General features: G+C 47.0%; 404 protein-coding genes, 10 tRNA genes, 3 rRNA genes, 1 other RNA gene, 7 pseudogenes and 2 CRISPR repeat arrays. Of the genes and pseudogenes, 225 read left to right on the forward strand and 200 right to left on the reverse strand.

Annotated features, from left to right (window positions below; translation table 11 throughout):
* The 5 genes from U2F10_RS21995 to rrf form a co-directional block, all read left to right on the forward strand.
* Positions 1-837: ribosomal RNA gene (locus U2F10_RS21995) — 16S ribosomal RNA — on the forward strand; the annotation flags it as partial.
* A gap of 115 nt (positions 838-952) precedes the next feature.
* Positions 953-1,026 (forward strand) — tRNA-Ile (locus U2F10_RS22000).
* Between the two features lie 5 nt (positions 1,027-1,031).
* A tRNA-Ala gene (locus tag U2F10_RS22005) sits at positions 1,032-1,107 on the forward strand.
* A 173-nt stretch (positions 1,108-1,280) separates the two neighbouring features.
* Positions 1,281-4,097, forward strand: a 23S ribosomal RNA gene (locus tag U2F10_RS22010).
* A gap of 102 nt (positions 4,098-4,199) precedes the next feature.
* Positions 4,200-4,316 (forward strand): 5S ribosomal RNA (gene rrf, locus U2F10_RS22015).
* Positions 4,317-4,474: 158 nt separating this feature from the next.
* Here rrf and U2F10_RS22020 read toward each other — a convergent pair.
* The 3 genes from U2F10_RS22020 to U2F10_RS22030 form a co-directional block, all read right to left on the reverse strand.
* Positions 4,475-4,807 (reverse strand): SLATT domain-containing protein, encoded by a 333-nt coding sequence (locus U2F10_RS22020; protein ID WP_499873313.1) that lies wholly within the window; start codon positions 4,805-4,807, stop codon positions 4,475-4,477.
* 98 nt (positions 4,808-4,905) lie between these two features.
* Positions 4,906-5,565, reverse strand: a complete 660-nt coding sequence (locus U2F10_RS22025; RefSeq protein ID WP_499873314.1) for a DUF4231 domain-containing protein — start codon at positions 5,563-5,565, stop codon at positions 4,906-4,908.
* Between the two features lie 102 nt (positions 5,566-5,667).
* A complete protein-coding gene (locus U2F10_RS22030) occupies positions 5,668-6,462 on the reverse strand; it encodes a TRP family putative cation channel (protein WP_163667107.1) in 795 nt (264 codons plus the stop codon).
* A 545-nt stretch (positions 6,463-7,007) separates the two neighbouring features.
* On the opposite strand from U2F10_RS22030, the gene U2F10_RS22035 reads away from it, so the two are divergent.
* Positions 7,008-7,823, forward strand: a complete 816-nt coding sequence (locus U2F10_RS22035) for a toll/interleukin-1 receptor domain-containing protein (protein WP_499873315.1) — start codon at positions 7,008-7,010, stop codon at positions 7,821-7,823.
* 12 nt (positions 7,824-7,835) lie between these two features.
* Positions 7,836-10,907 (forward strand): WD40 domain-containing protein, encoded by a 3,072-nt coding sequence (locus U2F10_RS22040; RefSeq protein WP_499873316.1) that lies wholly within the window; start codon positions 7,836-7,838, stop codon positions 10,905-10,907.
* A 16-nt stretch (positions 10,908-10,923) separates the two neighbouring features.
* Here U2F10_RS22040 and U2F10_RS22045 read toward each other — a convergent pair whose 3' ends face one another.
* Positions 10,924-11,097 carry a hypothetical protein gene (locus U2F10_RS22045; protein WP_499873317.1) on the reverse strand — a complete coding sequence of 58 codons (174 nt, stop codon included), beginning with the start codon at positions 11,095-11,097 and terminating at the stop codon, positions 10,924-10,926.
* 536 nt (positions 11,098-11,633) lie between these two features.
* On the opposite strand from U2F10_RS22045, the gene grrM reads away from it, so the two are divergent.
* The 3 genes from grrM to U2F10_RS22060 all read left to right on the forward strand — a co-directional run bounded on the left by grrM (position 11,634) and on the right by U2F10_RS22060 (position 14,293).
* A complete protein-coding gene (gene grrM / locus U2F10_RS22050; protein WP_499873318.1) occupies positions 11,634-12,839 on the forward strand; it encodes a cyclophane-forming radical SAM/SPASM peptide maturase GrrM/OscB in 1,206 nt (401 codons plus the stop codon).
* Positions 12,840-12,969: 130 nt separating this feature from the next.
* Complete coding sequence (locus U2F10_RS22055) at positions 12,970-13,350, forward strand: hypothetical protein (RefSeq protein WP_499873319.1); 381 nt, start codon at positions 12,970-12,972, stop codon at positions 13,348-13,350.
* A gap of 559 nt (positions 13,351-13,909) precedes the next feature.
* Positions 13,910-14,293 (forward strand): hypothetical protein, encoded by a 384-nt coding sequence (locus U2F10_RS22060; RefSeq protein WP_499873320.1) that lies wholly within the window; start codon positions 13,910-13,912, stop codon positions 14,291-14,293.
* Positions 14,294-14,552: 259 nt separating this feature from the next.
* Here U2F10_RS22060 and U2F10_RS22065 read toward each other — a convergent pair whose 3' ends face one another.
* The 3 genes from U2F10_RS22065 to U2F10_RS22075 form a co-directional block, all read right to left on the reverse strand.
* Positions 14,553-19,589, reverse strand: a complete 5,037-nt coding sequence (locus tag U2F10_RS22065; protein WP_499873321.1) for an nSTAND1 domain-containing NTPase — start codon at positions 19,587-19,589, stop codon at positions 14,553-14,555.
* Positions 19,590-19,687: 98 nt separating this feature from the next.
* The gene (locus U2F10_RS22070) at positions 19,688-20,989 is read right to left on the reverse strand and encodes a P-loop NTPase family protein (protein ID WP_163660020.1); all 1,302 of its coding nucleotides are present in this window, start codon (positions 20,987-20,989) and stop codon (positions 19,688-19,690) included.
* Positions 20,990-21,342: 353 nt separating this feature from the next.
* Entirely contained in the window at positions 21,343-21,861 is a 519-nt protein-coding gene (locus U2F10_RS22075) for a DUF1643 domain-containing protein (RefSeq protein WP_499873322.1), read from the reverse strand.
* A gap of 154 nt (positions 21,862-22,015) precedes the next feature.
* Here U2F10_RS22075 and U2F10_RS22080 point away from each other — a divergent pair, with 154 nt between their 5' ends.
* Positions 22,016-23,308 carry an MFS transporter gene (locus tag U2F10_RS22080; RefSeq protein WP_163660016.1) on the forward strand — a complete coding sequence of 431 codons (1,293 nt, stop codon included), beginning with the start codon at positions 22,016-22,018 and terminating at the stop codon, positions 23,306-23,308.
* On the opposite strand, the gene U2F10_RS22085 is transcribed toward U2F10_RS22080, so the two are convergent.
* Positions 23,309-23,381 (reverse strand) — tRNA-Arg (locus U2F10_RS22085).
* Positions 23,382-23,430: 49 nt separating this feature from the next.
* Here U2F10_RS22085 and moaC point away from each other — a divergent pair.
* The 12 genes from moaC to U2F10_RS22145 all read left to right on the forward strand — a co-directional run bounded on the left by moaC (position 23,431) and on the right by U2F10_RS22145 (position 36,542).
* Positions 23,431-23,955: a cyclic pyranopterin monophosphate synthase MoaC gene (gene moaC / locus U2F10_RS22090; RefSeq protein WP_163696953.1), complete on the forward strand. Its 525-nt coding sequence runs from the start codon at positions 23,431-23,433 to the stop codon at positions 23,953-23,955.
* Between the two features lie 18 nt (positions 23,956-23,973).
* On the forward strand, positions 23,974-24,243 hold the full coding sequence (locus tag U2F10_RS22095; protein WP_163660012.1) for a 2TM domain-containing protein: 270 nt from the start codon (positions 23,974-23,976) through the stop codon (positions 24,241-24,243).
* 97 nt (positions 24,244-24,340) lie between these two features.
* A complete protein-coding gene (locus U2F10_RS22100; RefSeq protein ID WP_163660011.1) occupies positions 24,341-24,649 on the forward strand; it encodes a DUF3181 family protein in 309 nt (102 codons plus the stop codon).
* A 671-nt stretch (positions 24,650-25,320) separates the two neighbouring features.
* Positions 25,321-26,757: a hypothetical protein gene (locus tag U2F10_RS22105; RefSeq protein ID WP_499873323.1), complete on the forward strand. Its 1,437-nt coding sequence runs from the start codon at positions 25,321-25,323 to the stop codon at positions 26,755-26,757.
* Positions 26,758-26,984: 227 nt separating this feature from the next.
* Positions 26,985-27,425: a hypothetical protein gene (locus U2F10_RS22110; RefSeq protein WP_163660009.1), complete on the forward strand. Its 441-nt coding sequence runs from the start codon at positions 26,985-26,987 to the stop codon at positions 27,423-27,425.
* A 157-nt stretch (positions 27,426-27,582) separates the two neighbouring features.
* Positions 27,583-29,034: an aminotransferase class I/II-fold pyridoxal phosphate-dependent enzyme gene (locus tag U2F10_RS22115; RefSeq protein WP_499873324.1), complete on the forward strand. Its 1,452-nt coding sequence runs from the start codon at positions 27,583-27,585 to the stop codon at positions 29,032-29,034.
* Positions 29,035-29,092: 58 nt separating this feature from the next.
* On the forward strand, positions 29,093-29,689 hold the full coding sequence (gene cbiT, locus U2F10_RS22120; protein WP_006516988.1) for a precorrin-6Y C5,15-methyltransferase subunit CbiT: 597 nt from the start codon (positions 29,093-29,095) through the stop codon (positions 29,687-29,689).
* 419 nt (positions 29,690-30,108) lie between these two features.
* Positions 30,109-31,896, forward strand: coding sequence for a hormogonium polysaccharide biosynthesis glycosyltransferase HpsE (gene hpsE / locus U2F10_RS22125; RefSeq protein ID WP_499873325.1), 1,788 nt, complete (start codon positions 30,109-30,111; stop codon positions 31,894-31,896).
* Positions 31,897-31,914: 18 nt separating this feature from the next.
* Positions 31,915-32,853 (forward strand): hormogonium polysaccharide biosynthesis glycosyltransferase HpsE, encoded by a 939-nt coding sequence (hpsE, locus tag U2F10_RS22130; RefSeq protein WP_499873326.1) that lies wholly within the window; start codon positions 31,915-31,917, stop codon positions 32,851-32,853.
* A gap of 18 nt (positions 32,854-32,871) precedes the next feature.
* Positions 32,872-33,852 carry a glycosyltransferase family 2 protein gene (locus U2F10_RS22135; RefSeq protein ID WP_499873327.1) on the forward strand — a complete coding sequence of 327 codons (981 nt, stop codon included), beginning with the start codon at positions 32,872-32,874 and terminating at the stop codon, positions 33,850-33,852.
* A gap of 232 nt (positions 33,853-34,084) precedes the next feature.
* Complete coding sequence (locus tag U2F10_RS22140; protein WP_499873328.1) at positions 34,085-35,059, forward strand: glycosyltransferase; 975 nt, start codon at positions 34,085-34,087, stop codon at positions 35,057-35,059.
* A 595-nt stretch (positions 35,060-35,654) separates the two neighbouring features.
* Positions 35,655-36,542 carry a glycosyltransferase family 2 protein gene (locus U2F10_RS22145; RefSeq protein ID WP_163660001.1) on the forward strand — a complete coding sequence of 296 codons (888 nt, stop codon included), beginning with the start codon at positions 35,655-35,657 and terminating at the stop codon, positions 36,540-36,542.
* Between the two features lie 32 nt (positions 36,543-36,574).
* Here U2F10_RS22145 and U2F10_RS22150 read toward each other — a convergent pair whose 3' ends face one another.
* On the reverse strand, positions 36,575-39,814 hold the full coding sequence (locus U2F10_RS22150) for an HAD-IIIC family phosphatase (RefSeq protein WP_499873329.1): 3,240 nt from the start codon (positions 39,812-39,814) through the stop codon (positions 36,575-36,577).
* A 704-nt stretch (positions 39,815-40,518) separates the two neighbouring features.
* Here U2F10_RS22150 and U2F10_RS22155 point away from each other — a divergent pair.
* Positions 40,519-41,409, forward strand: coding sequence for a putative capsular polysaccharide synthesis family protein (locus U2F10_RS22155; RefSeq protein ID WP_163659999.1), 891 nt, complete (start codon positions 40,519-40,521; stop codon positions 41,407-41,409).
* Between the two features lie 34 nt (positions 41,410-41,443).
* On the opposite strand, the gene U2F10_RS22160 is transcribed toward U2F10_RS22155, so the two are convergent.
* Together U2F10_RS22160 and U2F10_RS22165 are read right to left on the reverse strand one after the other, a co-directional pair.
* Positions 41,444-42,169, reverse strand: a complete 726-nt coding sequence (locus U2F10_RS22160) for a DUF8692 domain-containing protein (protein WP_499873330.1) — start codon at positions 42,167-42,169, stop codon at positions 41,444-41,446.
* Between the two features lie 23 nt (positions 42,170-42,192).
* The gene (locus U2F10_RS22165) at positions 42,193-43,353 is read right to left on the reverse strand and encodes a hypothetical protein (protein WP_163659997.1); all 1,161 of its coding nucleotides are present in this window, start codon (positions 43,351-43,353) and stop codon (positions 42,193-42,195) included.
* Between the two features lie 59 nt (positions 43,354-43,412).
* Here U2F10_RS22165 and U2F10_RS22170 point away from each other — a divergent pair, with 59 nt between their 5' ends.
* Positions 43,413-46,574: an alpha-mannosidase gene (locus tag U2F10_RS22170; protein WP_499873331.1), complete on the forward strand. Its 3,162-nt coding sequence runs from the start codon at positions 43,413-43,415 to the stop codon at positions 46,572-46,574.
* A gap of 361 nt (positions 46,575-46,935) precedes the next feature.
* Here U2F10_RS22170 and U2F10_RS22175 read toward each other — a convergent pair whose 3' ends face one another.
* From U2F10_RS22175 to U2F10_RS22190, 4 genes are all read right to left on the reverse strand, one after another.
* A complete protein-coding gene (locus tag U2F10_RS22175) occupies positions 46,936-47,337 on the reverse strand; it encodes a single-stranded DNA-binding protein (RefSeq protein WP_163659992.1) in 402 nt (133 codons plus the stop codon).
* A gap of 102 nt (positions 47,338-47,439) precedes the next feature.
* Complete coding sequence (gene glgA, locus U2F10_RS22180) at positions 47,440-48,915, reverse strand: glycogen synthase GlgA (RefSeq protein WP_499873332.1); 1,476 nt, start codon at positions 48,913-48,915, stop codon at positions 47,440-47,442.
* A 199-nt stretch (positions 48,916-49,114) separates the two neighbouring features.
* Complete coding sequence (gene ppk1 / locus U2F10_RS22185) at positions 49,115-51,271, reverse strand: polyphosphate kinase 1 (RefSeq protein WP_499873333.1); 2,157 nt, start codon at positions 51,269-51,271, stop codon at positions 49,115-49,117.
* Positions 51,272-51,932: 661 nt separating this feature from the next.
* The gene (locus tag U2F10_RS22190) at positions 51,933-52,625 is read right to left on the reverse strand and encodes a hypothetical protein (protein ID WP_499867855.1); all 693 of its coding nucleotides are present in this window, start codon (positions 52,623-52,625) and stop codon (positions 51,933-51,935) included.
* A gap of 121 nt (positions 52,626-52,746) precedes the next feature.
* On the opposite strand from U2F10_RS22190, the gene U2F10_RS22195 reads away from it, so the two are divergent.
* The 3 genes from U2F10_RS22195 (at position 52,747) to U2F10_RS22205 (ending at position 54,168) form a co-directional block, all read left to right on the forward strand.
* Positions 52,747-52,944, forward strand: coding sequence for a ribbon-helix-helix domain-containing protein (locus tag U2F10_RS22195; protein ID WP_163659983.1), 198 nt, complete (start codon positions 52,747-52,749; stop codon positions 52,942-52,944).
* 313 nt (positions 52,945-53,257) lie between these two features.
* Positions 53,258-53,416, forward strand: a complete 159-nt coding sequence (locus U2F10_RS22200) for a DUF4278 domain-containing protein (protein ID WP_163659981.1) — start codon at positions 53,258-53,260, stop codon at positions 53,414-53,416.
* Between the two features lie 257 nt (positions 53,417-53,673).
* Entirely contained in the window at positions 53,674-54,168 is a 495-nt protein-coding gene (locus U2F10_RS22205) for a cupredoxin domain-containing protein (protein ID WP_499873334.1), read from the forward strand.
* A 39-nt stretch (positions 54,169-54,207) separates the two neighbouring features.
* On the opposite strand, the gene murG is transcribed toward U2F10_RS22205, so the two are convergent.
* A complete protein-coding gene (gene murG / locus U2F10_RS22210) occupies positions 54,208-55,293 on the reverse strand; it encodes an undecaprenyldiphospho-muramoylpentapeptide beta-N-acetylglucosaminyltransferase (protein ID WP_163659977.1) in 1,086 nt (361 codons plus the stop codon).
* 302 nt (positions 55,294-55,595) lie between these two features.
* Between murG and U2F10_RS22215 the strand changes: the two genes are divergently transcribed.
* Positions 55,596-56,312: a DUF8623 domain-containing protein gene (locus U2F10_RS22215; protein ID WP_250564682.1), complete on the forward strand. Its 717-nt coding sequence runs from the start codon at positions 55,596-55,598 to the stop codon at positions 56,310-56,312.
* 13 nt (positions 56,313-56,325) lie between these two features.
* On the opposite strand, the gene U2F10_RS22220 is transcribed toward U2F10_RS22215, so the two are convergent.
* Positions 56,326-56,712 (reverse strand): pentapeptide repeat-containing protein, encoded by a 387-nt coding sequence (locus U2F10_RS22220; RefSeq protein ID WP_006516967.1) that lies wholly within the window; start codon positions 56,710-56,712, stop codon positions 56,326-56,328.
* Between the two features lie 164 nt (positions 56,713-56,876).
* Entirely contained in the window at positions 56,877-57,368 is a 492-nt protein-coding gene (locus U2F10_RS22225; RefSeq protein WP_163659973.1) for a peptidoglycan-binding domain-containing protein, read from the reverse strand.
* Between the two features lie 250 nt (positions 57,369-57,618).
* Between U2F10_RS22225 and U2F10_RS22230 the strand changes: the two genes are divergently transcribed.
* The gene (locus U2F10_RS22230) at positions 57,619-58,233 is read left to right on the forward strand and encodes an RNA polymerase sigma factor (protein ID WP_163659971.1); all 615 of its coding nucleotides are present in this window, start codon (positions 57,619-57,621) and stop codon (positions 58,231-58,233) included.
* Positions 58,234-58,333: 100 nt separating this feature from the next.
* Here the strand turns inward: U2F10_RS22230 and U2F10_RS22235 are convergent, their stop codons facing one another.
* Positions 58,334-61,723: a response regulator gene (locus U2F10_RS22235; protein ID WP_499867854.1), complete on the reverse strand. Its 3,390-nt coding sequence runs from the start codon at positions 61,721-61,723 to the stop codon at positions 58,334-58,336.
* A gap of 81 nt (positions 61,724-61,804) precedes the next feature.
* On the opposite strand from U2F10_RS22235, the gene U2F10_RS22240 reads away from it, so the two are divergent.
* The 3 genes from U2F10_RS22240 to U2F10_RS22250 all read left to right on the forward strand — a co-directional run bounded on the left by U2F10_RS22240 (position 61,805) and on the right by U2F10_RS22250 (position 63,397).
* Positions 61,805-61,933, forward strand: a complete 129-nt coding sequence (locus tag U2F10_RS22240) for a hypothetical protein (protein ID WP_284681962.1) — start codon at positions 61,805-61,807, stop codon at positions 61,931-61,933.
* The gene (locus U2F10_RS22245) at positions 61,920-62,465 is read left to right on the forward strand and encodes a GNAT family N-acetyltransferase (protein ID WP_163659967.1); all 546 of its coding nucleotides are present in this window, start codon (positions 61,920-61,922) and stop codon (positions 62,463-62,465) included. Before U2F10_RS22240 ends, U2F10_RS22245 begins: the two co-directional genes overlap by 14 nt.
* A gap of 296 nt (positions 62,466-62,761) precedes the next feature.
* On the forward strand, positions 62,762-63,397 hold the full coding sequence (locus U2F10_RS22250; RefSeq protein ID WP_250564681.1) for a hypothetical protein: 636 nt from the start codon (positions 62,762-62,764) through the stop codon (positions 63,395-63,397).
* On the opposite strand, the gene U2F10_RS22255 is transcribed toward U2F10_RS22250, so the two are convergent.
* Together U2F10_RS22255 and U2F10_RS22260 are read right to left on the reverse strand one after the other, a co-directional pair.
* Complete coding sequence (locus tag U2F10_RS22255; RefSeq protein WP_163659965.1) at positions 63,380-64,510, reverse strand: histidinol-phosphate transaminase; 1,131 nt, start codon at positions 64,508-64,510, stop codon at positions 63,380-63,382. The genes U2F10_RS22250 and U2F10_RS22255 overlap by 18 nt on opposite strands.
* Before the next feature lie 98 nt (positions 64,511-64,608).
* Positions 64,609-65,235, reverse strand: a complete 627-nt coding sequence (locus U2F10_RS22260) for a YqiA/YcfP family alpha/beta fold hydrolase (RefSeq protein WP_163659963.1) — start codon at positions 65,233-65,235, stop codon at positions 64,609-64,611.
* A gap of 75 nt (positions 65,236-65,310) precedes the next feature.
* On the opposite strand from U2F10_RS22260, the gene leuB reads away from it, so the two are divergent.
* From leuB to U2F10_RS22290, 6 genes are all read left to right on the forward strand, one after another.
* Positions 65,311-66,390 (forward strand): 3-isopropylmalate dehydrogenase, encoded by a 1,080-nt coding sequence (gene leuB, locus U2F10_RS22265; protein WP_163659960.1) that lies wholly within the window; start codon positions 65,311-65,313, stop codon positions 66,388-66,390.
* A 242-nt stretch (positions 66,391-66,632) separates the two neighbouring features.
* Positions 66,633-66,890, forward strand: coding sequence for a hypothetical protein (locus U2F10_RS22270; protein WP_006516958.1), 258 nt, complete (start codon positions 66,633-66,635; stop codon positions 66,888-66,890).
* On the forward strand, positions 66,891-67,706 hold the full coding sequence (locus tag U2F10_RS22275; protein ID WP_163659958.1) for a prepilin peptidase: 816 nt from the start codon (positions 66,891-66,893) through the stop codon (positions 67,704-67,706).
* A gap of 91 nt (positions 67,707-67,797) precedes the next feature.
* A complete protein-coding gene (gene accD, locus U2F10_RS22280) occupies positions 67,798-68,736 on the forward strand; it encodes an acetyl-CoA carboxylase, carboxyltransferase subunit beta (RefSeq protein ID WP_499873546.1) in 939 nt (312 codons plus the stop codon).
* Between the two features lie 240 nt (positions 68,737-68,976).
* Complete coding sequence (gene psbV / locus U2F10_RS22285; protein ID WP_006516955.1) at positions 68,977-69,492, forward strand: photosystem II cytochrome c-550; 516 nt, start codon at positions 68,977-68,979, stop codon at positions 69,490-69,492.
* A gap of 172 nt (positions 69,493-69,664) precedes the next feature.
* Positions 69,665-70,807, forward strand: a complete 1,143-nt coding sequence (locus U2F10_RS22290; RefSeq protein WP_499873335.1) for an extracellular solute-binding protein — start codon at positions 69,665-69,667, stop codon at positions 70,805-70,807.
* On the opposite strand, the gene U2F10_RS22295 is transcribed toward U2F10_RS22290, so the two are convergent.
* From U2F10_RS22295 to U2F10_RS22305, 3 genes are all read right to left on the reverse strand, one after another.
* Complete coding sequence (locus U2F10_RS22295; protein WP_163698686.1) at positions 70,804-71,472, reverse strand: hypothetical protein; 669 nt, start codon at positions 71,470-71,472, stop codon at positions 70,804-70,806. The genes U2F10_RS22290 and U2F10_RS22295 overlap by 4 nt on opposite strands.
* Before the next feature lie 79 nt (positions 71,473-71,551).
* Entirely contained in the window at positions 71,552-74,254 is a 2,703-nt protein-coding gene (locus U2F10_RS22300; protein ID WP_499873336.1) for a TIGR03960 family B12-binding radical SAM protein, read from the reverse strand.
* Positions 74,255-74,489: 235 nt separating this feature from the next.
* Positions 74,490-74,810: an STAS domain-containing protein gene (locus U2F10_RS22305; protein ID WP_163659950.1), complete on the reverse strand. Its 321-nt coding sequence runs from the start codon at positions 74,808-74,810 to the stop codon at positions 74,490-74,492.
* 357 nt (positions 74,811-75,167) lie between these two features.
* On the opposite strand from U2F10_RS22305, the gene U2F10_RS22310 reads away from it, so the two are divergent.
* Positions 75,168-75,362, forward strand: a complete 195-nt coding sequence (locus tag U2F10_RS22310) for a hypothetical protein (protein WP_006516950.1) — start codon at positions 75,168-75,170, stop codon at positions 75,360-75,362.
* An 80-nt stretch (positions 75,363-75,442) separates the two neighbouring features.
* Here the strand turns inward: U2F10_RS22310 and U2F10_RS22315 are convergent, their stop codons facing one another.
* Positions 75,443-75,874 carry a hypothetical protein gene (locus tag U2F10_RS22315; RefSeq protein ID WP_163659948.1) on the reverse strand — a complete coding sequence of 144 codons (432 nt, stop codon included), beginning with the start codon at positions 75,872-75,874 and terminating at the stop codon, positions 75,443-75,445.
* Positions 75,875-76,273: 399 nt separating this feature from the next.
* Here U2F10_RS22315 and clpS point away from each other — a divergent pair, with 399 nt between their 5' ends.
* Complete coding sequence (clpS, locus tag U2F10_RS22320; RefSeq protein ID WP_006516948.1) at positions 76,274-76,564, forward strand: ATP-dependent Clp protease adapter ClpS; 291 nt, start codon at positions 76,274-76,276, stop codon at positions 76,562-76,564.
* A 58-nt stretch (positions 76,565-76,622) separates the two neighbouring features.
* A complete protein-coding gene (locus U2F10_RS22325; RefSeq protein WP_163659946.1) occupies positions 76,623-77,474 on the forward strand; it encodes a CPBP family intramembrane glutamic endopeptidase in 852 nt (283 codons plus the stop codon).
* Here the strand turns inward: U2F10_RS22325 and argF are convergent.
* Positions 77,455-78,378 carry an ornithine carbamoyltransferase gene (gene argF / locus U2F10_RS22330; RefSeq protein ID WP_163659944.1) on the reverse strand — a complete coding sequence of 308 codons (924 nt, stop codon included), beginning with the start codon at positions 78,376-78,378 and terminating at the stop codon, positions 77,455-77,457. The two genes, U2F10_RS22325 and argF, sit on opposite strands and share 20 nt — an antisense overlap.
* A gap of 106 nt (positions 78,379-78,484) precedes the next feature.
* Between argF and U2F10_RS22335 the strand changes: the two genes are divergently transcribed.
* The gene (locus U2F10_RS22335) at positions 78,485-79,099 is read left to right on the forward strand and encodes a class I SAM-dependent methyltransferase (RefSeq protein WP_163659942.1); all 615 of its coding nucleotides are present in this window, start codon (positions 78,485-78,487) and stop codon (positions 79,097-79,099) included.
* A 41-nt stretch (positions 79,100-79,140) separates the two neighbouring features.
* On the opposite strand, the gene U2F10_RS22340 is transcribed toward U2F10_RS22335, so the two are convergent.
* On the reverse strand, positions 79,141-79,470 hold the full coding sequence (locus U2F10_RS22340) for a hypothetical protein (RefSeq protein WP_006516944.1): 330 nt from the start codon (positions 79,468-79,470) through the stop codon (positions 79,141-79,143).
* 439 nt (positions 79,471-79,909) lie between these two features.
* Here U2F10_RS22340 and U2F10_RS22345 point away from each other — a divergent pair, with 439 nt between their 5' ends.
* From U2F10_RS22345 to U2F10_RS22375, 7 genes are all read left to right on the forward strand, one after another.
* Positions 79,910-81,067 (forward strand): DegT/DnrJ/EryC1/StrS family aminotransferase, encoded by a 1,158-nt coding sequence (locus tag U2F10_RS22345; RefSeq protein ID WP_163659940.1) that lies wholly within the window; start codon positions 79,910-79,912, stop codon positions 81,065-81,067.
* 29 nt (positions 81,068-81,096) lie between these two features.
* The gene (gene crtB, locus U2F10_RS22350; RefSeq protein ID WP_163659937.1) at positions 81,097-82,041 is read left to right on the forward strand and encodes a cyanoexosortase B; all 945 of its coding nucleotides are present in this window, start codon (positions 81,097-81,099) and stop codon (positions 82,039-82,041) included.
* Between the two features lie 49 nt (positions 82,042-82,090).
* Complete coding sequence (locus tag U2F10_RS22355) at positions 82,091-82,780, forward strand: cyanoexosortase B system-associated protein (protein WP_499060736.1); 690 nt, start codon at positions 82,091-82,093, stop codon at positions 82,778-82,780.
* Between the two features lie 141 nt (positions 82,781-82,921).
* Positions 82,922-84,334, forward strand: coding sequence for a polysaccharide biosynthesis/export family protein (locus U2F10_RS22360; protein WP_499060735.1), 1,413 nt, complete (start codon positions 82,922-82,924; stop codon positions 84,332-84,334).
* Positions 84,335-84,514: 180 nt separating this feature from the next.
* On the forward strand, positions 84,515-86,728 hold the full coding sequence (locus U2F10_RS22365; protein WP_163659933.1) for a GumC family protein: 2,214 nt from the start codon (positions 84,515-84,517) through the stop codon (positions 86,726-86,728).
* 240 nt (positions 86,729-86,968) lie between these two features.
* Positions 86,969-87,298, forward strand: coding sequence for an MgPME-cyclase complex family protein (locus U2F10_RS22370; protein ID WP_006516938.1), 330 nt, complete (start codon positions 86,969-86,971; stop codon positions 87,296-87,298).
* Positions 87,299-87,399: 101 nt separating this feature from the next.
* The gene (locus U2F10_RS22375; protein WP_499867849.1) at positions 87,400-88,125 is read left to right on the forward strand and encodes a hypothetical protein; all 726 of its coding nucleotides are present in this window, start codon (positions 87,400-87,402) and stop codon (positions 88,123-88,125) included.
* Positions 88,126-88,179: 54 nt separating this feature from the next.
* Here the strand turns inward: U2F10_RS22375 and U2F10_RS22380 are convergent, their stop codons facing one another.
* The 3 genes from U2F10_RS22380 to folD all read right to left on the reverse strand — a co-directional run bounded on the left by U2F10_RS22380 (position 88,180) and on the right by folD (position 90,536).
* Positions 88,180-88,632 (reverse strand): divergent PAP2 family protein, encoded by a 453-nt coding sequence (locus tag U2F10_RS22380; protein ID WP_163659929.1) that lies wholly within the window; start codon positions 88,630-88,632, stop codon positions 88,180-88,182.
* 34 nt (positions 88,633-88,666) lie between these two features.
* A complete protein-coding gene (crtE, locus tag U2F10_RS22385; RefSeq protein ID WP_499873337.1) occupies positions 88,667-89,575 on the reverse strand; it encodes a geranylgeranyl diphosphate synthase CrtE in 909 nt (302 codons plus the stop codon).
* Positions 89,576-89,666: 91 nt separating this feature from the next.
* The gene (gene folD, locus U2F10_RS22390; RefSeq protein ID WP_163702827.1) at positions 89,667-90,536 is read right to left on the reverse strand and encodes a bifunctional methylenetetrahydrofolate dehydrogenase/methenyltetrahydrofolate cyclohydrolase FolD; all 870 of its coding nucleotides are present in this window, start codon (positions 90,534-90,536) and stop codon (positions 89,667-89,669) included.
* Between the two features lie 308 nt (positions 90,537-90,844).
* Here folD and U2F10_RS22395 point away from each other — a divergent pair, with 308 nt between their 5' ends.
* Complete coding sequence (locus U2F10_RS22395) at positions 90,845-91,207, forward strand: hypothetical protein (protein WP_163659923.1); 363 nt, start codon at positions 90,845-90,847, stop codon at positions 91,205-91,207.
* Between the two features lie 5 nt (positions 91,208-91,212).
* Here U2F10_RS22395 and U2F10_RS22400 read toward each other — a convergent pair whose 3' ends face one another.
* The 5 genes from U2F10_RS22400 to U2F10_RS22420 all read right to left on the reverse strand — a co-directional run bounded on the left by U2F10_RS22400 (position 91,213) and on the right by U2F10_RS22420 (position 95,738).
* Positions 91,213-91,488, reverse strand: a complete 276-nt coding sequence (locus U2F10_RS22400) for a hypothetical protein (protein WP_499873338.1) — start codon at positions 91,486-91,488, stop codon at positions 91,213-91,215.
* 149 nt (positions 91,489-91,637) lie between these two features.
* Positions 91,638-93,119, reverse strand: coding sequence for a carotenoid oxygenase family protein (locus U2F10_RS22405; protein WP_499873339.1), 1,482 nt, complete (start codon positions 93,117-93,119; stop codon positions 91,638-91,640).
* An 89-nt stretch (positions 93,120-93,208) separates the two neighbouring features.
* A complete protein-coding gene (locus U2F10_RS22410; protein WP_163659918.1) occupies positions 93,209-94,597 on the reverse strand; it encodes a folate/biopterin family MFS transporter in 1,389 nt (462 codons plus the stop codon).
* Positions 94,598-94,756: 159 nt separating this feature from the next.
* The gene (locus U2F10_RS22415; RefSeq protein ID WP_163659916.1) at positions 94,757-95,050 is read right to left on the reverse strand and encodes a hypothetical protein; all 294 of its coding nucleotides are present in this window, start codon (positions 95,048-95,050) and stop codon (positions 94,757-94,759) included.
* A gap of 157 nt (positions 95,051-95,207) precedes the next feature.
* Entirely contained in the window at positions 95,208-95,738 is a 531-nt protein-coding gene (locus tag U2F10_RS22420) for a DUF4330 domain-containing protein (RefSeq protein WP_163659914.1), read from the reverse strand.
* 433 nt (positions 95,739-96,171) lie between these two features.
* On the opposite strand from U2F10_RS22420, the gene U2F10_RS22425 reads away from it, so the two are divergent.
* Complete coding sequence (locus tag U2F10_RS22425) at positions 96,172-97,020, forward strand: M48 family metallopeptidase (protein ID WP_163659912.1); 849 nt, start codon at positions 96,172-96,174, stop codon at positions 97,018-97,020.
* Here the strand turns inward: U2F10_RS22425 and U2F10_RS22430 are convergent.
* Together U2F10_RS22430 and stpA are read right to left on the reverse strand one after the other, a co-directional pair.
* A complete protein-coding gene (locus U2F10_RS22430) occupies positions 96,990-97,775 on the reverse strand; it encodes a pantothenate kinase (RefSeq protein ID WP_163659910.1) in 786 nt (261 codons plus the stop codon). The two genes, U2F10_RS22425 and U2F10_RS22430, sit on opposite strands and share 31 nt — an antisense overlap.
* Positions 97,776-98,545: 770 nt before the next feature.
* Complete coding sequence (gene stpA / locus U2F10_RS22435) at positions 98,546-99,823, reverse strand: glucosylglycerol 3-phosphatase (protein WP_499873340.1); 1,278 nt, start codon at positions 99,821-99,823, stop codon at positions 98,546-98,548.
* 98 nt (positions 99,824-99,921) lie between these two features.
* On the opposite strand from stpA, the gene U2F10_RS22440 reads away from it, so the two are divergent.
* Both U2F10_RS22440 and U2F10_RS22445 read left to right on the forward strand, forming a co-directional pair.
* A complete protein-coding gene (locus U2F10_RS22440; RefSeq protein WP_163659906.1) occupies positions 99,922-100,566 on the forward strand; it encodes an L-threonylcarbamoyladenylate synthase in 645 nt (214 codons plus the stop codon).
* Between the two features lie 17 nt (positions 100,567-100,583).
* Complete coding sequence (locus U2F10_RS22445; RefSeq protein ID WP_163659904.1) at positions 100,584-100,838, forward strand: hypothetical protein; 255 nt, start codon at positions 100,584-100,586, stop codon at positions 100,836-100,838.
* A 502-nt stretch (positions 100,839-101,340) separates the two neighbouring features.
* Here U2F10_RS22445 and U2F10_RS22450 read toward each other — a convergent pair.
* The gene (locus U2F10_RS22450) at positions 101,341-103,758 is read right to left on the reverse strand and encodes a tetratricopeptide repeat protein (protein ID WP_163659902.1); all 2,418 of its coding nucleotides are present in this window, start codon (positions 103,756-103,758) and stop codon (positions 101,341-101,343) included.
* A gap of 435 nt (positions 103,759-104,193) precedes the next feature.
* On the opposite strand from U2F10_RS22450, the gene uppS reads away from it, so the two are divergent.
* Entirely contained in the window at positions 104,194-104,970 is a 777-nt protein-coding gene (gene uppS, locus U2F10_RS22455; protein WP_163659900.1) for a polyprenyl diphosphate synthase, read from the forward strand.
* Positions 104,971-105,047: 77 nt separating this feature from the next.
* Here the strand turns inward: uppS and U2F10_RS22460 are convergent, their stop codons facing one another.
* Positions 105,048-105,899: an NAD(P)-dependent oxidoreductase gene (locus tag U2F10_RS22460; protein WP_499873341.1), complete on the reverse strand. Its 852-nt coding sequence runs from the start codon at positions 105,897-105,899 to the stop codon at positions 105,048-105,050.
* Positions 105,900-106,094: 195 nt separating this feature from the next.
* On the opposite strand from U2F10_RS22460, the gene U2F10_RS22465 reads away from it, so the two are divergent.
* Positions 106,095-106,559 carry a hypothetical protein gene (locus U2F10_RS22465; protein WP_163659896.1) on the forward strand — a complete coding sequence of 155 codons (465 nt, stop codon included), beginning with the start codon at positions 106,095-106,097 and terminating at the stop codon, positions 106,557-106,559.
* Positions 106,560-106,622: 63 nt separating this feature from the next.
* Here the strand turns inward: U2F10_RS22465 and U2F10_RS22470 are convergent, their stop codons facing one another.
* The 3 genes from U2F10_RS22470 to U2F10_RS22480 all read right to left on the reverse strand — a co-directional run bounded on the left by U2F10_RS22470 (position 106,623) and on the right by U2F10_RS22480 (position 110,907).
* Complete coding sequence (locus tag U2F10_RS22470) at positions 106,623-107,270, reverse strand: DUF3386 domain-containing protein (protein WP_163701813.1); 648 nt, start codon at positions 107,268-107,270, stop codon at positions 106,623-106,625.
* 135 nt (positions 107,271-107,405) lie between these two features.
* Positions 107,406-108,038, reverse strand: coding sequence for a peptide-methionine (S)-S-oxide reductase MsrA (msrA, locus tag U2F10_RS22475; RefSeq protein ID WP_499873548.1), 633 nt, complete (start codon positions 108,036-108,038; stop codon positions 107,406-107,408).
* A gap of 202 nt (positions 108,039-108,240) precedes the next feature.
* Positions 108,241-110,907 (reverse strand): nSTAND1 domain-containing NTPase, encoded by a 2,667-nt coding sequence (locus tag U2F10_RS22480; protein ID WP_499873342.1) that lies wholly within the window; start codon positions 110,905-110,907, stop codon positions 108,241-108,243.
* Between the two features lie 1,633 nt (positions 110,908-112,540).
* On the opposite strand from U2F10_RS22480, the gene U2F10_RS22485 reads away from it, so the two are divergent.
* The 12 genes from U2F10_RS22485 (at position 112,541) to U2F10_RS22540 (ending at position 124,015) form a co-directional block, all read left to right on the forward strand.
* Complete coding sequence (locus U2F10_RS22485) at positions 112,541-112,837, forward strand: hypothetical protein (RefSeq protein WP_163659889.1); 297 nt, start codon at positions 112,541-112,543, stop codon at positions 112,835-112,837.
* A gap of 162 nt (positions 112,838-112,999) precedes the next feature.
* Positions 113,000-115,762, forward strand: coding sequence for an AAA family ATPase (locus U2F10_RS22490; protein WP_499873343.1), 2,763 nt, complete (start codon positions 113,000-113,002; stop codon positions 115,760-115,762).
* A gap of 643 nt (positions 115,763-116,405) precedes the next feature.
* Positions 116,406-118,097, forward strand: a complete 1,692-nt coding sequence (bicA, locus tag U2F10_RS22495) for a bicarbonate transporter BicA (RefSeq protein WP_163659885.1) — start codon at positions 116,406-116,408, stop codon at positions 118,095-118,097.
* Positions 118,098-118,117: 20 nt separating this feature from the next.
* On the forward strand, positions 118,118-118,327 hold the full coding sequence (locus U2F10_RS22500) for a hypothetical protein (protein WP_163659883.1): 210 nt from the start codon (positions 118,118-118,120) through the stop codon (positions 118,325-118,327).
* Between the two features lie 184 nt (positions 118,328-118,511).
* Positions 118,512-119,924 (forward strand): cation:proton antiporter, encoded by a 1,413-nt coding sequence (locus U2F10_RS22505; RefSeq protein ID WP_163659881.1) that lies wholly within the window; start codon positions 118,512-118,514, stop codon positions 119,922-119,924.
* A 129-nt stretch (positions 119,925-120,053) separates the two neighbouring features.
* A complete protein-coding gene (locus U2F10_RS22510) occupies positions 120,054-120,419 on the forward strand; it encodes a cation:proton antiporter subunit C (protein WP_163701819.1) in 366 nt (121 codons plus the stop codon).
* The gene (locus U2F10_RS22515; protein WP_163659877.1) at positions 120,416-121,855 is read left to right on the forward strand and encodes a cation:proton antiporter; all 1,440 of its coding nucleotides are present in this window, start codon (positions 120,416-120,418) and stop codon (positions 121,853-121,855) included. Before U2F10_RS22510 ends, U2F10_RS22515 begins: the two co-directional genes overlap by 4 nt.
* A complete protein-coding gene (locus U2F10_RS22520; protein ID WP_163659875.1) occupies positions 121,855-122,253 on the forward strand; it encodes a Na+/H+ antiporter subunit E in 399 nt (132 codons plus the stop codon). The genes U2F10_RS22515 and U2F10_RS22520 overlap by 1 nt, the downstream gene beginning before the upstream one ends.
* Complete coding sequence (locus U2F10_RS22525; protein ID WP_163659873.1) at positions 122,250-122,501, forward strand: hypothetical protein; 252 nt, start codon at positions 122,250-122,252, stop codon at positions 122,499-122,501. The genes U2F10_RS22520 and U2F10_RS22525 overlap by 4 nt, the downstream gene beginning before the upstream one ends.
* Positions 122,498-122,785, forward strand: a complete 288-nt coding sequence (locus U2F10_RS22530) for a monovalent cation/H(+) antiporter subunit G (RefSeq protein WP_163659871.1) — start codon at positions 122,498-122,500, stop codon at positions 122,783-122,785. Before U2F10_RS22525 ends, U2F10_RS22530 begins: the two co-directional genes overlap by 4 nt.
* Positions 122,778-123,356: a DUF4040 domain-containing protein gene (locus U2F10_RS22535; protein WP_163659869.1), complete on the forward strand. Its 579-nt coding sequence runs from the start codon at positions 122,778-122,780 to the stop codon at positions 123,354-123,356. Before U2F10_RS22530 ends, U2F10_RS22535 begins: the two co-directional genes overlap by 8 nt.
* Positions 123,353-124,015: a Na(+)/H(+) antiporter subunit B gene (locus tag U2F10_RS22540; protein WP_163659867.1), complete on the forward strand. Its 663-nt coding sequence runs from the start codon at positions 123,353-123,355 to the stop codon at positions 124,013-124,015. The genes U2F10_RS22535 and U2F10_RS22540 overlap by 4 nt, the downstream gene beginning before the upstream one ends.
* 179 nt (positions 124,016-124,194) lie before the next feature.
* Here U2F10_RS22540 and U2F10_RS22545 read toward each other — a convergent pair whose 3' ends face one another.
* From U2F10_RS22545 to U2F10_RS22560, 4 genes are all read right to left on the reverse strand, one after another.
* Complete coding sequence (locus U2F10_RS22545) at positions 124,195-124,422, reverse strand: photosystem II protein, Psb35-related (protein ID WP_490793390.1); 228 nt, start codon at positions 124,420-124,422, stop codon at positions 124,195-124,197.
* Between the two features lie 236 nt (positions 124,423-124,658).
* Positions 124,659-125,999, reverse strand: coding sequence for a leucyl aminopeptidase family protein (locus U2F10_RS22550; RefSeq protein ID WP_499873344.1), 1,341 nt, complete (start codon positions 125,997-125,999; stop codon positions 124,659-124,661).
* A 121-nt stretch (positions 126,000-126,120) separates the two neighbouring features.
* A complete protein-coding gene (locus U2F10_RS22555; protein WP_250564679.1) occupies positions 126,121-126,213 on the reverse strand; it encodes a DNA-3-methyladenine glycosylase I in 93 nt (30 codons plus the stop codon).
* A 212-nt stretch (positions 126,214-126,425) separates the two neighbouring features.
* Entirely contained in the window at positions 126,426-127,559 is a 1,134-nt protein-coding gene (locus U2F10_RS22560) for an S-layer homology domain-containing protein (protein WP_499873345.1), read from the reverse strand.
* A gap of 182 nt (positions 127,560-127,741) precedes the next feature.
* On the opposite strand from U2F10_RS22560, the gene U2F10_RS22565 reads away from it, so the two are divergent.
* Both U2F10_RS22565 and U2F10_RS22570 read left to right on the forward strand, forming a co-directional pair.
* Entirely contained in the window at positions 127,742-128,458 is a 717-nt protein-coding gene (locus U2F10_RS22565) for a hypothetical protein (protein ID WP_499061595.1), read from the forward strand.
* Between the two features lie 62 nt (positions 128,459-128,520).
* Positions 128,521-130,581 (forward strand): thioredoxin domain-containing protein, encoded by a 2,061-nt coding sequence (locus U2F10_RS22570; RefSeq protein ID WP_499873346.1) that lies wholly within the window; start codon positions 128,521-128,523, stop codon positions 130,579-130,581.
* A gap of 34 nt (positions 130,582-130,615) precedes the next feature.
* On the opposite strand, the gene nadB is transcribed toward U2F10_RS22570, so the two are convergent.
* From nadB to U2F10_RS22590, 4 genes are all read right to left on the reverse strand, one after another.
* On the reverse strand, positions 130,616-132,292 hold the full coding sequence (gene nadB / locus U2F10_RS22575; RefSeq protein ID WP_499873549.1) for an L-aspartate oxidase: 1,677 nt from the start codon (positions 132,290-132,292) through the stop codon (positions 130,616-130,618).
* A 123-nt stretch (positions 132,293-132,415) separates the two neighbouring features.
* Complete coding sequence (psbU, locus tag U2F10_RS22580) at positions 132,416-132,832, reverse strand: photosystem II complex extrinsic protein PsbU (RefSeq protein ID WP_163659848.1); 417 nt, start codon at positions 132,830-132,832, stop codon at positions 132,416-132,418.
* Positions 132,833-132,962: 130 nt separating this feature from the next.
* Positions 132,963-133,925 (reverse strand): adenylate/guanylate cyclase domain-containing protein, encoded by a 963-nt coding sequence (locus tag U2F10_RS22585; protein WP_250564677.1) that lies wholly within the window; start codon positions 133,923-133,925, stop codon positions 132,963-132,965.
* A gap of 367 nt (positions 133,926-134,292) precedes the next feature.
* Positions 134,293-134,994, reverse strand: coding sequence for a DUF3120 domain-containing protein (locus tag U2F10_RS22590; protein ID WP_499873347.1), 702 nt, complete (start codon positions 134,992-134,994; stop codon positions 134,293-134,295).
* Between the two features lie 506 nt (positions 134,995-135,500).
* Between U2F10_RS22590 and U2F10_RS22595 the strand changes: the two genes are divergently transcribed.
* The 3 genes from U2F10_RS22595 (at position 135,501) to U2F10_RS22605 (ending at position 139,906) form a co-directional block, all read left to right on the forward strand.
* A complete protein-coding gene (locus U2F10_RS22595; protein ID WP_499873348.1) occupies positions 135,501-136,406 on the forward strand; it encodes an undecaprenyl-diphosphate phosphatase in 906 nt (301 codons plus the stop codon).
* A gap of 78 nt (positions 136,407-136,484) precedes the next feature.
* On the forward strand, positions 136,485-137,846 hold the full coding sequence (locus U2F10_RS22600; protein WP_163659842.1) for a TIGR03279 family radical SAM protein: 1,362 nt from the start codon (positions 136,485-136,487) through the stop codon (positions 137,844-137,846).
* A gap of 191 nt (positions 137,847-138,037) precedes the next feature.
* Positions 138,038-139,906 carry a TolC family protein gene (locus U2F10_RS22605; protein WP_499873349.1) on the forward strand — a complete coding sequence of 623 codons (1,869 nt, stop codon included), beginning with the start codon at positions 138,038-138,040 and terminating at the stop codon, positions 139,904-139,906.
* A 144-nt stretch (positions 139,907-140,050) separates the two neighbouring features.
* On the opposite strand, the gene U2F10_RS22610 is transcribed toward U2F10_RS22605, so the two are convergent.
* Complete coding sequence (locus U2F10_RS22610; protein WP_163701834.1) at positions 140,051-140,389, reverse strand: hypothetical protein; 339 nt, start codon at positions 140,387-140,389, stop codon at positions 140,051-140,053.
* A gap of 1,137 nt (positions 140,390-141,526) precedes the next feature.
* Here U2F10_RS22610 and U2F10_RS22615 point away from each other — a divergent pair.
* Positions 141,527-142,588, forward strand: coding sequence for a D-alanine--D-alanine ligase family protein (locus U2F10_RS22615; RefSeq protein ID WP_163701836.1), 1,062 nt, complete (start codon positions 141,527-141,529; stop codon positions 142,586-142,588).
* A 12-nt stretch (positions 142,589-142,600) separates the two neighbouring features.
* Here U2F10_RS22615 and U2F10_RS22620 read toward each other — a convergent pair whose 3' ends face one another.
* Positions 142,601-143,011, reverse strand: coding sequence for a c-type cytochrome (locus U2F10_RS22620; RefSeq protein WP_225920325.1), 411 nt, complete (start codon positions 143,009-143,011; stop codon positions 142,601-142,603).
* 291 nt (positions 143,012-143,302) lie between these two features.
* Between U2F10_RS22620 and petG the strand changes: the two genes are divergently transcribed.
* Positions 143,303-143,416, forward strand: coding sequence for a cytochrome b6-f complex subunit V (gene petG / locus U2F10_RS22625; RefSeq protein ID WP_006516887.1), 114 nt, complete (start codon positions 143,303-143,305; stop codon positions 143,414-143,416).
* A 60-nt stretch (positions 143,417-143,476) separates the two neighbouring features.
* On the opposite strand, the gene U2F10_RS22630 is transcribed toward petG, so the two are convergent.
* Both U2F10_RS22630 and apcB read right to left on the reverse strand, forming a co-directional pair.
* Complete coding sequence (locus U2F10_RS22630; RefSeq protein ID WP_499873350.1) at positions 143,477-144,721, reverse strand: FGGY-family carbohydrate kinase; 1,245 nt, start codon at positions 144,719-144,721, stop codon at positions 143,477-143,479.
* A gap of 65 nt (positions 144,722-144,786) precedes the next feature.
* Complete coding sequence (gene apcB / locus U2F10_RS22635; RefSeq protein WP_499873351.1) at positions 144,787-145,296, reverse strand: allophycocyanin subunit beta; 510 nt, start codon at positions 145,294-145,296, stop codon at positions 144,787-144,789.
* 921 nt (positions 145,297-146,217) lie between these two features.
* Between apcB and glnA the strand changes: the two genes are divergently transcribed.
* From glnA to U2F10_RS22650, 3 genes are all read left to right on the forward strand, one after another.
* The gene (gene glnA, locus U2F10_RS22640) at positions 146,218-147,639 is read left to right on the forward strand and encodes a type I glutamate--ammonia ligase (RefSeq protein WP_163659835.1); all 1,422 of its coding nucleotides are present in this window, start codon (positions 146,218-146,220) and stop codon (positions 147,637-147,639) included.
* A gap of 254 nt (positions 147,640-147,893) precedes the next feature.
* On the forward strand, positions 147,894-148,094 hold the full coding sequence (gifA, locus tag U2F10_RS22645) for a glutamine synthetase inactivation factor IF7A (RefSeq protein WP_163659834.1): 201 nt from the start codon (positions 147,894-147,896) through the stop codon (positions 148,092-148,094).
* Positions 148,095-148,324: 230 nt separating this feature from the next.
* Complete coding sequence (locus tag U2F10_RS22650) at positions 148,325-149,023, forward strand: GDSL-type esterase/lipase family protein (RefSeq protein ID WP_163659833.1); 699 nt, start codon at positions 148,325-148,327, stop codon at positions 149,021-149,023.
* 164 nt (positions 149,024-149,187) lie between these two features.
* On the opposite strand, the gene U2F10_RS22655 is transcribed toward U2F10_RS22650, so the two are convergent.
* Positions 149,188-150,534, reverse strand: coding sequence for an LCP family protein (locus U2F10_RS22655; RefSeq protein WP_250564675.1), 1,347 nt, complete (start codon positions 150,532-150,534; stop codon positions 149,188-149,190).
* Positions 150,535-150,894: 360 nt separating this feature from the next.
* Between U2F10_RS22655 and U2F10_RS22660 the strand changes: the two genes are divergently transcribed.
* On the forward strand, positions 150,895-151,974 hold the full coding sequence (locus tag U2F10_RS22660) for a mannose-1-phosphate guanylyltransferase (protein ID WP_250565923.1): 1,080 nt from the start codon (positions 150,895-150,897) through the stop codon (positions 151,972-151,974).
* A 186-nt stretch (positions 151,975-152,160) separates the two neighbouring features.
* Complete coding sequence (locus tag U2F10_RS22665) at positions 152,161-152,844, forward strand: DUF7847 domain-containing protein (protein WP_163659831.1); 684 nt, start codon at positions 152,161-152,163, stop codon at positions 152,842-152,844.
* Positions 152,845-152,931: 87 nt separating this feature from the next.
* Here U2F10_RS22665 and U2F10_RS22670 read toward each other — a convergent pair whose 3' ends face one another.
* Together U2F10_RS22670 and U2F10_RS22675 are read right to left on the reverse strand one after the other, a co-directional pair.
* Positions 152,932-154,464, reverse strand: coding sequence for an anthranilate synthase component I family protein (locus tag U2F10_RS22670; RefSeq protein WP_163701846.1), 1,533 nt, complete (start codon positions 154,462-154,464; stop codon positions 152,932-152,934).
* Positions 154,465-154,714: 250 nt separating this feature from the next.
* Positions 154,715-155,143, reverse strand: a complete 429-nt coding sequence (locus tag U2F10_RS22675) for a photosystem I reaction center subunit II PsaD (protein WP_163665834.1) — start codon at positions 155,141-155,143, stop codon at positions 154,715-154,717.
* 365 nt (positions 155,144-155,508) lie between these two features.
* Between U2F10_RS22675 and U2F10_RS22680 the strand changes: the two genes are divergently transcribed.
* Positions 155,509-156,309 carry an ABC transporter permease gene (locus U2F10_RS22680; RefSeq protein ID WP_006516876.1) on the forward strand — a complete coding sequence of 267 codons (801 nt, stop codon included), beginning with the start codon at positions 155,509-155,511 and terminating at the stop codon, positions 156,307-156,309.
* On the opposite strand, the gene U2F10_RS22685 is transcribed toward U2F10_RS22680, so the two are convergent.
* The 5 genes from U2F10_RS22685 to ychF all read right to left on the reverse strand — a co-directional run bounded on the left by U2F10_RS22685 (position 156,306) and on the right by ychF (position 162,142).
* Positions 156,306-157,682: a Sll1247 family protein gene (locus U2F10_RS22685; RefSeq protein ID WP_163701848.1), complete on the reverse strand. Its 1,377-nt coding sequence runs from the start codon at positions 157,680-157,682 to the stop codon at positions 156,306-156,308. The genes U2F10_RS22680 and U2F10_RS22685 overlap by 4 nt on opposite strands.
* Positions 157,683-158,156: 474 nt before the next feature.
* On the reverse strand, positions 158,157-159,413 hold the full coding sequence (locus U2F10_RS22690) for a 4-hydroxy-3-methylbut-2-enyl diphosphate reductase (RefSeq protein WP_163701850.1): 1,257 nt from the start codon (positions 159,411-159,413) through the stop codon (positions 158,157-158,159).
* Positions 159,414-159,604: 191 nt separating this feature from the next.
* Positions 159,605-160,450, reverse strand: coding sequence for a GDSL-type esterase/lipase family protein (locus tag U2F10_RS22695; protein ID WP_499873352.1), 846 nt, complete (start codon positions 160,448-160,450; stop codon positions 159,605-159,607).
* 123 nt (positions 160,451-160,573) lie between these two features.
* Positions 160,574-161,047: a VOC family protein gene (locus U2F10_RS22700; RefSeq protein WP_163665827.1), complete on the reverse strand. Its 474-nt coding sequence runs from the start codon at positions 161,045-161,047 to the stop codon at positions 160,574-160,576.
* Positions 161,048-161,050: 3 nt separating this feature from the next.
* The gene (gene ychF, locus U2F10_RS22705) at positions 161,051-162,142 is read right to left on the reverse strand and encodes a redox-regulated ATPase YchF (protein WP_163701853.1); all 1,092 of its coding nucleotides are present in this window, start codon (positions 162,140-162,142) and stop codon (positions 161,051-161,053) included.
* Between the two features lie 328 nt (positions 162,143-162,470).
* Between ychF and U2F10_RS22710 the strand changes: the two genes are divergently transcribed.
* The 3 genes from U2F10_RS22710 (at position 162,471) to U2F10_RS22720 (ending at position 164,319) form a co-directional block, all read left to right on the forward strand.
* Positions 162,471-163,082, forward strand: coding sequence for a hypothetical protein (locus tag U2F10_RS22710; RefSeq protein WP_163665823.1), 612 nt, complete (start codon positions 162,471-162,473; stop codon positions 163,080-163,082).
* A gap of 85 nt (positions 163,083-163,167) precedes the next feature.
* Positions 163,168-163,773, forward strand: coding sequence for a thylakoid membrane photosystem I accumulation factor (locus U2F10_RS22715; protein WP_163665821.1), 606 nt, complete (start codon positions 163,168-163,170; stop codon positions 163,771-163,773).
* 51 nt (positions 163,774-163,824) lie between these two features.
* Positions 163,825-164,319: a TrmH family RNA methyltransferase gene (locus U2F10_RS22720; RefSeq protein WP_163701857.1), complete on the forward strand. Its 495-nt coding sequence runs from the start codon at positions 163,825-163,827 to the stop codon at positions 164,317-164,319.
* A gap of 113 nt (positions 164,320-164,432) precedes the next feature.
* On the opposite strand, the pseudogene minE reads toward U2F10_RS22720, so the two are convergent.
* The 3 genes and pseudogenes from minE to minC form a co-directional block, all read right to left on the reverse strand.
* Positions 164,433-164,705 (reverse strand): annotated as a pseudogene (gene minE / locus U2F10_RS22725) (cell division topological specificity factor MinE); the annotation flags it as partial.
* 66 nt (positions 164,706-164,771) lie between these two features.
* Positions 164,772-165,566 (reverse strand): septum site-determining protein MinD, encoded by a 795-nt coding sequence (gene minD / locus U2F10_RS22730; protein WP_036018754.1) that lies wholly within the window; start codon positions 165,564-165,566, stop codon positions 164,772-164,774.
* Between the two features lie 159 nt (positions 165,567-165,725).
* Positions 165,726-166,817 (reverse strand): septum site-determining protein MinC, encoded by a 1,092-nt coding sequence (gene minC, locus U2F10_RS22735; RefSeq protein WP_499873353.1) that lies wholly within the window; start codon positions 166,815-166,817, stop codon positions 165,726-165,728.
* Between the two features lie 403 nt (positions 166,818-167,220).
* Here minC and U2F10_RS22740 point away from each other — a divergent pair, with 403 nt between their 5' ends.
* The 4 genes from U2F10_RS22740 (at position 167,221) to U2F10_RS22755 (ending at position 171,230) form a co-directional block, all read left to right on the forward strand.
* A complete protein-coding gene (locus U2F10_RS22740) occupies positions 167,221-167,409 on the forward strand; it encodes a hypothetical protein (protein WP_163665815.1) in 189 nt (62 codons plus the stop codon).
* Positions 167,366-168,349 carry a tRNA lysidine(34) synthetase TilS gene (gene tilS / locus U2F10_RS22745; protein ID WP_163701860.1) on the forward strand — a complete coding sequence of 328 codons (984 nt, stop codon included), beginning with the start codon at positions 167,366-167,368 and terminating at the stop codon, positions 168,347-168,349. The genes U2F10_RS22740 and tilS overlap by 44 nt, the downstream gene beginning before the upstream one ends.
* A gap of 91 nt (positions 168,350-168,440) precedes the next feature.
* Entirely contained in the window at positions 168,441-169,235 is a 795-nt protein-coding gene (locus tag U2F10_RS22750) for a tetratricopeptide repeat protein (protein WP_499061586.1), read from the forward strand.
* A gap of 795 nt (positions 169,236-170,030) precedes the next feature.
* A complete protein-coding gene (locus tag U2F10_RS22755; protein WP_499061585.1) occupies positions 170,031-171,230 on the forward strand; it encodes a sensor domain-containing diguanylate cyclase in 1,200 nt (399 codons plus the stop codon).
* Positions 171,231-171,244: 14 nt separating this feature from the next.
* On the opposite strand, the gene tpiA is transcribed toward U2F10_RS22755, so the two are convergent.
* A complete protein-coding gene (gene tpiA, locus U2F10_RS22760) occupies positions 171,245-171,970 on the reverse strand; it encodes a triose-phosphate isomerase (protein WP_163665801.1) in 726 nt (241 codons plus the stop codon).
* Positions 171,971-172,165: 195 nt separating this feature from the next.
* The gene (locus U2F10_RS22765; protein ID WP_490794581.1) at positions 172,166-174,325 is read right to left on the reverse strand and encodes a polyribonucleotide nucleotidyltransferase; all 2,160 of its coding nucleotides are present in this window, start codon (positions 174,323-174,325) and stop codon (positions 172,166-172,168) included.
* Positions 174,326-174,905: 580 nt separating this feature from the next.
* On the opposite strand from U2F10_RS22765, the pseudogene U2F10_RS22770 reads away from it, so the two are divergent.
* A pseudogene (locus tag U2F10_RS22770) lies at positions 174,906-175,484 on the forward strand (NAD-dependent epimerase/dehydratase family protein); the annotation flags it as partial.
* Between the two features lie 2 nt (positions 175,485-175,486).
* Here U2F10_RS22770 and U2F10_RS22775 read toward each other — a convergent pair.
* Positions 175,487-176,395, reverse strand: a complete 909-nt coding sequence (locus tag U2F10_RS22775) for a DUF4349 domain-containing protein (protein ID WP_163701868.1) — start codon at positions 176,393-176,395, stop codon at positions 175,487-175,489.
* A gap of 298 nt (positions 176,396-176,693) precedes the next feature.
* On the opposite strand from U2F10_RS22775, the gene U2F10_RS22780 reads away from it, so the two are divergent.
* Positions 176,694-177,245, forward strand: a complete 552-nt coding sequence (locus U2F10_RS22780; protein ID WP_163701870.1) for a Uma2 family endonuclease — start codon at positions 176,694-176,696, stop codon at positions 177,243-177,245.
* A gap of 148 nt (positions 177,246-177,393) precedes the next feature.
* On the opposite strand, the gene U2F10_RS22785 is transcribed toward U2F10_RS22780, so the two are convergent.
* Positions 177,394-177,476 (reverse strand) — tRNA-Leu (locus U2F10_RS22785).
* A gap of 321 nt (positions 177,477-177,797) precedes the next feature.
* On the opposite strand from U2F10_RS22785, the gene dnaK reads away from it, so the two are divergent.
* Both dnaK and U2F10_RS22795 read left to right on the forward strand, forming a co-directional pair.
* The gene (dnaK, locus tag U2F10_RS22790) at positions 177,798-180,752 is read left to right on the forward strand and encodes a molecular chaperone DnaK (RefSeq protein ID WP_499061583.1); all 2,955 of its coding nucleotides are present in this window, start codon (positions 177,798-177,800) and stop codon (positions 180,750-180,752) included.
* Between the two features lie 18 nt (positions 180,753-180,770).
* Positions 180,771-181,652: a DnaJ C-terminal domain-containing protein gene (locus U2F10_RS22795; RefSeq protein ID WP_163665791.1), complete on the forward strand. Its 882-nt coding sequence runs from the start codon at positions 180,771-180,773 to the stop codon at positions 181,650-181,652.
* A 1-nt stretch (position 181,653) separates the two neighbouring features.
* Here U2F10_RS22795 and U2F10_RS22800 read toward each other — a convergent pair whose 3' ends face one another.
* Positions 181,654-182,238 carry a thioredoxin family protein gene (locus U2F10_RS22800; RefSeq protein ID WP_163701876.1) on the reverse strand — a complete coding sequence of 195 codons (585 nt, stop codon included), beginning with the start codon at positions 182,236-182,238 and terminating at the stop codon, positions 181,654-181,656.
* Between the two features lie 463 nt (positions 182,239-182,701).
* On the opposite strand from U2F10_RS22800, the gene U2F10_RS22805 reads away from it, so the two are divergent.
* Positions 182,702-183,889, forward strand: coding sequence for an AMIN domain-containing protein (locus U2F10_RS22805; RefSeq protein WP_499873354.1), 1,188 nt, complete (start codon positions 182,702-182,704; stop codon positions 183,887-183,889).
* A 108-nt stretch (positions 183,890-183,997) separates the two neighbouring features.
* On the opposite strand, the gene U2F10_RS22810 is transcribed toward U2F10_RS22805, so the two are convergent.
* The 3 genes from U2F10_RS22810 to purE all read right to left on the reverse strand — a co-directional run bounded on the left by U2F10_RS22810 (position 183,998) and on the right by purE (position 188,794).
* Positions 183,998-186,016, reverse strand: coding sequence for a DICT sensory domain-containing protein (locus tag U2F10_RS22810; RefSeq protein ID WP_499867825.1), 2,019 nt, complete (start codon positions 186,014-186,016; stop codon positions 183,998-184,000).
* Positions 186,017-186,370: 354 nt separating this feature from the next.
* Positions 186,371-187,822, reverse strand: coding sequence for an ammonium transporter (locus U2F10_RS22815; RefSeq protein WP_499873355.1), 1,452 nt, complete (start codon positions 187,820-187,822; stop codon positions 186,371-186,373).
* Between the two features lie 423 nt (positions 187,823-188,245).
* Positions 188,246-188,794: a 5-(carboxyamino)imidazole ribonucleotide mutase gene (purE, locus tag U2F10_RS22820; protein WP_163665784.1), complete on the reverse strand. Its 549-nt coding sequence runs from the start codon at positions 188,792-188,794 to the stop codon at positions 188,246-188,248.
* A gap of 105 nt (positions 188,795-188,899) precedes the next feature.
* On the opposite strand from purE, the gene nagA reads away from it, so the two are divergent.
* Together nagA and bchM are read left to right on the forward strand one after the other, a co-directional pair.
* The gene (nagA, locus tag U2F10_RS22825; protein ID WP_499873356.1) at positions 188,900-190,054 is read left to right on the forward strand and encodes an N-acetylglucosamine-6-phosphate deacetylase; all 1,155 of its coding nucleotides are present in this window, start codon (positions 188,900-188,902) and stop codon (positions 190,052-190,054) included.
* Positions 190,055-190,147: 93 nt separating this feature from the next.
* Positions 190,148-190,843, forward strand: a complete 696-nt coding sequence (gene bchM / locus U2F10_RS22830; RefSeq protein WP_163665779.1) for a magnesium protoporphyrin IX methyltransferase — start codon at positions 190,148-190,150, stop codon at positions 190,841-190,843.
* A 60-nt stretch (positions 190,844-190,903) separates the two neighbouring features.
* Here the strand turns inward: bchM and U2F10_RS22835 are convergent, their stop codons facing one another.
* The 3 genes from U2F10_RS22835 to U2F10_RS22845 form a co-directional block, all read right to left on the reverse strand.
* Positions 190,904-192,616, reverse strand: a complete 1,713-nt coding sequence (locus U2F10_RS22835) for a CHASE2 domain-containing protein (protein ID WP_499873357.1) — start codon at positions 192,614-192,616, stop codon at positions 190,904-190,906.
* Positions 192,617-192,759: 143 nt separating this feature from the next.
* Positions 192,760-193,404: a DUF928 domain-containing protein gene (locus U2F10_RS22840; RefSeq protein WP_172642609.1), complete on the reverse strand. Its 645-nt coding sequence runs from the start codon at positions 193,402-193,404 to the stop codon at positions 192,760-192,762.
* Between the two features lie 295 nt (positions 193,405-193,699).
* Positions 193,700-198,328 carry a CHAT domain-containing protein gene (locus U2F10_RS22845; protein WP_499873358.1) on the reverse strand — a complete coding sequence of 1,543 codons (4,629 nt, stop codon included), beginning with the start codon at positions 198,326-198,328 and terminating at the stop codon, positions 193,700-193,702.
* 307 nt (positions 198,329-198,635) lie between these two features.
* Here U2F10_RS22845 and U2F10_RS22850 point away from each other — a divergent pair, with 307 nt between their 5' ends.
* From U2F10_RS22850 to U2F10_RS22880, 7 genes are all read left to right on the forward strand, one after another.
* Positions 198,636-199,016 (forward strand): DUF423 domain-containing protein, encoded by a 381-nt coding sequence (locus U2F10_RS22850; RefSeq protein ID WP_499873359.1) that lies wholly within the window; start codon positions 198,636-198,638, stop codon positions 199,014-199,016.
* Between the two features lie 112 nt (positions 199,017-199,128).
* Complete coding sequence (egtC, locus tag U2F10_RS22855; RefSeq protein ID WP_163665762.1) at positions 199,129-199,923, forward strand: ergothioneine biosynthesis protein EgtC; 795 nt, start codon at positions 199,129-199,131, stop codon at positions 199,921-199,923.
* A complete protein-coding gene (locus U2F10_RS22860; protein ID WP_499873360.1) occupies positions 199,901-201,169 on the forward strand; it encodes an SUMF1/EgtB/PvdO family nonheme iron enzyme in 1,269 nt (422 codons plus the stop codon). The genes egtC and U2F10_RS22860 overlap by 23 nt, the downstream gene beginning before the upstream one ends.
* 102 nt (positions 201,170-201,271) lie before the next feature.
* Positions 201,272-202,309, forward strand: a complete 1,038-nt coding sequence (gene egtD / locus U2F10_RS22865) for an L-histidine N(alpha)-methyltransferase (protein WP_499873550.1) — start codon at positions 201,272-201,274, stop codon at positions 202,307-202,309.
* A gap of 132 nt (positions 202,310-202,441) precedes the next feature.
* Positions 202,442-203,014, forward strand: coding sequence for a TRAP transporter small permease subunit (locus U2F10_RS22870; protein WP_163665758.1), 573 nt, complete (start codon positions 202,442-202,444; stop codon positions 203,012-203,014).
* A complete protein-coding gene (locus U2F10_RS22875) occupies positions 203,004-204,335 on the forward strand; it encodes a TRAP transporter large permease (RefSeq protein ID WP_163671705.1) in 1,332 nt (443 codons plus the stop codon). The genes U2F10_RS22870 and U2F10_RS22875 overlap by 11 nt, the downstream gene beginning before the upstream one ends.
* A 142-nt stretch (positions 204,336-204,477) precedes the next feature.
* Complete coding sequence (locus U2F10_RS22880; protein ID WP_163665756.1) at positions 204,478-205,644, forward strand: MFS transporter; 1,167 nt, start codon at positions 204,478-204,480, stop codon at positions 205,642-205,644.
* Between the two features lie 26 nt (positions 205,645-205,670).
* Here the strand turns inward: U2F10_RS22880 and U2F10_RS22885 are convergent, their stop codons facing one another.
* Complete coding sequence (locus tag U2F10_RS22885) at positions 205,671-206,780, reverse strand: TRAP transporter substrate-binding protein (RefSeq protein WP_499873361.1); 1,110 nt, start codon at positions 206,778-206,780, stop codon at positions 205,671-205,673.
* Positions 206,781-206,975: 195 nt separating this feature from the next.
* Between U2F10_RS22885 and U2F10_RS22890 the strand changes: the two genes are divergently transcribed.
* On the forward strand, positions 206,976-208,469 hold the full coding sequence (locus U2F10_RS22890) for a CPBP family intramembrane glutamic endopeptidase (protein ID WP_499873362.1): 1,494 nt from the start codon (positions 206,976-206,978) through the stop codon (positions 208,467-208,469).
* Here the strand turns inward: U2F10_RS22890 and fghA are convergent, their stop codons facing one another.
* Positions 208,470-209,330, reverse strand: a complete 861-nt coding sequence (gene fghA, locus U2F10_RS22895; RefSeq protein ID WP_499873363.1) for an S-formylglutathione hydrolase — start codon at positions 209,328-209,330, stop codon at positions 208,470-208,472.
* A gap of 367 nt (positions 209,331-209,697) precedes the next feature.
* Here fghA and U2F10_RS22900 point away from each other — a divergent pair, with 367 nt between their 5' ends.
* The 5 genes from U2F10_RS22900 to U2F10_RS22920 all read left to right on the forward strand — a co-directional run bounded on the left by U2F10_RS22900 (position 209,698) and on the right by U2F10_RS22920 (position 214,154).
* Positions 209,698-210,564 (forward strand): spondin domain-containing protein, encoded by an 867-nt coding sequence (locus U2F10_RS22900; protein ID WP_163696367.1) that lies wholly within the window; start codon positions 209,698-209,700, stop codon positions 210,562-210,564.
* A gap of 252 nt (positions 210,565-210,816) precedes the next feature.
* Complete coding sequence (locus U2F10_RS22905; RefSeq protein WP_006516832.1) at positions 210,817-211,419, forward strand: sigma-70 family RNA polymerase sigma factor; 603 nt, start codon at positions 210,817-210,819, stop codon at positions 211,417-211,419.
* Positions 211,419-212,288 (forward strand): hypothetical protein, encoded by an 870-nt coding sequence (locus tag U2F10_RS22910; protein ID WP_499873364.1) that lies wholly within the window; start codon positions 211,419-211,421, stop codon positions 212,286-212,288. The genes U2F10_RS22905 and U2F10_RS22910 overlap by 1 nt, the downstream gene beginning before the upstream one ends.
* Before the next feature lie 95 nt (positions 212,289-212,383).
* Positions 212,384-213,256, forward strand: coding sequence for a vitamin K epoxide reductase family protein (locus U2F10_RS22915; protein WP_490794455.1), 873 nt, complete (start codon positions 212,384-212,386; stop codon positions 213,254-213,256).
* A gap of 133 nt (positions 213,257-213,389) precedes the next feature.
* Positions 213,390-214,154, forward strand: a complete 765-nt coding sequence (locus U2F10_RS22920) for a YdcF family protein (RefSeq protein ID WP_499873365.1) — start codon at positions 213,390-213,392, stop codon at positions 214,152-214,154.
* Between the two features lie 71 nt (positions 214,155-214,225).
* Here the strand turns inward: U2F10_RS22920 and U2F10_RS22925 are convergent, their stop codons facing one another.
* The 4 genes from U2F10_RS22925 to pntA form a co-directional block, all read right to left on the reverse strand.
* Positions 214,226-214,918, reverse strand: a complete 693-nt coding sequence (locus tag U2F10_RS22925; protein WP_499873551.1) for a Uma2 family endonuclease — start codon at positions 214,916-214,918, stop codon at positions 214,226-214,228.
* A gap of 398 nt (positions 214,919-215,316) precedes the next feature.
* Complete coding sequence (locus tag U2F10_RS22930; protein WP_499873366.1) at positions 215,317-215,664, reverse strand: hypothetical protein; 348 nt, start codon at positions 215,662-215,664, stop codon at positions 215,317-215,319.
* 246 nt (positions 215,665-215,910) lie between these two features.
* A complete protein-coding gene (gene pntB / locus U2F10_RS22935; protein ID WP_499873367.1) occupies positions 215,911-217,335 on the reverse strand; it encodes a Re/Si-specific NAD(P)(+) transhydrogenase subunit beta in 1,425 nt (474 codons plus the stop codon).
* An 83-nt stretch (positions 217,336-217,418) separates the two neighbouring features.
* On the reverse strand, positions 217,419-219,038 hold the full coding sequence (pntA, locus tag U2F10_RS22940) for a Re/Si-specific NAD(P)(+) transhydrogenase subunit alpha (RefSeq protein WP_163665731.1): 1,620 nt from the start codon (positions 219,036-219,038) through the stop codon (positions 217,419-217,421).
* Positions 219,039-219,882: 844 nt separating this feature from the next.
* Here pntA and U2F10_RS22945 point away from each other — a divergent pair.
* The 9 genes from U2F10_RS22945 to U2F10_RS22985 all read left to right on the forward strand — a co-directional run bounded on the left by U2F10_RS22945 (position 219,883) and on the right by U2F10_RS22985 (position 226,341).
* Positions 219,883-220,488: a DUF2808 domain-containing protein gene (locus tag U2F10_RS22945; RefSeq protein ID WP_163696374.1), complete on the forward strand. Its 606-nt coding sequence runs from the start codon at positions 219,883-219,885 to the stop codon at positions 220,486-220,488.
* 96 nt (positions 220,489-220,584) lie between these two features.
* Complete coding sequence (gene rpmH / locus U2F10_RS22950; protein WP_006516823.1) at positions 220,585-220,722, forward strand: 50S ribosomal protein L34; 138 nt, start codon at positions 220,585-220,587, stop codon at positions 220,720-220,722.
* A 27-nt stretch (positions 220,723-220,749) separates the two neighbouring features.
* Complete coding sequence (gene rnpA / locus U2F10_RS22955; protein WP_163665727.1) at positions 220,750-221,130, forward strand: ribonuclease P protein component; 381 nt, start codon at positions 220,750-220,752, stop codon at positions 221,128-221,130.
* Positions 221,120-221,509 (forward strand): PH domain-containing protein, encoded by a 390-nt coding sequence (locus tag U2F10_RS22960; RefSeq protein WP_006516821.1) that lies wholly within the window; start codon positions 221,120-221,122, stop codon positions 221,507-221,509. The genes rnpA and U2F10_RS22960 overlap by 11 nt, the downstream gene beginning before the upstream one ends.
* 248 nt (positions 221,510-221,757) lie before the next feature.
* On the forward strand, positions 221,758-223,044 hold the full coding sequence (yidC, locus tag U2F10_RS22965; RefSeq protein ID WP_163665723.1) for a membrane protein insertase YidC: 1,287 nt from the start codon (positions 221,758-221,760) through the stop codon (positions 223,042-223,044).
* A gap of 55 nt (positions 223,045-223,099) precedes the next feature.
* Entirely contained in the window at positions 223,100-223,621 is a 522-nt protein-coding gene (locus tag U2F10_RS22970; RefSeq protein WP_163665721.1) for a Jag family protein, read from the forward strand.
* Positions 223,622-223,702: 81 nt separating this feature from the next.
* Positions 223,703-224,209, forward strand: coding sequence for a YceD family protein (locus U2F10_RS22975; RefSeq protein ID WP_499873368.1), 507 nt, complete (start codon positions 223,703-223,705; stop codon positions 224,207-224,209).
* A gap of 13 nt (positions 224,210-224,222) precedes the next feature.
* Positions 224,223-225,737, forward strand: a complete 1,515-nt coding sequence (locus U2F10_RS22980; protein WP_163665717.1) for a Ycf46 family AAA ATPase — start codon at positions 224,223-224,225, stop codon at positions 225,735-225,737.
* 115 nt (positions 225,738-225,852) lie between these two features.
* A complete protein-coding gene (locus U2F10_RS22985; RefSeq protein WP_163665715.1) occupies positions 225,853-226,341 on the forward strand; it encodes an SH3 domain-containing protein in 489 nt (162 codons plus the stop codon).
* Positions 226,342-226,450: 109 nt separating this feature from the next.
* Here the strand turns inward: U2F10_RS22985 and U2F10_RS22990 are convergent, their stop codons facing one another.
* A complete protein-coding gene (locus U2F10_RS22990; protein WP_163665713.1) occupies positions 226,451-227,377 on the reverse strand; it encodes an NAD(+) kinase in 927 nt (308 codons plus the stop codon).
* A 21-nt stretch (positions 227,378-227,398) separates the two neighbouring features.
* Positions 227,399-227,737: a c-type cytochrome gene (locus U2F10_RS22995; protein ID WP_499867806.1), complete on the reverse strand. Its 339-nt coding sequence runs from the start codon at positions 227,735-227,737 to the stop codon at positions 227,399-227,401.
* Positions 227,738-227,980: 243 nt separating this feature from the next.
* Between U2F10_RS22995 and U2F10_RS23000 the strand changes: the two genes are divergently transcribed.
* Positions 227,981-228,727 carry a hypothetical protein gene (locus U2F10_RS23000; protein WP_499873369.1) on the forward strand — a complete coding sequence of 249 codons (747 nt, stop codon included), beginning with the start codon at positions 227,981-227,983 and terminating at the stop codon, positions 228,725-228,727.
* 54 nt (positions 228,728-228,781) lie between these two features.
* Here U2F10_RS23000 and kaiC read toward each other — a convergent pair whose 3' ends face one another.
* The 4 genes from kaiC to U2F10_RS23020 all read right to left on the reverse strand — a co-directional run bounded on the left by kaiC (position 228,782) and on the right by U2F10_RS23020 (position 232,331).
* Positions 228,782-230,338, reverse strand: coding sequence for a circadian clock protein KaiC (gene kaiC, locus U2F10_RS23005; protein ID WP_163665709.1), 1,557 nt, complete (start codon positions 230,336-230,338; stop codon positions 228,782-228,784).
* 339 nt (positions 230,339-230,677) lie between these two features.
* Positions 230,678-230,980, reverse strand: coding sequence for a circadian clock protein KaiB (gene kaiB / locus U2F10_RS23010; protein ID WP_006516811.1), 303 nt, complete (start codon positions 230,978-230,980; stop codon positions 230,678-230,680).
* A 77-nt stretch (positions 230,981-231,057) separates the two neighbouring features.
* Positions 231,058-231,909, reverse strand: a complete 852-nt coding sequence (locus tag U2F10_RS23015) for a circadian clock protein KaiA (RefSeq protein ID WP_250565578.1) — start codon at positions 231,907-231,909, stop codon at positions 231,058-231,060.
* Between the two features lie 348 nt (positions 231,910-232,257).
* Positions 232,258-232,331: transfer RNA gene (locus U2F10_RS23020), tRNA-Arg, on the reverse strand.
* An 87-nt stretch (positions 232,332-232,418) separates the two neighbouring features.
* Here U2F10_RS23020 and U2F10_RS23025 point away from each other — a divergent pair.
* Complete coding sequence (locus U2F10_RS23025; RefSeq protein ID WP_250565005.1) at positions 232,419-233,351, forward strand: ABC transporter ATP-binding protein; 933 nt, start codon at positions 232,419-232,421, stop codon at positions 233,349-233,351.
* A 398-nt stretch (positions 233,352-233,749) separates the two neighbouring features.
* On the forward strand, positions 233,750-233,959 hold the full coding sequence (locus tag U2F10_RS23030) for a DUF1049 domain-containing protein (RefSeq protein ID WP_163665700.1): 210 nt from the start codon (positions 233,750-233,752) through the stop codon (positions 233,957-233,959).
* Positions 233,960-234,048: 89 nt separating this feature from the next.
* Here the strand turns inward: U2F10_RS23030 and recG are convergent, their stop codons facing one another.
* From recG to rpsB, 4 genes are all read right to left on the reverse strand, one after another.
* Positions 234,049-236,535, reverse strand: a complete 2,487-nt coding sequence (gene recG, locus U2F10_RS23035) for an ATP-dependent DNA helicase RecG (RefSeq protein WP_499873370.1) — start codon at positions 236,533-236,535, stop codon at positions 234,049-234,051.
* The gene (locus tag U2F10_RS23040; RefSeq protein WP_163665696.1) at positions 236,535-237,710 is read right to left on the reverse strand and encodes a hypothetical protein; all 1,176 of its coding nucleotides are present in this window, start codon (positions 237,708-237,710) and stop codon (positions 236,535-236,537) included. The genes recG and U2F10_RS23040 overlap by 1 nt, the downstream gene beginning before the upstream one ends.
* A 237-nt stretch (positions 237,711-237,947) precedes the next feature.
* Positions 237,948-238,718, reverse strand: a complete 771-nt coding sequence (gene tsf, locus U2F10_RS23045; RefSeq protein WP_163665694.1) for a translation elongation factor Ts — start codon at positions 238,716-238,718, stop codon at positions 237,948-237,950.
* A gap of 148 nt (positions 238,719-238,866) precedes the next feature.
* Positions 238,867-239,739, reverse strand: coding sequence for a 30S ribosomal protein S2 (rpsB, locus tag U2F10_RS23050; protein WP_490794402.1), 873 nt, complete (start codon positions 239,737-239,739; stop codon positions 238,867-238,869).
* A 305-nt stretch (positions 239,740-240,044) separates the two neighbouring features.
* Here rpsB and U2F10_RS23055 point away from each other — a divergent pair, with 305 nt between their 5' ends.
* A complete protein-coding gene (locus U2F10_RS23055; RefSeq protein ID WP_163665690.1) occupies positions 240,045-241,265 on the forward strand; it encodes a type IV pilus twitching motility protein PilT in 1,221 nt (406 codons plus the stop codon).
* Between the two features lie 53 nt (positions 241,266-241,318).
* Here the strand turns inward: U2F10_RS23055 and cofG are convergent, their stop codons facing one another.
* On the reverse strand, positions 241,319-242,302 hold the full coding sequence (gene cofG, locus U2F10_RS23060; RefSeq protein ID WP_499061560.1) for a 7,8-didemethyl-8-hydroxy-5-deazariboflavin synthase subunit CofG: 984 nt from the start codon (positions 242,300-242,302) through the stop codon (positions 241,319-241,321).
* A 337-nt stretch (positions 242,303-242,639) separates the two neighbouring features.
* On the opposite strand from cofG, the gene psbA reads away from it, so the two are divergent.
* The gene (psbA, locus tag U2F10_RS23065) at positions 242,640-243,722 is read left to right on the forward strand and encodes a photosystem II q(b) protein (protein ID WP_499061559.1); all 1,083 of its coding nucleotides are present in this window, start codon (positions 242,640-242,642) and stop codon (positions 243,720-243,722) included.
* A gap of 783 nt (positions 243,723-244,505) precedes the next feature.
* Here psbA and infB read toward each other — a convergent pair.
* The gene (gene infB / locus U2F10_RS23070) at positions 244,506-247,475 is read right to left on the reverse strand and encodes a translation initiation factor IF-2 (RefSeq protein WP_499873371.1); all 2,970 of its coding nucleotides are present in this window, start codon (positions 247,473-247,475) and stop codon (positions 244,506-244,508) included.
* 89 nt (positions 247,476-247,564) lie between these two features.
* Here infB and U2F10_RS23075 point away from each other — a divergent pair, with 89 nt between their 5' ends.
* Entirely contained in the window at positions 247,565-247,768 is a 204-nt protein-coding gene (locus U2F10_RS23075) for a hypothetical protein (protein ID WP_499873372.1), read from the forward strand.
* 75 nt (positions 247,769-247,843) lie between these two features.
* Here the strand turns inward: U2F10_RS23075 and U2F10_RS23080 are convergent, their stop codons facing one another.
* The 5 genes from U2F10_RS23080 to hemE form a co-directional block, all read right to left on the reverse strand.
* Positions 247,844-248,110, reverse strand: a complete 267-nt coding sequence (locus tag U2F10_RS23080; RefSeq protein WP_499873373.1) for a YlxR family protein — start codon at positions 248,108-248,110, stop codon at positions 247,844-247,846.
* A 9-nt stretch (positions 248,111-248,119) separates the two neighbouring features.
* The gene (gene nusA / locus U2F10_RS23085; RefSeq protein ID WP_163668147.1) at positions 248,120-249,487 is read right to left on the reverse strand and encodes a transcription termination factor NusA; all 1,368 of its coding nucleotides are present in this window, start codon (positions 249,485-249,487) and stop codon (positions 248,120-248,122) included.
* 144 nt (positions 249,488-249,631) lie between these two features.
* The gene (gene rimP / locus U2F10_RS23090; RefSeq protein WP_163702830.1) at positions 249,632-250,102 is read right to left on the reverse strand and encodes a ribosome maturation factor RimP; all 471 of its coding nucleotides are present in this window, start codon (positions 250,100-250,102) and stop codon (positions 249,632-249,634) included.
* 147 nt (positions 250,103-250,249) lie between these two features.
* Entirely contained in the window at positions 250,250-251,248 is a 999-nt protein-coding gene (locus tag U2F10_RS23095; RefSeq protein ID WP_163668151.1) for an NAD-dependent epimerase/dehydratase family protein, read from the reverse strand.
* A gap of 147 nt (positions 251,249-251,395) precedes the next feature.
* Positions 251,396-252,460: a uroporphyrinogen decarboxylase gene (hemE, locus tag U2F10_RS23100; protein ID WP_163702832.1), complete on the reverse strand. Its 1,065-nt coding sequence runs from the start codon at positions 252,458-252,460 to the stop codon at positions 251,396-251,398.
* 176 nt (positions 252,461-252,636) lie between these two features.
* Between hemE and U2F10_RS23105 the strand changes: the two genes are divergently transcribed.
* Positions 252,637-253,170 (forward strand): phycobiliprotein lyase, encoded by a 534-nt coding sequence (locus U2F10_RS23105; RefSeq protein ID WP_250565998.1) that lies wholly within the window; start codon positions 252,637-252,639, stop codon positions 253,168-253,170.
* Here the strand turns inward: U2F10_RS23105 and U2F10_RS23110 are convergent.
* The 5 genes from U2F10_RS23110 to U2F10_RS23130 form a co-directional block, all read right to left on the reverse strand.
* Entirely contained in the window at positions 253,160-253,843 is a 684-nt protein-coding gene (locus U2F10_RS23110; protein WP_163668155.1) for a hypothetical protein, read from the reverse strand. The two genes, U2F10_RS23105 and U2F10_RS23110, sit on opposite strands and share 11 nt — an antisense overlap.
* Before the next feature lie 203 nt (positions 253,844-254,046).
* Complete coding sequence (locus U2F10_RS23115; protein ID WP_499873374.1) at positions 254,047-256,485, reverse strand: DUF3769 domain-containing protein; 2,439 nt, start codon at positions 256,483-256,485, stop codon at positions 254,047-254,049.
* A 174-nt stretch (positions 256,486-256,659) separates the two neighbouring features.
* Positions 256,660-256,776, reverse strand: coding sequence for a photosystem II reaction center protein I (locus U2F10_RS23120; protein ID WP_006516789.1), 117 nt, complete (start codon positions 256,774-256,776; stop codon positions 256,660-256,662).
* Positions 256,777-256,883: 107 nt separating this feature from the next.
* Positions 256,884-257,765: an EamA family transporter gene (locus U2F10_RS23125; protein ID WP_163702835.1), complete on the reverse strand. Its 882-nt coding sequence runs from the start codon at positions 257,763-257,765 to the stop codon at positions 256,884-256,886.
* A 3-nt stretch (positions 257,766-257,768) separates the two neighbouring features.
* Positions 257,769-258,098 (reverse strand): DUF8822 family protein, encoded by a 330-nt coding sequence (locus U2F10_RS23130; protein WP_163668161.1) that lies wholly within the window; start codon positions 258,096-258,098, stop codon positions 257,769-257,771.
* A 124-nt stretch (positions 258,099-258,222) separates the two neighbouring features.
* On the opposite strand from U2F10_RS23130, the gene aat reads away from it, so the two are divergent.
* Complete coding sequence (aat, locus tag U2F10_RS23135; RefSeq protein WP_499061010.1) at positions 258,223-258,867, forward strand: leucyl/phenylalanyl-tRNA--protein transferase; 645 nt, start codon at positions 258,223-258,225, stop codon at positions 258,865-258,867.
* Positions 258,868-258,956: 89 nt separating this feature from the next.
* Here the strand turns inward: aat and U2F10_RS23140 are convergent, their stop codons facing one another.
* Positions 258,957-259,109: a hypothetical protein gene (locus U2F10_RS23140; RefSeq protein ID WP_163668165.1), complete on the reverse strand. Its 153-nt coding sequence runs from the start codon at positions 259,107-259,109 to the stop codon at positions 258,957-258,959.
* A 203-nt stretch (positions 259,110-259,312) separates the two neighbouring features.
* On the opposite strand from U2F10_RS23140, the gene U2F10_RS23145 reads away from it, so the two are divergent.
* From U2F10_RS23145 to U2F10_RS23165, 5 genes are all read left to right on the forward strand, one after another.
* Positions 259,313-261,991 carry an MGH1-like glycoside hydrolase domain-containing protein gene (locus U2F10_RS23145; RefSeq protein ID WP_499873552.1) on the forward strand — a complete coding sequence of 893 codons (2,679 nt, stop codon included), beginning with the start codon at positions 259,313-259,315 and terminating at the stop codon, positions 261,989-261,991.
* A gap of 257 nt (positions 261,992-262,248) precedes the next feature.
* Positions 262,249-265,797: a DNA polymerase III subunit alpha gene (locus U2F10_RS23150; RefSeq protein WP_163668167.1), complete on the forward strand. Its 3,549-nt coding sequence runs from the start codon at positions 262,249-262,251 to the stop codon at positions 265,795-265,797.
* Positions 265,798-265,998: 201 nt separating this feature from the next.
* Complete coding sequence (locus U2F10_RS23155) at positions 265,999-266,760, forward strand: lipase family protein (RefSeq protein ID WP_163668169.1); 762 nt, start codon at positions 265,999-266,001, stop codon at positions 266,758-266,760.
* A 137-nt stretch (positions 266,761-266,897) separates the two neighbouring features.
* Positions 266,898-267,743 carry a KPN_02809 family neutral zinc metallopeptidase gene (gene ypfJ, locus U2F10_RS23160; RefSeq protein WP_490794286.1) on the forward strand — a complete coding sequence of 282 codons (846 nt, stop codon included), beginning with the start codon at positions 266,898-266,900 and terminating at the stop codon, positions 267,741-267,743.
* A 230-nt stretch (positions 267,744-267,973) separates the two neighbouring features.
* The gene (locus tag U2F10_RS23165) at positions 267,974-268,852 is read left to right on the forward strand and encodes a hypothetical protein (protein ID WP_163668174.1); all 879 of its coding nucleotides are present in this window, start codon (positions 267,974-267,976) and stop codon (positions 268,850-268,852) included.
* A 2-nt stretch (positions 268,853-268,854) separates the two neighbouring features.
* On the opposite strand, the gene U2F10_RS23170 is transcribed toward U2F10_RS23165, so the two are convergent.
* From U2F10_RS23170 to psbH, 6 genes are all read right to left on the reverse strand, one after another.
* Positions 268,855-269,967 (reverse strand): S-(hydroxymethyl)glutathione dehydrogenase/class III alcohol dehydrogenase, encoded by a 1,113-nt coding sequence (locus U2F10_RS23170; RefSeq protein WP_163668177.1) that lies wholly within the window; start codon positions 269,965-269,967, stop codon positions 268,855-268,857.
* Between the two features lie 117 nt (positions 269,968-270,084).
* Positions 270,085-270,750 carry a hypothetical protein gene (locus U2F10_RS23175; protein WP_499867795.1) on the reverse strand — a complete coding sequence of 222 codons (666 nt, stop codon included), beginning with the start codon at positions 270,748-270,750 and terminating at the stop codon, positions 270,085-270,087.
* Positions 270,747-271,403 carry an AAA family ATPase gene (locus U2F10_RS23180; RefSeq protein ID WP_163668181.1) on the reverse strand — a complete coding sequence of 219 codons (657 nt, stop codon included), beginning with the start codon at positions 271,401-271,403 and terminating at the stop codon, positions 270,747-270,749. The genes U2F10_RS23175 and U2F10_RS23180 overlap by 4 nt, the downstream gene beginning before the upstream one ends.
* A gap of 67 nt (positions 271,404-271,470) precedes the next feature.
* A complete protein-coding gene (gene pth, locus U2F10_RS23185) occupies positions 271,471-272,100 on the reverse strand; it encodes an aminoacyl-tRNA hydrolase (RefSeq protein ID WP_499061007.1) in 630 nt (209 codons plus the stop codon).
* Between the two features lie 115 nt (positions 272,101-272,215).
* On the reverse strand, positions 272,216-272,533 hold the full coding sequence (locus tag U2F10_RS23190; protein WP_499873375.1) for a TatA/E family twin arginine-targeting protein translocase: 318 nt from the start codon (positions 272,531-272,533) through the stop codon (positions 272,216-272,218).
* 215 nt (positions 272,534-272,748) lie between these two features.
* The gene (psbH, locus tag U2F10_RS23195) at positions 272,749-272,952 is read right to left on the reverse strand and encodes a photosystem II reaction center phosphoprotein PsbH (protein ID WP_006516771.1); all 204 of its coding nucleotides are present in this window, start codon (positions 272,950-272,952) and stop codon (positions 272,749-272,751) included.
* 76 nt (positions 272,953-273,028) lie between these two features.
* On the opposite strand from psbH, the gene psbN reads away from it, so the two are divergent.
* From psbN to U2F10_RS23230, 7 genes are all read left to right on the forward strand, one after another.
* Positions 273,029-273,160, forward strand: a complete 132-nt coding sequence (psbN, locus tag U2F10_RS23200) for a photosystem II reaction center protein PsbN (protein ID WP_006516770.1) — start codon at positions 273,029-273,031, stop codon at positions 273,158-273,160.
* A gap of 315 nt (positions 273,161-273,475) precedes the next feature.
* On the forward strand, positions 273,476-273,724 hold the full coding sequence (gene rpsP, locus U2F10_RS23205; RefSeq protein WP_006516769.1) for a 30S ribosomal protein S16: 249 nt from the start codon (positions 273,476-273,478) through the stop codon (positions 273,722-273,724).
* A 125-nt stretch (positions 273,725-273,849) separates the two neighbouring features.
* Entirely contained in the window at positions 273,850-274,239 is a 390-nt protein-coding gene (locus U2F10_RS23210) for a KH domain-containing protein (protein ID WP_431732032.1), read from the forward strand.
* Between the two features lie 125 nt (positions 274,240-274,364).
* A complete protein-coding gene (locus U2F10_RS23215; protein WP_163668201.1) occupies positions 274,365-275,318 on the forward strand; it encodes a PhoH family protein in 954 nt (317 codons plus the stop codon).
* Positions 275,319-275,400: 82 nt separating this feature from the next.
* Positions 275,401-278,601, forward strand: a complete 3,201-nt coding sequence (locus U2F10_RS23220; protein WP_499873376.1) for a sll1366 family intein-prone helicase — start codon at positions 275,401-275,403, stop codon at positions 278,599-278,601.
* Positions 278,602-279,137: 536 nt separating this feature from the next.
* Positions 279,138-280,409, forward strand: coding sequence for an RNA polymerase sigma factor SigC (gene sigC / locus U2F10_RS23225; RefSeq protein WP_163671771.1), 1,272 nt, complete (start codon positions 279,138-279,140; stop codon positions 280,407-280,409).
* Positions 280,410-280,673: 264 nt separating this feature from the next.
* Positions 280,674-283,298 carry a choice-of-anchor Q domain-containing protein gene (locus U2F10_RS23230; protein ID WP_499873377.1) on the forward strand — a complete coding sequence of 875 codons (2,625 nt, stop codon included), beginning with the start codon at positions 280,674-280,676 and terminating at the stop codon, positions 283,296-283,298.
* Positions 283,299-283,401: 103 nt separating this feature from the next.
* On the opposite strand, the gene U2F10_RS23235 is transcribed toward U2F10_RS23230, so the two are convergent.
* The gene (locus U2F10_RS23235) at positions 283,402-283,566 is read right to left on the reverse strand and encodes a hypothetical protein (RefSeq protein ID WP_006516763.1); all 165 of its coding nucleotides are present in this window, start codon (positions 283,564-283,566) and stop codon (positions 283,402-283,404) included.
* A 134-nt stretch (positions 283,567-283,700) separates the two neighbouring features.
* A complete protein-coding gene (locus tag U2F10_RS23240) occupies positions 283,701-284,333 on the reverse strand; it encodes a phosphoribosylanthranilate isomerase (protein ID WP_163668207.1) in 633 nt (210 codons plus the stop codon).
* 162 nt (positions 284,334-284,495) lie between these two features.
* Between U2F10_RS23240 and U2F10_RS23245 the strand changes: the two genes are divergently transcribed.
* Both U2F10_RS23245 and U2F10_RS23250 read left to right on the forward strand, forming a co-directional pair.
* Positions 284,496-285,695, forward strand: coding sequence for a site-2 protease family protein (locus U2F10_RS23245; RefSeq protein ID WP_163668209.1), 1,200 nt, complete (start codon positions 284,496-284,498; stop codon positions 285,693-285,695).
* 300 nt (positions 285,696-285,995) lie between these two features.
* Positions 285,996-287,117: a CHASE2 domain-containing protein gene (locus tag U2F10_RS23250; RefSeq protein ID WP_499061005.1), complete on the forward strand. Its 1,122-nt coding sequence runs from the start codon at positions 285,996-285,998 to the stop codon at positions 287,115-287,117.
* Positions 287,118-287,168: 51 nt separating this feature from the next.
* Here the strand turns inward: U2F10_RS23250 and U2F10_RS23255 are convergent, their stop codons facing one another.
* From U2F10_RS23255 to U2F10_RS23295, 9 genes are all read right to left on the reverse strand, one after another.
* Positions 287,169-287,906 (reverse strand): lipoyl protein ligase domain-containing protein, encoded by a 738-nt coding sequence (locus U2F10_RS23255; protein WP_499061004.1) that lies wholly within the window; start codon positions 287,904-287,906, stop codon positions 287,169-287,171.
* A gap of 4 nt (positions 287,907-287,910) precedes the next feature.
* Entirely contained in the window at positions 287,911-288,384 is a 474-nt protein-coding gene (locus U2F10_RS23260) for a YbjN domain-containing protein (RefSeq protein ID WP_163668217.1), read from the reverse strand.
* A 183-nt stretch (positions 288,385-288,567) separates the two neighbouring features.
* A complete protein-coding gene (folE, locus tag U2F10_RS23265; RefSeq protein ID WP_163668219.1) occupies positions 288,568-289,281 on the reverse strand; it encodes a GTP cyclohydrolase I FolE in 714 nt (237 codons plus the stop codon).
* A gap of 104 nt (positions 289,282-289,385) precedes the next feature.
* Positions 289,386-290,114: an SDR family oxidoreductase gene (locus tag U2F10_RS23270; RefSeq protein WP_163668222.1), complete on the reverse strand. Its 729-nt coding sequence runs from the start codon at positions 290,112-290,114 to the stop codon at positions 289,386-289,388.
* Between the two features lie 319 nt (positions 290,115-290,433).
* Positions 290,434-291,414 carry an acetyl-CoA carboxylase carboxyltransferase subunit alpha gene (locus U2F10_RS23275; RefSeq protein WP_499873378.1) on the reverse strand — a complete coding sequence of 327 codons (981 nt, stop codon included), beginning with the start codon at positions 291,412-291,414 and terminating at the stop codon, positions 290,434-290,436.
* A 107-nt stretch (positions 291,415-291,521) separates the two neighbouring features.
* Entirely contained in the window at positions 291,522-292,544 is a 1,023-nt protein-coding gene (locus U2F10_RS23280) for a long-chain acyl-[acyl-carrier-protein] reductase (RefSeq protein ID WP_499873379.1), read from the reverse strand.
* Between the two features lie 165 nt (positions 292,545-292,709).
* Positions 292,710-293,405, reverse strand: coding sequence for an aldehyde oxygenase (deformylating) (locus tag U2F10_RS23285; protein WP_163668226.1), 696 nt, complete (start codon positions 293,403-293,405; stop codon positions 292,710-292,712).
* Positions 293,406-293,746: 341 nt separating this feature from the next.
* Entirely contained in the window at positions 293,747-294,796 is a 1,050-nt protein-coding gene (locus tag U2F10_RS23290; protein WP_250565097.1) for a hypothetical protein, read from the reverse strand.
* 43 nt (positions 294,797-294,839) lie between these two features.
* The gene (locus U2F10_RS23295; RefSeq protein ID WP_163702841.1) at positions 294,840-295,331 is read right to left on the reverse strand and encodes a DUF4112 domain-containing protein; all 492 of its coding nucleotides are present in this window, start codon (positions 295,329-295,331) and stop codon (positions 294,840-294,842) included.
* 220 nt (positions 295,332-295,551) lie between these two features.
* Here U2F10_RS23295 and U2F10_RS23300 point away from each other — a divergent pair, with 220 nt between their 5' ends.
* The 4 genes from U2F10_RS23300 to U2F10_RS23315 all read left to right on the forward strand — a co-directional run bounded on the left by U2F10_RS23300 (position 295,552) and on the right by U2F10_RS23315 (position 296,456).
* Entirely contained in the window at positions 295,552-296,004 is a 453-nt protein-coding gene (locus U2F10_RS23300; protein ID WP_006516749.1) for a PPC domain-containing protein, read from the forward strand.
* A gap of 178 nt (positions 296,005-296,182) precedes the next feature.
* Positions 296,183-296,255 (forward strand) — tRNA-Phe (locus tag U2F10_RS23305).
* A 32-nt stretch (positions 296,256-296,287) separates the two neighbouring features.
* Positions 296,288-296,372, forward strand: a tRNA-Tyr gene (locus U2F10_RS23310).
* Between the two features lie 12 nt (positions 296,373-296,384).
* Positions 296,385-296,456: transfer RNA gene (locus U2F10_RS23315), tRNA-Thr, on the forward strand.
* A 212-nt stretch (positions 296,457-296,668) separates the two neighbouring features.
* Here the strand turns inward: U2F10_RS23315 and U2F10_RS23320 are convergent.
* The 7 genes from U2F10_RS23320 to U2F10_RS23350 form a co-directional block, all read right to left on the reverse strand.
* A complete protein-coding gene (locus U2F10_RS23320; RefSeq protein WP_499873380.1) occupies positions 296,669-297,112 on the reverse strand; it encodes a hypothetical protein in 444 nt (147 codons plus the stop codon).
* 1 nt (position 297,113) lies between these two features.
* Positions 297,114-297,512, reverse strand: coding sequence for an HNH endonuclease (locus U2F10_RS23325; protein WP_499873381.1), 399 nt, complete (start codon positions 297,510-297,512; stop codon positions 297,114-297,116).
* A gap of 67 nt (positions 297,513-297,579) precedes the next feature.
* On the reverse strand, positions 297,580-298,113 hold the full coding sequence (locus tag U2F10_RS23330) for a hypothetical protein (RefSeq protein WP_499873382.1): 534 nt from the start codon (positions 298,111-298,113) through the stop codon (positions 297,580-297,582).
* A 2-nt stretch (positions 298,114-298,115) separates the two neighbouring features.
* Positions 298,116-299,045, reverse strand: coding sequence for a tyrosine-type recombinase/integrase (locus tag U2F10_RS23335; RefSeq protein ID WP_499873383.1), 930 nt, complete (start codon positions 299,043-299,045; stop codon positions 298,116-298,118).
* The gene (locus tag U2F10_RS23340; protein WP_499873384.1) at positions 299,045-302,953 is read right to left on the reverse strand and encodes a hypothetical protein; all 3,909 of its coding nucleotides are present in this window, start codon (positions 302,951-302,953) and stop codon (positions 299,045-299,047) included. The genes U2F10_RS23335 and U2F10_RS23340 overlap by 1 nt, the downstream gene beginning before the upstream one ends.
* 59 nt (positions 302,954-303,012) lie before the next feature.
* A complete protein-coding gene (locus tag U2F10_RS23345; RefSeq protein ID WP_499873385.1) occupies positions 303,013-303,258 on the reverse strand; it encodes a hypothetical protein in 246 nt (81 codons plus the stop codon).
* The gene (locus tag U2F10_RS23350; RefSeq protein ID WP_499873386.1) at positions 303,251-303,529 is read right to left on the reverse strand and encodes a hypothetical protein; all 279 of its coding nucleotides are present in this window, start codon (positions 303,527-303,529) and stop codon (positions 303,251-303,253) included. The genes U2F10_RS23345 and U2F10_RS23350 overlap by 8 nt, the downstream gene beginning before the upstream one ends.
* 177 nt (positions 303,530-303,706) lie before the next feature.
* On the opposite strand from U2F10_RS23350, the gene U2F10_RS23355 reads away from it, so the two are divergent.
* The 14 genes from U2F10_RS23355 to U2F10_RS23420 all read left to right on the forward strand — a co-directional run bounded on the left by U2F10_RS23355 (position 303,707) and on the right by U2F10_RS23420 (position 313,047).
* The gene (locus tag U2F10_RS23355) at positions 303,707-303,991 is read left to right on the forward strand and encodes a helix-turn-helix transcriptional regulator (protein ID WP_499873554.1); all 285 of its coding nucleotides are present in this window, start codon (positions 303,707-303,709) and stop codon (positions 303,989-303,991) included.
* Positions 303,992-304,126: 135 nt separating this feature from the next.
* A complete protein-coding gene (locus tag U2F10_RS23360; protein ID WP_006516741.1) occupies positions 304,127-304,414 on the forward strand; it encodes a hypothetical protein in 288 nt (95 codons plus the stop codon).
* 95 nt (positions 304,415-304,509) lie between these two features.
* Positions 304,510-304,794, forward strand: coding sequence for a hypothetical protein (locus U2F10_RS23365; RefSeq protein WP_499873387.1), 285 nt, complete (start codon positions 304,510-304,512; stop codon positions 304,792-304,794).
* Between the two features lie 168 nt (positions 304,795-304,962).
* Positions 304,963-305,997, forward strand: a complete 1,035-nt coding sequence (locus U2F10_RS23370) for a ParM/StbA family protein (protein ID WP_163698516.1) — start codon at positions 304,963-304,965, stop codon at positions 305,995-305,997.
* Entirely contained in the window at positions 305,994-306,203 is a 210-nt protein-coding gene (locus U2F10_RS23375) for a hypothetical protein (RefSeq protein WP_499873388.1), read from the forward strand. Before U2F10_RS23370 ends, U2F10_RS23375 begins: the two co-directional genes overlap by 4 nt.
* Positions 306,204-306,205: 2 nt before the next feature.
* A complete protein-coding gene (locus U2F10_RS23380) occupies positions 306,206-306,388 on the forward strand; it encodes a hypothetical protein (RefSeq protein ID WP_499873389.1) in 183 nt (60 codons plus the stop codon).
* Between the two features lie 31 nt (positions 306,389-306,419).
* Positions 306,420-306,626, forward strand: a complete 207-nt coding sequence (locus tag U2F10_RS23385; protein ID WP_499873390.1) for a hypothetical protein — start codon at positions 306,420-306,422, stop codon at positions 306,624-306,626.
* A 56-nt stretch (positions 306,627-306,682) separates the two neighbouring features.
* On the forward strand, positions 306,683-307,264 hold the full coding sequence (locus U2F10_RS23390) for a hypothetical protein (RefSeq protein WP_499873391.1): 582 nt from the start codon (positions 306,683-306,685) through the stop codon (positions 307,262-307,264).
* Positions 307,257-307,655, forward strand: a complete 399-nt coding sequence (locus U2F10_RS23395; RefSeq protein ID WP_499873392.1) for a hypothetical protein — start codon at positions 307,257-307,259, stop codon at positions 307,653-307,655. The genes U2F10_RS23390 and U2F10_RS23395 overlap by 8 nt, the downstream gene beginning before the upstream one ends.
* An 11-nt stretch (positions 307,656-307,666) precedes the next feature.
* Positions 307,667-308,200, forward strand: coding sequence for a hypothetical protein (locus U2F10_RS23400; protein ID WP_499873393.1), 534 nt, complete (start codon positions 307,667-307,669; stop codon positions 308,198-308,200).
* A 3-nt stretch (positions 308,201-308,203) separates the two neighbouring features.
* Positions 308,204-309,583, forward strand: a complete 1,380-nt coding sequence (locus U2F10_RS23405; protein WP_499873394.1) for a hypothetical protein — start codon at positions 308,204-308,206, stop codon at positions 309,581-309,583.
* Between the two features lie 176 nt (positions 309,584-309,759).
* Positions 309,760-310,248, forward strand: coding sequence for a hypothetical protein (locus tag U2F10_RS23410; RefSeq protein WP_499873395.1), 489 nt, complete (start codon positions 309,760-309,762; stop codon positions 310,246-310,248).
* A 389-nt stretch (positions 310,249-310,637) separates the two neighbouring features.
* Positions 310,638-311,097: a CRISPR direct-repeat array (repeat unit 35 nt; unit sequence GTTTCCGTCCCCTTTCGGGGTAATGGAATCTGAAC).
* A 466-nt stretch (positions 311,098-311,563) separates the two neighbouring features.
* Entirely contained in the window at positions 311,564-312,184 is a 621-nt protein-coding gene (locus tag U2F10_RS23415) for an NUDIX hydrolase (protein ID WP_499873396.1), read from the forward strand.
* A 458-nt stretch (positions 312,185-312,642) separates the two neighbouring features.
* On the forward strand, positions 312,643-313,047 hold the full coding sequence (locus U2F10_RS23420; protein WP_499873397.1) for a hypothetical protein: 405 nt from the start codon (positions 312,643-312,645) through the stop codon (positions 313,045-313,047).
* A gap of 86 nt (positions 313,048-313,133) precedes the next feature.
* On the opposite strand, the gene U2F10_RS23425 is transcribed toward U2F10_RS23420, so the two are convergent.
* Positions 313,134-313,715 (reverse strand): hypothetical protein, encoded by a 582-nt coding sequence (locus U2F10_RS23425; RefSeq protein ID WP_499873398.1) that lies wholly within the window; start codon positions 313,713-313,715, stop codon positions 313,134-313,136.
* Positions 313,716-314,291: 576 nt separating this feature from the next.
* Between U2F10_RS23425 and U2F10_RS23430 the strand changes: the two genes are divergently transcribed.
* Positions 314,292-314,876 (forward strand): peroxiredoxin, encoded by a 585-nt coding sequence (locus U2F10_RS23430; RefSeq protein WP_499873399.1) that lies wholly within the window; start codon positions 314,292-314,294, stop codon positions 314,874-314,876.
* A 511-nt stretch (positions 314,877-315,387) separates the two neighbouring features.
* A CRISPR array of direct repeats spans positions 315,388-315,776; the repeat unit is 35 nt; unit sequence GTTTCCGTCCCCTTTCGGGGTAATGGAATCTGAAC.
* A 319-nt stretch (positions 315,777-316,095) separates the two neighbouring features.
* On the opposite strand, the gene U2F10_RS23435 is transcribed toward U2F10_RS23430, so the two are convergent.
* From U2F10_RS23435 to U2F10_RS23480, 10 genes are all read right to left on the reverse strand, one after another.
* Positions 316,096-316,902, reverse strand: coding sequence for an FHA domain-containing protein (locus U2F10_RS23435; protein ID WP_499873400.1), 807 nt, complete (start codon positions 316,900-316,902; stop codon positions 316,096-316,098).
* Positions 316,871-317,092, reverse strand: coding sequence for a hypothetical protein (locus U2F10_RS23440; RefSeq protein WP_499873401.1), 222 nt, complete (start codon positions 317,090-317,092; stop codon positions 316,871-316,873). Before U2F10_RS23440 ends, U2F10_RS23435 begins: the two co-directional genes overlap by 32 nt.
* Complete coding sequence (locus tag U2F10_RS23445; protein ID WP_499873402.1) at positions 317,065-317,697, reverse strand: hypothetical protein; 633 nt, start codon at positions 317,695-317,697, stop codon at positions 317,065-317,067. The genes U2F10_RS23440 and U2F10_RS23445 overlap by 28 nt, the downstream gene beginning before the upstream one ends.
* Positions 317,678-318,115, reverse strand: a complete 438-nt coding sequence (locus U2F10_RS23450) for a hypothetical protein (protein WP_499873403.1) — start codon at positions 318,113-318,115, stop codon at positions 317,678-317,680. The genes U2F10_RS23445 and U2F10_RS23450 overlap by 20 nt, the downstream gene beginning before the upstream one ends.
* Positions 318,115-318,417 (reverse strand): hypothetical protein, encoded by a 303-nt coding sequence (locus tag U2F10_RS23455; protein WP_499873404.1) that lies wholly within the window; start codon positions 318,415-318,417, stop codon positions 318,115-318,117. The genes U2F10_RS23450 and U2F10_RS23455 overlap by 1 nt, the downstream gene beginning before the upstream one ends.
* Before the next feature lie 6 nt (positions 318,418-318,423).
* On the reverse strand, positions 318,424-318,969 hold the full coding sequence (locus U2F10_RS23460) for a hypothetical protein (RefSeq protein ID WP_499867767.1): 546 nt from the start codon (positions 318,967-318,969) through the stop codon (positions 318,424-318,426).
* Between the two features lie 112 nt (positions 318,970-319,081).
* On the reverse strand, positions 319,082-319,342 hold the full coding sequence (locus tag U2F10_RS23465) for a hypothetical protein (protein ID WP_499873405.1): 261 nt from the start codon (positions 319,340-319,342) through the stop codon (positions 319,082-319,084).
* A complete protein-coding gene (locus U2F10_RS23470; RefSeq protein ID WP_499873406.1) occupies positions 319,343-319,918 on the reverse strand; it encodes a hypothetical protein in 576 nt (191 codons plus the stop codon).
* Positions 319,905-322,268: a hypothetical protein gene (locus tag U2F10_RS23475; protein ID WP_499873407.1), complete on the reverse strand. Its 2,364-nt coding sequence runs from the start codon at positions 322,266-322,268 to the stop codon at positions 319,905-319,907. Before U2F10_RS23475 ends, U2F10_RS23470 begins: the two co-directional genes overlap by 14 nt.
* A 2-nt stretch (positions 322,269-322,270) precedes the next feature.
* On the reverse strand, positions 322,271-322,594 hold the full coding sequence (locus U2F10_RS23480) for a hypothetical protein (RefSeq protein WP_499873408.1): 324 nt from the start codon (positions 322,592-322,594) through the stop codon (positions 322,271-322,273).
* Positions 322,595-322,974: 380 nt separating this feature from the next.
* On the opposite strand from U2F10_RS23480, the gene U2F10_RS23485 reads away from it, so the two are divergent.
* From U2F10_RS23485 to U2F10_RS23510, 6 genes are all read left to right on the forward strand, one after another.
* Complete coding sequence (locus U2F10_RS23485) at positions 322,975-323,400, forward strand: hypothetical protein (protein ID WP_499873409.1); 426 nt, start codon at positions 322,975-322,977, stop codon at positions 323,398-323,400.
* A 142-nt stretch (positions 323,401-323,542) separates the two neighbouring features.
* Positions 323,543-325,858, forward strand: coding sequence for a hypothetical protein (locus U2F10_RS23490; protein ID WP_499873410.1), 2,316 nt, complete (start codon positions 323,543-323,545; stop codon positions 325,856-325,858).
* 379 nt (positions 325,859-326,237) lie between these two features.
* Positions 326,238-326,322, forward strand: a tRNA-Tyr gene (locus tag U2F10_RS23495).
* Between the two features lie 11 nt (positions 326,323-326,333).
* Positions 326,334-326,405 (forward strand) — tRNA-Thr (locus tag U2F10_RS23500).
* 378 nt (positions 326,406-326,783) lie between these two features.
* Positions 326,784-327,356, forward strand: coding sequence for an NYN domain-containing protein (locus U2F10_RS23505; RefSeq protein ID WP_163671216.1), 573 nt, complete (start codon positions 326,784-326,786; stop codon positions 327,354-327,356).
* 677 nt (positions 327,357-328,033) lie between these two features.
* Positions 328,034-328,201: an NblA/ycf18 family protein gene (locus tag U2F10_RS23510; RefSeq protein ID WP_006516719.1), complete on the forward strand. Its 168-nt coding sequence runs from the start codon at positions 328,034-328,036 to the stop codon at positions 328,199-328,201.
* Positions 328,202-328,308: 107 nt separating this feature from the next.
* Here the strand turns inward: U2F10_RS23510 and U2F10_RS23515 are convergent, their stop codons facing one another.
* Together U2F10_RS23515 and U2F10_RS23520 are read right to left on the reverse strand one after the other, a co-directional pair.
* Positions 328,309-328,584 (reverse strand): cupin domain-containing protein, encoded by a 276-nt coding sequence (locus tag U2F10_RS23515; protein ID WP_163671217.1) that lies wholly within the window; start codon positions 328,582-328,584, stop codon positions 328,309-328,311.
* Between the two features lie 25 nt (positions 328,585-328,609).
* Entirely contained in the window at positions 328,610-330,271 is a 1,662-nt protein-coding gene (locus tag U2F10_RS23520; RefSeq protein ID WP_250565224.1) for a S8 family serine peptidase, read from the reverse strand.
* Between the two features lie 125 nt (positions 330,272-330,396).
* Between U2F10_RS23520 and rpe the strand changes: the two genes are divergently transcribed.
* Complete coding sequence (gene rpe, locus U2F10_RS23525; RefSeq protein WP_163671218.1) at positions 330,397-331,098, forward strand: ribulose-phosphate 3-epimerase; 702 nt, start codon at positions 330,397-330,399, stop codon at positions 331,096-331,098.
* Between the two features lie 634 nt (positions 331,099-331,732).
* Positions 331,733-331,915, forward strand: a complete 183-nt coding sequence (locus U2F10_RS23530; RefSeq protein ID WP_006516715.1) for a hypothetical protein — start codon at positions 331,733-331,735, stop codon at positions 331,913-331,915.
* Between the two features lie 81 nt (positions 331,916-331,996).
* On the opposite strand, the gene U2F10_RS23535 is transcribed toward U2F10_RS23530, so the two are convergent.
* The 5 genes from U2F10_RS23535 to U2F10_RS23555 form a co-directional block, all read right to left on the reverse strand.
* A complete protein-coding gene (locus tag U2F10_RS23535) occupies positions 331,997-334,213 on the reverse strand; it encodes an APC family permease (protein WP_163696754.1) in 2,217 nt (738 codons plus the stop codon).
* A 517-nt stretch (positions 334,214-334,730) separates the two neighbouring features.
* Entirely contained in the window at positions 334,731-335,837 is a 1,107-nt protein-coding gene (locus tag U2F10_RS23540) for an LptF/LptG family permease (protein WP_250565480.1), read from the reverse strand.
* A gap of 169 nt (positions 335,838-336,006) precedes the next feature.
* Complete coding sequence (gene lptB, locus U2F10_RS23545; RefSeq protein WP_250565225.1) at positions 336,007-336,789, reverse strand: LPS export ABC transporter ATP-binding protein; 783 nt, start codon at positions 336,787-336,789, stop codon at positions 336,007-336,009.
* On the reverse strand, positions 336,790-337,314 hold the full coding sequence (locus tag U2F10_RS23550; RefSeq protein WP_163671220.1) for an LptA/OstA family protein: 525 nt from the start codon (positions 337,312-337,314) through the stop codon (positions 336,790-336,792).
* A gap of 281 nt (positions 337,315-337,595) precedes the next feature.
* The gene (locus U2F10_RS23555; protein ID WP_163671221.1) at positions 337,596-338,045 is read right to left on the reverse strand and encodes a DUF309 domain-containing protein; all 450 of its coding nucleotides are present in this window, start codon (positions 338,043-338,045) and stop codon (positions 337,596-337,598) included.
* 84 nt (positions 338,046-338,129) lie between these two features.
* Between U2F10_RS23555 and glmM the strand changes: the two genes are divergently transcribed.
* From glmM to U2F10_RS23585, 6 genes are all read left to right on the forward strand, one after another.
* Entirely contained in the window at positions 338,130-339,557 is a 1,428-nt protein-coding gene (gene glmM / locus U2F10_RS23560; protein ID WP_163671222.1) for a phosphoglucosamine mutase, read from the forward strand.
* 181 nt (positions 339,558-339,738) lie between these two features.
* Positions 339,739-341,343 (forward strand): DUF6399 domain-containing protein, encoded by a 1,605-nt coding sequence (locus tag U2F10_RS23565; protein ID WP_499870936.1) that lies wholly within the window; start codon positions 339,739-339,741, stop codon positions 341,341-341,343.
* A 201-nt stretch (positions 341,344-341,544) separates the two neighbouring features.
* Positions 341,545-341,733, forward strand: a complete 189-nt coding sequence (gene rpmG / locus U2F10_RS23570; RefSeq protein ID WP_006516708.1) for a 50S ribosomal protein L33 — start codon at positions 341,545-341,547, stop codon at positions 341,731-341,733.
* 8 nt (positions 341,734-341,741) lie between these two features.
* Positions 341,742-341,957, forward strand: a complete 216-nt coding sequence (gene rpsR, locus U2F10_RS23575) for a 30S ribosomal protein S18 (protein ID WP_006516707.1) — start codon at positions 341,742-341,744, stop codon at positions 341,955-341,957.
* A 152-nt stretch (positions 341,958-342,109) separates the two neighbouring features.
* Positions 342,110-344,170 carry a ribonuclease catalytic domain-containing protein gene (locus U2F10_RS23580; protein ID WP_499060716.1) on the forward strand — a complete coding sequence of 687 codons (2,061 nt, stop codon included), beginning with the start codon at positions 342,110-342,112 and terminating at the stop codon, positions 344,168-344,170.
* Positions 344,167-344,883 (forward strand): class I SAM-dependent methyltransferase, encoded by a 717-nt coding sequence (locus U2F10_RS23585; protein ID WP_499873411.1) that lies wholly within the window; start codon positions 344,167-344,169, stop codon positions 344,881-344,883. Before U2F10_RS23580 ends, U2F10_RS23585 begins: the two co-directional genes overlap by 4 nt.
* An 8-nt stretch (positions 344,884-344,891) precedes the next feature.
* On the opposite strand, the gene U2F10_RS23590 is transcribed toward U2F10_RS23585, so the two are convergent.
* The 5 genes from U2F10_RS23590 to U2F10_RS23610 all read right to left on the reverse strand — a co-directional run bounded on the left by U2F10_RS23590 (position 344,892) and on the right by U2F10_RS23610 (position 353,376).
* Entirely contained in the window at positions 344,892-345,830 is a 939-nt protein-coding gene (locus U2F10_RS23590; protein WP_250565859.1) for a pentapeptide repeat-containing protein, read from the reverse strand.
* Between the two features lie 548 nt (positions 345,831-346,378).
* Positions 346,379-347,119: a pentapeptide repeat-containing protein gene (locus U2F10_RS23595; RefSeq protein WP_163671226.1), complete on the reverse strand. Its 741-nt coding sequence runs from the start codon at positions 347,117-347,119 to the stop codon at positions 346,379-346,381.
* 26 nt (positions 347,120-347,145) lie between these two features.
* Positions 347,146-348,618: a P-loop ATPase, Sll1717 family gene (locus U2F10_RS23600; RefSeq protein WP_163671227.1), complete on the reverse strand. Its 1,473-nt coding sequence runs from the start codon at positions 348,616-348,618 to the stop codon at positions 347,146-347,148.
* Positions 348,619-348,778: 160 nt separating this feature from the next.
* Positions 348,779-351,058, reverse strand: a complete 2,280-nt coding sequence (locus tag U2F10_RS23605) for a hypothetical protein (RefSeq protein ID WP_499873412.1) — start codon at positions 351,056-351,058, stop codon at positions 348,779-348,781.
* 419 nt (positions 351,059-351,477) lie between these two features.
* Positions 351,478-353,376: an ABC transporter ATP-binding protein gene (locus U2F10_RS23610; protein ID WP_499867759.1), complete on the reverse strand. Its 1,899-nt coding sequence runs from the start codon at positions 353,374-353,376 to the stop codon at positions 351,478-351,480.
* A 346-nt stretch (positions 353,377-353,722) separates the two neighbouring features.
* Here U2F10_RS23610 and U2F10_RS23615 point away from each other — a divergent pair, with 346 nt between their 5' ends.
* Together U2F10_RS23615 and U2F10_RS23620 are read left to right on the forward strand one after the other, a co-directional pair.
* The gene (locus U2F10_RS23615) at positions 353,723-354,781 is read left to right on the forward strand and encodes a hemolysin family protein (RefSeq protein ID WP_163671230.1); all 1,059 of its coding nucleotides are present in this window, start codon (positions 353,723-353,725) and stop codon (positions 354,779-354,781) included.
* 455 nt (positions 354,782-355,236) lie between these two features.
* On the forward strand, positions 355,237-357,120 hold the full coding sequence (locus tag U2F10_RS23620) for an alpha/beta hydrolase (protein WP_163671231.1): 1,884 nt from the start codon (positions 355,237-355,239) through the stop codon (positions 357,118-357,120).
* A 21-nt stretch (positions 357,121-357,141) separates the two neighbouring features.
* Here the strand turns inward: U2F10_RS23620 and U2F10_RS23625 are convergent, their stop codons facing one another.
* Together U2F10_RS23625 and U2F10_RS23630 are read right to left on the reverse strand one after the other, a co-directional pair.
* Positions 357,142-358,665, reverse strand: coding sequence for a phytoene desaturase family protein (locus U2F10_RS23625; protein ID WP_499873413.1), 1,524 nt, complete (start codon positions 358,663-358,665; stop codon positions 357,142-357,144).
* 66 nt (positions 358,666-358,731) lie between these two features.
* Positions 358,732-359,172 (reverse strand): hypothetical protein, encoded by a 441-nt coding sequence (locus tag U2F10_RS23630; RefSeq protein ID WP_006516695.1) that lies wholly within the window; start codon positions 359,170-359,172, stop codon positions 358,732-358,734.
* A 199-nt stretch (positions 359,173-359,371) separates the two neighbouring features.
* Here U2F10_RS23630 and U2F10_RS23635 point away from each other — a divergent pair, with 199 nt between their 5' ends.
* The gene (locus U2F10_RS23635) at positions 359,372-360,112 is read left to right on the forward strand and encodes an HAD family hydrolase (RefSeq protein ID WP_499873414.1); all 741 of its coding nucleotides are present in this window, start codon (positions 359,372-359,374) and stop codon (positions 360,110-360,112) included.
* Positions 360,113-360,135: 23 nt separating this feature from the next.
* Positions 360,136-361,059: a thylakoid membrane protein ThyD gene (gene thyD, locus U2F10_RS23640; RefSeq protein WP_499867758.1), complete on the forward strand. Its 924-nt coding sequence runs from the start codon at positions 360,136-360,138 to the stop codon at positions 361,057-361,059.
* Between the two features lie 12 nt (positions 361,060-361,071).
* On the opposite strand, the gene U2F10_RS23645 is transcribed toward thyD, so the two are convergent.
* Complete coding sequence (locus U2F10_RS23645; protein ID WP_163671235.1) at positions 361,072-361,644, reverse strand: thioredoxin family protein; 573 nt, start codon at positions 361,642-361,644, stop codon at positions 361,072-361,074.
* A 53-nt stretch (positions 361,645-361,697) separates the two neighbouring features.
* On the opposite strand from U2F10_RS23645, the gene U2F10_RS23650 reads away from it, so the two are divergent.
* The gene (locus tag U2F10_RS23650; RefSeq protein ID WP_006516691.1) at positions 361,698-362,102 is read left to right on the forward strand and encodes an NIL domain-containing protein; all 405 of its coding nucleotides are present in this window, start codon (positions 361,698-361,700) and stop codon (positions 362,100-362,102) included.
* Positions 362,102-362,575 carry a hypothetical protein gene (locus tag U2F10_RS23655; RefSeq protein WP_163671236.1) on the forward strand — a complete coding sequence of 158 codons (474 nt, stop codon included), beginning with the start codon at positions 362,102-362,104 and terminating at the stop codon, positions 362,573-362,575. Before U2F10_RS23650 ends, U2F10_RS23655 begins: the two co-directional genes overlap by 1 nt.
* Before the next feature lie 1,043 nt (positions 362,576-363,618).
* On the opposite strand, the gene U2F10_RS23660 is transcribed toward U2F10_RS23655, so the two are convergent.
* Positions 363,619-364,515, reverse strand: coding sequence for an alpha/beta fold hydrolase (locus U2F10_RS23660; protein ID WP_163671237.1), 897 nt, complete (start codon positions 364,513-364,515; stop codon positions 363,619-363,621).
* 219 nt (positions 364,516-364,734) lie between these two features.
* On the opposite strand from U2F10_RS23660, the pseudogene U2F10_RS23665 reads away from it, so the two are divergent.
* Both U2F10_RS23665 and U2F10_RS23670 read left to right on the forward strand, forming a co-directional pair.
* Positions 364,735-364,939, forward strand: a pseudogene (locus U2F10_RS23665) (cytochrome ubiquinol oxidase subunit I); the annotation flags it as partial.
* A 387-nt stretch (positions 364,940-365,326) separates the two neighbouring features.
* A pseudogene (locus tag U2F10_RS23670) lies at positions 365,327-365,923 on the forward strand (cytochrome d ubiquinol oxidase subunit II).
* A 107-nt stretch (positions 365,924-366,030) separates the two neighbouring features.
* Here the strand turns inward: U2F10_RS23670 and U2F10_RS23675 are convergent.
* Both U2F10_RS23675 and U2F10_RS23680 read right to left on the reverse strand, forming a co-directional pair.
* On the reverse strand, positions 366,031-366,300 hold the full coding sequence (locus U2F10_RS23675; protein ID WP_006516662.1) for a hypothetical protein: 270 nt from the start codon (positions 366,298-366,300) through the stop codon (positions 366,031-366,033).
* Positions 366,301-366,304: 4 nt separating this feature from the next.
* Complete coding sequence (locus tag U2F10_RS23680; protein ID WP_163671239.1) at positions 366,305-366,472, reverse strand: hypothetical protein; 168 nt, start codon at positions 366,470-366,472, stop codon at positions 366,305-366,307.
* Positions 366,473-366,650: 178 nt separating this feature from the next.
* Here U2F10_RS23680 and U2F10_RS23685 point away from each other — a divergent pair, with 178 nt between their 5' ends.
* Positions 366,651-369,014: an ATP-dependent helicase gene (locus U2F10_RS23685; protein ID WP_499873415.1), complete on the forward strand. Its 2,364-nt coding sequence runs from the start codon at positions 366,651-366,653 to the stop codon at positions 369,012-369,014.
* Positions 369,015-369,095: 81 nt separating this feature from the next.
* Positions 369,096-369,401 carry a thioredoxin family protein gene (locus tag U2F10_RS23690; protein ID WP_163671241.1) on the forward strand — a complete coding sequence of 102 codons (306 nt, stop codon included), beginning with the start codon at positions 369,096-369,098 and terminating at the stop codon, positions 369,399-369,401.
* Between the two features lie 275 nt (positions 369,402-369,676).
* Here U2F10_RS23690 and psaK read toward each other — a convergent pair whose 3' ends face one another.
* Complete coding sequence (gene psaK / locus U2F10_RS23695; protein WP_006516666.1) at positions 369,677-369,940, reverse strand: photosystem I reaction center subunit PsaK; 264 nt, start codon at positions 369,938-369,940, stop codon at positions 369,677-369,679.
* A 163-nt stretch (positions 369,941-370,103) separates the two neighbouring features.
* Between psaK and U2F10_RS23700 the strand changes: the two genes are divergently transcribed.
* From U2F10_RS23700 to thiD, 4 genes are all read left to right on the forward strand, one after another.
* The gene (locus tag U2F10_RS23700) at positions 370,104-370,535 is read left to right on the forward strand and encodes a hypothetical protein (protein ID WP_163699274.1); all 432 of its coding nucleotides are present in this window, start codon (positions 370,104-370,106) and stop codon (positions 370,533-370,535) included.
* 306 nt (positions 370,536-370,841) lie between these two features.
* Entirely contained in the window at positions 370,842-371,681 is an 840-nt protein-coding gene (locus tag U2F10_RS23705; protein WP_163671243.1) for a cell division protein FtsQ/DivIB, read from the forward strand.
* 523 nt (positions 371,682-372,204) lie between these two features.
* Positions 372,205-373,383 (forward strand): cell division protein FtsZ, encoded by a 1,179-nt coding sequence (gene ftsZ / locus U2F10_RS23710; RefSeq protein WP_431732100.1) that lies wholly within the window; start codon positions 372,205-372,207, stop codon positions 373,381-373,383.
* A gap of 13 nt (positions 373,384-373,396) precedes the next feature.
* Positions 373,397-374,197, forward strand: a complete 801-nt coding sequence (thiD, locus tag U2F10_RS23715; RefSeq protein ID WP_163699278.1) for a bifunctional hydroxymethylpyrimidine kinase/phosphomethylpyrimidine kinase — start codon at positions 373,397-373,399, stop codon at positions 374,195-374,197.
* A 46-nt stretch (positions 374,198-374,243) separates the two neighbouring features.
* Here thiD and U2F10_RS23720 read toward each other — a convergent pair whose 3' ends face one another.
* The 6 genes and pseudogenes from U2F10_RS23720 to U2F10_RS23745 all read right to left on the reverse strand — a co-directional run.
* On the reverse strand, positions 374,244-374,699 hold the full coding sequence (locus U2F10_RS23720; RefSeq protein ID WP_163671246.1) for a hypothetical protein: 456 nt from the start codon (positions 374,697-374,699) through the stop codon (positions 374,244-374,246).
* Positions 374,700-374,897: 198 nt separating this feature from the next.
* On the reverse strand, positions 374,898-375,266 hold the full coding sequence (locus U2F10_RS23725) for a phasin family protein (protein ID WP_499873416.1): 369 nt from the start codon (positions 375,264-375,266) through the stop codon (positions 374,898-374,900).
* Between the two features lie 153 nt (positions 375,267-375,419).
* Positions 375,420-375,516, reverse strand: an RNA gene (ffs, locus tag U2F10_RS23730) — signal recognition particle sRNA small type.
* Between the two features lie 34 nt (positions 375,517-375,550).
* Positions 375,551-376,393 carry a DUF4388 domain-containing protein gene (locus U2F10_RS23735; protein ID WP_163671248.1) on the reverse strand — a complete coding sequence of 281 codons (843 nt, stop codon included), beginning with the start codon at positions 376,391-376,393 and terminating at the stop codon, positions 375,551-375,553.
* Between the two features lie 120 nt (positions 376,394-376,513).
* The gene (locus tag U2F10_RS23740; protein ID WP_006516674.1) at positions 376,514-376,885 is read right to left on the reverse strand and encodes a roadblock/LC7 domain-containing protein; all 372 of its coding nucleotides are present in this window, start codon (positions 376,883-376,885) and stop codon (positions 376,514-376,516) included.
* Positions 376,886-377,051: 166 nt separating this feature from the next.
* Positions 377,052-377,474 (reverse strand): annotated as a pseudogene (locus U2F10_RS23745) (magnesium chelatase subunit ChlI family protein); the annotation flags it as partial.
* Between the two features lie 141 nt (positions 377,475-377,615).
* Between U2F10_RS23745 and U2F10_RS23750 the strand changes: the two are divergent.
* A complete protein-coding gene (locus tag U2F10_RS23750) occupies positions 377,616-381,533 on the forward strand; it encodes a hypothetical protein (protein ID WP_499873417.1) in 3,918 nt (1,305 codons plus the stop codon).
* Positions 381,534-381,633: 100 nt separating this feature from the next.
* Here the strand turns inward: U2F10_RS23750 and U2F10_RS23755 are convergent, their stop codons facing one another.
* The 5 genes from U2F10_RS23755 to U2F10_RS23775 all read right to left on the reverse strand — a co-directional run bounded on the left by U2F10_RS23755 (position 381,634) and on the right by U2F10_RS23775 (position 385,249).
* Positions 381,634-383,037: a recombinase family protein gene (locus U2F10_RS23755; RefSeq protein ID WP_499873418.1), complete on the reverse strand. Its 1,404-nt coding sequence runs from the start codon at positions 383,035-383,037 to the stop codon at positions 381,634-381,636.
* Positions 383,000-383,278 carry a hypothetical protein gene (locus tag U2F10_RS23760; protein ID WP_499873419.1) on the reverse strand — a complete coding sequence of 93 codons (279 nt, stop codon included), beginning with the start codon at positions 383,276-383,278 and terminating at the stop codon, positions 383,000-383,002. The genes U2F10_RS23755 and U2F10_RS23760 overlap by 38 nt, the downstream gene beginning before the upstream one ends.
* A gap of 357 nt (positions 383,279-383,635) precedes the next feature.
* Positions 383,636-384,034, reverse strand: a complete 399-nt coding sequence (locus U2F10_RS23765) for a hypothetical protein (protein ID WP_499873420.1) — start codon at positions 384,032-384,034, stop codon at positions 383,636-383,638.
* A gap of 123 nt (positions 384,035-384,157) precedes the next feature.
* Positions 384,158-384,331: a hypothetical protein gene (locus tag U2F10_RS23770; RefSeq protein ID WP_499873421.1), complete on the reverse strand. Its 174-nt coding sequence runs from the start codon at positions 384,329-384,331 to the stop codon at positions 384,158-384,160.
* 678 nt (positions 384,332-385,009) lie between these two features.
* Positions 385,010-385,249, reverse strand: a complete 240-nt coding sequence (locus tag U2F10_RS23775; RefSeq protein WP_499873422.1) for a hypothetical protein — start codon at positions 385,247-385,249, stop codon at positions 385,010-385,012.
* A 177-nt stretch (positions 385,250-385,426) separates the two neighbouring features.
* Here U2F10_RS23775 and U2F10_RS23780 point away from each other — a divergent pair, with 177 nt between their 5' ends.
* The 8 genes from U2F10_RS23780 to U2F10_RS23815 all read left to right on the forward strand — a co-directional run bounded on the left by U2F10_RS23780 (position 385,427) and on the right by U2F10_RS23815 (position 393,138).
* Positions 385,427-386,497: a hypothetical protein gene (locus U2F10_RS23780; RefSeq protein ID WP_499873423.1), complete on the forward strand. Its 1,071-nt coding sequence runs from the start codon at positions 385,427-385,429 to the stop codon at positions 386,495-386,497.
* On the forward strand, positions 386,490-386,729 hold the full coding sequence (locus U2F10_RS23785; protein WP_163671285.1) for a hypothetical protein: 240 nt from the start codon (positions 386,490-386,492) through the stop codon (positions 386,727-386,729). Before U2F10_RS23780 ends, U2F10_RS23785 begins: the two co-directional genes overlap by 8 nt.
* A complete protein-coding gene (locus tag U2F10_RS23790; protein ID WP_499873424.1) occupies positions 386,726-386,971 on the forward strand; it encodes a hypothetical protein in 246 nt (81 codons plus the stop codon). The genes U2F10_RS23785 and U2F10_RS23790 overlap by 4 nt, the downstream gene beginning before the upstream one ends.
* Positions 386,972-387,053: 82 nt before the next feature.
* Complete coding sequence (locus U2F10_RS23795) at positions 387,054-387,854, forward strand: double-stranded RNA binding motif domain-containing protein (RefSeq protein ID WP_499873425.1); 801 nt, start codon at positions 387,054-387,056, stop codon at positions 387,852-387,854.
* Between the two features lie 2,696 nt (positions 387,855-390,550).
* Positions 390,551-390,982 (forward strand): GNAT family N-acetyltransferase, encoded by a 432-nt coding sequence (locus tag U2F10_RS23800; protein ID WP_499873426.1) that lies wholly within the window; start codon positions 390,551-390,553, stop codon positions 390,980-390,982.
* Between the two features lie 99 nt (positions 390,983-391,081).
* Positions 391,082-391,450: a nuclear transport factor 2 family protein gene (locus U2F10_RS23805; protein ID WP_499873555.1), complete on the forward strand. Its 369-nt coding sequence runs from the start codon at positions 391,082-391,084 to the stop codon at positions 391,448-391,450.
* 353 nt (positions 391,451-391,803) lie between these two features.
* Entirely contained in the window at positions 391,804-392,379 is a 576-nt protein-coding gene (locus tag U2F10_RS23810; protein ID WP_499873427.1) for a hypothetical protein, read from the forward strand.
* Positions 392,380-392,679: 300 nt separating this feature from the next.
* On the forward strand, positions 392,680-393,138 hold the full coding sequence (locus U2F10_RS23815; RefSeq protein WP_499873428.1) for a hypothetical protein: 459 nt from the start codon (positions 392,680-392,682) through the stop codon (positions 393,136-393,138).
* An 871-nt stretch (positions 393,139-394,009) separates the two neighbouring features.
* On the opposite strand, the gene U2F10_RS23820 is transcribed toward U2F10_RS23815, so the two are convergent.
* Positions 394,010-396,055: an NACHT domain-containing protein gene (locus U2F10_RS23820; protein WP_499873429.1), complete on the reverse strand. Its 2,046-nt coding sequence runs from the start codon at positions 396,053-396,055 to the stop codon at positions 394,010-394,012.
* 129 nt (positions 396,056-396,184) lie between these two features.
* The gene (locus tag U2F10_RS23825) at positions 396,185-396,838 is read right to left on the reverse strand and encodes a hypothetical protein (protein WP_499873430.1); all 654 of its coding nucleotides are present in this window, start codon (positions 396,836-396,838) and stop codon (positions 396,185-396,187) included.
* Between the two features lie 1,187 nt (positions 396,839-398,025).
* Between U2F10_RS23825 and U2F10_RS23830 the strand changes: the two genes are divergently transcribed.
* Both U2F10_RS23830 and U2F10_RS23835 read left to right on the forward strand, forming a co-directional pair.
* Positions 398,026-399,084, forward strand: a complete 1,059-nt coding sequence (locus U2F10_RS23830; RefSeq protein WP_499873431.1) for a hypothetical protein — start codon at positions 398,026-398,028, stop codon at positions 399,082-399,084.
* Positions 399,085-399,605: 521 nt separating this feature from the next.
* The gene (locus tag U2F10_RS23835; protein ID WP_499873432.1) at positions 399,606-400,874 is read left to right on the forward strand and encodes an SUMF1/EgtB/PvdO family nonheme iron enzyme; all 1,269 of its coding nucleotides are present in this window, start codon (positions 399,606-399,608) and stop codon (positions 400,872-400,874) included.
* A gap of 89 nt (positions 400,875-400,963) precedes the next feature.
* Here the strand turns inward: U2F10_RS23835 and U2F10_RS23840 are convergent, their stop codons facing one another.
* Positions 400,964-401,368 carry a GIY-YIG nuclease family protein gene (locus U2F10_RS23840; RefSeq protein WP_499873433.1) on the reverse strand — a complete coding sequence of 135 codons (405 nt, stop codon included), beginning with the start codon at positions 401,366-401,368 and terminating at the stop codon, positions 400,964-400,966.
* Positions 401,369-401,463: 95 nt separating this feature from the next.
* Between U2F10_RS23840 and U2F10_RS23845 the strand changes: the two genes are divergently transcribed.
* The 3 genes from U2F10_RS23845 (at position 401,464) to U2F10_RS23855 (ending at position 403,046) form a co-directional block, all read left to right on the forward strand.
* A complete protein-coding gene (locus U2F10_RS23845; protein ID WP_499873434.1) occupies positions 401,464-402,384 on the forward strand; it encodes a tyrosine-type recombinase/integrase in 921 nt (306 codons plus the stop codon).
* Positions 402,385-402,411: 27 nt separating this feature from the next.
* Positions 402,412-402,624, forward strand: coding sequence for a hypothetical protein (locus U2F10_RS23850; protein WP_499873435.1), 213 nt, complete (start codon positions 402,412-402,414; stop codon positions 402,622-402,624).
* Between the two features lie 140 nt (positions 402,625-402,764).
* The gene (locus U2F10_RS23855) at positions 402,765-403,046 is read left to right on the forward strand and encodes a hypothetical protein (protein ID WP_499873436.1); all 282 of its coding nucleotides are present in this window, start codon (positions 402,765-402,767) and stop codon (positions 403,044-403,046) included.
* 102 nt (positions 403,047-403,148) lie between these two features.
* Here the strand turns inward: U2F10_RS23855 and U2F10_RS23860 are convergent, their stop codons facing one another.
* Genes U2F10_RS23860 through U2F10_RS23875 form a run of 4 tightly spaced genes read right to left on the reverse strand, consistent with a single transcriptional unit; the run spans position 403,149 to position 405,934 of the window.
* Positions 403,149-403,979, reverse strand: a complete 831-nt coding sequence (locus tag U2F10_RS23860; protein ID WP_499873437.1) for a hypothetical protein — start codon at positions 403,977-403,979, stop codon at positions 403,149-403,151.
* Positions 403,980-404,030: 51 nt separating this feature from the next.
* Complete coding sequence (locus tag U2F10_RS23865; RefSeq protein ID WP_499873438.1) at positions 404,031-404,672, reverse strand: type II toxin-antitoxin system VapC family toxin; 642 nt, start codon at positions 404,670-404,672, stop codon at positions 404,031-404,033.
* Entirely contained in the window at positions 404,672-405,016 is a 345-nt protein-coding gene (locus U2F10_RS23870) for an STAS-like domain-containing protein (protein ID WP_499873439.1), read from the reverse strand. Before U2F10_RS23870 ends, U2F10_RS23865 begins: the two co-directional genes overlap by 1 nt.
* A 51-nt stretch (positions 405,017-405,067) precedes the next feature.
* Positions 405,068-405,934 carry an ATP-binding protein gene (locus U2F10_RS23875; RefSeq protein ID WP_499873440.1) on the reverse strand — a complete coding sequence of 289 codons (867 nt, stop codon included), beginning with the start codon at positions 405,932-405,934 and terminating at the stop codon, positions 405,068-405,070.
* 702 nt (positions 405,935-406,636) lie between these two features.
* Here U2F10_RS23875 and U2F10_RS23880 point away from each other — a divergent pair.
* Positions 406,637-407,611 carry a toll/interleukin-1 receptor domain-containing protein gene (locus U2F10_RS23880; RefSeq protein ID WP_499873441.1) on the forward strand — a complete coding sequence of 325 codons (975 nt, stop codon included), beginning with the start codon at positions 406,637-406,639 and terminating at the stop codon, positions 407,609-407,611.
* Positions 407,612-407,655: 44 nt separating this feature from the next.
* On the opposite strand, the gene U2F10_RS23885 is transcribed toward U2F10_RS23880, so the two are convergent.
* The 5 genes from U2F10_RS23885 to U2F10_RS23905 form a co-directional block, all read right to left on the reverse strand.
* Positions 407,656-408,093, reverse strand: a complete 438-nt coding sequence (locus U2F10_RS23885; RefSeq protein ID WP_499873442.1) for a hypothetical protein — start codon at positions 408,091-408,093, stop codon at positions 407,656-407,658.
* A gap of 3 nt (positions 408,094-408,096) precedes the next feature.
* A complete protein-coding gene (locus tag U2F10_RS23890) occupies positions 408,097-408,429 on the reverse strand; it encodes a PadR family transcriptional regulator (RefSeq protein WP_499873443.1) in 333 nt (110 codons plus the stop codon).
* Between the two features lie 122 nt (positions 408,430-408,551).
* Entirely contained in the window at positions 408,552-408,857 is a 306-nt protein-coding gene (locus U2F10_RS23895; protein ID WP_499873444.1) for a hypothetical protein, read from the reverse strand.
* Positions 408,858-408,905: 48 nt separating this feature from the next.
* Positions 408,906-409,229 (reverse strand): hypothetical protein, encoded by a 324-nt coding sequence (locus U2F10_RS23900; RefSeq protein ID WP_499873445.1) that lies wholly within the window; start codon positions 409,227-409,229, stop codon positions 408,906-408,908.
* A gap of 223 nt (positions 409,230-409,452) precedes the next feature.
* Positions 409,453-409,623, reverse strand: a complete 171-nt coding sequence (locus U2F10_RS23905) for a hypothetical protein (protein WP_499873446.1) — start codon at positions 409,621-409,623, stop codon at positions 409,453-409,455.
* Between U2F10_RS23905 and U2F10_RS23910 the strand changes: the two genes are divergently transcribed.
* Positions 409,622-409,750 carry a hypothetical protein gene (locus U2F10_RS23910; protein ID WP_499873447.1) on the forward strand — a complete coding sequence of 43 codons (129 nt, stop codon included), beginning with the start codon at positions 409,622-409,624 and terminating at the stop codon, positions 409,748-409,750. The two genes, U2F10_RS23905 and U2F10_RS23910, sit on opposite strands and share 2 nt — an antisense overlap.
* 92 nt (positions 409,751-409,842) lie before the next feature.
* Here the strand turns inward: U2F10_RS23910 and U2F10_RS23915 are convergent, their stop codons facing one another.
* Positions 409,843-410,457 (reverse strand): hypothetical protein, encoded by a 615-nt coding sequence (locus tag U2F10_RS23915; protein WP_499873448.1) that lies wholly within the window; start codon positions 410,455-410,457, stop codon positions 409,843-409,845.
* 145 nt (positions 410,458-410,602) lie between these two features.
* On the opposite strand from U2F10_RS23915, the gene U2F10_RS23920 reads away from it, so the two are divergent.
* From U2F10_RS23920 to U2F10_RS23945, 6 genes and pseudogenes are all read left to right on the forward strand, one after another.
* Positions 410,603-410,824 (forward strand): helix-turn-helix domain-containing protein, encoded by a 222-nt coding sequence (locus tag U2F10_RS23920; RefSeq protein ID WP_499873449.1) that lies wholly within the window; start codon positions 410,603-410,605, stop codon positions 410,822-410,824.
* Between the two features lie 12 nt (positions 410,825-410,836).
* Positions 410,837-410,986, forward strand: coding sequence for a hypothetical protein (locus tag U2F10_RS23925; RefSeq protein WP_499873450.1), 150 nt, complete (start codon positions 410,837-410,839; stop codon positions 410,984-410,986).
* A gap of 125 nt (positions 410,987-411,111) precedes the next feature.
* Positions 411,112-411,246, forward strand: a pseudogene (locus U2F10_RS23930) (pentapeptide repeat-containing protein); the annotation flags it as partial.
* Between the two features lie 53 nt (positions 411,247-411,299).
* Positions 411,300-411,467, forward strand: coding sequence for a hypothetical protein (locus U2F10_RS23935; RefSeq protein ID WP_499873559.1), 168 nt, complete (start codon positions 411,300-411,302; stop codon positions 411,465-411,467).
* Positions 411,467-411,667, forward strand: coding sequence for a hypothetical protein (locus tag U2F10_RS23940; protein WP_499873451.1), 201 nt, complete (start codon positions 411,467-411,469; stop codon positions 411,665-411,667). Before U2F10_RS23935 ends, U2F10_RS23940 begins: the two co-directional genes overlap by 1 nt.
* Positions 411,668-412,324: 657 nt before the next feature.
* Complete coding sequence (locus U2F10_RS23945) at positions 412,325-412,471, forward strand: pentapeptide repeat-containing protein (protein WP_499873452.1); 147 nt, start codon at positions 412,325-412,327, stop codon at positions 412,469-412,471.
* Positions 412,472-412,573: 102 nt separating this feature from the next.
* On the opposite strand, the gene U2F10_RS23950 is transcribed toward U2F10_RS23945, so the two are convergent.
* Positions 412,574-414,877: an NACHT domain-containing protein gene (locus tag U2F10_RS23950; RefSeq protein WP_499873453.1), complete on the reverse strand. Its 2,304-nt coding sequence runs from the start codon at positions 414,875-414,877 to the stop codon at positions 412,574-412,576.
* A 158-nt stretch (positions 414,878-415,035) separates the two neighbouring features.
* Here U2F10_RS23950 and U2F10_RS23955 point away from each other — a divergent pair, with 158 nt between their 5' ends.
* Positions 415,036-415,227, forward strand: coding sequence for a hypothetical protein (locus U2F10_RS23955; protein WP_499873454.1), 192 nt, complete (start codon positions 415,036-415,038; stop codon positions 415,225-415,227).
* Between the two features lie 564 nt (positions 415,228-415,791).
* Here the strand turns inward: U2F10_RS23955 and U2F10_RS23960 are convergent.
* Together U2F10_RS23960 and U2F10_RS23965 are read right to left on the reverse strand one after the other, a co-directional pair.
* On the reverse strand, positions 415,792-416,727 hold the full coding sequence (locus tag U2F10_RS23960; RefSeq protein WP_499873455.1) for an IS5 family transposase: 936 nt from the start codon (positions 416,725-416,727) through the stop codon (positions 415,792-415,794).
* A 39-nt stretch (positions 416,728-416,766) separates the two neighbouring features.
* The gene (locus U2F10_RS23965) at positions 416,767-418,131 is read right to left on the reverse strand and encodes a hypothetical protein (RefSeq protein WP_499873456.1); all 1,365 of its coding nucleotides are present in this window, start codon (positions 418,129-418,131) and stop codon (positions 416,767-416,769) included.
* A gap of 623 nt (positions 418,132-418,754) precedes the next feature.
* Here U2F10_RS23965 and U2F10_RS23970 point away from each other — a divergent pair.
* The 4 genes from U2F10_RS23970 to U2F10_RS23985 all read left to right on the forward strand — a co-directional run bounded on the left by U2F10_RS23970 (position 418,755) and on the right by U2F10_RS23985 (position 426,565).
* Positions 418,755-419,390 (forward strand): toll/interleukin-1 receptor domain-containing protein, encoded by a 636-nt coding sequence (locus U2F10_RS23970; protein ID WP_499873457.1) that lies wholly within the window; start codon positions 418,755-418,757, stop codon positions 419,388-419,390.
* 99 nt (positions 419,391-419,489) lie between these two features.
* On the forward strand, positions 419,490-423,305 hold the full coding sequence (locus tag U2F10_RS23975; RefSeq protein ID WP_499873458.1) for an NB-ARC domain-containing protein: 3,816 nt from the start codon (positions 419,490-419,492) through the stop codon (positions 423,303-423,305).
* 537 nt (positions 423,306-423,842) lie between these two features.
* The gene (locus tag U2F10_RS23980; RefSeq protein WP_499873459.1) at positions 423,843-425,120 is read left to right on the forward strand and encodes a lamin tail domain-containing protein; all 1,278 of its coding nucleotides are present in this window, start codon (positions 423,843-423,845) and stop codon (positions 425,118-425,120) included.
* A 791-nt stretch (positions 425,121-425,911) separates the two neighbouring features.
* A complete protein-coding gene (locus U2F10_RS23985) occupies positions 425,912-426,565 on the forward strand; it encodes a hypothetical protein (protein ID WP_499873460.1) in 654 nt (217 codons plus the stop codon).
* 194 nt (positions 426,566-426,759) lie between these two features.
* Here the strand turns inward: U2F10_RS23985 and U2F10_RS23990 are convergent, their stop codons facing one another.
* Positions 426,760-429,822, reverse strand: coding sequence for an nSTAND1 domain-containing NTPase (locus U2F10_RS23990; RefSeq protein ID WP_499873461.1), 3,063 nt, complete (start codon positions 429,820-429,822; stop codon positions 426,760-426,762).
* Between the two features lie 97 nt (positions 429,823-429,919).
* Here U2F10_RS23990 and U2F10_RS23995 point away from each other — a divergent pair, with 97 nt between their 5' ends.
* On the forward strand, positions 429,920-430,279 hold the full coding sequence (locus tag U2F10_RS23995) for a CU044_2847 family protein (protein ID WP_499873462.1): 360 nt from the start codon (positions 429,920-429,922) through the stop codon (positions 430,277-430,279).
* 99 nt (positions 430,280-430,378) lie between these two features.
* Here the strand turns inward: U2F10_RS23995 and U2F10_RS24000 are convergent, their stop codons facing one another.
* Together U2F10_RS24000 and U2F10_RS24005 are read right to left on the reverse strand one after the other, a co-directional pair.
* Positions 430,379-432,043 (reverse strand): competence protein CoiA family protein, encoded by a 1,665-nt coding sequence (locus tag U2F10_RS24000; RefSeq protein WP_499873463.1) that lies wholly within the window; start codon positions 432,041-432,043, stop codon positions 430,379-430,381.
* Positions 432,044-432,252: 209 nt separating this feature from the next.
* A complete protein-coding gene (locus U2F10_RS24005; protein ID WP_499873464.1) occupies positions 432,253-433,563 on the reverse strand; it encodes an SUMF1/EgtB/PvdO family nonheme iron enzyme in 1,311 nt (436 codons plus the stop codon).
* Between the two features lie 441 nt (positions 433,564-434,004).
* On the opposite strand from U2F10_RS24005, the gene U2F10_RS24010 reads away from it, so the two are divergent.
* The 3 genes from U2F10_RS24010 to U2F10_RS24020 all read left to right on the forward strand — a co-directional run bounded on the left by U2F10_RS24010 (position 434,005) and on the right by U2F10_RS24020 (position 435,952).
* Positions 434,005-434,907 carry a hypothetical protein gene (locus U2F10_RS24010; protein WP_499873465.1) on the forward strand — a complete coding sequence of 301 codons (903 nt, stop codon included), beginning with the start codon at positions 434,005-434,007 and terminating at the stop codon, positions 434,905-434,907.
* A 799-nt stretch (positions 434,908-435,706) separates the two neighbouring features.
* On the forward strand, positions 435,707-435,823 hold the full coding sequence (locus U2F10_RS24015) for a helix-turn-helix domain-containing protein (RefSeq protein ID WP_499873466.1): 117 nt from the start codon (positions 435,707-435,709) through the stop codon (positions 435,821-435,823).
* Positions 435,824-435,952, forward strand: coding sequence for a hypothetical protein (locus U2F10_RS24020; protein ID WP_499873467.1), 129 nt, complete (start codon positions 435,824-435,826; stop codon positions 435,950-435,952).
* Between the two features lie 1,253 nt (positions 435,953-437,205).
* Here the strand turns inward: U2F10_RS24020 and U2F10_RS24025 are convergent.
* Entirely contained in the window at positions 437,206-437,358 is a 153-nt protein-coding gene (locus tag U2F10_RS24025; protein WP_499873468.1) for a hypothetical protein, read from the reverse strand.
* A 277-nt stretch (positions 437,359-437,635) separates the two neighbouring features.
* A pseudogene (locus U2F10_RS24030) lies at positions 437,636-437,755 on the reverse strand (ATP-binding protein); the annotation flags it as partial.
* A gap of 549 nt (positions 437,756-438,304) precedes the next feature.
* Between U2F10_RS24030 and U2F10_RS24035 the strand changes: the two are divergent.
* Entirely contained in the window at positions 438,305-438,469 is a 165-nt protein-coding gene (locus U2F10_RS24035) for a hypothetical protein (protein ID WP_499873469.1), read from the forward strand.
* Between the two features lie 1,252 nt (positions 438,470-439,721).
* On the opposite strand, the gene U2F10_RS24040 is transcribed toward U2F10_RS24035, so the two are convergent.
* Complete coding sequence (locus U2F10_RS24040) at positions 439,722-439,850, reverse strand: hypothetical protein (RefSeq protein WP_499873467.1); 129 nt, start codon at positions 439,848-439,850, stop codon at positions 439,722-439,724.
* The gene (locus U2F10_RS24045) at positions 439,851-439,967 is read right to left on the reverse strand and encodes a helix-turn-helix domain-containing protein (RefSeq protein ID WP_499873470.1); all 117 of its coding nucleotides are present in this window, start codon (positions 439,965-439,967) and stop codon (positions 439,851-439,853) included.
* Positions 439,968-441,219: 1,252 nt separating this feature from the next.
* On the opposite strand from U2F10_RS24045, the gene U2F10_RS24050 reads away from it, so the two are divergent.
* The 3 genes from U2F10_RS24050 (at position 441,220) to U2F10_RS24060 (ending at position 446,221) form a co-directional block, all read left to right on the forward strand.
* Complete coding sequence (locus tag U2F10_RS24050) at positions 441,220-441,876, forward strand: hypothetical protein (protein WP_499873471.1); 657 nt, start codon at positions 441,220-441,222, stop codon at positions 441,874-441,876.
* A gap of 848 nt (positions 441,877-442,724) precedes the next feature.
* A complete protein-coding gene (locus tag U2F10_RS24055) occupies positions 442,725-443,900 on the forward strand; it encodes an SUMF1/EgtB/PvdO family nonheme iron enzyme (protein ID WP_499873472.1) in 1,176 nt (391 codons plus the stop codon).
* A gap of 311 nt (positions 443,901-444,211) precedes the next feature.
* Positions 444,212-446,221 carry a pentapeptide repeat-containing protein gene (locus U2F10_RS24060; protein WP_499873473.1) on the forward strand — a complete coding sequence of 670 codons (2,010 nt, stop codon included), beginning with the start codon at positions 444,212-444,214 and terminating at the stop codon, positions 446,219-446,221.
* A 347-nt stretch (positions 446,222-446,568) separates the two neighbouring features.
* On the opposite strand, the gene U2F10_RS24065 is transcribed toward U2F10_RS24060, so the two are convergent.
* The 6 genes from U2F10_RS24065 to U2F10_RS24090 all read right to left on the reverse strand — a co-directional run bounded on the left by U2F10_RS24065 (position 446,569) and on the right by U2F10_RS24090 (position 457,424).
* Positions 446,569-447,213: a hypothetical protein gene (locus U2F10_RS24065; protein WP_499873474.1), complete on the reverse strand. Its 645-nt coding sequence runs from the start codon at positions 447,211-447,213 to the stop codon at positions 446,569-446,571.
* 861 nt (positions 447,214-448,074) lie between these two features.
* Positions 448,075-452,097, reverse strand: coding sequence for an NB-ARC domain-containing protein (locus U2F10_RS24070; RefSeq protein WP_499873556.1), 4,023 nt, complete (start codon positions 452,095-452,097; stop codon positions 448,075-448,077).
* A gap of 36 nt (positions 452,098-452,133) precedes the next feature.
* Complete coding sequence (locus U2F10_RS24075; RefSeq protein ID WP_499873475.1) at positions 452,134-452,589, reverse strand: hypothetical protein; 456 nt, start codon at positions 452,587-452,589, stop codon at positions 452,134-452,136.
* 345 nt (positions 452,590-452,934) lie between these two features.
* On the reverse strand, positions 452,935-454,332 hold the full coding sequence (locus U2F10_RS24080) for a pentapeptide repeat-containing protein (RefSeq protein WP_499873476.1): 1,398 nt from the start codon (positions 454,330-454,332) through the stop codon (positions 452,935-452,937).
* A 68-nt stretch (positions 454,333-454,400) separates the two neighbouring features.
* Positions 454,401-456,536, reverse strand: a complete 2,136-nt coding sequence (locus U2F10_RS24085; protein ID WP_499873477.1) for a pentapeptide repeat-containing protein — start codon at positions 456,534-456,536, stop codon at positions 454,401-454,403.
* A gap of 624 nt (positions 456,537-457,160) precedes the next feature.
* Complete coding sequence (locus U2F10_RS24090) at positions 457,161-457,424, reverse strand: helix-turn-helix transcriptional regulator (protein WP_499873478.1); 264 nt, start codon at positions 457,422-457,424, stop codon at positions 457,161-457,163.
* A gap of 186 nt (positions 457,425-457,610) precedes the next feature.
* Here U2F10_RS24090 and U2F10_RS24095 point away from each other — a divergent pair, with 186 nt between their 5' ends.
* The 4 genes from U2F10_RS24095 (at position 457,611) to U2F10_RS24110 (ending at position 459,506) form a co-directional block, all read left to right on the forward strand.
* Positions 457,611-458,219, forward strand: coding sequence for a hypothetical protein (locus tag U2F10_RS24095; protein ID WP_499873479.1), 609 nt, complete (start codon positions 457,611-457,613; stop codon positions 458,217-458,219).
* A 95-nt stretch (positions 458,220-458,314) separates the two neighbouring features.
* Positions 458,315-458,590 carry a hypothetical protein gene (locus tag U2F10_RS24100; protein ID WP_499873480.1) on the forward strand — a complete coding sequence of 92 codons (276 nt, stop codon included), beginning with the start codon at positions 458,315-458,317 and terminating at the stop codon, positions 458,588-458,590.
* A gap of 238 nt (positions 458,591-458,828) precedes the next feature.
* On the forward strand, positions 458,829-459,164 hold the full coding sequence (locus tag U2F10_RS24105; protein WP_499873481.1) for a hypothetical protein: 336 nt from the start codon (positions 458,829-458,831) through the stop codon (positions 459,162-459,164).
* A gap of 48 nt (positions 459,165-459,212) precedes the next feature.
* On the forward strand, positions 459,213-459,506 hold the full coding sequence (locus U2F10_RS24110; RefSeq protein ID WP_499873482.1) for a hypothetical protein: 294 nt from the start codon (positions 459,213-459,215) through the stop codon (positions 459,504-459,506).
* Between the two features lie 138 nt (positions 459,507-459,644).
* On the opposite strand, the gene U2F10_RS24115 is transcribed toward U2F10_RS24110, so the two are convergent.
* On the reverse strand, positions 459,645-460,796 hold the full coding sequence (locus tag U2F10_RS24115; protein WP_499873483.1) for a pentapeptide repeat-containing protein: 1,152 nt from the start codon (positions 460,794-460,796) through the stop codon (positions 459,645-459,647).
* Between the last annotated feature and the right edge of the window lie 577 nt (positions 460,797-461,373).

Consider the following 461,373-nt stretch of genomic DNA (forward strand, 5'->3'; position numbering starts at 1 on the left):
TAGGAAGAACACCAGTGGCGAAGGCGCTCTACTGGGCCAAGACTGACGCTGATGGACGAAAGCTAGGGGAGCGAAAGGGATTAGATACCCCTGTAGTCCTAGCTGTAAACGATGGATACTAGGTGTTGTGCGTATCGACCCGTGCAGTACCGAAGCAAACGCGTTAAGTATCCCGCCTGGGGAGTACGCACGCAAGTGTGAAACTCAAAGGAATTGACGGGGGCCCGCACAAGCGGTGGAGTATGTGGTTTAATTCGATGCAACGCGAAGAACCTTACCAGGACTTGACATCCCTCGAATACCTAAGAAATTGGGTAGTGCCTTCGGGAGCGAGGAGACAGGTGGTGCATGGCTGTCGTCAGCTCGTGTCGTGAGATGTTGGGTTAAGTCCCGCAACGAGCGCAACCCACGTCTTTAGTTGCCATCATTCAGTTGGGCACTCTGGAGAGACTGCCGGGGACAACTCGGAGGAAGGTGTGGACGACGTCAAGTCATCATGCCCCTTACGTTCTGGGCTACACACGTACTACAATGCAACGGACAAAGGGCAGCCAACTAGCGATAGTGAGCTAATCCCATAAACCGTTGCTCAGTTCAGATTGCAGGCTGCAACTCGCCTGCATGAAGGAGGAATCGCTAGTAATCGCAGGTCAGCATACTGCGGTGAATACGTTCCCGGGCCTTGTACACACCGCCCGTCACACCATGGAAGTTGGCCATGCCCGAAGTCGTTACCCTAACCGTTTTCGGAGGGGGGTGCCGAAGGCAGGGCTGATGACTGGGGTGAAGTCGTAACAAGGTAGCCGTACCGGAAGGTGTGGCTGGATCACCTCCTTTAAGGGAGACCTACCGAATCGACTCCGAACGAATTTTTATTAGGAGCGATATTGGTCACTCTAGGTCGTGACAGGATTGAGGGAATTTCAAACTATTGTTTAGGTTGTATAGGCTGGGGCTATTAGCTCAGGTGGTTAGAGCGCACCCCTGATAAGGGTGAGGTCCCTGGTTCGAGTCCAGGATGGCCCACTGATGGGGGTATAGCTCAGTTGGTAGAGCGCCTGCTTTGCAAGCAGGATGTCAGCGGTTCGAGTCCGCTTACCTCCACCAAATATTGTCAGATTGGCAGAGATAGGAATAACTTCAGCACCCTGTTTAGGTCTGTTAAGAGATGGGCTAGGGGAATAGGCTGCTGGATTTAGGTCTAGCGAGAACCTTGACAACTGCATAGATTAGTCGAATAGGTAGTTCGACACAGAGAACCTTTAGTAAAAAGACTGAGAGGTCAAGCTACAAAGGGCTCATGGTGGATACCTAGGCACACAGAGGCGAAGAAGGACGCGGTTACCGGCGATATGCCACGGGGAGCAGGAAGCATGCATTGATCCGTGGGTTTCCGAATGGGGCAACCCTACGTACGGCCCACTGAATCTATAGGTGGGTACGAGCGAACGCAGCGAATTGAAACATCTTAGTAGCTGTAGGAAGAGAAAGAAAACTCGATTCCCTTAGTAGCGGCGAGCGAAGCGGGAAGAGCCTAAACCAATTCTTATCAGAGTTGGGGTCGTGGGACAGCGATATGGAATCTGGAGGATAGACGAATCACTTGAGAGGTGAACCAAAGAAGGTGAGAGTCCTGTAGTCGAAATTTGAAGGATACTAGCTGAATCCCGAGTAGGTTGGGGCACGTGGAATCCCGATTGAATCAGCGAGGACCACCTCGTAAGGCTAAATACTCCTGTGTGACCGATAGCGAATAGTACCGCGAGGGAACGGTGAAAAGAACCCCGGGAGGGGAGTGAAATAGAACATGAAACCATGAGCTTACAAGCAGTTAGAGCACGATTAAACGTGTGATAGCGTGCCTGTTGAAGAATGAGCCGGCGACTTATAAGCACTGGCAGGTTAAGTCGAGAATGACGGAGCCAAAGGGAAACCGAGTCTGATAAGGGCGATAGTCAGTGTTTATAGACCCGAACCCGGGTGATCTAACCATGTCCAGGTTGAAGCTTAGGTAACACTAAGTGGAGGACCGAACCGACTTCTGTTGAAAAAGGAGCGGATGAGGTGTGGTTAGGGGTGAAATGCCAATCGAACCCGGAGCTAGCTGGATCTCCTCGAAATGTGTTTAGGCGCAGCGGTAGTGATTATAGCTGGGGGGTAAAGCACTGTTTCGGTGCGGGCTGCGAGAGCGGTACCAAATCGAGACAAACTCAGAATACCCAGTGAATACATTGCCAGTGAGACGGTGGGGGATAAGCTTCATCGTCGAGAGGGAAACAGCCCAGACCATCAGCTAAGGTCCCCAAATCATCTCTAAGTGATAAAGGAGGTGAGAATGCTGAGACAACCAGGAGGTTTGCCTAGAAGCAGCCATCCTTGAAAGAGTGCGTAATAGCTCACTGGTCAAGCGTTCTTGCGCCGAAAATGAACGGGGCTAAGAGATGTACCGAAGCTGTGGACTTGATTTATCAAGTGGTAGAGGAGCGTTCTGTAGTAGTGAGAAGCATTAGCGAGAGCAGGTGTGGACGAAGCAGAAGTGAGAATGTCGGCTTGAGTAGCGAAAATAGATGTGAGAATCATCTACCCCGAAAACCTAAGGCTTCCTCCGGAAGGCTCGTCCGCGGAGGGTTAGTCGGGACCTAAGGCGAGGCCGAAAGGCGTAGTCGATGGATATCAGGTTAATATTCCTGAACTTTGTTTGTGGAGCATTGCAGGGACGCATGACAACTAGCTACACCCTAAATGGATTGGGAAGTTTCTACGGAAGCTGCGTAGTGAACGATAGTGCCTAGAAAAGCTGTGGATGTAATGAAGCGAACAGACCCGTACTGTAAACCGACACAGGTGGGTGGGTTGAGTATACTAAGGGGCGCGAGATAACTCTCTCTAAGGAACTCGGCAAAATGGCCCCGTAACTTCGGGAGAAGGGGTACCCCTTAACGGGGGTCGCAGTGAAGAGATCCAGGCGACTGTTTACCAAAAACACAGGTTTCTGCAAACTCGAAAGAGGAAGTATAGGAGCTGACGCCTGCCCAGTGCCGGAAGGTTAAGGAAGCTGGTCAGTCTTCGGATGAAGCTAGCGACCGAAGCCCCGGTGAACGGCGGCCGTAACTATAACGGTCCTAAGGTAGCGAAATTCCTTGTCGGGTAAGTTCCGACCCGCACGAAAGGCGTAACGATCTGGATGCTGTCTCGGAGAGAGGCTCGGCGAAATAGGATTGTCTGTGAAGATACGGACTACCTGCACCTGGACAGAAAGACCCTATGAAGCTTTACTGTAGCTTGGTATTGGGTTCGGGCTTTGATTGCGCAGGATAGGTGGGAGACATAGAACTAATGCTTGTGGGTGTTAGTGAGTCGCTGGTGAGATACCACTCTATCAAGGCTAGGATTCTAACATTGACCGTGACCCGGTTAGTGGACAGTATCAGGTGGGCAGTTTGACTGGGGCGGTCGCCTCCTAAAAGGTAACGGAGGCGCGCAAAGGTTCCCTCCGGCTGGTTGGAAATCAGCCTTTGAGTGTAAAGGCATAAGGGAGCTTGACTGCGAGAGTGACAACTCGAGCAGGGTGGAAACACGGCCTTAGTGATCCGACGGTACCGAGTGGAAGGGCCGTCGCTCAACGGATAAAAGTTACTCTAGGGATAACAGGCTGATCTCCCCCAAGAGTTCACATCGACGGGGAGGTTTGGCACCTCGATGTCGGCTCGTCGCAACCTGGGGCGGTAGTACGTCCCAAGGGTTGGGCTGTTCGCCCATTAAAGCGGCACGCGAGCTGGGTTCAGAACGTCGTGAGACAGTTCGGTCCATATCCGGTGCAGGCGTAAGAGCATTGAGAGGAGTCTTCCTTAGTACGAGAGGACCGGGAAGAACGCACCTCTGGTGTACCTGTTATCGTGCCAACGGTAAACGCAGGGTAGCCAAGTGCGGAGCGGATAACCGCTGAAAGCATCTAAGTGGGAAGCCCACCTCAAGATGAGTGCTCTCATGGAGTTAATCCAGTAAGGTCACGGGAAGACGACCCGTTGATAGGTTCTAAGTGGAAGTGCAGCAATGTATGAAGCTGAGGAATACTAACAGACCGAGGGCTTGTCCTATCAGTCAAGGGGTCTCATGGATGAACTCTTATTCGAACTAATACTAATCTATGCAGTCTTTCAGGGCTCTACTGAGAGATTAACAGTAAGCTCAATAGCTTTCCTGGTGCCAATGGCGGTGTGGTCCCACTCCGACCCATCCCGAACTCGGTTGTGAAACGCACCTGCGGTGAAGATAGTGAGGGGGTTGCCCCTTGTGAAAATAGCTCGGTGCCAGGGTCCTAATCTACAAAGCGCATCATACTAATTGCAGTATGATGCGCTTTAGTTTTATTTCTGTGCTACATCAGGTTTCCAGAGCTTAACATTCAAAGCTAAGAACAGATATTATATTTGGTCATATCTCTTATGACTATCATGGGTTTGAAGAGTTATTCTCAACCTGATTTGTTCTGTTGGTCTTCATTGTTGTTCTCAGGATAGGTCTCATTTTCGGTATTGCCGTACATTTCGGCCAGTCTATCTTGCATATCTTGCAACCAGCTGACATGTTCACTCCGAATAATAGCCTCGGTACTGATCACCAGTCGTTCGCAGTTCTTAGAATTTTGTTTTTGATCTAGTGATAAGCTATTCCACCAGGCTTCGACATCATAAAGTCCATCTGCCGCCCGGTTATAACCAACCAGAGTTGCTTCTACACGCTTAAAGTCAAGATAATTGCTTAATGCACCTGTTAAGGCAACAGTGATAGCTACCCAGCTTTGCATTTAACCGATGCTAGCAAGGTTCCTAATCCCCCAAAAAAATAAATACTTCCTTCTAAAAACTGTAGTTGTCGGTCTAGCTGTTGGCTTTTATTGCGATATCAAAAGAATTGCTCCTCTAGACGGTATCTCAGATAATCTTCGGCACTGAGATCTGAAAACTCATCGTCTGGAATAGAATTTTTTTCACTTAGTTTTTCGAGACCAAAAAGTTGATTCCATAGTTGCAGGAACAATTTGCCAATTAGTCTAATCGAGAGGGTAATTATTTTGATTACCCAGCCGAGTTTATAGTGTGAAGGTGGTTCTTCTTCATCAGGATTAAGAGCAGCTTGGTGTACAGCGCTTCCTTTAAGTCGTTCGCTGACAAGTTTTGTCTTGTGGGCTAAAATCTCATTTCGATTTTCTTTATATTCTCGAATACGGGTTCGATAGCAGTAGATTTCACTTTTTAAGACTTCGGCGCTACCTCTTAGAAGTAGCCAATTATTCCCTCGGTCAAACTTTACGGCAAAAGCCAGCAAAGCGGAGATAGTTATTGGGAGAATGATCAGGCAATGCTGAAGTGTGGGCTGTAGTATGTGTATACCAGATAGAAATGGTTTTTGGAGGTGATTAATACTATCGATCTTTGTAAGTTGTAATTTAGTCAGAGAGGCATCAATAACTGATAATGCAACAACTACAACGCTTAGAACTAATAGTAGATTGCGCAGAAATGCAAAGCGAGCGCGATAACGGCTTGCATTTTTGCTATACACTTTGTGCCGATTCCATGCGAAATCGAGCAATTTTCGATCAGGTGCTTCTGTAGGCGATTTATCCTAACTCATAAGCTTGATAGCTGTTGCACATATCAGCTATCAGATTACCTTAAGATTGAAATGCATTTTCAATTGCTTGGTTAGGGCATCTAGAGGTTTGTTTAACTCGAAGATTGACAGCTGGCTTGGGTAATAAGATTTCACTAGATCCTGAATCATAGAATTAGTGGAAGGTGCGAGTCCACTAATAGTGTTTGCGATCTCATCTGCCAATCTACCACTGCCCGCAATGATTATGGTTTGCTGACCGACGGAAAGGTTGAGTACTAGATCACTCAATGAAATTTTTCCACCATTAATCAAAATAGTAATTGAAGGGTAGCGATCGGCTAGGGTGGATGCACAATGGGCAAGCCAAGGTGATTCGTTTCCCCAGTTAATACCTGGAATTAAGGCGAAATGCGTATGATGTTCTTCTAAATCAGTAAGTTCTCTGGTTTCAATATCAATAGCTAAGTTGAGGGAATGGCCTGGTAAGTTGACTTTTGCTTTTGGGGCAACGCCGACTAAGTTAAAGCTACCACCAATATGCTGGCGTGCTTGTCCCATCATTTGGATAACACCAGCGTCTGTTCCTCCATCAAAAACTGTAACTCCATAGGTTTCAGCGATTGGAGCTAAGACTTTTGTGAATAGGTGCTCTACTCTAACTTTACTTTCTGGACTCATCTTACTTGCCCCACCGATGATTACCATGCTGGGGGATGGCAAGTTTAATCCCAACGCATCTAAAGATTTGGCGTAACTGAAGGTATCTGGTACATCTAGCACGTAGGCTGTTTGGCCACTAGAAAACGTATATTTGAAGGCGTCGTCGGTAGAGTTTTTGCGCATTGATGCCTCCTACCTTGCTATTTGCTTCAGGTCTAATTGCCTTAAGCAAGAACATATATAACGTTTGTTAGCCATAAACTTGAGAGTGCTTAGAGCACTTGCTGTATTTGGGAACAAAGAGCAAAGTAGATATTCAGTCTAAATGTACCTTTCGGAAAATAGAATTAAACTTCTTGATATCTTGGACTGGAGCAGTAAACTTGACACAATTTTAACTGGCTCAGCCATTGATCAGTATTTAACTGGCATTATTTAACTGGCTAAATACTTTTAAATAGAGAGTTTGCCTCAGTTCACGCATGGTGTTTAGCTCAGTATATTAAGCTGGGCAAAAGTTATGGTTAGAGATTAGGTGAGTTTAGTGGGAGCTTACTACAAATCAAATTCATATGGTAGATGTGGCTCTCTTCAAGGAAAATCATGTCAATTTCACTTGCTATCTTTTACGGACATCAGTGAATATGCATATTTTGGAAAAGCTTGATGTATGTTTAAGGAGATGTCTATAGGCTACCGATTGAGTGTGTATGAGTCTAATCAGTAGGATGACTCAATATAAGCTACGCCTCGCTTATCAACGGCCTAAAGAAGATCGTCTGAGGCGTATTGCTGTGGTGAAGCCACGGAATAACGATATTTTTATTAGTTATACTCCCCAAGATGGAGATTTCGTCAGACGTTTGGATCAGGCCATTCGTGACCAAGGTTTGGATCCTTGGATCGATTTTGATGATATTCCTGATTTCAATCATTTTTTAGATGGTGATAGTACGTATGAAAAACAAATAAAAGATGGCATTCTTGGAGCTGATGTTTTTGTCTTAGTGCTTTCTAATGCAGCACTAGGTAATGGAAAAATAATGCAAGGGCTCAGGTTAGCCCAACGCTTAAATAAACTTATTGTGCTTCTATATCAGAATTCATTTGCTGATATACATGAGCTGACTCTCAGCCTGGATGATTTACAGTACTTAGATTTGAATTCTCCGCTAGTGGGCAAGGTGTTTGAACAAGTCGCCTGCAACATTATTCATCTACAAACTTATACGAGACTTTTAGCACGGGCTAATGAATGGGATAAGCAGGGCCGTCCTCAATCGTATTTGTTGACTTTAGAAGACCTCAAAGAGGTTAAAAAACAGAAGCGTTGGATTGAGACTCATAAGCTGGGAGCACAGTTTAAATTTACTAAGATTCAAAAAGTTTTCTTGGAGACTGTGGATCGAGCCCATGAAACATCTGAGTATTTTAGTAAGAGCCCACCTGATATTTTCATTTCTTATTCTCGCAGTAACAAGCATTTTGTCGAGAAACTGAATCAATCATTAAAGGATGAGCGTTGGAAGGTCTGGATTGATTGAGATAGGATTCCTGTGGCTGCTAATTGGCGAGATGAGGCAGAAGAGGGGATACGTTATGCTCATACTGTTATTTTTGTTGTTTGTCCTGACTCTCTTACTTCTAAAAATTGTCAATGGGAGTTTGAAAAGGCTAAAAAATATAAAAAGCGAATTATCCCAGTTATTAGTTGTAATGACTATAACCGAGAGGTTTTTCAAGCTATGGGGTTATCATCTGTTCAGTATGTGTCTTTTGTGAGGCATGGGCAGTCTTTTGATCAGTCGTTGCAACAATTATTAGATGCACTGAAAACCAACTTGGACGATCTGAAAGTCTACAGACAGGTTTTAGTCAAGGCCTATGAGTGGTCTGATCGTGAACGTTCAGATAGGTTTTTGATGGGGCGTCACGAGTTTAAAGAGGTACAAGGTTGGCGTAGAAAGCGTCAATATCTTCAACAAACAGATAATCGAGAGGTTGATCTTCTACTTCCTCGTCAGCATGAATATATACAAGCAAGTCAACGTTATTTGGCTCTACAGCGAAAGCGTCAGTGGGTGATGATATCTGCAATATTGGGGATCTTTGCAGGGCTTTCTACACTTTTGTTAGCCACAACATTCAGTGAGATTAAGGCGTTAGTAAAATCCTTGGATAATCTTAAGGGGTTAGATGCCTTAGTGACTGGCTTACAGGCAGGAGAACGGGTTAACCATCACTACTTGTTTGTGAGACTTTTGCGTCCTGATTTGCAGGCAAAAGCGACAACTGTACTACATCGAACAGCCCTTAATCTTAGTGAAATTAATCGTTTAGAGGGCCATGATGGGAAAGTTTATTCTGTTGTTTTTAGCCCAGATAGTCAGCAATTAGTTTCAGTGAGTGTTGATAAAACTGTTCGTTTTTGGGGGTTGGGAAAAGAGACAGATGATCAAGGAGAATCATGTTCGCAAAATGCTACAAGATTTAATATAGATAAAGGTGGTATTCCATCAAAGGCATTTAGAACAGTTTCTTACAGCTCATATGGAAGCGATATAGCAACAGGTGATGAAGATGGAACTATCAAGTTGTGGGGATGTACTGGGCAACTAACTAAAGTCTTGTCTCAATCACATCGCGATCGTGTTAATCGCATTGCCTTTAGCCCAGGTGGTCAGTATCTAGCTTCGGCAGGGAAAGATGGCCAAGTGTTTCTGTGGACTCGATATGATGGATTTTCTACTCTGATTAATTTTGAGTATCAAGGTAAAGCACCGGTCTCAACCCTTGTCTTTAGTCCTAATGGCAAATACTTAGCAGCAGCTGATGCTCAAGGATTAGTTCATTTATGGGAAATTAGCCATAATCCTGAAGGGTTACCTTTTGTCAGGTTGATCAATACTTTTCAGTATGAAGTACCAGAAAATCTCCGATATCTCATTACGTTAGTTTTTAGTCCAGATAGTTCTTTGCTAGCTTTTTCAGGCTACGGCGGTGTTGTTCAAGTTCAAAACCTTAAGCAAGCAACTGTTCGTCGTTTGGCGGATCACGACGGTGATGTCTATCAAATTGTGTTTAGTTCTGATGGAAGAACGTTAGCATCTGCTAGTTTTGACGGCACTGTGAAGCTCTGGAATCCTCGTGGAAAGGAAGGTAAAGAATTAGTCCATACTCTTAGAGGCCATCAAGGTCCGGTGTATAGGGTAGTATTTGGCCCTCAAGATGACGTACTAGCTACAGGAGGTGCGGATGGGATTGTGCGTTTGTGGTTGCGAGATAAGGGTGTTCAAATAGAGGCTTTTGAAGGTCATGAAGATGAAATATCTAGCCTTGCTTTTTCTCCAAAAGCTACGCTTGGTTATGCATCGGTATTAGCCTCCGCGAGTGATAGTGGCGATATTCGGCTTTGGAATATCGATAGTCCAATTCAACCATTACCTCACAACAGTGATGTGTATGACGTAACCTTACGACCTGATGGCAGAATGATTGCTTCAGGTGGGAGGAAGACTGTTAGAGTATGGCGACCTGATGGTACTCCACGATTTCATATTGCATTTGGACAAGATAGCAAAGTACTAGCAGTGGACTATAGTCCCGATGGCAGGATACTGGCAGCAGGTGGTTCTAATGGCCAAATCAGGCTCTGGAAACCAGATTTTCACACAGAGAAGCCGATACAGGTCTTGGATGCCCATTCTGATCCGATGGATGAAGAGTCTAGTTCGGAGGAAGTTTTAGATTTAGCCTTTAGCCCTGATGGTCAGTGGTTAGCTTCGGTAGGAACTGACAGAACCCTAAAACTTTGGAGATTTGAGGGTGAGCAACTTTACCGATACGTAACACTGGAACATTCTAACGATGTGACTGGTGTTGCATTTAGTCAGAACAATCAGCAATTGGTTACTAGCACTCGTGCAGAAAGTGATGCTGTTGGCAGAGGAATTTATCTATGGCAAATGCCTAAAAAAGGAATATTGGGGGAGAAGCCAAAACTGCGATCGCTAACTGAAGAAAAGCATGAAGGCAGTGTATTAACGGTTGCGATTCAACCTGCTAAGGATGGCATCATCGCCTCAGGTGGCAAAGATGGCAAGATTAATCTTTGGAATGCTTCAGGTGAATTGATTAGAACTCTGAATGAACATACTGATCCAGTAACTAAAGTGAGCTTTAGTGGTGATGGGCTGTTTTTGGCTTCATCTAGTCAAGACGGTAGCGTTAGGCTCTGGACAGCCCAAGGGGATTTGATTTCAGTATTGGAGCGCCATAAACGAGCTGTATCGAGTGTTGAGTTTGCTCCTAAAAATAGTGATCTTTCTCCTAATGGCAATGAGTTTATAGTTTCATCGAGCTCAGATGAGGATGTTCTGCTTTGGGAGCTATGGGATTTATCTAAGCTAGAGATCAATGGGCGCAATCAGAATCGTGCACTACTCAAAATGCTAATTTCAAATGGTTGTCGGCCCGCAATGCCTTTTTTAGAAAGTCGCTATAGCAAAGATACTCAACAAAATATTGCGGAGATGAACACTTCTGAAAGAGAAAGCTTAGGGGAAATCAAAAAAATCAAAGAATTTTGCGATCGCATCTTGCCCAATAAAAAATCAGACTCACGTTAACTCTTAGGTTCAAATCCTAGGATGCTCTACAGCCTGAAGGATCATTAACAGGATCATCACAGAATCCATAAGAATTCACCGCTAGGTCCTGTGCTTCATTGGTGCTGATGCCCTTTATCCCTTTGGACAACATGGGAATCATCAACGTGCTAGACAATACAGCTGTATAAATCCAAATAGATAGTTTCATGATGATGGTCCTGCATAACTGCCTACTGCTTGAGAACTCTGCATATCATTTCTATTGAAGCACTAATTTTCCGGAGGGAGCCTGGCCACTACGGACGCTTTCTGTGGTGTCATATTAGTTCTAATGCGCTATGGCTAAGTTTTGTATCGAGTCTACTTGAGCTAAGACGGTAAGCAAGGGCGTATTCTGGGATGGGTTTAACCTTAAACGTTCATTGGAGTAACACGTCGAAGCCTTTACAACGGCAGTCTGCAAATTCTGAATTTTTATTAAGTATACAGGCCATTATACTTTTGTCTAAGTGATGTACTACACTTCATCGATAATCATTGAAAGTTTTGGTTTTCCGTGATTTTATTCTTCAGGTATATCGCCATTATTGGTAGGAGAACTATCTTTTTTACGTGTGACTGGTGGCGAAGTATGAATAGTATTGCATTATGTAGCTAAATGTCTAATCTTTCAGTAAGCCATAGTAATCAACTATCAGTAAAATTAAGGTGGTATGCCTTACTAATGGTTATCTGTTGGCGATTATGATCTCTTTTGTCCAAAAATCGATTCGTCAATTAGTTGAAAGACCCTCTGAGCATTTGGAAGTTGGTCCAGTGAAGTTGGTTGTTATTCAGCCAACAACGTTCTGCAATCTTGACTGTGACTATTGCTACTTGCCAGATAGGCATCTCAAACTAAAGTTTTCGCTAGATTTACTAAACCCACTATTTGAGAAGCTTTTCAAGAGCGACTTAGTTGATAAAGGTTTTACTGTGGTGTGGCATGCTGGTGAGCCTTTAACGATGCCAGTAGAATTTTATGAAGAAGCGTTTAGCCGAATTGAAAAGATAAATACCCAACTGAATGCTGAGCCAGTCAAGATCAGGCATGGAATTCAAACCAATGGCACTCTCATTAATGATGGTTGGTGTGATTTATTCAATCGTTATCATGTCAACGTAGGTATTAGTTTAGATGGCCCTGCTTTTTTGCATGATGCTCATCGGATAACTCGAAAAGGGCTGGGCACCCATAGTGGTGTAATGCGGGGTGTTAAATTGCTGCAGGAGAACGGAATTGGGTTGCATGTGATAGCGGTCTTGACTAGTGCATCGTTAGATTACCCTGATGAAATCTTTGATTTCTTTGTTGAGAGTGGGATTCGACATGTTGGATTTAATGTTGACGAAGAGGAGGGTGCAAATGAGACGTCTTCTCTGGAGGGGGATGAAGCACTAGCTCGATATCGAGCTTTCATGACAAGGTTGCTGGAACTCACTAAGCAAAATCCAGAAGCTTTAAAGATCCGAGAGTTTGAGCAGACTCGCAGTATTATTGTTGGAAAAGCTGACATCACAAAAGGGCAACATGTTCCTTTTACAATGCTTAATGTTTCCTATAGTGGAGATATATCGACTTTTTCTCCTGAGCTGTTATCTATGAAGAGTTCAGTTTACGGAGACTTTGTGTTTGGTAATGTATTACAGGATAGCTTTGAATTAATTTATAAAACACAGAAGTTCCAGCAGATAAATTCTGATATTCAAAAAGGAGTCGAGCTTTGTAAATCACAATGCCAATATTTTTCTGTATGCGGGGGAGGTGCACCCTCTAACAAATACTTTGAAAATGGCTCATTTAATTCGGCTGAAACTATGTACTGTAAATTTTCGAAGCAAATTTTGACGGATATTATTCTCCATGATCTTGAGCAGGGACTTGGGCTGGTAAATAACTTCTTAGATTAGCACTTATAAATGTGAAGTCCATTGACTTGCTAAGTGAGGATATTTGTTGGAGAGCTTGGACAAATAAGGGGTGAGGGAGTTGTCCCTAAAGTACCTAACTGCAATTTTAGTATCTAGGAATCATCTACTAATGCATAAACAATATGGCAGGAAACCTCCAAATGCTCTCTTCATCGCACTTTTGGGCTTAGTGATGTACTTTTTGCAAAGTAAACCAGTCCAGGCTTTCGGTGTTTTAGAAGCTGATGAGAGGCTTTTAACCATTGAACAAAGAGTTATGAGAATTCGCCAAGAGGTTTTGAAATCAGTTGATGCCAAATCTTCCTATGCGAAGATGAATAATGAACAAGACATCCTGCATACCCTGAATAGAGGGACTCAAACTTCTCAAACAGATTGGAAAGATTGGAAAGATTGGAATGATTGGAATGATTGGAATGATTGGAAAAACGATTGGAATGATTGGAATGATTGGAAAAATGATGGGAATGATATGCAACAGACATCATAAATTGCTCGATTCCTGTAATTCTTCTGTTTTAGCAATCTTCTAGAGTTAGGATATAAATCAGTGTTGCTAACTTTCGTGATGTGTATGTCTAATAAATTTTGATAATTACATCACTATTAGGTTGTGTAGCTCTTAAATCAGCTGTAAAGTCAATGTTTGATAGCAGTCAAAATGTGTAGGTGTCTAAATTTTCATAAGTCTTACTTATGAAAAAACTCAGTTTATTATCCTTTCAAGAAATGTTTAGAGGCCTCTTGCAATGCAAGAAAAGGATAATTGGTATGACATTAGATAAAATGTCATAGGTTAATTGTTTTTCTTAAAGCTTTTTAGTCTAATTAACGTGTAAGCTCTTGATCGGACTATTCTACTAGACAAGTAAGAATATATCCTTGAGAGGAGAGCATCAAGGTTAGTCTGGTCCTACTCTGTAAGCAACTTTATTCCTTATTATAGAGTTGCTGCCTATGAGTTTAATGTAGCAGTTCTTTGTAAGAACTTGTTAAGTTCTGAGTCATTGATGAGAATAAGAATATAGGTCGAGGTCTCAAAGCGTTTTATGATACCTATTCGCGATAAGCTTTTTAGAATATTCGACAAGATGGTTGCTGCTTGTGCAGCAGCGGTTGGACTCACGTTCTCTACCCCTGTACTTGCAGAGAATATAGCGTTTGATTATCATCAAAAAAAGTTAGGTGTCCTATCAATAGAGGAAAGAGTGGAGTCAGTTCGGTCTCAGTTGAGCCAACGGCAGCTTGATGGAGTGTCTGAATCAAGCTTTGAAAAGTCTGAGAATCTAAGTAACCAGGTGCTAGAGCCAAAAAGTTCGCGAACTGCAATATCTCAATGGAGAAATTATTGGAACGACTGGAACGACTGGATTAATTGGCGTGATTGGAACGATTGGAACGATTGGAGTGATTGGAGTAATTGGCGTTTCTGAATAGTGGATTATATTTTTATATCTAACCTTAGGATTTTTGTATTTGCTGTTTTGTATTTAAGAAATTCAATTTTTGTAAAACCTAAATAAGCAAGATTTTACTTTGGACTTACCCATGGAGTTTTACTGAATAGGCTTAATTAGAAATAGTAGAGCCTTTGATATATAAAGTTTTAAGAGCAACAAAAAGATCATCTAAATGCTTGTCTGAGAAGGTTTTGAATCGATTTTACCCCTTCTTGATTCCGATGTGAGTTTATTAAGGAACTTTTTTGGAAGCGATAGGTGTTGCTGAACATACTGTCAGTGCTTTTTCAACTTCAGGGCGATTGTAGCTAAAGTCTTTTAACCATTGACAGCCGCGGTCTAGTAGACTGTCCAGCGTAGAGTCAATTTCCCACATATCCGTCTGTCCATTATCCGAAGTGATGAGTAAATGTGACTCATCGGGTGAAAATCTAATACTTCGGACAGCCTCATTGTAGCTATACTCAGCAAATAACTGTTTCCTTATATCTGCTAAGCCCTCATTAATACTCCACAATTTAACGTTGCCATCTTCTGAGGCTGTCGCAATCATTTGATTTTTGGAGCTAATTTCTATGTCTAAAATGGAATCAGTATGAGCTCTGAAGTTTTTGACTATGATTTTCCTTGGCTCTTTTTGGGCAGTTAGATCTATAACAACAATACTTTCATCTGCTGAGGCGGTTACTAGATACTTATTATCTGGTGTGAAAATCAGATCTAAAATTGGAGATGAATGCACTTCAAAGTCTTGCAGTACTTTGTTCTTGTTATAATCCCAAACTGTAACTTGACCGCTTGCTCCACCAGCAGCTATATATGTGCCATCGTCATTATACTTAACAGTGTGTAGGGCTTTATCGTTTGTAGATAGCCTGCTTTCAACTAAATTTCCATCTAAATCCCAGATCCTAACAGTTCCATCAGAAGCGTTAACACTAGCTATATGTTTTTTGTTTGGGTTAAAGTCAATGTCCCAAATATTAGTTGGCTTATCAAACTTAATTCTTCTATTTATCTTCTTTTGGAATATATCAAAGATAACAATTGAGCCATCTGCTGAACCTGAAGCAACTAGCTTTCCATCCCGGCTGAAATGGACGCTGTTAATTTGACGTTCATGTAAATTGAAAGATGCTGGCGTCGCTTTGTCTAACATTTGATCAATTAACAACGGAGAGTTCTGTTCTGTAAAATCCCATATGTAAAGACTGCCATCTACAGCCCCAGCAACAAGGTGTTTGCCTGTAGGACTGAATTGTATAGTCCGGAAAGTGTTATTGTCTTTTTTAGTAAAACCTGCTACTTTTTTGTCACTTATGTCCCATGTGAGCACACTACCATCCTCTGAGGATGTTGCCAGAATATGACTTTTTTGTGGATCGGTGTTAAAGCTAACACTTAAAACTTGATTAGAATGCCCTTTAAGTTTACGTACTTGTTGACCAGTTTCAAGATCCCATACGCGAGCCGTTTGGTCTGCTGCTGCTGTTGCTAAATATTTTCTATCAGCACTAAAACTTACGCCCAATAATGTTTGTCCTTCATGGTCAAAGCTAGTACTAGAACCATCTTTTACACTCCAAATATGAGCATTGCCGTCTGCTGAAGCAGTTGCGAAGAATTGGCCTGTAGTATCAAAGGTAATGTCAAGTACATCAGCTGTACTGCCATTAGATAAAGTTTGAATTTTATTACCTGTTAAGTCCCATAATTCAACTTTGCCATTGCTTGAAGTAGTTGCAATCTTTGTACCCTCAGGGTTAAAGCTAACATCAAAAATAGGCTTATTTTGATTGCTTAAAGTTATTGGATTATTATGTCGATTCCCTAACTTCCATAGCTGGGTAATTCCTATATCAGCCTCTCTATCAGCTGATATTATAGATACTATTGCTATATATTGATTATCAGGACTCAGACTGATACTACGGATTCTGCTTTCTTGCTGCTCGACTGGTAACTCTTGTATTAAATGACCGTCTGGATTCCAAATTTTTACGATGTTGTCTGCAGATGCGGTCGCTATAGTTTGTCCATCCTGACTAAAACTTACGTCTATAATCGGTGTCTGAGAAGCTGGGAATTCAACTAATTTTTCTCCTTGCATATTCCAAAGATGTGCTGTCCCACTTCGGGAGGTGGTCAACAATTCATCTTTGTTGGGCCTAAATATAGCTTTATGAACAGGGCCTTCATGTCCGTGAATTTGGTTGATTGCCCTAATTTCATGAAGCACTTGCTGTAACACATAGTATGGGCTATAGGTAGAAGTACTATTCGATGATTTATCTCTAACTAGTTTCTTCGCACGCTGCACATACTCCATGGCATTAACAAGTGATGACAGAGGATCAGATTCAACTTGTTGCAGCATTTGCAAAGATTCTCTCTCTAACTCAGCTTTCTCTGATTGTAGAGATACATCTTGATATTTAAAATGTGCATCGATAGATACTAGAGTAATAGCAGTGCCGATAGCGATTGTCGAGGCAATAATGACTCTACGAAAAAGCCTCTTGGCTTGTTGTAGGTCTATTTCAGTTTTACGTCGTTGTGCTTTTTCCGCTTCTAATTTCTTGTTTATTTCTTTGAACGCATCTCTTTGTTGTTCAATCTTCTGTTTCTGTATCTCGGTTGCTTGACGTCGTTCTCTTTCTTCTTCAAGTTTAGCTGTCAATTCACTGATACGAGGTGTCTGCTGACGGCGAATATAAGATACTAAGTAATCATGCACTAGTTGATAGCGACTAGCTGGTAATGAAGGCAATAGGAATACTAGCCCTGATTTTACGAAAATCTGCAATACTAGGTCTAGCTTATTAGCCTCGGTTGCTAAATTCCTTGCTAAAGACCTTAAGGCACTTTCTAGCTCGTCCCTGGTTTTAGGGGGACGAGTCTCATTCTCATCTGTCAAGAGATATAGCACTAAATTGGCAGCCTGCTGATTTTCAGGCCCGCAATCTTTAATGACTTCTTCTAGATAACGTTGAACTAGAGAAGATTTTGGCCCTTTTTCATGATATTCATCTAGTTTTGTAATGCCCTCTGTTTGAAGTTGAGCGCCGACTATTTGTAGCTCAATGGGTCTCACTTGCTGTATATCACCAGCTAAATCGTTGACTAGGGTATCCACTAGTTTTGGTTCAAGATGAAACTGAGTTCTTTCGGTGAGACTTTGGATGATCGCCTTGGCATCTTCCGGTGAGAAATTGCCAATTTCATAGCGGTGATTTGTGCTCAGAATATCATTAGTGATGTAATAATCATCAGTTGCCAAATGTTCAAACTCTAGCAAGTAATGGAGATAATCTTCTCTCATTACAATAATGACTTTTGTATAGGGAATCTTGAAGCAATGACTTAAAAATTGAAGAAAAGACTTTCTCTCTTCCTGATTGGAATGGCCAATAAAAAACTCTTCAAATTGATCTAATATTAGGACGCTAATATATCGATACTGATTTTGCCTTAGCTGTGCTAAAACTGATGCTCCCGAGTCTAGAGGATTGGTTACGTCTTCCTCATGACGGTTTAAATTGTCACATAATTGACGACCCAAGTCGTCTATCCAATCATTGTAGTACTGTAAGGTTATGGTCAAAACATCGCGAGTTTTAATAATCCGATCACGAAGCGTAGGAATTAACCCTGCCCGTACAGTCGAACTTTTACCTACACCAGACTGTCCATGAATAATTGTCAATTTGAAGTTATCTCTTGAAATTCTGTTGACTAACTTATCAATATCTCGCTGTCGATCGGAAACAGAGATTTCTTGAGCAACGTTTTCGAGGTTAGAATCTCCAAGGATACTAGAACCCAGCTGTCGACTTGGCTGGAGTCGACTTGCACCGATAAATGCCCGTAATCCATACTGGCTTTCTAGAGACCGTTGTTCTTGCTTTGTTTCGAAAGCGCTTAGGTAGTTATGTTGTGCAATAAATAACTTACGCAACTGCTTTAATATAGAAATACAAAGTATTGGATCGGATAGCGACCTAAGAGTTTGTCTTGCCTCTTTTGAGCAAGTGGCCGCTTCTGTTAATTGACCTTGTTCCTGCAAAGCCTGCGCGCGAGCGAGCTGATAGAAAGCTCGATGCTTGCGTTGTGATACGGGAGCTAATTGAATAGACTGTAATGCTTGTTCTGCATATGACTGGGCTGCTTCCCAGTCATTGTTATGTAAAGATATTTGAGATAAAAAACCATAGTCTCTTGCAAGTCGCGCATTATTGGCTGTTGATTGACCAGACCGGTGAAGCTTCAGTGATTGATCGGTTAATACCTTTAAATTGTTCCATTGCTTTAGGCGTAATAAGACTTCACCTAACTGACCAATAAAACAAGCCACTAAATCTGAGCGATTAGCAGAATTGAAGCTGGCTAAGCATTGTTTAAAATAAGTTTCTGCTTTTTGAAGGTTGTTTTGAACATGATTTAGCTCCAGCTCAGATTTCCGCTTGTGACAAAGTCCTAGATGAAATTGGACAATGCCCTGTTTCCTTTTATCATTAAGAGCTTGCCAATGATGTAAGCAATACTGATATTTTGTGACTGCGTTATTAAATTGATTGCTTCTGTAATCTTCACGACCGATGCAGAGCTTTAAAGTTGCAAGGTTTTCTTGAGATAGTTGATAATTTAGGAATTCTAGTTCTTCTTTTGCTTTTAGATATTCCTTGATCTCTTGAGCATTCCAGGCTGACGTTAATACTGTTTCTTCTGCTGGATATTCTGTAGCGGACTCAAGAATATGTTGAAATAGTTTCTTAGAACGCTCTTGTAGAAGATCGACTAGTTCGTTAGCTGCATATTCGAAGGTAATTGGAGTTGCCCAATTATGAAAATCAGGAACTAACCTAATTATCTCGCCTAAAATATCATCAGTTACCCAAATAACTATTGGAAAACCAAAATTCTTTCTGAATTCCTCTCGTACTTGATTAGTTGATAATAGCAACTCTTCTAATTTCTCTACGGATTCTAAGCCCACAATGCATAACGCTTCAGGTGTCTGATCTGCGAAACTTTGTTGTATCCGTGTGTATAATTGCCGGGCCGTTTTAGGTAGTTCTAGAGTATGGATAGATACCTCAGATTGTTGATATAAAAGTTGTAAAATCTTGTCGCGTAGGGGAGTATAGTTGGAGCGAGCAAGCACGAGTTCAAATCTACGACCACCCGTTAGCCTAAGTGTCCTGGCTAGTTTTTCTAAAGAACGCTTATTGTTTTCTGTTAGATTAACTGAATCTTTTGCCTGGTCCATAGCTAGTAAGCTCTGAAAGGTGGATAGTCACAATTGTAATCTGAACTAGTGTTAAGCTATTTCCTGAGAGTTGAATCAGGTTTCTGAAGTCCGCTTCTTTAGGTCTTTGACTTAATGAGTGGATTTAGATCAAACCATCTACCTCCATCTTTGTCATGGTATTCAAAGACAAAAAGACTTCTCAACAGAATTTGATATCCTTTCTCTCCACTAACTTTTTTACTCTCTTCTACACCATGTAATAACTTCCATTCATCTTCGGTGATTGCCATTCTTAAACGGTCAGCGTACTCGCGAATCACCCTCTCAAGGGTAGTCCGCTTTAAGGGAGGATCTTCTTCTTGAAGGCAAGTGTAAAGCATGCCTAAAAGGTTGCGAACATGTCCACCGCTAATGTTGCAAAGTCTATCTAATGTAGTTGTGTCATCAAACACTTCTGAGATTAAACTCTGGTACTCTTGAGGGCTTACATCAGGAAAAGCTCTGGCCATAATTAACTGGCGCAGTAGATTCATTCCTTCCATACATGTATTGCCATTACGTAGACGAACTGGGACCATGGGTAGAGTTTTGGTCAGTACTCCTCCACCGAAACGATTGATCATCGTTTGGTGATCGTTAGAAAAGGTTAAAGATAGCGGAATTGTGTATACAACATGACAATTGAGCTTTCGTAATTGCTCGCCTCTATCAATAAAGAGATATTCAGGTTGAGGACGTCCTGCATCATTCACTCGATTGTCAACCCGATCTAAGCTATCAACCAAGACAACTAAGCCTTTTTTACCTTGTAGTTTTAGTTCTTGATTGGCTTTGCCAAGGACATCTTGATTCAGTGCCTCTAGAATGCTGCTTGTCAGTGGTTCAAGATATTGCCTGAGGCGTCCACGGGTTTTGGGGCTTTCTTTCGTTAAGGCAGTCAGCTTTCCCAACCCAATTGGTAGAGAGAATTCGAATTCTGAAAATTCAATAGGTGTTTGCAGAAGTTCGGACACCTCCTTAAAAAGTTTTTCAAAATAAGATGGTCTAAGTTTAATGCCAATATTCTCAAGTCTGATGCTGATGCGATGGGCAATTGCTAACAGTATGTCCGTAACATCTACATCTGCTAAATCAAGATCCTGCGAGGATTCAAAATAAACTACATAAAAACCCTGCTCTTCTAAGTCAGCTTGTAGCCTACGAAGCTCGGTAGATTTCCCACAGCCAATGTGCCCTGTAAAAAGCTGGCAGCTTGATTCTCCCCCAAATGATTTAAGTGCAATGGTGCGTTCAATTGCTTCGATAATTTTGCCCCCACGAACTTCAGCAAAATCAACATAATATTGCCGATCCTCTGGCTTACTGATGATTAGAGTGCGGCTGGGATCACAAGCATCAAAAAATCTAAGGAAGTCCATGTGTAGGATTTAGTTAGTTAAGGTGCCAGAAGTATTAGACGCATTGACTTTATGGTTGAGGATTACTGGTTGAAAACAGTATTTCCATTCCATATAGAATTTGTTGAACGTTGGAATCGTAATTCAGTAAAATTTTCTAGCTATATTAGCTATGGCCAAGAGGCAGGTAGCTTCGGTCAGGAAAGGTTAGACACTGTATCTCTTTATATGCTCCTCAATTTTAAGTGTTTAAGCTTTTCGCAAAAAAGAAGTTAAATTACTTTGCAAGTAAGGTTAAGAATTTTAAATGCTTGCGTAATGGAAGCCTCTGCACTTTGAGTGAATGAAGGGTTGCTTTATCTCTTAGTCTGTCTTTAGGAATTTTGCTGCCAAGGTGTCGGTCTAGTAGTCCGTTTGATATATAAAGGATGGCGAGGTTGGCCCGATTGGTTGCGGGCTAGACAGTAGAACTTATGGTGATGGATGGCAAGTAAATCTAGGACATCTTGGTGTCGATTGAGCAGGCTGCCCCAATTGCCCCAGGCCAAAATCACGGCGTCCGCTGTTGCAGATGCTTCATGTAAGTAACGATTATTCTCTGGGCCAATCGGATCGTTGATGTGCTTCAAAATTGACGGTTGAGAGGTGCGATAGGCAAACAAGTTCACTATATTTAATTGGGTATATTCCCATCTTTGGGCAAATTGTGAGCAGGCTCGAATGGTGGGGTCATCCTTTTCTGCATCGGCCTCACTGGGGTTGAGCATAATAAATGTGACCTGACGTAGATTTTGGCCCTCGGTTAACCATGATCGGGTGAGGCGATAGCGATAGCGATAAGACGCGTCGAAGGTGGCCGTTCCTTTTAGAGAATTCGTTACAATCGTTAACATTGGTCTGTCAGGAAAATCAGTGTAACGTTGGTCCGTAATTGCAAACGCTTTCGTTGGCAATGAAAGCTGTGAACTCTTGCCACGAAGCGTGTTGTATATCGTTTGCTGTTTGGGTTACACCTGGTGGGCGCATCTTCCGTTAAGGAGCATTGTTTTGAACGTATTTGTTACTTTAGAGCCGACCCTGAGACGAAACTTGATAGTGATGTTTGTCGCTGGGCTGTGTTTTTGGGCTGGATTGGCAGGGCTATTGCCTGCGTTACCGTTATATATTGAGCAGTTTGGTGCAACGGGTCAGCAAATTGGGTTGGTGATGGCGAGTTTTGCCATTGGTTTATTGACGATGCGGCCAATGATGGCCCGTATAACTGATGAACGTGGTCGTAAGCCGGTGTTATTGCTAGGTTTGATGGCAATTGCTGTCGCTCCCTTACTGTATTGGCTAGTACCTGTTTTTCCTGAAAAGATATGGCAGTTTTCGTTGGGTAGCCATGTTTGGCGTATCAAGTCAGCAATTGCCTTGATGATGTTATTCAGGGCATTTCACGGGTTAAGTATTGCTGCTTTTGTGACCGCTTACAGTGCCCTAGTCGCGGATTTTGCTCCACCTCAGCAGCGAGGAGAGCTAATTGGCTATATGAGTCTTGTTAATCCGATTGGTATGGCTATAGGACCTGCCTTGGGGGGCTATTTACAAGCTGGATCAGGCTTTGCTCAGGTATTTTTTTTAATGGCGATTCTTGGGGCAATTGGATTGGTGTGCGCTGTTACGATTGCGGAGCCGCAACGAGAGAGGATACTATCGCGTCGTCAAACTGCTTTTTGGTCGTTGCTGCTGCTGCCAGCTGTGCGGGTGCCAGCCATAATTTTATTTTTGGTGGGGCTAGCTTTTGGAGGATTAGCTACGTTTGTGCCGCTATATGCCCGTGAGTCAAACTTTGCTCTCAATATTGGTCTGATTTACACAGCTTCTGCAGTTTCAAGTTTTGTGATTCGTCTTTTAGTCGGCAAGGCATCTGATCGTTATGGTCGTGGACCGTTTATTACCCTTGGACTAATTTTTTATTCAATTTCTATGATGGCGCTATGGCTTGCCCAGAGTGAAGTTGCAGTGTTGCTTGCTGCTGCTTTACAAGGTATGGGCGGTGGCATGCTAATTCCTATGGTGGCAGCTCTGATGGCCGATCGCTCAACGCCCGCTGACCGTGGCTTGATGTTTGGTCTCTGTTTAACAGGATTTGATTTGGGGATTGCGTTAGCGGGCCCAGTAATGGGGCAAATTGCTGATTTAGCTAGCTATAGGGATATTTTTGGTGTAGCTAGCTTAATGACTCTTGTAGGTTTAGTCATCTTTATCACTACGTCTAGCAAAGACATCAACCACTCAATTCAGTTCTCACTGAGAGGTGGTAGAGATGTGTATGCCACACCACATTCGACAATTTAACGAGCCTGGAGGGATTCGAACCCCCGACACCCTGGTCCGTAGCCAGGTGCTCTGTCCACTGAGCTACAGGCTCTAACAGGATTAAACTTTAACACACTGTTGCAACGCTATCCAAGATTTCTATGGCAATTTTGATTGGCACTGGCTCTGTACCCTATCAATCCAGGCAGTCGTCCTTAACTCATTTGGATGGAGGTGGGGCGGCTCAAATGGTTGATGTGTCTGGCAAAGCGATGACTCACCGTACGGCTGTGGCTGAGGGGTATTTGCGTATGGCGCTTGAAACGATGGCAGCAATTCAGGCAGGTGATGTACCTAAGGGGGATGTGTTAGGGACTGCTCGAATTGCTGGCATTATGGCTGCTAAGCAAACGTCTAATTTAATTCCTCTGTGTCATCCTCTTCCAATTAAAACGGTAGAGATTTCGTTGGAACCTGATGATGAGCGACCGGGCTATCGAATTCAAGCGACGGTGAAGACGACAGGCCAAACAGGTGTGGAAATGGAGGCGTTGACAGCGGTTTCTGTAGCGGCATTAACCCTGTATGACATGGCCAAGGCACTACAAAAGTCAATGCAGATTGAGGATATTCGTTTGCTGAAGAAAACTGGTGGTAAATCGGGGGACTATACTATTGATCCATGACATATTTTTTGGTGTTCTATGCCTCCTAAGTGGCCACGAAAACCTGATCGTAATGACCCGGCCTATCGAAAATTAGAAGATAGAATCAATTTTGCTGTGCATGTGGCGGCGTTTACGGCGTTTAACTCGGGGCTATGGTTTTTTCATGGTTTTATTCCAGGGACTCTGCCATGGCTGCCCAAGTTAACGCTACCTTGGCTGGGGCTTTTGGTTGTCCATGGTGTTTGGTTATTTGCGATCGCATCCTACTCTGCACATGAGGCACCCTCAGACAAGCCATCGTCATGAATTGAAAATTTTGTTAATGCATTTTACGAACGGTTCATTTCCGTAGCCAGACCTTTTACCCTAATGCAAGAGACTTTCCTCTAAAAAGAGAATTACCATGGCATACCCCGGTGCGGCAGCAGTTATTGAAGCCTTAGCGGCGGATATTGGCGACACAGTTTACATTGATGTTGCCAAGTGGCATTTGTATCTTCGAGATACCTCGTTGCATACTACCCTGGCTGAAAAATTTTATCCGATGGTGACCGACAGTGATTTATCTGAAACTGGTGTGGTCGCAGTTTTGCAGGACATTACTGTCAAGTTAGGTGGTGGTCGTCGATCTCTTCCTTTAAGTGATTTAGTGCCCATTCAGTGTCAAGTAGATTTGCTTGACCTGTTAGAACGTCATCGCAGTGAGATATAGCTATCAATGATTTGGGTTTTCAGCTAAAAATGCGAGTCGGCTGGAGTAAGTGAATAGACAAAACTATCCATCAATCTGGTCTATCTCCGTGGGAGACGCTTCGCGAACGACTCCGCAGTTCGGCTGAGCGGTTCGGCTGGGCTCATCGTTGAAGCCTCACCGTCGAAGCCTCAGCCCTCATTTCTCTAAATTAGCTGGTTGAGCGGAGTCGAAACCAGCGGTGTTGGGGACGTTTACTTTCGGCTATCTACTTGGCTTCTACTGCTTGTTTAAAATTAAGTTCCCTTCACTCGAAATAGGTAATTGATTATTGCTGATCTTTTGGAAGATTGAAGCTGAAAAATGTTGATGCAGATCAATCTTGCTAGCTCGGTGTTTCGCTTCAATCAGCAATGGCAATAGCTGCTTAAGTATGGTGTTTTGTGCGCACCTTCAATATCTGTACCCACACTGGTCATTGATGAAAACCAGTTGGGATCTCGTATCAGACAATGGTAGCCATAGGCTTCAATCTAGACCTGACATTCCATTAGATTAGGGTCGCTTGAATTGCTGTTGAATTTCGAGGTCTACCCTAGACTGTAAGGGGGCAACGTTGAATGAAAAATCGCTTTAACGCGCCTATTTGGCGTGTGTCTATTTGAGTTGTTTACCAGGATAGGGAAGCATCTGTGGACGCTAACGTTTTATCACTTTTTAATCAGCCTTTAGCTACCGTCAACGATTCAAGCGCCGATCCTTTAGGCGCTTTTGTAGCATTACTACCAAATATCGATTTTGATAGCTTGATCGCAGATATTACAGATTCTGTGAATGATGCGATCGCAGATATTGATCAAGTCGTTGATTCAACGACTTCACTGGTGGTGGAGACTCTAACGAATCTTGGAGTTGATATTGAAACTGTCGATGTCAGCGATGTCGTTGAGGATATTGTTAACTTCATCGCAGAACTGCCCGAAGATGCGACGATTGCCGATGTTCTGAGTGATGTTGTGGACTTTTTTGAAGTGATGCTGCCATCACTATCAGACGATGAACTGTTAGGGCTGTTGACTGATGTCAGCGACCTCATTAACGAGATCGCTCCTGATCTCAGTCAACTATCAATTACTCCGTTTCTAGAGCAAGGGGTGGATTTTGTAGAAGACCTGATTGATAGTACAGGCACCATCACAATTGATGGTCCTAACTTGTCAGGAGAATTAACCCAGGACGGGATACTGCGTTCGTTCACCATCGAGTTCTCTGATGACGCCTTTGATGATCTGCTTGAAGATGCCAGCGATTTTCTAGCAGGGATTACAGGTAGTGCCAGTTTGAGTGACGGTCAATTCACAGGGGATGTCACCATTGATGGCAATGACTATACCTTGAGTCTGGACATCACTGAGGCCTTGACGGACAGCCTAACTAGTCTGTTTACCAGCGCAGAGGTGACGTTACCCTTTGCCAACGGCGTTCTCAATGTTGATATCGATACAGCCCTTGGCGACTTTGTCGGCACGATCGATTTTGCAGGGGGAGATCTCGACCTTGATTTAACAACGCCGTTTGGAGCTCTAGATACCAGCATCGAATTTCCTGAGGATGCTCAGTTTGAGCTACCCGGTGACATGCTTGCAGGGGTTGATGCTGAGCTAGATTGGAGTGCGGGTGTTGTGCGTATACCCATTCCTAGTACGCTTCTGGCTTTACCGCTTGAAGCTTTCTCTGGAGAACTGTCTCTATCGGAGGGCTCAGGGGCATTTACAGCGGGTGTTGATGGTCTGCCGATTGGTGATTTCTCAACAACCTTTGAGGTGGGGCCTCTGGCTAGCCAACTAGCAAGTGCCTTGACTGAAGATCTAAGGGGTGAGTTGACGATTGATGCAGGTGAAATTGCTGGCAATATTGTCAGCGACTTTGGGGAATTTGAAGTGGCGGCTGCCTTTGATGACCTCATCCTACAGGCCAGTAGTATAATCGACTCCACCACTGGGGCATTGACCTTACAGGATGGAATCGCATCTATCAATCTTGATACATCCCTTGGCCAACTTTCAGGCGCAATTGCTTTGTCAGCAGTAGAAGATGTTTTGACCAATGCATCTAGTCTACTGGCTTAACAAAATAAATTTTGGCTCATAAACGAGCGGTTATTGGTTCTGGAAAATATTGTCCGGCTGTCTGCGTTGGCAGCCGGATTTCTTTTATTCATGAGGCTTTCAGCATAATCAAGAAAAAAGCTTCAGCGACGTCTTTACGAAACTTAAAGAAATAACGTTTCTGAGAACGGCTAGTAAAAGTTAATATAAAACAACCTAATGGCTACCATTCGTTACACAAAAGAATTATGGGATTATTTGATTTCTTGGGCGGCAAAAAAAATCAAGGTCCTCAACCAAAAGAGGCTTATTTTTTGACCGAAGATGAAGCTAAAACCTTTGGTGACATCGACTTCATGCGGAAAGAGGTCGTAGTCCGTCGCACATTCGCTAAGAAAAAAGGTCAAGAAGAGCTGGAGAGTGTTAAGAGCATTTCCTCTAGCACTAGCAAGGCGGTAGGAGAAGCGGTTAAGCCTGCAACTGCTAGCTTTGGTGCTTCTGCTTTTAGTACTCCTGTAGCTCCTGCTCCTGCCGCAGCGGCTTCTGCTGACGTGCCTACAACTAGTGATTCTGAGTCTGCTGCATCTACGCCAGCTGCCCCTGCTGCATCTCAAGAGCAAGATGTTCGTCCAGCACCTGACACCAGCATGGATATGTTCCGCAACATGGCTAAAAAGATACGACGATAGGCTGGTCATGTGTTGATCGCTCTAAGGGCTTAGTTAGCCCTGTTGTTGAGTGATTGATTGCGTTAGTCTTCTTGGTATTTGGTCAAAGTAGGCACTTGGGTTCTCACTAACCCTGGTGCTTTTTTGATGATTGATTTTATTCACAGATAAAATTGCCATGCTGTCCCAAGCCAGTGCACCACTTGTTACTGCTTTGCAGGATTGTGCACGACGACAAGGTGCTGCTTTTTATGCCCCTGGGCATAAAGGTGGGCACGGAATATCTTCGTTGCACCAGCAGGTTTTTGGTGGTGATGTCTTCTGCGTAGATATGCCTGAACTGCCTGAACTCGATGACTTGTTTTCCCCTGAGTCTGTCATTTTAGAGGCTCAGCGGTTGGCGGCTCTAGCTTTTGGTGCAGAGAGAACTTGGTTTTTGGTCAATGGTTCCACCTGCGGTATTGAAGCAGCCCTGCTAGCCACCTGTGGGCCGGGTGACAAAGTCATTGTGCCGCGTAATGCTCATCAGTCAGTACTCTCTGGGCTGATTTTATCGGGAGCCATGCCCGTTTGGGTGTCTCCAACCTACGAACCCGGTTGGCAAATGGCTTTGGGGGTTACGGCGGATGCGATCGCAGCCACCCTAAATCATCATCCCGATGTCAAGGCCGTGTTGGTGGTATCACCCACCTATGAAGGCGTGTGCAGCAATATCGCTGCCATCGCAGCCGTTGTCCATAGCTATGACATTCCTTTGATTGTGGATGCGGCCCATGGTCCTCATTTTGTGTTTCATGCTAATTTGCCGCCATCTGCCCTCAGTGGAGGGGCGGATATAGTTATTCACTCAGCCCACAAGGTTTTGGCTGCATTTACCCAGGCTGCATTGCTGCATGTGCAAGGAACACGATGCGATCGCAACCGTTTGAATCAAGCACTACGCATCACCCAATCCAGTAGCCCTAGCTATCTACTGCTCGGTTCTTTAGATGCCGCCCGTCATCAGATGGCAACCCATGGTCGGTCACTGATGGAACGAACCCTTGCCCTGGCTAGAACGGCACGTGAGCAGTTGAGTCATAGTCCGCTACCGGTTTTGAATGTGTCTGACGGCAGCTTTCAACAAGACCTAACGCGTCTGACAGTAGATGTTTCTGCTATGGATACGACTGGATTTGCCGCCGACATGTGGTTACATGAACGGGGTGTGACGGCTGAATTGCCGACATTGCACCAGCTAACCTTCATCATTAGCCTTGGCAATTCGATCCAAGATATTGAGCGATTGGTTCAAGGGTTATTGCAACTGCCTGCCACAGGTGCAGTCAAAAAAGCTCGACCCTATGTGGAAATGCCATTGACGGGGCTCTCTCCCCGTGAGGCTTTTTTTGCTGCCACAGAAGTTTGCAAAATAGATAATGTGATTGGTCGCTTAAGTGCCGATACGGTCTCTATCTACCCGCCTGGTATCCCTAGCCTCATGCCAGGAGAGTTAATTACAGAGACTGTGCTGATGACTCTACAGACAGCTCAAGCAGCAGGTGCCCATCTGAGTGGTCTGGCAGATTCCTCTCTACGAACCGTTAGGGTTTTGCAGGTCGATCATGGCTCCTCTGTAATCAGACCCTAGTCAGACTTTCAGAACAGCGCTATCCTCAGGCTATTCCAGCGTTTTAAGGCAGATTTCCATGGAGCCCCTCTGGCCCTACGCTACCCCCGGTATTCCCGATCGTTTTTTTGAGCAGCTACCTGGTATTCCCATGAGCCAACGTGAGGTGCGATTGGCCATTCTTAGTGCTCTCCGATTAGGACCTAAGGCTGTGCTTTGGGATATTGGGGCAGGCACTGGGACCATTACGGTAGAAGCAGCGTTGCTCTGTCCCCAGGGCTCAATTGTGGCGGTGGAGCGAGATGAGGACGTAGCAACCCTGATCAAAAATAACTGTCAGCGGTTTGAGATATCTAATGTCGATGTTGTCGTTGGTAATGCTCCCGACTGCTTCGACAGCCTGCCCCATACGCCTGACTCAATCTTGGTAGAAGGTGGACGAGACCTAAAACCTCTCTTAACTGACGCCTGGCATAAACTTGCGTCCCATGGTCGGCTCGTCGTGACCGCAGGAAATTTTCAATCGCTCTATGCAATTTCTGAGAGCTTTGCAGATTTACAGGTCAGAAATATAGAAGTCGTTCAAACCGGGGGTAGCCGCTTAGAAACCCGTGGCTCGAATCAGGTATTAAAGCCGATTGTGCCAATATTTATCCTAAGTGGTGAAAAGTTTTAAGGTGGATGGACTCAGTATGAATGGCTGGGTCCGTTTTAGAAATAGATCTAATGGAGTCTGTAAAAACCATGAAGATGACTTTGCACGTTACTCTTTGTGATTAAGTGGGGCTGGCTATCCCCCGACAGTCATTTGAAGTTGCTGTCAATGACTGTCCTTGTAGGTGACTTTCCTTGGGCTGACCCATGTGTTGTAATGAATCTAGGGACTATCAAACTTGATATTTCTCAATCTACATATTTCAAACCACCATCACCATAGAGCGTCTGCGCGTTTATCGACTTTGCTCGATAATTACTGTCCACTTTTTTGGGTTGCTCCATGGCAGCTAATTGGTAGTTATCTGATGTCTGAAATTTTGGGTAAAGGCAACGCAGCTTTTACTAAATGTTGTTACATAAGACCTTCGGCCTCTAGTCATGATGACCGTTGATTCTCAACCGAATAAGGCGACTGAGTCCTCGGTTGAATCTCGGCAACCTTGTTTGGATATTACCGTTGCTATTCCTACCTATAACGGTGCTGAGCGTATTCCTCAGGTGCTGGAGCGCCTTCAACAGCAGGCAGGGGTATCCGATCTGCATTGGGAAGTCATTGTCTGTGACAATAATAGTTGCGATCGCACCGTCGATGTAGTGGCAGATTACCAGAGTACCTGGCCTCAGGAGCATCCATTACGATACTGTTTTGTTGCGGAGCAGGGAGCAGCATTTGCTAGACAAAGAGCCGTAATCGAAGCCCATGGACATATTGTTGCCTTTCTAGATGATGACAATATTCCAGCCCATGATTGGTTGAGCAATGTTCAACAGTTTGCTGAGGCTCATCCCCAAGCAGGGGCCTTTGGCAGTCAAATTCATGGTGATTTTCAAGGTCCTTTGCCAGATGGTTTTGAGCATATTGCGTGTTTTTTAGCCATTGTTGAACGGGGTAATCAACCCCATCTATATGATCCAAAGTCTAAGATTTTGCCGCCAGCTGCTGGGTTAGCTGTTCGCAGGACAGCATGGCTCGATGCAGTCCCAGAGCGCCTATTTCTGAATCATAAAGGTAAAAATGCTGGCCTTGCCAGTGAAGACTTAGAAGCCATGCTTCATATTCAGAGGGCAGGCTGGGAGATCTGGTATAACTCCAACATGGTAGTGAATCATCAGATTCCTGGTAAGCGTCTTCAACAAGAGTATCTGGTTTCACTGTTTCGCTGTGTTGGTTTAAGTCGATTTTATATTCGTTGGTTAGGCACTAAAGATTGGCAACGCCTTTTCAAAATACCTGCGTACATAGCCAATGATTTGCGCAAACTGGCTCTCCATTACCTAAAGAATGGGCCGCGTCAGCATAATCTGACTACAGTGACTGCTTGTGAGCGAGCATTGCTGACCAGTACTGTGGTTAGTCCTAGCTTTTTACTAAGAAAAGCATCCCGAGATTTTTGGCAAAATCGAGTAGATAAGACCCAACTACCTGAACGTCAGCAGTGGCTGCAACGTTTAACAGATGCATTTGAGGAACGCCAACTTGTTCTACATCAACAGGCGGTTATTTCTCTCGACACAGCAACAACGTTGGACAACAATCTAGCGACTCCTTGCCAGCATGAAATCTTAATGCGCTTGCGTTATCATTCTTCTGAAGAGAAATTGGTATTTCCTGCTAGCTTTTTGCCCACTGCCGAGCGTTATGGTCTGATGCGAACCTTAGACCGTCGTGTCATTCAGCAGGTTTGTAAACGATTAGCCGTTAAAGCTATGGAGGCACCTTACTCAATCAATTTGTCAGCGGCTAGTGTTTGCGATCCCAGTTTTTCTCATTTTTTAGAAGAACAGCTTGAGCGTTATCAACTCAAATCTGGGAGTTTATACTTTGAGATTCCGGCTTCGGTGTGTATGAAGCACCTTGCAGCAGCGACAACATTGGTTCATCGTATAAAGGCATTGGGCTTACATGTGACCATAGATGAGATTCTTGATGACTTGGAGATCTCCTCTGATCTTATGCAGTTGCCGGTAAACTGTTTGAAGCTCAGCTCCAGTATAGTTGTCTCTATTAGCCCAAAATTAGGCGATTGGGTGCACTTTAGTCAGCAACGTAATATTCAATTAGTTGCTAAAGGTGTGGAGACCAAAGCGATGATGGAGCAGCTCCAATCTGTAGGCATTCAATATCTGCAAGGATATTATTTATCTAAGCCAACTCCATTGACTTAAGAGGTGCGATGCTGAACTATGGTTGATTTTACGGTTGTTATTCCTGCATATAACGGCGCGCAACGATTGCCAAGGGTGTTAGATGCGTTGCGTTCTCAGGTCATCTCTGACGCCTTTACCTGGGAAGTCGTTATTGTGGATAACAACAGTACTGATGAGACTGCTGCGGTCGTTGAAGGCTATCAACCAAATTGGCTAGCGACTGTGTCTTTGCGCTATGTAACTGAACCTAGACAAGGATTAGCCTATGCCCGTCAATGTGGAGTAGAGGCAGCTAATGGTAAGTGGGTTGGCTTTTTGGATGATGACACTGCTCCGGATCAAAATTGGGTTACAGCGGCTTATCATTTTGGAGAGCAACATCCTCAGGCAGGCGCTTATGGTGGCCAAATTCACGGTGATTTTGAGGTGCCTCCACCCGAGAATTTTGAACGAATCAAATCATTCTTAGCCATTAAAGAGCGAGGGCCTAATCCCCATCTCTATCAGCCTGATGTGTTGATTTTGCCACCAGGTGCAGGGTTAGTTATTCGCAAACAGGCGTGGCTTGAGGCTGTTCCGGCTCAGTTACAACGCACTACCCGGGGTGGAAATGATTTTGAGATTTCAATATGCATGCATCGTCAGGGGTGGGAAATTTGGTATAACCCCGATATGCATATTTATCATCATATTCCTCAAAAACGTCTAGAGAAAGAAGCATTACTCTCGCTCTCTCATACCGTAGGTAGTTGTATTTGCGAATTGCGATTAATCAATGTCAGCGTATGGCAGGTCCCTGTTATTGTCAGTCGTATATTTCTTGGTAATCTAAAACGCATAGTCAGGCATTTAGTGCAATATCGGTTTCAAATTCGAGATGATGTCGTCCTCATGTGTGAACTCGTGTTCTTTATTGGAGGTTTTTTGAGCCCATTTTATTTGTTAAGAAAAAAGCTCGCGAATCCGTCCGCATAAGACTATTGAGGTATTCTGATGCCTTTGATTTCTGTTATTGTTCCTGTTTTTAATAGTGAAAGGACGATTGCTGAGACGTTACAGTCAGTTTTAAAGCAAACGTTTGTCGACTTTGAAGTTATTGTTGTCAATGATGGTTCTCAAGATTCTACGTTAGATAAAATTGCTGCAATTAATGATCAACGCATTAAAGTCTTCTCCTATGAAAATTCTGGTGTTTCCTTTAGTCGAAACCGTGGAGTAAGTCATGCTTCTGGAGATTTTATTGCTTTTTTGGATGCAGACGATCTCTGGACTACAGATAAGCTCATGTCTCAGGTGACAGCATTACAGCAATCTCCGCAAGCAGTTGTCGCCTACAGCTGGGTTGATTGTATCGATGAAGCGGGGACATTCTTGCGTAACGGCAGACACCCAAAATATACCGGCAATGTCTATCAGAAACTGCTGCTTGGGAATTTTTTGGAGTCTGGCTCTACGCCTCTAGTACGGAAGCAGGTATTTCAAGATGCTGGCGGTTTTAACACAGCCCTATTGACTAATGAGGATTGGGAGATGTGGGTCCGTCTTGCGAAAGACTATGAGTTTGTTTTGGTTCCTGAAGTTCAGGTGCTTTATCGAATTTCTGCTAGTTCTAAGTCGTTTAATCTAACCCGGCATGAACAAACCCGGTTACGGATTATTGAGCAGGTGTTTGAGCAGGTTCCAGAAGATTTGCAATATTTGAGGCCTAAGTGTATTGCTAACTTCTATCGCTATTTATTGTTTAAAGTTTTGGATGCTCCAGAAAATAGTTTTGATGGGGATCGAAAAAAGGTTCTATTGGCCAGTAAGTTTCTCTGGAATTGCCTAATGCATGATAAATCACTATTTAGGCAACCTAAAACGTTGTTTTCTGCCAGTCTGAAAATACTGCTGTTGGGAGTTTTTCCGGCCCAGTCGCCACGCATTCTTTTAGAGCAGCTGAAAAGCAGTTATGTGACACCTAATGCCAACTAGTTATTGATCTAATAAAAGTTATATAGGGTTCTCTATGGCGATAGTTAAAAAACGGCTCAAAATTTTACTGTATGGCAATGTTTTTGGGGCCTATCGTTCTCAAAATCTGTTTAAATATCTGTTAGATTCGGGCTATCGAATTTCATTCATATCGCCTGAGTTTTTCTATGAGCTGGGTGAGAAAAAAGATCTGCTCACAAAAGCTCTACGTATACTTTTATCTAGTTACTACTTGGTTGACTTATTTGTTCAAGCAGCGTTAGCGGATGTTATTTATTTACTGCCCCTAAATAGTAATCTAATTACTCCAGTTATATGGGCTAGCCGTTTGTTTAAAACTAAGCTGGTTGTTGAGATGTACATCTCAGCCTATGACACGCGGGTACGTGAAAAGCAAGACGTTGCTGCTGATAGCAAGTCAGCTAAGTTACTATTTGCGAATGATCGGCTGGCTCTCTCAGCAGCTGACCGTATCATTCATCTGTCACGGTATGAGTTGAGCTATTGGGAAAAGATTTTTGATATTAAATTGGTAGAAGATAAAATTGCGATCGCGCCACTATTTTGTGAATCTAAGCTAACAGAATATCAACACAATACTATTCAGGATAATTGTTTACGGATTTGTTGGTGGGGGACGTTAATTCCCAGTCATGGAATTCCAACTATTTTAGAAGCACTCCATAAACTGCAAAATAACCAGGTCAAATTTTCGTGTCAACTATTTGGTATTCCGCCTAAAGGTCGAGAATATCTGCTCAATACTTACGAAACACAGATTGAGGAACTGGGATTAAAACAAGTAGTCACCTTACGCCAAGACTTGAAATTCACGGATGATTCATTGCCACGTTACCTTGTGGAAAACTGTGATTTAGCCCTTGGAATTTTTGGCGACACTGAGAAAGCACGGGCAGCTGTCCCTAATAAGTTGATTGAATCTTTGACACTTTGTATTCCAACCTTGACGATGTCTACTCCTGCTCTTAAAGAGTTTTTTGATCCTAATGTAGATTTTTGGGCCTGCGAAGCTTCACCGGAGGGAATGGCTGACACGATCACTCAAATTTACAAGCAAACAGCCTATCAAGTTGATTGGAATAAGACAAGAAAAAAGGTTCTGCAAACCTTCTCTGTAAAGAATTATCATCAATCCATTGCCCAGGTATTGAATAGCGTTAAAGCTGACCTTATTGGTGATAAATAGTTGTTCGCAGACATTTTATCGCTGTTAGCGATCGATAGAGGAATAAAGATTTATAAAAAGTGATTTTTAACTCTCGTAGAATTGACGAGCATATTATTCATAGTCAATATTTTAGACGACATTATTCACTTATCTGATCATGTCGCATGCTTGGTTTTAAAGTGAGGAAAGCTTGGTATATTTTCTGAAGCTATACTGCGTGACTTTCTAGGCGCTAAAGATATAAAAGTTGTGGATTACTAATAATACCAAATCCGAATTCACTAAACCCGATTAAAAATGGATAATCCTGTAGGGGCACTCCCTTGTGCGGTTCGGCTGAGCTCACCGTCGAAGCCATGCCCTTCGATACCGGGCGCTATCAGTCAAGATTTTGTATAAGAGAGAAACAAGGAATGCTCTATGAGAAATTCAAGCAAGCTGTGAAATTTCTCTCTGAACACCTGCACCAAATCTGACGATTTCCCCAAGTCAAAAAAATGTAGTAAAGCTGAAATCGATAACTTTTATCACCTCTGGCAACATGATGCATCCAAGTTAGTGTAAGACTGCTAGATTTGAGGTGGCTCAAGATAAATTTTTGAGAGTGTGTAGTATGAAATTGAGTGTAGTGATTCCGTGTTTTAATGTCTCGGATACGCTGGGCGCACAATTGGATGCTTTGGTTCAGCAGCAATGGGACAAATTGTGGGAGACGATCATTGTAGATAATGGATCGACTGATCGCACCCTAGAAATTGCAAGAGATTATATGGAGAGGCTCCCACATCTGAGGATTATTGAGGCTTATGAACGTAAAGGAGCAGCCTATGCTCGTAATCAAGGCGTGAGCGCTGCGGCAAGTGAGAGCATAGCCTTTTGTGATGCTGATGATGAAGTGGCTTCTGGTTGGGTTGCTGCGATGGGAACGGCACTGGCAAAGTACGATTTGGTGGGGGGTGGTTGCGAACTTAAAAAGCTCAACCCATCTTGGGTCATTAAGTCTCGTTTGGGGGGGCAGGAGCGTGAAATGTTAGCCGATGGTTTGTTGCACAGTAAATTATCTCCTGATTATCCTTATACGGCGAGCTGTAATTTGGGGGTTAAGCGAGAGGTTCACGAGAAAATTGGAGGGTTTGACGAAACGTTGTTTACCTGTGAAGATTTTGAATATTGTCGACAGGCTCAGCTGCAAGGATCGGGTATTAAGTATATCCCTGAGGCTATTGTTCACTATCGCCTACGCCATTCGCTAGTAGGAATCTATAAACAAGCGTACTCCTATGCGCACTGTCAAGTCTTTCTTTATGAGAGATATAAAGCAATTGGGATGTCACCTCGACCTTTATCGAAAAGTGTGATGGCGTGGCGTTTACTGATTAAGGGACTGCTACAAATTCGTAGTAAAGCTGATCTGGCTGTATGGTTTTTTAGTTTTGGTTGGCGAGTAGGCCATGAGGCAGGCAAAAAACAATACTTGATTCATGCTGGGATAGATCAATAAAATGTTTAGCAACAGCCTGCCCGGAACAGTTCTTAGGATATGACCGTGGATATCATATCCATATCTTTTGGCTTACTATCATTGTTGATTTCTGGACTGGTTTTTGAAGTATCAAGAGCTATTTGTATTGTCTTACCCAGTTGTTGAATGTAAGGATCTTCAAACATTGCTGGATGTGGGCAGTCAACATCCCAGATATAGAACTTTCCTTTTGATACTAAAGTATCCCATCCAAATAATAGCTTTTTGCGATCTTGAACGGGACCTAGATTAGCCTTTAAGGACGCTAATGATGAAGGAGGATGCTTAGGTACAAAGCTTTGCTGTAGAGCTAAGAAGAAGTTGATATTGCCAGTGTAGGTCTTTGGAACATAGTCCTTCTGAGCTCGCAGAAAAACCTCGAAGAACTGGTCCTTGATCCGTCTCTGCTTAGCTAATGAATGATGTGTATTGTTTTGAGTATTAGTTATAACTGGTGCTAGTTGGTCGGTAGCTATCTCACATTTATTTTGCTGCTCCATATTTTGGGTAGCTGTTGTCAAACCCTTGATATTTATTAGTTTAGAGCTTATTTGACTCAGCTTTCTGCCAACATACCGCAGTTGCTCTACCAAGGTGTGTTTACGTAATTCGTCTAGATGATAGTTAAATGATACTTTCAGATGACGTAGGTAGTAAATTCCTGTAAACAAGTAATAACTGCGATCCCATTGGTGGTGACGGTAGGTGGGACGATGAAAATAGTATCGTAGCCGGTTAGTAAAGTGATTTTCCAGTTGAGGATGTGGCGTGTCTAACAAACCTAAAAATTCAACAATATCACCTTGGTTGGTGAGCTGCTGTGCCATTTCAAAGGCAATAATACCACCAGAACACTGCCCTACTAATTGATAAGGTCCTTGAGGCTGCTTCTCTTTAATTGCCTGAATGTAAGCGCCGGCCATGGCTTCAATTGACGGTAATGGTTGTTGTTGGCCATCTAGTCCAATCCCTCGTAGAATATAGACTGGCTGTTCATTATCTAGGTGGGCAACAATTTTTACCGTGCTTAGAATGTCACCATAGCCACCATGTACGATGTAGAGAGGAAGCTTACTACCACCAACTTGTCCAGTGACTAAAGGATGCCATGTCTGATCTTGATGCTGATTAATCTTGCTCGCTAAGGTTGCTATGGTGGGTGCATCCAGAAGTGTTGATATCGGTAAACGCTTGCCCAAGATTGTCTCGATATCGGTAAACGCATTTACCGCGAGTAAAGATGTGCAACCTAAGTCAAATAGATTATCGTTGAGACTCACTCTATCAATCCGTAAAACCTTACTCCATATCTCACTGAGTTTTTTCTCTATGGTTGTTTTGGGCTCACTCCAGTTATCGTCATGGGCGCGTTTTCTCTGGTGCTGCTCGGTAAGGTTATTAAGTACTTGTATAGGCTGCCATAGATGATGAACAATGTGAGCCCATTGTTCTGATTTGCTTTGTTGTTGTGCAACCATAGGATTGTTTTGCTCTGCCCTAGGCACGTTTTCCTTTGCCTTTGATGGTTGAGTGGATGCACTGGAGTTGAAGCTTAGATTTTGACTAACTTCTAGGGGGAGTTCGTACTGGCAGCCTTCATGGGTATCTTGTTGGTAGGAATGGCCAACAGATGTGAAGAATTCTGCAATTGGTAAATTTTTAGATGTGGGCCGATAGTTTAGAGTAACTGTATTCAGGCCGTCATTGGCCGCAACCTCACCCAGATGCTTCAACATTTGGTGTTCTACTCCACGACCTAAGACACGGCAGCTGAGTAAAAAGCTATCGACATTTAATGTGTGTGCCTGTCTTTGGAAGATCATGACCCCGACGAGACCATAGTCCCCAAACCTATCTTTAACAGTCACAGCGCGGCAGCCATATCCGCTATCGGTCTGACACAGTCTCTGTATCTCTGATTCGCTATATCGACACGTTGTAGCGTTAAACTGATTCGTGCGTTGAGTTAGCTGAGAGACACGAGAAAACTGTTCTGGCGTAGGAGCGGCGATATTGATATCCAGCTGTAGCCCGTCAATAAAGGTCTTAAAGTCTATGGAATGTTGTTCGAATTGCTTACGAGCTGCGTTTTGTTGGTAGAGTTGAGTACGATTTTTGTCTGCTTCAGTAACCTTGAGGGTATCTAAGGGCCAAATATGGTTGAGAAATTGAGAAAATTGGTCGGGCTCTTCAGGTAGCTGTAGCGTAAGTACCTCGGGGCAGTGCGCCCGTACTTCCGAACATTCTACTGGGTTATCATCAATGAAGATAAAACTGTCTAGCCCCAGGTTGAGTTCTGTGGCTAGAGAACGCAAATTCTCTGATTTGGGCTGCCAGTTAATGCGCCAACCTACCAGGTGTTCACGACCCAAGAGCATATCGTCCCGCTGATCAAATACCTGCCAAACATCTTCTTCAACGTTTTTACTGCATAGACACAACAGGAAGCCAGCTTCATTACAGCGCACCATAAAGGACTGTAGTGCCCGGAACGGTTCATCGACTGCGATGCCCAGGGGACCATCTTCTCCACATATGCCGCGCCAGAGGGTGCGATCGCAATCCAAAGCAATGACTTTATAGGGGGGGCGCTTCAGGGCATGAACTGTCCGTGCAATTATTGTTCCGAGTGCGGCAAACGCTTCAGGAGTGAAGGGAATATGGCCGATGCGATCGCGACTAGCGTCATAAAAGTCGTTAACTGGATATCGTGAGAAAATTGTCCCAGACGGTATCAGGTATAGATTATTAATCGGGCTAAGTTCTTCGACAATCGTTTGCTCAATCTGGTTATAAAGGGCTATTGTCTCAGTTGATGTATCTGGATTAGGTGGACAAAAAACAACTATATGGGGTGTTGAAGAACGTTGAACTGACTCAAGGATAGCGTTAATTAAATCCTGGCTATTTCTCTTTAAAATATCCCTATAAAGAGCGTTCAGACTTTCTTCCGGTTGCTCCTCAGAGGTCTGAAATTTAATCCAATCTTCAATGCGTACCAGCAATAAGTTAAGACCCTGAGTGTTTTGGGCCATTAAACTTGCAGGGTTGAGCAGTTGCTGAAATACCTGATTGTAATCAGTTAGGTTAACTTCCATAGCCAAACCCAGCTGAGCAAACCAAAAATCAAGAATTTCCTTGAGAGGGTCGGCGGTAAAAGTTGCGGCTACAACCAATTGACCAATTTCATTACCGGAATTAGATGCGGTTGACTCGTGAACATTATCCTTTGTGACAGTGGGCTTCGGCATAATTATGAGTAGATAGATGTTTTAAATACTTATCTTTAATGGGCTACAGAATGGTGCGTACTTCTCTTGTGCATCCATTGCAGTAATGGGCAAACGTTAGTAAGCCAATCGCCAATCATGATAAATTGTGAGCGATTTATGAAGTGAGTTGGACATTCCACACGTCCAAACAGTATAAAAAGCCACACCGTTTTGAACTTCTTTTTGTGTATACGTTGTGTATAAACGCTTACTCCTGGTCAATAAGGTTACTACTGATTCCACAATCCCTGAAAGCATTAATACTGAGACTTCAAGTAAGCTTCATAAATTTTGTTCTGAGAGTGTGGGTGATATTGCGTACTATCACCTCACAAGCCTTGATAAAAGAGTGCCTGTTGGATTGTCACCATATCAACATAAATTCTTAGAATTTATTCCTGCTTTCAAGCATATTCTCGTCAAGCTAAGCTTATCTATGGCACCATAAATTATGACGTCTTGCTTTACGGACTTCACTCAAACTTCACAAACAGATATGCCTCGACTGTAATTACCTGATCCTGTAAAGGCTATACGTGTTATCCCATATTAGCTATTTGTTCAATCCATTGCTGCCAGGCTCTTTCAAGCCAAGTAAGCGCTTGAACAAGCCAGTGCAAAATCCTTGTTAGAGGACGTTCTAAGTAACTGATATTGTTGACTTTTTTATTTGAAAACTATAAATGGCTTTAAGCGTTAAAGGCAAACTAATCCAATGGTTAATTAAGAAAAACTTTCATCTTTCAAATTTCTATGAACAATTTAAGGTTGCAAAGGCTGATACGAAGGCCAATAAAATCTTGATTTACCAGATGGGTAAAGTAGCTTCAACTAGCTTACATAAGACACTAAAAAATCGAAATCTTGATGCTTCCATCTACCATTTGCATACTTTACAGCCTGCTTCTATCCATGAGGTGAAGCAGGCGTATAAAAAACGGTTTTTAATTACTCATAGAGTTGATGAACATATTATTCATAGTCAATACCTGAGACGATGTTTAGATCGAGGTTTTAATGATTCAAAATCAAAATGGAAAATCATAACGTTAGTCAGAGATCCTGTTGCTCGCAATATATCAAAGTTTTTTCAGGAAAATCGTTATAATTCTGAATTTAATGCTCTGCTAAATGATTTTAATGTTGAGGCTTTGATCCAAAAATATTTTCATCGTTATCTTGATGAAAAACACCCATTTACTTGGTTCGATGAAGAGCTTAGCCCAGTTTTTTCTATTGATAATCCCTTAAATGACTTTTCTAAAACTGACGGATTTAAGATCTATTCATATGATCATGTTGATTTGCTGATTCTGAAAGTAGAGCATCTTGATCACTGTGTTGAAGAAGCTTTTAGTCAATTTCTGAATGTTAAAAATGTAAGCCTTATGAAGGCCAATGTTGCAGGTAAAAGAAAGGAGCAAGGCAAAATCTATAAGCAGTTTAAGCAGCACATCAACTTTCCCCCAGAATATCTGGATAGGCTGTATCGATCTCCTCAAGTCGAAAAAATTTATAGTGAAGCTGAAATTCAGGGTTTCTACCGTCAATGGCAAGTTGCTCAAAAGATTTAGTAGTGCATGTTTGAGGGCATTCTGTTGATGCCTATCAAAAGTTCTGAAATAGTTGACCTGTGCGATCGCTAGTGTTTGATGGCGGATTGGCCATAGGAAATTTGGTAAGGGCTAATTTTGCTGATTGCCAAACGTAGATGCTTAGATTAACGAGGCCAAGCAACTTGGTTCCGTCTTCTAGCATGATAGGCGTGCCAATGCCACGAATGGGTAAAAAATCCGCCGCTGCCGAAAAGACTAGTAAAGCGCCAGAAATTAGCAGTAATCGATAGGGTGTTGTCAAAATAGTGCGCCAGAAGCAGATTGAGATCGCTACTCCAACGCTACTGTAAAGCCCATACATCAAAATTTTAGGAACATCTAATAAAGAATAGAGAATAAGAGTTATCCGAAATGCATCATCTGCTAATAACAGAGATAAAAATATACCGAAACAGCTTAAATATCGACGCAGTTGCCGATGACGTAACAAATGGGCGGTAAAGAAACAGAGTGCAATGGGGAAGCACCAAACAATTTCGGAAATCTCGGTGAGAATTCCTTCATAGGGTATGGAATAGGGCTCACTAAATAACGTAATCAGTAAGTCAATACCCGTTGATCGCCTGAGCGTTCGCCCTGCCGAGTATCCGTTAAGTATGGTTGAGACTTTGATGTAGGCTGTGAGCAGGGCAAATGGAACGATAACTGCCAGATTGAGCAGTAAGGCTGTGCGATGAGTTTGCATAGCGCGGCACAGGCGATACCAAATTTTGAGCATGATAGGTGGCAGGATGCGTTAGGTTATCCCATGTTAGCTCTACCCTCAAGCCATTGTTGCCAACGATGTTCACACCAAGTCAGAACCCGATCTAACCAGCGCAGCATCCTTTCTAAAGGATGCTCTAAGTAGCTAACGTCATTGATGTTAGCTTCAAACGCATGGGGATCTTTGCTGGATAGGCGACGGGCACTGTAGGTATGGGTTGCACCACTTGATAAGCGTTGAGCCCGTGTTTTAACAGTACCTTTCGTCGCTGAAGACGGGTAAAAAACACGAGAGCGAGGTTGAGGATTGTTTGTTTCTAGAGGGGGCAGACTCAGGGCTTTTGGACCCGGTGCCACCTGAGCCCAGGCTTTTCGAAACTCCATCGGTAAGGCGGCAATAAAGACAGCACCAATGGCCAGAATTGTTTTAGCTGATAATTGCTTGGTTTTACGGGGGACAATGGTTCTCGATTCCCGATAGGCGTTCATGACGCAGGCAATGTAGTGTTTTAGGTCTGCCTGTTGTTCAGGGGTAAAAATATCGAAGACCTCATTGCTTGGGTTCACTAGAACTATCTTTTGAGTTTCGATAGAAGATGCCAGAGTGGTGCCATTTTGAAGCAAATCCGCCCTAGCTTGTCGCCGCATTCTTGCAGATTGAGCCACAGCTAACCCTTTAGATCTGTATTGAGGTTTAGCAGACGTTACGAGGTGACTCTGTTTTCTTTGGATGTTGGTAAGAGCAGCGGAACCCCTAGTAGATAATTGGCTCCCTGGAAGTTGTTGCCTTATCCGTTGAATAACACCAGATAGAAGAGATTGTGCCTTGCTTAATAGGCTACCTGAAGGGGCGATTACTAGCTGGGATGAGTCTTCTGAGGAGAGCAGTTGTTGTGTGTGGGTCAAAATTGCAGTGAACGAATGCTCAAGGTCAGTAACATTGCCCTGAGCACGAGTGGTGGGGACAGTGGGTTGGCTGCTGCTAGTGTCAGGGGTATTATTGCTGCCCAGGGCAAAATTTGCTCGTTCTAATGCCCGCATGACGACATAGATGGGAAACACTGCGACCTGCGCACCCCAGGTGGCGGTTGACTGTAGCTGCCGCCAAGCTCGATCTTGTCGTTCTAACCCCTGCTGCCACTGCTGCAGGACGAATCTGAGTAATTTGCTTTTGTAGGGGCGAGACGACGATGGCATAGTTGTATGGCAAGTATCCTCAGATCCTTGATCAATCTTAGTTCGATCTTAGCGGAAGTATGAACGCCCCTATCTCATTTGTGACGAACCTGATTCAAGAGCTGCGGTCCTACAGTCAGCAGGATGTGCAAATGCATTGGCACGGTTTGTATGAGGATATGGGGGGCAGCCTGACAGCGGCGATGGAACAGGGGCCTCAATGGGATGTGATGCCGTTGAATGAACGTCATCACATTGCTTGGTCTCAGGGACGAGTGCTGTTCTTGTATCAACGGTTTACGGTGCCTGATACTCTGAATGGCTATCCCTTAGATGGTTTGACTCTGCGTTTAGTCACTGCTTGGTGGGCTGAAGATGCACAGCTTTATATTAATGGTGAGTTCGTCCAGGCGGGGGATTTGTTCGACTTCTTCACGCGTCTTTGTTTGAGTGAGGCGGTGATGCCGGGACAATCGTTTGAGGTGGTGCTGCGCCTGGCAAGTCCGAAGCATGATGCAGGGGCGTTGGTGCGATCGCATCTAATTTATGAGGCCTTAAATCACGCCATCAGCCCTGAACCTGGCTTTGTGGCCGATGAATTACAGGTGCTGCATTACTATTTGCAGACGTTGACGCCAGAAAACTTGCCTGCAGTGACGGATCTTATTACTCAAGAGTGGCAAGCCAGCAATGGCGATTTACATCAGCGTCTTGCCCACTTGCGCCAATGTCTGTTGCCCTATGGCGATTGGCTGAAACAGCGGCAAATTCACTGTGTTGGCCATGCCCATTTAGATTTAGCTTGGCTGTGGCCTGTGGCTGATACCTGGCAAGCGGCAGAGCGCACCTTTACCTCGGTTTTGACACTACAGCAGGAGTTTCCTGAACTGATCTATACCCACTCTAGTCCGGCCTTATTTGCTTGGTTAGAAACCAATCGCCCTCAACTGTTTCGTCAAATTCAGCAGCAGGTGGCTGCAGGGCAATGGTCTATTGATGCAGGGCTGTGGGTTGAACCTGAGCTGAATATTGTCAGTGGAGAAGCGATCGCACGACAGATCCTCTACGGTCAGCGGTATTGCCAAGAAAAGTTTGGTACCCGCAGTTTAATCGCATGGCTCCCTGATACTTTTGGTTTTTGTTCGCAGCTGCCCCAGCTACTCAAGCTAGGCGGTGTAAATATATTTGCCACCCAAAAACTCCGGTGGAATGACACCACCCAGTTTCCCCATGAGCTATTTCGTTGGCAAGCCCCCGATGGCAGTGAAATTTTAGGGTGGACGTTACCTCCTATTGGTACGGATTTTGATCCTGTCCAGATGGCAGAGTATGCCGCGCAGTGGGAACAGAAAACCAATAGCCCCCATGCATGTTGGTTACCTGGTGTCGGTGATCACGGCGGTGGCCCCACCCGTGACATGTTAGCTAAGGCGAGACGCTGGCAAGAGTCTCCATTTTTCCCCCAGGTGAGATTCTCAACCCCAGTCAACTTCTTAAAGACTGTATCCCATGCTTTACCCCACGCTGATTATCCCAGTACAGACATAGAACAAACGTTTTTTACTAGTCAAATTCTTCCTGCTTTACCCCTATGGAATGATGAGCTATATCTGGAGTTGCATCGCGGATGCTACACAGCCCACAGTGATCAAAAGCAACAGAATCGTCGCGCAGAAGATTTGTTATATCAGGCGGAGCTATGGTCAACGATAGCGCAGATAAAAGCTGCACACCCTTACCCTAAAGATAGCTTAGAGGCCGCCTGGAAAGGGTTGTTGTTTAATCAGTTCCATGATATTTTGCCAGGCTCATCGATTCCGGAAGTCTTTCAAGATGCAAACCAAGAGTGGTCTAAGGTGGAGAGCTTAGGGCAAGAGGCATTGGTCAATGCATTAGAGACCCTATCCGGTCAATCATTACCAGAGCAAGGTCAACCATTGTTTGTGTTTAATGCCCATGGCTGGTCACGCACGGAGGTTGTGACTGCAACATTACCGTTAGGCCAGTGGCAAATTATTAATTGCGAAACCAAGCAGCCAGTGGAGTATGAGGTGCATCGAGCAAGTAACCCATTAGCTAAAAAGGCTAACGAAGAGAGTCAGGTTCTCAGCTTTTTAGCCGCTGATGTGCCAGCAGTGGGCTATCGATTATATGCGCTCGTGTCTGATGCTTCAGAGAAGAGAGACGACCAAAACTCAGATGAACTTGTTTTAGATAATGGGTATTTACAAGTTGTTGTTTCTCCAGATACTGGAGACATTGCTTCCTGTATTCATGTGGCGACGGGACGAGAGATTTTTAAGGCAGCGGCAAATCAGTTGCAGTGTTTTGAAGATAGTGGTCAGTATTGGGACGCATGGAATATTGCGCCAGACTATGCCGATCATCCCGCTGCCCCTGCAAAGCTGTTGGAGATAAAATGGATTTCTCGTAATTCTGTTCGCCAGTGCTTGCGTGTTACCCGTCAGCTCAATATATCCACGATTGTTCAAGAGTATTGTTTGGAAGCGGCGTCTCCTTTGCTAAAAGTGGAGACCTGGGTGGATTGGCAGGAGACGCAGGTGGTGCTCAAGGTTAATTTTCCGACCACTGTGGAGGCTGATCAGGCGACCTATGAGGTGCCCTTCGGTGCCATTGAGCGGCCTACAAAACCGATAACTGACCATGAAAAAGCAAAGTGGGAAGTGCCTGCTTTACGCTGGGCTGATTTGAGTGATGATACATTTGGCCTGAGCATTTTGACAGACTGTAAGCATGGGTTTGATGCCCAGCCAAGTCAGTTAAGACTGACCTTATTAAAGGCTCCGCTATGGCCTGATCCAGGTTGCGATCGCGGTCATCATCATTTCACCTATGCCATTTATCCCCATGCAGGTTCCTGGCAATCGGCCTGCACCCCCCACCATGCTCGGGCACTCAATATTCCCCTAAGGACTTACCTTCCTAAAGCAATGACATCCTCAAATCGCTCTACTCCTGTTTCGACCAGCCAGAGCTTTTTCAGCTTGGAATCCGATCACCTCATCCTGGCCGCACTTAAACCGAGCGAGTCAGATCCAGAGAGGTTTATAGCTCGATACTACGATGCCTATGGAAGATCATCTGCGAAAAATGTGTCCATGACGAATAGTTTAGGGCTCACGGTAGGAAAATCCCTTAATCTACTGGAAGAGCCTACAGAGCCATCCACTGCTCGACCTTACAAAATTGAAACTCGTTGTCTTTATTCGCAAGACGTATGATACGAAACCCTGATTGATAGCGTTCGATATCTAAGGGTATCCACAAGGGGTGGCCCCTACAGGAGTCTCCATGTTTAATCGGGTTTAATAAATTCGGATTGGGTATGAGAAGCATAAAGGCCGAATTGTCAATGACGACAACTCGGCCCGTTTCTGTATATGGGTGTAGGAATAGGGGGTGGGTTACATATAATTTGTTTGTCTACACACTAATTCATCCCAGATGATGTCCATCAGCTAACACTTGAGCAAAGATCGCTTGAACTTTCTTTAAAGACGCTGGAATGTTTCTTTCAAAGGCATTAAAAGCTACTAAGTCACCTCAAAAAACGCTACATAGGTTCGCCGTAAGACTAGGTGTTTATACAGCTACAGGAGTTTTGTCGTTAGCCCTTTGATCACTATGATTGTTGTCCCTATTAGGGTCTTTTACTACATCTAAGTCAATATCGAGAACCTTCATAGTGAGTCCTGCTTTGGGCGTGCCATCTGTCTTTGATACATAGGGTGTGGGCTCTACACTCCCCGTACAAATAATGAGTGAACCTTTTTTCAAAAAAGCTAGGGTGCGCCAGGCGGGAGAGCCTTCCCAAATATTTAATCTCACGGTAAAAGACTCATTTCTATCTTTCACCCCGCGCACATAGATAGTGGCACTAGCTACCTGAGCTTGACGACCACTGCGGAGGTCGACAGTTTTAACAGCGGCGTCAGCAGCTAAGTTACCGCTAACAGTCCACTTGTTTAGGCCAGCACTGGACATGGCAAATAAACCCCTTTTGAGATGACTAGGTGTGCTATCTCAAAATGCCCACCCTGGCCAAAGGGGTTTGTATTGCTTGTGATATCGATTTCTGTTGTTAGCTTAGCGGTGACGGATTGAATCGTAGATTTTAACGTATTGTTGGCCAGGGATATGCCATGAATAGTCATGGGCCATGCCCTGGCGTTGTAGCGTTTGGAAACCTTTGCGGTCGGTGTACCAAAGATCTAACGCCCGATCTAATGCTGACTCTAGAGCATAGTTATCTGACTGGTAGAACACAAAACCATTGCGTTTTTCAGGCGGTTTACTTTCGTCATAGTCAATGTCAAAGACAGTATCCACGAGGCCACCGACACCGCGGACCACCGGAACAGTGCCATATTTAAAGCTAATCAACTGAGTCAAACCACAGGGCTCAAAATTACTCGGCACCACAATCATGTCCGCACCAGCATAGATCAGGTGTGATAGTTCCTCGTTGAATCCCAGCTCCAAATGGCAGTTAGGATTATCATTTTGGTGAGCTTTTTCGTAATGGAAATGGTCATTAATACTGGCATTAGTGGCTGAGCCCAGCAGTACAAACTGAGCACCCCGGTCGAGGGCTCGGTACATGGCGTGGTGCACCAGATGTACACCCTTTTGCTCGTCCAGGCGACCAATAAAAGCGACGAGTGGTTTGTCATCATGGCTTAGCATCAGCCGTTCGCGTAGCGCTTTCTTGTTGTAAAGCTTATGGTCTAGCGTATCGGGGGTGTAGGGCTCGGGAATGTAAGTATCAAACTTAGGATTCCATAGGTTATAGTCGATGCCGTTGAGGACGCCCTTAAACTTATGCTGGTTGATATGAAGCGTTTGGCCTAAACCATAGCCAAAGTCTCCATGGTGTGCTTCCCAGGCATGGTGGGGTGAAACGGTGGTAACAGCATTGGAGTAAGTAATCCCACCCTTCATGTAGTTGAGGGCGAAGGGGTTAAAATTATCCTGTAGCCGCTCATGATTGAAGTAGTAGGGTTCGCGATTTAGACCCGTCGCCCATAGCACCTCGGTACCAGCATTGCCCTGGTGCTTAAAGTTATGGATGGTATAACACACCCGCTGGTGCTCCATGCCATGATACTTATAGATTTCGAAAAGCATCACCGGCACTAGACCTGTTTGCCAGTCATGGCAGTGGATGATATCAGGTCGCTTATTGCTTTGCTGTAAAAACTCTAGGGCTGCCTTACTAAAGAAAGCAAAGCGCATAGGGTCATCGTCGCAGCCGTAATACCGGCCACGGCGGAACCAATTGTCTTTGTCGTGGGGCTCAATAAAGAAACAGAGACGTCCATGCACCCACCCGCAGTGAACATCACAGCGAACTTCGGCACCATACCAGGGCACTTTGAGATCTTTGTAGGCATCGTGTAGACCCCAAATGTGGTCGTACCGCATGCAATCGTATTTTGGCAGAATCAGCTCTACTGTATGGCCGGATAATTCCAACTCGCGACTCAAACCATAGACCACATCCCCTAGACCGCCGGCCTTAATCACCGGAGCGCATTCGGAGGCGATTTGTACGATATACATGTTTACCCCTCGCTGCTTATAAAAATGGATTTTTAATGTATGAGCATTTTTCTTAATAGGAACAAGTGCACTATAAGATGAGCATTTATTCCTATTAAGAGGATATTGTATAGAAACATGAAGCCTTCCGCACTGTCTATTTGATGTAGTTTGATGCGGAAACGTAATGATCTCGGTGTGAGTTAGGTTATGACTGGCTTTAGGACATTCTTGCAGTAGCACGTTGCATGAGCTGTTGATGGGAGCTACGCTCAGGTTCATCAGAGTGAGGGTGGCGTTGTGCATAGCTGCCATCAGACTGCATTTCCCAGGCTTGACGGTTATCTGCCATGAAAATGGCTAGCAGTTCCTTGAGTTCATCCACCAAGCTTGATTCTTCGATAGGAGTCACGGCTTCGACCCGTCGATCTAGATTGCGGGGCATCCAATCGGCACTGCCGATATAGACTTCTTCTTGGTGATTATTTTGAAAGTAGAAAATCCGAGAATGCTCTAAAAATCGGCCAATAATGCTGATGACGCGGATGTTTTTGCTAACCTCAGGAATGCCGGGTTTGAGACAGCAAATGCCACGAATGATGAGGTCGATCTGAACGCCTGCTTGGGAGGCTTTGTACAGCCAACGGGTCATCTCAGGATCAACTAACGAATTCATTTTGGCAATGATCTTGCCGGGACGTCCTTCTAGGCAATGGTCGATCTCACGTTGAATCAGGCCAATCATGCGATCTCGAAGTGTAACCGGTGCCACCAGCAGCTTGCGATAGGCTTTTTGGTGGCAAAAGCCAGTCAAATAGTTAAACAGATCGGACAAATCCGCACCCAGAGTTTCTTGACAGCTCATGAGTCCCAAATCAGTATAGAGCTTAGCAGTTTTGGGATTGTAATTGCCGGTGCCAATATGAACGTAACGACGTAGCTCATCGCCTTCTTCACGCACGACGAGAGCTGTTTTGGTGTGGGTTTTTAACCCTAGCACCCCATAGACAACGTGAATGCCTGATTGCTCTAAGCGTCTGGCCCATTCGATATTGTTCTCTTCATCAAATCGGGCCTTTAATTCAACCAGTACTGCTACCTGCTTACCATTTCTCGCTGCCTCAATCAGTGCGTTAACGATGGGAGAATCCCCAGATGTTCTGTACAGAGTCATTTTGATGGCCTGCACTTGAGGGTCGTGGGCAGCCTGGGTGATCAGGGTTTGCACCGAGGCATCAAAGGCTTCATAGGGATGGTGAAGCATCAGATCCCCATCTCGAATAATGGAAAAAATATCCGGGTGAGTATCGGGTAGATCTAGAGCTTCTTCAACGTCTACTTCATGGATAGGTTTGAGACGCGGTGGGATAACAGCTACCCAGGGAGAATCTTTGAGGTCTGGTCTGGAGATAGACAGAAAAAAAAAGAGATCCTGCAGGTTGAGTAAGCCGTCTACTTGGTAGATGTCAGTAGGGCTAATTTTGAATTCTTGAATCAGAGAGTCTTGTAGTTCCTGGGGAAATGTTGATGCTACCTCAAGACGAACGACAGATCCTTCCAGTCGACGTCTGCTAATCTCTTGCTGAATGGCTAGTAAGAGATCGTCAGCTTCTGCCTCACGTACGGGGAAGTCGGCATCTCGGGTAATCCGAAACAGATGACTACTGAGAATAGTCATGCCTGGAAACAAAGCCTCCAGGTGATGAATGATGATATCTTCCAGGGCTACACCTACCCAATGAACTGACTCACCATTAACAGTTGTGAGTTCGTCTGGCAAACTAATGAACCGCGGCAGGTTGTTCGGCACTTTGATTCTGGCAAAGCGACGTTCTTGGTTCTTGGGGTCTTCAATTTCGGCGGCAATATTGAGGCTGAGATTGGACATGCGGGGGAAGGGATGGGCAGGATCAACGCCCAGAGGAGTCAAAATTGGAAAGATGCGGGAGTCAAATAATTTGGCGAGGTGAGACTTTTGTTCTTTGCTGAGTCGATCGTAGGTGAGAAGGTGGATGCCTTCGTTAGCCATTTGCGATCGCATCTCACCCAAGAAATACTCATGTTGTCGTTGCACAACTGGTAATAGGTGACTATGAATACGCTCTAGCTGTTGTTGAGGTGTCAGACCATCTGCCGGAGTCTTTGTAATATTTGCTTGTGCCTGCTCCAATAGGCCAGACACCCGTACCATGAAGAATTCGTCCAGGTTGGTACTGAAAATTGCTAGAAATTTGAGGCGTTCTAGCAGAGGCGTTCTCTCATCAAAGGCCTCGTGGAGCACCCGGTCGTTAAACTGCAACCAGCTCAGCTCTCGATTGCAGTAATAATCAGGGTTACGCAGATTGGGGATCGTTTGCTTCTTTACAGAAACGGTCATTATGGGGGCTCCTCAAGGTAATCCTTGACTTAATGGGGGCTTTTCCCTTTGATACCGCAGATTTGAATAGCTGCAACGACAGGATTAAATTGCTTAACTATCTTGGCTGCTACGCAAACGATATCGGGAGATGTCAGACTATAATCTGTCGGTAAAGAAAAGGTTATGGAACGGGGCAAATAACTAAAAAATGGTTGTCTAAGACCGATTTCTGGGTGTTTTAAAAGTAGGATGGATGGGGTGTGATCACAAACAAGTCACTGCTTTAGTTCGCCTGTACTTGTTTTCGGATGCCATGCCAACCTATTCCTTAAGAAAGGTTTCTATGTAGTTGGACCCATTCTTTTCGATAGCTAACCGAAAGGTATCTGGATTCTCCAGAAAAACTCATTGGTGAGCCTAAGAATCTGCTCTATGCTAGTTTGGGTGTTCCGGAGTTTGGGTGATTTAATGGCCAAAAATGGCAGATTCTATAGCTTACAGATGGCCATTATGTGGAGAAAGAGAAGTCTCCGCCCTTGTTGTTAGTGGATAAGACAGATTTGTAGCAGTGTCTAGAAACAGCCTTAGTGGATGAGGTCACTGCGGAAATAGATTTTTGTCAATGGGTTTGTGCTCAGTCTAGCTCGCCAGGTGAGTTGAGATTTAAGTTCTGCTCAATCTATTCCTGAGCCGTAATGTTATGTTGTTGATAGAAAGTTGTTCGTTTTGCGTAGCGCTCTTGACGGTAATGCTCTCGTTCTTTTGCTGTGGCTTGAGCTACAGGAGTTTTGGAAAATCCTTCAATAACTGGGTAACTTGCGCCTAAATACATCAATACCAGTTCCTGTATGTGAGTATTGTTGACCAATTCTCGTGGCAAAGTACTAAAAGCTTGGGAGAGTTTTTGTTGCGTTTCCGGTGACCTGACTTGCTCAGGTTGAGTTAGATCGGCATCAAGAGGTATTTCAGCAGGCCATTGATAGAAGGCTTGTTCAGCAAAGGCAATCAGCCATGGAGCGAATTCAGGGTGATGCCAAAGGGTGATTTGATTTTCTAGAAGTGAGTTGACTAGGTCGGTGGGCTCTAGTGGTTGTGGTGCTGATGAAGGATCGGCAGTGTAGAAGTCATCTATATTATCATCGAACCAGGCATACCAAGTAGAGCTACTGCCGTGGTCTTGAAACCTGCCAGGCTGCGTAGAGTCCTCGGAGGTGGCACTGCTAGGTGTTTGATGAGTTAAGCCAAGCGTTTTTTCTTGGGCATAGCTACGGATGAGCCATGTTAACCATGGCATGAATCCTAACTTAATGGAGCTGGCTAGGATAATGTCCCGTAATGTCGCTAATGGTTGACTCAACAATTGTTTATGCATTTTGGCAGTTTAGTACAAACATTCTTTTTGATCAAGCTTATTTACATTTTTTAGTGGTGTTAAAACACAAATCGATGTCTATTTGATGTAATAAGTGTGTCTGTAGATGAGAGGCGGTATCATGGCCGCTATGACCAAACGTGTGCAAGTAACCCTTCCAGACCGCCTAGCGGAAGCTCTAGAGCAGTGGGCCGCCTATGATGGCCGACCACTGAGCAATCTTTGTGCTTTTTTGCTGGAAAAGGCAGTGCTTGATGCCAAGCAAGCTGGTGCTGAGTGGTCTGAGTCTGATAACGCCTCTGATAAGTCACGCAAGTGATTGCCAAGCCATATAAGGGGATTGTCAGGGGTATCTATCTATGTCCGAGAGGAAATTATCAATCGCTGGTTTAGTTCAGCTCTAGATATTCAAGAAGAAACAGTCCTGGGATGTTGGAATCTGTAAAGATAGTCATTTCCCACTCTTTCCGATAATGGAAAAAACAAGATTTAATCTTTCCGTTGGTGGAAGGTCTTAGCGCTTTTGCTTAGCCATACTATTGGCAAGTCAGGTGAGTGTTGCCCCATCGTCAGCATGCTGTCTAATGCGCTATAATCCGTCACCGCTAAACACATTTATTTGGAATTTATCCATGCAACTCACTCACCTCGGCGCACCCTACACGCCTTCTACCCAGTCCATTGAAACTGTCGAAACCAAGGCTAAACTTTCCTTCTTGGGCCGTAGGTTCAAAATGAGAGCTCCCGTTGCTATGCCGGTCACCCCCAGATCTAACCCCCTCACGTTATAGTGTTCGCTACAACGCTTAACTATAGACTCACACAGTTTCAAAACTGCTGTGTACTCTCTCATGTAATACAGATTGTCAGTGTTCATCACGACTCCCTGGTCTCTGGTTGTTTTGCCAGGGACCACTTTCTTTTGTGGCAGCCACCATAAAACGTCCTCCAACTAAGAACTGGTATTAAAGGTTCTTGCGTAGCGGGTATTGGCATTCACTCAGGCAAGTAAGATTGTTATGTAGATCCGAGTGATGGAGTCTGGGGAATGATGGTGACCCTACGCACTTGCCTCAGCGCTTTGAAGAATTGGGGACAAACTCTAGTTCTAATGGGGCTGTTTCTAGTCTTGTCTATCTTAGTACTGTCCACGAATAGCGCTTTTGCCGCAGGAGCCCCAAGCCAACAACCGATAGATACACTACAGGTGCACCTGGGTGATAAATCAGGTGCTCTGGTCTTTGAACCTGACACGTTAACCTTTGATGCTGGTAAACGCTATAAGCTGCTGCTAGATAATCCTAGCCCCGTCAAGCATTACTTTACGGCCAAAGACTTTGCGGATGTAATCTGGACTCAAAAAGTAGAAGTAGGCCAGGTCGAAGTCAAAGGTGCTATTCATGAACTGGAGCTGAAGCCTGGAGCTGAGGCTGAATGGGTATTTATTCCTCAAAAACCAGGGATTTATGAACTCCACTGCTCAATTGCTGGTCATGCTGAGGCTGGTATGGTTGGCGAGTTGACAGTAACGGCTGGCGTTTAACTGCCCCACTATTTGAGGGCATCAGATAGTGGAGCATCATCATTCCATTGTTTTTTGCAGCAGGCTTGCCACCTGCTCTGCGCTGTCACTGACGGCTAAAGCTGCTGCTGCAACCCTCATGCAGTCCAATTCTGCTGGATTTTCCAGGAGTGCTAAGACCCACTTTTGCAACGTGTCGCCATCAAGGTCTGACTGTCGATATACCTTACTCGCTCCGACAGTGCCAAAAGCGTTGGCGTTATAAGCTTGGTGGTCGTCTGCTGCAAAGGGGTAGGGAATTAAGACAGATGGGGTATGGGTCATGGCTAGTTCCGTTAATGTGCCAGCTCCGGCCCGACTAATCACTAGGGTGGAGCGCTTAAAAAGGGCGGCTACATTTTTAAAGAATGGACGATGAATGTATTGAGGGTGGTTCAGAGTCTCGGTATCTGGATCATTGTTGCCCGTTTGATGAATTACCCAGGCACCTTGTTCCAACCAGGCTGGGGCTGCAGCCCGTACAAGCTTATTTACAGCGACAGCGCCTTGACTGCCACCAATCACAACGATTAAGGGGACATTGTCAGGGATGGAGAAATCCTGGAGGCTAGCATGACTGTCAGTCAAAAACTGCGATCGCACTGGTGTCCCCACCCAGACTGTCTGCGCTTGTTTAGGCAAATACTGGCGGGTTTCCTTAAATCCAATAGCAACTATTGAGCACAAGCGGCTCAGCCAACGAGTCACTTTTCCCGGCATGGCGTTGGACTCATGCAACACAGTGGGCAACCCCAAACTGCGGGCGGCAATGATGGCAGGTGCCGCAATGTATCCACCAGTGGTAAAGACGCCCTTAAAGTTACCTCGCTGTAGCAGTCGCCGAGTCGCCAACGTGGCTTGTGCAAACTGGACAAATAGTTTTATAGTCCCTAACCCCAGTTTGCCCTGAACGCCTCCCATGCGAACCGTATGGAGGGGGTAGCACGCCGGGACAAGTTCAGTTTCTAAACGATCGGGCACACCAAGCCATTCAATTGGCCCAGTCAGATGCTCGGCAGTTGCGATCGCAGGAAAAAGGTGGCCGCCAGTGCCACTGGCAGCAATCAAAAGCTTATTGCCTTCACCATTTCCTTGTCTGTCGTCCATAATGTGAAAGACCCTGACCATCCATCAGTAACAATGGCCTGAATAATTAGGCTTTATAACTGTTTCTAGATTGGGACTTGGGTTTAGGGGTATGTTTAGCAATAACTTAGCCAGGAGCTATTATCCGCTGAATCGGCACCAATGGGTCAGCGATTGCAATTGCACAGACTGAGCCAGTCGGCTCTAAGATAATGCCTTTTGCTTAATTTGACCAACCTCAATTGTCACAGATACTACTATCGAGGACTTTACATATGATTCACCCTTGCCACTGGTCGTTATGTTCACTGGGTGTGCTAGGGATGAGTGTATTTGGCTTGACTGCCCAAGCAGCTCCTCCAGAAACCGCACCAGCAGCTTTGACTACTGCCCTAGAGCAGATTGAATCTGCTTCTAATGAGCGAGATATAGATGGGGTGATGGAATTTTATGCCGACAGTTTTACAAATAATGACGGCTTTACCTATGCCACCCTTGAAACAACGCTACCGCAGCTATGGGAACGCTACGAGACTCTTAATTATCGGGTAGAACTGCAGTCATGGGAAGAAGTTGATGGTGGCTATGTTGCTGAGACCGTCACCTATATTGATGGCACGCAGACCATGCCTCGGCGTCTAAGCCTGGAGTCGGTCATTCACTCTCGCCAGCAGTTTACGGGAAATAAAATTACATCCCAAGAAATTTTATCTGAGCGTAACCAGCTCAGTTCTAGTGCCACATCCCCTGAGATTGTGGTGATTTTGCCGGAGCGTGTACAGCCAGGTGAAAGTTATGGATTTGATGCCATTGTTCAAGAACCCTTAGGCGAGCGTTATTTGCTAGGTGCAGCGTTAGATGAGGGGACCACACAAGAAGATTTCTTTACGCCACGACCCCTGGATCTAGAACTGTTATCGGCCGGTGGTTTATTTAAGCTCGGTGATGCTCCCACCGATGACGATAACCTATGGGTTTCGGGGCTACTGATTCGTGAGGACGGTCTGATTGTAGTTACCCGGCGTCTGCGGGTAGAGTAGTCGCGTCTGCCGTCTAATGCAGATGTAGCGGACTACCATCTGGAGCCACCGCACCCCAAACATTACTGTCCACAAAAACAGTATCGATAATCGTTGCCCCGCTCAGGTCAGCTGCTCGGAGGTCAGCTTTATGTAGCCTGGCGGTTGTCAAGTTAGCGCGCCGCAGGTTAGCTCGATGTAAATGAGCCTGGGTCAAATTAGCCTTTGTCAAGTTAACATCGCGCAAAATTGCCCATTCCAAATCGGTGCCTACTAAAGAGGCCTCACTTAAAATGCTGTAACTGAGATCAATCTCAGGCAGCTGTAAGTGGCTTAAGTCACATCCACTCAAGTCCAAGCCGTGAAATATGCGCTCACCCTGTTCGTAACGTTTGATTAAACATTGAATGTTCGATTGCATCGTGATATTCATCAAAGAAGTCTAGTAGGCTTACTCATCTACTAGTGATGACATCCGTGTATATGTGACCGGTCAGTGTAGTGGTCAATACAGTGATTGGGTCAGTGAGCTAAGGCTGGCTAAAGTGGAAAACACCTTGCTGTGAGAGAAATATAGCGGTTTTCTTAATATGCTATATCCGGGGTATGGATAGGTAAGGGGTGTGGCAGTTGCCCGTGCTGTTCGCAACATTGCTTCATGGCAGCTTGGGTGGATTGTCCCATCACCCCATCAATGGCTCCGTTATAACAACCGTGTTTGTGAAGATATTGCTGTAGAGTTTTGCATTGGGATTTTTGCAGACGCTGGGCTAAATCCTGGAACGCTTCGTTTAGCCATGCTTCATTCAGGCATGTCTGCAATTTTTGCTGCTGGTCAGTAATATCGTTTTCATCAATCCAACTCTGTAAGTGAGCCAGCATATGATCAGCTTCATCAATGAGAAAGCTAATGAGTGGATTTGTTTCGGCAGTTGCCAAAATGGTATCCAAACGATCTGCATCGTTTTTGTTGAGAGCAGGCTGCACAGACAACTGACAATAGGTGTGGATCAAATCGCGATGCAGCTGAGATTGATCGTTAATACCGAGATTGCGAGGACTGGAGTAGCTAAACATGGGATGGTCTCCATTGCAGTTATTGGGTGAGTCGCTAAGGGGTTAGTGGCTGGGGGTGTGATCATGTGACATCCAATTTCAGAGGGTTGCTCGATTCGCCGAAATCAGTACAACAAATGACAGTTTCCGGTATGTGCCTTTACCTATTTCTGAACAATTGTAGGCACAATGCGGAATGTCACGGAGGTAAGCTGTTCTTCACTATTAAGAGGAATCATCAACTCATAACAGGATCACCTGGCTCATTGGTATGCCTGACCAACCTGACTTGCCTTCTGACTTGCCTTTATTGGATGTTTTGGATCTTGCCCTTTCAGAAATTTTAGGTAGCGGCAATTCCTATGCTTATTCCACCTTGGCTACAGTACGTCGTCATCTTTTTCAGTTTCGACTGATGCACCAGTTCGAGCCCTATGAGATTTTATTTGAGGCTTATTTGCGGGGCAAGGCCCGTCAGCGCAGTGGTGAAGTTATCTACAATCCCCATGCTTGGTTAAAGCGCACCGCTTTTAATATTGTGCGTGAGAAAAGTCGTCATGCCCAGCGACAGGCATCCCAAAGCTACGATGATATTGAGTATCGCATCAGTGCGGAGCCTGAATATGTCTTGGAGTCTATCGATCTGAGTCACGAGATTGATTTGCTTTACAAAGCCCTTAGGGCACTATCCCGCGAGGATGACCATACGGCTCAACTCTTAGTGTGGCGAACGATTGAGCAGCTGTCATGGGAGCAAATCACTAGCCGTCTAGTGGAACTTGGGGACACAGATATTCCTAACCAAGCCACCCTACGCAAACGGGTATCACGGGCAAAAAAGCGTATGCGACATATTATGCACAGTTACGGCTTGCCGACAGGGTAAACGGTTGACGTTGAACTTACGGTTTGGGAATTTGTTGTAGAAGCGTTACCTGGAATGCCTCTACAACAAATAATTTTTGGCCCTTGTAAAATTCTGATATCTAAGAACTCAACAGTCCTTCTGAAAGCTTTGTTTTCACATTAAAGGTCAGAACCGTTTCATCAATTCCCTTCAGCTGTAGCGGACTAAATTTAACGATTTCTTGTTCATCGAGGTAGTCGGCGACAGCGGCAGATACGAGAATGCTTTCACCATCGGCGGCTTCCTGTAGACGTGCGGCAATGTTGACGCTGGGGCCAATGGCTGTGTAGTCAGTTCTGTGGGCGCTGCCAAACATGCCAACTACGGCAGTACCCTGATGAATACCGCAGCGAAATTTCACTGATGGAACGCCCTGTTGGCTCCAGCGTTGATTGAGGTCTTCTAGGGCCTTATACATTTGGCGAGCAGCTGCGATCGCACGCATGACCTGTTCATTAGGGCTCAAGCGTTCTGGAGCACCAAATAGGGCCAGAACCGCATCACCCATAAACTTATCCACGGTGCCACCATTGGCAAAAATGGCATGGGTCATGACCTCAAAATATTCATTGAGTAATTCGGCAACCCGCCGCGATCTCAATGTGTTCGACAACTGAGTAAATCCTACAATATCGCTGAATAACACCGTTACGAGACGGGGTTCGGGTTTGAGATTCAGTTGTAGGTCACCATGGGCTGCCTTTTTGACCAAAGAAGCCGGTAAAAATCGCTTAAGTACCGATTCGGTCAGGTACTGATTGAGTTCTGCGATCCGATGTTCATTGGCTTTAAGCGCTAAGAGATTATGCACCTCTGCCAGCAATTCGCGGTCCTTAAACGGTTTTGATATGTAAGCATCTGCACCTTGCTCAACGCCCTCTAGTCGCGTGTCGTCATCGACTTTGGCGGTGAGTAAAATAATCGGCGTACCTTGTAGAGCTGCATCCAGACGTACTTGCTGAATCAGTTCTATGCCTGAGACTTGGGGCATCATCAGGTCAGTAATAATCAGATGCGGCTGCCGTTTGCGGGCTATCTCCAATCCAGTGGCTCCGTTGTCAGCGGTGCTGATGCCATATCCCCGACGTTTCAAGATGCTAGCCACATAGCTGCGCAAGTCAGGATTGTCATCAACCACAAGGATATGAATGTTTTTGTCCAGTGCTGGTGGGTTGGCTTGGGAGAGGTCTATGGACTGAGGCTGGGCTGCCTTTGGTCTCTGAACCTCTGCTGCTGCTGTATCGACAACTTGGTTGTGGAGATCCGCTAGCTCAACTGCGGCGCGGCGTGGCTCCAGTGTGCGGAAGGTTTTGCTGACACGATCAACGGGTAAATGGTCAGCTCCCATGGGGAGTTCGATCGTAAACATAGTGCCTGCTCCATAGGTGGAGGAAACTCGCACCTGTCCACCGTGGAGCTCCACTAACTCTTTCACGAGCGCCAAGCCAAGCCCTGTACCTTCATGGGTGCGGCTAGCAGAGCCGTCAGCCTGTTGGAATCGTTCAAATATGTGGGGTAGCTGCTCTTTACGAATACCAATGCCGGTGTCTTCGATTTCAAGATAGCAGCGGTTTTCAAAGGTATTGAGGGTGATTTGAATGGAGCCTTCTGCTGGTGTGAATTTCACAGCGTTAGACAGGATGTTATAAAGCACCTTGTCAAATTTTTCGAGGTCGAGATAGACCGATGAACATGGTTGGATTTGAGTGGTGAGAGTAATGTGTTTGCGATCGCAATAAGCCTGAAATGACTCAGCCACACTTTTTATCACCTGGTCAAAGTCACAGGGATAGAACGTAGCCTGCATCTGCCCAGCATCAAGACGCTGGAGATCAAGTAATTGGTTGACGAGGCGCAGTAACCGTCGTGAATTACGCAGGGCAATAACCGACTGATCAAAGGGCAAGCCTGTGCCGTTTTCTACGGCTGATTCTAAAGGCCCAATGGTGAGGGTGAGGGGGGTGCGAAACTCGTGGGAAATGTTCTGAAAAAATGTCGTCTTTTGTTTGTCTAATGCCAGCAATTGCTCCGCCTGTTGACGAGTCGTTTGATATAACCGTGCCTGCTGCACTGCAATGGCCGCTTGATTGGCAACTGCCTGAGCCAAATTGATTTCTTCCATATGCCATTGGCGAGGCTGGCTCTGACGCAGACTGATACTGCCAATAATCTGGCCATCCGTAATTAGAGGCACTACCAGTAATGCAGTTGCCTGGGATTGGATCGATAGGTGCTCGGGAGTATGGGCTGTGGCCTTGGATAAATCATCAAAGACTACGGGAGAGCGACTGACTAAGAGCTCTTGCAAGATTGGATTTTCGCTAATTTTGGCCTGGGACTTAGGCAGGGTCAAAATTTTGGTCTGTTGGGCGTCGTAAAGCCCTACACAGTCTACGTAGTCATCGTCTTGGGTCCATAAGGAAATAGTACAGCCATCAGTTTCCAGGGCCTGCCCTAGTTTTTGCGTAATGGCCGAAAAGATTTGTTTGGGTTCCAAACTACTGTGGATGGCCTGGGTGATGGTGTTGATTAACACTTCCCGTTGGGCCAGGGCTTGTACCCGCTCGTGGGTCCATGCTTGAGCCAGAGCCAATGCCGCTTGAGCCACCAGGGTACCTAGTAACTTAAGCTTCTCTGGTTGCCAATGATTAGGCTGCTGACAGTGATGTAATGCCAGGATTGCCAGAGGTTCGCGTTTGCTCGTTAGAGGGATAAGAACAGTGGAGTAAGGCGCTAAGAGTTGATACACCTTGTGATCCGGAATGTCTGGCGCTGTGAAGATTTGCAGGCTATCCGTATCAATAGCGGTATCTGTTAGTGTTTGGTCATCTAATGGCGCAGCTGAATCTGCCTGATAGGTCCAATAGTTTTGTATTTGGTTAGGGAGGTTATACAAAGGGCGAAGTGCACAGTAGTCAGCTGCAAAGGCTGAGCCCAACATGCGAGGGATTACCTGCAACATCTCTTCGGAGGTTTCAGCACTGCGAATAGTGCGGGTAATTTCGTTTAGCAGGGTTTCTTGCTCAACGATGCGATCCAGCTCTCGTGTTCTGGCGATGAGGATAGAATGAGTTTCGATCGCTTGCTGAACAACGACCCTTAAATCTTTTTCTTCCCAAGGCTTAGTAATGTATTTGAATACTTTGCCTGTATTGATGGCATCCACCAGATCTTCCACATCGGTGTAGCCGGTCAGCATGATGCGGATCGTGTTGGGATAATGCTGGGCAACTTGGAGCAGCAGGTCTGTGCCACTCATATAAGGCATGCGCTGGTCTGAGATGATCGCTGCAGTATCTGGGTTCTGGGCTAAACTCTCTAATGCGGCGTGACCACTCTCTGCCCGTAGTATCTGAAATTCTCGATGGAACGTTCGATGAAACAGGTCTAAATTGTCAGGTTCATCGTCGACGACTAAGATCTTGGGTTTTGTGGTGTGGGCTTGTCGATTGCTGGTTGGACTGGACATGCACCCTATGGTTTCTCTAATCGACTGTGGGTATTGAATAACTGCAGAAATGTAGTGCGCCCTGGGACCACGGTTCCAACCATGGATAAAATCAACGAAAAATCAACTAAGACACCCATCAATTACGATGTGGGCATTACCTGGTTGAATGGTCCTATCACCCATCCAGAGTTCCCTAGCGAGCAAGCTGCTCACCATGTCCAGACTTAACTGGGACAGAGTCCATACTCTGCCTCAAGACTATTGGCTAAGGCCTGCTTATCCCGAAGATTTATCTCAACTAGTGGAGTTACTCCTAACCAGCTTCTATCCTCAACATCGTTGTAATCGATGGTTGTACCCATTGATGCGTATGGGTATTCAAGAAGATATCAAGCGCCGTCTGAAGCACTCGTCTAATCAGTATGGCTGCCTGGTCGTCATTGATAAGTCTGCTGGGGCTGCAATTGTTGGGACGGTGGAAATCTCATTGCGATCGCAACTATGGCAACCACTACAGCCCCGTCGTCCATATATCGCCAATGTTGCTGTCGAACGGCAACATCGGCGTCGTGGCCTCGCTCAGCAAATGCTCCTAGCCTGTGAATACATTGGCAAAAACTGGGGATGTCAGCAACTTTACCTACATGTTGCTACTGATAATCCGCCAGCGATTGCCTTGTATCACAAAATTGGCTATCAGCTTCATAGTCAGCATCCATGGCAGCGAAAGCAAATGATGGTTAAAGAACTGTTTCACTAATGAGCATTTAACTACTACAAATAGCAATTTCTTAGAGAATATTAAAAACGTTGTTATGTAAGTATGTTCAAGAGTTTTAACGCACTTTGGATACAGTGTTTGTCGCCCCTCATACCGTGAAATTATCCATATCCTCCTGATAAATATTATTTTTTATGTAGTGAGTATGAGGAGGGACTGGTAACTATCAAAGACTGGATAAAACTCGTCTGATTTCCTGCACGAAAGTGATCGTGTTCGTATCAAATAAGAGTAATTAGTCTGGATTACCTTACCCCCCAGGTAGACGCTCTAAAATGATGGATGCTCAATCCAATCCACCTTCACTCTACTCATCTTCGGTCAAACGATTTGGCCGAAGAAAACATCCCCATATTTTTAATGTGCAAGCGAAACCGTCCTCGGGCAATGCTATGCATCTAGAAGATAGTACGGTAAAGTGGTGGGCTGAGCGAGCTAAGCAGCCTCTCGGTTCAAGTTCTAATGTGCCTGTGAATGAAACGCTAGCTGTTGACAGTCTGCTCAAAAAAATAAATCGTGGCGATTTACTGGTCGTCAATAGTCGTCGTCGCAACGGCCTGATTATTTTTCGAGAGTTTTATGCTGAATTTGCCGGCCCTGGTGCAGCAGTGGGTGGTGACTTTGACCAAGGCTGCCATAAGATTATTCCGCTGGGTAACCTGTCGCTGGTTGAGCCCGATGATCATGAAGAGCATCAAAAAGCTTTAAAAATCCGCCTACAGTGGATTCGTCTCACCCAGAATTTCACGGATCAGCCGCGCTCTACTGACCGGGCTCAAATGATTTTGGACCAATTCAAAACTTATTTTGATAAGAGCACTATCGACAACGTGCCTAATGAAGCCTTTGCTCTGATGGTAGGAGTTTTACCTCAAACGGTGAGGCGAGTGCGCCTAGGCATGGGCGGTTAACGGTTCACTAATAGCCTCCAAGTTTTTTCGTGTCCGCTGATTTTCCTCAGGTGTGCCCAGGCTAATCCGTAAACCCCCTCCGGTATAACGAATTAAGGTTCCTTGCTGACGCAAAGTGCCGAAGATATGCTGCAGACCTTCGGCTTGGGACATCCCCAACTGAGATCGACCCTGCTCACTTAAACGGCAATAGATAAAGTTTGCTGCACTAGGCCATAGGGTTAGTATCGGTTGCTGTTTGAGCCAGTCGACCATTGTCTGACGTTCTGCAATGGTGACCTGTACAGCGGCTAGAAGTGATGCTCGATGGACCAAAGCTGCCAATGCTGCTGCCTGGGAAAAACTGGGCAGATTGTAGGGCAATCGAACTTTTTCAAGCGCTTCTATCAGAGCTGGTTGAGCGACTGCATAGCCAACTCGATGGGCTGCCAAACGAAAAGCCTTAGAAAAGGTTCTCAACACAACCCAATTGCTACGACTGAGGCTATCGGCGACAAGGGTGTGCCCGCTGAATTCAAAATAGGCTTCGTCAATAACCACCAGAACATCGTTAGGTAACTGTCGGAGCCATGCAATTTCCTCTGTGGTTAAAGGATTGGCGGTAGGGGAGTTGGGATGCACCATGAACACGACTCGGATAGCGTGTTGCTCCATAGCAGTTTGGGCTTTCTCTAAATTGATGCAGAAGTTCTCTCGACGACCGACATCTATAACCGGAATGCCTAAGGTTTGAGCCAAGATCCCGTACATGGAAAATGTGGGGCTGGCGACCAAAATAGACCCGTTACCAAGGGCGGCTGCAATCAGTAATGACCGGATCAGTTCATCGGACCCGTTCCCTACTGAGATGTTGTTCTCCGCCACCATTACTGACTCTGCACTCGATTCTGCGACATAGTTGGCAATGGCTTGCTTTAGAGCTGTATGCCCACCATCTGGATAGCGATTGGCGGCAATAGCTTGCTGGTAAGACGCCGCTAGGGATGCTTTGACGTCATCAGGTAGATCAATTGGGCTCTCATTCGTGTCGAGCTGATCATAGGGCTTTGGCATTGGGGGGTGTGGCTTATAAGCCTTGAGATTAGCCAAATCAGCACGCAAGAAAGGCAGCATGGAAAAACCTATGGATTGCAGACTTTTTATTGTGCCATTTTTGCTGATCAAAGCGATTGGTCCTCTTAATCGGCAACGGCTTACAGTGCATAAATGGTTTACAGTGCACAGAAATCCTGAATGGCGATCCAAATATCTTCCATTGCATCGGCCATACCATGGTCAGTATCTAAAGACTGTAGGGTGACCCAAGGGCGATGTTGTGCATAGAGTCGGCTGGCATCCTCAGCAATGACCTCATCTCGTTGGCCGTGAAGAATGAGAGTAGGGATCGACTTTTTAAGTTGACTATCTGGGTAGCGTTGAGCATCGGTTAAAAAGTCGTAGTGCAATTGCTGCTGGGTATCTAGACCATAGTGATATATCGATAGCCAGCCGTTCGATTTCCAGTTGTTTAGTTGTTCTGTGCCCAGTTTGGGTAACCACTGGTGCAAAAATTGAAAGGCGGGGGCCAGCAAAATGAGCCGTTCAACGCAGGTAGATTGCTGGGTGACCCATGCTGCTACGATACCCCCTAAACTTGACCCGATCAGGATGGTAGGCCCGTGCAGCTGTTGGGTAACTTGATGGATTTGGCGAGTGAGGGTGAGATGGCTAAAATCCCCCTGGTTTAGGTCCAGTAACTGGAGGTCAATATTGTGGGTTTGCAAACGCGATCGCAACCATGTTCCTTTAAAGGACTGTGGCCCCGATGCAAACCCATGAAGATAGATGTAGTCAACCACGACCCGATCGTTTCCAGTGCTATGCCATGCTTACAATATGATGTTCGATCACCCAAGATCTCGACTTAAGTCTCCATGACCCAGCAGTTTCGTATTACCCTTCTTCCCGGTGATGGCATTGGGCCTGAAATTACAGCCGTTGCAGTTGATGTCCTCCAGGCCGTTGGTGCCAAATTAGATATTCAGTTTAACTTTACCGAAGTGCCTATTGGTGGCTGTGCCATTGATGCTACCGGTGGTCCGCTTCCAGACGAAACCCTTGATACCTGTCGGCAAAGTGATGCGGTCTTGCTAGCGGCGATCGGAGGATACAAGTGGGATTCTTTGCCCCGTGCACAACGGCCAGAAACGGGTTTGCTGGGATTGCGAGCAGGGTTGCAGTTGTTTGCTAATTTACGACCAGCGGCGATTTTGCCCCAACTCATTGATGCTTCTTCCCTCAAGCATGAGGTGATAGAAGGGGTAGACATTATGGTGGTGCGCGAATTGACTGGTGGCATCTACTTTGGTCAACCCAGAGGGGTGTTTGACGCTGATGGCGATCAGCGGGGGGTAAATACCATGGCCTACGCAGGTGCCGAGATTGATCGCATTGGTCGGGTTGCATTTGAAGCTGCTCAAAAACGCCAGGGCCGCCTGTGCTCAGTAGATAAGGCGAATGTGCTGGAGGTGTCGCAGCTATGGCGCGATCGCATCACTGCTTTATCCAGTGACTACAGCGACGTGGAACTCTCCCATATGTATGTAGATAACGCGGCGATGCAACTCCTGCGCTGGCCCAAACAATTTGACACCATCGTTACCGGCAATTTATTTGGTGATATTCTCTCGGATGCGGCGGCGATGCTCACTGGCAGTATTGGCATGTTGCCGTCTGCTAGTCTGGGGGCTTCAGGACCTGGTGTGTTTGAGCCGGTGCATGGCTCAGCTCCTGATATTGCTGGGCAAGATAAGGCCAATCCCTTGGCCCAGGTGCTCAGTGCTGCCATGATGCTGCGCTACGGTTTAAGCCAACCCCAAGCCGCTGACATGATTGAAACTGCCGTAGATACCGTGCTCACTCAGGGCTATCGCACAGGCGATATTATGGCCGAAGGAATGACCGCTGTTGGCTGTAAGGCGATGGGTGATGCTCTGCTGCACGCCTTAGTTTAGCCATGATTGAAAAATCCTGGCACAATCCATAGATGATAGCTAGTATTGTTGTACTGAATAGTGGCAGGGCTGTTTCTATTAGCAGACATAGGGTATCTTCAGCAAATGAATTGCTGAATTCGTTATAAATTCAGGTCAGTTCCATCACATACGTACTATCGAGCTAGAGGGAGTATTCAGTCGTGTCATCTTTACAGCGACCAGAGTACAGTAGCCATGGTGAGGCGGCAGTGCACCCCAGCGTGGCAGCAACCGGGCTGAGCCGTAGCCCGCTGAACTTAAGGTCTCCATCGTCAATGTTAGACCCCGCACTATTGCGGGCTGCCCGTCACATTTATCGCACCTACTATGAGGTGCATCCTGAGGTGGTAGAGCGTCCCATTGGTGTGGCCATTGGCCGCACTACCCGCCGTGGCAAGCTTATCTTTGGTCCTAAGCCTGTGCTGTTGCCCCACGAGAGCTTTATCCCTTTAACTCAATTGGAGCCCGGCTTGCACTAGATGCTAGACAGCCTGGTCATCTATTTATTTGTCTTTGTTCTAGGGGCTTCCATTGGGAGTTTTCTGAACGTTGTTATTTATCGGTTGCCAGCTGGAATCTCACTCCTGTCCCCGCCCTCTCGCTGTCCCCGCTGTTTCACCCGTCTAAAGCTCTATGACAATGTGCCAGTGGTGGGCTGGTTGTGGCTGCGTGGACGCTGTCGATATTGTCGAGCGTCGATCCCGATGCGATATCCCCTGGTGGAGTTGATGAGTGGTCTGCTGTATATCGCTCTATTTCTCAGATTTGGTTGGAACCTCGAAACGCCTATTTATTGGGGGTTAACCACCTGGCTAGTGGCACTCACTTTAATTGACATTGATACGCTCACGCTGCCTAATGCATTGACGATGTCAGGTGTGTGTCTAGGCTGGCTAGCTCAAGTACTGTTGGCAACTGGGCAAACTCCTGAGCAAACTGTGGCCTCAGCTTTGGTCGCCAGTGTTGGCGCTAGTATTTTGGGTCTGTGGTTATTTGATGGCATCAGTTTGCTCGGGGCCGTTGCGGTTGGTAAGACGGTGATGGGTGGGGGCGATGGCAAGCTGGCAGCTATGTTAGGAGCCTGGTTAGGTTGGCAGGGATTATTGCTGAGTATGCTACTGGCTTCGTTTATGGGTGCCATGAGTGGTGGGCTGGGGATAGCGTTGGGGGTACTAGATCGTCGCCAACCTATTCCCTTCGGACCATTTTTAGCCTTCGGTGCAGGAATTAGCGTATTTTTTGGGAATGCATTGATACAGGCCTATTTGGGGCTTTTTTTTGAAGGCCATTTGTAATCTATGGCAACAAGAAAATCTCTATGGACTATTCCAGGGGGGTGGGCGAGCCGGTAGGATTGGAGAACGCTATGTATCGAGAACAGGGTCTATGTCCCTCTTTGACTGGTTTGCAAACCGTAAGAAAGAAAGCCCCATTAGCCAAGATCGTCAGGAACGCGAAATTGCCGATGGTTTATGGACTAAGTGTGATCAGTGTGGGGTGCTGACTTACACCAAGGATTTGCGGGCTAACCAGATGGTTTGTCCGGAATGTGACTATCATTACCGTGTCTTTAGTGATGAGCGGATCGTACAGCTGATCGATACAGATACTTGGCAACCTCTGAATGAGCAAATTGAACCTAAGGATCCCTTGCGATTTCGCGATCGCAAAGCCTATAGTGATCGGCTGCGCGATATGCAGAGCAAGACCAATCTCAACGATGGTGTGCAAACCGGTGTTGGTCAGATCAACGGCGAAGGAATTGCCTTGGGCGTTATGGACTTTCGCTTTATGGGCGGTAGCATGGGCTCAGTTGTCGGTGAAAAGATTGCCCGTTTAATTGAGCATGCGACTGCGGTGCAGTTACCTGTAGTGATTGTCTGCGCCTCAGGCGGGGCGCGTATGCAAGAAGGCATGTTAAGCCTCATGCAGATGGCTAAAATTTCAGCTGCCTTGGAACGTCATCGTGACAGCCGTTTACTCTACATGCCAATTCTGACCCATCCCACTACAGGAGGTGTGACGGCCAGTTTTGCCATGTTGGGCGACATTATCTTGGCTGAGCCAAAAGCGACCATTGGTTTTGCAGGGCGTCGTGTGGTGGAACAGACATTGAGAGAAAAGCTACCGGACGACTTTCAAACGGCAGAATATCTCCTTAAGCATGGATTTATCGATAAAATTGTGCCGCGTACCCAGCTAAAAGACACCATTGCGCAGCTGATTCGCTTACATAAATTGCCTGTAGCGTCTGCCTCGCTGAGTCATGTATCACTCGATAGAGTTGCCAATGGTCACCTTGTGCCGATCAAACCGGTTATATAGTCAAGCTTTTAACTGTCTTGGGAATTGACCCTATCGGTGGCATGATAGGTATTAACTATTGGCTACCTGAAATAAATTTTGTCCACGCCCACACCTATAGTTTTCCATTGCAGGAGCTGTAGATTACAACTTGGACGTTATTTATCAGATAGCTGCAAATCGCGAGCTTAGCCTGATTATTGGGCTTATGGCTTTGTGCTGTGTTGCGTCTTTTACGGGCGATCCATTTCGAGGAGAATCATGTTGAAAAAGTGCATTTGGCTGGTGGTCGCGGCTGTTTTTCTTGTCGGTAACCTATTTGTAGGTGGCAACGCGATGGCGGCTGAGCTGGATGAAAATATCCGTACCATTCCCCTGAATGAGCAGGGTGACACAGTTGTGCTTTCCCTAGAGCAGGTTTCCCAGGGCCGGAGAAAGTTTAATTACGCCTGTGCAACTTGTCATGTGCAAGGTATCACCAAGACCAATCCAAACGTTGGTTTAGAACCTGAAGCTCTAGAAGGTGCTTATCCCAATCGTAACAATCTAGAAGCTCTAGTTGATTATTTGCATAACCCAACTACCTATGATGGGTTGACTGAAATTTCTGAGCTACACCCCAGTACCCAGAGTACTGATATCTTCCCGAAGATGCGAAGCCTGACTGAAGACGACTTGGTTTCCATTGCCGGTTACATTCTGCTACAACCCAAGGTCATGGGTGATATGTGGGGTGCTGGTAAGATCCGGTTTTCTGCACCTGCTACTTTTGACTAATTTTTGAGTGGGTTCTTTGTTAGGGCCTTTGTTATTAAACCGTGATAAGAGGGTGAGGTTGTCAAACCTTGTCCTCTTTTTTGCGATCGCAAGATTCGCAATTTTTTAGTGTTCTACATTGGATGGTGTTCACCTATTAAGCTAGGTTAGATAGGCAGTTTCGCAAAGCACGATGGTAAAACGACGCACGGTAATGTTGGGATTGCTGGGGTTAGGGACTGCTGTTGCCAGTTGTCGTTCCAGTGCGTCTGCCTCCTTAAAAGTAAAAGTGCTGGCTCGATCGGTGCCCGCTCAAGTCTTAAAAGCCTTTAGTCGGGACACACTAACTCACTTTGAGTCTGAGCTTAATCTCATTGATATTTATCAACAGTTGCAGTGGTGGCAGGCTCGTTCCCCAATGACTCCCCCCCTGTGGCGGCGGTTGATTCCCATCGGTCACTCATCCAGCCAAGATGCAACAAAGCCCCCACCCGTGGGGGCTCATCTTGTGACCTTGAGCGATCCTTGGCTAGAGCATGCAATTCGTCAGGACTTAATTCAACCATTACCAGACTTTCCCTTGGCCTATGCCTTGCCTGAGCCCTGGCAAAAATTGCTGCGCCGTGATCGTGAGGGGTACTCCAGTGAGCGCGGTAAGCTCTGGGCTGTTCCCTATCGCACCCAAGGATTGATGATTGCTTATCAAAAGCCCATCTTTCAAACCAACACCAATAATAAGCCCATTACCAAATGGGCAGATCTGTGGCGGCCTGAATTAACCGGGCGCATTGCGATGCCCAATCAACCTAGACTGGCAATTGCCATTGTCCTAAAAGCACTCCGATATTCCGTCAATGATGAAGCCGCATTGCTTCGAGATGATGTTCAAGAGCAGCTGCTGGCCCTTTATCGACAGGTTAAAGTGTTTGATTCTCAGGCGTATTTAAAGGCCCTGGTGAATGAAGATGTTTGGCTGGCGGTGGGGTGGAGCGGTGATATTTTAGCGACGCTAGTACGCTATCGACGGCTAGGTGCTGTTCATCCTCAAGAAGGAACGGTGTTAACGAGTGATTTGTGGGTTGCTCCGACTAACGCAAAACTTACGGAAGAGGCCCAAGCTTGGATGGAGTTTTGCTGGCAGATGCCGATTGCGACTGAAATTTCTGTGTCTAGCTATGGGGTGTCTCCATCATTTTTCTTGCCGGATGTGAAGGTGCCTGAACAGCTATCTCAGCAGACGCTATTGGTACCCGGTCATGGAGAGGTTCTGTTGCCGCTATCAAGACGTGGGCAAACAAATATAGAAACATTATTGAGCGTTGAGGCCGAGGGTTAAAGCTGCCGTCTACCGCGGATTGCGCCCTGGCCAAAATAGTTCAGCTCGACAACGCATTGTGGTGTGTAAGTTGCTTCATTAGTTGCGGCGTTTCTGTCCGAAAAATCACATACATGTAACCCGACCAAGCGATTTCCAGTGAATACCCTCAGCTGATAGCCGTAATCCTTAGTGCTTTCTCCAAACTGATTGATGAGTGAATATCGTTCTAGATAATTTAATAATGGCCAAAGCTGACCGTTGACGATGATATCCACATGGGGGGTAGATCCCTCGGTCTGGATGCTGGCTCCGCTGTCTAGGTTAGTGTTTCCATAGGCTCTCCAGCTATCAATTAGGCGGCTGTTGATAGCTTCTCCTACTACCTGCTGCTGCCACCACAAACTCGGAATTGAAAAATGTTCAGGGGATGGATTGTCGTCAGTTGCGATCGCGCCATCATCTGTCCGGGGCTCTTGGCCATTGAGCTGACACATGGCCTCTAAATCTTCTGCCAGTAATACCCGAGGAGACTGTGTGTTGTCCGTTGAGCTATCTTCTGTTCTAGGGCGCTCAGCACTAAGCTGACAGTCTATGCGCTGCACTGCTGCTGATTGTGCCACAGCATAGGGCCCAGGCAACAATAGATACAGGCTTGAAATCGCTGACCACACCATAAGTTTCATGTCTAGCACATTCCAATTCTTAGATATACAGACGTTGCATGTAACGTCTCTCCACGGATTTTACTAATGGCTTGAGCTTTTACGTCAGAATTAACTGTTGGCGATGCACATGGCCTAATACTAACGAAGAAGCGGTTGCATCTTCCCGTTGTCGTTCTAGCATACGCAGCATCTGCTCGGGACGCAGCATATTGCCATCATTCCGGCAGCTGCCTACATATCGAATAACCACATCCCCTGTAGTCGTTAGCTTATGAATAACCCTGCTGGGCAAATGAGAGGGTAGAGTCCCGACTACTTCTACGGTATGCAATCGTTCTCTGAGGTTGATTTGCTTGACCTTGCCTGACTTTGTTGTATGGGTATCAATAATTTCATCTGTGGCTAGGATGCGATCAATCAACGCCTGCCAATTCAGAGCCTGTCCTTCTTGTTGTGTGGTGATGGCTAGTAAATAGTCAGCTTGGTTGAGGGCTTTAGTGGCTGATGGAGCTTTGATATCGACTTCCTGAACGTCATAAATAGGCAGGCTATCTGATAGCTGTACCTGTAGCCGCTGTCTAAAATCAGTACGGTCCATTTGCTCAGTCAGTTCGAAGTCAACTACTTCTCCTGTGCTGGTTGCGCCAAGGGATAGAGCATTTGCTGGAGCAATACGGGGGCCAGGATGGTAGCCTCCTGTAAACGAAATTGGCAGAGCAGCTCGTCTGACAGCCCGGTCAAGCATTCTGGCCAAATCCAAGTGGCCAATGAGTGCCATGTCCCCTAGTTTGCCGAGAGTCACCCGCAGCCGTTGCACCCGCTCAGATTTGGGCTTGCTATGGCCCTCGAAGGAAGGAATCGGTAAGGGTGGAATAACAATGTTATGGCCGAAGTCAGTGCCACACACGCCGCAATGGGAGCAGCCTTCAAAGGAACAATCAGGCACGATGGCTGCTGCCATTGCGCGGCGAAGGTCATCTTGCAGCCAAGTTTTATCAATGCCTGTATCTAGATGGTCCCAAGGCAGTGGAGCATCCATTGCCACTTGCCAACGATGCAGATTCTCTACTTGAGTCGCATTCTCTGCTTGATCTACACTCTCGTTTTCTAAAGACTCTCCCAGATTCCATTCTCCCTGCTCAACCTGGCGATACTTCCAGGTGAGGCCAGCATCCTCAATGGCTTGAGTCCAAGCATTAAAAGCTCGTTCTAGGCTCTCCCACCAGGCATCCATACCTGCCCCCAGCTCCCAGGCTCGACGGACCACCTTCGACAGTCGTCGATCACCTCGGCCCACAAAGTCTTCCATGGCCGAAATACGCACATCGGTGAAGTTGACCTTGACTCCACGAATTGACCGAAATGTTTCCCGAAGCATGGCTTGTTTCCGTTCAAACTCGCTAGTAGAAACAGAATGCCACTGAAAGGGAGTATGGGGCTTGGGGGTGAAATTAGAAACCGTAATGTTGAAATTCAAAGACCTCCGGCCTTTGATACGACATTCCCGTCGCAGCCATTGGATAGTTTCAGCAATGCCTAGCACATCGACATCTGTTTCCCCTGGCAGACCAATCATGAAGTACAGTTTTACCTTGTCCCAGCCCTGCTCATGGGCAGTTTTAACGCCGCGCAGGAGTTCCTCATTAGTCAGGCCTTTGTTAATAATGTCCCGCATGCGCTGTGTGCCTGCTTCTGGGGCAAAGGTGAGGCCAGTTTTGCGGGTGCCACCGACTATGTGAGCGATATTTTCATCAAATCGGTCGACTCGCTGACTGGGTAAAGACAGGGACACATTGTCGTTTTTAAGTCGATTTTTCACTTCGACACCTACTGCAGGCAGCGCCAAATAGTCTGAGCAGCTGAGAGAAAGTAGGGAAAATTCGTTGTAGCCTGTTGCCCGCATCCCCCGTTCAATAGTGTCGATTACCTCTTCAGGCGCAACATCACGGGCCGGTCGTGTCAGCATTCCTGGTTGGCAAAAACGGCAGCCCCGGGTACAGCCCCGGCGAATTTCAATGGTGAGCCGATCGTGGACAGTTTGCACATGGGGTACTAACCCGATGGAATAGTCGGGAATCGGGGTGGCGACTCGACGGAGAATGCGCTTAGGGACATCCTCTCGATTGGGATGTACTGAGCCATCATCGGCCATGTCGTAAAACTGGGGCACATAGACTCCTGGCACCTGGGCCAGGTCTAGCAAGATCTCTTGTCGAGTCATTCCTGCTGTTTTGCCTTCTTCAAGTACTAAACCAATTTCTGGCAATAGCTCTTCGCCATCTCCCAAGGCGATAAAGTCAAAAAAGTCGGCGTAGGGTTCAGGGTTAGACGTGGCGGTTTGGCCACCTGCAAAAATCATGGGCCAGCTAGATTCGTTCCAGAGACCATCGCTATTGCGCTCTTGCCAAGTAAGAGGAATCCCTGCCAGGGTCAACATTTCCAAAATATTGGTGGCACCCAGTTCATAACTGAGGCTAAAGCCCAAAATATCAAAATCGGTCAGTGGTCGACGGGACTCAACAGCAAACAGAGATGTGTCGGTTTCTGTTAGCTTTTGTACCAAGTCTGAACCAGGAAGATAGGCGCGATCGCAGAGCTGTCGAGGCTGCTGATTGATAATGCTGTAGAGAATGATATGGCCCAGATTTGAGGCCCCTACCTCATAGACTTCTGGATACGTTAAAACCCATCGGATTGTAGCTGTTTCCCATGGTTTATTAACTGCTCCTAACTCATTACCTAAATAACGGGCAGGACGAGCAATATCTGGAGTAATCAGTTGGTCTACAGCAATAGCCACGGCAATGGAAAAAGCAACTCAGACCTAAACTATAACTGATTCTTAAGTGCTGCGAATGTTGTGCCTTGGTGGGTAGAGCGCTAACTAGAAGCACAGCCAATTCATAATAGCGAGGCGACGGTCAACATGTTGACCGTCGCCTCGCCAGCGATATTTATAAATTTGTGCGGTCCTGCATTATCAATCAGCTATGTATCAAGACCGAAGGGAACAAGAATAATTGCAGTTAATCAATCTAAGCAGCCAGTAAATCTTGACTGTCTATCATTAAAACAGCACGATCAACTTGAGCTAGCTCAAACACGATACGTACGCGAGGAGCAACATCACATAGGCTCAACCGCTTCCGGTGACGCTTAGCTGTGTCACATCCGGCCAACAGTGCGACTAATCCAGAATTATCTACACTGTCTACTGCTGCCATATCGATCGCTACCTCGCTAGCACTTTCAGATGTGATAGCAGTTAGCATTTCCTCTTTAAATGCGTCAGCGTTGGCAGATGTTAAAGCGCCCATAGGTCGCACAACCTGAACTGATGTTTCAACGCTATTCATATTCTGTCTCCTATCAGTTTGATTAGATTAAATTAATTGTCTGACTACGACCTTTCCATATGTTGTTGAAGCTAACTTGGCAAATCTAAGCTTGCCCAGATGCCTACCACCTATTTGTGGAATCTTAATGTCTAGCCCATCTCTTTGAAGTTTCCAGAAAGTTGCTCCATCAAACGGTAGCAACAGCTACGTCATGAGGGTAATGCCCTTGGGTTGGCATGTTGGGTGATGTGGATCACTGAGTTAACTAACTCCAGAAGTTTCACTTGAGATACCCCCAAGTAGTGACAACCATGTTCCAGATGGAAAATGGTCCTTGGAATGTAAATACTGATGCAAAGCCTGCTATAAGTCATCATGCACTCGTTTGCTATTCGCCACCTGGTTGAGAAAGCTCTTTATACAAAGCAGCTAACTCCAGATATTGAAGAACAAATCAACTCCGAGCTTTCACGCCTGGGTTACATATCAGAAGTTGACTATGAAGCCCTCGAACTTCTGATGAGTGAAATGGATGAAGGCCGTATCAAGTTAGTGCCAACTGTTCGATAGTTGGCACCAAAGATATCAATGATATGGATACTGCCCTAATGTTGCACCCATTCAAAACTGATTAAACTGAATCTTATTTTTTATCGTATTGAGAGCAGCTTCGTAGATGACTGAGAAGCATCATTATTTGAGCTCCCAGGGTTCCAACATGTGTGCAGAAAGTGTTGAAAATGCTGCTTCGCCAGATCTTCAGAGTCATTATTGTCTGCGATCCGTAGATAGAAAAGCAAAGCAAAAAAGTCTGTATCGAATGCTAGCTTGAACCTATCCATCGGCCAGACAAGGTCAGGAGCTGTTTTTAGATCGTAGAGGTCTAAGTTACAAGTTTCGGGCTTGGCAGCGGCTTCTGCGATCATCATTTGCTGTTGCCGAGACCCATAGGGAAGATTGCATACCAGCATTAAGGGGCGGCACCACAAGCGTACCGAACCAGCCAATTGAATTGCCTCAGCATAGAGACGCTGATCTAAACATTCCAGGTAAACGATTTGCCCAGGGTTTATGCTAACCATGTTGAAAAAGGAGTTTCAATAAAAACGTTATAGATGGGTCGATACAAGGTGAGCTAAATTCTCAAACCATCACCCTGTAGGGGAAGAAATGGATAAGAGACCATTTATATGGCTCTAGGAGATGAAAAAATTCAAATTTTGTTAAATTAGCTAATAAACTACCATTAAGCGTGTTGAGAAACATTTACTTAGATTATTTCTTTGTTGCTTTTAAAGCTTGTGGTAATTTTCAAGGACGTGCAATGCCTTATCCAAAGCTTTGTTTAGAGGTTTATGCCTGAGTTTTTAGATAAGTTCTGGTTAAAATTAAAAACAGTGTGTGTGGCTTGATTAGGAGTGGCACTCCGAGGTAGCCGTCTGTCATAAAGAAATTTGCTTGATTAACGATTGGATAAGGTCATGGTGTCTACTGGGACAATTGAGAAGACAGTTACGTCAAATAAGCGGCAGCATGCTCCTCGCTATAGGGTTTTACTGCACAACGATGATTTCAACTCTATGGAGTATGTAGTGGAATCTTTGGTTAAGACTGTGCCCAGTCTTTCAGTGCCGCAGGCAGTCGATATTATGATGCAGGCCCATAATGCGGGCGTTGGTTTGGTGATTGTTTGTGAGTTAGAACACGCTGAGTTTTATAGTGAAATGCTGCGTTCTAAGGGGCTTACAAGTACTATTGAGCCTGATGAGTAAGACTCAATAGCTTGATTATGATCAGATTTTTTACTCCAACCATGGCTGCTTAACCACAATGGTCAAGCAGATTCAGCTATATCGACGCTTAATGCATGCTCCGTTAGCTTGGCGGATCATCGCTTTCTTGGTGACATTGGTCATTCTATGGACCCCCTTCGCATTAACTTTTTACAGCATAGGAGGTTTGACCGGGCAGTCTGATGTAATGAATGCGCTAGCGTTGATTGCTCTATATGGTTGTTTCCTCGGCCATGCTTGGTTTTGGGGGCGTTGGGGTCATGCTTGGCCTAAGCCTTTTCAAACATATGGGTTAGTCTGCTGTCAGCGCTTCTTTTGCGATTTAGCGTTTGCTGTTGCATTTGGTTTTGCCTTGGTATGTCTCCTATTTGGGATAGAAGTATTGTGTGGTTGGGCCAACTTTCATCCTCAACCTCTAACGAGGATTGCTGTAGAAGGCTTAGCCGTAGGTCTGGCTTTTGGTTTTGCAGAGGAACTGTTATTCCGTGGCTGGTTGCAAACTGAGCTTCAACAAAATTTGCCCAGGTCTCAGGCAATTGTTTGGAGCAGTTTGATTTTTGCTATCGCCCATTTCATTAAGCCATTACCTGACATTTTGAGAACGTCCCCCCAGTTTTTAGGATTGCTTCTCTTGGGACTTATTTTGGGATGTGGGCGCTATCTATATTTTCGGAAGCGCTCTTTTGCCAGTTTAGGGTTGCCAATGGGGTTTCATGGAGGCCTCATATGGGGCTACTACATTGTAGATGTGGGGGATTTAGTTCTTCCCTCAGGGCAGGTACCTGAATGGGTGACGGGCATCCATGGTAATCCTCTCTCTGGAATCCTGGGGATGTCAATTCTAGTTTGTTTGACAGCTTATGTCTGCTTTAAGCTGCGCTCAAAATAGCTGCTAGTAGAGCCTTTTGAGCATGGAGTCGATTTTCAGCTTGGTCCCAAATACGAGATTGGGAGCTTTCCATGACATCGTGGGTAATTTCTTCACCGCGATGAGCTGGTAGACAGTGGAGGACTATGGCCTGCTCGTTAGCCAAATCAAGCATGGCCTGGTTGATTTGATAGGGCTGAAACTTAGGAATTCTAGACTCTGCTTCTGCTTCTTCGCCCATGCTGGCCCAAACATCTGTGTAAAGTGCATGGCTTGCTTCTACAGCAGCTTTAGGATCAGTGGTAATAATCACCTCACTACGTCCCTGACTAAGTTCTATTGCTTGCTTCACAACGGTTGGATTAGGGGCGTAGCCATCTGGTGTTGCGACGCGAATATGCACGCCTGCCAGGGCGCAACCTAGCATTAAAGAATGGGCGACATTATTTCCGTCTCCCAGGTAGGACATGGTTAAGTTCTCTAGGGTGCCGAACGCTTCTTTGAGGGTGAGCAGATCTGCCAAAATCTGGCATGGATGTTCCAGATCAGTCAGGGCATTGATCACTGGGATGGAGGCGTATTCAGCAAATTCTTCTATTTCAGATTGTGCAAAGGTACGAATGGCGACTATATCCAGATAGCGATCGAGAACGCGTGCAGTGTCTGCGGTGGGTTCTCCACGCCCTATCTGGGTGACGCCGGCATTGAGATCCAGAACTTGACCGCCCAGTTGATACATGGCCACTGAAAAACTCACACGGGTACGCGTGGATGCTTTGGAAAATACCAAGCCCAGTACCTTGTTCAGGCATTTGGGCCGTTTGGTGCCATCTTTGAGTTGGGCTGCCAAGGCGAGTAGTCCGTGTAGTTCTGTACTGGTTAAATCTGCCATGCTAAGCAGATTCCGTCCCTTCAGTGAGTCCATAGCATCTTTGGTGAAATTGGTAGAGTCAACAAGATACTACTATTTAGCCTGAACAGGCGATATTGATGTTTTAGGGGGATGTCCTAAAAATTTTTGGAGTTAAAGTATGGGCCTTTATTCACGTATAGTTTTTCCGCGCTTACTAGATCTGACAATGTCAGGACAAGAGTTAAATGACTATCGTCAATCCCTACTACAGTCTGTGAAGGGCCAGGTGCTGGAAATTGGCTTTGGCACAGGGTTGAATGTGTCTTATTACAGTGATGAGGTGACAGCGTTAACTGCCATTGATCCTAACGAAGGGATGGCTGCGATCGCAAACCCACGGATTCAAGACTCAACCGTAGATATCACCTTAAAAACAGCCAGTGCTGAGGCGTTACCCATGGCCACTGAAAGCTTTGATGCGGTGGTGTGTACTTGGACTCTGTGCAGCATTCCCAATGTTGAAAAGGCCTTGACGGAGGTGTACAGAGTACTCCGGCCAGGAGGAAAATTTTTCTTTATTGAACATGGTCTAAGTCCAGAACGTGGTGTGGGTACCTGGCAGCGTCGGATTACACCGCTCCAGCGACGTATTGCCGATGGCTGTCGTCTAGACCAACCTATGGCTACCCTCGTTAAGGCTGTTTTTGACCAAATGGAGTGTGAAGAGTTTTATTCCAGGGATTTGCCGAAGCTGATTGGCTATTTCTATAGGGGGATAGCAACTAAGGGGTAACGCTAACCGTCTTGATGTAGATAAGCTTGCTGTATACAAGCTCATGTCTTCCCTTTAAAGATTTGCGCGGTTGCGATCGCAATACGCTCAATATCAGCATTCAATAGCGGTGGCCACTCTACTTTGGCGCGTTTTCCTTGCTCATAGAACTGGCGACCTTCATAAGCGAGTTGATGTAAAGCATAGACTAATGGTCGATCTAACTGCTCAGCAGCTTTTAGGTTTTCTGTAATTGACTTTAAAGCTAGTAGTAACGACGTCACTTGTCCGGGGACTGGCGGTTTATACTGCTGTAGCCGTGCCAAAAATGCATCAGATACGGTCAAATCCGCTTGGGTCATCACCACATGTTGAGCTGTTTTAATATCCATAATATGAGAGGGAAGAGAAACTGGGGCAGCACTCTGCTACTACAGGTTCCGCCCACCATAAGGTTAGAAACGACCATCGTCAATTCTGAAGCAGGGACAAAGGGATTTAACAAGCTTCATAGAGACTTTACGATGTCAATATGCCCAATTCTCAAATTAACAAGAGAAACTGGTGAATAGGGGCACAAATATAGCAAACTGCTGGATGCATATCTCCAAAGGAGAGTCTGCGCCAAGCTTACATATACCAGACCCGTACGACTCCTATAGTTCTTCTATGAAAGCTGTGTATGCAGGTGCGGTGTGATTAACCTGCTGTTTCCACAGGTGTCACTGGGTTTTAATAGGGAACATTTTATAAATGGCAGCTACTCTACCCGACATCTGTTACTAACAACTGTGGGAGCAAGTGCCAATATTGCAGTAGAAAGTTCACATCATGGCTAGTTCACGCTTTGTTCCCTTTGTTGATTTATGCCAACAGCACGACCCATTGCACTCGGAGCTAATGGCGGCGATAGCGGCTGTGGTGGCTCGGGGTGACTATATTCTAGGTGAGTCAGTCGTTCAATTTGAGCAGGCATTTGCCACTGCCTGTAATGCTTGTCATGGTGTGGGGGTGGGGTCAGGTACCGATGCTTTGACCCTGGGGCTCCAGGCCTGCGGTGTAGGACCTGGGGACCAGGTGATTCTGCCGGTTAATACATTTGTCGCCACCTTAATTGGCGTACTTCAGGTTGGAGCCATTCCTGTCTTTGTAGACTGCGATTTAGAGACTGGGTTGATGGATTTGGCTGCCGCAGAACAGGCGATAACTCGAAGAACTCGAGCGATTATTCCGGTTCATCTTTATGGCCAGATGGTCTCTCCTCAAGCTTTGCGCTCCCTGGCTGAGACGTACGACGTGATTATTTTTGAAGATGCTGCCCAGGCGCACGGCGCAGAACGTGAAGGAAAGAAGGCCGGTAGTGTTGGCTTGGCAGCTGCCTTTAGCTTCTATCCCAGTAAAAACTTGGGAGCTATGGGAGATGGCGGCATGGTCACGACGCAAAATGACCTCGTTGCTCAAACGGTCAGATCGTTGCGTAATTATGGGTCTACCCGTAAGTACTATCACACGGATCCTGGTGGGACTAACAGCCGTCTCGATACGCTACAGGCAGCAATACTACAGATAAAGCTAGCGTATTTGGCGTCATGGAATTGCGATCGCAACCGTCTCGCAAAACTTTATGACGATGCCCTAAAACCCCTGGCTAACTATGGCTTAGTCCCTATGCTGAATCAGAGCGGCAGTGGTCATGTCTATCACCTCTATGTTATCCGCCTAACCCAAGACTGCTCAATTGACCGCACCCGTTTACAGCAGGAATTGGCTACCTGTGAAATTCAATCTGGCATTCACTACCCAGTGCCTTGTCACCTACAGCCTGCGTTTCATAACCTGGGTTATCGCGCTGGTGACTTTCCCGTTGCTGAACAGCTGAGTCAAGAGATTTTATCACTACCCATGTATCCCGGCATGAGTAACGACCAACTACAGTATGTTGTGGAGACCATTGCCGGGGGTGTCCAAGCTTGTCCAGTCTTGATTTAAACCCATAAGAGCAGCGGATATACCCAACTATGATTAGTATTTCTCAATCCAAAGCGTCGCGATGGGCACTTGAGCTTATAGTGATTAGCTGTTTAGTGATTCTTTATGGACCCTTGCTCTATCACTGGGTATGGGATGGTTGGATTAACAAGAATATTAGTATTCAGCATGAATACTTTAGCCACGGCATCTTAGGCATTCCCTTGGCTTGTAAACTCGTTTGGGATAAACGCCAAGACTGGAAAAAGTTGGGTGATGTTTGCCACTGGGCAGGTCTGCTGTGTCTGGCCATAGCCCTGGTGTTTTATACCAGCGGGGTGATAGATGCGGTGAATATATCGTTGCCCCTGATACTGACAGGCTTGCTTTTGTGTCTCAAAGGCCCGTCAGGTTTAAAACTGATGCTGTTCCCCCTGGTACTGATCATTTTTTCTACCCCGACACAGCTGCCCTATCTAATTGAGCCTCATATCTTGCCGCTACAACGATTTATTGCCACCGTGGCCGGAACTATTTTGCACGGTCTTGGTTATGAGGTGGAAGTCAATAACATTTATCTCAGCATGAATCAGCAACTGGTAGAGGTTGCCCCTCACTGTGCAGGCTTAAAGATGCTGTTCACCAGCCTGTACATGGGTCTGGTTCTTACCTATTGGACCGGTCTAAATTGCTCAAGGTTGCGCACAGGAGTTTTTTTTGTGGGCATCATTTCAGTAAGTGTCATCGGTAATATCCTCCGTAATACAATTCTGACTTTCTTTCATGGCAACAGTATGTCAGAGGCTTTTCACTGGCTCCATGACAGCTGGGGCGGCGATGTGTATTCTGCGATTATGTTAGGCTCTCTGGTTTTAATAGTGAATGCTATCCAAAGCCATGTGCCAGAAAGTGTATCCATGAAAACTGTGGCACTCGAAAATGTCCATACAGATGGCAGTCAACCTGCTCAGCAGATGCCTCCCGTCGATTTTTAGCTCGATGTTCCAAGTGTTCACAAAGCTTTTCTCGGGATGTTCGTAACCAATGGCTTTGTCCTTATTGTCTGCAAACTCTAAATCTAGACCTTGGCTAAGGTGGCTAGTCGTAGCGTTACTAGCCGCCATTATTGCCGCCGTTGCCATTCCTCGGTATTTAGGTCAGTGGCCTTGGCACTCACCTCCCGGTGTTGCCCAAATTCGCGATATTCGAGAGCTGAAAGAAACGGGACTTACCTTAAAGGGATGGTCTCAAGATTTCCAACAGAAAATCACCATGGGTGGTTCTCAGTGGTCAGTACAGCAATTGACCCATAGCGATAATGCCACCTCAGAACAAATGGTACTCTTCCTAAAACCCCAGGGGCAGGCAGAGGACCAGCCTCAAGTTGAATGGATTGATTTAAAGGGGGCCCAAAAATGGCAAACTTCTAACCCTCGTCGCTTACGTATAGGAAAGCTAAGCATAGATACGTTTCGAGCTTGGACATCCAACCAAACCTTTGCAGTAGCTCAATGGTATGCACTACCCAAAGGTGGTCATCCTGCTCCCCATCATTGGTTTTGGAGAGATCAAAAATATCAGTGGACTCGAGGCGAACGTCTGCCGTGGGTTGCAGTAAGTCTACTGGTACCGATGCCTCCCCTTGGGGACGTCTCACTCTTCTATGCTGACTTAGAAAGTTTGAGTCAATTAGTGCAAACAGCTTTAGAAGAGGCTGTGTTGACCGCAGTGTAGCCTCTCATTTCATGTCCGCAAACACGGGAATGCATCAACCTATGACGGTACAGCAGATGAGCTAAAGTAGCTACATTGAAAAACCTATGGTTTTCGTGAACTAGCTTTATTTCAAATACGTTTTGTTAATTTTGAGTTGGTATGGTTCTTATCAAAAATGCCAAGGTTTCCCATAGCCCCTGGGATAAGAAGTTCAGCCTGCTAGCTGGGCAACTGTTGCTCAGTACCGTTATTTGGAATCTTTGGCAGAATCCAAGCGTAGCGCAGTTAGCTCCTCTTCCATCAGACACCTCAACAGAGGATGCTGTCCCTATGGATACACCTGAGGAGGATATTGATGAATCTTCCCTGGCTGATGAAGCTGTAGGACCCGAACTCCCGTCGGTGGAAGTCTTAGAGAGCCGCCCAACCTTAGAAGACTTAGATCCTCGCATTCGAACAGGTTCGACTCCAGGATCGGTTGAGCGTAACTTTGATCAGTATCGCTTAGGGCCTGGAGACGGTATTTTTGTTAGTGTTCAACGGTTTCCTGATCTGTCATTTCAAGCAACCCTTGATCAGCAAGGCAACGTGATTTTACCCATTGAGGGCGCTGTGTCTTTGGAAGGCCTCACTCTCAATGAAGCTGAAAATAGAATTCGTGCCGTCTACAACCAATATGTAGTGCTTTCCGAAGTGCGTTCTGTCGGTTTGGCGAATGCTCTTCAGGGGGTACCATATCAGGTCTCAGAGGTCGAACTTAACCGCCGTATTGTTCCCAACTATCAAGCTCTGCGAGCCAATGATCCAAGAAACTATCGGGTCCCTGATGTTACCTTAACGTTGACTGCCCAGCGTGGGGTAGAAGTCATCATGTTAGGAGAAATTGAACGCCCAGGACTCTACCCCTTGGAAGCTCCACGGGTGACTGCCGCCCTCTTGGCTGCTGGTGGTGCTCGTAGTACAGCCGATTTGCGCGAGATACGTATTCAGCGACGTTTGCCTGATAACAGCGTCATTGAAAAGACAGTAGATCTTTACACGCCCGTTCGAGATGGTTTACCTTTTCCCGAGGAGCGCTTAGAGAATGGAGATATCGTTATTATTTCTCGTCTTGATCCGGCGCAAACCCAAGACTATGACGTCAACTTTGTTACCCGTTCTACCCTAGCTCAGCCTGAGATCCTGGTGCGAGTGATTAACTACCCTAGAGGCTCTGTCGGCGGACAACGTTTGCCGAACGGCAGTACATTTGTTGATGCCTTGGTGGGCAATGCTGCCAGGGGAGGGAATGGTATTGGTATCCCTCTGAATCAAGCTAACCTCAGTTCAGTGGCTCTAATTCGCTTTGATCCAGAGCAAGGTGAAGCTGTTGTCACCAAGTTAAACGCCAAAGAGGCCATCCATGGAGATCCCACACAGAATCCCCCACTCAGGGATAACGATGTGATTGTGGTTGGTAGGAACTTTATTAACCGAATTACCTTTGCCATAGATACGATTACGCAACCTTTTCAAGATATTCTCAGCTTTGTACTCTTTTTCGATGGCATTTTTGATCGCGACATCTTTTGATTAGTCGTTGTCCGTATTCACAGCATGCCCTAGCAAAGAGGTATCCATTTGGTGATTGAGCTATGATTGCCTTAACTGTCTGGATTAGTAGCCTAGATTTCTGAAAAATTACTGACTGTCACCTGAGCAAATGATTCAGGCCATTGCCTTCCCTTAGTTCTCTTTATCCGATGAGTGCCCATGGTATCTCCTATTTTTAAGCGGTATCTATTAGCTGTTCAGCGATATAAGTGGGCTGGACTGACCTGTTTACTGTCAATTGTTGGTGCTTCGGGGGTTGTAGCTCTACAGCCGCCCCCGCCAGTTGAGTACTATGCCGAGGGAACACTGGTTGATAATGCTCCCTTGGTTTCACTTACTAATACGGCAGACACTATTGATCAGCTTGGGAGGGGCATCATTAGTAAGGATCAGCTGCTATCTGAGGTCTTGCTGAAAGAGGTGTCTAGACAGCTGGGGACAAGAGGTATCGATCTGACACCAGGGGAGATTCGTAGAAATACGACGGTGACAGTCAGTGGTGGCAAAAAGGGTGAGACTGGCCTTCGGGCAGATGTTAGCTTTATTCATGCTGACGAAGAGACGGCAACGGTTGTGCTAAACACACTCTTCCAAGGCATGGTTGAGCTAAGTCGTGTCCGTAATAAAGCCCGTCTGCAAGCTATTATTGATGCTTTGAACGAGCGCCTACCACCCATTGAAACCGCCCTCAGGCAAGCGGAACAAACTTTAGAGCAATATGACCGTCAGGAAGGACCAGCCATTCAAGCTGCATTAGATGGCAGTTTGTTGGGGCAAATTTCAGGTAGCCAACAGCAAATTCGGCAGAATGAAATCACCCTGGCTGGTATTGATACTCAAATTCGTAGTCTAGAACAACGGTTGGGACTGACTGCTGATGAAGCCTATGTGTCTTCAGCTTTAAGTGCTGACCCGCTAATTGCTAATTTGCGAGCGCAAATCTATCAGGCTGAAAATGAGTTAAATATATTGCAAGCGTCAGATTATCGTGAAGATCATCCTATAGTTGTGGAATCTCTACGGAACTATAGTGCATTGCAATCACAGCTCAGTCGTCGGGTAAACGATGTTCTGTCTGGTGATGGTCAAACGGCTGCTTTGCCTTCTGGCATTGTTAACATCAATAGTAATTTAGACCCTGCCCGAGCTGGTTTGGCCAACCAGTTGGTCAATTTGCAAACGGAACGGGATACTCTGATCAGTCAGAGTCAAGTTTTGGCCCTATCGGCTCGAGACTTGCGCCAGCAGTATTCCAGTTTACCTAATAAGCAGTTGGAGCGTGAGCGTTTGGCCTATCAGGTGGGCCTGAAAAAGGCACTTTATGATCAGATCCAAGCTCGAATTGTCGATGCGGAAGCTGCGGAGGCTGAAACGGTTAGTAGTTTAACTGTGGCGAGTCCTCCTACCGCTGTTATTAACGAACCTGAAAAGCCAAACCCTGCTACCATTCTCCTGATAGGAGGCTTGCTGGGGCTTGTTTCAGGTGGTGGAATCATCTTCCTATTGGATATGCTAGACGGCACTATCCGTACGCCCGAAGATTTGGAAAAACTGCTGCGCGATCAGGATATGCCAATATTAGGGGCTGTCCCAGTTATTCGTACACGCCCAGCTAAAGCGGCACCCATTTTGGTGCAGTCCGATTCTCAGTATCACAGTAGCTATGAACGCTGTTTGAGCAAGTTGCGTTTGACAGGCTTTGAAGATAGTGTAATTGGTCCTCGTGTGGTGTTAGTGACCAGCACGATTAGTAATGAAGGTAAGAGTATTACGGCCTATAATCTGGCAATTGCAGCTGCTCAAGCGGGGCGTCGTACCCTTCTAGTGGAAGCTGATTTGCGTTCCGGCTCTAAGGCTCAATATTTAGGATTAGTGAATGATGATCAAGTTTTGATGGAACCGCTACGCTATTACGGTGGCAGTATTGGCGACAATGTGCGTATGGTGCCATTTGTCGAAAACTTGTATGTGTCGCCTAGTCCTGGTCCTCAGCGTCAAGCTGCTGCCATTCTTGAATCAAGCGAGATGCGTCGTTTCCTAGACGATGCGCGTGAGCGGTTTGATATGGTTATCTTAGATACGCCGTCTTTGAGTCGTGTTGATGATGCTTTATTGCTAGAAGAGCAGACCGACGGCATGATATTGGTGGCGCGGCCTGGTGTAACAGAAAGAGCTGTTTTAAATACAGCACTTGAGGAGCTAGATCTCAACGAAGATATCCGCTTGTTGGGCGTCTTAATTAATGGCGCTAATGTCACTCTTCAAGACGAAATTGACGATGACGATTATCAAGATGATGATGAGCGTTATTTCCTTGAAGAAGATGAACAGGATACTCCTCGAGAAGTCGCTACAGCACGGATCGATTTCTAGAGATCAGTCGGATCTTCAAAGGCTAACGATACGAGGTGGTTGGCTACGCTGATATTGGAACAGACATAAGTATGTTCTAGTTTCTAACGTTATAAACAAGTCAGGCTTGTATAGGTTGGCTGCGTACAAGGTTTAATTACAGAAAATAACAGTGGTTCTGCATTCCCTGTTAGAATCCTGTCTATTGGATTTGAAATCTGACCTTACGGGGTCATTACTTTTGGTGGTTTTATAAGACAGATGACAACATACTATTACGCCGTAGCCAGCCAGCGCTTTTTACTGGAAGAAGAGCCCCTGGAAGAAGTTCTTAAGGAACGGCGACGTTATTATCAAGAACAAGAAAAAGAGATTGATTTTTGGTTAATTAAGCAGCCTGCTTTTCTGGAGGCATCTGAACTAGAGGCTGTTAAGGTAAGTTGCCCACAACCTTCAGCAGCCATAGTTTCCACTGATAAGGTGTTTATTACCTGGCTGAAGTTGCGACTTGAGTATATTGCCACTGGGGAGTTTGAGACTCCGTTGACCTCCGTTAACGATCCGCTTGCTTCCTTAGCTGCTGCTGCATAATTGGCATACAAATCATATTCACGCTATAACTCTGGGGTATTTTCTATCCGAATAACAGCTTTGGGGTACGAGTGCGGTTGAGTTAGCTAGGAGGTTTAGCTATGGGGTATCGGTGGTTAAGTGGAGCCATGCTTATTCTCCTTAGCAGTGGTGTGCAAGGGATAGCTCAGAGTTATCCTGACTGTCCACCCCCTGCAAGTGGAGAATATTTATTGCTTGTGCGTGGTTCTGATGCGGAGACTCGCGATCGCACTATCTCCGTCCTCCCGGTCGATAAGCCCACTCTGGTGTGTAACTATTTGGACGATACCGTCATTCGTGCTGGTGGTTTCACGTCCCTGGAGGTAGCTAATTCTTGGGCACTGTACCTCAACGATATTGAAGAACTTGAGACTGTTGTTGTTGAGTCATCCACTGCAACGCAAGAGCCAGTGGTTGTAGATGCTGAGCCATCCACTGCAACGCAAGAGCCAGTGGTGGATGACTCAGCAACATCCTCTACTACTGCTGAGCAGGAGCCAGTGACAGGGCCTATTGTAGCTGCTACGCCTGTTGCAGACCTGCAATCTCAGTATCAGCCAACATTGTTGGGTGAGGGGGTGGCCGTCCTGGTGGACTATCAGCAAAATCCTGAGATTGGACGTAATTTGGCCCAACAAGGAAGCGTGGGCTTAGCAGTTTATCTCCAGCAGCCCTATCTGTTAGTGCTGCATACAACCGATTCATCGGCGGCGGCAGCAAGATTACAACAGCTAGTTGATAGCGGCCTAACGTCCTTCTTAGTGAATGGAGAAAAGGTCATCCGACTGACCGATACAATTCAGTAATTCCTAACAGTTGCTCATAGGCAAGCCGAGTCGCTTTTTGATAAGCTACCAACCCTAATAGGTCGGTGCTGCTAATAGCCAAATAAACACACCTAAGGCCGCACCGGCAATTACTTGTAAAGGTGTATGGCCTAGGAGTTCTTTGAGCCGATCTTCTTGAAATTCATGATCGTTAAAGAACTCATCTACAATTTGGTTGAGGACCCGTGCTTGTTTGCCAGCAGCCTGGCGAACTCCAGCAGCGTCATACATAACAATGACGGCAAATACGGCAGTCACAGCAAATGCTGGACTGGACCAGCCGATGGTCTGGCCGATGCCGCAGGTGAGCGCAGTGACTAAAGCTGAGTGAGAGCTGGGCATGCCGCCTGTTTCGACCAGAACACGAAAGTTCAAGCGATGGTGGGTAATAGCCTCAATGATAAGCTTGAGTAACTGGGCGCTTAAGCAAGCAACTAGGGATACGACAAGAACGTGGTTCTGGAGAATCTCGATAAAGGTTTCCATATAAGTATATTCAATTCAATAATTCAACGAGATATTAGTGAGTGCGCGCAGTGATAAAGTCTGCGATCGCAACCAGAGGTCGTTTCAGGGGGCCAAACGGTTCCAGCTCTTCTTTAGCTGCCTGGATCAGGTCGTCAGCCTTCTTTCTTGATTCATCTAGTCCCCAAATGCTTGGATAGGTTGCCTTTTGAGCCTGAATATCTTTGCCAATCGATTTGCCCAGTTCTTCTTGGGTCGAGGTAACATCTAGGACATCATCCACAATTTGAAACGCTAGACCAATATTCTGAGCATAGCGAGAAAGACGCTCAATGGTGTCATTGTCAGCTCCTGCAAGGACCGCCCCTGAGACCACAGAAACCTCAAGCAACGCCGCAGTTTTATGTATGTGGATAAAGTTGAGGGTTTCAATTGATGTGTCGGGTTTGCCTTCGGAAGCCAAATCAACAATTTGGCCGCCCACAAGACCAGCAGCCCCTACGGCGTGCCCTAGTCGGCGGATAACGTCTAACACTGCTGTTGCCGGAACATCCTCAGTGCGGTCAGCAATGAATTCAAAGGCATAGGCTAGGAGGGCATCACCTGCCAAAATTGCCACATCGTCACCATAAACCTTGTGGTTGGTCAGTTGACCCCGACGATAGTTGTCATTGTCCATGGCCGGTAGATCATCGTGGATTAGCGACATGGTGTGGACCATTTCTAGCGCACAGGCTGTGGGCATGGCTTGGGCGCTCGTCCCTCCCACCAATTCGCAGGTTGCCAAACAGAGAATTGGCCGTAACCGCTTACCCCCGGCCATCACTGAGTAGCGCATTGACTCATAAATGACTTCGGGATAGACCACCGCTAATGACTGATCGAGAGCAGCCTCAACATCAGCCCCCTTAGTGGCCAGGTAGGAGTTGAGGTCAAAATCAACATTGACATCGGTGGGCATCATGGTTATGGAAAACGAATTTATGGAGCAGTCAACACCATAGCAATGGAAAATGCAATCGCGTGGCGTTAAAAACGAAAAGGCTAACTATTAATTAACCATTAAATCGTTTACGGTAGCTTAATACTGTATTGTGCAACAACATGGTCACTGTCATGGGGCCAATTCCACCGGGTACGGGGGTAATTGCTCCAGCTAGGGGTTCCACACTGGCAAAATCAACATCTCCAACCAGTCGAGATTTGCCTGACTCGGCATCCTGAATACGATTAATTCCCACATCAATCACAGTGGCTCCTGGTTTGACCCAATCAGCACCGATCATATTGGGGCGGCCCACAGCCGCAACTAAAATATCTGCCTGACGGCATAGTTCAGCTAAATCTTGTGTTCGAGAGTGGGCAATCGTGACCGTGGCATTCGCCTCTAGCAACATGAGGGCCATCGGTTTACCGACTAAGATGCTACGCCCTAATACAACAGCCTTTTTCCCGGCTGGTTCAATGTTGTACTCCTTCAGGACAGCCATGACGCCAGCGGGAGTGCAGCTGCGCAGGCCAGATTCTCCACGTATCAGCCGCCCCATATTTTCAGGATGCAATCCATCAGCATCCTTAGCCGGATCGATGCGATTAAGCAGTGCTACAGCATCTATATGGTCAGGTAGAGGTAGCTGAACTAAAATGCCATCTACTCGGTCATCTTGATTCAGCTGGTCAATTATTTCAGCGACCGTCGCTTGAGACGTGTCAGCAGGTAAATGGGAGCCAAAAGATGCAATTCCTAGCCGTTCGCAGGCCCGTTCTTTATTTCTGACGTAAGCGGCACTGGCGGGATGGTCACCTACCATTAGTACGGCTAAGCCAGGTGGTCTGTCCCTATGCTCACTGTCATGATTAATGTCGGCTGCGAGCTGGGATTGAATTTTGTTGGCAAGTGCTTTGCCATCTAACCGCTGGGCCATGAAATTTTTACTAACTTTATCGGCGACTTTACCGATGCAGCTAGTCAATTAGGGGATACTAGCCACATTGGCTCTATCCAGAGTACCAAAGGCTACTCCTTGACCCAAATGCGAGCGTTTCAAGTCAACATGGCCTGCTTGATAACTGATAAACAAAACCAATATGCATTCGTTGCACAGCCTTTCCTAAATTGACTGATGCTCGAATGCTTTGATTGGACCCTGACAGACGTGAACCCTGACAGACTCCTTTTGCAATGCGTTTTTTAAATTACAGACTGATTATATTCAGCCTCGGAATCAGCTTCATGACGATCTGTTCCGCTTGTCAATCCCCATCGGGTGGCCAAGTGCCCGTTATCTCTCTGCCTCAATCAACGGTTACGATTGATTCCCTGCGTCAACCCCAGCGTGTTGAGCGGTCGGTTCCTCTCCAAGGCTCGGTAAAGCAACATCTAACGATTTTGAATGGCTGGCTATATCAGATTGATGATGGCACCGGGCAGGTGTGGATCTTGACTCAACAAGAGCCACCCGCTGTCGGTAAGCAAGTATATGTGGAGGGCTTGCTGCGTTACGAAGCGATTCCTATCAATGGAGCTGATGTCGGGGATTATTATTTAGAAGAAGAACAGCGAGAGCTACAGCAGCTATCTGAAGATGTGTCTTAATCGCATCAAGATTGCGACCCCGCAAGGGTTCTTAAATGAATGGGAGTTACTGCATCGTTAGAGGGTACGGCGTGGTACATGTCATTGGCGATCAAGTAGCGATCTAGGATGGCCTGGGCATCGTCGGCGGATTTGAGCTGATAGGTTACAAAAAAGCGATAAGATGCTTGGCCTGGAGGAAACGCATGGCTATCTTCCCAGACATCAAGACAGATGCCTTGTTGATTGGTGCGCAAGCGGTAGTTCAAGGTTTTGTTACCTGATGTTGGGTTAGAATTCATCGTCGGTACGGGTGTTATTTGTCACTTGGTTACACTACGCATAGTGCCCGTCTGTTGCCAGGCTTCAACTTTCTGGTGCCACAAATCGGCACGATCCCTGATTAAGGGAGACGGTGAGAAGCCTGGGTATTGGTAAAAACCGTTGTGTTCTACGCAGGTATCACAAAATCCTGCGTGAAATTACCATGCAATCCGTAGGGCACATGATGGGGGAGCTTCAGTGTGGCTACCGGACCTTGTGTCACATTTTGAGCATCTAAAATTGCTAGCTCTGAGCAACCGCGTTCGGCATTGTAAAACTGACTTAAAATCCAGCCATCATCTTCAACTGTGCTATTGGGACGCGGCACAAAGATCGGTTCACCGGCAAAGCCGCGGGGGGCAAAACTCCAAATCTCTTCTTTGCCAGTGGCTAAATCCCGTTTAAGTACAGCCTGGAGAGGGGCATTACCTTGGGGCTGATGGGCAACACCAATGTATAAATAGCGGTAGGGACGACCCACGTTGTTGGGGTTTAGGTCAGGAAACTCGCAACCGCGCTCAATTAAACAGTCCGCTTGGCTAGTCTCTGTGGTCAGGTCTAATTCAAAACGCCATAGCTGTCCTTCAGGAATTCGACTAAAATCAGCTTCTAAGTAGTTTTCTGCACCTTTAAGATCGGGAAATTCTTGATAGCAAACGGAATCTAAGTAGAGCTTGCCATCAGCCTCGAACGCATTGGCATGATGGAAAACAAAGCAGGGTTGCAGATCAACTGTTTGAATGGGGCTGATGCCATCGCGGGGAATAACAATGGCTCGTGTGGGTTGTTTCTCATTGAACTGAATACATTCAGCAGCTCCTTTGATGCCTGCCAGGTAAGGTATGGGATTAAAGCTCACCGGGTTTTGAAAGAAGATGCAGTAGTTCGGGGTGATGGCGAAGTCGTGCAGAAACGCGAACCCTGGAATATTGCGGCGGTGAGTATGCACCAGGCGGCCTTTTGGATCAAATTCGTAGAGGGTAATGGTGCTAGATAGTCCCGTTTTAACGCCGAAGTTGACCAGGCAGGGTTGGTTGTTGGTGCGATCGCAACTTGGATCAATCCGTGGATGGGCAGAAAAAGCTTCCCCCGGTTTGAGCACACCGTCTAAGTAATCCAGACCCAGGGTGTCTAATGTCTCAGGATTGAGTCGATGGGGTTCCGCTGCTTCCCATAGGGCCAGCAATTTTTCGCCCCAATAAATCACATTGGTATTGGCGATGTTCTTGAGGCGTAAATCAAAGGCATTGGCCATGGGACCACCGGGTTTTTGGGTACCAAATACACCGCGATAGAGAGGTTTTCCAGCAGCTCGTTCTTTGACATAACCCTCGGTACGTACAAAGCGATTGCGAAAATAGGCTTTGCCTTGGGCAATAGAGATGGCCGTAATCATGCCATCGCCATCGAAAGGATGGTGTACAGGATAACCGTTAACATCGAGTAATCCTGGGCCATTCCGAAAGAGTGTTCCTTCTAGTTCAGCGGGAATGGTGCCATCAATGTCTTCAATTGCATAGGCATACTCATTGGGCTGTGAACGATAGCCGCTACGCCAATCGTCCATGTCAAAGCTAGTGGAAGCACTGGGAGATGAGAGAGTCTGCATAGGAAGAGGTAATTGATGTGATTCGGGTATGAATTGTGAATGTGTAAGGCCTGCGTGTGATGTTAATCACCACCTAATTGGCTAGCGCGTTATGACGATGTAAGTACCGGTTCTGGAGCCGCTGAATCTTTGTCAGCAGCGTCTTCCCCATCGGCCTCAGATAATTCCATGTCTGACGATGCAGACGTGCTAGGGAGCAAAAATAGTAGTGGCAGTGGTAATAACGTCGTGAGACTGGTAATGGTTACGAGCAGCCACAAATTCTCAAAATCTGTCTCAGTCACATGCAACCAATGGGTTAAGAGGGCACCTAGCTCATGGGAAACAAGACCGGCCAGATTGACAATCGACATTAGCAGCGCAAAGAGGGTGGCTTCTACACCAGCGGGGCATAGTCTTGCTGACAAGACCAGCACAGGCATAAACGCAATTTGGCCCATGATGGTAAGAATTGCGCTATCGCCAAGACTAAACCAGTGATCGTCAATACCGATGCTGCGATTCGCATGGGTCACCAAAAGCAATGTGGTCATGCCCCCCAACGCTGCTAGAACGGTAGACCAAGCAAAAATTGTCCGAAATGGAACGGCTTTGAGAAAGCGCTGAAAAATAGCGATACCTACCAGGGCTGCCAGACTGGTGACTAGGCGGACTCGTCCTAGAAATTCAGGCTCGAACCCTAAATCGTTAGTGGTGAAAAAGAAAAAAGCTGAATCAGCACTGGGGGTGGACTGCCAGAGAAACAGAAATAAAGCAGGCATCCAAATGACCCGTTGGCTAAAGGCTGCCTTTAGCTGTTTGACCTGACTCCATACCGTTTGAAAGTTTGCTTTTTCTTGGGCCGGTTCCTCTGCAATCAGCCAGGCGACGACGGAGACAATTAGGGGAAATGTGGCGGTTACCGCAAAAACTACGCGGGTACTTGTTTGCTCCAAGAGTAATCCGCCCAGGTAGGCCGTTAGTACCCCCCCTAGGGCAGACGCCCCCCAGCACAGTGACTGGAGGGTGCCAACTTCGCTCTGGGATTCTTGACGGGCACGCTCGACCACTAAGGAATCCACAATCACGTCTGCGATCGCAACAGACAGCGAACTGAGCAAGATCATCGTGGTCGCTAGCCAAGCGGTATTAGCGAGGGTTGCCAAGGTCAGCCAAGCCGCTGTACCCATCACGCCCGATAAGACTAGATAGGGGCGTCTGCGATAGCCAATGATAGGTAAGCCATCAGATAAGAATCCGAATAGGGGCTTAATGGTCCAAGGTAAGCTAGCGATTCCGGTGAGTGCTGCAACTTCTGCAGGGCTCAGACCTAAATCATCCTTAAGAAAAAAACTAATTGCTAACCGAGCCAGACCTAAGATGCCTTGCACAAAGTACACCAGCAAGATAGCGGTTAACTCAGTAGTCAGGGGCCGACCTAGTAAAATGCGTTTTTCCAAAAATTGCTTAATACCCTGCGAGTCGGCAGCTGCAGTCATGGACGACAAAAACCTTTAAGAAATGTCAATTAATTTTAATCATAACGATTCTCCTGCCATTGCCCCAGAACATTGGCCAATAATCCAAAAAAATGGGGGCAATGATTTGCCCCCTAAGCCCTGAAATTAATTGAGAAAAAGCGGATCAAATGCTATTGACTATGACTTATCGCGTGTATCTAGAGCGTCGAGACGATATTGCTGGATAGTCGTGTCAGTTAGTGAGCCGCTGCTTTTTGTGCGTAGATTTAGCTCATCTAGGCGACGCTGCTGAAGCGTAGTATTGACCAAAGAATCACTGCTCTTCGTGCGCTGATCCAACGCATCTAACCGACGCTGCTGAAGAGTGGTGTCTACTAAAGAATCATGAGTAGGACTTTTAGCTTCAACAGCAGGTGTAATAGCAGCAGCAGCTAATAGAACTGATAAACCAGAAAGTACGAAGCGTTTCATAGTGTGTCCTCCAAAGAAAGGAAGTTTTTAATGCTTTCTTATCTGTGATTTTGGACAACACATCTGAATAGCCTCTGATAGAAGTCTGAGAGCTTTTAAAAAAAGAATGATAGTTGGCTGAGCAAAGAATGTGATTTAAATCACATTCTTTGCCGGATCACTCAAGGATACGAACAGCTACCGTACTAGCTTTAAACGTGTAGATTTTGCCTTCTAATTCAATGGGGGTGCCAATTTTAATTCTGCTATTGCCTAAGACAGGACCATCCTTGGTAATCTCGGCGGTTCCTGTCAGAGTGATCAACATGTCAGCCGTAAATCCTAGTTCAGGTCTTGGATCAGGAAACGATTTCACTGAGCCATCAGGTTGGGGGACGGCAGTGCTACGGGGCAGAGCTTGCACATCTTTGACGGTAACTTGGCCGTAGGGTTGATTGCGAATAATGATTTTGGTAGTGCCTTCAGCCTTCAGGTCGTCTAGAAACTGTTCAGGATTGAGAACAGTCAAACCTCGAGTCATCACATCGACTTCGACCTCCTGATTAACAGCTCCAACTGGGGCCACCGAACCTGAGGCACCAGGGTAGAAAAATATGGCAACTGCCACCATTAGAATAATCAGTCCTGCTCCAATATCTAGGAGACTGATTTTGCCAAATAAGCGGCCTTTAGAATCCAAAATAGCCATAGTTTCTGGCACTCCGAACAATCCCTACTATTTAGACTTAGTGCGTTTGAAAGCGCTGATTAGCCCAAGCGATAATGTAACAGACATGCAACGTCTCTATACAGAATATGCAAAGCAATCGTTAGTATTTAACCATGGGGCATGTCGATTAAATGGGCGTCAGACTATTAAGCAGTGCCTGGGTTGCAGTGTCAAATCGTAGATTGATGGAGTATCCGCCAGTTGACGAATGCTGCCTCCTCATGTGACTGCTTAAGCTGGGTTTAGTGCCCAAATTTACAGTCAATTAACTGTCACAGCCTCCAGATTAAGCCTCGGCAGCTATCGTTATGGTCAAACCATGGACATCAATTGACTGTTGTCGTTGTCCAACTTCAGAGTTGACCGTACCTGTCTTTTGTTTGATTCATCGTTTCACTACAGTAAGCTGACCATGTCTAATGCATTTCTCCGCTGGGGTAATCGCTGGCAACGCCGTTTAGCCTATGGCTTGATGGCTTTTTTCGTGACGTTAAGTTTTGGCGTCTTTACACCAAGACCTGCTACTGCCGGTTTGCTCGACATCATTTTGCCGACGATTCAAGTGTTTCAGATTACCAATATGTCTGATGAGCAGGAAGTTAGTCTGGGTAAGCAGGTTAATCAACAGCTGCTTTCTAGCTCATTTCGACTACATCGAGATTCCTCCCTCACAGCTTATGTAGATCAAATTGGTCAGAGCCTGATTCCCCATAGCGATCGTCCAGATATCCCCTACGTATTTCAGGTGGTTGAAGACGACAGCATTAATGCGTTTGCCACGATGGGGGGGTATGTATACATTACGACTGGTCTGCTCGCCGCGGCTGACAATGAGGCAGAGGTTGCAGGGGTGCTTGGACACGAAATTGGACACATTGCCGAAAAGCATGCCCTTGATCAGATGCGAGATGTTGCCATTGCCCAGGGTGTGGCCGGGGCCTTTGGGCTGAGCCGCAACCAAATGGTGGGGATTGCTGTGGATGTGGCATTGACTCTGCCCAACAGCCGTAGAGATGAGCTTGTAGCTGACGAACATGGCTTTGTCACCATGGGTGAAGCTGGCTATGATCAGACTGGTATGGCAACGCTGATGCAAAAGCTAGATAGTGGCAACAGCCCACCAGCTATCTTTAGCACGCACCCAAATCCTCGTGATCGAGTAGTGCGTCTACAGCAAATGGATAACGAATCAGCAATTCCTTCAGCGACAGCCGGTACTGATACTACAGCCTATAGTTCTCGAGTTTCCTCCTTGCGGTAAGCAGAGATTCCCCAAAACATAAGGTTTGGATCAAACCAGGTTCTATTTACTAGAGCCTGGTTTTGTTGTATCTGATATTGCGCCAGGTAAAGGCGATGGAGATACTCGCCGTCACCGCCTGTGAATAGAATAGATGTGTCAGGATATTGGCTGATCCAGCTGTGAATAAATTCATGGATGCTAGCCAGGATGGTATGAATTACACCGCCTTGAATGGCACTAGGAGTATCCTGAGCCCACCGTGTTGGTAAGTGTGGCGGCGGGCTGAGATGGGGGAGTGCTGCGGTGTAGTGATGTAAGGCAGCTAGATGCGATCGCACGCCCAATAAAATGGCTCCTCCCACAAACGTACCAGCGTCTCCCGCTGTAAATGTCAGTGCGGTACCTCCATCGATGACCAAAGTAGGCCAACTATAGTGCTGACCCGCGCCCCAAAGCGTAACAATGCGATCCAGCCCCATGGTGGGATACACCTTCTCTAAAGGAAAATGACGGAGCCATCGAATCGTAGATATATGTTCCACCCCCCGTGTTTGGCTGGGCACCACTGAAACAGCCCAAATATTGAGAGATTCAATTGGTAAGAGCCGTATCTGAGAGGGGGCATGGGCTGCCAAAATTGAGGATAAGTCTGGGGTGGGTGTTTGGCTATTGACTAGATGTTCATGGTGCCAAACGTGTTGTAAGTGATCATCCTGAAACCAGGCCCAGTGCCATCGCGTATTCCCAATGACGAGGGCTAGCCAATCAATCATTATTGCTTTAACTATTGGCTTAGTACAGATTTATGCGGTCTAAAATTATTCATTAAAATAGGGACCAGTTATTTCTAACTGGTCCCTTTTAACTTGGCAAAACTCAAAAACAATCGCTAGTCTACTGTTAATTTGGTTGGAGAAATAGATAAGATTAAGTTGCTAGGGTTTACGATTCAAATTTGCTACTTGCCTTATATCGATTGAGATTTGGTTGCTTTTTTCAATTACTTGAAATGATGCTAACCCTACTTAGACACATAGCTAAACCTGAAGAAGATTTGGATTTCAAATGTCAGGAACAATTGGATTTGCCTGACAGCTATTCAGTTGTTTCTATAGGATTAATGTAGCACTAGCGACATGGTCTGATCGATGGCCTTTACTCAAGTTTACAACGGTTTATATAAGTCTTCGATTGATTATCTTTATCAATTTAGAAAATTGGTTAGAGTCAGTTTTGTAACGTTTTAGTCCTACTTTAAGGGTTTCATTTTTTGTTGGCTGACTAATATGATCCTTTGTTCATTTAGCTTCGCCAATCATGCCTGCACCATTGCGCAGCGCGGCTGTTATGAGCATGAGATGCCACCGTATCGAGACTATCTGCTTTCCGATTGCACCTTAGGTAGATAGAGCATTGCGATGACAGTTGCCATCGCAATGCTCTAGTATCGGTCCCGGATATTGTGGTTGAGGCGTCGGTGTCGCGAGCCTGCCCAGCTTGATGGCTATACCGCCCAATGAATTCCGAAGCTGACCCTCTCAGGTTACAATTGTCGCCGCCCGTGGGCACCTGTTTCGAATATCTGGCAATATTGCTGATGACCACCAGGAAAAACCACATTTAGCTTTAGCGGGTCGCTATTATCCCGTGGATCACCAGGGCCTTGGGTTACTTTTGAGATACCATTTTGGGTCTCCACTTGGACGGGACGACGGTTTTTAAGTTCTCCACCACTGCTGTCGACATAGGCGACGAGATTGCCATTATTAAAGACGTGGCCGATATTTTGGATCAGCTGGAGGAAGTTGCGATCGCTCCCACCACGCTGAAACACCAATCCATCTTCTGTCTCCACAGCCTGGCTGGTAACCGTATCACCAACACCAATGATCAGCGGCATGTGCGCCGGGTCAAAGTCTTGCTTGACCAGAGCCAACATATCATCCATCGTTCTAGGGGCTTGCCGCGCATTAAATCCAATCCCTAAGGGGTGTACCCCTATTTTCTTGAAGTAATAGCGATTAAGTAAAGCCAGTACTCCAGCTTCCTTAATGGCTCCGCGCAGCATAAATTGAAAATCTGTGGTGCCTGAAGTGGTCTCATTGGCCCACCATACAGCTTCGTCACCATTGTTGTTGCGCCCTAAGTTAGGGGCATAGTGCACAAAAAATGAGTCCCCCAAGCCTTTTTCTACAGCCTCTGTCAAAAGCTGATCCATTAGCACTTTCATGTGTTCTTGAATTTGTTGATAAAGCGCTGGATTGGCAAGCTTTTCGTAAAACGTGTTGAGGTTGGCTGTAGGGGATGCCATATTGTCTAGTACTGATGCATTGATGCAGTGGTTTAGAACTTCTGAGGATAAACCGTGGTTAAGGTTGTTCAAAAACTCACGCAGGGCTGTTGTAATCCGATTGGGGACAGATTGAAGAAAAATGAGCTCATCATCACTGACGCCAGGGTGGTTTAACTGGCCGTAGCGGTCCTGCCACTGCACACCTCCGGCTGCTAGCCCTGGTAAGTGACAATCGCTCACGTCTTTCCCTAATGCCTTTTCAATAATGCCGTTAATTCCTCGTTTGCCAATGTGTTCACCATTGGTCAGAACAAAAAAATGACCATCATAGGCTGTGACAGCTTCTACATATGATGGATGGATTTCACGGTTGAGGGGATCTTTAACCAGTCCCATGCACACTCCATCCAAATCTTGAATGATCAGTAGGTTTTCGGTGTGGGTAAGTAACTTAGTGAACGCCGCGTGATCTAAGGAAAACGTTTGCTGATGTAGTGGTACACGTGTTTCAAAGCTGGAGGTGACCATAGGACTTTTGTTAAGAGAATTAGCCGTTTTCGTAAAAATACGGTAGCACTCGTTACGATACAGTTTGCAGTAGCGAGTCACGAGTGAGGGCTCGACCCATGGCTACAATTTATACTCTCCATCCAGAGTCGCCTCAATTGTTTAAAGTCGAGAAAATTCGTAAGCAGTTGCAAAGTGGTGCGGTGATGCTCTACGCCACTGATACTGTTTATGCTATTGGCTGTGATTTGCTGTCTAAGAATGCCATTAAGCGGGTACGGCAGCTCAAGAAACTGTCAAATGATAAACCCCTGACATTTCTGTGCTCGTCGCTGTCGAATATTGCTGAGTATGCCTATGTCAGTGATCCGGCCTATCGGACAATGCGTTATCTGGTGCCAGGACCCTATACATTTATTTTGCCTGCGACAAAATTAGTGCCGAAGCTAGTGATGAATCCTAAACGTAAGACGACAGGGATTCGGGTGCCGGATAGTGCAGTGTGTCAGGCACTCTTGAAGAGTCTGGGCAACCCGATTATTTCCACGTCGGCCCATACGGGGGATATGGATGAAGCTTACTTCTCTCGCTATGAGTTGTTTGATGCTTTAGAGAAGCAGGTTGATCTGATTATTGATAGTGAAGCTGAGCCGAGCTATCTGGCATCGACGATTTTGGATATGACTGAAGATGAGCCAGTCATTCTGCGTAAAGGCTTAGGCTTTGATGCCGTCGAACAATTCGCAGCAGCAGCAATTGAGTAGATCCAGCCAAGGTTTTAGTGGCAACAAGTTCCTATGACACCATTGGTAATGTGTTTTTCTCTCCCATGATTCACATTGAGCCTATGGCACTGAAGCACCTCTTAGTGATTATCTCTGCGTTTCACATACTCAGCACAAAGGCTATCTTCGAATGGATTTATTATCTGGAAGGGCTGTCTCAGGATGATCAAGTTGTGTTCGAGGCTGTGAGCGATGACGGTATTGATGCAACAACGTTGCGATCGCGACAACAAAAAGAGAACGCCAATTGATATGATGTGTCAAGAATAGGGCTACACAGGTCTTCATTCGCATACTAATCAATATTAATGATTTCTGTAGCTGTAACAGTTTTTTGTGATTGCTATTTTTTAGGGAAGATAGTGCCTGAAAATGAATAAAACTTCTTGATTAAAGGCAGTATTTTTACCTTTTACAATACGTGGTTTTTGATTGGAAAGTGAGATGCGCAAAAAAAAGACTGCCGGTTTGCACCGCACAGTCTAATCATTGGCTTTCAGAATCAAAGAGACTAGATCGTACTGACAGCTACCTTCTGTCTCGGGGAAGATTGCTGATGTGCTCGTTCGGCACATTTCTAGAATAGTCAGTAACTTCGATAGTTGGATAAATCGCTGATGAAGAAATCAGTATTTCGTATGATCTGCCTATAAAACCCGCCTGTAGATAGCGGCTTATACTGGGACTCACTGATTTTCAAAATGAACAGGCTGTTTTTTTAATATCAATTGATTTGACTCTACAGTCAGTCATTTAACCTAATAGTTTTTCTACTCGGTTAACCTGTTTTTGGGCATGAATATCAGAGTATAAAGCTAGGGCACGATGCCAGTGCTCATGGGCAGTATCTTTTTGATGAAGGCTCATATAGCTATGTCCTAGTTCCACATGGGCATTGGCTAGGTCGCACTTGGCACCAATGCTATGAAATAGGGCAATGGACTGTCTGTGATAGTCCATTGCCCTATCCATATGCTGACGCTGGCGGGCAATGGTGGCTAATCCAGTCAGAGCTTTTGCTTTTACTTGTAGATAATGGCCAACATCAGCAAATGTGAGGGCCTGCTGATGTAATGTTTCAGCTTGTTCCATATCCCCTAGCTGACCATAGGTTTGCCCCAAAAGCTGGATAAAATAGGCGAGTCTGCCTGACTTTGGACTGTGATGGGCAAAGGTGCTGAGGCATTGGCTAGCGAGGGTGTGGGCAGCTTTCGTTTGATTATGATAGGCCAGGGCCAGGGCCAGGGCAACCATTGCCTTATCTGCCCAAGCCTGATGTGGGGTATCTTGCCCAAGTTCTATAACGGTATTAAAGGCTGCTTTGGCTTGGTCTAGTTCCCATAGATCCATGGCATACAGTCCCAGGCTCAACCGTGAATCGATGTTTAACATCTGGAGGTAATAGTGGTTGAGGGAATCTGCTGGATCCGTAATCGCTAGTCGCTGCTGAGTAGTTGAGATCGCACCTTGCTGACATTCAATGGCCTGACTAATTTCCCCCGTAATCCAATAAATATCGCCCAGAATATTACGGAGTTCGCTCACCTGGGGCAATGGGTCAGGTGCCGTTTCCAGATGGGATAACACTTCTAAAATTAATGTGCTGACAGGTTGCAATAAGCCCATGCGATACAGGCTACTGGCCAGGGGTAAGAACTGTTGCCATTGGTTATGACGGCTCTGCAACAGCACCTGTGCTGCTGCCTGATATTCATCGATCGCAACATAGTGATAGTAGGCTTCCAATGCTTTCTGAGCATCTAGCAGTTCTGTTAGTTTCTCTATGCTATTAGTCCAATACTGGGCAGCTACCTGATTAGCCTGATACCAGAGGTCGCTTTGTCGTAGCCGTTCAATCGCGACAGCACGAATGACTGGATGCAGCCAATATTGGCCATTTTCCATCTCAATCAGTGAGCGGTTGCGAAGAGATGAAATCGCCCGCTGACCGTCGGTACTGTTACATTGAGCCAGAACAGCAGGCAGCGATAGTGTAGCAATGGTTTGATAGCGATAACAGCTCAGACGACACAAGAGTTGATACGCTATGAGGTCGAGGCACTGGAGTCGATTGATTTGGCTGATGACCAGGTTATTTAAATCAATCTCTGCTAACGGGTCTGCGCCGTAAGCTTGCCAATAGGCCTCTAGGTCACCATTGAAATCAGTTTGTACTGTACTACATAAAATCTCCATTGCCTTGGCGTTACCACCATAGGCACGGTGTAACCTCTGCAAAATCTTGTCAACCTCAGGTAGGCGCAATTGATGATAGGTAAAACACTGTTGCCAATCTGTAAAGGTGAGACGAGGTAGGCGATAATGATACGCTCGGATGCCTGGCTCACAGAGACGATCGCGGCTAGTTATTAAGGTTGTTGCATTAATGGAAAAATCCGCTAACAACTTTAGGAGTTCTGCATAACAACGAGCCTCAATAACAAATTGTCCATCACCATCTAGAGCGGGCTCAAGGTTGTCAATGAGAATACCAACGCGTTTTTGTTTTAGATGACGTTTTAATCGACTCAGGCTAATACTCAAGTCCTGACCGGGTTCATCATTGAGATCCTGACGCAGCCACTCGTCGAGAATATTTTTAACCGCAGTTAAGCTGGAGGTTTCCTGCGCAATACGCCACTCTAGCACTACATCGAATGTCATTTGCCGTAAATAATGCTGGGCGAGGGTGGTTTTGCCTAGCCCGCCCTCACCTTGAATAACGATGATTTTGTGCCCTTGATGACTAATGGTATTGATTGTTTCAAGCGCTGCGCTCCGACCAATAAAATGTGGATCTAAAATTGGCGATTCGCTGTTTGGGATCGTTTTTTGAGTGGATTGCGAGGTATGCGATGCACTAACGCGGGGCCAGGCTTCCTCAGCAACGTGCACCATTTTGCGTTTGGCACGTTTCAGCCAGTAGACCAGCCGTGAACGGTAATTACCCTTAGTAATGCGCTCCCCTAATACATCGGAAAGCAAGCGCCATAACTGAGACGCGACATCTTTTACATGACCTTCACTATAGCCAGCAATGGTTGCGATCGCACGGTAGGTTTTGCCTCCCCATACCTGCTTCAATATGCAGCATTGCAGGTCACTGAGGTGTTGTCCTGTTTTCTCATAGAGTAGATAATCCGTAAATTCGATAGCAGTATCGACACCCATCGGCCACAGTCAATGGAAAACCATTGATAGACTACCGTTATCTTCCAAGCCATTGCGCATAGGATATTCCGACTTTTTCAGACCTTTAAATTCAAACCCTTACCTACAATCTCAGACAAAGAACCCTATAGGGTGTAAACAAGCAAGGGGGTACACTGGTCTGACCTGTCTTTTAATCAAAGGATTTTGATGCACTTTCTGTAGTCTGCTGTTCATAGATTATAGAGACGTCTAAATTTCAATGATTTAGGGCATCCTTGAATCATGTCACCGTTCTTAGTTAAGGAGCGTTGTGTGGATGATTGTATGAAAGTCAATGGTTTCGTAAGAGCCAATATTTTAATTTTTCCTTGAACTTGACTATATCGGTTGCGTGACAGCACAGACAGGCCATTCACGTTTAAGGCATATTTGGAGCAATACGTATCTGCAATTATGACGATCCAAACTCTGAAAACTCTACCGTCTGACCTTGACCCTCGCGGTCTACCTAACCACGTTGCTGTGATTATGGATGGCAATGGCCGCTGGGCTCAGAGCCAAGGTTTACCCCGGATTGAAGGCCATCGTCGAGGGGCCATTGTGCTCAAAGATTTGCTGCGCTGCTGTAAGGATTGGGGGATTGGAGCTCTAACTGCCTATGCCTTCTCGACTGAGAATTGGCGACGTCCCCACGAAGAAGTCGATTTTCTGATGGTTCTGTTTGAGCGCTTGCTACGCAAAGAGTTAGCGGAAATGCATGCAGAGGGGGTACGTATTCGTTTTATTGGTGATCTAGACGGTTTACATACATCCCTGCGTCGTGAAATGGAACGCTCTATGGAGCAAACCAAACATAACGATGCTGTGGAGTTTAATGTTGCTATCAATTACGGTAGCCGCCATGAAATTACTCAGGCCTGTCGCTCGGTTGCTGAACGTGTTGAGCAGGGTGAGCTGTCTGCTGATGCGATTACTGAAGAGCTGTTGGAACGTCATCTCTATACTTCTGGCTGTAGCGATCCAGATCTGTTAATTCGCACCAGTGGCGAGCAGCGGCTCAGCAATTTTTTACTATGGCAAATGGCCTACGCCGAGATGTACTTTACTAATGTATTTTGGCCCCAGTTTGACCGCCAACAGTTTCACCAGGCACTGCTAGCCTTCCAAAATCGCGATCGCCGATTTGGAGCCCTGTCAGAACCCGTAAAAGCTAAGGCCCTGACCGCCTAGTTTTGGGAGTATTGCGTTCAGAGTGTTGAAGTTTGGTGGGTGGATGTCACTCAAAATTCAACACTCAGCACTCAAAATTATTCATTCACAGCGGCAAACACGGCTGAATAATCTTGGTCAGCTAGTCCTTTGTCTACGGCTTGTTGCACCATATGAGCCACACTTTTGGCGACGTCGGCGTTAAAGGTGTCGGCAGCTTGCACAAACAGGTTCATGTCTTTGAGTAGATGCTTGCTGGGGAAATTGGGATTGGCAAAATTGCGATCGCACATACGGCCTAATTTTTTGTCAAAGGTGGGAGCGTAGAGTGCACTTTGTCGCACGATGGCCATGAATTTCTCAACGTCGATGCTTTCTTGCTGGACCAGTCCTAAACTCATGGAGAAGGCAGTGGTCAGGGTGCCAATCAGCTGGTTCATAGCCAGTTTGACACCACTGCCTGCACCCACTGGACCCATTAACTGAGGTTCTGGCCCAAAACATGCCAAAATGGGTCGCCATTGAGCAAATTGCTCTGGGGTGGCCCCTACCATCACAATTAAAGTGCCTGCTTTGGCTTCGGGGATGCTGCCGAGAACAGGCGCTTCGAAATAATCGCCACCAGCCGCTTGGACGGCTTGGGCAATGGCTTTACTTTCTTGAGGGGCGATGGTTCCCATTTGTAACACTGTTTTGCCCGTTAGCTCTGCCTTAGCTTCTGGACTTAAGAGTGTGGTCTCGATGGCGGCAGCATTGGTCAACATCAGGATAATCAGTTGGGAAGCTACGATCGCACTAGCAGGAGTCTCTGCCTGTTTAACCCCTGTTGCTAACAGCCCCTCTAACTTATGAGCACTGCGGTTCCACGCATATACTTGATATCCAGCTGATTGGAGCAGCTGTGCCATGGGGGTACCCATCAGCCCTGTACCTAGAAACCCAATGTTCAATTTAATTTCCTCTATGTCAGTATGTTTGAATTCCAGCTGTCCTGGGGTAACCCTAGTAACCTGTAAAACTAAGAAGCGATAATATTGCTGCTTGTCCTGTGGAAGTTGGCTAATGTCTTTTCACTGGAAATCGGGAGACGCATAAAGCCAAAGGGGCCTTCGTCGCAACCCAATCACTGTATGTATAAATCTTATATGTCCACTTTTTATTGTTCTCGTATCGTAGGTCGCTTAGTTTTATCGTTAAGTGTTTCGGCGGCCCTAATTTTGACTAGCTGTACTCCTCGTGAAGACTGTTCCTTAATTAATGGAGCGCTAGCAGAGGGCAACTTACGTATTCAAGAAATCAATGAAGGCAATCTGGGTGGCTCGGACTACAACCAGGGCATTGAGCGTCAGATTGGCCGCATTTACTATGATGTGTCCCAGGTACTTGATAGTCTGCTGATCTCAAATCGCAAGTTGCAAACGATTCAGTTCCAGCTTGTTGAGGTATATCAGCAAGCTTCGGACTATCGCTATCAAGCGGCGGAGTTGATAGCTAGCAACCCTGACCCTAACGATCAGATTAAAACCGATGTGCGTACACTACAGCTAGATTCTGAAGCGCAGGTGGGGGCAGTGACGGAAAATCTACGTAAACAATGCCCGCTCCGTTAGTAAAACTGTAGAGCGGGCAGCGAGTCAAATAATTTGTGACTGATTGTTTTGGCTATTTATTCGTTATTTAGCTGCGGTGGCTAGGAACTGAATATTGGAGAAGTTGAACTCCATGTCGCCCTCATCATCAGATGAGATCGCACGACGAGTCAAGATAAAGTAATCACCTACTTTGTCGTACTCGTCGGTAAATTCGCTACGCCCTTTTTTCTGCTCTCCAGTTTTTGGGTCGTGGTATACCGAATCATAGGTATGGGATAAGTAGCCGGCACCAGTGTCGTGAGTGCTAAAGGTGTTAATAGTAACGACTACGCCGTGAATGTGGCGATGAACTAGCACCACCTCATTATCAAGAACCTTGTACTTATCACCAGTGGATTTTCCTTCGACCAGGATCTCCACAGCTCCACGCTCATCAGTGTCACCCATGGCAAATGTATTTTTTCCATGGGTATCTTCAAACTCACGGCGTACTCGATGAATGGCAACCTCCCAGAGTTGCCCTTTAACCAGCTTCAGCGCTGCCTCATCCTCAATATCAAAAACCTCAGCTGACAGGTCGGGATTAACTCGAGCTTTCCCAATATAGGTTTGCTCACCATGCTTAAATTCGACATCTGTAGTGTAGCCAGGGAAGTTTCCATCCCAGGTGTAGCGGTTTTCGTAGGCGGCACGCATGATATCGCGCGCAGAAAGCTGTACAGCAGTCATGGGCACTTATTGGATTACATCTACCCTTTACTTTAGTCAGTTTTTTATCCCTTGAGCAGATAGATATATATCGGCTGTCAATTGAAGTGATTCTGCCGATGGGAATCATCGTCACAACATGCACTCAAATTGAGATTACTCGTTTAAATTACCCCAAAGCTCTCCTAAACGCTGATCACGACCACAACCAAAGCGATATAACCGATAGCGAGCTGGATGAGTCTGATAATAATTCTGGTGGTAATCTTCTGCCGGATAAAACGTGTCTGCTGGTAGCAAGTCAGTGGCAATGGGTTGATCAAATAAATCACTCACTACTTCTTTTGACGTTTCAGCAAGCTGACGCTGAATTTCATTTTTATAAAAGATGATCGATCGATATTGGCTACCTTTGTCGCAAAACTGCCCTTGGCTATCCAGGGGATCTACATTTCGCCAAAAGGTATCTAAAAGTGTTTCATAGCTGATGATGTCGGGGTCATACTGAATCTGTACAACCTCTGCATGGCCTGTTGCCCCTGAGGAGACCTGACGATAGCTAGGGTTTTCAACTGTGCCTCCCATGTAGCCTGAGGTGGTATCTGTTACCCCTTGTAGCTCATCAAAGGGATGCTCTATACACCAAAAACAGCCCCCTGCAAATGTTGCCTGGGCCGTTTCTGCTACGGCTGTAGAGGCTCCTAGACACCATATGCACCCTATTAGCACACTCAGAAATCCTTGTTGTAGCAACCGTCTCAACGGCCATTTCTTGAAAATGCTGTGCATCATTAAAGTGTACCTCTGCCAGTGATTAGATGCTGGGAATAACAATGGCTCCCAGCATAAATGACAATGAAGCCAGTAGCCAATAGTCAACATACCGTTTGCTCATAAGTCTGATTTTTTAGCCCATCATGTCCAGTTTCTATTGCCTCTGTCTAGCCGACATTGATTGTCGCAGGTTGGTGAGACCTTTCAAATATAGACCCTAGGGTTCAATGCCTGCCTCATCATTCCCCAAGACGCTGTTTTCATCCGGTAATGTTGCTGAGTTGGCCATGATCACGCCGGGTGTCATGAGGGTCGTGAGCTGAATAATAGAGAGCTGATTCAATTCAGAGTTTGGATGCCTGCGTCTAAAGTCTAAGATTTGAGAGGTCATTGCCAGCTGATCTGTCCCTTTGATGCCCCAGCGTTGAGGTAGTTGCGGGCTGATTGTGTTGCCTGCTCTACTCCACTGCTGGGTGGATAGCGGTGTCATGATTCCGGGTGCGGTGCGACTCTGCCAGGTCATTGTTAACTGGTGGCGTACCAAGGAAGCCGTCATACCTGCCATTACTGCTAGTGGTAATAGAACAGCTACACTGCGATTTCGCCATTGCTGATAAATGGCAGTACGTTTACTCAGTTGTATAAATTTTTGAGCCAATGTAGAAAGCTCTTGCCCATGTACCAACAAGAACTGACTAATATCGTTTAAGTACTTTTGCCCTAATAGATAGTCAGAGCATTTTAATTCCCCACGGGAGTGCCATATCCATGCACGGGTTTCAAGGTCCCGCTGCTGACGTAACGCAGGACGATCAGCCTGTAGCCACTGTCGTAGTAGATGCCAGTCTGATACCAAAGATTTATGGGCTAGTTCAATCCTTTCGTCGGATGTTATTCCCTGTTCACACCAGTGAGCGATGATGCTCATGTCTGAGCGGTTGGAATGATGATTAGCTTGCCAAGCTGCTGTTGCAATGGTCTGACCGTTTGTTTGTGCTGCTAAGTGTGGTTTATCTGAGACTACGAGCCGGGCAGCTACTAACTTCTGCAACATTCGCTCAACCATCACTGCGGAAAATTGTGGATTGATCAGCTCAGATTTGCGAACGGAACGACCCTGATCCAGGCGACCGTCCCCTAAATCACATAGAGCAATAAAAATACGTTTTGCGATCGCTTGTTCATTTGCTGGTAAGGATTCATAAAAAGTTGTTGCTCTGTTCGTGAGCATTTGCGATAAACGCCCTAACTTCATATAGCTATCTACTGAGAGACAAGGACCGCCTTTGCTATAGGACATAGGGGTCCGATGTTGCCAAAGTTCATATAGAATACTTTGTAGCAAGGCTAGTTCACCGGGAGCTCCAGTGAGATCTAACGTTAAATGATGTACTAAATGAGGGTCTATTTTGAGCCCCAGCTTCTCAGCAGGTTTCTCAATCACACTTCGGATTGCTTGGTAATTCATCGGCTTGATGACAACCTGATTATTTTCGATTAGCGAAAACATCTCGCTATGGCATGTCAGATGGTCGAGAGCATCTGAACGGATGCCAATAACAACGCCTAAGGCTATGGATGAACAACGCAATGCGGTGACTAAAACTTCCATAACCTGAGCACGTTCTTGTTGAACTAGGGGATCCGTCGTTGGCATTAATAGCTCTTCAAACTGATCAATAACGAGCCATAACTTAGTGCCAGTAGGTTGTTTTAGTAATGCAGCAGTAGCTAAGTTAATCAGACCACTGGATTCATGACGCAGAAGTTCTTCTGCTTGCCATAATTGTTTAGCCACATCTATTTCCCGACTGCCGAGTGTGAACGCGGTTGCTAAAGTTTTCAATGGCGTTGTCCCAAGATTGACATAGCGTATAAGCCAATTATCGCTGCCCAAAATATCATTACCTGCTGACAATCTGGGAATTAATCCTGCTCGCAGGAGTGATGTTTTTCCACTACCTGATGCTCCTACTACGGCACAGACATTGGTTTGTTGGAGTGACTGAAGAAGTTCTTGTATCAACTCGTCGCGACCAAAATAATACTCAGCATGTTTCTCTTCAAAGGGATGTGGACCTCGGTAGGGACAAAAGTTAAAACTATACTGTTTGAGGCGAGAGATAATTGAGATGTTCTCTGATGTAGATGTTGAGAGCTCTGTGTGTTGGGTAATAACAATTTCACTGCCTCCCTGTTCAAAGAGGGGTTGTTGCAGCTCGCCACTTAGTTGATTAGTGATAGATGCAACTAAGTCAGTACTTGTGACCCGACCACTATTAGAATTTTGAGGCCGTAGGCTAGAGATAACTGCCTGGGTGAGCACACTATAATCGCTACTTAATGACTCATAAGCTTCCTCATACTCACGGGATGCTGCTATAAAGAGATAACTCTGACCATCACAGCCTTGCCATGCTTCATCTTTTAGTGAAAGAAACTCACCACTATGACAACAATCTAAAATAATGATGATTTGTCTGATAGGGCTATGTTTAATAAGTCGGCGCAGCCAGGACAATGATATGCCACTATTATTTGAATTGTTTGGCTGAGTTTCACTAGTGGCGAGATATCCCTCTCGTATACCTATTTCACGCTGAAGCCCATGGCCTGAAAAATAAAAAAAGACAGCTTCGGGAATATGATTGCCTTTGGGCAGTAGAAGTCTAACTAAGCTATTTTCTAATTGTTGTGTAGATACTAATGTTTGTTGGCCTACTTTGGGACGCTGATTTTGTATGATTTCCGGTAACCTACGTACACGGAAATTACCATGGTTCTCCAACAAGTTAGCGATGCCTTCTGCATCTTTAGCTGCTGCTGTGAGTCTAGGTAATGTCTGGTATTGATTAATGCCGACAATAAGTGCGTCCCGTGACATGACCGGTACATTCCAATAAATATTTAGGTGGCGTCATGATTTTCTACTGTGCAGAATACTATGGCTGCCAGATGGATTTTTCATATATCTTGAGAGAAAAACACAAGCAAATGAGTTTTCTGGAGCAAGACATGAAAGCATCAGATCGTTTTGATGCTCGTTTCAGATATAAACAATATTTTCAGAGCTAGCTCGAAGAACACTTGGGTGTTTGAGCAAAAACTGATGCCAGCACGCTTTGAATATGATTGTTTTCATACTCAACATACTAGAAGTTTTTGCGGACAGTCGAGAGGGGTGAGACCCTCCTGTCGGTAATATCAAAGAGAATTAATGGGTTGTGCTTTATGGGTTATCCATAAAAACTCGTAGGAACTTCATTGAAACACTGATTATGGTTGATATATTGATTATGGTTAGACGTATGTTTACTCAAAGTAACAACAAAATTTGCTAGTAAAAATCAGTGAATTAAGGGTTTACTTTGTCCACAGCAAACAAAAAAAAGGTGCCAATCGGTCATCATTAATTTATATCGGCCAGTCGGCGGATATTTTTGAATAAGACTCCGTAAGACTATGCAAGACTCCGTTTGGGTGTTTCGGTGATGACCGATGTAAACCTTTGTTTAATAGGGGTTCTACTGATCTGTCTGAATGAAGTCTAAAAATATATAGCGTTTTTAATATCATTAACGATGGTGTTACTGCTCATGTCTCATGCACTGACACTATCAAAATCTGTTGATATCAGGGTTAGACATGTCTATATATTGATTTGCTTGAGCTATAACCCGTGGTGTAATTATCTTTGATTACAAAGAAAAAATCTAAGGTTGTGAATCTGCTCAATATGAAGAGTCTAGACAGAATCGCGTAGAGTTTGGGGGGTTATCTATCAGTAGTAATGATACTTAGGAGTTTTTATACTCAGCAATTTAAGGAGATCTACTAAACTGGTTGTTTGTGCTTTAGCTATTTTGAAAAAATATAGCGTTTCTCTATCTGATAGAGCACGGACTTAAGGCTGAAAAGCTTGCTAATAAAGGATTCTAATGTTCTTTGTTTGCGTGGGAACGTTGTCAAAAGTACTCTCGATGGAGTCTTTATAGGTATAAGCCTTAGCCTAGTTGAGCGATATCAGAACTTAGAAAGATCTTCCTGCAAAGCGTTGCCTTGCCTTTTACTATGGATCAGCAAAATAGCTTAATTCACAATTATAAGGAACAAACTAATGCACCTCAAAATCTAAAGGAACAGCATCAATGAATATGATGAGATTTTGGGGGAAGAACAGTGCAGAATAAGAGAGGGTTCTTGTTTGCTGAATGCTAGCTTGTCAATGGGCGAGACCTTTAATAAGCGCTTGTGTGACTATGCTAAACCGTTGATTCCCCATGAATGTTAAGGTTTGCATTTCAATATTGTTCAACTCTAGGAACTTTGCGTGCCTGCATCCTTCAAGGATAAATAATGGGTGGTTTTGAGAATTATTTATCTTAACAGTTAAAGTCTCGAAAAGTATTAACTCAAACTATTGAAATTGGTCTTAGGGGCTTAACTTAAGCATCAGGGTGCTGCTGAACTACCTTAATCGAAAACTCAATTCATACGTTTATTTAGGATAGTTTCATATGTCACAAGAGATTCTGGAGGCTGCTATAGATGCGGTTAGGGTCGGACAGTTTCAAGCAGGTATTAGTGGCTTGAGGCATGTTGCGTCTCAAGTGCGTCCACCGGATAAGCTATATTATTCGGCAAATATTTGGTTGGTCAGAGCCTATAAAGAGAGTGGTCAACTGCCACAGGCCATTAAACTCTGCCGTCAGTTGGCGACGAGTTCTCATCCCAGAGTTCAAGTTTGGGCTCAGCAGGCTTTGCCGGTTTTGCGACAACCGTCAAACATTTCTAGTCGTCTAGATATTTTCTAGAAACTCTAAAGAAATTGGCAATCCTTAACTCGAATCTTTGATTTAATATCTCTATTGCGGCTATGCCATGCTGGAAGACGTCGTGGCAATCGCTGTCCAGGTAAACTAGGCTAGCGCATGCATACTTTAGAAGATCGTTTAGGGATGTAATCAGGGGTTGCCATGTATCTGCTGTCGGTTACCCTTACTAATTTTAAGACTCATCGCGATCGCAACTTTGAGTTCCAGCTAGGGACCAATGCCATCTGTGGGGTCAACGGTGCGGGTAAGACTAGTATTTTAGAAGCGATTGCTTGGACCCTATTTAACTATCGAGGGAACTATAAGCAAGAGGACTTGATTCGGAATGGCAGTGGTAGTGCGCAGGTTAGAGTCGCGTTTGTTTCTGGCCATGATGGCCGTACCTACGAAGTAGAGCGTTGTACTAGCCGAGGCTATACCCTATACGATCCCCAGCTTGGGGAACGCTTAAATTATAGTCGCATTAAAGATGAGGTAGAACCCTGGCTCAAGCAGCATTTAGGCGTACCGATCGGAACAGAGTTGGGGCAACTTTTTGCTAATACGGTTGGGGTCCCCCAAGGGACTTTTACCGCTGATTTTTTGCTGAGTACTGAGAAGCGTAAACCTATTTTTGATAATGTTCTCAAGGTAGAGGAATACCGCCGGGTTCATAAAGATTCTAACGCTCTGCGGCGGTATGCTGAGGCTCAAGTAGATTTGCTTAAACATCAGCTACAACAGTATGAAGAGCAACTCCAGTCTTTGGATACGCTACAGACTCGCTATGATGGTGTTGCCGAAGAGATTGCTCTTGATGAGCAACAGCTGGTTAATTTACAGCAGGATCTGACGAAACTCCAGGCAAAGAAAGAGGCCTTAACTAGGCAAGCTCAAAAAGTGCAGACTTTACAGCAACAGCAACAGCAACTAGTGTTGCAGCTAGAGGCAAAGCAGCAAGCCCAGCAAGTGATGGAGCAGGCTCAGCTAAGAGCACAACAGGCAACAGAACTATGTCAAGCCCATGCTGAAGCTTATCGATGTTATCTGGCGGTAGAAAATATTCTTAAGACGTTAACCCAGAGAAATAAGCAGTATCAGCAATTATTACAGCAACAGCAGTCCCAACAACGTAGCTTGGATCAGCAAGCAGCTACCATGGCAGGACTTAAAGTGAAACTGGAACAACGTAGTCAGCTTCAAACTCAGGCAGCTAATGTAGCCCAACCATGTCAGCAACAAGATGAGCTAGAGGCTGAACGCCAGGGGGTGATTCAGCAACAACAAGTTTTGGGTAAGTTGCAGCTGCGTTGTCACAGTTTGAAAGAGCGTTTGTCTAGAAACCAGCGGGATGTTCAACAGGTGCAATATGAACGTAAGGCTCTTGATGCACTACAAGACAGTGTAGAGACAATTTCTAGTTTGGAGCAACAGCAACAACGTTGGCAGCAACAGCTGAGCCGAGTTGAGGCCGCTCAACAGTTTGAAGCAGAGCTTCAACAACTGGTTGTTACCCATCGTTCTCAAGCTATAGACTATGGTCAACAAACGATGGCTGCCTTGGCGTCCTTAGAACAGTTGCAACAAAGTTTACCCCTGCTGTCTAATGATGTATTTGAGCAGTTAGAAGCTGCGATCTCAACTGGACAATCTCTTAGTCAGACTACTCTGTCAACCCTAGAGAATATTCTCAATGATCTCTCGGGACAAGTGGACACTGAACAGCTGACTCGTAAATTAATGTCTGTACAGACACAGTTAAACAAAGCTTATGGCCATAAAGCGCAGCTGAGTCATCGCCCACGTCTACAACAAAAATATGCAGAACTGCTCGAGCAACAAAGCCAACTTCAAAACGATATTCTCCAGCTTGAACAACAGCTGACACAAACGGAGCAGCTTGAGCAGCAGTTAAGTGAGATAGATAAAACTTTGGATGCTCTCGGTGATCCGAAAGGACGGCGGCGGCTTTTACAAGAACAGCTTCAGGCAATGGAAAATGTTGAGGCTGACTATGGGCGTCTCACTGCCCAGCATCAAATTTGGGAAAAGCAGCTTGCTGAACTGACTACTCAGCTTTCTGACTTTACTGACCTCGATCAAGAAATTGCCCAGCAGCAGCAGTTGCGCCAGGAGTATCAACCGGACTATCTGATCTATATTCAAAATGAAAAAGATGCCCAATTGTTAGAACAGCGGACCGCTGATGTAGCAGCCACTCATCAGTTGGTTGTGGAATTAAGCCAGCACCGTGAACGTCTTGTTGATCAGCTGAGTCGTCTCTTGGATGAGTTAGACCCAGCAACATTACAACTGGTAGACCAACGGTATGGGGAGGTGAAGTCTCAGTGCGATCGCATCACGGGCAGTCTGCCTCAGCAACGCAAGCTCCAGGCTGAACTGACCGATCAACTTGAGAGTTTGCAAAAAGTAAAAGAAAAGCGAGATCAGACTCAGCTCGACCTGAAACAAAAGGAGCGTACCAAACGCTTTATTAACTTCGCTCGAAAAGCATATAAAGAAGCCGGACCCCGCATCACTGAACGTTATGTAAAGGGCATCTCCCAGGAGGCAGATCGGCTATTTCGCGATCTGCTCAATCGACCCAACGTCTCATTAGAATGGACACGGGACTATGAAATTGTGGTTCAGGAAGGTAGCAATACGCGTCGGTTTATTAATCTGTCTGGTGGAGAGCAAATGTGTGCCGCTCTCGCTGTGCGTTTAGCCTTGCTAAAGGTCCTTGCTGATATTGATATTGCCTTTTTTGATGAACCGACTACTAATATGGATCGCTCCCGACGTGAGAGCCTGGCTGAGGCGATTGCGCGGTTGAAGGCATTCAAGCAGTTATTCGTGATCAGCCATGACGATACCTTTGAAAAGGTAACCGAGAATGTCATTGTTGTTGAACGAGAAGATTAGCCCGAACGGTTGGTCAAACGTTTTACCACGGTGTCTTTAAGGGTTGAGGGGAGGGGCAGCCACTCAACCAAGATAACCCAAAGGTTTCCCATGCCAACCCTCCATATCTAGGATCTAGATCTAAGGCCGGGTTCCAATCACTGCTCCCTAGATATAAGCTTTTATCAATCTAATTCATTGATTTATTAAGCATTCCGAAAGGTAGAGCTGCAAGGGCAATTTGCCTGAATATCAGCATTTAAGCAACGTGAGATTTTACTGGACTTGATGTGTAATCAGTGGGTGAAAACAGCAAATGAAAACCTCTGTATTGCCTTGCATGTAAATCTTCCACAGGAATTTTATCCAAAAGGTAAATCCGTCTTGGATTTGTAGGCTTATAAGTTAAGCTTTTCACTCCAATTCAAATTAATAAACGAAACAAATAGTGGAGTCATTTCAATTTATTGGTAGACTTTAATCAATGAAAATTAGGAGTTTCATTTATCAGAGTCAATTCTCCCTTGGTAGCCTAACCATTGAGTCTGATTTTCTGAGGCAGTGCAAACAATAGCTTTCTTTGGGAGGCATCAGGCAAGCTTGCTGATTTCAGAACCAATGGTAGGCAACTGGTAGTCTTGGTTGGACTAATAGGTGCTTCAAAATGCAAATTACAAATAAGATACATTTCCGAAATTTACGCGGTGACCTCTTTGGGGGTGTCACCGCTGCTGTGATTGCGTTACCCATGGCCCTAGCCTTTGGTGTTGCCTCAGGTGCTGGTGCGGCATCAGGTTTATGGGGGGCTGTATTAGTAGGTTTTTTTGCGGCTTTATTTGGTGGTACACCCACGCTGATTTCTGAGCCCACTGGCCCTATGACAGTTGTTATGACAGCTGTGATTGCCCATCTAGTGGCTGCTGATCCTGACAACGGTATGGCGATGGCCTTTACCGTCGTCATGATGGCCGGCGTATTCCAAATTATTTTTGGCGCTTTGCGGCTTGGTAAATATGTCACGATGATGCCTTACACAGTGATATCGGGCTTTATGTCTGGTATCGGCATCATTCTGGTGATTTTGCAGCTAGCGCCATTTTTGGGCCAAGCGAGTCCTAGTGGCGGTGTTGTCGGTACGCTACAGGCGATTCCGGAACTGTTAGTCAATATTCAACCGGAAGAGACAATGCTGGCGGCTGTCTCTGTTGCCATTATTTTGTTCATGCCTGCTCGCCTTAAACGGTTGGTCCCCCCTCAACTAGTTGCATTAATAGGTGGCACAATTCTCTCATTAGTCTTATTTCCTGACTTAGACATTCGTCGCATTGGCGAGATTCCTATGGGTTTCCCGCAAATGCAGGTGCCTACCTTCAGTGCTGATCAGCTGCAACTCATGTTTGTTGATGCAGCTGTGCTTGGTATGTTGGGCTGTATTGATGCACTTTTGACTTCTGTCGTTGCTGATAGTCTTACTCGGACTGACCACAACTCTAATAAGGAATTGATTGGTCAAGGTATCGGGAACCTGATGTCGGGACTGTTCGGTGGTATTGCTGGTGCAGGGGCTACCATGGGAACCGTTGTGAATATCCAAACGGGTGGTCGTACAGCCCTTTCTGGCTTGACTCGTGCGTTTGTTCTGCTGGTTGTTATTCTGGGGGCTGCTAATTTAGCTGCAACAATTCCCCTGGCGGTGCTTGCAGGTATTGCTCTCAAAGTCGGTATTGACATTATTGACTGGGGTTTTCTCAAACGAGCGCATCAAATTTCTGTCAAAGGTGCGCTGATTATGTATGGCGTTATTCTGCTGACGGTTTTGGTGGACTTGATTGCAGCTGTTGGTATTGGCGTGTTTGTTGCCAATATTCTCACTATTGATCGCATGAGTCAGCTCCGTTCTGAATCAGTTCGAGCAATTACTGATGCGGATGATGCGATTCGGTTAAATTCTGAGGAAAAACGTTGGTTAGATGAGGGCAATGGTCGCGTGCTGTTATTCCAGCTCAGTGGCCCTATGATCTTTGGGGTTGCAAAAGCGATTTCCCGAGAACATAACGCCATTGGTGAGTATGATGCAGTTGTCTTTGATGTAAACGATGTGCCTCATTTAGGCGTTACAGCATCTCTAGCCTTAGAAAGTGCTATCGAAGAAGCTGTTGAAAAGGGTCGCTCTGTTTATATTGTAGGGGCTGCTGGCCAAACTAAGCGTCGTTTAGCGTCACTGAAGGTTTTTAATCTAATGCCTGCTAACAATCTGTATACAGATCGTACTGAAGCTTTAAGACAAGCTGTTCTTCAAATCTATCCAACGTCCCCAGAAGTGACTGTGTCTGTGGACGCCTCTTCCAAAACCTGAAACCAAATCATATAAGGGCTATGCAACCTGTTTTGTGGCTGTTACTTGCTCTCGGCATGACTGCTTTAGGTTACCGCTTACGCCATCGTGATGAAGTTTATGCGCTCGCGCTCTATATCGTTGCCTTGCTGAGTGGGCTTTGGGGATTTTCCTTAGTGCCTAGTACGGTGCAACTGACAATGGGGGCTATTGCCATTGGTTGGTTACAAATGAGTAGTCGGCGTAATTAGAGGCTTGTTGTCGGCGAGTAATCCAGCTGTGTTGCTGGGTATTGAATTCAAGCTTTTGGTGAATACCCAGCAACCAGCACCTTCAACTTACTATTTTTGCTATTTATCTTGGGAGAGTGCATATTTTTCATACTGAATTTAAGACAAAAACACTTTAAAACTATGAAGCAAAGAGGATTTACTCATGTTGTTCAATAACGTGTCAGCGTTATCCCTGGATCAGTTGATAGACACGTGGCCATCAACCCCATGGACATTTGCAGAAGTCTTGCCAGCTGAGTTCAGCCCTTTTATTTTGATGGGTGTGCTGCTGAGTTTGATAACAGTCTATGCCACTAGTAAGATTGGTGGTGAGCTATCAAAGCGCCTTGATTTACCTCCCGTATTAGGTGAATTAGTAGGGGGTGTTGTTGTTGGTATCTCTGCTCTACATCTGTTGATGTTTCCTGAAAACACCGCAACGATTACAGATTCATTGATTGCTCAATTAGTGCAATGGATGGGGCATCTGGATGCGGATGCAGCAATGCGTGTCTTTGAGGGGCAGAGTGAAGTAATCTCAGTATTGGCAGAATTAGGTGTTATCGTTCTGCTATTTGAAATTGGCTTAGAGTCTGACTTACGTGAATTGAGTAAGGTCGGCTTTCAAGCTGCTGTGGTAGCTGTTGTCGGGGTAGTTGTTCCTTTTACCTTAGGCACCGTAGGCTTGGTATCGATTTTCCATGTTCCTGTTATTCCTGCCATTTTTGCGGGAGCAGCGCTAACTGCGACTAGCATTGGTATTACCTCTAAGGTTTTATCGGAGTTAGGCCACTTAAAGTCTAAAGAAGGTCAAATTATTGTTGGAGCTGCTGTCATTGATGATGTTTTAGGCATTATCGTCTTAGCAGTTGTGGCTAGTCTGGCGAAGACAGGTGAGGTAGATCTGCTAAATGTGGTTTATCTCATCATCAGTGCCAGTGGCTTTTTGCTAGGAGCTATTCTCCTCGGTAAGTTTTTCAATACAGGATTTGTTGCGATTGCTGATAAGTTGCAAACTCGTGGTGCATTGCTGATCCCTGCGTTTACGTTTGCTTTGGTAATGTCTTGTTTTGCTAGCGCTATACATCTAGAAGCCATCTTAGGTGCATTCGCAGCAGGTCTTGTGCTAGATGAAACTGACAAGCGCAAAGAACTCGATCAGCAAATTATGCCGATTGCCGATATCCTGGTACCAATCTTTTTTGTTACTGTAGGTGCGAAAGCAGACCTGGGAGTTTTGAATCCTATGGTTGCTGAAAATCGGGCTGGTTTAATTATTGCCGCTTTCTTAATTGCGGTAGCTGTGGTAGGTAAGTTAGTCACCGGTTGGGCTGTGTTTGGTCAGCCTGGAATTAACCGTATGGCCATTGGTGTTGGCATGATTCCTCGTGGTGAAGTGGGTCTTGTCTTTGCTGGAATTGGATCTGCTAGCGGGGTATTGGATCGACCTTTGGAAGCGGCGATTATCGTGATGGTAATCCTGACCACATTCTTAGCGCCTCCACTACTTCAGCTGACGCTGAAAGGATCTAATGTGGAGATGTCGTCTAGTGACGTGTTGCCAGCGACAGATTAAAGTCGCTAGTCCAATCCTCTGTTGCCGGGGACAGATTAAATATCCTGCCACTTCTGTTGTGCTCAATTGAAGTGACAGGATATTCCTCATAATCTGAATCAACCAGCTGTTTGTTTGATATTTAAATCAATGATTGCTGTACTCGAAGCCTGTATTTTTGCCACGGTCATGGGTGGTTTCTTTGGAATTATTTTGAAGAAAAACCTCATGATGAAAATTCTCTCTATGGATGTGATGAGCACTGGTGTCATTTCCTGTTATGTGCTTGTGGCATCGCATCGCGGTTTGTTTACGCCCATCTTAGGATCTGGGGCTGGGATCGAATTGGGAGCAGACTCTGGGGCCTATGCGGATCCGGTGCCTCAAGCTGTGATTTTGACGGCTATTGTGATTGGCTTTTCGATTCAAGCATTGATGCTGGTCGGGGTGATGAAGCTGTCACGGGATAACCCGACTCTGGAGATTTCCGAGATTGAAAAGAGTAATACGCCATGATGATTTTAACGATTGCTTGGATTGCATTACCGCTCTTAATTGGATTTAGCATCTATCTTTTGCCCAAGTTAGATCGTTATCTGGCCATGGGTGTTGCGCTGGTTTCAATAGGCTATGGTTTGGCCTTATTTCAAATGCCAGATGCCCTCGATATAAGTCTATTAGACAACTTTGGTGTAACTCTTTTAGCGGATTCACTGAGTGGTTACTTTATTTTAGGAAATGCCCTGGTAACAGTTGCGGTGCTGCTCTATTGTTGGGAGCAAGAGAAATCGGCTTTCTTTTTTACGCAGATGATAATTTTGCACGGCAGTGTCAATGCCGTTTTCATCTGTGCTGATTTCATTAGTTTGTATGTAGCCTTAGAAGTCGTTGGTATTGCTGCTTTTTTGCTGATTGCCTATCCACGAACGGATCGTTCTATTTGGGTGGGCTTGCGCTATTTATTTGTCAGCAATACGGCCATGCTGTTTTATCTAATTGGAGCAGTGCTAGTGTATCAGGCGAATGGATCGTTTGCCTACACAGGTTTACAGACGTCTCCTGCAGATGCGATCGCACTTATCATGTTGGGCCTTTTAACTAAGGGCGGCATGTTTGTATCGGGTTTATGGCTGCCGTTAACCCATTCCGAAGCCGCAACACCTGTCTCAGCAATACTATCTGGTGTAGTGGTCAATACAGGTGTTTATCCCTTGGCACGGTGTGCGCTGTTAGTTGATGATATTCAGCCGATTCTTCAATTATTTAGTATAGCCACAGCGCTTTTCGGTGTGGGCTACGCAATCTTTGAAAAAGACACAAAGCGAATGCTGGCATCCAGCACGATTTCTCAGCTAGGATTTGTTGTGGCTGCGCCAGCGGCATCAGGTTTTTATGCACTAAGTCATGGTTTAGCCAAGGCATTGCTTTTTTTAGTCGCAGGCAATTTACAAAGTCGCAGTTTTCAAGAATTGCGTCAGATGCCTATACAGTTTCCTGTGTGGGGTGTACTGACAGCCGCTAGTCTGTCTATTTCAGGTTTTCCGTTAATGGCTGGTTTCGGTGCTAAAGCGCTCACCTTAAAATTAATGGCACCTTGGCAATCCACAGTACTTACCCTTGCAGCCATTGGTACAGCAGTTGCATTTGCCCGATTTATCTTTTTACCATTTGAAAAACTCGCCATCTCAGATAAGAAACCGTCCCGTGGATTTTGGTCAGCGACGATAGTGTTGTTGGGCGGCCTTATTGCAGCCAATAGTTTCTTTTTAGGGGGGTATACACTTCCTAATATTGTCAAAGCATTGCTGGTCATTATTGCAGGCTGGTTGATTTACTTCATAGGTGTTCGAAGACTTAAGTTTGAACTGCCCCGTGCTGCTGAACAATTTGAACATTTGATTGGTGCAATGAGCCTGATTTTAGTGTTGCTGTTTAGTATGGTGTTGGTGTAATGAGTATTCCAGATTTATTACTGCGACTGACGATTTGGTTTTTACTCACAGCTGATTTAAGTCCAGCAAACATTGCGATTGGACTCTTTGTTGCCTGGTTCATTCCTCACCGGTATACTGTTCCCGCTTCTTGGAAGCGCTGGTTAAAAGAGTTGTTGCGAGTCTGCTGGGAAATTGTCTTAGCTATTCCCAAGGCTTATTTTGAAGCGTTTGAGATTATATTGCGTCCCCATGCAAAGGAGGTAATAACGCGAGAGCGTGTACGCCCTTTTCGAACACCTGGCTTGATTTTTCTCGATATCTTTTTAATCACGTTTACACCTAAAACAATTGTCCTTAAATGTCGTGAGGATGGCTGGTATGAGGTCCATCAAGTTGAGCGGAGGAAACGCCCATGAACGGTATTTTATTAGCCATGATCGGTGCTTTGTTGATACCAATCTATGAAGCTTGGCAAGATGACGATATCTGGCAAAAAATGTTGGCATTTGCCAGCATTGCCACCAAAACATCAGTCATGATTCTGATGCTTTCTATCCTACGTGATGACTGGATGATTGGTGTTGTTGGAGTCCTAATTTTAAGTGTTGGCAATGCTGCATTAATGTTGTTAGCTCATGTGCTGAGACGGGTGAATGAATCATGATAGATACTGTTATTAATGTCATCAGCTATAGCTGTATTGTAATTGGTCTAATCTTTTGGTTTTGGGGCACATTACCGTTGCTGGGGCATCGCTCCGTCCTCTTTAAACTACATAGTTTGTCTGTTTCTGACACCCTTGGTTCAATGAGCATTATTGTGGGTCTCTTGCTCAAAATTCCGAGAGAATGGCCCTTGCTTTTGCTAGCACTGATTTCTCTGTCTCTTTGGAATACGGTGTTGGGTTATGTTCTGGCTTACTGCTCAAATGAGGGACGTTATGACTGAAGATATTTATACGGTTGCAATACTTCTCCTGCTACCCATGACAGCCAGTATGTTGGTGTCACAAGTAAATCCATACAATGCGCTAGTGATTCGTGGCATCCTTGGTGCTGTTGCAGCCTTAGTCTATGCAATGTTTGGTGCGGCTGATGTGGCTCTGACCGAGGCTTTGGTTGGCACAATGTTATCAATTACCCTCTATGCAGTAGCGGTACGCTCCTCGATGAGTATGCGGCTAGGGGTGGTTGAAACCGCGAGTAGTGAATGTCCAGGCTATGAGGCCTTGCTATCTTCTTTACGCACTCATCTTCAAGAAAAGCATCTGAGATTGGAAGTGATTCCATTCACTCAGACTTCTACCCTGCAGACAGCATTAGCCAATAAAGAAATTCATGCGGTTTTCATGGTGCCAAATTCCGAGAACTCTGATCAGCTAACGGCTCCTACTGGTGACTTGCAAATTCGTGTGCGTCGTCTATATGAGATCTTGCAGGCTAAATTGTCTCATGAGTTAGTGAACCTCAGATTTGCTGATGTAGAAACCGCTAATTTATCCAGAGGGAAAGGACTATGAAGTGGATTTATGTGATTGCTGGAGTTGCTCTCTACATTAAGATGCTGGTTTTTCCTAATCCATCTACTGATATGGCTGAGGTTTCTATTGTTGACGTGATCGTGCAAGATACGGGTGTGTCGAATGCGGTGTCAGGCATTATTTTTAGAAACCGCCTCTATGACACCATTTTTGAAGTTGTTGTTTTTACCCTAGCAATTATGGGGGCACGCTTTTTGCTTGCTAATGAACAGCCTTCCTGCACGATTTACCAATTTACCGATCACCCATCTGTAGTATTGGCACGGTTAGGCGCAACGATTGCAGCCTTAGTGGGTATTGAGTTGGCAATTCGGGGGCATTTGAGCCCCGGTGGCGGTTTTGCTGCTGGTGTTGCGGGCGGTACAGCGATTGGCCTTGTGGCGATTACCTCGTCACCAAAATGGATGGAGGATATTTATCAACGTTGGGGGGCTGCTATTTGGGAAAAGATAGCAGTGCTGGTTTTTATTGTTTTAGCAGTGCTTTCGTTAGTCGGCATTGCTTTACCCAACGGCCAAGTCGGCACGTTAGTCAGTGGTGGCTGGATTCCACTGCTCAATATTTTAGTGGCGGTTAAAGTAGCTTTGGGATCTTGGGCGGCTATTCTGACATTTATTCGTTATCGAGGATTGTTGTAGCTGGTGATGCTACGTCTTAAGTTTGAGTGATAGAACTGCTTGCCATACAAGTTATCGCTTAGTCCTAGATACATCCATGCCTCTCAAACCGCAGTTCAAGAGGCATGGAGTTGGAATGAATTGGAGACAGTGAATGTAGATTCACTATGAGCACCAGCTCTACAGCTAATACGAGAGGGTTAACCCTCTAAGCTTCGACTTGAGAATGCGTCATAGCTATAGGCAGGAGTACGAGTGCTGAAGCTAGTCTCACGTCCAGTGATAGTTTGAGCTAGGGCGTCGAAGGAATCAGAACGCCAGTTACGCTCATGAATGGGTTTAGATTGCTCGCCTAGGAAGTATGCTTGAGAGCCAATCAGTACAGCGGCTAGCCAACCTACGATCAAAAGTGCCAATACGATAGCCATATTTAATCTCCTATTTAAAGTGCTGATGATATTGCGATGTAGGGCAACACCAGCCGGTCAATAAGTGCAAGCGTTGTCTTATGTAATTAACAGTAACGAAAATTATTAAGAAACGTCAACTGCGATTGACTAAATTGTTGGTGTGGCTATCAACACTTTGCTTTATGACTATCACCCTTGATGCCAACGTTGTGTGCTCTAAGTAGAGACACTGAGTGTGGGGAGTAGAGTGCATTTTAAGTTACACGCTGTTTGATCAATTCAAACAGTGCTCTCATGCCCATGGCGTCCCCTCCCTCAGGGCGTCCGGGCAAGCTCCGGAGGTTGTAACCCATAAAATCTACATGGATCCAGGAGATGTCTGGCTGAACGAATTCTTGTAAAAAGAGAGCTGCTGTAATGGAACCACCATAGGAGCCGCTGGCAATATTATTCATGTCAGCTACTGGACTATCTAGCATGGAGCGATAGGCCGTATGTAAAGGCAGATTCCAGAGTGGGTCGTCTATATTTAGACCTGCATCAAGTAATGTTTTAGTGACCCCATTGTCGTTGCAGAAAAAGGCTGGCAGTTCAGTGCCAAGGGCAACACGGGCAGCACCGGTAAGGGTGGCACAGTCAATCAGTAAGTCTGGGTCTTCGCTGCTAGCTTCCCATAAGGCATCGGCTAATATTAAGCGTCCTTCAGCATCTGTATTGCCTACTTCGATGGTTGTTCCTTTGCGGGATGTCAAAATATCCAAGGGGCGTAGGGCATTGCCCGCAATGCTATTTTCAACGGCTGCCACCAATACTCTGAGGTTGACCGGTAAGCCGATTTCCATAATCATCTGCGCTAGCCCTAGCACCTGGGCTGCTCCCCCCATGTCTTTTTTCATGAGGCGCATGCCAGTGGCTGATTTAACGTCTAAGCCGCCACTGTCAAAGCAAACTCCTTTGCCTACCAGGGTGACTTTGGGGGCGTCTGGATTGCCCCAGCGCAGATCAATCAGGCGAGGCGCACGGGTGCTGGCTTTTCCAACGGCATAGATCATCGGGTAATTTTCGATGACTAAATCGCCACCTGCAATGACTTCCACTTTGGCTTCGTAGCGCTCAGCTAAGCTGCGGGTTGTTTCCTCAAGCTGATCAGGCCCCATATTGTTGGAGGGTGTGGTGATCAGATCGCGTACTAGATAGGTGGCTTCTGTTGCGGCTTTAACGTAGGTTACATCTACATGATCAGGGGGGTGTAGTTTTGCAAGAATGCTGGTTTTGGTCAGTTTGTAGCGATCAAAGCTATAGCTGCCCAACTGCCAACCCAAATACAGTTTGGTCGCGTTAGCGATAGCTAACGCATTGCCCAAGGTGTATGTCCCTGCTGGCAATGTTTTGGGTAGACTTGCCAGGGTCCAGGTATCTATGGTGTCGGGACGCCCCACTAAGACTTTGCCAATTTTGCCAGTGGCATCGGGAATTAAGCATACTTTGCCAGTTTGACCAGAAAATCCGGCTGCCTGGCACCAGGCAGCACTATCAGGATGATCGGTCTGGAGCTCCTCTTCATTGACTAGGTAAATTGCGATCGCATCTGCCAAGGGGGAACCTCCACACGTTCAAACATACTTATTCAGACGAGTTTAGTTTGCCTTATGGCTACTAGCAACGGTGTAGCACCTGAGCTTTATTTCAAGAAATACACCTTAAAATTATTTGTCTTCATGGCCACTCAAATAAAGCTGGCTTTTCTTCGACGCTCTGACGAACACAGCAACTTTCCAGATGATCGTTCACGGGACCCATGGCCTGCATAAAGGCATAGACGGTAGTTGGTCCAATAAATAACTAGCCCCGGTTCTTTTAAACCTTGCTTAACGCTAAAGATTCTGGCGTTTTATTCAGCTGGAGATAGAGTTGCGTAGTCACACTCAAGCGGACGTTGAGTGGGCTCATATTGCCAAAAGTTACGCGGCTAGTGAACCCCATTCATCAACACCAATAATGAGGCCCTCAATCATATACGCCTAAGGTTGAACTACGTATTCTCCATCAATGGAGTCAACTCTCCCTTGGTTCGCTAACGTTTGATAAATCATCGCTGCAACTTCGGCACGGGTAGCAGGCTGATTGGGATTGAGCATATCCAAGTTGGGGTAGTTAACGACAATATTGGCTTGGGTAGCCGCCGCCATTTTGTCAATTGCCCAACTAGGGATCTCTGCGGCATCGCTGTAGAGATTAACTATGGTTTGAGTGTCTGTGGGGATAGTGCTATTCAGCCCTGTAACTAAGGCCGTGAGGACCTGGGCACGGGGTACCGGTAGTGTAGGTTGGAAGCTTTCATCAGGGAAACCACTCATAAAGCCACCTTTTACGGCTTTGTCGATGGCTTCGGTTGCCCAATAGCCTTCCTCAACATCCAAGAATGCGATCGCGGCCTCTTGATCTTCTAGGGGAAATGCTTGAGCAATTGCACTCGCTAACTGTGCCCGTGTCACTGGTTGCTCAGGAGCAAACGTACCCTCAGAAATACCATCCAAGACCAATCGCTCACTGAGAGCATCAATGTAGGGCTTAGCCCAATAATCGTCAGGCACATCCTGAAATTGAAGCGCCTCACGGCTTGACTCCAAAGGCTCCTGGTTCGTTGGGGCAGCAGCCGTATCCGTTTGTGCAGGCTGTGCCGATTGTTGAGGCAGCTCCGTTGAGGCAGATGTCTGAGTGTCAGAACGCGACGGTACCGTTGTTGTCTGACTAGTAACCCTATTGTTCAGAGAGGGACCCTTCAGAAAAGGATCCTCAGCTGCTCTTTCTAGCGCCTGATTGCTATTCCTAAGGACGCCAGCACTACCTGAACCAATATCCTCTACAGTGCCAAAGCCAATACCATCTCCATCAGTTGCAGCTTCCAGGCTACTATCAGTGTCTTCAGCTCGACCCAGTCGCTCTCCTGCGTCGAACGCACCCGCTACAGAAGGTGCACTCTCGGCATTAAAGAGTCCCGCTTGCCCCAACAAGTTCACCCCGGATCGGGTCAACCCCCAAAATAATACGCTGCCCAATGTTAGAAATGCTACAAATAAAGCAATCAGTTCATCATAGTCAACTGAGCGACGACGATTATTATCAGTACCTGGGTCAGACGGAATTTGTGACACAGCAGACTCCTAATCCCTTAATAGAGGATTAATCAAAATATATTCCCGATATAAAGATAAATCAGAAAAGGATCGACTTAAGCGTTATTACTTACATTTCTAAATTATTCTTTCTATTAAGCTTTTGCGTAAGTGGTTATTTCTTGACAGTGAGCTACCATAGCTTGCTACTTTCTTGACTGATGATTTTACGATTTAGAAAGTCCAAATTAAAATCTACAGTGGGTCGTGCCAAGCGTTTACTGGTCATCGCTTTACCTGCTCTTGGTATGAGTGGCTGTGTAATGATGACTGGGCAAATCTCCACATTGCGCCCTGTGTCCGCCTTGGTGACTCACATCATGGTTAGAGCTACGGCGGTTGGCGCTCTGATTAGTAAGGTTCATCAACGCTTGGATATCCTACAGCCGTTAGAAAAAGAAGCCGTATCCATTGGCGGTTTAGGCCCAGTAAGACTGGGAATGTCTATTCAAGAGGCAGCCAATGCTGCCCAGGTTAGTTTTGTCGTGGCTCCGATGACCCAGTCAGAATTGTGCCAGTACTACTTACCAGAAGTTTATGATCCTGAAAAGGCAACCCGTGTCGCGTCGATTGATGGCATTGGCCTCATGGTGGTGAATGATCAAGTAATTCGAATTGATATTTGGTCGGAGAGTCCAATTAAAACCCTGAGTGGTCTTGGCATTGGTTCCACCATTGAAGAGATTGATGCCGTTTATGACGGACAGATAGACGTGACGCCCCATCCATACACCGACGGCAGTTATGTCACACTAACCTCGGAGGCTGCTGGCAGTAACCTGTATAGCCTCGTCTTTGAAACCGATAAAGAAGGCCGAGTCACCCAGTTTCGCACTGGACAATTCCCTGCCGTCACATGGGCTGAAGGCTGTTCTTAAGCACATCATTATGGCTAATCTTGATAGACTCAGGGGGCAACAGTTCTTTGTTTCCCTGACCTATGGTGAATCGTCTTGCCCAAAGTCAAAGTCTCTACTTGCGTAAACACGCCGAAAATCCAATTGACTGGTGGCCTTGGTGTGATGACGCATTAGAGGCAGCAAGACGTGACAATAAGCCAATTTTTCTGTCGGTGGGCTATTCTAGCTGCCATTGGTGCACGGTAATGGAAGGGGAAGCTTTTTCGGATAGTGAAATAGCTACCTATCTCAATGCCAACTTTTTGCCTATCAAGGTTGATCGTGAGGAGCGTCCCGATCTTGATAGCATTTATATGCAAGCCCTTCAGATGCTTGTAGGACAAGGAGGCTGGCCGCTCAATATTTTTCTATCTCCTGATGATTTAGTGCCCTTTTATGGAGGCACTTACTTCCCCGTTGAGCCTCGCTATGGTCGTCCTGGTTTTTTGAAACTGTTAGAGATTTTGCGCAATCTCTACGATACAGATCAGCCTAAAGTGGGTGCAGTCAAATCTCAGATTTTAGAAACGCTACAGCAGTCAACGTTGTTGCCCGCAGACGACAACCTCAGTACAGAGTTGCTAGTCCGTGGATTGGCCGCCAGTGTGAAAATCCTGATGCCATCGGGTCAAGGCACCAGTTTTCCCATGATTCCCTATGGGCTCAGTGCTTTACGTTCTATTCGTTGGGTGGAGCCCACAGACGCGCTGAATCCTGAGGAAATTTGTCTGCGTCGAGGAGTGGATATGGCCCTTGGGGGGATATATGACCATGTAGCTGGCGGTTTCCATCGCTACACCGTCGACCCAAATTGGACGGTGCCTCATTTTGAAAAAATGCTCTATGACAATGGTTTGATCATGGAGTACTTGGCAGATTTATGGAGTCAGGGACATCAGGAACCTGCCTTTGAGAGAGCGGTTGCTGGAACTGTTCAATGGCTAAAGCGTGAGATGTGGGCGGGGTATTTCTATGCCGCCCAAGATGCCGACAGTTTTGTCACCCCTAATGACGTTGAACCTGAAGAGGGGGCGTTTTATGTGTGGCGTGAGACCGATCTGCGAGAACTTTTAACAGATGCGGAATTTGCTGACCTGAACGCCGACTTTTTTATTTCGGCTGAAGGCAATTTTGAGGGTAATATCGTGCTCCAACGGCAGCAGCCTGGAGCGCTTAAGCCAGGGACAGAGTCTGCCTTGCAAAAACTGTTTGCTGTGCGCTACGGTCAACCTGCCTTGGCAACCTTTGCACCAGCAATCGATGCTCATGCTGCCAAAAACTCGGCGTGGCCAGGTCGCATTCCCCCTGTCACTGATACCAAAATGATCGTCGCATGGAATAGCCTGATGATTTCTGGTTTAGCTCGTGCGGCGGCTGTCTTTAACCAGATGGAGTATCTAGATTTAGCGGTTGAAGCAGCTCAGTTTATTTTAGAAAACCAATGGATAAATGGACGCTTTCATCGGTTGAATTACGATGGGGTCCCTGCTGTATTAGCTCAGGCCGAAGACTATGCCTTATTTATCAAGGCTCTGTTGGATATTCAGCAAGCTAGTCTTGGGTTGTCGAAGGGTACAGCAGCAGGCTGGTTAGCCCATGCCAAGAACATTCAAGCTGAGTTTGACCAATGGCTTTGGAGTGATGTAGCCAATGGATATTACAACACGGCTAGCGATGTCAGTGAGAGTTTATTGATCAGAGAACGAAGCTATCAAGATAATGCAACGCCAGCAGCTAATGGTGTGGCTATTGCCAGCCTGATGCGATTATTCCTACTCACTGAAGATTTGACCTATTTAGATCATGCTGAAAAGGCTCTAAAGTCTTTTAGCATCGTTATGGAGCAGGCGACTAGGGCTTGTCCAACCCTGTTTCAGGCCCTCGACTGGTATCGTCATCACACCCTGGTCAGAACGCATGCAGAGAATGTCACTAAACTATCGCGTAGTTACTTACCTACCGTTGTTTTAGTGCATCAAAATTTATCGGATGGAGAGGCCGGGTTAGTATGTCGCGGTCTGTCATGTCGTAAGTCAGCAATGAGTGTTGAAGAAATGATGGAGCAGATTGTTATGAGTCAGCAAAGGGACAAAATTCGCTAGAGAGAACTATCTGCTGACTAAGGGAGGAAGTGCTTTATTGCTGGATGGGCTGCGATCGCAAACAAATTCCATCTTGAACTAGGGTATGCACCTGCCAGGTAGCATCTGTTTCAGGATAATCACTGCGGTAATGCCCACCGCGACTTTCAGTGCGAAACAGGGCACTTTCAAGCACTAATTTGGCCACGGTTAATAGATTGCGAGTTTCTGTCCAAAGACGGAGTATTGTGAAATCTAGCGTTGCAGGGAGCGTATGATTTTTCTGTTCGTTCGCCCTGTTTACTATCTGTGTCAGCGGTAATGCGTCGAACTCGGTTTTCCATTGTTCTAGCTGATCCAGTGCCGCATTCATTTGGTTGGCTTCACGGGCAATGCCTGCACTTTGCCACACCAATTGCCCAATGGCTGTTCGATGTTGCTGGAGCCAACTAGCAACCTCATCTAAATCCGGGGGCGTGGTTAATTCATCACTAGCAGCACTATCGCTTTGAGATAAATCTGCTAGTGGTTGTGGTGTAATGTCCTTCAGCTGTGCTCCAAATACCAAACATTCCAGTAATGAATTACTAGCTAATCGATTAGCACCATGTACACCCGTGCTGGCATTTTCACCAACGGCATAGAGGCGAGGTATGGTCGTTTGACTACCAAGGTTAGTGATTATTCCGCCCATCCAGTAGTGGGCTGCAGGTGAGACGGGAATCGGCGTTTCAAAGACGTTAATACCTGCCCATTTTTGACATTTGCGAATGATATTGGGAAACCGATGTTTCACTCGCTCTGGGGCAATCACCCTCAGATCCAGATACACCACAGACTCATCTGGATGTCTCTGAAGATGATTAAAAATAGCTCGACTGACCACATCTCTGGGGGCTAATTCGCCGTCAGGATGATAGTCAAAGGCAAACCGACGGCCATGAATATCAATCAAATGTGCGCCTTCTCCCCTGACAGCCTCACTAATGAGAAAGCGAGGAGCCCCTGCTTGGGTTAAGGCTGTGGGATGAAATTGCATAAATTCCAAATCCCGTAGGGTGGCTCCCGCTCGCCAGGCCATGGCCACACCATCCCCTGTGCTGGCAGTGGGATTGGTCGTTTGTGAATAGATTTGACCACCGCCACCTGTGGCTAGAACGACGGCGTTAGCCTTTACCAACTTTAGTTGTTGACTGTGGACCAGCTGTACACCAAGGCATTCTCCCTGATGCATCCATAGGTCTAATGCTAGGGCTTGGTTAAAGACGTGGATATTTGGGCGTTGGAGTACTTGATCTGCCAGTGTGGTGACTACGGCTCGTCCAGTGGTATCGGCGGCATGTAACACTCGACGCCGAGAATGGGCCGCCTCTAGGGTCATTGCTAGCTGCTCGCCTTTGCGATCAAATGCCACACCCATTTGGGTCAGGTGCTGAATACATTCCCCTGCCTGTCTAACTAGCACGTCTACGGCTTGGCGCTCGCATAGACCAACGCCAGCTTTGAGAGTATCGGCAATGTGGAGTTCTGGGGCATCGTCAGGTGCGATCGCAGCGGCAATTCCTCCCTGTGCCCAGTCGCTGGCGGAGATAGACAGCGTATCTTTTGTGATTAAGCCTACTTGGAGCGTTGCGGGTAAACAAAGGGCTGAATACAGGCCAGCAGCTCCACCACCGACGACTAAAACATCAAACTGTGATGGCAACGCAGCATAGGACGAAGAGGAGTGCACCAATAAAAATTGCTCCTGACAGAGGGATTAAACCACTCTATCAAGAGCAACGATAGATAAAGACAATACCAGGGAATTGAAATTTTTGAGATTTACCCAATATTCAAGTCTGGGAATGCTTACTTACCTGTAAAAACCATTGTTGTAACGGTCGTCACCTTCCACTAGCGCAGGGTTAGGGGGAGAGAGGGTAAATATGTCCATGTTCTCTTGAATCCGTGATTTCTCAACATCACTAAGTCCAGGGATTTCTAAGATATCCTCCAGGTTTTCGTAGGGCGCATTCCGAATGATTTTGCTTGCAATCGTCGGAAATAGGCCCCGATACTTCCTAAACGCTGCAACGTTAGTGTTATTCACATCAAGCTTATAGCCATACTCTGTAGCCAGCTTGTCATCCACTGCGTTGCGAGGTAAGTTAGCTTCTGCCAGAAACACCGTACCGCCATTCAACATATTGGCTACTGCGGGCTGAGCATCGCTCACCAAAGTACCAAATACCAGTCCAAGCGCCATTAATAGGCCAAAGAATTGTTTCATCTCTCCGCCGGATTTATTTAAATCTCATACACAGCATTAATGAGCAGCCTATCACTTTCGCTGTGCCAATGTTGAGTAATGGTGATAATCCTTTGCGGACCGTTACGCAAATGCTCACCTGAGCCCTAATTTAGGATGACTGCACAGACGAGGATTTTATTGGAACTGAGGATTTGCGATCGTAACTGATCAAAAATCTATCCAAGTCTGAAAACGTGCATGCATAGGTCGTTAACGGTTTGTCATAACCCTTTAACAAAGCTGAATAGCGCTTAAATGTTTGTTCGTTGGCTCCCAGCTTACTCAAGTACTTATAAGTTTCTGCCCCCAGCGCTACATCTAGGCCTAGCTGTTTGGTGGAGCTTTCAAAGCGGAAGGCCGCATTGACGGTGTCACCTAGGGCCGTGTAGTCAGGACGGTCTCCTGTACCTGTATTACCTACGACTGCATAGCCAGTGTTCACACCAGCTCCCACCCGTAACGGGAAAGGGAGGGGAAATTGCTTATGAAGCTGACGCGTCATCTCATTCAGTGCACTAATGGCGCGGCTGATTTTCAACATTTCCTCAGCTTCTACCGCCTGGGTGCCATGAATCCAAACGGCCATCACAGCATCACCAATGTATTTATCGACCCAACTACCGTACTCGCCAATGATGTTGCCAGCATGACGGAACCAGGTGCCGATGACTTCTGATAAAATCTTTTCATCGATCTGCCGGGTCATGACTGTGAAGTCTCGGATGTCGACCACCATGACCGAAATCAAACGACGCACGTGCAGTGTAGCGGTTGCGGTAGAGTCGTGTGAGCTCAGTGAGTTATTACTATTGGTGTTAACGGGTTCTGGTGCAGGACAATAGAATTGCAATTCAGTCTGCCCAAAGGTTAGAGCATCCCCATTCCGTAGGGTAACTGGCACACTGACTCGACGGCCATTCACAAATGAGCCATTGCGGCTACCTAAGTCGATCAAATAGAATTCTCCGCTTTCCATAAATTGCAGCATTGCATGGTTGCGGGAAATCCAGCGATCGGGCAGAACAAAATTATTATCGTCGCTGCGGCCAATAGTCCAACAACTATTACCCATCAACGATAAGTGACGTTGACCTGAGTCTGTTTTTAGGACCAGGTAAGGTCCAACTTGAGGGGTCTTTTCAGGGAATAACACTATACCTCGACGCTTCGAGTCAGCTATGTCCTATACCTTAACGCTACTGCTCCTAACAGCACTATAGCCTTTGTGCTTATTTATTATGCATTACATACACAATACTGCTGATCCTAAGGATTCATGGTCAAAGCTTCATACGTTATCTAGATCTTCAACGCTAAGGCTAATTTTTCTAAGTCCCCACCAGGTGCCTAGATTCGAATAATCTTGCTTATTTGTCAAGAAAGTCACGCCGTTTAGCGGTAAGGCTCTTGCAGACAAGCTTATGGGGCCTCTTACTTATTTATGCCAGGATTGCCGCAAGTAGGAATAGCGCATCTACCAGAATTGTGCTTAGCACTGCCCCAGCGAATGCCCACCAATGGGTTTGGTTAGATTTGAGTGCTAGGGTGCCAACACAGATAAGTGCTATGAGCAATGCCAACGCCCTGGCGACAGCAATAGGGTTTTCAATCTGTAGTAGAGCTGCCTGCAAAACATTACCTGCCTCTGTGGGTTCCACGGTCATGGCTTGTCGCCAATAGGGAATTAGATTGACCCAGTAGAAATAAAGATCCGTAATAGCAGTACCCAGTAAAGACCCTACATAAAAATAACTGCCAATCTTAAGGCGAGTCTGGCTGATTAAAATAATGACGATGGGTAACCCAATGGCTTCAACGGGTAAGTGGACATAGGGATTTTCCCTCAGCCATCCCCAGTAAAGGCTGCCAGCGAGCCATGTCCAGGAAAACCCAATGGCCAAGTCTCCCCAGAGTTTGTATGTGTGCTGACGCAGGGCATAGATCCCACCGAATAGCCAAATAAAGGTCATTAATAAGCTCACCCAAGGCTGAAACCGCACAAGGGGGGCTTGAAAAAAAACGGGCACACTGACCAAGAAAGCAGATGCTAGGAATGCAGGTAACCGATGAGCTGCATTCTCATCAGAACGTAGCGTTAGTTGTTCAGTGAGTTGGGTTTGAGGTGAAGTTTCGGATAGCAATACTTCCTGATGAATTCAATTGAATTCTGAGAGAGGTTAATTATTGTTAACATAACATGTCAATTGAGCCACTCAGGAACCGTAGCCTCGTAAATGGCGACCTAGATAATATTGCAGTATGTAAATTTTTAGGGAGAACCCAATTAAAAATTGCTGATAAGGAATTTTCAGTTCTGATTTGTCTTGCCAGCATGTACCTTAGCGAGCATTGGATATATCTTTGCTAAACTTCAGATTTTCTTTGGGTTGCTGCTTAGCTGAGGATCATGCTTCAGTCTATGAGCGGTTTGTCTGTTGATACATACTTGCGACTGCCTGCCGAGGGTTTTGTGGTGCACCCATACCGACATTCTTAATTTCAGTGCAGTTGGATTCCAAAGTGCTGATATGGCGCATCAGTAAAAGCTTGTCGAGGTAGTCCGGATGTAGTTGTGAATGGTTCGTGTCCTATAGGAGTGGTCTGCGCTAGACCTAATTGATAAAGTTCGAGCTTTGGAGCATTTTTCATGTTTGTTTGCCAATTATTTGAGCTTTTGGCCCAAGCACCTACGAGTCAAGCAGCGCAAATTAACCTGCTTCAAGCCATTGTGATTGGCATTGTGCAGGGACTGACGGAGTTTTTGCCTATTAGTAGTACCGCTCACGTCAAAATTGTGCCTGTAACGCTAGGTTGGGGCGATCCTGGTGTAGCATTTACGGCTGTGATTCAGCTTGGTAGTTTAGCTGCAATCTTGTGGTACTTCTGGGATGATTTGACCAAAGTGACTCGCAATACGATCAAGGCGGCCATTGCAAAGCGCTATCAGTCTTCAGATTTTCGTTTGGGGTTAGGTATAATTCTGGGCTCGATTCCGATCGTATTGTGTGGCCTAATCATCAAGCTGTTTTTTGAAACGCAGTATGAGACGTCAGTGATTCGGAGTACCCAAGCGATCGCAATTACATCTATTGTGATGGCCGTCCTTTTGGGCATTGCTGAAAAGGTAGGCTCTCGTAAGCGCAAGTTTGAGAAGTTAGACCTCTGGGATGGCGTTGGCGTTGGCATCGGTCAGGCCCTGGCCCTGGTTCCTGGTGTATCTCGTTCAGGTTCAACGCTAACAGCCGGTTTGTTTTTAGGTCTGGAGCGAGATACGGCAGCACGCTTTTCGTTTTTGCTAGGGACACCAGCTATTTTGCTGTCTGGTCTAGTAGAACTTAAGGGGTTGCTGGATGAGATGGCGACAGTGGGCGATGCAAGTTTGGTGCCCCTGGTCGGTGGCTTGATTGCGGCGGTGATTTCTTCGTATCTTGCGATCGCATGGCTAATTCAATTTCTAAGGCGCAATAGTACCTGGGTTTTTGTTTGGTATCGCCTGGCCTTTGGCGTCGCTATTTTAATTGGATTAGCTACTAAGACTATTCAAAACGTTTAGGGCGTTTTTGCTTTTATTTATTCCCACAATAGGTGGTTTCCCTAAGTATTATGGATTAATTGTCTAGCCCGATGGTTTATGCGTAGTGCGTCTATCCAACCGGCTGTCGTTACCAGTGTTCTCAGTGATTCTATTGCTGAAGCTATTGGCTTTGAGCCTGGCGATCGGTTGGTTTCGATCAATGGTGATCGTCCCCGTGATTTAATTGACTATCGATTTCTTTGCTCGGATGAATGGTTGACCCTGGAAGTATTAGACGCCGCCGGGGATAGCCACACCGTTGAGATTGAAAAGGAGTATGACGAAGATCTGGGCCTGGAATTTGAAAGTGCTCTCTTTGACAACCTGATCCAGTGCAATAATCGTTGCCCTTTTTGTTTTATTGACCAGCAACCTCCTGGTAAGCGAGACACTTTATACCTGAAAGATGATGATTATCGCCTTAGTTTTCTGTACGGTAGTTATCTGACACTGACCAATCTGCCTCCCTCAGAATGGGAACGGATTGCACGTTTGCGTTTGTCTCCGTTGTACGTTTCGGTCCATGCCACCGAACCAGAACTGCGTCAGCGCTTACTGAAGAATTCTCGTGCTGGCTTACTTTTAGAGCAGCTCAAATGGTTTCAAGAGAACCGTCTACAAATCCACGCACAGGTGGTTGTTTGTCCTGGCATTAATGATGGTCCACATTTAGAGCGCACGTTGCGTGATTTAGCTCAATTTCATGTTGGTGATACCCCTGCTGTTGCTTCAGCCGCTGTTGTTCCAGTTGGGCTTACTCAGTTTCGTCCAACAGAAGACGAGCTCATCCCTGTCAACACCGCTAAAGCTAATGAGGTGATTGAGCAGGTCACACAGCTACAGTCTGAATTCAAAGACACCTTGGGCTCCACATTTGCCTGGCTGGCAGACGAATGGTTTTTAATTGCACGACGTAGCTTGCCACCAGAGGCTCACTATGAGGCCTATCCCCAAATTGGCAACGGTGTAGGGTCTATTCGTTTATTTCTGAAGCAGTTTGAGGCAGCAGCTCAGAAATTGCCTGAATCTATCAATACCTCTAAACATCTAACCTGGGTGGTTGGTAACGCTGTTGAAAAGGCGTTTGAGCCCATTTTGGAACGAATCAACCAGGTAAGGGGGCTAACAGTTACTATGGCGGCTCTAAACAGTGAGTATTGGGGGCAGGAGATTACTGTTACTGGCTTACTGACGGGTTACGATATTTTAGAAAAGCTAAAGGAACGCAACTTAGGGGATGGAGTGTTACTGCCGTCTTTGATGTTGAAGCGGGGACAGCATGCTACACCTGAGAACACATATTTCCTAGATGATCTGTCCTTATCGGAGCTAAGTCATCATCTTCAGTGTCCTGTCTGGCCAGTGGACGATATTACCGAGTTATTAGCGGCCTGTGCCACTCCAGATTGCACCGATTAGCTCTAAGCTTTAATTCTCTCAATTATGACGATTGTCAGCTTGTAAGTCTGATTCAATTGCTATTGAATGAGAATTTCTTAATGAATGGGCGGCCTTGGGCTCGATTGCTTGTATATCTGTGTAAGCTGCTTGAAAAACGAGCTTGTGTACGAATTTACTAAATTTATTAGCTACCAACTGACGCAAACACTATGGGATACATCAACCACTCGCTTTTGATCCGCATAGCTGTGCTTGGAGGCGCATTGTCCCTACTGCCTCTTCCAGCGCACGCTAAGGTCTTAATTGATGATGATCCAAGTGGTACCTCGCTGCCTTTGATCACAGCTCAGTTAGATGTGCAGGAGACTGAAGTAAGTAGCGGTAATCATGCCGATTCTTTCCCAGATATGCTGGCTCCTGCTGTTATGGCAAGTGCGGCATCACCGACGTTTTCAGTAAAGTCGTCAAGGGCTCATGGAATTGCTTTACCGCCAGAGCTAACCCAAATGTCTCAACTGCCTGAATTGTCTGAGCAGGACGAATCTGAGGAAGAGGTTGCTCCGGATACGATTCCGTCTACTGATGAGGCAGATCCCGCAGATCCCGCAGCTTTAGATGAAGAACAAGACCCCGCAGCTGTAGATAGTGATGGAGCTGAGCAGCCATCTGCGGTCGATAGTGAAGAAATTGTGCCAGCAACTGGTCAGGCCGAATCTACATCTAGTGATGACTTGCTAGATGAAAGTAATTTGCCACCTACAGAATTGCTTGCAGACCCTAATCCGTTAACTGTACCTACGTTAGAGTCGGAAGTATTGCTGCAAGAAGGTGACGAGCAAACAATTTCGCTGGAAGAAGCGATTGAGCTTGCTTACTTTAATAATCAAGATTTGCAAGCGTCTTTGCTAGAGCTGGAGCAGGCTGAGGCAACCCTGGCGGAAGCGCGGGCTGCTTTTTCTCCCACCGTGAGCACGTCGGCAGATGTGACGGCCCAAGAGTCGGATTCGCAAACAATCTTTGGGACTACGGTGGGGGAGGATGAGCTTGATACCACCCTCAATGCATCGGTGCAGGTGAACTATGATCTATTCACATCAGGCCAGCGAGTTGCTTCAGTCCGAGCCGCAAAAGAGCAAGTCCGTTTGAATGAGCTGGAAGTTGATCGTCGTCGCGAAGAGCTTCGTCTTCAAACTACCAGTCTTTACTATGATTTGCAGGAAAGTGGTGAACAGATTCGCATTAACAGGTCCTTTGAGGAAGAAGCACAGCGGAACCAGCGGGATAATGAATTGCGTCGCCAAGCTGGTGTAGGTACCCGCTTTGATGTGCTGCGGGCAGATGTGCAGTTAGCCAATGCTCAACAGGCACTGATTCAATCCCAAGCAGATCAGCGCATTGCTCGGCGTAACCTGGCGCGTCTGCTGAATATCCCCTCTACGGTGAATATTAATGCTACGCCGGTACCTGCCCCAGATAACTGGGAAGAAACCTATGAGCGCTGGAGTTTAACGCTAGAGGATAGTATTCTGCTTGCATTCCAAGGCCGTGTGGAATTAGAGCAGCAGTTAGCGCAACGGGAAATTAGCACTCAGCAAGCTCGCGCAGCTCGCGCAGCGGTTCGCCCACAGGTGAGTTTGTTTGCTAACTATAGTTGGAGCGATCTGTTGGACGACTCGTCGGATAACTATAGCTTTGGGGCGCAGTTAAACTGGCTACTGGTGGATGGCGGTGCCGCTCGAGCCCGAGCTCGTCAACAAGAAGCCAATGCTGATATTGCTGAAGAACGGTTTTCAGAACAGCTGGATCAAATCCGTTTTGAAGTGGAGCAGGCCTATTTCACGCTACGTTCTAATGAAGAAAATGTGAGAACGGCTAGAACGGCGATCACTCAGGCTACGACCGCCCTGGAATTGGCTAATTTACGTCTTGATGCGGGTGTGGGGACACAGTTAGATGTGCTGACAGCCCAGTCTGAATTGACTGAAGCTGAAGGTAACTGGGTCAGTGCAGCCTTAGGATATAACCGAGCGCTCGCCTCATTACAGAGAGCTGTTAGCAACTTGCGTTCTACGCTATAGCGGTTAGAGGTGTTTTAACAGCTCCAAGATATAGCAAGCTGCTGAAATGCATATCTCCAAAGGATAAGTGCGCTGAGCTATATTTAACCAAGCACCAGTGCAGCAAACTCCTTCACTTTGAACGGACATTCCTAAGCTATTCAACTAAGTTGGATAGCTTAGCTGTTCGGACATTGAGAGTTTGGAGTTGTCTGTGGTTGATATCTCACCGCCACATAATTTCTCAATGACTTGATCAGCGGTCATGAGCCGTTTCAGAACAACTTGGCCAATTGGGTTGCCAGTCTCATCTTCAGGCAAGACTTCAACCATTAGTACATCCTCTTCGACTTGATATAACCATAGCTTTTCTGTGGCTTCTTCGATGTAAAGCCCTAGCTTGTTGATAATTGGTTTGCGCTGCCAGGCAATTTCATTCCAAAGGCCGCCAAACTCCCATACTCTGCCAGTTGTCCAGCCGTCGGACAGAAAAAAATATTTCACAGATCCTGAGTAAGGTCAAAGGTTTAATCGCATTATCTCCGGTCATGTTGTTTTTGACACGGGGTCGCTAAAATCTTGATGCTTTCTTATGGTAAGAACGGAAAAAGAAGCTGATTTTGAGTTCTGTCCGGACGTCAGGGGGGATGACATGGACAATTAGCTGGTAGATGCACCCTGATGTCTAACTCCTGAGCCCTTCTGGGACTTGGGAGCTTTTTTTTGCTAATTAATGCTGCTACTTCTTCTTACCAAATAATGAGGGCTAGGTTGCTAGTAAAACTTGATTCTATTGTGTCCGGTAGCGGGGAAGAATAGTATTGACAGTTCGCTGGTAGATGTATCCTGATGCCTAACCTATGAATCCTTGTGGGGCTTAGGAGTTTATTTTTGATCAACTCAATTACTTAATTAGATATGACGTTTAAAAAGAAGATTCAGTTGTAAATGCAATTTGATTTTGTTCTGTCCGGAAGTAGGGAGTAATGGCATGGACAGTTAGCTGGTAGATGCACCCTGATGTCTGACTCCTGAGCCCTTCTGGGGTTTGGGAGTTTTTTTTATTGCCTGAAATCTAGATTTTAGTGCTATCAATTGATCAAAGATGGATCCAAATTTCTACTACTTAAGTTGTAAATAAAAATTGATCTTTATTCTGTCCGGAAGTAGGGAGTAATGGCATGGACAGTTAGCTGGTAGATGCACCCTGATGTCTGACTCCTAAGCCCTTTTTGGGCCTGGGAGTTTTTTTTGCTAATTTTTTAGCAGCGAAATGTTAGCACCATTATTTGTGCTCAAATTGTGAGGTCTCACTGGTAAATAAAACTGATTTTTTATTCTGTCCGGAAGTCAGTAGGAATTGTGTGGACAGTTAGTTGGTAGATGCACCCTGATGTCTGACTCCTGAGCCCTTTTGGGGCTTGGGAGTTTTTTGTAATTGGCTGATAGCCACGGAGTATCGAGATTGCCTAATGGGTAGGTTGAGTCTGTGATAGGCTAACCCCTTAATAGGATTTTGGCGTTTCTGATCCTCGGGCACAGCAACTTTTTATTTAGCCTTACGTAAATAGCGTTCGTTGTAGCTCGGTTTATTGATAAATCAGAATAACGTCCTTTTGAGATAAAAAGGAGCCTCACTTAATGGCAAAGATGCGCGTAGGCTTATTGTTTGGTGGATGCTCAGGTGAGCACGAGGTGTCTATTTTCTCAGCCCAAGCAATTGCTCGAGGGCTAGAGTTGAAAAGTAATGCTGAGAAGTATGACGTGGTGCCGGTTTACATTCGTAAGGATGGCGCTTGGGTGATGGATGCCTACGATGTTCTGAAGTCGGGTAGTCCACTACTAGTAGCTGATGATCAAGAAGTTTTAGCAACGGAGCGTATACCGACACAGGTAGCCAATATTGATATTTGGTTTCCTGTACTCCATGGGCCCAGTGGTGAAGATGGCACGATTCAGGGCCTATTTGAATTGATGCAAATGCCCTATGTCGGTTGTGGCGTCTTAGCGTCAGCTGTGGGTATGGACAAACTCGCCATGAAGTCTGCGTTTGCTCAGGTAGGGTTGCCTCAGGTGAAGTATATGGAAGTTTTGCGATCGCAAGTCTATTCCAACCCCTGTGTTTTCCCAAAGCTGTGCGACGATATCGAGCTTACTCTGGGGTATCCATGTTTTGTTAAGCCTGCCAACTTGGGGTCGTCCGTTGGTATTGCTAAAGTAAAAGATCGCCAAGATCTAGAAGCGGCTCTGGATAATGCGGCCAGCTATGACCGTCGCATCATTGTTGAGGCGGGTGTTGTAGCCCGTGAAGTTGAATGTGCCATTTTGGGAAATGACAATCCGAAAGCCTCGGTCATTGGTGAAATTAGCTTTGATGCAGATTTCTACGACTATGAAACAAAATACACGAGTGGCCAGGCTGATTTAGCCATTCCTGCATCACTGCCAGCCGATATTGTGACAGCGATTCAAGAACAGGCCATGAAAGCGTTCCAGGCAATTGATGGTGCCGGTCTATCACGGGTAGATTTTTTCTATCTTGAAGACACAGGCGAAGTCTTGATCAATGAAATCAACACATTCCCAGGGTTTACAGCTACCAGCATGTACCCCATGTTATGGAAAGCTGCCGGTGTGGAGTTTGATCAGTTGGTTGATCGATTAATTCAGTTGGGTTTAGAGCGCACAGCGCGTAAATCCTAGAGCGACCCCGTCCTATAAGCTTTCTAAAAATACGAGTAGGTCGGCCATATCCTGAGTATTTGGTTGAAACTGTGGCATAGGTGGAGTTTTACCACTAATAACCTGCTGGATGAGTGCTACCTGTGATTTACGCTCAGAGACATGCTGTAAATCTGGTCCAACTTCTCCAGTTCCTTCTAATCCATGGCAGGTGGCACAATTTTGCCAAAATAACTGTTGCCCACGTTCGAGATCTCCTGTGGAGGCTAAGACGTCATGTACGTACGGATCGGATACTTGTACCCTATGAATTCCCCAAATAATCAAAATGACGCACAATAAAATTGTTGTTGCCGCCAATACAAACTGGACCAACAGCCGATTGTCCGAGTTGGCTACGGTTGTCTGGGGAAGAGATGGGCTATCGACTGTTTTTTGGGTCACAAGCAGAACGTAACACTTTGTCATTACGCATATGATACATAGTTTAAAGTTTTCTCAGGAGCCAGTGCAAGTTGTTTTGGCTGGAAAATGAAGATCAAATCTATAGCTTTGATTAAGCTATAGATTTATCAAGCTTAATCTTGCGCATTTACCAGCAGACATCGTCACGGGATCTGGCTAGGCCTGACCAAGGGACTAGGATCAATTAAGGGAATGTCTTAATATAAAGGTAGAAGAAGTAATGTGTAGTGCTGCTTCTATGAGCTCTGTAAGTCATTGAGGAAATACGGCGTGATTGAACCTTTGCTGTTAGGAATTGTTTTGGGCCTAATTCCGGTAACATTGGCCGGTTTGTTTGTAGCGGCTTACATGCAGTATCGCCGGGGTGATCAGCTCAACTTTTAGATTTTGATTGGTAAGAACTTTTGCGAAGCCAGCGTTTTTAGAAACGCTGGCTTTTTTCGTTCAGGCTTTTGCGACTAGGTTAGCGGCGAGGCGTGCAGTTCCATAGGCGGCTTCACTGTGTAGCGAAGAAACCAGGGGAATGCCTAAGGCTTTTGCCCTTAATGTTTGCCAGGTCAGGTTTTGTGCTCCTCCTCCCGCTGTATAAATGCGGTGTACTGGACCTCCACCCAGGGTAATCAGCTTTTGATAGCCTAAGGCTTCGATGTGAGCCATGCCTTCTAATAATCCGTGGAGAAACCGTACCGGATCGCTGGGACGGGGAGTCAAGCGAGGTGGCAGGTGAGGATCGCTGATGGGAAATCGTTCCCCAGCGGTGAGTAATGGATAGTAGTCAAGTCCGCTAGGGATTTCGGTGTGAATACGTTGGCTGATTGAGCCAAGTTCGTCATCACTAAAGTGGTGACGTAATACAGCTCCCCCTGTATTGGATGCACCTCCCACTAACCATTGTTGGCCGAGCCGATGGCTGTATATACCACTTTGGGCGTCATTAATGGCAACGGGGCTTAACAGTTTAATCACCAGCGTAGAGCCAAGGGAGGTTACAGCGTCTCCTGGGGTGCTGGCACCACTGGCTAAAAAGGCGGCAATACTGTCGGTAGTGCCCGCTTTGATCATGCAGTTTTTCGGCAGGTTAAACCGCTGAGTCAGTTGAGGCTGAATGGGTGCGATCGCATCCCCAGGCGCTAAAACGTTGGGTAACCATGGACTGATCTCTACGCCCAGTAGCCAGTCGGGATAACTGAGAGTCTGTGGGTCATAGCCTAGCTTGAGGGAATTGTTATAGTCGCTGATACCCGGTTGACCATGGAGCAGACTACTGAGCCAATCTGCTTGATGCACCAGGTAACGAGCATTGGCCAAAATATTAGCCGGTAAATTATTTTTCCACCATAGGGCTTTGGCCAGGCTAGAGGTGGTGCTGTGGGCTGGGCTATGGGTAGGTGCAATGGCAGGAGTACCACCACGAGTATCGTTGTAGAGCAATGGCGGCACTAGGGGGATATGGTTGCGATCGCACAGGAGAACGGTGGCCGAGGTGCCATCAATTGAGATCGCGCTCGTGTGTTGGCGAATAGCCTGGGGGATTTGGTCAATCAACGCCCATAGTGTTTGCTCCCATCCCTTCGCATTTGGCTCTGGAGTAGGATACTGACAGCGACCTTCGCCGACAATCTGCCCATCGGCATCGATTGCGATCGCCCGTGCGCCCGAAGTGCCAAAGTCAATTCCTAGGTAGTTCATAAGCACGCAAAAAAAGAGGTACCCGAGTGAGCACCTCTTTTCAAAACTATTGATCTTAGGTGGAATTAAACGCTCACTTCACCCAACTCACGGCTTAAATGATCAAAGGGAGCATCCACAAATGAAGTGTCACCAATGCCCTGGGCCGTTAGTTGCTCCTTCAGGACATCTTTCATGATTTGAATGCCAATGACCGTTGGGCCAACGGGCACTTCCAAGGAGTTGTAAGTTTCACGCAGACCGTTGAGAACGCGCTCAGTGAGGACATCACAGTTGCCTGCTACCAGTGCATAGCTGCTGTAGCGCAGGTAATAGTCCAAGTCGCGTAAGCAAGCGGCATAGCGCCTGGTGGTGTAAGCATTGCCGCCGGGGCGAATCAATTCAGGTATCCGCTCAAACAGTTCAGCTCCTGTCGCCTTTACCAGACCAGATGCATTTGCACTGATATAAGCAGCGGCTTTAACCCGATCAGAGCCACTGTCAAAATAACTCTTTAGAGAATCGAGGGCGTCGCGATCGAGGTACCGACCTGTGATGTCGTAGGTGCTGATTAAACCCGTCACCGTATCCCGCATGAAACCTTTCTCCCAGTGCGATTAATGTGCGACTCAAAAACTAGAGCAAGAATTTGTAACCAAGCTTGGAGTGAAAGTCCTCATACAGACCATGGTATGACCCAAATATGAGAACAAGCGCAAGGGCTATCCAACCGCTTGTTAAGGTAGTTACAAGTGCCTTGCCGCTGCCATGTAAATCCTGAAACCCGTTCAGCGACAACGATTACCGACACTTGAGTACCAAAATTTAGTCTACCACGGTGGATTAAACCCCAGGCAATCGACTCAATGGAGAAGTGGATTGACCTGCGTATTTTTTACAATCCGCAATCTTTCGCAACATTGTATGGCATGCTTAGACACCATTTTAGGGGCATCTGAATAACTCTGATGTCAGTTCACCTCTCAAAAATGAGACGGAAACATCCCAATCTTCCATGGGTTTGCTTGAGAAAACTTGAATTTGTAACAAAAGATACAATTGCTCGGTATTACAGTTCTTAGGATTATCCATGCCTGGTTAAAGTAGGCACTAATGCATGCTTTAACCCAGTAGATCTGTTTATGGGTGTTACTAAACCTTTGGATCATAGCCAGGTTCAGAGGTTGTATGGGGATGAGTGAGCGTCTCTGGGTGACATAGTCGTATGGCCCGAGTGCAAATAATATGCTTGCCACTGTTAAGGGATATAGAAAACTTCTAACAGGCATACATTTTTCGTTACACTCATTTTTTAATGTTTTGGTCGTTACACAGGTTGGCCTGTCCGTGCTGCAAAGCGCCTACATTACCCTCAGATTTTCCTGGTGTTGCTGGCTTGGTTTGAGTCGAGCTTGGGGATATTACTAATCTCTGGATATTCTCAGCAAGGCATACCTCCGCTTAGCGACGATATTTGTGAAAACGGCTCTAGTTGAATGCATAGAAAGGAGTGATCCATGGCTCAAACCGCCGCAGAAGTTTTGCAGATGATCAATGATCAGGACATTCAGATGATTGATCTGAAGTTCATTGATTTGCCTGGTATCTGGCAACACCTTACGGTGCATCGTAGCCAGATTGATGAGAGTAGCTTTACCGACGGAGTGGCTTTTGACGGATCCAGTATCCGGGGGTGGAAGGCAATTAATGAGTCGGACATGTCTATGGTTCCAGATCCTGCAACAGCCTGGATCGACCCTTTTATGAAAGAGCCTACCCTCAGTCTTGTGTGTTCTATTAAAGAGCCTCGTACTGGTGAATGGTATGATCGTTGCCCCCGCGTTATCGCTCAGAAAGCTTTGGACTATCTGAATGCAACTGGTATTGGCGATACCGCATACTTTGGCCCTGAAGCAGAATTTTTCATCTTTGATGATGTGCGTTTCGATACCACATCTAACTCTAGCTACTATCACGTAGACACCGTTGAGGGCCGTTGGAATACTGGTCGCGAAGAGGAAGGTGGCAACCTGGGGTATAAGCCCAACTACAAGGGTGGTTATTTCCCCGTGTCTCCCACTGATACATCTCAAGATATGCGTACTGAGATGCTGTTAACCATGGCTGATTGTGGTGTGCCCATTGAGAAGCATCACCATGAAGTGGCCACTGGTGGGCAGTGCGAACTAGGTTTCCGTTTTGGTGAGATGATCCAAGCGGCTGACTGGTTGATGACCTATAAATATTGCATTAAGAACGTTGCCAAGAAGTACGGTAAGACCGTTACCTTTATGCCCAAGCCTCTCTTTGAGGACAATGGTTCTGGTATGCACACGCACCAGTCCATCTGGAAAGATGGACAGCCTTTGATGGCAGGCGATAAGTACGCTGGCTTGAGCGAACTCGCTACCTATTACATTGGCGGTATTCTTAAGCATGCCCCTGCACTACTGGCATTTACTAACCCCAGTACTAACTCTTACAAGCGCCTGGTTCCTGGTTTTGAGGCCCCTGTAAACTTGGTTTACTCAAACGGTAATCGTTCCGCTGCTGTTCGGATTCCGTTGTCTGGTGATAATCCTAAGGCTAAGCGTTTGGAGTTCCGCTGTCCTGACCCCACTGCGAATCCTTATCTTGCCTTTGCTGCAATGCTGTGTGCTGGTATTGATGGTATCAAGAACAAGATTGAGCCTCCTGAGCCTATCGATCAGGATATTTATGAGCTCAGCCCTGAGGAGTTGGCTAAGATTGCATCCACTCCTGCTTCCCTAAAAGAAGCCCTATCTGCCTTAGAGAGTGATCATGCTTTCTTGACTCAAGGTGGCGTGTTCACCGAGGACTTTATCCAAAACTGGATCTCTTACAAGTTGGATACTGAAGTAATTCCAATGGATATTCGTCCTCACCCCTATGAGTTAGCCCTCTACTATGATTGCTAATCCGTTTTGAATGACTTTTGATTAGCGATCGCTTTTGGTCTGACGCCAGTCCAGAGACTGGCGTTTTTTTATGGCAGTAGCCAATAGATTATTGAGTAAAACCAATCTTTATTTGAAATAAGATTAGCATTTGTTTAAAAATAAATTTAAAACCGTATCAATTGATACGGTTTTTTTGGCTATAATTAAAACTGAAAAGAGTCCATGGCACTACAACGGTGCCTTTGCTGTACTTTTGTAGGAGTTCAATAGATATGTCTATTCAAGAATCTGCTAGGCTGCGCATCGTTAGCAACCGCCATGCTGTTACTAATCGTCAACGTTCTTTACTGAGTCGTGCTGCCGTGGATGTTGGTATGCCAATGGATTCAATTGGTGGGGGCAGTCGCATTCAAGGTAAGCCTAGGTATGATGTGCAGCATACCTATGGTCGTAGTAATGCTGCTATGAGTTAAACGCTGAGCTAATTGCCATAAGACATCAGTGGGCGGGGGATGCGATCGCATCCCCCGCCCACTGATGTCTTATGGCATCACAGAAAACTATTAAACTTAGATCTAGGCGTAAAGATTTGAAACTAAGCGGTACAAAATGTTAATTTGCAGGGAGCTAGATGTATTGACTTAGTCTTTAGGGTTAGTGTCACAAGTTTTGTTATTCCGTTGCTTCTTCGGTTAAAAGGTTTATGGCTGCTCTTACTTCTCGTGCTGCCGAGTCCCGCAATGGTCAGGCTAAGTCCGCTCATCCTAAAAAAGTAGTTGTTATCGGCGATAGCCTGATTTACGGTTACGGTGATATCGAAGGTGGCGGTTGGGTTGAGCGCTTGCGTCGTCAATGGATGGATCCATCACAGCCAGGACCCATTATCTATAACCTGGGCGTGCGAGGCGATGGTGTACAGCGTGTAGCTAGACGGTTAGACGGGGAGTTTAAGCTGCGCGGTGAGCTGCGCCGTCGAGTGCCTGATATTTTGGTGCTCTCCGTAGGCTTAAATGATAGTGCACGCATAGGACGGTCTATAGGACGCCCTATCATGGATCGGGTTGCCTTTACTCAAGAACTTTACGGATTACTTGATCAAGCTACGCAGTTATGCCCCACATTTTTTGTGGGCATGGTTCCTGTGAATGAGGCTGCGATGCCCTATGCAGATATCCTTCACTTTTCAAATAGTGACCAAATCCATTACAACCAAATCACTCGTCATGCTTGCGCAGCACGACAGATTCCCTATCTAGACCTTTTTCAACGGTGGCAATCCCAGGGACAAGCTTGGTGTAACGAACGCCTGTGTGAAGATGGCTTGCATCCTAACGTATTGGGATATCGTACGCTTGTGCAGGAAATTTCAGTATGGGAGCCATTGATGCAAGCCTTAGTCTAAGATTTGAGGCTTAACCTGGCATCACTGAGCTGGTGTTGCTGCTAAAAGTACCCAAAGCCAGGCAAGCACAGTTGCTAATACAAGTGTGGTGAGCATTGTGTGAAGAACGGTGCTTGAAAATACTGTTCTGGAAGACTTATGGGTAACCATGGGCAGTGCTCATATCACTGAATCAGCTGCTCTGTCCAGTCATCGCCAACGCGGATGGTGATATCGGAGTCTAGATCACCTGTGGAGTCAGCAACGACTTTACCAGCTCCCAGGACGGCCTCTAAAAAGCCAGCACCGTCAATGTCACCCCGTTGGGCAATCACCGTTGTTTGATGCTGGAAATCAGGCCAATCTGCAATCAGGTAAACATTTCGGAAGCCTTCATTGCGTAGATGATCGGCCACGGCTTGACCCATATATGGCTCCCTTGATGCATTTTGAACAGCGATGCGGAGGCGACTAATAGAACGGCGAGGTGTATCGGTAGCTAGAAGGGCATCGGGTTCTGCATCGAAGAACTTCTGCATGACCTCATTCGTATTATTGGTGTCAGCAATCCAATAGCTTGCCCTATATTCAGTTGGGCTGCTAAAGCGACCTGGCAGCATCACCATGTTGAGATTTTCTCGGTCAAGCTGTAGTCCAAAACCTGCTAACGCCAGAATTTCTTCGGTAGATAGATTTGTATCGATATGGCTTTGCAGAATGCGAACAATTTGTGGCAATTGGGTAATGACCTTGGGATTGATCATGCGATCGCGCAAAGCCTTTAGCAAAATTTGCTGCCGTTGTACCCGCCCAATATCCCCCAAGTTATCCTGACGAAATCGAGCAAATTGTTCAGCCTCATCGCCATTAAGGGTTTGCCAACCAGGTTCTAAATCAATTACTAGCCCTTGAGTTTTATCCTCATATTGCATTCGTTTGGGGACAAAGACTTCGACGCCACCGATTAAATCGACAATTTCACGAAAGGCAGCCGTGCTGACCCTGACATAGCGGTCAATCTCAACCTCGTTGAAGTTATAGCTGACGGTTTGAGCAGCGAGTTCTGCTCCACCTTCCACATTGGCTTGATTAATTTTGTCAATGCCATAGCCTGGAATTTCCACACGGGTGTCCCGTGGAATTGACATGACATTAATGGTTTCTGCCTCTGGGTTGATCCGGGCAAGTAGCATTGTGTCAGTACGACCCACCAAGTCAGTGGGTACTGCTCCATCAATATCAGTAGCCTCGTCGAGTCCCATTATTAGGAGCGTCACTGGACGGGATACCTGATAGCGGAAACCTGATTGCCATAGATCGCTCAATGGCGGTGTGGCCGTTTCTTCTCCCAAACCCTTAGGTAGAGGCACAGTCAATATAAAAGCTGCCCCAGCCGCTGCAGATACCACTGCTGTTGTTCCAAAAATGCCAGTCCAGGCAAAAACTCTGAGGGCGTTACCTAGAAATGAACGATGCTGAGGTATATCGGATGAAGTCGTGGAGTCGGACTGAGACGATGGAGAGGGAGACATAGGGTATTTATTAGAATGCCCGGACAGGCGGGGGATGCCTAGCAAAGAATGAATGGTGATCCCTAGAAACAAACTACGCACTCTTCAATCGAGAGTCAGAACGCGATTGGACGTGATTTGCGGATTATCATCCAAACAGCATGTTTGTTTATGGATTTCTCAGGTGTAGAAACAGTTGTGTTTGCTGGTGTGTCTATGGGGATGGGGCTATGGACGTTTGATGTGTTCCACATATTAGTGAGAAGTTAACCAATATTAAGCTGTTTCTATGCTTCGCGTTTTGGGGAATCGCTAATATTGTTCAGAATTCTATAAGGACACACCATTTTAACGCCGTAATTTAACTTTATTAAGTAAACAATGACACAACCTATGAACCCAACTCCAAAGTTAGTGCCAATTATTTTAGCTGGCGGTAAAGGTGAGCGTTTTTGGCCGGTTAGTCGTCTGAAGAACCCCAAACAGTTTTTATGTTTAGACGGTAGTGGTCGCAGTTTGATGCAGTCTACGGCGGATCGTTTATTGCCTTTGTCCGGTGGCTGGGATGCAATTTGGGTGATTACAGCGTCTCATTTGGCGGATGGTGTCAAACAGCAGCTGCCTGAACTGCCTGAGGACAATATTTTGGTGGAACCCCAAGGCCGTGATACAGCACCGGCTGTGGCCTGGGCAACTTTGGAAGTGGCTAAGCGCCATGGGGAGGATGCGATCGCATGTTTTTTCCCGGCCGATCACTACATCACTGACGAACCCAAGTTTCGTGCCACAATTCGTGCCGCAGCTGACTTGGCTCTGAGCCAGCAAGCCATTGCCACACTAGGGATTCAGCCCACGTTCCCATCCACGGGATACGGCTATATTGAGCAGGGCGATGATGCGGGTCAATATGGTGAGTTAGCCGCTTACCGTGTGAGTCGCTTTACAGAAAAGCCTGAGCGTAGCGTAGCCGAAGAGTTTCTGGCGAGTGGGCGCTACAGCTGGAACAGCGGCATGTTCATTTTTCCGGCAGGGGTAATGATTAACGAGCTCAAGACCTATTCGCCTGAGCTCATGGGACCGCTGATGTCTAAAGGTGTCGATGCCTATGCTGAACTGGAGAAGCTCAGCATTGACTACGCAGTAATGGAAAAAACCCAGAAAGCCTATGTAATGCCTGCCAACTTTGGTTGGGATGACCTGGGGGACTGGAATGCCATCGAGCGTCTGATGAAGGGGGATGCTGAAAATGTGGACATGTGTCAGCACCAGGCCCACGATACCAATGGCTGCATTGTTTACTCTTCTTCGGAAGACGAAGTAGTGGTCACCATTGGTTTAGAGGATGTAGTGATTGTGCGTGATGGTAAAGCCACCCTCATTGTTAAAAAAGACCGCACCCAAGACATCAAAAAAGCGGTGAAAGCCCTTGGACAAGAGCAGAAATTCCATCATTTCCTTTAAGGCATAGGTCATAGCCAGCCAGGCTAACTCATTAGCTTAACTTATATAGCTACAGATGCTTTATAAAGCTCCATCCGTTTTGGTTGGAGCTTTATTGCATTTTAAGAAGCGATAGTCAGTGAAAAAGGTTGAAAGCATTAACCTTAAACCATTCAGAGAGTTCATTGCTAGCTATTAAGAGGTTTTATGACAGCCACAAATCTCAAACCTGTAGAAATTCTTCGGGATACGTTTCAGCGGGTAGGCCCTGTGTTTGTGCCAGTTTTGCTGCTGGCGTTGCCTGGTGTACTCATTTCTGTTCTGGTTCGGAATGTGATGCTTCAAGGCATGCTCAATGTAATATATGCAATTTTGGTTGCGCCTATTTTAGGTGGAGCCATGATTATTCTGGTTAATCGCTGTTTAACAGGCCAGACAACGGATCTGAGTGAAGCGGTGGCCATGGCCTGGAGAAAGGCTAGCAATCTAATTCTGACGTCACTGCTATTAGTCGTAATTTTAATCCCAGCGTTTTTATTGCTGATTGTTCCAGGCATTTTCCTCTCTGTACGACTATTTTCGACCCAATACGCTGTTGTCTTGGAAAATAAGTCGCCAACTGAGGCGTTATCAGCCAGCTGGGAGCTAACTCAAGGAAAATGGTGGAAAATCTTCTGGGCTGTTTTTGTGATTACGCTTGCCTTGGTGATTCCACTGTTTATTGTTAGCGCTATTGTGGGTGCCGCCTTGCCCTGGGGTGCCACCATTGTGTCCAATTTGCTGGGGCTGGTGATCACGCCTCCCATCGTTATGGCATTGCTCATGGTCTATAAAGTGCTTAAAGGTGAAGCGGCTTTAGACGCTGATGGTGCGAATCCCGCGAGTGCTTGATCACTCTGATTAATTGATTAATATTGCTTCAGGTAAAGTTGGATCCTGAAACTATTTTTCTAGGCTGTGGAGTACGACACCCACAGCCTATTTTTTTAAGCATCTGACAGCTTCGAGCATGCCCCGTGCTTTGTTCAGGGTTTCCTGATATTCATTTTCAGGCACCGAATCGGCAACCAGTCCTGCTCCTGCCTGAACGCTAATCCGATGTGTGCCATCCTCCTTGCTTTCGACCACCATAGTTCGGATAGTGATCGCGCTGTTGAGCTGACCTTCAAAGTCGTAGTAGCCATAGACCCCAGAATAGGGGCCGCGACGACAGGGCTCCAGGTCATTCATAATCTGCATGGCGCGAATTTTGGGCGCACCACTGACTGTACCTGCTGGAAAACAGGCTTTGAGTAAGTCCCACGCGGTTTTGCCAGGTGCCAGTTCGCCGATGACGTTGCTGACGATGTGCATGACATGGGAGTAACGCTCAATGATCATCAGCTCATCAACGCTGACGGTGCCGCTGGTACATACGCGCCCCAAATCATTACGGCCTAGATCCACCAGCATCACGTGCTCGGCAAGTTCTTTGGGGTCAGCCAATAGATCCTCAGCATAGGCATTATCTTCAGCAATTGTTTTGCCGCGAGGACGGGTACCGGCAATAGGTCGGAGAATGGCGGTCAGGGTATCGTCATCGCCTTCGCGGGTGGCTTTGACCATAACCTCAGGGCTGGAGCCAATAATCTGCCAGCCTTGGAAGTTGAAATAGGCCATATAGGGCGATGGATTGACCAGTCGCAATGAGCGATATAGGTCAAACGGATTACCACTGTAGTCAGTTGTCAGACGCTGGGAGATGACCAACTGGAAAATATCGCCCGCTTTGATGTGGGCTTTGGCCGTTTCTACACTTTGGCAAAATTCGTCTTTGCTACGGTTACTGGTATAGGCCAGCTCAGCTGCTTGATTACTGCCAGGAGGGGTCCAGGCAAGGCGACTGTCTTGGCTCGCTAAGGGCAGGTTGAGTTTATTGACGAGGTTGCTTATGCGATCGCAACTCTCCCCATAAGCCTGCTCCAGCCCAATCTCAGGGTCACGTAAATCTGCATAGCTAACAGCCCAAATTTTTCGCTTAACCTGGTCAAAAATCAAGAGGCTATCCACCTGCATCCATAGACCATCAGGCAGGTCACCCTGACTAAACGGGTGAATCGTAACCGTCGGCTCAATCCACTTGATCAGCTCATAACCCCAAAAGCCAAATAACCCACCAATACCAGGGGGTAAGGCGGGCAATTTCACCGGTTGATAGGGAGCAAGACAGTCCGTCAAAATATCAAAGGGATTGCCGGTAAACACTTGCTCAGTACCGTCGCGAAATCGCTGAGTGGTCGTTTCGCCTTTGGCTTCAAGAGTCCATAGTGGATCACACCCCAATAGACTATAGCGGCCAATATTTTCACCCCCCTCGACAGACTCCAGTAAAAAACTGTAGGGCTGCCCTGCGCATACCTTGCACCAGGCTGACACTGGCGTATCCAGATCGGCAACCCACTCCTGGTATACCGGGACAAAGTTACCCTGTTTTGCAAGCGTCTTAAATGTGTCGAGGTCTGGATAAATCATGGAGTATTGGAAGGTAGGCGTAAACGCATATGCAAGTTCAACCTTAAGTTGTTTTGCAGAAAACTACAGCTCTAGATGTGGATAACGTTGTTCAGCCTGTCTTATGGGGTTGAACCTTGGGTAAGCGGCAAAATTAATCAGAGGATAGTCGGCCATTAGACCATTAAAAAGAGGCAGCCCATAGACTGCCTCTTAAAGCCGTAACGGTTATTCTTCTAAACCAATGCAATAGGTGCAGTAGCTAAAATCCTTAAACCTCGTAGGGTTCCTTACCGCTAAACTTAATAGTCGCTGGGTTAGGATTACTCCCAATGTTGCGATCAATCTTGCCGCTGTAACCACGACCTTCGTTAACCTTCTCAGGAGGAACACCATCTGCCGGGTGCAAATAGGTAGTCTCACCAGTAGGTAAAACGCGATAAATTTTATAATCAGTAATTCTGGGCTTAAATTTGGTCTTGAGTTGACGGCTGAGAGCTAAGCACTGCTCTTTGCGAGCTAGATAAAGCATATTCTCGCCTGTGTTCATGATAGCTACACCACCAGTGGGCATCTCAAAGGGCTGTTCCTTTTTGCTGCTCCAGGTGATAACGTACTTTTCTTCCCGCTCAGCAGCGGAAAGTAGGCCACCAGTACTGCCACCAAAGATCGGAGTTTTGCCAGTAATTTCTTCAGACATGGAAATATTATCTCTCAACCTTATCGCTCACAAATTTATCACTGTAAATGACGTTGTTTACATTCTTTGTGAGGAAGCGTAATAGTTCTTCAGAGTTTAAATGTGGCTGTCTAAATCTGCTACATCCCATGACGATTAAAGGATTTCTAGCTTCACTGTTTTCTTCCCAGGAAAACACCATATCTAGTGGTAGTAACAAAGAACAATCATCAAATATGGTGAATTATTTATTTGGTGGAAAAAATTTATAGAATTTCTTGAGTAAGGTCAATAAGGTCAATATAGATACGTAATGAATATATGGGGAAAATGGCACCGTAACCATTGATAATAAAGACACATTTAAGATTTCGGATTTATAAGCTGTGAAAATATTCCGAGCTCGCACACTACAGACCCTGTTTGCAGACAGTTGGACCATTTTTTGGGGGGACTGGTTGGATTTGCGGGTGCGGATTCCCCAAGTGGCGGCATCAGGGTTGGTGTCTCCCCTTATCTATATTTTGGCGTTTGGGTTGGGGTTGGGGAGTTCTCTCGACCAAGCTGCCCGCCCCCCCGTAGGGGATAGCTATTTAGAATTTATTCTGCCTGGTATGGTGGCGCTATCATCCATGGTGATTAGCTTTGGTGGAACCACGTTCTCGATTTGTGGTGAGCGACTGTTTACGAAAAATTTTGAGGAAATGCTGCTGTTTCCCATTCATCCTCTAGCGATGCATTTGGGAAAGATGTTGGCAGGGATAGTACGTGGTTTGTTAACGGCTGGCTCAGTGATTTTGGTGGCCATCCTGTTTACCCGTGATGTATGGAGTTTCTTGCACCCACTGTTTTTATTGCTGCTAGTGCTGAATTGTGCGGTGTTTGCTGGTTTAGGGGTAATTGTTGGCTTAAATGTTAAGTCCTTGGAGAGCGTTGGACTCTTTAACAATTTTTTGATTGTACCGATGTCATTTCTGGGGGCGACATTTTTTGACCCATCTACGCTGCCCGCTGTGCTAAAGGGCATTGTTTATCTGCTGCCCCTCACCTATACAACCATTGGCTTACGGGCTGTAGCGTATCAACCCCTGAATGAGTTTCCTTGGTACTCGATTCCTGTGTTGTTGATAGTTGCGATCGCACTTTCCATGAATGGGGCCTATCAGTTTGCCCGCCAGCAAGACTAACTTGCGATCGCGTCCTGCATGGTGGGAGGCATAGTTGCGATTTCTAGTGGAGTTTGGGCTACCAAGTGTTGTTGTAAGGTCTCGTCCTCCATGATGCGCTGTTCAAGCTCTGCTGCAACTTGGTTAAAGTTCAGATGCTGATCTCGCAGTTGTGAAAAAATCCGATAGGTACTGAGGGGCGGCACAGTCGCATCGTCTGTGGAGATCTGCACTAAGTTGTAAAGAGTGCCGCTTGCATAGACTGCAAACGTAATGCGAAATACCTCAAAAAAGTTGATGACCCAGCGACAGTCTTCTTCTGAATAGGTTTCGTAATATCGAATTAAGCTAGCAATACGAAGCTCTAGATGAGATTGTACATTGGGACAAAATAGGGCAATTTTGAGCAATAAAATGACTAGCACCAGTGGGTTTCCTTGGGCTAGGAACATACTAAAGAATTTGGACGGTTGTACCCCATCTTCACAGGTAAGAATGTCAATGACTCGTTTGCAGGTACGTAAAATCAGAGCTTCTGTTAATAACTCCGAGTTATTGTGCCTGTAAATTGTCAAAACAGAGTCGGGTAATTTGTCTTTGAGGGCGCGAGTAATGGGGGTATTGGGGAGTGCATAGGCTAGATAGTGCAATAACGCCCGTTTAAATTCCCAGTAAGTCAGCTGCTGGCATTGTTTACGCAACAAATTTGCCAGGTTCTCATAGCCAAAACGACCTGGCTGCAACAGCAGCATCTTGATCAAATTAATGGCAGCTTCGCCTAATACCGTTGGGTTATCGATTGTTGTGGGCGGAGACTCCATCTGGGATTTGGCTGTATACATTGCCAGATCAAAGCGAAACTTTGACTTCAGCTGTGACGATAAGTGACGAGCGGCTTCGCGTTGTTCTAATGGGTTCTCTAGATTTAGATACTGAGGAGCCAATAAATAGGATGTATATCGATTGCTCCAATGTTCATGCTGTTCGTAGCGGGCTGCAAACAGTTTCAGATCATGAAAGTCTTGACTGGTAATAAAGTTCCGCATCCAAATGCGCAGTCGCTTGAGGATTAGCGAAAACCCAGGACGCATTAAAACTTGGTCATCAAACATCTTGATCAGAGCGCGGATGGCGTCTGGTTGGCGTTGAATGCCCCAGTTGTTAATTAGGATGTAGCAAACCCGTTTGAGGGTAAATAGAAACTGCTGTTCGCTGTTCGCAATGACTATAGAATATAGGGCGACAGGAAGCTCTGATTCAGTGGATGATTCTGTGTAATCCACAAAAAGACGACGAAATGTGGCCAAAACAACGTCAACAGGTTCCGTTTGGACACTGTAGAGAAAGAAATCGTATAAGACGTGTTGGGCGTTCTGGATATCTGTACGAACCATAGTCACCAGGAACTCAATCAGGAACTTACATATTGTCAGCTAAGTCTACCTAAAAGAATTAATGATTTTCGGATGTAATGGCACCCGTGTGCCTACTGAAGCACTGCCAAGGGTATTGAAAAGTATAAATCGAGACATAAGAGTGGGCTGGGATGTCTGCGTATGAATCATGAAATTGCTCTTTAAAAAGCATGGACTGCCCCCCAGAGGCTGCCGATAGGTTTTAATGTCGAAGCATTAAATTGAACGGGTAAGCAACAATAAGACCCATATCTGCCCCTCAATGAGAAAATGGGAATAATCTGGTATACCCATCTTTCCATTTTAGGGAAAATCACTGGTGTGACGCCACTTAGAACGCCTAGCTTTGATTTGCTCCCTTTCGGTGTCCCTGTTGCTTGCACCAGGAGTACGATTGGAACTCATAGGTAACCTATTACTCAAAGGGTTAGCTTATTCACCGCAGCTAATCCCTTAGACGGATGGTTGTGCAACGACAGGAGCTGGTTGCTCTGCTTTGAGTTGAAATATGCGTTGAATGACCTGTGCCACTGACTTATCAGGGGTTGATGCACCTGAGGTAATGCCGATCACAATTTTGCCAGTGGGCAACCAATCTTTAGAAACGGTTGGGGTTTGATGGAGTGGCTGATGCTCGATCTGGTTGCCAGGCCCTAAGCGCTGGGGACCATCGATGTGATACGACGGAATGTCACGCTCAATGGCAATTTCTTGTAGATGGGTCGTATTCGATGAATTGAAACCACCAATCACCACCATCAGATCCATGTCCATATCGACTAACTCAAACATGGCGTCTTGCCGTTCTTGAGTGGCGTCACAGATGGTGTTAAAGCTGGAAAAATGCTCATTAATGGCTTGAGGGCCATACTTTTTCAGCATGGTGCGTTCTAGCAGTTTGCCAATTTGTTCGGTTTCTCCTTTGAGCATGGTGGTTTGATTGGCAACGCCCACAGCGCCTAAATCTTGGTCAGGATCGAAACCTTGTGAATAGGCATTGGCAAATTTATCCAGAAACTCGGTGCGTTTGCGCAGCCTTTCCTCTGGAGAATTGCCGCTGTTAAGAATGTAGTTAGCAACGTACTGTGCTTCGTCCAGGTTGAGAACCACCAGGTATGTATTTGCGAAGGATTTGGTGGCTACGGTCTCTTCATGCTGGTACTTGCCATGGATTATGGAGGTAAATGCTTGTTTTTTATGCTTCTCTACGGACGTCCAGACCTTAGATACCCAGGGACAAGTGGTATCGACAATGGTGCAGTTAAGCTCGTTGAGGAGCTTCATTTCGTCAACACTGGCTCCAAAGGCGGGCAAAATTACCACATCACCCTGCTCAACGCCTGAAAAATCTTTTGTGCCGTCGATGACCTGGATAAACTGAACGTTCATTTCCTGGAGACGTTCATTGACACCGGGATTATGGATGATCTCGTTAGTAATCCAAATACGCTGGTTTGGAAAATGCTGGCGAGCTTCATAGGCCATGGCAATGGAGCGTTCTACGCCCCAGCAAAAACCAAAATCTTTAGCAAGCTTAATCGTTACATCGCCTTGAGTGTAGGTATAACCCTGGTTGCGGATAGTTTGAATGAGGTCGCTTTGGTATTCGTCATCCATTTGAACCGCAATTTGCTCTTTTTCTCCAAAGCCTTGATTGCGGTAGTAGTTATCGGATTTGTTGAGACTACGGCGAAATGCTCTGGTATCCATTGGTTTTACAAAGATGCAGCGAATGTACCTAGTCTACCGAAAAGGGGAATAGGGAGTGGGGACTAGAGAATAGGGAGTGGGGACTAGAGAGTAGAGATAAATTTCAATGCTTGAGTGGCCAAAGCTTTTAATACCCTTCAAAGTTTATGTTGGGGTCTCAAACTGGGGTCTTTGCCCATTCCCTTTCTCACCTATGGCAATTCCAGTTGACTATAAAGTGAGATCGCAGCACGCCACACCAAATACCCTTCTCGGTTCAGGTGTAGGCCATCGGTCGTTAAATCCGGTCTCAGTTTGCCCTCACCGTTGGAGAAAATCGGATACAGTTCCAGATAGTAAGCATCGTAATCATCTGCGATGTTTTCTAAGGACTGATTCATGGCTCGAATCCGTTCGTTGGGCAGTTCGAGTAACAGATGACGGCTTTCCCAGGTGGCGGTTTCTGCGCCATGGGGCAATATGGACTGAACGACCACTTGGGTATCAGGATGATTGGTGGCCAGATAGTCCATGATGTCGCGATAGTTGTTCAGGACATCTTGATCGCTTTGGCCCCAGATCAGATCATTAATACCAATCATCAAAAAGATGGTGTCGACATTGGCAACATCAAGCAGGTGTAGACGTGACAGTAGGGTGTAGGTTTTTTCGCCGGAAATCCCCTGATTCATCCATATCCGACGCCCAGGCAACAATTCTGCTGGAAACCACAAACTCAGCGAGTCACCTAGCAAAATAGTCAGGTGATCTGGGTTTTTATCAGCCATGGTCTCAATTTCTTGCCCCAACAGGCTGACCCACTGTTGGTAACTCAGACGCCGTCGATTCGGTTGAGTCTCTAGTGCTGCTGGTTCAATGGCAGATGTCGGATCAGTGGCATAGGCGGCATTCGCCTGCGGCAGGACTGTTGGGTCACCGCCGCCAGATTTGTCCTGCCAAATGACTAGCAGCGCAATAAATAATACCCCGTTCATCATCAGTGAGAGGGCGGCCCAATAAGGGATTGTCAACGGAGATTTCAGAAACCGATTTGCCACAACAGTATTCGAGCCAACGTATAAGGCGTTGGACAGATTCTAATCGGATCTGCCATGGATGGACAGCCTTTGGGAATAGATTTTTTCTGATAAATTCGTGGGATCGTCGCCAGGGCAGTAGACCTAAGTTTCAGAGATCCGTTGCACTTCGTAAAGGACTAGTAAATGGCCATCAAAGTCACAAACGGCCTGTTCTGTAAATTTGAGGTCGGGAGGGGTGTTAAAGGAACTCGCTTTAATGGGTGTTAAACCCAAGGACTGGATCTGGGGCAAGGCGGCAGCCAAGGAGGGAATGCGAATGACGGTAGCGCCACGGTGAGGCACAGGAGCTGGTGGCAAACAGCTGCCTTTAACCTCCGTGAGTGCCAAGGCGCGGGGCTCTTCCTCTGTGCTCAGGGCTGCGAACCGCAGCTGTGCGGTTGCTGGCAGCTGAAATGCTGAGTATAGATAGGAATCAGCATCCGCCTTGCCTACATAGTCGAGTTGGAAGCCCAAACAGTCACGATATAGTCTGAGGGACTGTTCCAAATCTGCCACTAATAGGCATGGGCGCTTGAGATGCAATCTTGATGGCACAGTCTTCTCCGCATTCACCATGGCCTAAACATTAAATCTAAAGAGCATGACATCCCCTTCTTGCACCACGTAGTCCTTACCTTCACTGCGCAATAGGCCTTTCTCTTTGGCAGCGTTCATAGAGCCGTGTTCTACCAGGTCCTTGTAAGCAATCGTTTCAGCCCGAATAAAGCCCCGTTCGAAATCGCTGTGGATAACACCTGCTGCTTGAGGGGCAGACATGCCTGCGTTGATCGTCCAAGCACGGGACTCTTGGGGGCCAGTGGTGAAATATGTGCGTAACCCGAGCAAATCGTAGGTGGCTCGAATGAGGGATTTGAGTCCCCCTTCTTCCACTCCAAGTGCTTCTAGAAAGTCGATGCGTTCATCTTCTGGCAGCTCTAGGAGCTCTGCTTCGACTTGAGCGGAGATGGTGACTACCTGTGCATTTTCTTTTGCTGCCAGGGTTTTAATTTGCTCAACCCAGTCATTGCCCTCGGCAAGTTCATCTTCTGATACGTTCGCCCCATAGATAATGGGTTTGCGGGTTAAAAAACCTAAGGACTTAATGAGTAGTTCTTCGTCGTCTTCTAGCTCCACAAGGCGTGCTGATTTCCCTTCGGCTAGCACAGGCTGAATTTTTTCAAGCACAGCCAGTTCCGCTTGGGCTTCTGGATCTCTCCGTGCTTGTTTACGAACGCGCTCCATGCGGCGTTCAATTTGCTCTAGGTCAGCCAGGGCCAGTTCCAAGTTAATAATTTCGGCATCGCGCAGCGGGTCAATTGAGCCATCAACGTGAATAATGTCGTCATTTTCAAAACAACGCACTACATGGACAATGGCGTCTACTTCACGGATGTTAGCCAAAAACTGGTTGCCGAGGCCTTCACCTTTACTTGCGCCTTTGACAAGGCCAGCAATGTCTACAAATTCTATGCGTGCTGGAATCGTGTTTTCTGATTTGGAAATTTCGGTCAAGACAGCTAAACGAGCATCGGGCACTGCCACCACGCCAACATTGGGTTCAATGGTGCAGAACGGGAAGTTCGCTGCTTGGGCTTTTGCGTTTTCAACTAGTGCGTTGAAAAGGGTTGATTTACCTACATTGGGGAGCCCGACGATTCCAGCTCTAAGCATGGTCTCTAATTTTTATGAAGAAATTTCCATAGTCCAGCATAGGTCAAAGCGATAACCTTGGGGTTTGGGAAACTGTAATTCACGGATGCTCTGAATTAATCACTGTGGTTTTTGGTGTTAGAAACTCAAGATTTTAGCCAGATGTGGTCTATGCTTTGGCTAATGGGTATCTAGCACGTTAAGTCAAGATATTCCTAGTAAGTGTCTTGATGCTTGGCCTTCATTTTGTTTCTCCTGTTGTGAGCATGGAGATAGTTATAAGCCTCTGTTCTAATGATGGGACGAACGCTGTAAAATGCCAAAAATGCTGCGAAACTGGTGTAAATCAATGGTTTTTAGATTTGATCTTCAGGGACGTCAGGGTAGAGTGAAATCATTTTCAGCACTCGTGCTTTCAACATGTTTATTGCTCGGTCTCACCAGCTGTAACCGCGTGGGTGAGCGCACTAAAGATGTCATCAATGCGATTTCGATGCAAAACTTGTCCAATGGTCAGACGCTATTGAAAAACGAAGAGAGTGATGTGCAGCTAACGCTTCCTGCGGGATGGGTTGATGTCCAGACGTTGCGTCCTGATGCTGACTTATATGTTGCCCACGAAGATCGGACGATGTATGTCATGGTCTTGGCCGATCCTAAAAAGTCTGAATTGGATGGGTTTCCCTTGGGTAATCATGCCCTCCAGTATCTAAGTTTTTTTGATAGAGGGTTGAGCCAGAAACAGCCTGATAAAGCGACAAATGTTACCTCGCTGAATGGCCTTAATGCTGTGCAGTATGAAATCCAAGGGAATGTGGACAATCAAGCTGTGACGTACTTACACACAACAGTTGAGGGGGAAAACAGCTATTTTCAGGTGGTTGGTTGGACAACTGCGCAAGCGTACTCTGAAGCCAAGGGTGAATTGCTGACTGTAATTGAAAGTTTTCGAGGTAGTTAGTGGTGTTCTTCCTATAGCTGCTGTGGGAGATAGTGTCCGTTCTGTGGCGTAATGGTAATAGTGTAGGCATTAAAACCAGGATGTTATGGGCAGTTTTGTGATTAGACAGTTGAGAGCAGTTGTCAATCATTCTTTAATAAAGCGTTGGGTGGTGTTTGGTATTGCGATCGCAACTTTCCTCATCCCCACCTTGTGCAATCCTGGTCACGCTTGGGCGAGCCTCACTGACGATAGATATGACGGCAATATTTTTGCCCTCTATGCGGGAAATGGAGCCATTGTGCCCCCCCGTGTCAACTTGGCGCAGTCCCTCAAGCAAGAAAAGCCAACGCTGCTGTTTTTCTATGTCGATGACAGCAGCGACTGCAAAGAATATTCGTTTGTCATTTCACAGCTACAGGCTCCCTATGGCAGGGTCGCTAATTTTGTACCTGTGATGGCTGATGCTGTGCCGTTAAAAGATTCATTTTCGCCTAATGAGTCAGGGTATTACTTCAAAGGTTCAGTTCCTCAAACTCTGGTGCTAGATGGTAGTGGTAAAGTGCGCTTTGACCAGACTGGTGCCGTTACCTATGAAGAGGTCGATGATGTTTTTAGGGAGGTGTTTGATCTGATGCCTCGTGAAGAATCTAAAGAGCTACGCCGCCGTGTTGTCAATGAATTAAACGTGGAGCTTGTGCCAGGGGATTAGGCATTCGTCCCTAACTATGCCCCTAACTATGGGGTTTAGTGGAGAGTGCCCATGACCCACAAGCATAAGGGGCATGTACCTAAATCAGTTCTGGACTTGGTTGTATGTGCATCACTGATCGAGAACACTACGAATCAGGCTGCCTTGTGTCGTACCTGTGAAGTGTTAGGGGTGAACCGGCTGATTCTGCCTGCCCCTGATGTTTCCTGGGAGTTTCGTAAAATTTCGGCATCTGCACAGCGTTGGCAACCATTAGAGTATTGTCCACCAGAACAGCTGGACCAATGGTTAGCTCAGCAGAATGGCTATGTCCGTGTTGCTCTGACGGTAGGCGGTTCAGTCCAAACGTTGACAGACTACATGTTTCCGGCAAAAACCTTGTTAATATTGGGCCGTGAATTAACGGGCATTCCAGCTGATATTGCTGCTATGTGTGATGTGACTCTAACCATCCCCCAATATGGACGAGTGGAATCATTAAATGTGCAGACGGCGGGTGCGATCGCAATCTACGAATACAATCGTCAATGGCGATCATCCAATTAATCCAAGGGAATGTCAGCCGTTTCTGAGGCCTCCTCAACCACCTGATCTAGATCAATGGCAGTATCTTCGAGTTCAAGATTAGGCTCCTTGGTTGCCTCTACCGGACTATCGGGCTCTAGTGGATTAGGCCGTATGCGTCGGATTGGTAAATTGGCCATCAATGCCGTTACCCGCTGGTCTGACTCTAGAGAGAATTCCAGACCATCAAAATCGATCTCTACATAACGCGAAACGACCTCTAAGATTTCTTTGCGCAGCTTTTCTAAGTTTTGGGGTGAGATGTCAGATCTGTCATGGGCCAAAACAAGCCGAAGGCGCTGTTTAGCCGTGTCACGGCTAACCGGTTCAGGGGTTCCAAAGAGTCTTTCTAGGAATTCACTAATCATGATCGTTTCCGATGAGGCGGATGGCAAAATCAACGGTCGCTGTCCATCAACCGTTTGAATAAAAAACTAGTTAAATAACTGACGTAATTTTTTTAAAAAGCTATCCTTTGGCACACTCAGATCCATGAGTGGGACTTTTTCTCCTTGTAGACGACGAGCAATGTTGGAAACAGCAGTACCTGCTTGAGAAAGATCCTTACTTAGGATGAGGGGTTCCCCATTATTAGTTGAGACTACCACCTGCTCATCATCGGGAATGACCCCTAGCAGTGGCACTGCCAAAATATCTTGCACATCCTTCACCGACATCATTTGCTCAGCTTCCACCATGGACGGCTTTAGTCGATTGATAATCAGTCGCATTGCCTTAACGTCATTGGCTTCTAAAAGACCAATTACCCGGTCAGCATCACGGACGGCAGAGATTTCAGGCGTGGTGACAATAATGGCTTCGCGGGCTGCTGCGATCGCATTGCGAAAACCCATCTCAATTCCAGCAGGGCTATCGATTAATACAAAGTTGTAGGCCTTGGTCAGGGCTCTGACCAGTTTTTTCATCTGCTCTGGGGTAATGGATTCCTTAGAGCGATTCTGAGCAGCAGGTAGCAGGGCTAAATTCGGCTGACGTTTATCTTTGACCAGTGCCTGATCGAGGCGGCATTCACCAGCCAGTACGTCTAGGGCTGTATAAACGATGCGATTTTCTAGGCCCAGCAGTAGATCTAGGTTACGTAACCCAAAGTCAGCATCAATTACTACGACGCGTTTACCTGACTTGGCTAGGGCCATTCCCAGGTTGGCCGTGCAGGTGGTTTTCCCAACGCCTCCCTTACCGGAGGTAATGACAATAATGCGGTTCATAGCCATGAATTAAATGGGCGATTGAGGACGGTGTGCGCGAAGGGTAGGGCTCAAGTAGGGCAATAATCGCACGTTGTGGCAAATTTTATGGGAAATTCTCCAGGGAATTTTTGTGGATCGCCCTATGCAAGTGCTTGAGTCTGTGCTGGAACCCTCTTTTCAAGGGACATTGAGGTGAATCTGGGCAAATTCGGATGCGATCGCAATCCGAATTTCTTCATTGCTAATGTAAGCAACTTCTGGCTGATATAAGGCCGGTGGTTTTGCCGGTGCCCGAGCCACCTTATCGGCAATGCGTAGCTGTGTTGGTTGCATGTGCAATGCCATAATTCGGCAATCTGAATTACCATCTGAACCGGCATGGGCTATACCCCGCAGACGACCCCAAACAAAAATATCGCCTGCGGCGATCAAGGATCCCCCCGGATTCACATCACCTAAAACGACAATGGAACCTGGATGTCGAATTTCAGTTCCAGAGCGCACGGTCAACTGTATGTAGAGAGGCGTTTCCAGCGCTTTCCCTGGATCCCGGGAATCAGTCAGATGTTCTAAGGTTTGCTGATCTACGGAATAGCCTGCTGTGGCCGCCGCAACCGCCGTCTGTCGCCGCTGCGTATAAATACGCTTCATCCTTAGCTGAGCCGTTTGCAATAGCTCATCAAGTTCTTGCAGCTGACGATTATCGAGCAGTCGATCACGGGCAATTAGATGCACCGTTGTATTGGGTTGAAAGAAACGATTTTCAGAGTTAAGACGGCGAGAAAGCTGTTGACATAACTCGTCCCACTCCACCGGGGTGAACTTTTTCTCCGCTGCGGGAGACAGCATCAGTAATAGTCGCCCTTGCTCGCTCTTAAAGGTAACCTGCTGTTTAGAGACGCTTTCTGACTGGTCTACCTCTAGGTCTAAAGACGATACATCGACCAAGGCGTCACCCTCGTCATTATTTTCCTCTTCAAATACATAGAGTTCTACATTTTGCGTTCTCTTTAACCGTGCAGACAGCGCGGAGCGGCTAGTTTGATCAGCCTCATGATCAGCCGTGACTGACGTTGCAGGGTCTAGCTGCGATGTCTGCTCAGACATATTCGACTGCTCAGATGTATCAGTATTAGTAGGCTCGTCTGGCTGGAGAGGACTATCGAAAACCTCTTGATTGGTTATATTTTTGCCTGCGCCGTTATCCATATTCGAGTTGGCTAAGAGTGCTTCTAGGACGCCTTTAACTACAGATAAAAAATCGACCACTCAGTGGTCACCGAAGAGCATAAACCACTATAGAGCCCAAACCTCTTTCTAATCAGCGCATGTTTGGATTGCCCTCAGGGTTTTCGATATTGATTGTCACATTGCTATTGAATGGGTCATAAGGTTGAACTCGACACATATTATGTTTGATTCGTTCTCATCTATTCCTTTTCAGGTGTATTTAAGAGTGAAGCTTGCCTGGAATGGGGCAAATATAGGGCGTTACTTCTTGAAAAATTAGGATATCTAGATATTTGTTGTTTATTCAGTACATCTTAAGTCGTCTGAATTTTTGGGTGACGACAAGATTATTGGTGGTTTACTACTAATGTTTCTGTAACTGACGGTTACATCCTGTGGCTTTTCGGTGGGCACGGCTTTTATCAAAATGAGGTTTTTAGATATGTTTAAGCCCCGCTCTACCTTGACCCTGGCTGCTACGGTTGCGTTGCTAGCAGTGATTGCCCCTGGTCACCTTGCTTCTCGTGCCAATGTCTTGGCCGCCCCTATAGAGCTGTTTGTGATTTACAATTCACCGCTGACCTGCCATGCCTTGGACTGCCATTCACGCCAAGATTCATACTTTACTTAAGACAACGTCCCTGCTTCCTAAAGACACAGCCATTTTAATGGGAGTGTCTGGAGGGCAGGATTCTTTGTGTTTGGCGAAGCTATTGTTAGACCTACAGCCAAAATGGAATTGGCAGCTGGCAGTCGTGCACTGTGATCATGGCTGGCGATCTGACTCTGCTGATAACGCTGCCCATGTGGCAAAACTTGTTCGGCAGTGGCAACTCCCTTATTTTGTGGCGACAGCCCCAGAACTACCGAAAACAGAAGCTGCTGCCCGCAGTTGGCGCTACGGCATATTTGCAGAGTTGGCTAGCACCCATAGCTATTGCCATGTGGTTACAGGACATACGGCAACTGATCGAGCTGAAACTGTGCTTTATAACCTGTTGCGGGGCAGTGGTGCTGATGGGGTGCAGGCATTGAGCTGGCAGCGGCCTCTCAGTATTACCCACCAGGATGTTTATGTAACTCGACCGTTACTACAGCTGACTCGTCAAGAGACGGGGCTGTTCTGTCGAGAACTGGCGCTACCTGTCTGGCAAGATGCTTCTAACGAGAACCTGCACTATCGTCGCAATCGCATTCGTCAAGAGCTGATGCCTTATTTGCGATCGCACTTTAATCCCAATGTCGAAACCACCCTGGCCCAAACCGCCGAAATTTTTACTGCTGAGGTGACTTATCTAGAAGCGCAATCTCAGCAACTCTACAGCGAGGTGATTAATCGGATGGACCAGAATGGCTGGCGTATGCGTCGATTACTATTGCGAGCTGCCCCTTTAGCACTACAGCGTCGAGTCGTTCGTCGGTTGTTGCAAAGGGTGTTGCCTCAGCAGCCAACCTTTGACCATATTGAAAAACTCGTAGCCTTAGCCGATGCCCCTAACCGCACCCAGACCGATCCGTTTCCAGGTGGGTTAATTGCTCGGGTTGAGCACGACTGGATCACGTTGCAATAGTGCCACCACCGGGTACCCATGAACGGTTGGATCTACCTAGCAAGTGTCGAGCAATCCACCTAAGCTATAGAGAGAAACTTCTTGGCACACTATGCGTTGGTTAATTGCAGTTGTCCTGGGGCTATGTCTCAGCTTCACTCCTCTATCGTTATTACCAGCGTTGGCAGGGCCGGTAGGGGGCTCCCAGGCTGATATTAATGGTTTACGCCATCAGGCTTTTGATTTGACCCGTCAAGGTAAATTTGACCTAGCGGAAGTGGTATGGACGCAACTGGTTGAAGCATTACCTGATGAACCTGCTGTGTGGAGCAACCGTGGCAATGTGCGAGTCAGTCAAAACAAACTTCAGGATGCAATTCACGATTACGACCAGGCCATTGCCTTAGACCCATTGCAACCTGATCCGTATCTCAACCGAGGCGCGGCCTATGAAGCTGTGGGGAATTGGCAAGCAGCCATTGATGACTATAATCGGCTCCTCAAGCTCTCCCCTGACGATCCAGCGGCTTACAACAATCGTGGTAATGCTAAAGGCGCTCAGGGGGATTGGAAAGCTGCGCTTAAAGACTACGAAAAGTCGATTACGATTCAACCGAGTTTTTCGTTAGGGTATGCCAACTACGGAATTGCACTGTTTGAAGTAGGTGAACGGGCCAAGTCAGTGCAAGTACTCAAAAGCCTTGCGCGTAAATATCCCAACTATGCAGATGTGCGTGCTGCCTTGACAGCTGCATTGTGGGAAACGGGGAACTGGGGAGAAGCTGAGAGTCAGTGGGCCGCTGCAAGAGGCCTTGATCGTCGCTATGCCGATTTAAAGTGGGTCAAAAAAGTACGACGTTGGCCCCCCTCCTTAGTGGCTGGTCTCGACCATTTTTTAAAACTCTAACGATCTGTAATCGTTAGAGTGTGACACTTTTTTTGAAACAGGTTGCGTTGCCAAGCATGGGCATGCAGCAACATTCGGGCAAAAAATATTTTGGATGCAGTGTGTCCGGCTAAATTTACGATTCTTAATAACTGTAATTAACTTCTTTTTTTGTCTGTTGTATCAATGGTTTTTAGTGTGTAGGTTTAGCAATCTGTAGCGGCTATCACGATTGATTTCAGTCTTTCTACGATAGAAGTTCTTTGAATAGGGCTTGATACTTATAGATGAGTTGTGTTGTAAAGTGCAGCTAGCAAGGGTAGCTGTTGAGTCAGAAAGAGCAGTCCGAAAACTGGCGATTTCCTTCTGTAGCTAGCTTTTAGCAGTTGGTTTGTGTGTTGTATTTTGACAATTTCATCATTATCCTGATGTATCTACGCCTGTAGACTATGCGCTTTTGCATGTTCTCGAAAAACCTACGCATGTGCGGTTGAGAAATGCATTTGGGGGCTGGATGGCTATGTTACCTGGTGTTTTAACCCAATGACGACATTGCACGTCTTCTGGATGAAGTGCTCACCAAAGCGAGTGGCACATTAAGCCTAGTAAGCATTGACGGGTGTTGTCACTGATTGCACTTCCTTTATTCCTGGGCATCCTATGTACCACAGGTCTTTCAGTAAAAAATCATCTCAGCTACAGACACTGCTACCTGTGAAGTCTTCAGTGTGTGATGAGCCGGGATGGTGTTCATTTTGGCATACAGTTTCTGCCTCTATTGGGCAATTTCATCAATCCCTCGAACCTTCCTCAAGGATGGCTTGCTTCTCTGATCCTGAAGATGCTGTAGATCATGCTCAGCAGCTTCAACGGCAGATACAACAACAGATTGACTTACGGGAAACCATTCGGCGGATCCGACAAGTTTTATCAATCAATGATATCTATAAAACTGTTGTACAGTCGCTGATGGACTTTTTTCAGGCAGACAGCATATTTCTTCTTGAAAATGCTCCAGGCTGTTGGCAGTCTGTAGAGTCATCACTCTGTTCAACGAGTAATGCCCATCAAACGAATGCTTTGAATGATTATCTCGGGTTAGAGAGTGTGATTGCAAAGCTAGAGCAGCCGTTTCCCATCATGGTTAATGACCAATCTGTTCTCCAGTTGCCAGTACATCAGCAGTGGCTTAGTCAATTCCCTGGGTCTTGGCTATTAGGGCCAATACACTTGCCTCATAAGCGGCAGACACAAACACTGGATAAACCTTGGGGCATAGTTGCGATTGGTCGCAAAGATCAGGCGAATATTTGGACGAAGGATGAGTTAGAACACGCAAAAGTCCTAGTGGATGAGATTGCGATCGCACTGCATCACAGCCTTTCGTACGAACAGCTAAGGCGAGAAAACCAAGATTTACAATCCCTGGCATTAACCGATAGCCTTACAGGGCTGGCTAATCGGCGACGATTTGATCGCTATTTTGATGCCGAATGGCAGCGGCTAGCACGGGATCAAAAGCCGCTCACCCTGATTTTGTGTGATATTGACTATTTCAAGCGGTACAACGATTACTATGGCCACCCGACGGGAGATATTTGCTTAGCTAAAGTTAGTGATATTCTGACTCGTTGTATCCGTCGCCCTGCAGATTTGGTGGCTCGTTATGGGGGGGAAGAATTTGCCGTGATTTTGCCCAACACTGACACGGGTGGTGGCCATAGCGTTGCCCTTGCCATAAAGGGTCTGCTTGCTAAAGCAGCGATTCCCCACGCAACGTCTGGCATTGCTGAGGACGTGACGTTAACTATGGGAATTGCCACCGTTATCCCTGGACGTCACCTCGCGTCCCAAGACCTGCTCCAAGCTGCTGATTTAGCGCTCTATCATGCTAAGCAACAGGGTCGCGATCGCATCTACGTCCATGCCCATTACTGCATGCATGAAGATGATTATCCTATCAGCAATAATAAATTAGAGCCCATTACCCATGATTTAAGCTCACCAGATAGATAGCTGCGGTATGTGCGTTATTGATAATTGATAATGCGTGCAAAATTCTGAGGGTCTAGACTTGCTCCACCCACTAAGGCACCATCAATGTCAGGTTGGGCCATAATTTCATCCACATTTCCTGGTTTGACCGAGCCACCATACTGGATGGGCACGTCTTTATTTGCCAGTTGGGAGCGAATGAGCCAGCACACACGGTTAGCCTCCTCTGAGGCACAGGTATCTCCAGTTCCAATGGCCCAAATTGGCTCATAGGCAATAATCAATTTGCTTTGATCAACCCCCATCAACCCCTTTTCGATTTGGTTAACCACGTGGGTTTCTGTGTCACCTGCGTCGCGTTGCTGTTTGGTTTCACCAACACAGAGAATGGGGGTAAGTCCAGCAGCTTGAGCCGCTTTCAACCGTAAATTAACCGTTTCATCGGTGTCCCCAAAATACTCACGGCGCTCACTATGACCAACAACGACATAGCGCACACCGATTTCCGTCAGCATTTCCCCAGAAATTTCTCCGGTATAGGCACCAGAAGATTCCCAGTGGATATTCTGAGCCCCTATCATCACCCGTGAACCATGGAGTGTTTTCGAAAGTGTGGTCAGGGCCGTGAAAGGAGCACATAGAATAACTTCTCGCTCCTCAGGGGTGGCCTCTAGCTGAGGCAAAAAACCATTCAAAAACGCCAGACTATCTGCCTGGGTTTTATGCATCTTCCAATTACCAGCGATAACAATTCTTCGCACGGGTGTTTAATTTTGCTCTCAATATTGCATCCAGCATCCTACCGAGAAACCTGAACCCAGTGCAAATCAGGTCAATAGATTGCAAAAAAGATAGGGGACATCATCGATAAAAACATATGAGGCCTGGCAGATGCTTGCCAGGCCTCACGTGCATCAACTATTAGTCCATACGATGTTAGTCCATACGAAAGGGGGTTATTCCGGTGCTAAGCCAGCTGTTTCACGCGCTTTTGCCGCTTCATCTGGATGGATATTAAGACGTGTGAGATTGACACGGCCACGGCCATCAATTTCCCGAATTTTGATTAGCACTTCCTCACCGACGGTTACCTCATCTTCGACCTTATTGACGCGGTAGTCTGCCAATTGGGAGATGTGGATCATGCCCTCCTTGCCAGGTCGATATTCGACGAACGCGCCGATGGGAATGATGCGAGTGACCTTACCCACATATACATCGCCAGCCGAAGGCTTGAAGGTGATGCCTTCGATAATGGCCTGAGCCCGCTCTGCAGCTGCTCCATCCACTGAGGACACGGTAATGGTGCCATCATCTGCAATATCAACCTTGGCTCCGGTTTCATCGGTAATGCTCTTGATTTGCTTACCGCCAGGGCCAATGACCATGCCGATCATTTCGGGGTTAATCTTGAAGCTTAGAAGTCTAGGCGCATAGGGTGATAGCTCAGTGCGTGGGGCATTGATCGCCTCCAGCATCTTGGAGAGGATATGTAATCTAGCAGGCTTAGCCTGGTTGATTGCATCTGCAATGGTCTCTACGGATAGACCCGTAATCTTCATATCCATCTGCAATGCTGTAATGCCACTGTCAGTACCGGCAACCTTAAAGTCCATATCGCCGAGAAAATCTTCGATACCCTGAATATCGGTCAAAATGCGGACTTCATCGCCTTCTTTAATTAGACCCATTGCAGCACCGCTTACCGGCTTTGATAGCGGCACCCCAGCATCCATTAAGGATAGGGTGGAACCACATACCGAGCCCATGGAGGTTGAGCCGTTGGAGGACAAAACCTCAGACACAACCCGAATCACATAGGGGAAGTCGCCCATGGATGGTAGGACAGGCAGCAATGCGCGTTCGGCTAGTGCTCCGTGACCAACCTCTCGACGTCCTGGTGAACGCATGGGGCGAGTTTCACCAACGGAGTAAGGAGGGAAGTTGTAATGGTGCAGATAGCGTTTCTCTTCATCAGGATGCAGGTCATCCGTCATCTGGGCATCCCCTGGAGTGCCCAGAGTAACTACAGACATAACCTGGGTAAGGCCCCGTTTGAATAGTCCTGTACCGTGAACCCGACTGGGTAGCACCTTTGTGCGGCAGCTAATGGGTCTCACTTCATCGAGTTTACGACCATCGACCCTAACCCTCTCTTCAAGGATTTGAGCGCGCATCAACTTTTTGGTTAAGCCTTTATAGGCATTGCCAAACGCTTTGCCATCTTCTGTGACAGCTACTTTAATGGGATCCTCGTCATCCAGCTCATCCAGCTGTTCGCTGATGTGAGCTTTTAGTGCATCCAGTTTTTCATCCCTTTCTGGCTTGGCAAGCTCAAATTCTTTCAGGATATCTTTGATGCCATCGGTTGCTTTCTCTGACAAAAAGTTTGTCAGAGTTGAATCTGTTTCTGGGCTAGGCAGAGTCACTTGCTCAACACCTAACTCCGCCAAGATGTCTTTCTGAGCCTGGATGATGTCACGAACAACCTCATAACCGAAGTCAATCGCTTCAATAACATCTTGCTCAGGCAGCTGGTTGGCTCCAGCTTCAACCATGATCACACCGTCAGGTGAACCGGCAACGACCAAGTCCAAATCGCCGTTTTCAATTTCCTTATAGGTAGGATTGATAATGAAATCATCACCAATTAGACCTACCCGTACCGCTGCCATAGGGCCATGGAACGGAATTTGGGCTAGTAGAGTTGCGATAGATGCGCCTGTGGCTGCCAGAACATCAGGTGGAACATCATGATCCATCGAGACAGTGGTGGCAACGATTTGAATGTCATTCCGTAGCCATGATGGGAATAGGGGCCGCATGGGCCGGTCGATAAGACGACTGGTCAGAGTTGCTCTTTCTGGTGGACGTCCTTCTCGACGTAAAAAGCCACCTGGGATCCGCCCTGCTGCGTAGAGGCGTTCTTCGTAGTCAACTAGCAAGGGTAAAAAATCGATGCCATCCCTTGGGCTAGCGGACTGGGTTGCGGTTACTAATACAGCAGTTTCTCCAGACTCAATCAGTACTGAACCGCCTGCTTGGGGGGCAAAAAGACCCACCTTAAGTCGAATATCCCGTCCATCAAAAGATATTGACTTGTCAATTTCTTGCATTTACAACTACGTCCTTCTTACTTCTTTCACATTTGTTCTCTGGCAATCCTAGCACTGATGTAGAACAGTTGTTTCCTCTTCAAAATTAAAGATATGGCTGCTGCCAGCACATACTTTTAAATAAGATTGAATTCGTTTGAATACTTGTTCCCTAAGAGGCCTCACCTTTATGGGAGACCCTTCTCTAAAAAATATTTCAAGCTATATGCCCAGTTGAAAATATGTGGTGAGTAAGGACAAAGTTAAGGCCAAACTAATCAGAAATAGTTTGTTTTGCTCAAGTATTTTTCAAAAACGAACTCTAAACCTTTGGCACGGTTTTTGAAGTGATCATAAATTTTGTCTCGGAAGTTGAGAGGCTGCCTCATGCGTTTTTTCTAATCTTGTTTAGCATCACTGGGTGAAGCCTAGATTTGTTTCAGCTTTTGGTGTTGCCGAGGGCAGGATACTTTATAGTAAGCGCGATTAATGGAATTTATTGCATTATGACTGTATTGGTGACAGGGGTAGCTGGTTTTATTGGCTATTTTCTAGCGTAGCTGCTGTTAGCTGAGGGCGAAACTGTTTATGGCATTGATAACCTCTTACCACAGAGGATAATGTGGACCATCCGGTATCGCTTTATGCTGCAACTAAGAAGGCAAATGAGTTGATGGCTCATTCCTACAGTCATTTGTATAATCTGCCGACGACAGGGCTGCGCTTTTTTACGGTCTATGGTCCATGGGGACGGCCAGATATGGCTTATTTTAAGTTTGTAGATGCGATCGCAAACGACCGTCCCATTCAAGTTTACAACCACGGCAAAATGCAACGGGACTTCACCTACATTGATGATGTTGTCGAAGGTGTAGTACGGGTGCTACGGCACTTGCCTCAACCGATCACAGATGATGCCTTTAATACGGCTGCTCCCTACAAGCTCTACAACATCGGTAATCATAGCCCAGTAGAGCTAATGCGCTTTATCGAGATTATTGAGCAAGTGTTAGGAAAAACGGCTGTCAAGGAAATGATGTCCATGCAACCAGGCGATGTGCCAGTAACCTATGCGGATGTTGTTGATTTGACCGCGGATGTAGGGTTTGCTCCAAGCACTCCTTTAGAGGAGGGCATTGCGAAAATTGTTGCCTGGTACCAAGACTATTATGGACGTTAGCCCTAGCTAGGCCGACGGCGAATGGTGCGATAACCCAGCACGCTAGCAATCACCACTATTAATAGATAGGGACTATAGGCCACTAACCATAACCCTAGCTGCATAAGCCCTACCGTCAGGTTGCCGACTGACTGGGTAGCATCTCGCCATGTGGTACTAATCGTTTCGCCGAGGGGACGCCCAATGGGTTGTGGTGCAACAGCTGCTGCCAATGACAAATCAACTGTGGAGTAACGTACCTGGGTCTGTAAATTTTGCACACGGGCATCAATTTGCTCAATTTGCTCCCGTACACGACTTAGTTCGCGAGACACCTCTAACACATGGGAGATTTCACCGGAGCGTTCCATGATTTTGAGCAAAGATTCCTCTGATTTTCGGAGATTACGTAGCCGAGCCTGAGCATCAATAATTTGTGTGGACACATCTTCAGCACTTAAGCCCTGCTGTTGAATAGTGCCAAGGTTACTCAATGCTTCTAAGAGAGGATCTAAATTCGCTTGGGGCACTCGAATGCGTAAGTAGGCCGTGCGTTGACTTGCCTCTATTTGATTGTCTTGGAGGTCTAGAATATCGCCCTGGTGAGTGCGAATAATTTGTGAGGCGCTCTTTAAGCCATCATCGACCGAATCGACGATTAAGTTAAGCTGGGCGCGTTTAATCAGCTGAGGTTGGCCAGAGGTTACAGCGGCATCATTGGGGGGCTCGACAGGTCTGCTTGCATCGGCTTCCATTGCTTCTTGAGCTGTCAAGATGTTGGCTGATTCAGCAACTGCTGCTGTTTCGGCTGGAGCCTGGGCTTTGGAGCGAAACTCATCACCACTGATACTCATTTCAGTGGCCGCCCCACAGCTCACTAAGCTAGCGACTGCCACAAGGATTGCTAGGCCTGCTCTCATTGACTTTGCCATGGGTTTTCTTACGTCTCATACGAGTTGCTTGTCCTCAGTATGAAAGGGAATTCTGGCTAAATTCGCCAGGTTACCAATTTTGCAACAACGCCACACCGCATATCTCTTTGGCTGTGAGCCTCACCTCAAATTTTCAGTACTGAAAATTTATGACTGCAAAAACCGTACTCCAGAGTACTTCGAAGATGGAACGATTGTAGCTAGTGCTGTAACTAGAAAAATAAAAGTCTGAACGTAAATTTGCCATACTAAAACTACTGATACATCAGCTGTTGTCCCAGCATGAGGCCAGGTCCCTATGACCGTCACCACCTACAAATGGACCATAGACCGCTACCACCAGGCCATCCAAGCTGGCGTATTCGACGACCAGCCCGTCGAACTACTACGCGGAGAAATCATCGTCATGCCACCGGAGGGTGAACCCCACGCTTACTACAACCGTGAAGCAGGCGATTACCTGCGCAGCCTGCTCGGCAGCCGGGCTAAAGTCAGCGAAGCCCATCCCATCACCCTCAGCGACGACTCAGAACCCATCCCCGATCTGGCCATCATCAAACCCCTGGGCACTGTCTATCTAAAGCATCACCCCTACCCCAGCGATATCCACTGGCTGATCGAATTTTCCAACGCTACCCTCACCAAGGACCTGACCACCAAAAAAAACACCTATGCTGTATCCGGGATTCAAGAATATTGGGTCGTCAATTTAACGGATAAACAGCTCCATGTCTTCAAAAATCTACAGAATGGGCAATATACCTCGGAAGATGTCCTGAAAACTGGCATCGTATCGCCTATGGCCTTTCAGAATATAAAAATCCAGGTGTCTCGTCTGATGACTCCATAGCTAACGATCCAACCAAAAATTAGGCCATACTCTGAAGTCAGGAGCAAGTTGAAATACAAAACCTATATTTGGAAGGGATTACAGGCTAATTAGTTTATTGAGTATTCATACAATAAGCCTCGGTTTCTCACAGAAACCGAGGCTCTAATGCGGATGAAAGGACTTGAACCTTCACGTCACGAAGACACTAGAACCTAAACCTAGCGCGTCTACCAATTCCGCCACATCCGCTTGCGAACTCCATACTATCAGAGAATTTGAACAAGTTAGTAGCTAGTTTTCTAGAATAGATATTTTTCCCTCCATCAAATCATGACTCCTCAAAATAATCACACTAGTTTAGTGCGTGTCGGATTATCAAAAGAATTCGAACAAGTGATAGTCGGTTCTCTGGAATGGACAATGTTGTCCTAGCCGGACCATTATAGGGATGTGTACATGTGGTTAAGCCGCAGCACAATAGTGGCTTAGACTACTAAGTGACTACTATATATATGATTAATTGTGTAGACGACTGTTGTCGTTACACGCGCAGTGGGAGAAACCTAGCGGATGGGAAAGGTCGTCGGTATTGACCTCGGTACTACCAACTCAGTTGTCTCAGTCATCGAAGGTGGCAAACCGGTGGTCATCGCCAATACGGAGGGGATGCGTACGACCCCTTCGGTGGTTGCATTTAGCAAAGAGGGTGAGCGTTTGGTGGGGCAAATGGCCCGGCGTCAAACGGTACTCAATCCTCAGAACACCTTCTACAACGTTAAGCGCTATTTGGGGCGTAAGTATACAGAGTTAACCTCTGAGTCAAAACGTGTTCCCTACACCGTGCGTAAAGATGATGCTGGCAATGTTAAAATTCGCTGCCCGCGTCTAGATAAGGATTTTGCCCCTGAAGAAATATCATCCATGGTGCTGCGTAAGCTAGCTGAAGAGGCTAGCCGTTACATGGGGCAGCCGGTGACTGGCGCAGTTATTACGGTGCCTGCTTACTTTAATGATGCGCAACGTCAGGCTACCCGCGATGCAGGCCGCATTGCAGGTCTAGAGGTAAAACGGATCATCAATGAGCCCACAGCAGCAGCATTAGCCTACGGACTGGATCAGCAATTTAATCAGACTATTCTGGTCTTTGATCTGGGGGGTGGCACGTTTGATGTGTCCATCTTGGATGTTCGTAATAACGTCTTTGAGGTGAGAGCTACCAGCGGCGATACTCAGCTCGGTGGTGTCAACTTTGACAAGAAAATTGTTGACTGGTTAGCAGACGAGTTTTTAGAAACTGAAGGTGTTGACCTACGACGAGATCGCCAGGCATTGCAGCGTCTGACTGAAGCCGCTGAGAAGGCCAAAATTGAGCTATCGGGGCTGCCCACAGTTGAAATCAATTTGCCTTTCATTACGGCTACTGCTGATGGGCCAAAGCACATTGAGAAAAAGCTGTCGCGATCGCACTTCGAATCCCTGTGTGCTGATTTAGTGGGTCGCCTCCGTGCTCCTCTACAACAGGCGATGAATGATGCGCATCTGTCTCCCTCACAAATCGATGAAGTGGTTCTTGTGGGCGGTTCTAGCCGTATGCCCATGGTTCAGCAGCTAGTGCGCTCTATTTTGAGTAAAGAACCCAACCAAAATGTAAACCCTGACGAAGCCGTTGCCGTTGGTGCGGCTATTCAGGCCGGTATCCTCACCGAAGAAGTGAAGGACATCATGTTGCTGGATGTCACGCCGCTGTCTCTAGGGTTAGAGACTATTGGTGGTGTGATGAAAAAGGTGATTCCGCGTAACACTACGATCCCTGTCCGACGCTCCGATATTTTCTCCACGTCTGAAAATAATCAGACCGTTGTGGAAGTGCATGTGATCCAGGGTGAGCGGGAAATGGGGATAGATAATAAATCCCTGGGGCGGTTCAAGCTTATGGGAATCCCCCCAGCACCAAGGGGAATTCCACAGATTCAGGTGTCTTTTGATATTGATGCCAACGGTATTTTGCAGGTATCGGCCATGGATAAAACCACGGGCCGTGAGCAAAGTATTACCGTGCAAGAAGCGTCCAATCTTTCTGACGATGATGTGCAGCGCATGCTGCGGGAGGCGGAAGAATTTGCTGACGTTGACCGGGGCCAGCGAGAACGCATTGAGAAGCGTAATCGAGCTGAGACGCTAACGTTCCAAGCGGAGCGAGCGATGCGCAGTGTTTCCATTGATTTTGGATTACAGTTTGCTCGCGATCGCAAACGCCGCATTGATAACCTGATTCAAGACCTGCGTGATGCCCTCAAACGAGAGGATGAGCGCATGATAGACATGATTCAATCTGAGTTACAGGATGAACTGTACGAGTTGAATCGCGAGGCCTATCTGTACGATGCCGATAATGACGACGGCAATATCTTTAACCAGATTGGCGACACCATTAAAAAAGCCTTTGAGGATGACGACGATTACTATCGTCGTGACTATGACTGGAATGGTCAAGGCCAGTGGGATACCCCCAGCTGGACTGCTGGTCGTCGTGATAATCGCAGTGGTTGGGACGATTGGGATGATAGCTGGAATCAGCCAGCATCACGTCCAGGTAGCGCACGTCAATCCTATGATGCTGCCCCTCCTCGTAGTTACGATAATCGCAGTGGTTACGACAATCGGGATTACGATAACCAGGGGCGTCGGGCAGACAGTTACGATCAAGCATCCTACGGGCAAGGGGCTTATGATCAAGGAGCTTATGGTCAAGAATCCTATGGTCAAGATGCTTATGGGCCTGATGCGTATCGTCAAGAGCGCTTTAATCAAGACAGGTCTAACCAGGGGCGTTATGATCAGCGTCGTTATGACCAAAATACCCAGGGTGGCTATGGGGGCAATTCCTATGAGTCTCAGCCGCAAGATCGCTATGAGCAGCGTTCTTCTCAAGATCGATATGTTCAAGGCGGCTATGGCCAAGAGACCTATGGCCAAGAGGCTTATGGCCAAGGATATGACCAAGGAAGTCATGGTCAACGTAACCAAGACCGGTATGAGCGTAGTCCCGACCGTAATCGCGAGGAGAATTTTGATCGCAGCAATGCCTACAGAGATGTAAGGGATAACTACGACCAACAGGGCTATAACCAAGATCGCTACGGTCAGCGTGACGTGGGTGATGGTCAAGATGCTGGAGCCGCTCGCCGCTCGGCTTATGGCCAAGATAATAATGCAGAGCAAGATCGCTATAGACCAAGCTCCACGGATAGAAATTCGGTGAGACCGCAGACTGGTTCTGGTCGCTATGCGCCCTCTAATGCTGGATATCCATCTCAGCCAGCCGATGGCTATGCCAATGGAGGTAAATCTACAGCTAGCAGCTGGAATTCTAATGCGTCTTTGGATGAAGATCCTTGGGCTGATAAGGCTGGTGAACCAGCCAGTAAGCCCGCCAAAGGTTACTCTGATAATTCTGGTCGGCCCAGCAACAGCTCACAAAGCTATAACGAGGATGAATGGGGCGACCAGGACGAACTCTGGTAAGCCGGTCGGGACCTCACTATGCAAAATTTTCGAGACTACTATGAGATTCTCGGCATCGTTGAGAGTGCTGATTCATCAACGATCAAACAGGCCTATCGTCGTCTTGCACGCCAGTTTCATCCCGATCTAAACCCTGGAGATCAAGAGGCTGAAGAGCGTTTTAAATCCCTGGGTGAAGCCTATGAGATACTTTCCGATGCTGATCGGAAGGCTCAGTACGATGACTACCGACGGTATTGGCTACAGCAAAAGTCTGAGGCCGACTATCGGGATTTAGAAGACTTTAACCGGTTTGTTGATCAGCTGCTTAATCGCCAAGTGATTCCCAAATCGCCAGTTCAACCTAAGAAAAAACAAACGCAAGCAAAGACAACGGGTGATCCTCGACGGCGGGATGCAGAAGCATCTCTTCAGGTTCCCTTAGAACGAGCGTTTCAAGGAGGAGCTGAACGGGTACGCCTCGAAGATGGACGTGCCTTAGAAGTGGATATGCCACCTGGCATGCTCACGGGGCAACGTATTCGTCTACGGGGTCAGGGTATTAATGGTGGTGATCTTTATCTAAATATAGTTGTGGAGCCCCATCCCTTTTTAAGGGTGCAAGGACGAGATGTCGTCTGTCATTTACCGATTACACCCAGTGAAGCAGTTTTGGGTGGACAAATTACTGTGCCCACCCTTGATGGGCCTGTCCAAATGACCATTCCGGCAGGTATTCAATCGGGGCGAAAGCTACGGTTGGCTGGTAAGGGGTATGGTCGCATAACTGAAGAACGCGGCGATCAAATTGTGGAGATCGAAGTGGCAGTCCCCAAGCTTCTCAGTGACCAAGAAGCCGAGCTCTATGAAAAGCTACGAACAATTGAAGCGTTTAATCCTAGGGCTCACTTAACGTACTAAATTAAGCCCCAAAATAGGCAGGAGCCTGACCTGGAGTCCATTTGATATTGCACCCAACGCTGGGTATCTGGTCGTCAGATAAGCCCTGTCCGGCCAGGAGCGTATCAATTGCCTGGCGTAGGTCTTTGCCTGTGACTGGTTTGCCATTACTAGGGCGGCTATCATCTAGCTGTCCTCTATAGGCTAACTTCAGCGCGCCATCAAATAAGAAGAAATCGGGGGTGCAGGCAGCGGTATAGGACTTGGCTACGCCTTGAGTTTCGTCATAACAATAGGGAAAGTTGAACCCCTGGGTTGTCGCTTGAGTTTTCATATGCTCGGGAGCATCTTGGGGGTGCGTCTGAATGCTATTGGCACTAATGGCGATAATGCTTAAGCCTTGCTCGGCATAGTCATGCCCAATTTGGGCTAGTTCTTGTTCCACATGTTTGACAAATGGGCAATGGACGCAAATAAACATGACTAACAGCGCTTTGCTGCCTGAAAAATTCTCCAGGGTGACAGTGTCACCCGACACAACATCGATTAATGAAAATTCTGGAGCTTGGGTTCCCAATGCCAACATTGTGGACTCAACCATCACCATGGCAGATACCTCGAAGTACGTCCTTTATTGCTGATTCAATCAAGTTTGTGAGCGATTTAGTGGATCTAATCGCCAGCTAAAACCCGGCTCATTAGCCACCAAATGCCATGGCTGACATAACAACCGCAGATAGCAGAAGACCAGGGCTTAATAGCAAAATTAGCGTTAACAGCTCATGCATTTCCATAGACTTAGATGTTTCCTTTCAAAAGACTGCGGATATTTAATCGGGTGTTGCTGACCTCGTGATGATTCCATCTGTCAAATTGAGGCTGTTGGCAAGCTATACAGATGGATTTATCGTCTCAATCAGCAACGGTTTAATGGTTTCTGACTGCACTTATCATGGCCGATAAATCTATGAGGCGTGGGGAATTTTTATCAAAAATATGGGTCGTATTTGACAAAGTACCGTATCCTTTTACTTTTAATTGTGTCTGTTGGTGTTCTGTGGGGTAGTTTTATGGCATTCAAGCACTGTTTGCATCAGTCGTTAGGAGGTAGCCTGATTGCTCTTGCTTTATCAATGGCACCAGCATTCGCAGAAAATCTACAGAATTGGTCGTTTGATACGAGTAGCAATGAACTAACATTTTCCTTGTCTGACGAGGTTTTTCCAGAGTTTTTTCTACTTTCAGAACCCCCACGCTTAGTCCTCGATATCCCCAACACAGACATTGGCGATATTGACCCAGAGCAGATTTATGATGGAGCTGTCAAAAATATTCGGGTAGCCCAGTACACCCCAGAGAATGTCAGGGTTGTCATTGAATTATCTCCGGAAATAGTTCTATCCCCTGAGCAGGCTGACATTCAATTTGATGATAGTGATGATGGTCAACGACATTGGCGTTTTCGCCCGTTAATTGCTGAAAACAATACAGTTGCCCAGAGTACTTCCCTAACCCCAGCCCAGAACTCTGACGATCATAATGTCAGTCTTGCCGCAGCGAATCTACGCATTCCTCAAAGCTCGACAACCACAACAGCACTGCCCATTGATCCCTATGATTCTGAGGCTTCTAGCGGTGTAGTGAGTGTTCCACCCTTAGAAGAGAATGATGGGGTCAGTGTTCCACCTCTAGCAGACGTTAACGTTCGATCTATAGAAGATAATAATGCTTCTGACGATGCTGCTCCAGTGGCTGTCGTTGATGCAGAGGTGCCAGAATTGCCACCTATGAAGGTTCCAGAGCTTGAAGATACTAGTACAGAAGATGTCTTGACGCCAACAGTAGTTTTAGAAGCGGAATCACGGCAATCGACGCTACCAGATCTCGCTGCCAGTACGAGTGAGCAACCTGTCGCTGCCGCTGAGCCGATTAGTGCGGAGGTAACGCAGAACGCAGATGTGGCTGTCGCTGGTGATGAGACTGTAGCAGCGGAAGAGCCGACTCCTGCTGTCAAGATGCCAGGGGAGTCATCTGCCGCTGTGCCAGACGTCGAGATGCCTGCTCCTGCAAGGTCGGCGTCAACTGCACTGGCTCCGGTTGAATTATCGTCTTTATCTGAAGAAGACCAGACAGTTGTGGAAGATCGTGACCCACCTGATTTTCAGACTATTCAACAACCTGCCGCTGAGCGCACGATTGTGCAAACGGACTTACCTGTGCCGCTACAGTTTGGGCAACCCTTACCTGAAGGGATCTAGGCTAAAAGATCTGAAATGCACTGAGTTTTCGGGGAACAGCAGTGTGCTGCCCCCTATGGCTGTAATGCCCTAAATTCGAAATATTTACTCTCCATAGAGCCATGGGCTTTATGAGACTGAAATCTTTTTAGGATGGGATGATTTGATACCTGAGCGCTTTTTTGTTCTGTGGTTTGATTGCTGAGCTGCGATGGGCAATGTGAAGTGAATTTGCGTGCCCTGATCTTTGCCTTTAGATGTGGCCCAAATTTTGCCGCCCTGCGCTTCTACAATTTGACGGCAAATGGCAAGTCCCAAACCTGTTCCACCCACTGATCTGCGGAGTGCCCCTTCTTCTTGGTAAAAACGTTCGAAGACCGTTTCTAATCGCTCTGGCTCAATGCCTCGGCCACTGTCATTGACTGAGACTTCTACAAACGCATTGTCTTTGATGTGGGCTTGGATGGAGATATTTCCGTTGGCCGCCGTAAATTTACAAGCGTTGTCCAGTAGCTTGGTAAGTACCTCAACGATCCATTCACCGTCGCCCCGAATCAAAGGTAGGGACTCTGGTAAGTCAACCATAATTGTCGAGGAACTGGTCATTGTTCGTCGACTGCTTAAGGCAAGGGCAACACATTCGCTTAGAGCAAGGGACTCCAGGTTCCATTCAATACGACCACTTTCAAGGCGCGATAGGGTTAAGAAATCTTGGACGAGCCGTTGCATGCGTTCAGAGTCATCCATGGCAGTTTGCAACATCGCTTGCCGCATATCCATGGGCATGTCAGGCTCTGTAAAAATACTTTCTAGGCAGACTCGAATAGTCGATAGGGGGGTGCGTAGCTCGTGGCCAGTAATGGCGATGAGATTGCTGCGTGTTCGATCGAGGGCTTCTAGCTGTTGGTTGAGACTTTCTAGATTTGCATAGGCTTCAGCTTGAATTACAGCTACACTGAGTTGAGCGGCAACGGCTTCCACCAGACTGATATCGTTTTTGCTCCAGGGTTGTGGGGTATCGCTGCACTGGTGAAGCTCAATCATTCCTAGTAACCGCTCTTGGTAAATTAGAGGTACTAGTAAGCAGCTATGAATATCCCATTGGTTTAATAAACCATCAATAGTAGAGATATCGTCGATTTGATTCTTCTGTTGGCTACCAACTGGGGTTTGTGAGTAGGTCAGGGATTCCCGTTGTCGGTTGACAGTTTGGAACAGAGGATTTTCGATAAGAGGCCAGACTTCGCCTTTGAGAGAGGTGATATTTGGTTGCCGGAATTCATGTTGAATTTCAATACTGTCGTAACGGTCACTACGATAAATAATGCAGCGACAAGCAGAAATTTCTTGCCCGAGTTCGTGGGTTGCGATCGCAAACACCTCAGTTGGGTTCAATGACTGACGAATAGCCGCTGTAATTGAATTGATCAACCGCTCACGATTTTCTTGAGCGGCCATCGTTTTATAGGCTTTAAGTAGCTTGTACTGACTAGCCTGCACATACGTAACTAATCGCTGAGCAAAGGGATAGGACTCAGTAACCTCAGCGTTATAAGGTTTACCCCCAAGTAGGTCTGCTGGCAAAAAATCAGTCTGAGCTTGGGTGATTTTATCGGATAAATCTGGTCGATAGTGAGCAATACGCTTCAACAAAATATAAGCTGCCTGTTCACAGACACGCCGATCAAGCGTCCAAATACCTTCAAAACGACGGCTTTGATCAAACGCAGGTGCACCGTTTAAAACCCTAGGTTTTTGCGAACCATGATGCTCACGGCAAACCAAACAGGCCGTGTACTGTTGGCCCAAAACTACGAGGTGCCATTCATGCACCAGCGCATCTTCAGGATCAAAGGCAATGGTTTCATGCCTGACAGTGCCATCAGCATTGGCAAACTTGGTATTGGTGGCTGCTAACACATAAATTTGAGGCGTAATGTCAGCGAGTCGTAAGTAACGATGAGCTTCTTGACGATAAAAGCGTTCCTGCTGAAAGCTGGCAATCATCAAAGGACGATCGTCCCCCGCCAATACCTGATCTTCCATCGCATGGGAAAGGGCCGTCAGCGATGTTTTGAAATACATTTGTGGCCTTAGTGCCGGTAAGACCGCAAGCAGCTCGTCTAAAACTGAAGCCGGATTGCCCATTAACTGTAGGATTTAATTGATGTCGAGACTCTTCGCCCAACTGCCCCAACCTTATCAGTGCCTATCCAGGCTGCGGAGGAATTGTAACTAAGCTTAGAGGAGAGGTGTAAGGCGTCAGAAGAGCAGCTTGCCATCCTTCCAAGGATGGCAAGCTGCTAAGGGGCCACGGAAAAAGCTCTGTAAAGTTCGAAGGCTTTTGGGCAAGGGGCCACGGAAAAAGCTCGGTACACCCCTAAGGCTTTAATTCTCCGAAAAATAAAGGTGGGCGGTTTCCTGAATGAAACCACCCACCTCTAAAACGCTATTCCTTATAGGTTCTAAGTATTTATAAAGAACCGGAACGACTTAACAAGCTTAGGCAACACCGCCCATATCGCTAGTGTCCTTCAGGAAACCGCTGTAAGCTTCCATGCCGTGCTCGCCAATATCCAAGCCCTTCAGCTCTTCCTCAGCAGAGACACGTAGACCAAACGCAGACTTCAGGATGGTCCAAACAATGGCACTGAATACAACAGTAAACAGACCAATGGCAACGATACCGATCACCTGAGAGATGAGCTGCTCGATGCTACCGCTGTAGAACAGGCCAGATGTGGTATCAAACAAACCTACGGCAAGGGTCCCCCACATACCGCACACAAGGTGTACGGAAATAGCGCCCACGGGGTCATCAATTTTGATGCTGTCAAAGAAGCTAACGGAGAAGACAACAAGGATACCTGCAAGCAGACCAATGATGATCGCACCCCAGTAACCAACAACAGCACAGCCAGCCGTGATACCTACCAGCCCAGCCAAAATACCGTTGATAATCATGGATAGGTCAGGCTTACCGCTCATGATCCAAGCAGTTACAGTTGCGGCTACACCACCAGCTGCTGCCGCCAAGTTAGTGGTTACAGCAATATAAGGTACAGATGCGCTAGCTGCTAGCTCAGAACCAGGGTTAAAGCCAAACCAGCCGATCCAAAGGACAAGACAGCCAAGGGTAGCAATACTCATGTTGTGGCCAGGAATCGCATTAATCTGACCATCTTGGTACTTACCAAGACGAGGGCCAAGGATAGCGGCACCAACTAAAGCGGCCCACCCACCCACGGAGTGAACAACGGTGGAACCAGCAAAATCAAAAAAGCCCAGGTTACCTAGCCAGCCATTGCCAGACCAGACCCAGTGACCAGTGATGGGGTACGAAATGGCGGTCAGCAGAATGCTAAAGAGAATGAAGTCAATGAATTTGATCCGCTCTGCAACGGCACCAGACACGATAGTTGCTGCAGTACCTGCAAAAGCTGCCTGGAATAGGAAGAACACAGGAGCAGTTAAGTTACCTGCATAGGGCTCGGTTGTAGACAAACCGGACAGGAAGAAATTACCCATACCAAAAACAGGGTTGGCCTCGTTAAACATAAGACCAAAACCAATTGCCCAAAAAGACAATGTAGCAAGGGCAAACACGATCAAATTCTTGGAAAGAATATTGACAGCATTCTTCTGGCGACAGAAACCGGTTTCCAACATTCCGAAACCAGCGTTCATAAAGATCACCAGAATGGCTGCGATCAGCACCCAGATGTTATCCAAAACAAACTGAACATTGTCAGCAGTAATTGCATCTTCTTGAGCATGGGCTGCAGTATTCCACGTGGCAACGATTACTAATGCCAGGGGGATACAACCTAACCAAGCCCATGAAAAGCTTCTGCCAAAAAAGCGCTTAGCCATCTGATCAAATGGCGGCGCATAAGAATTCCAGACAGACGATTTACGCCGTCTCGCCTTGCGGCTCAAATTTAGACTAGACATCTCAACAGACGTTCCTACAACACAATCCAATCAACTAAAACTCACTCTCAAAGGATCCAGCCCTAGACAGTGATGTCTTTGTGTGAGGGGACCTTGACAGTTCAAGATACTCAATGACCGACAAGAGATTTAGGACCGTGATATGGCTCTGCCAAAAATTGGAGAAAATCTTAGTTAAGAATTTTCACCATCATGAATGGCAGATCTGCCACATTCTGCGCCCTAAACACCTAGCCTTAAGCGTCTGGTTTCTCTTTGGTGCATTGTGCATATCTATTAGATAGATTCCACCAATTTCAGCCAAGTCATTCTGTATCAAGTAATACACTTGGTTTGTGTGACTGGAATATTCGGGGTTTGAGACCTCATTATTTTGGCTTATTTTCAAAAATTAATATTATTGACAGCCTAAAACCCTTGCTGCTATGTGTTCTCTTTTGTGTCCTTTGAAGGGAACATTGTTTTTAGGTAGGGATGGTGACCCAGTTCGTTGAGTCGAGTTTGTTTTTCCAGGACGCTATCTTCAAGGGATTTCCGATAAGCTTGGACGCGTTCGAGGAGCTTGCGATCGCATGTTGCCAATATTTGCACCGCTAACAGACCCGCATTTTTTGCATTGCCAATCGCTACCGTTGCCACTGGGATGCCACCGGGCATTTGGACGATGGAATAAAGTGAGTCTATGCCTTGCATGGCGCGGCTTTTTACAGGGACGCCAATCACAGGAAGTGGCGTCAGGGCGGCCACCATGCCGGGCAGATGAGCAGCTCCACCAGCCCCAGCAATAATGACTTTTAGGCCTCGTTCGACAGCGGTTTGAGCGTAACTCACCATGCGTTTTGGGGTGCGATGAGCCGATACAATGGCCACTTCGTGAGGAATACCAAAGTCTTCGCAAACGGTAATGGCTGCTTCCATAGTGGGCAGATCAGAGTCGCTGCCCATAATGATGCCAACAAGAGGAGAAGTCATGGGATGAAAGGTGAAACGTTATATCTGGCTGTGCCAGAGTTGCTGTTGTTAGCCTACCGGGTTCCTATGGGATGATTCGTACAAAGATTTGAATTGCAACTGCCCATGTCAATTTTGCTAAGTGCACGATTACCTCATCTGTCGGGACTCTATTGTCTTGAGGTAGTCGGCCATCAGCTGCGCTCTATGTTACCCATGGCTAAAGTGTCGGCTAATGCAGTACAGGTAATTGACCTCAACGGCGATTGGGTTTCCCTAGGGGGTGTGGATTTACAGATCAATGGCGTTTTAGGGTTGGCATTTCCTGATTTGACTGATCCTGTAGAACTGCAGAAAGCAGCTAGTTTTTTGTGGAGTCAGGGGATTGATGCGTTTACCCCCACTCTGGTGACAGCCCATCCAGATAAAATTCAACGCAGTCTCTCTGTAATTCAGGATTACCAGACTCAAGGTTTTAACAGGCAGCCACGGCATGCTGTGGTTTTGGGGGCACATCTAGAGGGTCCATTTTTGAATCCGGCTAAGCGAGGAGCGCATCCTCAGGACTATTTGCAGTCGCTTTCACTGGATCGCGTTCAAGGGTTATTGGGGGGCTGTATTGACGTAGTTAAGATCGTTACCCTGGCTCCAGAAATAGAAACCGATGCTGCGGTGATTCCCTGGTTGCGATCGCAAAACATCATTGTCAGTCTTGGCCACTCCCTGGCGACATCAACCCAAGCTCAGCAAGCCTTTGCCCAAGGAGCCTCAATGGTGACCCATGCATTCAATGCCATGCCAGGATTACATCACCGTGAACCTGGGTTGCTAGGGGCTGCGTTAACCCAGCCCAATGTGTATGCAGGTCTGATTGCCGATGGCCAGCATGTGTGTCCTACGATGCTCGACCTGTTGCTACGAGCCGGACGGGGTACATCTGAAGGTGTCAAGGGCGGTCTGTTTCTGGTGAGTGATGCATTGGCTCCCCTGGGTTTACCGGATGGTACCTATCCCTGGGATAGTCGTGAGATTGAGGTGGTAGACGGTACGGCTCGATTGCCGGACGGGACCTTGTCAGGCACTACCCAGCCCTTACTGAAGGGGGTAACCAATTTGGTCCAATGGGGGTTATGTGATGTCAATGAGGCAATCGTCTTGGCTACCGAAAGACCACGCCAGGCTGTAGGGCTGCCAGGATTAGCTCCCAGACAAACTGCCAACTTACTCCGTTGGCACTACGATGGCACGACTCTCAGCTGGCAGAGAATTTTAGACGAATAAGGTATTGCCCATATTTTCACTACACTTCAGATTGCCAAAACGTAATAGGATCTGACGGTAGAGAAATCCTAATGATCACTTCTGGCCAATCCTATGACGAGTGCAACTGACGATAAAACCATCGTTCGTAATTATTTTAATGCCCAAGGTTTCGATCGTTGGAGCCGTATCTATGGAGACGGTCAGGTCAATAAAGTCCAGCGAGACATTCGAGAAGGGCATCAGCAAACTGTTGATCACGTTCTTTACTGGTTTAAGCAGGATGATAATGCTCAGGGTCTGTCTGTCTGTGATGCTGGCTGTGGTGTCGGTAGTCTCAGTATTCCTTTAGCGGAGATGGGTGCAGTAGTATCTGCGAGTGATATCTCCGAGAAAATGGTAGAAGAAGCTAGTTTTCGTGCCAAGGAACTGTTGCCGCCAGAGTCTGTACCTACCTTTGATGCGCAGGATTTAGAAACCCTAGACGGTAGCTATCACACAGTTATTTGTTTGGATGTACTGATTCACTATCCTCAAGAAAAGGCTGGTGACATGATTGCCCATTTAAGTTCTTTGGCTGAGGACAGACTGATCCTTAGCTTTGCTCCGAAAACCCCCTTCTATACCCTACTTAAGCGTATTGGCGAGTTTTTCCCGGGCCCAAGTAAAGCAACTCGTGCTTATCTCCACCGTGAGGCCGATATTCGTGCAGCTTTGAAGGCAAACGGCTGGCAGATTAAGCGTAAGGAATTTACAGCAACACAGTTTTACTTTTCTCGCTTGTTTGAAGCTGTGAAAGTTACAGACTAAATGCCCTTCAGGGCTGACGCGTTAGCCCTGAAGGGTTGGCTCCTGTCACAGTGGCAGACGCTATTTTTGCAGGTGTTGATTGGGAAGCTGGTCGAGGGTGTTGGGCTGATGTAGACAAACGCAATTGCGCCCTGACTTTTTGGCGGTATATAAGCCCAGGTCAGCCATCTCAACTAGGGCACTCGGTGGAATTTCTAATGTTGGCACAAAGCTGGTTACACCTAAGCTCATGGTGACATAGTCGGCTGTTTCAGAGGCGGTATGGGGCAAGTTGTAGGCGGCTAGCTTCGATAAAATGGCACGTGCGATCGCAGTCCCTTGTTCCGCTGAGGTATTGGGTAGCAGCACAACAAATTCTTCACCACCATAGCGAGCATTTAACGCACCACTCGCTTTAACAGTGGTGCGGATGGCCTGAGCCACCTGTTTGAGGCATTCATCCCCCTGGGGGTGACCGTAGGTATCATTATATTTTTTGAAATGGTCTACGTCACCAACAATCAGGGCCAAGGGGTGTTGCGCTCTCAAGGCCCTAAACCACGCTTGTTGCAGACTCTCATCAAATGTGCGGCGATTGGCTAGCCCAGTTAATTTATCGTTGGTGGAAAGGACCTGTAATTGTGTGGTGCGATGTGCCCCTGAGAGCCCGGCGGCGATCCATAATCCCAAAAGCATAGGGACAACGGGTAGCCAGAGTCCTGTAAAGCTCAATGTTCCATAGCTGATACCAAACACGAGCAAGCTGATGCCTGGAATCAGCGTCAGTCGCTGCCATAGTTTGGTTGCTTGTTGAGTAAGATAGCTGCCATAGATAGAAATACCTATGATCAGCAGGCTTTCTAGCCACTGGGGCCATGCCTGAATGAGGGGACGACCGTCGAGGGTCGTACTGATAAGCTGGCTAGCAATTTCTCCATGTAGCTGTACACCAAATTGAATTGTGGGTTGTCCATTTGGCTGTTGACCTCCGGTGTAGAAAATATCAGCTTTACTAAATGCCATGCTGCCGATTAAGACGATGCGATCGCGCATCAAATCTGGTGGAATTTCGTTACGTAATACTTGTTTGAACGAAACAACATTAAATGGGGTTTTATGTCGACGAAAATTAAGGAGAAGCTGATATCCTTGCGCATCTGTTTCAGCGTATCCTCCTGTATGGGTCTCTATCGGAGGAAATTGAACATTCTTAAGCGTTAGTATCGAAGACTCTAAATCTGGCTCGATTTGATCAGGTTCACCAGCTAAATATTCAAGGGCTAGACGCAAACCAAGAGACTCAATAACATTGTGTCCACTGGCCGCAGGAAATAATATGCCGCGTCTAACGCGGCCATCGGCATCGACCACAACATCACTGGCGGCGATTTGATCGGCACTCTTCAAAATGGCGTTGCCAGGTATGGCATTGCCTTTCTGATTACCAATTACTTTTTCGATCCCGATAAGATTAGGAGTATGGGTAAATACTGTCGCTAAGTTCTTGCTTCCAGGTTCGTTGGGTAAATGACGATAAAAATCTAGACCGATAATGCGAGGCTGTTGCATCTGAATTTGGTGGATTAGATCCACCATAGTCTGATCACTGACATGGTTAGTACCTAGGTAGTTATCCAAATCAGCATCAGTAAGACCAACGATGACGACCCGTGGATCAGTGGATTCAGGCACTCGCAGCGCCAACATTTTGTCAAAAGCACGTAGTTCTAGTATTTGTAAACTGCCCAGCGATCGCAAGCCTATGATGCTGCTGGCTGTGATCACACTGGCCATGGCTCCAAAACCATATGCTTTCCTGACGCTATGCCAGAGCGTTCTTGCAACGTCTCCAATCTTGTCTGTTTTTACCAAGGGTTACCATCCGTGCATGATGTAATCGCCAGTACTTTAGCCACACGGTGGTTACCTAAATGAGATTAGAGATGTACCACCGCTGATAACGGTATTTCTGCTGGACTTTGCCCTTGTTCCAAAAGAGTCTGCACCATGGTTTCAGCATCTGTTACCCCCTGACTCCTAGCCGCAAGCAGCACAGCGATAGCGTCGTACCAAATACCTTGGTTTGCGTAAGTACTTGCTCGTTCCAGGCTAGATAGATTACTTACATCTAAGGATTCCCGGTTTATATGTTCAACGAAGCTGCGGGCAGAAATTTCAGCGTGGTGATCTCCTGGGCATGAGACAAAGACTGTCCAACGATATTTCTTATGAAGAGCTAATCTGTTGTCTTCAGGTAAAGTCACACTGACTGTGGCAGTTTTCTCTAGCTCAATCGTTTGAGTATAAATGGGAGTCGCCAAAGCAGGATCCGACACATGCAATGTCATTGAGACTGGCATAGTGGTTGCTACATGCCATGCCAATGTAGGATTTGACTTAGTTGTCAGTAAGTTTGATCGATCTCCTGGAACCATCAGGGCTAAGCGAGTTGCGCCATCATCAATGCTGCAACTAACGGCTTCTTGCCCTCTGCGTCCACCTGATAAGGTTGATTCGACGTTACCTCGATCTGTATCAGGAGTCCAGCGAATCCGTTCTCCAGCATAGCTAGGTGCTATCAAGCTTAACCCAAGGCAGCTAGCTAGTATGGCCGATGATAGCCGATGACTTTTTTGCAGTACAGCTATTATTTGCTGCGAAGTGAATACGGTGAACTGGATCATGACAGGTGTACATGTCTTATCAGGATGAGCTAATGGGACATTTAGAAAATCCCTTAGTGATTTCAATGTATCCTTTTTGACTTAAAGAAGTGTAAAAAACACTTAAAAAGCCCTAGAAGATATGTTCAGAGTCAGTAAAGTTTTGAGGTGTAACGTACGTGTTTGTACTGAAGGATGTGTCTGTGTGTCAACACTAGTACCAGGGATTGCCTACCATCGTGAACCCTGCCCAGTAGAACGGATGCGAAAACTCTGTTGTGGGTAGCCTTAACTCAACGGGCAGGGTTATATCTCCCTGAGATGTGTACAGTATATTGTTATTGATATGGGCCGCCCCAGTAATCAAAGAGATTTGTGCTCTTTGTAGAGAATGGTGACGGAGCGTTGTATGGGGTAACTGGTGATAAAACTCTGTCATTAATGCCAGGGTTCCTATGTCCGAAACATTCCATAGACTCCCAATGGAAGTTTCAATACCTGCTGCTGCTGCTAGCCCGATAAAGCCTAGTTCTGCTTCAGGGCTGCTTAAAGCTGTCCCACAAGCACTCAGGATTAAGAGCTCTAAATCTGGCCAACTTAGCGTTTTCATTTGATGAAAGTTAAGTGGCGTATCCCAAAATTGAATGAATGACTGCTCTAAGTTGCCTGCATTGAATTCAGCATGGGTGGCTAAATGTAATAACTCTGGTTGTTGTGATGTTTTTAGCTTTAGAAAGTTGTCGAGCGTAAATGTTTCATTAAGAAGAATTTCTCTGGTTTGGAGGCTTTGGGCAACAACATCGAGTTCAAGGGGAACGGCTGGTAGGGTATCGAGAGCCTCGAATTGGTTCGCACCAGCAACGAGTGAGCGAGGAACAGAAATAGTGTTGTCAAACTGGTGCTGTATTAACCCCATGCTAGGAATGAGAGATACTCCATATTCTTCAATGATGAAGGTGTCCTCTTGCATCATTGCCGCTAGGGGAATGGTTCTCAGTCCTTGGTCCAGAGAATACATCACATGATCAATTTGCTTTGCCTCCAAGTCTTGTGTGAGTGGTGCTACTAACCAGCCATACATTTGGCGAGCCAAGGCTTTATAGCTAAGTGGGTCTTCGGGGTCTGAAACAGCCAGTCGAAATAGCTTTGCCTGTTGAGTTAGCTCAGCCCGTGACACATCGACCAATTGTTGGACGGGTTCTCCAGTAGCGGATACCAAAATTAACAGTAGTTGATCCTCTGGGCTGGCATTTTGCTGAGTCCGAGGTAAGGCAAATCTGTCGAGACCGGCCTCAGTGTTAGAGGCTGGAGGCACAAAGACAGCATAAATAACTGCTGATTTACTTTTATAGTCGTGATTAGCTTGATTTAGGATGTTTTGTACTGACTGTAAGGTGACGGGTTGAGTTTGAGGCAATTGCCAATAATTTACATAGTCGTTACTCAAGGCCTCTTCTAAGTCCTGAAAAGCTGCTTCGTCAAAGTACTGTAAGCGACCGTTTGTGGCTGTTATATGGGTTGGTCTTATACGTGGGTTTAGGGGACGGCGGAACGGCTTTTCTGCTTGAATTAATGCTTCCCTATTGCTAAATCGAATTGATTGTACGGCGGGTGTATGAGGAGGCTGGAGCTGTTCTAAAACAGGGGAAGGCTGAGGCTTGCCTGAGATAGGTCGTGATGAATTTTGAGGTTGAGATCCATTTGTTTCAAGACCTTCAGTTTCTGTTAGTAGGGGAGAAACTGCATTAACAATATTGCTCTCGACAGCACCGATGTCGATGATACCACCGATAATTCTAGGGTTTCCGTGTTGATCGCCCATGGTGGCTGCTGAATTATGGCCAGTATTAGCGGCTGGGCTATCATTGTGCAACTGATGTGATGGGAGATTGCCCAAAGTGTTGTTAAGGGGTGTCAATCTTGGCTGTAGTGGAGTATTGATTGTGCCTACCAGATTACTAAAGATAAAACCTGTGCTGCCTTGATCGATGCCAATCAGGTTGTTTCCCAGATCGCTAAACTCTCCCTCTATGTCAGGATTAGTTGGGGCAAGGTTGTTGGCCACAATGGTGTTAATTAGCTCTGGAGTAGATAAAGTTGTGAGGTTTTCGGATATGCCACCTCCAGAGGTTGTGGCGATATTGGCTGCTACCGTGACGTTTGTGAGTGTTGTGGGGCCAACGGTACGGAGTCCGCCGCCCACGATAGCTTGATTACCGGAGATAGTGCTGTTGGTAATGGTTACCTGTGACAGGTTCGAAAATCCGAAGTCGCTAGCAATTTCAATGCCGCCTCCAAGGGTAGCTGCTTGGTTGCCAACAATGGCGCTGTTTGCGATCGCAATTTCAGTTTCACTATCAGTAGCCAGATTGAGAATGCCGCCACCACTCTTAGCCGATAGATTATTACTGATCAGTGTCGCATCAATCGTGATCTCTCCTCCAGCAGTATTTAAGATTCCGCCGCCGCCATCATAGGTGCCTATTCCTGTTGCCTGATTGTTGGCAACAGTGCTGTTCACTAAGGTGAGTTCACCTTGGTTATAAAGCCCGCCACCTCTTTCAGCCATATTATTCATGAAGTGGCTGGCCCTAATCTCTCCATCATCGTCTAAGAAGATGGCTCCACCAGCATCGCTAGCACGGTTTTCAGTAAAGTAGGCCGTGTCGATGCTCAATGCACCTTCACTAAAAATTGCGCCGCCGTTGGTTCCTGCTCTGTTGTCAGAAAAATCTGTATTGGAGATGCTAACTATGCCATTGGGATCAACATCGATGGCCCCAGCATGTTCTCCAGCTTGGTTGTTATTAAAGGTGCTATCAACCACTGTAACTGAACCTTGAGCAATATCAATCGCTCCACCATCAGAGGCACTACGATTATTGTCGAAAATCGTGTTAGACAGGATAAGCGAGCCTCTATTTTGAATGGCTCCACCATCTTGTGAACTACTTGTGACCTCATTGTTGGTAAACGTTACATGACTGATTGCAACGTTGTTGCCAGATGTCCTGAGACCAGCACCATCTGACGTGCTAGAGCCATCCTGTATGGTGAGATTATTAATATTGATATTGTCTCCATTGCTGGTGATATCAAAGACTCGTTGATCTCCAATCCCGTTATTGTCAACATCACCACTGATAAAAGTGCTGGCTTGACCTTGCCCGACAAGATTAAGGGAGTGGTTAAGGGTGATGGTGTGAGGCTCACGATAGGTGGTGGCCGCTAGATTTACCGTGCCACCGTCAGCGACAGCATCCACAGCATTTTGAATACTGCCGTTAGCGCCTACATTCACTGTATTGGCCGAACCTGATAGTTCTCCAATGCCCTTAAGAGTAATCTTCTCATTGAGATTTAAGGTGTTTGTATCAATAAATAAATCTCTGCTAGAACTGTTGCCACTAGCATTAATAGCTGCATCAAGAGTAATGGAATTACTGGCTTGTAAAGTGACATTAGTGCTATTTAATGAACTGACGATTGTAGACGTATTAATGGAGCTGTTAATGACATCGTTAGTGCCTGCCACAATGCCTCCAGTACCACCTGTTTCGATGACTGTGAGATCGATGGGGTCGATGAGCCATATGCCTGCGTCTCCGTAAGGAGCAGTGGTTGTGACATTGGCATTGTCTCCGATGGTGAGTTGATGCAGTCCAGAGGTTTCTACCAGACCGCCATGACCCGTTGCAGATTGAGCTGAAATGCTACCATCAAAGACTGTTGTGCCATCTGACCAAACAATTACTTGGCCCCCATGCCCCTGGGTGGCATCGGCAACCAGGCTAGTGGTTGCCGTAATTTCTGTTTGAGAGGCATGGGGTAAATTTCCTTGCCCTTGATAGTCTCCTCCAATGCGAATTGAGCCTCCGCTGGTGTGACCAGAAGCATTCAAGGTACTCTCAAGTACCTGAATAGTGTTTCCTAAAAGATTGATTTCACCACCTGTGATGCCTTGGGTAGAGATGTTGCCAGCATTCTGGAGACTAAAGGGAGTTGGAATATTGTTGGCAATATCACGATGTATGAGAGTAGCTGTACCATCATTGCCAATGACCAACTCATTGCTGTGGTTGAAGTCACCACCAGTGATCAAGGCTGGTAGAGTCTCTGAGATGTCAGGCTCGGTGGAGATCTCTAAGCTTAATAGGCCGCCCATTTGTGCCAGTCGAATGGACTGACCCGGTTCTGTAGCCAAGAGGGTGATTTCGCCATCAGGGGCACTTAACGTGCCAGTATTTGTTACTTGAGAGGCTAACAGTCTGAGGCTATGTCCCTCACGCACAGTGAGCTGGCCTTGGTTGATGATGGTACTTGGGTAACTAAAGCCAAAATGGCTGGGGGGAGTCACCAAGGTGCTGTAGTCCGGATCGCCCATGATCTCGAACCATTGATCGTCAGTACCAAGGTGGGTGGCGGTTGTAGCTGTGAATGAACCTCCAAGGTCAAGACGAGCATTGGGGCCAAAGAGCAGCCCAGCAGGGTTCACTAGGTACAGATCCGCATTACTACCGGTTACTTGGAGCAATCCATCAATATTGGAGGCAGTGCCACCGATGACTTGTCCGATGACTGTATGGGTGTTTGAGGTGGTCAGGAAGTTTGCCGTTTGGTGCTGGTCCAGGTTGAATTGCTCAAAGCTATGGAAGAGATTGCTTCCTGCTTGATTGCCACCACTAATATCAATAATGCCTGGTTCGGAAACAGTGGCTTGGGTTGCGTTGCTTGTGGGCACAATTGTTTGTGCTTGTAGTGGAAAGGGCGTTGAGATAATAATTCCACTGCCAACGACGGGGATTAGCGCAAAAGCGGCGGTTACTTTAGTCAAGACTTCCATAGATCAAGGTCAGCCTAAATCTCGGCGATTCAGGAGTCAAACGAGAGTTGTGACGATGATTGAGGGGCGTCATCGTCACCGATAAACCAAGAAAATTAATGTTCGGGCTTCAAAGAAATAGAGCGGTCTCTTTGGTCTCTTTTCAACTATAAGACTCGTAAGTCAGGTCTTACTTCCTACGTAAAACTAACCAAATTTGCATTAAGTTTTTCTGAAGTCAATCAATTGATGTCAATTTAATCAGCAACCTCTAAGACAGAACGACGGGCATTGTTTACTCTGGAGAGGTTCGTTTGTTGACCACACTATGACTGCTCGGCTGTGTATTGCGATCGCATCTATTTTAGGAGGCTTATCTGTAGCAGGCGGTGCCTTTGGGGCCCATGCACTCAAAGCCCAGCTGACAGAAAAATCCCTGGCGACATTTGAGATAGGCACACGCTACCAGATGTATCATTCCCTGGCGTTGCTGTTGGTGGGACTTCTGTGGTTACAATTTCCGAAGAATAGCTGGCTCAGCTACGCCAGTTGGGCATTCATCATCGGCATTGTGATTTTCTCCGGCAGTCTCTATGGCTTGAGTCTATCAGGCATCAAAATTCTGGGTGCTGTGGCCCCCATTGGTGGTTTTGCCCTCATTATTGGTTGGGCATTTTTAGCCACAGCTGCATTCTCTCTGACAAACTAAAGAGCTAGAGGATGAGTTTTACATTTTTAGCAATAGGTTTGATTACTCTTACCGATAAGCTAAAGCTCAAGGCAAAAAATCTTGAACTCAGCTTTTTCTGTTCACTAGTACTATGTGTCGTTTACTTGCCTATTTAGGAAAGCCCATCCTCCTTGAAGAGCTCATTCTCAAACCTGAGCATTCCTTACTGGTTCAAAGCTATCAGCCAAAAGAGTTAGAAGTGGCCTTGCTCAACGCAGATGGGTTTGGTGTTGGCTGGCATCATCCCGATGACATTGCGGCTGAGCCCTTTATCTATCGCAATGTGCTACCCATTTGGAATGACGCTAACCTGCCTCACCTGTGTCGTTACATTCAGGCGCAGTCATTCGTTTCCAATATTCGCAGTGCCACACCAGGCTTGCCCCTCGACTTTAGTAACTGTCAGCCGTTTCGCCACGGCCAGCTCTTATTTGTTCACAACGGCTATATCGATAAATTTCGACAGACACTGTATCGCCCCATGCGTGATCTAATTGGCGATGTCGCTTATCAAAATATCTATGGTCTGACAGACTCTGAACATATTTTTGCCCTGATTACCCATCTGCTAGAGCTGGATCCCCAGTTGGCGTTATTGGGAGCTTTGGAACAGGCCATTGAAATGATTCAATCCTTGGCCAATGAATACGACGTCCGAGTATCGGGTGTGATCGTTCTGAGCGACGGTCAAAAACTTGTTGCAGCTCGTTTTGATAATCAAGCCAAGGCCCCATCATTTTATCTATTGCGTCAGCCAGAGAGCATTATTCTGGCTTCCGAACCTTTATTTTCAGGGGATTGGGAGCCCATTGCTCAGGCCCATAGTTTGACTGTTGCTGCTAACGATCTTCAACCCCAAATTCATGGTTTTTCTCTCGCTACCTGACACTGGATCTACTGATGCGTCAAAACTTCGCACCTACTTTCAAGCCACTCTCCAAACCTGTCGCAATGGCACGTTAGCCCTAGTGGATGGCATTAGTCAGACTGTATTGCAACAGCAGGCACATCCTGACTTTAGCCCTGTGGGTTGGCACTTGGGACATATTGCATTTACTGAGTCTCTATGGATTTTGGAGCATTTAGCTGGGCAACCATGTCCGTTCCCCAGTTATCGAACGCTGTTTGCTGCCGATGGACTGCCTAAGTCTCAACGCCAGATGTTACCTAGTTTGGACGAGCTACTAATTTTCTTGGCAGATGTGCGACGGCGGACATTGGCGTATTTGAGCACGGCCCCTGTGGTCGAGCAGGCACGTCTATGGCATTGGCTGATTCAACACGAATGTCAGCACAGTGAAACCATGTCCCTGGTGATGGCTCTACATCAAAATCAGGGTCAGGTCACGCCTCTAAGAAATCCTGTTGCTGGGCCCATGCATGAGACTCCTACAGGTATGGTCCATATCCCTGCTGGAGAGGTTTGTCTGGGCTTAGTAGCTGACCGTGATGGTCTGGATGGTGATGTGGCCATTGATAATGAGCGACCAGCCCATTGGGTGGATGTAGCAGCTTACTCCATTGACCGCACACCAGTCACCTGTGAACAGTATCAGCGTTTTATGGATGCTGGTGGATATCAGGAGCGGCAATGGTGGTGTGATACGGGCTGGTGTTGGTTACAGACGGCCCAGGTGAACCAGCCCCTGTATTGGCCTGCCCAAGATGTAACCGCATTTAGACACCATCCAGTCTCTGGTGTGAACTGGTATGAGGCAACTGCCTATGCCCGCTTTGTAGGTAAGCGCTTGCCGACTGAGGCAGAGTGGGCCTTGGCAGCGCAGGGATTAACGCCCAAGCTGCAAACATTGCTAACAACCGATCAAATTAATTGCAATCATCACTTGGGCTGCACCAGCCCTGTTGGGAGATCTGATCAAGCCGTTAGCGATTACGGTTGTTATGACCTTTTGGGGAATGTGTGGGAATGGACCCATAGTTGGTTTCGTCCCTATCCAGGATTTGAAGCCTATCCCTATCGAGGCTATTCAGCAGTTTACTTTGATGATGGCCATCGAGTGCTCCGAGGGGGCAGCTGGGCGACTCGTCCTTGGGGGCTACGGTCCAGCTTTCGCAATTGGTACGAGCCCCATGTGAGAGAGCTATTTATGGGCTTTCGCTGTGTGCGCTAGAGAAGTTTGCAATCTTCCCACGAAAAATACAGTCCCACGCTAAACTGGCCCTGGTTATTACGGTTTTCTATGACTTTTTCCACAGCTGATTGCGATTCTCCGATGGAGAAGCATGGCCAACGCACCAATGCTAACTTGGCAGATCGCAACGTTATCGATCCAGCTCGCCTTCAGATCCAAACTCTGCTCAGTAATGAGCCTGAGGTCAGGGTAATGGATGGGCAGGATGTGATTGAAGGATTAACCCAAATACCAAAATCTTTGCCACCAAAATATTTTTATGATCACTTAGGATCAGAGCTATTTGAGAAAATTTGTACGCTCCCAGAGTACTACCCCACCCGCACTGAATCGGCTATTTTTCATCGCTATGCCCATGCCATTACTCAGCTGACTGGCCCTTGCGAGCTGGTGGAGCTGGGCAGCGGTAGTGCGACAAAAACACGCATTCTTTTAGATGCCTATCGGGCTGCTAATTTGCCGTTAAGCTATATCCCTGTCGATGTCAGTGGCAGCATGTTGAAAGATAGTTCTGATCAACTACTATATGATTATCCTGAACTCAGGATTCACGGGATGATCGGTACCTACGAACCTGCCCTCAATGCTTTGCCAGCTGCCAACTTGGCTACCCGAATGGTGATGTTTATTGGTAGTACCCTGGGTAATTTGTCTCCTAATGACTGTGAACAATTCTTGCAGTTGGTAAGTGGGGCCCTGGAGCCAGGACAATTCTTTTTGCTGGGCTTAGATTTGCAAAAGGATATTGGCACTGTTGAGGCGGCTTATAACGATGCTCAAGGGATAACGGCCATGTTCAATCTCAATATGTTGCAGCATCTCAACCATCGCTATCGAGGAGATTTTTGCCTTGATAATTTCTATCATCAGGCGATGTATAACTCGCAAAAACATCAGATAGAGATGTATTTGGTGAGTAAGCAAGCGCAGACAGTGACGCTCCAAGATCTAGATTTGACGGTGAAATTTGCTGAGGGAGAGCGACTGTTAAGTGAGATTTCTCGCAAGTTTGATGTGGTTCAGATGGGTGCTCAGCTGGCTAATCATGGGTTAAAAGTATTGCAAACCTTTACCGATGAACGGCAGTGGTTTGGTTTGATTTTGGCTCAAAAGGGTTGAGGGGGAGATTTTATTGGGGGTAAGCATTGCTGCCCTCTAACAAAACATTTAAAACATTGCAAATTGTGCGATCGCAACCGATTTAATCTCTCAACGAGATAAAATACCTCGGTAGAAAATTGACACGATGTTTTGCAATCACTACTCTCCGTTGCTCGCAAGATTGACGCATTTACCTGTCAAATCGGCAAGTTCGCCTATTGGTTAGTGCTGGCCATGATTGGGGTTGGCACATGGAATGTCATTGGCCGCTATTTAGGTAATGTGGTCGGTCAAAATTTAAGCTCCAATGCTCTGATCGAAACTCAATGGTATCTATTTGATATTGTCTTTTTGCTTGGGGCTGCCTACACCCTACAAAAGGGGGGCCATGTGCGAGTGGACGTGTTTTATGATCGCTGGTCCCGTCGCCGCAAAGCGTTGGCTGATTTCATTGGGACGGTGTTCTTTCTTATTCCGTTTTCTGCACTGGTGATCTACTTCTCCTGGGGAGCTGTGCTGAAGTCTTGGGCGGTGTGGGAGAACTCTCCGGACCCTGGTGGGCTCTTACGGTTCCCAATCAAGACGATGATCTTGGTTAGCTTTGGGCTGTTGATACTACAGGGCATCTCAGAAGCCATTAAAAACTGGGCAATTTTTTCAGGGTATCTACCCGCAGATGAGGCCCCAAAGACATTAGATGGGGAGGCGGATGATGTTAGTTGATTGGTTGGGGCCACTGATGTTTGCTGGGGCCTTGGTGCTGCTGTCATTAGGTTACCCTGTGGCGTTTTCCCTGGGTGGGGTGGCCATCTTGTTTGGTCTAATTGGCATTGCCTTTGGTGTATTTGATCCCATCTTTTTAACGGCGATGCCGCAGCGAATCTTCGGCATCATGAATAACTTCACCCTGTTGGCCATTCCCTATTTCATTTTTATGGGGGCAATGCTAGAAAAGTCAGGCATTGCGGAAAACCTGTTGGAAACCATGGGCAGCCTGTTTGGTCGACTGCGGGGTGGATTAGCGATCGCAGTTGTTGTGGTCGGTGCACTGTTAGCGGCAACGACGGGGGTAGTGGCAGCAACTGTGGTGACCATGGGGCTGATTTCCCTGCCGACAATGCTGCGCTATGGCTACAACAAAGATGTTGCCACTGGGGTGATTGCTGCATCAGGTACTCTGGGCCAGATTATTCCACCGAGTATTGTCCTGGTGGTATTGGCCGATCAGCTAGGCGTATCCGTGGGTGACCTATTTCTAGGGTCATTTATTCCTGGTTTGCTAATGGCTGGCGTCTTTGTAGTACACGTGGTCATCATTGCCTTCGTTCGACCAGATTTGCTACCGGCGCTGCCATCGGAGCTATTAAAGATTCGCGGTCAGGCCTTGTTCCTCAAAGTCTTGAAGGTGATGGTGCCGCCACTCGTGTTGATTTTGCTAGTGTTAGGCAGCATTTTCTTTGGCATTGCCACACCGACAGAAGCGGGTGCCCTGGGAGCTGTAGGCGCGATGGTATTAGCTGCCTTTAACCGACAGCTGACCATTAGGAGTTTGCAGGAAGTGTGTGACAGCACCCTGCGAACCACCACCATGGTGATTTTTATTCTCCTAGGCTCCACAGCATTTAGTCTGGTATTTCGCGGGTTGCGTGGGGATAGCTTTATTTTTGATGTGCTGACCAATTTGCCAGGGGGCGATGTTGGCTTTTTGATTGTCAGCATGCTGACAGTCTTTATCCTCGGATTCTTTATCGATTTCTTTGAAATTGCCTTTATTGTGATTCCCCTATTTGCGCCAGTGGCTCAGCAGTTGGGGATGGATCTGGTGTGGTACGGCGTCATCATTGGGGCCAATATGCAAACCTCCTTTTTGACACCACCGTTTGGATTTGCCTTGTTTTATTTACGGGGTGTGGCTCCCAAAGATGTTTCTACAGGTAATCTCTATCGAGGGGTTATTCCTTTCATTGCGCTGCAATTACTAGTCCTGGTCTCGATTATTGCCTTTCCAGGTTTGGTGAACTGGTTGCCGTCGATTAGTAGCTAGATCCTGTTGTCGGGGCGTTACATGTAATGCCTTGATGATAGTCAATGTTGTTAATGTTGAGAACATCTAAAACTATGCGTGTTGGTGACTGCACCCGCAGTATGACTAATAGATAGCCAGTATTGTGATTTAGTGGGTTCCCATGGGTAATTCGGTGGTTGGTCGGCGAGTTCTTTGGCTACAGGTGTTAGGGCTGGCAGCCGTTCAGGGGGCGATTTCCCTGACTTGGGTTATTTACAATCTCTATTTGGATGATTTGTTGCTGACTTTAGGATTTTCGGCCAGTTTAGCCACACTGCTGCTGGTGATTGAAAATGCCATGGGGGCGGTGATGGAGCCGCTGATGGGAACGTTTTCAGATCAGCGACAGCACTGGGTAGGGAGTCGTTTTCCTCAGATTGCTTTCGGTATGATTGTGTCTGCCCTTTGCTTTCTAGGCATTCCGTTAGTGGTATTGGTCGGTGGTATATCCTTGAAGGCCCTGTTGCCGATTGCTTTGGTGGCTTGGGCGTTAGCCATGACGATTTTCCGGAGTCCGGCGCTATCCCTTCTCGGACGCTATGCCTTTGATGTGGATTTACCCCAGGCTGCTAGTGTCTTGACCATGGTGGGTGGTGTCACGGGAGCCATGGCTCCTGTTGCCAGTGACTTTATTTTGGGTCTAGGGCCTTTGGTCGCATTTTCCATTGGTACGGCGGTTTTGCTTTTAGCCGCGTTAGTGCTACGGCAGGTTGACCCTAATCAAGTGATTTCCACCTCTCCATCATCTGCTGGGGCCAATGCCCAAATGCAATGGGCTAATTTACCTTGGATCTTTGGGACTGGGGCGTCGGTGGCTCTTGGCTTCAGGCTTTTACTGGGTAGTTTTCCCCAGGCAGTATCGAGAACTGGTTTTAGTCAGCCAAAATTGATCATGGTGGCCTTATTTGTCACGGTGGCCTTGAGCGCATTGCCCTGTGGGCAACTGGCGACGAAGGTGGGTAATCGTGTGGCGATGATATCGGGTTTGGGGGGTCTGATTGTGATGGCAGGTGTGGCGACGATTATGGGCACGGCAGGTGTGGCGGTTTTAGTTGCGATCGCAATCGGTATTTTCTTCAGTCTCGTCGCCAATGGCACCCTGCCCTATGCCCTCTCAATGGTGCCACCCACCAAAGCAGGCCTTGGCACAGGCCTTTACTTCAGCGGCGGCGCTTTAGCCATCAGTGTATTGCTCAGCATAGGTCCCTTGAATTTGACGATCTCATTAATAGTTGCAGCGATTAGTTTTGCAGCAGCAGCAGGCTGTGTTTTAGCCAAGCAACCCTAACGTTACCGTTAAGGATGCAGGCTTATTTAGGCGTCTTTATTGGCAAATCCTGCAAACCCTAGTTCATTCAGGCGATTCCAACCATAAACTGATGCGCGGAATTCTTTCCACTGATCGTAGATTTCCTTGAAGTCAGCATCCTCGCTAGCACTCTCTTCGTAGATTTCAAAGGCGGCTTGTTCAGCAGCAGCTAGGATTTCATCGCTGAATGGTTTCAGTTCTATATCTGCACCAAGCAAACTTTGAAGGGCCGCTCCATTGACGGCGTCATACTTGGCTAGGGTACTGGTGTTGGACTCGACACAGGCAGTTTTGATCACTTCTTGATAGACCGGTGGCAGAGATGTCCATGCCTCCATATTGATCATCATGTCAAAGGCCGGGCCGGGTTCCCACCAGCCGGGATAGTAGTAAAACTGAGCTGCTTTTTGCAGCCCTAGTTTTTCGTCATCGTAGGGACCCACCCACTCGGCTGCGTCAATGGCACCCCGTTCTAGGGCTAGGAAAATTTCGCTACCAGGCAGGTTTTGAACATTAACACCCAGCTTGGCCATCACCTTGCCACCGAGACCGGGAATCCGCATTTTCAGACCCTTCAGATCATTGGCAGTGTTGATTTCTTTATTGAACCAGCCTCCCATTTGAACACCGGTATTCCCAGCGGGGAAGTTGATGGTATTAAATTTCGCGTAGAGTTTTTGCATGGCTTCTAACCCACCGCCGTGGTATAGCCAAGCATTTTGCTGCTGAGCATTAAGACCAAAGGGAACGGTGGTGCCAAACGCGAGCGCTGGACTTTTACCCACATAGTAATAGGAGGCGCTGTGGCCACATTCCACGGTGCCATCCTGGACAGCATCTAAGACTTGCAATCCTGGAACGATCTCGCCCCCTGCATAGGGTTCGATGGTGAAGCGACCATCGGTCATGGCAGCGATGCGATCGCACACAATCTCAGCAGCCCCAAACAATGTATCCAGCGACTTTGGCCAGCTGGTGGCCATTTTCCATCTCACCGTCGGCAGGGCTTCCCCATCACCCGCAGCGGTTGGCGTGGTGGATTGAGCGCAGGCGGTTAATGCAGCAGTGCTCGCCGCGCCAGTCAAGCCATAACCAATTAACTGTCTACGTTTCATAGCGAAGTAAAGCCCTACAAGTGTGATACAAGCCAGCGGGTATAGACTGATACACGCAGCACAGAAATTATTAAATCACTCTGTCCAAAGAATTAAGCGGATTGGCAACAGTTGGTAATAAAGGGAATGGGGAATGGGGAGTGGGCTTTGCCCACCCCCAAATGCGATAATGCCTAAGCTGTCTTGGTTTTGCGAATGACGCTAAAGCGGGTTGTTTTATCGATTCTGACGGGGCTGGTGGCGCTGGTGGTGGTCTCGTCCCTATATGAAAGTTTTTCCCAGCCTCAGGTAACGGGGCAGCTACAGCTTTATCAGAGTGATTTACTCTTGCAGGCGTCTGAGTGGGACGAGTTAGAAAGTGCTGAGTTTAAGCAGCTGAGTAATGCGTTGCTGGGGGCTAAACCGCTGGAGACAGTGACCAAGCAATATCAGTCGGTGCGCAAGGAAGCCGTGGCGGGTGTGGAGCGATCGCAAAAGCAGCTGGCTACTCAAAACAATACTCTAGATCCTCAGCTCGCTAAGTACGAGGTGGCTATTCGTCAGCAGCAACAACTTATTGATGAAATTGACCTCAAGGTTGGGATTATTGCTACCCAGCAACAAAACATCAGCGCCGCTCGCCAGCGTTGGCAATCATTGTCTGAGGGCGATAGCTCAGTGGCAGATATGGCGAGTGTTTTGTTGGGATTATGGCAGACGCCACCGAGCATTACCCCAATGGCTGAAACCACCATTACAAATCAGCTGAACGGCTGGTTTCAATATCGGGTGCTGGAACAGCTCTATACCCTGGATGATCGGTCTGTAGACCTGACACAACTGCGATCGCAAGAACAAACAGCGGCTGAATCCAAGCTTGTTAAGCTCGCTGCCGTAGGCACGATGCCTGTCCTGGGCTGCATTGTCGGCATAGGGTTACTCATTTTCTTGGCCGTGCAGTGGGGGATCCGTCGCCGTGATTCACTGCTAGCTAAACCCCTTTCTCCTTGGGATGTGCCTTGGGATGGAGAAATTATTTGGCAGGTGCTAATTGTTGGTTTTTTCTTTGTTGGGCAGTTGCTGATTCCATTTTTATTGCAGTTGTCAGGACTGAGTTTTGCAACGGCGGGCAGTCGTGGCAGAGCCCTATATTCCATGATCTTTTATCTGCTGATGTCTGCGAGTGGTATTGCCGTGTTAGCCGGTTCCATTTGGACCTATCGACCGTTACCTACGGGCTGGTTTCAAATCAAGGTATTGGGTCGCTGGCCTCTGTGGGGTGTTGGGGGCTATGTGGTGGCACTGCCCTTAATGATTGCAATCTCCGCCTTAAATCAGCAAATTTGGCGGGGGCAAGGGGGCAATAATCCTTTGCTGCAGACGGTATTGCAAGAAAGCGATGGCATTGCGCTCCTGCTGTTTTTCCTGACGGCAGCTGTCGCAGCTCCGCTATTTGAAGAGGTGCTCTTTCGAGGGTTTTTGTTGCCTTCTCTGACGCGCTATATGCCGGTCTGGGGAGCAATTTTGCTAAGTAGTTTTATCTTTGCTTCGGCCCATCTGAGTCTGTCAGAGGTGCTACCCCTGACGATGTTGGGGACCATTTTGGCTTGGGTATATTCGCGATCGCGAAACCTACTCGCCCCGATGCTCATCCACAGTCTTTGGAATAGTGCCACTCTAATCGGGCTATTTTTGCTAGGGGGGCAATAACTATCCGCACAACACCTCAGCGTGATGTTTGATGTGGTCTTCCATAAAGGTAGAAATAAAATAATAGCCGTGGTCGTAACCCGTTTGCATTCTTAGGGTCAATGGTTGTCCTACAGCCTCACAGGCAGCCTTAAATGCTTCAGGTTTTAGTTGTTGCTGTTCCAAAAATGGATCGGCTATGCCTTGGTCAATGAGAATATGCCGGTCTGACTGAGCATGTTGTTTGACCAACTCACTAGCATCGTAGGCAGCCCAGCTAGTTTGATCAGCGCCTAAGTATTTGCCCAATGCCTTTTGCCCCCAAGCACATTGCATAGGATTAGCAATCGGGGCCAATGCTGAGATTGACTGGTACTTTGCTGGATTACGCAGACCGCAAACCAAGGCCCCATGTCCGCCCATGGAATGGCCGAAGATGCCCTGTTTATCACTGACTGAGAAGTGAGTTTGGATGAGGGCTGGTAACTCCTCTGTGATGTAGCTGTACATGCGATAGTTGCTAGCCCACGGTGCTTCAGTAGCATCTACATAAAAGCCAGCACCGCTGCCAAAATCCCACCCCTCTTCATCGGGCACATCGTCGCCACGGGGGCTTGTGTCTGGTGCAACCAGCATTAAGCCATGTTGGGCGGCATAGCGCTGGGCTCCGGCTTTTGTGATGAAGTTTTGCTCAGTGCAGGTCAGCCCTGCCAAATAATAGAGCACCGGCACCGTCTGGGTGATTGCCTGAGGGGGGATGTAAACGGCAAACGTCATGGTGCATTGACATTGCTCAGACGGGTGGCTGTAAATGTTTACGTTGCCCCCAAAGCAACCATGCTGACTCATTAATGTCAGGGTTCCAGTTTGTTCGTTTGCCATGAAAAATTCTCAGTTGCTTTTGGTATCGCTGTTGGTATTACTATCGCATTCAGAATTTTCTTTTCAACCTGGGTTACGAAATTCTGCGTGCTACAGAACCCCTTGATAGGGGCAGGCATCCAAAAGGGAATGCCCCTATATGAGTGGCGTAATGTGTTTAATTGCTCAGGGGGTTCTCAGGAACTCCTTATTTTCGTTACACACTTCTCAGTAGTTTTTCAAAACGTCTTCAGCTGAAAATTATGCCCTACACCAAGAATTCTTGTCAGGGGGATTACTTCTCCGTGTCGGATGTCTCTGGTTGTGCAGGAAAAAGCATCTGTACGGAAAGTGATTGTATTTCCACTGAAGTTTTATCACTCTAGTTATGAATAAGTTTGCTCTGGGTTCCCACCGCGTAGCATTAGCTGCGGCAATGGCTTTGGGAACTGTGACAACGATGGCGACAGCCGCATCTGCCGCCACGCTCCGAGTAACTATCGAGAATCTTGCTCCGATCAACGGTGGATTTTTGACTCCGGCCTGGGTTGGTTTTCACGATGGTACATTTGATCTTTACGACCGTGGTGAATCTCTGGATGACTTCACTGGATTGGAGTCTTTAGTGGAAGACGGTGATACGTCTCAGCTAACGGATGCCTTTGCTGCTGATAATCCTGATGGTGTCCAAGCCACGTTGCTGAGCGATGGCCCACCGCCTTTAGAGCCTGGTGAGCTGACCAGTTTTACCTTGGATGTAGATCCAGCAACCAATCAGTATTTCAGCTACGCATCCATGGTGATTCCTAGTAATGATGCTTTCATTGCTAATGGCAATCCTCTGGCCCATGAAATCTTTGACGATGCTGGCAACTTCCTAGGGGCTGACTTTATTGTCTTAGGTAGTGAGGTGTTGGATGGCGGCACCGAGGTGAATGATGAATTGCCATTCAGTACTGCTTTCTTAGGACAACAGGCACCTGATACAGGTATTGATGAAAATGGTGTTGTGACTGAGCACCCTGGTCTGACAGTGGGCACGATTCTTGGCACAACAGACTCCAGTGCCCTCAATGGTCTACCGCTGAATTTCACGGGGGCTGATTTTACAGCTCCTGGTTATCAGGTGGCTCGTTTCCGTGTCGAACTAGTAGATAATCAGGTGGAGGATGTGCCTGAGCCTGGCATTATTTTGGGTCTAGTCGCTGCTGGTGGCTTGGTAGCCGCTAATCGTAAGCGTAAACAGACGGCCTAAAACAAGGCTATACAATACCTCGCACACAATACCTACGACAGATATTGAGCCAACTGGGGAGGGCGGATGCTCTCCCTTTCTTTTACTGATAATGCATCCGATGAGATTTGGTAGCCGTATACCTTACGGACTCCCTATCTTCAGGGCTGTGATGCAGGTAGGGGAGAACATGTCGTCTCCCTTATCTTTTCTAAATTTGCATCCAATCAGATTTGGTGGCCGTATATCTTTTGGAACCTGGCTAGTAAGACGGTGACTCAGGCGGTAGATGAGATAAATCAAGTTGTGCAATCTGTGATGGAGCATGAAACTGACGGCGCTCTAGTCGTCCGTCTGTGGGAAGGGGATGTGTCTGCTTTGGGCAGTCTTTATGATCGCTATGGCAGTTTGGTGTACAGCATTGCACTAAAGGGATTACGTCGAGTTTCAGAAGCAGAAGATTTGACCCAAGAAGTCTTTCTAAAGCTGATGCGTACTCGGTCTTATAACCCCCGTCGTGGTTCCCTGGCTAGCTATTTGACCACATTGACCCGCTCACGAGTGATTGATCGGCTGAGGGCTCAATCAACTCAGCAAAAATATTTAAGCCAATGGCATCAAAATCAGTTCAGTGTTGATTCGGCTACACCCATGAAGCACATTACTCAGCAGGAACGGCGTGCCCTAGTGCGAGAGGCGTTGACAACATTAAAGGCCCAGCAACGGGAAGTATTGGAACTGAGTTACTACGAGGGGCAGTCCCAACGGGATATTGCTGAACGGTTGGGGGTGCCTCTTGGTACGGTCAAAAGCTGGGCCCGACGAGGGTTGTTGCAGCTACGTAAACAACTAGATGTGTTAAGGGAGGATCTGTAATGGCTACACCCCTTTCACCCCAGGAAATTCAAGAACTGGCTGCTGGGTATGTACTGGGAGATTTGAGTTCGTCAGAGGCTGAATACTTTCAGGCTTTGTTAGCTGAAGTTCCAGAATTGCAGGCCGAAGTGAGGGCTTTGCAAGAGGCGTTAGCGATGATGCCCTATGGCTTGGATGAGGTGGAGCCAGAGGGGGGATTGCGATCGCAAATTCTCACTGCTGCCCAAAGTGAACTCTCTCAGCCGCTACCTGTTCCTCAAAAAGTAAGACGATTTCCATCACGATTACCCTGGGCCATGAGTACCGTAGCGGCTGGTCTGGCCATTGTGTGTGGTCTGGCCACGCTGCGTCTCAGCGGTCAGGTTCGTCTACTACAGGCTCAATATCCTCAACCTGATCTGGTGACGACTGATCAAGCTGGTATGTACCAAACTTGGTCAGGATTGAGTAAACTCCTGCAAGACCATCAAAAGTCTTTGGCAAACCCCAATGGCCCAGTGGATTTTGTGGTGCATCAACCGAACGAGATTCCGGCTTTGTTGAAAGAGTTTCCAACCACGGTGGCGGCCTTACCCCTATTGCCTGCCAAACAAGGAATGTTACTGGGGGGCAGTAGCTGTCAACTAGGCGAAACCCAGGGGGTTCGTCTCACCTATCAGCTAGAGGCAGAGAAAACGGTCTCTGCCTACCAGTTGGCTGTGACTGAGGAGGAAGAATTTCCTGAATTTCAGTCAGCCCACCTAACGTTGCAACAACCTGATGGTACCGGCATTGTGCTTTGGCGCGATGACGATTATCTCTATGCCCTGGTGGCAGAGTTACCAACAACGGAGTTGCAGAGTTTGGCCTATGCGATTGAGGGTACCTGACATTTGCAGGGATGGTTGTAGAGGCGTTCCATGGAACGCCTCTACAACGGTCAATCGGCCCATAGCACACAGTTTAGATCTATAGAGTTAGAAACATGCCACGTAAACGTAAACAACCAACTACCTGGATTCATCGTAATTCTCGCTATTTGATTGCTGGTGCATCTGCTGCTGGGCTGCTATTGGCTATTGGCTGTATGGCAAAGGGCAGTAGCTCGCTGGCGGGCAGTGCCTATGTGCAATTGGGGGGGCTGTCGCTGCCATTGCTGGGTGCGATCGCATACTTCTTAATGGGCGCATTGGCCATTGGCCCTGTCGCCACCAAAAACAAGTCGCTAGAAAACCCCACCTGGTTGGGGTTATTTATTGGTAGCACTGCCATGACTATTTTCAGTGGCTATTTGCTTTACGTCATGTTTGCTGTATTGCAAGAGCCCTGTGTTCCTTGTATGTTGTCGGCGTTTCTCTCAGTGGGTTTGTGGGTGCTCACTCTCATTGGTAATCGTTGGGAGAGTTTGGGACAGCTGTTGTTACCAGGGATCTCAGTGGCTTTGGTGGCTGCGATCGCAACCACAGGTCTGTATGCCTATGCCCAAAATCCTGACAGTTTTATTGCCGGCAATCCCCCCCCAGCAGTCGAAACCAATTCCGGTACATCAGAAATTGAGTTAGCCAAGCATTTGACCGCGATTGGTGCTACAAAATATGGTGCTTGGTGGTGTCCCCACTGTCATGCTCAACAAACACTTTTTGGTAAGGATGCCTTTAAGTATGTGACCTATGTCGAGTGCGATGAAGAAGGCATAGATCCTCAGCCCAATGCATGTCGAGCTGCTGGCGTGCAGAGCTATCCCACATGGGAAATCAATGGCCAAACTTATGCGGGTGTTCAGTCACTGCAATCTTTAGCATCAGTTTCTGGCTACACTGGGCCGCAAGAGTTTATTAATCAGAATGCTCAGCATTGATAAACGGATATCACCAGTAGCCGTGATCTAAGCTGCAACTACCCTGACTTTCTCAGGTCTAATATGTATTTATTCAAAGGTGCTCATTCCCTTGGGGTGGGCACCTTTGTTCACAAATTCCTTTGTCACATCTATGCGTTGCCCTAAGTGCAAACATCGCTCAGTGCAAAAGCATGGAGCACAGTTTAAATTTGTCCAAAGCTATCAATGCAAAGACTGCCAGCATATGTTTTATCCATCGGTGCGTCACGCGATTAGATGGCTCATTGGCATTTTGCTGATTACAGGGCTATCACCCTGGTGGATTAATAGGGGATTGCGCCTGCTTGTGGCTCGGCCAGATACTGGTGAACCCGTAGATGCCATTGTTGTTGTTGGACGCGGAACCGATTATAACGATCGTCGTGCAGAGGCCGCTGTAGCACTGTGGAAGGAAGGCCGAGCTCCCCATATATTTATGAGCGGTGCCAATGATGCCCCTATTCTGGTTAACCTTGCTAAGGAAATGGGTGTACCGGATGCCAATGTGAGCGGTGAAGCCTGTGCTGCCACCACTTGGGAAAATGCGTTTTATACCAAGCGACATATGCCCTTTGATCGGGCGTCTAAGCCTAAAATTTTGCTGGTCACCGATGGTTTGCACATTGGTCGCACCACATTGCTCTATCGCAACTTCGGGTTTGATGTTGTTTCCCATCCTGTCAGTCTAGATTTTCCAAAATGGCGAAAGCATATCATCCGTGAGTTTTTGGCAATCATATACTACGTGAAAACCAAAAAACTGTTGCCTCCTAAACCAGCTGATTATCAACGAGCTGAGTCTGTCGCTGAGAAGAGAACTGTAGATTGGCAATGTCTTGATATGGAGAAAGCATTTATACCTAAAAACAGATGGTAGCTTTGGCTGCTGTTAATGCTAGTCACCAGACGGGCAAGGTTTAGAGGGTAGGGGAAGCTAATGGTTGACTCTTAAATCTCATCTGGATCAACGCCCATTTCCCGTAACCGCTCCGCCAATCGTTTAGCCTTTGCCTCTGCGACCTCAGCCCGTTGGCTTTCTGCCTCAGCCCGTTGGCTTTCAGTTTCTGCCCGCTGAGCAATTTCCGCATAACTCAAAAATCGTTGTCCATCTGGACGCAAAATCTGAAGTTCTTCACCCGAGGTATCAAATCGAACATTTAACCGGGGACTCACCCAATTCTCAATAGGCTCAATTACATCCAAAAAGCCCTCTAGCCGTACCCAGCCCTTGAAATCATCTTTGTCTGGATCATAGAGATAATATTCATCCACCCCAAACTGATGGTAAAACAACAATTTGCGGTTCATCTCAGCGGTTGTATTGCCAGGGGAGAGAATTTCAAACACTACATGGGGCGGCACATTATCTTCTTCCCATTGTTTATATGAACCGCGGTCTCCTTTTGGACGCCCAAAGACCACCATCACATCAGGTGCCACCCGTTTTTTATTATCGCCTTCCACCGCGTACCACAGCAGGTCTCCTGCAACAAAAACTTGCGGATCATTGGCAAAGAGCCAATCCAAATTCTGTTGAATGATGACAATCCATCGAAATTGCTTAGTATTATCCGCCATTGGTTGACCGTCACTATCGGGGTAGAGAACCTCTGGTCTAGATGATGGCTGAAGTTGAACCATGGCCATTATGGAATTAGGGCTTTATCCCTTAGCCTAGCATGTTCGCAAATGGGGCAAACTTAAGCCAGTAACCCAGCTCGGTCAAAAATGCTTTGGGCAGAAATCTTGAAAGCAGGCAACTGTGGTTCATTAATCACTGTGTTGCCACGATAGGTGATGGGCACTGCCTGGGGGTGAAATAGAGTTACGGTTTTAGCTTTAGGGTCTGTGATCCATGGTTCTCAATCTCCTGTAAATACCGTCATCCATCAGCTTTATTGCCACCGATTTGCTGAACCGATTGAGTGGACAAAACTTCTCTTGGTTGAGTAACCTATGCAGATTCAGCTTGGTCAATCAATGAAAACTCTGATTAAACATTTGCCCTATCAATGATTTGGGGGTATCTCTATGTTCGCTTATGTAAGTTCTGTCTTGATCTGGTCGATAGCATTACGAAGTTCCTGAGCATGAGCCCAAACAAAACCACCATAGAGCATTCCTCCATTAGGATCTGCCAAAAAGACATGATCTCCACCAACTGCCCGATTAGTCCAAGTTCTAAGTTGACTTCCATCTTGTAACAAAAACCTTAAGGAGGAGTGTTTGAAGAGGCTTGTTCTGCAAGGCGTCATTCCTGAGACATCGTCCAATATGGCAATTGCTACTTCCACAGTTGAAGAGCTATATGTTGAAGTGGTTTCATAGGCTGTCACATCTACAAAACCTTCTGTAGCTTTACCGAGTGCGTTAATGAGACTCAACATATCAATTACACCTTAAATATCAGACGTGAACCTTGAACCTTTAGAAATCGTGGAATCTCATTGTCTACTCTCTGACAAAAGATAGATGTTCTGTCACTAGAGACAATTCTGTAGGGGTATCCCCGTGTGAGTGCCCTGCGGTATCGAATGCTATCAGTCAAGATGTCATATAAAACCCTATGCCAGGTTTCCCAGCATAGGGCCAAAACTTTGGTTATTGAAATCGTACAGTCAATTTATTTGACCTTAAGCAGTCACCAACTTAGGTTGTTCTGTTGCAGACTCCTGCAAGCGACCCAAAATCGCATTGGTATTTGCTTTCGCATCACCAAACAACATTTGGGTATTCTCCTTAAAGAACAGCGGATTTGCCACACCAGCATAGCCAGCCGACATGCCCCGCTTCATGACAACAACATTGCGTGCTTTCCATACTTCCAACACTGGCATCCCAGCAATAGGACTCTCAGGATCCTCCATGGCGCTAGGATTGACCGTATCGTTGGCACCAATAACCAACACCACATCAGTTTCAGAGAAATCTTCGTTGATTTCATCCATTTCCAACACAATGTCGTAGGGCACATTGGCTTCTGCCAATAACACATTCATATGGCCTGGCAAACGACCCGCTACAGGGTGAATACCAAAACGCACATTCACACCCCGCTGAGTCAAAAGCCGAGTAATATCAGACACCGCGTGCTGAGCCTGAGCCACTGCCATACCATAACCAGGCGTGATAATTACACTCTGTGCATCCGCTAGCAGGTCAATGGTTTCATTCACATCAGTCTCAGTGACTGTACCCTCAACGGCTTTACCGCTGCCTTTGCCAGATCCTTGGCCAAAACCACCCAAGATCACACTAAAGAAAGAGCGGTTCATCGCCTCACACATGATGTAGCTCAGGATGGCACCACTACTACCCACCAATGCACCCGTCACAATCAACAAATCATTGGAAAGCATAAAGCCCGCTGCCGCTGCTGCCCAGCCAGAGTAGCTGTTGAGCATGGAGATCACCACAGGCATGTCGGCACCACCGATGGCAGCCACTAAATGGATGCCTAGCAGGGAGGCAATCGCCACCATGCCCAACACATAGTTAAACCCATCAGTCCCCTCGGCAGCCATAAAGCCAACGCCGAGGATAACAGTGCCCACCAGCATGGCAACATTCAGCAAATGTCGAGCGGGCAACATCAATGGCTTGCTGCTAATAATGGTCCGTAGCTTGCCAAAGGCGACCACAGAACCCGTAAAGGTCAGCGCCCCAATAAAGATACCGATGTAGATTTCCAGTTTGTGGATAGTTTCCTCCGCCCCCACCAATGTGGGATCTGGTCCCAAATAACTGGCTAAACCAACCAGCACAGCAGCTAAACCCACAAAGCTATGGAGAATGGCAACCAGCTCCGGCATTTCAGTCATTTCCACACGGGAAGCCACTAAGCTACCAATGGCAACAGCGGGCAAAATCGCTGCCACTAAAAGACCGTAAGCTGTCAGTTGTGAACTCAGGGCAGTGGCTACCAGCGCAATCACCATGCCGATGATGCCATAGACGTTACCACGCTTTGCGGACTCTTGATTAGAGAGACCACCCAAGCTCAAAATGAAAAGAACAATAGCGACCAAATAGGCCACCGCAACAAGATTGTTAGACATGGCAGAGAAGTTGTAGAGAAATGTCTAAAGGGCAAAGACTTCAAGTCTCTCTCCCCGGCGAGAGAGATGTAGGGAGAGGGCTCTTACTTCCGAAACATTTTCAACATCCGCTGAGTCACTAAGAACCCACCCGCAATGTTGATCGTGCCGATAAAGATAGCAATGGCACCCAAAATCACTGTGGGTGACATTGGCTTACCCGAAATCTGCAACATGCCACCAATGATGATGATGCCGCTGATGGCATTGGTCACACTCATCAAGGGGGTATGCAGCGATGGGGAGACATTCCAAATCACCTGCCAGCCAACAAAACAGGCCAGGATAAATACGGTGAAGTGGGAAAGGAATGAAGAAGGCGCGCCAATACCAATACCGATAAGGGCGAGGGCTGCAAAGGCAACCCCAATCCATTGCCAAGGCAGAGAAAACTTGGGTGCAGCGGCTACTTCCTCTACTTCCGTCGATTCTTCCCCTTTTGCCTCAACCTTTGGAGGAGCTGGTTTCTCAGGTTTAGGCGCAGGCCAAGTAACCTGACCTTCATGGCTAACCAAGGCACCTCGAACTACCTCATCGTCAACGTTAACGGTGTAGCCGTCAGAACCACCCATGTCGTTGAGCAGGTGGTACAGATTCATGCCATACAGCTGGCTGGACTGTCCGGCCATACGGCTAGCTAAATCAGTCAAACCAACGATTGTCACACCCTGGTGACGATAAACTTCGCCAGCACGGCTGACTTCGCAGTTGCCTCCTTGTTCAGCAGCCATATCTACGATGACCGAGCCAGGCTTCATCAGTTCTACGGTGTCTTTAGTCACCAATAACGGTGCTTTTTTGCCAGGAATTAAGGCTGTGGTAATAATAATGTCTACTTCTTTTGCTTGCTCGGCAAACAGGGCCATCTCTGCTTCGATGAACTCTTTACTCATCACCTTGGCATAGCCGCCAGTGCCAGTACCATCTTCTGCAAAGTTCAGTTCTAAGAACTCGGCACCCATACTTTCCACTTGCTCTTTGACTACGGGACGGGTGTCAAAGGCACGAACAATAGCCCCCAGACTTTTTGCTGCACCAATGGCGGCAAGGCCTGCGACACCTGCGCCAATGACTAACACTTTGGCAGGGGGCACTTTCCCCGCCGCCGTAATCTGACCTGTAAAAAAGCGACCAAAATTATTGGCCGCTTCAATCACGGCACGGTATCCAGCCACATTTGCCATGGAGCTCAGGGCATCCATTTTCTGAGCTCGGCTAATGCGGGGTACTGAATCCATCGCTAGGGCCGTTACTTGCTTGGCTGCTAGTTGATTGATTAAATCAGCATTCTGAGCAGGCCATAGAAAACTAATCAGGGTTTGACCATCATGGGCGAGTTCAGTTTCGTGACAGTTTAGTTCGTGGTTATGACTAGGAGGCTGCACTTTGAGAACAATATCAGCCTGTTGCCAGAGCTCAATGGCGTTGGCAATAACCTCGCATCCTGCCTCGCGATAGGCATGGTCAGAAAACTCGGCTCGTTCACCAGCACCCTGCTCTATCAATACGTCGAATCCAAGGGACTGGAGTTTTTTGACAGTTTTAGGAGTGGCTGCAATGCGGCACTCTCCTGGGGTAACTTCTTTGGGGATGCCAACGCGCTTTGGGCGTTCGAGATGGGATGCCTGTTGGTCAACAGCACCTTGATCGAGTGCGATGGTCATAGTGATCCTTATTGATTAACTAGCTGGGCTAACGACTGTTGTAAAAACACTATGGAATTGGGATCGCATTTAATTTCAATCCAACAGGAATAACTTTAGATTTAGTGGTTTTACTTAACTTAAAAATGGACAATTACTCTGACGCATGAAACGCCATTTCAATGCACAAGCTGAATGATTTTAAGACTCTTCTAAAAGAGGTTTAGAGGTCTTCTATCTAGTCGAACTGAAGCAGATAATATTGCCTGTTTCAATGCACTAAACACTTTGACAATAGTTGATGCAACCTTATCCAAGGCTCCAGAAATAATTATTAAGCCCTTGAGAAGCTAACTGTTAAGCCTCAAGGTGTAAATTAGCCTTGCTTTGATTGTGTCAACTTAAGTATTGAAAAGTGTGGAATTCGTCATGAAGATTTATCTTTTTTGACAGAAATCCAACATAAATAATCTTTGATGAAGTGTTTGCTAGTTGGTTGGCGTTCTAGTGGAGTCGAGAATGATGACTTTTTGCGACTTGAAAAAGATTGTGGGCAGCCAGTGATTTGTTCTATTTCTCGTTTATTTGTAGTGAACTACCCACGAATTTGAATTTAATTAGTATGCTAATCTTAAGAAAAATTGCGTTCCGTAAATTTACAGATCTTGATTGAAGTGGCATCAGCTTTTCAAGCGTTCCCGCTGAATGGGGATGATGGCTAAGCATGCTTGCTGTAACATCTGCATCTGTTCTGGCTAACGGGACCAATCATGCAAACCGTCCCTTGTCTTGAAGCATTGGGCTCATCTGCATGATAGTTCTAGGTCAGTTCTGCTTTAATAATGTGAGCTTGAGGAGTTGAAAAATGGCACTGAAACAGTTGATCCGCTTGGGCTTAGTCGGCTTAGCGATGTCGGCAGCCGCTGTAGTAGGGGTGAATGTGCCTACCTTGGCCCAGCAAGATATTTATGACTCCGATGGACTTAACATCATTGGTGGTGTTGAGTCACGCTATCGCCTTAACTATAGTCTGAATAATAATACTCGCCGTAATACTCGTGCTAGTTACCGGTTAGAGGTGAAGGGCGATAAAATTGATTCTGCTGTTTCTGCATTGGTTGTGACCGTCCCGGAGGCATTTTCTCGCCATAGAGGTCGTATTGATTTAGATAGAATTAAAGTCCGATATGGTCGCATTGATGACGTTGGTGAGGAAATTGCGGTTGATGAGGTGCTCTGGGACGATCGTGTTTTCAGTGGAGCCAATGATTTGTCTGACGATCTAGACAAAATTGAGATTTACCTTGCTGAGGATATTCCTGCTAATACGTCTTTCGTGATCGATTTTGAAAAGGTTCGCAATCCTAACCGTGCGTTGATGCAACGTGTCAATCTGCAGGTAATTCCTCGGGGTAATGATCTGGCCACCTATATTGGTACCTGGGAAATGTTGATCGCTTATCAAGACTAGATCGCTTTTCAGGGTTGGCTCTAACGTGTTACTATCAGAAACCGCGCTGAATGGCGCAAGTAGTATTTTGTTTGAGCAGACTTAGGAGCAATCGCCATGACTAAGCGCACCCTCGGCGGTACATCTCGCAAGCGTAAGCGCGTTTCTGGTTTTCGTACTCGCATGCGGACAACTAATGGCCGTCGAGTTATTCAGGCACGTCGTAAGAAAGGGCGTGCTCGTCTGGCCGTTTAGACTGGCTAGCTGAGTGCGATCGCATCTGTGGCGTTACCTAAGCAACATCGACTGCGAGCTTCGCGTTCTTTTTCTAAGGTTTATCGTCAAGGGCGTCGAGCTAGCGGTCATTGTCTAGCCATTAAAGCCCTTAAAAATCCTTTGCCCGTTGAAAGCTCATCAAGTGAGCTTTCAACGGGCATCTGTTTTGGAGTGTCCATTAGTCGAAAAGTACATAAGCGAGCCGTTGTACGTAACCGCATCAAACGACAAATTCATTCGGCTCTAAGGCTCCTGCTGCCCAGGGTCGAAGGAACTTGGTGGGTTGTGATCAATGTCAGATCTGCTGCAACAATCTGCCAATATTACGATTTTTTGCGAGAATTAGAGAATCTATTGGTAGAGCTAGAGGTGTTGCATGGCAATTAAAGAGGAAGTGTATTACGAGGGCGGCCCCCACATTGGTGATTTAATTTTGCACTGCGTGCTGGCGCTGACATTGGTCTTCATTCCCCTTACAGTTGGCTCTATTATTCGTGCTCTGTGGGTTCGCTATCGCATCACCAATCGTCGCATTTCGGTTACAGGGGGCTGGATGGGACGTAACCGAACTGATTTGATTTATTCAGAAGTAACTCGTGTGGCCGTTGTGCCTCGCGGTTTGGGACTTTGGGGTGATATGGCGGTGCAACTCAAGGATGGTAGTCGCTTAGAGTTGCGGTCTCTGCCTAATTTTCGCGATCTCTACGACAAAATCACTGAACATATTTCTGCTAAAGCTAGAAAAGCTAGTGGTTTGCCCACTTAGAGAAACTTCCTGGGTAACGTTTTAAGCTCATAACAGTTTTTCTCTGGTAAATCCATAAATAAAAACTACAGGCTCATAACTTTCTGCCCTGACCCCAAGTAGGGATAACCGTCAATTTATAGGTCAAACACCGTCTCCAATAGTTTTGTGTGGGTGAAATAACTAACCCTTTTTGCAGCGGATCGACCTAACGCCTGCAATATTCAGATACATTAGAGTTCGGTATGCAATTTGCTCGGTAAGCGCGCATGGATTTCGGTATTGGATTTCTAACGAACAATATAATGCTGCCAATCCTAGATTTTTTCTATGGGATTGTGCCCAGCTACGGTTTAGCCATTGTGGCTTTGACTCTTCTTATTCGCTTTGCGCTCTATCCGCTTAATGCCGGATCGATTCGCAATATGAGGCGCATGAAGATTACCCAGCCTCTTATGCAGAAGAAGGTCAAGGAAATCCAAGAGCGCTACAAAGACGATCCTGCCAAGCTCCAAGAGGAGATGGGCGGGGTTTACAAGGAATTTGGCAATCCATTGGCAGGCTGCTTTCCAGTAGTCTTGCAGATGCCTATTTTGTTTGCATTATTTGCAACACTTCGAGGATCACCGTTTGCTGATATTACCTATCCTGTAAATCTCCAAATCCTTCCTCAAGATTCGATCGAGCAAGTTCAGCCCCAAGCATTTTCCGCCAAGCAATCTAACCTTTATATTGCCGACGGTAAGCATTTCTCCATCGCTCCAGTTCTGCCCGGTGGTAACCGTATTGGTGTTGGCGATAGTGCCGTGATTCGTTTACAGACCCCTGAAGGTGAGTCTGTGAGTCAGTTAGCTGACAAGTATGCCGAAAATCCAGCTGTCTTTACTCCCATTTGGGAGGTCACTAAGGGGCAAGACCTGGTCAAGGTTGATGAAAATGGCCAAATTACGGCGCTAGCTCTGGGTGACGTCACTATTCAGGCAAAAGTCAAAGGGTTGGCTGCCAATAAAGGTTTCTTGTTTATCAAAGAGCTAGGGCGTATTGGTGCCCTCGGTGACGAAGGGGAAATCCACTGGGACATTCTCGGCATGATTTTGTTCTTTGGTGTAAGCCTTTACGTCAACCAGCTTTTGTCCGGTCAGTCTTCCAGTGATAATCCTCAGCAAGAGACTATTACTAAGCTGACACCTGTATTATTCTCGGGTATGTTCTTGTTCTTCCCCCTGCCCGCAGGTGTATTGCTCTACATGGTACTGGCGAATGTTTTCCAGACAGCTCAATCATTTATCCTGTCTAGAGAGCCCCTACCTGATAATATTCAAGCTTTAGTTGATGCCGAGGAAGTTAAGACAGCAAGTGCTGATCGTGGGCCACTAGCATTTGAGCCTGGAGCAAAGAAAGCGGCAGATAAGGGCAAGTCTAGTTCTGCTCGGTCTAAGTCAACTAGTAAAACATCTGCCAAGAACAATAAGTCCACCAACAAGGCCACATCTTCCCGCTCTAAAGGGAATAAGAAATCTGGTGGTAGTTCTAAAAAAAAGGTCTCTAACCGATAGCTAAAGGTACACTTGTGGTTGGCATAAAATTCGCTGAAGCGGGTGTGAGTGATTTATGGGCGAACAGCAAGATAAAGGCGGTATCCAATGGCTATCGCAATTGCTAGATCATCAAGGCGTTAAGACGGATGTAACTGGTGAGCATATAGACGATGCTCTAGGGGATAGTAGCTTCTGGCTCACTATCGATGATTCCTCTTTGACCCAGGCTCAAATTGACGGCCTTGTAGGAGATCGAGGTCGTGTTCTAGATGCGATTCAGTATTTAGCAAATACAGTGCTGAATATTGGGCAAGACGCTGACAATCAGCAGTCTTATACGATTGAGCTGCATGGCTACCGTCAGCAGCGTCGCGATGAACTTAAGTCAATTGCAGAAAGGGCCGCAGAAGATGTGCTGTCCAGTGGTGGTGAGCATGAAGTTTCTGATTTATCGTCTGCTGAACGTAGGCAAGTTCATACGTTCTTAAAGGCCCATGGTGGCTTGGAAACCTTTAGCCGTGGCCGAGAACCTGACCGTCGGTTGGTGGTTCGTGCTTTGTCGAATGCTGACTTTGCCAATGCAGAGGATGAGTAGGTCTTGAGGGTATCTTGCTGCACCTGAGCCTTGGACTAATTGATTCTTTTTTGGCCCTTCAAAGTGATTAGATAGCGGCCCATGCAACGGATATATATTCCCCACTTGATTAAAGATCCGAGCAAGACTCGGACAATAGAGGTCGATGACTATCTCAGCGATCTAGAAACTCTAACGCCGGTTAAGGGGCGCATACAAATTCAGCATCGTGGCAATTTTTTAGAGGTCTCAGCCCAGGCTGAGACCATTGCTACGTTGACATGTCACCGTTGTTTGCAAAACTATAATGCACGCATCCAGGTTGATACTTCAGAGTTTATTTGGCTACAGGAGCTGCAGCCTGAATCCTATGCCGAAGAGGTAGAAGTTAGCTTGGACGATTTAGTGGAAACCTTGCCGCCCCAAGGCCATTTTGAGCCAGCTAAGTGGCTCTATGAGCAGTTATGTTTAGCCATGCCTCAGCGGCAGCTCTGTGACCAAAGTTGTGAGGGAATTCCCAATCCGGTGGCCAGTAGCGACGATGCTTCAGCTGAAACAGATCAACGCTGGGCAGCTTTATCTGCTTTGAAGCAACAACTTTCTGATTAGTCACCCAGTTTTTATGGCATTTAACGATGAGTTAGGACTACTTATTCGAGCCCGCTACCCGTTGGTGTACGTTCCCACCCGAGAAGAGGAGCGGGCTGAAGAGTCGATTGCTAAGGTTGCTGCTACTACGGGTAATCGAGCTGTTTATGTGTGGGATTTTGTTGATGGCTATCGAGGTAATCCCAATGATGAAGGGGTTGGTCGTCGAAATCCACTCCAAGCCTTAGAGTTTGCTGACAAGTTATCGTCTTCTGCTCCAGCTATATTAGTCCTTCGTGATTTTCATCGTTTTCTAGACGATATTGCTATCTCACGAAAGCTGCGGAACCTGGCGCGGATACTAAAGGCTCAGCCTAAAAATATAATTATTCTGTCAGCTCAGTTGACTATTCCGGATGAGTTAAGTGAGCTACTGACGGTTTTGGAGTTTCCACTCCCTACGGTTGATGAAATTCGTAGGGAAATAGAGTCCTTGCTAGGGGCTATGGGAAGTTTGCCGGGGCCTAAAGCATTAGATGCTCTCGTGCGTTCTTGTCAGGGGCTGTCAATGGAGCGCATTCGTCGGGTATTAGCACGGGGGATAGCGGCCAATGGGGCCTTTAGCCCTGATGATATTGATTTAATTCTGGAAGAAAAGCGTCAAACGATTCGCCAGACGCAGATTTTGGACTTCTATCCTGCTACCGAAAAAATTTCTGATATTGGTGGTTTGGATAATCTGAAAGACTGGCTAATTAAGCGCGGTGGTTCATTCTCTGAGCGAGCAAGGCAGTATGGGTTGCCTCATCCCAGGGGATTGATGCTAGTGGGCATTCAGGGGACAGGTAAATCTCTGACAGCAAAGGCAATTGCCCATCATTGGCATCTGCCTTTGTTGCGTTTGGATGTAGGGCGTTTATTTGCTGGTCTTGTGGGCGAATCAGAGTCTCGTACCCGGCAAATGATTCAGCTGGCAGAGGCGTTGGCTCCTTGTGTGCTTTGGATCGATGAGATTGATAAAGCATTTGCTGGATTTGAGGGTCGTGGTGATTCTGGCACTACAAGCCGTGTTTTTGGCACCTTTATTACCTGGCTATCCGAGAAAACATCTCCGGTGTTTGTGGTAGCGACAGCTAATAATATTGGTGCGTTACCGCCAGAACTATTACGACGTGGCCGATTTGATGAAATCTTTTTTGTGGGTTTGCCGAGTCAGGCTGAGCGAGATGCCATTTTCAATGTGCATCTAAGTCGGCTGCGTCCCCATAATGTGAAAAGTTACGATACCCGTCGCCTTGCTTACGAAACTCCTGACTTTTCTGGAGCGGAAATTGAGCAAGCCATTATTGAAGCGATGCATATTGGCTTTAGTCAAAATCGTGATTTTACCGTAGATGACATTCTGGAAGCGGCTAGTCAGTTAGTGCCGTTAGCCCGTACCGCTAAAGACCAGGTAGATGCTCTGCAAGCTTGGGCTGCATCAGGTAAAGCTAGACTGGCGTCGCGGCAGTCTATGTTGAGCGATCGCATGAAGGATTTGGACGGTTAGAGCCTCATCAGAAAAGGTCTTAGTGTTAGATATCTGAATAAGAGATAACTTTCTACAGAAAATAGGGTATAACCGTAGGACATTCTGTGAGTGTCCCTGATTGTCTACAGTAGCTATGGCGTCCAACCGATTTAATATCCAGGCGTTTTTGGTGAGTCTGCTCAAGTTTATTGGCGGAGTCGCGATCGCGCTATTTGTTATCTCTCTTGCTGGAGTTGCGACCGCCCGCTATTTCTTGACCCAACTTTCCAGCTTGCCAGAGCGTCCGGTTTACGAAAATGAGTTGCCAGCGCAGCCTCAACAGGCGAGCGATACCAATACGGAACCTGCGCCTCAGGCTGCTGTCGAACAACCTTCTGAGCCTCAGCCAACAACAGCTCCGACCCCCGCTAATGAAGCCAAAGCACTCTATAAGGTTGTCGTTACCTACGGGACCGGTTTGTTGGTGCGTGCGGGTGCAGGTGTGGATTATGAAACGATTGATGGCATCGACTATGACGAAACTGTCGAGGTTTTAGAAGAGTCTGGCCGCTGGTTTAAAGTTCGCACTGGTAGCGGTGTTGAGGGTTGGATTAAGGGCCAAGGGAATACTCAAAAACTTTAGTTTGACTAGTTTTATATCAAATCCAAATTCAGTAACCCCGATTAACAATAGACAATCCTGTAGGGGCACTCCCTTGTGGATGTCCCTCTCTATCGGGCGCTTATCGTGATTACCCTGAATGCCGATGGTTATTGGTGTAATTTATCCGTGCTCCGGCCCACTGGAGCTTGCTTCTCAACGTTTGATAATAAGACTGGTTCTGCCGCAACAGCACAAATTTTGCCATGTGTTCCGCCATCCAAATATCTACCCGTTGCCCTGGCCAAATAGAAGTAGCCATGACGCCATCCATCCACAGTTTGGTGGTCATGGCAGGATCGACAAGGGGCCAAACACTAACAACACTGCCAGATGGGATCACCACCGGACGACTGGATAAACTCAGGGGACAAATCGGGGTGACCACAATGGCATCCATCCCAGGATGCACAATGGGTCCATTCGCGGCAACTGTATAGCCTGTTGTACCAGTAGGTGTGCTGATTAAAAGGCCGTCTCCTTGGTATTGGTCAACCACCTCTCCATCAATTTCCATTTCTAAAATTGAGGTAATCATGCGGTCAGGTGAAGCGGGCTTGACACACATTTCATTGAGGGCCCAATATACCTCGCTGAGGGGTTCACGATTACTGCGATTCCCTTCGTGGATGCAGGCGCGGAGCATCATACGCTGTTGCACTGCATAACGATCGTTCTGTAGCCGATCAAGAATCTTTTCGAAATCATCAATTTCATCTGATGATTCTGTTAGAAAGCCTAAGTGGCCACCAATGTTGACGGCCAAAATTGGGATTTTTTCGGGTGCTAAGTGGCGTGCTGCCGCAAGGGCTGTACCATCACCACCCAGCACAATTGCTAAGTCAATGGGCTGCTGGGCAGAGGCTAAAAAAACAGGATAGGGATTATCTTTGGGGCCGCTGGGGCCAAGCAGTACACTGGCACCACGTTTTTCTAAGAGCTGGGCACATTTCTCGGCCCAGCTTTTACTTTGCTGATTACCTGCTTTGTGAACAATGATGACTTGGTTGAGCTGCACGGTAGTGGAGGGGATGAGGAGTTACTTGACTGATTTCCAGTTGACGGCAGCTTGTTCCAAGACGTAGTTCGCTAGGCTAGTGATTTCATCTTTGCTGAGCTGATCGCTATAGGCGCTCATCAGGCCTTTGCCATTGGTAATCAGGGTTGCGATCGCATCCATAGACTCATAACCATGACGTTTTAAAGCCCGTTGCTTTAAGTTTTTGCCTCGGCGAATGATATTAGCTCCATTGGGATGACATCCGGCACAGTGAGTCTCAAATAATTTTCTGGAGTCTATTGTGTCTGCCCACGCCATGGCTGAAGTGCTAAACCATAGGCTGGCGGCAAGTAAGCAGCAAGCCAAATAACCAGGCATGAGACGTTTAAGCCTGGTTAGATATAAGCGCCAAGGCGTGAGTAAACATGAGAATGTTGAACTGAATATGGAGCTAAAGACAGAAGCCGACATTAAAATCAAAGGGGCGAGCAATTCGCTTCCTATGGTAATGGTTTACGACCTTAGGAAAATGAGCCTGGTACAACTTAAGATCAGTTTTCTCCGCTGACAGAGGCGCTAAACTGTGGATGATTTGAGTGTAGGTTACAAGTTTGCCGTGTTATGAGAAAAGCAGCACTATTGATGAGCCTAATGGTGGTATCGGCAGTTGCTGGCGGCAGCTTTGCCTATGGATGGTACAGTGTGACGAATGTGTCACCCCACAATAATCCAACAGCAGCACCAGTAACACCATCCACACCAGAGACTGATATAGCTGCGACTCAGTATTCTGAGTCGGTAATACGCCGTAAATCATCAGGTGTAACTGCCCATCAGCCATCAATGCGTCAGCAACTGTCTCACATATCTAACAAAAATGGTGAAATTAGCCTGACTCTAGATGAGCCTCAACTGACGCAGCTAGTCAACGATGCTATTCTCAGTCAACCTGTGGCGGCTCAACTTTTAGCGCATGCCCAATTGTTGCAGACAACTCTTCAGGGCGAATTCATTGAAACGGGTGCGGTGCTGAATTTGTCAGAACTGCCACGAGAAGCATTGTCTACCGAGCTACAGACCAGTCTGGATCAGTTGACCAGTGCTGTGCCTATGCTAGCCAATCGCGATATTTACATTGGGATTGTTGCCCGTCCTCAAATACAAGACGGCAAAATTACTCTGAATCAGGACCTTAGCTTCAAAATAGGCCAGTTTACCCTGCCCCTGGCGGATGTTGCTGAGCAGATGGGGTTTTCTACCAGCGAAATCGAGCAACGCCTTAATGGATTGCTCGATCAACAAGGGGTCATTTTAGAAACCATTGAAATTCTAGATGAGCAGCTGGTGATCACAGGAATTAAATCCTAATGACTATGACCAGCAACGAGAGCACCAGGATTCAAAATCATTGATTTTTGGGTTCTAGTCTGAATCACTGGGCCGTACACCTTTCATAATGCGTGATAGCTCACTCTTCTCGTCCACAGAAACCCGAGTGGGTGAACCGCTGATAATGCGCTCTAGGTTACGGAAGGAGTCCTTGATTTCCGGGCCATTGGCACTGATGGTGTATTCACGGATAGCCTTGTCATGCCAAGATCCCCGCATCTTGAATACATTCAATGCCCGAGACATTTGACCACGTATTTCCACATATTGCAGCATTAAGATGGTGTCTGTGATAGTGGAAATATGCGAGTCAGTAATGGAATGGGAGCCCATAAACTGCTCCGTAGTGTTTGTAAAGAAACCAGTGATTTCTTCCTGTTTGGCATAACCCGTTACACCAATGACAAACTGACGGAATGAATTATTGCTGACTCCGCGATCCAAAGCTGACAGAGAATCGATGGCAATACGTGAGGGCTTAAACTGTGCAATCTCAGACTTAATAATCTGCAAGTGGTCTTCGAGTCCAGCAGATTCGGGATATGCGCAGATGATTTTGAGTAGTCCCGCGCGCTCTAACTCCTCAAAGTCAATGCCCCAGGAGTAAGCATTTCTAGATAGCTGTGCGCGAGATTCTTCGTAGGCAAAAAGAATGGAACGCTCTTTTGCCTGACAGCCATTTTCAATGAACTTACTAACCAGCAACGTTTTACCTGTCCCTGTTGCCCCGGTGGCCAAGATAATTGAGTCCTTAAAGAATCCACCGCCACACATTTCATCCAGGGCTTTGACTCCAGAGGAGACCCGTACATTCGATGAACGTTGAGTCAGGCGCATTGCCCCCAACGGAAAGATATTGATACCGTTTTGGGTAATGGTGAAAGGGTATTCCCCTTTCATATGGGTCGTGCCCCGCAGCTTGAGAATTTCGATGGTACGGCGACGACGCTCCCCTTCGAGGACATTGCGAACAATAACGACGTTATCTGACACAAATTCCTCGACTCCAAAGCGGGCAACGGGACCATACTCGTCCACGCGCTCTGTTGACATTAGAGTCGTCACGCCCATTTGTTTAAGACGCGCAACTAATCGAAAAATTTCACGCCGGACTACACCAGCTGCATCGTATTGCTGAAAAACGGCTGTAACCGAGTCGATGGATACCCGTCGTGCCTTGTACTTACGAATAGCGTATTGAATCCGCTCAATTAATGCTGAGAGGTCGAAATTACCTACGATTTCTTGACCTTCGGGATCGGGGGATGCATCCAGAATGAATAGCTTGCCATCATCAATGAGCTTCTGTAGATCCCAGCCAAAGCTGCAAGCATTTTGAATGATGTCGGCAGGTGACTCTTCGAAGGTGACAAATACACCGGGTTCATCAAAATCTGTGATGCCGTTATATAGAAACTGTACGGCAATCAAGGTTTTACCAGTACCTGAAGTTCCACTGACGAGGGTCGAACGCCCGGCAGGCAGACCACCATGACTGATGTCATCAAAGCCTTCCATCATGGTGCGAATTTTTCTTACGCCCGCCAAGGTATTATTCGAGGGGATTTCACCTTGAGAAGACTGAGTCATAACTTAGTAAATTGACCTGTTAAAAAAATAGTGAGTTGGCCTGTAAAAAAATACAGTGGGAGAAAAGAACATTACTAATATTTCAACAGGTTAAGTTATCAAGAGCAAGCACTATAGATGATTCTGCTCCAAGAACATCGTGCGTACTGGCATATATTGCCAAAAACTCTATATTTCATGCTTGTGAACTGTATGCAAAGGAGCTTGTGTCATGAGCGTTGCCCAATTGGTGCATTACACTTCTATCCTTTGCCACATTCCAGTCTGGAATGCATAAGCAACGCTTCTCAAAAATCGAAACATTACTTTAAGACTGATAAGTTACTTTGGTAAAATAGGCTAATCATCCTCCCTGAGCTCATCATAAAGCAAGTCTAGACCGATCAGGACGCGCTCACGGTCAGACAGGTCGCCAATGATTTTACGAACAGGAGGCGGTAGGATTTTTGCCAAGGTTGGAGTCGCTAATATTTTGTCTTCTTCAGCGAGCTGTGGATTTTGTAAGACATCAATGACCTTTAATGCATAAACGCCCTGAAACTCTTCTTCCAAGATCGTGTTGAGCATTTTGAGTGCCCGAGTAGAGTTTGGGGTATTGCCAGCAACGTAGAGTTTTAATATGTAGGTCTTTTTATAGGCCATTGAAGGGTTCCCGAATGTGTGGCAGATGTGGAGTACAAGAGTCCATAAATAAAATTGGGACGTGCGTAAATCAGATTCTATGATTCACGTGGAATAGAGCGACGGTACATTTCACATAGATGGGCCAGCACATCAATTAGGGTTAAGCGATAGTCCAATAAAATTTCCTCACTACGTCCTTCCATGTGGAGCTGCTTTGAAAAATTGTCCATCAGTTCCATATGGATTTCGACAACCTTAGAAATGGATACGTCAGCAAAGAACGCTAAGTTAACGTAGTCATCAATACGTTGATTTAGGCTTTTGTCATCCGATGAAAAATAACTCAGGATGATTTGACGATAGTCTTGACGCAATTGATCTAAAAACTCATGACGCTCCTCCACGGTCATGTTGCGTACAAAATTTTGAGAATTACGCTTGTAATACACACCCAAATAGCCTAAGCGTTCTTGGAGTTTTTCAGTCAGTCGCTGCTGCTGAAGGCTCAACAGAAATATGCGATTATCCCGGTTTTCTGTTGGAGAACCTTCATTATCAACGACAGTGCTAGAGTTGGCTGGCAGTTTTAAAAATTGGCTGATGGCTTTGTGAACCTGGTCTTCAATGGTATCTAATTGACCTGGACTGATCTGGATAACAGCATCGTGATACTGGGTGCGTTGCTCTAAAGCATCCTGTGCTGAGATCACTAAAGTAGGCAGCAAAATATCACGCTCCCACAGCTCATGTAGTAAATCCCAACCATCTTGATTAGGTTGGACAACCAAACAATCAATCCGATGACGATTACTGATGGTCCACTGCACAAACTCTGTGTGCGTCTGGCTCCAACTAATAGCAAAAGGACTGTGGGTGAGCGTTTTCTTGAGAGACTCCGCCATAGAGGCCTGAGCCGTATAAATTCCAACCAGGAAGCGTGCAGCCAAAATTGAGATGAATGTTACGCAATGTTAATTGATTTATTGCACTATTTAACAGCTTATTGTTTATCTATGGAGACGATATTTTATATTTTTATGCGAATTGGGAGATGAGTAGCCAATGAGTACAAAAGTTTGCAGTCAAAGGAAAATTTAACAGGTACTTTTTATCAAAACTAAGCATATAGGCTACGAGTGGTAGCTATGGCAAACTTAAGTATTTTTATCTGGGAGTTATTTTTGGCGTCCTCAGATGTCTGTACTTAAGGGCGCTTAGGGGAGACATATTGCCTCAGAAGAATAATTACGGACAAGTGTTCCATTGTTATTGTGATCTGAGCACTGCATAATCAACGAGCATGGAGGGATTCGAACCCCCGACCGCCAGAACCGGAATCTGGTGCTCTATCCAGCTGAGCTACATGCCCTCGTTTCTAGCTTAGTTTATCCAGGAACCGTGCTTAATATTAGCACTTGTGTTCGTATCTGTCTTTGCCTTTACGTTAAACGTGTTGATGGCATACGCTCATGGGGGTGTGCAAGATGCGTGCTGCGTGCTGGATATTCAGAATTTATCAAAAGCTTTTGGTCAGCGTCAGGCACTATCGGCTTTGACCCTGAGGTTGGAGTCAGGTGAAGTGTATGGTCTGTTAGGGCCTAATGGAGCTGGAAAAACCACAACCATTAATTTGCTCAGTGGTTTATTACGACCCGATCACGGGCAGGTGTTGATTGCTGGGCAGCCTGCTGCTGAATCAACCAAGCCATATTTGGGGATTATGCCGCAGCAAAACCTGCTGTACCAAAGTCTTACCTGTGGGGAGAACCTGGCATTCTTTGCCAAAATCTATGGCCTGGAATCTACAGCGCGATCGCAACGTATCCAAACCTGCTTGACCGCTGTCAATCTTCAAGATCGGGTTAACAGCGTTGTTGGTTCCTTAAGCGGTGGTATGCAGCGACGGTTGAGTTTAGCCATTGCCATTGTGCATCAGCCAAAGTTAGTGGTCCTGGATGAACCTACCACCGGATTAGATATTGAAGCGCGCTACGAGGTCTGGGATTTAATTCGGCAGCTTAAGCAACAGGGGGTAACGGTGCTGCTAACTACTCATCTACTTGATGAAGCAGAACGACTGTGCGATCGCATCGGTTTTCTTAAGCAGGGTTGCTTACTGGCTCAAGGGAGTCTCCCGGAACTGCGAAGCCATATTCCAGCTGAGGAGGTGGTGATTCTACAGACGGCAGATGAAGAGGCCGCCATTGCCCAAGCCGCCAACCATGGATTTACAATGCGCCGCTATGACACTCACCTGGCGTTTTGGATACCTGAGCGATTAGAACTCAGAGAGCTAATTGCCAAATTTGATGGCATTCCGATAGATTCCATTGCCCGCAGCCCAGTCACCTTAGAGCATATTTACTTAGAAGTGACCCGTTCAGTCTGAAGATACGTACTCTGTCTATCGTAAATACCCTAAACCCTTGTGAGTAGTCTGATTAAACCCTTTCTTCAAAGTAGGTTTATTGAAGTTCACCAGGTGTTCATGGGCATGCTTAGGGGACTGGGGTAGTCTATATTTAGTTCGAGAGAACGCTTATGACTACTGCGTTTGCAGCTTAAATTTAACTTCTATTCTGACTGACTTTTTAGCAGTTTCCTTTATACAGACCTATTTATTGCAGGACGGGCCTCAGCGTAATGTTGAGGCCCGTCTTCTATTTATTAAACGTAGTTCAGCCTCCATACCAGGGCAGAGGGTGAACTACTTTAAAGCGCTGGCTAACCCGGTTAATATAGCGTTGGGTTTGCTCTGTAGCGTTGGCATGATTGTCCAACAAACGTATGGTTAAATTTCTGCTTGTGGTGATTCCAGCGTTTTTAGTAATTGCGATCGCAATCCTGTCGGTACAGAACGCCACCCCGATTTCCCTACAATTTTTGGCGTTTCGTTCGGTGGCCCTACCGTTTGGCTTGTGGTTAGGGATTGGCCTGGCAGCTGGCCTGGTCGGCACAGCGGGTTTACTCACCGTGTTTTCAAGCAAACGCCGGTAGGGAAATTGTCAGGTGTAAATTGTGAGTTGTTGGTCCCAATCCATTGCTAATTGAGCAGTTATAACACTCATAAAGTTCAAGATTCAGAACTATGTAAAGATCGCTCCGCCCATCAACTTTGTATAACGACGGTTCAACTCTTTTTTAATTAATGGCCACTGCTCCAAAGTCGAGTCTTGCTGGATGAGCTGCTCTGCTGCTGTCCGGGCTAGCTCCAAAACCTCTTGATCATTCACCAGGCTGGCCAAAGCAAAGTCAGGCAGTCCTGATTGACGGGTGCCTAACACCTCACCAGGACCCCGGAATCGCAGATCCATCTCAGCAATGAAGAACCCATCTTGCGACTGTTCTAGAACCCGCAGTCGCTGCAAAGCCGTTTCGCTTTTACTACTGCTCATCAATAGGCAATAGGATTGGTCAGCCCCTCGTCCTACACGTCCCCGTAGCTGATGCAGTTGTGAGAGACCAAAGCGCTCAGCATGTTCAATGAGCATGACACTGGCGTTGGGCACATCCACCCCAACTTCTACCACTGTGGTGGACACCAAGATCTGGGTATGGCGATCGCGAAATTTTGTAATGGCCGCATCTTTATCAGCAGAGCTCATGCGCCCATGGAGCAGACCGACGTTGAACTCAGGAAAAACAACCTCGCTCAGACGCTGATGTTCTTCGATGGCAGAACGCAAGTCCAGCTTTTCAGATTCATCAACCAGGGGTAGCACGATGTAAATTTGTCGGCTTTGGGTGATCTCACGTCGCATGAGATCGTAGGCATGGTTGCGATCTCGACCAGCTAATAATGTGGTTTGAATGGGCTTACGCCCGGGCGGGAGTTCGTCAATTTGGCTAACGTCCAGATCTCCATGCAATGTCAGGGCTAGAGTTCGCGGTATAGGCGTAGCCGTGAGGGTGAGCACGTGGGGATTATCACCTTTTTGCTGGAGCTTAGCCCGCTGAGCTACCCCAAACCGATGTTGCTCATCGATGGTGACAAGACCTAAACGACTAAATTTCACAGGATCTTCGATCAAGGCATGGGTTCCTACCAGGATGGGGAGTTCTCCCGTTTCGAGTTGGGAATGAATTTCCCGGCGCTTGGCGGTTTTGGTGGAACCAGTTAGCAGTTCCACGGGTAAGTGCAATAGGTTAAACCATTCCACTAACTTGCGGTAGTGCTGCTCTGCTAACACTTCTGTGGGGGCCATCAGGGCTGCCTGATATCCGGCCTGAATGGTTGCGAGGATTGCCACCACTGCCACTACGGTTTTCCCGGAGCCCACATCTCCCTGCACTAGTCGATTCATCGGTGTGGACTGCTGCAAGTCCACCAGAATTTCCTGCACTACCCGAGCTTGAGCCTCTGTCAGGCTAAAGGGCAGTACCCCATAGAACTGATCGATCAGCTCACCAGTAGGGGCCATGTGAATTTGAGTGTGAGCCTGTTGCTGTTTGCGACGGGACAGCAGACCTAATTGCAAATAGAAGAATTCATCAAACACCAGACGGCGGCGGGCAATTGCCAGAGCCTCACTATCGGGTGGAAAGTGAATGTGCGCAATTGCCACCGTTAGTTGAATCAAACCATGTTGCTCCCGCAGCGCAGTGGGAAACGGCTCTCGAATTTCTATAGCGGCGGGCAAGGCAGCGACCACTGCCTTACGGACCAGTGGGGCAGGCACACCTTCTGTCAGGGGATATACAGGGACCACGCGACCTACCGTGTCGGAGTCAATGGCTTCCTGGGTATCTCCGAGTACCTCCAGGTCTGGATCGTCTAAGGTGATGCCATATTTTCCTTTTTTTACCAAGCCCGAGGCAGCTAATGTAGAGCCGACTGGGTAGAGACGCTTTTGCCGTTCTTGCCAAGCTCGGTTACGAAAGCGCGCTCCGGCCAAGAATCGATTGAGTTTGAGGGTGCCAGTGCCGTCGTAGAGACTGAGTTCAAAAATCGTCAGTTTTGCATTGCGAGGACTATTGAAGCAATTGCAACGCCGCACGGTGCCCACAATCGTCACGGTGTCACCCGCTTTAAGATCTCGAATTTTGACCTGGCGGGCATAGTCTAGATGGTCGCGAGGATAGTAATAGAGCACATCCCGGACGGTATACAGCCCTAACTTTGCGAGTCGTTCGCTATTCTTGGGGCCGATGCCTTTGAGATAAGTGATGGGCTGATCTAGGGGATGGCCTGAGCGAGGTAAGCTCGGTGTCTGAGTAATTAAGGATTTGGTTTTAGGGCGTTGGTTGGATCTTGATGATGGACGACCGACCGCTTCACTAGCCTTAGGGCTGGGCTTTTCTAATAGTTGACGACTCTGCTGTAAAAACCGTCGAGTGTTGGCCACCAGATGCTGCCGTTGGGCAAAGCTGAGGGCGCTATATTTATCGAAGTCTTCCGAGAGATTACGCCAGCGTTCTTGGTCAATGGCAGGCAGACTGCTGGGGACCTTGCGTAAGCTATCTCGCAAAAATTCGCTAAATCGTTTTTGATGGCCTTGCAGGTCATTGAACCCCGCTTCAGCTTCGACACTCAGTGCCTTTTGCAGACGGATCCAGTCGGGCTGATCAGCCATTAGTCGTTGGTCCAGCTAGCTCTCCAGGCGTCTTCGGCTTGTGCGATCGCAAGCTGTCGTTCAGCATCCTTATAGGCATGGCCAACACGTTTCAGATGCGCCATTTTCTTCCGAATATGGCTTCGCCAAAGTGCGACGTTCGTCTCCGCAAATTCAATTTCCGAGAGCCGTAAATGAATCATGACAAAATCGGGCAGAGACTCTAACTGGAGAAATTGAGGCATCGATATAGATGCTTCAGAACGATTTTCGTCCCCATCTGAATCTTGGTCTGATGTGTCTTCGCCAGTAATAATAGCGGCGGCAATCTCAGCGTCAGCCCACTGCTCATCGAGCTTATGATCTTCACCTTCGTCAGGCTCGCCATCACTCTTTGAAAATCTACTTTTCTCGGGTTCGTGCAGGATCTTGATCGATAGTCTGACCAAATTAGGTGTTTTCATGGGGATATGGCCTAGACGTTCTGACTCTGACGTCGCCGCTAACAATGCATGGGGGATCTCTGGCATTACATTTGCTGTTCGCAAAAGCTCATTTGCCTTCTCGGAGACTGCCTTGAGCACATCTCGAATAGCTTTCTCAATTAAAATTTGCCGCCGCATGATTTGTGCAGGTTGTAGTGGTCCTGACGGTTCGGTTTCTGGCTGTGACTCCTCTAAACGCTCACTATCCATGAGTGAACGAATATCGGCTAAGAGTTTTGCTTGAGATCGCTGTGTTTGGGGTGATTTGCCAGGGTGTGTGTGATGTTCTTGGTCCTCAACTGTATCAGCTGCTGAGGGGCTGGTTTTAGGCGTTGATTCTGATTGCTCTCTGGCAGAAGCTGCTTCTAAAAATAATTGCCGAATGACGGCGAGGCCATCTTCCTCTGCTGGTTGTAAGCTCAGGCGCTTTGCTGTAGCCCATTTGTCCTGTAGGTGAGTGTGAATGCGATTGCCCAACTCGCGCAGCTTGTGCTGTAAACGATCACGTTGGGACAAGCTCAGTTCTAAAAAACTCTCAGGATAAACCTGCGTACAAATATGATAAGCCGCTAATATTAGCTGGCGTTTGCTTGCCTGACTTAAAACTTGTAAATATTTATCGATTAAGCCTTCAAGCTCAGTGGCAATATCAGCAGTTTGCGTCTGAAGCTTGGAAAGCTGCTGTTCAATATGACCACTTGCGTTACCCATTAGCGCAGATATTAGACAAAAAACGTGATGTAGAACGGCATTACAATGCCGTAAATCCCAGTATAGGCGCTATGACAAATGTTCTAATATTTCAGAGCCATTTGCCTAATTCATAAATACTGACATCTGAGGTGCTATAAGTACTTGCCCCTAGCCAATGGAAAGATATAAAAAAGGCAGGCAAGCACTTGGGCTTGCCATACCGATTTAGAAAAAAATTATCCACACAGAAGAGGACTATTTCTTTTTCTTTTTGCCTTTCTTCTTTGCTGTTTTAGGAGCAGTTTCAGTAGGCTTCTCGTCTTTAGCTTCCGCTTTAGGAGCTGCTGCTTCAGCAGGCTTCTCCTCTTTCTTTTGACCTGTTTGAGCAGCGACTTCTGCTGCAAAGTTTTCCTCTTTCTTCTCAATACCTTCACCTAGAGTGAATCGTGAGAAACGGCGAACCTGGATATTTTCACCTAGAGTTGCCACTAACTGTTTGATCAACTCTTCAATAGTGATGTTTTGATCCTTAATGAAGGGCTGGTCTAATAAAGATTGTTCTTTGAGACGCTTTTCAATACGACCATCTACGATCTTGGCGCGGATGTTTTCAGGTTTCTTAGCAAGATCCTCGCGACCCATTTCAATTTCCCGCTCGCGGTCAATGGAATCTTGAGGAATATCGCTGGTTCTAACAACTTCAACGTTAGGGCATGCTGCTATCTGCATAGCAATGTCGCGTGCTAGAGTCTTGAACTCTTCCCGACGGGCAACGAAGTCTGTTTCGCAGTTGATTTCCACAAGGACACCCACACGACCACCGGTGTGGATGTAACTTTCCACTAGACCTTCTGCCGCAACTCGGCCTTCCTTCTTAGCCGCTGAAGTAATACCTTTCTGACGGAGCCACTCAATGGCCTTCTGTAGATCACCGTCCGATGCTTGGAGGGCTTTTTTACAGTCCATCATGCCTGCGCCAGTAGTATCACGCAGCTCTTTTACTTGCTTTGCAGAAATGCCTGCCATTATCTCCTCCTACACTAATGCTCTACTTTGAAAAAATATTTTGACAGAACAAGCTTTTTGCCAATGTTAAGACCTGCGCCTAAAGCATCAACAGCTGAACCTATGGTGGGGATCAGCTGCTATATGTAATGCAAAAGCCTACAGCGTGTTATTCGCTCTCTGCTTCATCTGCGGCAGGTGCTGCTAGCACTTCATCTGCCGCAGGTGCTGCTGGTACTTCATCTGCTGTAGGAGCGTCTCCAGCATTGGGAATATCGGCTGCATCATAATCATAGTCTTCTTCGGCACTTGGATAGTCGGCGTAAATGTCGCCTTCATCACTATTGTCCTGCGGTGCCTGACCATGGGAACCCTCATAGATGGCATTCGCTAAGCTACCTAGAATTAACTTGATTGAACGAATGGCATCATCGTTGCCGGGAATTGGAATATCAACCACATCGGGATCACAGTTGGTATCCAATAGTGACACAATTGGAATCCCTAATTTCTGACACTCTTGCACTGCGTTATATTCACGCTTGATGTCAACCATGATGACTACGTCTGGCAGACGCCGCATCAGCTTAATACCACCCAGATATTTTTGAAGCTTCTCGAGTTCACGACGCAAAACAGCAGCTTCTTTTTTCGGGCGTAGAGCTAGAGCTCCTGTCTCTTGCATGCGCTCTAGCTCTTTGAGACGCTCTACACGTGTTTTAATGGTGGTCCAGTTGGTTAGCATTCCACCTAACCAACGCTGGTTGATGTAGTAAGACCCACAACGTCTGGCTTCTTCAGCGACAATTCCGGCAGCTTGGCGCTTAGTGCCCACAAACAAAAACTTCTGACCTTTCTCTGCTGAAGTCCGTACGAAGGAATAAGCGTTATCGAGCAGCTGAGCCGTCTGGACTAGGTCAATAATATGTACACCGTTACGTGCGGTAAAAATATACCGATCCATTTTAGGGTTCCAACGGCGGGTCTGATGACCAAAATGAACCCCTGACTCAAGCAGTTGAGCCAATGTTACAACAGGCATTTAATTCTCTCCTTTCGGGTTAAACCTCCACCTGGTGCGCATTTCAGTCGTTAAGTGTAGGTTTTACTTCACCTGACTTTGACTGAAACACCCGAAATATCCAAGTGTGTGAATTTTTTGACAGCTAAACTAGGGTAACACAGCAAGTTGCTGACTTCTTGAATCATGTCAGTCTCTTTGCCTGCTATTGGAAGTTGCAATTTTGGGTAGTCTGTGGATGATGGGTAAGTGTGTCTGCAACGTAAAGTGGCACAGACATGTTGCTTTGATGTTGCCCGTCGTTAACTGAAGGCTTTTGGTGCTTTATGACTGATCAACAACGCTCTGCTTCAATGCCGTCTGTTCCGCCGCCTCCACCTAAGCGGGTTGCACCACCCCCACCGCCGGGAATGGGTAGAGCTGGTGGTGCACGTTCAGCGGCACCGCCCCCAATGCCAAAGTCTGCTGGTGGCGTCAGAGTCGGCGGTGGCGTAACCCTAGAGCGTATCGTTCGTGAGGCCTTTGATAAAGGTTTTTCTGATGTGCATCTGGGTGTGGGGGAAGTGCCTCGTTTTCGGAACCGGGGCGAAATTGAAACCACAGACTATCCTGCCACTGACGAAGCCACATTCTACGCATGGCTATCTGAGGTCCTAAAGCCCGATCAAATCCAAGACTTTAAACAAACGATGGATTTTGACGGGGCAGCTCATTTTGACTTCACGCGTGTACGCATCAACATATTTAATACACTGCGTGGGCCTTCCTTGGTGATGCGTCTGATTCCGGTGAAGATTCTCACGCTTGATCAGCTGAGCTTGCCAGTAGTCTTAAAGGATATTTGCCACTATCACAAAGGTCTGGTTTTGGTGACTGGTCCCACTGGGTCGGGTAAGTCAACATCGCTGGCTGCGATGATTGACTACATCAATACGGATATGCCGAAGAACATTATCACCATTGAGGACCCGGTGGAATTTGTCCATGCGAGTCGTATGTCCTTAATCAAGCAGCGAGAAGTGGGGATTCACACGCTGGAGTTTAAGAATGCTCTTAAGGCATCGCTTCGGGAAGATCCAGATGTCATTCTGATTGGTGAGATTCGCGATCGCGAAACTGTAGATATTGCGTTGAAAGCAGCTCAAACAGGTCACCTTGTATTTGGTACCCTGCATACCAACAGTGCGGTAAAGACGGTTGAGCGTATTTTAGGCATGTACGAACCGGAACAGCAGAGTGCGGTGCGCATCTCAATTGCTGAATCTTTGGTGGCGGTTGTGGCTCAAGGGCTATGTCGTACGACCGATGGTAAGCGAGCGGCTTTCCATGAAATTCTGATCAACACCGATGCCATTAAAGATTATATTCAGCGAGGTCAGCTGGATGAGGTAGAGGCTCTGCTACCAAAATGTAGTTTTGATGGTATGTGCACCATGAATCAATCCCTTTACTCTCTATATGAGTCGGGACGTATTACTGAGGAGACTGCTTTAGAGATGTCACCTCGTCAAAATGAGATGGCGCAGATGTTGCGTGGTCGGATTTAGAGTCGACAGGATACTCATTCATCTTTATTTGATGTGAGTAGCTTTGGTTCAGCTCACGCTTCACAATTTCGTTGGATATTTAGAGTCTTCCGTGAGTCCAGTCGTGTTCGCCATGACTGGACTTTTTGTTGAAGGTTCGCAGGAAGCCAGCTGTCATATTGTGAGTAGACGGGCAAACGTGGCGTCAAGCTGTAGTTTTGGGTCTGTAGCTGGGCTGTGAGTGTCGACAGAGTTTTGTGATGATAGGTGGGGTTGACTTCATCTAGTGGTCCAATGCCGCCTAAATCTCTTGCTCCAGCCTTTAGGCACGCTAAGAGCGTTTGAGTTGACTGCACTAGATTCGGTGGGATCTGAATCGTAATGTCCTCTGGCAAAATCTGACGAGTGATATGGACAGCACGGATTAACATGTTGTCGTCACAGGGAAGAGCGAGTTGGGTCTGGCGTTCGCCAGGCTGATGGGGTTGAAGAATAACTTCTTGGATATGACCGTACTGGTTGTGGAGGGTTGCGATCGCAACCAGTGTTTCTTCCCAATCTGTTTCCGTTTCACCGATGCCTAAAAGAAGTCCAGTCGTAAAGGGAATTTGCAACTGTCCTGCCCACATTAGTTGCTCTAGCCTGACTGCTGGTCGTTTACTTGGGGCATGATGGTGAACGTTATCCAACAAAGTAGGTGTGAGCTGCTCCAGCATCAGCCCCATTGAAACATTCACCTGCTTGAGCCTTTTCATTTCTTCAAAGCTAAGGGGGCCGACATTGGTATGGGGTAAGAATCCTTCTGCAATGGCTAAGTGGCAAAGATCATATATGCGGTCTAACCAGGTTCGACGACGTGAACTTTTGGGATGAACTTCTCCGCTCAGAATTAATATTTCAATGGCATCTAATTCTTGGAGCATAGCCCGTGCCCTAGGAAGACTCAACCATATATCAGAGCCTGGCTGGACTCGAAAATTACAGTAACTACATTGATTGAAGCACTCATATGTCGGGACTAGAGTGTATGCCGGACTATAGGTGATGGTCAGGCTCAACGTGACTATCCTCTTTGCTAATCGTTACAAAAAATGAGCAATTACTTCAAGCCTTAGAATCTAAAAGTAGACTGTCTTACCCGCCGTACAGGCTAACTTACATACTCTGTTAGAACCGGGGGCGTAAGGAGTGAAATGTTTGTAGATCCTTCTGTCTCAGCGACCTTGGTGAATTGACTTTCAATATGCAAGCCCATCAATAAGGCATTCAGACGCCGACTTTTAAAATTCTCTCACGATTAGAAAGTTTACAAAAATAGTTATTTCTTTTAGCATGTATATGTGGGCTAATTGCCTACTGTCGTACCTCGACAATATTTATAGGATTCATAAAATCATGACAACTACTCTACAGCAGCGCTCTAGCGCTAATCTGTGGGATCAGTTTTGTGAGTGGGTTACTAGCACTGAGAACCGCCTCTATGTAGGTTGGTTTGGTGTGCTGATGATCCCCACACTACTCGCTGCCACGACTTGTTTCGTCATCGCCTTCATCGCGGCTCCTCCCGTTGACATCGACGGTATCCGTGAGCCCGTTGCTGGGTCTTTGATTCTGGGTAACAACATCGTTTCCGGTGCGGTTATTCCTTCTTCCAACGCTATCGGTCTACACTTCTACCCCATCTGGGAAGCTGCTTCTCTAGATGAGTGGTTGTATAACGGTGGCCCTTACCAGCTGGTTATTTTCCACTTCCTCATTGGCGTCTTCTGCTACATGGGTCGTGAGTGGGAACTGTCCTACCGCTTGGGAATGCGTCCTTGGATCTGTGTTGCTTACTCTGCTCCTGTAGCAGCCGCATCTGCAGTGTTCTTGATCTACCCCATCGGTCAGGGTTCTTTCTCGGATGGTATGCCTCTGGGTATTTCCGGTACCTTCAACTTCATGCTTGTTTTCCAAGCTGAGCACAACATCCTGATGCACCCCTTCCACATGCTCGGTGTGGCGGGTGTCTTCGGGGGGTCCTTGTTCTCCGCAATGCATGGTTCTCTGGTAACGTCCTCCTTGGTTCGTGAGACCACTGAGACTGAGTCCCAGAACTATGGATACAAGTTTGGTCAGGAAGAAGAGACATACAACATCGTTGCAGCCCACGGCTATTTCGGTCGTTTGATCTTCCAGTACGCATCCTTCAACAACAGCCGTTCCTTGCACTTCTTCTTGGGTGCTTGGCCCGTCATCGGTATCTGGTTCACTGCCCTAGGTATCTCCACGATGGCGTTCAACCTGAACGGATTCAACTTCAACCAGTCCATCATCGACTCTCAGGGTCGTGTCGTCAGCACTTGGGCTGACGTGATCAACCGTGCCAACCTAGGTATGGAAGTAATGCACGAGCGTAATGCTCACAACTTCCCTCTAGACTTGGCGGCTGGTGAAGCGGCTCCTGTTGCTATGGTTGCTCCTTCCATCAACGCGTAGTCGTCGTGGTTTTGTAACCTAGTCTAGTCAAAAGGGCCTCTATCTTCGGATGGGGGCCTTTGATTTTTTAAGGGGATAGATACGCAATTCTTGTTTTGTTTGAGACTGACAACTTGGCAAGCCTATTTCATTAGGCTATAAGTGATTGCTGAAACGTTAGCTGGAAACAGACAGCTATGGTCAAAGCAAAGTGCTGTTGGCGTCGCTTCTCATTTGGAGATATGCATTCATCGATGTTCGATAAGTAGATATGCTTGTTACTAAAAAAGGGAGGTTACTAAACCTCCCTTTATGGCTAATGTTTAATCAGTGCTGGTCAAAGCGTTTAGATTGAAAATACATCAAGAGACGCTCTGTAAATTCACTAAGCTTTTGTCTTTAGCTTAATAAGCAAGAGTTTCTAAGGTCTCTCGCAGATATCGTCTTACCAATTGCTCTAGTGGAGTTTTATCCAAGGTGTCAGCTGGTAGTTCGGACTTCCATCTCTGGAACCCGGTACTACTACATATAGCTCGCTGCAAGCTTAACCATACATTCGTATCTTCAGAGCTAAATAGAGTGGAGGATATACTAGCCATAGGTTTCCTGTGTAAGCTGATTTGATAGGATATTTCAGCATCTTCTACTCATACGATAACGCAGGACCAATGGACGTGTTGTGCCTATAATCACGGTTTATATCGACTTGTTGCTAGTCGATACAAGAAATGGAGACAATCTGGTAATATCATCGGTTTTTCTTGTATCGACTAGCTTTATACAGCGGATTGCTGACGATAAGTCCTATTGAGAACGCCCGGCTAGGGTCCGTCGCTTCGTGACCATCTTGAAGGCCTCAATGCGATCTCCTTCTTGCCAGTTACTGAACTTATCAACACCGATACCACACTCAAAGCCAGAGGCAACTTCTTTCACGTCATCCCGCATACGCTTGAGTGAATCTAGATTACCTTCATATACCTGAGTGCCATTACGCATGACTCGAATCTTACAATTTCGAGTTACCTTACCGGATAGAACATAGCAGCCTGCAACAGCCCCTTTACGTACTGGGAAGACAGCACGGACTTCGACTTCACCCAGATCTTCTGCCACCAGTTCAGGCTCAAGCAGACCTTCCATAGCGCCTTCAATATCTTCTAGGAGCTTATAGATAATGTCGTAGTCTCGAATATCAACACCTAGCCGGTCAGAAGCTTGCTGTGCTCCCGGCGCTAGAGTTGTGTTGAAGCCAATGATGACTGCGCCACTGGCCGCAGCTAGGTCAACATCAGTTTCACTAATCTCCCCTGGAGCAGCCATCAGCACACGAATTTGAACTTCGTCCTGGGGCAGCTGTTGTAGAGATGCCAGAATTGCTTCAACAGAACCTTGAACGTCTGCTTTCAGCAAGATGTTGAGTTCCTTCAGTTCGCCTTCCTGAGCTTGGGCAGACAGGGTATTGAGGGTTACCCGTCGAGATGCCATCGCTTGCTGCAACCTAGACTGACGCTGATCGATTGCTCGGCTATCAGCTATAGCACGAGCTTCTTTTTCAGACTTGAAGACTTCAAACTCATCACCTGCTTGAGGTACGTCATTGAGACCTAGAACTTCAACGGCAAAGGATGGTGAAGCTGCCTCAACACGGTTTAAGCGATCGTCTAACATTGCCCTCACCTTACCGAAGACAGAGCCGACGACCATTGAATCGCCAATCTTCAGAGTGCCATTTTGTACAAGTAAGGTAGCCACAGGGCCTCGTGCTTTATCCAGGTTGGCCTCAATAACGGTTCCCTTTGCTAATCTGTCAGGATTAGCGTGTAGATCCTCAACTTCAGCCTGTAGCAATAGCATTTCTAGCAACAGATCAAGGTTCTCACCAGTTATGGCACTCACAGGCACCATGATGCTATCGCCACCCCATTCCTCAGGAACCAGACCTTGCTCCATAAGTTCTTGCTTGACGCGATCAGGGTTAGCTGTTTCTTTATCAACCTTGTTTATAGCAGTAACAATGGGTACCTGAGCTGCTTTGGCGTGGCTAATTGCCTCAATCGTCTGAGGACGCACACCATCATCTGCCGCAACCACTAACACTGCAATGTCAGTAACACGAGTACCTCGAGCACGCATTGCTGTAAATGCTTCGTGGCCAGGGGTATCTAGGAAGACAACCTGGCGGTTGTCGCCCTCATGTTCGACATCAACGTGGTAGGCACCAATGTGCTGGGTGATACCCCCGGCTTCCCCACTGGCAACTTTAGCTTCACGGATAGCATCCAGAAGCGAGGTTTTACCATGGTCAACGTGACCCATGATGGTGACCACTGGTGGACGCTGCTTCAGATTTTCGAGGTCGCCCTCATCAATCATTTCGGTGGTTTTCTTTGCTTCAGACTCGGCTTCAGCAGTTTCTACCTGGATATCAAAGGCTTCAGCTACCATCCTGGCCGTGGGAATGTCCAAGGTTTGATTGATATTAGTAGCGATGCCTTTAAAGAACAAGAACTTAATAACTTCAGTTTCAGGTTCTTTAATCTCTTGAGCTAATTCGTGTACGGTCAGACCGTTGGTTAGAATTATTAGTTCGGGCTTGTCTTCGACGACTTCGACTTTGCGATCGCGCCGATTATTGCGTGATGAACCACCCCGAGTTGGCATAGAACGGCTTTTCACAGCAGCTGGCTTGGCCTGACTCTGATGAGACTTAGGCTTAGGTGGCCGCATCAACGAAATACTGATCGGTGTTGCTGAAGAATCACCAGACAGACCTGCCTCTAGTTCTTCAATGTCATCATCATCATCTAAACGTTGAGCACGTCGCTTCTTCGTTGCGTTCTTGCTAGCGCGCTGCCGCATTTCCTCTTCTTCACTCTCACCACGAGGCTTCCCTCGTTTGGGTGGACGTGCTGGAGCTGAAGGTCGGCGTACGTCAGGACGTCGAGGTGCGCCAACTAAAACGGGGCCACCACTGCTGGTATCGTCTGTATCTGTATCTGTAGCACCTGTCTCATCAGCCGTTGGACTAGACGGTTTTGGTCGGCGGACCTCAATAACTGGTTTTGGTTTTAAGCTTGGTTTCGCCTTAAGTGCAGCTGGCTTATCCTGAGCCTCGACCGATCTACCGACCTCAGTCACCGGGATCTTGGCATCTGGATCATCACTTCGCCTCGCTACTTTAGGACGTGGTGCTTGGGTGCGAGATGGAGGAGAGACTAGCTTAGGTTGAACAATCTGTGGTTTGGATACCGGTACAGCCTGGTCGGATGGCTCACTGGACGTAGTCCCAGAAGAACTGGCACCATTTGTATTCCCAGTAGGACGAGGTACTGGCTTCTGAGGAGGACGCACAGATGGCTTGTTTGGTCGTCCAGGGCGATTTGGTGGCTGTCGTAAGTCATCCGAGGATGGCGACTTGGCTGGAGAAGCATCTTTGGGAGCCTGAGGAGGAGATACTTTTTTCTCAGGAGAGTTAGGTTCTGATGACTGATGACGCCTAACTTCTAAAATTTGCTGTTTTCGAACGGGACGATTTGGGGCTTTAGGCTTGGTCAGGTTCGGTTTTTGCTTTGGTTTCGGAGGCGGTTTTTGTAATGAGCGCTTTGGCGCTCCTGATGCAGCTGCACGAATCCGTTCCGCATCCGATTCAGTAATAGTGCTGCTATGGCTCTTTACTGCTATGCTCAAACGTTCACAGATGGCCAGAATATCTTTATTGTCTAAATCCAACTCCCGAGATAACTCATATATCCTGACTTTGCCATTGTTCATCCAAATATTCCTCGCAAATTTTCAAAGAAAGGTGTCACATAGACTTACTGCCCTTATCGAAACGACATGACATTTTACCCTTGGGCACTATGGGCAATATCTTATTCTATCGACTCTTAGCACTAATGTGGCCATTGTGGGTGCTGATGAAAATGGATGTATCCCCATCCCAGCTCAATAATATTCTGACAGTATCAGGAATTCCCGACCAAAAATTAGCACAGGCCTTAAATTCTACCTTAGCATCAGCCCTAAAAAGTATTCGCAGCCAGGCAAAAGCTCAAAAGCTTTAACTGAACTACTTAGGTCATTTGCATGTAAGCCTTTGTGGACATTTCAGAAGCTGTTAATGATCAAGCTTGAATCTGTTATCGGGGTGATGCCAGGTTTTGCTTAATGAGTTGGTGCAAGTGTTGATAAATTTCCTCTGGCACAGGTGCCTTAAGGGAACGACCAAGCCGATTTTTCTTGTGTGCTGAGTTTAAGCAATCTATCTGAGGACATAAATAGGCGGAACGTCCCATGCCATAGTTCAGCTGGATTGTGCCTGTTGGATAAGTGCGAACGACCCTCAGGAATTGATCTCGATGGGCTGCCTTACGGCAGCTCACACAGCGTCGATAATTCGGTCGCATCAAACTAACTTATTCCTCCTCATAAGCGGGTCCCTCATTTTCCCCCTCATAGGCAGGTCCCTCATTCTCAAGGACTTCAGGCTCTTCTACAGCCGCTGCTTCTGCGGCAGCTTGTTGAGCGGCCGCCGCTGCTAGATTTGCTGCTTTAATGGCTTCCATTTGTGCTGCTAAGGCCGCCGCTGCTTCTTCCTCTTGCTTACGTTTAGCTTCCAGTTGAGCCCGTACCTTCTCATCTTCGGCCTCATAGTCGTACTTAGCTGAGTCCTTGATGTCAATTTTCCATCCGGTTAAACGTGCTGCTAGCCTTACATTTTGACCTTCTTTCCCAATGGCTAAACTAAGCTGATCTTCAGGGACCAACACATGGGCTTGACGATCTTCTGGATTCATCAATCGCACCTCGTCAACCCGTGCAGGGCTGAGGGCGTTGGCAATATAGGTGGCTGGGTCTGGGGACCAGCGAATAACGTCTATCTTTTCACCTCGCAGTTCATTGACAACAACCTGAATGCGAGAACCACGAGCACCAATGCAGGCACCTACGGGATCAACATCCCGTTCTAGGGTATCAACAGCAATTTTGGTTCTAGGGCCTACTGAACGAGATGGGGGATTAGCCTCACGGGCCACGGCAACGATGCGGACTACTTCGTCCTCAATTTCAGGTACCTCATTGGAAAATAGCTCAACAACAAGGCTGGCATCTGCACGGGACACTAGTAATTGTGGCCCACGGTGAGATCCTTCTGAGACTTTTTTCAGTGCTACACGGAATGTGGCATTGGCTCGATAGTTATCATTGGGTAATTGATCCCGTTTGAGTAACTCTGCTTCTACGTCTGGTTGGCCAACGCCGCTGCTAACGGCCATAATCACGGACTGACGCTCAAATCGCAGTACGCGTGCTTGGAGGATGGTACCTTCCAAGTCCTGAAATTCTTCCTGGATTAACCGCCGCTGCTGATCACGTAGTTTTTGAGCCAGCACTTGTTTGGTCTGAATCGCGGCCATGCGGCCAAAGTCGCGTTGCTCTGGCGTAACATCAAGCACCACCTCGTCTCCTATCTGAGCCTCGGGGGCAACTTCGACTACTTCTGCTAAAGAAATTTGATGGTCAGGGTTTTCAACAGCCTCGACAATTGTTTTGCTCGATAAGACCCTAAAGCCTTCTTCCTCTGGATCTAACTCCACAGCAAAGTTGTCAAAATAGTCTTCATCAAATTGAGCGCTATCCATGCGGCGAGTACGACGATAGCGCTCATAACCTTTGAGTAAAGCTTCTCTGAGGGCCTGTTCTACAGCGGAACGAGGTAAGTTACGCTCTCGACTGATGCCTTCAATCATTTCTTGTAGGCTGGGCAGACTGACCATTGACATGGGCTTTCTCCTCCTTAAATAACTAGACTTCGATGCGAATAGATGTGAATAAAAGTAAGAATGATGCTGGTTTAGCCCTGATATCCTGGCGCGTTACGCTGAGGTGATAGGCGTTTTGTAGCGATGAAGTGGTGCAATGAGCGGCTATGCTTCAACTTGATTGCTCAGTTGTACTGCTTCTACTAACTCATTGGGTATGGCAACGCGACGACCTCGTTGACTAATAGCTAGTTTGCTTTCCGTTCGTTCTAGTAGTGTACCTATCCATACTTTTTTGCCTTTATGAGGTGTATGGAGAGTGATTTCAATGGCAAACCCCTTGAAAACGATAAAATCGCGGTCAGTTTGCAGCTGATCAGAAACGCCAGGACTGGAAACTTCTAGAACATACGCATCAGGTAGTGTATTAGAGGTTTCTAATGCTTCACCTAAGGCGATACTCATTTTTTCACAGTCGTTTAGGCTAGTGTCGTCCTGGGTGAGGTTACGGACGTCAACCCGTAAAACCGGTGGGTTATGGTTGGTTTGAAAAACCGCGCCCACTACCTCTAATCCCAAGTCAGTGGCAATGGGGGCAGCTATTTCAAGTACCTGTGGAATAACAGGGTGAGCCATGGACACGTAGTAAATTAAACAAAATAAAAAGTGGGCCTTGAGGTCCCACTTCTTAACACAATCATTTTTGAACTGGGGCCGTAAATAACCAGTTATTAACTGATCCAAGTAGCATTACTGCTACATGACTTTACTGCGTTACACAGTTTAGCGTGTTTTTCTTTGCTTTGATTCAATACCCGTTGCTTGAAAAAGATCGGCAACAGTTGTGCAGTAGTTGTCTAGGCCAAGACTAGAAGGGGTCAGAGGATTTTGATAAGTAAAATGACGATACTTTAAACAAAAGTGGTCCCAATCTTCCAGACGCACCTTAAATAGTTTGATAAAAAAGTCGATGAGTCTCTGGGATAGAGGGATACGGAAGTAAATGGATCGACCTAAATAATGGCTGACTGCGGTTACAGCCTCATCCACGGCAAGGGCAGAGTTGCCTAATACCAACTCCCTACAGTCGTCTTGCGTAGGCGGATGGGCAATTAGATAGGTAACCATCGTGGCAACGTCTTGAGCATGGATAAAATGTAACGTACCCTCAGCACTAAAAAAGCGAATTAAATCGATCCACTTAGTGACTTCGGTTAGTCCACTGGAAATATGCGAGTAAGGTTTGTTGGTATCACCCCCAAAAACGAGTGTGGGAAATAGGGTAGTGATTTTGGGATATATGGCTAGGTCTTTTAACTTTTGATGACACTGATATTTACTGCGAATATAGTCAAAGGAGACGTTGCCGGCTTCTTTGAGGGGCTGATTTTGACGGTCTAAAATACTCGCGGTTGAAAAGTAGAGCACCTGTTTAATCCGATCAGGATCTAACAGTTCCATCAACTTCAAATTAGCTGTGACATTGATGTCGTAGATTGCAGGTGCGCCTCCCCAGGATGTGGCGATGAGGATTGCAGTGTCTATGGTGCCAAGTAGGTTGGCAAACTGATCAATTTCACGAATATCGCCCTGTAATATGTGAACCCTCGGCTGCTGAGAAATATCTAGTTGGAGCTTATCTGGATGACGCAATAGTAGAAAAAGCTCATGATGACTATGCTCAAGCAAGTTCTCAAGGACATAATGGCCTATACACCCACTGGCACCAGTGATAAAAATTCTCTGCGGTGACGATTGAAGGGATTGTGCCAGTTGACTCACGGTTTAAGCAGGCGCGATATTTAAGTATCCATAGTATTACCTTGCGTAGCAGTTATAACAGCTGGTGTGACGCCTGGTTGAGTGCATGATTGCAGCTACAGCCCATCAATCAGCTATGGGCTGTAGCTGTGGCGGTGGCTTTGCGTTTTAAGCAGGAACTGCTAGCAAATCTTCAAGCTGCTTGGCGGTTTCGAAGAAGTGAGCTGCATTTTCTTCTGGAGTGCCAGGAAGAATGCCATGGCCCAAATTCAAGATGTGCCCACCACGACCGGCTTTGCGTACGGTATCGAGGATGCGATCGCGAATGAAATCCTTCGATCCAAACAAAACGCCAGGGTCAACATTACCCTGTACCTTCATGTTAGGACCGAGACGACGACGGGCATCGGCCATATCAACTGTCCAGTCGACGCTGATGATATCTACACCAGACTCGCCCATCAGTTCCAGTACGCCAGCACTGCCGCTGATGTAAAGGATGAGAGGGGTATCAGGATGAGCTTCTTTAACCTGGCGTACGACCTGCTGCTGATAAGGCAGAGCAAAAGTACGATAGTCTTCAGGACTTAGCTGCCCGGCCCAAGAGTCGAATAGCTGGACAACCTGAGCACCGCAGTCAATTTGATAGCGTACATACTTGGCAATGCCATCTGCCAGGTGGCTCAGCAGCTGATGCAGCATCTTAGGCTCCGAGAAGGCCATGCCTTTAATCACAGAGTAGTTCTTAGAGCTCTTGCCTTCCACTGCATACGCCGCCAACGTCCAAGGAGACCCCACAAACCCAAGCACTGTTGATGCATTGCCTACTTCTTGTCTGAGGGTAGTCAAAATCTGTCGAATAAAGGGTAAATCCTCTTCAGGATTCAACGGGCGCAGGGCATCGATTTGAGCTTGAGTGCGGATTGCAGGCTCAATGATGGGGCCTTTGCTCTCTACGATATCGAAGGGGATGCCCATGCCTGGCAATGGGGTCAAAATGTCTGAAAACATGATGACGCCATCGGGGCGAAATGCCCGCCAGGGCTGTAGTGAAATCTCAATAGCAAGTTCTGGGTTCTCAGAACGCTCACGAAAAGAGGGATACTTCTCTCGTAAATCGCGATATATCTTCATGTACCGACCTGCCTGACGCATCATCCAGACCGGTGGTCGATCCAAGATTTCGCCCTTGGCGGCTCTCAAAAGGTAGGGCGTTTGATCGGGTTGGGTCATTGAAATTTCACCACAGACTAAAAGAGTTTTTAATTCGCATTTGTAAGCTTATCATCGTGAATTGCCCTCAATGACTGGAGATGTTTGGCTTGCCTAGGGTTTAGCCAGTGAACTGATGAATTTGACACGACCGTCACAGCGTAAACTTAAAGGCAGATAACGAATTGTGGCTATGTATGTCACTCCAGTCAGACCTATTCATGCAGAATGTGAACTTTTTTAAAAAGCAAGAAGGACGGTGGTTTTCGCAGCGCACTACACACTACCTGAAGGCAGGAAACTCAAAGGCGGGTAAATCAGATTTAGAAGTTACCTACATGGACGCTGGTACGGATGCTGTGATTCAGCTCTGTAATGAAGCGAGCTGTTCTGCCACGGATGCCGTAGGCGGGTTACGGATTGCCCAGAAGAGTACCGTAGATGGCCAAACGCGAACCCTGGTAACGTTGTTGGCTGCGATCGCAACCGATGACGATAACGGTAAGTTAATCAGCAAACCTGAGGGTAAAGCCCGATCTCAAGTCAGTCAGTATCGGTTTGAGAATGAAGTTCTAACGATTGTTACGGCAGCTGATGGTTTGCGAGCTGAAGAGCGTTGGTGGTTTATCACTGACAAATTACGGATGCGCACCAATGTTCTCAGTGGCGACCAGGGGCAAACGATGGCTTCATTTTGTTCAGAAATTCGTCTGGGTGATATCAAACCCTAGAAATACGCTTAAGTTGAAGTGTTGGTCGAAACGGTTGGATCGGAGCTGACCTAACCATAGGAATATAGTCTGAATAGGCCGCCTCAGTCTTATGGGGAGATGCCTTGGGCCTAGCTTCTGCTTTGGATGCCATCGTTTGATGAGGCTGATGCGATGGATCAGCTTGATAAACTTCAACCAGCGTATCCTCGGGCTGCACTGGAAATGCTTCGATGGATAACCCAGGGTAATGGCCGTAGTCCACATCAGATGATCTACTGTGGATGCCTTTGGCGGTTGAGACGGTTTCTGTAAACCCTGATGAGGACATAGTCTTGCGCTGACCCAGCTCGTTCATCGTGTGACTGGGGCATGTGATCTCAGGCTGTGGTGCTGTGGTCAAATGTAGCGGAGTCCCAAGATGGTCGGCAATGACTTGCCCAAAGCCAGACGTAAAGTGACGAATAGGCTGTCCACGCCGTTGCCATAGACTAAGGATATGCTGAACCGAAATAACTTTGTAGCGCCCTTGATATACTGCCTCGATAATGGCATCTCGAATCCAGTTAGCACGATAGTGGTTAAGCCAATACAAGACTTGGCTTTCAGGACTATATTGAGCCAACTCCAGGCTAAAGGACTTGAGCAGAGTAATGGCCTGTTGTGCTTCTCGCTCTAGATCAGATGCCATCATAGTTAATACCTCTAGCCCAACGTATTATTTGATTCATTGTTGAAGTAACAATTTCCTAATACGCTTGGGAAATAATATTTATAGGTTTATTGAACCCATATAAGTCTTAACTTTACCCTTGGACATCAGTCCTTGATGCAGTCCTTAAACTTTGTTTGATTCCCGTATTCCTACGATGTGGTGAACGCTGATTAAGTAAAGGCCTAACGTTCTTCTACCACACCACTATCTACCTGGCGAATATTGGGCTCATCAAAGGGGCTGCCACTGCCAAGCCAGTTGAAATCACTAAGTCTGAATCCAATGGAACCTGTTTCTCTAGTTGGGCTGTAGCGAAAAACCAAACCGTAGGTGCGGCGAGTGTATTCGAAAATAAAGTCGGTGTTAACGGTTTCCCCAGTATTAATGTTTATTGATGTTTGAAAGCCTAGCAAAATAGGCCCAAAAATCTGCTGGAGCACACCAAAACTAACCACGCGTCGATCTACATTTCGATCAAACAAAAAAGGAGAGTTATCGCTTGAAAGGATGTCTTGGGAATAGCCCAGGTTGAAGCGAGTGTAGTCAAAAAAATTTTTAGACAGATGTCCAATCTGCCCGTCTAAACGTACATCTGCAGAGAGTTCCTCTTGAAAGTCGCCACTCGTATAGTAAGACGCCACTCCCAGCAAGTTAACGTTGAGGTTTAGAAAAGGGACCACTGGGGCTGGGGTGTAACGTAAGCCTTCTGTGGGGGTAGCAGGCAGGGGGGTGCCGCGCCAGAGGTTAAATCCTTTGCGCAAGCGTGCGCTGGCTTGCATCCGGCCTAATGTGATCAGATCTTCGCCACCCCGTGGCCTACCCAGAAGATCGATACGATCGGTTCTAGAGGTGACTAACTGTGCGCCAGCTTGGTAGGTCAGGATAAGGCCACGCTTATCTAAATTAATGGGTGGAGACAGCAGGACTGCACCGAGACTGGAGCGGACATTTTGAAAGCCTAGACTGCCATTAAAAAGGCGATCGCGATAGCTATATTCTGCGGACAGTAGATGATCGCCGATAAGGTAGCGATTACGAATACTGCCGCGGAGGTTATCTTCAGCTTCTCTTAAATCTAAGCTGGTCAATCTGACTCGTGCAGAAAGGTTGGAGCTTGGGCTTAGACGCGTGTCAAAGTCAGCTTCCACACCAAATACATCTGAATTAGCCAGGCCTTGATTTGTAGCGCGTTCTAAAAAGTACTGGGGAGTAATGCTAAAGGATGTGGATTCATTCTCGACAATAGGGACTTCGCTTTCTAAAAAAACGCCACCACGATCCTCAGAGTCGCTACCAATACTGATCAAAAAAGGGTTGATTTGATTCTGCTCGCGTTCTCCACGATTCAGAATATATCTGGACTTTAATAGGGGTAGGGAAAACCCTTGATCAAAAACCAAGCGAGGGTTTTCTGTCGTGAGCAAATCGGCGGTTGGTGAGAGTGTCACTAACGTCAGTCGGTCAGTGCGAAATTCGAGCTCCGGTGGAGAAAAAGGATCGTTTGTTAATCGCACCTCCTCTGCTACCCAAGCTTCAGCATCAAAGGTGACTCGTGCGGCTTCAAAGCGGATGCGTCTGATGCCGCCTTCTGCGTCTGGTAAGGATCCGGGGTTACTGCCTTGAAGCCGAGAACTCAACTCAACCCCCCCGACTCTTCGGACGGCAGTGACATCCTCGTCTGGGTTGAGGGGGTCGAATACTGTCCGGCTAGTGACAGGTCTCTCCGTTGGGGCTGCAAAGTCGTCTTCGAGTTCTGGTAAAAAAAGTTCACCCCGTGTTTCAAAAATGGTGCCTGCTTCCTGCAGAAGGCTATATTCAGCTCGTTCACCTCGAACTTCTTGCTCGCCACGAGTCAAAATTACGTTGCCTTCTGCCAGGACATAGCGATTAACTAAGTTGATCCACATCTCATCGGCTAATAAAAAGGCATCGTTGAGCTTGAACACGACGTTGCCTCGGGCAATCACCACTTGCCTATCAGAGTCAAAGATTTGGGTGTCGGCTGTAATTTCTAATTTTGAGGGATCTAATGCTTCAGTAGGTGCTGTGGTAGAAGGAGGTTCTGCTGATTCCGGTGTTTCAGTCTCGTTGCCCTCATCAGAGCCCTCATCAGAGCCCTCATCAGAGCCCTCCGCTGCTGCTGGCTGAGGGACTAAGCTATCGTCCGCTACTCCCTCAATCTCTCGCTCCTCGAAAGCGTTGGGATTGGGATTCTCTAAATCGACTGCTTCGGCGTCTTCTAAATCGATTGCTTCGGTGTCTTCTAAATCGACTGCCTCGGCGTCCTCTAAATCGACTACTTCATTGACGGTATCCCCAGCTGCTTCGTCACTTGCAGCTGGTGCCACTTCCGTTTGAGGCGGTAGGGAAGGTAATTGGGCCAGATTGGGTTTAGAGAAATCATCCGCATTGGGCTCTGACAGTTGTCCGACAGGAATCAGGCTTCTAGGGGAAAAAGAAGGCTCTAGAAGGCCATCGGTCGATTGCCAAGGCGTGGGGTAGTGATGGGTGAGTAGGTGTTGAGCCCCGCTGTTGTGCTTAGTTTTGGTTGAAACTGTGCTGATTGAGACTGCTGATAGCTGATTTTGGGAAGGTTCAGGAGGTAAATCGATTAGGGCCATGGAAATTGTTAAAAACGGCCAATGGTTAGCGTAATACTAACCCTCATGAACACAAGCGTTGAAACAGTCCCTCAGGGTGAAAACTGACTCGCATTAAAAACTCCTTAGCTGGACTAGCCAAGGAGCCTAATCAAAATTCATTGGAACTCTTTCGAAACTAGCGCTTAGCAGGAATTATTCCATATCTTGGCGGCCAGGATTCCGAGAGGGGTCGCCATTGAGGAAGCCAAAGACGAATAGACCTACAAAAAATGCAACAGTCAGATATACAACGATCTTTAGAGTCAGCATCGGGGATCTCCAGCACAGACACTTAAATTTATAAAAGCTATTCTATCGCAACATTGAATTCATCGAGTGTTGATACTCAGAGTTTGCGTAAAGATGGAACCCATGGTTTAGTCCATTGCCATGATGGCAACGCCACTGACCATAATGGCTGCTCCTAATAGGCGCTCTTTCAGGCCTGTTTCGCCAAATAGGGCGTAGCCAAAGCCAACTGAAATTAAGGCACTCATGCGCTTGACTGCGATTACCTGCGCTACTGGGGCCAGGGTGAGGGCGATGAACTGGAGGCTAACGCCGATAGCGTTGAAGACACCTGCGAGCACAACGAATAGGGCTTGCGATCGCAATTCCCCAATCACCAAACCTGCCCCCTTTTGCCAGGCCCGCTGCACAACAAAGGGCATCATACCCATCGCAATTGTCCCAAACAGCGACATGCCCCAAAAAAGGGAGGATGAATTTAGGGTGCCAACCTTATCAAAATTGGACGTGATGCTCCATAAAAACGCCACACCCATCATCATGCGGCTACCTGGATTGGTCATGAGTGCCCGTAAGGGGGCCAACGTCAAGCCCTCACTAGGCTTCAGGTTCAGTATGTAGGAACCCACAATGAGAAACAGCACACCCATCACGTCTAAGCCAGTGGGCCATTCGCCAACGATGATGGGGGATGTGACCAGCAAAAACAATGGCGTTAAGGTGACCAATGGCACCGTCAGCGATAGGTCCGCAATTTTAATGGCGCGTGTATAGAGAGTGAAGGCCAAAATATTTAAGCTGCCCCCCACCAGAATTGCTAACCCAAAATCAGGTCCCAGAGTCGGTGGACCTTCGGTTGCCAGCATCAACATGGCCATCAATAAGGCTCCAGCGCTGGTAAAGCCTAATAAAACCGAATATTCATCTAACGATTTCAGCGCCTGTTTCCCCGTGGCATCTTTGAGGGCTTCACAAAGGGCGGTGCCGCTGGCAAGGGCTAACCAGAGCATCCCCTAAGCTCCGCAGCAACGATCGATGCCCAGGCTTTCTAGCAATAAGTCGCCGACAGCATTGGCGACAGAAAACTCGCTGTAGAAGCTTTTGGAAAAATCGAAGGACTGCAATTCAGTTAAAATGGCCATCACCAAGGGAATCAGCTCATTTTCCCCTTCCATCCGCTGGCGTACGAAGACCTGAGATGCACGTTGGGCAATGTCCTGATTGACCGCTTCTGGCAAAAACTCTGTATCTAACCAGTTTTGCAGCGATGCTCTGAGCCATTCGCCTTCTTGCTGTGGATCTTGAGGAGATGGTAACGTGACGGATTGAATTGGTTCAGTCATAGCAGATGCTGCGGCGATACCTGTATTTTTTCGGTTCTAGATTCTTTTAGGGTAAGTTTTTTTAGGCTACGGTAGGAGAAGGGTTTGAAGAATGTAACGGGATAGTCCCCCTGTCACAGCTGCTATGGCTTACTCGATTCCCCATATTTTGCAGTGTTATGCCCAGGGTTATTTTTTAATGGCAGATAGCGATTACCAAACGCTCAATTGGTATTCCAGCCGTAAACGAGCACTGATTCCATTGGATGAGCGATTTCGTTACCCAAAATCGCTACGTCGGGTACTCAATCAAAATCGGTTTGAAATTGCGTTTAATCGGGATTTTGATGGCGTGGTTGAAGGCTGTGCTAATCGTGAGACTACCTGGATCTCAGATGAATTGAAGGCAATTTATCGCATGCTGCACCGGGCAGGCCATGCCCATAGCTTTGAAGCCTGGCAGGGGGATCAGCTGGCAGGCGCTATTTTGGGCATTGTTCTAGGGGGAGCTTTTATCGGCGAGTCGATGTTTTTTACGGTTCCCGACGGTTCGAAGGTGGCGATGGTGAAGCTTGTGGAGTGGCTGCGATCGCAAAACTTTCTACTTTTCGATGCTCAAATGATGAACCCCCATCTAGCCCGTTTTGGGGCATACGTCGTGGAAAGTGAGATCTACGAAGACATCCTTTATCAGGCAATACAGCGTTCCTGTCAATTTTTGCCGCCGTCAGCGAATGAGCGAACCATCTCCATGGGATCGCAATACTTAAATCGCAGGAAGTACGAATAGGGTAAATGCTGTTGTAAGTTCTTCCGAGTTCTCAGGGGGAATGAGGCATCCAATGGTCATCCACAAGGGATACCCTTACGGTTTGATAACTATTCTTCTTGAGATTGGATGGGTACCCACTGGCAGACTAACTTGCCATTGACTCTGGTCCAATGGGCAACCAGGCTTGATCGCTTCTGAGGCCGAGAATCTTTAGGAGGAACCGCGCGATAAGTAGTCGCTAGATCCGCATAAGTAATCATATAGTGACCCTCCAGTGATTTATCTATAGCGGCAGCAATGTTGCTTTACATTTATTGGGACGTTTGGTCAGGAACTCATTTATCTCCCTCAACAAGACGTCCCTATCCAGCAAATTCGCTACCTAATGACCTCTGGCATTGGGACATCATTATGGTAGTTGCTGATGCAACGGCTACCGCTGTCCATTGCCCCTAAACCCGCCATGATCGCCGAATACGATCGCCTGCACACCAATCCAGACACCTGGAAAATCTGGGGACCTTACCTCAGCGAACGTCAGTGGGGCACCGTTCGCGAGGACTATAGCGCAACGGGGGAAGCTTGGGATTATTTCTCCCATGACCAGTCCCATAAACGGACTTATCGGTGGGGTGAGGATGGTTTGCTGGGGATTTCTGATGCAAAACAAAGCCTTTGTTTTGCCCTGGCACTTTGGAATGGGGAGGATCCAGTTCTCAAAGAGCGATTATTTGGGCTGACGGGTAGTCAGGGCAACCATGGTGAAGATGTGAAGGAGTATTACTTCTATTTGGATAGTACGCCGACACATTCTTATATGAAGGCACTCTATAAGTATCCGCAGGCAGCCTATCCTTACGGTGAGCTGGTGAAGGAAAATCAGTGGCGCGATCGCAACTCCCTAGAATATGAACTCCTGGACACAGGCGTCTTTGATGAAAATCGCTACTTCGATGTCTTTATCGAATACGCTAAGGCAGCGCCCGAAGATATTCTCATTCAAATTACTGTTGCAAATCGAGGCCCAGAAGCCACAACATTAACAGTGTTGCCCACCCTCTGGTTTCGCAACACCTGGAGCTGGGAAGAAAACGCAGAAAAACCAAGTCTCAAACTGGCAGATACTCAATCAGGCTTCAGTACTCTGGAGGCTTCTCATAATGACTTGGGGGTTCGTTGGCTCTACTGTCAAAGCAAGGGGTTGGTGCAGAATTCTCCTATTCTTTTTACGGAAAATGAGACCAACTACCAAGCAGTTTTTGGATCTGCCAATCCAATTCCCTACGTTAAAGATGCCTTTCATCGCTATGTGGTTCAAGGTGAGACAGGGGCGGTTAATCCTGGGCTGACAGGAACGAAGGCGGCGGCTCATTACACATTAACGATTCCTCCTGGAGAGAGTCAGGTGATTTGTTTACGGTTGAGCGATCAGTCTCAACTTTCAAATCCCTTTGGAGAGTCTTTTGTAACTACCCTGACCACTCGACAACAAGATGCGGATGACTTCTATCGAAAAGTCTCTCCTTTCCCAATGAAAGATGAGGCAAAAGCCGTTCAGCGTCAGGCTTTTGCTGGCCTGTTATGGAGTAAACAATATTTTGGTTTTGATGTGAACCGTTGGCTCAAGGGCGATCCGACAACACCGACACCGCCAGAAAATCGGCAGCGCAATAATCAGTGGACTCACCTGAATGCTGAGGATATTATCTCGATGCCCGACAAGTGGGAATATCCCTGGTTTGCGGCCTGGGATTTGGCGTTCCACTGTATTCCCATTGCCATGGTGGATCCGGAGTTTGCCAAGTACCAGTTAGATATCATGACGCGGGAGTGGTACATGCACCCCAATGGTCAGATTCCAGCCTATGAGTGGGCCTTTGGGGATGTGAACCCGCCGGTTCATGCCTGGGCGACGTGGCGGGTTTATAAGATTGAGCAAAAGGTGACTGGAAAGTGCGATCGCACTTTCCTAGAACGCGTCTTCCAAAAACTCCTGCTCAATTTCACCTGGTGGGTAAACCGCAAAGATGCCGAAGGCAGCAATGTTTTTGAAGGTGGTTTTCTCGGTCTAGATAACATTGGCGTTTTTGACCGCAGCTCTGCTCTTCCTACCGGAGGCCATCTCGAACAGTCCGACGGCACCAGCTGGATGGCTATGTACTGTCTGAATATGCTCACCATTGCCCTGGAGCTTGCCAAAGAAAACCCAGTCTATGAAGACATGGCCACTAAGTTCTTCGAGCATTTTCTCTACATTGCCGATGCCATGAACCACATCGGCCAGGACCGCTCTCAGTTATGGGATGCTGAAGATGGCTTTTTCTACGATGTGCTGCAGTTTCCCAACGGCGATCGTCAGCGGCTCAAGGTCCGCTCTATGGTGGGTCTAATTCCGCTTTTTGCTGTGATGACACTAGAACCTGATTTGTTAGAGCAAGTACCTGGCTTTAAAGAACGGCTAGAGTGGTTTATCGAAAATCGTACCGATCTGAAGAAGAATGTGGCCTGTATGGAAACAGAAGGTGTGGGTGCTCGCCGCATGCTGGCCCTTTGCTACGCCACCCTGGGTGAGGTGGAACCCACCGATAAGCTACGCTGCATCCTAAACAAGCTGCTAGATGAAAACGAATTTCTCAGCCCCTATGGCATCCGTGCCCTATCTCGCTATCACGCTGAGAATCCCTATTGTTTCAATGCCAATGGTGAAGAGTTTTGCGTAAATTACGAACCAGCAGAATCCAGCAGTGGGTTGTTTGGTGGTAATTCCAACTGGCGTGGCCCAATCTGGTTCCCAGTAAACTATCTGTTAATTGAGTCTCTCCAAAAATTCCACCACTACTTGGGTGATGATTTCAAAATTGAATGTCCTACGGGGTCAGGTCATTGGATGAATCTATGGGAGGTGGCAGCAGAACTTTCCCAACGATTGACACGTATCTTCCTACCAAATGAGCAAGGCAATCGCCCTGTTTACGGCAGTGACTCATCTCCGTTTCAGCAAGACCCCCACTGGCAGAACTATATTCTTTTCCATGAATATTTTCATGGCGATAATGGAGCCGGTATCGGTGCCAGCCATCAGACGGGCTGGACTGGCCTAGTAGCTAAGTTGATTCAGCAGCAAAGCAAATATGGTCAATAGGCATCCTGTTGCTTATGGTTCAAGAACTTTTTCCTTAATCTATCCAAAATCTATCCAAATCCAAATTCAGTAACCTAATTCAAAATAGATAACCCTGTAGGGGCAATCATCACCTAGAAATCCTTTGTTAAATTAACTAGATGTAGCGCTATAAATCGGCTAATCTTAGAATCCAGACTCTATAGCTAGTGGCTAACCCAAACGCTTCAAGCCGCAAAGTCTATATAGTATGATTGTACTAAATACAGGCGAGCGCTATGTCCTTTGTCGGTCTGCACATCCACAGTGATTACAGCTTGCTCGACGGAGCCAGCCAGCTAGAACCACTGGCGGCCAAAGCTGTCGAAATGGGGATGCCCGCCATTGCCCTCACCGATCACGGTGTCATGTACGGGGCTATCGAACTGCTAAAAACCTGTAAAAAAGCAGGTATTAAGCCCATCATCGGCAACGAGATGTACCTGATTAATGGCGACATCACTAAGCAAGAAAAGCGCCCCCGCTACCACCAGGTCATCCTTGCCAAAAACACCCAGGGCTATAAAAACCTGGTGAAACTCACCACCAAGTCCCACCTGGACGGTGTCCAAGGTCGCGGTATCTTTTCTCGTCCCTGCATCAATAAAGACCTGCTGGAGCAATATCATGAAGGTCTGATCGTCACCAGTGCCTGCCTCGGTGGTGAAGTTCCCCAGGCCATTATGCAAAATCGCCTGGATGTCGCCTACCGCGTTGCCAAGTGGTACAAGGACCTTTTTGGCGAAGACTACTATCTAGAAATCCAAGACCACGGCTCGCCCGAAGACCGCATTGTAAATGTGGAAATCATCCGTATTGCCCGCGAGCTAGATATCAAAATTATTGCCACTAACGATTCCCACTTTATTTCCTGTGTCGATGTCGAAGCCCACGACGCACTGCTCTGCATCCAAACCGGCAAGCTTGTCACCGAAGACAAACGACTGCGCTACAGCGGCACCGAGTACCTAAAATCCGCTGATGAAATGCGTCGTCTTTTCCGTGATCATCTACCCCAGGATGTCATCGACGAAGCCGTAGCCAATACGGTTGAAGTCGCCGAAAAAATCGAAGAATATGACATTCTCGGTAATCCTCAGATTCCGAACTTTCCAGTGCCCGAGGGACATACTGGCGAAACCTATATGGCCAAGGTTTCCCGCGATGGTTTGCTTGAACGGTTAAACATTACTTCCTACGACGAAGCGCCGCCAGAGTATCAAGCACGCCTGGAATACGAAATCCAGATGATGCACCAAATGGGTTTTGCTACCTATTTCTTGGTGGTGTGGGACTACATTAAGTTCGCCCGTGATACCAAGATTCCTGTGGGACCAGGGCGAGGTTCGGCGGCAGGTTCCCTGGTGGCCTATTGCATGGGCATTACCAATATTGATCCGGTTCACCATGGTCTACTGTTCGAGCGATTCTTAAACCCTGAACGTAAATCCATGCCTGATGTGGACACCGACTTCTGCATTGAAAAACGGGAGAAGGTGATTGAATACGTGACGGAAAAGTATGGCAAGGACCATGTTGCTCAGATCATCACCTTTAACCGCATGACCTCCAAGGCGGTGCTTAAGGATGTGGCCCGTGTGTTGGATATTCCCTACGGCGAGTCCGACAAAATGGCCAAGATGATCCCAGTGGCTCGGGGTAAACCCACCAAGCTCAAGGTGATGATCGACCCTGATAAAACGCCCGAGAAAGCGTTTCAGGAAAAGTACGAAAGTGGTGACTTGGTGCCGGGAACAGCCGTTACCTATCGCCGCTGGCTTGATATGGCCATTACCATTGAAGGTACTAACAAAACCTTTGGTATGCATGCGGCGGGTGTGGTGATTTCTGCTAAGCCGCTGGATGAACTGGTGCCGCTACAGCGTAATAACGATGGTGCCGTCATCACCCAGTACTACATGGAAGATGTAGAAGCAGTTGGTCTACTAAAGATGGACTTTTTGGGTCTGCGCAACCTCACCATGATCCAAAAAGCGGTGGACTATGTGGAGCAGACCCGTGGTGAAACCCTCGATATGGATAAGGTCGCTTACAACGACCCAGAAACTTACAAGCTATTGAGTCGCGGTGAGTTAGGGGGTGTATTCCAGCTTGAGTCCTCGGGCATGCGCCAGATTGTGCGCGATCTTAAACCTGACGGGTTGGATGATATCTCTTCAGTCCTCGCTCTATATCGACCGGGTCCGCTCGATGCAGGCTTAATTCCGAAGTTTATCAACCGCAAACACGGTCGTGAGCAGATCGATTATCCCCATGAGCTGATCCAGCCGATTTTAGAAGAGACCTACGGCATCATGATCTTCCAGGAGCAGATCATGAAAATTGCCCAGGATATGGCGGGCTATTCCCTTGGGGAAGCAGATCTGCTGCGCCGAGCTATGGGTAAGAAAAAGCAATCGGCAATGGATATGCACCGGGGCAAGTTCATTGAAGGGTCGGTGGCCAATGGTGTGCCTAAAAAGACGGTGGAAAACCTTTGGGACCAAATGGTGAACTTTGCCCAGTATTGCTTTAATAAAAGTCATTCCATGGCCTATGGCTATGTCACCTATCAGACGGCATACCTGAAGGCCAATTATCCGGTCGAATATATGGCAGCACTGCTGACGGCCATTAGTGGTGATCAGGATAAGGTGCAGATGCACATTGCTAATTGCGTCAGCATGGGCATTGAGGTGCTGCCGCCGGATGTGAATCGTTCTGGCGTGGATTTTACGCCGGAAAATAACTGCATTTTGTTTGGGCTGTCGGCAGTGCGAAATGTTGGCTTGGGTGCGATTGAGACGCTGATTCAGAGTCGTGAAGAGGATGGACCGTTTAGGTCATTACCGGAATTGTGCGATCGCATCGATCTCCGCGCCGTCAACCGCCGTGCCTTAGAAGCCCTGGTACACTCTGGTGCATTAGATAGCCTCAACAGCAACCGTCGTCAGCTCAATGCTGACTTAGAATTTGTCGTTGATTGGGCTCAGTCCCGCGCCAAAGATCGCGAAATTGGCCAGGGCAATATCTTTGACATGATGTTAGGTGGAGGCGAGACAGCCGCAACACCCAATGACAAGACCAATCATGCCGGTGCCTACGAAGCCGCCCCCAAAGCTCCTCCCATGGAGGATTACGATCCCCAAGAACGCCTGCGCTTAGAAAAAGAGCTGCTCGGCTTTTATATTTCCGATCATCCGCTCAAGTCAGTGCAGCGCCCAGCTCGTATTTTGGCTCCCATCAGCTTAGCCGAGCTGGGTGAACAGCCCGAAAAGCTGACCCTTAGCGCCATCGTAATGATTAGTGCCATGAAGCCCATCACCACTAAAAAAGGTGACAGTATGGCAATTCTTCAGATCGAAGATTTAAGTGGTCAAGCTGAAGCTGTCGTTTTCCCGCGGACCTATGCCCGCATTGGCATGCATATTAAGGCCGATGCGCGATTAATGATTTGGGGTAAGGTCGATCGACGTGACGATCAGGTGCAGATGATCGTTGATGATGCTGAACCCATTGAAGATGTGCGCTTAGTGACGGTTGAGCTGCCTCCATCGATTGCCGGAGACATCGTGCAGCAAAATCGCCTCCGTAATGTCATTCAAAACCAGCAAGGGGAAGATAAAAGCGCAGCTAAAATTCCCGTTGTCGCTATGATCACCCACCAAGGACATCGCCAGGTGGTGCGTCTTGGAGCTCAGTTCCGTGTCAAAGATCCAGACGAAGCCGTATTAGCCCTGAATGCGGCTGACTTCAAGGCTAAAGCAGCTCCCTTGGTAAGTGCGTAGCAGATCAATACTGTTTTAGTAAGATGACCTGGAATCTAGCCCCCTTTTCTTGAAGTCAGTTCCGACTGGAGGGGAGACGTTAACCCCTTAGCCTTCACTATTTATCGTGAAGGCTTAATTTTTATCAATGACGCGTATAGATAATTGGACTATACGGCACACTGACCCAAGAGGGTTTTGCTATGGGGTAGGACTTTATTTATGGAACTAGATTACAAAGTCGCATTACGATGCGCCCATCTATCGAATGAAGTCTACAGAGATTTCAACGAACGGCTCCGATTTAGTATGCGCCCTAATCTGATGCCAACGTTGTTTGATATCGAGCGTACTGATACACAGGTTGCCTTACTAGAAGATCCCGAGACCCAATGCGGATACGTTATTTTCCGTGGTAGCGATGCTGATCGCGACTGGCTTACCAATTTGGATTTTGCCCGCTGGTCTGCCGTGACGGGGGCTGTCATAGATAACAAACAACTGGACTATCCTGCTGTCTATGGCACCTCCCAGTCTGGAGTGAAAATGCACTCAGGATTTACTAAGGCCTATCTTGCCGCCAGGTCTGAAATCCAGTCCGTTGTACATCAAAGTGAGATGACTCGCTGGTTGGTAACTGGCCATAGTTTGGGAGGCGCTTTAGCTAAGTTGTGTGCTGTAGATTTGCAATACAACTTTTCCCCTGATATATCGGTAGAAGTCTATACCTTTGGGGCTCCGCGTGTGGGTAATAAAGCATTTGCTGAATCCTATAATCGCCGGGTTCCCAATACCTGGCGTTTTGTCAATGGTAATGATGTTGTCAGTGGGTTACCCCGCCGCTGGCAGCGCTATCGCCATGTCGATGAACGGATCAGATTCAACGTTATGTTCAGCTGGCGCATTATCTCAGGCAGTTTGCAAGATCACCGTATCGACCGTTATATAGCTGCACTTGAAAAACGAGCAGATCAAGAAAAATAGCTACTTTAGCTGAATGCTAAGAGATCCCTTGGTTTGATTGGTCGGTGCAAATAGCGATGCTATATTCCGTGTAAGTACCAACTATGTGCTTTAAGTTCTGAATATCAAATCTTTGACAACTTATCTAAGGGGCAGCCATGAAAAAGACGGGGCGGCGCAGTAGCAATATCGATGATCGTCGTGGTGCTACAAGTTCTCTGGTTGTCGGTGGTGGTGGTTTAGGGGCTCTGGTGTTGGCTGCCGTCGTGACCCTTGTGACTGGCGATCCAGGCCCTGTTTTAGATCAAGTTGCTCAAACCCAAGCTCCCACGCAACAATCTTCAACCTCTCTCGCTGAAGATCAGTTAGCGGATTTCACATCCGTGGTCCTAGCTGATACTGAAGATACGTGGAATCAAATTTTCCAAGAACAGATTGGTCAAGATTATCCGGAGCCTACGTTGGTTCTCTATTCTGGATCTACTCAGTCTGCCTGTGGTTTAGGTCAAGCAGCTATGGGGCCATTTTACTGTCCGGCTGATCAGCAGGTCTACATCGATCTAAGCTTTTACAACGATTTGAAGAGCCGTCACCAGGCCCCTGGTGATTTTGCCCAGGCTTATGTGATAGCCCATGAAGTTGGGCATCATGTGCAGAATGTTCTGGGCATTTCTAGTCAGGTACGACAACTGCAAAGCCGTGCCAATAAAGCTGAAGCTAACCAACTATCAGTCCGTTTAGAGCTTCAGGCCGATTGCTTCGCGGGGGTATGGGCCAACCGTGCTGATCGAGCCCGAGATATTTTAGAGACCGGTGATATTGAAGAAGCACTGAACGCGGCTAGTCAAATTGGAGACGATCGTTTGCAGCAGCAGTCCCAAGGCTTTGTCGTGCCTGAGTCCTTTACCCACGGTAGTTCTGCCCAACGTGTACGCTGGTTTAAGCAAGGTTTGGCAACGGGGGATATCGAGCAGTGCAACACGTTTGTGACCAATCAAATTTGATAACGCTCTCCCGCTAAACTTACCAAAATCAACCTGGACTTAACATAGGTTCCGTATATATACGGAACCTATGTTTGCTATTTTTGGTTTTTTGCTTGAATGGGGCTACGTATAAACCCGTAGGTGTTATCTAAATTTAAAGCTCTAAAAAAGATCTCAGCATTACTGAGGTGACTCAAATCTCCGTGAAGTTATTAATGTGAACGTAGTATTTGATACCTTTATCTGTAATGGCTAATGTCAAATCTTTAGCTGCGATCGCAACCACTGTTGTGCTATCCATTGCTTCTACAATTTTGCCTGCTCAGGCAGAGGTACGAGTCCTCGACTTTGAGGCCGATGCGTCCGGTAATGCCCTAAGTGGCGGTACTCAAGTTCATAATCAATGGGCCGACTGGGGGCTAAGCATCACTGGCAAAAACTATAAAACCGGCCATAACAACGCCCCTCTGTTGCTCTATGACACAAGTCAATCAGGTGCCGATAACGATCTACGCACTGGCGCGACCTGGGGTACTTCAAATCAAGGCAATGCCCTGATCATTCAGGAATACAACAACGGTAGTTATAACTTACATACACCTGATGATGAAGCTAAAGGTGGCCACATCTGGTTTGATTTTGACCAAACAGTTGGATTTAAACAGTTTTCACTCCTTGATATCGACGATAACTTTGGGACGAAGTCCGGAACTCAGGTTCGTGTGATTGGTAAAGATGCTGACAATAATACGATTCTCAATATTAATGTTGACAATCTAATTAAGCGGTTTGCCAATACCTATAGCGATCCAGACCACTCCAAAAGTCAAGGCAAATCCCTCACCCATGCCTACAAAAATGGTTTAGATGAGTATGTTGACGTCACCATCACTCAGGTGGGCAATAAGCGTGACGACAACTCTATGTTCCAGTTTGATTTCGAAGAAACTGAATTGCAGCGAGTCCAGTTTCGCTACAGCGACGTGAGTGGTGCGATCTCAGGGCTACAGTGGGACGATCTCTCATCTGAGGAACCACCCCAGCTCCCTGAACCCTCAGTCACCATTGGTTTAACGATGATGGGCTTTATAGGGGCTCGAAAGCTCCTTCAAGGACGCTTGCAATAATGCTAGTCAAACGTCACAACACTACGAATTGATGTGCCTTCATGCATCACATCAAAGGCGTCATTGATCTTCTCTAATGGAAAAGTGTGGGTGATCAGATCATCAATATTGATCTTGCCATTCATATACCAGTCCACAATTTTAGGCACATCGGTGCGACCTTTTGCCCCCCCAAAAGCTGTACCTTTCCAAACTCGACCTGTAACCAGTTGAAATGGACGCGTCGAAATTTCTTGCCCTGATGCAGCGACACCGATGATGATGCTTTCACCCCAGCCTTTATGGCAGCACTCCAATGCCTGACGCATCACATTAACATTGCCAATACACTCAAAGGTGTAGTCGGCCCCACCTTTGGTCAAGTCCACTAAGTAGGGCACCAGATCCCCCTCAACTTCCTTGGGGTTCACAAAGTGGGTCATGCCAAACTTTTCTGCTAGAGCCTTTTTCCCAGGGTTAAGATCTACACCTATAATCATGTCTGCCCCAACCAAGCGACAGCCTTGGATTACATTTAACCCAATCCCTCCTAATCCAAAGACAATCACATTTGATCCAGGCTCCACCTTAGCTGTATTAATCACAGCACCGATGCCTGTAGTCACCCCACAACCGACATAACACACCTTATCGAAGGGTGCATCTTCTCGAATTTTAGCCAGGGCAATTTCAGGGACAACCGTGTAGTTAGCAAAGGTTGAGGTACCCATGTAGTGATAAATAGGCTCCTTGCTCAAATGAAAGCGACTAGTGCCATCGGGCATTAATCCACGACCTTGAGTGCTACGGATGGCCTGACAAAGGTTGGTTTTGCCGCTTAAACAGTACTCACAGGTACGACACTCGGGGACATATAAAGGGATGACATGATCGCCAGGTTTCAGGCTTTTTACACCCTCTCCCACTTCCACAACCACGCCAGCACCTTCATGCCCCAAAATAGCTGGGAATAAACCTTCAGGATCTTTGCCTGAAAGAGTATAGGCATCGGTATGACAAACACCAGTAGCCTTAATCTCAACCAGCACCTCACCTGACCTAGGGCCATCTAAGGTTAGTGTTTCTATCGTTAGGGGTTGTCCAGCCTGATGAGCAACAGCTGCTCTCACGTCCATAAACCATACCTCTGCACAATTCCTCCTCAGAGTAGGGGACGTGGTTGACTATTTATCAACCTGTTATTCAACTGTAAAGAAACGCTACGAGAATTTATTCAGTGGATTTTAATAGCCCTAATCAACCCAACCAATGTCATCGTCGGAGAGCATACTATTATGTTCGCCACGCTGGATGGCATATTCTGGAATTGCTTTGTAACTACTGGGGCGATTTCTCAAACTCAAAGTATGACGGTTGACCGCTAAATCGGCACCGTGAATGATTTTCGTCGGAGTATCCTCTTGTTGAGCCGCTTCCTCTTGTTGAGCCGTAATTTTTCGGATTGTTTCTTTGGCTGTTTCCAGCTCGTCAGTAACTTTTGTTAGTTCTTCCGATTTATCTGTTGCAACTTTTTGTGAGGTTTCTAACTCATCCTTAAGTTCGAATATACGAGTTTGGTGAGTCTTGATATCGTCTTGTAGCCCAGAGATTTGTTCCTGAGCTTGTTTGAGAGAAGTTTTTAAGTCGGCGATTTGCTTTTTCAGATCAGCTGTGTTGGTGGCTTCGGTCGTGGTCTGTTTGGTCGTGGCCTTTTTCGCAGTCGTCTGTTTTGAAGCCGTTGATGTTTTATTGGTCCGTTTTCTAGTCCGACTTGTACCAGAGGCCGTTTCGGCAGTTCCTCCGTTACCTGCTTTAGAGGACTGACTATCCTGAGTGGGAGTGGGTGCTGGAGTTTGTTCAGCATCGTTGGATTTCTCGACTTCTTCTTTTAGTAGGTCGGCAATGCGTTTTTTAGTCATAATCTTTTCCAGTCTCTTAGGACTTCAGCAGCAACTCGGTAATAGTCGGCCTGAGCTTCTTGCGCATTAGGCCCCTTCCATTGACTAATAGCGCAACCTTCCATGGCAGCCCGCTCGTGGGCTTTGTACGTCCGTATGTATGTTTGAAAAGCCGAAATATCCAACTTCTCCAGCATGGCTTGAGCCTCTTGCGCTTCTTTTAAACTACGGGAATCAACCTTTGTCAGCAATACCCGATGAAAGACCCCAGATGGTTGAACAATAGTTTTGACAGTTGTAATTAAGGCTGTCACATCCATCGGTGCTGGTGGTGTAGGCAGTAGTAAATAGTCTGCCACCGTTAACACAGCACCTAAGGATTTAGAGTGTAGCGCTGGAGGAGTATCAACTACAATCAGTTCATATTCATCAAGGGACTTCAGCTTTTCCAGCATCTTGACATCAGGTGCGTGGGAGAAGTCAAATACTTGGTGTACTCGCTCTAGCCACCAGGTAGCAGAACGCTGGAGGTCACTATCGATCAGCAAAACTCGCCGATCTTCTGCAAAAATCGCAGCTAGATTAACAGCAGTAGTTGTTTTACCTACTCCACCCTTACCATTTAAAACAGCTAATACCTTTGGGGTTACTTGCTTATTTTTTACCTTGGTCACGGCTACTACAGCTACAGGACCTTAATACCTAATGTTCATGATCAGAACAGATGTGTGTTTAATCGTGCTATACGGCAGCTTCTCGCCCATTGTAAAGACTCATGGCACGCTCAATCCCTTTGCGTAAACTAAACTCTACTGCGTCATTAGCAAGAGTAATAGCTGCATCGATAACCTTACGTTCATCCGGAGCAAATTTACCTAGTACATGACTAACGACGGCTCTATTAGCTTGTTTGTCTGAAGTGTTGGTCCGACTAATACCCAATCGAAGTCTAGGAAAATCCTGAGTGCCTAGGTGGGAAATAATTGATTTCATGCCATTATGACCGCCTGCCGAGCCCGAAAGGCGTAAGCGTAATCTGCCAATGGGCAAATCCATATCGTCGTAAATCACCAGCACTTCACTTGGCAGTAGTTTGTACCAATCAAAAACAGCCCGTACCGATTGTCCAGAACGGTTCATGTATGTGGTGGGTTTGAGTAAAATCAGTCGTTCGCCAGAACTGGAACGAGTTTCTCCAAAGTGTCCCTGGAAGCGTTTGTTTTCGGTAAGCTTTATGGACCAACTCTTAGCCAGGCTATCTATCACTTCAAAGCCAATATTATGGCGAGTGCGGTCATATTTTTGCCCTGGGTTACCTAGCCCCACTAATAGTTTCGGTGTTGGTGGAGCTGCGGCGTTTGTCGTTACCATCCTATTACTTAAAACTTTCGGTTACTTACGCTTCGCGTTAGTAGGCTGAAGGCAAGACGTGGACTAGGTGAAATAATTATTTTTGACTATTACCCTGCACCCAGAACAAATACAACTAAGCTGGCCCATCGGTGGTGATGTTGCTCGCAGTAGCATCATTGACCTGATTTTCGTTGGAAGATTCAGGCTCTGGCTTTAATGCCTTAGGTTCTGATTTTTCTAAAGTTGCTTTCATCGGTTCAGCTACTGTTTTTTCTATGCGGGCAGCTTCTTTTTTGAACTCGTCTTCAAATTCTTTGGAAGCATCTTGAAACCCTTTAAGGGCTTTTCCGAGGCTACGACCAATCTCAGGAAGCTTTTTGGGGCCGAAAACTAATAGGGCCACCATCATAATCAGAGCCATCTCTGGCAAACCAATGCCAAAAATATTCATTGCTGATAAACCTCTCGCTGATGTTGACTGCTCCAGACTATTACATCACCTAAAATCACCGCTAACCTGATAGTCATGGCGCTGATCGATGAACTACTGACACACTACTAGCAAAGGGGACAGGTTAAGAAACCCACCCCCCTCAAACAGTTTTTATGCGCTTTTATGCGCTTCCCCAAAATTTTTATGAGAGAAAGCGCACTGATGAAACTGATTTAGAAGCTCAAACCACGCCAATCAACATCAACTCCCTGAATTTGAATTGAACTGTTGTAAAGCTGCAGAATGATCAATAAGAAGACAAGGAAAAGCGCCATAAATACTCCCATTAAAGGAGTAGTACCCCAGCCGGGGGTAACTTTACCGTATTCAGAGTTCAAAGGTTTGAGTAGGTTTCCCAACCGAGTTTGCTGTGCCATGGGCGTAAGTACCTTAAGGTCACTTTATATTCTGTAATATCATAGATTTTACATCCTCTACGTCTTAAAAGATCCTATGGATTCTGCAACAGTTCTTATTATTTCAGTTGGCGCTATCGTCATCGCCTTTACGGGACTTGCCATATACACAGCATTTGGACCACCGTCTAAGCAGCTTGCTGATCCATTTGACGATCATGAAGATTAGTCAGCGTGTTTTTGGCTGGGAGTTGTCGTCTGTGAACTCGAAGTTTTCACACTGACACAACATAGCTCTACGAATTCAATTCTTCACAAGCAAGGTTAGCTAAGATTATTTTGAGTGTTAGCAGAGCTTGTTGACACTTTGTCAGTGCGATGCTGGCTTTGTGGTGATAGAATTAGTTGCTCTGGGTGAGTGCGCCTGTTTTTGGGCCCTTTGATAAAGCCATGAAAGACCTCGCACTCAAGCACTTTTGAATAGATGTGCTGCGCTCAGCTAGGCTTTGTGTAAATTTTCGGACAGAACAGTTTCAACAAAATTATGATCAAATTGCGACTGAAGCGTTACGGCAAAAAGCGTGAGGTGAGCTATCGGATTGTGGCTATGAATAGCCGAGATCGCCGTGATGGTCGCCCTCTAGAGGAGCTAGGTTTTTACAATCCTCGAACTGATGAGACCCGTTTAGAAGTTCCTGCTATTCTTAAACGTTTGAAGGAAGGCGCGCAGCCCACAAAAACTGTGCAACGTATTCTTGAAAAGGCTAACGTGTACGAGCAGCTTAAGGCTTAGTTTTAATGTCCGTGGTTCTAGAACTTGATGCTTAGTATGAGAGCTTATTGTTAAGCTTCCTGCTGAAATCAATTTCTTGATGTGTGTACTCCTATGCTTGCTACTGGATGTTAGAGGGTAACGATGTGCCTGATTTTGAAGCCTTAGTGCGATTTTTAGTAACTCCCTTTCTAGAGTCTCCTGATGCGTTGAGATTGGACTTTGAATCATTGTCAGGCGGTCAACGTCTTTGGATTCGAGTTGCTTTTGACAGTGAAGACAAAGGTCGAGTTTTTGGACGTGGTGGTCGTAACATTCAAGCAATTCGTAAGGTTTTGAAAGCGACCGGTGCATTGCACAATTGTTCAGTGCATTTAGATATCTACGGCGAATCATCTCAAGATTCGAGTGGTGGTCATGATCGGGCTCGTCCAAGAGGTGGTCGAGGTGGTGGTCGCCCGCGCCGTGGCGGTGGTGGTGGTCGACCAGGGGCTGGTAGACCACCCAGGCGCAGTCAAAGTCAAGACGATGCTTAGCTGAAATGTCTAGGCTTGGTCGGGGTTTGAGTTGTGTTTACGAGCGTCGATAGTTAATTAATGTACAAAGTCCAGGTGCTGGGTGCTTGAGCTAGGTATCTAGGGCGGCACAGTTTGTCTGTTTTATGGAAGGTGCCTTCGAGTTTGAGTTTGATTCAGCCGAGCAAGCGATGGCTATGGCTGGATATCGGGAAGACGCTGTAAAACGACTATCTCAGCAAACAGGAGCCAAGCTAGTTATGCGTGGCACCACTTTGTTGATATCAGGGACGCCAAGTCAAGTTGAACGTTCTAAGCGTTTAGTGACATCGTTGCAATCTATTTGGTCTCAGGGACAGGAGGTCTCGGTGGCTGATGTGATGACTGCGGTGCATGCGTTGGATACTCATCGAGAGGATGATCTTGGGCAGCTGCATGGGGATGTAATTGCCCGGACTCGTCGCGGAGAAACGATTCGAGCAAAAACCTTCCGTCAACGTAAGTATGTCAGTTCCCTGCGCACCAATGACCTAATTTTTTGTACTGGGCCAGCCGGTACAGGGAAGACATTTTTGGCCGCTATGGTTGCTGTGCAGGCAATTCTTGAGCAGCAGTTCGAGCGCCTGATTTTGACTAGGCCTGCGGTTGAAGCTGGGGAGAGTTTAGGTTTTTTGCCAGGTGACTTGCAGCAGAAGGTGGATCCCTATTTGCGTCCTCTTTATGATGCGTTGCATGAGTTGATTGACCCGGAGCGCATTCCGAGTTTGATGGAGCGGGGCATTATTGAAGTTGCTCCCCTGGCTTATATGCGCGGGCGCACATTGAGTAATGCGTTTGTGATCTTAGATGAGGCTCAGAATACGACACCAGCTCAGATGAAAATGGTGCTAACGCGTTTGGGTTTTAAGTCGCGGATGGTGGTTACTGGTGATATTACCCAAACAGATTTGGTGCGTGAGCGGCAATCAGGTTTGTCTGTTGCTATGAAAGTGCTCAAGGGTGTCAGTGGTATTGCGTTTTCCGAATTAACAAAGGCCGATGTTGTGCGCCATCCAATGGTGCAGAGGATTGTGGCGGCCTATGAAAAATATGAGATGTAGCTGGATATGATTCTATCCTCGAACTATATACTCTGAATCCTTTTTATCTGGATGTTGGACGGTACTGAAGGCAGCATTGATTATGGCGATTCTTCATGGAAGTTGGCTCCCGACACAGCAGCGTTTTTTTGTGTGGGCGGAGACATGGCGTAGGCTAGAACCTGCTGACAATGGTTGGAGTATTGCGACTCATCCTTACTGTTTAAGTGCTGATGAATTTCAAGCTTTTCTGGCGACGGTAAATCATTGGGATTTAAGCGTGTTGGCAGAGCGGTTTCAGTCGCGTTGGCGCGAGCAAGTGCTATCAGTGCCAACGGTTATGGAAGATGCTCAACTTTATCCTCAGCTCTGTGGGCAATCTCAGGAGTCTGAGGTGTTGCTTTATCCGTGGCGTGTGTCTGGAATCATGCTGCCTACTGTGGCGGCGTTGCAACTTTTGGTTGGGTTGCCTTTGGGAGCTGAAGCGAGTCTCATCGGTGGTGATTTGCGCTATTGGTCTCACATGATTCGCTGGAGTCTTGACCTGATGGCACGGGGCAAATTTGTACCAATGGTGAGTGCGGATGGTAGTGGCGCGATCGCAACTTGGCAGCTACTACTCAACAGTGCTACTGACCAGGCTCGACTGCGTCAGTTTGCCGATCGCATGCCCCTTGTCTGTCGACTATATCAAGCACTCAATCCACAGACACGTAAAACGACTGCGGCTAAAAAAACTAAAACCACTGCTAAGAAATCCAAAGCGGCCATTGCGGACCCACCAGATATGCCGATTGCCATGGGTTCCCCCGAGCCACCCTTGCCGCTACTGCAAGACTTTCTCGGTAATGTAGTATCAGCTAAGGTGCGCGAACTGGCGCAAATGCAACCTTTACCTGCTACGGCTCCCCTCAGCAAAGATTTGCCGCTACGGGAATGGGTAGGAGCTTTAACTCAAGAAAAGAAAAAGCGCTTTGACTCTACTCCGGTTGGACTGGTGCGTCTTAATGAAGCGCTGAATACCTGGACAGCGCCTCTGCAAAATGTGGCGGCTGATGATCTAGATTCATTACATGTGGGCTTTCGTCTGATGCCTCCGCCCAGCGGTGAACTCAATTGGGCATTGCACTATGGTCTAGAAGCCTCGGATGATGAGAGCTTTTGCCTGGATGCCCAGACAATCTGGCGGCACCCCGTTGATCAGTTAGATTATCGTGGACGTGCGGTGGAATCTCCTCAAGAGAAACTATTAGCTGGTCTGGGACGAGCCGCTCGTCTATGTGAACCTATTAAGCAAACCCTGGGTGAGCCGAGCCCGAGTGTCTGTACCCTTGATCCGATTCAAGCGTTCGAATTTATTAAAGCAACGGCCAATCGCCTGCAAGACAATGGATTTGGAGTGACCTTGCCCGATAATCTGGTGGACCCGACAAAGGCGAGTGCTAGTCGTTTGGGTTTAAGTGTTAAGGCGATGGCACCTTCCCGTAAACAGCAGCGCCTAGGGCTTCAAAGTCTGCTCAACTTTGAGTGGCAACTGTCCATTGGTGGCCAGAATGTTAGCCAAAGTGAATTTGAGCAGCTAATTGCCCAGCAGACGCCTCTGGTAGAAGTTAATGGTCAATGGGTAGAACTCCGTCCTCAGGATGTTAAAGCCGCTCAATCCTTCTTCACCAGTCGCCAAACAAAAAATAAGCTTTCCGTCGAAGAAGTATTGCGGATTAGTAGTGGTGATGGTCAGCTCATCGATAAGTTGCCGGTGGTAGCCTTCGAAGCATCGGGCAAGTTGGATGAGTTGATTACGACCCTGACCACCGGCAACCAAAGTCTTGAAGAAATGCAGGAACCTGATGGATTTGAGGGTAAGCTGCGTCCTTATCAAGCAAGAGGTGTATCTTGGTTGTCATTTTTAGAGCAGTGGGGTCTGGGCGCTTGTTTGGCTGATGATATGGGTTTGGGTAAAACCGTTCAGCTCATTGCCTTTCTCCTTAGTCTCAAGCAAGAAGACGTTCTCAATAAACCGATTCTGTTGGTATGCCCGACATCAGTACTGAGTAATTGGCAGCGAGAAGTGCATCGGTTTGGTCCAGAGCTGACCACATTGGTTTACCACGGTGATAAGCGACCTAAAGGGGCCACATTTGCTAAACGAGTTCAGAAAACAAACCTGATTATTACTAGTTACACCCTGGTATATCGGGATCTCAAAGAGCTAAAGCGGGTGGAATGGCAGGGGCTAGTCCTTGATGAGGCCCAAAATATTAAAAACTCTGATGCGAAGCAGTCTAAGGCTGTACGAGAGTTGGAAAGTGATTTTCGCATTGCCCTGACCGGTACTCCGGTAGAAAATCGTCTCACGGAGCTATGGTCCATCATGGATTTCTTGAATCCGAACTATCTGGGACCCAAAAACTTTTTTCAGCGGCGTTTTGCCACACCGATTGAACGTTATGGGGATACTGATTCGCTACGGACTCTTAGGGGATTGGTGCAGCCGTTTATTCTGAGACGACTCAAGACCGACCGCAGCATTATTCAAGACCTGCCCGAAAAACAGGAAATGACCGTTTTCTGTGGCCTGTCTGCTGAACAAGCAAGGCTTTATCAAAAAGCTGTAGATGAAGCCTTGGCTGATATTGATGAAGCTGATGGAGTGAAGCGGCGGGGCATGATTCTGGGATTGCTAGTCAAACTAAAGCAAATCTGCAACCATCCAGCCCAGTATCTTAAACAAGCATCTCTGGGTAAACAGCGTCGTTCTGCTAAGCTCCAGCGTCTGAATGAAATGTTGGAAGAGGTGATTTCAGAAGGCGATCGTGCCCTCATCTTCACCCAGTTTGCTGAGTGGGGTACTTTGTTGCAGGCTCATCTAAAAGATTACTTAGGGGAAGAGGCTTTATTCCTGTACGGTGGAACTTCTCAGCCGTCTCGTGAAGCAATGGTGGATCGATTTCAGCAAGATCCCAATGGCCCCAAGTTGTTTATTCTTTCTCTAAAAGCCGGTGGTGTTGGTCTGAACCTTACTCGTGCCAATCATGTATTTCACTTTGACCGCTGGTGGAACCCAGCAGTGGAAAACCAGGCGACTGACCGGGCGTTTCGTATTGGTCAAACCCGCAATGTGCAGGTCCATAAATTTGTGTGTAGCGGCACTTTAGAGGAGCGCATCAACGACATGATTGACAATAAAAAGGCTCTGGCAGAGCAAGTCGTTGGTGCTGGTGAGCAATGGTTGACTGAGCTGGATACGGATCAATTACGTGAGTTGCTGCTGCTGGACCGTAAAGCTGTAATTGACGAAAGCTGATCCATGAATGGTCAGCTAGTCTAACTGGCTGTGCATAAAGCAAGCGTAATCAAGCGGCTCATACAAATGAAATTTTTGTGATGTTTACGGCCCTTCGCTTTGTTGCTGGCGGGCAGAGAGCGTTCTTAAATGCCCCGAAGATTAAGGCCGTAAGTCGTCCTAATGTCTGAATCTATCAGGAAATTTTCCATAAAATTGTGCCACTGAAAAACCTGGACTAATCCTGATCGAGGTGATCAGCAGTGGTTGATATTTAGTTAGATATAGCCCTCGGCGTCATCTTAAATGCTGTTTATCGGGAATAGATTGACTGAGTGATGTAGATCCTAAGGTCACCTTGATGTGAGTCACTTGGGGTTTAACTGCGTCACTCTACGCTAAATGTGGGTGCGTCAGTCTAGCTCATCAGGTATACATTTGTGCTTGGAGAAAATTCCCAATTTTGCAGATTGTTCCCCGCTTAATTGGCTCGGGCACACTACATCTACGAGGGCTAGACGGCCTTGACTGTTCTTAAAGCTACACCGCCCATGGTTATGGATGCAACGTCTTATCAAACCACTACAGATGCTGATTTAGCAGCCCCCAGCTCTGTTGCTCTCACTACTGCTGATCCTGCTAAGGAAGAGCCTAGCGATACTGATATTAAAATGCTGTTGTCAAAGGATGAGGATAGCGCTGTAGAAAATTTAGACGTTGATAAGTTAGCGGTTGCCCCTGGACGCCGTACAACTGATTTGGTTCGTCTTTACTTGCAAGAAATTGGGCGTGTCCGTCTACTTGAAAGAGATGAAGAGGTTGCTGAAGCTCAGCTAGTCCAGAGTTATATGAGCCTTTTGGAACAGCGCAATCAGGCTGCTGCTGAGCAAGAGGGCATTCTAACAACATATGTCTTACTGTTAGAAACTCGCGATCGCATGGCAGCTCAGTTAGGCCATCGCCCCTCCCTGGAGCGTTTGTCTAAAGAATGTGGCATTGAGGCTGCCGAGCTAAAGCCAACACTGCAGGCAGGCAAGCGTCAGTGGGCTGAGCTTGTGGGTATGTCTGTCCAAGAGTTGGATGAAGCCTGTAGCGAAGGTACTCGTGCTAAAGAGCACATGATCAAGGCAAACTTGCGCCTGGTTGTGTCGGTAGCGAAAAAGTATCAAAACCGAGGTCTGGAGCTGCTAGACCTGATTCAGGAAGGTACTCTTGGCCTGGAGCGTGCGGTTGAAAAGTTTGATCCTACTAAGGGATATCGCTTTAGCACTTATGCTTACTGGTGGATCCGCCAGGGCATTACCCGTGCGATCGCAACCCAAAGCCGCACAATTCGTCTGCCCGTCCACATCACTGAAAAGCTCAATAAAATCAAAAAAGCTCAGCGTAAAATCTCCCAAACCAAAGGGCGCACAGCCACTGTGGAAGATATAGCTCGCGAGCTCAAGATGACCGCACCTCAAGTGCGTGAGGTGCTCCTCAAGGTGCCCCGGTCTATTTCCCTAGAGACCAAAGTGGGTAAAGAGCGGGATACAGAACTGGGCGACCTTCTAGAGACTGATGCCTTATCTCCTGAAGAGCTGGCGGTTCGTGATGCTCTGCGTCGTGATTTACATCAGCTTCTGGCTGACTTGACCACACGTGAGCAAGAAGTCATTCGTCTAAGATTTGGTTTGGGCGATGGTGTGCCTTACTCCTTAGCTGAGATTGGTCGCACCTTGGAACTATCTCGCGAGCGTGTTCGCCAAATTGAATCTAAGGCACTGCAAAAATTGCGTCAGCCTAAGCGACGCAATCGTATTCGCGATTATCTAGAAGCCTTGAGCTAGTCTCTGTCTGCGAGAGGCGTTTCTCCATACAGCACGTTTTTGAGCCGGTGATGTTTTTACATCACCGGCTTTTTTCCGAATAGATATTTTCTTGATAGATGTTGGTACCCTAAGACGGATGTTTTGGGGTTTGGGTGCTGATTGAAAGCGTTACAAACGCGTATAACCCTTTCCAGGTAAAGACCTAAGAGTTCCAGTAAGTGGAACCCTTGCCTGAAATTGCCAGTCCGATTAATTAAATCTAGTTAACTGCGATCGCAAACTATGGCTATTTTTTACGTTCAAGCGAATGCGCCTAATACCAACAATGGTGATACTTGGGGAACAGCCACTAGTTTGCAGACAGCCCTGGCAAGCGCTAATGCTGGAGACGAGATTTGGTTAGCTCAAGGGACCTACAGTCCCGGAAATAACCCCACGGATACCTTTACCGTCAATCAAGCCGTTCAACTCTACGGTGGTTTTGATGGTACTGAAGCCACCCGTAACCAACGGGATTGGCAGGCTAATCAAACGATTATTGATGGTAATGGTGACAATAATACGGTTGTCACCGCCCAGAGCACTGCGAATGAGGCGCTAATTGACGGTGTCATTATTCAAGGAGGAGATGCCGTTGACGATGGTGGGGGTGTCTACAATCAAGGGGGTGGCAAGCTCAGGCTTCAGAACACAATTATTCGCGATAACCAGGCTGCAGATGATGGTGGTGGGATTCGCAATAATGGTGAGTTAGTCATTATCAATAGTAGTGTCATCAACAATACGTCCATTGGCACTACGACCACGAGCGGTGGTGGTGGCCTTTTAAATGCCTCTGGTGCATCCGTCACGATTATTAACAGCACTTTCAGTGGCAACACGGCACGTAATGGTGGTGGCGTTCGTAACGACGGCATTCTAGATTTAACGAATAGTACCCTCAGCGGTAATATTGCTTCCGAAAGCGGTGGTGGTCTTTCAAATACCGTTAATGTGGTAGCGCCAGGGATCGTGATCGGTCGTGCAACGGCTACTATTGCCAATAGCACTATTACTAATAATGAGTCTCAAAATGTTAGTGCACAGCCGAATGATACGGGGGGTGGCGTCGCAAATTTTGGTGTTGTAACAGTCACTAACAGTATTATTGCGGCCAATGTTGATAATGATGACATCGTTGACATCAACTTCTTTATTGGTGCTGGTTCCACTACAACGGCTGGTAATAACCTGATTGGCAATGGCGATTCCACGCCTGGCTTGACTAACGGTAGTAATGGTGATCAGGTAGGTAGTGCTGTCACTCCCCTTGATCCACAGTTGGACACCTTACAAGCCAACGGTGGCTTTACTCAAACCCATGCTCCATTAGTGGGTAGTCCAGTCATTGATGCCGGTACTGCCGGTACTGTTCCTGCCGATGCGTTTGACCTAGATGATGATGGCAATGTTGCAGAGGTTATTTCCGTTGACCAGCGAGGTGTTCCGTTTGCTCGATCAGTCGGCACTACGGTCGATATTGGCGCTGTAGAAGGTTCAGTTGCGCCTGTCGGTATTACAATTACGCCAACCACAGGTCTTGTGACGACAGAGGCAGGCGCAACCGCCACCTTTACAGCAGTCCTGACCAGTCAACCGAGTGATGTGGTCAGCTTAACTTTCACGAGTAATGATCCTACTGAAGGGACGGTTATCCCTAACATTACGTTTTCTACAGCTAATTGGGACCAACCTCAAACAGTCACCATTACTGGCGTTGATGACACCGATGATGATGGCGATGTTGCTTATATCATCAATACCAATGTGACTAGTACAGATACTCGCTATAGTGCTTTGGTGCCAACGGCGGTAGCTGTCACAAATCAAGATAATGATACGTCTTCGGGTGGTCCTGGTAGTTCTAGTAGTTTGACTCCCCAAGATGCGCGACTGCTTGTCGGTGGCACTGGCGATGTATCTGTTGAAATTTCCATTAGTCAAAATGCATCTGAGCAGGTCAGGGAGATCATTGTGTTTGCCACAGATACCAGTGGTGCAGTCAATGGTTTGACCGCCAGTGATGCTGGCTACTTAGAGGCTGTGCTAGATGCGGCGCAAGTCGTTTTTTCTACTCTAGAAGCAGGAGATATTGCAGATTTTGAACCCCAAAAAACGCTTACCATAACGGCTGGTAGCATTCTGCAATTTGCCATTATCGATGACGGTAGCTTAGATAGTTTGCGCCGTGGCACGGGCGGCACGATTAACATCACAGGGCTCGATGGCCAGACAGATGTGGTCGAATTACAGGCCTTGAGTGATGGTTCTATTCAGGCAGGGTTTCGCCAGGGGCAAAGCGGAACCTTTGATCAAATAGTGATTAATGCCATAGCTGTGGAGGAGACTTTGCCCATTGGTGCAGGTCTGCAAGGTCTGAGTAGTGACTCTGAACTCATTGATTTGAGATCGCAAACAGGGACGTTAACAGCCACCATTGATATTTACCGGGAAGCCGCATTAGATAATGTGGTCGGTCTGTTTGTTGTGGAAAATGAACAAGGTCAAGTCCGTGATGCTCTGGGGATATTACTCAGCCCTGGCGATGAGGGCTATTGTGCAGCGGCCTTAGCTCAAAGGGTTAACTTAGAGTTAACCGGCACCAATGGCGAGGCCACACGCTATACCAGTGAAATTCTCGGTGGGCAGCTTTTATCTACCTTTTTAGTTGTGGATGGCACTGTTGCTGACTTACTAGATAGCGATGTGAATAATGATCCAGCTATCTACTTTACGCACATCGCCGGTAATAGCGATGGGGCAGATCATGTAAGGCTCTTAGGTAACAACGCCTTTGGCTTTGAAGATTTACCGGGTGGCGGTGATATGGACTTTGATGATTTGGTTATGCAAGTTCAGTTTGCCTGATATTCTGCCGTCATCCTATCTACAATAAAAAATAAAAAAGCCAGCCGCTATAGCGGCTGGCTGGACAGGAGCAATCGCTGAAACAGGAAATCACATTTTCTCGCTAGCAGAGATGATCAATAAGTACAGCGACAGTGGAAGCAAAGGCTGTAATGCCGAGCCCGACAAAGGGATTTTGACCTTGGCTCACGGCAAATGAGGTAATGATGCCTGCACCGAGAGCGGCAATCATAAATGCACCTAACCAATCTTTCTGGGCGTTGTACATAGGGCGCAGCTAGAGAAAAACTGAACGACTGAGATCAAGCTATCACCACGCTCTAGCCTGCATAAAGTGAAGCGTACATTCTGTAATCAAGATTTAGGGTCAGAGATGTTTTGTTACAAATTCTCGGGGCTGCTTTAGACAGAGACGGCTCTAACGGCTTTGACTAATTGTTCTACTTTGGCAAGATTTTTGTCTCCAGGTGAGTTCTCTACACCACTTGAGAGGTCAATGCCATCGGGTGTGAGCAGTGACAGAGCTGTGGTGACATTGTCGGGGGTTAGTCCACCAGCTAAAAACCAAGGTTTTTCAGGCTGAAAAGTGCGCAAGGTTGGCCAATCTAGGGTGTGCCCAGTGCCGCCTAGCTGTTGTGGGTGATAGGCATCTAACAAAAATGTGTCGACGTGGGGGGCATACTCTTTCACCTGTAGTAGATCCTCTGGATTACGAATTCGCAATGCTTTGATTAGCTCTACGCCAGGGAGCATCTGCCGCATTTGTTGACAATCCTGCGGGGATTCTTGACCGTGGAGCTGCACGCCGCTTAGTTGCCCTGTTTCTACAGTTTGCCGAATGACGTCTAGGGTCGCATTGGCAAAAACGCCAAAACGGTCAATGTTAGGCAGAGCTTGGACAATGGTGCGAATGGTGTCAGATGACACGTAGCGCGGGGATATTTTGACGCAAATAAAGCCCAGGACCGAGACTCCCATATTTGAGATCGCAACGGCCTGGTCCGTTTGAGTTAGGCCACAGATTTTAATGCGCATAGATAATAATGATTCAAAAAGATTCGGATATCCAGTAACGCTATTGGTAAGCCCCATTATTAAAATGAAGGCAGTTCTTGGAATTTCACCAGCGTGTAGTCTATAAAGACAATTTAATAACCCTGTTCCTAGGATCTCTAGGCATATCAAAGGTATATCACTATGCAATCCGGTTGGCGCGTTGGCGCAATTTTCGGCATCCCCCTATTCGTTGATAATTCTTGGTTTTTTATTCTCCTACTAATGACATTTGCCTACGGAGGCGATTTACTGAATGATGGTTTTTCGTTTCCGGTAGCAGCGGTAGTGGGGTTAGGGATGGCACTGCTTTTGTTCGGTTCTGTGCTCCTCCATGAGCTTGGTCATAGTTTGGTAGCACGGCGACAGGGTATTCAAGTCAATTCGATCACCCTATTTTTGTTCGGTGGTATTGCCTCGATTGATAAGGAGTCAAAAACACCGGGTCAGGCATTTCAAGTTGCGATCGCAGGTCCGTTGGTCAGTTTTTTCCTATTCTTGCTGTTGAGCCTCATGGTTTTCATCCTGCCAGAGCAGACTGTGATATCTCAATCAGTAGGGACGATTGCCCAAATTAATCTCGTCTTGACACTCTTCAACTTGATTCCAGGTTTGCCCCTTGACGGTGGTCAAGTGCTCAAGGCCCTTGTTTGGAAAATCACGGGTAGCCGCGCACAAGGAGTACGCTGGGCCGCTCGGGTCGGTCAGTTATTGGGCTGGATGGCCATCACAATTGGTATTTACGGTTCCCTGGCAACTCGACAGATAGGATTCCTCTGGTTTGCCCTTTTGGGGTGGTTTGCGGTGCGTAATGCAGGGGCCTATAACCGAGTTAGTGATTTGCAAGATGCCATTACTAGTCTTAAGGCCAGGGACGCAAGCGTGCGTGAATTTAAGGTAATTGATGCCAATCTGACTTTACGGGCGTTTGCCGATCATCAGTTGCTCAATGAAGAAAAAAAGCCGATTGTGTATTTTGCCGCGTCTAATGGGCGTTATCGAGGCATGGTATCTCTGGATGATTTGCGTCAGATTGAACGCAGTCGCTGGGAAACAATGACCTTGGCAGAGATGGCTCATCCTCTGTTAGATGTGCCCCATGTCCGGGAAGAAACGCCTCTTTCTAAGGTGATTACAGACTTGGAAGAAAACGAGCTACGACGCATTACCGTGTTGTCCCCAGCCGATGCTGTTGCCGGTACTATTGACCGAGGAGATGTCGTGCGGGCACTGGCCAAACGCCTGAATTTCCCAATTTCAGAAGCCATTATTGATCGCATTAAAGAGGAAGGTGCGTATCCATCTGGGTTACAGTTGGCTGCAATTGCTAGAAATGCTGAATAGGGAATTGTTAAAAACGTTAACGCCTAGAAATACTGAGTTAGCAGCCTCAGCATTCTTCCTTAAGCCTGAATAGAGTCGTTTTCAGCGATTTGTACCATCTCAAAACAACTATCTATTGCTGTCTCAATTGGGCCACTGTATGGAGATTAGGCATCTAGACTAATGGTGTCTGGACCTAAACAACTTCAGTGATTTGTCCATTGGTGGCTAGGTCCAGTGGCAGCTAACGTATTGTCATAGTTGAAATGGTAAGGCATTGGGGTGTGGAGTGATAACAGTCATGCCCTGATCACAGGTTTTATGAAGCATTGGCTATATCGATTTGGGTGGCGACTGTTGCCTGGAGTTTTAGCGTCAGGATTAACGCTATTCGCTGCCCATGTTGGGATTTTTCAACCTTTAGAGCACAGTGTCTATCGCTTCTTATTTCAAGTGAGAGGTGAGCAACCGTGGGATGAACGGGTAGCGGTTATTGAAATTGATGAGGCAAGTTTGGCCACCATTGGTCAATTTCCTTGGCCCCGGCATTATTATGCTGACCTGTTAGAAACTCTGGCTCCTGCCGATGCTAGTGTTGTGGCTTTCGATATTTTGTTTGCTGAGTCTGCGGAAGACGATGCAGAGCTGGCCCTGGCTATGGAGCACCATGGCAATGTGGTAGTGGCTACTGCATGGGATAAGCAACGGGGAGTCATTGGTCCCAATGCCGATGTGATGGAGGGTGCGATCGCAACAGGCCATATCCATCATATTGCTGATACCGATGGCATTACCCGTACCTATTATCCAAAAGCCAACGGCACACTAGCATTGAGCGTTGCAGCTGTGCAGCATTATAGGCCAAGTCAAGCCCATGGGCTTGCAGCCTCTCATCAGAGCCTTTGGTTAAACTGGCTCGGGGGTACCCAAAATGCCCCTCGATATTCGTTTGCTGATGTCCTCAATGGGACTATTCCTGTCGATAGCTTTTCAGACAAAATTGTTTTTGTCGGATTCACAGGAGTGGGTCTGGACACCATGACGACGCCCTACAATCAAAATCCACCAGCGGCAGGCGTTTATCAGCATGTTGTTGCAGCTAATAACTTGTTGGCTCAAAATCACTTAAAGCCCTTTGTCGTACCTGTCATGGTGCTACTGGTTTTGCTTGGCCCAGGACTGGGTTACCAATTATTTTATCGGCGTTATCGAGTCCACCTTTTAGCAAATCTAATAATTGTTGTGACCTGGGGTAGTGCAGTGACTGTGGCCTTTCATCACAATTACTGGCTCCCGACCGTTGCACCTTTGGGTACCGTAGTAGCGACTAGTTTCTTTGTAAGATTGACCGAACGCTTACAAGGCAAGCTGAAATTATCACAGTTTGCAAATATTGATCGAACGCTTGTAAGGCAAGCTGAAACTATTACAGTTTGCGAGTGATGTTCGTCTTACTTCAGCTTACTTCAGCCGGAATCTATTGGATGTAGCTAATCACGGTGCATGATATTTGGCTTGAGCCCAAACGAAGGCCTGTTCTTGCTCTTGTGGTGAGAGCGGCTTTTTTTTGAACTGGATATCGAAAATGTTCTCAGCGGCGACCGTGAGTGCTCCAGCAACATCAATGCGGTGAATGTTGACTAGGTTAGGTGGCGGAGTCACAGGACTACCGAACACAGCTTGAACTAAATCTGGGTTGGGCATAAGTCTTATGGAGCCATGTTGCAAGATACAGCTATTACGATAAAGCTGAGCACTGCCAATAAGTTTATAACCATTATCCATAACCAAATCAGCTACAGTATTGCTACCAAAGCAATTGTGAGTTTTCTGATAGCCACGTTTGTTAGAGCCTAAGGATAGCGAAATTCCTAATTGTTTCCAGCCCTCAATTAGAAACTGACAGAGTTGAGCATAGATATCCCGTCGCCGCCCGCCATAGCCAGAAAGCACCAGGCTATAGGTTAGATCTCCCTGGTGTAGGACGGCTCTCCCACCGCTTGGTCGTCTTACGATGTCAAGGGCTTGGCCGTTCCACTTAAGTGTGTGCCAGTGATCTGGATAATCACGCTGATGATAACCCAGAGAAATCGCAGCAGGCTTCCATGTGTAAAACCTTAAGCAAGGCAGCTCATACGCCAAACGATGCTGCTCCAATAACCACTCATCAATAGCCATTTGAGTGATGCCAGAGGTCTCTATGGGGTCAATGAGCCGCCATGTTGCTGTCATGGTTTTAACTGGCAGAAGGATATTTCTCCTTCAGAACATCATCCGTTTCGTCGGCGATTGTGGCGACAATCGTCATCAGTCGAGAGATTTCACCGGGATTAATATCGGCAAGAATCCGACTCGCTAAGACAAGGACTTCTTGGTTAGAAATTCCGAAGCAGGCCTCAAAGGTTTCACCACAGTTCTTTGCCAATAGCTCCTGCATCAGATCATTTTGGTTGGTTACAGGTAACTTCAAAAGGGGAGACCATACAGTTAGAGTATCTTCGTCTCCAGTGCCCGTAAGTTGGACATAAACAGTCACACTGCCATAGGTAAATTTCCAAAGATAGCCCTCATCATCACGACTAACCATGGCATTGCCCCCCTGGTCCAGGCTGGCAATGACAGTTTCAATCACATCCACATGGCTAGCTTGAAAGCTTTCAGTGCCAGCGCTGATGGTTTCACCAGCAGTTTCAACGTTCAGGGTACTCATGGGCTCCGCTTACTCCTAATAAATCACAATCGAGGGTGTGAGCATGACAAGCTGCTGTTAGTCAGCATATCGATAAAATAGAACATTCTCGGTAGATGTGAGTTCCTTCCGAAAAGATCCATCCCACTGTATCGTTGCTTTTCCTAGGGGAAGTCTTAGCAAGTTATTTTTTCAGATTTCTTTCTAGTAGTTAGAGAAAGCTGGCTGATGGCGAATGAGGCTTAAGAACTCTTCGCGTGTTTTCTGGTCATCTTGGAAGACACCAAGCATAGCGCTTGTCACTGTCCAAGAACCGGGCTTTTGCACCCCACGCATAGCCATACACATATGACTTGCTTCCATTACAATAGCCACACCCTGTGGTTCTAAGATTTCGCTGATGGCTTCAGCTACCTGACGTGTGAGGCGTTCCTGCACCTGTAGACGGCGAGAATACATCTCAACGATACGGGCTAATTTACTTAAACCAACTACCTTTTGATTAGGGATGTAAGCTACATGGGCCCGACCCATAAAGGGCAGCATATGGTGCTCGCACAGGCTAAAGAAGTTAATATCTCGCACCAAAACCATTTCATTGTGACCCTCGTCAAAAATGGCGTTATTGATGAGGGTTTCTAAGGATTGAGTATAGCCTTGGGTAAGAAAACGCATCGCTTCGGCTACCCGTTTGGGGGTTTTCAATAAGCCCTCACGCTCTGGATCTTCACCGAGCTCGGCCAGCATTGTATGCACGGCTTCCATTAGCTTTGTGTTGTCAGTGGAAGGCTCGTGCAGTAATGCATCGTGTCCTTTGGTTTTCGCACGATCAGGGCGGATGCTGGATTCCAATGATTGCCCGTTAATCAGACCATTCGTTGTAGAGCCTGTGGTGGAACCGTTAGTAGAAATAACCATGGTGTGGGTAACTTGAGTTCTAGATAGTGAGCAAAAGGATATTCGTGTAGGCAAGCGAAATGTGATCAAGTTAGCTTGCCTACTTTGAAATATTGGTTAGAGAATCACAGGGCTCCTCCACTTGGCATGATGGTCAGCTCTTCGACCACAGCCCCAGGAGGTAGGAGCGCAGTTTGTAGAATAGCGTTTGCAACTAACTCGGGAGTCAACATACCGGAGCGGTCGAAGTCGGCTTGCACAGTATCGGTATCCCAAAGAGGTGTATTGACCGCTCCAGGCAAAATGGTCACTACCCGAATGCCATGATTTCTTTCTTCTACAGAAATAGCTTTTGATAGTGCTACAACGGCTGCTTTGCTAATGCCATAGGCACCCCATTCTGGGAAAGCTTGGCGTGCGGCAATTGAGGCCACATTAATAATCATGCCGCTTTTGCGATCGCGCATTCCCGGAAGTACAGCCTGAATGCATTGAAAGACGCTAGTGACATTTAGATCAAGGACGCGACACCAGTCATCTAAAGGCATTTGGTTGAGTTCTCCCGTGTAACCCATCCCGGCATTGTTAACTAGCACATCAACCGGGCCAAAGGCCTCTAATATATGCGTTACTTGTTCCTTGATTTGAGCAACTATGCTCAAATCTAAGGGAAAGCTTTGGGCCTTAACGGTTGCGGTCTCACCAATCTCGTCTTCTAAGGCCTTTAGCTTATCTGTTGAACGACTGACTAATGCTACATCAAAGTTAGCCTTAGCAAAGGCCAGCGCAGTAGCACGACCGATACCAGTACTAGCACCTGTAATCAATGCGCGACGGTTTGGGACAGTATTCATCAAGGGGCGTCAAGGATGCGTAGGCGTCAATGAAAAATCACTTAAGATTAATGTTAACAAATGTTGCGAACAATGTGGTGTTTTCAGACTATGAGATTTTATTGAAAGGAGTAAAAAATAGTCTTTATGAGGGTTGTATCCACATAACAACAACTTATCAGGCTCTCATTAATCTTTGATTTCATCAGAGGTGAGTACCTGCATAAAAGACTTGGACTATAATCTAGGGCGTATTGCCGTTAGGCTTGCCGCACCTTAGATGCCTATGGGATAGCCTTTGCTTCAAGCAACGCTAGCGCAATTACGTTGTGGGCAACGATTATGCAGCTTCAGAAAATACGCCAATCTGCCGAAACTTACGATAGCGTTCCTGTCGACGTTGCTCTGGTGAGATTTCCAGTAACGCTTCAAGATTCTCTAGCAGAGATGTTTCTAATCCTTCAGCTGCCTTGATAGGATTAGCATGAGCACCACCAATCGGTTCAGGTAGTAGATGGTCCAAAATACCTAGGTTTTTCAAGTCCCAAGCTGTAATTTTGAGAGCTTCGGCTGCTTGTGATGCCCTAGATGCATCCTTCCACAAAATAGCGGCACAGGCTTCAGGACTAGCAACGGTGTAAACAGAATGCTCAAACATAATGAGACGGTCGCCAACACCGATGCCCAATGCCCCGCCAGAACCACCTTCTCCAATGACAGTGCAAATAATAGGACTATCTAGACGAAACATTTCGCGAAGATTGTAGGCAATGGCTTCGCCTTGACCTAGTTGCTCAGCTTCTAAACCAGCCCATGCTCCTGGCGTATCGATAAAGGTGAAAATCGGCATCTTAAAACGATTTGCATGTTCCATGAGTCGCATCGCTTTGCGGTAGCCTCCAGGAGATGCCATGCCAAAATTGCGGGCAACATTATCCTTTGTATCTCGGCCTTTTTGGTGGCCTAACATGACAACTGAGTGACCATGAAAACGAGCGATACCGCCTACTAAAGCAAGATCATCTTTTCCAGAGCGACGGTCACCATGCAGCTCAATCCATTCGTCCGAAATTGCTTGAATATAGTCTAAGGTGCTGGGTCTACGAGGATGACGTGCTACCTGAATACGCTGAGCTGGCGTCAGGCTAGTAAAAATCTCCTGGCGTAGTTGCTGGGCACGGGATTCTAGTTGTTGAATTTGTGCTGAAACGTCGACATCATTGTCTTCAGCCAAGGCCCTTATTTGTAATATGCGAGACTCTAGTTCAGCTAAAGGCTTTTCAAAGTCAAGCAAAATAGGCCTTCGTTCTGTTGTCGCCATAACAGTTTTAGGTACCTCCAGCAGTGATTCCACCCTATCGTAAACTGTCCCCTAAAATTTACTTATTGTCATAGCCAACTGGCATGAACTGTAAATAACAGGGGGATTTAAGTTGTTAGCAAGGGGCGAAACCCATGTTTGATAGAGGCTGAACCAATTTGCTCCATTTTCTCAAGCGTAATTTGATTTCTCCCCCAAGAGAAGTTAGTGTGCCACTTTTCAAATTCCAACAACATGGATTCAGCAAAGCAAGCAAACAACTGTCGAGCCGGTACATCCATGGCGACGATGTGCATAATTCGCCAATCAATATCTAGGCTATGTTCAACAATACCGCCCTTGAGAACATGGACTTCAGGATTGCTAAAATGGCTGTCAATATTCTTTGGATAACCGCCATCTACCATCAAACAGGGCTGCTTTAATGTGTTAGGGTCGATGTCGACGCCCTTAGGCATACTAGCCACCCAAACCACTACGTCTGCTTGGGGTAGGGCATCCTCTAGGCTCATAATTTTACCCATACCAATCTCGTCCTTAAGATTGTCTAGACGCTCTCGATTACGAGCGATGAGTAATAAATCTTTAACCCCTGTCTTTTCGCTAAGCCAGCGGCATACAGCACTGCCAATGTCTCCCGTGGCTCCACATACAGCAACGGTTGCATTTGACAAATCGATGTTGTATTTCGGAGCTGCCTGCTCCACCTGCTTACAAATGATGTAAGCGGTGTGCGTATTCCCAGTGGTAAAACGCCGAAAGTCAAGATCTAAGTTACGAATGCGCCGGATTTGCTCTAGCTTGAAATTTTCAAAAATGATTGAAGAAAACCCACCCAAGGCAGTGATATTAATGCCTTGCTTCTGGGCGTGGGCCATCGCATTCAAGATCTTTCGAGTCGCTGCCTTAATTCGTCGCGTTGCCAGCATTTCTGGTAGAAAGCAGGACTCTACGTAGCGTCCTTCAATAACTTGACCAGTGGCACTGGTGACCTTAATGTCCTCAACTACAAATGGAGGCGCACTACACCAAAAATCCAAGCCCTGGCTGCCATATTCTGGATATCCCAAATCTCGGGCAACCGATTGGGCGTGTTCTAAGTTGGTCAGGTGTCCAATTAAGCCAAACATGTGGGACGCTTCTATTAAAAAAATAATCTTAGAAAATCAGACTACAACAAAACGTTACAGTCTTGCTGTTCGCTGCAACCTAATCACTATCCACACCAAAAAGAGGCTGATCGCATGATCAGCCTCTTTCAATATCTAATACAACATTATGCTTCTAATACAACATTATGCTGTCGCTAGACCTTGAGCAGAAAGCCGCATGACGTCACGACTACTGAAACCAATATTACCTAAGGCTTCACCATAGGTAATCATGAAGTCTTCAACTAGGGCATCTTTTTCCATGCCTAGTATAGCAGCGTCATCAGCCACTTGATTTAGCATTTGCCAAACCAAAGGCAGGTTTTGACGATTGGCCTCCTCTAACTCCTCCTTCGCGGAGTCAAAATTAGCTTTAAGCCACTCTTCACCAAAGTTGAGGTGCATGTATTCATCTTTGACTACACCTTCGGTGATCTTTCGAGCAAAGTCGTCTGCAACTGGAATATAGATGTTGTACGCTGAGATGGCAAAGGTCTCAATAATTAAAGACTGAATTAACAAACAAGTTACGATTTTGCCTTCGTCCTGGGCCTGCTTAAAGTTATCATGAAGCTTAGCAAAGAACTCTTTTGCAAACTTCATGTCAGGGGTCACATTTAAATTCTTGCCACAAGCTTGAAAGCCTTTCATGTGACGTTTTTCCATGCGAGCGAGCTTAATCAACTCATCTTTATGATCACTGAGGTGTTCAGCTAACGTCTGGTAGTTATCGTTAGCTTCCCATTCCCCTTCGATTACGATTGCGTTAATGCGACTATACGCATCTTTATACGCTTCACTTTGGAAGTCGAGCGCTAGGCTGGCCTCAAGCTGCGGCATATCTGTCCAATTCCTGCTTACAATAACCACTCGCTGTCCATATCTAAGCTATGGCATAGCACAGTGGCTGTGGTTAACTTAAATATTGACACCTGTTTTCACACTTTACACCCTATCAGGAGAGTAGATATGTTTGCCGATAGGCCCAAAGTGTCTCAACTCTTTTTGTTTGCAAGTGTTCCAGGATAATCTATTTAGAATTTTTATCTATTAGATTGATATTGCTTCAAGTGATGGACCTGTCTGGTTAGAAAGCTGACATATGATTTGGGAAATGGCTCATCAGCTAGTGTTTCAATCGTTGGACCATCGGTCATAGTACATCTGTTGGTATGTTGTGCCTACTCGATGTCTTCCAGTACCTTTAGCCGTATGGCTTTCGTTGAAGGGCTATTAGCGCTACCCAATTGGATTTCAATAATTTCATTGGTTAGGGGAGTTAGTCCACTCAGGAGGGCGCGCAAATTAGGTGTACTTTCGCCACTATCGACATAAACACGCTCCGCTAGCTTATTGATGCGTCGCCACGCGGTGTAGAGTTTGGCGGCTGCCTGTTCTAGCTGAGTGGCTTGGTTGACCAAATCTGCCGTGGAGTTTAAACAGCCTACTCGTAATGCTTCTTCCAGTGCTTGTTCTAAATTCACAACATCTGGATCAATGGTCTGTACCTGACTAGCTGCAGCAATGTACTTAGATAAATAGCGGGCTTCAGATGTAATTTGCTTGAGAGTATCTACGTCTGGATTTTGGGCAGCTTCGGTGCGTAGCGTTTCTTGATGGCTCGGGGGCAGTTTTTCCATCTCCTTGACCAAGGGGGTGAGATATCGAGTCGGGATGGTGTTGTTTGCTGCTTTTTCACGGACTGTTTCAGGAATTAAATCGGAGGTCATTGCTGTCCATTCATCGGCTAGCTGTTTGACTTCTTTGCGAGTAATTTGCTCTCCACGACGAGCGGCTTCGGTGACCATTTGTTGCACTTCTGGCGCAGCTTGGGCCGTTTCCACAAAGGCTCGCTTGCTAAATTGGTTGACAGACTGTTCATTTAGTAAGCCTTCTTTAAGTAGTTCGTCGGCACTATTACCCAGCTCAATTAGGGCATAAGCTTGGCTCTTGCTAATTTCTCGATCTTTTAGCCAATTTAAAAATCCGGTGCCACGACCATCGCCCCCCTGTTTTTCACGATCGCGAACGGCTCTAAGAATTCGACCACGCCAAATATCAGTCTGCAAATCAAAGCGATCGCAAACTTGCCAAGCGATATCGATTTGGTAACTGAAATCCTGATCAGGAATACTAGTGTCGCTAGGGTCGGGAATTTTAAAGTCGAGCGTTACATCTTGGTCTGTACCACCTTTAGTGATGTCGGCCACAAAATCGGCTGCTCCAACCATTGAATTTCTCTATCCCGCAGGCCTATTTGACAGGCTTATTATGTTACAGCTGTAGGACCCAGCGCACAAACAATAGTGACAAGGTGGCTGCTCCTAATACAAGGGTCAATAGTCCTGCAATCAATATAATTGCGAATAGCTTATCTGTTTTGCGGCTAGGAATGGGATTTCGAATATGCCGTTCTAGCAGATCGACATTGCGCGCATTGGCTTTCCAGACCACGTCAAAGAAATCTCCAATCATGGGCACTGTGCCCATGAGAACCTCCGTCAGGATGTTTAAGCCCATGCGACCTAGGGTCGCTGCAGGGACCCCTAGGCGAGCGGCTTCTATGACGACATAAATAGAGATCAGCCCTGCCATTAAATCTCCACCACCGGGCAGAAGACCGATAAGAGGGTCCAGACCTACTCGATAGCCTATACCTGGGATTGCGATCGCATTATCTAAAACATGACTCAGGCCACGTAGCCGTTGCAGTGTCTGATGAGAATTACGGTCTACTAGCGGTGGGGAGCCGTCAGAAAGGGGCATAGGAGTAACCTTACTTGCAAGCCATAAAGATGACTATATTCATTAGCGCGAAGGGCAGCATAACTCAATAAAAAACTGAGATTTTGTGTGGAAAATTGACGGAGCGTTAGCTTCAGTAATCAAGCTGGCTAATGAACGTTACAAGCTGGCTTGGCAACACAATGAAATCATCACTTGGGGCATAATGTCACCAATTCAATAATCCGTCTCTTTTGCAATCATGAAGCAATCTAGGAAAATTTTACGCCGTGCTTTGCTTATTCCTACCACATTGGTCACGTTTGGGATGATGAATGCTGCTGGCGCTGTGGCTCAAATTTATAACCCCATCGAAATAGCGGGAGGACGTGAAATTAGCGATACGCTTTCTGAAAACGATATCCCTACTGGAGTAGGTGGGTTTGCTAGGGATTACAGCGTTGAGCTGTTTGAAGGTGACCAGATCACTATCGATGTTATTTCGGAAGAGTTCGATACACTGGTTAGCCTTATAGGAGATGACGGTACCACTGTCAGTGAAAACGACGACGGTCCAGATGGTTCGACTAACTCATTGCTGTTTGCACGCATTTCTAAATCTGGTCAGTACACTGTAAGGGTCAGGTCCTATGCTGGCCAGGGTGCAGGAGCATTTTCCTTAAAACTTGCCCGTCTACGTGAGATTGAAGAATAATCCATTAAACCAGAGGGTTTCAGAGCCCTTTAACCCTTTGGCTTTAGGCTCTTCAGAGCATCTGATGAGGTGACATAGCAGCTAGAACAAAAAATATCCTAAGTTTTAGCTTGCTAAGGGTTCCACTCTTTTGCTAACTTGTTTAGGCGCGCAAGCAAAGGCAGAAATGCCTCATGTTGCCGGGATAGCTCAGTTGGTAGAGCAGTGGACTGAAAATCCTCGTGTCGGCGGTTCAAGTCCGCCTCCTGGCATTGCCGGTCTAATTGCCGGTGTATGTGGTAGAGGGTCGTTGCCCGAGTGGTTAATGGGGGCGGACTGTAAATCCGCTGGCTACGCCTACGTTGGTTCGAATCCAACACGGCCCACCACATAGTCTTTTTGCCTTCATAGCTCAGCGGTAGAGCACTCCCTTGGTAAGGGAGAGGTCACGAGTTCAATTCTCGTTGAAGGCTTACGCTATATAGCTTTCAGCCTTTATGAACGAATCAGAGATCGTTGATAACTTTAGTGTTGTGAGAGTAGCGAACTCCAGTGACTTTCCTGGTGTGGGTGAAGTTGTGATGGGGTATCAGTCAGCACAGATTATCGAATCCATCAAAAATGACCCTAAGCAAGTTAGGCGCTGGGCCTCTGGCGTCCCTTGCCAGGTGCTAACCCCTGGTGGTCAGTGGACGAAAGGAACGGTGAAGTTCGTCCTGCAGTTCACGCCTACCGAACAACCGTCTGATCCAACTGATGTCCAGTAGGGCTGCCAATCCCCCCAGGCAATTAGAACCCCCTCAAACGGCATCCGATCTTTAAAGAAATCTGCCAGCTCATCAAATGAGTTAAACCCGTCTGAGATCGCAAACTGCTTCAGTTCATTACCCACCAGCGGCGTGCCGTCTACTGCCACGTCCATCCCATCAATGCTGATGGGCAATGCCGCTCTGCATATGGGGTCTGGGTCAATCAGTTTGACGCATGATGTAGTACGCATCCCGGTATACAGCTGAATGGGTTCCCCAGCGCTGGCATGTCTGTTTTTTCGACGTGCTCGGATGGTCTGCTGTTTGGCCCCCGATCTAATGAGTGGTGCAAACTGCTCTTTAAAGTTGTAGGCCACCATATCAACCAACCTCCAGGCTTAACTGACCCGACCTTTCAAGCTTCAATTGCTTTTTGATAAACATGGATGAGGGCTGTAGATCATAGCGACAATGGCATGGAGCACAGAGCGCTTTGAGGTTGGCGCGATCGCAATTTTCGGGCCGGTGGTCAAGGTGGGCCACGGTGAGTGTAAACCGTTGAGAATGGGCTTTGATTTCAGCTGCCGTCACAGAGAGGTGCTCTGGCCAGCCTGAAAACAGTCTATTGATGCCACCCACGCGGTCTATATAGTCATCCACTGATTCTTTAGGCTTCCGACATATGCGTCCGCACTCTTCGCACACCCATTTAGCCTCATTCTTAATGTTGAGTGTGATCTCATCCCAGTTATCGGGATACAAACTCCTATCCATCGGCATGTTCAAAACTCTCCATTTAATTGCAACTGTTCAGATTGAGTTTCAAATTCAGGGGGTTATTTGAAACTCAAAAGGGGATGTCGTCATATGGGATGGATTTGTGGTTGCCGTAAAAAACAATTTGGTGCAGGTATTTATCCCACGGAGCCTTGTAGATGTTGTGACTTCGCAGTAGGCAAGACCAAAACTCTTCAGCATCTGTGCTCACTTCATACGGGCGGCCAATCATGAGGTTTCGCCATGCATGGAGTACCCATGGAAGCTTGTCCAGCACCCATCGCTCTATCATTTGCAGCCGGGTAATTTCGAAGCCCTCAAGAGCCTCTCTAAATGGACACTCAAAATCACATTCCTCAGAGCCTGCTTTTAGACAGCCCACATACCCTTGACCCTGGCCACACTCATTTAGCCAATACTCGTAGTCGTCTTGCTCGCCCCACACATCATGGGGTTCATCGTCATAACAGCCCGCATATGGGTCAAAATATGGCCCGTTCTCGTCATATTCGGTGTAGTCGTCCAGATCGTATTCGTCGTCATGGATGAATGGCTCTGATGAATGCTTTAAGACTTCTTCAGGGGTCTCGTTCGAATATCTCATGGCTAAAACTCCGGTACACTAACGATTCTGGACTGACTGGCATAGCAGCGCTGAATCATGGCGACGCTGGTTCGACATAAATAAGAGATGTCTTGCTCATCCATGCCTTTTTTGACCAGCTCGGTAATAAAGGTGTGGCGTGCATGGTATTCCGAGAAATAAAATGCCACCTTGCGATCTCGTACCAATTGTTCAACGGTGGGTCTCCAGTAGCGCGTCTGAAAGTTTTTGTAGTCGAAGGGGCCACCCTTGACCGATGGAATCAACCAGTGAGTACTAACGGTCTCTGGGGTGATGTCCTCCCTGTAATTTCGAGCCCACAGCTCTTCAAGCAATCGTTTCATCTGGGCATTGCAGGGAAACCGCGTAGAGCGATAGGTCTTGGTTGGTTGTTCAATCCGGGTGTCCACCGGCAGCGCTTTATTAATCAGAATCTCGCTGAAGTCAGAGGCCACATCCCCCCATTTGAGAGCGCTGGCTTCCTCTGGCCGACAGCCGGACAAGAACAGAAACTTGACCCAAAACGCATAGAACGGATGGTCACGCTCAAATGCATCAATGATCGCCGCGCGTTCCTTGGGCGTGAATGCGGTGTAATTATCCTCGGTTATCCGGCGACGCTTGCCCCAGTACCGAGTGAGCCCATCGAATGGGTTGACGGGCAGATCCCCCATGGCGACGGCAAACTTACAGGCGGCGTTGAACTGCTGGATGGTTCGCCTGGCGGTTTCTAGTGAGAAGTTGTCCAACAGCCAGGCGCGGACATCGCGCGCATCATTGATCTCTGGTTTTTCTTTCATCATTTTGAGTATCCGTTTTTCAAACTTGGCGTAATCCCGAACCACGGTGCTAGGGGCGACGTAGGGGGTTTTGTATTCGACATAGGCAAGCCATAGGTACCAAAGCTCTCTAGGGGTTATCTGGCGATCCATCAGGTCACCTGCTCAGTTGGATCAGCAACTCGCTTCGAGGCATTCAACAGATCAGCCACGGGTACCGTCGCCAATACGTCATCACCCGTGAGTTCAGTGAGTTGAGCGTGATCCGCCTCAATCGCGGCCACCCGATACCGATGATGGGATAACGTTTTCTTGAGCTTCGCGCGGGAGCCGATATAAATCACCACGGCTCCCGCGCTCACGTCACAGCGCTTGCAATACAGCTGAACCCCATCCGTAGTGAAAAAATCCGTACGCCCTAAGTCTTGATTTCTCACCTTGATCACGGAGCGATCTTTGGAAATCGTCAAAATTAAAGACGGCCTTTGGAGTGTGTGACACCCTTCTGCGGTCATCCGAGACAGTTGGATTCTGGGGGAATTTCTATCTATGGTTTCTATAGACTTTTTCGGAAGCCTTGTACTGCCTCGTCTAATCCAACTTGTGTCACCCGTGGGAATGACCTGATCGCCTACCTGTAGAGGGGGTGTTTGGGGGGGCTCAGAGATAGGGGCCTGTTGTGGAAGCCGTTTTTTACCCTTCCCTTGTGACAGTTGGTCGTTACATTTCTCAACAGGATTTTGAGGATCCAAAATTGCCGAGTCTCGCCGTGAGATGCTTGAGACTGCTTGTTTCTCTTTCTCTGTTTTTATTTCAGCGTTTGTGAGACAAGAATTCGTACTTACGACAGGGTCCTCAAATGAAGGATCTTCGTGGGGAATATTTATAGGGACCCTTTCTGATGTCAACTGCGTCAACTGAGGTTCAAAATCACTCTCTATCCCTTTCTGGGTATGGGTTTGCCCAGTTGACATTTGGGTGTCAACCGAGGGGGTCTGTTGACAACTGGAATTCGTCAACTGAGATTTGGGGTATGTGACAGTTGCCGAATCACTCTGATCACCCTCTCCATGGTTCAGTTGACTATTTTTATCTCTGTTGACATTCAGTTGACATATAGGTGTCAACTGAGATTCTTTATGACTGGCAGGGATTTCAAGTTGATCAGCAGGGTCAGTTGACGCAGTTGACACTTTTTTAGGCCCTTCAAAATTTTCGACCTGTTCATCAATTTCGATGTAGTCGCGGATCAGCTCAATGGGAATAGACATGCACCGCTGAATTCTCCACTTCGGATCATCGGTGGCTTTGCGGTCAAATGCCTTTGAGACGTCTTCGTTGCCATGGAACCGTTGCCGGTCATGCATATGGGCACCACGGGCTTTGAGTAGGTTCTTAAGAATCTGCTTGTTGTAGGCCAGCTTTGAATTCTTATCCACCACATCCCACACTTCGTTTAGACGGATGGATAGTGCTTTGACCACCTCCGAGTTGTGCTCGGTGGTAAACCGCATATTCCAATCACCTAGCTTGGCTTGGGACCGGAACATGGATAGTCGTTCGATAAAGTCGCGTAAGCTGTCGGTGCTGGCATCGGCATCATTGGCCATGGTGCAAACCTTATCCATCAGGTAGCTCAGCAGGTCAAATTGAGATCGCACGCCAGCCATATCCAGCACGGCATTGCCATAGTGAAGAATGATGGCCAGGTTACGAGCCATCCTGGAATGGGCATGGGGTAAATAGGGTGTTAACTCGTCTTCGCAGTGACCGATTGCATCCAGGTCTAGGCCTAACTTAATGACCACTGGCAGGGCACCACTGGCTTTGTCCATAGCCCGTTTCATCGTTCGCCAGTCGTCTTTATTGCCGCACTTGTCGTTGCAATCAAACCAGAGCAGGATTAACCGGCTCATGGTTGCCGCATTGGTCTCACCGGCAGCGAAGTTAGACGCCACCATCAAGGCACTGTGAGGCTTTTGGGAATTGAACTTTCCCATATCCCCCCCACGTACCAATCTGGGTTTGCCGTTGTAGAGACCCTTTAGAAATTCGTCCAGTTCAGGGTTTCGGTGTGGGTCATCCCAACAATGCACCAGGCCGCCGATCAGTTTTAAGCGCTCATAGGCTGCACTGACTGAAACATCTTTGAGCATGCCACCGGCTTTGTCGGTATGCATTCCAGATATCGATAACGCGCAAGCACCAGCGGTTGTTTTGCTACCACCCCCGTCACCGATCAGGTTCAAGATGGGAAAGCTACCAGTTTGCTCAATGAAGGACTGATAGTGAACAGCTGCCGCACCATAACCGAGGGTTAGTAAGGCTGGGTAAATATTGACCGGTCCATAAAACCCGATCATTGACTCCACCAACTGACCCATTGCATCCGCTGAGGCGGGATTATATTGAGGCACCGGTAGGGTATCGGCCTGCCCAGTAATGCCATCATTCCAAATCCACCGGCTGTGATCTTCGCTGGTGGGTTCACCATTGGGCATGAGCTGATTGCTGGGGAATATCCAATAGCCATCAGATTGTTGGCCCACACGTTCAGCCAGGCGATAGAGTTTCCCACCACGGCTGTGATACTCATCCAGACGTACCCTCAACAGCGCTTTCATCTGGTGGTTATTCAACCGGCAGATGAGGGCACCGCCCAACGCTTTCTTTAAAGTGTCCTCAAACTTGCTGACGCTGGTGAAATCTAGACTTGGCAGAAATAAACGGTGCTGCTGATGGTCACCACTACGTTTCAATTGCAAAATGAAGCCACCACCGTCTGAGCTGGCCACTTCTTTTTCTATTTGCAAGTCAAAATTAGTGAGCGGTCGGAAGACACTATAGTCATCGTCGCTGTCGTCATCTTTGCGCCAGTAACCGAGTTCACCATCGACAGAATCTGGAGCCCCCCAACGCAGTCGCCGTTTAATGTTGTGCTCTGCCATCTGTGCCAGATCGATGGCTTCATCAATGGCATTTTCTAGCCGAATGAGGAGTTCGTCCGTTGAGATCGCACTCTGCTCAATTACATCTTTGATGTCACCCCCATGGGGCATTTCTGACCAAATAGCTAGCGGATTCAGGACCACCGCTGCGATCGCTTCTTTGCGGCATTCCTTGGTTAAACCGGCTGAGAAAGTGGCTTCACCGGTTAGGTCAAAGTCAGGGTGTATGGCAATTAGAGGTTTCAAACCTGCATCTTTGGCCATGGCCACACTCCCCGCTAGTCTGTCGGGGATATCGGCATAGCGGCTTTCACCACCCTGACACGTTGTTGCGGTGAGACCTAGCGACCGGTAAACCTCAACAGCCTGTTCACCGGCAACAATAAATAGAACCTCGCCACGGGTGATCGCTTCCTTGGCTTCGTTCTCTCTATACAATGGCCAGCTTCGTGGCCCGCGTCCCATGGCCCAGTTGCCAGCCTCTTCATTCCAAAACCACGGCCTAACTTCTTTGGTTTTGGTATATCCCTCAAACCAGGCCCTGCGATCGGTCCACTGACGACGGACCACCTTACCGATATTCTTCTCTGGGTTAAGCGGATCTGGATATAGATATTCAATCCGCTGTAGCTGGTCACCGGTAGCTGCATCCTCAACACAGGGCTTAGCATTCTTTTCTGGAAGTTCTAAAAATATCTGGGTACCCCCAGGTGGTGAGCACATCAGCGTCTTACGCTTTCGACGCTTAACCTCATGGATGCCTGGGGTGATGCCATCCGCAACGACGACTAGATCACCAGGGGCAATGGTGGGCTTGGGGGTGTCTAGTACCCATGAGGGTGATTTTTCAGAGAACTCCTTAGGCTGTAATCGGATCAGGTCAGGATATTTGCGGCTCCGTCTTCGTTTGGCTCCATCCCTAACAAACTTAGGCCGGTTGTCCTTGGCGAGTCCCTGATAGGTCCATCCGTTAGGAGGGCGATTTGCATCTGTCCATTGACAGAGCACCATGTCTGGCTTGCTCGGTTCACCACCAATCAGGAAGCAATACGACTCGCGACCACACAATGGACAGGCCGCACCCTTTTGTGCTTCCTGAGCTATCTTTGCCATAATATTTACAAGTTAAGATTTCCAGGGGCTGGCGGACAGCCCCGCTTCACATCTCGGTACTAACTGTGAGGCTGGCTCGGTGAGTCAGCCTTTTTTTGCTGGTCAATAAAGTCCGAAAACACTACACCCTCTGCCATGCCGGTGTAGATGCCACGCAGCTCATTAATCTGCTCGGGCGGTAGTCCCATTTTTTCGAACGACTCGATCGCAGTCCACATAAACCGCAGTAGATAGAAGCGCTGCTGCGCATTGGTTGCTGCCAGGCGTGCAACGAGCCAGGCTAACTCCATACGGTTGCTACCCATTGGCATTGGATTGCCCTCCACGCATGAGATAGTCAACTTCCATTTCGTAGGCGTTGAGCACTTGCAACTTAGGCCGATAAAAGCCGACTTGAAATATACAGCCATAGGGGGCATTGAGTTTCCTAATTTGGAGAGGCCAAACTATCCCGATCTTGGTATCTCTCCAACAAGGATGATCATTCATTACACCCCATGCATAAGTGCATAGGTCATGGGTTAATTGATTCATGGGCTGCCAGAACATGGGAGTTTGCTTTTGATTTGACTTCATTTGAAATGAGGCCTAATGCCACACACTTTCTGCCACTCTTGCAAGGGTTGAGATAATCAACATGCGGGGACAGGTCGTTAATCTTCCTCCGCATGTTGATGTTGTTTAGGAAGGACTTTCCTGCAGGTGTCCCGTTGCATCATACCTGAAAGATATTTCAGGTGCAACAACTTGCAGGTGCAAGATGTTTCAGGTATGATAAGCAAGAAATCTGATGAAGCCAGTCCGGTCATAGGATTTGTGGAACTACGAAAAGAAAGAGGGGTGACTCAAAGGCAAATAGCTGAAGCACTTGAATTGTCTGAGAGAACAATCATTGATTGGGAGTCAGGTAAAAGAACGCCAAAGCTATATGTCTGGCAGGTCAAAGCCCTCTGCGAATTGCTGAGTGTCTCCATATTTGATATGCCAAACAGTTTTGCTAAGGAGGGAGTAGTTACACAAAAAAACGCCGGAGCGTAGCGGCTCCGGCGAATTCAAAAAAATGGTTAATAGCCCTGGGCAGCAGTTTGGACGCCGTAGCTCAAGGCAATGTCCCTAAAGGAGAGACCTCTTTATGGTATCTGACGAATCAAGAAAAATAAGCCCATACAAGCTATGTCAAGAGGTGAGTTTCAGCAAGGAGAGAATGTGATCGCTCAATTTGTTCGAGTTCTTGGTATTTCTCAAAGCAAACTGGCCCGTGAGTGGGGGTGTACCAAGGACAAAGTCAATCGAGCTGCCAATGGATTCGAGCCGACTTTTACTACGGAGGAAATTCAAAATATTGAGGGTTGGTTGCGATCCAGGTTTGGGAAAGGCTGGCTTGATCTACCTCGGTCGTTTCAGTCTGAAGAGCCCATAGCGTTTCTTCAAGAACTTGAAACAAAAAGCGCTGAGGAGTAATGCCCTCAACGCAGTTTAGAAAATCAGTTAATAGCCCTGGGCCGCAGTTTGGACGCCGTAGCCCAGGGCCATGTCCCTAAAGGAGAGACCTCTTTATGGTATCCAATGAATCCAAAAAAATAAGCCCATACGAGCTATTTCAAGAGTTTTCAACACTAACAACTGAAAGTCAGCAGCTGAGAGAGCGTCTGGAAACAATCAAAAGACTAAAGTTGTCTATAGGTGTCCAGCTGTCTGAGTTATGCAGTGGCTCTGAGGCCTCCATAACTGATGAAGGTGTCGTCGAAGTAGACGGCCAGCTGTACTATTACACGATTTGTATTGAAAACGGTTCAGTCGATGAGTTTCGAACCGTCAGCTATGTAAAACAGAGCGCCTGAATCCCCCCTGTGCAATGGAGTTGCACAGGGGCTTTCTTGTGCCCTACTGCGTGGCAAATCTGTCTAAATCTGCCACATCTGCTTCAGTCAGTCAGTCCATGCAACGACTGAAAACTAAGACTCATTCCACTCAACCCCTTACGCATCAACCCATAGAGGTTCAAATATATGACTACTCAAGTATTGGCAAATCTGCCCGTCTCTGCCACATCTGACGCGACCAGCCCCATGGTTCAACCGGCTGGTGTAGACATTGGCAATGGGGCTTTAAAGCTGGTGACGGGACTGGGAGAATACCGTCTCGATAGCTATGTGACCTATCTAACTGAGCGTCTGAGCATGGGTCAAACCCAAGGCTATGTAGAGTATCTCCAGGGTGACCGCGCTGACCTGGTCGGCAAACAATGGATCGGTGGTATCAATGCTTACTACCATGCACCCCGAGCCCTAGCCCGCGTCACCGATGACAAAACCGGCAAGATTGACCTGGGTCTACAACTGTTACTTAGTGCGCTTTCTCTGATGCCGTTTCGCTCAGAATGGAGTCTCTCTATTACGGCATCAGTCCATGATGGCGCGACTCTCGGAAAGGGCTTAAAAACAGCTCTCGAAGGACAACATCATGTGATGGTTAACAACAAACTATCCGTGATTTCTGTTGTTGTTAATGGCGTGCTAGAGGAAGGGACTGGAGCGGTTTTGGCCTATCAACGACACTCTGATTTCACGAATGCTTTAGTCTATGACTTAGGCAATGGCACGTTGATTGTTAGCTCGTTTAATGGTCTGGTCATGACCGATAGAAGCTATAGCCAAAACGGGGGTGTTGAGAGTCTCATTGATGCGGTTGCAACAAACCCATTAGTGCGACAACACCTCAAGAGAGAAGGAGATCGCCACCTGATTAGAGCCGGTATTGAGAGCACCCACTTCACCTACGGCACGCAGTATCCAAACTGGAAATTTACCGAAGCCTACAAACAGGAATTACCCCAGTGGGTTAACCGGGTGCTTAAGCCCATGGTCAGACCGACAGAAGATCGTATGGCGTCAGCGACAGCCTTGATCGCGATTGGTGGTGGTGCCTGTCTGCCTGGCATCAAAGGTCTATTAGCAAAGCGCAATATTCAGGTGCTGAGCGAGCCACAGTGGGCCAACTCCCGTGGCCTTTATGCCTATGCCATCCGTAAGGTCAACGCATGAGAATCACGATAGATAAAGGGTTTCAGCCGTTGATACGTGAGGTGATGGCGCAAATCCACACCGACGATCCACGGCTGGCGCTCAACCACATCATTAGCACCTGGGCCGCCAGTCAGCACGCCAATCATCAACCGGCTTCGTCACTGCCCCAGGTCCAGGCTGCTGAGCCCAACGACGACTTTTCACAACTCACCGATTGGAGTTAGCTATGACAACGCAAAAAGAAGCCGCATCCATTATCAGCAAGGGTGGCCGTATCCATAACAACATCCTGTTAGATGTCCAGGGTCAGCCTGTCGGCACCTTGAAGGACGCGCAAATCAAAAACCTGATTGCCAAAAAAGGCCTTTTAGCGAACTCCGGCTATGACGGGACCGTAACGGTCCAATAGCCTCACGTCCTGCTGTAACCACTCTCATGCCATGGCGTTAACCGAGTACCAAAAAGCAACCATTTTTCAGGCATCTAAGAGGTTAGGCAACGGCTATCGAACCCATGCGGTTGCTTATGTCAATAACTTTGTCAACACCTGTAGCCCTGAAGCCGCTGAGCTTTTGATTGCCAGCATCAATCAATTTTCTCACTGGAAAAACCTGATTCGCCGTCACGATTCAACTCACGTTCGTTAATCCTGATTCATCACGCATCCCCATCAAATTGTCACACCTTACTGGTTAGAGTTGATATGTCAACTACACTTCTACAGCCCTACGATCCAGGGCAGTCGTACGTATTTAATGGGGTGGAGATCCCCAGCCAACAAACACTTCCCCCAGCTGGACAAGCGTCCTTTGCCTTCAGACCGGCCTGCTTTCAACTGAGCGAAACGTCAATGCCAGGCAATTCCACTCAAGTGGCCTGGGGAATGTCGTACAACAACACCTTTTACCGCTTCAGTATCAAACCAGCTGGCTTGAGTACGCAACAAGCCCACCTCTATTTAGATGCGGAAGGAAATTGCAAGATTAACGGCATAGAGGTCCCGTTAGTCCCTGCCAACCTTTTGCCTAAGGAGCTGTTGCCCGAATCCGTGGTGAGCACTGCCGAGGAGACGGCCTCACTCTCCATGGAGCATCAGGCTCCAGGATTGTCACCGCAAACAATGACCGGGCTGGCTTTCATTCTCATTGGTTTAGCGGTGTCTATTAGCGGACTATTTAGCCAAAAAAATCAGGCGCAGCAACCCATGGGCGCTAGCAGTCCCCATGGACCTACTGAAACAAAAGACAGTTTAACCGCGCTCGTGGAGCTACTCAATAATGATTAAACGAATTAATGGAGATAACTTTTTCCAGGTAGCAGGTGGCATAGTCCTGACAGCAGTCGGATGCATCATCACCGTCACCAGTCTCAATCCCGACGTTCAGGCCCAGAACGAGCACGCCACTCAGGTGAAACAGCTCCAGGTTAGCCAAGAACGGGAATCTCAGCTGGCTGAGTTAGAGCGCAAGAAGGCGAACGAGCGCTATCGGCAGGGCTGCCCACTCCTCAAATCCAGTCAGATTAGTCCCTCACTCAAGGTATCAGGGCCTAAGCCGAATACCCCTGTTTGCGACCTGTATGGCAACACGGCGCTGACTACTGCAGATGGCACCTTAACGGATATTGCACGTACGCCGGACCAAAGCGTTATTCAACAACGAATTTCTAGACAATAGGAACCATACCCATGACTACCAAAACACGAGGATGGACCCGCGTTCAACGCACGGCTGAGCGTGTGCGCAAGGGGGCTGAAGACCTCAAAAAACAAGCTGATTACCTGGGTAACAACCCAGACAAGATCGATAACTGGATCGTCAAAGTCCTGGTCTACGCCACATTTATAATCCCGCTACAGCTGTTTGTTTCTAACATTGGGCCGTATCAACAGCTATTTGAAAACGTCCTTGCGCGGGCAGGTGTCATTGTTGACCTGACTGGGCTAATTGCAATCTTAGTGATTCAATACGCTGAGATCCGCCCATTCACATGCAGTGTCAACACCCCCCGTAAAGTATGGCTGAGTCGAATTTACGTAGCGTTGGCCGCATTCACCGTAGATTTAGCGGTTTGTAGCTGGGCGTGGGACATCTTTGACAACCAGTACGGAACGCCCATGATTAGCGATATCAACTGGCTCAATATGGGGCGCATCGTATCTATTGTCTGTGGCTTCTCCCTATGGTTCGCGTTTCGCAAAATGATGCAACGGAGGGCCTAAGCGATGGATGCCACCTTGAAATCTGAACTTAAACAAGAACTCAATGAAACATTGGAGGATTGCCGGAAAGTTGCCATTGCCCATGCCTTAGAGCGCTATAGTCTGCCCTCTCAACTGATTGGTGTAGCGGTTGGTGTGTTTGGGGGTGGACTGCTATCCACCGTGATGCCAGGGGGGGTGATCGCCTCCGCGCTCATCGGCCTGATTATTTCTGGTGCGGCAACTAAACTCAGTGATGATGAGGCCAAGGCCATTGAAAGCGGCGACTTGGAAACCCTGAGGCGTTATTACCCCAAGGACCAGCTAGAAGAAAAAATCAAGCCGATCTTAAACAAGGCTGTTGATGCAAAAAAGCTGATAGCTCAGGAGACACAGACTACGCCACAGATGTCGACTACGACGGAGACGGCCATTGGGAGCCAGTCCCCTGAGCTGCCGGTGGCCCCTGTCAAGCTATCTGGTAATGCCCCCCACTTGCTCTTGTTTGGCCGCAGTCAAAACGGTAAAACGACCACAGCTGCGCATGTATTGTCCGATATCCCGGTTGACTACATCTCGTTGAAGGCATCGGATAAAGTGCCTGAATCCTGGAACGGCTACTTGATTAGCCCAACCGCTACCGACGCTCAGTTGAACTGGATTCTTGATCGGTGGGAGGAAATGCTGAATAGCAGTCTTCAACAAGATGGCAACCAGACCAAACACGCGTTTGTCGTAGATGAGTACATCAGTATGCGTGCCTTGGTCACCAATCCGACCAAGGAGCGTTTAAGGACGTTCTTCGTTCGATTGTTAACGACAGGTGCGGGCATGGGATTGCTAGGCGGCATCTTAACCCAGACGTCTAATGCAGGGGCCCTGGATATTGACGCTGATATCCTCAAAAACTGCTCGACTGTCGCAGTGACCGGAGAACGAAAAAACAATGATTGGATGGCAAAAGTCTTTACGAAATTTACCGGATATTCCCTGAATGAGTCTCAGAAAAAACACGTTAGGAATCTATCTGGATACTGGCAAATGTGGGATAACAATGGTCCCTGCTTGTCCCAGATTTCGGCCTATTCAGGTAACTTGAAACCACTGGAGAAGTGCCCATCAAAGGTGCCAGAAAAAGAGCGTGTTCACGATGCCTTTATTGACAATCCATTTACGAAAATAGACCTGTCAATTGATGAGCGAATCATTGAATACTTTCAAGAAAAACCAGAGCCTGCGACTCCAAGGACTGTGTATAGAGGTATCACAATAACGAAAGAAGATGGAGATTTGAAGGTTGGTGATGTTAGGGCACATCTAGTAGATATGTGTGGGAGGCAAAACCCAACGATGAAGATGGAAAAATTAGCAGGGCATGACAAATTTAGCTTGATTGGCACATAGGTTGCTGTCACTGTCCTGGATGTCAAGGAGAAGCTGTTTTTTAGTGTCCTTGACGTCAGTGACACGTGGGATGACAGGTCTTGACGTCAAGGACACTGTCACGCTGACACCTGTCGGTTGACACTCGCTGACACCTGCTGACACTGAATTGTCACACTATTTATTAAGAAAGAAAAATGGATTTTCAACGACTACAAGAGTTACAAAAAACAGTTCCAACATCTGAATTTTATTTAGGCGATATTGTTCAAACAGAACAAGGATTAGGACTGGTTGTTGGGCTATCAGCTTGGGAAGATAACAGCCCAACTTATGTAAGTTACAAAGTTCAATTGAGCGATGCAGGTCCCTATGAAGATGATGATGGCGTCATTTGGGATTCGTTTTCTGCTCAAGACTCCCATGTTGAGTATTTTTATAAAACTCAATCCTTAACGTTGATTCACTCCAGTCAGTCTAGTGTTTGGTTCGCTGTTGAAACTGAGTCGCCCCCTGATTTATTGCCTGTCTTAGCTGCCGTCAACTTTGATGGTGATGCTTGCTATTCAATATGTGACTGGGATGGTCATACGTTTACTGATGCAAGCACCATGATGACCATTGAGCCGCAACCTACTCATTGGGCGTATATTCCTGAATTAACTGCTGATGTTCCTGAAGCTTGATGGATTGAGCGACTAATCAAATTTGCGATCTCACCCCACTGGCCATTAGCCGGTATGTGCCAGTTAGCCAAACATGAAGGGCTACTTTTGGCCTTGATCAGCCAATAAACCGTATGTGACAGTTACGCCAGCATGGGCATTCTAAGGATGTATAGCTTTCCTTGAATTAGAAGGCCAAAGCCCTGTCCCGTAAAGGCCAGGGCTGTTTTTTTGATATTGATTAGTTGCTGATTTCGCAGCGGGCCAAGTAACTAACCACCAGTGAGGTATCTACATACCCTCACGTCAGTTTGGGCAAAGTCTAGTCATTTCCGTCCCCTTGTATGTTTAGAGGGGTAATGGAATCTGAACGTTCAAGCGGGTGAGGTCCTTGATTCAGCGTCAGATTGGTTTCCGTCCCCTTTCGGGGTAATGGAATCTGAACTGTTTCTGAGAAGCTAACGGCCATCAATAGTGCACTAAGTTTCCGTCCCCTTTCGGGGTAATGGAATCTGAACGGATATTTGTGTAGGCGTGAGAAGATAACAACATGTTTCCGTCCCCTTTCGGGGTAATGGAATCTGAACCCGAACGGAAGGTCAAACACGACCTTCAGGAAGTTGTTTCCGTCCCCTTTCGGGGTAATGGAATCTGAACGAATGTGATCGTATACCCATAGAGGAGTTACGCAACAGTTTCCGTCCCCTTTCGGGGTAATGGAATCTGAACAAGGCCAACTCTACACAGCGTGGAAAAGAGCTCGAGTTTCCGTCCCCTTTCGGGGTAATGGAATCTGAACACCTGAGCAAGGCATTGATAGCTTAGAGTTTCATGGGTTTCCGTCCCCTTTCGGGGTAATGGAATCTGAACCCCTACCTTTTGAAACTATTGTGGTTAGGGCTTTCCAGACACCTAAATCTGAGGGGGGCAAAACTGACCCTACACAATCGAAAATGACTCCCAATAAGACCCTGTGAAAAACGTTTGAATGTCCCTCACAGTAATCAATCTGAGGGGGTCAACGGAAGAATTAGGTTTTCAAGGTTCGTCTAACCCCCTCAGATTAGCATCTGGATATTTAAATCCTAACCCCTCTGATGAATTTTTAATATTTTGAGTGCCATCTCTAAGAGTCTTGTGGGTCGGCTATCTGGGCTCCTTTGGTCTGTCATCGCGCGCACCCAGTCAGATTAATTCTGGGATGTGGTTTTTTCATGATTGAAGCCTGCGATCGCGCTGCTGCTGCCGATATAAGCATCGATATCATGCGCATTTCACTGACATAAAGTAACCTTGGGTTATCTTTCCGTTTCATATCTGAAAGCGAGGGCATCGAATGGAAGATCTCTGGTTGGCGTGGGCGAAACGATTGCAAAGCATCGCATCGAACGGCTTGCTCTTTTCGTCTGATGAGTATGACCGTGAGCGCTATCGCGAGGTCGCGGAAATAGCCAATCGAATGCTATCTACACTCGGAAGCGTACCAATTGGTCGAATCGAAGACTTGGTGTCCGACTTTGCGAGTGGCTACGCAACTCCCAAAGTCGATGTTCGTGGTGCTGTGATTCGCGATGAACGGATATTACTGGTCCGTGAGGCGACTGATCAATTGTGGACGCTTCCGGGTGGGTTTGCGGAAGTCGGCTGCTCTCCCGCCGAAAATGTAGAGAAGGAAATTTGGGAAGAAACGTCGCTTCGGGCCAAAGCTAAGTCCGTTTACGGCATTAGACACAAGGCTAAGCACAACTACGATCCTGACGTGCGCGACTTCTACAAGATTTTCTTTATCTGCGAGGGGCTTGAAGGTGAGCCAGAGCCAGGGGCCGAAACGATGGATGTAGGGTTTTTCGATTTAGAGGCGTTACCACCACTATCGACCGGACGCGTACTTGAGAGTGATTTGGTGGCAGCGTTCCGATTCATGAGGGACTCACAGCCGATGATGGAATTCGACTAATGGTGTGAGTGTGTTGTGAAATCGGCTTGCGACCTTGCTACTGCGATGCTTAGGGTGTTGGAACTGACATTTGACAACTGTCTTTGAGATCCGTTCTTTTATTAAGAAAAATGACCGCTATTGTAAACAAATAAAAACCCCCTAGCCAATACCAAGCCAGAGGGTAAGAGTGAAATGATGGTAAGCCCCTTTTGTCCTGTGAGTTCTAATCAGGCTTGACGGCTGGATGTGTTCAGGGGTTGCTACCTTCTAAATTCTTCAGTCGTTTGGCTTAGAGGTATCTGTAATTAGTCTCAGTACTGCTCTGTTCCTGTACCCTCACAGCAGCGATCAACGGCCAGATTAGAATCGGGGTATTAGCCTGAAATAGTTCTACCGAATCTACCGGATCAGAGGCGTAGGCAGAAAGCTGCCCTCTATTGAATTTTTATCGGTTCAAGTCTCAGTAGCACGCATCCATGACACTACGTTTTCGATATACCGAAGAGACGCTGCCGGTTTCGTTGATCAAGCGGCTATGCGGCTTAACCAGCTTGTCAATTGGCGAATTACGTTCTCGTGTTTCTACAGGCGAGTCGATCCTGAGCATCACAGCCTTTGAAAACAATTGGGAAGAAGAGCGTGTGCGCCTCGCGTCCGTCATTCATGAGATTGTAGGCGGCTCTCTTCCGCTCTCCGTCTCTGAAGCCGACGATGATAATGACGAAGAAGAAACGCCAATCGAGGCCGAAGTCTTGGTCAATATCCTCAGGTATTACCGTGAGATCGAATTACAGGATCAGCGTAGTGAGGATTTACGCATGGGGGTCATCAATGATCCATCGGACTTTGAACCGCATGATGACGATTGGACAGTTATCTAGCGTTTGGGCCAAGCCATGTTGCACGTTTGTCGTAAGCAAAATCTAAAACCGATAACGCCCTACATCAACGACAACAGCCCTGACCTTTAAAATGAAACTTGCCTCTCACAAGTTTCGCTAACTGCGGCTTGCCACTCATTGCTGACAGTGTCCAGAACAAAGTATGTTGCCGCGAAAGTATTTTCATTTTCTCTCGTAATAATCTGACGAAGAGAAATTAGCTCATTCCTTGTCGTAACCGTGCCTTCCCAAATGAGTTGCTCATCTTGCCAGCCTGATGACGTCAGATTGAGCAAGTTACCATTGCTAACTACAGACACGCGAACAAAATGCTCTGAGACCGCATCGTATCCTAAAAATTCTCGCGAGCTAGTAGGGGCAGAATTGGTTATCGTTGCGACTTCTTCGGCATAGCCCACGTACCAGGAGTCATTTAGATCGCGCTCGACTTGCCAATTTAGGGCAATTGATTCTGACGATAGTGAACTCGGTGGTTGCTGACAGCGCCAATTCCCCTCGAAATACACAATTTCATCGAGTTCAGATGTCAATTGAGAGTCCGGAGAAGAGGGGGCCTGCTCAACTGTTTGTGAAAATGCAGGGCTGACCGCAATAAGACAGGAGGTTGTTAGCAGCCCGATCTTAGTTAACCAGAAGATTATTTTCATGTTCTCTATAGACTGAGAGTACTGTGTCAAAAATAGCTGGATTCTAACCGAACCAGCGGGGACAGTTAAGCACCACTACCTTGTTCCTTGGTTTCGTCTACAGCCCCCTCCTTAAACCAAGACTTTAAGGACAGGTATTTCATTGACTATTTGCCCGCTACGCAACGGGACAATGAAATAATGTCTTTGAAATCCGTTCTTTTATTAAGAAAAATAATCGCTATCGTCAACAAATAAAAAACCCCTAGCCAATACCAAGCCAGAGGGTAAGAGTGAAATGATGGTAAGCCCCTTTTGTCCTATGAGTTCTAATCAGGCTTGACGGCTGGAGGTGTTCAGGGGTTGCTACCTTCTAAATTCTTCAGTCGTTTGGCTTAGAGGTCTCTGTAATTAGTCTCAAGGCTGAAAGTAGCCAGCTAACCCTTGCGTGCACCGGACAGATTGGCAACCCCTGACTTCGCTTCAATATTATTTGCCGCTGGTGACGCTCGCCGTTATGAGGCTTAAGCTCCTGATAGGAAAGTGGTTGAGAAATTGTCTGCTAGTGTGAGGTGAATTGCAGAAACAGTGAATCATATGGAAAAACTGACAGAGTTGCCGGAAAATTTGCCCGCTCCAGTAGATGACGGCGCTTGCAATCACTTGCTTGGAGAGTCTTTGCCATCGATCGCTTTACTATCAACTCAAGATAGTTGGGTAAATTTATCAGCGATCGCAGGACTGGTTATTATTTATTGCTACCCAATGACAGGGCAGCCTGGCATTCCGCTACCTGACGGATGGGACGAGATTCCTGGTGCAAGGGGGTGTACTGCACAATCCTGTGCTTTTCGGGATCATCACCAAGAACTGAGCGAGTTGGGAGCGCAGGTCTTTGGACTTAGCACGCAAAATACTGAATATCAAAAAGAAGCAATAGAGCGGCTTCACTTACCATTTGATCTTTTGAGCGATCGTGATTTAAGTTTTGCCCAAGTATTGAAGTTACCAACTTTTGAGATAGAAGACCTGCGACTTATTAAACGAGTTACGCTCATTGCCAAAGCAGGGAAAATCGCTAAAGTCTTCTACCCAGTCTTCCCGCCTGATAGCAATGCCGATGAAGTTATTGACTGGTTGCGGAACAACGCCGCATCACAAGTCGACGAAGCGGACGGCTGAGGGAATTTGTAATGATGCTAAGACCATCTGCCGCCGCTTATCTTGGTCGTTAAATCGGCAGCGGACCAAGTCAATAATCACCAACGAGGTATCTGTATACCCCGATTATCTCCAGTCGGGTTAACTCTGGGATGTTTTTTCATGATTGAAGCCTGCGATCGCGTTGCTATTGCCGATAATGGACAGCACAACCTTGCCAATCAGCTCCAACGTACGGAACCCCGCCAAGCAATATCAGGTGGCAGCTATACAACGTAGCCCGGCCCAATCGCCTCTGAACTCAGTTTTTATAGCCTTGACCCCTTAAAGGTCAGGGCTGTTTTTTGAAATTGATTAGTTGCCGGTCTCGCAGCGAGCCAAGTAATTAACCACCAGTGAGCTATCTACATACCCTCACGTCAGTCTGGGGAAAATTCTAGTCATTTCCGTCCCCTTGTATGTTGAGAGGGGTAATGGAATTGGCAACGTGGCCTGGTGTTGATTTTGAGTCATTCATCCCTTAATCGGGTAAGTTTCCGTCCCCTTTCGGGGTAATGGAATCTGAACCCGGCTTGTGGCAAGGTTCTAAGCAATGTAGATAAGTTTCCGTCCCCTTTCGGGGTAATGGAATCTGAACGATGAGTTCCCGGCTGCATCCTCAGACGTATATGAGTTTCCGTCCCCTTTCGGGGTAATGGAATCTGAACTTGATGTCAAAGTGTACCGCGATACAAACAGCTTAATCGTTTCCGTCCCCTTTCGGGGTAATGGAATCTGAACCAGTAGGGATTATTAAGGACAAGACTAATAATCTGTGTTTCCGTCCCCTTTCGGGGTAATGGAATCTGAACCAAAACGCAATCGATGGTCGCACCGATTTCTACACGTTTCCGTCCCCTTTCGGGGTAATGGAATCTGAACCCCTACCTTTTGAAACTACTGTGGTTAGGGCTTTCCAGACACCTAAATCTGAGGGGGCAAAACTGACCCTACACAATCGAAAATGACTCCCAATAAGACCCTGTGAAAAACGTTTGAATGTCCCTCACAGTAATCAATCTGAGGGGGTCAACGGAAGAATTAGGTTTTCAAGGCTCGTCTGACCCCCTCAGATTAGCATCAGGATATTTAAATCCTAACCCCTCTGATGAATTTTTAATATTTTGAGTTCAATCTCTAAGAGCCTTGTGGGTCAGCTATCTGGGCTCCTTTGGTCTGTCATCGACCACCCCCAGTCAGATTAACTCTGGGATGTTTTTTCATGATTGAATCCTGCGATCGCGCTGATAATACCGATCACAGACAGCACGGTTTTGCAAATCAGCTCCAGCGTATCGGAATCGCCAAACAGCAATAGCGATGTGGCGGCCAACACCACGATGGCCAGGCCCAAGAGCCACCGGTTCTGCTGCTTTAACCGTGAGTCCTGACGTAGATTTTTGGCTTTCACAGTTCTGAGCTCAGTTTTGATCGTACTGACCTCTTTCTGTAGCGAGAGCGCTGTATCTCGGGTGGCTCCCTGTTGAATCGTCAGCTGGTCAACTTGCGTCGTCAGGGTCGCTATTTGCTCGTCAGAGTCCTTCAACTCCGCTTTCAAACTATCCACATCTTCAAGCCCCAGGGTGGGATAGTCAGTGCTCGGTTCAGTGACGGGCCACTTCAGGAGTAGGCCATAGTCCCCTGTCCTGGGCACGAGCGCATATTCACAGCCTTCATAGATCCGTACGGGCCGATTCAATTGCACCCCATTGCGCCAGAGGCCGTTCCGACTCGGTTGGTCGCCCCCATCTTTGAGCATGATTTGGTCCCCCTCGCGGTAAACCGTGGCATGGATGCGAGAAATCGAGCGCACAAAGACAAGTCGTGGATCCATGCCAACAGCCACTGGGTAGGTCGCCTGGTCCCAACGCCCAATGGTGGCCGGTAGTCGGGCCAAATTGATCGTGTGTCTAATGGGCGTCTCTCGCCCTGGCCTGTACTCAAGGATTTGTAGCATTGCCATGTGCCACTTGAGCTTAATCGTCTGGCTGTAAACAGGAGCCAGCATAAAAAACCGTGTGGTCAGTGAGGTTTTTTATTTCCAGAAATCCATCACGAATTGAAATCTCAACCGCCTGATTGTTGAGGCTAATCAGGAGCGTTTGCAGCTGCTTGACAGGCAATGTTGCTGTCCCCATCGGGGCAATCTGCCCAGGGGGAATAGAGCCAATCAGCGTTTCTGTATGTGACACCAGCATTCCCACCAACTCAGCCGTTTATCCTGATTCGAATCCGCATACTCAACCCCAACGCTAATGGTGATCGGTGACGTTACGAAAAAGACGGCTCGGCCAATGGATTCCCGGATTTTGCCGGGTTCTTTACCCGGTTCAGCCACGCCCACCGAGCTTTTATTCAGTGGTTCCAAGGTGCTGCTATCCAAGATGCCGATAACGGCATAGCCTTCCATGGTGGAAAAATGGATTCGATACCAAATATCGAAGGTACCAATCGGCAATGTGATGTCTTTCCCATCTGGCGATAACGTGATGTCGTTACCAATTCGATAGCAAACATCATTAGCGGCTCTAGGGGTCGTCGTCCACGGTATTTTTCGATTGGTCTCTTTCGTCGAGATAAATAAATCGCTCGCCTGCTCAGGCACCGTCAAGTACAGCTCTTGCGGGTTTGTGGCCTGATTGAGCAGCATCGGCGTCCCATCTGGCCGACCGATATAAACAGCACCTTCGCCATTATTGGCATCAGGGCATTGCACAACTTCCCCATATTTGATGGAGCTAGGAGCCTCCACACCCTCCACACGTCGCGCTAGGAGCACAACATCAAACTTCTTGTCCGCCATCGTAGATTAGGTCAGGGGTTGAAGGATTGTTCTCACCCACACCCGGATCGACAAATATTGCGGGTGGGGTATTGCCAATCCATTCGTAGATTCGAATTCGCCAGTTAGCCTCTGCTTGCCATTGTCCCCATAGGTTGACTTTCAAACGAATTGAGTAAACATTCCAGCCTGAAGCCTCCAAGTGGTTGGGGATGGAAGGATTAAACAAGCGTGGATCTCGATACGGATAAAACCGTCTGAAGCCGTATAAGGAACCATCTGGAAACTGCTGAACGACGGTGATATAAGCCCGACCGGGGAATGCCCCAGCATAGGACCAGTCTTGTTCTATCTTCAGGGTGGGCTCACCAACAATGGGTGGTCCCAGAGTGAGCCATTCAAACTGAGGTTCTACCTCTTGCAGTAGTTGCCAGCTCATCAACCTATATGTGCGGGCAACAGTACCCCGCTTTCGTTAGTAATGTAAGCAGCACCACCACTGTAAATAAACTGATTGACCGAGTGTTCTACAGCCTCGACATAGCCAGCAGCATCTAAGCCATGCTCTTCGATGCAGTCCAACACGGCATCCACGTATTCGTTTCCATCTAGCCAGTTTTGGATCAGCTCCTGTCGTACTGCAAGTTGTTCAATGGCTCGACGCTGATCACTTTCCCCGTGCTCAGGGTTCATATCAAGCCACGTCATAAACGGATCGAGGATGTCGTGTTTTGGCTTCATGGGGGTCTACCGATATCTCCGACGCTCGCGAGTTAGGGAGACTCGATTGAGCCCGAAACCTGCGTTCGTAGTTAGAATCTGAGACTTGATAGCTGCAAATACATCGTGCATATCATCGTCTTCAGCTGCTCTACCAAACGCGCAGCTATCGCGGTTTACGTTCTCATAGGCACCGTATAACTGATTGGTAATTGCTGATCGCTTAGGGACCAAAACTTTGTCTGTAGCGCGGTTCCAAACCACACGAGCAGGGCTAAAGCCATTAATCGGAAAGATAGTACTTGACCCAATAGCATCAGTAACAGCCGCTCCACTTGCAGCGTTCACATTGGCTGCTAAAGCCGAATATCCCTGAACGCTGTTACTGGCTTGAATAACATCCGTCGCAACCCCAAGGTCAAAACCGAAAGGAACGATATATACAGGCTTTTGTGGAGGCCTTGAGCCGCGAGAACCGATATTAGGATCACGAGGGGTACTGATGTATTCGATATATTGCTGCTGAGCCGCATTCAGCTGTGCGCCTCGACGAATGTCGCTGTATCTAGACATAAGGAGAGTACCGTAGAGGATCTGATACCCTTCTAACTCATGTAAACCCTAGATAACGTCAGCCGGAAAGGTTTAGCCTTTCCTGTGGTTTTTAATTGATAGCGCTAGAAAACTAACTGACCAATGGCGCGGGTAATATGCCGGTACGGTCTACCAGGATGATAGGGTTTGGCACACCAAGCACTTCGAGCGATGCATACTGAAAACGGACATCAGCCACGGGTCGTCGTCTGGGCTGACGTCGACTTTTACCATACGCTTGGTCAATATCTGGAATAGTTGGAAACGCTGCAGCTGGTTCCGCGTTGACTTTTTCATTGAAGTATGACCACTCAGGTGTGTCATTTTGAATATCAAGAACTGCCTCAGTCACTCATCTGGCTTCTGCTTCAGTGCGACAGAGTAACTGTAGTTGGTAGCCTTTTGGCCAATCGCTATAGCTATACATGTTCCTGCCCTTTTTCCAGACAAAACCACTACCTGTTACAAAGGTGGTTCGTATTCGCTGGGCGTAGGTTTGGGCTACAGATGGATTGATGGTGGCCGGCGTGTGATCCATCAGCCTAAAGCTGATACGACCATCAATAGGGGCATAACCTGGCTCAACGTCGGTAGCGTCTTCTAAAAAGTAAAGAGTGATTTTAGGTCGTGTCCGGCGACGGACATCAGTTCTATAGTTGGTGATACCTACGTCATCATTGCCACCCAGCAGTCGATCCGCGAACCGACCGCGCAATGTCTCAAACAGCAGTATTCGACCAATGGTCATGTTGAAGGAGTCATCATCACGATGTTCACAGGCCAAAGCCATACTGCTCCGAGGTGTATTGATGTCTAGGTCACCATCCAAGTCGATATCTCGAAACCATTCTCTAACCTCGGTTCTGAATGTTCGGCGGATGGTGTCTTGAAGGTGTTCAACGGGTGAAAAATTATCAGGGAGTGGCATCGTTAGGTGGATCTCCTCTTTGAGCATCGGTTGAGATCGCAACGTTGGGGCTCTGGCTAACCCCCTCGGCGTCTTCTTCGGCTATCTTGATCGGCTGGTTTTCAGGGGCGCTGGTCGGTAGTTGATTTTCCTCATCCAGGCCTGGCGTATCCTCTGGGCCAAAGGCGGTGACGGCATCGGTGAATCGAGCGCGCGCCTCACCTAGCTCATCAACCTCTTGTTGAATCTCGCGAACATTGGAGGTGACGACCGCCAGACTGCTAGCGGTATCCTCTGCTGATTCGAGACCTTGAAATACGCGACTAAATTTAGTGCGGTAGAACTCCTGTGCCTTGACCCGTTCTGACATCCATGGGTAGGCGCGATCTCCCACAACACCGTATTTCTTAAGAGCATTACCAATTTTGCCAGTGTTCTCAGCGGTCCATTCCAGAACGTCCTGTGTGGCGTCATTTATATTGCGTAATGTCCAGACGATATTTGACCCAGCCTGAAGCACGCGATTGGCCTTTTGCCAGCTGGTGCGGGTGTCTTCATAAACATCTTCACCCACCACTGACTTGATGAAATTGGTGACACTATCACCCACCAAGCCATTGATATCCAGGGCGTTGCCGCCTTCGTCTTTGACGCCAATTGCAGCCAGAGCATTACTCACGACATAGCCCAGCGTTTCGCCAATGTCACGACTGATCATTGCGCCATTGTGGAGCACGGTGACAAGGGTCATTAGATTAATGAGCTTATCGATATGGGTGTTTTGCCAGGCCTTTTCGGCAAATTGTTGAGCCTGCTGCAACCGGGTTAATATCGTGACGCCTTGCGCATTGTTAGCAGCGATGCCAACACTATTGGCCGTGGTGGTTGCATCAATTTTTGTCAACAGCCCTAGCTGGGCGGCATCCGTGGCATTGTTGGCAAATAGCTTTTTAACGCCATCTAAGATCCCTTTGTTACAGCCACATTTGTCGCCTTTCTTTCCAGGGGGCAGGTTGGGTTGACCACCCCCACTGTTGCCAGGCGCAGCACTCGGCTTGTTTGCCGGTCTAGGCAAACTTGGCGTACTCGGCTTTGCTCTAGGTCCACCCGCTGGCGTGCTGGGCTTGGCGGGGCCGGGTCCCCCAAGCCCAGCAGCGGCACCGAGACCGATTGCAGCTGCTGCGGGCAAGGCGAGTGAGGCTGGACTGGGTGTTGACGTACTTGGCTCAGGCGATGACTGACCCTCACCATACCCCGGTGTCCTGGGTGCTGGTTGAGGAACGTATGGGTTCGGCTTTTTGCTTGCTGATTTCCCGCTAGAGACTTCGACTACATCAATGATTTCAAGTCGAACATCAATGACGTCTGTATTACTTGTCCCTGTGCCGAATACGATATGTCTTGTCCTGAACTCTTCGAATGACTGTCTAGCGCCATCAGGAGAGGTGACACCAATAAACTTGTGATTTCCAGTGACATTGTCGGGGTCACTGTAGCTGGTCTTTCCGATCGGTCCGGTTACCCCCCTCTCTGTTCTTGGCCCTAGAGGAATCCAGTCGGTTGCCCCTTGAGAGGAGTCTTCGCCGTATTTTCTGGATGGCTCGTACGTGACGTCGTACCTCTTTCCAGCCTCTCCCCAGAAGTCAGGCTCAGTCCCGTAGCTGGGATCAGGCGTTTCCCGGCTTTGCCTGTGTGGTGCTCTGCTCCAACCGAAAAAGCTGTCTATCCCTGAACCTATATTGCCGAAGAAGTCATTGACTCTCCCGGAAACGGCATCAGCGCCTAGCGAGTTGTCGAACCGTCTGCCCGCTTGAACGGCGTCAGCTGCTGAACGTCCCCTCATGAGGGCCGCTGATGTGGATGCCAGTCCAGCAGGGGCGTTGAGTAGGCCTTCGCTGATCATTCCTGCGGCACTTGAGAAGGGGGCAGCTAAGGCCCTTGCCGTTGCCTGAGCTGGTCCTTGGCCTTGACCGAGATTGTAGGCCGCTGTCCCTACGGCTGTGGCGGTAGCTAAGGCAGCGCTAGCTTTTTGAGGACCTGAAAAATTCGAGAGGACATTTGCGGGGGCTGGAAGTCTTACGGATTGGATGGCCGTTCTAGCTCTGGGGACCTGTAATCTCATCCCTTGCGCCGCCGCCCTCACTGGGGACACGGGCTTAAGGTTCAACGGCATTCTCACATTTAAGGGCCTTGGTGCCGCCGCATGATTTTTTGACGCAAAGTGATTAGCGGCTCGTTGAAACCCCGGTCTTTGCCTGGCTGTCCATGGATTGGGCCTAGGGTCTGCTGGTTGCGGGCTATAGGGTTTGTGTTGAAGTGCTTCGGCAGGGAGATGTCCCCCCTGTACGGTGTAGCGCGACCAGTCAGGCATGGCTAACTTTGGATGAAGTCAACGTTTACAGGTGCGGTCAAGGATTCCTTCACCGCCTTGTATTCCATGTCATAGGCAGAACTGGCGTGATCATCCTCTAAGAGGAAGGCACAACGAAAAATAAGCCGATTGTCCTTCTGATGTGATATGAACGGGCCGTTTCGCTCAAATTGCGCTTGGATACCACTATCACCAGTGACGACAGAGGGTGGGCGCTCGTTGTAGTCGAGGGCAAAGCCGTGAGCATTGAGGATAGTACAGGCCCAGGCGGCTAGCTTTTCGTAGGTGTCGATATCGGCAGGAATATGACTGGCTTGGAATTGCATCGTTCACGAGTTCAAGCTTTTGGTACCTTCCGATAGTACTGAAGATCTTGTTTAAACGTCCAAGTCTAGACCTCACTGAGATGCCAGTTCGGACAAGTTCTATGAGGTTTGTGACGTTTTTTTCAAAAGGGCGAGTTGGACTGAGGGCTATCGTGGATGGTTTCTCGTTCTCGTGTACGTATCGATTTCTTACATAAGCTTTTTAGTCGCATCTCGCTAGTAAGCTCATCAATGCTAGCTATAGCGCTTGAATTCGCCCATGCCGCTAGTGTTTCCACGTCTGCCAGCGCTGACTCAGGGATTTGGGCACGTGTCATGGGACTCGCCATGTTCAATAGTTCCAAATACTTGTACTAATAAAGGATATGTAATTTTTGACTATGGATGTACTGCTAGCTGTACTTATCTGGGCGGTGATTGCGTTGCTCTATCTGCAATATCAAAAGTGCCGTCGCGAAGGTCGTCCATTTTTTAGAGCATCTTCTAGACGTCGCAAACACAGCCCTATCAAAGTGTCTCCACCGCAGCGATTTGACACATCTCCGCCACAGCGAGCTCAGCAGAGGTATAGTCAACGATCCGACAATACAGCTCGCAGTCAGCGGCGTAAGAATCGCTCACAGCAGTTAGCTGTAGCACCTTCAGGTTCCGTCCGTAGCCGTACTAAAAAAGATGAATTAAGCGGGAAACTATTACTCCAGTTGAATGGCTTGACTCGCAATCAGGCGACGTCCAAAAGGTTGATTGAAAATTTGAAGATGAGAAACCCTCACAAGCCCTTGAACTGGTGCAGATTCAGTGCCTGAACGCGGTGACGAATGACGCGTGTACCTATAGCTTCAATGGAGTTGAAGATATCCTACGCTTCTTCTGACCCCTCATTCGAGGTCAACTATCTTGGAAAGGGTCAGCGAAGGAAAACATCAGTCTTACCCTTGAAAGTCTTTTATGAGTCTGAACAGCCGTCGGGGACAATCGGTTGCTAATCGGGGAGAGTCCCTACGATTTTTCACGGACCGTCATGAGTTTGTGCGGCTTCTAGTAGAACGCATCAACCAGGACTCGGCTCAGTCGGACTTTCTGTTTTGGTATGGCGAGGGCGGCAATGGCAAATCGCTGCTCCTGAAATATCTAGCGAAAAATGCCTGCCGTCGTCTCATTAGTGCTGACCAGTGGGCTGCCCTGTGCACCCAGTCTGATGTTGAGCTAGCAAGGTCCATTGGTAGTTTGCCAGTAGGCACCTACCACCCCATCCCCGTGGCCCTGCTCGACTTTAACGAAGAGCCCCCCGGTGAAGAACAGCCACGAGATCCCGTGTTTGGTCCCCTGATGTTGCGTAAAAAGTTGGCAGCGTCAGCGTCTGGTAATCATCGTCTAGTCTTTCCTCGATTCGATTTCGCCTGTCTGTGGTATCTAAGTCAGACGGGGCGTTCGGTGGAGCAGGTGCGGGCGTTGTTTCCCCTCAATGAGCTGGCTGGACTGGCCACCACGGTGATGGATGCGGTGAGTGGCAATCCGGTAGGGGCACTCATCAAAGCCGTTTTCGACTTTGGAGCCCAGGGGCTGAGTGAGACGCTGACCCTCAAGTTTCAGTCTTTCGGTTTAGATCGACAGACTTTGGAGACCATTCGCCAGGCCGACAAAGATACGGAGCTGATTGAGCGGCTACCGGAGCTGCTGGCCCAGGACCTCAATCAGGCAATGGCAGCAGATAATGGTCCTAGCCGGATGGTATTGATGTTTGATGCTCACGAGAAGTTTTGGGGGGACCAGCGTAACGTTTCTAGCTATCGTTATTTTGAGCAAGATGCCTGGCTGCGACGGCTGTTGCGGGAGCTCAACACAGAAGCCGGTATCATTCCGGTGATTACAGGGCGGTCTCGCCCCCGCTGGTCTGAGGCAGACCAGTCTGAGGTTCCGAATGATGCCCTGTCTCTTAAGCGTGTCGGCAATTTTACGACTCAGGATGCTCAGGCGTATCTGACAAAGATTGAAGCCGATACACCCTTGGGGCTAACCGATGCGGCTCTTCAGGAGAGTCTTATTGCCTATGCCATGGTCTTACCGGGTGAAGTGCATCCTTTGTATCTAGCTCTGTGTGTCGATGTGGTTAGGGAGGCCAAGGCCAGCGGTCAGACTATTGCAGCGACCGAGTTTAAGCAGTACGAGACCGACTTTCATAAGAAAGGACTGACACTGATCCGGTTGCTAATGAAGTATGTCGATGCCGATACCGAAAATACAATCTATGCCCTGAGTGCCTGCCGTTCGTTCAATAAAGAGCTATTTCAAGTGCTAGGGAAAGCCCTAAACTTTGCCACCTTTGATGCTGTATTTCAGCGGGTCACGCAGTTCTCGTTCGTGTGGTCGATTGAAGAGGGCGATCAGCCGGTTCAATATCGTATTCACGACCTGATGCGTCGGCTCAATGATGACCCGAGAACCCAAAGCGCTCATAGGCTTCTGACAGAGCACTATCGGCAGTTGGGAAATATTGAGGCTGTTTACCATCTCAATCAGCTTGACTGGAGCCAGGGTGTTGATCTCTGGGTAACCCTTTTTGAGGAGATGCTGAAGGTCAGCCGATACGAGATGTGCCGAGCGCTGTTGGATATGCGTCGAGAGTTGTTGATTCAAAGCGACTTTAAACTAGGCCTGATTTCCGATGCCGAGGGCCAGTACTATCAGAGCCTATCGATGTATGGGGCGGCGCAACGGGAATATGAGGAAGCGATTGCGGCCTACAATCATGATTTAGAGGAAAATCCTGAGAGCACAAGCAGCTTCAATAACAAGGGCAATTCGCTCCAGAGGCTGGCGGATTTACAAGCGGTGCTGTCTCATCACGGTGAGGCCCAGGCGAGCTATGGCGAGTCGATAGCGGCCTATGATGCGGCCTTACAGCGTGCGCCGGACCTTGTTCAAGCGCTGAATAATAAGGGCCTTTCGCTCCAGCGGCTGGCGGATTTACAAGCGGGGCTGTCTCAGCACGGAGCGGCTATGGCGAGCTATGGCGAGTCGATAGCGGCCTATGATGCGGCCTTACAGCGTGCGCCGGACTATATCAATGCGCTGAATAACAAGGGCTTAACCTGCATCAAATTTGGGATATTTTTAGATGGTCAAGAAGCTACCGAACAAATTAGCCTTCTAATTCAGGATGGTTTAGCTTGCTGGAATCGCTGCCTAGAAATAGTTCCAGACAATACTAACCTAAGGGAATTACGGGACCGATTCCTTGCCATGATTCAGAGTGACGCGTAGGTTTTGGACACGGGCTACGGCAACTGGCCATTATCTAGAACAATCTGGGCATTCCCAGCCTGTTGGCGTATGAGACGGCTGGAGCGTGTAACCTCTGAAATCTCCATCTACATCTGAGTTGCGCTTGCAACTCGCCTAACTGCTTGAATCCGACACTAATCAGCGATGAATCATGAGTCGATCAACTCTAACCGAGGAAGACTTTTAGATTAGTGTGCTGAAAGAGCTATTTGGGGGATAGAACGTGACGGACTATGAAAAGTACTCATGACCTTGTTCTATGATTGTTATGAGCTTTGAAAGCCCTGAAAATCCTCGTGTCGGCGGTTCAAGTCCGCCTCCTGGCATTGCCGGTCTAATTGCCGGTGTATGTGGTAGTGGGTCGTTGCCCGAGTGGTTAATGGGGGCGGACTGTAAATCCGCTGGCTACGCCTACGTTGGTTCGAATCCAACACGGCCCACCACATAGTCTTTTGCCTTCATAGCTCAGCGGTAGAGCACTCCCTTGGTAAGGGAGAGGTCACGAGTTCAATTCTCGTTGAAGGCTTCTGAGTTATTAGATTAAGTTTTTGTGTTTGCTTTTCAATAGGTAAAGCATAGGTTTTTCATGTCTTTTGGGGCATCTATCGCTTCAGTTGGCCATGGCACTGCTATAGGTGTTCAGATTCATGAATGATCATCTGATGAAGCGTGGAACTACGTCTCCACGGTGATTGTCTCTGAGTTCATTAGGTTTGAAACTTTTAGAGCTTAGGCACACGCTGTAGTAAATTACTCCAATTACTCCTTAGATAGTCAAGCAATTTCAAGTTTGCGCTAAGGATATCAAATTTGACATCACAAGGGTTCTTAATTGCATCTATCTAGTGCTCAAGAGGGTTTATAAACTCCAGTATCGGCATGATTGTTATTAGGAATCATCGTTATGTATAAGTCTTACGATGGCAATATAAAATTGCGTGCACCAGCGCTTCATGTTCAAAAAGCCATGGTGTTTATCGATGGAACAAACTTCCGATACTGCCTTAATGGATCTGAAGTTAAAATTATCAAACCGATTCATTGGTTTGGAGAGATCTTTCTCGAAGGTCGCCAGTTAGTTAGAACTTTTTTCTATACATGTGAGCCGCATTTAGCATCACTTGAAAGTGAGCATGGTGAGGACATATTGCAAACTTCTAAGGTGGTTTTAGGATATGCAATACCCATAGGAGGCGGGAATTATAGTGAGAAGGGAGTAGACGTACATCTTGTCTCAGACATGGTCTATCATGCTGCCATGAAAAACTATGACTATGCTTTGATAGTGACTAGTGATCAAGAATTTGTTCCTGTTATTGAACGAGTGCAAGATCTTGGCTGTCAAGCAGGTGTCTTATCCCTTTTTCGACCGGTACCCAGAGAACTGCAGAATGTATGTGATGAAGCTTTTTCTTTGAGTAAGGAGCAGTTGATTTCTAATAATATTGGTATTGAAATGACTGCCCTCAGTGTTTGATTTGTTGATAACTAAGAATTAGGCAACGTTCACTATTGTCTTGAATCTGTTTCAAGCATAAGTGCTTCATATAGTAGTGAACTGGTTGAGCTTAATTTATATCTACAAGATGATTAGGCTGGCTCAAAATAGATGGGCTGGGAACTTCTATAGCATACTGCTGAATGCATATCTCCAAAGGAGAGGCTGCGCCAGCAGCAGTGTGATACACCTATAGCTGTTGTTATTCGTAGCTTTCAGTCATAACTGATGTTGTGAACTATGGGCGTCAAGCTATAGATGTAATTTTCTATACGCAGCTGAGGTCGCCTTGATAAGGTGCTTTTCATTTTATGGTTGTGGCTAACCCACACACCCTGTATTGGGCCTAGAAAAATCGAGAATTCCAAGGTGACTATATTCATTGAGGCCTCTTGCAATCTTTGAAAGGTTTGTTTCTTTATGAGAAGGCATGGGAAAAGTTTGATTAGAGGCGCGTAGATTTACACAGGGGATATGCTCATAGAAGGCGTTTCTGCATATTTCACTACCAAAGCGACGGTAAACTTGTAAACAAATGTTTCTTTGATTATTTATTGCTTGACAGGTTGACGGTTAATTGCAGCATGGTTAAAATCTTTGTAACGATAACGGGCTAGCGCCTTTGTTTTCGTCAATGATTTATGGAGGAGTGACCTATGGATATGCCAGGTCAATTAACGTTAGAGCAGCAGTTTCAACTGCAGGTTTTAAAAGAGCAAGTGCGTAATCTTTCCCATGAGGATGCGCAAAACTATGTTTTAGAAGTTATGCGTCAAATGATGGTTAAAGATAATTTAGTAAAACACCTACTTAAAAATGCATAAGTCGCTATGGTAAAGCTCAGAAAGGTATCCCCTCGAAGCGCAACCTCGAGGGGATATCTTTAAAGGGCTTTAGTCCTATTAGGCAAGTGCTGAAAATTTGGGATGGATTAGCCAAACGAGTAATGTTTGCTAACTGTAGCGTTGATGCGCCAAGTGCAACTCATGCCGGCTGGAAAGATGACTAGGTCACCCTTACCCATAGAAATGGGAGCGCCTTCATCTGGTGTAACGACAACGTCTCCTTCTAAGAAGTAACAAGTTTCTGTCTCGTCATAATGCCATGGAAATTCTGATGCCTCTTTTTGCCAAACAGGCCAGGAAAAAACGCCCATTGCATCCAGTTCGGTTTTATCAGGCTGAGGATTAACTTGGATATTGCTCATGCTGTGTGCTGCTGACAGTTGATGCTTATTCACCAGCGCCCCACCATGCTAATGCGTAAGGTTGAGCGACTTCAGAAGTAACTTGTTTCTCATAAACGACTCTTAGTTTATATCGCCCGGTTTGGGGAATTTTATAAAAGATGTGCTCGAGGCTATCTACCTCACTGACTGAAGACCAAATGCTTTTGTCCATATCGTTCTCGTCAGCAGGCATCAAGTAGAGGTTTAAGTTATTCAGTTCCTGGCTGTTAAAGCTTTCTCCGATGTCATATAAGCCATTATCATTACTATCTGCCAGTGCAACCTGACGCTCCCATGTCAGAGTTGCAGCAAAGTAACTACCTTCCTTGAGCGGACTGTCAATCACGTAGTCTGTATAGATGCTTTCTTGACTAGTATCGTTGCCAGCAGCTAAGGGTAGGGAGTTGTAGTCCCAACCTACAATCGGTACATTCCCAGGGGGCCATTGACCGCCATTGAATTGTTCGTAAGCTCTGAAAGCATTTAATTGGCCAGTGCCCAGTTCTCCATGTAGAGGTACCTTTGGATCTCGATAAGCATCTGATGCGATCCAAGTCAGATTTGACTCATCCAGTAAGGTTTTTCCCATGCCTAGGTTTTGGCCATTCCCTTCATCCATTAATTTATCGGCAGCATTAAGCAATACAGCTTTCATTACCATGGGCTCACGGGTATCCAAGCTCCAGCTTGCTGTACGAATTTGTCGATCACCCCATTCTTGCAAGAGGGCAACAGTCGCTGCTACATGAGGGGCTGCGAAGCTGGAACCGCTACTAAGAATTTCCTGGCCGTTAGGGTTCAACATCCTAATGTCGTCTCCAGGGGCCACTAAATTAATCGAACGTCGGGGACCAACATTAGACTCTGGTGTCGGCGTTCCCCGAGGGCTAAATGTAGGCTCACTACCAGCATTAGCGTAGTCAATTTTGACAAAACGTCCGTCTACTTGAGTTGAGTAAGCGACATTGATGCCATTGAAGTTGTCGGTAGGAATTGGGATGCCACCGCCACCCTGATTACCAGCAATAACATATAGTGTTTTGTGGGTAATACTTGACCAGTCAATACACTGTGTCAGTAGAGCATTGCCATCAAGTGTGGCATTGGGGCGAGGATCGGTGGCTAAAGGTTCGCCGAAGCTGAAATTAATGGCCCGGACATCATCACTATTGCGCAGGGCAATATGCTGTGTAGTGATACATTCTTGAGGTTGGCCACTAATTTCGCCTTCCAGTGGTCCAATAGATGCGGAAAATAAAGTTGCATCGGGTGCTACACCGACTAATCGCTTGTCTCGACTAATCATGACACTGGCAACATGATTAGCATGATTGTCGACAAACTCATCTGCTGTGGCAGAACCATCAAGCTGTAAAACCTGGTTTACTGTGACGGGACTATTAGGAATCGCCAGCTTATCTAGTCCAAAAAGTCCAGGTCGTCCCCCCTCAACTTGACCAATTGCAATTTTTTTACCGGTTAGATTGTAAGGTGCCAAATGTAACCGGCGAGCATCGATACCATCTGCTCCCACTGATACTGAAAGGGCTAAAGCTGGCAAGCCACTGGCAAGGCCTGTAAATAGAAGCAGGGGAAGTAGAAGACGTTTAACCTCATTGCGATCGCTAGAGGAAGACCGGTCCAAAAGTTTCTGAAAAATTCCCATGAAGACTCCTGTAAATACACATTCGGATGATAAATAGCATCAGCTAAAGCAGTTTGTAACGATTTTGATACTAAGTTTTTGTTACGATAGTGACCATTATGGTGATTACAAGAGGCGGGTTCCCCATGACACAATCGAAAAAATCTGTTGTTATTTCCCCATCTATTCTATCGGCTGATTTTAGTCGCTTGGGCGATGAAATTCGTGCAGCAGATGAAGCTGGTGCAGATTGGATTCATGTAGACGTGATGGACGGTCGTTTTGTACCTAATATCACCATTGGCCCATTAATTGTCGAGGCTATTCGACCCATTACTACAAAGCCTCTTGATGTTCACCTGATGATTGTTGAGCCTGAGAAGTATATCGAAGGTTTTGCAAAAGCTGGAGCAGATATCATTTCTGTACATGCTGAGCATAATGCTTCACCTCATTTGCATAGCACTCTTAGCAGTATTCGAAATTTAGGTAAGCAAGCTGGTGTCGTGCTGAACCCGTCTACACCTTTGGACCTAATTGAGTATGTGTTAGAGCTATGTGATCTGGTCTTGATTATGAGTGTAAACCCTGGATTTGGGGGGCAAAAGTTTATTCCTGAGGTGTTACCTAAGATTCGTAAACTCCGTCAGATGTGTGATGAGCGTGGTTTGGACCCATGGATTGAGGTTGATGGTGGTTTGAAAGCCCATAATACTTGGCAAGTGTTGGAAGCGGGAGCAAATGCTATCGTAGCTGGTTCTGCTGTGTTTAAGGCTCCAGACTATGCTGAAGCGATTAACAGCATTCGTAACAGTAAGCGTCCGACTCCAGAACTGGCTGCAGTGTAGATCTAAAATGCAGTCTCTAAGAGGTGGTTCTTCTCCACAAGAGAAATTAAAGGTCTAAGTAAGATGTGATTGAAAAGTGTTGACGCTAGGTTCAATACTTTAGTTTCTAGCCTAGGCCGCAGTCGTGGCCTAGGCTTTAGATTATATTTATAGTTATGATGGGGCGTCCTGATAGGGGGATGACTACCTTATAAAGACCTGGTAAACCCTTTGCATTTGGGCTTAAAACGTTTCTAAGGGAAATCACGGATGGTTTCTGGTGAAACTAGCAAAGTTTTTGGGTGGTTTGGCAGATATTTTCCAGAGTTATGCTCAACACAATACTCTGAATGTCTTGTCAAAGCTTACGTACAGAGATAGATGAGAGGCATCTGCTGAGAATTCTCAGTAGATGCCCTGGTGCTTTTGTCGGTGATCGTGCTCAGTTTAAAGAATTGATGTGACGAGAGCATAATTACTCACGGGGTGACACCCTTTCCCTAATAATTGAAATACGGTATCTCACGGATGTGAGTCCGTAGCAGACCCTCTAGATTGGGTTATGTAAAACAACTGACTGTGTGTTTTATTTTATACCTGTTCTTGGTCGCTGGGGTGCGAAGCTGTCTCTCTGGATTTGTGGGTGAATCTTTTTATGGCTATTCAATCGGTGGAAGAAATGGTTGCCAAGATCTTTGCAACTCGCCGTATCACACGCGCTGATCAGAGCGTTTTGATGGCAATGTTTGCTGGCAACAATATTAGTGCTAACGACAAAATGTTAATCAATCAGATTTATGATGCCTTGAATCAAGGGCGTTTACGTGTGGTTGAGTAGTATTTGTCGTTTTGGCAGATGTCTTTGCTGCTTAAGATAGGGGGCTACTGCCCCCTACACCCTTCCTTGTTCAATAGGAAGCTATTCCTTTTGTAGAAGCTCTGAGAAGGCAAGATCTTCGGCAGCGAGTACAAAAATGGTTGGCGGCAGGTCTACGGTCTTTTGCTGTAAGGATGTGTAGTATTCTTCAAAACCGTCGTTTGGTGTTGCTAGTCCCATGAGGACTAGATCTGCTGTAGCAGATGATTTCCTAAGAATAGTGTCAAATGGACGACCTTCAGCAACGATGATATTGGATTGAGCCCCGATGCTTAATGTTTCGATGAGCTTATTTAGATTGGTTTGAGCAGCTTGCGCTGCAGCTTTGTTAGAGACAACAAGCTTTAAATAAATGTCTGCTGACCGCCATCGAATTCCCGTGCGTAACAGATAAGCCAAAATTAACATTAGTCCTCCGTTCGATTGCAATCCACCCCACCAAACATCAATACGTTGGGGAAACTGGGGCATGTGGCTAGGAGGATTTCTGAGGATGACGATATTTCGTTTTGCTTGGTGACACTTGCTTATGATTTGGCAATAACGTTCGCGCGCCTCTGGATCATTGGTTTCAGTGTCTCCTAAAAGGACAGTGTTCGGGATTAAAGGTCCAATGCCATAGGTGTCGATAAGTTGTTGCGCTCCAGTAGATGTATCTGTGGCTTCAATAAGCTTGACAAAAGCGTGAATGCCTCGCTTTTCCAGGTAATCACGGATAGTACCTCTGATCTTTTCCTGTTGATTTAAATTTCGAGCACCCGTTGGTAGGATACTGGCTAACGTAATTAATCCCCGATTGTGGGTGAAGTCTGTAGCGAGCTCAATCAAGTGCCAGCGTTTAGTGGGGGCTCCAGAGAGAACGAGTAAGTGAGGTCTCCAGTTTTTAGGATCGGCACTATCCGCGATGTTATTCAGGCCAGCGCGTACTAGCGATAACCAAATGCCTTGTCGAACATCTCCCCAAGTTGTCCGGATTTCACGTCGCTCTAACCACAGATAGATGGTCAGTACAATAACAGCGGCGGCCACCGTGGCCGCCGGGTTAATTAGGAACATGATGGCAATACAGCCTAATGCTCCAAGGATGGAAATATACCAAGGGATCCGGAATGTTGGCCGAAATGAAGGGCTTTGAAGAAATCCTTCGATGCCAGCAGCAACGTTAAGCACCATGTAGGTGGTTAGAAAAAACATGGTGAGTACAGGGGCAATGGCATCTAAATCCCCAATGCATACTACTGCCAAGACTACGCCCAGGGTAAACAACGTTCCCAGTCTGGGTTCGTCAGTGGGACCATGGCCGTTACCGAGCCAGCGCAGGCGTTTTGGTAAAATATTGTCCCGAGCTAAAGCTTGCAAAACTCGAGGTGCACCCAAAATGCTGCCCAGGGCACTGGATAGGGTAGCACCCCATACCCCTAGGAGGATGGCATCTCCCCAAAAGGCTATTTTGCGCATGATCAAGGGGTCGCTAATCAGGCTGGCAGCATCAGCACGGTTGCTTAATAATAGAGGGATGCACATATAAATTACATAGCCGACTCCCACAGCTGCCAGTGTGCCCATGGGAATAGACTTTTTGGGGTCTTTGAGATCGCCTGACATATTGACCCCAGACATAATGCCGGTTACTGCTGGAAAAAATACAGCTAATACGGCCCAAAAACTTGCATCACCTGGTTGTTCTGAGGTGGGTATATCGGTGGTTGGTACCGTGCTGCCAAAGACTAGACTGATTAGGGACAGTATGATGGCTGCCATAATCACATACTGAGCCTTAATTGCGATATCTGCTGATTTGAGAGCTAGGGCTGTAACTGCGATAGTAGTCACTAGAGCCATCACGGTAATTGTGATGGGTAGGTTAGGAAATGCACTATTTACGCTTTCTGCAAAACCAATGGTGTAGAGAGCGACTGAAAATGCCTGAGCGAAATAAAGAGGGATGCCCACGGCACCGCCAGTTTCAATGCCGAGGGAGCGGCTAATCATGTAGTATGCGCCGCCAGCTCTAACTACTTGATCGGTTGCGATCGCACTAATAGAAAGTCCTGTAATAAATGTAATTGCGGTTGAAATAGTAACAATCAGTAGAGTTTTGACTAATCCCATTTGGCCTACAACCCAGCCAAAACGGAGGTACATGATCACCCCCAAAATGGTCAAAATAGATGGGGTAAAGACACCACCGAAGGTGCCTAGGCCAGCAGAGCTAGAGTCAATAACTTTGGCAGACGATTCAGAGGAACGCGACGTCATGGGTGGGAAATCAGTAGATCACCTTAATTTAGCGGTCAATGGTACGGGTATGCCACCGAAATGAGAGGATGTCCAAACCGTATCAAAATGTTTTTATAATCCTCAACAATCCTGAGAAACGTGGCTTTTTAGGGTTGGTTTAGGTAACAAATGGCACTTCTGCACCTCAGCCTTATAAATACCTGAAATTAGAGAGAGGCACCTTAGAACTAAACCGGTTTTCGAGACCTATCTTTATGCTGGATTTTCAACATCAAGCTGGGTGGACTTAGTGTTGTTGGATTAAGCAGCAACGTTGGCAGCTCTATAAGCTAATGCTCTTAAGGTGGAACTAGCATGCCCTAGTCAGAGATAAGTCATATCACGAGCCAAGCAAGTGGCAATACTGACGCATTCCTAACCCAATGTTTGGGACCATATAGCTTGCTTGGTGCACATATTAATCACTTCACTAACTTACTTGTGCTGATTTGAGTGAATATGGTCGGCCAAGGTGGCATCAGAGGCATCTTAGAAATCACTTGGATGCTCTTATCACTAGTAGAGTGCCAACGGCAAGACCTAAGAAGGGAGGTAGCCATGCTGCGGCCACTGGGTTTAAGGTACCTACTTTGCCAAGCGCATCAGCAATAAAGCCTAAGAGATAATAGCCAAAAATAATGACGACACTGATGCCGAAGCTAGTTGCTTTGCCTGTACGTTGGGGGCGAATACCCACTGCAGCGCCAACAATCCCAAATACAATGCAGACAAATGGTAGCGCATACCGTTGGTATAAACGTAGCTCCCAAATGCGAATTCTCCGATCGTCTCCAGACTTGCGGACAATTTGATTAAGATGCTGCCTCGTTTCGGCAATGTTCATTTCATCATCGTCTTTGCCACGAGAAGCTAAATCTAAAGGAGTACGGGGTAGAGCCAGCTCTTGCTGCTCAAACTTTACAATATGACCGAAGGACCCATCTGGGGAAATCGCATAAATGGTGCCATTAAAGAAGGTCCAAACGTTGTCCGTAAAATTCCACGTGGCAGTCTCTGCACTGACTACCTGTTCTAGGCCAGCTTGGGAAAAATCGAGGATGGTTAAACCCTGCATTTCTTCCCCATTGAAGCGACGAGCGTAGAATAATCTTCCTAGTTCTTTCCCACTGCCATCAGCTGCCTTTTGGTACTCCTTATACAGGATATTGCGTTCCCGGAAGGGCGGCTTTTCGGAGTTGAAGGCTTGCTCCAACATTACTTTGGCTCGATAATTGGCGGCAGGAGTAATGACCTCATTAAATACAAAGGTCAGGCCTGTGATCAGAATACTCAGGGCTAGGGCTGGTGCTATAATCCGACGGACACTCACACCACAGCCACGCAATGCGGTCAGTTCGCTGTCACTAGAAAACCGACTGTAGGTCATCATGGTTGCTAGCAGTGTCGACATCGGAAATGCCAACACTACAAATTCAGGCATCTTTAAAACAAAAACCTGCATGGCCAAACCGACTTCCAGGCCTGATTCAGTGACTCTACGAATTAGATCGAATAGGGCCCCTACAGATACTAAAATTGACGAAAAGGCTCCTACACCAAAGAGAAAAGGTAATGTAAGCTCCTTAGCAATGTATCGATCCATGATCGAAATCGACAGAAATGGCCACCGAGGAAAACCTGAACTAGGAGCATTGGGTTGGGATGTGGTAGCCATAAACAGATGGTCACTATCGGTGGGGTGAGTGCAAAAGAAACCCAAGGAACAAGTTAACAGTCAAAGCTATCTTGCTCTTTAAGGTTTAGGGGGTAAATCACAGTTTAAAGTCGTCGCCTAGGTAGTGTTCACGTACCAGGGGATTATTGGCAAGGTCTTCAGCACTACCGTAGGCCAATATGCGACCATCGCTCATTATGTAAGCTCGATCAATAATACGCAGTGTCTCGCGAACATTATGATCGGTGATGAGAATTCCCATCTTGCGATCGCGAAGCTGAGACACAATATGCTGGATTTCAGAAACAGCGATGGGATCCACACCAGCAAAGGGTTCATCAAGAAATAGGAACGTTGGTCCTTCTTTGCCAGAAGCAATTGCACGAGCCAATTCCGTACGGCGACGCTCACCACCAGACACTTGAATGCCCAGAGTGTTAGCTACTTTTTCCAATCGAAATTCCCGCATTAATTTTGCTAAGCGCTCAGGCCGTTCTCGGCGGGGAACATGAGTTTGCTCCATCACCAGACGAATATTATCTTCGACTGTAAGGTTCCGAAAAATGCTAGCTTCCTGCGCCAGGTAGCCAATGCCTAAACGGGCTCGCTCATGGATTGAAAGGGCCGTGATTTCTCGTTCGTTTAAACGTACAATCCCCTGATCAGGGTGCTCTAACCCAGTGGCCATATAAAAGGTGGTTGTCTTACCAGCTCCATTAGGACCTAACAAACCAACAATTTCGCCCTGGGCTACTGTCAGACTCACACCACGAACAACTGTGCGCTTACCGTAAGCCTTATGAACATTTTCCAGGGCAAGTACAGTGCCTGTTTGGGTCAACCTATTCGATGATGGGGGATTAGCAGCGGGAGACAGCATTTATTCGTTAGTGGGGATAGCAAACTCAGGCAGTTCCTCAGGAAGTGCTGGGAGAGGTGTAGATGGTTCTTCGGGCTGAGGTGCCGCAGCAGGTTCTTCAGTCGGTTCAGGGAGAACATATATTGATTCCACCTGACTATTGTCGCTAGGCGTTGCCACAAAGCGTCCCTCATCGATTAAATAGGTAACAACTTCAGCCTGTAGAGTGTTAGCCTCCTGCTGTACAAATACATTACCCGTCAGGATGATGCGTCGCTCACGACTGTAATACTGCGCCTGAGCAGATGTCGCATAAATTGCCTCTTCAGGGTAGTCAATCTTGACGTTGCCGCGAGCAGTAATAATGCCCGTATTAGCATCAGCTTCTTGAACATCAGCCCGCAGCTTGATAGAGCCTCCGGATTGGGCCTGAGAAGGAGTAATCCAATAGTTAGCAGCCACTACGATGCCAAACACCACAGTGCTGGCAATCTGAAACGGTTTTGGAAAAGGGAAACGAAAAATGTGTTCTCGCATTACAACCATAGCTTGCCTTCTGCTATTGCCCATTCCTAATCTAAACGTTGATGACGTCACAGTTTATTAGTCTTAGCCCAGTTGCATGACTGGTTTCATAAGCTAGGTCTTAATTGTTGCTTATTTTGCCAAGCACACCTAATCCAATAGTTTATTTCATGCTGTCAATTACAAATTCCCTAAACATGGGGAACGACTTAGCTAGGGGTTCCTTCATAAATAAAGTGGGATGATTTTGTGCTCAGCATCACAGTTTTGTAATCTCAAGGGGAGGCCTCAAGTCATTATTTTCATGCCAGTTGAATTTTGGGTGTTACTAGTCTATCTTCACGGTCAAGCCCATGATTTTCTGTCGCTGGCTGTCTACTTAATAAACAGGCTAGCTTTTGGACTTCATTAGGCCCGGTTTCTTGTAAAACAGTGAGCCAATCTATTGCTTGGTCTACTAGATCAGTAACGTTAATGCCACCGTGGACCTCCCCGTAGGCATGCAATCGGTTACTGCCTTCTCCTAGTAAAATAGCGGCCCCTCTCCAGTTGCTGTTGGACAGATGGTAAAGCCCAACAGCTATTTGAAGAATGCCCTGATAGAACGCTCGATCGCTTGGACTGGCCTCCAGCCAAATGGCTTCTAGCGTATCGTGGCAGGCGTAGTAGTCTCCCTGATTAAATTGCTCAACTCCTACCCAAAATTCTGCAGGTTGATCATTAGTGCTTGAAGAGTTACCGGAACCAATCATGGGCAGACTACAGCAATCTTTAATCTATACAAACTTACAGATGTTATTCTCCACTTTGAGTGTGCGTTGTTTGGAGTGTCAAGTATGGTAGTGTCTTCTCCTGAGTCTCAACAGGCTAACTTTGGTACAGGTTGGCAGCCATTAGATTTGCCAACCACACCACTATTTGGAACTGATGGAATTCGTAGTCGAGCGGGGGAGCTCTTAACGGCTCCTTTAGCCTTACAAGTTGGATTTTGGGCAGGGCAAATTCTGCGTCAGCAGCAGCCAGGGGCGATCATTCTAGGGCAAGATTCCCGTAATTCTAGTCCAATGATTGCAGCAGCTTTAGCGGCAGGATTAACTTCAGCAGGTCTTGAAGTGTGGGATATGGGGTTATGTCCGACTGCTGCAGTGGCCTATATGGCAGGCGATATGGGTGTGTCTGGTGGCATTATGATCTCAGCAAGTCATAACCCGCCTGCAGACAATGGCATCAAGTTTTTTGGGGCAAATGGCACCAAGTTAGAAAAGGTGATACAGGCGAAGATTGAACAATCCCTACGTCAAGGGTCTTGTACTAGTGCTTTTAATCCTGGTAATCAATGGGGCAAAACCTATCAACGACCTGAACTTGTGAAACGCTATGTTGACTCTCTACATCAACCATTTTTAGGTCAGCGCTATTTGGGCGGTATGCGTATTGTTTTAGATTTAGCTTGGGGTGCAGCTGCTTGTGTAGCCCAGTCAGTATTTGAAGCGACCGGAGCAGAAGTGGTTGTAATGCACGGTCGTCCGGATGGCAATCGCATTAATGTTAACTGTGGGTCGACTCACCTGGAGCCCCTCAAAGCAGCTGTGAGTGAACATGGTGCTGACATCGGCTTTGCCTTTGATGGCGATGCTGATCGAGTCATGGCTGTAGATAGCCATGGTCGTGTTGTCAATGGTGACTACATCTTGTATTTCTGGGGGCAGACCTTGAGGCAGCAAGGACAGCTTCCTGACGATACTATTATTTCGACTGTGATGGCTAACCTTGGCTTTGAACATGCCTGGGAGCGGTTAGGTGGCAAATTGGTCCGTACTAAAGTGGGTGATCAATATGTACATGCAGAAATGGTTGCGCGCGGTGTCATGCTTGGCGGTGAGCAGTCTGGGCATATTCTCTGTCATCACTACAGTTTGACTGGGGATGGTATTCTTACTGCCCTGCATCTAGCTGATTGGCTGAAGCGAGCCGAATGCTGTTTGCCTGACTTAATTGATCAGAGTTTTGATCCGTATCCTCAACGATTGAAAAATGTTAAGGTCATCAGCCGTGAGAAACGTCGCCAATGGGCAGCGTGTGAGCCTGTACAACGGGCAATTGCTAAAGCTGAGGCTGCTATGGGTGATCAAGGTCGAGTTCTAGTCAGGGCATCGGGAACAGAGCCAGTGATTCGTGTAATGGTAGAAGCGGCTCATTCCGATCTTGTTGATCATTGGACTGATGCCTTAGCGGATGTTGTAGAGGTCAACTTAGCGGGTTAATCTGTACCCAATTGATTGAGAGAATTGCTTTTGTGTATTAATGGGGTAACTCTTTAAGGCGGGAAATAAATACAGCTTTCAGGTGTGTATAAATAAACACCTCAGTCAAAGACCAGAAAAAGAGCTCTGCAGCAATGCTCAGAGCCATGTATCGTACCCATGCAAAGTAAAGTTGGGAACGATGTCTCTTACTATACGAGAGCGCAGTCAAAAAGTCGCCGATTGTATCAAAACGAATGCAAAGCAAGGGATAGAGTCGATAGCAACCACCCTTGGCATCAGCAAAAGTAGTGTGCATCGTCATCATCAGGCCATTGCACGTCGCAACCAGCATCCGGAATCAGGTTTGTGGGAAACTGCGGCTGGGACTGCCTGGCTATTACGTCTGGTGGTGGGGGTGATCTATCACTTTGGCATTAAGCACGGGGTAGGAGCCGAGAGCCTATCGGAGTTCTTCAAAGCCGTTCACCTCGATACCCATGTGGGGAGTTCTGCGAGTGCGCTACGTCAACTCAAACACCGTCTCTATGAGGCCATAATGGCCTACGAAACGGCGCAAGCCGAGCAGTGCCAACCGGTCAACAAACCTGGCATCTGTCTCGGAGGGGATGAAACCTTTTTTGGCCTGCCGATTCTGGTGCTGGTGGAGTTAGCCAGTGGGTTCATTTTTACAGAAGTGGAATGTGAGAACCGCCGTTATGACACTTGGCTCAAACAGACTGAGACCTGGTGGCATCAGACCCAATGGCAGTGTCACTTTATGGTCAGTGATGGAGCTCGTGCCTTGGTCAAACTAGCGCTCTGCGGTCTGGGAACAGCCAGTGTGGCGGATCTATTCCATGCGATGCGGGCGCTCGGACGTCCTATCGGCAGTGCTCTGGGACGTCAACTCGCTCAGCTTGAAAAACAAGTAGACACCCTTCACCACCAATTAGGCCAAACAACAGACAAGGCCAAGCAACAGGTCTTGTCTTCGCAGCTAGAGTCCCTCTCTCACCAACACCAACAGCTTGAACAAGATCAACACATTTACCATCAGGCCTTGGCAGACATTAGCCAAGCGGTCCATCCCTTCACGCTCGACACGGCCCAATGGCAATTCTTCGACGGCTTAACCACACAACTGACCGTTCCCTTGAGCACCTTGAGCAAGTTGACTTGTCTCTATGGGGGCGATACGGCTCAAAAAGCGATTGCCACCTTTCAAGCTCAGATCCCCCATTTTGCCACGGGGATTCATGCCTGGTGGCAGTGGGTGATCCAGGCCTTAGCCACTGAAACTCAGGAGGTTGACCTCCAAAATTGGGTACTGACAGCCTTGTTGCCCTGGGTCTACTGGTTACAACAAGCTGATAAAACTCGACAGCCTCACCTCAAATCTCGCTATCAACAGGCCGCTAGCGATGCCTATGATCAGCTCATGGCCCAGACGATGACCCTACAGATGGATGCCCCTCAACACCAACACTGGGTGCAGTGGTGTCAGTGGATGTGTGCAAAGTATCAACGCACCTCCTCTGCTGTCGAAGGGCGCAATGGCTATTTGTCGCAGCGCCATCATGTCAACCGAGGCTTTTCTCATCAGTCGTTGAAGGTGCTTACCATTATTCACAATTTCGACCTGAAACGACCCGATGGCACCACCGCCGCACAACGACTCTTTAGACAGCCTTTTCCGGACCTATTTGAATGGATTCTCAGTACGATTGATGAGCTGCCAATGCCTAGACGGTCATATAAAGCACATCAGATACAACCGTTACACGCAGAACTTTTCCCGGCTTAAGTTGTTACCCTATTAATGCGGGAGCTTACGATTCGATCAAACTAGCGCTCGATATGGCTAAGCATGTCTGCCATATTGAGCGTCTGAGGTTGATCAATCATTTTTAGTGCTAAAAGATATTTTTTGTGGCTTGCGTCTAGCTGTGTCGGTATGACATCATAGATCCCCTGTGTCAATAATTGCTAGCTAGCACCATCAATCATGGCTAAAGGCGTTCGCATTATCATTACGTTAGAGTGCACGGAGTGTCGTAGTAACCCTAACAAGCGTTCTAAGGGGGTTTCCCGCTATACCACTCAAAAAAATCGCCGGAATACAACCGGTCGACTAGAGCTGAAAAAGTTTTGCACCCATTGCAACACTCACACTGTTCACAAAGAAATTAAGTAGAGATCATCATGGCCTATTTTCGCCGTCGGGTATCACCCATTAAGCCCGAGGAAAAGATCGACTATAAAGATGTTGATCTTTTGCGCAAGTTTATTACGGAGCGGGGCAAAATCTTGCCACGTCGAATTACAGGGTTGACTGCCAAGCAGCAGCGGGATTTAACTGTTGCTATCAAGCGTGCACGTATACTGGCACTGCTACCCTACGTTAACCGCGAAGGTTAGTGCTTGATGAGATGCTGGCCATTAAGTCAGCAGCATGTAGGTTCTTGGTTATCAGCAACTCGTATAGTCGGCTTTAGGTAAAGCGGGTTATATGTAAATTGTTGGACTACTGTAAAACCAACAGTGAAACCATACGGTAAGGATCTAGGTTGGTGGAAAAGGGAGCGCTGATCGAGTTTAAGGTGCAGGGAAACCCTCGATTGGGGGTGGCCGATCGCCCAGAAGGTAAGAAGAATTGGGTGGTGATTGATGGTAATGGCCAATCCCATGTCTTGCATCCTCGTCAGATCACCTACATCGTTGTTGAAAACGGTGATTATGAGCCTTCGGATATTGCTGCTTTTATGGCTGAAGCTGAGCCCAATATTGAGCCAGATAGCTTAGAAGTTGCCTGGGAATTTCTGCAAGAAGCTGGGGAGGCTACCGACCCGGCTTCTTTGGCTTTGTTATTGTTTTCAGAGCAATCACCGCCACTGCGTTATGCGGCTTACTGTCTGCTGAGTAGTGACAAAGTTTTTTTTAAGCGTAAAGGCGATCGCTATGAACCTCGTTCGGTGAAACAAGTTGATGAGGTTCGACATCAGCAGGCTCGTGAGGTCGCTCGGAAATTAGAGTGGGAAGGATTTTTATCTCGTTCAAAGCAAGCTCTTGGCATACGGCAGTCTGAGGGAGCTGATCAGCAAGATTCTTTGTCTTCTATAGAATGGGAAAAGACTGATAGACAGCGTCTAGATCTGTTAGAGCGCTATGCAACTTTGGGAGAAGATTGCTCACAAAAAGTAGCGGCACAAGAAATCTTAACGGCTCTTGACTACAAAACAGCAGCTGAAGATGCTTTTCAACTCTTGGTCGATTTGGGCCTGTGGAGCCCTCATGAAAACCTAGCGCTGCGGCGTAGTCAGATTCCTATCCAAATTCCCGATGAGGTTAGTGCTATGGTGCAGAAGCGTATTGATAATCCGCCACCTGATGCCGATGCTGACCGATTAGATTTAACTCATCTCAAGGTTTACACCATTGATGATGAAAGTACCCGTGAAATAGATGATGGTCTTAGCCTAGAGAGTGTTGGTGATGGACGTAAGCGGATTTGGGTGCACATTGCAGATCCTACTCGTTGGTTGCTGCCCGGAGATGATATTGATTTAGAAGCACGCCGTCGCTGTACAACTGTTTATTTGCCAACGGGGATGATTCCTATGTTCCCAGAGGCTTTAGCGACTGGTCCGATGAGCCTGCGTCAGGGGGAAATTTGCTGCGCCCTAAGTTTTGGCATTGTGCTGGATGAAGCCGGGGCTGTTGAAGAATATGCTATCAAGGCGAGTCGAATTAAGCCCACTTATCGACTTACCTATGACGATGTTGATGAGATGCTTGAGTTGGGACTCAAGGCTGAGCCTGAGTTGAATGAGATTGCTGAGTCTGCTAAGCGACGGCGACAGTGGCGTAAGTCTCAGGGGGCGATTTCCATCAATATGCCAGAGTCATCAATCAAAGTGATTGACGAAGAGATCACAATTGATGTGTTGGAAAACTCGCAGTCACGTCAAACTGTTGCAGAAATGATGATTTTGGCTGGTGAAGTGGCGGCTCGGTATGGTGAAGCCCATGCACTAGCTATTCCATTTCGTAGCCAACCTGAACCCGAGTTACCTTCTGATAATGAGCTATTGCAGTTACCTTCGGGCTGGGTGCGTGACTCTGCAATTCGTCGCTGTATGCCCCGCAGTGAGATGGGTATCAGTCCTGCTCGTCATGCAACTTTAGGGTTGGATTATTACAGTCAGGTAACATCACCCATTCGTCGCTATACGGATCTGTTGGTCCATTTTCAACTGAAAGCTCATTTGAGAGGAGAAACGTTGCCTTTCTCTCCCGCAGAAATGACAGAACTAACCCAGGGGGTATCCACTGCTGCCTATGAGGCGGTGACTGTAGAACGCCAGACTAAACGCTATTGGGCGTTGGAGTTCTTACGGCGTGAGGGCAAGCACGCATGGTCAGTCATGTTGTTGCGATGGCTGCGAGAACATGAAAGTCTTGGATTGGTCATCATTGAAGACCTGGGACTGGAGTTGGCGATGCGGTTTGAAAGCATGCCAGCTCTGGGGGAACGTTTTGATGTTCGGGTTGTCCATGCCAATCCACGACAGGACTTTATTCGGCTTGAAGTGGTGCCAGATGAAGTGTTGACAGGTGAAGCTGTGGCATGACGGTGCAACCTTTTCTGCATACCACTCCTGACGATGTGTTACTGGATACGGTTGAACAAAAGGTTCTGATTCCGTTAGATGATGGTCGTATACAGCAGTTTCGGTTGGTGCTACCCACTAGTATTGATGCCTTATTAGATCATCCGGCTACCTATAAAGCCTTTGCTCAAGATGAATACATGCCCTACTGGGCAGAGCTGTGGCCGTCGGCGCTGATGTTGGGCCAGGCACTTGGCCAGCATGTTTGGCCTGCTGATACTCGGGTTTTAGAGGTGGGTTGTGGGTTGGGATTATCCGGCCTAGTGGCGTTGGCGCTGGGTATGGAGGTAATCTTTACTGACTATGATGTCGCCGCCTTAGACTTTGCGGCTCGAAATGCTCGACTCAACGGATTTGAACAGTTTCATACGATGCCGTTGGACTGGCGCTGTCCGCCGGAAGGATTACGGGTTCCCTTGATGCTGGCTGCCGACGTTATCTACGAAGTGCGTAATATTAGTCCATTAATACGACTGATGAAAGTCGTTTTGGAGCCTGGGGGGGAGTGTTGGCTTTCTGATCCGGATCGTCCCCACAAGAAAGAGTTTCAATCAGCGTTGATGTCTAATGGATTTGAGTTTGAGGTGAGGCCGATGACGCTAGAACGACCCAATCAGCCGACTGTGCAGGGCACTGTGTATCGGATTTGGGACTCAGGAAAACGGACTGCTTAATGGATGGTTTAGTGAATGGTTGCGCCTTGCGATCGCAACCAGTCTTGATCACGTTTTAATAGCCCTATGGGTTGACAAAAATGAGTCCCTTGTACGGAGGTCTGCTGCCAGTTAATGTCTCGCAGATAACATTGACGGATGACAGCATGATCTAGGGTGGCATTTTGCAAGTTTGCCCCTGAGAGATTGCTTTCCGTCAGCGTTGCATGGACCATAACAGCCTGTTGTAAGTTGGCAGACGTCAGATTGGCATGGCTGAGATTGGCCCTGGTTAAATTAACCTGTTCAAGGGTTGCAGCTTCACCAGTAGCACCTATCAATGTGGCCTGATTAAGGTTAGACCGAGTTAACACCGCTTGGGTGAAATCAGCATGGTTCAAGTTTGCTTGTCGTAGGTCACATCCTTGAATCTGAGCCATATATAACTGCGCGTAACTACCGTCGATGCCGTAGAGTTCGGCCCCGTTAGCATTGACCTGCTTCATACAGGCCCGATGAAAATTGGCATTGATCAAGCTAGCCCTTCGCAACATGGTATGGCTCAAGTCGGCTTCGGTGAAATTAGCTTTGTAAAGTTCCGCTTCAGTAAGATTGGCACCCGCTAAATTAGCGTGGGATAAAGTTGCTTGTTCAAGGGTGGCGAACATTAAAACCGCGCCCAACAAATTAGCCCGTCTGAGACTCGTAGCGGTCAGGTTGGCAGATGTCAAAATAGCTCCGCTTAAGTTAACATCTGACATTTGCGCGTCGATCAGCTGTGTCCGCTCCAGATTTGCTCCACTTAAATCAGCCCGTGTAAAATCCACTCGCTCCAGATTTTCACAGCTTAAATCAGCCCCCCTTAATTTGACACCAGCTCTGCTCAATTGGCTTGCTGGGGGATAGTATCTAGGTATAACTAATTCAGTTGGAATTGCTACTGGGGTATCACCCCATCCATCGGCCATAGTGCCCGTTCATTTGAGGGATGCAGCCATCAGGCCACCGTTCTCTTTCAATTATTTAGATATCTAGCTAAAAGTAGATATCTAAATAATTTTGACCATATTTTATTGGTCTATGTCACTGAGACGGACGCCGTCTTTATGCAAAATTTTTACACGAATTTCAGGTTGATTTATGTCTTCACAAGGCTTTGCTGAAACCTTGTGAGCTTTATTCATTAGTATTCTTCTCTATTGCAAGTAGCTCTTTTAGGGCTAGCAATGTCTTGAGGCAGACCTGATTGAATTCACAAAAATCATATGTTTCATATTAAGGGTAGATTGATGGCGAATTGCTGAATACATATCTTTAGTTGAAGACATATTTCTACAGGAGCGATTGTGTCACCAGTCGGTTGCTGCGTCTATAGCTGTTGTGAGTTATGGCATTCAGCAAGTACTGAGGTTGTGCACTATGTGCCAAGCTGCCCTGACAAAATGCTGCGCTTTTCCTGATTGCCAAGGTGGTTTTCCATAGGTTTTGACTAGGGCGTCTGTGCTTTATAGGGCATCTAGCAGTCTCGATCCAGTTGTTGACCATCAGGCATGATGGTGCGACACAGGTGTGCTCCTTCCAGGTCTTCAATATGTATTTCTGCCCACCACAGTTCTGCTTCGCGTAAATCTGCATCCCACCACTGTGCTTCCCACAGTTCTGCGTTGCGTAGGTTGGCCCCTTGCAGATTGCTGCCTTGTAAATTGGCTCCTCGCAGATTGGCATGTTGTAAATCTACAGCTCTTAAGTCAGCTCCCTGAAGATTGGCTCCCCTAAGATTCGCCTGCTGTAGGTTGGCCATGCTGAGATTACAGTGACTTAAATCTGCATAGGGGAGTTCGATCTTAGCAAGGTTGGCATTAGAGGCTTCCAAGCCCTGAAGCGATAATCCATCCTGGTGTAAAGCTTCCAAGGCCTTATACCGGGCATAGCTGACCGACATTTTTGCCGAAGCCGCCATGTCAACCACTTGCCAAGCTTCGTAATGACGTTGCGCCCGACGTTCAGGTGCTCCTTTGATATAGAGAATTACGGCAATAACAGCGGCAATAGATTCGACGTCGCTGAGCAGAGTGCCGATCATGGTCCAATGCTGTTCCTCCAGTTTGAAGGGCAGCCCATCCTGAATTGTCGGGGTAGCTGCAAGAATTTTGAGGGCTAGCAATACAATAACTGCCAAGGATGCCACTACCCATGTCGGTATTGACTGCATCCAGCGTTCAATTGGGTGGGTTGGTCGAGTTGCTCTCCATTTCATAGGGTGATTTTACAGTTTGCCGAGCTCTAGCACGCCTCTTTTAGGTGTAGAAAACTGGTACAGGCGGGATGGATGCGAAATCGTTCAATATTTTCGAGATTAATGGTAGGCAGCTCGTAGTGGCCCAGGTAAGCAGCGGCTAAGGTTGTGCGGCGGTTGGTGTGACGAGGTACCCACGCTTTGAGAAAACCAATTTTCCAGAGGATTTGTTTAAGCTCCAAATAATCCATGTCCAGAACCCAGGAGGATGCTTGCTCAACGTCATATTCACCACAGACGATGGCCAAAAGCAGATAGTCCAATTCCTCTTTGTTATAGTGACTGCGTTTGCCACGGAAAACTTCAAACACATCTAACAGGTAGGGATATTGAAACCGATATTCTGAAGCGAGGTCACGGGTTTTTTGTTCAGAATAGGATTCTTCGGCAGCTGCGATCGCAACCTCATCAATCCGTCGTCCTGCCAGGGAGTATTCAATGCGTTCAGCACAAAGCTTACAAAACTGTAGAAGCTCACGGGGACGTAGCTGAGTTCGATCAATAATATAGTCTAGAGTTTCCGTCCCACTCGCCTGCATTTGAGCCACAAATATTGACTGCCAAAGTTTTTGGGCATTGAGCTGAGCAGCTTGGGGGAACGAATGAACAATGCGGCGACCAATCAGTTCGAGCAGCTCGTTTTTGCCCCAACGAATGACCTCCACATCTTCGCGAATTTTCTGAGCATCTTCATAGATCTGAGGAATGTTATCAAATAACTCCTGTCGGATAGAAATGTATACTCGCAAATTAGGACTAATCAGATTAAGTTTTTGTGTAGCTTGAAATAAGCCAGCAATAAAAAATTTGGCATCCTCTGAATTGTCCCAACCCTTATCTAGTTCATCAATTAAAATCTTAATCTTGGTATTTTTTAGCACAGCTTGCAGACTGGGTAACAACGTTTTAATTTCATCCAGACTGTAGAGTGCTTGTAAGTCTTGGCTACGAAGACCGCCAGTTGCAGTACTTGTTTTGACCTGCTCAATACGCTTAAGGTAATTGACAAGCGTAATAATGGAGCTAGTTTGTTGAGATAACTTTTGGCTAGATACGTAGTCGTAGATGTTCTTGGTGGCACCTAGTAGTAGCCCTCGTTTAGTCTGGGCAATACTCTTGAATATCAGCGTATACAGCAAATATTGCCAAGCTACTGAATAAGCACTTTGTTTACGCCAAAACCCATCCTCTTCGCTCGTCAGATGCTCTGACAGTAGTTCATAAGAATACTCCTCAGGAGAAAGCTCTAGAACTAGATTCCCTTTACGAATTTCGGTTGCGGCTATGTATTTGAAGATAGCGCTTTTACCAGCCCCACGATTCCCGACCAAAATTGTCTTGCGGCCACTGAGAAATTTCTGATAGGTAGCATTCTGATAAAAGTATTCCGCCAAGCCAAGATTGATATCGCGCTCGGCAGAGTCTGACCCTAAATTGAGTTCCCTAATGTCTAATCGCATTGGACATAGGATGAGTACATTCCTGGATCAGTGTATCGCGTCCTTGAGATAGCCCATAGTACCGTCTAGGGTACCTATTGTTGAAACGCAAAAAAGCCGATGGAATTAACCCATCGGCTTATCATCAACTCGACTTAGAGCCTTAGTTCACCGCATTGAGTTAGGCAGTTGCAGCGCGCACCTCAAATGCGATCACCATATCGTTGAAGTCTTGGTCGCCACCACCAATGATGTCTTCAACACCAAAGGAGTTAATACCAGCTTGTCTGATTTGGTCAAAGCTACCGGAGCCTTGGTGACTAAAGAAGACCTCACCAGCAGAGGGATCAACACCATCAATGACGACATAGGTGCCAAGGAATACACCGTTGGTGATAGTTGCTTCAAAGGTGGTTACTTTGTCATTCTCACCTGTGAGTTGTACATTCAACTGTTTTGCTAGGGCGGCCTCTTTATAGCCTTCTTCCCCTGGACTGATAGTGGCCCTAGTCAGTTCATCGATAATAATGCGGCCATCCGCAAAATCTGTGACGTAGAAGCCAATAGTATTATCTAAACGTGCTTCACGATAGACCGTGAATGATACCTCAGATTGGCCAGTTAAGCCTGTCAAATCAATGGCTGCTGCATCGTTTAGCAGTAGGTTAGTCACCGATACTTCATTCGTTAATGTTGTTGTCAACTTAGTATTATTGCCAAAGTCTAGTGACACCTCTGTGGCACTAACAGAGGTAATTGTTGCCGTACGGATAACAGTGGTATTAGTCTTTAGATCAATCTCTTCGACTTCAAATTGGAAAAACGTTCCTGTCGCAATTTCGCTCTTTGTAAGACTGAAGCCAGGGGTATACTCTACAGGTAAGACACTGCCTTCAAGGACAGAAAAACTACCAAGCTGTTTACGGTTTTTGCCTTTGGCATCTGTTGTAAATATCCGGATTGTCTCAACCGAAACGTTGACAGAAGAACTAATGGTCAAGTTCAGGGACTGGGCGATGCCAAGCTCAGTGATTTCCAGAAGGTTGCCGGCTATTACAGTGAGCTTACTGCTGGCCCCTTGTGTGTTAGAGACAGTGTAGCTCTCATCTTTGGCAGGCTCACTATCCGGCAAAGCATTACCTACTAAGTCTGTAATATTTTGGGTGTCAGCCAGATCGATACCGACAGAACCATTGAAGGAGGCTAGATTTCCGCCGGAGACGGTGATGTTATAAACACGATCATTGACAGCAGTGACGTTAGTGATGCTGGCAGTGGTATTGCCATTGATGGAGAAGTCAGTAACATCAACATTTCGAACACCTTCATCAAAGGTGGCTTGGAATACTAGGGTATTGTCACTAGTTATTGCAGTGCCTGGTGTTAGGCGCTCAATACTAAGCAGTGTAGGCGGTACAGTTTCATTGCTGACCGTGTAGATTTCATTAGTTCCTGTGGGTGCAGCTACAGGGACAGCTACATTGGACAAGTTTGTAATATTTTGATTTGCAGCTAATGCGAGTCTAACAGGGCCGTTAAAGCTAGCTAAGTCGCCTCCACTTACTGTGATGTTATAGATACTGCTGCTGTTATTAACGGCAACAACACCAGTAACTGAGGCGGTGCTGCCTCCATTGACAACAAAATCTGTTGCATCAATTCCTTGAACGTCTTCACTAAATGTGACTTGAAAGACGAGAGTATCACTATTAGTTGTTGCGGTGGCTGGCGTTAGTCGCTCAATACTTGTTAGTGAAGGAACCAGGCTATTATCAACAGTGTAAACTTCATCTATAGCTGGTTCGCCGTTGGGTAGGGTATTACCTGCTATGTCAGCAATATTTTGGCCAACAGCAAGATCAAGCCCGACAGCACCATTGAAAGTAGCTAGGTTGCCACCACTAACCACAATGTCGTAAACACTTCCGTTAACTTGGGTGACGCCACTGATGGTAGCAGTTGTATTGCCATTGATAACAAAATCATTAGCATCAACATTTTGGACGTCTTCGTCGAACGTCACTCGGAACGTCAGTGTATCTGCATCAGTCGTTGCGTTGCCTGGTGTTTGTCGTGCGATGCTGGTGATTGAAGGAGCTGTTGTATCAGGATTGCCAGTCCCGACGAGCTCATAAGTTTGATTTCTTCCTACATTTGTAGGTACAGCACTGTTGTCTCCTGCGTCAATGATATCCCATGCATTAGACGGTGTAAGGCCTATGGTGCCAGTGAACGCCGGTAAATTAGGAACTTCAATGACAATGTCATATTGAGCATCATTTTGGTTAACGCTCGCAATAGAAATGATAGTAGCCCCGGTCACTCCAGTAATATCAAAGTCATCAGCTGTTACGTTGCTTACATCTGATGTAAAATTTGCTCGAAATATGAGTTGATTATCCGCAGTAAAAGTAGGGTCATTTATGTTATCACGGCGAGTAATTCTGTCAAGGCTTGCCATTGTATTTCTCTATAGTGAGTAAACGGTTAAGGGGGCAAGCCGCTAATCTGTTCCTGACAACCATGAACTCACGTAACAACATGAGCTCATGGCTTTATATTCAGACCATTTATCTATCAGCAGGTCTGTTCAGGAAACAACTTCACTAAACGCTTTAGTGACTTGAAGCGACTTACTCAATAATTTCACGTAGGGCCTGGTTGGTCCCGACTAAGCTCACGATGGTTACCGAGGCTTAATACAGCAATAAAAGGATTGTGAGGAAGATCTATTTTGGGACACGATATTGCTTTTTGGTGTCATTGACTGTGGAGTGAAACAGCTTTCTAGCGCCGTGTAAAAACGCACACTGAAACAACTCTGATATTGTTACGGAGATGTCTCAGGTAAAAAATATTGTTGTTGACTAGGGGGGAGAGTTATGATGCGATCGCACCTCTTGCCACCTGTAATTCCTGAATGCGTTCCAACGTGCCTGCGGGAATCGCTGAGATTAGCTGCTTGGTGTACGCTTGTTGTGGATTGTTGTAAATCTCATCGGCAGGGCCAAGTTCTTCAAGTCGACCCCGATTCATGACCATGATGCGATCGCTCATAAATTTCACTACGCCCAGATCATGGGAAATAAACACATAGGTCAGGCCAAATTCTTCCTGTAGTTCTTTGAGTAGGTTTAGCACCTGAGCCTGCACCGATACATCCAGGGCAGATACTGATTCATCGCAGATAATAAATTTAGGATTTAGAGCTAAAGCACGGGCAATGCAAATACGCTGACGCTGTCCGCCAGAAAACTCATGGGGAAACCGATTGACACAGCCAGGATCAATATCTACCCGTTCTAATAAATAGGCCACCCGTTCTTGTAGATTACGACGACTGCGGATGACTTTATGAATCTTTAACGGCTCAGCAATGGCTTGACCGATGCTCATACGTGGATCCAGTGAGCTAAAAGGATCTTGGAAAATGACCTGCATTTCGCGACGCAGCTTGCGCATTTCTCCTTTAGGCAACTGGCGAATGTTTTGTCCTTCAAAGAAAATGTTGCCGACGATGGGCTCAACCAATCGTAGTAGGGCACGTCCCAGGGTCGTCTTCCCACACCCTGACTCACCCACCAGACCAAACGTTTCACCCCGGTACACCTCAAAAGACACATCATCTACGGCCATAAAGGTGCGAGTCGTCTGCCCAAACATTCCTTTGACTGGATAACCGACTTTTAGGTTTTGTACCGTGATTAAAGGCGGCTCACCCCCCAGCTTTTCGAGACGACTGGCTGTTTCTTCTGCCGTGACCTGTGCTGTCAGAGTTGCTGCCTCATCGTTGTCAAAATGCCGAGCAAAGATTTTAAATTCACCGTTGGGCTCATCTTGAACCTGCATGTAGTCAGCTACGGTGGGGAGTTTGCGTAACCGTTGCTCAGGTCGGGGACGGCAGGCCAATAGCCCTTTTGTGTAAGGATGCTCTGGATTAGCAAAAATCTTATCCACAGACCCGTATTCAACAATTTTGCCGCGATACATAACGGCCACATCGTCGGCAATTTCGGCGATGGTGCCCAAGTCGTGGGTAATAAAAATCATCGACATAGAGCGCCGGTCCCGCAGATCTCGCAGCAGGTCCAAAATCAGAGCTTGGACAGTAACGTCGAGCGCGGTAGTGGGCTCATCGGCAATCAGGAGGTCTGGATCGCAGGCAATGGCCATCGCGATCATAACTCGCTGTAGCTGTCCCCCAGAGAGCTGATGAGGATAGCGCTTGAGCATAGCCTTTTTGCGCTGCTGCACTCCACGGGCAATAGCATTGCGGTCCTTAAGTTGCTGTTCTGTCGCAACGAGTGTGGCCAATTCTTCGTCACTGGGCAGCAGCTTGACCTCCTGTAGGCTGTCAATAACCTTGGCTTCTGCTTCTGCTTTGGTTACATTATGATGCTGCTGGATGGCTTCAATGAGCTGAAATCCACAGGTATAGACCGGATTTAAGGAACTCATGGGTTCCTGAAAAATCATTGATATCCGGCTGCCTCGATAATCTTGCATCTGTTTAGGAGAAGCCTGACACAGATTGGTAGGAGCAGCGTCTGCTTGGGCTGAGAAAAGGATTTCGCCGTTGGTAATTCTACCTGGAGGGTTAGGGACTAGCCCCATGACAGACAACGACGTGACCGATTTACCTGACCCTGACTCACCTACAATGCCTAGAGTTCTACCCCGTTTGACCTGAAATGAAATGCCATCAACTGCCTTGATCACGCCGTTGGCGGTATCGAATTCGACTTTTAAGTTGCGGACATCAAGGATGATTTCACTCATGGAGATAGTAGGTGCTAATCGTTAAAAGAGTACAGAACTGCTGCAATACTGTCGGATATTTAGGGCTAAAGCTTAATTATCAATGATGTTAGAAAACCTGGGTTTGCTTGTGTATTTATTTGGAGTAAGCCAACTATATTTAGAGTTATTAGAGTTAACCATTGAGACTTCGGCAAATCCGCGCTAGTGCCATTGTGCAAAGGATCGGTATTGTGAATTAGCCACTGCTTTTTCAAAATGCCCATGTCTCATGGGTGCGACGCGTATAGGTAGATTGTGTACGCTTAGTCCAGAATCATAGCAATCCTTCGCCGTTGATTATTGATATGTTGTTTCTCCTTCCACCATGGCCCAACTTGCGATCGCAGTTTTGATCGTTATCATCGGTTCCGCAATCTGTTCAGGTACTGAAGTGGCACTGCTGTCCATTCCTCTACTCAAAGCCCGACAGCTTGCTCAAAATCGTAACCCAGCGACGCTTGCCTTACTAGCTATTCGAGAAAAGGTCAGCCGCCCCATTGCTACCATCGTTATCCTCAATAATGTATTTAATATAGTCGGCAGTTTTGTCGTCAGTCGTATTGCTGCGGAGCTTTTTGGCAATCTGATGCTAGGCATTTTTTCTGGCATCCTCACATTTTTGATCATTCTGTTTGCCGAAATTGTCCCCAAAACCATTGGCGAACGTTATGCCGAGCAGTTTGCTTTGTTTGTGGCAATGCCTGTCCGCAGCCTCACCTGGCTGATGACGCCGATTATTTTAGTGCTAGAGAAATTAACTGCACCCTTGATCAAAGGCAATCAACGCCCCGTTACCAACGAAGCTGAAATCAAGCTGCTGGCAATGTTGGGCTATCAAGAAGGCTTGATTGAAGATGACGAGGCTGAGTTGATTCAAAAAGTCTTTCGGATGAATGACATTGCTGCGGAAGACATCATGACGCCTCGGGTAGCGATTACCTATATTCAAGGCAATCAATCCCTTGAATCAGCGCAGCAAGAAATCATGCAGTCGCAGCACAGCCGCATAATTGTCACAGGAGAAGACTTGGACGACGTGCTAGGTGTGGCCCTAAAAGCTGAGCTATTGGCAGCGTTAGTTCAGGGACGCGGCAAAGATCCGGTTACTAGCTGTATGCGTCAGGCTCGATATATTCCGGCCACTGAGCGTTCTGATAAGCTACTCAAAACTTTCCAGACGGCTCGTGAGCACTTAATGATTGTGGTTGATGAGTACGGAGGCGTGTCCGGTGTAGTGACCCTGGAGGATGTGTTGGAAGTCCTGATTGGTGAGATTGTCGATGAAACCGATCGGAATGTGGATTTACAGGCATTGGCTCGGCAGAGACGGCGACGATTGCTTCAGCGACAAGGATTTCAGACGGATCTAAAGCGAAGTCGGTAGTTGGTTTTGGATGTTTAATTTTTCTGCTCCAACGCTGGCCTGAGGTACTCGACATAAAGCTTTACATCGTCTGTTACGTAAAACTAACTCGGTAACATTACTGCCTGGCCCCATCATGCCAATGATTCGTTGAGTGGTCATTCTTAAGTAATATCCGGGGTGTTGCTAGTGTTTGGTATGAGCCAATCTGTGAAGTGTGAATAAACAGCAAACATAATAGGCATACGCAAACCTTAAATTAGCAATGAGACGTCCGGCGTTAAGGCTAATTATGGTGAAGTAATCTATTAGCCCTTACTGGAGTCAAATCGGTTCGCTATCTTAGCAACTGATAACTTCTAGTTTTGATTGCTATGTTAGTTATGATTTGACGATTCTATGGCTGTTGGTAGGGCTATGTTCCTGTGATTAGGAACTCGCTTTCCAATCGTTCGCTTACCCACTCCCGTTCAACTATGATCCATTCTGCTCGTTCGGCGGCTCAACCGCTTCGACTGGCCCAGTTTTTGACGTTTGTAAACGATTCAAAGCTGATGACGTTGAAGCGATGGCAGTCAGTAGTATGGGGTAGCGCTGTAGCGTTAGGGGTGGCGATATGTGGACCAGTGCAAGCGGCCGAGCGGGTGAATATTCAAGTAGGGCCAATTAAGCAGACGCTCTATGTTAGCGATCTTGAAGAATTTGCTAAAACTGGCCAGGTTCCAGATCGACTGCGGCTTTATGAGTCTTTTTTAACACCTGAACTTCGAACAATGCTAAATAATCGGGTGGTGCTTGATCCGGCGATGGCGGATCGCATGGTGGCTGATATTTTGGCATCGCCCAACGGTGAGTTATTACTGGATTCTTTAGCTCGTGTTGCGCCAGGATTAACTGTGGAGCAAATTCGGGGCGCGATTCGTTTAGCGGCTAAACAGACCAATGGTTTGAATATGCTTGGGGTACTGAGGGCAGTGCCCCAAGACACGTTAGATGTAGACCTAACGTCGGCATTAGCACTTGTATCGCAGCTTAATCTGTCCCGGTTAGAAGGGGACGCGCTCAGTAGCGTACTAGAGCAAGAACTGCTGGTGAGCGATGACATTGACCTACCTGACGATATCGACCCCACAACGGTAGGTCCCATGGGGGTGACCCAGCGCTCATATAAGTTTGTAGATAGCGATCGCAACCGGCTAATTCCGCTGGATGTATATGTGCCAGATGAAGCCTTTGTGGAAGAGGCACCGCTGGTTGTTTTGTCCCATGGGTTTGCTGCCGATCGGCATTTTCTCACCTATGTGGGTGAGCATTTGGCTTCCTATGGCTTCACGGTGGTGGCTGTGGAGCATGTGGGCAGTAATGTTGAAGCCCTCAGTAATACTCCCTTGGATCCGACGGCAGTGGAAGAGCCGAGCCGCATTTTACCAGCTAGCGAATTTTTGGATCGTCCGCGTGATGTCAGCTATGTTCTTGACCGCCTGGATTGGATGGAACAGGTGTCACCCATGTTGGAGGGTAAATTTGATACCGAGCGGGTAGTCTTGATTGGCCATTCTCTAGGCGGCTATACCGGTTTTGCTTTAGCGGGAGCACAGCTAGATTTATCTGCTTTGCCTTCCTTTTGTGACAGTCTGACGCCAGTGGGCTTATCGCCTGCCGATTGGCTACAGTGTGCGGCAGTCGAGCTACCTGAGGTAACAGCGGATCTGAGAGATTCCCGCATTATCCAAGTGATAGCAATGAATCCGCTGGTCGGTCGATTATTTGGTCGTAAGGGGTTGGCGGATGTCAATGTACCCAGCGTTATTTTGACCGGCACTAAGGATGGGGTGACGCCTACATTAGCTCAACAGCTAGGGCCGTTTAATCAATTGAGTGGACCCGATAATCATTTAGTTGCGGTGATTGGCGGCACCCATCTCAGTGTGGGCGATCCGGAAAATGTGAATGAAGCGCTGACTCAGATTCCGTTTATGCCAGAATTGTCCGGTGAGCAGGCCGCTACTCTACGGGAATATTTAAGGGCGCTTTCCTTGAGTGTGACGATGCAGCACACGTCTGGGGCGAAAAACTATAACGTCTTTTTGGAGCCAGCTTATGCACAGCAGTTTTCTACGGGAATGTTGCCGATACGCATGACCCAAACTTTACCTGAAAGTGTTAAGGGCTGGTTAAGAACGGTGGCTCCTGAGCAAGCTCGTGCTGAAGGAGAAACGTTGCGCTCATGGGTACATTTAAAAACCTTTGATGCGCGCAAGTCGGTGGGTAATGCACATCGTCGGATGATGGCCTATTTGCGCCAAGAGCAGGTGTCGATTACGGTGCTCTACTGGCCTATGAGATTACCTTGGATCTAAGTAGGATAGGGTTTGAATTGATTAGGTAGATTTGGATCGTTGTAGATCTAATAAGGCCGCCGATTCCCTGGGGCTGACTAGACTGTTGGCGCAGAGAATGCCTGAGGCAGCGACGGCGGGGACACCGATACCCGGAATGGTGCTATCTCCTACTCGATAAAGCCCTTTAATGGGGGTTTTACAACTTGGGAATAGGCCTTGCCCAGCGGCGATAGCGGGGCCGTAGGTGCCTTGGTGGCGGCGGAGAAACCGCTGGTGAGTAAGCGGGGTGCCGATGAGTTTGAGAGTGATGCGATCGCAAATATCTGGAATCACTTTTTGCAATGCCCGCATCAATGGTTTTGCCTTTGCTTCTTTTTTGGCTCCATAGCCTGCATCCCGCTGCCAGTCTTGCCAGGGCTCTAGCGTGTAGGCATGCACCACATGATGTCCTTCGGGAGCCAATGTGGGGTCTAGCACAGACGGAATAGAGATCATACAGGTATTACCAGGGGTGGTGATGTCTGTGTCTGTGTCATGCACCACTACATGGTGAACCGTTAAATCATCTAGACCCTCAGCCTGGATGCCTAGATGGAGATGCATAAAGCTATCAACCGCTGGTGTCTCCAAAGACTTTTGACGATAGCCCATGGGCAGATCAGTGTCGTCCAGTAGGTGATTGTAGGTATCCCATAGGGTGGCATTCGAGATCACCTTATCAGCGCGTATGCGTTCACCGTTTTTGAGAATCACCCCTTGTGCTTGATTCCGGTCGGTCCAAATTTTGCTGACATGGGTACCTAAGCGCAGTTCGCCACCCCAGCGCTTGAAACCTCGGATCAGGGCATCCACCAAAGCGCCGCTACCCCCCATGGGATAGTCAATGACAGATGCCGCTCGCTCCCCAAACATAAATGCCATTTCAGGGGCAACAGTCTCATGGGACTTCATACCTGAAAGCAAAAAACATTCAAGATCAATCAACTGCCGTAACCAAGGATCGTGGACTGTTTCATCTACAAAATCTCCCATCGAACGCCCTAAGCTCCGAAGTTGAGGGAGCAGCTGCAGCATAGCTGTAGGGAAACGTTGGGCTAGTAGCGGAAACAGCCAACCATCTGCCCGTAGGGCTAAGGCGGGGATTGACCCTAGGGGACGGTATATCGCTAGCATTTTGTCTGTTAGGGCCTGGAGTTCTTGCGCTGCCTGAGGGTTGAACTCAGCTAAAGAGGCCTGATATCGTTTGGCATCACCATAAATGGCCAGCGTGCGCTCGGGGAAGTGGTAATGTCCCAGTGGGTCATAAGCGACAGTGTTAACCTTTTCCCCCAAGGCATTCAGCACCTCTCGCAACGGGTTACAGGATGTCGGATCGGCCAGACCACAGTAAAAAGACGGCCCAGAATCAAAGGTAAACCCCTGACGCTGAAATGCATGGGCCGCACCACCCGGTAATGTGTGACTCTCACACACCAAAACCCGCCGACCGTAGCGAGTGAGTAAGCCTGCGGCTACTAAGCCACCAATGCCACTGCCGATGACGACGACGTCCAACGATTCCATAGGTATTATTTTTATCTACAGGTAGAGACGTTTCATAGAACGCCTCTACATTGTCCTATGGTGTGTTTATCGGATCAAAACCTGCTCAATCTGCGGTAGGTATTCACGCACAGCCATTTCTTCCTCAGGATGAATATCCTTGAGTTGATTAATTCGCCAAAGAGTGGAGCTTTCTAGTTCTTGCGCTTCTTGCTGTAAGCGAAGATATTCGTCTGTGGCTTCAGGCTGATTACTAATTTGACTGAGGCGTCGAGTGATGGCATCGCGTTCACGATCCCGATACTCATTGGCGGCCTGGATCTGGGCTACAGCACCACCAGATTTAACGACAGCGTACACATCCATAAGTCGTTGATACTTATCTAAATAATTAGAATCCACGTTTTTTACAACGGGATTACTAAGTACATTCCTTGATTTAGCAAGTCGCTTACGCCGAAGCCACCACTGTAAAATCACTGGAATGGATGTTTGACTAAGTAAAGTCTTTTCGGAAAGCAGATGCATAGTTACAAACCTCATGGACTAAACCGGAAGGTCGAAGCTAATTCCCCGAGGGGGTAATATTTAATACTAAGGCGTTATTGGCATACTTGGTGCCTTATCTACGTACATCTTTAATAATGTCTATCTGACGGGGTTAGAACGCTGATCCAATCCTTGTTAAAGGTATTTGTCAAGATCTCTAATGGCGTAATTTGTCACAATGCTCAAGGCAGTATTTTGGGGTTTCCATGGCGTCATCATCAATGACGATGACATTCATCCACAGCTGATTGCTCAGTTGCTGTTGTCGGAAAACCTACGGTTTGACCTGGAGGAATACCAGGAGATGTATCTTGGCCGTAGTGACCGAGCCAGATTGACAGCGATTTTGCAGACACGAGGCCGATTTGTCCGAGATGACTACTTAGATGGTCTACTGCGGAAAAAGGCTGAAGGCTATGGGGAATGGTTGCGATCGCAACCTAAGCTTGCCCTTTATGCAGGGGTAGATGACCTGTTGTATCGAATTCGCAGCAAACAATATGTCACAGCTATTGTGACTGGAGCCCAACGAGCTGATGTAGAACAGGTGTTGACTGCGGCAAAGCTCACTGATCAGTTTTCGTTGGTTGTGTCTGCTAGTGATATGCCTGTGGCGACTAGCAAACCTGCTCCTGACAGCTATCTTGCCGCCATTGATCAGTTGAACCTGTTGAATCCTGAGTTGGCCCTAACGCCCCAAAACTGTTTGGCGATCGAGTCTTGTTTTGCGGGTGTCGAAGCCGCTAAGGCGGCTAATATTCCTGTCGTGGGCGTCGCTCAAATCTATCCGTATCACATGATGCAGCGCTGTGCGACCTGGGCCGTAGACTACTTGAGCGAAATTGACTTTGATTGGATTGCCCCTCGTTATGAACGGGGATCGAATGCAGCTACCATGGAGGAAAAGCCAGCTGTGTAACCGTTCCAGGAGAGTGTTTGATAATGAAAGTGGCAGTAACTGGGGCAACCGGATTTGTAGGATCTCGCTTAGTGCAGCGGCTCCATGAAGCGGGGCATCAAATTAAAGTATTTACCCGTAACCCTGAGCGAGCCAGAAAAGTATTCCCGGCATCTGTGTTTAATCAGGTTGAGATCGTTGGTTACACTCCACAAGAGTCGGGAGATTGGCAGGCAGAAATTTCTGGTTGTGATGGCGTGATTAACTTGGCTGGTGAGGCTATTTCAGAACGCTGGACCCCTGAGCGTAAACGGGAAATCATGAGTAGCCGTGTCATCGGCACAGAGAAAATTGTCGAAGCCATCGGTCAGGCGGCTGTTAAGCCTAAGGTGCTTGTTAATGCTTCTGCTATTGGCTTTTATGGCACCAGCGAAACGGCAGAGTTTTATGAAACGAGTGAGCCGATTCATCAGGATTTTCTGTCTCAGGTTTGCCAGGAATGGGAAAAGGCTGCAGATAGGGTGACGGCCCATGGCACACGACTTGTCATAATCCGTATTGGGATTGTATTGGGCATGGGTGGTGCGATCGCAAAGATGATCACCCCCTTTAGACTTTATGCGGGCGGTCCCATTGGTAGTGGCAAACAATGGTTTTCCTGGGTGCATCGTGACGATCTGGTTAGCCTATTTATGCAAGGTTTAACCGATGAAAAAATGTCCGGTGTTTACAACGGTACAGCCCCTCATCCTGTGCTCATGTCTGAGCTATGTGATGCCTTAGGTAAAGTGATGAACCGGCCCTCCTGGTTACCCGTCCCTGACTTTGTCATTGAGACTTTGTTAGGCGATGGTGCAGTGGTTGTGCTGGAAGGTCAGAAAGTTTTACCAGAGCGCACTCAATCCACCGGATTTTCCTTCGCCTATCCCAAAGTGGAGCCCGCCCTGCGAGAAATAGTAGTGGAGTAGAGTTGTCTGCTACTACTGCACTACCTGTGCTCCATGACTCCGAGGATCATCGGCTGAACCTGACGGCTCTAAAGCAGTTTCCACATCCGAGGTTTGTCCCTCAGCCTGGGCATACGGCAGCTCGTTTCCAGCTACTAACGCTGCCAGGTTCTCTGCCAGGACTGCCCTTGGAATTTCACCAATGGCTGCCCCGGCATCGTTCCCGGTCTCAGTCAGAAATGCAAAGTGGGGGATGCCATCTACCCGGTAGTGCAACATTTCTGGTAGCCACTTATTGTTATCCACATTCAGCATGACGAAATTCACATCCTGCTGAAACTCACTTTTGAGTTGCTGTAAATCGCCAGCCATGGCCTGGCAGCTAGTGCACCAATTAGCATAAAACTCCACTAGAGTGGGTTTTCCATTGGTGATCGCCTCATTTAGCGGTACAGATGCTTCTGCCATATCTGAAAGAGACGCCGAGGGGGTACGGGTTTGCAGCCCCAGGACCACGGCTACACTGAGCACCACAGCTACACTTACCACCACAAAATTTCGCAACCGTTGCCCTAGACCACCAGCTTCAGGGGAGTTAACCGACATAGAATAAAAAAGCGCCCGTGGCGTCATTACAGCGTCTTCTTTAGTCTAGCGGAATGAAAAAGCGTGTTACCCTGACCTTTCCAAAACAGACAGTGAATATGCCTATTACCTATCGGCTGGCGAAGGATTTTAATGTCGCAGCCAATATTATTCGTGCACAGGTGGCACCGAATCGAGTGGGTAAGGGAGTAATAGAGCTATCTGGTGACATTGATCAACTAGATGAAGCGATTGAATGGATGCGTAACCAGGGCATTGGCGTGTCCCTATCTAGTCGCGAAATTCTCATTGACGAAGACCTTTGTGTCCACTGCGGTCTATGTACAGGCGTTTGTCCCACAGGTGCTCTCCGATTAGATCCCGAGAGTTTCAAACTCGTTTTTAACCGCGCTCAATGTATTGTGTGCGAGCAATGTATTCCCACATGCCCAGTCCAGGCTATTTCTACTAACCTGTGATGACACTGATAAAAAAATTGCCTTGGTTGTCGTCACTGCTTTTATTACTGGCCTATATGGGCTTTGGTGCCTTTTTACATTCTCGTCACAGCTCCGACTTTATCTGGTGGCTAGCAGTCATTTATGCAGTACTGGAATCAGCATTACTAACCATCATTTGGAAACCCTTACGCAACTTTTTTTTGCTTGGGTTTAAATCTGATATTGGCTATACGATCATGGCTTTGGTCATCGCCTCCCTAGCTGTAGTTGTTGTGTCCTGGATTCAGATTTTTGTCTATTTCCTCGTAATGTTAGCAGCAGCACTTTTACTACGGGTAGAGCTACTGATTCGCGATATTGGGAACAATTTAGCCTTTGTCACAATTCTATTGTTATCCCTCATGGGACTAGCACTGAGTCGATTAACGACAGAGCTGATTATGGCGCATGGCAATATGGATCCAACCATCATTGGACTATGGACACTATAGGAATCGGCATACGCCAAATCGCGTAGGCTTTGCTTTAAGCGATGCTAATAACAGCACAAGCGTTTAACTGTTGCCCCTACCTCGTGAGCTTCATGCTCTCGGGGTACTTTTTTATTTAAAAGATGCAATGCTCAAAAAATGCATCCCATAGGTGACACACCCTTAACAAAGTACACAAGCCAATAAGCTATAGAAGCAGTATCGCCAATAGCGGTAGAAATGGACGCTCTATAAAGCGTCACAAAAATAATCGTTCAGTAGTTTTCTTGAGCGATGCTAATAACAGCACAAGCGTTTAACTGTTGCCCCTACCTCGTGAGCTTCATGCTCTCGGGGTATTTTTTTATTTAAGAACAACTAGCAAAGGGATGGTCGTAATTCGACCCAACTAAACAATAACTATATAGTTATTGTTCGTAGTCTTTAACAAAGAGCCAAATATAGGTGGTAGATGCACCATAAGAGTATCATAGCTCACACGACTGAAACCCATGCTGTAAATAAATTATGGACACTATAGGAATCGGCATAGGCCAAACCGCGTAGGCTTTTTTTTAGGCGACTCTAATAACAGCACAAGCGTTTAACTGTTGCCCCTACCTCGTGAGCTCTACGCTCTCGGGGTACTTTTTTATTTAAAGGTAATGGGTGAGCCAGCATCACATTTAAGAATGAGAGCAGGGTGAATGCGTTATGGGATTAAGGGGGAGTCGCTGATGGTTAATGGGGGTACTGCGCGATGCTTGCAAGCTAAGACCAGTTTGCAAGCGTTATGAACGGGTAAATACACCATAAGAGTTCCGTGACTAGCACAGCTAGAAATATCGCTGTGATGGCATTATGGACACTCTAGAAATCGACACAAAAATACAGCGTTTAGGGAATTGTCTAAGCGACTCTAATAACAGCACAAGCGTTTAACTGTTGCCCCTACCCTGTGATACACCTTGGTGTTTCCAGGGTACTTTTTTATCTATTGAGCCGTGAAAGCGGAGAGGCTCTGTACACGCCTACAAAGTTGCAAGGAGGGCGACTCAGCTATATCAGGATTTGATTAAGCTGGTTGCCGCCTTTCTTTGTACCCATTCGGTGATTAATGAATTCACCAGTTCGGGTGCTTCATCTTGGGGACAATGGCCCACTCCTTCGAGTGGCATGAATTGTTCGACGACTTCATATTTGCTGAGTTCCCGACCTAGTTGAATGGGTTCCCACGGATCAGCCTCACCCCATAGCATCAGCACAGGACAGGACAGCTGAGGTAACAAATCTTCAGGCAGTGGCCCCTGGGAATAGCTGATAAAGGCTACGAATACATCCACAGCTGCAGGATCGCGAGCGGGCGTCAGCAGTAGCTCAATGAGTTCATTGGTAACGGCCTCTTTGCGACCATAGGCCTGCCTCAGAATATTTTTGAGTGTTTTGGGCTTGGCTAAGCGAGAGAAGAAAAACTTGCCAATGGGTTTGTAGTTGAGAATGGCCTGGATGAGGGGTGTGGGTGCACTGCGATACCAGGGAAGGGTGGCACGTTTACGATCGTGCAGTAATCGCAAGGAGCAATCAAGAACAACAAGACCGAGAACCTGGGACGGAGCCATGGTAGCGGCTTGCATAGCCACGATACAGCCAATGGAGTTACCTACGAAAAAACCAGGCTCACCAATGATCTCCCGACAAAAATCGATCACTTGCTGCCCCCAGGTTTCGAACGTGTAGTTGATGGGGGCACCGGGTGTGGGTTTAGCAGACTGGCCATAGCCGATCAGGTCAATGGCATAGACGCGATGGCTGCGTCCTAAGTCAGGTAGGTTTTTGCGCCAATGATCACTGTGGGCTCCAAAGCCATGGATTAGGAGTAGAGGTGGTCCTTGGGTTCCAGCCGTTTGATAACGGATTGAAAAGTTTTGCCAGGTCCAAAAGTGGGTGGTAGGAAGTGTCATGGTGATGTGGCGCGATCGTGCTTTGAATGTCTCTGCCTAGAGCTAAAATCAGGCTAGGTGGATTATTGATTGATTGTTAAGACATATAAAGAAGTATAAGCGCAGATTCTAGTCGGTTCGTTCGCTTGAGTGTACGCGCATTGAACAAGTCTGTATGGATTTTTTTCAAATACGGTGGTGTTATCCCGCGCTCAATTTGCTCTGACGGCTATTTTTCATATGCTGGCCAGTGCTGACAATAGGCATGACCATTTATTTTGTAGTTCTGGAGGGCCTTTGGCTACGGACGAAGAATAAGGAGTATTACCACCATGCTCGATTTTGGTCCAAGCTATATGTGCTCAACTTCGGTATTGGGGTGGCGTCGGGCCTACCCATGGAGTTTCAATTTGGTACGAACTGGGCTCCGTTTTCAGAGGCTGTGGCCATGGAGACAACTCTAGCAGAACTCGTGCCGAATCAGCGACCGGTTGAGGCTCAGCAGTAAGCCTGACTGTCTGATGTATGTCTATCTCTCCAACTCTTCTTGAGTTCTAACTCTCTTTAGCTATCCCTTTGTCTCACTGTTTGGTACTCTGTGTTCAAGACTGTCTTTGAATGACTAAGAGAGCTTTGAAAGCTAAGAGTTGGAGGGGGCTGATACATCTCTTGTTTGAGTTAAAGGTCAAGCCTAAGAGATGCTCGGGCTATTTGACAGTATTTGAAAGGGTTTTTGTAAATACTCTTTTGTAAACTCTCAATGGATGCCCTTCTGCATTTTCTCCCGCAAGTTTGATTTGTTATTTTCGCGCTTTTTCTTCTACTTTATGTCATGCTCGATGGCTTTGATTTAGATATGGGTATTCTCTCGTTGACTGCATCAACAGAAAAAGGGATCTCCGTGGATACAGCGGGTCATTTTGTGGGTGGTACTTTTGATTGGCTGGATTGGCGTTCAGCTTTGGTGGCGCTTACCTTGATTTAAGAGTATGTGTTGATTGGGTCTACCTATTTGATTTGGAAGACTGAAGGAGAACTGCAACAAACGCACTATACGACGGCTAAGATTGCGGCTTGAACGACTTTGTTGGATGCGATCGCAATTACCATTGCCACACCAATTGTTTACCAAAACGCCCGTGAACGACTGTTTCATTATCCCGAAGTTGTTGTCTTTTCTATGATTCTAATTTTGGGTGTATTGTTGGTGGTTTTGTTGCTGCAAGGTTTGAGTCAACAACGAGAGAAGTTGCCTTTTCTTTGGGCAATCTTGATCTTTCTCCTAACGTTTATAGGGTTAGGGTTGATTGTTTTTCCCTACATTATTCCGCCTAGTATTACTATTTGTCAGGCAGCAGCATCTCCTAGTTCTCTCGTCTTTATGATCATCTTCATTGGATTTTTGATCCCCCAAAATATTGCAACATAAACAGAGAATATTCTTCTACCTTACGGGCATAATCTGTTTACCAGTTGGTGCTCACCACCTCAACCACCGGATGGATATCACCCAAGGCAAGAACTGAAAGATAACGTCTAACTTCTCCGAATCAGGTCTAATCCGCAAATGCCGGCAAACCCGGCAAAGAAGTACGCCGCAAACTGCCCTGGATGAGAATCTATTAACGGGTCTTCAGAGCCAATCAACCGACCAGAGTTATCACTCGCCGCAAAAATCAGCACAAACGCTATCAGACAAAGACCGATGCCTTTACCAATGGCATATCGTCTACCGACAGAAGATTTAGACTGGATGGACGGCTTCTGCATCGTTGGCTCTCGATGTTTTAACTGCTTGCCATTCATATACCTACTCCTTGGATGCCATCGTAATTAGACCCACACCACCACCCATCAACAGGGCTGCTACAGCAGACACCTCACGATTTGGAATCAGGCTAATCGCCGTAAACAGCAAACCAATCCCAAACATCACACTACCCAGGATCGCAATCATACGTTCAGAAAGATTCATCATAGGCAGTACCTGAAAGCATCTAGAAATCATTGTAGGAGGCAGACCGTTTTTTACAGGATTTTCGACATAATCTAGTTCACATCCAGAACTGTAGTTTTTTGGTATAGGAAACCTCAAGATTTCAGCTTAGATCAGGCTGCGTGCAGTAACCTATGGCTGAGAGTTCCATACCACTCTGATGACTGCCCTTGATCGCAACGCACAACTACAGAAACTACGCGATAGTCTGCGCCCTGGCCAACGTCGCTTGGCTGACTGGCGCGGTGGACCGCTTGCTGTTTCAGCCGTGCCAGGCTCTGGTAAATCTACGGGTATGGCTGCTGGTGCTGCGATCGCAATCTCCCATTTTCAACTCCACGCCCGCAAACAACTTGTCCTCGTCACCTTCACCCGCTCTGCTGCCGCCAACCTCAAAGCCAAAGTCCGCCATCACCTCAAGGCCCTCAAACTTCCCTACAACAGCTTTATTGTCCAAACATTGCACGGGCTGGCTCTCAACATCGCCACCCACAACCCGGAAGTCTCCGGCATCAACCTCGAAACCACCACCCTCGTCTCACCGAACCAAAGTAACCGTCTCATCCGCACGGCTGTAGAATCTTGGATTCATGAAGCACCAGCCCTTTATCATCGGCTTGTGGAAGGCCAAAGCTTTGACGGGGAAGAAACTGAACGATTGCGACGGCAATCAGTACTCCGCACCGAGATACTGCCAGCCCTGGCCTACACCGCTATCCACGAAGCTAAAAGTTCAGGCCTTCAGCCTGCCGACCTGAATCGTATTGGTCAGCAAGCTCCACCTAACATTTATCAACTCTTAGATATCGCTGCCGGACTCTACGGGCAATACCAAACCCTTCTCAGTCAGCGAGGTCTAATCGACTACGACGATATGATTTTGGCTGCACTGAAGGCATTAGAAGATCCAGACATCAGCCGTCGTTGGCAAAGCCAATTCTTTGCTGTATTTGAGGATGAAGCTCAAGATTCATCACCTTTACAGACAAGGTTATTGGCGAAATTGGCGGCCAATCCTGATGTTGACCCAGAAGCAATTGGTTATCCAGATCCCCCAAATTTGGGGGACAGGGGGGGCTCCCCCAACCTCGTCCGCGTCGGCGACCCCAACCAGGCCATTAACTCTACCTTCACCCCTGCCGATCCGGTTTTCTTCAATCAATTTTGTGACGCCAACCGACCTGATCGCCTTGCCACCATTGACCAGGCCGGGCGCAGCACCCCAAAAATCATGGATGCTGCTAACTACGTATTGCAATGGGTTAACCAACAATTCCCTAGGGAAGAGCCACCATTCCGAGCACAGGCTATCCTGCCCGTGCCCCCCAATGACCCACAACCCAATGCCAACCCCGCACCCTTGGGTCAAGGTGTGGAGCTTATGAAACCTGCCGACATCAATGTATCTGTTCAGAAAATTGCGCAAAAGGTAAAAGAACTAATTGATAATTGGAAAGAAGAGAAAGAAAACACCTCTTCAAATGCACTACCAGCACCACCCACGCTGGCAGTGTTGGTGCGAGAAAATCGTCAAGGTCGATTTATTCGAGAAGTTCTAGAAGATGCTGAACGCTTAGGCTTTGATTTTGCTGAGACAACTGGGCTAAAAATTTATGATGTGGGCAGTCGCGATCGCAACACCCAAGTCCCTCTCGAAATGTTGCACCTACTCCTATTCATCGAACGGCCCCATTCTCCTGACTATCTCAAAGGAGCCCTGCGCGTTCTTGTAGATCGCCAACGCATTCCCACCCAAGATCTCAACCCCCTCGCCACCAATCCAGAACAGTTTCTCTACCCTGGTCCCCTTGAACCACCACTCACCCATGAGGCCGCGCTCAATGCCCGTCGCTACTGCACTAGCCTGCTACGCGCCCGCTTCGACTTACCCCCCTATCATTTGATCCCCTTTCTAGGCACCACCCTCAACTACAACCAAAGCGAGCTCGCCACCGCTGACAAACTGGCAGCCCGTATCGCTCAGCAAACTACTGAAGAGAGTAGCCTCAGCACCATGATTGGCGCACTCCAAGAAATCGTCAGTTCTGAACGGTTTGATGCCATTGAGGCCGAAGATACGGAGGCTCAATACACTCGAGCTGGGCAGCTCACGATCATTACCATGCACAAAGCTAAAGGTCTAGACTGGGATGTTGTGTTTCTCCCCTTCCTCCACGCAAAACTAATCCCCGGCGAATCCTGGATACCTCCCCAGGGTGAGTTTCTTGGCAGCGTCTCCCTACCCGACGTTGCCCGCGCCCAAATCCGTACCTACGTCCACGACAATCAAACCATTCCTGAGATGCAAACAGCTTGGCACCGTGCCAACGACCTCAAAAAAGCAGAGGAATTTCGTCTCCTCTATGTCGCCATGACCCGCGCCAAACGTCTGCTATGGATGAGTGCCGCGAAACAAGCCCCTTTCACCTGGAGTAATCCAGACAACCTACAGAACGGAGAGCCTTGTCCAGTATTACGACCGTTGGATAAGTTTATGCGGGAGCGGCAAACAGAGTCATTTTAGAATTAACGTTGTAGAGAGGTTGTATGCAACCTCTCTACAACGTTTTGCCCCTGCCAACATTTTCGCCTCCAGAACCTCACTATGCCTAAATCTGTTCTAAAATTCTCTTCCGAAGACTGCGGCATCTGTCACAAAATGTCCTTTTACGACGCCAAAGTCGCCAGCGAGCTAGGCCTAGACTTTATCGATATCAAAATGCAGGATACAGCCACATACCGCAAATACCGACGGGTGCTCCTGACCCAATACCCTGATAAATCAGATATGGGCTGGCCCACTTACATCATTTGCGAAGAGCCTGAAGGGGAATTCAAAATTTTAGGTGAGGTCAAAGGTGGGCATCCCAAAGGAGAATTTCGTAAACGTCTCCAGGCAGTTATTAATTAAAAGGTGGGGCGTGGGGAGTCAGAAGTGGGGATTAGGAAATGGAAAATGGAGAATACGTATTTTCACTGATATGGGATGTGTGTTTTAGCCTCCATCCCACTCCCTAGGGCAACGCACTCCCTACGTCCCACATCCCACACAAAAAAAAGCTGGCGATTTTATTCCCCAGCTTTTGATTGAGATGTTCTTAAAGTGAAATGTTATTTGAGCCTATCTAGTCAGGCTATCTAGCCGATAGGGCTAGATAGCCTGATGGATGATGATCTCTAACGGATTTAGAGCACACCGATAGTGGCCAAACCGATGATGGCACCAATACCGATCACGTGACCTAGGCTAGTACAAGCCAACATTGCACCATGGCCCATGCCACCGAAAAATTCGGAGGAAGGTAGACCAAGGCCAACGTTCTTATGCTTGATACCGTAGTTACCGAGTGCGATCGCAAGTACGTTACAAATGATCATGACGAGACCCACTTTGGGGCTCCAAGCAACAGTGGCGGGAGTCACTGCCAATAAAGAAGGTAAGTAAAGCAAGTTACCGTCTCCTCTCAGAAATAGTATGGTTTTGAAGTCTTGAGGCCGACTTAGCGCAAACTAAGTACAAACCTTGTCATCATCTTTCATCAATGCGAAAGATCAACGACCGCCTCGTTGCAAGACTTTACAATGGAAGCATAAATACCTATGTGCACGCCCCATGATTCACGGTTTACTCTGGCTTCCCTTGCTGATCTTCTTTTTTTGGATTACCTGGGCAGGCTGGAACGAGTACAAAAAAGTCGAAACCTATAAGCAATGGGCTACTCAGTTTGAACGTGCTAAGTACGATATCTATGCCGCTCTAGGGCAAGTAGAGCGTACACTGACGTGGGGCTTACCCACTCGTCAAGGCGTCATCGATCTGCAAACCATCCAATTTGCTCAGATTCGCACCATCGATCTGCTGATCCAGGGTGACGACGCATTTACTCAAACAGTCAAAGGTACAGCTAAAAAAAGTGAGGCCGTCATCCAGCTCAATCTACAAGACGGTAAAACACCACAGATTCCATTTACAGATGTGGAACTGGCTAAACAGTGGCATGGTTTCTTAGCACAAACATTACAGGCAACGGAAAATGCAGCATAGCGATCGGCACTGAATTCAAACCTTAAAATTCAAAACCGCCCCCTTCACCCATAGCCTCGTCCTAATAAACAGATCATCCCGGGCACTACTTTTTTTCCAAGAAGTGTCAGAATATCTGCACTATTTGCAAAGCTGAATGCTTAAATATATTCTCCAGCTATCCCAGGAGACCTAAATTAACCTCATTACTGGATAACATCAGTCATTAGCCACCTCGCTCTAACGCTTCGTTTGGCAAGCTCCCGTCGAAACGCCGCTTCTCCTTTTCCCCACTGGCACCACCAACAGTCACTCATTACACCTCCCATGCCAGACATTCCTGAATACTCTCAAGCAACCTTGGCCAGCCGTCGGCAAGACCTCAAACAGCGGCGTCAAAGACTTTTTTGGCAACAGCTATGGCGGCAAACGGCCATGGTTGGGTTAACTTTAGGCTGTTTGAGTTTAGCTACATCCAATCGTTGGCATATTCACTCCACTGAGCAGATCAACCTCAGTGGTAATCAACTGCTGCCCGATGAAGAGGTTTATGAACTAATAGATATTGACTATCCTAAATCCCTTTTAAAGGTACGTCCCCTAGATTTAGAACATGCCTTGACCGATAAGGGACCTATCGAGGACGCCATCGTTAGGCGGCGGCTGTTACCCCCCGGTTTAAATATCCGCATTCGGGAACGAACACCGGTTGCGATCGCTCTTCCAAATGTGGACGTTGCCATTAAGTCTCTAGACGATGATCCCCAGAGTTTTTCTCAGATGGGGCTCTTAGATGCCAACGGCTATTGGATGCCCTACAACAGCTTTACTCAACTAGGGTCTCAAGAACCCAAGCTACAGGTTCAGGGCATGCGTCCGGCGTATCAAAAACACTGGTCGGACATCTACCAAATGTTACAAAAAAATCCGGTATCCGTCTCTCTTCTTGATTGGCGTGATCCAGCCAATTTAATTCTGCATACAGACCTTGGTATTGTGCACATGGGTCCCTATGGGCAGAATTTTTCTAAACAACTGACTGCCCTCGATCGAATGCGAAATTTGAACGCCAAAATGAATATCGAAGAAATCGCCTTCATTGACCTGCGTAATCCCGACAATCCCACCTTAGAAATACTCCAGGCAACAAAGACTCAAGCCCCTTAAAACAGCCTAAAAATAATGTCGCTTGAGATCGCTCAATACATTACTACGTAGTAGTCTTCGGTTATAGATACTGATATTTATCGGCCCCTTATAACGACTATCTTTTGTTTTCAATCCATATGGTTAGTTTGCGCTTTTTAGAAGCCAGTTCTTACCCATTTAAATTCTTGAAGTAATCAGTAAGTTGAGTTGGTTTTTTAAGCAAGTTCCCGTATAGTTGACTAGAATATGCCCCCATAGTGTTCGAAATTAATCTTTAAAATCTCTGTGAAGCTTTGAGAAAGCATATTTCAAGCTTTCTCTGCCTAGATTGATGAATTACCTCAATCTTCTATTGGCGGAGACCTGCCCTGCTTGGTTTGTAATTGCTATATAGTTAGTTCTTACTTTTGCGGCAGTCGCGTGTGTTCTGTGACTGATTGGGTCAATAGCTCACTGATATCTCGTATACCTTTGCCCTATGTCTAAATCATCCTCACACAACTCTCACGGAAATTCGGGTCTGGGCCTCAATATGTCTGATATGAATAATAATCATCGTAATGAACCTGCGTTGAGTAATGCAGCTATGGGGAATGATATTGTGCCTGGGAGTATGGCGAGGATTAAGGTTGTTGGTGTAGGTGGTGGCGGGTGCAATGCCGTTAACCGAATGATCGATACCGGCGTATCGGGTATTGAGTTTTGGGCATTGAACACCGACGCTCAAGCATTGACTAAAGCGAATAGCGCTAATCCATTACAGCTGGGTCAAAAGCTGACCCGTGGATTGGGCGCAGGCGGCAATCCAGCCATTGGCCAAAAAGCAGCTGAAGAATCAAGGGATGAAATTTCCACCGCAATCGAAGGTGCGGACCTGGTTTTCATCACTGCCGGTATGGGTGGGGGCACTGGCACCGGCGCAGCTCCCGTGGTCGCAGAAGCTGCTAAAGAAGCAGGCGCACTCACCATTGGTGTTGTTACTCGTCCTTTTACCTTTGAAGGTCGTCGTCGCACAACCCAGTCAGAAGAAGGGATCATGGCGCTACAGGAATGCGTAGATACCCTGATCATTATTCCTAATGACAAGCTACTGTCAGTTATTTCAGAGCAAACCCCGGTACAAGAGGCCTTTCGTTTCGCTGATGATATTTTGCGCCAAGGTGTACAGGGCATTTCTGACATCATCACCATTTCTGGTTTGGTGAACGTTGATTTTGCTGATGTACGTGCCGTTATGGCCGATGCAGGCTCTGCCTTGATGGGTATTGGTGTGGGCTCTGGTAAATCCCGTGCCCGTGAAGCAGCCATTGCGGCAATTTCATCACCGTTGCTAGAAACCTCCATTGATGGCGCGACGGGGGCTGTCCTTAATATCACGGGTGGCAACGACATGACCCTACATGAGGTGAATGCCGCAGCAGAAATTATTTACGAGGCGGTTGATCCTAACGCAAACATCATCTTTGGTGCCGTAATTGATGAGCGGATGCAGGGTGAAGTCCGCATTACAGTGATTGCCACTGGTTTCAATAGTAATAGTGAATTTGGTGGTACGGCTGCCGTTGCCACGTCTCCATCAAGGATTGCTCCGCTACAACGGCCATCTTCAATCGGTTCTAAACCAGCTGATTTACCATCAAGTATCCCAAGCAATCGCCCCAGTATTGCCCCCGATCTGGATATTCCAGATTTCCTGCAGCGGCGGCGACAGTCGCGATAGGTAGCGGTTTTTTATGGCTTATATTCCACCAGTTGCTTTAACCATCGCTGGCTCAGATAGCGGTGGGGGGGCTGGAATTCAGGCAGATCTGCGTACCTTTTCATTCCATGCTGTTCATGGAACCAGTGCGCTTACATGCATTACAGCTCAGAATACCCAAGGCGTATCGCGGGTTGATGCCCTAGCCCCAGAGGCTATCATTGCTCAGATTGAGGCAGTGTTTACTGATATGGGGGTTCAGGCTCTGAAAACGGGCATGTTGCTCAATCAACCGATCATTGAGGCGGTGACTGATTATCTCAAGGGGTTGGTCGATGTGGACTGCGTGATTGATCCGGTCATGGTATCGCGCACAGGGGCACAGCTAATAGATGATAATGCGATCGCAGCTCTAAAAAAGCTGATTCCTCTCGCCACGGTTCTCACCCCCAATCGCTACGAAGCTGAAATCCTCAGCGGTCAATCTATTAAGACCCTAGAACATATGAAAACCGCAGCCCAGGCTATTCATGGTTTGGGTGCCAAAGCCGTTATCGTTAAAGGTGGTGGTTTTGATAACGAACTGCGCGGCATTGATGTTTGGTATGACGGCACGACCCTAACCAAGCTAACCACCAGCTGCATCGACACCGCCGACACCCATGGCACTGGCTGCACCCTTTCCGCAGCCATTACTGCCAATCTCGCCCTGGGTCATACGCCATTTGAGGCTGCTAAACGCGCTAAAGAGTATGTCACACAGGCATTAAACTACTCGCTCCGGATCGGCACAGGCCAGGGACCGGTTGGACATTTTTATCCATTATTGACGTAGGGATGTATGTAGGGGTGTTGCATGCAACACCCCTACATGCGTTTTCTCAATCCCCGTCTGGTTTCGGCCACACACTCTCCCAATCGGGACATTCATCATAATCTTCTGGTCCATGGGGATGGAGCGCACAAACCAGCATCTGCCCACCATAACTCTCACCATGATAATAAGAGCAACCTGCACACTTGGGATGGTTCTGTAGCCAGGGTGTGAGGGTTTGATGGATTGGAGCCATGGTCTGCTCACACCAGCTCACCATGGAACCGACTACGGGATCCAGCTGAGTTTCTAAATCATCAAGAGCCTGGGATATAGGCGGTGAGATATTTTCCACCACCTGCTCCGCTAGCTCATCAGCCAGTTCATCTGCGGCATCCAATACTGGGCTCACAACATTTACAGCCTGCTCTGCTAGTACATCCAAGAATTGTTCAGTCTGCTCTAAAGTACTGTGAACAGCCTCTTGCAGATCTTGTTGTAGTTGTTTTAGCCAGTCGTCCATAACGATGGAAAGTCAAGAAGAGCCATAGGTAAAAGAATAAACTCTCAGAAAGGTGAGAAATAGAAGAAATCCTGATTTTTGAGTGTTGAATTCTTAGTTGATGACCACCCAATACATCACCCCTGAGTCATGCTTATGGGTAAACAGAGTTAACAGCTGTTAACCCAAAACTAAAAATTAAAACCCTCAATATTAAACTCAATCGTCGTCGTCTTTCAGACGTTGCAACTCAGTCTGAAGCTCTTCAATTTCTTTACGTAGAGCATCAGTTGCTGCTCGATCGTCAGGTTCATCGTCTTCAATAATTTCAATTTTACGGGGTGCGCTATCAGCAGGTTGGGTAGATTCAGTCGCAGCAGCTGAGCTCTGGGCACGGTCAACCATATCGTTGACTATTTTCTGAGCTTCATCAGCCGTAATTTCACCACGAGCCACCAACTCATCGACTAGCTTTTGGGCCTGTAGTCGTAGATCACTAAACCCATCACCTGCTTTTTCAGATGCATAAGACGCTAAGCCTACACCTAAATAGAATGCTTTTTGCACCAACTGGCCAAAGTCTGCCACGACCCCATACTCCTCTAACAATATTTGGTGAATAAGTGAAAAAGCCCCATCACTTTCATATCTTCAGTTTTAACAGCGGATCTCGACAGTGTGTAGCGTGCTCAACCGTCGGATAGCCGTACCTGAATGGAGCAGATACACCATAAAAACAGAGGAGACCCGGAGACTACGCCTATCTCAAGCATCCCGTATTGCTGCTACCTTCCGGTCCTGACAAGATTTGGGCGTTGCGATCGCATAGATCCGAGTCACTTACTAGCATAGCACCGTTTTCCCACACCTATCTAAGAGGACTTTGGTACCTGGCGTAAAAACTCGATTAGATTGCGGAAAAATTTAGGACTGAGCGGCTCTCCAGATTCATCTGTAAAAATTGAGTCAGGCGTATCAGCTGCCTCTGAAAGCATCATGGGTACTTCCTCAGCCAGCCCAATAAAGATTAAACGAAATGCAATACGCTGAACTTCTTCAATGGGCAGCATCAAGCCCTGAGCAATTTGACTAAGGGATTTTTTTTCATCCATCAGCCGCCAGACACTCCACTCCGCTTGATTAATACGTACATTAGGCTGACCGCGTATCAGACTGACTAAGGCCGACTGCGGGTGGGGTAGTTTGTCTTTAAAGGCTGTCCAATCTTTCAAAATACGCAGTCCTGGCAAAACCACCTCAGTAGCAACGACACTGAGGCCAGTCATTTCCACCTTAGGCAGGGGCGCATCCGGGTCAAATGTAAAATAACCATCTGGCACTTGGAATAAATCACAAATCTGACGAATGACTTGAGCCGCGAACAAGATTTGTAATTGCTTGGGGCTTAAGACTCCTTGAGCACGTAAAAATCTTCCCAAAGGTTCATCCACAGGGCAACGACGAATCAACCGCTCTATCATCGTGGTGCTGAGGTAACGACGATGGTTAATTAAAGTAGCGAGACAGCGACAATCCAACCGATTTGTCACCGTGACAATACGACCACGATGAAGCCATATGAAATAGAACTTAGGTTGTGCTTGACCAGGAGTCGTTAGTCCCTGAATAGAAAGCAGTCCCGTCTTTTTGCCATCTTGCAAAAGCTGGAAAACCTCTGGCAGTGAAATATCTGAGAGATAACCGTTGACAGACATGCTGTACGATAGCGACGATACGGCATTAGCGTTGCGCTATTGAACAGCATATATCAACCAGAATTGTTCTGGAGAATTGCTTTAATTGCAGCCTCCTGACCATCGTACAAATCAGGGGGACTACACCAATAGCGCTTGAAGTTCACCCACAGCTCGCTTTACCTCAAGGTTCAAGATGCCTTTCTTAACCATGCGGGTAGCTAGCACCAAAAAAACAGCTTCTTCTCCACAGTTACTCAAAATGCAGTAACCGGCTTCTCCATCAATCGCAATCTGACTGACTTTGCCCCGCAATAGCTCACTACCTATCCTCTCCCCTAAGGAGACAAGGGCTGCCGACATCGCTGATACTCGCTCTTCATCCATGTGGCTTGGTAGCACAGCCACCAAGGGTAAACCATCCGGCGTGACTAAGGCTACCCCTTCAATATCATTTGTGCCGCTGACAAAATTATAGAGAGCCGCTTGGAGTTTAGCCGCATTGATGGCCATAATTTACTTCGTGAATCACCCAACGTATCTACGAACAACTATGATATAGCGTCCTCAGTAACAGCACTTGAGAGCCATTTCATAAATGAATATTTTCTCGAACTTAACTAGTAGCACCTGTCGGCACATCTTCTAAATAAGTTCCGCATAAGTTCCGATGAGCTTATTACTGCATGCGATCTATCGTACGGTACTGAATCGCTTCAGCTATATGGGTAGACTCTAAACTGTCAACAGCAGCAAGATCGGCAATTGTGCGAGCAACTTTTAAGATCCGGTCAGTGGCACGGGCTGACAACCCCAGCTTACGCACTGCGGTTTCCAATAAGGTGCGTGATGAATCGTCCAGTTGACACCATTGACGCAGATGCCGACTTTCTAAATCGGCATTGCACTGTAGCTTAGGTTCACTCGAAAACCTAGATTGCGATCGCCATCGAGCCAACTCCACACGCTGACGCACTGGCTCTGACGGTTCGCCCGACTGATATCCGGTGATTTCTTCAGGCTTTAACCGACTCACCACTACTTGCAAATCAATCCGATCCATTAAGGGACCTGACAATTTAGCCCAGTACTGTTCACAACTTTGTATTTGAGCAGCAGGTGAAACTGGTAAATGCTTAGCTTAGTAATGCTGCTCAGATTCACTACTGGCAGCATTACTGGGCGATACAGTAAGCAGACAATGTAGCGGCGTTGCACTTCTAGCAGATGGGGGTGCGGCGTCATGAGTAGCACCTTCCAAATTGGAGTCATCAAGGCCACACGGGGCAGTGTCCAAAAACGAATCCTTAATGTAGATGGAAAGCCGACTAAGGATGAGAACCATTACTTAGGCATTAGTCAAGGCGAAGCCCGCACGGTTGAATTTAGAAATAATCCGCTAGTCGGGCTCGCCAATCTGATTGGAACGCTCAAAAAGAATGAGGCCCTCACCCTAGGTGTGCCATCCCATCCGGGCATCAACCGGGTCTTTCCAAAGGACCAACTCGGAAAGCTAAAGAAATTTAGTAGTCTGAATACTCAGACTGCCATTAGTCGATCTAAAGAGTACTACCAATGGCCAGAAGATACGCATGCGGTTCTACTAGACCACGACCCTGAACCGAGTCAACCCGAGCTAGATGCTGATCAATTTTGGCAGGCGTTGGTGAGTTGTGTGCCCGAACTGGAAAGGTGCGGACGAGTGGTGACGATGTCCACTAGTAGTAGCATTTACGACAAGGCCACAGGGGCATGCCTTAAGCCAGCCACTGGACACCACACGTATTTAATGGTCCGTGGTGATGTTGAGCGGCTGAAGCAGGTTCTCAAAGTTCGCACCTGGCTGAACGGACACGGCTTTCATAAGCTAGCGAGGGCCAATGCCCAAACCGGAGTCACGGCCATCCATCAACGGACGCTGGTAGATCTCTCAGTGTTTTCCGCAGAACGTCTGGTCTATGAAGCAGGTGCCATCGTCCCAGATGAATGGGAGCAACGCAGACCCGCACCACAACTATTTAAAGGAGACGTTCTGGATATTGACACCCTTCCAGAACCAACCCCTGAAGAATTGGCCGAAGTTGAGCACCGAATCAAGGAGAGCAGGAAGCTAAAAGAGCCTGAGCGCACCGCCAACGTAATAGAGCACATCAAAAAAGAGCAGCCAGACCTGACACCAGAAGAGTGCTCCAATCTGGCCAACGAACGAATCGAAAAGGCCCAAAAGGTAACACTGGATAGAGAACACACCCTTTACCTAAGTAACGGACAAACCATCGCAGCCGGAGACATCGGCCCTGAACATGATGGCCTGAGGCTATGCGATCCCCAGGAACCGTCCTACCGAGGTGGGCGATCGGATGTGGCTCGAATTTTCTGCCAACAACCTGGCAATTGGACCATCACCAGCTTTGCTCACTCTCAAGACGTCGCCCCTCGGAAGTATCGCCCCGCCTGGAGTGCCGTGACAAACGAAGCGGGCAAGACAGATGCGACGCTCAAGGCCGCCCATGCGCAAGTCAAAAAAGCGGCGGCCACGGCGGCAAAATGGGCGGCAGCGGTCGGCCAGGACTGCACCCCCCTGGATATCGCAACGGTACCGGATGTCGACACTGCCAAGGCTGAAACCCAGCGTTACCGTGAGATTGAGCGGAAACACCGGCAAACCCTTCTCAATAGCGCTCGGGGCAAAGCCATGCCTAACGACCGGGTCATCAATCCGGGTAGTGCAATGAACGAAGTAGACTTCGAGCGGATTGCCCGCTATGACGGCCCGGTCGTCATTTCAGGTGAGACCGGGTGTGGCAAAACTGAGTTTGCAGCTCAACTGGCGGTCTATCTGCAACAACGCTATGGAAATCTGACGTACCACGGGGTCAGTCCGACGCAGACCTTATCGATTGAGAAAGCGGCCCGCTTCAGTGCAAAAGGGCTGACGATGAAGTCGTCTGCGGATGACACAGGGAGCACGTTCAACCAGGGTGGCAACCTAGATACGCCTGCGGAGTCCCTTTATAAGATCAAAGGCCAGCGGGTGGACTATCTGGCGGCAGACGAGCCCGATACCTGGATATTGCGAGTGCTCAAGGGCCTATTGGGTGATGCCGCCGATCCGAACCTGGCCCAACTGCAAGCATTGATCAAAGAAGTCCCAGTCCAGCTCTGGTTGAACGCCGACATCAATCCCATTACGGTCGATTTCCTTGCAGATATATCCGGCGAACCGGTCAAAGTGGTTGAGCTGATCCGCGAGCAGCCACGGAAACCCGTTAAGGTTGACCTCTTTTTAGATGATGAGGATGAACACGGGGAGACGATTTCGGGGGCAGGCGCGTTTTATCAGTCGCTGATCGATGATGCTCTGGCCGGGAAACAGATTCTGGTCTTGGCAGGCAGTGTTCGAAAGGCACGGGGCCTCAAGGGCTATTTCAATCACAAAAAAACGGCCTCTAAACTAAGACGAGCCCTCAAACAGGCGGGCGTACGCGTGGTGTTTCGAGACGGCACCTACTCAACTAAAACCCAAAAACGAGGGTTTGCGGCCAAGCCGGACGAAACAGTCCGCGATGCCCAGATTGTGATTCTGACCCGGCTGGCTGAAACCGGGATTGACCTGCAACGTGACTTTGATGTGGTGTACTGCGCCGCGTCACCAAAAATGGCAGCCAGTTCTGTTAACCAATTCTTTAGCCGGTGCCGTAGCCTGTTGCGTGGCGATACCCCCAAACTGTGCGTATACAGCCCTCGCGAGTCGTTTACCAGTATTGAGCAGCTCACCGAGTCGTACTGGGCGGATAAAGAACGCCAGGAAAATCAGCGCTATCTGGCCCTGTTGAAAGGGGATACGACCAAGGTGAAGGCGCAGCTCAAAAACCTGGACTGGGCGATTGATTGGGCGGCTAAGTATGAAGCCTGGGCGGCACGACAACGGTTCTTTCGAACTGATCTGCTGCTCGATAAATGTAAGGCCCTCGACTGGTCTGTGCGAGAGGTACGCAGTGACCCCGGCACCAACAAAGCCATCAAAACCCTGCTGGATAAAAAAATCAACGCGGCGGAATGGATGCGGTGCCGAACCATTGCTCGCGGTAAACGAACGCTGGAGGACTACCAAACTATCACGAGAGAAGATGGAACATGCGTATTAGACGCGTTGGCGTACCGCTCAGCACTCCTCGACCCAACTGAGTCGGGTTTCATTCTGAATTGCCATCGGCGGAAGCTGGAGCTGAGTCGGTTATTCCCAGACTCTGCGTTGGAAAATAAAGAACTGATTCACACACTCGAAAATCAACAGGGGCTCTTAGCTCAAATGTTACTAAGAGCGGCAATTGAGCTGGGTTCCCAGAGTGACCAGGTAGTGCAGCTTATCCAACTTATCTCCGATGACCATCTGGAAACCCTGAGCCAGACCGGGATCCTACAGGGGTTGAAGGAGCTAAAGGGCTCTAAAGCCCTCCTGACCTTACAACTGGCCGATGGGGTGGGGCAGCACCGGATGGTTCAGCGCATCTTGAATGGCGTCGATGATGAGATTGCCCTGGATCGGGAAGATGTCATCGAGTTTGCCCAACTCTTGGCGGCCAATGCGGGGATGCTAAATCTCTGGTCACAAAAATATTGGGGGAAAGAATTTGTCTGGGATGAAGACCCCATCAGTACGGTCTGCAAATTCCTCGATAAATATCTGGGAATTATTACGGCGTGTGCGAGGCAACCTTGGACCACTATTGATGGGCGCAAAAAACGCGTCCGCGTGATGCAAACCAACTTGAGTGAGAAGGGCCGAGCTGCTATCTCAAAGGAGGTCACTAAAAAACAGATCAAAGCGCAAGGGGTAACGCCGAGCGCTGAGACTCGGCAGGCGTTCACCGAGCAGGCATTAGAGCAGCTTGCGGAACTCAATCAGTTCATCGAGGGGTTAATTAAGTCTGCCGTGACCGGATGGCAGCAGCGTCTACACGCCTTTATTGTCAAGGACTCTGATGACAGCACAGTAAAACCAAGACCTTATCCAGAGGATCCTCTGTTTACTGTGCTGCCCGAGGGGACACCTCCACCTGATGGGCTCATCGGAGGGCTAAATTCCCCGATAAAAGCTTGTCACCGTGATGCTGATCCACCCCCTGTCGGTATTCAACCCTCAAGATCTCAACAGTAGACCCTCTGATATTGGATCAAAGCTCATCTTCCAGTGAAGTTGAGTGAATAAACGCGCCAGTTGCTAGGGAAATATAAGAGCAATGGGTGGGACGTTCGTCTCAGCCCCATATAGTTATGACCTCAGACACACCACCGTCCAGAATCACTACCTTATCTACCAAGGCGTAATAAACCTCGTGGCGTTCATTTACATCCAGGTAATCCAGGGTGTCGGACTCTCGGAGTAAGTCTAGGTAGTGTTTATAGGCATCAAGGTCTACCGGCTGGGTCTGTTGAGCTTGGTGCCTTGCGGCTCTGAGTTCTGCTTCAATCTCATCCACCATTGCCTGCGCTCCTTTCCTACTGGATCGTAAGGCCATCGCCTTAGCTTCATCTAGCTCTCTTTCTAGAGCCACTACCCGTTGCTGAGCAATTTCATCAGTCTTGGGCTGAACCACCAGTTTGGCAATATCACTGGCTTGGGAGGCCAATTTTTGCTGGATAGCTTGCTCTATGATTTGAATTCGGGTTCCGGCACGATGATCGCAGTTGTTCTCCTTCCGGCATCTGCCATATTTTCGTCCCCAAGGCTTATTTCCTGCGGAGTATTGAATACAGCACTTGCCGCCACAGATACCACACCGTAGGTAAGACGAACTGATCGGGTGTTTCCGGCCACCCCATCGGGCTAAATTTTCTTGGTTGGCTTGATAGTGATACTGAATCGCCCGGTATTGAATATCACTCATGATTGCCTCATGGCAATCGTAGGCTTTGTGAACAATCACACCCTTCTGTTTGTAGAAGAAGTGCCCCCTGAGCACTGGGTTCTGTAACCATGTCCTAAGAGTAGTCTCTCTAGGGAGCTGCGGATTCGCCCCCTGACGTTTTTTGAATATTTCGCTTAGTACGTCATCCGCCTGTATTCGCTTTGCGATTTGGTAAAGACTAACCCCATCAGCCGCCCACTGAATTAATTCTTTCAGGGGCTCCCTAAATTCTGGGATAACTTCATAACGACCTTTGTCCTCAGGATTCCGGCGATACCCAGCAGGAGGCTTACCCCCCATGGCCTTGCCCTGAGCCCTGCGCTGTTCATAATTCCGCAACTGCATTTCAGACAGGCGCTGTGATTCCTGTTGGCCCACTATCAGCTTTAGACCCGTTACCAAGAAGTGGTCTCCTTTAACGGACATATAGCTACGGGTTAGCAGGTCAAACACTCTGACCCCCTTCGTTTCCAGTTCTTCGAGCTGTAACATGCCCTGAGCAGCCAACCTGCCAAATCGCTTATCGTTCGAGATAAATAACGTCACCTCATCAGATTTGGCTGCATTACGACAGGCATTTAAGCAAGCTTCGAACCCTCGACGTTTGATTTTTTTCCAACCGGACACACCATGATCGATGAAAATATTCTCTTCAGGAACACCTGCATCGATCATCATTTGGTGTTGGTTCTTGAGGCTAGTGAGTTGCTCTTCTTTAGACGTGGATACTCGTATATAGCCGAATTGTTGCATTGGATGGCCTGCTGCTGAAAATCAATATTGCTGCCAGTGACGCGATAAGCAAAGAAACGATTTTGGCAGTTTTTTGTTTCTTTGCTCTGGCCTTAGCCTTGAGATCTGCTGCCTTTCTCAACAACGCCGCAATGCGATCGTGAAGGCCTCTGAGTCTCTTTGGCTGTTGCGATGGTTCTGGCATCTGGAGATTGTCGCCACCAGTTGCTTTAGTGGAAGGCGTTTTAGGCGTACTACTCATGACTCAGTCCCTCCTGCCAAAATAAATCTCTTGTTTAGTGACGTGGCGAGTGTAAATCGAGTACAATATGAAAAGTCTTTCGACTTTTGCATTAAATTCATACTTGAGGGCCTCCTAAGTGTGGTCATCAACATTGGAAAACTCACGACTTGTCCTGGTGTAGGAACTTTGGAGCAAGGTGTGAGTTTTTTTTCTGCCTCAAGACACCTTGCACAACTGAGTTTTCCAAAAACTACTGAAATAAAGGGTTTCAATTATCTGCAACCTGATTTGACAATCTATTACGGAAAAACGATTACGGAAGAGACTCCCAAGGCGGGTCTCGGGCGACTCCCCCCCATCTCCCCCTGAGGGTGTTCATGCCAAGGCCCCCTGGATTGCGTTAAGTGCGCTGACACGGTCTAGCAATTCTTTCGTAACGTTCCATTGCCAGATCGCGTCTTCTATATCGTGCTCAGCGGTTTCAAAGAGAATCGTTAATGCGTCCAAGGGCGAATCAATGCCGATGATTCCCTCGTTGCTTAGGAATCCGAGTCGGATGCCGTAATCCTGTAGATGCCCGATGCGGATCCAGGTTTGAGTGACAAGCTGCTGTTGGCCCAGGCTGAGGGTGAAGAAGCGCTTCTTGAGTTTCTTGATGTGGCGATTTGGCACTTCTAGATAGTGGGCCACCGTTTTGAGTAGCCTCCAAAACGATTGAGAGCAATCAATCTCCTGAGAATTTTTATTAGAGGCTGGGCAAAAAGAATTTTTCATGCTATTTATATATATGTAATCTCTTTTTACTGTACGGATTACATTTGCATTCAGGGTAGTGTTCTGAAGTCAATGTAAAACCACTCAGAGCCGCCTGACTCCTCTTGGTCAGGCGGCTTTTTGCTACGTGGCGACTTTCCGCTGAGACGCCGTTTTCTGCTGAGGAGCCGTATTTGCGGAGATCAGACTTCTCAAGCGAGCCGTCCGGCTTTCACCTTGTTGGCTATCAATTTTGCGAATGTCACGAGCGCTCAGACGGAACGAATAGATTTGGAGGGGTTCGCTACTTTTTCTCATGGTTCAGTTCCTACTTGATTGGGTTGCATAGATGATGGGAGATGCGGAGAACAGCCAGGCAATCGCCCTAACAGGAGTGGTGTACCTGAGGTACAACTAGAGTAATCTCAATAGACATACTAGACTACATTTAATGGCGTTACTTAAGGCCAATAGAGATATATTGGCCTTTGCGTGTTCTCTTATAGTAAGACTAGCTTACTATTAAGACGACAGCAACCCTTATTTTGTGAAGTTATCTCACGGCTGATACGTAATTATAGGTTGCTTGGCGATTGATTGACTAAAGATTCAGCTTACAGTTAAGACTACATAAAGCCTCTAAAGCCAAATAACGGGTCGATATGACGGATTCTCGACGCATCCGCTAGGTGAATCAGGGATCCCGTCGCGCGCTGAGATCTGACCTGTGAATTTTTTGTGATGTCTGATTACTTGGAGAACTCAACGCATTCTCGCCATATGGTCAGACGACCGAGTGCTCTTGCCGTCGTTGATCGATGCCCGTTCAGTGTCTAGTGGGCCACCCCTTTATCTATCGTGAGCGTCTAGTTTTTGGAGCCATCAGCCCTCTGCTTTGAGCGTCCGGCCTATAGGTTGGCTGGCCGTCTGCTTCTCGTACCCGTCATCCCAGCAGGACAGACAGCAGCACAGCCATCGTGACACCCTGGAACGTCATCACTCCTCAGCTCTCCGGCGCTTGTCTTCCCCTTCAACTGGTGGCTCCCATTCCGGCACCTCTTCATTCATGGACTCCAGCCATAGGGCCAGCCCCGTTTCAACCGCTTCAGCAAACGTCAACTCATTCAGCGCACACACCGATCTGACCTTGAGTAGCAGGGGCTTAGGGAGGTCTACGGAGGTGTGCCCATAATTGGGGTCTTTACGTCTGCTGCGGGCCAAGTGAGTCACCGTCATAAAAGTCGCCCCTATTGTTACATACCAAGGCATCCGTCATATTTTGGGATATAGACATCTTGCGATCTTCATATCTTGATGCCATAATATCAAAAGCAGGAGTTCCGATACCGCTACCGAACCGACCGAAATCGGAACTCCTAAACACCCGCTTTTTAGTAACGGAACGAGAAATCAATGGTTACAGCTACTGACACCCCGAAGGCCGGGGTACCCAAACGCACCAAAACGGAACCTGCCATCGTCTTAACCGCTGCCGGTGATTTTGGCTATTCGCTGGCTCAACTCCGTGGCTCAACGATTCAGGTGAATGAGCCGAGCTACTACATCAAAGAGGGACTCTCTGATTTGCCCGATATGCCCGAGGAAGGAGTGTTTACCTATATCTTGGGAGATGCTACCGAGCTAGTAGGGCGACATATTGCCGTGGGCAGTGCCGCGTATGCCATCGACCCTGATAACTGTCAGAAGAATTCGGACGACAAATCAAACAAGCTGGATTCAGCGCTCATCATGGTGCTCGGGTTGTTGACCTACCAGAAAGGACTGCCCGAGGTCTTTACTCTGAACTTGCTGACGTGTCTACAGAAGGTGACGAAAGAGTTACGACGCTATGCCATGGACATCCTCTCGGGGACCCATGAGATTAAATGTGGTCGTCGGTTTCACAAAATCACTATCCAGCCGCTGGGGTGTGGGGATGAAGGGATTGGTGTGCTGTTAGGGGTGCCTGATTTGAACACCCATGGCAACATCGTTGTTATGTCCATTGGCGGTGGCACGATTAATGTCAGTTCGTTTTATCGCAGGAAGCTCGTTAATCAGGCCCCGTTTCCGATGGGGGTGATGGATCTCTATCAAAAGATTGCGCTGGCTCCCAGTGTTACCGATGTGTTGCGGTCAACCAGTGGTGATATTCATGTCATCCGCCAGGGGGTTGAGCGAGGGGATATGTATTATGGAGCCGCTGTGGCCCATGACCGCTTTAGTTTCGAAGACGACTACTACATCTTGTTGAAAGAGTGGTTCACAGAAGCGTTTGTTAGGCCACTGCAATTGGCGAACAAGTTTATGAAGACCGCTGATGCGGGGTTGGTGTTTGGGGGTGGTGCGATGCTTCCAGGGATTGAACCGTTGCTTCGTAAGTACAACTTCAGAGTGGTTGAAGATCCGGTCAATGCCAATGTTCAGGGCTTATATGAGATTGCGAAAGCGTTAGTCGCGAAGGGAGGTCAGGCCAGTGGCTAAAGTCCACATCCGGGATGTGGTGAAGGCTGACTTAGAGGCTCGATACCCTGGCGATGACTACACATTCTCAGATCGCGTGTTGAAGTTGATGACTGAGCTAGATGCCTATAAGAGAATGGCCGTTCGTCGTGATGAGGCGACATCCCAACACAAGACGCAACGGTCAGTGCCTGAGGAAGGCTTGGCAGAGGATTTAGCTGAGCTCTGTATATCTGACGATGAATCCCCATGAAAACCCAACGTTTTATCCATACTCGCACCCACCAAACCGTTGCCCTGCCTGTCCTGGGCCATGGGTTTGTATTCTCGCCGGTCCCTGGCATGAAGCCTGCTATCTGGACCGTCGATGGGCTTAGGGCACTCGGCTTCTTTATGGCCTCCAATCACACCCGCTGGTTACCTCCGGCGAGGTATCCGCGCAAGCTGATTACCCGAACTACCCAGAGAGAACGTCGCGGAGCTTACACGTACTAGACCGACCTGGCGCTAACCCTTCTCCACCACCAGCACCTCCCACCAGGCCACCCTCTTCAATCTAGCCAACCCCTTTCTAGTCATGAACACCCGTACTCCCAAGGTCAGAGATACCTACCGGGCTGAAGTCTGGTTGAATGCCGCTCAGGTCTCGTTTCTCGATTCTCTCTATCCCGATCAGGAGCTGGCGATCCAAGTCGGGCTCCTGATCCGAGATGAGATGAGGGCGAGTCGTCGTAATACGCCTGGAAAGCCTGATCCAATCGCCTCCCAGGGCACGGTGGTGGCGTTACGACCGGCCAAGCGACCGGCCATGATGCGACCCAGAGCTACAGATAGGGCTGAGCTTTCTAAGGTCCCGATGGCGTCTTCTGGCCCCCCTGAGCCTACGAAGGTCCCGGTGAAGGCGTCTAAGGTCCCGGTGGCTCCCAAGACCGCTGTGGCTACTTCTCCTAAGCCAATTACTTCTCCTAAGCCAGTTACCCCGCCTAAGCATTTCCCTGAGCCGTCCCAGCCTGCTCCACCTCCCTCCTCAGCGCCTACCAAGCCCGCTCCACCTCCCACTGCAGTCCAACCCGCTCCTGCCCCCACTCAGCCTTCTCCCCCTTCCTCCTCCCAACCCTCATCTGCCAAGCTCCAGGCCAGGCCTTTCATTGGCAAAATCCACCTCGATAACCCGATCTCTCAACTCCAGGAAATCTGCCATAAGCATCAGGTGCGACTGCCTCAATACGCCTTTGGCCATTGCCAGGGGGGCTTCTTCTGCGAGTGCCAGGTGAAGGTGTTGGGTAAACAGCTTGCAACCACAGGAGAAGCCCCCAACAAGAAATCGGCCAAGCGAAGTGCTGCGATTGAGGCCTTGAAACAGCTGGGGTACTCGTGAACGGAGCGATAACCAGACTTGTTCAAACAGACAAATCAAAGACTTAATCAATACGTTAAAAAGTCAATAAATATCTTTCCAAAAGGAGCGATCTAATCTCATCGCTCCTTTTGATTTTTAGATAGTTTTCTAAGGCAATCTCCACAACAAAAATATCTGTCACTCTAAAAAGTCTTATGTGATGATCACTATTTTGTTACTCACTCAAAAAAGTTTAGTAAGGAATTTTCACTTACCTATTTCCAACGGAGTAATGGGCCTTACCAGATTCCTTACCGCCTTCCTTACTGGGGAAGGATTCCTTACACCTACCATTACAGGGTCATTACAGCCCCTTACTAAGCCATTTTCCGGGTAAGGAATCAGTAAGGCGCTGGTAATGAGGAGGGCTGATTCCTTACACCTACTATTACATATACATTACGGCTCCTTACCAAGAGCTAGATCCGGGTGAACTCCGTGGTAAGGCCAGTAATGCAGTAAGGCGTCAGAAAGGCAAAAGTAAGGGTCTCAGTAAGGATTCCTTACACCTCCCATTACACATGCATTACCCGGATCGGCCATTTCCTTACTGGAGAGGGATGATTCCTTACACCGCTGATGTAATATACATTACGGCCTTACCAGGGGGGAAGGAAGGAGGGTGAGAGAGTTACTGATAGAAACTATAGGTTTGTAGGGGTATTTATTAGCAAGAAATAGGAGTTTTAGCTATTAATAAATAAGGCTATAAAACTGGAAATTATTGTTGATCGTGAGCAAACAGCCAGAAAGGCCAGGGCAGTCATTTCAGATACTTGTTTTGGGTAAGTCGCTACCAAGAAGATGTAGCAACGTAAGGCAGAAAGTGTAATGTGAGGGTTGCCCATCCTCATCCCCATCTCAGCCAATACGTCTCACACAGGAACAGCAACTGGCCTTGCTCGATTGGCACCCTATCTTCATCACCTGGTGTCCTCATTTCGAAATGCCGATCACTCAACCGCCAACCTCAACCGCCAAGAGTGCACCTGCCATTGCCCTTAATCCTTCTGCCCTCGAAAAATACACGGGTCAAGGCGAAAGTAAAGAAAATTAAATACAGTTCGCTGAAATTTGCCCCTTGGCAGTCATTGGCTCTGCATCCTGTAAACATGCCCCTTCAAGGGAATACAGAATTCCTCATTTAAGGGCACTCTAGGCACAGAGGGCAGACATACTGCTCCATCAACCTATGAGTAACGTCTATAACAAAGCAACCCTCGATGCCTGACGCATCGGGGGTTATTCAATGAGGGGAGTCTTCAGCTGATGTGCTCGCCTAGATACCCATCAATCATCAATCCATCAGGGTAAGCGTGATCTGGGAATGACTTTAGATGCTCACCCACACAGACAACGCTCCTCGCACCATCATCACTCGCAACAACGGGATTCTAAAAAGTAATAACTACTGGATGGATGAGGCGATAGTTTTTCATCACTCCTTTCAACTTTCAGATATTTTTTAGGGAAGTTTCCAAAAGAAAACTATCACTCTCCCAAAGAAAGTGATGTAGTGATCAAATAATAATTACGTCACTAAAAAAGTTTAGTAAGGATTTTTCACGAATAAATTTTGTACTTTTTCCAACGAAGTAACAGGTGTTACCGCCACTGTTACCGCATCTGTTACTTGGAACAAAAATGTTACACCCACTGTCGCTTGGTCGTTACCGCCTGTTACTAGCCTGTTTTTCCAGTAACAAGGCTGGTAACAGGTGACCTAAAGTGTTACGACCCCTGTCGCTTGGGCGTTACCGAGATCGGGAAGAGGCTAAGATAGGGCAGTATCCCAAGTAACAGACAGTCCTTAGTAACAGACTGAAAACGCCTTTTGAGTGTCCGTGTTACTGGACTGTTACGATGCTGTCGCTATTGCGTTACGGCGTTCGGTAACGTCTGATACAAATGAAGGTGAAGTGTTACGATGCTGTCGCTATTGCGTTACGGCGTTACCAGGTAAGGAAAGTGGAGGTAAAAGGCTTTCTGTTAGAAACTTTGGGATTGTAGGGGTATTTATTGTTAGGAATTAGGATTATTAATAAGTAGTAAATACGGGTTTATTTTTGAGGATTCTATTAGGAATTAGCAGGAAAGTTAGGGAAGAAAGAGTGAATCTCAGGGTTATTTGTATATTTCACTACCAAGTGCTATGGCGATGCCAGGCAGCAAAAGGTTACCTAAGGGGGTACCTAAAAGGGCACCTAAGGGGGTACCTCATGGAGATCGCAAGATGATCGCATGGGTACCTCATGGTGATCGCATAGGTCAAGATGATCGCATGGACCCCTCAGAAATATCCCAGAGATATCTAAAAGGGTCCTCCGAGGATCCCAGGAGGACCCTCGGATAACTTTTGGGCGACCCGTGGGCGACCCGTGGGCGACCCTCGGATAACTTTTTCTGAAATGTGAACTGTATTTTGAGTGTGATGTGACAGTCAGTGTGCTAGTTATGGGGGTGTGAGTCACCCTGTGTCTACCCAGGGTCGTTGAAGCCGTCAAAGGTAAAACGCGATCTCAACCCTTCTGGAGATCGCAACCTTCCAGTTCTTAACGAGAACGCAACCCTTCAAGATTCAGGGTGCTATCCAGAAAATTTCTGGGCGATATGCTTATGGTGTTTCTCCAGAAAGTTTCCGTATCGTTAGTAGTGAGCTGGCATACGACACTGTCATGGAATTGCGAATCGCCCAAATCACGGATGCAAATGCGATTATCTCATTCGATCACGTTGCGGCATCCGAACCAGCACGTGTCCAGTTCATTCACGACCAAATCGAATCATCCGCGTGTTATGTCGCCGTCATCGACGCGAAGGTGGTGGCCTACGCGGTGCTGAATTACAAGTTCTATGACAATGGTTGGATCGAAATGCTCTATGTCCATCCGCAATTCCGCCGTCAAGGAATCGGGTCTACGTTGATCCGTCATTTGATCAACGCATGCCGCACCCCCAAACTGTTCACATCGACGAATCAATCCAACGTCCCGATGCAACGGCTACTGGCAACGCTGGAATTTGATCGAAGTGGCTTCATCGAAAACCTTGACGAAGGTGATCGGGAACTGATGTACTTCAAACGATTACGCGATAATGCCACCTAACAACGTGTTGAACCAGAGCGGCGATTCACGCGATTTTTGAGATCAACGTCAACCGTCGCCGCCCGGTTAACGCAATCGTTAGAGCGCAGTAGAGAAAATATGACTGACCTGAGTCCAAAGGCGGTAGTACAAGCATTCGTTGACGCATTTAACTCTGCGGATGTAGAAGCCCTGGCATCCCTGTACGCTGAGGATGCCGTCAACCATCAGGTTGCGGAGACACCCGTAAATGGGCGTAGTGCCATCCGAGACATGTTCGCGAAAGAATTTGCCACAGCTCAAATGACCTGTATCCCCGAAAATCTATTCGAGGACGGCGAATGGGCTATTCTTGAATGGCGCGATCCTTTGGGCTTGCGAGGATGCGGATTCTTCCAAATTGTTGACGGCAAAATCAGTTTTCAGAGAGGGTATTGGGACAAACTTAGTTTCCTGAGACAACACGGGCTTCCGTTGCCGACAGAGTAGAGCTCCATTGCCTCCGTTAGTCCTTTCAGGGTCAGGTTGTCTTCCCACTCAAGTTCTCTACAGGTTTCGTTTCAAGGTCCCAGCAGTTTTTTGTGCTACTTTTCCGCTTCAAGCCTCCGTGTTCTATCTTCGCTGGAAAGCTCCAGTAAGCTATGTTTGGGACGATCGCCAAGCTGCAGAGGCGATCGTTTTCTAGGGCGATCGGCTGTGTAGAATGCTGGAGTAGCGAGAGTTGTCTAACTCTGAGTGCAGCGGACGCTCCGAAAACCACCTTTCTGAGTGGAATTTTTAAACTTCTGCTCGCCGCCCAGTTGACGCAATCGTTATGTCGCGTTCGCTCGCACCTTAGTGTCATGCCGAATTGTGATTTCTTTGCGTACGGCAACGACCATCGTTTGATCCTGGATCACCTCTTCGAGACGATGCCGTGTCGCATCTTTGAGCTTGCCTCCGAGTTTGAGACCGAAATCACAGAATTTCGCTCACTGTCTGATGTCGAACGCCGATATCAGATTAACGATTGGTCGCAGGGACAACACCCGACACTTCACCTACAAATCTATGCCGAAGGTGCAGGCGGCTACGTCCATTTCCGACGCGATGACGTGAATCCCCAAAAATGTAAGGGTGCCACGTACCGGCATTCCTGTCACGGATGGGGACTCATTCAGCTCTATCTTGAATCGCCACGAAACGGGAGCCTTCGCCACTCGCACATGAATCACAACTCAGAAACGCGGGCTCACAACTGGGCGACGACCTATCCCGAGCTGGGGGATCCGACCGGATGGAACTGGGCGGTTGTGAATGCCTTCTCGCGCAAGCTGAATCGGGTTATCCGCAAGTCTGGAGTTGAAAAACGGAGTTCTCGTATGGTCCTTCCGCAGGCGGCATCGTTTTTTGCAGCCTTACAATCGAGGGACCTGTAGGGCTCGGGAAGCGCGAGATGATAACTGGATGTAGTCGGAAATACCGATCGCAACCCTGCAAGTTATTCAAGTTTTTCCTGCGATCGCAAGCCTTTTAGGCAGCGGCACTAAGATTCAGTGAGCCAAGGCAACTTCCGCCAAACACCCCTGTGATCCCCATCACCAAACTTACTCAGCCAATTTCAGAAACCCCTTAAGCAACCTTCAGGTATCGGTCAGATAGCGTTCAGCTAGCCCCGGCATTCTTGTAATCAATGAAGCAAGTCCAATACTTCACTGATTCCTCAAGGAGCTTTAACCATGAAACGCACACTTCTTTCTGCCTTAACTGTTCTCGTTGCTTCCGCTGCGATCTCACCTGTTGCCTCCGCTGTTGAGCCTGCTAACTTCAATATCCAAGAAGCCCGCCTCGAAGCCCTCGACCGCCGCACTAAGAATTCCGTCCACAAACTACGCCTTGAGCACCTCAATAACCAGACCAAGGCTATCGAAGATATTCAAGCTGCTCGGCTAGATGCACTTGACGCTCGTACCAAAGCTGTCGAGGATATCCAAGCTACTCGCTTAGATGCACTTGACGCTCGTACCAAGAACAGTGTTCACAAGCTACGCCTTGAACACTTAAACAACCAGACCAAAGCCGTTGAGGATATTCAAGCCGCTCGTTTAGAAGCGTTGGATGCTCGGACTAAGGCTGTTGATAACATCCAGGAAGCACGCTTAGACGCACTGGATGCTCGGACTAAGTCCATCCGCTAACAGAGCGCTGAGCTGTTGCGGTCCGCAGGTAAACAAGCTTGGGTGCCCAGTGCAGACTCCGTTAATCTGTGAAGCTTCATTCCCAGGGCACCCTTTTCCCACTCAGACTCTCCAAACACACACACTTTTTAGAGCCTCTGCCGATTGGTGGGGGCTTTTTATGGGCTCTTGGAGTAACGTTCAGGACCACATTCCACAGCAGCAGCGTAATCTTGATTTCTATAGGAGATAAGGAATCCTATGAGGTAAATCACATCACCCATAGGATTCACAGGCTATTCAGTTGTAGAAATGATGGGGACCCATCGACGAAGAGCAGATAACAAATGGCGGTTGTTAAGCCTATACCAACCAGTGTTTGTCTAACTTTATTTGCGAACTTGAATTCTTCAATGATTTTTTGAATCATTTTCATTATTCTCCTTCGCCTCCATCAGCAGGAGGCAAGCTTTTCGACCTTTTACGAAGCTTGATAGCGTATACAATCGGCGTTGCCATTTGCGACCTGCTATGGGTCTTCGAGATTAAGTCCCACCCCTCAGAGAGGCTTTTGGAGCTTTGAAGCAAAAAGGGTTTGGTTCAGACACTCCTCAATTAAAGCTAGCAAATGTCTTCCATCAACTAGAAAGTCGGATTTTAAGACTGCCTATGGCGTGATAGCCGAACATCCCACTATCAAAAAGGGGGTAAAGACCCAAACCACTAACACACTAACCACACCCGCACTCGCCCCCTTGCTGACCACCACTTAGCAACACCTGCCCCTCAGGCACACTACCGGCACTGGCATCGCAAACAGAGCAGGCTCAGCCGATACACACCGTACCTGCACCTGGTAACCAACCACCGCATCATTAGGATGTCAGCTGGGTTAATCATCCCCAGCATCGACTACCTCCCCACCTGGAACAGTCAACAATCTGGCCTCAATCGCTTCCCACTCCTTGCGAGAAACCCGAACAGCTGCATTTTTGCAATCGATGATTAGCTTGATGGCGTAGAGGTATTTTTCTAAGGCTTGGGCACCTATACCTGAGAGCATTTTTAGTTGCTGATCTAAGTGAAAGGAGGTTAGATATGCTTCGGTTAATTGATTGGCAAAACTTTGCCATTTGTCAGATGCCGTCTGTATGGCAATGTCTCTGGCAATGTTGTTGACTCTGGCAAAGGCTCCGGCTCTGTCCATGGCTCTGTCCACGGCGGCTAAGATTGAGGGACTTTCCATGGGAGGTGCTTGGCCTCTGGGGAAGTCACTGGGGCTCCAGTTGCCGATGTCTAGGGCTCTGTCTCTCTCTCTGTTGGAGACAATGTTGCTGACAGATGCTAAAAGCCACGCCCTGGATGCCAGGCTCTTTACACTAAGCCATGAACTATCACTTAGACTCGTTGCCCATTGCAATAAGCCTTGAAACTCTGATTCACCAGTCAAGACATTCGCCTGTCGCTCCATCGCCAGCAAAAGCTCATGGCTACGCGTACCTGCTAATCCTGCTGTCAATAAAAAAACCTCTCGCCAGCGTTCGTCTGTCAAATGCTCGCTAACGAATTCCTGAATATCCCACTTGCTACTGATATATAGTGCTGTAAGGTACTCCTGAAGAGTTAAGTGGGAAAAAGAGTACGCATTTGTTGCTCGTTCTACTAATATTCCTTGCTGAACCTCAATTGCCTTGAGAACAGCAGCCCCATCGAGGTGCTTTGGACCGTCTAATGTATCAGCTAGAAACTGTGTAATCCGTTCAGTAAGATCCTGCTGTGAGAAAAAGAGCTGATCATCTTTGAAACTTTGGTAGGCAATCTCAGACAGTAACACCTTCTCTAAATCAGCATGGAAGCCTTGATAAATCGGATCGCGTTCAATCCGTTTCTCAGCTGCCCAATCTTCTAGCAAGATATTGAGTGCCTTTCCATAAAGAGTACTGCGTACAGGGGGTAGTGACTGAGACCGGTCATAAACCAAACACAAGAATATAAGCAGCAGAGGTGTCTGAGCTAGTTCTTTGGCAGACTTGTTCTCAGGTTGTTCTATTAGCTTCCAGAATTCCTTAGAAGTGCCCGATTCTACATCAAGCTCTGAACTAAACCAACGATGAACAAACTGTTCAATTTGCTCGTCGTCGAATTCAGCCATCGTGACATCAGCAAACCGATTAAACCCGCCTTTGTAGGCAGCAATACGGCACGAGGTAACGAAACGGTTCTGACTATGCCGGTCGCAGAAGTTTCTAATCTGCTCAATGACACCATCTACTTGCTTAGAAGGAACCTCATCCAGACCATCCAGCAAAATCAGCATCTTGCCGTCTGAGAGCATTGACTCAACCAGGCTTTCGGCATATGGAAAACCACTAATTTCCAGTTCTTTAGCGATCGCCTGCTGCAGGCTCATCTCTTCACTTTTGAAAGATTTAAGCTCGATGCAAATCGGGACTACGTCATGAGCCAGCCGTTTTTCCAGAGCTTCTAATCCAAGCTTTCGCAGGAAGGTACTTTTGCCGACACCTGGTCCACCCAGCACCATTAAGTACTGCTCGTTATTGGCAGTGGTTAGCCCATCCTGCCGTTCATCTTCACCAACCCTGAAACGACGATTACCCGCTTGCCGATAGAGTTCTTCCAGATTATCCAAGGTTGAAAAATACTTGAGGTCTGAATCCCTGAGGAATTTGACGGCTGTATAGATCTTGTCCAGGGGCATTCCCTCTTTCATCAGGCCGGGAAGCACCTTGATATTGCAATGGCGCTCTAAATAGTTCTGGTGGTAATTTGCTGAGGCTTGTGCGATCGCACGTTGAGCGTTGATACGTTCTTGCTTCAGCTCGGTGTCCCGAAGCCCTGCATGGTATTGGGATTTTAGGGAGTTCCAGGTGGCATCAAAGATAGGGCCGATGATTCCATTGATAACGTCACCGAGCATGGCCTTTATCCCTAGTCACTTTGCCTTTGCCTGTAGCACCTTGAATCATAGTCTAATCGCTATCAACTTCTGAAAAGTAGTCGTAGTCGTTGTTGCTGTCGAGGATTACATCTAATCCACATCTTGATATCACCAGTCAGACTGCCCACATTCAGTGCATCTTTCCATAAGGTCAATACCGTATTGGAAAAGGTCCTCTTCGTGATTGAAGCCAAGACTGATCATATATTGGCCGCCATCGTGTGGGCAGTAGACTTCCATCGTCAGACCATTATCTCGATAAATGTCAAAGCTTAACAATTCAGCGGTCTTAACCCACCGTTGCGTATAGATGCCTGCCAACGGTATGAGACGTCTACTGGAGAACGTTGGTTCGCCTAACTCACATGTCCATTGAGGTTCTCTAAATGTCAGCTCGATATAGCTGATCATGTCACCGTCTTCTGCTTGAGCATAAAACTCGAATGTTTCGTCTTCCGCTGTAAAGCGATCGCCGGTTTCTGCGAGGGTTGCATCCAATTGCTCTGATACTTCCACCAGAGATTGACCATAAAATTGATGAGGTTCCGTAAATTGAGAGGGTAGTGCTAATTTCCTATTCGGAACTCGGGGGGCACCTGGTTGGAAAGGCTCTCGTTCGAGTTCGAGCGATACGAAAATATCTTCATTCAGGTTGGGGAATACAATCGAAAGAATACTAAAACCTATCAATAGAAGCACAGTTGGTGACGCTAACAGTAGCAAGGCTGCAATTAGCAACCCCAGACGCACCTTAGGGTTCATAGTCCGGTTTTAATGTTTACGGTTCTCGATCCTGAGCTGTCCCCGAACACTCATCAGTGTCTCTAGTGTCCAACAAGGCGTTTGACCGCTATTCCGCATTCCCAACTGTCACCAGTACATGAAAGTGCCACCCCCTTGATCTCAAGTTATTTTTTCAACCCTAGCAACAAAGCAAGACCTCCTAACAATAAGGCTTCTGTCACGGTGCTACTAAGATGCTGTTTGGGGTGCTACCAAGGTGCTGTCTGTGGTTAGATACCACCCCTGCGAATAAGGGGGTCGGTATTAGTGGACGCCCTTTGAGGAAAAGGATGATGGAATCCGAATACCGGCAGTAGACCACCAGCAGCACGCCAAGGTTGCTAAGGTTGCCAACGGTTTTCCACAGATGATTAAAACTTTCCACAGGTGCGACCGCCGATCGCAATACCGCCGATGGCACTTTCCCACATGACTGGTCTCAGGAAGATGGTTTGGCTCTAGAGTAACTGGCTTAGCCCTGACGCCGCCATATCCTTATCCTGCCCACGCAGTTCCCCACTCACCTCTAGTGCTCACCTCTGCCACCCTGAAAATTCCGATCCAAGAAGCTCAACATGTCCTTGGGTAACTTCTTCGCGATGTGGGCTGCTGGTTCGTATGTACATTGATGATCGTCGATACGCATGGATCTGATCCATTCCCACATAGAGTGTTGGTTAATTTTTCTACGGATGAGATCAAGAATATATGCACTGCTTAGATGATTAATTTGTACACCGCTCACATTCAATTAGCTTTTTGAAGACCTGGCAAAACCTTTGTGAAACTCATTGCCCTGATTTAGGGTTACAACCAACCATATTGATATCGATATTGATTGATGTGTGCATCTATCCGGTTTTGAAATATGGAGGACCATAGTGTCTTCAATGTTTTGAACGATGCAGAAAGCTTCTCTCTACTAATGAGTTAAATCTACAGCGGGTAAAAATCCTACCTATAAAAGGTCAATATACCCGCTATTTATTAGGGCTTAGGAGCTCTAGAAGAGAGTTATCTCTGCTACAACTTGACTGCCCATTGAAGACGAAAGCGCTGCTTAGACTGATGACGCTAGTGAAGCAGCGTTTTCAGCTTAACTTCAATCGTTAGGCTACTAAGTTCTTCATCGAGTTTCTTCCATTTAGCTTTGAGGGTATAGATTTATGGATTTGTTTTGCATAAAGAAATCAGGAACTGGTACAAAAACTACAGAGTTGCACGTATTATCAGCTTCGTCAGGCTACCAAGAATTTTCTGTTCAGATAGGTACAGTACTTCACGAAACTAATAGTACCTTTGCATTCGCAGTTGCTCAAAACGGTGACTTATTTGCTATAAAAAAATCAGGAACTGGCACAGGATCCACAGAGATACATGTGCTATCTGCAGCAACAGCCTATCGAACTTTTCTGCATCAAGGAAAAACAGCACTTCATGAAACAGATGAAACATTTGAGTTTGAAGTGGCACCAAATAGAGATATTGTCGCAATTAAGAAGTCAAATACTGGAACAAACAGAACAGAAGTACATATCCTCAGTGCTGCCTCAAATTACCAGCAATTTAGTCTCCAAACTGGTACGGGTCTACATGAGACAGATGACACTTTTACCTTCGCAATTGGCGCTAATGGGGATTTATTTGCAATTAAGAAGTCAAATACTGGAACAAACAGAACAGAAGTACATATCCTCAGTGCTGCCTCAAATTACCAGCAATTTAGTCTCCAAACTGGTACAGCACTTCATGAAACAGATGAAACATTTGAGTTTGAAGTGGCACCAAATAGAGATATTGTCGCAATTAAGAAGTCAAATACTGGAACAAACAGAACAGAAGTACATATCCTCAGTGCTGCCTCAAATTACCAGCAATTTAGTCTCCAAACTGGTACGGGTCTACATGAGACAGATGACACTTTTGAGTTCTCAGCAAGAGTGTCAACATTAATTGCTCCTAATCTTTCAGGGCGATCTGCGCCAGGTTCAAGCTCCCCACAGCATCCTGAACTCCCCTTGATGAAAGCCATACAGGTTACTAAGCGTGATAGCACCACAGAAGTGAAGATTGTCCCGGCTGATGAGGAAACAATTGCCGCTTTTGCGACCGCTGGCGGTACCGCTGGTGCTGCACTTGGTAGCGTTATACCTGGAGTTGGAACTGTGGCTGGTGCCGCAGTCGGAACTGCTGTTGGTACTATAGTCGGTGTCATTTTTGGCTAAAAACCTCATAGTGAGATTGCCATGCTTGCAAGGTGTTTCACTTACTGAAAATCCTGCTACTCCAACAATACATTCGGGAGAAACACCTTACACACCGATCCACTTTGCGGCACGCTGAAAGTGGATCGGTGTGACGCAAAGCAAAAGCTTGTGCAGCGGATGATAGGCGTCATCCCCTAACCGCAGATCGCAACTCCCTACCGCCAATGGCACTTTCCCACATGGCTGACTTTGGGAAGATGACTGTGACTTGGCTATAGGATAGCTGCTAGCTGGCTGGTTTTGGGCTTTGGCTGGCTTTTTCTGTGAGGCACTGATGTAGCTTTGTAGCCTCCATCAAGCATGCAAGTGTACTACGTCAGTTACTCCTGTCACTCCAGTATTAAGGCAAGCGTCATGCTTCCTGTCATACACAAAGAAAAACCAGTTTTAATGGGTTATAGATCCAGAAAGCGACCCCCAACCGCCAAGTTAGAGCCGCTTTCTGGCTTTGTTTGAAACTGATAGCCCAATCTTAACTGATGATCCGCATCTTTTTGGCTTATGCCTCAGAGGACAAGGAAGCCGTCACTCATTTATATCAACGCCTTAAGGAACGAGGTTTTCACCCCTGGTTGGATAAGGTTGACTTACTTCCAGGCCAGAATTGGCGAGCCGAAATTCCTAAGGCAATCCGAGAGAGTGGCGTTTTCATTGCCTGTCTATCCAAAAAATCAGTAGCTAAGCAAGGCTATATCCAGCGTGAGTTCAGGATGGCTCTTCAGAAAATGGGGGATATGCCAACGGGGAAAATCTATCTAATTCCGGTTCGCTTAAATGACTGCCAAGTACCTGAGTTACGTCAAGAAGAATATGGAATAAACTTAGCCGATTATCAATGGGTGGATCTGTTTCAAGACGGGGAATTCGAGCGACTGGTGAAGTCGATTGAGCTGCATTTCCCAAATGCGATCGCAACCTCAAATCCTAAGCTTCAGACCTTCACCTTTGAAACTGTCAAGGTAAATAACGAGGGTTCTATCACTAGCCGAAAACAAAGAAGTGCTCAGTATTTCCGTCAGGAACTGGGGAGTGGTGCGTATCTGGATATGGTGCAAATTCCTGGAGGAATTTTCTGGATGGGATCTCCCAAGGATGAAGCTGATCGAAAAGAGAACGAAGGCCCACAGCATAAAGTCGCTGTGCCAACGTTCTACATGAGTAAGTATCCAATTACCCAACGTCAATGGTATGCGGTGTCTCTCCTACCAGATGTAGACAGATCTATAAAACCACATCCTTCCAGATTCAAAGGAGACGATCTCCCGGTTGAGCGTGTGAGTTGGTTTAGCACGGTTGAATTTTGTAAGCGTTTATCCAGGCATACAGAAAAGACTTATCGCTTACCTAGTGAAGCTGAATGGGAGTATGCCTGCCGAGCTGGAACTCTGACTCAATATTATTTTGGAGATAACCTTACAAAAGAACACGCTCATTGTGGTGAAAATTTGCTCAGTCAAACAACTCTTGTAGGAATGTATCCTCCCAATGCTTTTGGTCTTTATGATACGCACGGCAATGTCTGGGAGTGGTGTTTAGACAACTGGCATAATAACTATGACGGAGCCCCTTATGATGGCAGTGCTTGGGTAGAAGGTGGTTACTTATCTTATCGAGTACTACGCGGCGGATCTTGGGCGGACACTCCAGTGAGTTGCCGCTCCGCTCGTCGCAACAGCAATAAACTTGTCGACCGCAACATCAATATCGGTTTTCGAGTTGTATGTTCCGCCCCCGGCCTTCTTCTGTAGCGTTTTTCTCTTGTCACTGTTGCGCTTGGCAAAAGATTTTAGTCTTAATCCAAGATGATAGTTTTTAGATTAGATTGCCACTCTCAAAGTTAAACTGAGTGTCGTTTCACCCAATCCAACACCTCTCCACTCAATTGGTACCATTCTGTTGGTGACTCCACAGAACACCGGGCCGCATATCTGAGGTAGGCAAACCTTTTATGCAATGATTGCTCTTCTTGGATAGTTCCGGGGCTAAAGGCACAGACAATACCTTGCGAACCAGTTTTTTTGAACATCCAATCCTTAATACAGCGAACCCGACTATTTCCCTTGTAGGTGTGTCCTATCTTGCAAATAGGCTGTTCTTTTGCTCTTACTGCATAGATAAATCCTTTTTCTTTTTTATATTCAAGGTTTAGCGACAGCTGTAAAGGCTTGCTGTAGCTTTCAACAACAAAGTCAACATACTCCGAGTTTCGCGTACTCGGGTAGTCCATTAACGTCCTATTCATTTTTCCTAACAATTTCTACATCCATTCTACTTACATATGTAAGTATTGTGTGATAAGACTGTATGCAGAACTCCGGTTTTGTATCCTTCACTCCTATGGATAATTTGGTCTCAGGTGAGGCTTCAGGATTTTCAACCTTAGATAGGGTTGAAAAAGTCTCACGGCTAAAGTTAGTCAATAGTGAGGACACCTGGAAATTGATCGACCTTTGGCTGAATGGAAAATCGGCAAGCACTCAGAAAACATATCGGCGTGATGTTGAGTGGTTTCTTGCCTATATCGATAATCGTGGTTTGCAGTTGGTGACCTTAGAAGATTTGCATGGGTATAAGTCAGCCCTGTGCAATCGCGGGTTGGCTTGGAATACGATTCGCAAAAAGTTGATGGCTGTTAAGTCGTTATTGGCTTTCGGTCATCGGATCGGAGTGCTTGCGGTGGACTGTGGGAAGGCGTTTGCATTAAAGCCAGCCGAGGCCACGCTACACAAAAGGATCTTGTCTGAAAGCGATACGCTGCGAATGGTGCATGGCTATCGCGGTGCTCTAAGGGATCAGCTGATTTTATTAATCCTCTATGCCACCGGGGTCAGGGTCAGTGAACTTTGCTCGATGACCTGGGATAGTTGGGTTGAACTCTCAGATGGTCGGGCTACCGTTACTGTTCAGGGTAAAGGAGGTAAGGTTAGATCTGTTTCGGTGAGTGCTGACGTATGGGGCAAACTGAAGCCGTTAAAGGGGGACTCTGGCAGCTCGGCTCCGGTGTTTGCGAGTCGCACCGGCAGGCATCTAACTAGGGTTCAGGTTAACCGGGTGGTTACCAGAGCTAAAGACCAGGCAGGCATAGATCGCAATGTTTCTCCTCACTGGCTAAGGCATGCCCATGCCACTCATGCGACACATAAAGGCGCTCCCGTTGCCTTGATTCAGAAAACGCTAGGCCACGCAGACGCTAACACCACGATGCAGTACTCCCACATAGCAGCTGGGCAAAGCAGTGGTGATTATCTAGCGCTGTAAGATAGCTGTAAGTATTTAGTAAGCAGCATGGCCACTAGTAGTTTCAGCGCCCGCATTCCTGAGGATTTACACCAAGCAATCAAAGACTATTGCCAGGAGCAGAGTATTAGCCAAGCTGATTTTTTGATTGAAGCCGCAACCGTGTTTTTGGGCCACAGCTTACAGAATCCAACTATTGAACAGCGGTTCATGGCCATCGAGCAAAGGTTAGATGCTATGGAGCGCGCGCTGGATATTTAGGAGGTTTTCAGAGTTTTCAGCACTTTCAGCGATGTTGAAGATTTTTTCTGGCCTACTGCTGTCTACTCCGATCGCTAAGGTGGGCGCTCTGAATTGGCACACGCAAGTCTTATGTGATCTATGAACTCTGTCTATCGTGTTTGAGATCGCGATCCATCGTGTTTGCGATCGCATACTTGACCAACTCTCGAATCTCTGAAGTACTCAGTCTGGATATCTCTACGATTCAGTCCGATCGGATCATCATCATCATCGTGGTTGAGGCTGATCCTGAGCTGGAAAGGATTTCAACCCATAGCTTTCGTAGGAGCTTTGCTACGAATTTGCAGAAAGCGGGGAGGACTGCTGCGGAGATAGGGAGACTTTTGGGAGGAGACTGTTGGGGCATAGATGGGGTGGGGTGGGGATGCCTGGAGGGATGACGGCTGTGACGGCTCGGTGTATTGGTTGAGGGTTGGGGGCTGGGGTGAGTGTTGAAAGCTCACTTGGATATGCATTCAGGTAGGCTTTCGTTGGTTAATCAACTACTCTTCACCAAAGTTATTCCAAAGATGACATGCTAACTCTGCTAACAACTCTTCATAGCTCCATTCCAAGGAAATTATAGGAGTCCTTTCTATTTCTTTCCAAAGAGAATCGTCGAAAACTCTCTTGCCTCTTCTGCGGAATATGGCGACATTAGGAACGATGACGGCGAAAAGTTCATTCATTTCAAATTTAAGATTGCCTTGATATCGCCATTCACGTTCCCATGAGAAGTCAATTGTATCGCTCATTAAATTGACAAGCGAATAGTAGCGAATAATGGAGTCAGCGGCCTCTCTGCCATAACCTTTACAAAACGATCTATATGATTTTTGATTGTCAAAGTGTCGGTCAAATTCACTGAGAAGAAAATCGCGTACTTTGCCAGCTTGAGAATTTATGTATAAAGCTGGATTTGCACCCCTTGCGAGTAAGTGATCTTTCCAGAAAACTACACCATAAGGTTGCAAATTAATGTTGCGGCCTTTGATGTCACGAGTCAAAAACTTTAGTTGATTTAGGGGAGTTTCTGTCAGGCAAACGGTGTTAAATTTTGTTCTTAGACCCCTTGGGAATTCAGTCTTTTTGATCTTTGGGCCAAAAAGGCAATGTGGGTTTCTCGCCTTGATACACTTTGCTTTCAAGATTGAATGAAGATTTGAACGCGCATCCTTACCTTTCTCATAGTCACGTGTCAGATGAATAAGGAAGGGTGAGAAATCATCCCGGACGCGGTGCTCGTTCTTTTTATTCTGCTTTTTTGGCTTGATCATAGGTAAAACTCCCCATACTTGCAGAAAGCCTCTGATGGATGTCACAGGCTTTGCCATTCAGCAATTCATTTCACCCAGACTCACCCTCAGGGAGCATTGGGGTTGTACTCATTGTGACTGGCTGGATCGTCTAGTAATCAAACGTCTTTGCCTTCTCGCTGTCCTAACAACGTTTCCGTTAGCAGTAAAAACCTCTATTCCCGGAACAGTTGAGTAATCACCGTCATCAGTGATGATTTTAGTGATGCCATGTTGCATCATATTCTCGATGATGAATAAATCATATCCATCAACTTTACTAGTCCCAAATTGAGTCAAGGCTTGAGCAGCAGTTGCAGAGTCGATTGACAGATTTTCTAACCTACTAAAAGAATCCGTTATTTGCTCCCAACAGTTTTCAACTAAAGTGACAACGCTTGAACGCCCTGCTGAGTCGTTGTGCCGATATTCCTTTAGGCCGCCACGATAGTCATACCCAGCCAGCTTCGATTCAGACCTCTCAATACGACTCGATAGCTCAGCTAATGTTAAGCCTGAGCAACATAATTGTGCGCCAGCCTGCACAGCAGCTGCAATGTATGGTGGATAGTTGTTTATCTGATACGGCTGAGCTGTACCAGCAATACTAGCGTTGGTGTAAGTCAACCAGTACCAAACATTAGTATCGACCCAAAAAATATCCCCAGCTCGTGGGGAATCATTTCTGATATCGATAATGTCTGCTTGAATTGCAAGATTAATAGCAGCCATTACAAGCAGATAGATTGCTCTTCCACCATGCTGTTAACGGCCTGTTGATAGGTTTCATCTGAGTAATATTGCTGTGCTGTACTGTGAACCTGATTCAATGTGTTCACCCCGACAGGACTTAAGTTAGAAACCTGAATAGCTTTGACCTTATCAGGACTAATGTCTCGGTAAAGCTGGCCGATTGCAAAATTAAAAAATACGGTTAGGTGCCGTTTGACGTCTGAGAAATCTAACGCCACTTCCTGATCGCCTAAAAGTAGTGGATGAATAGCAGCGTAAAGCTTCTCGCCTGCCTCGCGAGTCATTGCATTTTCACCTGTAATTTCATAAACACGAATGCTCATGGCCCCACTCTCCTAGAACGTATGTACTAACAAGGGTAGCTAAATCTAAATTTAGATGCAAATTTTTGTATCACACTTCACGGTTATATTAACTAGCGTCCCCTCAAAATAGCTGTCAATTACTCGATAGTCTTCACTATCTTCACTAAAAATTGCGTATCCATCGTGACTGTATATCTCAATTTTACCTTGCTTGTCCATCACGAAGCTTTTGAGAATACTCAATCCATCTCCACCTGAAAATCCTTTTCGGGTGGAGTGCCCTTTTTCGAAAGCCCACTGAAGCGCATCTTCAGAGGGCATATTTGGACGATTTAGGAAATTACGAACGTTTTCTGGAACACCTACCCCAAAATCAATCACAGTTAGTTTCAAAAGCTCCATGTTTGGGAACTGCTGCCCGCATGTAACGACCCCTATCTGTGAATCGCTGTGCTCAAAGGCATTTTGATATATCTCAAGCGTATTGCTGATAATTTCTTCTTTATAATGATTGCTTATCTTTAGCCACCCTCTCCCCAGCCACTTACCTTCTAGGTATTCAGGGATAGAGTCAAGTTCCTTGTAAGAGTATTGACGATAGGGAACTGAATTGCCACCCCAAGGGTATGGTTCTTCACCAAAAGAAGTTAAAAAATCATTTCGGTCAAGGGTCCTTCTGACGTCATCCTGAATACTTTCAAGGTCTATATCAACGCAAATCCCCTTCAGCTCTAAACTTCGAGCCATGCCACCCAGGAAAGCTATTGCGTTTGGCCTTAAAAACCTACATCCCGAAAAATCAAGCATTACCAATGATGGAAGATGCTCTTGAACTGCTTGCCATTGCCGGAAAAGACGCTTGAAATCGCGAAGGCCATCATTGATTGTTGGTATCCGCAGACGATGTACTGAAGTAACGTTGTAACACTCACGCACAGTCTCACCCTATTGCAATCCAGGAACAAGTGGCAATTGATATCTTAACCACAAAAATGATTGATTAGTGGGAGCTTCATGGGAGAGCTTGCATGGTCTTGCGAATCTTTATGAAAGATAGATAGCAGGAAGATAAATATCGCCCTAACCATATGGATAACTCGGTTTGAATATGCACTTTTCAATGCGGATACTCTGAGATGTGCACTCAGACACTTACATCTAGGCTCATGCCCTCAGGGTGACTCCGATACCACTGCCCTGACCTGTGTTACCCATAGCAAGCGTGATCACCAATCGCCACCGCCAAGCCCCTAGGCCTACCTCCCACCACCTCCCCCGTGGTCGGCAGGTAGGTTTGCTCTACTGGGTGCGATCGCACTGGGCGATTGGACTTTTTCTGGGCGACTTGCTCGGGATTTCCGAGGTGTTCTTAGGACTTTTTTTTTCTGGGGGACCGTTCTTGGGACTTTTTTCTGGGGCCGTTCTTGGGACTTTTTTTTTCTGGGGGACCGTTCTTGGGACTTTTTTTCTGGGGGTTGGGTGGCTGGTGAATGATGAGGGGATGGCGGGAATGATGGCTGGATGATGAGGGGATAACGGGAATTAGCTGATCATTCAGCCTTAACGCAAATAGGCAGGGCTAAGATGTTGGTTCGCTATAGTGGCTGGGGCGAGTGAGTTAGAGAAGGGGGAAGCAGTGTGGCCAATGAAGAGCATCTGAAGATACTGAAGCAGGGGGTTAAAGTTTGGAATCGTTGGCGTGGGGAAAATGATGACATTATTCCTGATCTCCGTGATGCCGACCTCAGTCGTACCGACCTCAATGGTATTGACCTCCATGATACTGAACTCCGTGATGCCGACCTTAGTGGTGCCAAGCTCCATGGTGCGAACCTTATTGGTGCCGATTTTAGTGGTGCGTATTTCTTCAATGCCAAGCTCCGTGGTGCCGACCTCGGTGGTGCCTACCTCGTTGCTGCTAACCTTAGTGGTGCCAAGCTCAGTGATGCCAACCTCAGTGAAACCGAACTCAACAATACTGTTCTAGGCAATCTCAATTTAAGCAATGTCAAGGGCTTAGAAACATGCCGTCACTATGGTCCTAGCATCATTGACCATCGCACACTAGCCCAATCCGGCCAACTCCCCATCACCTTCCTCCGTGGAGTCGGCCTGCCTGATACCTACATCGACTACATCCCGTCGCTGTTCAATCAACCGCTTCAGTTCTACTCCTGTTTCATCAGCTATTCCAGCAAAGACGAGGAATTCGCCCAAAGACTCTATGCCGACCTCCAAAACAAAGGTGTACGCTGTTGGTATGCTCCAGAAGACCTGCCCATTGGAGCTAAGATCCGCGTTGGCATTGATGAAGCCATTCGTCGCTACGATAAGTTGCTGTTGATTCTCTCAGAGAACTCAGTCAACAGCCAATGGGTTGAGCAGGAAGTTGAAACGGCCTTAGAGAAAGAAAGAGAAAAGGATAATCAAATTGTTCTGTTTCCAGTTCGGCTGGATGACGCTGTGATGGACTCGGGTGATGGCTGGACGAGGTTGATCAAGAACACTCGTAATATTGGTGACTTTTCTCGCTGGAAAGATCATGATGCCTATCAGAGGAGCTTCGAACGCCTGGTTCGGGATTTGAAAGCGTCTTTGGTGGCTAAGGATTAGGAGTGATTTTGAGGCTATGGCTTTGGCGGCTAGGGGTAAGTGCTCTATGCCCCCGAGTTCCGGCTAAACAGATTCACGATATGGACTTCAACCGCAGTCCAGACCAGCAGTAAGGTTTTTGTCGCGATGACTAGATTAATGATCCATGCCGGGTACGTTTCCTCAACCAGCATCAGATGATGAATCTCTTCTAAATCTCCTAGCCACTCTTCTCTGTCATCACGAGGGAGAAGATAACCCACGGGTTTGGCTACCCAGCGTAGGGACCAAATGGGACGCAAGCTAACCTTTTTGAGACGCAAGCTAACCTTTTGTATGGCAATGGCTACCGCTATCAGTCCAACACCACCTTTTGACTCAGGGCTGTCAGTCACTGTAGCCTCCTTCAGCTGCAATACTCGAATTGCCTCAACCAGCTCTGCTTCGCCTAATCTAGTGACGCCTCGTAAGGACTCAATAATTTCATCAGGAACTTGGTTCATCTCCTACCCCCCTCGAAATGTAGGCTGCCAGGTGGCCACAGAGTCACGGATAGAGCGAGTCTCCTCAAGAACACTACGCCCTAAGCCAGTCAAACTGTAGTACCGTCTACGAGCACCCCCACGCTCAGGGGCAGATTCGCCATATTCGGACTGGAGCAAGCCTTTCTTTTCAAGGCGTTTGAGGATGGGATATAGGGAGCCCACGGGAATTTTTTTCTGGCCATCTGTCGCCTTCTCAATCGAGCTAGCGATCTCAAGCCCATACATCTGGCGGCATTCAATGATGCTCATCAGCAACTCTTGGGTTGCCGTTATGTCGTATTGTCCATTAGCCATAGGCGTCTCCTGAGGAGTGCTAGGGGATAACCAAGCACTCTTACAACTGTCATATATGACGATTGTAAGACATGGATCTGGATTTGTGTTCTCATGGCATAAACTTAAAACTTAAGTGATGCTCAGAAGTCCCCCTCCTTCTCCCCATCCCCATCCGCATCCAACAGATACCCCAGCACTGCGATTTCCTTCTGCACGTCTTCATGCTCGGCCACCATTTCGAGCAGTGGGCTAAATCCATCAAAATGCCATTGCCTGATCTCAGGACTCCCTTGAATACACTGGTCCAGGGCATTGATCGCATGAGCAAACCCGAATTTCGCGATCAGGTCCTGCATGGCAGCGATGGCGGCGATCTCTTTCTCCCCGTTCTCCCCGTTCTCCCTGTTCTTCCCATTTTCTCTTTGTTTGCTAATCACCATAGTCATGACTACGTTGGTTCTCCAGTGACACCTCCTTGATCTTTTTCTTGCTTACTAATCGCCATAGTCATGACTACGTTGATTCTCTCCCTGGATACAGGAGGTTGAGATCTCCCAATCTGGATAGGCGAGCCCAAACGCTTCGATACTGGCTGAGATCGCAGCACAAAAGTATTTGTTGCCTACGAAGACAAAGGATCTCGCCTCATGATCGATCTCGGTACGAATATGGAAATAGTCTTGATCGATCATGTTCTGAAGCCAATCCGGTAGGCTTCGTTTGAAACATTCGAGCGAGAATTCTTGCCAAGCGGGATCAGGCTCAAGCGTGAGAGTAGAGATGGGAGATGGGGAAGGAGTCGGATTAGTTGATTTCATGGGCTTTACCAAGACGGGTTTCAGGGTCAAAATTTTTTTTTGTGGGGATGGTGCTAGCCAGTGGTTGGAGAGTGCTAGTACGCTTAGGCTTAAGACTGGAGGCTTAGGCTTCGAGATAGTAGGAACGAGGGGGGTATAGGATCGATTGCTCTTTGAATCTCAGCCTGTAGAGAGAAGGCATGGATAACTCTTATCGTGATAAGAGTTATCCTCAGAACGATTCTTATCCCTGGTCTTTCATCACGTATTTTGAGACTGTATGAGCCGTGCCCAGCGCTTCTAGGATCGGGGTAGAGATATCGTTCTCTTCTAAAGTGTTATCGAAATGTCCAAACATTCCTTCACTCAGCGCTTCAAGAACAGATGTGAGTCCATAACTGTGGACTAGAGCCATGATGAGTGCTTTTAGCTGGGAATTAGGATTAGCAGAACTGATCGGGATGTTGATGCTAGGAGGAGCTTCAGGGCTGGGATTTACAGGTGTAGCGGGTGTCATGATGGGTGTTCGTGATCGTCAGTGAAGGGAATGACTTAGAGAAAGGAATAGGTAGATGCAGGGGAATCGCCGATAGCTTGACCGATACCCCATAACGCAGCAATTACAACGCAGAGATCAAAGCGCTGAGACGGGTGGCACTCGACCGGCTGCAGCGTCCAGATAGTAATCCTCATAGGGGTTTATCTGCTTCAGAAGCTCAAACGCGTTGATCACCGCATCGCCATCAAACCGCTCGGATAGAGCAAGCAACGCTCTGAATGCTTGATACGCAATTACATCATCAATGTAGGCGTCCCGGTGGGCATTGAGGGCTTCATCCGCCGTGGGGAAGTAGGTGGAGTAAGCCACGGATTGGGTAGCGCCATCAGGACCAGGCGCAGGGGTAGGGGTAAGGAGTGTGAAGTGGGCTCGATACCCTAGCGCGGGATCATGTTCGATGTGAAATCGGTGAGGCAGTGAGGCGAGAGTGCTGTCGAGGTACTTATGATGGTGCAGCGCTTCAGGGGCCAGGTCCAGCAGTGCCGCATCTTTGCATTGCTCCAGTGTGCCGGTTGCTTTTACAGGACGGGAGAATGGACGGTATTCCCAGCGATCGGCAGTGATATTGAATGCGATCGCACCCAGATTGAGATCGTTGAGATAGATAACGTATTGGGTGTCGTGGGTTTGACGGAATTCTAGGGGTTGTGAGGAGGAGGAGGAGGAAGGTTTATGAGTTAAAGTTTGCATGGCTCCAAATTGCTAATGGTTTGGGGTCAGCGAAGCGATTACTGAACTTTGGACGGTGAAGTAATCGCTTTTGCTATATCTATTTAATACTAACTAATTAGTACTTGTCAAGTAGATGGTACTAATTAGTTGTGTTATCGTGTTCATGTATCCTATTGATATGAACATGAAAGAATTAAGGCAAAGAGTCGGCAAACGACCAGAAGAAATTGCTGTAGAGATGGGCGTGGCTGTCTCTACAGTTCATAACTGGGATCAATTGCGCAGCGTTCCCCGGATGACTGCTGCTGGGTTTAAGAAGCTAATGGCGGCATACGAATGCACGCTCGATGAATTGATTGAAGCTGAAAAATTGGCTCGTAAATAATGGAGTCCAAGAATGTTACTCGGACTCAAGAAAGAACTAAAACTGAATGGTCAAATGATTAACCCCACCGATATTCAGATTGATGAGCTACCGTCGGTGGTGCTGATTGCCGAGGGACGGCCAGCGTTGGAAATTTTGCGGATTGTTGTTGGAGGAAAGTGAAAGGTTTCGAGAGGCAGCTGAGTTGCTGAGATGAGGGTTGTGGTGTGGCTAATGCAGAGCACTTAGAACGGCTACAGCAGGGAGTAGAGGTCTGGAATGATTGGAGAAAAAAGAATCCTGCAGTTGTGCCTAATTTGCAACGAGCTAACTTACGTGAAGCTAACTTACATAAGTTCGATTTACATGAGGCCGATCTGTATGAGGCTATTCTGCGTGGAGCCAACTTAAGTGAGGCCACCCTAAACGATGCCAATTTGAATGGGGCGCATTTGCAGGCTCTCCAGAAACACCAGAAATATTTCAAGTTCGCTTCATGCAGTTCAAAGGTGTTATCAAGTTATTGGATTTGCCTGGCATCGAGGTTGATTCCCTCTCACAGTTTATTGCGATCGCAGAAAACTTTCGGTTAGCCATCAGCCTCATCAAGCTAGCCGAAAGTGGTCGACCTCAAATGAGCTTGATTCAAGGGGGTATTCGGTGATGGGGGATGATGAGCGGTCCCAAGCCGATAGATACCAAAATCCACCCAAAGGTGAACCAAAATATCTGCCAACTCAGGCGGGTAAGCCCTACTCAATGATGACTATGGCCACTGGGCAGTATGGGGATACGACTAGTTATCAGCATCTTAAGTGGAGTGAGCGGGTGCTGAAATTGTTTGAGGGAGGTGTGGCGGCGTAAGGTGGCAACCAAAGTCCCAAAAGCTAAGCGATCTCAACTACCCTCGCTATTGGCCATGGCCATCATTCAGGGGTAATAAGAAGGCTCAGCTACACCACCTCTAGCAATCTCCCCGCCTTTATCAACAACATCATCGAGCTGACCAAGCACCTAAGCATCCCTATCGATCTAACCGGCAAATCCAGCTACCCTCCTGCTAGCCCTTCCTATCCTCTGTTAGCCTCTGCCCACAGCCCTTGCCCCACCCCCCTCTGATTAAAAAGGGCTACCCTTCACACAGATAGGGTGGGCGGGGTTTCGTCGATGTAGTTCTGACACTTTCATCCGTGTGTAGTTCTGACACTTTCAGCCGTGTGTAGTTCTGACACTTTCAGCCGTGTGTAGTCCTCTATATTTTTTTCGGTATTTTCAACGGCTTTTGTGGTCGTAATACATCAGAACCAAGAGCGATCCTGCTTCCTCTCCTATCTCTAGCACCCCTGAATCCACCAGTAACAGGAAAACCAAGAATTTCAAGGTTCCCAGCTGGATTGCCAAGTTATTGCTCGATAAACAGCCCAGAATCCTATCTGGAGTCGCACCAAAGGGGTTTGATGGGTTAAAAATGTATTACTGCTACTGCTTGGTTTGAGTGATGGGGTGCGTGGAGTTTAGAGTATGAAAGCCGCTGAGGTGCTGCGACTGTATGAGGCGGGTAGACGGGACTTCAAAGGGGTTAGTCTCAGGGGGCAGAATTTTAAGGGCAAGGATTTGTCAGGGGCGGATATCAGCTCCACTGAAATCCGTAGTACGAACTTTATGTAAGAGATCAAACCGACATCCTTACTCTTTAAGGACTACTTGAAACTCTAACGTCAACCTGCGGAATGTCGGCTACAATCCATCCTTACCCCTTTATAAAACTACCTAAACTTCATCTTGTGGAGCCTCAGAGAGAAAAGCTATCAGTTCACAAGGGAGGCGTGATAGGAATTTTTCCCATGCATAGGTTGATATTCTTGGAGAAGCTTCTCGAGATCTGAGTATTAGTTCAACAACACTCAAGTATTCACGAGTCAAGTACTCATGCAGTCTATCCGCCTCTCGATCTCGTGAGTACAATTTCTCTATTGTATGAAAGATGTCAGACCAAAAGGTAATTGTTAATTGAACTAAATTTCGCCAAACCAGATCGGCTCTCTGGTCGTCAAACCATACTAAAATCCTCCCACTTTCGCAATCACTTATGAAGTTGTCAAAATAATCGAAAATAATTAGAAATATAGTTTGTGTTGGGGTTGGCAAATTGATGATCATCTCTTCGATAGCTGTAGTGCATTTCCTTATTTCTTCTAATTGCCTGTGATAGCCGTAGAAATATATCCTCTCTTGATAAAATATACGCAATTTTTCGATGGCCTCGGTGGCCTCATGAAACCTATGCTCCACACCTCTTTCTAGTCCTATATCGCATTCATTGCTTGAGAGTTTCAGCAATATGTCAAGCTTGTTGCCAAGCCCTAAAGGTTTCATTTTTGCGTAGGCTTGATTTTGATTCTTTACATTTGATCGATAATTCACATTGGATTGCTTCTCTATATCCTGTATGGCATCTTCGAGATACTGAATTGATTGGAAGAAGCCCCATACTTCATTCATTCTGGTTGAATCGTATTTAGAAAGAATTGCCTTTTCTAAGGATAAATACAGCCCTTCTGCGCCGTTTTTGCCGGGAAGTAACCCTACTACCAAAAGGATAACTTCTCGCCAGCGCTTATCTGTTGCATGATATTTTACTAAAGTTTCAGTTTTCCCATTGTCAGTAATAAATTTGGCAGTCAGATACTCTTGAAAAGTAAGATGAGAAAATGAGTAGATATCTCTCGCTCTTTCAACTAGTATCCCTTGCTGTATCTCAATAGCTTGCAAAACTTCTTCTGCATCTAAATATTTAGGAGCACCAAGACTGTCAACTAAAAATTCCCGGATTTGCTCTAGAAGAATATCTTTTGGAAAGAATAGCCGATTGTCTACAAAGCTTGTATAAGCTATTTCGGATAACAATTCAAGTTCTAATTCAATACTCAGTTCTCGATAAATTGGATTATGCTGTAATCGCTTTTCTGCAGCCCATTTCCTTAATAAAACATCTAAAGCTTCACCATATAGAGCATGACGCCTTTTAGGGAAATCTTGATACTCATCGTAAACTACACAAAGCAAGGTCAATAGTAGTGGTGTTTGGGCTAGTTCTTTTGAGGCTTGATAGTTTTTTCTTTGGAGTAATTTCCAGCATTGTTTAGCTGTTTTTACTTTAGTATCTTCATCCCTAGAAAACCAGTTTTCTATAAAGCATTTAATTTGGTCATCATCAAACTCTGCCATAGTTACATCTATAAAATCTTTAAACCCGCCGAAGTTATAGGCAGCTATTCGACATGAAGTAATTAAACGATTTTTAGGATAACGGTTTATAAGATTTTCAATTTCTTTGATAACATCGCTTAAATGAGTGTTAGGAACTTCGTCTAACCCATCCAACAAGATAAGAAGCTTGCCATTTTGAAGGAATAATTTTGTTAACTCTTCCGAGTGGGAAAAGCCGCAGCATTGTAATTCATTAGAAATTTGTATTTCAAGGTCGAAGCCTTTTTGATCAAGCAGCCTCAACTCAATCATTACAGGAATCAGAGGGTACTCATATTTCAAATTTTCATCAGATGTTCTCTTAATGGAAAGTTGTGTAGAGGAAGTATATCTTCCTAAAGATTTTAGTGCTTCTAGGCTAACCTTCCTCAGAAAAGTGGATTTCCCAACTCCAGGTCCTCCCAAAACCATCAGATATTTGTTCTCATTTGCCACTTGGATGCCAACTTTCTTTGGGTTTCTAGAAGTGTTTAAGTTGCGTTTGCCACTGTTGCGATATTTCCGTTCAAGGCTTTTTGCATTTGCATAGTATGTTCTGTCTGAACGGCTAAGTAATTTGACGTTTGTGTAAATTTCATCTAGCTTAATCGGGCTATTCATTCGTATGCATGCAACTTTAAGAGTTGCATAGCGTCGAATGTACCGCTCTACGTAGTCGTCTAAGGCTTTCCTGTAGGAAATATTTCTTGTAATGTCTAAATCGAGTTTTCTGAGGACATCGCCTCCTTTTTCCTGAACCAAGCTAGATATTAAGCTAGCTAATCCTGCTGTGGCGGCTCCCATTAAAGGTTCAAATCCTGTCATGGCTCAAGAAATACTCTCACACTGTAACTATTCAATTTATAGCTAAAGTTGCTCCATGTCTGAAGTAAACATGCCCGCCATTAGTCTGGGAGTAAGAGCTGTCTATAATGCTTGTGATGCCTCAAGATTAGCTCGAGCAGAACTGTATCAATCGTCAGTTGAAAAGGCTGGCTGAGATCTCACTCCTACTCACCACCGATCCAGCCAGCGGACTCACCACTATCTCCGGACCCACCACCTCTGGTGATCGCACCAACTTTGCTGACTTCACTACCAACGTCATCGAGCTAACCGAGAAGCTGGGTATCCCTATCGAGCAAGTGCAGCCACCATCATCCAGTAACTCATAAAGGAACGAAATACCATTTCGTAAACTAGAAATCAATGGAATAACAGGAGTTTCGTGCTCCCTATTAATAGGAATGGCCTGTCTATGGGCTGATGCGGGGCCATCACCAGATGGACTACAGGAGCAGTAAAGCCTGGTTTTGCCTTTGGCTTAAGTTCAGTCAATTAAGGTAGTTAATACAAATACAGTTCAGTCCCCTGGTGGACAAAGGGAAAAAGTCTAACAGTGCTGAATATCTCGCTCTTACAGGCCATACTTGAGGCTACTGAGAGGGATAAAGTTCACAGCTCATTTGTTACTCATCAGCTGGACATGAAGGGAAAGCATTATGCTGAAGCTAAGAAGTTTATTGAGCAAGGTTTGATTGAGAAACTGATAGTGAGAGAGCCTAAACGTAAAGACGTAAAGCAACTCTGACTTAGATAAATATTCTTCACTACACCTCTGGAAATGCTAAAGGTTTATTTATCTCCTGTCTCCTGAAATAAGTTTCTTAATTTGCTCTAGCAAGGGCTTTGGTGCGTGAATATTTTGGTAGACAGATCGGTCCTCTAGGATATCGATCTTAGGCTTCAATAGGATAGCTATCGGGCATTCCTAAGTGGGTGAACTGATTGAGAATAGAACATTCCAACAGTAATTCTGTCGTTTGATTTTCAATCCCTCGTGCAGACACCTCACCTGTGAACATAGTTTTGAGTCGATACATCATGGTTTCACTCAAAGACCGTCGATGATAGTTTATCTCTTCTTTCCAGGTAGACCGTCCCTGTTTGCGAATCGCTCGTAAGTTTTCATCTCGTGGATGCGGGGCCTGTTTGCGATTGCCATGAAACCAAATTTTGGCATCTTTGCGAGGGGGAATCGCAGCCGTTGCGTCCCGCTCATCAATGGCATCGTAGCAATAGGTTCGGTCGTAGGCTCCATCGGCGCTAACTTGGTCAATCTCGTCTGGAACTTGGTCCAGTAGGTCTGGCAATATCTCGCCATCACTGATGGCGTTCGAGGTCACCACGACCGCCAGTATCTCGCCCGTTTTCTCATCAACACCCAAATGCAATTTGAGCCACGTGCGACGTTTGCTTACCCCATGCTGACGGGTTTTCCATTCCCCTTCTCCGTACACTTTAATGCCCGTACTGTCGATCACCACATGACGTCCCCCGGTGGTGGGTTTCGTCGGAATGTCAATGCTTAAGGTCTGTTGACGACGAGACAACGTGGTATGCACCGGTAAGGACACGGATACCCCCATCAGTTCAAAGATAGACCCCGCAAAACCGATGGTTTGACGCAAGGCGAACCCATAGATCACTTTGAAGGTTAATAACGTCTGAATGGCTAAATCGCTATATGTCTTTGAGGCCCCAGGATTACCGGTCTTTTGAGTGTTTTCCCATGCTGCAATCACCTCATCACTCAGCCATAGCGTCAGGCTTCCTCGCTTGACCAAGGCGGCGTTATACTCAGACCAGTTACGGAGTTTGTACGGGCGTTTCATCGGTACCGTGTTTGTGTGGTAACTACACTTTACCGGCTCTTACAGCTCCGTAGCTTCCTGATTCACGCACCAAAGCCCTAGCAAGTCTAGTTTATCGCCCAGATTAGGATCTAACTCCACAAGTAGAACAAGGGCTGACAACACAAAAGCACCTGCTACTAAATAATCGAAAGTCTGGCTAGTAAGATCAACAGGTGTCAAATTAACTAAGTAAACAATAACTATTGGTATAGCGGCTCTAAAAAATAAATTCCCATATCTTTTTAATTCTCTAATAGCCAGCTGTTTTCTAGTGACATGCCCCAATACGCCTTCGTTTACTGAATCTAATTTAGGTAATGAGTTCCAATCTCCTTCTATCATTGATTTGAGATTATGTGACAATCTCGTTATGAGGCTATCCTGTGTGTCAGCCATCGGTATGTATAGCCACACTTTAAGGCTCCGAAAACCGTTTGCAATTTTCTGAGCTTCACTTTCAAAAAAGAACCTCTCATATGAGTTACTTATTGGGAAAGACACGGGAATGTCATACTGAAAAACTGAAGCAATGTGATCAATCCTTTTAGCAATAAAAGATCTTAATTTCAAATCATCTCCAGTTACATTATTTTCTAACAGACAGATGATTTCAATCAATAATGCAATTATGTAACTTATGGGTTCACGTCTTTTCAGAACATTTAATTTAAACCAAGCTATCAAAATTCCCAGGAATAATAATATACCAGCATAAATAATCAAGTAAATGGAAAAAAGCCAACTTAAAAAATCACCACTATTAGATGTTAGTCCAGCAATAGAACCAATTAAAACCTGTAGTCCAACTACCCAAAAGAAGATTTTTATAGACAAGAAATACCGTCTACGAAATAATGAAATGTCTTCTCTATACTTATAAGTATTCTTGAATCTATTATTTTTTCCTCTCTTCAACCGACCAAGAGGCTTAAAGATAAGTAATAATTGAGCAATCAATACTATAGGTAAAACGACATACTCCAGGAAAGTACCGAGCCTATATAAGAACAAAACTTCTGATGGATCTTTATTTGTCTTGATTATTAAGTCAATTTGAATAATCCAACCTAATAGCTCGAAGATTGACGACTGGAATAGGTATACAAATAAAGCAAATGCGAATGAACCGAATATAATCAGCGTAAACGGTAAGTTTATTAATATAGCTTTTCTAGAGCTGTATATTTTTTTATAGTGATAAATTAATGCTTCTCTAGTATCTTCAAAATTACTCACAATGCCTTTCAAAGTATTAAGCTGATTGATAGTGCCTTCAATCTCACCAGAGTTATCTGAGGTGCCAAATTCTTTATATAAAAGATTAAGTATATTTTCTCCAGTAATCCTATTTTTAATAGCCCTTAAATCAGATGTTTTCCTCATTGGTCTCAGGCTTCGATTAATAACGCCAGTATCTCTAGATATCTTCTCATCACAGCAGACCTAGATTTGTAATGCCTGAGAACATAGGAGCAGATTTTCAGCTAAAAGGAACTATGGCCAATAAAAAATGTGCTCGTTCAGTTTGATTAGTTTTCGAGCGCCATTGCTGCGAATCAACTCTAAAATAGCCGAAACTACTGAGTTTCCCAGTAACTAGTTGCTGCTCTAGGCAGCTGAGCAGTCTCATTTTTTCAACAAGAAAATGGAGTAGTCTAATCTGGTTGCTGCTGATAAATCGGCTTTAAGTGGTGCGATCGCAACGCTGCAATCAGTCCGTACTACTCAACATAGTTATCAATAACCCCATACCCCCCTCCTCTCAGAGGTAAAGAGTACCTGCCTAATCAACTCCAGAGCCAATTAATTCAGCCATACTCTAGGCAATAACTCTATGGGCTTCCCATGAGCTATTGAAAGAATATCTAACTAAGCCCTTGTGATTCCTTGTGATTCATAGGGGCTTTTTATCCGGCTTTAAGGCTTACAAATCATCAAGACGCCTTGCTGGATCTACTCAAGTCAAGTAATAACAGGGATAGATATTCTTTCATGCTCCCTAGAATATGGCAGATTCAGCAGCCTCAGAGCCGATTTTTATCTCCTATCGCAGAGCCGACAGCCGCTCAACAACAGAGCGAATTTATGATCGCTTAGTAGCTGCATTCGGAGAAAATGCGGTCTTTAAGGATGCCAGTAGTATCTTGAGTGGGACTGACTTTGCTAAGCGACTCGATGAAGCCGTGAGTCAGTGTCAGCTGCTCCTAGTGATCATGGGTAAGACCTGGCTAACGATGACCAATGCAGATGGCACTCGTCGTCTAGATCATCCTGAGGACTGGGTCAGGATTGAAGTGGAGGCTGCCCTTAAACGTGAAATCCCTGTCATTCCTGTTTTAATCCAAGGGGCTAAGATGCCCGCTGCGTCTGACTTGCCAACGGCATTGCAACCACTCACCCGTTATCAGGTTTGTGAAGTTGGCAACGATCCACGCTTCGATGATGATGTGAACCGTCTCATAGTAGATATTCAAAGTCATCTGGGGCTGGACGACATTGCTGAGAAAAGTAGTATCGATGAGAACTCAGGCAAGAACGTCCAGAATGTTCATGGTGGGTCCGGCGTTCAGATTAACGATCCCAAAGCGCCAGTAATCACGGGCAACATCAGCGGCAGCACCATCCACATCAATACCAATTAGCTGAAGTCGTCGGAAGCAGATCCGACAAAGTTCACCCTGCCCTATGGAAATCCGTATCCAACGACGCTGAATCCCGGTGCGCCGTTTCAAGCGCCGCCCTTGCCTCGACACTATGTCCAACGGCCTGAGCATTTCGAGGCGGTTAAGGCTATGCTGCTGGATGAAAATGAGGGGACACCTGGCACATTGGTGATCAGTGCCATTTATGGCATGGGTGGTATTGGTAAATCGGTTTTGGCTGCAGCTTTAGTGCAGAGTGGCGAGATCCAGCGGCGATTCCCGGATGGTGTGCTGTGGGTAACCCTAGGTCAGCAGCCAGATATGCTCTCGATGGTAAATCTATGGATTCGGGAGTTAGGAGACTATGACTACAATCCCACGACTCTGCAGGCAGCATCATTGCATCTGCGAACATTATTAGCAGATAAGAAAGCGCTACTGGTTATTGATGATGTATGGCATCCCGAGCATGTGGAGCCCTTTCGTATAGGTGGTGCTGGTTGTTGTGTTTTAGTGACAACTCGGCAAACCAAGATTGTTGGAGCCACACGCTATGACGTAGATTTGATGACGCCCCAGCAATCGTTAGAGCTTCTCACCCGATGTTTACTAACTCCGTTATTTGACGCAGAACAATCATCTGCTGAGACCTTTGCCAACGAAGTTGGCTATTTGCCGCTGGCCCTAGAATTAGCCGCGGCTCAGATTGAAGATGGGATGAGCTGGGACGAGCTACTAGAGGCCTTTCAAGCAGAAATGGCAGACCCCGAAGCGCTTGATATTGATAGCGATGTCGAGTCTATCAGCGATGAAGCCATTCGAAAGCGTCGGAGCCTGGTGGCCTCTTTCAAGCTCACGCTTAAGCTACTTTCCCGAGAACAATTAAAGCAATTTGCCTGGTTGGGCATTGTTCCTGAGGATGTCTCTCTTACTCAACCGATGGCAGCCACGTTGTGGGGGGTGTCCCCCGTGCAGGCGAGTAAGTTGTTGCGAGAGTTCAAAAATCGGGCGCTGCTCTTGTCTCAAGCTCAAAGGTCTGGAGAGAAACCGACTTATCGCATCCATGATTTAGTTCATGACCTGGCCAAAAACTTGCTAACCCATGAACAATATTTAGGTGATTTACCAGGTCTAGGGCTCACGGTTGAAGAGGCTCATTCCCAATTCCTTGAGCGCTATCGTGTTCAGACCCAAAATGATTTGTGGCATACAGTTCCAGCAGATGGCTACATCCACAGTCATTTGGCTTGGCATTTTGAGCAGGCTGGTCAACCGGAATTGATGCATCAGCTGCTGAAAGAATCGACGCCAGATGGTCGCAATGGTTGGTATGAAGCATGCGAGAAGCTGGGACAAACAGCCAGTTTCGTTACCGATGTTGCTCGGGCATGGCAGGCAGCTGAGGGACTCTATACCCAGAATGCGCCTGAGTCGATTGCACTGCAGTGTCGGTATGCCCTGATCACCACATCTCTCAATAGTCTGGCTCAGAATATTCCACCTGAATTAATCGCAGCGTTTGTACAAAAAGGGTTTTGGACACCAGCTCAAGGATTATCCTATGTGAGGCAAATTCTAAACCCTAATGCTCAGGCTAGAAATTTCAGAGCACTAGCGCCATTTCTGCCTAAAGGATTAATAAGTGAAGCGCTGATTATAGCCCGCACAATGCAAAGTGAAGGGGCTCGGGGCAGTGCTTTAAGTGCATTAGTTCCGTATGTGCCTGAGGTGGTGAGTGAAGCTTTGGTTGTACTCCATAAGATTCAGGATGAAGTTAGCCGGGCAACTGCACTTATTGCATTAGTTCCATATTTACCGGAATTAGTGAGCGAGGCAATGGAAGGGATCGGTTTGATTCGGAGTGATCCAAGGTCCTTTGTTCTGAGAGATTTAGCTCCATATGTGCCTGAGGAATTGATGGGTGAAATGTTAGCGATTGCCTGTACAAATCGACCTGAGCATTACCAGGCCCAAGGATTGACCCTGTTAGCCCAATATTTGCCCGAGGCGATAATGAGTGAGGCTTTAGCTATGGCTTGCTCGATTCAGAAAGAATCGTACCGGGCAAAGGCACTAAGTGAATTAGCCCCATACCTATCTAAGACATTAATGAGTGAGGTTTTGCCTATGACTCGCTCGATTCAGAACAAGTTTGACCGGGCCAAAGTCTTGATTAGATTAGTTCAACATATGCCCGAATTAATGAATGAGGCTTTGGCAGTAGCACGCTCGATTCAGGATGAGACTTCTCGGGCTAAGATCCTTAGCGAACTAGCACAATATACGCCTGAGTTGGTGGATGAGGCTTTAGCCGTTGCCCGCTTAATTGAGTTTGGGCCTGACCGAGTCAAAGTTCTGAGTAGCTTAGTCCAGTATAGGCCCGAATTGGTGGGTGAGGTGTTAGCCATGGCCCGCCTAGTTCAGACAAATAATGCTTGGATTCATGCGGTCCGAGAATTAGCTCCATATTTGCCTGAGGTCCTGATGCGTGAGTCCTTGGTGATGGCCCGTTCGCTCCAGAGGGAATGTGATCGCACCTTGTTACTGAGGGGGGTGACTGAACATTTGCCAACAACCTTGATGAGCGAGGCTTTGACTGTGGCTCGCTCACTTCAGGATGAACCTGCTCAAGCTATAGCACTGAGCGAGTTCAGTCAATATATGCCTGAGTTGGTGAGTGAGATACTGGTGATAACTCATAACATTCAGGATGATTATGAGCGGTCTAGGGTGCTGATTAAGCTAGCTCAGTATATGCCTAAGACACTGGTAAATGAGTTTTTGACTGTGGCCCATTCGATTCAGAACGTGTCTTGTCGGGCTCATGCATTATCTAGTGCTGCCCAATATATGCATGATGAGGTCATTAGTGAAGCACTGTCAGCGGTCCGCCTGATTCAGGATGTGTCTAAGCGGGCTAATGCATTGAGTGAGTTAGCCGAGCATATTCCTAGGGCGCTGATGAACGAGTCACTGGAAGTAGCTCGCTCGATTTCAATCACGGTTTACCAGGCTAGTGCATTGGGCGCGTTAGCCCAACAGTGGCCCGATTTGGTAGGCGAGGCCTTGACAGTGGCCCGCTCAATTCCTGAATGGGTTAACTGTGATGACGCATTGATTAAGCTTGCCCAATATTGGCCCGAGGAGTTTATGAGCAAGGCGCTGTCGGCAGCCCACCGGATTCATGTCGAATCCGAACGTGCTGATGCATTGATTAGGTTAGCCAAGTATGTACCTCAAGCACTGATGAACGAGGCGCTAGAAGTAACTCGTTCCATTAAGGAGGATCGTTATCGAGCTTACGCACTGAGTTGGTTAGCTCAGTGTAGGGTTGAGTTGTTAGATGAGGTACTGATGGTGGCTCGCTCAGTTCAACAAGCGTCTGATCAAGCGGAGGTCTATAGCTGGTTAGCTTGCCAGTATAGGCCCGAATTGATAAGTGAGGCTCTGGAGGTGATTGGCTCGATTCATAACGAATCTACTAGAGCTACGAGTCTAAAAAAGTTAGTGCAGAAGTATTTTCAGTATAAGCCTGAGATAATGCGTGAGGTCCTGAAAATGGTCCGCTCAATTCAGCAAGAGTCTATTCGGGGCAATACGCTGATTGGCTTGGCGCAGTATTGGCCTGAGAATCTGATAAGTGAGGTATTGGAAGTCTTCCAAACGATTCAGGATGAGTCTATCCGAGCAAAGGTGTCGTCAAAGGGACTACTTCCTGTGAAACTTAAACTAATTGGAACGGATATCGCCTCATGGAAAGAGGTTCTGCACATCAACGCTCATGAAGGACGTCAAGCGTTTCTTAAAAATCTCCCTAAACTTGCTCCAGCCATGATTACCCTATCCGGTGAAGATAAAACTGTTCTGAATTTAGTGGTTGATGAAATGCGAAATGTTTGCCGTCAATGGCCATAAGGCGGCGTTTCTGAATTGGGAGGCCGGAATTCTTTCCACCATTAGTTCCATCATCCCAGAATAATTGTCGTCTAATAATCACCGCTACTTAGGACATTTGTATCTATATACATATAACCTTGAGATAAAGATACTTAATTCAGGCATTCCTCTGCTATAGCCTTCAAAACATGTATTTTTCCTTAAAAACAGTCGGGAAATAAATCATAGAGAACTTTGCTTGGCTTACTGCCCCCAGATCAACCAGGACACAAGGTTTCCCACCCTCCAGAGCGTCTTGCGTCGAGAATCGTTCCAAAACCTTGAACTTCTGTTAAATTACTGAATTCCCGTGGTTATTTCTTAAACCAGACCAAAAATCGTCAAAATACTACAGTGTATAATTCAGTCAAGATTTTTCTCCTAAAGCTAAATTTTCCCTACCTAGGGTATTGCTTTTACGCATTGTATGAAGCTTTCCATTGGTGCCTTCCAAGATGAAGACACTGACGTTGTTTCCTGAGTGAGGTCAATATGCGTTATCGATCTGGTTGCCTTATGCTCCGACGCATTCTGGCAGTTGCTGTTGGTTCATTGATTCCTTTATGTTCCTTGCCTTCTTTCGCCAACGAAGAACTTACAGTGGCAACCTGGAATGTTGGCTTCCTTGATCGAAACGTTAATGCTTTGGATCTCGATGATTTTCTTGATGAAGTGGATTTCGATATCTTATTAGTCAATGAAATCGAGACGCAAGCCGACCTTGATGCTATTAAGCAAGAAATGGGGCGGGAGAACTTCCATACTGCAATATCAACGTTCCAACCTGGAACTAATCGAGGTGATCTGGAGGTTGGTATTATCTCTCGCTTCCCATTGACTAATATTGTTGAGTTTGATCGTTCACTAGATAGAGCTGGAAATATTACAGAGCGTCGGCTGGAACGTGTCAATCAAAGCGGTATTGCTGATGTGGGTGTTGGGCGTGGTTTTCTTGTCGCAGAAATTGATGAGCTTGATTTGTTTGTCATCGTCTCTCACTTTAAGTCCTCACGTAGTCGTAGCGGCCCTGCAGATTTTAGTAATGCCGAAAAACGCGAATTGGTTGCTGCAGCCGTAGTAAGCCATACCAACGAACTCTTAACAGCCAATCCAGGGCACACAGTTATTTTCGGTGGCGACGTTAATGTTGGTGTTACCGACAGTGACAAGAATGGTACCGATCTCACCGATGATAGAAATGATGGCTATGATGATACGCATGCCATCTTAGGTGGTGGTCTTATTGATGGCCTCAGTATGATTTCTCTGGCACAGAATGTTGCTGAAACATTTGTTGGTGATGGTAGTCGTATACCTTTCCCAGGAACTGGAGCGATTGATGTACTCTATGTGGCTGGTTCATTAGCAGATGAGTTTAACCCTGCCCAAGCAGCATCAGCTCGATATGGCTCAGATCACCTGGCAGTTTTTGCATCTACAGGGGAGATTCCTCCTACACCGCCACCACCAGAAGGTGATGTTGAAATTACCAATGCACTCCCCAATCCTGATGGAGCAGATGTAGGGCGAGAAACTGTCACACTACGCTATAGTGACCAAGGAACACTGGATATTTCCGGATGGTCGATGCGCGATCTCGCCAACAATATCTTCGTTTTCCCAGACGGTAGCATGCTGAATCCAGGCGACAACGAAATCACGCTTCGTAGGCCGACCATGCCTCTCAATAATGATGGCGACACCATTACTTTGTTCGATAGTAATGAGGTACAACAAGGCGAGTCTTTCACCTACTCTCGTGCAGATGTTAGACCTGGGCAGCAGGTCCGATAGTTGGCTGTATGGTGGAATCCTCGTCATTTCGTGCGGAACGCTTATGCGAGCCGTTGGACATAGTAGTGCGGTCGTTCTTCTTGCGAGCGTCTGCACTGCTGTTGTCTTGGGTCGTTGATAGGCTTTACGTCCCTGCCACTCCACCCCCCTCTGTTCAAACATGACTAGGGGGTACGTAGAAACGGCAGGGTAAGCTTCCCTCGATGTGTTCACTAGAGATGCTTCCGGAACATGAACCACAGCTGGATGAACCACAGGGGGGATGCCCCAGGGGATGCCTCCAACTTCATTATCGTGATAATGAAGAACAGTTTTACCATCATCCTCGACCAGCACTATCACCCTCCCTCCCAAGCCACCCCCTAGTTCAAATAAGGGGGCCTACTGATCCCAGGATGTCGAATTTTTTCTTGCTGGGTAAAATGGCTGAAAATACTCCTTTTTGAAGCACATTCAGCTCATGGCTCTAGGACCGTGTCCACCACACGCATAAGAACAAAACACCGATATCAAACCTATATCAATGTGCTGGAACCAATGGGTTGGACGGCTGGAAGCATTCTCCCGCGTGCGATCGCACCCTCTTTTGCCTAATAGCCCTGATAGCTATGACAGCTCCTTGAGCCATAGATTAGAATCTATTGTTAATGAGATCGTGATTTGGTATTGAAGATTGTCAATGGATTAGCACTCTTTGCTGACCTCACTACCTTTCACTCACAGCACTCCTCTCCCCCCTATCCAACCCTTTACCCCTACCCCACAAGTCCCACAAGTCCCCACATCTCCTTATGCGAATCAACCACAAACGAGAATTAGCCGAGAGACTCTCCGAGTCAGACCATAGAGCACAACGGGCTCAGCTCGTCTTTGATCATCGTCGTGCAGGCGGCCAGATCACCCGAGAGTTTGCCCAGGAGCTCGCCGAGCAAGGCTTTGCCACCAAAGAAGGTAACCCCTTATCAGTGTCCGTTTTGCATGATGATTACCAGGCGTTTGTTAAAAACCTGACCGTCTTCCATCGAGAGACCTACCAAGATCAGCAAACGCTTCAGCTGGTTAGGCTTGAGGGCAATCTTGAGATTCTGAATGAAATGGTTCAGGAGCTGAGAGATGATGCCGAAGCGGATACGGCCAATATCCGACCGGTGAAAACGGTGCTTGTGCTTAGGGAGCTTCGCCAAACCATCGAATCGATCTCCAAGCTTACGGGTGCTAATGCTCCAGTGGAGGTTGTGGTGACCCAACGGTTGGAGAGTGAGGTGGAGATGATTCTGGGGATCTTGCGTCAGGGCCTGACCGATGAAGAGTTTCAGAAAGTGGCCGGGTGCTTGGCTAAGGGAATGGGACTGGTGCAGGAGAAGGCTCGGGGTAAGGAATTGGGTGGAGTGGAGGGAGTAGTGGAAGAGGTGGAGATAGCGGGTGAGATAGGGATGGGCGAGTGAGGGTGAGGATGTGGGTGGTAGGTGAGATAGGTTGCGATCGCAGAGAATATTGAGACGGACTGATTTAGACGTGAAGTTCGCTATCAGCGGTTGCCATGAGGGGAATGGTTGCCATGAGGGGAATGGCTGCCATGAGGGTAAGTTTTCTCTGACTCAGCTATGGAACTAGAGCGTTTAAGCACAGGCTCTCAAAGTTATTCCCAGGGTCTCTGCCGTTGCTCGTTGACAAATTCTGCCGCTGCTTCAATGTTCTCAAACTCATCTGGATATCTTTGATGCAAGATATCCGCTAACTTGTCACAGTCTCGGTCTTTCCCTCCCTGAATTTCAATGTTTTCTGGAAGCGGAGCATTGCATATAAAAGGTGAATTTTCGCCTTCCAGTTGTGTTTGAGTAAGGCGATTGGCAGCACGTAAATCAGTAGCAAGAATGATCGCAAAGCTTAGGTTGGCATTTTCGAGGTTAGCGTAGCGAAGGTTAGCATCGATAAGAGCAGCGTTACTGAAATCAGCAGAACTTAGATTAGCAGAGCTTAGATCGGCACTAAGGCTAGCAAAACTGAAGTTAGCGCTGCTTAGGTCAACATCACCAGCAACAGTTTTGTGCAGGTAGGCATTGCTAAAATTAGCTCCGCGAAGGTCGGCATTGAGAAAACTGGCATAGTCGAGGATGGCATCATAAAAATTAGCGTTACGAAGATCGGCGTAACCAAGGGAAGCGTCGCGGAGATCTGCATTACTAAAGTTGGTATAGCGTAGGTCTGCATAGCTGAGGTTGGCAGAACGGAGGTCGGCATTATTGAGCTCGGAGGAAAAGAGCTCCGCGTGAGGGAGATTGGAACCGCTCAAATCCGCCGCTGATAATCGTGTCTCTTTAAGTGAGCGGCAATGACCAAACACTCGCTCTAAAAAATATTCAGGAACCGCTGCATAGGATTTAGTCGCAGAACAGCCAGCAACTAGCTCTTGAACTGCTTGTTTTTCTTCAGATTTATTCTCACTGTCCAAACGACTATAGTCTTTCTTTATATGGTCTTCACGTACAAAGTGTTCTACTGGTGCTGCAATAATCACAGCTGGAATAACCAACCAGATAGATGCTTTCAGAAGATTCCGGCGTTTCTGCCAAACACTTTTTTGGATAAAATTTTTGGCTGGTTCTGAAAGCGGAAAAGTATCCACCTGATGCTTCTGAAATTGAAGTGCTTCATTGAGTGACAACCCCTGTAGCAAATATCCTTTCAACTGATTATGCTCTTGCCAGGTCACGGCACTCGCTTCAATCCGCCGTTGCTGCCGTAATAAATCCCGATTCTTTTCGATCCACTGTCGCAATAAACGCCAATGACGAATCAAGGCTTCATGGGCTACATCAACGATGGCACGCCGCTCTTTCACGTCACCTTTACCAATCAATTCACTGGTTACTAACAGTCGGTTATCTTTGCTAGATAACGTGTCAATAACGGTTCTAACTATTTCCACTGGATGCAACGGTTCAGAAATCAGATTGTCTAAAAACACACGACGGCGGGTATCTTCAGTCCCCTCTCCCAACTGAGTTAACTGCTGAAAGATATGCTGTACCGTTCGTTGTTGGTCAGTATTGAATCTGTTGTAAATCTCAGTTGCCCGTTTATCTAGGGTGCCGTTGATGCCACCAAGCTCCTGATAGGTAGAGAGCATGAGCGTACTTTCCTGACGACGCTGCCACAGTTCCTTGAGGGTGTATTGCAAGAGTGGCAAGCTACCAGGCGCACCCTTAATATCATTGAGGATTTCAGTAACAAGGGCTGGTTCAATCGTTAAGTTAGCCTGCTCTGCCGGTTTACAAATGGCATCTCTTAACTCATCTGCTGTCAGAGGTAAGACACTAATCATGTGTTGCTGCAATTGTTGGGCTAACCCACTGTAGTCTTGCTCTAAACACTTGCCGACAAAATCTGCCCGCATGGCAATAATCAGGCAGAACTTGTCACCGGTTTCTTCCAGTGCCCCCATTAAACAGCCAAAAAGCTGTTCGCGTTCCTCATTACTATCACAACGGGTAAAGACTTCCTCAAATTGGTCGATTACCAAAATGGTTCGTGGTGCCGTAGACACCTCTACCAAGCGTTGTAGTCCTGCAGCCCCTTCTTTAAGGAGTCCAATCGCTTTTCCTAACTCTCCTGCACGGTCTAGCTGAGATCCACCCTCCGGTACAAACACAGCGGCTAAATTTTGCATTGGATGAATATCTGGACGGGTAATCAAAATCTGCCACTGGTCACTGCCTGCACTGCGTCGTCCCAGTTTTAGCTGATGGAGTAACCCAGCTCGTAAGACGGATGATTTGCCATTGCCCGAGGCTCCAACCAGTGCCATAAAGTTGGATGTGCGTACCTGATCAAGCAGTTGTCCGACCAGCTTTTCTCGACCAAAGAAGTATTTCGGGTCTTCATCATTGCAGTCGAAGAACTCCAGCCCCTTGTATGGACAAATGCCACTATCTACCGGTATCTGCTTCGTTGCCTGGTCTTCAACTTGCCAAGTCCGAGTTAAATTAATCGCCTCACCAAAGTTGGTGCAGACCGGCGTTTGTAATTCACCCTTAAGGGCTTGGTTCACGTAGTCCACCAGTGCAAAGGTATCAATCCAGCGTCCTGGTAACCGAGATGGTTCCAGTCCTTCTAGCAATGCCTTAGTCAGCACACTGTACTGGCTGTTCAGATCCTCCCAAGAGGTTTCAAAGTCACGGGATGACGCGATAAAGCAACGGTCTCGACTCTCACTATTTCCAGGGTTAGCCGCTCCCACATTGACGATTAAAGACCCACTGTGACAGCAATCGAGCCAGATGATTTGCTGCTTGACCGGACTTTCTGATAGAAGCCACTGCAGCCAGCGCAGAGATAACCCTGCTCGTGGGGTATTAGAGTTTGTATCACTCGCTGCTAGATAGCCTTTGTCGAACCCATCTTTATCGGGGATGCCGTGACCTGAAAAATAAAATAGTGCCGTTTCAGGCGCTTGAGTACTATCAGGTCGAAATAGTTGCTTGAGAGCCTGCTCCAGCTGTACCTGTAAAACCTGCTGGGTCGATGACACCGTAGACCTGTTCCCATTGGCAGGATCAATCTGCTCTGGCAACCGCCAAACCCTAAAATCGCCATCCTGCTCCAGTCGGTGTGCGATCGCTTCAGCATCTTTAGCCGGAGCTTTCAAGGAACTCAAATACTGATAGCGATTGATTCCGACGATCAGGGCATCGCGGCTCATAGATGGCGGCTAATGGCAGGATGTGGTGTCAGTGTAGTATCTGATTGCTGATATAGCAGTACCCGTACTGGTACTTATTCATTCTTCTTTATATGCCATGACCCAACTAGCCCCCATTCAGCTCGAAGACGGCACGACCATTTATATCGAGGCTGACGAAACCGTTACGGCTCCACCGCTACCTGCTGATCATGGTCCTACTCGGACTCCAAAAGGTCCTGGTGAGCAAGCCGTCAGGAGTTTTCAGATGATGCAAAGCACGATCCGCACCTATACAGCTCATACTCTCAATGCTTTTAAGGACATGGCCACGGCCAATGTGGATAAGGTGACGTTGGAGTTCGGTATCAAGGTGGCTGGAGAAGGTGGGGTGCCTTATGTGACGAAGGGGAGTGCTGAATGTAATCTCAAGATCACGGTTGAGTGTTCGTTTCCGAAGGAGGGAAAAGAAGGCTAGTGGTTGCTGGTGGAATGATGAGGGGATGATGAGAGCCGTCTTTTGGGCTGCAGAAGGCCGAAACAAGCGGAATGATGCCAGCCAAATCTGGGAGAGATTTTACTTATAGTGCAGGCTTATTCTCTGAACAAACACACCAAAGCTATCATCACCAAAATCACACCAACCATTTGTCTGGGCATCACGTTCAATCGCTTGTCTATCTTCCGCGGATAAATCTGATGTATCCCACCACTCATCAATTAGCCCCCAAAAGTCCTTGGCGCTTGCCGCACACGAATAATCATTGTGTGTGTAAATAAGTTGCCATAGTTCTTCAGGAGCATTCATCAAACTCGCCTTGAATTTCTCCAACAGCTTGATGATGTGGTGGCACCTCTTAATATCAACATGCGATAAGACCTGCATCGCATCATCGAATTGCCATGAATAATGACAACAAATATTAAAGGCATCCGCTGGGGGTGAAGTGTCTGTTAAGAGAATCAATTCCTGAGCACATGCGCCAACTTGAAAATGCCTTAATTGAGTCGCATCTGAGAACATCTCAGGAATAATCCGCTTTGCTTCAAGTATGTCTATGCGTTCTGCTTGACGTTTCTGGCGATCTTCCCGTCCCCAGATAGCGGAATCATCAGGCCTATCGGCAGGTTGTTCCGTTTTGGGGTGCTTCTTGACCTCAATAGTCGGCTCCAGCTGTGATTCACCAAACAGATTTAAGTCAAAGTCAACAATAGCCTTCGCTGGTGGTTTGGCTTGATGGGACTGTTGGCCGGTGAACAGTTCCTCTAAACGATTACAACGTCTGGTATCAGTGTGTTGTGGGTTGTCGTACTCCGAGATATAAAATGTCAGCCGATGCCCTGGAATTAACGTGAGCTTAGCCGGGTTGACAACTACGGACTGCTCGTCTGGCTTGAGGCAATACACCCACACTCTGCCGCTGTGAGCATTAGCATATTGCATACAGTCTCGAAGCCGAGGGCTTCTGGTGCGTAAGTTGTCAGGTGAGCCATGTTTTCTAAATACCCAGATAACCTGATCTGCATTGTCTAAAAGGGCATGGTGTCGAGCCCTGAAAACATTGATATCTAGAGGGCTACGCTGTACCTCTAGCGCCACTTTCAGCGGGTCTCTATCAGGTGCGTTCACTACAAATTGCACATCGGGGCGACGTCCTGATGCTCCTGTTAACGCTTTGTCGTGAAAAATATCGGTAACAGTCGCACTATATTGAAGCTCAATCATTTTGAGCAGCCGCTGGCCAATTAGGTAAGCAATTTGATCATGTTCCGATTGAGCTGTGCAGGTTGAGCCATGGCCAGAAAGATGTGCATAGCCTGATCTAGTGTCTCTAGAGTGCCTATCCTGCCTGTACCCAGCTCGATATCTAACTGCGATTCGAGGGTTTAAGCTGCCGTCGCTAACTACGCCAGCATTACGCATAGCCCGAGTAATGGCTGGGTTTACATCGCTGATAGCGTGGCTTGCTCGGAGCTGTATCAATTCGAGCTTTCGTTCTGTGCTGAACTCTTCGTTTTCAAGATCAGACAGTATTGAGCGGTTATGCAAGTCAGCCATTGACCTGTCATACAACCATTGCGATTCCTCGTAATAACCCAGCCGTTTTAACTCGTTGGCTAGACACTGTGGGCACGAGCACAGGCCAGCTCTAAATAGCGCTGCATCAATCCCAGTCATTGCTGAGGGCCGGGTTACCCGCTCATCAAACTGATTGGCCAGGTTGAAACTATCTAGAGTCATGTAGCGGGACTTATATGCAGCTATTGCAATGTTAACTAATTAAAAAGGGGACTGTGTAGCGCTGAAACTATACGGTGAGAGACTTTTATAAACTGCTGCTCAGATTCAGTACTGTACTACAGCAGAGTGTAAGAATTGTTCTACATCGAATCAATAATGTCACTAGAAGTTTGGCCAACAAAGGGTATAGGAGTTAAAAAGGTGAAGGTCTAAGGAAAAGAACCTGTAGTTGCTGAACAGGCTACACGGAAGCCAACCCATCTGAAACGGAAGCTAGAGCTAACAGGTTCACGAGCGGCGGAGCGACACTTCTTGGGAGGGCTCATCCAGGAACCGCCACGTACTACCCGACCGAAGCTAAAGCCACTGGTCCAGCTACTACCATCATCAGGAGCACCTTCGTAACTAAGATGAAAGGTATCCTGGCAGAACTCTTCTACGTTGCCATGCATGTCGTAAAGGCCAAAGGAATTAGGAGGAAAACTGCCCACATCAGTTGTTTCATGAACACTTTTTCCTTTGGCCTCTTGATCGTAGGTATCGCGAGCATCATAATTTGCTATCCCAGCGGTCAGCGTTGGGCCAAAAGAAAAAGACATCGAATTATTAGCGCGGCATGCATACTCCCATTCGGCTTCACTTGGGAAACGATACGACAAAGTGCTGCGTTTGGAGAGCCGTTTACAAAACTCGACGGCCTCGTACCACAGCACACGTTCTACAGGGCGTTGCTTTCCTCTAAAATCTGAAGGAGCTGCAGAAAGTTCTATGTCTATATCGTCTAGTAAAGCTATAGCTTTCCATTGTGCTTGCGTTACAGGGTACTTCCCCATGTAAAAATCGGGGACATTTACCCTATGCCTCGGGCCTTCACGAGCCATTCGCTTTATCTCATTGTCCGGAGATCCCATCCAGAATCGGCTTCCTGGGATTTTGACCATATCCAGGTAGACACCATTGCCCAGATCCTGACGGAAATACTCAGCACTTTTCTGTTCCCTGCTGATGATTGAGCCCCTGTCATTTATCTTGACGGTTTCAAAGGTGAAAGTCTGAAGTTTCGGAAGTTTCGGAATATTTAGGGGTGCTGCCGCATTTTTAAGATGCAGCTCAATTGACTTCACCAGTCGTTCAAACTCTCCATCTTGAAACAAATCTAACCATTGGTAATCTCTAAGATTTATCCCGTATTCCTCTTGACGTAAATCAGGTATTTGACAGTCATCTAACCGAACCGGAATCAGAAAAATCTGACCGGGCGGCCTATCGGCCATCTCATTCAGTGCCATTCTGAATTCGCGCTGAATGTATCCTTGCTTCTTGATAGACCGCTCCGATAGACAGGCAAGAAACACGTCACTAGCTTCAATCGCTTTTGGAATTTCTGCTCGCCAATTTTGGCCTGGGAGTAAGTCAACCTTGTCTAGCCACGGCTGAAATCCACGTGCCTTAAGGCATTGATACAAATGCGTAACGGCTTCCTTGTCCTCTGAGGCGTGGGCCAAAAAGATACGGATCATCAGCTAAGATTGGGCTATCGGTTTCAAATTTTAGAAAGCGGCTCTAACTTGGCGGTTGGGAGTCGCTTTCTGCTTCTATAGCTTATTAAACCTGGTTTTCTTGGTGAGTGTTACCGATGGTGCTGATGTCTGAGCAGCAAGGAAAATCTTAATGTTATGGCCTGCGATAATACCCACTACCTAAAACGATAAAGCGATACCTAGTCTGCAGTGGTCAGCAAACGTATTCCCCTCATCCTGATAGGGCCACCAAGCATTAGGGAAACCATCTGTACATCATCTTAAAGACCTACCTTACATCAGGGTGCAGTCGACTTTCGTACACTATATTCTGGTTATTTTTTAGGTGAATATTAATTAAGGAAATCTAATTTCAATCAGATTTCTCTGTTGTTTTAGCGGTATTCACTTCTGACGATCGTCTACAGAGATTCATTACAGATGGCACATCAAAGGCAACATTCTCCACAAAGAACTCGTATTCACTTAGGACTTATAGGAAAAATTTCTCTAGGAATATTGGCAGCAGTCACGACGGTGCTATTTCAGCCTGCTGTAGCTCAGGCTGTAGCACTTCCAACTGTGAGCATTGCTCAGGCTCAAAGCTCGTCAATTTTTGACATGTCAGAGACCCATCTGACCGCGATTTCAATTGTGCTCTCAACAATTGGTGGCGCAGTCGTATATATGGTCAACGAGTCATGGAAGCGACGCCAATATATAGAAGAAAAAATCAAGGACTTTGAAACGAGCCCAGAAACCATCAATGTCAGAAAAATGCTGAGTGCTGAGCTTCAATGCATTGAGCTATTTCCCTTTGTGGACAAAGCCATGGAGCGCTTCGTGATAGTCGAAAATCATCTTTGGACAGAGGCTATCCTTGCTTGTAAGTGCAATCACACCCTTAGGGAAGAATATGACGGCATAGATAGGGGAACACCTCTGTATTTACAATGTTCAGCCGTTAAATCTTGCATTAGAGATAATTTCAACAGGTTCTTACATCATCTGCAGCATTTCGAAAAGATGATTCAGGCTGGAGCCTTGGATAAAGAAAAGCTCAGAAGCTATTTATATCCTTGGTTTGAAACAATTAAGCAAATAGGGACTTCTGAATTAGTAGACTGTCCAGCGACAAAGCAGCAATACACACACCGCGCTGCCTTGTTGGAATATATGGGTCTATTGGATACTGTCCCAGACGACCAGCTCTCGATTGTACAAAGGGATGTCAGAGCACTGGTCAAACGCTATAGAAGCTTAAGCTCTTTCTTGGAGGGTCGGTCAAGCACCCCTCAAGCAACTAGCATGCATATCCCATGTCCAGACCCTGGAACAGCATAGGACATGACTAACATTTTGTGCTTTCCAACTAGAATCCGCATGGTGTAGGACTTTCAGTGATGTGCAGGACTTGAAAAATTAGTGTGTAGGACTATGTGTAGGACTGAAACCTATAGGGTGAAGGACTTTTAGAGATGTGTAGGACTTTCCCTATAGACCAGGTTGGTCGCAAAAAATTAAAAAATATGAGTCTAAATAGTTGCGGTTTGTCATCTTAAATTGAAGCACCATCCCTAAAGTCATTGATATAAAAGGAATCAATCACCCAGATCCATGCTTTTTATTAGTAGAGGTCGCGGGTTCTGGCACAGCCACCTAAGTTGCAGGATGCCAAAATCTTAGACTTAGAGATGTTCGATAACCCAAGCCATTGACATGAGGCAATTGTAATCATTGCTGCTCAGAGTCATTACTTGACGCTTGCGGGGTGCATCTGCGGAAGCACTCACCGCTAAATTCCTATAGCCCAAATACGCAACTTAGCAGCAGAGAACCTAATCACGGGCGTTAATCAGCCACCTAAACCCAAACAATAGTTTCTTTGTACTCAGTAAGCCTTCTATTTTTGATACCGATGGTCAACCACCTCGTAACGGATTCAGGTATACTTTTACTTCCCGTTTGGAACCCTGTAGAACTCTTCAAAACCAGGGTAACTGCGTAGCTTTTTGAGACAAAAGACACATTCCTGAGCCGTTTTATACGGATGTCCTGTCGGGGCTCGGAAGAAAGAACGTAAGCAGGTCAATGAATATCGGCTTGCTCTAACTTTGTAGTCTTTGTGAGGTTTATAACCACCATGGGAAAGGCCGGAAAAGCATTAAAGCCTGTACTGACTCAGTACGGAATTAGTCAAAATCGTCTGGCTGTGACAATGGGTGTAGCTCGTTCAACGGTCAACCAATGGGTTAACTAAGTGAGCGATCCGCTAGCAGATTCAGTACCGGAGATTATGGTTGCTCTAGACACACTAGAGCCATCAGCCGCCAAGATTTTTCTCAGCATGTATTTGGAGCGGGGTGTTGAGGCGACTGTAGATCGCTAGATTGCTCATGCACTAGCAGGCGCTGCTAGATTGCTAAGGAATCCACGCAGGATTGATACCCGCAAAAGGAAATGCTTAAGGCACAATTGCCTGAGTCCTTTTGTTAAATCGATCATCAGAGGTCGGGTAAAGCATGAGGAATCATCGCTTTGCTGGTGCGATCGCAAGGCCATCGTCCAAAATTACTGAGTCATCTTTGCCGGATTCGTCTCCCAAACTATGGTTTGGGTGTAGCGTTTTTTCGGGTCGTCCTGGTTACAGCTCACCATGGCTGCTGCAGAGCCATAGTGAGATGCATCCATAACCAATCCATACGGGGTAAAAAGTCTAACGTTTTCCCACTTTGCTCAGGATGCAACCATAAAATCCTCGTACGGGTCAGGTTCAAATCGATAGAGCCTTTGACCTTAAGGGCTACTGCTTAGCAAAGGTTCGCTCAACAGACTATTCGCCAACCGAATAAGGAAGAAGACCACCTGGTCAGAGGTGGTCATAGTTCATGCACTCAACAGAGAGAAGAACACATGAAATACTTAATAGCTATCGGTCTTATCGGTCTCATCTCACTAGGAATAATTGCCCTATCTAACAAGGTAGGCTTGGTTCTCCTAACCTCTGAACACTTTACGTTCATCATTGATGGCGATGGGACAAGCAGTTTCGACCGTAGTGATTAAATATACAACACTCGATAGAGCAGTCCGGGATATCTATTTTCGTTTGAGACGATAGCAGGATGATAATCAGCCAATACGCTTGAGTTATCACTCTGTCATCACGAATAAAGCTCATCTCCGCCAACACGATCGCTGGACTGCGGACAGACTAATAACGGTAACTTCATTGCCATAGGGAGCCGGAAAGTTAAGGGTATAGGCCATCCGTTGCCTAGCCCAACTCAATCGGCTCCCTATGGCAATGGTGCTTCGAAGCTAGCCAGATACATGAGTTAGCTATTAGCAGACCACCTGGCTATTAGCGGACCACTATTGTTCAGGCCGATCATGCGTCTAAAAAAAGATCAAACAAGCCTAGCTTTACCCAGTGGTAAAGCTAGGCAAATGATAGCGCAAAAAACGAAGCCGCCTTTGGGCAACTGGATACGACTGCTGTCCATAGCATCATCATTATCCAATTCCAGCGGATTTCCTACAAAAGGTTTAGGTGGGCCACTGGTGATCAGTTTTAGGGCTACTGGTCATCCATTGTTAGCCTGGCACCATCAGACTGCATAAGGGATAGGCCAGAACGAATTAGTAAACTAACTCTAAGCTATCGAAAGTAAAAATGCGTAGGGTGTAGCCCCCTCCCTCTCCTCCGAGTAAGGCAAAAGTTACGCCTTCAGCACCAATATCAAACTTGCGATCGCACCGCTCAATCACTTGGGCCGGGTTAGCACCGCTCAATCACTTGGGCCGGGTTAGCACTGGCGATGACTAGTGCCAATTGTCCAGCAGAATAAAATCGTTACCCAGTCCGGGACATTTACTGAAGGATCGCCTCATGACATGGGTGAGTGTACAGTGACTTTTTATTGGTCAGGGAGTCAAATCAGTGTTGCCGATAGGGCTGATTCTAGACGGAAGGAGGTCTAGTTGGTCTTAGCACGATCGCTTTTTTTACACCCCTCTTACAACCGCTCCAGACATTGAACTTTCAACGTCAAATAGCTGCTGCTCAGAACCAGTACTGTTCTCGGCTACGAGGTGTACATGTACAAGGCTGTACAGTATCCCCAAAAAAACCACAGGGGCAGGGATTAGTACTCGCTACCAACGTAAACTGGGCTGGAAATTCCACAGATGGGTAGAGGCTTACTGACTATGGATTAACGTATCAGCACTGCAGCTTGAGCCATACTCCGTGTAGGGCTAGAAGTGCATGGTCTAAACCTTTTAGCTTATAGGAATAATCTTTACTGCTCTTCACATTTGAAACCGTGCAGCTTTTACCCAGAACCTTGACCTAACACTAAATCATGCACGATTGGAATAACGGAGTCCTGGTGCTATTATCGTTTCGCCATTGTGGTTTGGGGTGTCGCCTAAGTTCATGGCATTAGATTGCCCCTGATACTCCGATCATGACACCTATCTGTCAGACCAGCTTTAATAGTTTATAGATGCAGAAAGCGGCTCCCAACCGCCAAGTTAGAGCCGCTTTCTAGATTTGAAACTAATAGCTTTATAGTAACTAATGTCGAACCGCAGATCGCTATTCATTTCCTATCCTCGTGCAGATAGCCAGGAAGTTACCCGGAAGCGCTATGACTGCTTAGCAGAAAAGTTGGATCATGAGGCGACTCTTCAGTAAATGTCACGGACTGGGTAACGATTTTATTCTGATGGACAATTGGCACCAGTCATCGCCAGTGCTAACCCGGCCCAAGTGATTGAGCGGTGCGATCGCAAGGTTGATATTGGTGCCGAAGGCGTAACCTTTGTTTTACTTGGAGGAGAGGGAGGGGACTACACCCTACGCATTTTTACTTTCGATAGCTTAGAGTTAGTTTACTAATTCATTCTGGCCTATCCCTTATGCAGTCTGATGGTACCAGGCTAACAATGGATGACCAGTAGCCCTAAAACTGATCACCAGTGGCCCACCTAAACCTTTTGTAGGAAATCCGCTGGAATTGGACAATGATGATGCTATGGACAGCAGTCGTATCCAGTTGCCCAAAGGCGGCTTCGTTTTTTGCGCTATCATTTGCCTACCTTTACCACTGGGTAAAGCTAGTCTTGTTTGATCTTTTTTTAGACGCATGATCGGCCTGAACAATAGTGGTCCGCTAATAGCCAGGTGGTCTGCTAATAGCTAACTCATGTATCTGGCTAGCTTCGAAGCACCATCGCCATAGGGAGCCGATTGAGTTGGGCTAGGCAACGGATGGCCTATACCCTTAACTTTCCGGCTCCCTATGGCAATGACTTTACCGTTATTAGTCTGTCCGCAGTCCAGCGATCGTGTTGGCAGAGATGAGCTTTATTCGTGATGGCAGGATGATAACTCAAGCGTATTGGCTGATTATCATCCTGCTATCGTCTCAAACGAAAAGAGATATCCCGGACTGCTCTATCGCGTGTTGTATATTTAATCACTACGGTCGAAACTGCTTGTCCCATCGCCATCAATGATGAACGTGAAGTGTTCAGAGGTTAGGAGAACCAAGCCTACCTTGTTAGATAGGGCAATTATTCCTAGTGAGATGAGACCGATAAGACCGATAGCTATTAAGTATTTCATGTGTTCTTCTCTCTGTTGAGTGCATGAACTCTGACCACCTCTGACCAGGTGGTCTTCTTCCTTATTCGGTTGGCGAATAGTCTGTTGAGCGAACCTTTGCTAAGCAGTAGCCCTTAAGGTCAAAGGCTCTATCGATTTGAAACTGACCCGTACGAGGATTTTATGGTTGCATCCTGAGCAAAGTGGGAAAACGTTAGACTTTTTACCCCGTATGGATTGGTTATGGATGCATCTCACTATGGCTCTGCAGCAGCCATGGTGAGCTGTAACCAGGACGACCCGAAAAAACGCTACACCCAAACCATAGTTTGGGAGACGAATCCGGCAAAGATAACTCAGTAATTTTGGACATGGCCTTGCGATCGCACCAGCAAAGCGATGATTCCTCATGCTTTACCCGACCTCTGATGATCGATTTAACAAAAGGACTCAGGCAATTGTGCCTTAAGCATTTCCTTTTGCGGGTATCAATCCTGCGTGGATTCCTTAGCAATCTAGCAGCGCCTGCTAGTGCATGAGCAATCTAGCGATCTACAGTCGCCTCAACACCCCGCTCCAAATACATGCTGAGAAAAATCTTGGCGGCTGATGGCTCTAGTGTGTCTAGAGCAACCATAATCTCCGGTACTGAATCTGCTAGCGGATCGCTCACTTAGTTAACCCATTGGTTGACCGTTGAACGGGCTACCCCCATTGTCACAGCCAGACGATTTTGACTAATTCCGTACTGAGTCAGTACAGGCTTTAATGCTTTTCCTGCCCTTCCCATAGTGGTTATAAATCTCACAAAGATTACAACATGATTGGCTGGCTCAATTTATATTGACCTGCTTACGTTCTTTCTTCCGAGCCCCGACAGGACATCCGTATAAAACGGCTCAGGAATGTGTCTTTTGTCTCAAAAAGCTACGCAGTTACCCTGGTTTTGAAGAGTTCTACAGGGTTCCAAACGGAAAGTAAAAGTATACCTGAATCCGTTACGAGGTGGTTGACCATCGGTATCAAAAACAGAAAGCTTACTGAGTACAAAGAAACTATTTTTTGGGTTTAGGTGGCTGATTAACGCCCGTGATTAGGTTCTCTGCTGCTAAGTTTTAGCGTATTTGGGCTACAGGAATTTAGCGGTGAGTGATTCCGCAGATGCACCCCGCAAGCGTCAAGTAATGACTCTGAATAGCAATGATTACAATTGCCTCATGTCAATGGCTTGGGTTATCGAACATCCCTAAGTCTAAGGTTTTGGCATCCTGCACCTTAGGTGGCTGTGCCAGAATCCGCGACCTCCACTACTAAAAAGCATGGGTCTGGGTGATTGATTCCTTTTATATCAATGACTTTAGGGATGATGCTTCAGTGTGGGGCGACAAACCGCAACCATTTAGACTCATATTTTTTAATTTTTTGCGACCAACCTGGTCTATAGGGAAAGTCCTACACATCACTGAAAGTCCTTCACTATATAGGTTTTGACCCTACACCTAGCTATGGAAACACCGTGGATGTGGCAGCAAAAGTTAAAGCCCTACAGATGTCATTCGGTTGCGAATTGTGTCATGAATAGAATATTTGTACTGCCAATACCTAGCTTTAGTTGGGATGATAACCGTTGTCACTTGACCTCTGTGATGGGTTTGGTGATTAAACATTGTGTATCAATAGAACCCACCGAGCTACCGAACGCACTTTTCCATCGACGTTGCTCTTGTAAATCGGAAAGAACAAGCAAGAATCACCCAGATTTGACGACAGCAGCAGGTAACTATGATGTACTTATCTGAGATATGCAAAATATCCAGTCAGTACGAACATGAGCCTGAGAAAGCATCAATGGTTTTTGAAATTGTAGTGAATTATCTTTCGTAGTATTGATATTGGTAGGTATTGGCACCATAGTTGTACCTAAGTCGGTGACAATCGATGTTATGACTCTTTGAAAGACTCTTTGCCTCAATATTGGCAAGCGTACTGGAGTGCATCAGCATTAAGGTTCTAAATCTAAACTATTTTTGAGAGAAGAGCTTATGCCACTTGATACTCTTCGTGACCATATTCAGAAAACATACGCCCTACTTCGAATAGGGATAGCTTTAATCGGTATTCTTTTCCCTATTGTTGTGTTAGTGGGAGGCCTGCTTGTCTCGATTGAGCCACAGGGGTCGATTAGCGCTTATTATCACACACCCATGGGCGATATCTTTGTGGGCAGTCTATGTGCGATTGGTGCTTTCCTATATCTCTATAAAGGAGTGACGAATTCAGAAAATATCGCGCTGAATTTTGCAGGTATTTTCATTATCCTTGTTGCGCTACTGCCAACGGTTGCACCAGAATCTCTCGAATGTGAAACATTTACAGCACCTTATTTGCATGGCATTTCGGCAATTTTATTCTTTATAGCGATTGCTTATGTCTGCATATTTGAGGCGTCAAGTACGCTAGAGGCAGTTCAGGACCCAGGTCGACGTAGGCTCTATGATTTTGCCTATAAAGGCCTTGGTGCGGGAATGATCATTCTGCCTTTGGCCTCCGCGCTCTTGCTCTACTTGCTGGGGCAAACCAGTCTTGTTGTCTATGTTGTTGAAGTTGCCGCTGTATGGGTTTTTGGTATCTACTGGATTGTGAAAACCCTGGAAATTAATGAAACGCAAATTGATAGGAAAGCATTTGAGGAAAAATAGCTGCCCGGCTTGAGCCTATTGTGCTATTCCAACAAGCTCAATAGGCTCAAGACATTCGTCAATGAAGTGGTGCTTAACTGATGGATGGTTAAACGCTCACTAGCTTTAACCCATCTAGCCGAAAATACTGTTGCGTCAACTAAATGCACCTAACTAAAATACAGACACAGAAAAGCCGGTACCTAGTTGCAGCTAAGCACCGGTCATAAGCTCATCGAACTCACTAGAACTTGGTTTTCTTGTTTCGAGCTATCCAGGCAAGGGCGGTCATGATGGCCGCCTTTGTCAGTTCAATAAGCAATCCAATGATGAACTGCTGAATGAGCATGTTTCCTCCTGTTGAGTACATCAAAAAAGCAGTCTCAAGGCTAAGTGTCTTGAGGCTTTAAGTAACTCAACTGTATTGATATCGACTTAAGCCCACCATCGTTGGAGTACGGGACTCGGCCTATAATTTCCCCGAGAGACTCCGTATATTTACTCTGCCTGTCTAAAACAATTACCTTGGTTTAGATTCCTCAAAATGCATACGACACAATGCTTTAAGGGTATTGCATCAGTAAATTTCCGCAAGAATTTTACATTCACCAAAAATTATCTTTGTTTGTAAACGCATGACTAGTGCTGCTCCAGAATCTTGCAGATTCTTTGACTAGGTATCGCTTCACCGTTGTAGGCTGGGGTGGAAATGTCGTCAAAGTTTGTAACATCAGTCTGCTCCTGGTGCTCTGACCATGACACCCACCACTCCTACCGGTTTTAATAAGCTATAGAAGCAGAAAGCGACTCCCAACCGCCAAGTTAGAGCCGCTTTCTAAAATTTGAAACCGATAGTCCAATCTTAGCTGATGATCCGTATCTTTTTGGCCCACGCCTCAGAGGACAAGGAAGCCGTTACGCATTTGTATCAATGCCTTAAGGCACGTGGATTTCAGCCGTGGCTAGACAAGGTTGACTTACTCCCAGGCCAAAATTGGCGAGCAGAAATTCCAAAAGCCATTGAAGCTAGTGACGTGTTTCTTGCCTGTCTATCTCAGCAGTCTATACAGAAGCGAGGTTACATTCAGCGAGAATTTCGGATGGCACTCAATGCGATGGCTGATAGACCCCCTGGTCAAATTTTTCTGATTCCAGTTCGTTTCGATGATTGCCAGATTCCGGAGCTACGTCAGGAGGAGTATGGCCTTAATCTCAGAAATTATCAGTGGGTTGATTTGTTTGAGCCTAATGGTTTTGAACGATTGACTAACGCCATTGGGAAGTCGTTTTCAGCCACGTCAAAATCGATAACTAACACCTCCTTTTCAGCGCAACTAGGTAGTGGTGTCACACTTGATATGGTTCATGTCCCTGAAGGGCGCTTTTTGATGGGCTCTCCCAAAAATGAGGCTAATCGAAAGGATAGCGAAGGTCCACAGCATAAGGTCCATGTTTTCGCTTTCTATATAGGAAAGCATCCTGTAACTCAACGTCAATGGCGAGAAATAGCATTAATGAATTCTGTTACGAGAGAATTGGAACTTGATCCTTCTTACATTAAGGGGGATGACCTCCCGGTTGGACAAGTAAACTGCTATGACGCAATTGAGTATTGCATGCGTCTTGAAAAGCATACTGGTCATAAGTATCGGTTACCCAGTGAAGCTGAATGGGAATATGCCTGTCGAGCTGGCACAACTACCTCATTCTATTTTGGAGATAGTATCACCCAGGCGCAGGTTAATTACGCTAGCAGTAAAAAAACGCCTGTTGGCAGTTATCCTGCTAATGGCTTTGGTCTTTATGACATGCATGGAAATGTCTGGGAATGGTGTTTAGACAGCTGGCACAATAACTATGAAAATGCACCTGTAGATGGCAGTGCCTGGTTAAGAGACGACTTAAGGGAGCAAGTCCTTCGCGGCGGCTCGCAAATAAACGCCCCTGAGTGTTGTCGCTCCGCATCACGTTATGGAACGCACCCCTATGAACGGGATGAAACTTTTGGCTTTCGAGTCGTCTGTTCCCAGTTCAGAGTTTCTTAATAGCCTCTGTCTTCTCTTACCCTTTGCTAAGTGGCTAGTAGTTTGCCAAGACTAAATTTTGAGATGCATACTCTCTAAAGACTTTATACTTCAAAAACTTTAGAAACTATAGAACTTTAGAAAGTCTTGTTTCCAATTCTTAGATTTGACGCTTCACTAGTACGAGTTAATGCCTTTTTTGGGATATTGGTTTGGTCCCGATCTAAGGCCCGACATGTATTTCTGATTGTTTTTTGTGAGGTGAATTATTTGTAAATAAAAAGTTTCAGTATTTATCCTAGTTAGTAGGTGTAAATCTCATTGATGAACATATGTGGTTCAGATTATTTAGACTGCAACTTAATAATGAGTTCAAAAAATGGCCGCTCTACTTAATTACTTTTCTCGTTTGGGGATATGTTGTAACGCAATGGATTTATAACACTCGATTACTAGCTGGAAAATGGGGAATTATAGATGACGAAATAGCAGTCGTTACTGTTGAGAAAAAGGATGATAGGACTGAAGATGACTCAATAGAAACGATTACCATTATTGACCCAGGCATATCTCTATGGGATGTTGTGGGTGTGTTAATAGTTCCTATAATTTTGGTTATCCTTGGTGCCTGGGTGCAAACGGTACAACAAAGGCAGGCTGACGATCAAGCTAGAGAAGAAGTTTTGCAGGCCTACTTCGACAAAGTATCAGCACTTCTTTTAGATAAGGAGCTCATAGAAATTGCGATTAAGGAGAAGCCAAATACGCATCTAATTCAGATAGAGAATAGCCATTTAGGAGTTGCTGCGAATAATCGCAGGACATCGAAACAGCAAAACCTGCTAGATACATCTCTAAATGTTATAAGGGCTAGGACATTATCGATCCTGAGACAATTCGAAGATGATGTTGAACGCAAAAGCAGCGTCTTACGTTTTCTAGCAGAATCAGAAATTCTGAGCAAACTAAGGCTCAATCTATCAGATGCATATCTTCAAAAATCCACGCTACAAGGGATTAACCTCCAAAAAGCAAACTTCCAAAGGGCAAACCTCCAATGGGTTACATTTTTAGGAGCTAATCTCCAAGAGGCTAATCTCCAAGAAGCCGATCTTAAAAAGGCCATTATCGGAGTAGATTTTCAAGGTCTTAGCCTTAAAGAGGGCTTCAAAGACATATGGCCCAAAGTCCGCCAAGTGAGCAACCTGCAAAAAGCGAACCTTCAAGGAGCTAACTGTCAAGGAGCCGATCTCCAAGGAGCCAACCTCAAAGAAGCCAACCTGCAAGAGGCTAAACTTTTTCGAGCCAACCTTCGGTGGGCTGATCTAGAGAGGGCTAACCTTCAAGGAGTTAGGCTTGTGAAGGCTAACTTTGAGAGGGCTAAGCTCAAGGCAGCTAATCTTGAGGGGGCTGAAATCTTTATGACTACCCTTAAGGGAGCTAATTTTCAAGAGGCTAACCTCAGCAATATCACCCTTATCTATGTCAACGAAGGTTTACGATTTTTGGCAGGATTCGAAATCCTGAGCACGCTAATACCTAGTTTCCCAGATGCATACCTTCAAAGATCCACTATCCAAGGTGTTGATTTTCAAAAGGCTGACCTCAAAAAGGCTGACCTTCAGAGGCTTATTTTCCTAGGAGCCAACCTGCAAGACGCTGATCTCCAAGAAGCCAATCTTAAAGAGACCATCATCGGGGGTGATTTCCAAGGGATTAATCTAAAAAATGGCATCACAAGTCTATGGCCCAAACTCCGACGAGTGAGCAATCTCCAAGAAGCCAACCTAAAAGGCGCTAATCTGCAAGGAACTAAGTTTCTTCACCGAGTTAACCTTCAAAGAGCCAACCTTCAGGAGGTCAACCTGCAAGGCGCTAACCTTCAAAGAGCCAACCTGCAAGGCGCTAACCTTCAAAGAGCCAACCTTCAGGAGGTCAACCTGCAAGGCGCTAACCTTTTCAAAGGTAATCTTCAGGGAACTAGCCTCTTCAAGGCTAACCTTCACAAGGTTTATCTCAAAAGTGGAAGTCTTCGCGATGCTACCCTCATTTCCGCCAAACTCAGCGATACTGACTTGAGCAATACCGACCTCCGCTCTGCCATTTTTCTTGCCACAGATTTGAGCACCACCCAGGGGCTCACGCAAGAGCAACTAGAGGGTGACCGCCCACCTTTTATCTGTAATTCTCCACTTCCTGACAGCATTCAAATTAAAGGTGGTAAAGACCGAGACTGTGACAAGTTAGCAGATATCTTGCATCAAAGATATCCAGATGAGTTTGAGAACATTGAAGAAGCAGAAAACTTTGTCAACGAGCAACGGCAGAAAACCTGGGAGTAGCCTTGAGAGCCTGTGCTTAAACGCTCTAGTTCTATAGCTGAGTCAGAGAAAACTTCCCCTCATGGCAACCATTCCCCTCATGGCAACCATTCCCCTCATGGCAACCGCTGATAGCGAACTTCACATCTAAATCAGTCCGTCTCAATATTCTCTGCGATCGCAGAGTTCTCACCCGCCACTTCCTTACCAATCTCACCTATCACACCCACCAATCTCACCTACCCCACCACCTCTTCACCCCTCACCCTACTCACTTCTTCAACCCTCACCCAGCCACCTCTTCAACCCATCCCCACCTCTTCAACCACTCCACTCAATCCCTGCTGAGCCCTACTCAATCCTCACCCTCACTCACCCATCCCAACCACATCCACCTCTTCCACCACTCCCTCCACTCCAACCAATTCCTTACCCCGAGCCTTCTCCTGCACCAGTCCCATTCCCTTAGCCAAGCACCCGGCCACTTTCTGAAACTCTTCATCGGTCAGGCCCTGACGCAAGATCCCCAGAATCATCTCCACCTCACTCTCCAACCGTTGGGTCACCACAACCTCCACTGGAGCATTAGCACCCGTAAGCTTGGAGATCGATTCGATGGTTTGGCGAAGCTCCCTAAGCACAAGCACCGTTTTCACCGGTCGGATATTGGCCGTATCCGCTTCGGCATCATCTCTCAGCTCCTGAACTATTTCATTCAGAATCTCAAGATTGCCCTCAAGCCTAACCAGCTGAAGCGTTTGCTGATCTTGGTAGGTCTCTCGATGGAAGACGGTCAGGTTTTTAACAAACGCCTGGTAATCATCATGCAAAACGGACACTGATAAGGGGTTACCTTCTTTGGTGGCAAAGCCTTGCTCGGCTAACTCCTGGGCAAACTCTCGGGTGATCTGGCCGCCTGCACGACGATGATCAAAGACGAGCTGAGCCCGTTGTGCTCTATGGTCTGACTCGGAGAGTCTCTCGGCTAATTCTCGTTTGTGGTTGATTCGCATAAGACTTTTGGGGGAGATGGGGACTTGTGGGGTAGGGGATGAGGGTGGAAGGAGGGGTGGAGGAAAGGAGGGGGTGAAGGGCGCTAATCCATTGAAAATCTTCAATACCAAATCACGATCTCATTAACAATAGACTCTATTCTATGGCTCAAGGAGCTATCATAGCTGGCAGGCAAAAGAGGGTGCGATCGCACTGAGATAAGAGGGATTCCAGCCCATTAGTATCGGTTTAATATCGGTGTTTTGTTCTTATGGATGGAGTGCGTGTAGGGGATGGATGTGATGGCCCTTACCCGAGAGCCATGGGGTGACCGTGCTTCAAAAAAGGAGTATTTTCAGCCATTTTACCCAGCAAGAAAAAATTTGACATTCTGAGATGAGAAGGCCCCTTTATTTGAACTAGAGGGTGGGCATAGGGGGTGAGGGTGAGTGAGGTGAGCCAGGAGGGTAGGGTGATGGCGATGGTCTGGGGCGGGTGATTAGAGATGTGTCTCTAACTTCATTATCGTGATAATGAAGTTGGAAGCATCCCCTGGGGTATTCCCCTGTGGTTCATCCAGCTGTGATTCATCGACGAAAACTTACCCCGCCGTCTCTACAGGCACCTAGTCATGTTTGAACAGAGGGGGTGGGCTGGGAAGCCATGAGGGAACGGGAGAGATGTGGAGTGAGGGGGACCGGGGTGTTGTTAGGGCTATGGGGTCGGGGTGTTGTTGGGGCTGTGGAGAGTAGGACCAACCTTCAAGGAGAACAACTGCGATCGCACTCAAGAAGATGACGAGGCGATGTCCCAACCGTATCCTGCCCTTGCTCCAACAAAATGACACGAAGAATGAGGTCCTTCCAATTCAGAAACCTGTCTCATGGCCATTGACGGCAAACATCTCGTATTTCATCAACGACTAACTCTAAAGCTTTTGTGTCTCCGCCAGATAGGGAAATAATAGCTGGAGCGAGTTTTGGGATATCGGCCAGGAAGGCTTTGCGATCTCGGCAAGCCAATGTGTGTAAGACTTCTTTCAAAACGACAAAATCTTTCTCAATTATTTTGAGCGTAGGTAATAACCCACATAGAGCATCAATCCGAGAAGACTCATCATGAATTAAATACGCTATTTTCAAAGCCTCACCTAATAATTCTTTCGATAGATATGGGGCTAACCCATATAGGGCATCCACCTGGGAGAACTTATCCTGGTCCAGCATCGCCAAGGCTTTCCTTAGCAGTTCCTCCGACAGATATGGAGCTAATTCACACAGAGCTATAGTGCGTGGGGAGTACTGAGTATAATGCTGCATTGAGCAAACTATTTCAAAACCCTGCCTTAGATTATCCTCGTGTAGATACGGGGCCAAGTTAATCAAGATTTTGATCCGGAAAGACTCATCCTGTATTGAAAACGCGGCCTCCAGTATCTTGCTTGATAGGCTCTTAGGCAGATACCAACCTAACTTATTTTGGGTGTCTTTCCGGGAAACCTTCTGTGGGGTTAAGTATAGTGTCGCCAATGCCTTACTTCGCAGTCCTGCCGAGAGATATGGAGCTAGTTCACGCAAAGTATTCGTCTGAGAAAACTCATCCTGGATCGAGCGCACCATATTCGAGGCTTTTCTTAGCAGTTCCTTTGATGACAGCAGATACTGGGATCCCTTCAAAAGGACATTGGATTGAGCAGATTTACTCTGAATCGAGCACACTACATCCAATGCCTTTCTCAATAGTTCTTCTGATGATAGATATGGGGCCAACCCCACAAGGGCCTTAGCCTGTGATGAAGAATCCTTACTCTGTTGCATTGAGCGTACCATTTCCAGTACCTTATTCAGCTCAACTGTACTCAGATACTGAGCTAATCCACATAGGGCATCAGACTGAGCCGCCTCGCTTCGCATCGAGCGGACTATCCCTAAGGCCTTGCTCATCGACCCAGTCTTTGAGAGATACTGAGCTAATCCACATAGGGCATCAGACTGAGCCGCCTCGCTTCGCATCGAGCGGACTATCCCTAAGGCCTTGCTCATCGACTCCTGAGACAAATATTGAGCCAATCTACTTAGAGCAGAAACCTGGAAAGACTCATCCTGTAGTAAGGACACCGCTTCCAATGCTTCACTCAAACCATCAGATAAGTGTGGGATTAGCCCAATTAGAACTTGGACTTGTCCATAGCCATATTCATGCTGCATGGAACATAACATCCCCAAGTCCTTACTACTCAAATCCTCAGGTAAATATCGGGCTAGCTTATCTAGGGTGTGAGATTGAATAATTTTGCTAGGCATAGAGCGTATTATGTCCAAGGCTCTGCTCATGAGATCTTTCTCGGATAAGTACGGGGCTAGCCAACGTAAAGAGCTGCCCTGAGAGGACTCGTTGTGCATAGAGCGTACTATGTCCAAGGCCCTGCTCATGAGATCTTTCTTGGATAAGTACGGGGCTAGTCGATATAAAGCATTTACCTGCGAGGCCTCATCTCGCATCCGGCCAACCATTTTTAATGCATCGTTCAGCTGAGCTTCGGATAAACGCAGGGCTAGTACAAACAAGGCATTTCCCTGCGAGGCCTCATCTTGCATCAAGCGAACTATTTCTAATGCCTTGCTCAGCTGAGCTGTAGATAAATGCGGGGCTAATCCAAACAAGGCATCCACCTGCGAGGCCTCATTTTGCATCCGGCCAACCATTTTTAATACGTCGTTCAGCTGAGCTTCAGATAAATACGGAGCTAACTCACGCAGAGCATCAGCTTTGGAGGAAAATCTAATATCTAGACGACCAGCCAGGGCATGTAATCCTAAGTATCCACTCAGCAAAGCTTCGGGACCCGACCAAAAGGTTTGAGATACCCAGGAAGACTCATTCTGCATTACATATACTATTTCCAAAGCCTCCCTTAAATAAACCTCACTCAAAATGTCATTAGATAAAAGCTGAGCTAATGCTATTAGAGCAATAACCCGATGGGACTCAGATTGCAACGAGAGTGCATTCAATGCCTCGCTCAGCTGAGCTTTGGGTAAATACGGGGCTAATCGAAATAGAAAACCAACCTGGGAGGACTCATCTTGTATTGATCGAACTATTTCTAGTGCTTCTTTCAGCTGAGCTTCGGGTAAATGCGAGGCTAATCTGCTGAATACGAAGGCTTGGGAAAACTTATTCTGCATCAAGCGCGCCATTGATAACACCTCGCTGATCAGGGGCCCTGGCAGATGTTTAGCTAACTCACTCAGAGCCCTGGCTCGACAAGATTCATCCGGGATCGAGCGCGCCACATCTAATGCCTTGCTCATTAATACTTCAGGCAAATAGGGAGCTAGTTGTGTAAGGCCGTCAGCTCGTTGAGATGAACTCTGACATTGCTCGACATAAACTAGTCCTTGGGCTGGTTTCCAAATCTTCTGTTTGACAAAAACCGCAATCAACTGAGATGGAATATTTTGAGCCAAACTATTTAGAGAGGTCGCAATCAGAGTGTAACGACACTGTAAAACTATTGACTCAGTTGAATTTTGCTCATAGAGCGCCTCAGCACACTGCCAAGCCCGAGTAGTATCGGTGACAAAGTTGACCTTTGGACCCAACTGCGCACAGGTCTCATACCAACCATTTCGACCTTCTGATGTCGATTCTTTTAGCAACTGATGGAGTAATTCTGGCTGCCCAGATTGCTCAAAGTGCCATCCTAAATGATTATGAATGTAACCGTCATAGGGAATTGTATGCCAAAGCCCATCTTGAGTCTGAAAATGATAGCGCTCAAGAAATTGGGAATGAGCCTCTTGCATCGTGAGCCCCAAACCCTTTAAATCACCTAAGTACCGATCACGGGTCAGCAGATTTTTGGCTAGGTCATGAACCAAGTCATGGATACGATAAGTTGCATCGTTCTCGTCAAGGTTTTGCGTTTGGGGTAAAAGCAACGACCGTTTCCTAAACTCTCGTAGAAGCTGACCCGACTCAGATGCTTTCACACCCCATAGATTTTCTCCCATCTTCTGTGTCAACACAACATCTTCTGGCAGAATTCCGAACCAAGCAAATTGTTCTAACTGCTTGGGTGATAACAGTTTAAGTGTGAGTTTAAGCGATGCAACCAGACTACGCTGTTTACGAGTTGCTTCATCGCTAATAGTATCCATATCGCTATCGAGGTCTAAAGCATCCATTTCTTCTCGAAATGTCTCTAAAAGTTTGTCCCAAGTAACTTCATCCTCAATCTGGGCAGCTGCTAACTCTAGTGCTAAGGGCAGAAAACCCACTTCTTTAGCAAATGCCCGAGCCTGGGCTTGCTCGGTTGTCGAGAGAGCATTAGGCAAATACTTGGTCAGCAGTTCTAAAGATTGTTGTGGCGTCATCAAATCTAGGTCATATCGAATTGCCCCAATCATCTGGGTTTGCCTAGTTGTTACCAGAACACAGCAACCTGCCCCTCCAATTCGAAAGGGTTCCATATGTTCTGGATGCCACACATCGTCAATGGCTAGCAGGGCTTTCTTATCTGCTAGTAACGTCCGCAAGTGCAATGACGCTGCTTGTAAGTTTGTAGGCTTATATTCGTAGTCTCCTAATAGTTGAATCCACTCATGCACCATTGGTAACAGGTCAGGCTGTTGACCCAGGGTGACCCACAAAACACCATCAGGGAAACGTTCTTGAACCTCTGGTTCTCGTACCAAGGCTGCAGCCAGAACTGACTTACCAATGCCCCCCATGCCATAGATAGCACTGATCACCAACGTGCCAGGAGTACTCTCATTCAGCAAGAGGTTTTTAACTGCTTCTAGCGCCTCAGGTCGTTCTACATAGTGTCGAGGTAACGGTGGTGACTGAAATGGCGCACCAGGATTCAGCGTTGTTGGGTAGGGATTGCCATAGTGCAGGTTGGGCTTTGTCGGGTCTGCGCCCGACGACTCTGGTCAATTATTGGTGATGATATTGAAGGTACAGTGACTATTGTTGCCAGCAACAGTCGGAGCCTTCGGATTGTTAATCATAATGGCAGATCCACCATAGATATTCTGGACGTTCTCACCCAAAATCTCGCCAATGTTGATATCCTGGCTAATCTCGCTAGCCAACTGCCGGATATCCTGAGAAAAACTGTCATCTGCTTTCATGGCTGCTTCCAGGTGGGGCGTCAACAGTTTGACTTGTGACTCATTCACCTGGCCATTTTTCTCGACAGCGGCATTCAACTCATCCACTGCAGGGATTCCCCGCAGCTTTGTCCAGATTTTTTGCCTTAGACTCTCAGTTTTGTCAAGGACAGTGGGAGTCAGCTTTTTGGCAGCCTCACCGGCACTGGATTCCAGAAATTTAGTAAAAGCTAAAGCGGCAATTGCGCCGACTGTGAGTGTGACCGGATCTGACATAGACAGGGAAGGGAGCATGAAAGAATATCTACCCTTGTTATCACCTGCCTAACCTAGATTTAGCAAGGCGTCTTTATGATTTTTAAGCCTTTAAGGCATATAAAAGCCCCTGTGAGATCACGAGGCATCGCAAGGGCTTGATTAGACATTCTTTTGTCAGCCTATGAGAACCCATAAGACTACTGGCCAATAGTATGGCTTAATCAATTGGCTCTGGGGTTGAGCAGGCAAGTAATCTTTACCTCAACTCTGAGTCCAGAGGCCATAGGGCTAACGACAACTATGCTGAGTAGTACAGATTAACTTCAGCATTGAGTCTAATTGACGAAATGGTATTTCGTTCCTTTATGAGTTGCCAGAGACTTGCAGCTGTACTTGCTCGATGGGGATGCCCAAAGCTTCGGTTAGCTCGATGACATTGGCGGTGAAAGTGGTGAGGTCGCCAGAGGTGGTAGCATCCAGGGTAACCAGCTTTTTCAGCCGCCGACCGATGCGGGGTTGATCGAGCTTAGGCTTTGCGAGGTCATCTTGCAGCGCTTCAAGGATATCGAGAACTTCGTCTTTCTGCTCGGTGGGGAAAGTTTGAGCCTGGTCGCGGAGGGCAGTGAGTAGGCGGGTGATGTCTTCAGTGTTGGGGGCGTGGTGGTAGTGGTGGTGGTTGATGGTGCCGCCGGACTGAGAACCTTGGACAGTTTCGACGAAACCTCCGGCGAACTGGGCACCACGCATGTCGTATTTTGGCCCCAGTTGAGTGCTAGCCATAGTGGACATTACAGCCATGAGTGATGCTTTGTCTCGGCGTTCTATTTCGATGGTTTGTCGTGCGTCTTCAAGATGTTGTCCTTGCAATCGTAAACGCTCTTCGTATTGGGCTTCAAAGACTTTTATTTGAAATGCATAGAGTTCTTTTGCACGACTCTCAATTTCAGCCTTGTCAGACTCTGGAGACATCGCTAAACGAATAACAAATGCCTCTCCCTGTTTTTTCTCAATACCTTGGATAGATAGATTCTCGTCAGTGTATTGACTGCGCAGGTCTTGAAACGATTGGAAGAAGGCTTGCCAGTCGATGCCATCGGTGAAGATGAGATCAACTGTGTCTACAGCTTGTTGGAATAGTGCGGTAAACTCACCTGGCTTAAAAATACCTTCTCTCGGGCGACGTTCTTGCTGATTGGCTTTAAGATAGACATATTCGCAGATCGCTCCATCAAAACTTGTAGAACTATTGATATTCCAGTCTTCTATACAGGCTCCTGTAAATATTGCCTTTGACAAGTCAGTATCAAAGACTTTGGCCCCATATAAATTAGCCTTATAAAGGCTAGCCCCAAAAAGGTTGACTCTATACAAGCTGGCTCCATATAAATCGGCTCTAGAAATATCCGCCTCAGCAATATTGGCCCCAAGCAGCTTAGATTCCCGCAAATAAGCGCTTCTCAAACATGCTCCTCTCAAAATAGTTTCTCGCAGGTAGGCTTCTCGTAAATCCGCCTCTTTCAGGTTAGTTTCACTCAAATCTGTACCACATAGGTCAGCTCCCTTTAGATTGGCACGGCTCAGATTGACTTTAGAAACAATAGCTTTACTCAGATCAGTATTAGAGAAGTTAACTCTAGAAATATCAGCTGCGCGCAGATCGGTACCCGAGAGGTCTGGCGCAATACGGGAGTGCTCTCTTCTCCATTGATTCCAACTTTTTACTCCTCGGTTAAATCGCTCTACGTGTTCGGCATTAGCCACATCACAACCCTCATCTCAGTAACTCAGCCAATACATCTGAAACCTTTCCCCTTCGTTCAAAAACCCTCTTACCCCTCTGGCCTCTGCCATCCCTCAACCAACGCCTTTAGCACTGGTCCATAGGGAATTTCCTCAATCGCCGCACCACCAGCAGATTTCAACGCCCCAATAAACCGCTCACGTTTAGTTGGTGGAATCATGATGTTGAGAAAGGCTGTCTGCTCAGTTTCAGTCGCTATTGGATTCGAAGCTTCTAGCTGCTTGAGTAGATTCTGGATCTCAGCTGCCGCCTCGGCCAAAGAGGGTGTCTCGCTAGCTTGATTATTGATGGTGCCACCGACTTGATTGCCTTTGACGGTTTCGGCAAAACCACCCGCAAACTGAGCGTTGCTGAAGTTGTACTTTGAAACATTAGAGCCTTGTTCAGACACGATGGTATCTCCTTGAGTTTGGTAAGTGTTATTAATTTGGTTACTAGGTTGTTCAACGGCGGTTCTGACCAAGCCCGCCAACCGTTGAACTTCTTGCTCTTTCTGAATAAGTAGGGCTTGGACAGCTTGTGATGGCAACGTTAACAAATAGTCGTAGCGCTCGAAATACTGATTGTGCAACTTTGATAAGTCACTTTGTTGGCTAACTTCAGCTCTGACTAGTAGCTGATCTCGCTGCTTACCTCGTTTTTCCATCGACACAATCTCAAGAACTGCGTCAGGGTTTTGTTCTCGTAGGTCTTGGAATGCGATGGCGAAGGCACGAGGGTCCACTACCTGATTATGATATAGGTCCAGGGTTTGGACCATCGGGGCGATAAAGTCAGAGAATTCACCATCCAAAAATACCTTGTTCCTATCGTCAGGTTTACGGTGAGGATCGCGATTTAGGTCACCCTCTGGGGGCAGACGCATGAACACATAAGCGCAGCGGATACCATCGAGCTTGGTTTTAGTAGTGATATTCCAATCTTCGATATAGGCTCCGGTCAGAGTAGAGCCCGTTAAGTCCGCCTCGTCGAGCTGGGTTTGTACCAGTCTGGAACCTGACAAATCCACATCTTGTAGACTGGCACAATTGAGGTTAGCACCAATCAAACTAGCGTTAGTCAGGTCAGCTCCTTGTAAATTGCTATTTTTGAGAATTGAACCTGTGAAATCGGCTTTGACCAGGTTTGCTCCTTGCAGATCGATACCTGTGAGATTGAGCAAGTAGCCATAAAATTGACCTTGACCATTGCCTGTTATCACCAATTCACGAATTTGAGGATTATTTAGATAGGTCTCTCCTGAGCGGATTTGGTCCAGCTTCTTTGCATCGCGCCAACGGGTACGACATAGCATTGCTCTCCTAAAGTCAGTGCTTTTGAGATATGCCTGAGAAAAATCAGCATCAGTCAACATAGCTCCACGAAAGCTATTGCCCCCAATAGCTGCAAGTGAGATCGCAATCGACCGAATCCAAGCATCTCTTTTATCTCCTTTCAGCGATCGCCAACCCACATAGGTACTCACCAACACCACAGCCACAGCTATGATTCCGGCTATGATTCCGGCTAACGCTCCGGAGCCATAGCTAACTGCGGCCCCAAATCCAACGAATGCTGCAAATCCGCTAAATACTAAGGCTCCAGTAAATACCAAGGCTTCAGATTCTGCTATAGCGAAGGCTACAGTGAAGGTTACAACTATGATAATTACGACAGAAAAGGTTAAAACTCCAACTACGGCTCCGGCCAAGACTCCAAATACTGGGAAGGTACCGACTCCGATGGAAACGACGACCAAGGCGATGATGAAGGCTCCGATTAAGCCTAATGCTCCGGAGACAATGCCGTTACGGAATAGTAAAAATAAGAATACAACAATAATCACTAGTGATATCCACCCGGTAATTTGATTGTCCAGATTACTGGAATCAAATATCACTGAAACAAAAGCTCCAGCAATCCCTGAGAGAAATCCTGAAAAAAATAGCAGCAACAACGATACAACAACCAACCCAACTGCCCAACGCCTCTGCAATCCAGCTTGAGCCCTACTAAAGTCCACCCCAGTCAAATTGGCATTGGTAAAATTCGTACTACGGATATCCGCCCCACTAAAATCAGCCCCTGACAAATCCTTCCCTTTGAAGTTCTGCCCCCTGAGACTAACCCCTTTGAAGTCCCGTCTACCTGCCTCATACAGTCGCAACACCTCAGAAGCTTTCATACTCTAAACTCCACGCACCTCATCACTCAAACCAAGCAGTAGCAGTAATACATTTTTAACCCATCACCCCCCGTTGGTGCGACTCCAGATAGGATTCTGGGCTACTTATCGAGCAAAGACTTGGCAATCCAGCTGGGAACCTTGAAATTCTTGGTTTTCCTGTTACTGGCGGATTCAGAGTTGCTAGCGATAGGAGAGGAAGCAGGATCGCTTTTGGTTCTGATGTATTACGACCACAAAAGCCGTTGAAAATACCGAAAAAAATATAGAGGACTACACACGGCTGAAAGTGTCAGAACTACACACGGCTGAAAGAACCGGGACTACACACGGATGAAAGTGTCAGAACTACATCGACGAAACCCCGCCCACCCTATCTGTGTGAAGGGTAGCCCTTTTTAATCAAAGGGGGGTGGGGCTACTGGCAGGGGCAGCTTCAACTTATGAGGTGCTGGACGGGGGCAGCTAGATTTGCTGAACGGGGGTAGCTGGATTTGCTCGATGCCGGTTAGATCGGTGATCGGTGGTGAGTCATAGGGATGGGCGAGATTGCTTTAAGGGCCGGGCAAGCCAGGGTGGGCCAAGGTGATTGATGGCAATGGATCAATTTGGATTTCAGTTGGATTAATCATTAGTTTCAATCTCTCCCCTAAACGCTTTAGCAGCAACATCTAATGTGACTTTTAGAAGACTGCAAAACTTAGAAGTTTGATCTAAATCAAGCTTCGGATTGGCACGCCCTCCCTCCCAGTTGCCGATAGTTTGAACCTTAACTCCTAATTCATCGGCTAGCTGCTTTTGGGAAAGCCCTGCGTTTTCACGGGCGATTTTCAACCACTGGCTAAACGTGATCTTCATTTTGCTGTGCATGTCTATCAAGGCCAGCATACAACCTTCCTTTGCTTTCAATAATTACAAGCTAGTTTTAGCAAATTAAATGCATAAATAGCAAATTAAACTTGACATAGCAAATCAATTTAGGCATGATAGCAATATAAGCAACGAAGGCTGATGCAGCTCTCACCCCGCATCAGCCCTCTAAACCAAACCCTTTCAATCCAAGGATTTGACCTAATGAAAACTGTAACTCAAAATTCTCAAAGCCCCTCACAACCCCTAGAATTCCGTCAAACCCACGACACCCAATACGTTATCTATCTCAACGATCTCAATCTGGGTGCGATCGCATTCAATATCACTGCCGATCGCTGGGAATACCGTCCCTTCTCCCGTCCTGTAAAAGCAACCGGCACACTGGAGCAATGCAAAGATGCGGCTCTGCTGGACCTGGCCCCTGAAGCGCTGCACCATCATAAGTACCTTCAGAGCACCCTCAGCGATCTGCCTCACCGATTTCACATCGAACATGATCCCGCGCTAGGGTATCGAGCCCACTTCACCCCGCTTACCCCTACCCCTGAGCCTGGTCCTGATGGCGCTACCCAATCCGTGGTTTACTCCACCTACTTCCCCACGGCGGATGAAGCCCTCAATGCCCACCGGGACGCCTACATTGATGATGTAATTGCGTATCAAGCATTCAGAGCGTTGCTTGCTCTATCCGAGCGGTTTGATGGCGATGCGGTGATCAACGCATTTGAGCTTCTGAAGCAGATAAACCCCTATGAGGATTACTATCTGGACGCTGCAGCCGGTCGAGTGCCACCCGTCTCAGCATTGTAAGGCGATCGGTGATTCCCCTGCATCTACCGACTCCCTCTCTCTCCCGCTACTCCTCTCTCGATCATTCTCTTCACTTACGATCACGAACACCCATCATGACACCCGCTACACCTGTGAATCCCAGTCCTGAAGCTCCTAGCATCAACATTCCAGTCAACTCTGATCAATCCCAGTCCCAAGCTCAACTCCGCTCCTTCCTCATGGCCCTGGTCCACAGTTATGGCCTCACAGCTGTTCTTGAAGCGCTGAATGAAGGAATGTTTGGGCATTTCGATAACACTTTAGAAGAGAACGATATCTCTACCCCGATCCTAGAAGCGCTGGGCACGGCTCACACAGTCTCGAAATACGTGATGAACGACCAGGGATAAGAAGCGTTCTGAGGATAACCATAGTCATGACTATGGTTATCCTCTGCCCTGGCTGAACTTCATAGTCATGACTACGAGGTTGAGAGTCTGAAAGTCTTGCTCTGAGGATAACTCTTATCACGATAAGAGTTATCCATGCCTTCTCTCTACAGGCTGAGATCTCAGAACCAAAGCCATTGCACTCACCTGCATCCACTCGCACTCCACAAAAAACCTGAAACCCGTCTTGGTAAAGCCCATGAAATCAACTAATCCGACTCCTTCCTCTTCCCCTTCCCCAGCTCCCATCTCTGCTCTCACGCTTGAGCCCGATCCAGCTTGGCAAGAATTCTCGCTCGAATGTTTCAAACGAAGCCTACCGGATTGGCTTCAGAACATGATCGATCAAGACTATTTCCATATTCGTACCGAGATCGATCATGAGGCGAGATCCTTTGTCTTCGTAGGCAACAAATACTTTTGCGCGGCGATCTCAGCCAGTATCGAAGCGTTTGGGCTCGCCTATCCAGATTGGGAGATCTCAACCTCCTGTATCCAGGGAGAGAATCAACGTAGTCATGACTATAGCGATTAGTAAGCAAGAAAAAGATCAAGGAGGTGTCACTGGAGAACCAACGTAGTCATGGCTATGGTGATTAGCAAACAAAGAGAAAATGGGAAGAACAGGGAGAACGGCGAGAACGGCGAGAAAGAGATCGCCGCCATCGCTGCCATGCAGGACCTGATCGCGAAATTCGGGTTTGCTCATGCGATCAATGCCCTGGACCAATGTATTCAAGGGAGTCCTGAGATCAGGCAATGGCATTTTGATGGATTTAGCCCACTGCTTGAAATGGTAGCCGAGCATGAAGGTGTGCAGCAGGAGATCGCAGTGCTGGGGTATTTGCTAGAGGCTGATGGTGGAGGATCGAGGTGATGGGGACTCTTGAGCCATGTACAGATACAGATGCAGATACACCGGGGAAAGTAAAGTATGCCCTAACCAAGCGTAAGTAGTGGCAGCGGGCTTTGATAGTCGTCATCTGGCCATAGTGCGTTCCTTTCCTACAAGTTGTTAGGACTTCGATAAAGTCTCGGGAGACGTGATGCCCAACTCTTGCTTTAGTTTCTCTGGAATATCTGTAGCCTTGGCAACTTCTTCCTTATCAGGCCAGACAGTCTCAGAGGACCATCGAATCTTTTGGAGGTTAGCTCCTTCAAGAGCAGCACCTGTAAGGTTAGTGCCTGTGAGATTGGCCTTGAAGAGCTTGGCTTGAATAAGCTTCGCCTTTTTGAGATCAGCGCCTTCAAGATCGGCCTGCATGAGATTAGTATGTGTGAGATTGGCAGAATAAAGATTTGTCTTGACAAGGCAGGCACCGACAAGGTCTGCACCGTGGAGATCGGCTTGTCGTAAAGTGGCTTCCTGAAGGTTGGCCCGATCAAACAGCGTATATACAAGAGTAGCGTTTGCAAGATTTGCACCTACAAGTTCCGCCGCACCGAGGTCGGCTCGGCTAATACGAGCTTTTTCTAAATTGGCTCCTGTCAGCTCAACTCCAAAAAGCCTAGTCAATGGCAGTTTAATTATTCTGCCCGTGCTATCAAATGAACTATTACGTCTGCCAATAACTGATAAAACACTCTGAATATCTTCATTGATACATAGAGCATCAAAGTTTTCGGGATCAGCCCTGTACTCCTCCTTGAAATAAGCGTCCTCTTGATCATAAGGATCATAAGATTCTACTTGATGTGGAGACTTCTCTCGAATGAAGGCTGTTAATACCTCCATAACGACTGGATGATCTTCTTTTGAGTCTCTAGCAATTCTCTCAAGAGAATAAATGCCGCCTAGTCGCACTTCAATCTTTTCACTCGCCAGCATTTCTACCGCTTTGCTGAAGCGATCCGTAACATTTTTATCCTCAGTAAGCTTATAGTTTTGCCACGCCAGATAAGCTGTGGCAATGAAACCTAAACCTGCGATTGTTTGGGCAACCTGGAGTACATTGTTTCGGTTGCTATTTATCAGGTCTGCCCGACGTTTAGCATCTTCGCTTACAGTAACGGGCACGTTTCTATTCGGCAATAAGACCAATAGAAACCACAAAAGGGAAACAGTCCCAACACTGCCTAAACAAATGCTGCCAACTGTGATGGCCCAACGCGGTGGCGATTTAATCCAATTGATGCGGGAGCTAACCCATTGAGGTAGCTTTGTCATGAAGCAAATTTTCTATGATAGTGCCCTAGGTTATATCGCACGATGGGGCTTTATGGGAACAAGAGTAATCCAGTCAATCAAACAGCAGCCAGGACTTTCCATACGATTACTTCACCCCCACCTTCTCAGGACCAACCACCTTGATTGTTGTACCTGGACTTATTTGAATATCGACTAAGCCGCCATATTTAACTACAGCAAGCCCAAGAAGAGTTACCCCCAAAACGATAGTGGGGATTATGATATTGATTGAGTGTAATTTCATGGTTTCGATTCCATTGAATGCACGAACTGAGGCCGCCTCTCGCACAGGTGGCCTTTTGGTTTACAGAGGTTTCAAACAAACAACAAAACGTCAATCAACGTTGAGTGCTTGTTATATCAATTGACTTTGCTCACAAGTATAGTCTCTGGTTTGGGAGAGTACGATACCTCACGCCAGTAGTCAAACTTTAGGAGCCTGAACTGATGCCACAGAGTCAGGAAAGATTGATAAAAAATCCAATGAGAATTATAGGGATCTTTACTCTCATGTTCTGGTTTACGTAAAATATATGCCTGGATTGAAGATCGCTTG

This window comes from Leptothoe sp. EHU-05/26/07-4 (assembly GCF_043421015.1).
GTDB classification, from domain to species: Bacteria; Cyanobacteriota; Cyanobacteriia; order Phormidesmidales; family Phormidesmidaceae; genus Leptothoe; species Leptothoe turfae.

Coding starts and splice junctions, on each gene's coding strand:
- U2F10_RS22020 (WP_499873313.1), bottom strand. CDS start 4,807: ATGCAAAGCTGGGTAGCTATCACTGTTGCCTTAACAGGTGCATTAAGC.
- U2F10_RS22030 (WP_163667107.1), bottom strand. CDS start 6,462: ATGCGCAAAAACTCTACCGACGACGCCTTCAAATATACGTTTTCTAGT.
- U2F10_RS22035 (WP_499873315.1), top strand. CDS start 7,008: ATGACTCAATATAAGCTACGCCTCGCTTATCAACGGCCTAAAGAAGAT.
- U2F10_RS22045 (WP_499873317.1), bottom strand. CDS start 11,097: ATGAAACTATCTATTTGGATTTATACAGCTGTATTGTCTAGCACGTTG.
- grrM (WP_499873318.1), top strand. CDS start 11,634: ATGATCTCTTTTGTCCAAAAATCGATTCGTCAATTAGTTGAAAGACCC.
- U2F10_RS22055 (WP_499873319.1), top strand. CDS start 12,970: ATGCATAAACAATATGGCAGGAAACCTCCAAATGCTCTCTTCATCGCA.
- U2F10_RS22060 (WP_499873320.1), top strand. CDS start 13,910: ATGATACCTATTCGCGATAAGCTTTTTAGAATATTCGACAAGATGGTT.
- U2F10_RS22065 (WP_499873321.1), bottom strand. CDS start 19,589: ATGGACCAGGCAAAAGATTCAGTTAATCTAACAGAAAACAATAAGCGT.
- U2F10_RS22070 (WP_163660020.1), bottom strand. CDS start 20,989: ATGGACTTCCTTAGATTTTTTGATGCTTGTGATCCCAGCCGCACTCTA.
- U2F10_RS22075 (WP_499873322.1), bottom strand. CDS start 21,861: ATGTTAACGATTGTAACGAATTCTCTAAAAGGAACGGCCACCTTCGAC.
- moaC (WP_163696953.1), top strand. CDS start 23,431: ATGGCAATTTTGATTGGCACTGGCTCTGTACCCTATCAATCCAGGCAG.
- U2F10_RS22095 (WP_163660012.1), top strand. CDS start 23,974: ATGCCTCCTAAGTGGCCACGAAAACCTGATCGTAATGACCCGGCCTAT.
- U2F10_RS22100 (WP_163660011.1), top strand. CDS start 24,341: ATGGCATACCCCGGTGCGGCAGCAGTTATTGAAGCCTTAGCGGCGGAT.
- U2F10_RS22110 (WP_163660009.1), top strand. CDS start 26,985: ATGGGATTATTTGATTTCTTGGGCGGCAAAAAAAATCAAGGTCCTCAA.
- U2F10_RS22115 (WP_499873324.1), top strand. CDS start 27,583: ATGCTGTCCCAAGCCAGTGCACCACTTGTTACTGCTTTGCAGGATTGT.
- cbiT (WP_006516988.1), top strand. CDS start 29,093: ATGGAGCCCCTCTGGCCCTACGCTACCCCCGGTATTCCCGATCGTTTT.
- hpsE (WP_499873325.1), top strand. CDS start 30,109: ATGATGACCGTTGATTCTCAACCGAATAAGGCGACTGAGTCCTCGGTT.
- hpsE (WP_499873326.1), top strand. CDS start 31,915: ATGGTTGATTTTACGGTTGTTATTCCTGCATATAACGGCGCGCAACGA.
- U2F10_RS22135 (WP_499873327.1), top strand. CDS start 32,872: ATGCCTTTGATTTCTGTTATTGTTCCTGTTTTTAATAGTGAAAGGACG.
- U2F10_RS22145 (WP_163660001.1), top strand. CDS start 35,655: ATGAAATTGAGTGTAGTGATTCCGTGTTTTAATGTCTCGGATACGCTG.
- U2F10_RS22150 (WP_499873329.1), bottom strand. CDS start 39,814: ATGCCGAAGCCCACTGTCACAAAGGATAATGTTCACGAGTCAACCGCA.
- U2F10_RS22155 (WP_163659999.1), top strand. CDS start 40,519: ATGGCTTTAAGCGTTAAAGGCAAACTAATCCAATGGTTAATTAAGAAA.
- U2F10_RS22160 (WP_499873330.1), bottom strand. CDS start 42,169: ATGCTCAAAATTTGGTATCGCCTGTGCCGCGCTATGCAAACTCATCGC.
- U2F10_RS22165 (WP_163659997.1), bottom strand. CDS start 43,353: ATGCCATCGTCGTCTCGCCCCTACAAAAGCAAATTACTCAGATTCGTC.
- U2F10_RS22170 (WP_499873331.1), top strand. CDS start 43,413: ATGAACGCCCCTATCTCATTTGTGACGAACCTGATTCAAGAGCTGCGG.
- U2F10_RS22175 (WP_163659992.1), bottom strand. CDS start 47,337: ATGTCCAGTGCTGGCCTAAACAAGTGGACTGTTAGCGGTAACTTAGCT.
- glgA (WP_499873332.1), bottom strand. CDS start 48,915: ATGTATATCGTACAAATCGCCTCCGAATGCGCTCCGGTGATTAAGGCC.
- ppk1 (WP_499873333.1), bottom strand. CDS start 51,271: ATGACCGTTTCTGTAAAGAAGCAAACGATCCCCAATCTGCGTAACCCT.
- U2F10_RS22190 (WP_499867855.1), bottom strand. CDS start 52,625: ATGCATAAACAATTGTTGAGTCAACCATTAGCGACATTACGGGACATT.
- U2F10_RS22195 (WP_163659983.1), top strand. CDS start 52,747: ATGGCCGCTATGACCAAACGTGTGCAAGTAACCCTTCCAGACCGCCTA.
- U2F10_RS22200 (WP_163659981.1), top strand. CDS start 53,258: ATGCAACTCACTCACCTCGGCGCACCCTACACGCCTTCTACCCAGTCC.
- U2F10_RS22205 (WP_499873334.1), top strand. CDS start 53,674: ATGATGGTGACCCTACGCACTTGCCTCAGCGCTTTGAAGAATTGGGGA.
- murG (WP_163659977.1), bottom strand. CDS start 55,293: ATGGACGACAGACAAGGAAATGGTGAAGGCAATAAGCTTTTGATTGCT.
- U2F10_RS22215 (WP_250564682.1), top strand. CDS start 55,596: ATGAGTGTATTTGGCTTGACTGCCCAAGCAGCTCCTCCAGAAACCGCA.
- U2F10_RS22220 (WP_006516967.1), bottom strand. CDS start 56,712: ATGCAATCGAACATTCAATGTTTAATCAAACGTTACGAACAGGGTGAG.
- U2F10_RS22225 (WP_163659973.1), bottom strand. CDS start 57,368: ATGTTTAGCTACTCCAGTCCTCGCAATCTCGGTATTAACGATCAATCT.
- U2F10_RS22230 (WP_163659971.1), top strand. CDS start 57,619: ATGCCTGACCAACCTGACTTGCCTTCTGACTTGCCTTTATTGGATGTT.
- U2F10_RS22235 (WP_499867854.1), bottom strand. CDS start 61,723: ATGTCCAGTCCAACCAGCAATCGACAAGCCCACACCACAAAACCCAAG.
- U2F10_RS22240 (WP_284681962.1), top strand. CDS start 61,805: ATGGATAAAATCAACGAAAAATCAACTAAGACACCCATCAATTACGAT.
- U2F10_RS22245 (WP_163659967.1), top strand. CDS start 61,920: ATGTCCAGACTTAACTGGGACAGAGTCCATACTCTGCCTCAAGACTAT.
- U2F10_RS22250 (WP_250564681.1), top strand. CDS start 62,762: ATGATGGATGCTCAATCCAATCCACCTTCACTCTACTCATCTTCGGTC.
- U2F10_RS22255 (WP_163659965.1), bottom strand. CDS start 64,510: ATGCTGCCTTTCTTGCGTGCTGATTTGGCTAATCTCAAGGCTTATAAG.
- leuB (WP_163659960.1), top strand. CDS start 65,311: ATGACCCAGCAGTTTCGTATTACCCTTCTTCCCGGTGATGGCATTGGG.
- U2F10_RS22275 (WP_163659958.1), top strand. CDS start 66,891: ATGCTAGACAGCCTGGTCATCTATTTATTTGTCTTTGTTCTAGGGGCT.
- accD (WP_499873546.1), top strand. CDS start 67,798: ATGTCCCTCTTTGACTGGTTTGCAAACCGTAAGAAAGAAAGCCCCATT.
- psbV (WP_006516955.1), top strand. CDS start 68,977: ATGTTGAAAAAGTGCATTTGGCTGGTGGTCGCGGCTGTTTTTCTTGTC.
- U2F10_RS22290 (WP_499873335.1), top strand. CDS start 69,665: ATGGTAAAACGACGCACGGTAATGTTGGGATTGCTGGGGTTAGGGACT.
- U2F10_RS22295 (WP_163698686.1), bottom strand. CDS start 71,472: ATGAAACTTATGGTGTGGTCAGCGATTTCAAGCCTGTATCTATTGTTG.
- U2F10_RS22305 (WP_163659950.1), bottom strand. CDS start 74,810: ATGAATAGCGTTGAAACATCAGTTCAGGTTGTGCGACCTATGGGCGCT.
- U2F10_RS22310 (WP_006516950.1), top strand. CDS start 75,168: ATGCACTCGTTTGCTATTCGCCACCTGGTTGAGAAAGCTCTTTATACA.
- U2F10_RS22315 (WP_163659948.1), bottom strand. CDS start 75,874: ATGGTTAGCATAAACCCTGGGCAAATCGTTTACCTGGAATGTTTAGAT.
- clpS (WP_006516948.1), top strand. CDS start 76,274: ATGGTGTCTACTGGGACAATTGAGAAGACAGTTACGTCAAATAAGCGG.
- U2F10_RS22325 (WP_163659946.1), top strand. CDS start 76,623: ATGGTCAAGCAGATTCAGCTATATCGACGCTTAATGCATGCTCCGTTA.
- argF (WP_163659944.1), bottom strand. CDS start 78,378: ATGGACTCACTGAAGGGACGGAATCTGCTTAGCATGGCAGATTTAACC.
- U2F10_RS22335 (WP_163659942.1), top strand. CDS start 78,485: ATGGGCCTTTATTCACGTATAGTTTTTCCGCGCTTACTAGATCTGACA.
- U2F10_RS22340 (WP_006516944.1), bottom strand. CDS start 79,470: ATGGATATTAAAACAGCTCAACATGTGGTGATGACCCAAGCGGATTTG.
- U2F10_RS22345 (WP_163659940.1), top strand. CDS start 79,910: ATGGCTAGTTCACGCTTTGTTCCCTTTGTTGATTTATGCCAACAGCAC.
- crtB (WP_163659937.1), top strand. CDS start 81,097: ATGATTAGTATTTCTCAATCCAAAGCGTCGCGATGGGCACTTGAGCTT.
- U2F10_RS22355 (WP_499060736.1), top strand. CDS start 82,091: ATGGCTTTGTCCTTATTGTCTGCAAACTCTAAATCTAGACCTTGGCTA.
- U2F10_RS22360 (WP_499060735.1), top strand. CDS start 82,922: ATGGTTCTTATCAAAAATGCCAAGGTTTCCCATAGCCCCTGGGATAAG.
- U2F10_RS22365 (WP_163659933.1), top strand. CDS start 84,515: ATGGTATCTCCTATTTTTAAGCGGTATCTATTAGCTGTTCAGCGATAT.
- U2F10_RS22370 (WP_006516938.1), top strand. CDS start 86,969: ATGACAACATACTATTACGCCGTAGCCAGCCAGCGCTTTTTACTGGAA.
- U2F10_RS22375 (WP_499867849.1), top strand. CDS start 87,400: ATGGGGTATCGGTGGTTAAGTGGAGCCATGCTTATTCTCCTTAGCAGT.
- U2F10_RS22380 (WP_163659929.1), bottom strand. CDS start 88,632: ATGGAAACCTTTATCGAGATTCTCCAGAACCACGTTCTTGTCGTATCC.
- crtE (WP_499873337.1), bottom strand. CDS start 89,575: ATGATGCCCACCGATGTCAATGTTGATTTTGACCTCAACTCCTACCTG.
- folD (WP_163702827.1), bottom strand. CDS start 90,536: ATGGCCCAGCGGTTAGATGGCAAAGCACTTGCCAACAAAATTCAATCC.
- U2F10_RS22395 (WP_163659923.1), top strand. CDS start 90,845: ATGACGATCTGTTCCGCTTGTCAATCCCCATCGGGTGGCCAAGTGCCC.
- U2F10_RS22400 (WP_499873338.1), bottom strand. CDS start 91,488: ATGAATTCTAACCCAACATCAGGTAACAAAACCTTGAACTACCGCTTG.
- U2F10_RS22405 (WP_499873339.1), bottom strand. CDS start 93,119: ATGCAGACTCTCTCATCTCCCAGTGCTTCCACTAGCTTTGACATGGAC.
- U2F10_RS22410 (WP_163659918.1), bottom strand. CDS start 94,597: ATGACTGCAGCTGCCGACTCGCAGGGTATTAAGCAATTTTTGGAAAAA.
- U2F10_RS22415 (WP_163659916.1), bottom strand. CDS start 95,050: ATGAAACGCTTCGTACTTTCTGGTTTATCAGTTCTATTAGCTGCTGCT.
- U2F10_RS22420 (WP_163659914.1), bottom strand. CDS start 95,738: ATGGCTATTTTGGATTCTAAAGGCCGCTTATTTGGCAAAATCAGTCTC.
- U2F10_RS22425 (WP_163659912.1), top strand. CDS start 96,172: ATGTCTAATGCATTTCTCCGCTGGGGTAATCGCTGGCAACGCCGTTTA.
- U2F10_RS22430 (WP_163659910.1), bottom strand. CDS start 97,775: ATGATTGATTGGCTAGCCCTCGTCATTGGGAATACGCGATGGCACTGG.
- stpA (WP_499873340.1), bottom strand. CDS start 99,823: ATGGTCACCTCCAGCTTTGAAACACGTGTACCACTACATCAGCAAACG.
- U2F10_RS22440 (WP_163659906.1), top strand. CDS start 99,922: ATGGCTACAATTTATACTCTCCATCCAGAGTCGCCTCAATTGTTTAAA.
- U2F10_RS22450 (WP_163659902.1), bottom strand. CDS start 103,758: ATGGGTGTCGATACTGCTATCGAATTTACGGATTATCTACTCTATGAG.
- uppS (WP_163659900.1), top strand. CDS start 104,194: ATGACGATCCAAACTCTGAAAACTCTACCGTCTGACCTTGACCCTCGC.
- U2F10_RS22465 (WP_163659896.1), top strand. CDS start 106,095: ATGTCCACTTTTTATTGTTCTCGTATCGTAGGTCGCTTAGTTTTATCG.
- U2F10_RS22470 (WP_163701813.1), bottom strand. CDS start 107,270: ATGACTGCTGTACAGCTTTCTGCGCGCGATATCATGCGTGCCGCCTAC.
- msrA (WP_499873548.1), bottom strand. CDS start 108,038: ATGCACAGCATTTTCAAGAAATGGCCGTTGAGACGGTTGCTACAACAA.
- U2F10_RS22480 (WP_499873342.1), bottom strand. CDS start 110,907: ATGTCACGGGACGCACTTATTGTCGGCATTAATCAATACCAGACATTA.
- U2F10_RS22485 (WP_163659889.1), top strand. CDS start 112,541: ATGTCACAAGAGATTCTGGAGGCTGCTATAGATGCGGTTAGGGTCGGA.
- U2F10_RS22490 (WP_499873343.1), top strand. CDS start 113,000: ATGTATCTGCTGTCGGTTACCCTTACTAATTTTAAGACTCATCGCGAT.
- bicA (WP_163659885.1), top strand. CDS start 116,406: ATGCAAATTACAAATAAGATACATTTCCGAAATTTACGCGGTGACCTC.
- U2F10_RS22500 (WP_163659883.1), top strand. CDS start 118,118: ATGCAACCTGTTTTGTGGCTGTTACTTGCTCTCGGCATGACTGCTTTA.
- U2F10_RS22505 (WP_163659881.1), top strand. CDS start 118,512: ATGTTGTTCAATAACGTGTCAGCGTTATCCCTGGATCAGTTGATAGAC.
- U2F10_RS22510 (WP_163701819.1), top strand. CDS start 120,054: ATGATTGCTGTACTCGAAGCCTGTATTTTTGCCACGGTCATGGGTGGT.
- U2F10_RS22515 (WP_163659877.1), top strand. CDS start 120,416: ATGATGATTTTAACGATTGCTTGGATTGCATTACCGCTCTTAATTGGA.
- U2F10_RS22520 (WP_163659875.1), top strand. CDS start 121,855: ATGAGTATTCCAGATTTATTACTGCGACTGACGATTTGGTTTTTACTC.
- U2F10_RS22525 (WP_163659873.1), top strand. CDS start 122,250: ATGAACGGTATTTTATTAGCCATGATCGGTGCTTTGTTGATACCAATC.
- U2F10_RS22530 (WP_163659871.1), top strand. CDS start 122,498: ATGATAGATACTGTTATTAATGTCATCAGCTATAGCTGTATTGTAATT.
- U2F10_RS22535 (WP_163659869.1), top strand. CDS start 122,778: ATGACTGAAGATATTTATACGGTTGCAATACTTCTCCTGCTACCCATG.
- U2F10_RS22540 (WP_163659867.1), top strand. CDS start 123,353: ATGAAGTGGATTTATGTGATTGCTGGAGTTGCTCTCTACATTAAGATG.
- U2F10_RS22545 (WP_490793390.1), bottom strand. CDS start 124,422: ATGGCTATCGTATTGGCACTTTTGATCGTAGGTTGGCTAGCCGCTGTA.
- U2F10_RS22555 (WP_250564679.1), bottom strand. CDS start 126,213: ATGCAGGCCATGGGTCCCGTGAACGATCATCTGGAAAGTTGCTGTGTT.
- U2F10_RS22565 (WP_499061595.1), top strand. CDS start 127,742: ATGATTTTACGATTTAGAAAGTCCAAATTAAAATCTACAGTGGGTCGT.
- U2F10_RS22570 (WP_499873346.1), top strand. CDS start 128,521: ATGGTGAATCGTCTTGCCCAAAGTCAAAGTCTCTACTTGCGTAAACAC.
- psbU (WP_163659848.1), bottom strand. CDS start 132,832: ATGAAACAATTCTTTGGCCTATTAATGGCGCTTGGACTGGTATTTGGT.
- U2F10_RS22585 (WP_250564677.1), bottom strand. CDS start 133,925: ATGGGTAATAGTTGTTGGACTATTGGCCGCAGCGACGATAATAATTTT.
- U2F10_RS22595 (WP_499873348.1), top strand. CDS start 135,501: ATGTTTGTTTGCCAATTATTTGAGCTTTTGGCCCAAGCACCTACGAGT.
- U2F10_RS22600 (WP_163659842.1), top strand. CDS start 136,485: ATGCGTAGTGCGTCTATCCAACCGGCTGTCGTTACCAGTGTTCTCAGT.
- U2F10_RS22605 (WP_499873349.1), top strand. CDS start 138,038: ATGGGATACATCAACCACTCGCTTTTGATCCGCATAGCTGTGCTTGGA.
- U2F10_RS22615 (WP_163701836.1), top strand. CDS start 141,527: ATGGCAAAGATGCGCGTAGGCTTATTGTTTGGTGGATGCTCAGGTGAG.
- U2F10_RS22630 (WP_499873350.1), bottom strand. CDS start 144,721: ATGAACTACCTAGGAATTGACTTTGGCACTTCGGGCGCACGGGCGATC.
- apcB (WP_499873351.1), bottom strand. CDS start 145,296: ATGCGGGATACGGTGACGGGTTTAATCAGCACCTACGACATCACAGGT.
- glnA (WP_163659835.1), top strand. CDS start 146,218: ATGGCTCAAACCGCCGCAGAAGTTTTGCAGATGATCAATGATCAGGAC.
- gifA (WP_163659834.1), top strand. CDS start 147,894: ATGTCTATTCAAGAATCTGCTAGGCTGCGCATCGTTAGCAACCGCCAT.
- U2F10_RS22650 (WP_163659833.1), top strand. CDS start 148,325: ATGGCTGCTCTTACTTCTCGTGCTGCCGAGTCCCGCAATGGTCAGGCT.
- U2F10_RS22655 (WP_250564675.1), bottom strand. CDS start 150,534: ATGTCTCCCTCTCCATCGTCTCAGTCCGACTCCACGACTTCATCCGAT.
- U2F10_RS22660 (WP_250565923.1), top strand. CDS start 150,895: ATGACACAACCTATGAACCCAACTCCAAAGTTAGTGCCAATTATTTTA.
- U2F10_RS22665 (WP_163659831.1), top strand. CDS start 152,161: ATGACAGCCACAAATCTCAAACCTGTAGAAATTCTTCGGGATACGTTT.
- U2F10_RS22670 (WP_163701846.1), bottom strand. CDS start 154,464: ATGATTTATCCAGACCTCGACACATTTAAGACGCTTGCAAAACAGGGT.
- U2F10_RS22675 (WP_163665834.1), bottom strand. CDS start 155,143: ATGTCTGAAGAAATTACTGGCAAAACTCCGATCTTTGGTGGCAGTACT.
- U2F10_RS22685 (WP_163701848.1), bottom strand. CDS start 157,682: ATGGTTCGTACAGATATCCAGAACGCCCAACACGTCTTATACGATTTC.
- U2F10_RS22690 (WP_163701850.1), bottom strand. CDS start 159,413: ATGGATACCAGAGCATTTCGCCGTAGTCTCAACAAATCCGATAACTAC.
- U2F10_RS22700 (WP_163665827.1), bottom strand. CDS start 161,047: ATGGTGAATGCGGAGAAGACTGTGCCATCAAGATTGCATCTCAAGCGC.
- ychF (WP_163701853.1), bottom strand. CDS start 162,142: ATGCTTAGAGCTGGAATCGTCGGGCTCCCCAATGTAGGTAAATCAACC.
- U2F10_RS22710 (WP_163665823.1), top strand. CDS start 162,471: ATGGTTTTTAGATTTGATCTTCAGGGACGTCAGGGTAGAGTGAAATCA.
- U2F10_RS22715 (WP_163665821.1), top strand. CDS start 163,168: ATGGGCAGTTTTGTGATTAGACAGTTGAGAGCAGTTGTCAATCATTCT.
- U2F10_RS22720 (WP_163701857.1), top strand. CDS start 163,825: ATGACCCACAAGCATAAGGGGCATGTACCTAAATCAGTTCTGGACTTG.
- minD (WP_036018754.1), bottom strand. CDS start 165,566: ATGAACCGCATTATTGTCATTACCTCCGGTAAGGGAGGCGTTGGGAAA.
- U2F10_RS22740 (WP_163665815.1), top strand. CDS start 167,221: ATGTTTAAGCCCCGCTCTACCTTGACCCTGGCTGCTACGGTTGCGTTG.
- tilS (WP_163701860.1), top strand. CDS start 167,366: ATGCCTTGGACTGCCATTCACGCCAAGATTCATACTTTACTTAAGACA.
- U2F10_RS22750 (WP_499061586.1), top strand. CDS start 168,441: ATGCGTTGGTTAATTGCAGTTGTCCTGGGGCTATGTCTCAGCTTCACT.
- U2F10_RS22755 (WP_499061585.1), top strand. CDS start 170,031: ATGGCTTGCTTCTCTGATCCTGAAGATGCTGTAGATCATGCTCAGCAG.
- U2F10_RS22765 (WP_490794581.1), bottom strand. CDS start 174,325: ATGCAAGAAATTGACAAGTCAATATCTTTTGATGGACGGGATATTCGA.
- U2F10_RS22775 (WP_163701868.1), bottom strand. CDS start 176,395: ATGGCAAAGTCAATGAGAGCAGGCCTAGCAATCCTTGTGGCAGTCGCT.
- U2F10_RS22780 (WP_163701870.1), top strand. CDS start 176,694: ATGACCGTCACCACCTACAAATGGACCATAGACCGCTACCACCAGGCC.
- dnaK (WP_499061583.1), top strand. CDS start 177,798: ATGGGAAAGGTCGTCGGTATTGACCTCGGTACTACCAACTCAGTTGTC.
- U2F10_RS22795 (WP_163665791.1), top strand. CDS start 180,771: ATGCAAAATTTTCGAGACTACTATGAGATTCTCGGCATCGTTGAGAGT.
- U2F10_RS22800 (WP_163701876.1), bottom strand. CDS start 182,238: ATGGTGATGGTTGAGTCCACAATGTTGGCATTGGGAACCCAAGCTCCA.
- U2F10_RS22805 (WP_499873354.1), top strand. CDS start 182,702: ATGGCATTCAAGCACTGTTTGCATCAGTCGTTAGGAGGTAGCCTGATT.
- U2F10_RS22810 (WP_499867825.1), bottom strand. CDS start 186,016: ATGGGCAATCCGGCTTCAGTTTTAGACGAGCTGCTTGCGGTCTTACCG.
- U2F10_RS22815 (WP_499873355.1), bottom strand. CDS start 187,822: ATGTCTAGTCTAAATTTGAGCCGCAAGGCGAGACGGCGTAAATCGTCT.
- purE (WP_163665784.1), bottom strand. CDS start 188,794: ATGACTTCTCCTCTTGTTGGCATCATTATGGGCAGCGACTCTGATCTG.
- nagA (WP_499873356.1), top strand. CDS start 188,900: ATGTCAATTTTGCTAAGTGCACGATTACCTCATCTGTCGGGACTCTAT.
- bchM (WP_163665779.1), top strand. CDS start 190,148: ATGACGAGTGCAACTGACGATAAAACCATCGTTCGTAATTATTTTAAT.
- U2F10_RS22835 (WP_499873357.1), bottom strand. CDS start 192,616: ATGGCCAGTGTGATCACAGCCAGCAGCATCATAGGCTTGCGATCGCTG.
- U2F10_RS22845 (WP_499873358.1), bottom strand. CDS start 198,328: ATGGAAGTCTTGACTAAAGTAACCGCCGCTTTTGCGCTAATCCCCGTC.
- U2F10_RS22850 (WP_499873359.1), top strand. CDS start 198,636: ATGACTGCTCGGCTGTGTATTGCGATCGCATCTATTTTAGGAGGCTTA.
- egtC (WP_163665762.1), top strand. CDS start 199,129: ATGTGTCGTTTACTTGCCTATTTAGGAAAGCCCATCCTCCTTGAAGAG.
- U2F10_RS22860 (WP_499873360.1), top strand. CDS start 199,901: ATGGTTTTTCTCTCGCTACCTGACACTGGATCTACTGATGCGTCAAAA.
- egtD (WP_499873550.1), top strand. CDS start 201,272: ATGGAGAAGCATGGCCAACGCACCAATGCTAACTTGGCAGATCGCAAC.
- U2F10_RS22875 (WP_163671705.1), top strand. CDS start 203,004: ATGTTAGTTGATTGGTTGGGGCCACTGATGTTTGCTGGGGCCTTGGTG.
- U2F10_RS22880 (WP_163665756.1), top strand. CDS start 204,478: ATGGGTAATTCGGTGGTTGGTCGGCGAGTTCTTTGGCTACAGGTGTTA.
- U2F10_RS22885 (WP_499873361.1), bottom strand. CDS start 206,780: ATGAAACGTAGACAGTTAATTGGTTATGGCTTGACTGGCGCGGCGAGC.
- U2F10_RS22890 (WP_499873362.1), top strand. CDS start 206,976: ATGACGCTAAAGCGGGTTGTTTTATCGATTCTGACGGGGCTGGTGGCG.
- fghA (WP_499873363.1), bottom strand. CDS start 209,330: ATGGCAAACGAACAAACTGGAACCCTGACATTAATGAGTCAGCATGGT.
- U2F10_RS22900 (WP_163696367.1), top strand. CDS start 209,698: ATGAATAAGTTTGCTCTGGGTTCCCACCGCGTAGCATTAGCTGCGGCA.
- U2F10_RS22910 (WP_499873364.1), top strand. CDS start 211,419: ATGGCTACACCCCTTTCACCCCAGGAAATTCAAGAACTGGCTGCTGGG.
- U2F10_RS22915 (WP_490794455.1), top strand. CDS start 212,384: ATGCCACGTAAACGTAAACAACCAACTACCTGGATTCATCGTAATTCT.
- U2F10_RS22920 (WP_499873365.1), top strand. CDS start 213,390: ATGCGTTGCCCTAAGTGCAAACATCGCTCAGTGCAAAAGCATGGAGCA.
- U2F10_RS22925 (WP_499873551.1), bottom strand. CDS start 214,918: ATGGTTCAACTTCAGCCATCATCTAGACCAGAGGTTCTCTACCCCGAT.
- U2F10_RS22930 (WP_499873366.1), bottom strand. CDS start 215,664: ATGTTGAGTCTCATTAACGCACTCGGTAAAGCTACAGAAGGTTTTGTA.
- pntB (WP_499873367.1), bottom strand. CDS start 217,335: ATGTCTAACAATCTTGTTGCGGTGGCCTATTTGGTCGCTATTGTTCTT.
- pntA (WP_163665731.1), bottom strand. CDS start 219,038: ATGACCATCGCACTCGATCAAGGTGCTGTTGACCAACAGGCATCCCAT.
- U2F10_RS22945 (WP_163696374.1), top strand. CDS start 219,883: ATGGCACTGAAACAGTTGATCCGCTTGGGCTTAGTCGGCTTAGCGATG.
- rpmH (WP_006516823.1), top strand. CDS start 220,585: ATGACTAAGCGCACCCTCGGCGGTACATCTCGCAAGCGTAAGCGCGTT.
- U2F10_RS22960 (WP_006516821.1), top strand. CDS start 221,120: ATGGCAATTAAAGAGGAAGTGTATTACGAGGGCGGCCCCCACATTGGT.
- yidC (WP_163665723.1), top strand. CDS start 221,758: ATGGATTTCGGTATTGGATTTCTAACGAACAATATAATGCTGCCAATC.
- U2F10_RS22970 (WP_163665721.1), top strand. CDS start 223,100: ATGGGCGAACAGCAAGATAAAGGCGGTATCCAATGGCTATCGCAATTG.
- U2F10_RS22975 (WP_499873368.1), top strand. CDS start 223,703: ATGCAACGGATATATATTCCCCACTTGATTAAAGATCCGAGCAAGACT.
- U2F10_RS22980 (WP_163665717.1), top strand. CDS start 224,223: ATGGCATTTAACGATGAGTTAGGACTACTTATTCGAGCCCGCTACCCG.
- U2F10_RS22985 (WP_163665715.1), top strand. CDS start 225,853: ATGGCGTCCAACCGATTTAATATCCAGGCGTTTTTGGTGAGTCTGCTC.
- U2F10_RS22995 (WP_499867806.1), bottom strand. CDS start 227,737: ATGCCTGGTTATTTGGCTTGCTGCTTACTTGCCGCCAGCCTATGGTTT.
- U2F10_RS23000 (WP_499873369.1), top strand. CDS start 227,981: ATGAGAAAAGCAGCACTATTGATGAGCCTAATGGTGGTATCGGCAGTT.
- kaiC (WP_163665709.1), bottom strand. CDS start 230,338: ATGACTCAGTCTTCTCAAGGTGAAATCCCCTCGAATAATACCTTGGCG.
- kaiB (WP_006516811.1), bottom strand. CDS start 230,980: ATGGCCTATAAAAAGACCTACATATTAAAACTCTACGTTGCTGGCAAT.
- U2F10_RS23025 (WP_250565005.1), top strand. CDS start 232,419: ATGGCATACGCTCATGGGGGTGTGCAAGATGCGTGCTGCGTGCTGGAT.
- U2F10_RS23030 (WP_163665700.1), top strand. CDS start 233,750: ATGGTTAAATTTCTGCTTGTGGTGATTCCAGCGTTTTTAGTAATTGCG.
- recG (WP_499873370.1), bottom strand. CDS start 236,535: ATGGCTGATCAGCCCGACTGGATCCGTCTGCAAAAGGCACTGAGTGTC.
- U2F10_RS23040 (WP_163665696.1), bottom strand. CDS start 237,710: ATGGGTAACGCAAGTGGTCATATTGAACAGCAGCTTTCCAAGCTTCAG.
- tsf (WP_163665694.1), bottom strand. CDS start 238,718: ATGGCAGGCATTTCTGCAAAGCAAGTAAAAGAGCTGCGTGATACTACT.
- rpsB (WP_490794402.1), bottom strand. CDS start 239,739: ATGCCTGTTGTAACATTGGCTCAACTGCTTGAGTCAGGGGTTCATTTT.
- U2F10_RS23055 (WP_163665690.1), top strand. CDS start 240,045: ATGACTGATCAACAACGCTCTGCTTCAATGCCGTCTGTTCCGCCGCCT.
- psbA (WP_499061559.1), top strand. CDS start 242,640: ATGACAACTACTCTACAGCAGCGCTCTAGCGCTAATCTGTGGGATCAG.
- infB (WP_499873371.1), bottom strand. CDS start 247,475: ATGAACAATGGCAAAGTCAGGATATATGAGTTATCTCGGGAGTTGGAT.
- U2F10_RS23075 (WP_499873372.1), top strand. CDS start 247,565: ATGGGCAATATCTTATTCTATCGACTCTTAGCACTAATGTGGCCATTG.
- U2F10_RS23080 (WP_499873373.1), bottom strand. CDS start 248,110: ATGCGACCGAATTATCGACGCTGTGTGAGCTGCCGTAAGGCAGCCCAT.
- nusA (WP_163668147.1), bottom strand. CDS start 249,487: ATGTCAATGGTCAGTCTGCCCAGCCTACAAGAAATGATTGAAGGCATC.
- rimP (WP_163702830.1), bottom strand. CDS start 250,102: ATGGCTCACCCTGTTATTCCACAGGTACTTGAAATAGCTGCCCCCATT.
- hemE (WP_163702832.1), bottom strand. CDS start 252,460: ATGACCCAACCCGATCAAACGCCCTACCTTTTGAGAGCCGCCAAGGGC.
- U2F10_RS23105 (WP_250565998.1), top strand. CDS start 252,637: ATGTCACTCCAGTCAGACCTATTCATGCAGAATGTGAACTTTTTTAAA.
- U2F10_RS23110 (WP_163668155.1), bottom strand. CDS start 253,843: ATGATGGCATCTGATCTAGAGCGAGAAGCACAACAGGCCATTACTCTG.
- U2F10_RS23115 (WP_499873374.1), bottom strand. CDS start 256,485: ATGGCCCTAATCGATTTACCTCCTGAACCTTCCCAAAATCAGCTATCA.
- U2F10_RS23120 (WP_006516789.1), bottom strand. CDS start 256,776: ATGCTGACTCTAAAGATCGTTGTATATCTGACTGTTGCATTTTTTGTA.
- U2F10_RS23125 (WP_163702835.1), bottom strand. CDS start 257,765: ATGCTCTGGTTAGCCCTTGCCAGCGGCACCGCCCTTTGTGAAGCCCTC.
- U2F10_RS23130 (WP_163668161.1), bottom strand. CDS start 258,098: ATGACTGAACCAATTCAATCCGTCACGTTACCATCTCCTCAAGATCCA.
- aat (WP_499061010.1), top strand. CDS start 258,223: ATGGCTTACTCGATTCCCCATATTTTGCAGTGTTATGCCCAGGGTTAT.
- U2F10_RS23140 (WP_163668165.1), bottom strand. CDS start 259,109: ATGATTACTTATGCGGATCTAGCGACTACTTATCGCGCGGTTCCTCCT.
- U2F10_RS23145 (WP_499873552.1), top strand. CDS start 259,313: ATGATCGCCGAATACGATCGCCTGCACACCAATCCAGACACCTGGAAA.
- U2F10_RS23150 (WP_163668167.1), top strand. CDS start 262,249: ATGTCCTTTGTCGGTCTGCACATCCACAGTGATTACAGCTTGCTCGAC.
- U2F10_RS23155 (WP_163668169.1), top strand. CDS start 265,999: ATGGAACTAGATTACAAAGTCGCATTACGATGCGCCCATCTATCGAAT.
- ypfJ (WP_490794286.1), top strand. CDS start 266,898: ATGAAAAAGACGGGGCGGCGCAGTAGCAATATCGATGATCGTCGTGGT.
- U2F10_RS23165 (WP_163668174.1), top strand. CDS start 267,974: ATGGCTAATGTCAAATCTTTAGCTGCGATCGCAACCACTGTTGTGCTA.
- U2F10_RS23170 (WP_163668177.1), bottom strand. CDS start 269,967: ATGGACGTGAGAGCAGCTGTTGCTCATCAGGCTGGACAACCCCTAACG.
- U2F10_RS23175 (WP_499867795.1), bottom strand. CDS start 270,750: ATGACTAAAAAACGCATTGCCGACCTACTAAAAGAAGAAGTCGAGAAA.
- pth (WP_499061007.1), bottom strand. CDS start 272,100: ATGGTAACGACAAACGCCGCAGCTCCACCAACACCGAAACTATTAGTG.
- U2F10_RS23190 (WP_499873375.1), bottom strand. CDS start 272,533: ATGAATATTTTTGGCATTGGTTTGCCAGAGATGGCTCTGATTATGATG.
- psbH (WP_006516771.1), bottom strand. CDS start 272,952: ATGGCACAGCAAACTCGGTTGGGAAACCTACTCAAACCTTTGAACTCT.
- psbN (WP_006516770.1), top strand. CDS start 273,029: ATGGATTCTGCAACAGTTCTTATTATTTCAGTTGGCGCTATCGTCATC.
- rpsP (WP_006516769.1), top strand. CDS start 273,476: ATGATCAAATTGCGACTGAAGCGTTACGGCAAAAAGCGTGAGGTGAGC.
- U2F10_RS23215 (WP_163668201.1), top strand. CDS start 274,365: ATGGAAGGTGCCTTCGAGTTTGAGTTTGATTCAGCCGAGCAAGCGATG.
- U2F10_RS23220 (WP_499873376.1), top strand. CDS start 275,401: ATGGCGATTCTTCATGGAAGTTGGCTCCCGACACAGCAGCGTTTTTTT.
- sigC (WP_163671771.1), top strand. CDS start 279,138: ATGGATGCAACGTCTTATCAAACCACTACAGATGCTGATTTAGCAGCC.
- U2F10_RS23230 (WP_499873377.1), top strand. CDS start 280,674: ATGGCTATTTTTTACGTTCAAGCGAATGCGCCTAATACCAACAATGGT.
- U2F10_RS23235 (WP_006516763.1), bottom strand. CDS start 283,566: ATGTACAACGCCCAGAAAGATTGGTTAGGTGCATTTATGATTGCCGCT.
- U2F10_RS23240 (WP_163668207.1), bottom strand. CDS start 284,333: ATGCGCATTAAAATCTGTGGCCTAACTCAAACGGACCAGGCCGTTGCG.
- U2F10_RS23245 (WP_163668209.1), top strand. CDS start 284,496: ATGCAATCCGGTTGGCGCGTTGGCGCAATTTTCGGCATCCCCCTATTC.
- U2F10_RS23250 (WP_499061005.1), top strand. CDS start 285,996: ATGAAGCATTGGCTATATCGATTTGGGTGGCGACTGTTGCCTGGAGTT.
- U2F10_RS23255 (WP_499061004.1), bottom strand. CDS start 287,906: ATGACAGCAACATGGCGGCTCATTGACCCCATAGAGACCTCTGGCATC.
- U2F10_RS23260 (WP_163668217.1), bottom strand. CDS start 288,384: ATGAGTACCCTGAACGTTGAAACTGCTGGTGAAACCATCAGCGCTGGC.
- folE (WP_163668219.1), bottom strand. CDS start 289,281: ATGGTTATTTCTACTAACGGTTCCACCACAGGCTCTACAACGAATGGT.
- U2F10_RS23270 (WP_163668222.1), bottom strand. CDS start 290,114: ATGAATACTGTCCCAAACCGTCGCGCATTGATTACAGGTGCTAGTACT.
- U2F10_RS23275 (WP_499873378.1), bottom strand. CDS start 291,414: ATGGCGACAACAGAACGAAGGCCTATTTTGCTTGACTTTGAAAAGCCT.
- U2F10_RS23280 (WP_499873379.1), bottom strand. CDS start 292,544: ATGTTTGGCTTAATTGGACACCTGACCAACTTAGAACACGCCCAATCG.
- U2F10_RS23285 (WP_163668226.1), bottom strand. CDS start 293,405: ATGCCGCAGCTTGAGGCCAGCCTAGCGCTCGACTTCCAAAGTGAAGCG.
- U2F10_RS23290 (WP_250565097.1), bottom strand. CDS start 294,796: ATGGTTGGAGCAGCCGATTTTGTGGCCGACATCACTAAAGGTGGTACA.
- U2F10_RS23295 (WP_163702841.1), bottom strand. CDS start 295,331: ATGCCCCTTTCTGACGGCTCCCCACCGCTAGTAGACCGTAATTCTCAT.
- U2F10_RS23300 (WP_006516749.1), top strand. CDS start 295,552: ATGAAGCAATCTAGGAAAATTTTACGCCGTGCTTTGCTTATTCCTACC.
- U2F10_RS23320 (WP_499873380.1), bottom strand. CDS start 297,112: ATGGTGGCCTACAACTTTAAAGAGCAGTTTGCACCACTCATTAGATCG.
- U2F10_RS23325 (WP_499873381.1), bottom strand. CDS start 297,512: ATGCCGATGGATAGGAGTTTGTATCCCGATAACTGGGATGAGATCACA.
- U2F10_RS23330 (WP_499873382.1), bottom strand. CDS start 298,113: ATGAGATATTCGAACGAGACCCCTGAAGAAGTCTTAAAGCATTCATCA.
- U2F10_RS23335 (WP_499873383.1), bottom strand. CDS start 299,045: ATGGATCGCCAGATAACCCCTAGAGAGCTTTGGTACCTATGGCTTGCC.
- U2F10_RS23340 (WP_499873384.1), bottom strand. CDS start 302,953: ATGGCAAAGATAGCTCAGGAAGCACAAAAGGGTGCGGCCTGTCCATTG.
- U2F10_RS23345 (WP_499873385.1), bottom strand. CDS start 303,258: ATGGGTAGCAACCGTATGGAGTTAGCCTGGCTCGTTGCACGCCTGGCA.
- U2F10_RS23350 (WP_499873386.1), bottom strand. CDS start 303,529: ATGAAGTCAAATCAAAAGCAAACTCCCATGTTCTGGCAGCCCATGAAT.
- U2F10_RS23360 (WP_006516741.1), top strand. CDS start 304,127: ATGTCAAGAGGTGAGTTTCAGCAAGGAGAGAATGTGATCGCTCAATTT.
- U2F10_RS23365 (WP_499873387.1), top strand. CDS start 304,510: ATGGTATCCAATGAATCCAAAAAAATAAGCCCATACGAGCTATTTCAA.
- U2F10_RS23370 (WP_163698516.1), top strand. CDS start 304,963: ATGACTACTCAAGTATTGGCAAATCTGCCCGTCTCTGCCACATCTGAC.
- U2F10_RS23375 (WP_499873388.1), top strand. CDS start 305,994: ATGAGAATCACGATAGATAAAGGGTTTCAGCCGTTGATACGTGAGGTG.
- U2F10_RS23380 (WP_499873389.1), top strand. CDS start 306,206: ATGACAACGCAAAAAGAAGCCGCATCCATTATCAGCAAGGGTGGCCGT.
- U2F10_RS23385 (WP_499873390.1), top strand. CDS start 306,420: ATGGCGTTAACCGAGTACCAAAAAGCAACCATTTTTCAGGCATCTAAG.
- U2F10_RS23390 (WP_499873391.1), top strand. CDS start 306,683: ATGTCAACTACACTTCTACAGCCCTACGATCCAGGGCAGTCGTACGTA.
- U2F10_RS23395 (WP_499873392.1), top strand. CDS start 307,257: ATGATTAAACGAATTAATGGAGATAACTTTTTCCAGGTAGCAGGTGGC.
- U2F10_RS23400 (WP_499873393.1), top strand. CDS start 307,667: ATGACTACCAAAACACGAGGATGGACCCGCGTTCAACGCACGGCTGAG.
- U2F10_RS23405 (WP_499873394.1), top strand. CDS start 308,204: ATGGATGCCACCTTGAAATCTGAACTTAAACAAGAACTCAATGAAACA.
- U2F10_RS23410 (WP_499873395.1), top strand. CDS start 309,760: ATGGATTTTCAACGACTACAAGAGTTACAAAAAACAGTTCCAACATCT.
- U2F10_RS23415 (WP_499873396.1), top strand. CDS start 311,564: ATGGAAGATCTCTGGTTGGCGTGGGCGAAACGATTGCAAAGCATCGCA.
- U2F10_RS23420 (WP_499873397.1), top strand. CDS start 312,643: ATGACACTACGTTTTCGATATACCGAAGAGACGCTGCCGGTTTCGTTG.
- U2F10_RS23425 (WP_499873398.1), bottom strand. CDS start 313,715: ATGAAAATAATCTTCTGGTTAACTAAGATCGGGCTGCTAACAACCTCC.
- U2F10_RS23430 (WP_499873399.1), top strand. CDS start 314,292: ATGGAAAAACTGACAGAGTTGCCGGAAAATTTGCCCGCTCCAGTAGAT.
- U2F10_RS23435 (WP_499873400.1), bottom strand. CDS start 316,902: ATGCTGGCTCCTGTTTACAGCCAGACGATTAAGCTCAAGTGGCACATG.
- U2F10_RS23440 (WP_499873401.1), bottom strand. CDS start 317,092: ATGCTGGTGTCACATACAGAAACGCTGATTGGCTCTATTCCCCCTGGG.
- U2F10_RS23445 (WP_499873402.1), bottom strand. CDS start 317,697: ATGGCGGACAAGAAGTTTGATGTTGTGCTCCTAGCGCGACGTGTGGAG.
- U2F10_RS23450 (WP_499873403.1), bottom strand. CDS start 318,115: ATGAGCTGGCAACTACTGCAAGAGGTAGAACCTCAGTTTGAATGGCTC.
- U2F10_RS23455 (WP_499873404.1), bottom strand. CDS start 318,417: ATGAAGCCAAAACACGACATCCTCGATCCGTTTATGACGTGGCTTGAT.
- U2F10_RS23460 (WP_499867767.1), bottom strand. CDS start 318,969: ATGTCTAGATACAGCGACATTCGTCGAGGCGCACAGCTGAATGCGGCT.
- U2F10_RS23470 (WP_499873406.1), bottom strand. CDS start 319,918: ATGCCACTCCCTGATAATTTTTCACCCGTTGAACACCTTCAAGACACC.
- U2F10_RS23475 (WP_499873407.1), bottom strand. CDS start 322,268: ATGCCTGACTGGTCGCGCTACACCGTACAGGGGGGACATCTCCCTGCC.
- U2F10_RS23480 (WP_499873408.1), bottom strand. CDS start 322,594: ATGCAATTCCAAGCCAGTCATATTCCTGCCGATATCGACACCTACGAA.
- U2F10_RS23485 (WP_499873409.1), top strand. CDS start 322,975: ATGGATGTACTGCTAGCTGTACTTATCTGGGCGGTGATTGCGTTGCTC.
- U2F10_RS23490 (WP_499873410.1), top strand. CDS start 323,543: ATGAGTCTGAACAGCCGTCGGGGACAATCGGTTGCTAATCGGGGAGAG.
- U2F10_RS23505 (WP_163671216.1), top strand. CDS start 326,784: ATGTATAAGTCTTACGATGGCAATATAAAATTGCGTGCACCAGCGCTT.
- U2F10_RS23510 (WP_006516719.1), top strand. CDS start 328,034: ATGGATATGCCAGGTCAATTAACGTTAGAGCAGCAGTTTCAACTGCAG.
- U2F10_RS23515 (WP_163671217.1), bottom strand. CDS start 328,584: ATGAGCAATATCCAAGTTAATCCTCAGCCTGATAAAACCGAACTGGAT.
- U2F10_RS23520 (WP_250565224.1), bottom strand. CDS start 330,271: ATGGGAATTTTTCAGAAACTTTTGGACCGGTCTTCCTCTAGCGATCGC.
- rpe (WP_163671218.1), top strand. CDS start 330,397: ATGACACAATCGAAAAAATCTGTTGTTATTTCCCCATCTATTCTATCG.
- U2F10_RS23530 (WP_006516715.1), top strand. CDS start 331,733: ATGGCTATTCAATCGGTGGAAGAAATGGTTGCCAAGATCTTTGCAACT.
- U2F10_RS23535 (WP_163696754.1), bottom strand. CDS start 334,213: ATGACGTCGCGTTCCTCTGAATCGTCTGCCAAAGTTATTGACTCTAGC.
- U2F10_RS23540 (WP_250565480.1), bottom strand. CDS start 335,837: ATGGATCGATACATTGCTAAGGAGCTTACATTACCTTTTCTCTTTGGT.
- lptB (WP_250565225.1), bottom strand. CDS start 336,789: ATGCTGTCTCCCGCTGCTAATCCCCCATCATCGAATAGGTTGACCCAA.
- U2F10_RS23550 (WP_163671220.1), bottom strand. CDS start 337,314: ATGGTTGTAATGCGAGAACACATTTTTCGTTTCCCTTTTCCAAAACCG.
- U2F10_RS23555 (WP_163671221.1), bottom strand. CDS start 338,045: ATGATTGGTTCCGGTAACTCTTCAAGCACTAATGATCAACCTGCAGAA.
- glmM (WP_163671222.1), top strand. CDS start 338,130: ATGGTAGTGTCTTCTCCTGAGTCTCAACAGGCTAACTTTGGTACAGGT.
- U2F10_RS23565 (WP_499870936.1), top strand. CDS start 339,739: ATGTCTCTTACTATACGAGAGCGCAGTCAAAAAGTCGCCGATTGTATC.
- rpmG (WP_006516708.1), top strand. CDS start 341,545: ATGGCTAAAGGCGTTCGCATTATCATTACGTTAGAGTGCACGGAGTGT.
- rpsR (WP_006516707.1), top strand. CDS start 341,742: ATGGCCTATTTTCGCCGTCGGGTATCACCCATTAAGCCCGAGGAAAAG.
- U2F10_RS23585 (WP_499873411.1), top strand. CDS start 344,167: ATGACGGTGCAACCTTTTCTGCATACCACTCCTGACGATGTGTTACTG.
- U2F10_RS23590 (WP_250565859.1), bottom strand. CDS start 345,830: ATGGCCGATGGATGGGGTGATACCCCAGTAGCAATTCCAACTGAATTA.
- U2F10_RS23595 (WP_163671226.1), bottom strand. CDS start 347,119: ATGAAATGGAGAGCAACTCGACCAACCCACCCAATTGAACGCTGGATG.
- U2F10_RS23600 (WP_163671227.1), bottom strand. CDS start 348,618: ATGCGATTAGACATTAGGGAACTCAATTTAGGGTCAGACTCTGCCGAG.
- U2F10_RS23605 (WP_499873412.1), bottom strand. CDS start 351,058: ATGGCAAGCCTTGACAGAATTACTCGCCGTGATAACATAAATGACCCT.
- U2F10_RS23610 (WP_499867759.1), bottom strand. CDS start 353,376: ATGAGTGAAATCATCCTTGATGTCCGCAACTTAAAAGTCGAATTCGAT.
- U2F10_RS23615 (WP_163671230.1), top strand. CDS start 353,723: ATGGCCCAACTTGCGATCGCAGTTTTGATCGTTATCATCGGTTCCGCA.
- U2F10_RS23620 (WP_163671231.1), top strand. CDS start 355,237: ATGATCCATTCTGCTCGTTCGGCGGCTCAACCGCTTCGACTGGCCCAG.
- U2F10_RS23625 (WP_499873413.1), bottom strand. CDS start 358,665: ATGGAATCGTTGGACGTCGTCGTCATCGGCAGTGGCATTGGTGGCTTA.
- U2F10_RS23630 (WP_006516695.1), bottom strand. CDS start 359,172: ATGCATCTGCTTTCCGAAAAGACTTTACTTAGTCAAACATCCATTCCA.
- U2F10_RS23635 (WP_499873414.1), top strand. CDS start 359,372: ATGCTCAAGGCAGTATTTTGGGGTTTCCATGGCGTCATCATCAATGAC.
- thyD (WP_499867758.1), top strand. CDS start 360,136: ATGAAAGTGGCAGTAACTGGGGCAACCGGATTTGTAGGATCTCGCTTA.
- U2F10_RS23645 (WP_163671235.1), bottom strand. CDS start 361,644: ATGTCGGTTAACTCCCCTGAAGCTGGTGGTCTAGGGCAACGGTTGCGA.
- U2F10_RS23650 (WP_006516691.1), top strand. CDS start 361,698: ATGAAAAAGCGTGTTACCCTGACCTTTCCAAAACAGACAGTGAATATG.
- U2F10_RS23655 (WP_163671236.1), top strand. CDS start 362,102: ATGACACTGATAAAAAAATTGCCTTGGTTGTCGTCACTGCTTTTATTA.
- U2F10_RS23660 (WP_163671237.1), bottom strand. CDS start 364,515: ATGACACTTCCTACCACCCACTTTTGGACCTGGCAAAACTTTTCAATC.
- U2F10_RS23675 (WP_006516662.1), bottom strand. CDS start 366,300: ATGAATGGCAAGCAGTTAAAACATCGAGAGCCAACGATGCAGAAGCCG.
- U2F10_RS23680 (WP_163671239.1), bottom strand. CDS start 366,472: ATGATGAATCTTTCTGAACGTATGATTGCGATCCTGGGTAGTGTGATG.
- U2F10_RS23685 (WP_499873415.1), top strand. CDS start 366,651: ATGACTGCCCTTGATCGCAACGCACAACTACAGAAACTACGCGATAGT.
- U2F10_RS23690 (WP_163671241.1), top strand. CDS start 369,096: ATGCCTAAATCTGTTCTAAAATTCTCTTCCGAAGACTGCGGCATCTGT.
- U2F10_RS23700 (WP_163699274.1), top strand. CDS start 370,104: ATGATTCACGGTTTACTCTGGCTTCCCTTGCTGATCTTCTTTTTTTGG.
- U2F10_RS23705 (WP_163671243.1), top strand. CDS start 370,842: ATGCCAGACATTCCTGAATACTCTCAAGCAACCTTGGCCAGCCGTCGG.
- ftsZ (WP_431732100.1), top strand. CDS start 372,205: ATGAATAATAATCATCGTAATGAACCTGCGTTGAGTAATGCAGCTATG.
- thiD (WP_163699278.1), top strand. CDS start 373,397: ATGGCTTATATTCCACCAGTTGCTTTAACCATCGCTGGCTCAGATAGC.
- U2F10_RS23720 (WP_163671246.1), bottom strand. CDS start 374,699: ATGGACGACTGGCTAAAACAACTACAACAAGATCTGCAAGAGGCTGTT.
- U2F10_RS23735 (WP_163671248.1), bottom strand. CDS start 376,393: ATGTCTGTCAACGGTTATCTCTCAGATATTTCACTGCCAGAGGTTTTC.
- U2F10_RS23740 (WP_006516674.1), bottom strand. CDS start 376,885: ATGGCCATCAATGCGGCTAAACTCCAAGCGGCTCTCTATAATTTTGTC.
- U2F10_RS23750 (WP_499873417.1), top strand. CDS start 377,616: ATGAGTAGCACCTTCCAAATTGGAGTCATCAAGGCCACACGGGGCAGT.
- U2F10_RS23755 (WP_499873418.1), bottom strand. CDS start 383,037: ATGCAACAATTCGGCTATATACGAGTATCCACGTCTAAAGAAGAGCAA.
- U2F10_RS23760 (WP_499873419.1), bottom strand. CDS start 383,278: ATGAGTAGTACGCCTAAAACGCCTTCCACTAAAGCAACTGGTGGCGAC.
- U2F10_RS23765 (WP_499873420.1), bottom strand. CDS start 384,034: ATGAAAAATTCTTTTTGCCCAGCCTCTAATAAAAATTCTCAGGAGATT.
- U2F10_RS23770 (WP_499873421.1), bottom strand. CDS start 384,331: ATGAGAAAAAGTAGCGAACCCCTCCAAATCTATTCGTTCCGTCTGAGC.
- U2F10_RS23775 (WP_499873422.1), bottom strand. CDS start 385,249: ATGACGGTGACTCACTTGGCCCGCAGCAGACGTAAAGACCCCAATTAT.
- U2F10_RS23780 (WP_499873423.1), top strand. CDS start 385,427: ATGGTTACAGCTACTGACACCCCGAAGGCCGGGGTACCCAAACGCACC.
- U2F10_RS23790 (WP_499873424.1), top strand. CDS start 386,726: ATGAAAACCCAACGTTTTATCCATACTCGCACCCACCAAACCGTTGCC.
- U2F10_RS23795 (WP_499873425.1), top strand. CDS start 387,054: ATGAACACCCGTACTCCCAAGGTCAGAGATACCTACCGGGCTGAAGTC.
- U2F10_RS23800 (WP_499873426.1), top strand. CDS start 390,551: ATGGAATTGCGAATCGCCCAAATCACGGATGCAAATGCGATTATCTCA.
- U2F10_RS23805 (WP_499873555.1), top strand. CDS start 391,082: ATGACTGACCTGAGTCCAAAGGCGGTAGTACAAGCATTCGTTGACGCA.
- U2F10_RS23810 (WP_499873427.1), top strand. CDS start 391,804: ATGCCGAATTGTGATTTCTTTGCGTACGGCAACGACCATCGTTTGATC.
- U2F10_RS23815 (WP_499873428.1), top strand. CDS start 392,680: ATGAAACGCACACTTCTTTCTGCCTTAACTGTTCTCGTTGCTTCCGCT.
- U2F10_RS23820 (WP_499873429.1), bottom strand. CDS start 396,055: ATGCTCGGTGACGTTATCAATGGAATCATCGGCCCTATCTTTGATGCC.
- U2F10_RS23825 (WP_499873430.1), bottom strand. CDS start 396,838: ATGAACCCTAAGGTGCGTCTGGGGTTGCTAATTGCAGCCTTGCTACTG.
- U2F10_RS23830 (WP_499873431.1), top strand. CDS start 398,026: ATGGATTTGTTTTGCATAAAGAAATCAGGAACTGGTACAAAAACTACA.
- U2F10_RS23835 (WP_499873432.1), top strand. CDS start 399,606: ATGATCCGCATCTTTTTGGCTTATGCCTCAGAGGACAAGGAAGCCGTC.
- U2F10_RS23840 (WP_499873433.1), bottom strand. CDS start 401,368: ATGAATAGGACGTTAATGGACTACCCGAGTACGCGAAACTCGGAGTAT.
- U2F10_RS23845 (WP_499873434.1), top strand. CDS start 401,464: ATGGATAATTTGGTCTCAGGTGAGGCTTCAGGATTTTCAACCTTAGAT.
- U2F10_RS23850 (WP_499873435.1), top strand. CDS start 402,412: ATGGCCACTAGTAGTTTCAGCGCCCGCATTCCTGAGGATTTACACCAA.
- U2F10_RS23860 (WP_499873437.1), bottom strand. CDS start 403,979: ATGGCAAAGCCTGTGACATCCATCAGAGGCTTTCTGCAAGTATGGGGA.
- U2F10_RS23865 (WP_499873438.1), bottom strand. CDS start 404,672: ATGGCTGCTATTAATCTTGCAATTCAAGCAGACATTATCGATATCAGA.
- U2F10_RS23870 (WP_499873439.1), bottom strand. CDS start 405,016: ATGAGCATTCGTGTTTATGAAATTACAGGTGAAAATGCAATGACTCGC.
- U2F10_RS23885 (WP_499873442.1), bottom strand. CDS start 408,093: ATGAACCAAGTTCCTGATGAAATTATTGAGTCCTTACGAGGCGTCACT.
- U2F10_RS23890 (WP_499873443.1), bottom strand. CDS start 408,429: ATGGCTAATGGACAATACGACATAACGGCAACCCAAGAGTTGCTGATG.
- U2F10_RS23895 (WP_499873444.1), bottom strand. CDS start 408,857: ATGACTATGGTGATTAGCAAACAAAGAGAAAATGGGAAGAACAGGGAG.
- U2F10_RS23900 (WP_499873445.1), bottom strand. CDS start 409,229: ATGAAATCAACTAATCCGACTCCTTCCCCATCTCCCATCTCTACTCTC.
- U2F10_RS23910 (WP_499873447.1), top strand. CDS start 409,622: ATGATGAGTGCTTTTAGCTGGGAATTAGGATTAGCAGAACTGATCGGG.
- U2F10_RS23905 (WP_499873446.1), bottom strand. CDS start 409,623: ATGGCTCTAGTCCACAGTTATGGACTCACATCTGTTCTTGAAGCGCTG.
- U2F10_RS23915 (WP_499873448.1), bottom strand. CDS start 410,457: ATGCAAACTTTAACTCATAAACCTTCCTCCTCCTCCTCCTCACAACCC.
- U2F10_RS23920 (WP_499873449.1), top strand. CDS start 410,603: ATGTATCCTATTGATATGAACATGAAAGAATTAAGGCAAAGAGTCGGC.
- U2F10_RS23925 (WP_499873450.1), top strand. CDS start 410,837: ATGTTACTCGGACTCAAGAAAGAACTAAAACTGAATGGTCAAATGATT.
- U2F10_RS23935 (WP_499873559.1), top strand. CDS start 411,300: ATGCAGTTCAAAGGTGTTATCAAGTTATTGGATTTGCCTGGCATCGAG.
- U2F10_RS23940 (WP_499873451.1), top strand. CDS start 411,467: ATGGGGGATGATGAGCGGTCCCAAGCCGATAGATACCAAAATCCACCC.
- U2F10_RS23945 (WP_499873452.1), top strand. CDS start 412,325: ATGAAAGCCGCTGAGGTGCTGCGACTGTATGAGGCGGGTAGACGGGAC.
- U2F10_RS23950 (WP_499873453.1), bottom strand. CDS start 414,877: ATGACAGGATTTGAACCTTTAATGGGAGCCGCCACAGCAGGATTAGCT.
- U2F10_RS23960 (WP_499873455.1), bottom strand. CDS start 416,727: ATGAAACGCCCGTACAAACTCCGTAACTGGTCTGAGTATAACGCCGCC.
- U2F10_RS23965 (WP_499873456.1), bottom strand. CDS start 418,131: ATGAGGAAAACATCTGATTTAAGGGCTATTAAAAATAGGATTACTGGA.
- U2F10_RS23970 (WP_499873457.1), top strand. CDS start 418,755: ATGGCAGATTCAGCAGCCTCAGAGCCGATTTTTATCTCCTATCGCAGA.
- U2F10_RS23980 (WP_499873459.1), top strand. CDS start 423,843: ATGCTCCGACGCATTCTGGCAGTTGCTGTTGGTTCATTGATTCCTTTA.
- U2F10_RS23985 (WP_499873460.1), top strand. CDS start 425,912: ATGCGAATCAACCACAAACGAGAATTAGCCGAGAGACTCTCCGAGTCA.
- U2F10_RS23990 (WP_499873461.1), bottom strand. CDS start 429,822: ATGAGCCGCGATGCCCTGATCGTCGGAATCAATCGCTATCAGTATTTG.
- U2F10_RS23995 (WP_499873462.1), top strand. CDS start 429,920: ATGACCCAACTAGCCCCCATTCAGCTCGAAGACGGCACGACCATTTAT.
- U2F10_RS24000 (WP_499873463.1), bottom strand. CDS start 432,043: ATGACTCTAGATAGTTTCAACCTGGCCAATCAGTTTGATGAGCGGGTA.
- U2F10_RS24005 (WP_499873464.1), bottom strand. CDS start 433,563: ATGATCCGTATCTTTTTGGCCCACGCCTCAGAGGACAAGGAAGCCGTT.
- U2F10_RS24010 (WP_499873465.1), top strand. CDS start 434,005: ATGGCACATCAAAGGCAACATTCTCCACAAAGAACTCGTATTCACTTA.
- U2F10_RS24015 (WP_499873466.1), top strand. CDS start 435,707: ATGGGAAAGGCCGGAAAAGCATTAAAGCCTGTACTGACTCAGTACGGA.
- U2F10_RS24045 (WP_499873470.1), bottom strand. CDS start 439,967: ATGGGAAGGGCAGGAAAAGCATTAAAGCCTGTACTGACTCAGTACGGA.
- U2F10_RS24050 (WP_499873471.1), top strand. CDS start 441,220: ATGCCACTTGATACTCTTCGTGACCATATTCAGAAAACATACGCCCTA.
- U2F10_RS24055 (WP_499873472.1), top strand. CDS start 442,725: ATGATCCGTATCTTTTTGGCCCACGCCTCAGAGGACAAGGAAGCCGTT.
- U2F10_RS24060 (WP_499873473.1), top strand. CDS start 444,212: ATGTGGTTCAGATTATTTAGACTGCAACTTAATAATGAGTTCAAAAAA.
- U2F10_RS24065 (WP_499873474.1), bottom strand. CDS start 447,213: ATGCGAATCAACCACAAACGAGAATTAGCCGAGAGACTCTCCGAGTCA.
- U2F10_RS24075 (WP_499873475.1), bottom strand. CDS start 452,589: ATGTCAGATCCGGTCACACTCACAGTCGGCGCAATTGCCGCTTTAGCT.
- U2F10_RS24085 (WP_499873477.1), bottom strand. CDS start 456,536: ATGAAAGCTTCTGAGGTGTTGCGACTGTATGAGGCAGGTAGACGGGAC.
- U2F10_RS24090 (WP_499873478.1), bottom strand. CDS start 457,424: ATGCTGGCCTTGATAGACATGCACAGCAAAATGAAGATCACGTTTAGC.
- U2F10_RS24095 (WP_499873479.1), top strand. CDS start 457,611: ATGAAAACTGTAACTCAAAATTCTCAAAGCCCCTCACAACCCCTAGAA.
- U2F10_RS24100 (WP_499873480.1), top strand. CDS start 458,315: ATGACACCCGCTACACCTGTGAATCCCAGTCCTGAAGCTCCTAGCATC.
- U2F10_RS24105 (WP_499873481.1), top strand. CDS start 458,829: ATGAAATCAACTAATCCGACTCCTTCCTCTTCCCCTTCCCCAGCTCCC.
- U2F10_RS24110 (WP_499873482.1), top strand. CDS start 459,213: ATGGCTATGGTGATTAGCAAACAAAGAGAAAATGGGAAGAACAGGGAG.
- U2F10_RS24115 (WP_499873483.1), bottom strand. CDS start 460,796: ATGACAAAGCTACCTCAATGGGTTAGCTCCCGCATCAATTGGATTAAA.